General features: G+C 61.8%; 325 protein-coding genes, 5 tRNA genes, 1 other RNA gene and 1 CRISPR repeat array. Of the genes, 215 read left to right on the forward strand and 116 right to left on the reverse strand.

Going from position 1 to position 368,036, the window contains the following annotated elements:
* Nucleotides 1-176 precede the first annotated feature (176 nt).
* Nucleotides 177-1,070: a CRISPR direct-repeat array (repeat unit 36 nt; unit sequence GCCGTGGTTTCCCTACCGATTTGTCTATGGTAGCCT).
* A 56-nt stretch (nt 1,071-1,126) separates the two neighbouring features.
* The 5 genes from cas2 to CPA56_RS04925 all read right to left on the reverse strand — a co-directional run bounded on the left by cas2 (nt 1,127) and on the right by CPA56_RS04925 (nt 7,653).
* Entirely contained in the window at nt 1,127-1,456 is a 330-nt protein-coding gene (gene cas2 / locus CPA56_RS04905) for a CRISPR-associated endonuclease Cas2 (RefSeq protein ID WP_182040931.1), read from the reverse strand.
* The gene (cas1, locus tag CPA56_RS04910; RefSeq protein WP_182040932.1) at nt 1,453-2,355 is read right to left on the reverse strand and encodes a type II CRISPR-associated endonuclease Cas1; all 903 of its coding nucleotides are present in this window, start codon (nt 2,353-2,355) and stop codon (nt 1,453-1,455) included. The genes cas2 and cas1 overlap by 4 nt, the downstream gene beginning before the upstream one ends.
* Nucleotides 2,313-5,474 carry a type II CRISPR RNA-guided endonuclease Cas9 gene (gene cas9, locus CPA56_RS04915; RefSeq protein WP_182040933.1) on the reverse strand — a complete coding sequence of 1,054 codons (3,162 nt, stop codon included), beginning with the start codon at nt 5,472-5,474 and terminating at the stop codon, nt 2,313-2,315. Before cas9 ends, cas1 begins: the two co-directional genes overlap by 43 nt.
* 192 nt (nt 5,475-5,666) lie before the next feature.
* Entirely contained in the window at nt 5,667-6,614 is a 948-nt protein-coding gene (locus CPA56_RS04920) for an N-acetylmuramoyl-L-alanine amidase-like domain-containing protein (protein ID WP_182040934.1), read from the reverse strand.
* A gap of 19 nt (nt 6,615-6,633) precedes the next feature.
* The gene (locus tag CPA56_RS04925) at nt 6,634-7,653 is read right to left on the reverse strand and encodes an MBL fold metallo-hydrolase (RefSeq protein WP_182040935.1); all 1,020 of its coding nucleotides are present in this window, start codon (nt 7,651-7,653) and stop codon (nt 6,634-6,636) included.
* 152 nt (nt 7,654-7,805) lie between these two features.
* Between CPA56_RS04925 and CPA56_RS04930 the strand changes: the two genes are divergently transcribed.
* The gene (locus CPA56_RS04930) at nt 7,806-8,300 is read left to right on the forward strand and encodes a DUF3465 domain-containing protein (protein WP_182040936.1); all 495 of its coding nucleotides are present in this window, start codon (nt 7,806-7,808) and stop codon (nt 8,298-8,300) included.
* 30 nt (nt 8,301-8,330) lie between these two features.
* On the opposite strand, the gene clpA is transcribed toward CPA56_RS04930, so the two are convergent.
* Nucleotides 8,331-10,661 carry an ATP-dependent Clp protease ATP-binding subunit ClpA gene (gene clpA / locus CPA56_RS04935; protein WP_182040937.1) on the reverse strand — a complete coding sequence of 777 codons (2,331 nt, stop codon included), beginning with the start codon at nt 10,659-10,661 and terminating at the stop codon, nt 8,331-8,333.
* A gap of 84 nt (nt 10,662-10,745) precedes the next feature.
* Entirely contained in the window at nt 10,746-11,126 is a 381-nt protein-coding gene (gene clpS, locus CPA56_RS04940) for an ATP-dependent Clp protease adapter ClpS (protein WP_229707428.1), read from the reverse strand.
* Between the two features lie 319 nt (nt 11,127-11,445).
* Between clpS and CPA56_RS04945 the strand changes: the two genes are divergently transcribed.
* The 8 genes from CPA56_RS04945 (at nt 11,446) to CPA56_RS04980 (ending at nt 19,348) form a co-directional block, all read left to right on the forward strand.
* Complete coding sequence (locus tag CPA56_RS04945; protein ID WP_182040938.1) at nt 11,446-12,432, forward strand: D-alanyl-D-alanine carboxypeptidase family protein; 987 nt, start codon at nt 11,446-11,448, stop codon at nt 12,430-12,432.
* 176 nt (nt 12,433-12,608) lie between these two features.
* Complete coding sequence (map, locus tag CPA56_RS04950; protein WP_182040939.1) at nt 12,609-13,409, forward strand: type I methionyl aminopeptidase; 801 nt, start codon at nt 12,609-12,611, stop codon at nt 13,407-13,409.
* Between the two features lie 74 nt (nt 13,410-13,483).
* Nucleotides 13,484-15,262, forward strand: coding sequence for a gamma-glutamyltransferase (ggt, locus tag CPA56_RS04955; protein ID WP_229707460.1), 1,779 nt, complete (start codon nt 13,484-13,486; stop codon nt 15,260-15,262).
* A gap of 70 nt (nt 15,263-15,332) precedes the next feature.
* An RNA gene (gene ffs, locus CPA56_RS04960) (signal recognition particle sRNA small type) lies at nt 15,333-15,429 on the forward strand.
* 75 nt (nt 15,430-15,504) lie between these two features.
* Nucleotides 15,505-17,592 (forward strand): DNA polymerase III subunit gamma/tau, encoded by a 2,088-nt coding sequence (locus CPA56_RS04965; protein ID WP_182040941.1) that lies wholly within the window; start codon nt 15,505-15,507, stop codon nt 17,590-17,592.
* 53 nt (nt 17,593-17,645) lie between these two features.
* Complete coding sequence (locus tag CPA56_RS04970) at nt 17,646-17,969, forward strand: YbaB/EbfC family nucleoid-associated protein (RefSeq protein WP_182040942.1); 324 nt, start codon at nt 17,646-17,648, stop codon at nt 17,967-17,969.
* Nucleotides 17,970-18,026: 57 nt separating this feature from the next.
* On the forward strand, nt 18,027-18,593 hold the full coding sequence (gene recR, locus CPA56_RS04975) for a recombination mediator RecR (protein WP_195805116.1): 567 nt from the start codon (nt 18,027-18,029) through the stop codon (nt 18,591-18,593).
* Nucleotides 18,594-18,595: 2 nt separating this feature from the next.
* On the forward strand, nt 18,596-19,348 hold the full coding sequence (locus tag CPA56_RS04980) for an SDR family oxidoreductase (protein WP_182040944.1): 753 nt from the start codon (nt 18,596-18,598) through the stop codon (nt 19,346-19,348).
* Here the strand turns inward: CPA56_RS04980 and CPA56_RS04985 are convergent.
* Nucleotides 19,284-19,898: a hypothetical protein gene (locus CPA56_RS04985; RefSeq protein ID WP_182040945.1), complete on the reverse strand. Its 615-nt coding sequence runs from the start codon at nt 19,896-19,898 to the stop codon at nt 19,284-19,286. The two genes, CPA56_RS04980 and CPA56_RS04985, sit on opposite strands and share 65 nt — an antisense overlap.
* Before the next feature lie 76 nt (nt 19,899-19,974).
* On the reverse strand, nt 19,975-20,292 hold the full coding sequence (locus tag CPA56_RS04990) for an FYDLN acid domain-containing protein (RefSeq protein WP_182040946.1): 318 nt from the start codon (nt 20,290-20,292) through the stop codon (nt 19,975-19,977).
* A 227-nt stretch (nt 20,293-20,519) separates the two neighbouring features.
* Here CPA56_RS04990 and aroA point away from each other — a divergent pair, with 227 nt between their 5' ends.
* The 6 genes from aroA to CPA56_RS05020 all read left to right on the forward strand — a co-directional run bounded on the left by aroA (nt 20,520) and on the right by CPA56_RS05020 (nt 32,163).
* Entirely contained in the window at nt 20,520-21,848 is a 1,329-nt protein-coding gene (gene aroA, locus CPA56_RS04995) for a 3-phosphoshikimate 1-carboxyvinyltransferase (protein WP_182040947.1), read from the forward strand.
* Nucleotides 21,845-22,498: a (d)CMP kinase gene (gene cmk, locus CPA56_RS05000; RefSeq protein ID WP_182040948.1), complete on the forward strand. Its 654-nt coding sequence runs from the start codon at nt 21,845-21,847 to the stop codon at nt 22,496-22,498. The genes aroA and cmk overlap by 4 nt, the downstream gene beginning before the upstream one ends.
* Before the next feature lie 258 nt (nt 22,499-22,756).
* On the forward strand, nt 22,757-24,466 hold the full coding sequence (gene rpsA / locus CPA56_RS05005; RefSeq protein ID WP_182040949.1) for a 30S ribosomal protein S1: 1,710 nt from the start codon (nt 22,757-22,759) through the stop codon (nt 24,464-24,466).
* Between the two features lie 231 nt (nt 24,467-24,697).
* Nucleotides 24,698-28,087 (forward strand): glycosyltransferase, encoded by a 3,390-nt coding sequence (locus tag CPA56_RS05010; RefSeq protein ID WP_182040950.1) that lies wholly within the window; start codon nt 24,698-24,700, stop codon nt 28,085-28,087.
* Entirely contained in the window at nt 28,084-31,104 is a 3,021-nt protein-coding gene (locus CPA56_RS05015) for a glycosyltransferase (RefSeq protein WP_182040951.1), read from the forward strand. The genes CPA56_RS05010 and CPA56_RS05015 overlap by 4 nt, the downstream gene beginning before the upstream one ends.
* A 33-nt stretch (nt 31,105-31,137) precedes the next feature.
* Nucleotides 31,138-32,163 carry a CgeB family protein gene (locus CPA56_RS05020; protein ID WP_182040952.1) on the forward strand — a complete coding sequence of 342 codons (1,026 nt, stop codon included), beginning with the start codon at nt 31,138-31,140 and terminating at the stop codon, nt 32,161-32,163.
* A 98-nt stretch (nt 32,164-32,261) separates the two neighbouring features.
* Here CPA56_RS05020 and CPA56_RS05025 read toward each other — a convergent pair whose 3' ends face one another.
* Nucleotides 32,262-34,985 (reverse strand): M16 family metallopeptidase, encoded by a 2,724-nt coding sequence (locus CPA56_RS05025; protein WP_182040953.1) that lies wholly within the window; start codon nt 34,983-34,985, stop codon nt 32,262-32,264.
* Between the two features lie 146 nt (nt 34,986-35,131).
* On the opposite strand from CPA56_RS05025, the gene CPA56_RS05030 reads away from it, so the two are divergent.
* Together CPA56_RS05030 and CPA56_RS05035 are read left to right on the forward strand one after the other, a co-directional pair.
* The gene (locus tag CPA56_RS05030) at nt 35,132-35,662 is read left to right on the forward strand and encodes a hypothetical protein (protein WP_182040954.1); all 531 of its coding nucleotides are present in this window, start codon (nt 35,132-35,134) and stop codon (nt 35,660-35,662) included.
* Nucleotides 35,652-36,206, forward strand: coding sequence for an MliC family protein (locus CPA56_RS05035; RefSeq protein ID WP_182040955.1), 555 nt, complete (start codon nt 35,652-35,654; stop codon nt 36,204-36,206). Before CPA56_RS05030 ends, CPA56_RS05035 begins: the two co-directional genes overlap by 11 nt.
* A gap of 157 nt (nt 36,207-36,363) precedes the next feature.
* Here CPA56_RS05035 and metE read toward each other — a convergent pair whose 3' ends face one another.
* A complete protein-coding gene (gene metE / locus CPA56_RS05040; protein WP_182040956.1) occupies nt 36,364-38,694 on the reverse strand; it encodes a 5-methyltetrahydropteroyltriglutamate--homocysteine S-methyltransferase in 2,331 nt (776 codons plus the stop codon).
* Nucleotides 38,695-38,972: 278 nt separating this feature from the next.
* Between metE and CPA56_RS05045 the strand changes: the two genes are divergently transcribed.
* Together CPA56_RS05045 and metF are read left to right on the forward strand one after the other, a co-directional pair.
* Nucleotides 38,973-39,941 (forward strand): ArsR/SmtB family transcription factor, encoded by a 969-nt coding sequence (locus CPA56_RS05045; protein ID WP_182040957.1) that lies wholly within the window; start codon nt 38,973-38,975, stop codon nt 39,939-39,941.
* A gap of 26 nt (nt 39,942-39,967) precedes the next feature.
* Nucleotides 39,968-40,846 carry a methylenetetrahydrofolate reductase [NAD(P)H] gene (metF, locus tag CPA56_RS05050; protein WP_182040958.1) on the forward strand — a complete coding sequence of 293 codons (879 nt, stop codon included), beginning with the start codon at nt 39,968-39,970 and terminating at the stop codon, nt 40,844-40,846.
* A gap of 108 nt (nt 40,847-40,954) precedes the next feature.
* Here metF and infC read toward each other — a convergent pair whose 3' ends face one another.
* From infC to CPA56_RS05070, 4 genes are all read right to left on the reverse strand, one after another.
* Nucleotides 40,955-41,515: a translation initiation factor IF-3 gene (gene infC, locus CPA56_RS05055; RefSeq protein WP_182040959.1), complete on the reverse strand. Its 561-nt coding sequence runs from the start codon at nt 41,513-41,515 to the stop codon at nt 40,955-40,957.
* Between the two features lie 114 nt (nt 41,516-41,629).
* The gene (gene thrS / locus CPA56_RS05060) at nt 41,630-43,576 is read right to left on the reverse strand and encodes a threonine--tRNA ligase (protein ID WP_182040960.1); all 1,947 of its coding nucleotides are present in this window, start codon (nt 43,574-43,576) and stop codon (nt 41,630-41,632) included.
* Nucleotides 43,577-43,733: 157 nt separating this feature from the next.
* A complete protein-coding gene (locus CPA56_RS05065; protein ID WP_182040961.1) occupies nt 43,734-44,669 on the reverse strand; it encodes a glycosyltransferase family 9 protein in 936 nt (311 codons plus the stop codon).
* A 26-nt stretch (nt 44,670-44,695) separates the two neighbouring features.
* Nucleotides 44,696-45,334 carry a nucleotide exchange factor GrpE gene (locus CPA56_RS05070; protein WP_182040962.1) on the reverse strand — a complete coding sequence of 213 codons (639 nt, stop codon included), beginning with the start codon at nt 45,332-45,334 and terminating at the stop codon, nt 44,696-44,698.
* 356 nt (nt 45,335-45,690) lie between these two features.
* Here CPA56_RS05070 and CPA56_RS05075 point away from each other — a divergent pair, with 356 nt between their 5' ends.
* The 6 genes from CPA56_RS05075 to CPA56_RS05100 all read left to right on the forward strand — a co-directional run bounded on the left by CPA56_RS05075 (nt 45,691) and on the right by CPA56_RS05100 (nt 53,029).
* Nucleotides 45,691-46,467, forward strand: a complete 777-nt coding sequence (locus CPA56_RS05075; protein WP_182040963.1) for a response regulator transcription factor — start codon at nt 45,691-45,693, stop codon at nt 46,465-46,467.
* An 83-nt stretch (nt 46,468-46,550) separates the two neighbouring features.
* Nucleotides 46,551-48,272: an ATP-binding protein gene (locus tag CPA56_RS05080; protein WP_182040964.1), complete on the forward strand. Its 1,722-nt coding sequence runs from the start codon at nt 46,551-46,553 to the stop codon at nt 48,270-48,272.
* 93 nt (nt 48,273-48,365) lie between these two features.
* Nucleotides 48,366-49,304 carry an RNase adapter RapZ gene (gene rapZ / locus CPA56_RS05085; protein ID WP_182040965.1) on the forward strand — a complete coding sequence of 313 codons (939 nt, stop codon included), beginning with the start codon at nt 48,366-48,368 and terminating at the stop codon, nt 49,302-49,304.
* Nucleotides 49,301-49,849, forward strand: a complete 549-nt coding sequence (locus CPA56_RS05090; RefSeq protein WP_182040966.1) for a Fur family transcriptional regulator — start codon at nt 49,301-49,303, stop codon at nt 49,847-49,849. The genes rapZ and CPA56_RS05090 overlap by 4 nt, the downstream gene beginning before the upstream one ends.
* A 193-nt stretch (nt 49,850-50,042) precedes the next feature.
* Nucleotides 50,043-51,443 (forward strand): sugar porter family MFS transporter, encoded by a 1,401-nt coding sequence (locus CPA56_RS05095; RefSeq protein ID WP_182040967.1) that lies wholly within the window; start codon nt 50,043-50,045, stop codon nt 51,441-51,443.
* 191 nt (nt 51,444-51,634) lie between these two features.
* On the forward strand, nt 51,635-53,029 hold the full coding sequence (locus CPA56_RS05100; RefSeq protein ID WP_182041200.1) for a sugar porter family MFS transporter: 1,395 nt from the start codon (nt 51,635-51,637) through the stop codon (nt 53,027-53,029).
* A 141-nt stretch (nt 53,030-53,170) separates the two neighbouring features.
* Here CPA56_RS05100 and CPA56_RS05105 read toward each other — a convergent pair whose 3' ends face one another.
* Both CPA56_RS05105 and CPA56_RS05110 read right to left on the reverse strand, forming a co-directional pair.
* Nucleotides 53,171-54,697 (reverse strand): glycosyltransferase family 2 protein, encoded by a 1,527-nt coding sequence (locus CPA56_RS05105; RefSeq protein WP_182040968.1) that lies wholly within the window; start codon nt 54,695-54,697, stop codon nt 53,171-53,173.
* A 31-nt stretch (nt 54,698-54,728) separates the two neighbouring features.
* The gene (locus CPA56_RS05110; RefSeq protein ID WP_182040969.1) at nt 54,729-55,787 is read right to left on the reverse strand and encodes a quinone-dependent dihydroorotate dehydrogenase; all 1,059 of its coding nucleotides are present in this window, start codon (nt 55,785-55,787) and stop codon (nt 54,729-54,731) included.
* A 139-nt stretch (nt 55,788-55,926) separates the two neighbouring features.
* Between CPA56_RS05110 and CPA56_RS05115 the strand changes: the two genes are divergently transcribed.
* The 7 genes from CPA56_RS05115 (at nt 55,927) to hflX (ending at nt 63,575) form a co-directional block, all read left to right on the forward strand.
* On the forward strand, nt 55,927-56,208 hold the full coding sequence (locus CPA56_RS05115) for a hypothetical protein (RefSeq protein WP_182040970.1): 282 nt from the start codon (nt 55,927-55,929) through the stop codon (nt 56,206-56,208).
* An 89-nt stretch (nt 56,209-56,297) separates the two neighbouring features.
* Nucleotides 56,298-57,347 carry a tRNA dihydrouridine synthase DusB gene (gene dusB, locus CPA56_RS05120; protein ID WP_182040971.1) on the forward strand — a complete coding sequence of 350 codons (1,050 nt, stop codon included), beginning with the start codon at nt 56,298-56,300 and terminating at the stop codon, nt 57,345-57,347.
* Nucleotides 57,347-58,087 (forward strand): helix-turn-helix domain-containing protein, encoded by a 741-nt coding sequence (locus CPA56_RS05125; protein ID WP_182040972.1) that lies wholly within the window; start codon nt 57,347-57,349, stop codon nt 58,085-58,087. Before dusB ends, CPA56_RS05125 begins: the two co-directional genes overlap by 1 nt.
* A 17-nt stretch (nt 58,088-58,104) precedes the next feature.
* Complete coding sequence (locus CPA56_RS05130) at nt 58,105-60,462, forward strand: sensor histidine kinase NtrY-like (RefSeq protein WP_229707463.1); 2,358 nt, start codon at nt 58,105-58,107, stop codon at nt 60,460-60,462.
* Nucleotides 60,463-60,471: 9 nt separating this feature from the next.
* Entirely contained in the window at nt 60,472-61,899 is a 1,428-nt protein-coding gene (gene ntrX, locus CPA56_RS05135) for a nitrogen assimilation response regulator NtrX (protein ID WP_182040973.1), read from the forward strand.
* Nucleotides 61,900-61,910: 11 nt separating this feature from the next.
* Nucleotides 61,911-62,138: an RNA chaperone Hfq gene (gene hfq / locus CPA56_RS05140; protein WP_182040974.1), complete on the forward strand. Its 228-nt coding sequence runs from the start codon at nt 61,911-61,913 to the stop codon at nt 62,136-62,138.
* A gap of 114 nt (nt 62,139-62,252) precedes the next feature.
* Entirely contained in the window at nt 62,253-63,575 is a 1,323-nt protein-coding gene (gene hflX / locus CPA56_RS05145) for a GTPase HflX (protein WP_182040975.1), read from the forward strand.
* 68 nt (nt 63,576-63,643) lie between these two features.
* Here the strand turns inward: hflX and CPA56_RS05150 are convergent, their stop codons facing one another.
* On the reverse strand, nt 63,644-65,098 hold the full coding sequence (locus tag CPA56_RS05150) for a SulP family inorganic anion transporter (protein WP_182040976.1): 1,455 nt from the start codon (nt 65,096-65,098) through the stop codon (nt 63,644-63,646).
* A 276-nt stretch (nt 65,099-65,374) separates the two neighbouring features.
* On the opposite strand from CPA56_RS05150, the gene CPA56_RS05155 reads away from it, so the two are divergent.
* Nucleotides 65,375-65,450, forward strand: a tRNA-His gene (locus CPA56_RS05155).
* Nucleotides 65,451-65,598: 148 nt separating this feature from the next.
* On the opposite strand, the gene CPA56_RS05160 is transcribed toward CPA56_RS05155, so the two are convergent.
* On the reverse strand, nt 65,599-67,251 hold the full coding sequence (locus CPA56_RS05160) for a hypothetical protein (RefSeq protein ID WP_182040977.1): 1,653 nt from the start codon (nt 67,249-67,251) through the stop codon (nt 65,599-65,601).
* Nucleotides 67,252-67,599: 348 nt separating this feature from the next.
* On the opposite strand from CPA56_RS05160, the gene rplM reads away from it, so the two are divergent.
* The 3 genes from rplM to CPA56_RS05175 all read left to right on the forward strand — a co-directional run bounded on the left by rplM (nt 67,600) and on the right by CPA56_RS05175 (nt 69,887).
* Entirely contained in the window at nt 67,600-68,070 is a 471-nt protein-coding gene (gene rplM, locus CPA56_RS05165) for a 50S ribosomal protein L13 (protein WP_043558027.1), read from the forward strand.
* A gap of 12 nt (nt 68,071-68,082) precedes the next feature.
* Nucleotides 68,083-68,586 carry a 30S ribosomal protein S9 gene (gene rpsI / locus CPA56_RS05170; protein ID WP_043558030.1) on the forward strand — a complete coding sequence of 168 codons (504 nt, stop codon included), beginning with the start codon at nt 68,083-68,085 and terminating at the stop codon, nt 68,584-68,586.
* Nucleotides 68,587-68,801: 215 nt separating this feature from the next.
* The gene (locus CPA56_RS05175; protein ID WP_182040978.1) at nt 68,802-69,887 is read left to right on the forward strand and encodes a branched-chain amino acid aminotransferase; all 1,086 of its coding nucleotides are present in this window, start codon (nt 68,802-68,804) and stop codon (nt 69,885-69,887) included.
* Between the two features lie 21 nt (nt 69,888-69,908).
* Here the strand turns inward: CPA56_RS05175 and CPA56_RS05180 are convergent, their stop codons facing one another.
* The 5 genes from CPA56_RS05180 to CPA56_RS05200 all read right to left on the reverse strand — a co-directional run bounded on the left by CPA56_RS05180 (nt 69,909) and on the right by CPA56_RS05200 (nt 72,986).
* The gene (locus CPA56_RS05180; RefSeq protein ID WP_182040979.1) at nt 69,909-70,667 is read right to left on the reverse strand and encodes a tetratricopeptide repeat protein; all 759 of its coding nucleotides are present in this window, start codon (nt 70,665-70,667) and stop codon (nt 69,909-69,911) included.
* A 130-nt stretch (nt 70,668-70,797) separates the two neighbouring features.
* Nucleotides 70,798-70,884, reverse strand: a tRNA-Leu gene (locus CPA56_RS05185).
* A gap of 16 nt (nt 70,885-70,900) precedes the next feature.
* On the reverse strand, nt 70,901-71,572 hold the full coding sequence (locus CPA56_RS05190) for a M48 family metallopeptidase (protein WP_182040980.1): 672 nt from the start codon (nt 71,570-71,572) through the stop codon (nt 70,901-70,903).
* Between the two features lie 6 nt (nt 71,573-71,578).
* Entirely contained in the window at nt 71,579-72,073 is a 495-nt protein-coding gene (locus CPA56_RS05195; RefSeq protein ID WP_182040981.1) for a YcgN family cysteine cluster protein, read from the reverse strand.
* A gap of 19 nt (nt 72,074-72,092) precedes the next feature.
* A complete protein-coding gene (locus CPA56_RS05200; RefSeq protein WP_229707434.1) occupies nt 72,093-72,986 on the reverse strand; it encodes an extracellular solute-binding protein in 894 nt (297 codons plus the stop codon).
* A gap of 489 nt (nt 72,987-73,475) precedes the next feature.
* On the opposite strand from CPA56_RS05200, the gene CPA56_RS05205 reads away from it, so the two are divergent.
* The 4 genes from CPA56_RS05205 to CPA56_RS05220 all read left to right on the forward strand — a co-directional run bounded on the left by CPA56_RS05205 (nt 73,476) and on the right by CPA56_RS05220 (nt 76,887).
* Nucleotides 73,476-73,919, forward strand: a complete 444-nt coding sequence (locus CPA56_RS05205; protein ID WP_182040983.1) for a hypothetical protein — start codon at nt 73,476-73,478, stop codon at nt 73,917-73,919.
* Nucleotides 73,920-74,255: 336 nt separating this feature from the next.
* Complete coding sequence (locus CPA56_RS05210) at nt 74,256-74,450, forward strand: DUF1656 domain-containing protein (protein ID WP_043558458.1); 195 nt, start codon at nt 74,256-74,258, stop codon at nt 74,448-74,450.
* Between the two features lie 15 nt (nt 74,451-74,465).
* A complete protein-coding gene (locus CPA56_RS05215) occupies nt 74,466-75,377 on the forward strand; it encodes an HlyD family efflux transporter periplasmic adaptor subunit (protein ID WP_182040984.1) in 912 nt (303 codons plus the stop codon).
* Nucleotide 75,378: 1 nt separating this feature from the next.
* Nucleotides 75,379-76,887, forward strand: coding sequence for an efflux transporter outer membrane subunit (locus CPA56_RS05220; RefSeq protein ID WP_182040985.1), 1,509 nt, complete (start codon nt 75,379-75,381; stop codon nt 76,885-76,887).
* On the opposite strand, the gene CPA56_RS05225 is transcribed toward CPA56_RS05220, so the two are convergent.
* Nucleotides 76,884-77,852, reverse strand: coding sequence for a glycosyl transferase (locus tag CPA56_RS05225; protein ID WP_182040986.1), 969 nt, complete (start codon nt 77,850-77,852; stop codon nt 76,884-76,886). The genes CPA56_RS05220 and CPA56_RS05225 overlap by 4 nt on opposite strands.
* A 122-nt stretch (nt 77,853-77,974) precedes the next feature.
* On the opposite strand from CPA56_RS05225, the gene CPA56_RS05230 reads away from it, so the two are divergent.
* From CPA56_RS05230 to CPA56_RS05255, 6 genes are all read left to right on the forward strand, one after another.
* The gene (locus tag CPA56_RS05230) at nt 77,975-78,133 is read left to right on the forward strand and encodes a hypothetical protein (RefSeq protein ID WP_182040987.1); all 159 of its coding nucleotides are present in this window, start codon (nt 77,975-77,977) and stop codon (nt 78,131-78,133) included.
* Nucleotides 78,133-79,041 carry a DnaJ C-terminal domain-containing protein gene (locus tag CPA56_RS05235; protein WP_182040988.1) on the forward strand — a complete coding sequence of 303 codons (909 nt, stop codon included), beginning with the start codon at nt 78,133-78,135 and terminating at the stop codon, nt 79,039-79,041. Before CPA56_RS05230 ends, CPA56_RS05235 begins: the two co-directional genes overlap by 1 nt.
* A 150-nt stretch (nt 79,042-79,191) precedes the next feature.
* Nucleotides 79,192-79,344 (forward strand): hypothetical protein, encoded by a 153-nt coding sequence (locus CPA56_RS05240; protein WP_182040989.1) that lies wholly within the window; start codon nt 79,192-79,194, stop codon nt 79,342-79,344.
* A gap of 54 nt (nt 79,345-79,398) precedes the next feature.
* On the forward strand, nt 79,399-80,970 hold the full coding sequence (locus CPA56_RS05245; RefSeq protein ID WP_182040990.1) for a peptide MFS transporter: 1,572 nt from the start codon (nt 79,399-79,401) through the stop codon (nt 80,968-80,970).
* 195 nt (nt 80,971-81,165) lie between these two features.
* A complete protein-coding gene (locus CPA56_RS05250; RefSeq protein ID WP_182040991.1) occupies nt 81,166-82,752 on the forward strand; it encodes a carbohydrate porin in 1,587 nt (528 codons plus the stop codon).
* 148 nt (nt 82,753-82,900) lie between these two features.
* Entirely contained in the window at nt 82,901-84,262 is a 1,362-nt protein-coding gene (locus CPA56_RS05255) for an outer membrane beta-barrel protein (RefSeq protein ID WP_326831301.1), read from the forward strand.
* Between the two features lie 9 nt (nt 84,263-84,271).
* On the opposite strand, the gene queF is transcribed toward CPA56_RS05255, so the two are convergent.
* Nucleotides 84,272-84,760 carry a preQ(1) synthase gene (queF, locus tag CPA56_RS05260; RefSeq protein WP_182040992.1) on the reverse strand — a complete coding sequence of 163 codons (489 nt, stop codon included), beginning with the start codon at nt 84,758-84,760 and terminating at the stop codon, nt 84,272-84,274.
* Nucleotides 84,761-84,912: 152 nt separating this feature from the next.
* Between queF and typA the strand changes: the two genes are divergently transcribed.
* The gene (gene typA / locus CPA56_RS05265) at nt 84,913-86,733 is read left to right on the forward strand and encodes a translational GTPase TypA (protein ID WP_182040993.1); all 1,821 of its coding nucleotides are present in this window, start codon (nt 84,913-84,915) and stop codon (nt 86,731-86,733) included.
* A gap of 136 nt (nt 86,734-86,869) precedes the next feature.
* A complete protein-coding gene (locus CPA56_RS05270; protein ID WP_043558466.1) occupies nt 86,870-87,163 on the forward strand; it encodes a putative quinol monooxygenase in 294 nt (97 codons plus the stop codon).
* Between the two features lie 81 nt (nt 87,164-87,244).
* Here the strand turns inward: CPA56_RS05270 and CPA56_RS05275 are convergent, their stop codons facing one another.
* Nucleotides 87,245-88,273: an NAD(P)/FAD-dependent oxidoreductase gene (locus CPA56_RS05275; protein ID WP_182040994.1), complete on the reverse strand. Its 1,029-nt coding sequence runs from the start codon at nt 88,271-88,273 to the stop codon at nt 87,245-87,247.
* A gap of 157 nt (nt 88,274-88,430) precedes the next feature.
* Here CPA56_RS05275 and tsaE point away from each other — a divergent pair, with 157 nt between their 5' ends.
* From tsaE to CPA56_RS05305, 6 genes are all read left to right on the forward strand, one after another.
* Entirely contained in the window at nt 88,431-88,901 is a 471-nt protein-coding gene (gene tsaE / locus CPA56_RS05280; RefSeq protein ID WP_182040995.1) for a tRNA (adenosine(37)-N6)-threonylcarbamoyltransferase complex ATPase subunit type 1 TsaE, read from the forward strand.
* Nucleotides 88,901-91,975 (forward strand): double-strand break repair protein AddB, encoded by a 3,075-nt coding sequence (gene addB / locus CPA56_RS05285; protein WP_182040996.1) that lies wholly within the window; start codon nt 88,901-88,903, stop codon nt 91,973-91,975. Before tsaE ends, addB begins: the two co-directional genes overlap by 1 nt.
* On the forward strand, nt 91,972-95,646 hold the full coding sequence (gene addA, locus CPA56_RS05290) for a double-strand break repair helicase AddA (protein ID WP_182040997.1): 3,675 nt from the start codon (nt 91,972-91,974) through the stop codon (nt 95,644-95,646). Before addB ends, addA begins: the two co-directional genes overlap by 4 nt.
* Nucleotides 95,647-95,902: 256 nt before the next feature.
* Entirely contained in the window at nt 95,903-96,232 is a 330-nt protein-coding gene (gene trxA / locus CPA56_RS05295) for a thioredoxin TrxA (RefSeq protein WP_182040998.1), read from the forward strand.
* Between the two features lie 134 nt (nt 96,233-96,366).
* Nucleotides 96,367-97,557: a ribonuclease D gene (rnd, locus tag CPA56_RS05300; protein WP_182040999.1), complete on the forward strand. Its 1,191-nt coding sequence runs from the start codon at nt 96,367-96,369 to the stop codon at nt 97,555-97,557.
* Between the two features lie 153 nt (nt 97,558-97,710).
* Entirely contained in the window at nt 97,711-98,418 is a 708-nt protein-coding gene (locus tag CPA56_RS05305; RefSeq protein WP_182041000.1) for a GcrA family cell cycle regulator, read from the forward strand.
* 87 nt (nt 98,419-98,505) lie between these two features.
* On the opposite strand, the gene CPA56_RS05310 is transcribed toward CPA56_RS05305, so the two are convergent.
* Nucleotides 98,506-99,006, reverse strand: a complete 501-nt coding sequence (locus CPA56_RS05310; RefSeq protein WP_182041001.1) for a bactofilin family protein — start codon at nt 99,004-99,006, stop codon at nt 98,506-98,508.
* Between the two features lie 297 nt (nt 99,007-99,303).
* Between CPA56_RS05310 and CPA56_RS05315 the strand changes: the two genes are divergently transcribed.
* The gene (locus CPA56_RS05315) at nt 99,304-100,284 is read left to right on the forward strand and encodes an adenosine kinase (RefSeq protein WP_182041002.1); all 981 of its coding nucleotides are present in this window, start codon (nt 99,304-99,306) and stop codon (nt 100,282-100,284) included.
* Nucleotides 100,285-100,374: 90 nt separating this feature from the next.
* Here the strand turns inward: CPA56_RS05315 and hpnK are convergent, their stop codons facing one another.
* The 4 genes from hpnK to CPA56_RS05335 form a co-directional block, all read right to left on the reverse strand.
* Nucleotides 100,375-101,211, reverse strand: coding sequence for a hopanoid biosynthesis-associated protein HpnK (gene hpnK, locus CPA56_RS05320; protein WP_182041003.1), 837 nt, complete (start codon nt 101,209-101,211; stop codon nt 100,375-100,377).
* Nucleotides 101,212-101,377: 166 nt separating this feature from the next.
* Entirely contained in the window at nt 101,378-102,802 is a 1,425-nt protein-coding gene (gene hpnJ, locus CPA56_RS05325) for a hopanoid biosynthesis associated radical SAM protein HpnJ (RefSeq protein WP_182041004.1), read from the reverse strand.
* 83 nt (nt 102,803-102,885) lie between these two features.
* Complete coding sequence (gene hpnI, locus CPA56_RS05330; protein ID WP_182041005.1) at nt 102,886-104,070, reverse strand: bacteriohopanetetrol glucosamine biosynthesis glycosyltransferase HpnI; 1,185 nt, start codon at nt 104,068-104,070, stop codon at nt 102,886-102,888.
* Between the two features lie 159 nt (nt 104,071-104,229).
* A complete protein-coding gene (locus tag CPA56_RS05335; protein ID WP_229707436.1) occupies nt 104,230-104,889 on the reverse strand; it encodes an ABC transporter substrate-binding protein in 660 nt (219 codons plus the stop codon).
* 355 nt (nt 104,890-105,244) lie between these two features.
* Here CPA56_RS05335 and hpnH point away from each other — a divergent pair, with 355 nt between their 5' ends.
* The 6 genes from hpnH (at nt 105,245) to CPA56_RS05365 (ending at nt 110,262) form a co-directional block, all read left to right on the forward strand.
* Nucleotides 105,245-106,453: an adenosyl-hopene transferase HpnH gene (hpnH, locus tag CPA56_RS05340; protein ID WP_182041007.1), complete on the forward strand. Its 1,209-nt coding sequence runs from the start codon at nt 105,245-105,247 to the stop codon at nt 106,451-106,453.
* Nucleotides 106,454-106,531: 78 nt separating this feature from the next.
* The gene (locus CPA56_RS05345; RefSeq protein ID WP_182041008.1) at nt 106,532-107,824 is read left to right on the forward strand and encodes a hemolysin family protein; all 1,293 of its coding nucleotides are present in this window, start codon (nt 106,532-106,534) and stop codon (nt 107,822-107,824) included.
* 283 nt (nt 107,825-108,107) lie between these two features.
* Complete coding sequence (gene dksA, locus CPA56_RS05350) at nt 108,108-108,521, forward strand: RNA polymerase-binding protein DksA (protein WP_182041009.1); 414 nt, start codon at nt 108,108-108,110, stop codon at nt 108,519-108,521.
* A gap of 56 nt (nt 108,522-108,577) precedes the next feature.
* Nucleotides 108,578-108,652: transfer RNA gene (locus tag CPA56_RS05355), tRNA-Thr, on the forward strand.
* Nucleotides 108,653-108,801: 149 nt separating this feature from the next.
* On the forward strand, nt 108,802-109,164 hold the full coding sequence (locus CPA56_RS05360; RefSeq protein ID WP_182041010.1) for an arsenate reductase: 363 nt from the start codon (nt 108,802-108,804) through the stop codon (nt 109,162-109,164).
* Nucleotides 109,165-109,200: 36 nt separating this feature from the next.
* On the forward strand, nt 109,201-110,262 hold the full coding sequence (locus CPA56_RS05365; RefSeq protein ID WP_182041011.1) for a hypothetical protein: 1,062 nt from the start codon (nt 109,201-109,203) through the stop codon (nt 110,260-110,262).
* Between the two features lie 44 nt (nt 110,263-110,306).
* Here the strand turns inward: CPA56_RS05365 and CPA56_RS05370 are convergent, their stop codons facing one another.
* On the reverse strand, nt 110,307-111,860 hold the full coding sequence (locus tag CPA56_RS05370) for a glycosyltransferase family 2 protein (RefSeq protein WP_182041012.1): 1,554 nt from the start codon (nt 111,858-111,860) through the stop codon (nt 110,307-110,309).
* Nucleotides 111,850-112,266 (reverse strand): hypothetical protein, encoded by a 417-nt coding sequence (locus tag CPA56_RS05375; protein ID WP_326831302.1) that lies wholly within the window; start codon nt 112,264-112,266, stop codon nt 111,850-111,852. The genes CPA56_RS05370 and CPA56_RS05375 overlap by 11 nt, the downstream gene beginning before the upstream one ends.
* A 200-nt stretch (nt 112,267-112,466) precedes the next feature.
* Here CPA56_RS05375 and gap point away from each other — a divergent pair, with 200 nt between their 5' ends.
* Together gap and CPA56_RS05385 are read left to right on the forward strand one after the other, a co-directional pair.
* Nucleotides 112,467-113,489 carry a type I glyceraldehyde-3-phosphate dehydrogenase gene (gene gap, locus CPA56_RS05380; RefSeq protein ID WP_182041013.1) on the forward strand — a complete coding sequence of 341 codons (1,023 nt, stop codon included), beginning with the start codon at nt 112,467-112,469 and terminating at the stop codon, nt 113,487-113,489.
* 2 nt (nt 113,490-113,491) lie between these two features.
* Nucleotides 113,492-114,685 carry a phosphoglycerate kinase gene (locus CPA56_RS05385; protein WP_182041014.1) on the forward strand — a complete coding sequence of 398 codons (1,194 nt, stop codon included), beginning with the start codon at nt 113,492-113,494 and terminating at the stop codon, nt 114,683-114,685.
* A 154-nt stretch (nt 114,686-114,839) separates the two neighbouring features.
* Here the strand turns inward: CPA56_RS05385 and rpoH are convergent, their stop codons facing one another.
* The gene (gene rpoH, locus CPA56_RS05390; RefSeq protein ID WP_182041015.1) at nt 114,840-115,760 is read right to left on the reverse strand and encodes an RNA polymerase sigma factor RpoH; all 921 of its coding nucleotides are present in this window, start codon (nt 115,758-115,760) and stop codon (nt 114,840-114,842) included.
* 221 nt (nt 115,761-115,981) lie between these two features.
* Nucleotides 115,982-116,992: an RluA family pseudouridine synthase gene (locus CPA56_RS05395; protein ID WP_182041016.1), complete on the reverse strand. Its 1,011-nt coding sequence runs from the start codon at nt 116,990-116,992 to the stop codon at nt 115,982-115,984.
* Between CPA56_RS05395 and CPA56_RS05400 the strand changes: the two genes are divergently transcribed.
* Entirely contained in the window at nt 116,976-117,401 is a 426-nt protein-coding gene (locus CPA56_RS05400; protein WP_229707437.1) for a hypothetical protein, read from the forward strand. The two genes, CPA56_RS05395 and CPA56_RS05400, sit on opposite strands and share 17 nt — an antisense overlap.
* Before the next feature lie 23 nt (nt 117,402-117,424).
* Here the strand turns inward: CPA56_RS05400 and CPA56_RS05405 are convergent, their stop codons facing one another.
* Nucleotides 117,425-117,751 (reverse strand): ArsR/SmtB family transcription factor, encoded by a 327-nt coding sequence (locus tag CPA56_RS05405; RefSeq protein WP_081562807.1) that lies wholly within the window; start codon nt 117,749-117,751, stop codon nt 117,425-117,427.
* Between the two features lie 160 nt (nt 117,752-117,911).
* Here CPA56_RS05405 and CPA56_RS05410 point away from each other — a divergent pair, with 160 nt between their 5' ends.
* Nucleotides 117,912-118,997, forward strand: a complete 1,086-nt coding sequence (locus CPA56_RS05410; protein ID WP_182041017.1) for an alkene reductase — start codon at nt 117,912-117,914, stop codon at nt 118,995-118,997.
* A gap of 73 nt (nt 118,998-119,070) precedes the next feature.
* Here the strand turns inward: CPA56_RS05410 and rlmB are convergent, their stop codons facing one another.
* Nucleotides 119,071-119,874 (reverse strand): 23S rRNA (guanosine(2251)-2'-O)-methyltransferase RlmB, encoded by an 804-nt coding sequence (gene rlmB / locus CPA56_RS05415; protein WP_182041018.1) that lies wholly within the window; start codon nt 119,872-119,874, stop codon nt 119,071-119,073.
* A 75-nt stretch (nt 119,875-119,949) separates the two neighbouring features.
* On the opposite strand from rlmB, the gene CPA56_RS05420 reads away from it, so the two are divergent.
* Nucleotides 119,950-120,035: transfer RNA gene (locus CPA56_RS05420), tRNA-Tyr, on the forward strand.
* A 65-nt stretch (nt 120,036-120,100) separates the two neighbouring features.
* Here the strand turns inward: CPA56_RS05420 and CPA56_RS05425 are convergent.
* The 3 genes from CPA56_RS05425 to CPA56_RS05435 form a co-directional block, all read right to left on the reverse strand.
* A complete protein-coding gene (locus tag CPA56_RS05425) occupies nt 120,101-121,075 on the reverse strand; it encodes a hypothetical protein (RefSeq protein ID WP_182041019.1) in 975 nt (324 codons plus the stop codon).
* Between the two features lie 128 nt (nt 121,076-121,203).
* Nucleotides 121,204-121,815 (reverse strand): hypothetical protein, encoded by a 612-nt coding sequence (locus CPA56_RS05430; RefSeq protein WP_182041020.1) that lies wholly within the window; start codon nt 121,813-121,815, stop codon nt 121,204-121,206.
* Nucleotides 121,812-122,006 carry a P-loop NTPase fold protein gene (locus CPA56_RS05435; protein WP_182041021.1) on the reverse strand — a complete coding sequence of 65 codons (195 nt, stop codon included), beginning with the start codon at nt 122,004-122,006 and terminating at the stop codon, nt 121,812-121,814. Before CPA56_RS05435 ends, CPA56_RS05430 begins: the two co-directional genes overlap by 4 nt.
* Before the next feature lie 161 nt (nt 122,007-122,167).
* Here CPA56_RS05435 and CPA56_RS05440 point away from each other — a divergent pair, with 161 nt between their 5' ends.
* The gene (locus tag CPA56_RS05440; protein WP_407645652.1) at nt 122,168-124,726 is read left to right on the forward strand and encodes an excinuclease ABC subunit UvrA; all 2,559 of its coding nucleotides are present in this window, start codon (nt 122,168-122,170) and stop codon (nt 124,724-124,726) included.
* A 43-nt stretch (nt 124,727-124,769) separates the two neighbouring features.
* On the opposite strand, the gene CPA56_RS05445 is transcribed toward CPA56_RS05440, so the two are convergent.
* From CPA56_RS05445 to CPA56_RS05455, 3 genes are all read right to left on the reverse strand, one after another.
* Nucleotides 124,770-125,837 (reverse strand): NAD(P)-dependent alcohol dehydrogenase, encoded by a 1,068-nt coding sequence (locus CPA56_RS05445; RefSeq protein ID WP_182041022.1) that lies wholly within the window; start codon nt 125,835-125,837, stop codon nt 124,770-124,772.
* A gap of 90 nt (nt 125,838-125,927) precedes the next feature.
* Entirely contained in the window at nt 125,928-126,884 is a 957-nt protein-coding gene (locus CPA56_RS05450) for an AraC family transcriptional regulator (RefSeq protein ID WP_182041023.1), read from the reverse strand.
* A gap of 45 nt (nt 126,885-126,929) precedes the next feature.
* Nucleotides 126,930-127,514, reverse strand: coding sequence for an NAD(P)H-dependent oxidoreductase (locus CPA56_RS05455; RefSeq protein WP_182041024.1), 585 nt, complete (start codon nt 127,512-127,514; stop codon nt 126,930-126,932).
* A gap of 260 nt (nt 127,515-127,774) precedes the next feature.
* On the opposite strand from CPA56_RS05455, the gene CPA56_RS05460 reads away from it, so the two are divergent.
* The 5 genes from CPA56_RS05460 to CPA56_RS05480 all read left to right on the forward strand — a co-directional run bounded on the left by CPA56_RS05460 (nt 127,775) and on the right by CPA56_RS05480 (nt 132,057).
* A complete protein-coding gene (locus CPA56_RS05460) occupies nt 127,775-128,629 on the forward strand; it encodes a response regulator transcription factor (protein WP_182041025.1) in 855 nt (284 codons plus the stop codon).
* Between the two features lie 17 nt (nt 128,630-128,646).
* Nucleotides 128,647-129,174, forward strand: a complete 528-nt coding sequence (locus CPA56_RS05465; protein WP_182041026.1) for a flagellar basal body-associated FliL family protein — start codon at nt 128,647-128,649, stop codon at nt 129,172-129,174.
* 16 nt (nt 129,175-129,190) lie between these two features.
* Nucleotides 129,191-130,414, forward strand: coding sequence for a flagellar motor switch protein FliM (gene fliM, locus CPA56_RS05470; protein WP_182041027.1), 1,224 nt, complete (start codon nt 129,191-129,193; stop codon nt 130,412-130,414).
* The gene (locus tag CPA56_RS05475) at nt 130,398-130,970 is read left to right on the forward strand and encodes a hypothetical protein (RefSeq protein ID WP_182041028.1); all 573 of its coding nucleotides are present in this window, start codon (nt 130,398-130,400) and stop codon (nt 130,968-130,970) included. The genes fliM and CPA56_RS05475 overlap by 17 nt, the downstream gene beginning before the upstream one ends.
* A gap of 124 nt (nt 130,971-131,094) precedes the next feature.
* Nucleotides 131,095-132,057 (forward strand): flagellin, encoded by a 963-nt coding sequence (locus tag CPA56_RS05480; protein ID WP_182041029.1) that lies wholly within the window; start codon nt 131,095-131,097, stop codon nt 132,055-132,057.
* Between the two features lie 93 nt (nt 132,058-132,150).
* On the opposite strand, the gene CPA56_RS05485 is transcribed toward CPA56_RS05480, so the two are convergent.
* The 8 genes from CPA56_RS05485 to flgF form a co-directional block, all read right to left on the reverse strand.
* Complete coding sequence (locus tag CPA56_RS05485; RefSeq protein ID WP_182041030.1) at nt 132,151-133,113, reverse strand: glycosyltransferase family 8 protein; 963 nt, start codon at nt 133,111-133,113, stop codon at nt 132,151-132,153.
* Between the two features lie 54 nt (nt 133,114-133,167).
* Nucleotides 133,168-134,076: a glycosyltransferase gene (locus CPA56_RS05490; protein ID WP_182041031.1), complete on the reverse strand. Its 909-nt coding sequence runs from the start codon at nt 134,074-134,076 to the stop codon at nt 133,168-133,170.
* Between the two features lie 172 nt (nt 134,077-134,248).
* Nucleotides 134,249-134,704 (reverse strand): GlcG/HbpS family heme-binding protein, encoded by a 456-nt coding sequence (locus tag CPA56_RS05495; protein WP_229707438.1) that lies wholly within the window; start codon nt 134,702-134,704, stop codon nt 134,249-134,251.
* Between the two features lie 7 nt (nt 134,705-134,711).
* Nucleotides 134,712-135,716 (reverse strand): alpha-ketoacid dehydrogenase subunit beta, encoded by a 1,005-nt coding sequence (locus tag CPA56_RS05500; protein WP_182041032.1) that lies wholly within the window; start codon nt 135,714-135,716, stop codon nt 134,712-134,714.
* A 26-nt stretch (nt 135,717-135,742) separates the two neighbouring features.
* Nucleotides 135,743-136,657, reverse strand: coding sequence for a thiamine pyrophosphate-dependent dehydrogenase E1 component subunit alpha (locus CPA56_RS05505; protein WP_326831303.1), 915 nt, complete (start codon nt 136,655-136,657; stop codon nt 135,743-135,745).
* Between the two features lie 288 nt (nt 136,658-136,945).
* The gene (locus tag CPA56_RS05510; RefSeq protein ID WP_182041034.1) at nt 136,946-138,031 is read right to left on the reverse strand and encodes a flagellin; all 1,086 of its coding nucleotides are present in this window, start codon (nt 138,029-138,031) and stop codon (nt 136,946-136,948) included.
* Nucleotides 138,032-138,125: 94 nt separating this feature from the next.
* The gene (gene flgK / locus CPA56_RS05515; protein WP_182041035.1) at nt 138,126-139,673 is read right to left on the reverse strand and encodes a flagellar hook-associated protein FlgK; all 1,548 of its coding nucleotides are present in this window, start codon (nt 139,671-139,673) and stop codon (nt 138,126-138,128) included.
* A gap of 149 nt (nt 139,674-139,822) precedes the next feature.
* Nucleotides 139,823-140,578: a flagellar basal-body rod protein FlgF gene (flgF, locus tag CPA56_RS05520; protein ID WP_182041036.1), complete on the reverse strand. Its 756-nt coding sequence runs from the start codon at nt 140,576-140,578 to the stop codon at nt 139,823-139,825.
* Nucleotides 140,579-140,872: 294 nt separating this feature from the next.
* Between flgF and flgG the strand changes: the two genes are divergently transcribed.
* The 12 genes from flgG to fliP all read left to right on the forward strand — a co-directional run bounded on the left by flgG (nt 140,873) and on the right by fliP (nt 150,428).
* Complete coding sequence (gene flgG, locus CPA56_RS05525) at nt 140,873-141,661, forward strand: flagellar basal-body rod protein FlgG (RefSeq protein ID WP_182041037.1); 789 nt, start codon at nt 140,873-140,875, stop codon at nt 141,659-141,661.
* Nucleotides 141,662-141,675: 14 nt separating this feature from the next.
* A complete protein-coding gene (gene flgA, locus CPA56_RS05530; protein WP_182041038.1) occupies nt 141,676-142,731 on the forward strand; it encodes a flagellar basal body P-ring formation chaperone FlgA in 1,056 nt (351 codons plus the stop codon).
* On the forward strand, nt 142,728-143,474 hold the full coding sequence (flgH, locus tag CPA56_RS05535; RefSeq protein ID WP_182041039.1) for a flagellar basal body L-ring protein FlgH: 747 nt from the start codon (nt 142,728-142,730) through the stop codon (nt 143,472-143,474). The genes flgA and flgH overlap by 4 nt, the downstream gene beginning before the upstream one ends.
* Before the next feature lie 142 nt (nt 143,475-143,616).
* Complete coding sequence (locus tag CPA56_RS05540) at nt 143,617-144,108, forward strand: bactofilin family protein (RefSeq protein WP_182041040.1); 492 nt, start codon at nt 143,617-143,619, stop codon at nt 144,106-144,108.
* Nucleotides 144,108-144,719 (forward strand): MotE family protein, encoded by a 612-nt coding sequence (locus tag CPA56_RS05545; RefSeq protein WP_182041041.1) that lies wholly within the window; start codon nt 144,108-144,110, stop codon nt 144,717-144,719. Before CPA56_RS05540 ends, CPA56_RS05545 begins: the two co-directional genes overlap by 1 nt.
* A gap of 10 nt (nt 144,720-144,729) precedes the next feature.
* Complete coding sequence (locus tag CPA56_RS05550; RefSeq protein ID WP_229707439.1) at nt 144,730-145,113, forward strand: hypothetical protein; 384 nt, start codon at nt 144,730-144,732, stop codon at nt 145,111-145,113.
* A 210-nt stretch (nt 145,114-145,323) separates the two neighbouring features.
* Nucleotides 145,324-146,928, forward strand: a complete 1,605-nt coding sequence (gene fliF / locus CPA56_RS05555) for a flagellar basal-body MS-ring/collar protein FliF (protein WP_268235088.1) — start codon at nt 145,324-145,326, stop codon at nt 146,926-146,928.
* 12 nt (nt 146,929-146,940) lie between these two features.
* On the forward strand, nt 146,941-148,026 hold the full coding sequence (locus CPA56_RS05560) for a flagellar motor switch protein FliG (RefSeq protein ID WP_182041042.1): 1,086 nt from the start codon (nt 146,941-146,943) through the stop codon (nt 148,024-148,026).
* A 17-nt stretch (nt 148,027-148,043) separates the two neighbouring features.
* Entirely contained in the window at nt 148,044-148,787 is a 744-nt protein-coding gene (locus CPA56_RS05565; RefSeq protein WP_182041043.1) for a FliH/SctL family protein, read from the forward strand.
* 2 nt (nt 148,788-148,789) lie between these two features.
* Complete coding sequence (fliN, locus tag CPA56_RS05570; protein ID WP_229707441.1) at nt 148,790-149,176, forward strand: flagellar motor switch protein FliN; 387 nt, start codon at nt 148,790-148,792, stop codon at nt 149,174-149,176.
* A 14-nt stretch (nt 149,177-149,190) separates the two neighbouring features.
* Nucleotides 149,191-149,565: a hypothetical protein gene (locus CPA56_RS05575; RefSeq protein ID WP_182041044.1), complete on the forward strand. Its 375-nt coding sequence runs from the start codon at nt 149,191-149,193 to the stop codon at nt 149,563-149,565.
* A gap of 83 nt (nt 149,566-149,648) precedes the next feature.
* A complete protein-coding gene (fliP, locus tag CPA56_RS05580) occupies nt 149,649-150,428 on the forward strand; it encodes a flagellar type III secretion system pore protein FliP (protein ID WP_182041209.1) in 780 nt (259 codons plus the stop codon).
* An 18-nt stretch (nt 150,429-150,446) separates the two neighbouring features.
* Here the strand turns inward: fliP and CPA56_RS05585 are convergent, their stop codons facing one another.
* Entirely contained in the window at nt 150,447-151,310 is an 864-nt protein-coding gene (locus tag CPA56_RS05585; RefSeq protein WP_182041045.1) for a hypothetical protein, read from the reverse strand.
* A 44-nt stretch (nt 151,311-151,354) separates the two neighbouring features.
* Complete coding sequence (gene flhA, locus CPA56_RS05590) at nt 151,355-153,475, reverse strand: flagellar biosynthesis protein FlhA (protein WP_182041210.1); 2,121 nt, start codon at nt 153,473-153,475, stop codon at nt 151,355-151,357.
* Nucleotides 153,476-153,757: 282 nt separating this feature from the next.
* Between flhA and CPA56_RS05595 the strand changes: the two genes are divergently transcribed.
* Entirely contained in the window at nt 153,758-155,380 is a 1,623-nt protein-coding gene (locus tag CPA56_RS05595) for a tetratricopeptide repeat protein (RefSeq protein WP_182041046.1), read from the forward strand.
* A gap of 3 nt (nt 155,381-155,383) precedes the next feature.
* Nucleotides 155,384-156,301, forward strand: a complete 918-nt coding sequence (locus CPA56_RS05600; protein ID WP_182041047.1) for a glycosyltransferase family 2 protein — start codon at nt 155,384-155,386, stop codon at nt 156,299-156,301.
* Between the two features lie 21 nt (nt 156,302-156,322).
* Here the strand turns inward: CPA56_RS05600 and CPA56_RS05605 are convergent, their stop codons facing one another.
* A complete protein-coding gene (locus CPA56_RS05605) occupies nt 156,323-157,342 on the reverse strand; it encodes a lysozyme family protein (RefSeq protein WP_182041048.1) in 1,020 nt (339 codons plus the stop codon).
* Between the two features lie 191 nt (nt 157,343-157,533).
* On the opposite strand from CPA56_RS05605, the gene CPA56_RS05610 reads away from it, so the two are divergent.
* From CPA56_RS05610 to CPA56_RS05620, 3 genes are read left to right on the forward strand one after another with little or no spacing between them, the layout of a single operon-like run.
* A complete protein-coding gene (locus CPA56_RS05610) occupies nt 157,534-158,634 on the forward strand; it encodes a flagellar basal body P-ring protein FlgI (RefSeq protein ID WP_182041049.1) in 1,101 nt (366 codons plus the stop codon).
* Nucleotides 158,635-158,692: 58 nt separating this feature from the next.
* Complete coding sequence (locus CPA56_RS05615; RefSeq protein WP_182041050.1) at nt 158,693-159,064, forward strand: rod-binding protein; 372 nt, start codon at nt 158,693-158,695, stop codon at nt 159,062-159,064.
* Entirely contained in the window at nt 159,061-159,540 is a 480-nt protein-coding gene (locus tag CPA56_RS05620) for a hypothetical protein (RefSeq protein ID WP_182041051.1), read from the forward strand. The genes CPA56_RS05615 and CPA56_RS05620 overlap by 4 nt, the downstream gene beginning before the upstream one ends.
* 37 nt (nt 159,541-159,577) lie before the next feature.
* On the opposite strand, the gene CPA56_RS05625 is transcribed toward CPA56_RS05620, so the two are convergent.
* Both CPA56_RS05625 and CPA56_RS05630 read right to left on the reverse strand, forming a co-directional pair.
* Nucleotides 159,578-160,069, reverse strand: a complete 492-nt coding sequence (locus tag CPA56_RS05625) for a hypothetical protein (RefSeq protein WP_182041052.1) — start codon at nt 160,067-160,069, stop codon at nt 159,578-159,580.
* Nucleotides 160,070-160,074: 5 nt separating this feature from the next.
* Nucleotides 160,075-160,800: a glycosyltransferase family 25 protein gene (locus tag CPA56_RS05630; protein WP_182041053.1), complete on the reverse strand. Its 726-nt coding sequence runs from the start codon at nt 160,798-160,800 to the stop codon at nt 160,075-160,077.
* A gap of 178 nt (nt 160,801-160,978) precedes the next feature.
* Between CPA56_RS05630 and CPA56_RS05635 the strand changes: the two genes are divergently transcribed.
* From CPA56_RS05635 to CPA56_RS05675, 9 genes are all read left to right on the forward strand, one after another.
* Nucleotides 160,979-161,830, forward strand: a complete 852-nt coding sequence (locus tag CPA56_RS05635) for a DUF1217 domain-containing protein (protein ID WP_229707442.1) — start codon at nt 160,979-160,981, stop codon at nt 161,828-161,830.
* 62 nt (nt 161,831-161,892) lie between these two features.
* Entirely contained in the window at nt 161,893-163,317 is a 1,425-nt protein-coding gene (fliI, locus tag CPA56_RS05640; protein ID WP_407645656.1) for a flagellar protein export ATPase FliI, read from the forward strand.
* Nucleotides 163,318-163,336: 19 nt separating this feature from the next.
* Nucleotides 163,337-163,795 (forward strand): hypothetical protein, encoded by a 459-nt coding sequence (locus tag CPA56_RS09520; RefSeq protein ID WP_182041054.1) that lies wholly within the window; start codon nt 163,337-163,339, stop codon nt 163,793-163,795.
* A 196-nt stretch (nt 163,796-163,991) separates the two neighbouring features.
* A complete protein-coding gene (locus CPA56_RS05650; RefSeq protein ID WP_182041055.1) occupies nt 163,992-164,756 on the forward strand; it encodes a hypothetical protein in 765 nt (254 codons plus the stop codon).
* 60 nt (nt 164,757-164,816) lie between these two features.
* Complete coding sequence (locus tag CPA56_RS09480) at nt 164,817-166,010, forward strand: flagellar motor protein MotB (protein WP_229707443.1); 1,194 nt, start codon at nt 164,817-164,819, stop codon at nt 166,008-166,010.
* A 66-nt stretch (nt 166,011-166,076) separates the two neighbouring features.
* The gene (gene motA / locus CPA56_RS05660; RefSeq protein ID WP_182041056.1) at nt 166,077-166,937 is read left to right on the forward strand and encodes a flagellar motor stator protein MotA; all 861 of its coding nucleotides are present in this window, start codon (nt 166,077-166,079) and stop codon (nt 166,935-166,937) included.
* Nucleotides 166,938-166,974: 37 nt separating this feature from the next.
* Nucleotides 166,975-168,966: a hypothetical protein gene (locus tag CPA56_RS05665; protein WP_182041057.1), complete on the forward strand. Its 1,992-nt coding sequence runs from the start codon at nt 166,975-166,977 to the stop codon at nt 168,964-168,966.
* A gap of 27 nt (nt 168,967-168,993) precedes the next feature.
* Nucleotides 168,994-169,719 carry a flagellar hook assembly protein FlgD gene (locus CPA56_RS05670; RefSeq protein WP_182041058.1) on the forward strand — a complete coding sequence of 242 codons (726 nt, stop codon included), beginning with the start codon at nt 168,994-168,996 and terminating at the stop codon, nt 169,717-169,719.
* 86 nt (nt 169,720-169,805) lie between these two features.
* Nucleotides 169,806-170,177, forward strand: coding sequence for a flagellar biosynthesis regulator FlaF (locus tag CPA56_RS05675; RefSeq protein ID WP_229707444.1), 372 nt, complete (start codon nt 169,806-169,808; stop codon nt 170,175-170,177).
* Between the two features lie 16 nt (nt 170,178-170,193).
* Here the strand turns inward: CPA56_RS05675 and glf are convergent, their stop codons facing one another.
* A complete protein-coding gene (gene glf, locus CPA56_RS05680; protein ID WP_182041059.1) occupies nt 170,194-171,348 on the reverse strand; it encodes a UDP-galactopyranose mutase in 1,155 nt (384 codons plus the stop codon).
* Between the two features lie 12 nt (nt 171,349-171,360).
* On the reverse strand, nt 171,361-171,828 hold the full coding sequence (locus tag CPA56_RS05685; protein WP_182041060.1) for a hypothetical protein: 468 nt from the start codon (nt 171,826-171,828) through the stop codon (nt 171,361-171,363).
* Nucleotides 171,829-172,120: 292 nt separating this feature from the next.
* Here CPA56_RS05685 and CPA56_RS05690 point away from each other — a divergent pair, with 292 nt between their 5' ends.
* Together CPA56_RS05690 and CPA56_RS05695 are read left to right on the forward strand one after the other, a co-directional pair.
* The gene (locus tag CPA56_RS05690; protein WP_182041061.1) at nt 172,121-172,381 is read left to right on the forward strand and encodes a hypothetical protein; all 261 of its coding nucleotides are present in this window, start codon (nt 172,121-172,123) and stop codon (nt 172,379-172,381) included.
* Nucleotides 172,382-172,713: 332 nt separating this feature from the next.
* Complete coding sequence (locus CPA56_RS05695; protein ID WP_182041062.1) at nt 172,714-173,424, forward strand: MucR family transcriptional regulator; 711 nt, start codon at nt 172,714-172,716, stop codon at nt 173,422-173,424.
* Between the two features lie 130 nt (nt 173,425-173,554).
* On the opposite strand, the gene CPA56_RS05700 is transcribed toward CPA56_RS05695, so the two are convergent.
* From CPA56_RS05700 to CPA56_RS05720, 5 genes are all read right to left on the reverse strand, one after another.
* Entirely contained in the window at nt 173,555-175,312 is a 1,758-nt protein-coding gene (locus CPA56_RS05700) for a flagellar hook-basal body complex protein (protein ID WP_182041063.1), read from the reverse strand.
* Between the two features lie 106 nt (nt 175,313-175,418).
* On the reverse strand, nt 175,419-176,531 hold the full coding sequence (locus tag CPA56_RS05705; RefSeq protein ID WP_182041064.1) for an EscU/YscU/HrcU family type III secretion system export apparatus switch protein: 1,113 nt from the start codon (nt 176,529-176,531) through the stop codon (nt 175,419-175,421).
* Nucleotides 176,524-177,357 (reverse strand): flagellar biosynthetic protein FliR, encoded by an 834-nt coding sequence (locus tag CPA56_RS05710; protein ID WP_229707445.1) that lies wholly within the window; start codon nt 177,355-177,357, stop codon nt 176,524-176,526. The genes CPA56_RS05705 and CPA56_RS05710 overlap by 8 nt, the downstream gene beginning before the upstream one ends.
* Complete coding sequence (locus CPA56_RS05715; RefSeq protein ID WP_182041065.1) at nt 177,358-177,633, reverse strand: EscS/YscS/HrcS family type III secretion system export apparatus protein; 276 nt, start codon at nt 177,631-177,633, stop codon at nt 177,358-177,360. It lies immediately after the preceding gene.
* Nucleotides 177,634-177,663: 30 nt separating this feature from the next.
* Nucleotides 177,664-178,020, reverse strand: a complete 357-nt coding sequence (locus CPA56_RS05720; RefSeq protein WP_182041066.1) for a flagellar hook-basal body complex protein FliE — start codon at nt 178,018-178,020, stop codon at nt 177,664-177,666.
* 238 nt (nt 178,021-178,258) lie between these two features.
* Here CPA56_RS05720 and CPA56_RS05725 point away from each other — a divergent pair, with 238 nt between their 5' ends.
* The 17 genes from CPA56_RS05725 to CPA56_RS05805 all read left to right on the forward strand — a co-directional run bounded on the left by CPA56_RS05725 (nt 178,259) and on the right by CPA56_RS05805 (nt 194,650).
* On the forward strand, nt 178,259-178,501 hold the full coding sequence (locus tag CPA56_RS05725) for a hypothetical protein (protein WP_182041067.1): 243 nt from the start codon (nt 178,259-178,261) through the stop codon (nt 178,499-178,501).
* An 89-nt stretch (nt 178,502-178,590) separates the two neighbouring features.
* Nucleotides 178,591-181,368, forward strand: a complete 2,778-nt coding sequence (locus CPA56_RS05730; protein WP_182041068.1) for a hypothetical protein — start codon at nt 178,591-178,593, stop codon at nt 181,366-181,368.
* A gap of 25 nt (nt 181,369-181,393) precedes the next feature.
* Nucleotides 181,394-181,783 carry a flagellar basal body rod protein FlgB gene (locus tag CPA56_RS05735; protein WP_229707447.1) on the forward strand — a complete coding sequence of 130 codons (390 nt, stop codon included), beginning with the start codon at nt 181,394-181,396 and terminating at the stop codon, nt 181,781-181,783.
* A gap of 43 nt (nt 181,784-181,826) precedes the next feature.
* Nucleotides 181,827-182,237 carry a flagellar basal body rod protein FlgC gene (flgC, locus tag CPA56_RS05740; protein WP_182041070.1) on the forward strand — a complete coding sequence of 137 codons (411 nt, stop codon included), beginning with the start codon at nt 181,827-181,829 and terminating at the stop codon, nt 182,235-182,237.
* 32 nt (nt 182,238-182,269) lie between these two features.
* Nucleotides 182,270-183,064 (forward strand): MotE family protein, encoded by a 795-nt coding sequence (locus tag CPA56_RS05745; RefSeq protein ID WP_182041071.1) that lies wholly within the window; start codon nt 182,270-182,272, stop codon nt 183,062-183,064.
* Nucleotides 183,065-183,457: 393 nt separating this feature from the next.
* Nucleotides 183,458-184,999, forward strand: a complete 1,542-nt coding sequence (locus CPA56_RS05750; RefSeq protein ID WP_182041072.1) for a methyl-accepting chemotaxis protein — start codon at nt 183,458-183,460, stop codon at nt 184,997-184,999.
* Nucleotides 184,999-185,301, forward strand: coding sequence for a hypothetical protein (locus tag CPA56_RS05755; RefSeq protein WP_182041073.1), 303 nt, complete (start codon nt 184,999-185,001; stop codon nt 185,299-185,301). Before CPA56_RS05750 ends, CPA56_RS05755 begins: the two co-directional genes overlap by 1 nt.
* Nucleotides 185,294-185,677 carry a response regulator gene (locus tag CPA56_RS05760; protein WP_182041074.1) on the forward strand — a complete coding sequence of 128 codons (384 nt, stop codon included), beginning with the start codon at nt 185,294-185,296 and terminating at the stop codon, nt 185,675-185,677. The genes CPA56_RS05755 and CPA56_RS05760 overlap by 8 nt, the downstream gene beginning before the upstream one ends.
* Nucleotides 185,678-185,689: 12 nt before the next feature.
* Nucleotides 185,690-187,936, forward strand: coding sequence for a chemotaxis protein CheA (locus CPA56_RS05765; protein WP_182041075.1), 2,247 nt, complete (start codon nt 185,690-185,692; stop codon nt 187,934-187,936).
* Between the two features lie 32 nt (nt 187,937-187,968).
* Complete coding sequence (locus CPA56_RS05770) at nt 187,969-188,487, forward strand: chemotaxis protein CheW (protein ID WP_182041076.1); 519 nt, start codon at nt 187,969-187,971, stop codon at nt 188,485-188,487.
* A 10-nt stretch (nt 188,488-188,497) separates the two neighbouring features.
* Complete coding sequence (locus CPA56_RS05775; RefSeq protein WP_182041077.1) at nt 188,498-189,340, forward strand: CheR family methyltransferase; 843 nt, start codon at nt 188,498-188,500, stop codon at nt 189,338-189,340.
* Nucleotides 189,341-189,344: 4 nt separating this feature from the next.
* Nucleotides 189,345-190,388, forward strand: a complete 1,044-nt coding sequence (locus CPA56_RS05780) for a protein-glutamate methylesterase/protein-glutamine glutaminase (protein WP_182041078.1) — start codon at nt 189,345-189,347, stop codon at nt 190,386-190,388.
* Between the two features lie 80 nt (nt 190,389-190,468).
* Nucleotides 190,469-190,858: a response regulator gene (locus CPA56_RS05785; RefSeq protein WP_182041079.1), complete on the forward strand. Its 390-nt coding sequence runs from the start codon at nt 190,469-190,471 to the stop codon at nt 190,856-190,858.
* Entirely contained in the window at nt 190,855-191,316 is a 462-nt protein-coding gene (locus CPA56_RS05790; RefSeq protein ID WP_182041080.1) for a chemotaxis protein CheD, read from the forward strand. The genes CPA56_RS05785 and CPA56_RS05790 overlap by 4 nt, the downstream gene beginning before the upstream one ends.
* A gap of 58 nt (nt 191,317-191,374) precedes the next feature.
* Nucleotides 191,375-191,770, forward strand: a complete 396-nt coding sequence (locus CPA56_RS05795) for a hypothetical protein (protein ID WP_182041081.1) — start codon at nt 191,375-191,377, stop codon at nt 191,768-191,770.
* Between the two features lie 94 nt (nt 191,771-191,864).
* Entirely contained in the window at nt 191,865-192,698 is an 834-nt protein-coding gene (locus CPA56_RS05800) for a hypothetical protein (protein ID WP_182041082.1), read from the forward strand.
* Between the two features lie 185 nt (nt 192,699-192,883).
* Nucleotides 192,884-194,650 carry a carbohydrate porin gene (locus tag CPA56_RS05805; protein WP_326831304.1) on the forward strand — a complete coding sequence of 589 codons (1,767 nt, stop codon included), beginning with the start codon at nt 192,884-192,886 and terminating at the stop codon, nt 194,648-194,650.
* 100 nt (nt 194,651-194,750) lie between these two features.
* Here the strand turns inward: CPA56_RS05805 and CPA56_RS05810 are convergent, their stop codons facing one another.
* Nucleotides 194,751-195,233 (reverse strand): phosphate-starvation-inducible PsiE family protein, encoded by a 483-nt coding sequence (locus CPA56_RS05810; RefSeq protein WP_182041083.1) that lies wholly within the window; start codon nt 195,231-195,233, stop codon nt 194,751-194,753.
* 108 nt (nt 195,234-195,341) lie between these two features.
* Nucleotides 195,342-195,416: transfer RNA gene (locus tag CPA56_RS05815), tRNA-Thr, on the reverse strand.
* A gap of 140 nt (nt 195,417-195,556) precedes the next feature.
* Between CPA56_RS05815 and CPA56_RS05820 the strand changes: the two genes are divergently transcribed.
* The gene (locus CPA56_RS05820) at nt 195,557-195,841 is read left to right on the forward strand and encodes a hypothetical protein (protein ID WP_182041084.1); all 285 of its coding nucleotides are present in this window, start codon (nt 195,557-195,559) and stop codon (nt 195,839-195,841) included.
* On the opposite strand, the gene CPA56_RS05825 is transcribed toward CPA56_RS05820, so the two are convergent.
* A complete protein-coding gene (locus tag CPA56_RS05825; protein WP_182041085.1) occupies nt 195,787-196,905 on the reverse strand; it encodes an Mrp/NBP35 family ATP-binding protein in 1,119 nt (372 codons plus the stop codon). The two genes, CPA56_RS05820 and CPA56_RS05825, sit on opposite strands and share 55 nt — an antisense overlap.
* A gap of 114 nt (nt 196,906-197,019) precedes the next feature.
* Between CPA56_RS05825 and CPA56_RS05830 the strand changes: the two genes are divergently transcribed.
* Nucleotides 197,020-198,636, forward strand: coding sequence for a Do family serine endopeptidase (locus CPA56_RS05830; RefSeq protein ID WP_182041086.1), 1,617 nt, complete (start codon nt 197,020-197,022; stop codon nt 198,634-198,636).
* A gap of 15 nt (nt 198,637-198,651) precedes the next feature.
* Here the strand turns inward: CPA56_RS05830 and CPA56_RS05835 are convergent, their stop codons facing one another.
* The 6 genes from CPA56_RS05835 to CPA56_RS05860 form a co-directional block, all read right to left on the reverse strand.
* Nucleotides 198,652-199,485 carry a molecular chaperone DjiA gene (locus CPA56_RS05835; RefSeq protein WP_182041087.1) on the reverse strand — a complete coding sequence of 278 codons (834 nt, stop codon included), beginning with the start codon at nt 199,483-199,485 and terminating at the stop codon, nt 198,652-198,654.
* A gap of 67 nt (nt 199,486-199,552) precedes the next feature.
* The gene (locus CPA56_RS05840) at nt 199,553-199,831 is read right to left on the reverse strand and encodes a ribbon-helix-helix domain-containing protein (protein WP_182041088.1); all 279 of its coding nucleotides are present in this window, start codon (nt 199,829-199,831) and stop codon (nt 199,553-199,555) included.
* A gap of 17 nt (nt 199,832-199,848) precedes the next feature.
* Complete coding sequence (gene tgt / locus CPA56_RS05845; protein WP_182041216.1) at nt 199,849-200,997, reverse strand: tRNA guanosine(34) transglycosylase Tgt; 1,149 nt, start codon at nt 200,995-200,997, stop codon at nt 199,849-199,851.
* 41 nt (nt 200,998-201,038) lie between these two features.
* The gene (queA, locus tag CPA56_RS05850; RefSeq protein WP_182041089.1) at nt 201,039-202,103 is read right to left on the reverse strand and encodes a tRNA preQ1(34) S-adenosylmethionine ribosyltransferase-isomerase QueA; all 1,065 of its coding nucleotides are present in this window, start codon (nt 202,101-202,103) and stop codon (nt 201,039-201,041) included.
* Nucleotides 202,104-202,191: 88 nt separating this feature from the next.
* A complete protein-coding gene (locus CPA56_RS05855) occupies nt 202,192-202,797 on the reverse strand; it encodes an MlaC/ttg2D family ABC transporter substrate-binding protein (protein ID WP_229707449.1) in 606 nt (201 codons plus the stop codon).
* 47 nt (nt 202,798-202,844) lie between these two features.
* Complete coding sequence (locus CPA56_RS05860) at nt 202,845-203,642, reverse strand: MlaA family lipoprotein (protein ID WP_182041090.1); 798 nt, start codon at nt 203,640-203,642, stop codon at nt 202,845-202,847.
* Nucleotides 203,643-203,994: 352 nt separating this feature from the next.
* Here CPA56_RS05860 and CPA56_RS05865 point away from each other — a divergent pair, with 352 nt between their 5' ends.
* Nucleotides 203,995-205,167: an aldose epimerase family protein gene (locus CPA56_RS05865; RefSeq protein ID WP_182041091.1), complete on the forward strand. Its 1,173-nt coding sequence runs from the start codon at nt 203,995-203,997 to the stop codon at nt 205,165-205,167.
* Between the two features lie 235 nt (nt 205,168-205,402).
* On the opposite strand, the gene cysE is transcribed toward CPA56_RS05865, so the two are convergent.
* Nucleotides 205,403-206,137, reverse strand: coding sequence for a serine O-acetyltransferase (gene cysE, locus CPA56_RS05870; RefSeq protein ID WP_229707471.1), 735 nt, complete (start codon nt 206,135-206,137; stop codon nt 205,403-205,405).
* Nucleotides 206,138-206,225: 88 nt separating this feature from the next.
* On the reverse strand, nt 206,226-207,446 hold the full coding sequence (locus CPA56_RS05875) for an FAD-dependent monooxygenase (protein WP_182041093.1): 1,221 nt from the start codon (nt 207,444-207,446) through the stop codon (nt 206,226-206,228).
* A gap of 190 nt (nt 207,447-207,636) precedes the next feature.
* Here CPA56_RS05875 and CPA56_RS05880 point away from each other — a divergent pair, with 190 nt between their 5' ends.
* From CPA56_RS05880 to CPA56_RS05890, 3 genes are all read left to right on the forward strand, one after another.
* Entirely contained in the window at nt 207,637-207,975 is a 339-nt protein-coding gene (locus CPA56_RS05880) for a P-II family nitrogen regulator (protein WP_182041094.1), read from the forward strand.
* Nucleotides 207,975-209,246, forward strand: coding sequence for an ammonium transporter (locus CPA56_RS05885; protein WP_182041095.1), 1,272 nt, complete (start codon nt 207,975-207,977; stop codon nt 209,244-209,246). The genes CPA56_RS05880 and CPA56_RS05885 overlap by 1 nt, the downstream gene beginning before the upstream one ends.
* A gap of 154 nt (nt 209,247-209,400) precedes the next feature.
* Nucleotides 209,401-209,916, forward strand: a complete 516-nt coding sequence (locus tag CPA56_RS05890) for a hypothetical protein (protein ID WP_182041096.1) — start codon at nt 209,401-209,403, stop codon at nt 209,914-209,916.
* 71 nt (nt 209,917-209,987) lie between these two features.
* On the opposite strand, the gene CPA56_RS05895 is transcribed toward CPA56_RS05890, so the two are convergent.
* Nucleotides 209,988-210,881 carry a 4-(cytidine 5'-diphospho)-2-C-methyl-D-erythritol kinase gene (locus CPA56_RS05895; protein ID WP_182041097.1) on the reverse strand — a complete coding sequence of 298 codons (894 nt, stop codon included), beginning with the start codon at nt 210,879-210,881 and terminating at the stop codon, nt 209,988-209,990.
* 137 nt (nt 210,882-211,018) lie between these two features.
* On the opposite strand from CPA56_RS05895, the gene CPA56_RS05900 reads away from it, so the two are divergent.
* The 11 genes from CPA56_RS05900 (at nt 211,019) to CPA56_RS05950 (ending at nt 224,870) form a co-directional block, all read left to right on the forward strand.
* Nucleotides 211,019-211,822 (forward strand): uracil-DNA glycosylase, encoded by an 804-nt coding sequence (locus CPA56_RS05900; protein WP_182041098.1) that lies wholly within the window; start codon nt 211,019-211,021, stop codon nt 211,820-211,822.
* A 430-nt stretch (nt 211,823-212,252) separates the two neighbouring features.
* On the forward strand, nt 212,253-214,019 hold the full coding sequence (locus CPA56_RS05905; protein ID WP_182041099.1) for a transglycosylase SLT domain-containing protein: 1,767 nt from the start codon (nt 212,253-212,255) through the stop codon (nt 214,017-214,019).
* Between the two features lie 327 nt (nt 214,020-214,346).
* Nucleotides 214,347-216,215, forward strand: a complete 1,869-nt coding sequence (gene edd, locus CPA56_RS05910) for a phosphogluconate dehydratase (RefSeq protein ID WP_182041100.1) — start codon at nt 214,347-214,349, stop codon at nt 216,213-216,215.
* The gene (gene eda / locus CPA56_RS05915; RefSeq protein WP_043558277.1) at nt 216,212-216,832 is read left to right on the forward strand and encodes a bifunctional 4-hydroxy-2-oxoglutarate aldolase/2-dehydro-3-deoxy-phosphogluconate aldolase; all 621 of its coding nucleotides are present in this window, start codon (nt 216,212-216,214) and stop codon (nt 216,830-216,832) included. The genes edd and eda overlap by 4 nt, the downstream gene beginning before the upstream one ends.
* A 256-nt stretch (nt 216,833-217,088) precedes the next feature.
* On the forward strand, nt 217,089-218,687 hold the full coding sequence (locus CPA56_RS05920; RefSeq protein ID WP_182041101.1) for an MFS transporter: 1,599 nt from the start codon (nt 217,089-217,091) through the stop codon (nt 218,685-218,687).
* A 52-nt stretch (nt 218,688-218,739) separates the two neighbouring features.
* The gene (locus tag CPA56_RS05925) at nt 218,740-219,906 is read left to right on the forward strand and encodes an HlyD family secretion protein (RefSeq protein ID WP_182041102.1); all 1,167 of its coding nucleotides are present in this window, start codon (nt 218,740-218,742) and stop codon (nt 219,904-219,906) included.
* A gap of 2 nt (nt 219,907-219,908) precedes the next feature.
* The gene (locus CPA56_RS05930) at nt 219,909-221,450 is read left to right on the forward strand and encodes an efflux transporter outer membrane subunit (RefSeq protein ID WP_229707451.1); all 1,542 of its coding nucleotides are present in this window, start codon (nt 219,909-219,911) and stop codon (nt 221,448-221,450) included.
* An 88-nt stretch (nt 221,451-221,538) separates the two neighbouring features.
* Nucleotides 221,539-223,128 carry a bifunctional phosphoribosylaminoimidazolecarboxamide formyltransferase/IMP cyclohydrolase gene (gene purH / locus CPA56_RS05935; protein ID WP_182041104.1) on the forward strand — a complete coding sequence of 530 codons (1,590 nt, stop codon included), beginning with the start codon at nt 221,539-221,541 and terminating at the stop codon, nt 223,126-223,128.
* 6 nt (nt 223,129-223,134) lie between these two features.
* Nucleotides 223,135-223,524: a hypothetical protein gene (locus tag CPA56_RS05940; RefSeq protein WP_182041105.1), complete on the forward strand. Its 390-nt coding sequence runs from the start codon at nt 223,135-223,137 to the stop codon at nt 223,522-223,524.
* 8 nt (nt 223,525-223,532) lie between these two features.
* Nucleotides 223,533-224,291: an NAD kinase gene (locus tag CPA56_RS05945; RefSeq protein WP_182041106.1), complete on the forward strand. Its 759-nt coding sequence runs from the start codon at nt 223,533-223,535 to the stop codon at nt 224,289-224,291.
* Nucleotides 224,292-224,393: 102 nt separating this feature from the next.
* Nucleotides 224,394-224,870, forward strand: a complete 477-nt coding sequence (locus CPA56_RS05950) for a TM2 domain-containing protein (protein ID WP_182041107.1) — start codon at nt 224,394-224,396, stop codon at nt 224,868-224,870.
* Nucleotides 224,871-224,948: 78 nt separating this feature from the next.
* Here CPA56_RS05950 and CPA56_RS05955 read toward each other — a convergent pair whose 3' ends face one another.
* From CPA56_RS05955 to CPA56_RS05975, 5 genes are all read right to left on the reverse strand, one after another.
* Entirely contained in the window at nt 224,949-225,896 is a 948-nt protein-coding gene (locus CPA56_RS05955) for a 2-hydroxyacid dehydrogenase (protein WP_182041108.1), read from the reverse strand.
* A gap of 33 nt (nt 225,897-225,929) precedes the next feature.
* Entirely contained in the window at nt 225,930-226,424 is a 495-nt protein-coding gene (locus CPA56_RS05960) for a low molecular weight protein-tyrosine-phosphatase (RefSeq protein WP_182041109.1), read from the reverse strand.
* On the reverse strand, nt 226,421-227,401 hold the full coding sequence (locus CPA56_RS05965) for an AEC family transporter (RefSeq protein WP_182041110.1): 981 nt from the start codon (nt 227,399-227,401) through the stop codon (nt 226,421-226,423). The genes CPA56_RS05960 and CPA56_RS05965 overlap by 4 nt, the downstream gene beginning before the upstream one ends.
* A 103-nt stretch (nt 227,402-227,504) precedes the next feature.
* Nucleotides 227,505-231,260: a Hint domain-containing protein gene (locus CPA56_RS05970; protein ID WP_182041111.1), complete on the reverse strand. Its 3,756-nt coding sequence runs from the start codon at nt 231,258-231,260 to the stop codon at nt 227,505-227,507.
* Between the two features lie 80 nt (nt 231,261-231,340).
* On the reverse strand, nt 231,341-231,883 hold the full coding sequence (locus tag CPA56_RS05975) for a hypothetical protein (protein WP_182041112.1): 543 nt from the start codon (nt 231,881-231,883) through the stop codon (nt 231,341-231,343).
* 670 nt (nt 231,884-232,553) lie between these two features.
* On the opposite strand from CPA56_RS05975, the gene CPA56_RS05980 reads away from it, so the two are divergent.
* From CPA56_RS05980 to CPA56_RS06015, 8 genes are all read left to right on the forward strand, one after another.
* Entirely contained in the window at nt 232,554-233,012 is a 459-nt protein-coding gene (locus CPA56_RS05980) for a DUF3576 domain-containing protein (protein ID WP_407645657.1), read from the forward strand.
* 9 nt (nt 233,013-233,021) lie between these two features.
* Nucleotides 233,022-235,634, forward strand: a complete 2,613-nt coding sequence (leuS, locus tag CPA56_RS05985; protein WP_182041114.1) for a leucine--tRNA ligase — start codon at nt 233,022-233,024, stop codon at nt 235,632-235,634.
* A gap of 14 nt (nt 235,635-235,648) precedes the next feature.
* Nucleotides 235,649-236,395, forward strand: coding sequence for a hypothetical protein (locus CPA56_RS05990; protein ID WP_229707452.1), 747 nt, complete (start codon nt 235,649-235,651; stop codon nt 236,393-236,395).
* The gene (holA, locus tag CPA56_RS05995) at nt 236,392-237,402 is read left to right on the forward strand and encodes a DNA polymerase III subunit delta (RefSeq protein WP_182041115.1); all 1,011 of its coding nucleotides are present in this window, start codon (nt 236,392-236,394) and stop codon (nt 237,400-237,402) included. Before CPA56_RS05990 ends, holA begins: the two co-directional genes overlap by 4 nt.
* A 221-nt stretch (nt 237,403-237,623) precedes the next feature.
* The gene (locus CPA56_RS06000; RefSeq protein WP_182041116.1) at nt 237,624-239,984 is read left to right on the forward strand and encodes a TonB-dependent receptor; all 2,361 of its coding nucleotides are present in this window, start codon (nt 237,624-237,626) and stop codon (nt 239,982-239,984) included.
* A gap of 308 nt (nt 239,985-240,292) precedes the next feature.
* Nucleotides 240,293-242,668: a TonB-dependent receptor gene (locus tag CPA56_RS06005; RefSeq protein WP_182041117.1), complete on the forward strand. Its 2,376-nt coding sequence runs from the start codon at nt 240,293-240,295 to the stop codon at nt 242,666-242,668.
* Nucleotides 242,669-243,016: 348 nt separating this feature from the next.
* Nucleotides 243,017-245,410, forward strand: coding sequence for a TonB-dependent receptor (locus CPA56_RS06010; RefSeq protein WP_182041118.1), 2,394 nt, complete (start codon nt 243,017-243,019; stop codon nt 245,408-245,410).
* A 143-nt stretch (nt 245,411-245,553) separates the two neighbouring features.
* Nucleotides 245,554-246,237, forward strand: a complete 684-nt coding sequence (locus CPA56_RS06015; RefSeq protein WP_182041119.1) for a Fe2+-dependent dioxygenase — start codon at nt 245,554-245,556, stop codon at nt 246,235-246,237.
* Between the two features lie 16 nt (nt 246,238-246,253).
* Here the strand turns inward: CPA56_RS06015 and CPA56_RS06020 are convergent, their stop codons facing one another.
* The 4 genes from CPA56_RS06020 to minC all read right to left on the reverse strand — a co-directional run bounded on the left by CPA56_RS06020 (nt 246,254) and on the right by minC (nt 251,174).
* On the reverse strand, nt 246,254-248,692 hold the full coding sequence (locus CPA56_RS06020) for a TonB-dependent receptor plug domain-containing protein (RefSeq protein ID WP_182041219.1): 2,439 nt from the start codon (nt 248,690-248,692) through the stop codon (nt 246,254-246,256).
* 474 nt (nt 248,693-249,166) lie between these two features.
* Nucleotides 249,167-249,475 carry a cell division topological specificity factor MinE gene (minE, locus tag CPA56_RS06025; protein WP_182041120.1) on the reverse strand — a complete coding sequence of 103 codons (309 nt, stop codon included), beginning with the start codon at nt 249,473-249,475 and terminating at the stop codon, nt 249,167-249,169.
* Nucleotides 249,472-250,287, reverse strand: a complete 816-nt coding sequence (minD, locus tag CPA56_RS06030) for a septum site-determining protein MinD (protein WP_182041121.1) — start codon at nt 250,285-250,287, stop codon at nt 249,472-249,474. The genes minE and minD overlap by 4 nt, the downstream gene beginning before the upstream one ends.
* 179 nt (nt 250,288-250,466) lie before the next feature.
* Nucleotides 250,467-251,174, reverse strand: a complete 708-nt coding sequence (minC, locus tag CPA56_RS06035) for a septum site-determining protein MinC (protein ID WP_182041122.1) — start codon at nt 251,172-251,174, stop codon at nt 250,467-250,469.
* Between the two features lie 160 nt (nt 251,175-251,334).
* Between minC and CPA56_RS06040 the strand changes: the two genes are divergently transcribed.
* The 44 genes from CPA56_RS06040 to rplQ all read left to right on the forward strand — a co-directional run bounded on the left by CPA56_RS06040 (nt 251,335) and on the right by rplQ (nt 290,916).
* Complete coding sequence (locus tag CPA56_RS06040; RefSeq protein ID WP_182041123.1) at nt 251,335-252,003, forward strand: glutathione S-transferase family protein; 669 nt, start codon at nt 251,335-251,337, stop codon at nt 252,001-252,003.
* Between the two features lie 33 nt (nt 252,004-252,036).
* Nucleotides 252,037-253,224, forward strand: coding sequence for a BaiN/RdsA family NAD(P)/FAD-dependent oxidoreductase (locus CPA56_RS06045; protein WP_182041220.1), 1,188 nt, complete (start codon nt 252,037-252,039; stop codon nt 253,222-253,224).
* A 42-nt stretch (nt 253,225-253,266) separates the two neighbouring features.
* A complete protein-coding gene (locus CPA56_RS06050; protein ID WP_182041124.1) occupies nt 253,267-254,025 on the forward strand; it encodes a response regulator transcription factor in 759 nt (252 codons plus the stop codon).
* Nucleotides 254,012-255,445, forward strand: coding sequence for a sensor histidine kinase (locus CPA56_RS06055; RefSeq protein WP_182041125.1), 1,434 nt, complete (start codon nt 254,012-254,014; stop codon nt 255,443-255,445). Before CPA56_RS06050 ends, CPA56_RS06055 begins: the two co-directional genes overlap by 14 nt.
* Nucleotides 255,446-255,536: 91 nt before the next feature.
* Nucleotides 255,537-256,352, forward strand: a complete 816-nt coding sequence (locus CPA56_RS06060; RefSeq protein ID WP_182041126.1) for a S1 family peptidase — start codon at nt 255,537-255,539, stop codon at nt 256,350-256,352.
* A 346-nt stretch (nt 256,353-256,698) separates the two neighbouring features.
* Nucleotides 256,699-259,878, forward strand: a complete 3,180-nt coding sequence (locus CPA56_RS06065; RefSeq protein WP_182041127.1) for an efflux RND transporter permease subunit — start codon at nt 256,699-256,701, stop codon at nt 259,876-259,878.
* Nucleotides 259,875-261,233, forward strand: a complete 1,359-nt coding sequence (locus tag CPA56_RS06070; protein ID WP_182041128.1) for an efflux RND transporter periplasmic adaptor subunit — start codon at nt 259,875-259,877, stop codon at nt 261,231-261,233. Before CPA56_RS06065 ends, CPA56_RS06070 begins: the two co-directional genes overlap by 4 nt.
* The gene (locus tag CPA56_RS06075; protein ID WP_182041129.1) at nt 261,233-262,840 is read left to right on the forward strand and encodes an efflux transporter outer membrane subunit; all 1,608 of its coding nucleotides are present in this window, start codon (nt 261,233-261,235) and stop codon (nt 262,838-262,840) included. The genes CPA56_RS06070 and CPA56_RS06075 overlap by 1 nt, the downstream gene beginning before the upstream one ends.
* A 120-nt stretch (nt 262,841-262,960) precedes the next feature.
* The gene (rplK, locus tag CPA56_RS06080) at nt 262,961-263,395 is read left to right on the forward strand and encodes a 50S ribosomal protein L11 (RefSeq protein ID WP_182041130.1); all 435 of its coding nucleotides are present in this window, start codon (nt 262,961-262,963) and stop codon (nt 263,393-263,395) included.
* A gap of 4 nt (nt 263,396-263,399) precedes the next feature.
* Entirely contained in the window at nt 263,400-264,092 is a 693-nt protein-coding gene (gene rplA / locus CPA56_RS06085) for a 50S ribosomal protein L1 (protein ID WP_182041131.1), read from the forward strand.
* 269 nt (nt 264,093-264,361) lie between these two features.
* Nucleotides 264,362-264,886: a 50S ribosomal protein L10 gene (gene rplJ / locus CPA56_RS06090; RefSeq protein WP_182041132.1), complete on the forward strand. Its 525-nt coding sequence runs from the start codon at nt 264,362-264,364 to the stop codon at nt 264,884-264,886.
* Between the two features lie 62 nt (nt 264,887-264,948).
* Complete coding sequence (rplL, locus tag CPA56_RS06095; RefSeq protein WP_182041133.1) at nt 264,949-265,323, forward strand: 50S ribosomal protein L7/L12; 375 nt, start codon at nt 264,949-264,951, stop codon at nt 265,321-265,323.
* Nucleotides 265,324-265,551: 228 nt separating this feature from the next.
* Nucleotides 265,552-269,718: a DNA-directed RNA polymerase subunit beta gene (gene rpoB, locus CPA56_RS06100; RefSeq protein WP_182041134.1), complete on the forward strand. Its 4,167-nt coding sequence runs from the start codon at nt 265,552-265,554 to the stop codon at nt 269,716-269,718.
* A gap of 82 nt (nt 269,719-269,800) precedes the next feature.
* Nucleotides 269,801-274,117 (forward strand): DNA-directed RNA polymerase subunit beta', encoded by a 4,317-nt coding sequence (gene rpoC, locus CPA56_RS06105; protein WP_182041135.1) that lies wholly within the window; start codon nt 269,801-269,803, stop codon nt 274,115-274,117.
* 324 nt (nt 274,118-274,441) lie between these two features.
* Nucleotides 274,442-274,813: a 30S ribosomal protein S12 gene (gene rpsL, locus CPA56_RS06110; RefSeq protein ID WP_023979007.1), complete on the forward strand. Its 372-nt coding sequence runs from the start codon at nt 274,442-274,444 to the stop codon at nt 274,811-274,813.
* A 12-nt stretch (nt 274,814-274,825) separates the two neighbouring features.
* Nucleotides 274,826-275,302 carry a 30S ribosomal protein S7 gene (gene rpsG / locus CPA56_RS06115; RefSeq protein WP_043557827.1) on the forward strand — a complete coding sequence of 159 codons (477 nt, stop codon included), beginning with the start codon at nt 274,826-274,828 and terminating at the stop codon, nt 275,300-275,302.
* 107 nt (nt 275,303-275,409) lie between these two features.
* A complete protein-coding gene (tuf, locus tag CPA56_RS06120; RefSeq protein ID WP_182041136.1) occupies nt 275,410-276,600 on the forward strand; it encodes an elongation factor Tu in 1,191 nt (396 codons plus the stop codon).
* A gap of 114 nt (nt 276,601-276,714) precedes the next feature.
* Nucleotides 276,715-277,023, forward strand: coding sequence for a 30S ribosomal protein S10 (rpsJ, locus tag CPA56_RS06125; protein ID WP_018980179.1), 309 nt, complete (start codon nt 276,715-276,717; stop codon nt 277,021-277,023).
* A 10-nt stretch (nt 277,024-277,033) separates the two neighbouring features.
* A complete protein-coding gene (gene rplC / locus CPA56_RS06130; RefSeq protein WP_182041137.1) occupies nt 277,034-277,717 on the forward strand; it encodes a 50S ribosomal protein L3 in 684 nt (227 codons plus the stop codon).
* Nucleotides 277,718-277,722: 5 nt separating this feature from the next.
* On the forward strand, nt 277,723-278,337 hold the full coding sequence (rplD, locus tag CPA56_RS06135; RefSeq protein WP_182041138.1) for a 50S ribosomal protein L4: 615 nt from the start codon (nt 277,723-277,725) through the stop codon (nt 278,335-278,337).
* A 41-nt stretch (nt 278,338-278,378) separates the two neighbouring features.
* Complete coding sequence (locus tag CPA56_RS06140; protein WP_182041221.1) at nt 278,379-278,675, forward strand: 50S ribosomal protein L23; 297 nt, start codon at nt 278,379-278,381, stop codon at nt 278,673-278,675.
* A gap of 18 nt (nt 278,676-278,693) precedes the next feature.
* Nucleotides 278,694-279,524, forward strand: coding sequence for a 50S ribosomal protein L2 (rplB, locus tag CPA56_RS06145; RefSeq protein ID WP_081562856.1), 831 nt, complete (start codon nt 278,694-278,696; stop codon nt 279,522-279,524).
* A gap of 16 nt (nt 279,525-279,540) precedes the next feature.
* Nucleotides 279,541-279,819 carry a 30S ribosomal protein S19 gene (gene rpsS / locus CPA56_RS06150; protein WP_043557836.1) on the forward strand — a complete coding sequence of 93 codons (279 nt, stop codon included), beginning with the start codon at nt 279,541-279,543 and terminating at the stop codon, nt 279,817-279,819.
* A 2-nt stretch (nt 279,820-279,821) separates the two neighbouring features.
* Nucleotides 279,822-280,247, forward strand: coding sequence for a 50S ribosomal protein L22 (rplV, locus tag CPA56_RS06155; protein ID WP_043557837.1), 426 nt, complete (start codon nt 279,822-279,824; stop codon nt 280,245-280,247).
* A gap of 3 nt (nt 280,248-280,250) precedes the next feature.
* On the forward strand, nt 280,251-280,928 hold the full coding sequence (gene rpsC, locus CPA56_RS06160) for a 30S ribosomal protein S3 (RefSeq protein ID WP_182041139.1): 678 nt from the start codon (nt 280,251-280,253) through the stop codon (nt 280,926-280,928).
* Nucleotides 280,929-280,986: 58 nt separating this feature from the next.
* Nucleotides 280,987-281,403, forward strand: a complete 417-nt coding sequence (gene rplP / locus CPA56_RS06165) for a 50S ribosomal protein L16 (protein ID WP_043557840.1) — start codon at nt 280,987-280,989, stop codon at nt 281,401-281,403.
* Nucleotides 281,404-281,405: 2 nt separating this feature from the next.
* Nucleotides 281,406-281,642: a 50S ribosomal protein L29 gene (gene rpmC, locus CPA56_RS06170; protein WP_182041140.1), complete on the forward strand. Its 237-nt coding sequence runs from the start codon at nt 281,406-281,408 to the stop codon at nt 281,640-281,642.
* Nucleotides 281,643-281,655: 13 nt separating this feature from the next.
* Nucleotides 281,656-281,931, forward strand: a complete 276-nt coding sequence (gene rpsQ / locus CPA56_RS06175; protein ID WP_182041141.1) for a 30S ribosomal protein S17 — start codon at nt 281,656-281,658, stop codon at nt 281,929-281,931.
* A 12-nt stretch (nt 281,932-281,943) separates the two neighbouring features.
* Nucleotides 281,944-282,312: a 50S ribosomal protein L14 gene (gene rplN / locus CPA56_RS06180; RefSeq protein ID WP_043557844.1), complete on the forward strand. Its 369-nt coding sequence runs from the start codon at nt 281,944-281,946 to the stop codon at nt 282,310-282,312.
* On the forward strand, nt 282,312-282,632 hold the full coding sequence (gene rplX, locus CPA56_RS06185) for a 50S ribosomal protein L24 (protein WP_182041142.1): 321 nt from the start codon (nt 282,312-282,314) through the stop codon (nt 282,630-282,632). Before rplN ends, rplX begins: the two co-directional genes overlap by 1 nt.
* 10 nt (nt 282,633-282,642) lie before the next feature.
* Nucleotides 282,643-283,209 (forward strand): 50S ribosomal protein L5, encoded by a 567-nt coding sequence (gene rplE / locus CPA56_RS06190; protein ID WP_077396238.1) that lies wholly within the window; start codon nt 282,643-282,645, stop codon nt 283,207-283,209.
* A gap of 131 nt (nt 283,210-283,340) precedes the next feature.
* The gene (rpsN, locus tag CPA56_RS06195) at nt 283,341-283,646 is read left to right on the forward strand and encodes a 30S ribosomal protein S14 (protein ID WP_043557849.1); all 306 of its coding nucleotides are present in this window, start codon (nt 283,341-283,343) and stop codon (nt 283,644-283,646) included.
* 13 nt (nt 283,647-283,659) lie between these two features.
* On the forward strand, nt 283,660-284,058 hold the full coding sequence (rpsH, locus tag CPA56_RS06200; protein ID WP_043557850.1) for a 30S ribosomal protein S8: 399 nt from the start codon (nt 283,660-283,662) through the stop codon (nt 284,056-284,058).
* Nucleotides 284,059-284,067: 9 nt separating this feature from the next.
* Nucleotides 284,068-284,604, forward strand: coding sequence for a 50S ribosomal protein L6 (gene rplF / locus CPA56_RS06205; protein ID WP_182041143.1), 537 nt, complete (start codon nt 284,068-284,070; stop codon nt 284,602-284,604).
* The gene (gene rplR / locus CPA56_RS06210) at nt 284,604-284,966 is read left to right on the forward strand and encodes a 50S ribosomal protein L18 (protein ID WP_182041144.1); all 363 of its coding nucleotides are present in this window, start codon (nt 284,604-284,606) and stop codon (nt 284,964-284,966) included. Before rplF ends, rplR begins: the two co-directional genes overlap by 1 nt.
* A 12-nt stretch (nt 284,967-284,978) precedes the next feature.
* Nucleotides 284,979-285,548 (forward strand): 30S ribosomal protein S5, encoded by a 570-nt coding sequence (gene rpsE / locus CPA56_RS06215; RefSeq protein ID WP_099026819.1) that lies wholly within the window; start codon nt 284,979-284,981, stop codon nt 285,546-285,548.
* On the forward strand, nt 285,541-285,732 hold the full coding sequence (rpmD, locus tag CPA56_RS06220) for a 50S ribosomal protein L30 (protein ID WP_077396243.1): 192 nt from the start codon (nt 285,541-285,543) through the stop codon (nt 285,730-285,732). Before rpsE ends, rpmD begins: the two co-directional genes overlap by 8 nt.
* A gap of 1 nt (nt 285,733) precedes the next feature.
* A complete protein-coding gene (gene rplO / locus CPA56_RS06225) occupies nt 285,734-286,222 on the forward strand; it encodes a 50S ribosomal protein L15 (protein WP_182041145.1) in 489 nt (162 codons plus the stop codon).
* Nucleotides 286,223-286,316: 94 nt separating this feature from the next.
* The gene (gene secY, locus CPA56_RS06230; RefSeq protein WP_182041146.1) at nt 286,317-287,693 is read left to right on the forward strand and encodes a preprotein translocase subunit SecY; all 1,377 of its coding nucleotides are present in this window, start codon (nt 286,317-286,319) and stop codon (nt 287,691-287,693) included.
* On the forward strand, nt 287,690-288,268 hold the full coding sequence (locus CPA56_RS06235; protein WP_182041147.1) for an adenylate kinase: 579 nt from the start codon (nt 287,690-287,692) through the stop codon (nt 288,266-288,268). Before secY ends, CPA56_RS06235 begins: the two co-directional genes overlap by 4 nt.
* Before the next feature lie 204 nt (nt 288,269-288,472).
* A complete protein-coding gene (rpsM, locus tag CPA56_RS06240; protein ID WP_043558318.1) occupies nt 288,473-288,850 on the forward strand; it encodes a 30S ribosomal protein S13 in 378 nt (125 codons plus the stop codon).
* 50 nt (nt 288,851-288,900) lie between these two features.
* Nucleotides 288,901-289,293 (forward strand): 30S ribosomal protein S11, encoded by a 393-nt coding sequence (gene rpsK / locus CPA56_RS06245; RefSeq protein WP_043557862.1) that lies wholly within the window; start codon nt 288,901-288,903, stop codon nt 289,291-289,293.
* A 143-nt stretch (nt 289,294-289,436) separates the two neighbouring features.
* Nucleotides 289,437-290,456 (forward strand): DNA-directed RNA polymerase subunit alpha, encoded by a 1,020-nt coding sequence (locus tag CPA56_RS06250; protein WP_182041222.1) that lies wholly within the window; start codon nt 289,437-289,439, stop codon nt 290,454-290,456.
* A gap of 43 nt (nt 290,457-290,499) precedes the next feature.
* Nucleotides 290,500-290,916: a 50S ribosomal protein L17 gene (gene rplQ / locus CPA56_RS06255; protein ID WP_182041148.1), complete on the forward strand. Its 417-nt coding sequence runs from the start codon at nt 290,500-290,502 to the stop codon at nt 290,914-290,916.
* A 345-nt stretch (nt 290,917-291,261) separates the two neighbouring features.
* Here the strand turns inward: rplQ and CPA56_RS06260 are convergent, their stop codons facing one another.
* The 4 genes from CPA56_RS06260 to CPA56_RS06275 form a co-directional block, all read right to left on the reverse strand.
* Nucleotides 291,262-292,782 carry an efflux transporter outer membrane subunit gene (locus tag CPA56_RS06260; protein ID WP_182041149.1) on the reverse strand — a complete coding sequence of 507 codons (1,521 nt, stop codon included), beginning with the start codon at nt 292,780-292,782 and terminating at the stop codon, nt 291,262-291,264.
* 212 nt (nt 292,783-292,994) lie between these two features.
* Nucleotides 292,995-296,261 (reverse strand): efflux RND transporter permease subunit, encoded by a 3,267-nt coding sequence (locus CPA56_RS06265; protein ID WP_182041150.1) that lies wholly within the window; start codon nt 296,259-296,261, stop codon nt 292,995-292,997.
* Nucleotides 296,258-299,449 (reverse strand): efflux RND transporter permease subunit, encoded by a 3,192-nt coding sequence (locus CPA56_RS06270; RefSeq protein ID WP_182041151.1) that lies wholly within the window; start codon nt 299,447-299,449, stop codon nt 296,258-296,260. Before CPA56_RS06270 ends, CPA56_RS06265 begins: the two co-directional genes overlap by 4 nt.
* A 60-nt stretch (nt 299,450-299,509) precedes the next feature.
* On the reverse strand, nt 299,510-300,712 hold the full coding sequence (locus tag CPA56_RS06275; RefSeq protein WP_182041152.1) for an efflux RND transporter periplasmic adaptor subunit: 1,203 nt from the start codon (nt 300,710-300,712) through the stop codon (nt 299,510-299,512).
* Nucleotides 300,713-300,991: 279 nt separating this feature from the next.
* Between CPA56_RS06275 and CPA56_RS06280 the strand changes: the two genes are divergently transcribed.
* The 5 genes from CPA56_RS06280 (at nt 300,992) to CPA56_RS06300 (ending at nt 304,142) form a co-directional block, all read left to right on the forward strand.
* Nucleotides 300,992-301,279, forward strand: a complete 288-nt coding sequence (locus CPA56_RS06280) for a CsbD family protein (protein ID WP_182041153.1) — start codon at nt 300,992-300,994, stop codon at nt 301,277-301,279.
* Between the two features lie 29 nt (nt 301,280-301,308).
* Nucleotides 301,309-302,034: a DUF4339 domain-containing protein gene (locus CPA56_RS06285; protein WP_182041154.1), complete on the forward strand. Its 726-nt coding sequence runs from the start codon at nt 301,309-301,311 to the stop codon at nt 302,032-302,034.
* A gap of 162 nt (nt 302,035-302,196) precedes the next feature.
* Complete coding sequence (locus CPA56_RS06290; RefSeq protein WP_182041155.1) at nt 302,197-302,832, forward strand: ribonuclease HII; 636 nt, start codon at nt 302,197-302,199, stop codon at nt 302,830-302,832.
* Nucleotides 302,829-303,914, forward strand: a complete 1,086-nt coding sequence (locus tag CPA56_RS06295; RefSeq protein WP_182041156.1) for a site-specific DNA-methyltransferase — start codon at nt 302,829-302,831, stop codon at nt 303,912-303,914. Before CPA56_RS06290 ends, CPA56_RS06295 begins: the two co-directional genes overlap by 4 nt.
* 30 nt (nt 303,915-303,944) lie before the next feature.
* Nucleotides 303,945-304,142: a hypothetical protein gene (locus CPA56_RS06300; protein ID WP_182041157.1), complete on the forward strand. Its 198-nt coding sequence runs from the start codon at nt 303,945-303,947 to the stop codon at nt 304,140-304,142.
* An 89-nt stretch (nt 304,143-304,231) separates the two neighbouring features.
* Here the strand turns inward: CPA56_RS06300 and CPA56_RS06305 are convergent, their stop codons facing one another.
* Genes CPA56_RS06305 through CPA56_RS06325 form a run of 5 tightly spaced genes read right to left on the reverse strand, consistent with a single transcriptional unit; the run spans nt 304,232 to nt 311,893 of the window.
* Nucleotides 304,232-304,993 (reverse strand): ankyrin repeat domain-containing protein, encoded by a 762-nt coding sequence (locus CPA56_RS06305; protein WP_326831305.1) that lies wholly within the window; start codon nt 304,991-304,993, stop codon nt 304,232-304,234.
* 57 nt (nt 304,994-305,050) lie between these two features.
* Nucleotides 305,051-307,156, reverse strand: a complete 2,106-nt coding sequence (locus tag CPA56_RS06310; RefSeq protein ID WP_182041158.1) for a glutamine amidotransferase — start codon at nt 307,154-307,156, stop codon at nt 305,051-305,053.
* Nucleotides 307,153-309,903 (reverse strand): DUF4159 domain-containing protein, encoded by a 2,751-nt coding sequence (locus tag CPA56_RS06315; RefSeq protein WP_182041159.1) that lies wholly within the window; start codon nt 309,901-309,903, stop codon nt 307,153-307,155. The genes CPA56_RS06310 and CPA56_RS06315 overlap by 4 nt, the downstream gene beginning before the upstream one ends.
* A complete protein-coding gene (locus tag CPA56_RS06320) occupies nt 309,900-310,820 on the reverse strand; it encodes a DUF58 domain-containing protein (RefSeq protein ID WP_182041160.1) in 921 nt (306 codons plus the stop codon). Before CPA56_RS06320 ends, CPA56_RS06315 begins: the two co-directional genes overlap by 4 nt.
* 35 nt (nt 310,821-310,855) lie before the next feature.
* The gene (locus tag CPA56_RS06325; RefSeq protein ID WP_182041161.1) at nt 310,856-311,893 is read right to left on the reverse strand and encodes an AAA family ATPase; all 1,038 of its coding nucleotides are present in this window, start codon (nt 311,891-311,893) and stop codon (nt 310,856-310,858) included.
* Nucleotides 311,894-312,155: 262 nt separating this feature from the next.
* Between CPA56_RS06325 and CPA56_RS06330 the strand changes: the two genes are divergently transcribed.
* Genes CPA56_RS06330 through CPA56_RS06340 form a run of 3 tightly spaced genes read left to right on the forward strand, consistent with a single transcriptional unit; the run spans nt 312,156 to nt 315,742 of the window.
* Nucleotides 312,156-312,704 carry a DUF1285 domain-containing protein gene (locus CPA56_RS06330; RefSeq protein ID WP_229707480.1) on the forward strand — a complete coding sequence of 183 codons (549 nt, stop codon included), beginning with the start codon at nt 312,156-312,158 and terminating at the stop codon, nt 312,702-312,704.
* Nucleotides 312,701-313,942, forward strand: coding sequence for a CCA tRNA nucleotidyltransferase (locus tag CPA56_RS06335; RefSeq protein ID WP_326831306.1), 1,242 nt, complete (start codon nt 312,701-312,703; stop codon nt 313,940-313,942). Before CPA56_RS06330 ends, CPA56_RS06335 begins: the two co-directional genes overlap by 4 nt.
* A gap of 21 nt (nt 313,943-313,963) precedes the next feature.
* Nucleotides 313,964-315,742 (forward strand): ABC transporter ATP-binding protein, encoded by a 1,779-nt coding sequence (locus tag CPA56_RS06340; protein ID WP_229707454.1) that lies wholly within the window; start codon nt 313,964-313,966, stop codon nt 315,740-315,742.
* Here the strand turns inward: CPA56_RS06340 and CPA56_RS06345 are convergent.
* The 3 genes from CPA56_RS06345 to CPA56_RS06355 form a co-directional block, all read right to left on the reverse strand.
* Nucleotides 315,718-316,215, reverse strand: a complete 498-nt coding sequence (locus CPA56_RS06345; protein WP_182041163.1) for an RNA pyrophosphohydrolase — start codon at nt 316,213-316,215, stop codon at nt 315,718-315,720. The two genes, CPA56_RS06340 and CPA56_RS06345, sit on opposite strands and share 25 nt — an antisense overlap.
* A 4-nt stretch (nt 316,216-316,219) precedes the next feature.
* Entirely contained in the window at nt 316,220-317,737 is a 1,518-nt protein-coding gene (locus tag CPA56_RS06350; protein WP_182041164.1) for a S41 family peptidase, read from the reverse strand.
* Nucleotides 317,738-317,914: 177 nt separating this feature from the next.
* Complete coding sequence (locus CPA56_RS06355) at nt 317,915-319,213, reverse strand: murein hydrolase activator EnvC family protein (protein ID WP_182041165.1); 1,299 nt, start codon at nt 319,211-319,213, stop codon at nt 317,915-317,917.
* A 168-nt stretch (nt 319,214-319,381) separates the two neighbouring features.
* Here CPA56_RS06355 and msrB point away from each other — a divergent pair, with 168 nt between their 5' ends.
* Nucleotides 319,382-319,795 (forward strand): peptide-methionine (R)-S-oxide reductase MsrB, encoded by a 414-nt coding sequence (gene msrB / locus CPA56_RS06360; protein WP_182041166.1) that lies wholly within the window; start codon nt 319,382-319,384, stop codon nt 319,793-319,795.
* A 73-nt stretch (nt 319,796-319,868) separates the two neighbouring features.
* Here the strand turns inward: msrB and CPA56_RS06365 are convergent, their stop codons facing one another.
* The 4 genes from CPA56_RS06365 to carA form a co-directional block, all read right to left on the reverse strand.
* Nucleotides 319,869-321,089: a threonine ammonia-lyase gene (locus CPA56_RS06365; RefSeq protein ID WP_182041167.1), complete on the reverse strand. Its 1,221-nt coding sequence runs from the start codon at nt 321,087-321,089 to the stop codon at nt 319,869-319,871.
* Complete coding sequence (gene greA, locus CPA56_RS06370) at nt 321,089-321,562, reverse strand: transcription elongation factor GreA (RefSeq protein WP_154981251.1); 474 nt, start codon at nt 321,560-321,562, stop codon at nt 321,089-321,091. The genes CPA56_RS06365 and greA overlap by 1 nt, the downstream gene beginning before the upstream one ends.
* 137 nt (nt 321,563-321,699) lie before the next feature.
* Entirely contained in the window at nt 321,700-324,954 is a 3,255-nt protein-coding gene (carB, locus tag CPA56_RS06375; RefSeq protein ID WP_182041168.1) for a carbamoyl-phosphate synthase large subunit, read from the reverse strand.
* A gap of 3 nt (nt 324,955-324,957) precedes the next feature.
* Entirely contained in the window at nt 324,958-326,337 is a 1,380-nt protein-coding gene (carA, locus tag CPA56_RS06380; protein ID WP_182041169.1) for a glutamine-hydrolyzing carbamoyl-phosphate synthase small subunit, read from the reverse strand.
* A gap of 258 nt (nt 326,338-326,595) precedes the next feature.
* Between carA and CPA56_RS06385 the strand changes: the two genes are divergently transcribed.
* Nucleotides 326,596-327,048: a GatB/YqeY domain-containing protein gene (locus CPA56_RS06385; RefSeq protein WP_182041170.1), complete on the forward strand. Its 453-nt coding sequence runs from the start codon at nt 326,596-326,598 to the stop codon at nt 327,046-327,048.
* Between the two features lie 65 nt (nt 327,049-327,113).
* Here CPA56_RS06385 and CPA56_RS06390 read toward each other — a convergent pair whose 3' ends face one another.
* Together CPA56_RS06390 and CPA56_RS06395 are read right to left on the reverse strand one after the other, a co-directional pair.
* Entirely contained in the window at nt 327,114-328,067 is a 954-nt protein-coding gene (locus tag CPA56_RS06390) for a DMT family transporter (protein ID WP_182041171.1), read from the reverse strand.
* 82 nt (nt 328,068-328,149) lie between these two features.
* Nucleotides 328,150-329,091: a DMT family transporter gene (locus tag CPA56_RS06395; RefSeq protein ID WP_182041172.1), complete on the reverse strand. Its 942-nt coding sequence runs from the start codon at nt 329,089-329,091 to the stop codon at nt 328,150-328,152.
* A 127-nt stretch (nt 329,092-329,218) separates the two neighbouring features.
* Here CPA56_RS06395 and dnaG point away from each other — a divergent pair, with 127 nt between their 5' ends.
* From dnaG to CPA56_RS06425, 6 genes are all read left to right on the forward strand, one after another.
* The gene (dnaG, locus tag CPA56_RS06400; RefSeq protein ID WP_182041173.1) at nt 329,219-331,084 is read left to right on the forward strand and encodes a DNA primase; all 1,866 of its coding nucleotides are present in this window, start codon (nt 329,219-329,221) and stop codon (nt 331,082-331,084) included.
* Between the two features lie 151 nt (nt 331,085-331,235).
* Nucleotides 331,236-333,179: an RNA polymerase sigma factor RpoD gene (gene rpoD / locus CPA56_RS06405; protein ID WP_182041174.1), complete on the forward strand. Its 1,944-nt coding sequence runs from the start codon at nt 331,236-331,238 to the stop codon at nt 333,177-333,179.
* Between the two features lie 191 nt (nt 333,180-333,370).
* A complete protein-coding gene (gene rpsF, locus CPA56_RS06410) occupies nt 333,371-333,823 on the forward strand; it encodes a 30S ribosomal protein S6 (protein WP_182041175.1) in 453 nt (150 codons plus the stop codon).
* Between the two features lie 6 nt (nt 333,824-333,829).
* Nucleotides 333,830-334,114: a 30S ribosomal protein S18 gene (gene rpsR, locus CPA56_RS06415; RefSeq protein ID WP_077396275.1), complete on the forward strand. Its 285-nt coding sequence runs from the start codon at nt 333,830-333,832 to the stop codon at nt 334,112-334,114.
* Nucleotides 334,115-334,124: 10 nt separating this feature from the next.
* Complete coding sequence (rplI, locus tag CPA56_RS06420; RefSeq protein ID WP_182041176.1) at nt 334,125-334,745, forward strand: 50S ribosomal protein L9; 621 nt, start codon at nt 334,125-334,127, stop codon at nt 334,743-334,745.
* A gap of 230 nt (nt 334,746-334,975) precedes the next feature.
* Nucleotides 334,976-336,217, forward strand: coding sequence for an SAM-dependent methyltransferase (locus CPA56_RS06425; protein WP_182041177.1), 1,242 nt, complete (start codon nt 334,976-334,978; stop codon nt 336,215-336,217).
* Between the two features lie 41 nt (nt 336,218-336,258).
* Here CPA56_RS06425 and rsmA read toward each other — a convergent pair whose 3' ends face one another.
* From rsmA to CPA56_RS06460, 7 genes are read right to left on the reverse strand one after another with little or no spacing between them, the layout of a single operon-like run.
* Nucleotides 336,259-337,104 (reverse strand): 16S rRNA (adenine(1518)-N(6)/adenine(1519)-N(6))-dimethyltransferase RsmA, encoded by an 846-nt coding sequence (rsmA, locus tag CPA56_RS06430; RefSeq protein WP_182041178.1) that lies wholly within the window; start codon nt 337,102-337,104, stop codon nt 336,259-336,261.
* Nucleotides 337,101-338,513 (reverse strand): peptidylprolyl isomerase, encoded by a 1,413-nt coding sequence (locus CPA56_RS06435; protein ID WP_229707456.1) that lies wholly within the window; start codon nt 338,511-338,513, stop codon nt 337,101-337,103. Before CPA56_RS06435 ends, rsmA begins: the two co-directional genes overlap by 4 nt.
* 7 nt (nt 338,514-338,520) lie before the next feature.
* Nucleotides 338,521-340,965, reverse strand: a complete 2,445-nt coding sequence (locus CPA56_RS06440; protein WP_229707458.1) for an LPS-assembly protein LptD — start codon at nt 340,963-340,965, stop codon at nt 338,521-338,523.
* A complete protein-coding gene (gene lptG, locus CPA56_RS06445; protein ID WP_182041179.1) occupies nt 340,965-342,089 on the reverse strand; it encodes an LPS export ABC transporter permease LptG in 1,125 nt (374 codons plus the stop codon). Before lptG ends, CPA56_RS06440 begins: the two co-directional genes overlap by 1 nt.
* Nucleotides 342,090-342,104: 15 nt before the next feature.
* A complete protein-coding gene (locus tag CPA56_RS06450) occupies nt 342,105-343,286 on the reverse strand; it encodes an LptF/LptG family permease (RefSeq protein ID WP_182041180.1) in 1,182 nt (393 codons plus the stop codon).
* Between the two features lies 1 nt (nt 343,287).
* Complete coding sequence (locus CPA56_RS06455) at nt 343,288-344,337, reverse strand: L-threonylcarbamoyladenylate synthase (protein WP_182041181.1); 1,050 nt, start codon at nt 344,335-344,337, stop codon at nt 343,288-343,290.
* Between the two features lie 54 nt (nt 344,338-344,391).
* Complete coding sequence (locus CPA56_RS06460; RefSeq protein WP_182041182.1) at nt 344,392-345,183, reverse strand: 3'(2'),5'-bisphosphate nucleotidase CysQ family protein; 792 nt, start codon at nt 345,181-345,183, stop codon at nt 344,392-344,394.
* Between the two features lie 236 nt (nt 345,184-345,419).
* Here CPA56_RS06460 and CPA56_RS06465 point away from each other — a divergent pair, with 236 nt between their 5' ends.
* The 8 genes from CPA56_RS06465 (at nt 345,420) to CPA56_RS06500 (ending at nt 355,857) form a co-directional block, all read left to right on the forward strand.
* Nucleotides 345,420-346,931, forward strand: a complete 1,512-nt coding sequence (locus tag CPA56_RS06465) for a leucyl aminopeptidase (protein ID WP_182041183.1) — start codon at nt 345,420-345,422, stop codon at nt 346,929-346,931.
* An 88-nt stretch (nt 346,932-347,019) separates the two neighbouring features.
* On the forward strand, nt 347,020-347,517 hold the full coding sequence (locus tag CPA56_RS06470) for a DNA polymerase III subunit chi (RefSeq protein ID WP_182041184.1): 498 nt from the start codon (nt 347,020-347,022) through the stop codon (nt 347,515-347,517).
* Nucleotides 347,518-347,525: 8 nt separating this feature from the next.
* A complete protein-coding gene (locus CPA56_RS06475; RefSeq protein ID WP_182041185.1) occupies nt 347,526-348,851 on the forward strand; it encodes a hypothetical protein in 1,326 nt (441 codons plus the stop codon).
* The gene (locus CPA56_RS06480) at nt 348,848-349,720 is read left to right on the forward strand and encodes a hypothetical protein (protein ID WP_182041186.1); all 873 of its coding nucleotides are present in this window, start codon (nt 348,848-348,850) and stop codon (nt 349,718-349,720) included. The genes CPA56_RS06475 and CPA56_RS06480 overlap by 4 nt, the downstream gene beginning before the upstream one ends.
* Nucleotides 349,717-350,250 carry a hypothetical protein gene (locus CPA56_RS06485; protein ID WP_182041187.1) on the forward strand — a complete coding sequence of 178 codons (534 nt, stop codon included), beginning with the start codon at nt 349,717-349,719 and terminating at the stop codon, nt 350,248-350,250. The genes CPA56_RS06480 and CPA56_RS06485 overlap by 4 nt, the downstream gene beginning before the upstream one ends.
* A 5-nt stretch (nt 350,251-350,255) precedes the next feature.
* Nucleotides 350,256-351,449 carry a hypothetical protein gene (locus tag CPA56_RS06490; protein ID WP_182041188.1) on the forward strand — a complete coding sequence of 398 codons (1,194 nt, stop codon included), beginning with the start codon at nt 350,256-350,258 and terminating at the stop codon, nt 351,447-351,449.
* Between the two features lie 5 nt (nt 351,450-351,454).
* The gene (locus tag CPA56_RS06495) at nt 351,455-352,888 is read left to right on the forward strand and encodes an NADH-quinone oxidoreductase subunit D-related protein (protein WP_182041189.1); all 1,434 of its coding nucleotides are present in this window, start codon (nt 351,455-351,457) and stop codon (nt 352,886-352,888) included.
* Nucleotides 352,889-352,983: 95 nt separating this feature from the next.
* On the forward strand, nt 352,984-355,857 hold the full coding sequence (locus tag CPA56_RS06500; RefSeq protein ID WP_326831307.1) for a TonB-dependent receptor domain-containing protein: 2,874 nt from the start codon (nt 352,984-352,986) through the stop codon (nt 355,855-355,857).
* Here the strand turns inward: CPA56_RS06500 and CPA56_RS06505 are convergent.
* Nucleotides 355,781-356,761, reverse strand: coding sequence for a diacylglycerol/lipid kinase family protein (locus CPA56_RS06505; RefSeq protein WP_182041190.1), 981 nt, complete (start codon nt 356,759-356,761; stop codon nt 355,781-355,783). The two genes, CPA56_RS06500 and CPA56_RS06505, sit on opposite strands and share 77 nt — an antisense overlap.
* A 116-nt stretch (nt 356,762-356,877) precedes the next feature.
* Between CPA56_RS06505 and CPA56_RS06510 the strand changes: the two genes are divergently transcribed.
* Nucleotides 356,878-357,396: an NADH-quinone oxidoreductase subunit B family protein gene (locus tag CPA56_RS06510; RefSeq protein WP_182041191.1), complete on the forward strand. Its 519-nt coding sequence runs from the start codon at nt 356,878-356,880 to the stop codon at nt 357,394-357,396.
* Here CPA56_RS06510 and CPA56_RS06515 read toward each other — a convergent pair.
* A complete protein-coding gene (locus tag CPA56_RS06515) occupies nt 357,312-358,178 on the reverse strand; it encodes a CDP-alcohol phosphatidyltransferase family protein (protein WP_182041192.1) in 867 nt (288 codons plus the stop codon). The genes CPA56_RS06510 and CPA56_RS06515 overlap by 85 nt on opposite strands.
* 10 nt (nt 358,179-358,188) lie before the next feature.
* Entirely contained in the window at nt 358,189-358,866 is a 678-nt protein-coding gene (locus tag CPA56_RS06520) for a phosphatidylserine decarboxylase (RefSeq protein WP_182041193.1), read from the reverse strand.
* 177 nt (nt 358,867-359,043) lie between these two features.
* Here CPA56_RS06520 and gloB point away from each other — a divergent pair, with 177 nt between their 5' ends.
* Nucleotides 359,044-359,751: a hydroxyacylglutathione hydrolase gene (gene gloB / locus CPA56_RS06525; protein ID WP_195805114.1), complete on the forward strand. Its 708-nt coding sequence runs from the start codon at nt 359,044-359,046 to the stop codon at nt 359,749-359,751.
* A gap of 4 nt (nt 359,752-359,755) precedes the next feature.
* Here gloB and nadC read toward each other — a convergent pair whose 3' ends face one another.
* The 3 genes from nadC to nadA are packed head-to-tail and all read right to left on the reverse strand — an operon-like array spanning nt 359,756 to nt 363,124.
* Nucleotides 359,756-360,625, reverse strand: a complete 870-nt coding sequence (nadC, locus tag CPA56_RS06530) for a carboxylating nicotinate-nucleotide diphosphorylase (RefSeq protein ID WP_182041194.1) — start codon at nt 360,623-360,625, stop codon at nt 359,756-359,758.
* A gap of 34 nt (nt 360,626-360,659) precedes the next feature.
* Entirely contained in the window at nt 360,660-362,126 is a 1,467-nt protein-coding gene (locus CPA56_RS06535; protein ID WP_182041195.1) for an L-aspartate oxidase, read from the reverse strand.
* A gap of 11 nt (nt 362,127-362,137) precedes the next feature.
* Complete coding sequence (gene nadA / locus CPA56_RS06540; RefSeq protein WP_182041229.1) at nt 362,138-363,124, reverse strand: quinolinate synthase NadA; 987 nt, start codon at nt 363,122-363,124, stop codon at nt 362,138-362,140.
* A 363-nt stretch (nt 363,125-363,487) separates the two neighbouring features.
* On the opposite strand from nadA, the gene CPA56_RS06545 reads away from it, so the two are divergent.
* The 3 genes from CPA56_RS06545 to CPA56_RS06555 form a co-directional block, all read left to right on the forward strand.
* On the forward strand, nt 363,488-364,057 hold the full coding sequence (locus CPA56_RS06545; protein WP_182041196.1) for an invasion associated locus B family protein: 570 nt from the start codon (nt 363,488-363,490) through the stop codon (nt 364,055-364,057).
* A gap of 61 nt (nt 364,058-364,118) precedes the next feature.
* Entirely contained in the window at nt 364,119-365,906 is a 1,788-nt protein-coding gene (locus tag CPA56_RS06550; protein WP_182041197.1) for a ShlB/FhaC/HecB family hemolysin secretion/activation protein, read from the forward strand.
* Between the two features lie 5 nt (nt 365,907-365,911).
* Nucleotides 365,912-368,036 (forward strand): filamentous hemagglutinin N-terminal domain-containing protein (locus CPA56_RS06555; protein WP_182041198.1); only part of this gene is annotated, 2,125 nt, incomplete at its 3' end.

Genomic DNA, 368,036 nt, shown 5'->3' on the forward strand with positions numbered 1-368,036 from the left:
AGGCTCATAACCTGAAGGTCGTAGGTTCAAATCCTACCCCCGCATCCATCCATATACTCCCCCTCAAATATAAATCAGGTCGTCAGGCTCGAGCCAGAAATAAGGCTGCGTGGCATCACTCCACATACTCTCCAACCTATGCTATCCTCCCCGCGTAGACCGATGGTGTTGAGAATGCCGTGGTTTCCCTACCGATTTGTCTATGGTAGACTCGGTCACGAACTGCCCGGATGTCAACGTTGGCCGTGGTTTCCCTACCGATTTGTCTATGGTAGCCTCCCATCAATCGCAACCACTTGGATGAAGTTGCCGTGGTTTCCCTACCGATTTGTCTATGGTAGCCTAAAAGAAGCTCAGGGTCCAACGATAAAACAGCCGTGGTTTCCCTACCGATTTGTCTATGGTAGCCTACCAATGGCTTGCTTGGGGCAACAATCTGGGCCGTGGTTTCCCTACCGATTTGTCTATGGTAGCCTGACGGCTGCGGCTGTCCGTCCACCAGCTGGGCCGTGGTTTCCCTACCGATTTGTCTATGGTAGCCTACATTCTCCCACCGGATATGAACGGAACGTGCCGTGGTTTCCCTACCGATTTGTCTATGGTAGCCTCTGGCACGGCAGTTCAAGGACAACTCCCCGGCCGTGGTTTCCCTACCGATTTGTCTATGGTAGCCTCCCCTAGTGTGGAAGCACTGTGTCCATACCGCCGTGGTTTCCCTACCGATTTGTCTATGGTAGCCTGGTCTTTGTTTTTCTGGACAATGGAGAGATGCCGTGGTTTCCCTACCGATTTGTCTATGGTAGCCTACCGTAGAAATGCATTCAGTTCACCCCCGAGCCGTGGTTTCCCTACCGATTTGTCTATGGTAGCCTAACGCATGGGGGCAGCCCGTCTGGACTGGGGCCGTGGTTTCCCTACCGATTTGTCTATGGTAGCCTTCAACAAGTTTTCAATGTACGCAGTGCATTGCCGTGGTTTCCCTACCGATTTGTCTATGGTAGCCTCTATTGACGCATGGGAAGGTTACTGCCCAGGCCGTGGTTTCCCTACCGATTTGTCTATGGTAGCCTAGCTTGAGCGTAACGGACTGATACTGCATGATTTTTCGCTGTTTTGCGGCCGAAAATCATAGCAGTATCATCTGTTTTGCGCCTGCTTGTTCGGCTTTTTTTGCAAGACCAAGCATTATTTCCATCCGTCCGTATTGTTTGTCCGTGACCTGAAGTGCCCGGACACTGCCTTCTCTGGGCAGGACTGAGCGCACACGACGCACATGTTTGTCCAGACTGTCCTGACCACGTCCGACACGGACATAGACAGAATATTGTAGCATGATGAAACCATCGTCCCGTAAAAAATTGCGGAAACGGGTGGCCTGTCGACGTTGGCTTTTTGTCCGGACAGGGAGATCGAAAAAAATCATCAGCCACAAGAATCGGGCCTCCTCCGCTTTCATGGGGTTGTTCCTCCCGTCGGGAGGACGGGCAACTGGAGCAGGGCCGCACTGCTATGCTCAAGAGCCTGTACCAGACTGGTGGCAATCTTTTCTGTGGCTGTCAGAATGCTTACAGTCTCCTGACCTATCAGAGCAGACTGTGACAGAACACCAGTCATGAAATGGCGATCTTCGAGGGTAATGTCGCCTTCGTCAGGCTCCAGCTGATGACGTGCCACCATCTGGTCCACATAGGGGCGGAAAGGTTCGATAAGGTCATCCGCAAGATTGAAAGCATTCATGCGGGACGCATGATGGAGCCCCAGTGACGGTATCAGGCCTACCGCCACGCAGGCACGGGCGATGGCGGCACGGAGGACGGCATAGCCGTAATTCAGTAATCCATTGCGTCTGTCAGCCCTGTCAGCCCGGGTAAAATCTGGAAAAAGATGGGACCAGTAGAAACGTGCTGCCTGTGCTTCAATATTGTCCCGGTCGCCCGATGTGACCCGTCCCGTCATGTTTTGCAGCTGTCGGGCTTTTGGACATTCACGTGCTGCCAGAACGGCCGCCTGATTGTTTATCTTGCTGATGACGATCTGCTGCCAGAGACGTTTCTGAAGTGGCTGCGAGGCGGAAATCTGGGATTGTATGATGTCCGCCTGAGCATAATGCTGGTGAAAGGGAAGAAGAAGCCCTGCCGGGTGATGTTTGTCATCCGGCACGGTCAGGATGAGGCCGTTGGTGGCAAAAGCGGAGAGCAGGGCTCCAGAGAAGGTGGCCTGTGGCGTATCCAGTATGCAGCAGGCCACATCCTCCAGTGGCAGGGCGATGGTATCGTCGCCCTGCGTGATGACGATCTGTCGGTCCTTCAGGCTCAGTCGGGCCGGACGGGAGATGTGCACACAACGCCATGCCATGTTCGTGTCTCCTTCCTGACAGGTGACAGCTCTCCAAAACGGTTGATGGCCAGTTTCTGGACGTTATCCAGTGTCTTTATGCCGATACCTCTCTGGGGTGGCTTTTTGTTGGCAGGATCGGCCAGGGCAATGGCAGCCGTGGAACGGTCACAGCCGGCAAAGTATCCCTCGATGATGGTATCCTTTTTTGTAAGACGCACATAGCTGCGGGGATAGAGACTGAACTGGAACTGGGCTTCAGGCCCCATGACAGGCCAGTGTTCTTCTGCCTTGCCGGAGGCCATGGCCCTGTCGGGTGGAGTCGGCCAGCGGGAACGGTTCATCACCTGATGACGATAGATGGGCACCAGATACCATCTCACTTTGCCTTTTTTCCCAGTGACCCTGAAGACGTCGACCCGTGTCATCTCGCCTCTGTCCGCCATGCCGCCCCGAACGGGAACAGCCGGTTTTTTCCTTGTGGCAAGACGGACCTTGTGGATCAGATGGCCTTCATCTGCTGTGGCGCATGGCGTTCTTGGCGGGGTGTCCGCTGGTTTGCCTGCCTCTATCCAGGTACGGAGAGAGGTGATGAGACCGGCATTCCGGTCTGGGTCCTTGATGTTGGACAGGTCAGACAGGGTCAGTTTTTCAACGGGTTTGCGTTCATAGATGACAGGTCCGGTGTCTTCATCCCGCACCTGCCGTATGGTGGCGGCGTGGCCTTCCCCACGGGCACGTTGCCGTTCGGGACGGGCCACCAGAATGGACCCGTATTTTTCCTCCAGCTGTTCCCGGAAACCGGCCCAGGGTGGGGCAATGTCCCGCATGGGGCGGGGAAGGCCCTGCTGTTCATTTTCCTGGAAGGATTTCGTGAGTTTCTGGATTTCTGCTTCACTGATGGCGGCAACGATGGCGGCATCCAATGCATGATGGCGGTCGTCACGGAGACGCTTTCCATCGACTTTCTTGAGGGATTCAACCCCCCAGGCATGGCGCAGGGCGGCTGTCAGGGCACCGGGACGGGTGAAGACCCGCCGTTTCCCTCCTTTTTCGGCCCGTTGGCCACGGGGGTAAAGCAGGCGTGCCGCCTCGGCCATGAGGCGTGCCGCATGGCGGGTGTCGTTGAGATTGCGGGTGCGGAAACGCTCTTCTGTTTCCTTGCTGCTTTTCAGAAGGAAATTGCGTTTTTTTAGCCCCTTCAGTTGCCTGTTGGTTTCCACGGTAGCCACAAACCTGTCCCAGGCCTCCTGCCCCCGTGTGCCATGAATCCATTCATGAGGTGTCAGCCCCTTCTTGGCCTGGTTTTCTTTCGCAAAGCAGAGGCCCTTGTTGTTGTAGCTGTCATCGCCAAAACGTGACCAGGGGAGGATATGATCGACCTGGAGGCGGTTGTCCCGTGCCATGAGCAGGTCCGGTGGAATGGATTTCCCTGAGTAGCAGCAGTGCCCTTCCTGCTCCTTCCAGAGGCGGTATCGGAGCAGAAGGTCTGAAGGAACATCATCGATTTTCAGAAGGTCACGGATTTCCTGACGTTCCCTCTCACGCTGTCTGGTCGTGGCTTCGAGATTCTTCTCAATTTCCCGTCTTTTTTCGAGGCTGTTGCCGACATCACGGGCCAGCTCGATGCAGATCGCTCCGGGCAGGCCCCAGCGGTTGCGCATGGCCCAGAGCTGTTTCATGCCCTCGCTCAGGGCCTTTCTGGCAACCGGATTGGCAATGCTGTCACGAACGTCGTCCATGAGGGTCTGGAACCTGGCTCTGGTATCCACAGTCTCCCGGCTGCTGAGTTTTGAAGCGGCATGATCGTACCCGACCCTTTCGCAGGCCTTGTCATATGTCAGCCCCTGCTGGAGAAAAGGGATGAGAGCCCGTGCGGCCTTGTCCGAGAGAGAGGAGGCACCCCTGAATTTTGCAAAGGGGTTCCTGTCACTCAGCAGGGCCTGACTGAGCAGGGCATGGGCTTCAGCGGGCAGGCCGATCTGGCCCAGTTTCTCAATGATGGTGTCGGCCAGCTCATGAAAACTTATGATCCATGCGGCCCGGTCGAGCAGTTCAGGCTGTGGCAGAAGCTGCCGCCACAGCGTTTCCCCCAGAATCTTGCGGAATGTGGCCGTACCGGCCAGAGCTTCGCCTGTCCTGCTGGTGATGTCCTGTTTTTCCTGGTCTGGCGAGATGGTGACGAAACGCTGGTCATCACGCAGGCCGATGAGTTTCCGTACGGCGTCTCCCGTCAGCCTGCGTGTTGTCCCGGCAGTCTCGCAGGCAAGGCGCAGCTCTTCTGAAGTCAGGGGCCGCTCTGTCGGACCGTCCGTGACACGCAGGTTCACGAGCCGGCAAAGAAGGCGGAACCGTTCGAATGAGGGGGAAAAACGGGATGACCGTTTTTCATCAGGTTCAAAAGGGCAGGCAGCCACGAGCGTGCCGCTGTCCTGCATGGGACGCTGCCGGAAGGCTATGCGGGTGAAGGCCTCTTCAAGGTCGGCACTGGCGACGGAATTGCCCAGGGCATGTTGCCTGCTGAAGAGGAGCTTTGTTTCATGTTCCAGATCATCCCGGCTCATCGTACGGTCAAAGAGGCCAGCCCGGTTGCGTCGCCGCTGAACATAGGCAGGATCACGGGCAAACATCTCACCGACCGTCCGGTATCGGGCTGACCGCTCCCTGGTTGTTGCCAGGGCTGCCAGCATCTTGCTGTCGTCAGATGGAGCATTGCCGTCGACACGTTTGGCTGCTGACCTGAAGCCCCGTCGTTTGGCGATATGGGCCAGTGCCACGGCAAATTCCTGAGGCGTCAGCGGGTGGTCTAGCCCTTTTGCTCTCATCTCCCAGGGGTCAATGGCAGGCTGGCGCAGGGCGTCCGGATGTGACGTGCCGATCAGCCCATGTTCGGCGAAAAGGCGGCGGATCTCGGCCATCCTGTTGCGACGGCGGCGAAGAATGCGGCGCAGGAGACGGTTGGTGCGCCTGATCTGGTTGGTGGGTGTCCTCTCCTTGTCCGTTTCGGGAACATCGAAACACCAGCTGCCAAGAGCCTTGACGGCACCGTCTGTTCCTGATCGTTCCAGCACGGCCCATCCGCATGATCCAATACCGAGATCAATGCCAAAAAGGAGTGCTTCTGAAATTTGATGGCTCATGAAATGTTTCCTCCCGTTCAGATTGACAGAATTCAGCATGTTCCGTAGGAAGGGAACAGACAAATCGGTTGGGAAACCACGGTAACATGGTTTTCCATGTGAAGGATTACCTCTTCCTGCGTTTTCGTGGGGAGAGGGATTCCCTTTCCTGAAGGTTTCAGGGTCTGTCTTCCGTTGAAAATTGAGGTCTGGTCAGGGAGTGGCCCGGTAGATAATGAGGCCCCGTCTCTGCCTGACATAGTCATCCAGTGGACTGTCCACGACGTAACGATGTTCCGGCAGGGAGGAGGCGTTGCGGAAGTACAGACCGTGATTCTGCCATATGGCCAGCCCTATGTGGAATACATCCAGTCCCGGAAGAGGGCTGTAAATGCCGATCACGTCACCATTCCTGATGCGCCCGTGAATCCCGCCTGCTTTCAGGTCATTCAGGAATGGCTGTGTTGGCAGGTAGGTGATGAGACGCTTCCTCAGGGGAAGGTCGGGCAGGTAACGGTCGGTTCCCGTGGGAGGCGTCCGGGCTTCGTGGGCCGTGGCCTGCGGGCGTTCGGGTGAGGCAGGCCCGTTCTGGTCACTGGAAGGCAGCTTCAGGTTCAGCGTCTTCTCCACATGTCTGGCATAGGGAAAATCCGGACTCAGATCATGGCAGAGAACGGGTGTTCCGTGCAGCCAGTCGCTCAGGAAATGGCGTCTTTCCCTAAAGGTGACGTGGTGATGGCTGTAGCGTGTGGCGATCAGGGCGTGGATGAACTGTTCCACGTCCTGGCTCAGGCTGGCGGCCAGAACGATCTCCACGAAGGTCATGCAGTTGACGCCCCGCCATGAGAGGACGAGTTCTTCCGGCACCGTGGCGGAGCCGATGAGGGGCTGGGCCAGATAGGGCGTGCCCTTCATGGCCTGTGAGATCAGGACGATGCGTTCCTGCCGGGACCTGTGGGGAGCGATCGAGACAAGATGACTGATCTGCTGGCGGGTCGAGGCTGACAGGGTGGCGAGAGCTGGTGCATCGGATGGAAGAGCGGCAGCAGTCCGTCGTCCGTTCCGTACGGGATGATGCCCGGTGCTGCCCGCCAGAGAAGGATCACAGAAAATCAGGCCTCCCGCACCAAGGCTGGTGAGGAAGGCCCGTCTCTTCAGCATGGGTACACAACGGCCTCTGTCAGACAAGGTAGCGTGCGCTCTGCTCTGCCATCATGAAGTGGATGCCGATGTCATTGCCATCCTGAAGTTCCCGGTAGATATGCTGGACCGGATGGCCGCCTTCATGGAAGGTTTCCTTCACATGGCTGACCAGCACTCTCAGGCCACGGATGTGGTGACGACCGCCACAGACATGGCCGAGATCACGCAGGCTCGCCAGAAGGTCCTTGGGGCGGAGCTGGCCGCACAGGGCCTCCTCCGGTTGTCCGTCAGGATAGGTGACCCCCATGATGATGGCGTGCAGCTTCTTCTCCCGGACCAGAGGGGCGACGGCCTTCCAGAGTTCATGGAGATTCTGTGGGCCGTCCGGCCTGTCAGCCTGGGTGTCTCCCAGATAGAGGATGGCCTGGCCATGATGCTGGATCAGGAAGGCGGTGGATGTCGTGCTGGCATGGGTGAGCGGCCAGGCGGTCACGTCCAGCCTGCTGTTCCCGATGGTCTGGCTCTGGCCCGGCTTCATGTCCCGGTAGGTGTACCTGCCTGTCCGGGGCTCCGGTCCTTTGTCGCCCATGACGCCCCAGACACGGCCATTGAAAAGATGCTCGGCCAGAATAGCGTTGGTCTGCGGCAGGGCATGGATGGGTTTCGGCGTGTCCTCCGGGGAGGACAGGACCAGCCCTGCCACATGGTCGAGATGGGCATGGCTGATCAGATAGGCCCTGACAGTCTGCTTGAGGACATGTCCGGCCCGGCCCAGAGCGGAATCCGGCATGATGGGGATGTCGTCCAGGATACCCCGGGCCTCGGCCCGCTTCAGTCCATGCCCCAGCGTACCAGCATCACAGATGACAGCCTCGTTCGTGCCCAGGGGGCGCACCAGATAGGAGGACAGGTTGCCGTCGGCCACGCCACTCCGTACCCCAAGGGCCACGATCTCGAAGACGGGATGGCTGTCGGCAAAGGTGACGGGCGTCCCGGCCGATCCTGCCCGTGTCTTTCTCAGCCGGTCACGGAGCGTTTTCAGGTGATCTAGGGGCATGGTCTTGTCCTCCCTGACAGCAAGACGGGTGATGGGAGCATCCGGCTGCGAATGTGGTTGAGCCGTTACGGGTTCATCCAGTAATGATGAAGCCTGTCGAGGATACTCCCGCCTCGCCCACGGGGAAAGGGGGAAGAGGAGAAGGAGATGCCATGCGGTTCATTCATGCGGCCCTGAGACGGGCCGGGATTCTTGCGGTGCTTGTGAGCGGTGTTGCCTGCGTGCAGGCCCGTGCGGAGGCGACCATGCCGGCACAGTGCGACAATGCCCGGTTCGTGCAGGATCAGGCGGCCTATGCCCGGCAGTTTGCGCACACGAACGTGCCTTATGGCCAGCATCTCGACCTGCCGGAGCATGTCTGCGGCACCGTCGTGCGGACATACCGGGCACGCCGCAGCCGGAGCGGGATGCACGGCTATTTCCTGATGGCCGTCGAAGGGGGGAAGCCCATCAGGGTCGTCTCCAACCTTGATGAGATGAAGGCCCCGTCCTGGCCGTGGGTGAAGGCCGGGGACCAGGTTGAGGTGCAGGGGCGGTATTATTTCGACGGTCCCGGCCGGGAAGGGCTGGACTGGACCCACCACGGCACGAGCCGCAGGTGGCCGTGGGCGGGCTATGTCAGCGTGAACGGCCAGCATTACGAGTGAAGATCGGCAGCCCGCTCCTGCCGGGCCGTGTCAGGCCGGAGCGAGCGTTCTTACGGGGCGGCGGCCCTTCCTGTCCGTGGGGGCCTGTGCCGTGGAGGAGATGGCGAAGGTCAGCTGGCCGTCCCGTGCCCCGATCCTGACCGTTCCGCCTTCCGTCAGCCTGCCGAAAAGAATTTCTTCCGCCAGCGGTTTCTTGATGTGGTTCTGTATCAGGCGGCCCAGCGGGCGGGCACCATGGGTGCGGTCATAGCCATGCTCGGCCAGCCAGGCCCTGGCGGCTGCCGTGAGATGCAGGGAGACATTCTTGGCGGCCAGCATGGCGGTCAGCTGCTGGATGAACTTGTCCACCACGTGAGTGACGACGGCAGGCGTGAGCGGGGCGAAGGGGATGATGGCATCCAGCCTGTTGCGGAATTCCGGCGAGAAGAGCCTTTTTATGGCTTCCTCATCGTCCCCTGACCGTGCCGTGCGGGCAAAGCCGATGACCTCCTTGGAGAGGTCGGCAGCACCGGCATTGCTGGTCATGATGAGGATGACGTTGCGGAAATCCACTGTCTTGCCGGTGTTGTCCGTCAGCTTGCCGTGATCCATCACCTGAAGCAGGATGTTGAAGAGATCGAGATGGGCCTTCTCGATCTCGTCCAGCAGCAGGACGGCATGGGGGGTCTGGTCTATGGCACTGGTCAGCAGGCCGCCCTGCTCGAAGCCGACATAGCCGGGCGGCGTGCCGATCAGCCGGGATATGGAATGGGCTTCCATATATTCGGACATGTCGAAGCGTATGAGCTTTATGTCCAGCGACCGGGCAAGCTGGCGGGCGGCTTCCGTCTTGCCGACGCCCGTCGGGCCGGAGAAGAGATAGCTGCCGATGGTTTTCTCGGCATCACGAAGTCCGGCCCGGGAGAGCATGACGGCGGAGGACAGGGCATCCAGAGCCGCATCCTGCCCGAAGACGGCCCTGCGGAGGTCCGAGGGCAGGTGACGGATGGCCGCACGGTCATCGGTGGATAGGTGGCGGGGCGGGATGTGGGCGATGCGGGACACCGTGGCCTCGATGTCCTTCACGCCCACCGTACGTCGGCGGCGGCTGCTGGGGAGCAGGCGGCAGGCCGCTCCGGCCTCGTCAATCACGTCGATGGCCTTGTCCGGCAGCTTGCGGTCGTGGATGTAGCGGGCGGAGAGTTCCACGGCACTGCGGATGGCCGGGTCGGTGAAGCGGATGTCGTGATGTTCCTCGTACCGTTCCTTCAGGCCCCGCAGGATGCGGATGGTGTCAGCCTGTGATGGCTCCTCGACGTCGATCTTCTGGAACCGCCGTGTCAGGGCGTGGTCCTTCTCGAAATGCTTCCGGTATTCCTGATAGGTGGTGGAGCCGATGCAGTGCAGCTTGCCCGTGGCCAGGGCAGGCTTGAGCAGGTTGGACGCATCCATGGAGCCGTTGGTGGTGGCCCCCGCCCCGATGAGCATGTGGATTTCGTCAATGAAGAGCAGGCTGCCGGGATTCTGCTCCAGCTCATTCATGATGGACTTGAGCCGTTCTTCGAAGTCTCCACGGTAACGGGTACCGGCCAGAAGGGCCCCGAGGTCCAGACTGTAGAGGCGGGCACCGGCGAGGATGTCGGGGACCTGTCCCTGCACGATTCTCTGGGCAAGCCCCTCGGCGATGGCCGTCTTGCCGACACCGGGGTCTCCGACCAGCAGGGGATTGTTCTTGGTGCGGCGGCAGAGGATCTGGATGACCCGTTCCACTTCCTTTTCCCGGCCGATGAGCGGGTCGATCCGGTTGAGATGGGCACGCTCGCTGAGGTTCGTGCAGTAGGTCTGGAGGGCGTCCCTGCTGTCGGCCTCGGCAGTGTCCGGGCTGTCCGCATGTTCCTTGCGGCTGTTCTTCGTTTTCCTGCCGCCGCGGTGCTCACGCTGCGGTCCGGCCGCCACGTCATCATGCTGCATGGCATGGATGGCATTGAGCCGCGTCAGGCCCCGCTGCTGGAGGAAGAAGACGGCATGGCTCTCCTTCTCGGCGAACATGGAGACCAGAACATGGGCACCGGTCATGATGGACTGGCCCGCACTCTGGATGTGAACGGCCGCCCGCTGTATGACCCGCTGGAAGGCTGCCGTCGGCTGGGGGGCGTCCTCCAGTTCGGGGCGGATGATGGCCTTCTGCTCGTGGGAAAGGAAGTGGTCGACATCCTGCCGCAGCTGTTCCAGATCAGTCTGGCATGCCGTGAAAATGGTCATGGCGTCACGGTCGTCACACAGGGCGAACAGGAGGTGCTCCAGTGTGATGAATTCGTGATGATTCTGACCGGCAAGGATAAGCGCACGCTGGAGCGTCTGTTCAAGTGTGGAGGACAACATAGGGCGCTCCTTGTGACATGAAGGAATGTCAGAATGATGAAATGGCGGTAGAGAAATCTGTCAGACCATTAGGTGGCGACGGGTTCAGGCTTTCTCAAGGGTACATTGCAGGGGATGCTGGTTCTTCTGGGCGAGGTCCATCACCTGTCCCACCTTGGTTTCGGCAATTTCATAGGTGAAGATTCCACAGACCCCGCTGCCTCTGTTGTGCACCTCCAGCATGATGGCCCGTGCCTGCTCGGGAGACTTGTCAAAAAACTGCTCCAGCACGAAGACGACGAAGTCCATCGGGGTGTAGTCGTCATTCAGGAGGATGACCCTGTACATGGAGGGATAGACAAGGTCCGTTTTCTGGGTGGTGAGGATGTCTTCCTGTGCGGCAAGGGTGGGATGGTCAACGGTCGTCCCCGCCACGGTGGAAGCCGTGGGGTGCCCATGTGTCATTGCATATGACCTGCGCTGCATGGGAACTCTCCTGATTTATGGTAAATATATCCTCTATTCTATCAGGAAAATGCAGGAATCATATGGTGTTGGGAGGGGGCGGAGCGGCCCGCCGGAGGAGGGGGCGGGGGTGGCCGTGGCGTTCTTCTGCTGTTTGTGACGTTTTTTTAAGGCGGTGTCCGTAACGGATTTGTGATGAAGTGGATTTCTTTATTTAACCGTTCTCAGGTACATGTCGGGTCATGGATGAAAAATCTGGACATGGCAAGGAGTGGAACATTAAAGTCATCCCGGTTTTAGTCCTGTGAGTCTTTCGTCAATTTAAGGATAATGCCTTCTGATGCGTCCGTCTTTCAGTCGTGCCCTGTTTTCCTGTGTGGTCGTTCTGTCCACGTTTGCTGGTACGGCACGGGCGCAGTTCGCAGGTCACATTTCCTCACTGGTCATCAATGCCCGTACCGGGGCCGTACTTTCCGAGTCTGATGCGGACCTCCAGCGTTATCCGGCCTCGCTGACGAAGATGATGACGCTGTACATGACCTTCCAGGCCCTGGGGCGTGGCAGCATCACTCTCCAGGATGAGATGCCCGTGTCCATCCATGCCTCCACGCAGGCTCCCTCCAAGCTGGGGCTGCGCCCCGGCACGCACCTTTCCGTGGAGCAGGCGATTCTGGCCCTGGTCACGAAATCCGCCAATGATGCGGCCTGCGTACTCGGCGAGTATCTGGGGGGCGGAGATGAGACCCGTTTCGCCGCCCTGATGACCTATCAGGCCCGGCGGCTCGGCATGGGACATACGACCTTCCGCAATGCGTCCGGCCTGCCGGACCCGGACCAGGTCACCACCGCCCGGGATCTGTCCGTCCTGGCCCGTGCGCTGCTGCGGGATTTCCCGGAATATTACCATTATTTCGGTGTGCGGGGTTTCCCCTTCCGTCGGGGCGTGATTCCCAATCATGACCCGCTACTGGGCGTGTATCAGGGGGCCGACGGTTTCAAGACGGGCTATACCGACCTTGCCGGGCACAATCTTGTCAGTTCGGCAGAGCAGGGGCAGGTCCGGCTGATCGGCGTCGTGCTGGGCGCACCCAGCAACGAGAGCCGCAACCAGACCATGATCGCCCTGCTGGATGACGGCTTCTCCGCTTCCGGTCAGGCTCCGCTGCCCCTGATGAAACGGCCTGTCACCTACGCCGTGGCCAGACGTGGCGCAGGGCATCACTACCACATGCGCCGGGGTGTCGTGCTGGTGACGTACCGCTCGCATGGTGTGCCTCGTGGGCTGCATCATTCATGGGCGTCCCGTCGGGGGCATCACCGCTCCTGAGGCGGCTTTTCCGTTACAGGGGGGCAGGCCGTTCCGCCGGTCCATGATGTTCTGACAGTGCGGCCATTTCCCGCAGGCTCTTGCGCTGCGGCGAGGCAGGGCGCATCCTGCGGGCAGTTCCGGCATATGGTCGAGCCGACAGCAACATCAGGATAACACAAGGGTTACGTTACTTCATGTCTTCTCAGGACGGGCGCAGCATCCAGCATTACACGACGGACGATTTCAGGCATCTCAAGGCAGCCGGGCAGCTGGCCGCCGCCACGCTGGACATGATCACCGAACATGTACGTCCCGGCATCACGACAGGTGAGCTGGACAGGATCATTCATGACTACACGCTGGAGCATGGGGCGACGCCCGCTCCGCTCAACTATCACGGTTTCCCGAAATCCTGCTGCATTTCCCTCAATCATGTCGTCTGTCACGGGATTCCCGGTGACAGACGCCTTCAGGAGGGGGACATCCTCAACATTGACGTCACTTCCATTCTGAATGGCTGGTACGGTGACACGTCCCGCATGTATGTCGTGGGCAAGCCGCCCCGCAAGGCCGAGAAGCTCATCGACCTGACCTATCAGGCTCTCATGCTGGGGATCGAGCAGGTGCGGCCCGGGGCCACGCTGGGCGATATCGGTCATGCCATCCAGAGCTTTGCGGAGAAGAACCGCCTTGGCGTAGTGCGGGACTTCTGCGGGCATGGCATCGGCCGTAGCTTCCATGAGGCACCGAGCGTCCTGCATTATGGTCGGCCCGGCCAGGGTACGATACTGAAGGCGGGCATGGTCTTCACCATCGAGCCGATGCTCAACCTTGGCCGCCCGGACGTGAAGGTTTTGGCCGATGACTGGACGGCCGTGACACGGGACCGTTCCCTGTCCGCCCAGTTCGAGCATCAGCTGGGCGTGACGGAGGATGGATATGAAATCTTCACCCTGTCGCCCCGTGGTTACACGAAACCGCCTTACGCCCTCTGAAAACCGGTCCGTGGACAAGGAAGCCCGTCATGATGGCATTGCGTAAACTGGCCGCCCGGCTGGCTCTGGGGAGCATGGTGCTGGGAAGCGTGGCCCTGTCTCAGGCCGAGACGCTGAGTGCGGCGCACGATCCGCTGGCCTATGGGCCGGACACCACCCGCCCCGGCACGCTGGTGAAGGGGGAGACGGGCATGGTCGTCTCCGCCCAGCATCTGGCCTCCGAGGCGGGGGCGCAGATTCTGCGTGAGGGTGGCAATGCCGCCGACGCCGCCGTGGCCGTCGGCTATGCGCTGGCCGTGGTCTATCCGGCGGCAGGCAATCTGGGCGGTGGCGGCTTCATGACCCTGCGCCCCCCGCATGGTCCTGCGGTATTCATCGACTTCCGGGAACATGCGCCCCTGCGTTCCCAGCCTGCCATGTATCTGGATGAGGAAGGCCGGGTGAAGCCGGGTCTTTCCACGGTGGGCTGGAAGGCCGTGGCCGTGCCGGGGACGGTCGCCGGGCTGGAGGCCGTGCGGAAACGCTGGGGACGGCTGAGCCGGGCGAAGGACATGGCCCCGGCCATCGCCCTGGCTCGGGACGGTTTCGTTCTGGAGGAAGGCGACGTGGAGCTTCTGCACACGTCGACCGACTATTTCCGGCAGGATGAGTATGCCCGTGGCATTTTCCTGCGGCCTGACGGAACGGAGCTGGCCGTGGGGGACAGGCTGGTCCAGCCCGGCTTGGCCCGGTCGCTGGAGCTGGTCGCCCGGAAGGGGGAGGATGCCTTCTATCGTGGCCCCATAGCCTCGGAAATTCTCCGGGCCTCCCGTCTGGGTGGCGGGTTCCTGACAGAGGCGGATTTTCGTGCCTATAAGCCACGCTTCATGAAGCCGATCACCTGCCAGTATCGGGGTTACCAGATCGAGACGGCACCTCCGCCAAGCGGTGGTGGCGTGGCCCTGTGTGAGGTGCTGAACATCCTGTCCGGGTATGACATGGGCCGCCTTGGCCTGCACAGTGCGCCTGCCGTCCAGCTGGAGCTGGAGGCCATGCGTCATGCCTATTCCGACAGGCGGGACCTTGGTGATCCGGCCTTTGTCGTCAATCCGGTTTCCTATTTCCTGAACCCCACTTATGCCGGGCAGATACGGGCCGCCCTGCCCAGGGACAGGGCCGTGCCATCCGATGCGCTACAGGTCGGGCGTCCGGCCCCCGGCAGGGTCACGTCGACACCCGGCCCGGCCGTGGAGAAGCACGAGACGACCCATTTTTCCACGATCGATTCCCATGGCATGGCGGTGTCCACCACCTATACGCTCAATGGCTGGTTTGGAGCAGGCGTCATGGGTGGGCGCACCGGCATCTGGATGAATGATGAGATGGACGATTTCTCCATCAAGCCGGGAGAGCCGAACATGTTCGGCATTGTCGGTTCGGTGGCCAATGCCATTGCACCGGGCAAGACGCCCCTGTCATCCATGTCCCCGACGATCGTGAGCCGGAACGGGCATGTCGTGATGGTCACGGGCAGCCCTGGTGGCTCCCGCATTCCCACCATCGTGCTGTCCAGCCTGCTGGGCGTGGTGGATTATGGACTGGACCTGGCACAGGCGGTCGATCTGCCCCGTCTGCATGAGCAGTGGAAGCCCGACGATGTGGAGATGGAGACGGGTGCTTTGAGTCCGGACGTGCAGAGGACGCTGGAGCAGGAAGGATACCATTTCATCCCCCATCGTCCGTGGGGTATCACGGAGGCGATTCTGGTCGGGGGACCTAGGCTGGATGGTCAGGACCCGGCCCGGAAGGGGATCGGCCCGTTCTATGGCGTGGCGGACCCCCGGCATCCCGGTGGTGCGGCCGTCGCTCCCTGAAAGGGCATGGGGTGTGGTGGAAAGTAAGGGCTTGCCTGCCCCCCCTGTTCCTGTGCTAGAAGCCCGCTTGGGAGATCGGCCCCGGGCGGCTGACCTGCGAACCCGGTCAGGCCCGGAAGGGAGCAGCCGTAGTGGGCTCGTGTCGGGTCGGGTGTCCGGTCTCCTCCGATTGCCGTGCAGGCCCGTGTGCCTCCGGGGCGTCCTTTCCAGACGATGAAAGCTGTGGGAGGCACGTTGCAGCCGTGAGTGAAGAAGACATTCCCCTCCCGCCCGAAGGTGGAGCCGGTTTTTTCTCCGATGCTGCCCCAGCGGATGCCGTTCCTTCGGAACAGAAGGCACCCTACCGTGTTCTGGCCCGCAAATACCGTCCCCAGACATTTGATGACCTGATCGGTCAGGAGAGCCTCGTCCGCATTCTGCGCCGGGCCTTTGCCGTGGGCCGTGTGGCCCATGCCTTCATGCTGACAGGGGTGCGGGGCGTGGGCAAGACCACCACGGCCCGGATCATCGCCCGTGCCCTGAACTGCACCGGCGTGGATGGCACGGGTGGCCCGACGGCTGATCCCTGCGGTGTCTGCCCCAACTGCAAGGCCATTCTGGCAGACCGCCACCCGGATGTCCTGGAGATGGATGCCGCCTCCCGCACGGGTGTGGATGATGTGCGGGAGATCATCGAGGCATCCCGGTTCCGCCCCATGCAGGCCCGCATGAAGGTCTTCGTGATTGACGAAGTGCACATGCTGTCCCGCAATGCCTTCAATGCGCTGCTGAAGACGTTGGAGGAACCCCCGGCACAGGTCACCTTCATCTTTGCCACGACCGAACTGCGGAAGGTGCCTGTCACGGTGCTGTCCCGCTGCCAGCGTTTCGACCTCCAGCGTGTGCCGCAGGCCACGCTGGCCGAGCATTTTGCCCGCATCGCCCGCAAGGAGGGCACGGAGCTGGAAGAGGGTGCCCTGGCCCTGATTGCCAGAGCCGCTGACGGATCCGTGCGTGATGGTCTGTCCCTGCTGGATCAGGCCATCGCACAGGGAGCGTCCGATACGGCCAGCGTGGCGGACATGCTGGGGCTGGCGGACCGTGGCATGGTGTTCGACCTGCTGGAGGCCGCCCTGCACGGGCAGGTGGCGTCCGTGCTGGAGATTGCCGGGCGGGCTTATGCCCGTGGGGCTGATCTGGGCGTCCTGCTGACGGACCTGATGGATGTGCTGCACCTTCTCTCCCGTATCAAGGCACTGCCGGAACTGCGTGACGGCCCAGAACTGCCGGAGATGGAAAAGGTCCGTGGCGGGGCGATCGTGGATCATGTGGGGGTCACGGTTCTGGGGCGGGCCTGGCAGCTGCTCCTGAAGGGGCTGGCCGAGGTGGAAGCCGCTCCGGACCGGCGGCAGGCGGCCGAGATGGTGCTGATCCGTCTCTGTCATGCCAGTCTCCTGCCCACACCGGACAGGCTGATCCGGCAGATGCAGGAGGCATCGTCTTCCGGTGCCATCCAGACCGAGGGACAGTCCGGTCCGCAGGGAAAGGCCGCTTCATCCGCCGCACATGGCGGAGGGGCGGCTCCGGCAGGGGGTGTGTCCTCATCCGTGTCCCGGTCCTCCCTTCCCCGGGGGCAGGAGGCGGGCGGGCCTTCGGCCTTCGTGCAGGGGGCCGGGACGATGGCCGGAGGGAGTGATGTGGTCCGTCAGGGCAGTACCGTCCTGAAGCCGCAGCTGGACGGGCCTGCCCCGGAGCCGGTTCCTGCGAGGCAGCCCCTGCGTCTGGCCACGGAGAATGGCACGGCCGTGTCAGCCCGTGATGAAGGGCAGAGGGCGGATGATTACGGTGCAGGCGAGACCATTCCGCCCATGCCCCGCAGCTGGCGGGAGCTGGTCGCTCTGGTGGGGCAGCAGAAGGAAGCCCGTCTTCACGGAACGCTGCGGCATCTGGGGCATGTCGTGGAGTTCGAGCCGCCCCGTCTCGTGCTCCGTCTGGCTGAAAATGACCGGGAGCAGAAGCGGCAGGCCTTCCGTGCCCTGACGGCCCTGCTGGACAGGCTCTATCCCGGCCGCTGGCAGGTGATCGCCTCCGAGGAACAGGGTGAGCCGACACTGGACGAGCAGGGGGCGGAGATCATCGCCCTGCATCAGGACAGGGCCAGGCAGCATCCGCTTGTCCAGGCCATCATGCAGCGGTTCCCGCACGCCCAGATCGGCGAGGTGCGGGATCACACTCTGGATGATTACGGCCTGCCGCCGGAGACGGTGGTTCCTCTGGGAGAGGACGTGCCGCCTGATTTTGAATTTGCCCCGCCGGATGCCGACTATCCTGACGAGGACGACTTTTACTGAGCCGCAGGGACGGTCATGGTCCCGGCCCGGTTTCGCAACCAAGGAGTGACGTGATGAAGAATCTTGCTGGCATGATGAAGCAGGCCACACAGATGCAGGCCCGCATGAAGGAGGTTCAGGCCAGGCTGGAGAGTGCGGAAGTTGATGGCGAGGCCGGCAACGGGCTGGTGCGGCTGACCCTGACGGGCAAGGGTGTGCTCAGGTCCATCACGATTGATCCCAAGCTGGCCGACCCGGAAGACATGGAAACCATGCAGGACCTGATCGTGGCCGCATTCGCCGACGCCCGCAGCAAAACGGAGGCCATGAGCCGGGAAGAGATGAAGAAGGTCACTGGCGGTCTTCAGCTGCCGCCGGGCATGGACCTGCCTTTCTGAAAGCCGGAGCGAGGATGAGGGTCTGACGTGCGCATAAGCCCCGAAATCGAAACCCTGATGTCCCGTCTGGCCCGCCTGCCCGGTCTTGGCCCCCGTTCGGCCCGTCGGGCGGCCCTGGCTCTCCTCCAGGCTCCAGAAACACGTCTCCAGCCCCTGATCGCCGCCATGCAGGCGGCGGCACGGTCTGTCCATACCTGCCCGCAATGCGGGAATCTGGACAGCTGCACGCCCTGCTCGCTCTGTGCGGACCCGCAGCGTGATCCGTCGGTCATCTGTGTGGTGGAAACCGTGGGTGACCTCTGGGCACTGGAGCGGGCCGGAATGCACAGGGGGCGGTATCAGGTGCTGGGTGGCGTGCTGTCGGCCCTGTCCGGTCAGGGGCCGGAAGACCTCAATCTGACGGGTCTCATGGAGCGTGTGCGGTCAGGCGAGGTGGAGGAGGTCATCCTTGCCCTCGGGGCCACGGTGGATGGTGCGACCACGGCCCACTGGCTTCAGGAAAAACTGGCCCCTCATCAGGTGGCGGTGAGCCGTCTGGGGCATGGTGTCCCGATGGGGGGTGCGCTTGATGTGCTGGATGAGGGGACGCTGGCGGCCGCCATGTCGTCCCGGAAGGTTCTGTGAGCATGTTCGGCCTGTCTCCCCATATGCCCCGTGTTGCGCTGGTGACGGGGGGCGCACGCCGCCTTGGCCGGGCGATGGTGGAGATGCTGGCCCGGGAAGGCTTCGCCGTGGCCATCCATTGTCGCCGCAGCCGTGAGGAAGCCGATGCCCTGCTGAAGCGGATTGGTGGTCATGGCTGTGTCGTGCAGGCCGATCTGGCGGAGGAGGCCGCCCTGCTGCCCCTGCTGGCGGAGGTGGAGGCAGGACTTGGGCCGGTCGGTGTTCTCGTCAACAATGCATCCGTTTTTGAACGGGATGAACTGGGCGGCGTGACCCGCGAAAGCTGGGATGCGCACATGGAGCCGAACCTGCGTGCCCCGTTCGTCCTGTCCCAGGCCGTGGCCGCCTCCCTGCCGGATGGGGCTGAGGGACTGATCCTCAACATGCTGGACCAGCGTGTCTGGAATCTGACGCCCCATTTCGTCAGCTATACCGTGGCCCGTTCTGCCCTGTGGAGTCTGACCCGCAGCATGGCCCTGGGGCTGGCCCCCCGCATCCGGGTGAATGCCATCGGGCCGGGGCCTGTCCTGCCTGCCGCAGGTCAGTCTCTGGAACATTTCGAGACGATGTGCCGCCGTACGCCGCTTCAGCGGGGAGCGGACCCGGATGAGATTGCCGCCATCGCCCGCATGTTCCTGATGCTGCCATCCGTCACGGGGCAGATGCTGGCCCCTGACGGCGGGCAGCATCTGAACTGGTCGCCTGCGGCGTCCTGACCTCAAGGGCCGCCTCTTCATAGCGTTCGATGAGGGTGGCAAAGCCGCTGCCATCCGTCCGGCGATGGAGGATGGCCCGGTTTTCCAGCACGGTTCCTGGGGGCAGCCCCGTGAGGCGGCTTTCAAGACGCTGGCGGGAGAAGGTGGCCTCACCGACGGCCCTGCCGAAGGGCACATGGCTTCCTGCCAGTTTCCGGCGGGCGTCTGGGGTCAGGCGGTCAGGCAGATACAGGTTCCACGCTTCGGACCATACCGCCCGCCCGCAGAGAAGCTGGACGTGCCGGACGACCAGCCGGGCCGCAGGGGAAGCCTGCATGGCCTGTCTTGCTTCCCGCTGGAGGGCCGGGGCTGCCTTTCCGTCCAACAGGTGGGCCGTGATGGGAAGGGGACAGTGCTGTTGCAGGGTGGCCGTGGCACTGTCACGCTGCGACAGGTCCTGCGCCAGGGCCGCCGGTGTGGCGGGACGGGGCGTCACGGTGCGGGGAAGACTGCCATCATGGGCCGGTGCCGTCCGGGGCAGGCAGAGACAGACCATACAGAAAAGCCGCATCCATGCAGGAATGCGGCTCTGACGCAGAGGGACGGACCACCGGAGGCGGCCGTTCCCATGAGAAGGGCGGCAGCCCTCATGAATCGTCGCGGTCATCCTTGTCGGTCGAGACTTCGATGTCCTTGCTGATATCATCGTCATCATCCAAGTCATCATCATCGGAAATGACATCATCGTCATCGCCGGTGTCGATGTCCACATCATCCTCATGGTCTTCCTGGGCGAGATTCTTGTCCTTCTCGTCCGCCAGTTCCTCTTCCTTCTTCAGGCGGGAGAGGTTGGTCGGCTGGGTTGTCCCGCATTTCGGGCAGACGGCAGGCACGCGGTTCAGATCATAGAAGCGTGCATTACAATCGACGCATGTCCGTTTCAGACCAAGTTCTGGTTTTGCCATAATGTTGAATGCCCGTATTGCCACAAAAGATGAAGTGTCTGGGCCATGCCACCGAAACGCCCCGCTGTCAAATATTTCTCCCTCTGGCGGAAGAGGGGGCAAACTCCCGCTCCCTGTCCTGTTCCCGCAGGCAGAATTGCCGCATGAAGGGGACAGACTTTTCCGGATGAATGGAGTAATCTGGTCTCACATGAAATGATCCACCCCTGATGATGTGAAGCAGGCCTATGACAGCACAGCGTCCCTTGACCGTTTCTTCCGCCCCGGCCGGGCTGGCGGGACGGGTCCGTGTTCCCGGAGACAAATCCATCAGCCATCGTGCGCTGATGTTTGCCGCCCTTGCCGAGGGACGGACCCACATTACCGGCCTGCTGGAAGGTGAGGACGTACTGCGGACCGCCGAGGCCATGCGTGCCCTCGGGGCCAGTGTCGTGCGGGAGGAGACCTGCTGGGTCGTGGATGGCTGTGGTGTTGCGGGGCTGAAAGAGCCTGCGGACGTGCTGGACATGGGCAATTCCGGTACGGCTGCCCGGCTGCTTAGCGGCGTTCTGGCGACGCACCCCTTCATGAGCATCATGACCGGCGACGCCTCACTGCGCAGCCGCCCGATGGGGCGTGTCAGTGTTCCGCTGGCCGAGATGGGGGCACGATTCGTGACCCGTGCGGGCCAGAAGCTGCCCATGGCCGTGGAAGGAACGGGCAGCGGGAAACCGCTGCATTACCGTCTGCCGGTGGCCTCGGCGCAGGTGAAGTCCGCCATCCTTCTTGCCGGTCTGAACTGTGAGGGTGAGACGGTTGTGGAAGAGCCTGCCCCGACCCGTGATCATACCGAGAACATGCTGCGTCATTTCGGCACGGAGGTGAAGGTCGAGGAGCTGCCCGGAGCCGGGCGGCGCATCACGCTGAAAGGTCCGGCCCGTCTCGTGGCGCAGGACGTGCTGGTGCCGGGGGACCCGTCATCGGCGGCGTTCCCGGTCGTGGCGGCCCTGCTGGTGCCGGGGTCGGAGATCGTCGTCGAGGCCGTGGGTCAGAATCCTCTGCGGACCGGTCTGTTCAGGACCCTGAAGGAAATGGGAGCCTCTCTGGAAGTCCGTGATGAACGGACTGAAGGTGGCGAGGTCATCGGGGACCTGCATGTGCGTGCAGGCCGGCTGAAGGCGGTCGATGTTCCGGCCGTGCGGGTGCCGTCCATGATTGACGAATATCCGGTTCTGGCTGTGGCCTGTGCGTTTGCGGAGGGCACATCCCGTCTGCGGGGTCTTGCTGAGCTGCGGGTGAAGGAGAGTGACCGTCTGGCCTCCACCGTGGCCCTGCTGGAGGCCAACGGGGCGAAGGTGCATGTCGAAGGGGATGACCTGATCATCGAGGGGCAGAAAACCCTGCCCGGTGGCGGCAGGGTCCAGACCCACATGGATCACCGGCTGGCCATGAGTGCCGCCGTGCTGGGGCTGGCGGCAGAGAAGCCCGTCCATATTGATGACACAGCCTTCATCGAGACCAGTTTCCCCGGCTTCGTGTCCCTGATGAACGGCCTCGGTGCGGGGCTGGAGGCATGAGCAGGCGGGGCATGAAATATCCGGTCATCGCCATTGATGGTCCCGCCGCAGCGGGCAAGGGCACGCTGGCCCGCCAGCTGGCGGACACGCTGGAGCTGCCCTATCTGGACACGGGGCTGCTGTATCGGGCCGTGGCCCGCCGGGTGCTGGACCAGGGTGGCGACCCGGCCCATGACGGGCCGGAACAGGCCCGCCAGCTTGTCCCGGAGGACATGCGCCGGACCGACCTGCGGGAGCCGGAGGTGGATCGTGCCGCCTCCGCCGTGGCCCGTCATCCGGAGGTCCGGGAGGCCCTGCTGGAGCGGCAGCGTCATTTCGGGCGTGCCCGGGGTGCCGTTGTGGATGGAAGGGACATCGGCACGGTCGTGTTTCCTGATGCCTCAGCCAAGTTTTTCATCACGGCGTCACCGGAGGTCCGGGCGCAGCGGCGGTACATGCAGCGTCATGGCCATCCATGCACCGACTCGGCCGTTCTGGCGGAGGAGGTGGCGGCCATCAACGCCCGGGACCAGCAGGATGCGGCCCGTGAGACGGCCCCCCTCCGGCCTGCCGAGGATGCCGTGCGGATCGTCACGGATGATCTTGATGCTGCGGGCGTGCTGGACCGTGTCTGCCACATTCTGCAGGAGAAGGGCATCATCCGGCGCTGATTCATATCTTCGGTGTTGACAGCCCCCCCTTTATGCGTGTTGGTGAGGGTGTATGTGATGCCGTACAGCCCACGGCATCGTGGCCCTTCGTGCCGTCCGGCATGGGGCAAGTGATTGATGACGACTTCCGCTCCGGGCTGTGGAGCCGGGAGGAGACGTCGTTTTTTCCGGTCCGTCCTGATTTCTGCGTGGCCGGGGGATGCGGCGCATGGCTGGGTGCCGGGCACAGGCTGCGGCACTCTGGAATGCTGGAAATACATGGCTTCTGCCACTCAGAATACACCGGAACACGGTAAAGAAGATTTTGCTGCTCTGCTGGAAGAGACACTGGGCAGCGACAGTGCGTTTGACGGTACCGTCGTACGCGGTCGTGTCATCCGTCTGACAGACGATCACGCCATTGTCGATGTCGGCCTGAAGAGCGAAGGGCGTGTGGCCCTGCGTGAGTTCGGCCCTGTGGGCACGACCCCGGATGTGAAGCCGGGTGACGTGTTCGAGCTGTTCATCGAGCGTTACGAGGACCGTGACGGTTCCATCGTGCTCTCCCGTGAGAAGGCCCGCCGTGAAGAGGCATGGACCGCTCTGGAGAGTGCCTTCGCTCACAACCAGCGTGTCAACGGCACGATCTATGGCCGTGTGAAGGGTGGCTTCACGGTCGATCTGGGTGGTGCCATGGCCTTCCTGCCGGGCAGCCAGGTGGACATCCGCCCCGTACGTGACGTCGGGCCGCTGATGGGCCAGCCGCAGCCGTTCCAGATCCTGAAGATGGACCGTGCCCGTGGCAACATCGTCGTGTCACGTCGTGCCGTTCTGGAAGAGACCCGTGCCGAGCAGCGTTCCGAGCTGATCCAGGGCCTGAAGGAAGGCATGATCCTCGATGGTGTCGTCAAGAACATCACCGATTACGGTGCGTTCGTTGATCTCGGCGGCGTTGATGGCCTGCTGCATGTCACCGACATCGCCTGGAAGCGCATCAACCATCCGTCTGAAGCCCTTCAGATCGGCCAGCCTGTCCGTGTGCAGGTGATCCGTTTCAACTCCGACACGCAGCGCATCTCCCTGGGCATGAAGCAGCTCGAGGCTGATCCGTGGGAGAACGTGGCCGTCAAGTATCCGGTCAATGCCCGCTTCACGGGCCGCGTGACCAACATCACGGACTACGGTGCATTCGTCGAGCTGGAGCCGGGCGTTGAAGGTCTGGTTCACGTCTCCGAAATGTCCTGGACGAAGAAGAACGTCCATCCGGGCAAGATCGTGGCCACCTCCCAGGAGGTCGAGGTCATGGTGCTGGATGTGGACAGCGCAAAGCGTCGCATCTCCCTGGGCCTGAAGCAGGTTCAGCGCAACCCGTGGGAGCAGTTCGCTGAGGAGCACAAGGTTGGCTCCGTCATCGAAGGCGAGATCCGTAACATCACCGAGTTCGGTCTGTTCATCGGCCTGTCCGCCGACATCGACGGCATGGTCCACATGTCCGACCTGTCCTGGGATGAGTCCGGCGAAGAGGTCATGAAGCGTTACGAGAAGGGCCAGGTCGTCCAGGCCAAGGTTCTCGACGTGGATGCCGAGAAGGAACGCATCTCCCTGGGCATCAAGCAGCTTCAGGAAGACCCGGCTGCCGATGTTCTGGACCGCATCAACAAGGGTGATGTCGTCACCTGCGTCGTGACCGCCGTCCAGAGCAACGGGATCGAGGTCAAGGTCGATGACGTCCTGACGGGCTTCATCCGCCGTGGCGAGCTGGCCCGTGACAAGAGCGAGCAGCGTCCGGAACGCTTCGCCGTTGGCGAGAAGGTCGATGCCAAGGTGGTCGGTCTGGACCGTTCTTCCCGCAAGCTGTCCCTGACCATCCGTGGTCGTGAGGTCGAGGAAGACAAGCAGGCCATCAGCGAGTACGGCTCTTCTGACTCCGGTGCGTCCCTCGGTGACATCCTTGGTGCGGCCATCCGTCGTCGCAGCACGGAAGACTGAGAGAGCATCTCCTAGATAAGGGAAAATACAGGATTATTTTCTCTGGATCGGGATAATAAAAGGGTGGTCCAACGACCACCCTTTTATTGTTTCACGCTGGTAATGGTGATAAATCCCTGTCAGGAGCGTGCTCCATAAGAGGGTGTTTTTGTTGTAATTAAGCCGTTATTGCGGTCTGCCAGGTGCGGGCGGGCTGTAAGATAGGGTCTGCTTCATGGTGTGGGGTTATTAATGGCAATTATCTATAATACAAATTATACCCATAACCCGAATGCTTATCTGACACTTGCGATACAGCGTGCGGCAGAAGAGCTCTTTGGGAAAGAGAACATTTTCGTCGCTGACAACATGAGCCTGGCAGGTGCGGCGGCCTCCGGCCAGCATGACACCCTGCTCTGCATCGACGGGCAGCGTCTCAACCAGGCTCTGATCCGCCGCGTGCGGTCCGCCTTCAAGACCGTGATCCTGTGGACGTTTGAAGACCCGTTCATGCAGGACGTCAACGCCCAGCTCGTGCCGCTTTTCGATTACATTTTCACGAATGACCCCGCCTCCGTGGAGGTCTATCAGGGCAAGGGGCATTATCTGCCACTGGCCGCCAGTCCGAGCCTGCACGAACGCCCGGTCAGGAACAGGGCGGACTGTGACTATGACCTGTTCTTTGCCGGCACGATGTGGCCGAACCGGGTGCGCACCCTGCGGCGTGTTCTGGCCAGTTTCCCGGACGTGCGGCTGAAACTCGTCTGCCCGAGCAACGAATATCTGCCGCCCCTGCCTGATGACATTGCCGCCCTGGCTCTCCAGCGGCCTGTCAGCCATGAGGCGTTCATCGACTTTGCCAATGTCAGTGCCGTGACGCTGACCATGTTCCGTGACTATGCCAGCCACGGTGATGTCAGCCAAGCGACGGCCCCCGGCCCACGCTACTTCGAGCTGGGTCTGGCCGGTACGGCGCAGGTAGTCGAGGTTGCCTCCGGCATGGATGTTGAGCACTTCAGGAGTGTGGATGGCATTCATCTGGCGCATGATGATGATGAGGTTGTCGAGCAGATTGCGAAGCTGCTGGATGACAGCAAGCTGAGGCAGCGTTCCGCCACGGCGGCCCAGAAGTCGGTGCTCAGCCAGCATCTCTACACGCACCGTCTCAAGGCCATCCAGACGGTGACGGAGGCGGATTTCGGCCGCTGTGCACCATCCAAGGTCGTGCCGACCCCACGGCGCAACCGGCTGCGGGTGCTCTTCTGTACGCATTCCACCATCCATGAGCAGGTCTGGGGTGGGGTCGAGGTCTACCAGCGGGAGCTGTGTTCCTTCCTTGGCCGGGACGTCGAGTTCTTTTTCTGGCTGCGCCGGGGCACGTACTGTCGTCTTCTCTCGGCCAACGGACATGAACTGGAGCGTTTCGACATCGTCGAGCGTGGCTGGGACGACATCGTCTGCGATGCACAGGAGGAGACGGCCTTCTCCAGCGTCCTGAGCCAGTATAATGTGGATGTCGTCCACTTCCAGCATCTCGGGCATCATGCCCTGTCACTGCCGCTCATCGCCAAGGCCAGCGGGGCGGGTGTCCTGTTCTCGGCCCATGATTTCTGGCTGGTCTCTTCACGCTACAATCTCCTGAATCAGGACATGCGCTATTCCGAGGGAGAGTTCGGCTCCGTTCTGGCGATGGACATCATGCTGAAGCTAGCCGAGGGGATCGAGTATGGCGGGGAGCAGACACGCCGTGCCTTCGTGGACCGGATGCTGCATCATGTGGATGCGATCATGTTCGGGACGAAACATTCCCGTGATTTCTTCCACCATGTCTACCCTGTGCTGGACCGGAAAATCAGCCTGATAAACGGCATTCCCAGCCCTGACGTGACGCTGCCGGTCGTCCCCAACGAGTACCGGCCTCTGGATGGCCGCCCCATGGGTGTGGCGGTGGTCGGCAACTTTGCCCGTACCAAGGGGGCTGACAGCATCATCTCCCTGATCGAGGCGGCCCATCCGGAGCATTTCCACTTCCACATCCTCGGCTACATCCATCCGGACTACCAGACCGTCATGGAAAGCATGATGAGCCGACCCAACGTGACGGTTCACGGGCGGTATGACGTCGGCAACACGGATGTCATGAAAAAGGCTGACGTGGCCCTGTTCCTGTCCATATGGCCCGAGACGTACTGCATTTCCCTGTCCGAGGCCTGGCAGTACGGGCTTGTGCCGATCGTGACGAATGTCGGTGCCCTGGATGATCGGGTGAAGGATGGTGTCAACGGCTTCAAGGTGCCCATCAGCCGCCCGGACAGGGTGCTGGAGCGTCTGGAGCTTCTGCGGTCGTCCGAAGACATCCGCAAGGCGATGATGAAAGCCATCACGCCCGACCTGTGGACGCATGAGGGTGAGTATACCGAGGGCCTGCTGAAGCTCTATCATGACCTGGCCCCACGGCGGCTGCTTGGTGTCTCCGACCTCATGCTGGATGCTGGCCAGATCAACCTTCTGCCCATTTCCTCATGGAAGAACCAGGCTCCGCCCCGGCACATCTTTGACCCGCCGCTGGTGCGGGACCTTGCCATCAGCCTGCCGCCGCATATCAATGACTGGTTCGCCATTCAGGGGGCAAACTGCTATCTGGATGACATCTGCCACCACGTGCTGGTCGAGGGTGCGGAGAAGACCTTCCAGCCGGCGGACGAGTTCCATCTCCGTGGCTGGCTGTTCCTGCCGGGCGTGACCACGTCAGGGCAGATTCATGTCGTGCTCATCAACGGGGACAGGAACAGCCCGCTCATCTTCCTGAAGAGCGAGCGTGAGATCCGTACCGACATTTCGGACCTGTTCGGCAACGACGTTCCCCGCCGGTCCGGCTTCTCCGCCAAGGCGGCCCTGCGGGGCAAGTGGTGTGAGGGGTGGTACCGCATCGGTGTCATCAATTCCATCAATGGCCGGGGTGCGTTCCAGATGCTGTCCTACGGTCTTGAGGTCGAAGGCGGCAAGATCAAGAGTATCCGGGCATGCAGGCCGGACAATGACATCATCCTGAGCGACTTCCACAGGGTCGTGAATGACGACACCGTGCTGCGGGGTGTTCCGCTCGCCCGTTTCCCGCGGGGACGTCTGTTTGCGCAGGAGCAGGGGGTCCAGTTCCACTTCATCGACCGGCTTGAACTCATCACGGCCGGTGAGGAAGCGGAGGCGGTGGACGTGACCGCCCTGACTGACGATCTGGGTGGCGTGGAGCTGCGGGGCTGGAGCTTCATGGCCGGGCATGGCCGTGCCGGGATGGTCTATACGGCCATGGTGAGCGATGACAGGGACGAGGTCGTCCTGTTCGCCATGTCGCGTTTCGCCCGTGATGACGTACGGCGTGCCCACCATGATGCACCGCTCTGCTCCGGGTTCGAGGGGACGCTGCGCCCCTGGAAGGGCCGCACCGCACCGATGACCGGTGTCTGGCGTCTGGCCATCGTGAACGTCATCGGGGAGAATTTTGCCCTGGCCGTGACGGACATCTGCCTGCATGTGGAAGGTGTACGCTGCCAGGCCATCTATCATGAGGAGGCGACGGAAGAGCAGCAGGCCCGCATCAGGCGGCTGGTGCTGGACCTGTCTGACCGACAGTCCAGCCAATGAGCTCGGTCGTGTCAGGCCCGGAGGCCACGCCGGCAGGGGGGCTGTCCCCCCGCTGGCTAGAATTTCATGACGAATGGTATCTTCTGCGTCATGCCGACGTGAAGGAGCTGATGCATCAGTACGGATACAGTGATGCACGGCTCTTTTACGAGGAGATCGGCTGCCACAGGGGCCATTCTCCCAACCGGTATTTTGACGAGGTCTGGTATCGCCAGACCTATCCGGAAGTCCGTCGTGCCCTGCTGGAAAAACGCTGGAAATCCGGCTTCGAACATTACTGCATGGAGGGGTTCCGCAGCCTCTCCCCGCACTGGCTGTTTGATGAGGTTGCCTACCGTCGCCGCCATCTGGAACTGACGGATCAGCATCTGGCCGAACGTGGCTTCTGCAACGGATATGACCATTACCTGTCCTATGGTGAGGCCCACGGTTTCCGGGCCGGGCCGTTTGTTGATGTCGGTCTGCTCCAGAAGATGGCCCGGCATCATGCGGAGTGGTTCGGGCCGGAGGGGCTGCTCGCCTCGTGGCTGGTCCTGCCTGCGCATGTCGCTGATTCCATGCCGATGTCGTGGTATTTCGATGCGGCGTGGTATCTGGAGACCTATCCGCAGGTGAAGGAGGCCATTGCCGCCGGGGAGTATGGCAACGCCCTGCATCATTACCTGACCAATCCGACACCGGATGAGTTCAGCCCCTCTCCCTGGTTTGACGAGGCCTATTACCGCCGGACCTCCCCGGACATCCTTCCGTCCCTCGGTGCTGGCGGGCTGCGGAACGGCTATGAACATTTTGTCCTGTTCGGTGCCCATGAGGGACGGTCTCCGGCAGAGGGGATCGACCTGGCCCTTTACAGACGCCATCCGCTCGTCTGGTCGGATTGCGAGGGAGGTGTCCATGACAGTCCTTTCGCCCGTCTGGTGGCGGAGAAGCATGGTCAGGCCGTTCCGGTCGGGCAGGAAGAGCCGCCGCTGGATGAGGACCAGACCCGTCAGCTGTTCCGGGATGAGGCGGCCCTGTATCTGCCCGCCCTTGCCCGTCAGAAGCTGGATTTCCGGGTGCGGGGGATGGCGGAGGTCAGCGTCATCATGGTCGTGCATGACCAGATCGATCTGACCCTTCAGGCTCTGGCGTCCCTTCGGGCCGGGTATGACGGGGCGATCGAACTCATCATCGTCGATTCAGGGTCCCGTGATGAAACGTCCGGGCTGGAAGAGCTTGTGGAGGGAGCCATCATTCTGCGCCACAGGGTCAATGTCGGGTACCTGCTGGGTTGCAATGAGGCACTGGAGCATGTCACGGCTCCGGCCGTCCTGTATCTCAACAACGATGTCCGGCTCTATCCCGATGCCCTGCATCATGCCCTGAAGCGTCTGTACCGCCTGGAGACCACGGGAGCCGTGGCGGCCCGGCTGGTGCGGACCAACCTGTATCTTCAGGAGGCCGGGTCCATCATCTGGAGGGACGGGGCGACCTACGGCTACCGGCGGCAGGACGATCCCAACATTCCGGAGGCGAGTTTCAGCCGTGAGGTCGATTACGGCTCGGCGGCGTTCCTGCTGGTGAGAACGGGGCTGCTCCGGCGGCTTGGCGGGTATGACACCCGGTACTGGCCTGCCTATTTCGAGGATACGGACCTGTGCGTCCGGCTCCAGAAGATCGGAGCACGCATCGTCTATGAGCCTCTGGCGATGGTCGAACATCTGGAGTTCGGCAGCTCCGGGCAGAGTGGTTCCCATCAGCTGATCCAGCGGCACTGGAAGGTGTTCGCCCAGCAGCATCAGGAATTCCTGCGGCAGCAGCAGCCCCAGCATATCCGCAATGCCCTGCTGGGGCGTGAGCGGCGCAGGCCGGAGCGTCAGCGTGTCCTGCTGATCGAGGACCGCATCCCCCTGCGGGGGCTGGGGTCGGGCTACGTGCGGTCGAATGACATCGTCCGGGCACTGGTGGCACTGGACTATCACGTGACGGTCTTTCCTGTCATGCGGGAGGAGGTGCGGCCGTTCCTGCTCTATCGTGACTTCCCGGAGGAGGTGGAGCTGGTCTTCAATCAGGACATGTCCACCCTGCTGGCCTTTCTGGAAGAGCGGGCGGGCTATTATGACCTGCTCTGGGTGGGGCGGACCCACAACATGGCCCGTCTCCTGCCCCTGCTGAACGAGGCAAGCCGCTTCCTGCCGCATTGTGGCTCCGTGCTGGATACGGAAGTGGTGGCGGCTCCGAGAACGCTTCTCCAGCAGAAGGTGACGGGCCTGACGCCGGACGGACAGCCCGCACGGGTCATGACGGCCGATGAGGAGGAAAAGGAGCTGGACCGGCTGCTGGCCGAGGAGCTGCGCTGCGCCCATTACTGCCAGCAGATCGTGGCCGTGACGGAGCATGATGCGGAGCTGGTCCGCCGTGCCGGTTATCCGAACGTGATGGTGCTGGGGCATGGCATGAAGCCTGCTCCGACATCCCGGCTATATGGGGAGAGGAAGGACATTCTTTTCCTGGGGGCCTTCCATTGTGAGCGATCCCCAAATTATGACAGTATGATGTGGTTCGTGGAGGAGGTCATGCCCCTCCTGAAGGCTCTGCCCGAGGATGTCTGCCTGCATGTGGCCGGTCATGTCCATCCTTCGGTGGACATGACTCCACTGGGCCGTCATCCCCGTGTCGAGATTCTGGGGGCGGTGGACGATCTGGATGCCCTGTTCGACCGGTACAGGGTGTTCGTGGCACCGACCCGTTTTGCCGGTGGACTGCCTTTCAAGGTGCACGAAGCGGCGGCACGGGGCCTGCCCATGGTCGTGACCGACCTGCTCCAGCAGGAAGTGGGCTGGAAGGCCGGGGAGAGCCTGCTCTGTGCAGCGGCGGATGACCCGGCAGGCTTTGCCGCTGCGGTGGAGCGTCTCTATGGTGATGGAGCACTCTGGCAGCGTGTCCGCCAGTCCGCCCTGGAGGCGGTAAGGCGTGATACTGATCTGGAGCAGTTCAGAAACAGATTGAAACAGATTGTGGATGCCTCCCTGAACTGACGCAGGGTGAGGAGTTGTGGGGGTGAATGACAGATGAGTGCAGGTAAGAAGCAGGCCGCCGTGACGGACAGTCAGAAAAACGCTAAGGCCAGGAAGACGCACAGGGTTCTCCTCTGTAGCGGTGGCCGTTATGAGAGCCACGCCAATGCCCAGGTGCGGGCCACCATCATGGATGGTCTGGAAGACTGCTTCGGCAAGGGGAACGTGATTGCCGTGCATGTGACGACGGCTGCCGCAGCCATCGACACCCTGAAGCCGACCCTGGTCTTTGCCATGGGGTCTTACCTGCCGGAGAGTACCTATTACGGCGAGATTTCCCGTGCCGCCAAGAAGGTCGGGGCCGTGACGACGTTCTGGGCGACCGAGGACCCCTACGAGCAGGATGCTCATTATCAGATCAGCAATGATTTCGACGTGATCTTTTCCTGCGATCACTGGGGGCATCACTTCTACCAGCGTGACCGGGTGTTCCATCTGCCGCTGGGGGCCTGCCCGAAGCTGCACTACGTGCCGATCGACCGGCAGGTGGAGAAGACCATCGACGTGCTTTTCTGCGGTGTGGCTTTCAGCTCCCGCAAGGAGGTCATCGGCAACCTGATGCCGGTTCTCCAGCAGCTCAACATCCGCATCATCGGGCCGGGCTGGGGCGAGATGGGGGTCGGTTTCTCTGATGCCCGGATCGAGAAGCAGCAGCTAATCGATCTTTACAGCCGCTCCCGTCTTGTCCTGAATCTGGGGCGTTCCCTCCATTTTGAGAACAAACGCTTCATGATTTCACCGTCCACACCGGGGCCACGCACGTTCGAGGCTGCCGCTGCCGGGGCGTTCCAGGTGTTCCATGAGGAAACGTATGAGCTGCGCCGGTATTATGATGCGGACGAAATTCCGGTTTTCTCGAACCGGGATGATTTCGAGCGGATCGTGAGGCTGTACCTCAATGATGACAGGAAGCGTTTCGAGATGGCCAAGAAGGCGCAGGAACGCACCATGAAGGAACATCTGTATGGCAATCGTATCCTTCAGGCGGTGGAATATCTGATGGAAGAGAAGCTGCTCTGATTCACGGCGTTCCGTGAGCTGGAATTTGCCGGAAGGCATGAAAAAAGGGCACCCGGTTTGGGTGCCCTTTTCTGTTCTGATGCAGGGTGGAGAGGCCCTCATCTGGTCGGGGCAGGTCCCATGATGATGCGGGACATGTCCGCCGGGCGGATCCACCGGGCGAAGGCCTGCTGCACGTCCACGGCCTTCATCTCGTAAACCGCCTTGGCCGCCTGGTCCGGGCTGTCCAGCGGCAGGTCCAGATCAATGAGGGAGAGCCAGAGACCGGCAAGGGAGTCGAAGCTGGCCCGGTTCATCGGGAAGCTGCGGAGCAGGCTGGCCTTGGCGAGGTCCAGAGTCTCGTCAGAAACCGGTTTTGTCCTCAGCCTGTTCAGGTCCTTCATGGCGAGGGCCTGGGCTGCGGAGACCTTGGCCGGGTCCGCCCCAAAGGTGATGGAAAAGCTGCTGCGCGTACGGCCATAGGTCAGGCCGCTGCCTACACCATAGACATAGCCGGTCCTGACACGGAGGTCCTGCATCAGGAGGGAGGAGAAGCCATCCCCCAGGATGGTGTTGCCCACGGCTAGGGCATGGCGGTCCTGATTGGTGACGGTCAGCCCCAGTGTCTCGGTCAGGGTCACCTTGTCCTGCGAGCGGCCCGGGTCGGCCACGACGGCCCTGCTGGCACGGCTCGGGGGCACGGGTGGCAGATCGACCTGCGGGGCCGTGCCTTTGGCCTGCCAGCCGCCAAAGGCAGCCGTGATTTTGCTGACGGCCTCTTCAGGCGTGATGTCGCCGATGATGACGATGGTCGTCAGGTCAGGCCGGTAGGCCAGCCTGTAATAGGCGTTCACGTCACTGAGCCGGAGTGCCCGGATGGTCTCAGGCGTGGCCTCCCGCAGGGTGGGGTCCTTGGCCGGGACCAGAGCCTTCTTGATGGCCCGTCCGAAATGGTAGGCGGGGGATTTCAGCGTCCCCTGCTGGCTGCTGGCCTCCTGCTCCCGTGTGATGGTGAAGGCCTGTTCGGGGAAGGCAGGGTGCAGTTCATGCTCGGCCAGCAGGGACAGGCCCTGGCTGAAAGAGTCCGTCAGGGTACTGAGGCTGAAGCTGCTGCCCGCTTCCTCCTCGGCAGAAATGTCATCAAGGGCACGGGCCAGAGCCAGACGGTCATGCTGCGTGCTGCCATACAGGAAGAGCCGGTCCGTCAGGGCGGCCACGCCTTCCTTGCCCGGGGGCTGCTCCAGGGCGGGATTCTGGCGGATGGTGCCGTACAGCTCGATCGTGTGGCTCACATGTTCGGGCTGGACGATCAGCCGCAGGCCGTTTGGCAGCGTCGTGGCGTAAGGCTGGGGAGAGGCCGGTGGCAGGGTCAGGCGGGCGAGGGCTTTCTCGGCCCAGTCCGGCAGGGTGACATGCTCCTTGGGCGGGTTGGCAAAGGATTCAGCTCCGCCGAAGCCCTTGTCCGCCAGCGGCTTGCCGGAGTTGCTGGGCGTCAGCGTGGCACTGATGGCGTGGTTGGGGTCCAGCCATTCCTGGGCCAGGGCGTCAATGTCCGCCTTGGTGACCTTCTGGAAGGCCCGGATCATGTCACGAGGATTGTGCAGATGCTGGATGGCCACGGCCTGTGACCAGCTTTCGGCCTGCCCGCTGATGCTGTTGGCGTTGAATTCCAGTGCGGCGATCTCACGCCGCCGGGCTGCCTCGATGAGGTCCGAGGGCAGGCCGGAGGAGCGGTAATTTTCCAGAATGGAGGCCATCTTCACCCGGACGGGGTCGGGGTCGCCGCCCTGCGGGAACACGGCATAGGCCGTGGCGATGCCTCCCTGTGCTTCCGGATCGTACATGAAGCCCGTCTCAAGGGCCTTGCCCTGCGGCACCAGGGCGAACAGGTCGCCACGCTGGCTGGCCAGCACGTCCGCCAGAAGGGTTGCTGCGGCAAAGCGGGGATCACGCTGCCCGGGCATCTGCCAGGCCAGGGTGACCAGTCCGGCGGGCAGGTCCGTCGGCAGGGAGAGGGCCTGATGGGTGACGGGTTTCGGCGTGACCTGCGGGCGGTCCGGCAGGGTGCGGGCCGGGAGGGTACCAAAGGCGGCTTCCACCTTCTTCAGGGTCTCGGTCGGGTCCACATCCCCGGTGATGACCAGCACGGCGTTGTTCGGAGCATACCAGCTCTCGTAGAACTTTCGCAGCTGGTCAATGGTCGTGCTGTCGAAGGATGGGCGGCTGCCCAGCGCATCGGCCTCGTAGGGCGTGCCCTTGTAGAGCAGGCCCCGCACCTGCGAGAGATAGCGGTAGATCGGGCTGGAGAGGTCACGGGAGACTTCCTGCTCGATGGCACCCCGTTCATGCGCCCATTCATCTCCGCTCAGGGTCAGGCCCTCCATGCGGCCTGCCTCGATGCGCAGGAGGATGTCCAGATCACTGGCAGGGGCGGTGAAGTAATACTGGGTGACATCCGCCGTCGTGTCGGCATTGTCGTTGTTGCCGAGCCGTGCGCTGAGTGCGGCAAGCTGGTCCCTGCTGAGGGACTTCGAGCCATTGAACATCATGTGTTCCAGCGCATGGGCCGTGCCGGGGAACCCTTTCGGGGCATCGACGGACCCGACCTCGTAATTCATCATGGTCTGCACGACCGGGGCCAGATGGTTCTGGACGATGATGACACGCAGGCCGTTTTTCAGGGTGGCCCGTGTGACGCCTTCCTCATCACTGGCGGTGGTGGTGGCCTGCCCGGGGGCAGGCTGGGCTGCCGTATCGGCCAGGGCGGGCAGGGCCGTGAGGCCCGTGGTGAGAAGGGTGGCCGCAAGAAGGGCCGGACGGAGCAGTGAAGCGGGCAGAGCCATGAGGGCTACGCATCCTTTCAGCAGGGGAAGGTTGTCGTCTGTTTTCGGTGTGTCGGTTACATATCGTCAAGAGGGCGTGTTCTGTTATAGTCCAGACCAGCGCAGATCATGCTGGACGGGCATGATACCAGAGAAAAGGAGACAGGATGAAGGAGGGGTTTCTTCAGGCACTGGATGATTTCATTCTGGACAGGCTGTTCCAGCCCGTGGCGGACCGTCTGCCCGAGAGCGTGTCGGCCTGGAGCGTCGGCATCAATTTCGAGCTGGGGTCCGTCATTCTTCAGGTTGCCTGCCTGTTTGCGCCACTGGTGATTTATGGGGCCTCCATCAGCGAGAGTGTGGAATCCGTCCTGGTGCTGCTGTGCAGCATCGTGCTGTTCATAGGGTTCCAGCGGTTCCGGCCGCTGGTGAGGCCCGGCACGCTGAATCCCCTCCGGCCGCTCATGTTTAGCCTGCGGCTGATCTGTCTGGCCTTTCTCGTTTATGAGACCATTTCCGTTCTCGTGTCGTCGGCCTCGCCGTCCATGTGGCTGTGGAACCGTCTGGGGCTGCTGTCGCAGCTGGCGTTCGTGACGGGCCTGTATTTCATGGCCTGCCAGCCCCGGCCGCCGGGCGGGGAGCGCAGGGCGGAGAAACGTCTGGCCGAACTTAGGGGAGTTGCGACTGATGGTATCTGACAGGGTGAGGATGATGTCCCTGTGCGGGCTGCTTCTGGGGTTGTCCGGTCCGGGAAACATGGCTCTGGCGGATGGTGTGGCTGGCCCGTCCGGGAACGGTCAGGCCCAGCCCGCCCCGCAGGAGAAGCGGGTGGCACACGGGGCCTCTCATGACAGGGCGGGCGCAGCACGCCGGGGAGGCAATCATCTGCTCATTCCCCTGCCGACCGATGAGGTCGTGGGGCGGCAGGATGTCGAGTACACATGCAGCCTTGATGAGAAGAAGGCGGGGGATGATGTCCGGTCCTTGCGGACCTCCCTGCCTGGTGGCCGTTTTACCGTGACCTATCTGAGTGCGGACATCATGGCTCTGGCCGTCCTGCCCGTGGATGGTCGGGTGATGGTCTTCGCCAATGTCGTAGCGGGGGACGGGGCGAAATATGTGGGGGACCGTTACAGCTGGTGGGCCAGAGGTGATGAGGTCACGTTCGCCCGGGAGGACAAGGAGGGCGTGTCCTTTACCTGTCATGTCGTGCCCGCTGCCGGGAAACCCGCTGAACACTGATCTGCCCGTGATCTGACATCTGGTGCCAGCAGAAAAGGGCTCCCCGGTGAGGGAGCCCTTTTCATGTGGGGGAGACTGTTTTAAATCGCCCCCGGAACCCGGCTTCATTGGATGGATCGTGCTAGGTAACGAAGCCGGGTCCCATCTCTTTCAGCCTTCAGCCACGCAGGATCTCGGCAGCCTTGACCATGTTGGTGATGGCCGGGCGGACTTCCTTCCAGTTGCGGGTCTTCAGGCCGCAATCCGGGTTCACCCAGAGCTGGCGGCGGGCGACTTTCTTCTCTGCCGCACGCAGCAGCTCGACCATTTCCTCGACGGACGGGACACGGGGGGAGTGAATGTCATACACGCCCGGGCCGATCTCGGCAGGGTACTTGTGGTCGGTGAAGGCTTCCAGCAGTTCCATCTTGGAGCGTGCCGTCTCGATGGAGATCACGTCAGCATCCATGTCGGCGATGGCCTGGATGATGTCGTTGAACTCGGAGTAGCACATGTGGGTGTGGATCTGTGTCTTGTCCTGCACGCCGCTGGCCGTGACACGGAAGCTTTCCACGGCCCAGTCCAGATAATGCTGCCAGTCCTTGCGGCGCAGGGGGAGACCCTCACGCAGGGCGGCTTCGTCAATCTGGATGACGGGGCAGCCAGCCTTTTCCAGGTCCTGCACTTCGTCACGGATGGCGAAGGCGATCTGGCGGCATGTCTCGGAGCGTGGCTGATCGTCACGGACGAAGGACCAGTTCAGGATCGTGACCGGGCCTGTCAGCATTCCCTTGACCGGCTTCCTGGAGCAGGACTGTGCATACTGCCACCAGTCGAGCGTCATGGCTGCCGGGCGGGAGACATCACCAAAGATGATGGGCGGGCGGACATAGCGGGAACCGTAGGACTGCACCCAGGCATGTTTGGTGAAGACGAAGCCTGAAAGCTTCTCACCAAAATACTGCACCATGTCGTTGCGCTCGAACTCGCCATGCACGAGGACGTCCAGCCCGACCTCTTCCTGCCACTTGATGGCGGATGCCGTCTCCTTCTGGAGGAAGGCCACGTAATCCTGCGTGGAGAGTTCCTTCTTGGCGTGGCGGGCACGGGCCTGACGCACTTCCTTCGTCTGCGGGAAGGAGCCGATGGTGGTGGTGGGGAAAAGCGGCAGCTTCAGGGCCTCTTCCTGCGCCTTCTGGCGGACAGGGAAGGCGGACTGACGCTGTGTCAGCTTGGCATCCTTCTGGGCGGCACGCTTCTTCACATCCTGATTATGGATGCGTGTGGAGGTACGGCGGCTCTCGGCAGCAGCATCGGAGGCGTCCAGAATGGCCTTCACGCTCTCATGACCTTCATTGAGGGCCTTGGCGATGGTGGCGAGTTCGGCAATCTTCTGCACGGCAAAGGCCAGCCAGTTCTTCACCTCGGCATCCAGCTGTGTTTCACGCTCCAGATCAATCGGCGTGTGCAGCAGGGAGCAGGACGGAGCCACGATGATGTCACGCTTGGCGGCAACCGGAGCGATGTGCTTCAGAATTCTGGAAAGGTCGGCCTTCCAGATGTTCCGGCCATCAATCACGCCGAGGGAGAGCAGCAGGTCCGGACGTGCCTTGGCAACGACGTCCTCCAGCTGGTGCGGGGCACGGACCAGATCGACATGCAGGCCATGAACCGGCAGGGACAGGGCCGTCTTCAGATTGTCACCTAGCCCGCCGAAATAGGTCGTCAGCAGCAGCCTGATGTCAGGAACGGCACTGGTGAGGCTCTGATAGGCCAGGGCAAAAGCCTTGCGGGCGGCATCATCAAGGTCCAGCACCAGGGTAGGCTCATCAATCTGGACCCATTCGGCTCCGGCCTGACGCAGCTCACGCAGCACCTCGGTATAGACGGAGAGCAGCCCCGGCAGCAGGTCCAGCTTGTTGAAGGCTGCACCGTGGGCCTTGCCCAGCAGCAGGAAGCTCACCGGTCCCAGCAGGACAGGGCGTGTCTCGATGCCCTGGGCCTTGGCTTCCCTGTATTCGTCAATGATCTTGGTGGAGGAGAGGCTGAAGCTCTGCCCCTCTTTGAATTCCGGCACGAGGTAGTGATAGTTCGTGTCGAACCACTTCGTCATTTCCGCAGCGGGAACATCGGTGGCGGCATGGTGATGACAGGAACAGTCGTGGGCATGGTCCCCGGCCTCTTCCCCACCGGCGACCTGACGGCCACGGGCGATGGCGAAGTAGGTGGTGAGGTCCACCTTGCCACCCTTGTGGCCATAGATGTCCGGCACGGCTCCGACCAGGGCACTGGTATCCAGCACATGGTCATAGAGGGAGAAATCGTTGGAGGGGATGATGTCCGCTCCCTGCTCCTTCTGGCGGGTCCAGTTCTCCTTGCGGAGGCTGGCGGCGGTCTGGAGCAGCTCGGCCTCGCTGCTGTTGCCGGCCCAGAAACTTTCCAGAGCCTTTTTCAGTTCACGGCGGCCACCGATACGGGGAAAGCCCAGTGTTGCGACGCGTACGGTCATGACAATGCCTCCTGGCGTTGGGTGGGCACCGTTCCATTTGCCTTCCACCACCCTGCGGGATGTGCCGCCGGGGGAGAAAGGCAAACGGGCGGGCGGTATCTGCCCCACCGATGAGATCGGGACTGCCTTCAGGAGGCAGCCGGGAAAAGCGTCCGGCCCGTCCCCCGCACGGGGCGGGAAGACAGGCCGGGCTGTGCTTCGGGAACCAGAAGTGACAGGGCTTTTTAAATGTGTCAACAGATATTGCATATATAATGAAGTCATTATATATAGTTCGCATGGATCGTGCTCTTATAATCTTTCAGGCTCTCGCAGAGCCGACGCGTCTGAGAATTTTGCGCCTGCTGCGCGAAATGGAGTTGTCAGTTGGCGAACTGGCCCAGGTTCTGGGCCAGAGCCAGCCGCGGGTTTCCCGGCATGTGAAGGTGCTGGCGGAGGCCGAACTGGTGGAACGCCGCAAGGAAGGAAGCTGGGTTTTTCTTGCCCTCGGGGACGAGAATGACCTGGAGCCCATCTTTGCAGCGTTGGACCATTGGCGGCGTTATCACGAGGAGGATGATGACGAGATGGGCCGGGCGGACCGGCAACGCCTCCAGGCCGTGCGGAATGTCCGCATGGGTGAGGCCGAGGACTGGTTTGAGGTTCATGCAGCGGAGTGGGATGCGATTCGCTCCCTGCATGTCTCGGAAGAATCGGTCGAGTCGGCCATCATGAAGCTGGTGGGTGACGGGCCGCTCGGGCGTGTTGTGGATATCGGGACCGGCACCGGGCGTATGCTCGAGCTTCTGGCCCCGCAGTGTGAAAGTGCCATCGGGTTTGATCGCAGCCCCTCCATGCTGAGGCTGGCCCGGGTCAAGCTGGAAGAGAACCGGACGGTGGATGGCGAGGAGATCAAGCTGCGGCAGGGGAATTTCTACGCCCTGCCACTGGCCGCAGGCTCGGCTGATCTGACCATCCTGCATCAGGCGTTGCGCTATGCGCAGCACCCGGCCGCCGTCATTGCCGAGTCGGCCCGGATTCTCAGCCCTGGCGGGCGTCTGCTGGTGGTGGATTTTGCCCTGCATGACCGTGAGGAACTCCGCACGCGGGATGCCCACATGTATCTCGGCTTCAGTGATGAACGCATGCAGCAATGGTTCGAGGCGGCAGGGCTGGAGGTGGATCCCCCTGTCTCCCTCGACGGAGAATTGACGGTGAAGCTCTGGATGGGCCGCTTGCCGTCGGATCAGCAATCAAGGGTTACGTAGAACCGTATGTAAAAGGAACCGGCATCATGCCTGAGGTCTCATTTGAATTTTTCCCGGCGAAGACGGATGAAAAGGCCGCAGCCCTGCTGCGTGTCGCCCAGAGGCTTACCGCCTACGAGCCTCGTTTCATGTCTGTCACCTATGGGGCTGGTGGGTCCTCCCGGGACCGCACCATCGAGACCTTGCGGCAGATGTCGAAGAAGGTCTCCACGCCACTGGCCGGGCATCTCACCTGCGTGAATGCCTCCCGTGGTGAGGTGGACGACGTGGCCCGGGCCTACTGGGATGCCGGGGTGAAGCACATCGTGGCCCTGCGGGGGGACCCGCCGGTGGCCAAGGGAGCGGCGGCTGCGGCCTATGCGCCGCATCCGGACGGCTATCACTATGCGGCGGACCTCGTGGCGGGACTGAAGAAAATCGCTCCTTTCGAGATTTCCGTGGCGGCCTATCCCGAAACCCACCCGGAGGCGGTTTCATCCAATTCCGACATCGAGCATCTGAAAGAGAAGTTCGATGCGGGGGCAGACAGGGCCATCACGCAGTTTTTCTTCGATCCCGAAAATTTCTTGCGGTTCCGGGACCGTGCGGTGAAGGCTGGCATCACCCGGCCCATCGTGCCGGGGATTCTGCCGATCGGCCGGGCGTCGCAGGCGTGGCGTTTCGCCCGGATGTGCGGTGCTTCCGTCCCGGAGGAACTGAAGGCCCTGTTTGAGGGGGTGGATGATCTGGCTCCGATCCGTTCCCGCCTGAGTGCCGTGGTGACGGACCGCATCTGCCAGCGTCTGAGTGCGGAAGGGGTGGATCATTTCCATTTCTATACGCTCAACCAGAGTGCGCCGACCTCGACACTCTGCACCCTTCTGGGGCGGCAGCGGTCCCATGCGCTGGTCGAGAACGTGGCCTGACCGGCAGGCGGCGGAAGCCGGACTGAAAAACCCCCGACCCTGAGGACAGGGCCGGGGGTTTTTCATGAGATGATCCCTGCGGCGGCCCTGACTGGGCCGCCATGAGGCTTACTTGGCGTCCCGCTGCTTGCTGGGGGCCAGGATCATGATCATCTGACGGTTTTCCAGACGGGGCATCTGCTCGGCCTTGGCGATGTCCTCCACGGATTCACGGATGCGGTGCATCATCTTGGCCCCGAGGTCCTGATGGGCAACCTCACGGCCCTTGAAGCGCAGGGAAACCTTGACCTTGTCGCCGTCTTCCAGAAAGGAGCGCACGGCCTTGGCCTTGGTCTGGAAGTCATGCTCACCCGTACCTGGGCGGACCTTCACTTCCTTGATCTCGATGACCTTCTGCTTCTTGCGGGCTTCGTTACGTTTCTTCTGCTGTTCGTACTTGAACTTGCCGTAATCGAGGATCTTCGCAACCGGAGGCTCCGCCGTCGGGCTGATTTCCAGAAGGTCCAGCCCTTCGGAGAAGGCACGGGAAAGGGCCTCACGTGTCGGCATGATGCCGATCATCTCGCCTTCGGCATCAATAACACGTACCTGCGGCACCCGGATCTCTTCATTGACACGTGGCCCATCGCGGTTCGGGGCGGCGTGAAACGGCGGTCTAGCTATGGTCATCTCCTGTTGATGCTGCGGCCCGATCACAATGGACAAGCGACGGGACTCAAACTACCTGTTCAGATTCATAGCCCCCGCACCTTCATGGTGCAAGGGGGGCAGGGAGAGTGGAGATCAGGCCGTTTTCTGGGAGGCGGCCCGCAGGAGATCCGGCGGCGTGGCTTCCCTGGCGAGGGCCGGGATGATCTCGTCGGTGGCCATGACGTTCTGGGCCTGTTCGCCAAGGCGGCGGACGCTGACGGTGCCTTCCTCGGCTTCCCGGCGGCCGACCACGAGCATGACCGGTACCCGGGCCAGACTGTGCTCACGCACCTTGGCATTGATCTTCTCGTTGCGGATGTCCGCCTCGGCGTGAAGACCGGCCTTGCGCAGACGCTCGGTGACTTCCAGTGCATAGTCGGCGGCATCGGTGACGATGCTGGCCACCACGACCTGCGTCGGAGCCAGCCAGAGCGGGAACTTGCCCGCATACTGTTCGATCAGGATGCCCAGGAACCGCTCGAAGCTGCCAAGGATGGCCCGGTGCAGCATGACGGGGCGGTGGCGGGCACTGTCCTCGCCAATGTAGGAGGCGTCCAGCCGTTCCGGCAGGACGTAGTCCACCTGGAGCGTGCCGCACTGCCAGTCACGCCCGATGGCATCGGTCAGGACGAATTCCAGCTTCGGACCATAGAAGGCCCCTTCACCGGGATTCAGCTCATACTCCATGCCGACCATCTCGCAGGCCCGCTTGAGGGCACCTTCGGCCCGGTCCCACACTTCGTCAGACCCGGCACGGGTTTCGGGACGGTCGGAGAATTTCACACGGAAGCTCTCGAAGCCGAAGTCCCTGTAGACCTCGCCCAGCATGGTGACGAAACGGGCCGTCTCTTCGGCGATCTGGTCATCCGTGCAGAAGATGTGGGCGTCATCCTGCGTGAAGCCCCGCACCCGCATGATGCCATGCAGGGAGCCGGACGGCTCGTACCGGTGGCAGGCACCGAATTCCGCCATGCGCAGGGGCAGCTCACGGTAGGAGCGCAGGCCGTGACGGAAAATCTGCACATGGCAGGGGCAGTTCATCGGCTTGAGGGCGAGGGTCTTGTCCTCATCCTCCACCGTGGCGATGAACATGTGTTCACGATACTTGTCCCAGTGGCCGGAGGCTTCCCAGAGGGTCCGGTCCACCAGCTGCGGGGTGCGGACTTCCTGATAGTCGTTCCGGTTCTGGGCACGGCGCATGTAGTCCTGCACCGCCGTGTAGAGACGCCAGCCCTTCTGGTGCCAGAAAATCTGCCCGACCGCCTCTTCCTGAATGTGGAAGAGGTCCATGTCCCGGCCGATGCGGCGGTGATCCCGCTTTTCGGCTTCCTCAAGCCGCAGGAGATAGGCCTTCAGTTCCTTCTTGTCCCGCCATGCCGTGCCGTAGATGCGGGTCAGCATGGGGTTGCGGTGGTCGCCACGCCAGTAGGCCCCGGCCACCCGCATCAGCTTGAAGGCGTTGCCGACATCCGACGTGCTGCGGAGATGCGGCCCCCGGCAGAGGTCCAGCCATTCGCCCTGACGGTAGATGGAGATTTCCTCACTTTCCGGCAGGTCCCGGATCAGCTCGGCCTTGAACTTTTCACCACGTTTCTCGAAGAAGGCGATGGCCTCGTTCCGGTCCCACACCTCACGGGTAAAGGCATCGCCTCGTGTGATGATCTCGGTCATCTTGGCTTCGATGGCCTCAAAGTCGGCCGGCGTGAAGGGTTTGTCCCGGAAGAAGTCGTAATAGAAACCGTCCCTGATGCTCGGGCCGATGGTGACCTGCGTGCCCGGCCAGAGTTCCTGCACGGCCTCGGCCATGACATGGGCGGCATCGTGGCGGATCATCTCCAGCACGTCATCATCCTTGCGGGTGATGAAGCGGACGGTGCTGTCCTTGCTGATCGTGAAACCAAGGTCCACGGCCTTGCCATCAACTTCCATGGCCATGGCGGCACGGGCGAGGCCCGGCCCGATGGCCTCGGCGATCGTTGTCCCGGTCACTGCCCCATCGAAGGTGCGAATGCTTCCATCGGGCAGGGTAATGGCGGGCATGGAGGAACTCCTTGGTCGTTGGTCAGAATGAGAATGCCGTGTTCCTGATGGAACAGGAATGACGGCAGAAATGGTGCGGCAAAAATGGCCTTTTATGACTTCATTCTGCAAGCCCTAATATGCAGGCCGTGGGCTGGCTGGGTGTTTACGGCCGTTTTCAGGCCATTCCCGAGGGAAACTTCCAGTCCCGGACAAACCGTATGACCCGGCCCGGAGGCAGGGCGGAGAGGTCCGTGCTGTCCAGCACCCGGCTCCGTCCGGGGGTGATGCTGAGGGGAGCGCAGCGTCTCGGGTCACTGTCGGCGGAAAAGAGGGTCAGGGTCGGGCAGTCCATCGTGGCGGCCATGTGCATCGGGCCGGTATCGTTGCCGATACAGAGCATGGCCCGGTGGAGCAGCCCGGCCAGGGCGGGAAGGTCTGTCCGGTCTGTCAGGTCCAGGGCCTGTGGAACACGGGAGTGGATGATGTCCGCCAGCGGACGGTCAGCCGCACTGCCGATGATGACGGGCTGACAGCCCCATGTGGCGAGGGCCTGTGCCAGCGTGGCGAAATGGAGCGCAGGCCAGCGTTTTGCCGGACGGTGTGGGGCGGCCCCGGGGACGAGCACGGCATAGGGTGCGGGAAGATGTGGCCCCCGGTCCGTGAGGAAGTCCGGGACGGTGCGGGGCAGTGAGGGGATTCCTGCTGCCCGGAGCTGGTCGGCCTGCCGCATGAGCGTGTGCATCTGGCGGGCCTGTGGATTGAGATGGGGCAGGCTGGCCCGCCTGTTCTGGCCGGACCAGACGGTGCCGGGACGGGCAAGATGGAAATAGCGGGCCGTCCGGCCGGAATTCTGGAGGTCGAACACCATGTCCATCTGCCGCAGGAGGCGACGGATTCGCAGCCAGTGGGGCAGGTCCGTCACGGGGGGGCGGTCATCCGTGACGATGGCATCAAACCACGGGCAGCATGAGGCCAGATCACGATAGGGGCTGGCTGTCAGGAGGGTGACATGGCTGCGGGGAAAGGCGTGGCGGATGGAGGCGAAGGCTCCAGACGCCTGGAACAGGTCTCCCAGAGCACCATGACGGATGATCAGTATCTTCTGCGGCATAGGGCTCCGGGTGACCGCTCCGGGGGTCAGTCCTTCTTTTCGGGCGGCCTGCCTGTGGAGGAGGCGTTGGAGACGATGACCATGGCTGGTTTCAGCAGGCGGTCCTTCAGCATCCATGTGGGTGTCCATGCCTGCACGACATGGTTGGGCGGCAGATGGTCGACCTCCTGTTCCTGCATGGCTTGGTGCAGGTTGGCATCGAACGGCTCATGCGTCGGGTCCAGCTTCGTGATGCCGTGACGTTCCAGAATGGACAGGAAGGAGCGTTCCGTTCCCTCGAATCCTTCACGCAGGCGGGTGATCAGCCCGTCCTCGCCTTCCTCATGCGGCGGCAGGGCGGAAAGACCGCGGCGGAGATTCTCGGCGGCCTCGACCACGTCACGGGCGAATTTCTGGACGGCGTAATGGCGGGTGTCCTCGATCTCGCGCTTGTGGCGGGCACGGAGATTCTGGCTGTCCGCTTCGGACCGCTTCCAGCGGTCTTCCATCTCGGCCAGCTGCTCCTCAAGGGCGGCGATGCGCTCCTCGGCACTGCCAGCCGCAGCCTGGCCGTCCTCGCCGTGAAGGTCGGACTGTTCCGTATGTGCCGCCGCCTCGTGCGGCTGGGCTTCATGCTGGGGGGCGTCGGTCTGCGGCGTTTCGGTATGAGACGTTTTTTCTGTCATGTCGTGACCCTGTTTTTCGTCCTGGCGGGCCGGTTTCTGCGGCTCTGTACCACCGGCCGGATGGTCGGTATGGCAGGGCAGCCGGCCCCTTTTCTGACCCTAGGAGATAGTGTTCCATGCCATAAAAACAAGGGGGACGGAGGTTTTGAGAAAAGGTTAAGTAAAAATTGAACAGGAGTGTAAAACTCGATATTTTACACAATGGGCTGGCGTAATTATAAAAATTCAATATATAATGTTGTCAGAATAGTGGCGTGTGTTAGCAGTCGTCTTCCTGTTAATATTTGTCGTGAATTGTCTTAACTTTATGTTGAGATTTTTTATTGCTTGTCATTCCGAAAGAGACAGGAGTTTGCATGAAGAAGACCCTTTTCCCTCCCGTGACTTCGTCTCACACGGAAGAGAAACATGGTTCAAAAGCGCAGCAGGTCCCCGTTATTGCACTAGTGGACGACGACCGTAATATTCTGACATCCGTTCAGATGACGCTGGAAGCCGAGGGATTTACGGTTCATGCCTATACGGACGGGGAGAGTGCCCTCCAGGGCATCCTGTCCCGTTCGACGTCTCTGGCCGTGCTGGATGTGAAGATGCCCCGCATGGACGGGATGGAGCTGCTGCGTCGGCTGCGCATGCGCTCCAGCAGCCTGCCGGTCATTTTCCTGACCTCCAAGGATGAGGAGATGGATCAGCTCATGGGGCTGCGCCTCGGGGCGGATGACTACATCACCAAGCCATTCTCCGTCCGTCTGCTGGTTGAGCGGATTCGTGCCCTTCTGCGGCGGCATGAAGTCAGTCAGGCGGAAATCACGGGGGAGGCCGGGGCAAGCAGCAGCATTCTTGTCCGTGGCGCACTGGCCCTGGATGAGGCACGCCACCAGTGCCTCTGGAACGGGCAGGAGGTCGCCCTGACAGTCACGGAATTTCTCCTTGTCAAGGCACTGGTCGTGCGTCCGGGGCTGGTGAAGTCCCGTGACCAGCTGATCGATGCGGCCTACGGGGACAGCATCTATGTGGATGACCGTACGATCGACAGTCATATCAAGAGGGTCCGCAAGAAGTTCCGTCGGGTGGATGAGTGTTTCAATCACATAGAGACCCTGTATGGCGTCGGGTACCGGTACCGGGAATGAGGTGATCTCATGACCTGTTCTGGAGAAATGATGCCTGTCGGCTCTGGTGTGGTTCCGTGCTGATAGACGGACAGGATGAACTGATGGGGCCCCTGCGGGGTGTCTGGGGTCGCCTGCGGTCCGTCCGGCTGCAGCGGTGGGTCTCGCCGCTGACGAGCCGGCTGCTGATGGTCAATTTCCTGCCGCTGCTGTTCATGGGGGGGCTGCTTCTCTCCATCAATGCGGTGCGTAACACGCTGTTGAGTGACAGCGTGGATGCCCTGCGAGAGCAGGCCCGCATCTATGCGTCCGTGCTCCAGCAGGCTCAGAAGGCCAATCCCGAGGACGGAAAGATCGGGCTGGATGCGAAGGCCGCCCATCTTTTTCTGGATGACATGATCCGCTTCAGCAGCAATGCGCAGGTACGGCTTTATGCTCCCAACGGGTCCGTGCTGACGGAAAGCAGCAGAGGGCCTTTCACGCTGTCCGGTGCCCGCTGGCAGCCGAACGTCAATGTGGTCGACCGTATCTATGCTTGGGTCCTGTCCCTGATCCCTCTCAGCACCAGGGAGGGGGATGTTCCTCTGGACAATTCGACGACATCCCAGAATTTCGGGCAGGATACGGATGAGGACGTCCATCTCAGTGCCCAGGGAGAGCTGCCGCCCTACATCAGGCAGACGGGCCAGCATGAGCTGGTCATGACCGTCGTGGAGCCTGTCGTGGTGAATGGCGAGACGGTCGGCGTTCTCCAGCTCACCCGGTACAATACGGGCATCGACCGGGCCATCATAAAGGTGCGGTGGGTCATCGTCATCATGATGCTGATGAGCATGGGAGCGGCCGTGCTGCTCTCGTGGTATTTTGCGATGACGCTGGCCCGTCCCCTGCGTCGGCTGGTGGTGAGGTCGCGGGAAATGCGGGAGCCGGGGCAGGGGCGTGTCGATGGTCTCCCCTATGCCCTGCTCAGCCGCCGGGACGAGATCGGCGAGCTGGCCCGTGCCCTGCGGGAAAGTGCGCTGGCCCTGTGGGCCAGAATGGATGACGTGGAACGGTTCGCAGCCGAGGTCAGCCATGAGCTGAAGAATCCCCTGTCTTCCATCCGGTCTGCTCTGGATACGCTGCCCCGGATTACTGACGTGCAGGCACGGGACAGGCTTCTGTCCATTCTGGGAGGGGATGTCCGGCGGCTGGAACGGCTGATCTCGGACATTTCCCTGGCCAGCCGGGTCGAGGGAGAGCTTCAGCGTGGCGAACGGGCGGCGGTTGACGTCGTGGCCCTCCTGAGCCTGTTCGTGGAAGTGAACCAGGCCACACGCCGGGAGCAGTCCGTCCGGCTGGTCCTGTCCGTGCCGGAGGGCGGCGAAGCCCTCTGCGTGCTGGTGGCGGGGGACGGGCTGGTGCAGGTGCTGCACAACCTGATCGGCAATGCCGTGTCCTTCTCTCCACCGGAGGGCACGATACGGCTCGTGGTCCGCACCGTCATGGGGCCTCCGAAGCTCGAGGAAGATGGGAGCATCACGCCGGGTGGCCCGGCCATCGAGATTGCCGTGGAGGATGAGGGGCCGGGCATCCCGGAGGCCAAGCTGGACAGCATTTTTGACCGGTTCTACTCGGAGCGTCCCGTCGGTGAGAGCTTCGGTCAGCATTCCGGGCTGGGGCTATCCATCAGCCGGCAGATCATTCTGGCTTTTGATGGCAGCCTCCATGCCGAGAACCGGGAGGAGATCGATCCGCAGACGGGCCAGTCCCGCATCTGCGGTGCCCGCTTCGTCATCCGGCTGCCCCGCTGTTCCCCTGCTCCCGGCCCCGCCACCATGAGGTAGGAGCCGGATGGTGCGGTTTCTTGCCCACTGGAGACTGTGTTATGTCTGTGGCCACCATGGTAGTTTTGCCATCGTGACGCAGGGAAGCAGAACATGGGCATGAAGACGCAGGAACGGTCTTCACGGAATATCGTGCTGGTGACGGGGCTGTCCGGTGCAGGAAAGGCGTCCATTCTCCGCATGCTGGAAGACCTCGACTACGAGGTGGTGGACAATCCGCCGCTTGACCTGTTCGATGCCCTGGTGACCCGCTCCGGCTCCCGTCTGGCCATCGGGGTGGACGTGCGGAGCCGGGGGTTTGAGTCACACCGCATCGTCGACCTGCTGACACTGGCCCGGCGGGAGCCGGGCTGTCTGGTGCAGCTCGTGTTTGCCACGGCGGATTATGATGTCCTGCTGCGCCGCTTCACGGCCACGAGGCGACGGCATCCGCTGGCGGGGGAAGGCGGCGTGCGACCGGCCCTGGAGCAGGAGGCCGGACTGCTCGAGCCGCTGCGTGCCCTGGCGGACCTTGTCGTCGATACCAGCGATCTTCCCCTGCCGGACCTGCGGCAGATGATCGAGGCCCGCTTCAGTGCCGGGGTGGGCACCATGCTGTCCGTGGCCCTGATGTCCTTTGCTTATCCGGCTGGTCTGCCACGGGAGGCCGACATCGTGCTGGATGCCCGTTTCCTCCGGAATCCCCATTATGACGAGGCTCTGCGCCCCCATACGGGGCTGGATGCCGACGTGGCGGAGCATGTGAAGGCAGATCCGTTCTACAGGCCGTTCTATGAACATGTTCTGGGTCTGGTGCAGACGGTACTGCCCCGTTTCGCCCAGGAGGGCAAGAAATACGTCACCATTGCCGTGGGATGCAGCGGTGGTCGTCACCGGTCCGTCACCGTCGTGGAGGCTCTGGCGCAGGACCTTGCGGCCGACCCGATGATCGGGGAGCTGCGGGCACCCGTCATGGTGCTGCACCGGGAGCTGGCCCGCAACGGGCTGACATCCTGCCGCTGGGCCGTCCCGCCCGTGGGCGGGTCATCATGACGGCAGGACGTGGTGTGGCCCGTGACCCGGAAGGGGATGGGCCTGATTTCAGCACGGAGGTTCTGGCACGTCTGGAGGATGTGGCCCACTGGTGCCAGCATCATGGGCAGAGGCTGACCGCCGTCCGGCGGCTGGTGCTCGGGCTCATCCTGTCGGAGAACAGGCCGCTCGGGGCCTATGACATTCTCTCCCTGCTGCGTGTCCATCAGCCACGGGCCGTCCCGCCAACCGTGTATCGTGCGCTCGACTTCCTGCTGGAGCAGGGGCTGATCCATCGCATTGAGCGGCTCAGTGCCTTCGTGGGGTGCCGCCATCGTCTGGACTGTGAGGACTGCTGCACGTCCCACAAGGCATGGGGGGTGCATCGGGCGCAGTTCCTGATCTGTCGTGACTGTGGCCAGGTGCAGGAGCTGGAGCAGGATGTCGTGGCGGCCGTGCTGCTCCAGTCCGCCCGGGGGCAGGGGTTCCGGGCGGAGGCGGCCACGGTGGAGATTGAGGGACTCTGTGCCCGCTGTCACGGGAAGGATGGGACGGCAGAACATTGAGGCCCGACCGGCCTTTCCGCCCCGATGAAGAGGCCGGATGCCGCCCTGAAAGGTGCGGCGGATCGGGAGTATTTTCAGGCTCGCATAACTGTGATCTGCCAGTAAGAGGTAGCCTATAGGGTAAACTGTTTTTTATGATAGGGATGATTCCATTCAGTGGAGGGCATTCCTCCGGCAAAGAGGTCCAAATGTTATGAACAGGACAACCGAGTCTCCCCGTCCCGTTATTGATCCTGCCGCAAGACGGCGCGTGCTGCTCATCTGTATTCTGGCCTCTCTGGCCGGGCTGATGTGCGGTATGGATATTGGTGTCATTTCCGGCGTGCTGCGTCCATTTGGGCTTCAGTTCCATGCCTCCACCGTCGCCCTGGAGTGGATCGTGGGCGGGATGCTGGTCGGTGCCACCATCGGTGCCCTGACGGGTGGTCAGCTGACCCAGCGTCTGGGGCGCAAATACACCCTGACGGTCGCCGCCGCCTTCTTCTCCATCGGGGCGGCTGGATGTGCCGCCTCCCAGTCCGTCGCCATGATGATCATCTGCCGCGTTCTGGTGGGCGTGGGCATGGGGCTGTCCGATTTCTCCACCCCGCTCTATCTGTCCGAGGTTGCCCGCACGGAGCAGCGTGGGGCGATGGTGTCCCTCTACCAGCTTCTCAAGACGATCGGCATCTTCCTTGCCTTCTTCTCCAACAGCTGGTTTGCCGTGTCCGGGGCATGGCGGTCCATGCTGGTGGTCGAGGCCGTTCCGGCCGTCGTCTTTCTGGTGATCTTCCTCTGCCTGCCGCAGAGCCCACGCTGGCTGATGATCCAGGGACGTGAGGAAGAGGCCCTGGAGACGATGACCAAGCTGCGTGATGCCCCGGCCCAGGCCCGGCAGGAGCTTGCTGCGATCGGTGAGCAGCTCCAGACGAAGGAAGAAGGCTGGAAGCTGCTGCGGACCAACAGCAATTACCGCCGCTCCCTCGGCCTGGGAATGCTGCTTCAGATCATGCAGCAGTTCGCCGGAATCAACATCATCATGTATTACGCCCCCCGCATCCTGGAGGCCGCCCACTTCAGCCTTGAGGCTCAGATGTGGTGCACGGCCCTGATCGGTCTGGTCAACGTGCTGATGACCTTCGTTGCCGTGGGCTATTCCGACCGCTGGGGCCGCAAGCCGATCCTGTATGCCGGTTATGTGAGCATGGCTGCCAGCATGGCCATCCTTGCCTTCCTGCTCTGGTACGGCACGGTGAGCCTGCCGCTTCAGCTTCTGGCTCTGGCCATGATCATCATTTTCGTGGGCGGGTTCGCCATGTCCGCCGGGCCGCTCATGTGGGTCATCTGCTCGGAGATCCAGCCTGCTGCGGGTCGTAGCCTGGGGATTTCCATTTCCACCGGAACGAACATGATGAGTAACCTGCTGATCGGGACGACCTTCCTCAGCGTGATGGAGCTGATTGGTGGCCCCAATACTTTCTGGCTGTTTGCCGCCTTCAATGCCCTTGGTGTCGCATTACTCTATCTTTTCGTTCCAGAAACAAAAGACGTCTCTCTGGAAACTATTGAGAAACGTCTCATGAGTGGTGTAAAACTGCGTGACCTTGGTCGTTAAGTAAAAGGTCGGCCCTTTTCATCTGCTGTCGGGCGGGGGGATGCACCAGGCGTCTTCCCGCCCGGGCTGTCATGTCCGACTGATGGGGCCGTGTCACGATGCCGGCCGTTTCGGGTCGGCCTGTCAGTTTCAGAGAGGTTGTGCTCCTTAACATGGTAGATGAAGTCGATCCCCGCACCGTGCCTGCCGGCATGGGCGATGATGGTGACGGTACGTCATTTTTCGATCCAACAAAGTTCAAGATTCTGGTCATCGGCATTGTGGCCGCGCTGGGTGGACTGATGTCCGGCATTGATATTGGCGTGGTTTCCGGTGCCCTGGATCTCTTCTCACGGGAGTTTCATCCCTCCACAATTGCCCTGTCCTGGGTCGTCAGTGCGATGATGGCCGGGGCGGCCCTCGGGTCCATCAGTGCCAGCAAGCTGGCACAGAAGGTGGGTCGCAAGCGGGCACTGATCTGCGGTGCGGGCGTGTTCGTGGTGGGGGCATTGGGCTGCTCCCTGAGCTGGTCCATCCCCTCCATGATCTCGTTCCGTGTGGTGATGGGGTATGCTGTCGGCCTTTCCGCCTTCACGGCCCCGCTCTATCTGTCCGAGATCGCAAGTGAGGAATCCCGTGGAGCCATGATCTCCACATATCAGCTCATGCTGACGATCGGGATTTTCGCTGCCTTTCTGGCGGACACCTATTTCTCATATCGTGGGAGCTGGCGGGGCATGTTCGGTTTTGCCGCAGCCCCGGCGGTGATGTTCTTCATCGGTGTGCTGTTCCTGCCCTACAGCCCGCACTGGCTGGTCATGAAGGGACGCCACAGGGAAGCCCGCAGGATTCTGCTGGACCTGAGGAACGACCCGCTGGAAGCCGCCAAGGAAATTCAGGCGATCCGCCAGCAGCTGGAAACGAAGCAGGAGGGCTGGTCCCTGCTGCGCCGCAATAGCAATTTCCGCCGGTCGGTGCTTCTGGGGGTTGTGCTTCAGGCCATGCAGCAGCTGGCTGGCATCAACATCGTCATGTTCTACGCCCCCAAGATTCTTCAGGCGGCTCATTTTGATTCACATGCCCAGATGTGGTGCACTGCCATCATCGGGCTGGTGAACATGCTGGCAACGTTCGTGGCGATCGGGCTGGTGGACAGGTGGGGACGCAAGCCCATCCTTTATGTCGGTTTTTCCGTCATGGCCCTGACGATGGGAGCCTTGGCTGGTCTGCTGCATGAGGGCATGGCGGAGCAGGCCTCCCAGATGATCGCCGTCTTCGTGCTGATGGTCTTTTGCGCGGGCCATGCCATGTCGGCCGGGCCGCTGATGTGGGTGCTGTGTGCAGAGATTCAGCCCATCCAGGGGCGCAATTTCGGCATGTCCGTTTCCACCCTCACGAACTGGCTGGCCAACATGGGGGTCAGCGTCAGTTTCCTGCCCCTGATGGAGATGTTCGGGGCGTCCGGCACGTTCTGGCTTCTGGCTGTGCTGAACTTCATCTTCATTGGCCTGACATTCCTTTACGTCCCGGAGACGAAGGGCATGTCTCTGGCCACGATCGAGGAACGTCTGATGAGTGGTGTGAAGCTGCGCAAACTGGGCCGGTGATGGCCGGTTTCGCTGTTCCGGCAGGAGTTTGGCCTGTCGGGAGCAGCGTGGTGCCGGAAACGGCCTGATGTGAAAAAGGCTCACCCTCCATGATGGGGGGTGAGCCTTTTTTGGTGGACTGTGTATCTGGAGCGGCCGGTCTTACAGGATGAACGGTGACAGGGCACCCAGACAGCCACGCAGCTCCCTGAGCTGTAGCTCATCGAGATGCACGGCCAGCAGCGGAAGGAGCCATGCCGTGGTCTTGCGGTCGATCTCGGCCAGGGCGGCGATGGTTTCCAGAGAGAAGGACGGGGACTGGAGGGCCATTTCTGCCAGATGGAAGGCAGGCAGGCTCAGCCATGAGGTCCCGGAGGGCATCGTGTCCTGCGGGATGGCCAGGAAACATTCCCAGAGATCAGCCTTCATCCGGTTGGGCATGAGGGGTTCCCTGGGGGCGGAACAGAGGAACTGCCCCCGGTGGAAGACATTGCCCCGCTGCCTCAGGGCAACGGACGTCTGTTCGACGACAGGCAGGATGTCATAGCGGGGCAGGCCGGTCAGCCGGCCATCCTGAAGGATGAAGAAGTCCTTGATCCGCTGTGCTCCGTCCAGACCGAAGAGGAAGGCGGCTCTCGGGTGCTGCTGGCTCTGGAGCATGAAGAGCTGGAAATCGTCATGTTCCCTGGTGGGTTCTCCCGTGTCGTAAAGTAGGTCGTCCTTCACGGTGATGCGGCGCATTTCCCTGGGGTACAGGGCAAACATCTTGAACCAAGTGGGTTTCTGTTTCGGGCAGGGAGGTGTGAAATCGCCCGTGGAGGGATGCAGCTGGCGTATCTGCTCAAGAGCCATGACACAGCCCGACATGACGACGGGTTTCATCCAGCGTAGGGTGTCGGTCGTCCTTTCCTGAGGGGACGTGTCCTCGATTTCGTTCCACTGGTCAAGCTGGTGTTCGGAGAGTGACAGCCCGAGGTCCCTGTGGTTGCGGGCATGCTCCACGAACTGTTCCAGGCTCTTGTTCCGGAAGTGCATCAGGCTGGCAACGGACCAGTCCGGCCGGCCCTTCGTGATGCCAGGCGTGTCGGACCAGTCGAGCGGCTGGCCGGACGGGGTGACATAATTGCCCAGTTTCAGCGGGAAGTAATGCGTGTTGCCCCATTCGCCTTCCTGCCAGCAGGACGGGCGGATGAAACTTTTCACATGACGGTTGATGTCATCATCGAACGGGCTGTGACGGCTGAAACTGTGGAAAGGTGGGAGGCTGGGGGTCGTGATGTGGCCATTGTGACCGTATGTCTGCCAGCTGAAAGCCACGGCTCCGACATCCGTCCCCATTGAATCGAGGAGCATGCCCAGCGTGTCGTGCGTGCGCAGCCGGACATATTCGTCCGTGTCCAGAAAACCGACCCAGTCATAATGGTCGCCAATGGCGGCGAGGGCATCCAGATACACCTGCCGCCTGCGGTTCGTGCGTCCCTGTTCCGTCAGGTCAAGGCTGTGTTCCGTGATGTGAAACAGGCGTATGTCCCAGTGCAGGCAGGCTGCCTTTATGAGGTCTCGTGTCCCGTCCTGTGAGTCGTCATCAAAGAGGATGAAACTGTCAACGCCAAGCAGGGCATGCCATGCCAGCCAGTACAGGATGTCGTGGGCTTCGTTCTTGATGATGCCGACCAGAGCGATTTTCATGGGGAGATACGGTGTCCTGCGTGACGGTGTTTCAGCGGCGGAGGGTGGCAAGGCTGCGGATGCCTGCCCGGCTCATTTCCTGCAGAAGCTCCTGTTTCAGCCGTGTCAGAAGGCCGGGTCCCTCATAGATGAAGGCCGTGTAGACCTGCACGAGGTCCGCTCCCATCCTGAGCCGGTCGAGAACATCCCGCCCGGTCTCGATGCCCCCGGAGGAAATGAGGCAGAGGCGGCGGGCGTTGAGCTGGCTCACGAGTCCGAGCACGTCCCGTGCCCGTTCGGCCAGCGGTGCCCCAGAGAGGCCGCCCGTCTCTGCTTTGTGGGGGCTGCGGAGGCTCGTGGGGCGGGCCAGTGTCGTGTTCGTCAGGATGAGGCCGTCGGCTCCACCGTCAATGGCGGTCTGGAGGATGGGTGCATAGGCCCTGTCGCCAAGGTCGGGTGCCAGCTTGACCAGCAGCGGGGGCCGGTCGGGATGGGCGGTCTGGATGGCCTCCAGCAGGCGGCCCAGCATGTCCGCCGCCTGAAGGTCCCGGAGGCCGGGCGTGTTCGGTGAGGACAGGTTGATGGTGATGTAGCTGGCGTAGGACTTGGTCCGGCCCACCAGGGCGGGGTAATCGACAAGAGGGTCGGCATCCGTCTTGTTGATGCCCAGATTGATGCCCAGCGGTGCGCTGGCAGGCTGGACGTGGCCCTTCCTGTCGGGGTGGAACAGCGGGGCCAGATTCTGGCAGAACCTGTCAATGCCACAGCTGTTGAAGCCCATGCGGTTGATGATGGCCCGGTCTTCGGTCAGCCGGAAGAGTCGGGGGCGAGGATTGCCGGACTGGGGACGGGGCGTGACCGTGCCGGTTTCCACGAAGCCGAATCCCAGGCTGGCCAGCCCCCGTACGGCACGGGCGTTCTTGTCAAAACCGGCCGCCAGACCGATCGGATTGGGAAAGGACATCCCCAGCACGTCGGTCCGCAGGGCCGAGTGATCGGGCCGTCCCCGCCCTGCGAGGCCATGGGCGATGCTGTGGATGGCAAGCTCATGTGCAGTTTCGGGATCAAGACGGCGCAGAAGCCATGTGGCTGTTTTTCCGATATCGAGCATTCACTCTTCCCTTACTGGCGGTTAAAAAACCTTTCAGAACGCATGGCCCCTCTTGTCAAGGAAATTTGCGGTACTGTCGGCAGTGGTGCGCCGTGGCGATGAAGGATTATGAGATGTCGAGACGTCAGGAGCAAGGATCATGAGCTGGGATGAACTGTATCTGGAGACCTGCTGTCGGTCGGCCCTGCACCGGCTGGTGCTGAGTGGCGGGACGGGCCGCCCGGTCGGGCCTCCGCCGGAAGGGCGGATGCCAGACTTCCGTGCCCCCCTGAAGGACCGATCCTGTCTGGTCCGGCTGGCCGAGATGGGGTTGGCCAGACAGAGGAAGGACGGCCGCTTCGAGATCACCCCGGATGGTGAGCGGCGGCATGAGCGGGAGATTCTGTCCATGCGGCGGGCACGCCGCCGCAGACAGGGGTGAGGCTGGCGGATGTTTGCTCTTTGGATGGCCGGTCGGTAAAATCCCCGCCCGATCCGCTCCACCGAAGACCTGACAGGTACCCGACATCCATGCCACATCCGATTTCTCTGCCGCCCATCACTCTGGGCCCGGGCTGCGTGATTGATGACCCCGTCATCCTCGCCCCCATGTCCGGCGTCACGGACTTGCCTTTCCGCAGGCTGACCAGGGAGCTGGGAGCGGGGCTTGTCATTTCGGAGATGATCGCCTCCTGGGCGATGGTGCGGGAGAATGAGCGGACCCTGAGCATGGCCCGCAGTGCCGGGGCCGGTGGCGTCAATGCCGTCCAGCTGGCGGGGTGCGACCCGCAGGCCATGGGAGAGGCGGCGAAGATCGCCGTGGCGGGCGGTGCGGATGTCGTGGACATCAATTTCGGCTGTCCGGTGAAGAAGGTGGCGATCGGCCAGATGGCCGGATCGTCCCTCATGCGGGACGAGACTCTTGCCGCCCGCCTGCTGGAGGCGACGGTAAAAGCGGTGGACGTGCCCGTGACGCTGAAGATGAGGATGGGCTGGGACCATGAGAATCTCAATGCTCCTGCCCTGGCCCGCATTGCCGAGGATGTCGGCATCCGCATGATCACGGTGCATGGGCGGACCCGCCAGATGTTCTACAATGGCCGGGCGGACTGGAAGTTCGTCCGCAGGGTCAAGGAGGCGGTGAGGCTTCCGGTGATCGTCAATGGTGACATCGTGAGCATGGCCTCGGCCCGTCAGGCCCTGGCGGATTCGGGGGCGGACGGCATCATGGTGGGGAGGGGGTGCTACGGGCGGCCCTGGTTCCTCGCCCAGCTGACCCAGTCCCTGCGGAGTGGCGTGGACGTGCCGGACCCTGATCTCGCAACGGAGAAAGAGATCGTCCTGAAGCATTATCACATGATGATGGACCATTTCGGGGAGCGGCCGGGGCTGCGCCTCGCCCGCAAGCATGTCTCCTGGTATTCCGCCGGTCTTCCGGGGTCGGCGGCCTTCCGGGCGGAGGTGAACCGGCTGGATTCCGCTCCTGCCGTCATCACCCTGCTGGAGCGGTTCTATGATGACGCCATCGCGGCCGGTATCGTGCGTGACCGTGAAGCTGCCCTTGCCCGGCATGTGGCGTGATGGGCGAGCAGACGGCCCGTGAGGTCCGGGCCATGCGGCCCCTCTTTCTTTATGGTGCCAGCTCGCAGGAGCGGCTGGATGTGGCCCAGAGGATTCACGCCCACAGCCCGTGCTCCGGGGGAGCGTTCGTCGTTGCGGGGCTGACGGCCGTTCCCCGTGCCCTGCGGGAAGAGCGGCTCTTTGGTACGGCAGGCAATGGCTGGCTGGAGCAGGCCCGGGGCGGCACGCTCCTGCTGGATGAGCTGGACTGTCTGTGCCCGGAGCTTCAGAGGCGTTTTGCCGCATTTCTGGCGCACAGGTCCCAGGCGAGGCGGGAGGAAACGGTGCGTGTCGTCGTGGCCAGCCGCCATGATCAGGCCACCCTGCTGCGGCATGGTGAGCTGGAAGACGGGCTGAAACACTGGCTGGCGTCTCTCCCGGCGGCACAATGCCTCGGGCCGGAGCGGCTGCGGGCCGTCCGTGCCCTGTCCGGTGACCGGAGCGGAGGACTTGCGGCCATGTTCGAGCCTGTCATGCGGAGCTATGTGCGGGCCGGACTGGAGGCGGGGAGCTGCAACCTGCATGGCAGCGTGGTGGGAGCCGTGGAGCGGCCTCTCATTGCGATGGCCCTGCAGCATACGGGTGGCAACCAGCTGCGGGCCGCTTCCCTGCTGGGGCTGAACCGCAACACGCTGCGCAAGCGCATAAAGGAATTGCACATTGCGGTTCCCCGGTCCGGTTCCCGGTCAGGGGATCGCTGAAAGGGGGCGGTATCGTGATGATCAGACGACTTGCCGCCAGGGTGCGTGCGTTTCTCGGGAGACTGACCAGCCCGGATGGCGTGGTGATCCTGACGGTCATTGCGCTTGTCCTGACATTCGTGACCTTCATCGTGCTGGCGGGCGGGGTGTCCCTTGCCCGGGTGCCACGGGCGCAGGCCCTGCTGTTCCTGCTGGATTTCATCACGATCATGCTCATCGGGGCGGCGGCCGTGAGGCAGATCGGCCGTATGCTGGCCGAGCGGCGCATGGGGCAGGCAGGGGCACGGCTGCACAGCCAGCTCGTCATGCTCTTTGGCGTGGTGGCGGTGGCCCCCACCCTGATGGTGGGTGCCCTGTCAGCCCTGTTCTTCCATTATGGTGTGGAAATCTGGTTCTCGAACCGGGTCAACACGGCCCTGAGCGAGGCCCGCTCCGTGGCGGCGGGCTATCTGCGGGAGCATAACGAGAATACGAGGACGGAAGCCTTCGCTCTGGCCAACACGCTCCTGACGGTCCAGAATGACGAGATGTTCGCCCACGGGACGGACCTCTTCCATGACCAGTCCCGTCTTCAGGCCCTTCTGGAAGATGAGGTGACCGAGCGTGGGCTGAATGATGCGATCATCTTCAATCCGATCACCTACAAGATCATCGCCACCGGCGGTCTCCTGGCCATCCGGGCGGGAGACCCGGAGAAGGAGCTGCCGCCCCGGTCCGTCGCCGCCATGGCCCGGACGGGTGAGGTCGTGCTGCTGGACCAGCCGGAGGCGCAGGTGGTGCGGGGTGTGGTCTCGCTGGGCGGAAATTCCGGCCTCATGCTGGTCATCACCCGGCCGGTGGACCCCGAAATCCTTCATCACATGACCCGGACGAACACGCTGGTGCAGGATTACCAGCGGATGCTCAACAACCGTGGCAAGACACAGCTGACGCTTGTCGTGCTTCTTGCCCTGATGGGCCTGCTGGTGCTGGCGGTGGGGATGCTCAGCGGTCTGTCCCAGGCAAATCGCATCACCCGGCCGCTCAGCCTGCTGATCCGGGCGGCCCGCCGCATTTCCAGAGGTGACCTGACGGCCCGTGTCCCGGTGGAAAGCCGTGGGAACCGTGAGGATGAGCTGGTGGCCCTGTCCCGTGCCTTCAACCTGATGGCCAGCCAGCTGGCCAGCCAGCGGTCCGAGCTGATGATGGCCTATGACCAGATCGATGAACGCCGCCGCTTCACGGAGACCGTCCTGGCCGGCGTGTCCGCCGGGGTGATCGGGCTGGATCACGACCAGAATGTCGAGCTGCCCAACCGGGCCGCCTCCTTCATTCTCCAGCGTGATCTGGAGCAGGCCAAGGGGTGTCCCCTTGCCGATCACGTGCCGGAATTTGCGGCACTTCTGCGGGCCGTGAGGGAGCATCCCGAGAAGGAGCATGGGGCGGAGATACAGATCGACACGGAGGGAGCCCGTGCGCCGGGCGGTCCGGGCAGTGGTGGCGGGGCCGGAGCGGGCCGGACCCTGCTCGTCTGTGCTGTGGCGGACCAGAACGCCCATGAGGACAGGGGCGGCTATGTCGTCACCTTCGATGACATCACCCTCCTTCAGGTGGCGCAGCGCAAGGCGGCCTGGGCCGACGTGGCCCGCCGCATTGCCCATGAGATCAAGAATCCCCTGACCCCCATCCAGCTGGCGGCAGAACGGCTGAGGCGGCGTTTCCGCAAGGAGATCGCCAGAGATCCGGAGATTTACGACCAGCTCATCAGCACGATCGTGCGGCAGGTCGGGGACATCGGCCGCATGGTGGACGAGTTCTCGTCATTCGCCCGGATGCCAAGGCCGGAAATGGCCGAGCATGACCTCGTACGCCTGTGTCGGGATGCCCTGTTCCTCCAGCAGAACGCCCATCCGGAGATTGCCTACCGGCTGGATGTTCCGGCTGGCGGGCCGGTCATGGTACGGTGCGATCATCGCCTGATTGGTCAGTCCCTGATCAATCTGCTACAGAATGCGGCGGATGCCATTCTCATGACAGGACGTCATGTCACGGAGGGTCGGCCCGTGGTGGGCTGGATCGTCCTCAGCTTGACGCTCGAGGATGGAGCGGCAATCATTGGCGTGGCGGACAATGGTGTGGGTCTGCCTGCCGGAGAGCATCAGCGTCTGACCGAGCCTTACGTGACCCACAAGGAAAAGGGGACGGGGCTGGGGCTGGCCATCGTGCACCGGGCAATGGAGGCCCATCAGGGACGGCTGCATCTGCGTTCCCTGACAGAGGAGGAACGGCAGGCGTTTGCCGCTACTTGGGACAAGGGGACAGCTGGCACATTGGTTTCATTGAGTTTCCCGCTGCCGGACGGGCGTCCGGCGGCAGAGGGCGTGAGCGGATCATGAAGGTATCCCATGGAGCATGAAATTCTGATCGTTGATGACGAGCCGGATATCCGCTTCCTGCTGGCCGGGATTCTGGAGGATGACGGCTACGTCACCCGGAGTGCCGCAGAGTCCGACGAGGCCATTCGTGCCTTCCGGGAGAGCCGTCCCTCGCTCGTCATACTGGACATCTGGCTCCAGAACTCCCGTCTGGACGGCATGGCCCTGCTGCGCCTGTTCCGGGAGGAGCAGCCGGACGTGCCAGTCATCATGATCTCCGGTCATGGGACGATCGAGACGGCGGTGTCCAGCCTGCATCAGGGGGCCTATGATTTTCTGGAGAAGCCGTTCCAGTCCGACCGTCTTCTGGTCATTGTCCGCCGTGCGCTGGAGGCGGCACGGCTGCGCAAGGAGAATGCCGAGCTGCGCCTGAGGGCGGGAGAGCAGAGCACCCTCATGGGCAGCAGTGCGCTCGTCAATGCGCTGCGGGGGCAGATCAGCCGGGTGGCTCCCACCAATTCCCGGGTGCTGATCACCGGTCCTGCCGGGGCGGGCAAGGAAGTGGTCGCACGGCTGATTCATGCGGAATCCAAGAGGGCGGAAGGCCCTTTCGTGGTGCTGAACTGTGCCGCTCTGGCTCCCGACCATCTCGAGGAGGAGCTTTTCGGGGTCGAGGGCACGGATGACCAGCCGGGCCGTCCCGGGCTGCTGGAGCGTGCCCACAAGGGCACCCTGCTTCTGGATGAAGTGGCCGACATGCCGCTGGAAACACAGGGCAAGATCGTGCGGGCCTTGCAGGTCAACACGTTCGAACGTCTGGGGGGCAGGCACAGCGTCAAGGTGGATGTCCGTGTCCTGGCCACCACCAGTCGTGACCTCCAGGCCGAGATCGCCAGACGTCGCTTCCGGGAAGACCTGTATTACCGGCTGGCGGTCGTGCCCCTTCAGGTGCCGGCCCTTTCGGAGCGTCCCGAGGACATCCCGGTCATGGCCCAGCATTTTCTGGAGAGCTGCGCCCGGTCCTCCGGCCTGCCGGTCCGGACGCTTGCCGTCGATGCGCTGGCCTGTCTCCAGACCTATGAATGGCCGGGGAATGTCCGGGAGCTGCGGAACCTGATGGAACGGATGCTCATTCTGGCCCCCAGCGGGGATGGGGACGGGCAGAATGTCATCCGGGCGGACATGCTGCCGGAAGTCGTGCGGGAGGGGGCACCCTCCATGACATGCCTGACCCCAGATGCCGACGTGATGAGCCTGCCCCTGCGGGAGGCTCGGGACCAGTTCGAGACGCAGTATCTTCAGGTCCAGCTGATGCGCTTCGGTGGCAACATCAGCCGGACGGCGAATTTCGTCTGCATGGAGCGGAGTGCCCTGCACCGTAAGCTCAAGCAGCTTGGCGTGACGCAGGAAGACCGTTCCACGGCCCTTTCGGGGCGTGACGGGCAGGATGGAAAGTGATGAGGGAAGCCATGTCGGAACAGACGGAACGTGACGTGCAGGAGCAGTTCCTGGCCCATGTGCAGCAGCGGGAAGAGCCGGTGACGGTCTTTCTGGTCAACGGGGTCAAGCTCCAGGGGGTCATCACACGGTTTGATGCCCATAGCGTGCTGCTCCGCCGGGACGGGCATGTGCAGCTCGTCTACAAACATGCCGTCAGCACCATCATGCCCGTGGCGGCCCTGTCGGACCTGTCCTGACACGTCTTTCCCGCCCTGCCGTGTGGGGGTGCTTGTGCCCCGCTGGTCTCCGCCCCATATGAGGCGGGCCTGAAGAAGGCCGATACAGGATTTTGAAGACAGGATGTTCCGGATTTGAGACGTCAGCCCAAGGAAACCGCCCGCAAGCCCACACTCGCCGCCGTCATTCTCCCTGCGGAGAAGCAGGCCTTCGCTGAAGGCCGGGCTGCGGAAGCCCGGCTTGAGGAGGCGGTGGGTCTGGCGGCCTCCATCGGGCTGGAGATCGTCCATACGGCCATCTATCCGCTGCGGACGAAGCGTCCGGCGACCCTCCTCGGTGCGGGACAGCTGGAGGAGCTGACGGAGATCGTCAGGGCGGAGTCCGTGGGCGTGGTGGTGGTTGATGCCCGTCTTTCGCCTGCCCAGCAGCGCAATCTGGAAAAAGAGATGGGCTGCAAGGTGGTGGACCGGACCGGCCTGATTCTGGACATTTTCGGAGCCAGAGCCGCCACACGGGAAGGTGTGCTGCAGGTGGAGCTGGCGCATCTGGAATATCAGCGGTCCCGTCTCGTCCGGCTCTGGACGCATCTTGAGCGGCAGCGTGGTGGGTTCGGCTTCCTTGGCGGCCCGGGTGAAACGCAGATCGAGGCGGACAGGCGGATGTTGGATGAACGTCTGGTCAAGCTGCGGAAGGAGCTGGAACAGGTCCGCCGGACCCGTGGCCTGCACCGTCATGCCCGCCGCAAGGTTCCGTTCCCGGTCGTGGCTCTGGTGGGTTACACCAATGCGGGAAAATCCACCCTGTTCAACCGGATCACCGGGGCGGGTGTCCATGCGCAGGACCAGCTCTTCGCCACGCTGGACCCGACCATGCGGAACCTGACCCTGCCTTCAGGCCGCCGGGTCATCCTGTCCGACACGGTGGGATTCATCAGCGACCTGCCGACCGAGCTGATCGCCGCCTTCCGGGCGACGCTGGAAGAGGTGGCGGAGGCGGACATCATCCTGCATGTGCGTGATGTCGCCCATCCGGACAGTGCCTCCCAGCGGGAGGACGTGCTGTCCGTTCTGGGTGACATGACGGCCGACGGGATGCTGGATGAGGCGTGGCCGGAACGGACGATCGAGGTACTGAACAAGGCTGATCTTCTGGGCGGTACGGAAGCCGTGCCCCGCCGTGAGGGCAGCGTGGCCGTTTCCGCCCTGACGGGGGAAGGGCTGCCGGACCTCATGGAGGTTCTGGATGCTTTCATGACACGGTCCATGAAGCAGTTTTCGGTGCAGGTTCCTGTCGCGGATGGGGCCGCACTGGCATGGCTGCATGAGCATGGGGAGGTGATGGAACGGCTGGATGATGAGGAGAGGCTGGATCTTCGGGTCCGTCTGTTCCCGGCGGACCAGCAGCGTTTTGTCCGACAGTTTCCGGCCCTGGCCCTCATGCCGGAACAGGACGGCTGATCATGAAAAACCCCGGCGAGGTCATCCTGCCGGGGTTTTCCGTATCCGGGCTACCGGTCGGGCCTTCTTCAGATGGTGAAGGCCTTTTCATCGGACTGCTCGGTGAGGATGCCATGCTGGGCATGGTCCAGCCCGCAGACGGTCACCTCCTTGCCGTGCTTGCGGAATTTCTCGACAATCTTCTCCAGGGCCTGCACGGCCGTGATGTCCCAGAAGCGGGCGTGGGAGAGGTCCAGCGTCACCCGGTGGGCATGGGTGGTGTAGGTCATGGCCTCGGCCATCAGGTCTGCTGAGGCAAAGAATATCTGACCCTGTATATGGTAGGTCAGTATGTCATGCTCTTCCGTGGAGCGGACCTGCACCAGCCGGGCTGTATGCCATGCAAAGAACAGGCCGGAGAGCAGGACGCCCACGAGCACGCCAGCCGCCAGATTGTGGGTCAGCACGACCACGCCGACGGTGACGAGCATCACGAGGCTGGTCAGCTTGGGGTGGTGGAAGAGGTCTTTCAGGCTGCCCCAGGCGAAGGTGCTGACGGACACCATGATCATGATGGCCACGAGGGCGGCAACCGGCACCCGGGCCACCCACGGGTGCAGCACGACCATCAGCAGCAGGAGGAAGGCCCCGGCCGTGAAGGTGGAGAGCCGCCCACGCCCGCCATAGCGCAGGTTGCCGACGGTCTGGCCGATCATGCCGCATCCGGCAATCCCGCCGAACAGGCCGACGAAAATGTTGGAGATTCCCAGCCCGGTACATTCTTTCTGCGGTGTGCCGTGCGTGTCCGTCAGCTCATCCACCACACTGGCAGTCATCAGGGATTCCAGCAGCCCGACAGCCGCCACGGCCAGTGCGTAGGGGAAGGTGATGGCGAGCGTTTCAGCATTCAGGGGAAGCTGCGGCAGGGTGAACTGCGGCAGGCCTGTCGGCAGGGCCCCGAGGTCCGCAATGGTGCGGACCGGCATCGGATGGATGATGGTGATGGCCGTCAGCACGATGATGCAGATGAGCGGTGAGGGAATGGCTCTGGAGAGCCGGGGCAGAAGATAGATGATGACCAGCCCGATGATGATGAGCAGATGGGTCTGCCAGCTCACGCCCAGCATCTGCGGGACCTGGGCGGAAAAGATGAGAATGGCCAGGGCGTTGACGAAGCCGGTGCGGACCTCGCTGGAGACGAAACGCATCAGGGAGTGGAGGCGTAGCAGCCCGAAGATGACCTGAAGGCCCCCGGCCATCAGGGTGGCCAGCAGCATGTACTGGAGGCCGTGGGCATGGACGAGCGGTGCCAGCACCAAGGCGACGGACCCGGCGGCCCCGGAGATCATGCCCGGCCTGCCTCCGAAGACGGCGATGGAGACGGAGATGACGAAGGAGGCGAACAGCGAGACGGCCGGTGACACGCCAGCAATGTAGGAAAAGGCGATGACTTCAGGAATGAGGGCGAACGTGCCCACCATGCCTGCCAATATCTCCCTGACGGGTTTCTGGGTCCACTGCTGGATGTAGGAATCACTGGCCATGAATGCGGCTGGTCCTTCTCTCTGTTGAGGCTGTTGGGGCAGACAACATGGTTCTGCCGTGGTCACCGTACTGGCGGCCCGGTGCGGCCGGTCGTGCGACGACTATAGGCCGCTGCCGGAAGGCTGTGAAGCATTGTGGCCATGCCGTGTCGGAAACCCGTCATGGTGGCGGGTTCTCCCGGCCAGGAGGGGGCATGTTCCAAAAAAATGTGACAAAAATGCTTTTGAGGGCTGGACGGCAGAAGCAGGATTTAATAAATGTCAGGTCGCTGTGTGGCGGATGTAGCTCAGTTGGTAGAGCGCCGGTTTGTGGTACCGGTGGTCGCGGGTTCGAATCCCGTCATTCGCCCCAGCAGTCTCCCCTTGAAAAACATGGTGGTCGTGTCAGGCAGGCCCTGAGCCCTGAGCCCTGAGCCCTGAGCCCTGAGCCCTGAGCCCTGAGCCCTGAGCCCTGAGCCCTGAGCCCTGAGCCCTGAGCCCTGAGCCCTGAGCCCTGAGCTTTACTGTTCCTGCGTGACGACACTCAGCACATGCAGCCGGTCGAACCGTGTCTCGTCATTGGTGTCGCTGGCAATGTGGGCCAGTTCCTCAAGGGAGAGGGGGCCGGTCTTGAAGGCGAGAGCACGCCGTTCGGGATTGAAGAGGAAGTCGAGTACGGGTGTCAGAATCGGCCGCTGGAGGGCCAGCGCATTGAAGCGGGGCGTGATGACATAGCCCTGCTCGGCCATCAGGGAGCCTTTGGGGGCGGCCATCATCGGCTTGTCAGAGGCGTCATCGGTGGACTTCGGGCCATCGGCGGCCGGGGCGATCTGATGGATCAGGACGCCGTAATAGGAGAAGATGTCCAGTCCCTGCACGGTCAGTTCCGTTCCCAGGCACTGTCCGGCCTGAAGGAAGCGGGAGGCACTGTCATCCGCAAAATGCAGGGGATTGATGTCTGGCAGGGTGAAGTCGGATATCAGCTGGGCCGGGCTGTCCTTGCCGAAGACGGTACGCAGCCGGAGGTTCTCCTGCCATTCCCCCATTTTTTTCTGCGACGTGGTGGTGATGTGATAGTCCGTCGGCATGCTGACGGGTGAGGGAATCAGCGAGGGGGGAGGAGAGATGCGGGTGGTCAGCCCGTGCAGGTCACCCTCCGTATGCAGGTCGTCATTCTCTCCGGCCCGACGTTCACCCGACAGGTGGTTGAGGATGAGGGTGCGGCGCAGGTGGTTCTGGTTGAAGAGAAGGGACAGGCCGTTGATCTCCAGTTTGCCGGGCTTCTGCCACAGGGTGGCGGCGGGGTCCTGCCAGAAGGCTTCCGCCGGGTTGCCTGAATGCTGGAAGGGGCGTTTCAGCCACTGGATGTAGCCTTCCCGGGCCTCGAGATGCTGGAGGGCCAGATGCATCTCCATGGGGGCGTCAGGCTGTAGCGTGGCATTGCCGGTATTGGGCAGGAGAATCTGCCGCAGCACGGGGGGAATGGCTCCTCCACTGCCACCGGGCAGCTGGATGGAGAGGGAAAGGCCGTTCATGAGGGTATGGACCCGCATCCCCTGGCCGTATCCTTCCACGACCAGCATGTCGGCCGAAAGCGTCTGGATGGTGAAGGGGCGGGCCGTATTCCGTCCTGCCGTGGAGGAGGGAGCATCCTCCGTGCGGGTGACCTGAAGCTGGTTGAGCTGCATGTGCTCGAACCGCAGGGCCGTCACATCCTCGGGTTCAAAGGACATGATGGCCGCCAGGGAGCGCATGCTGTCCGCCTCGCCGTGTCCTTCATGGAGCGTTTCCGCCGAGGAGGGGATGAGAAGGTGATGGAACGAGGCCTCGGTGGCGGTGATGTGGTGGGTGCGGTCGGCATAGCTGGGTGAATCGAGCAGCAGGCTTGCCAGACTCAGCGTTCCGCTGGACAGCATCTTGGGGTAGCCGAACCGGACCCGGCGGGCATGGAAGTCCGTCTCCTGATAATGGAAGGACACGTCATACAGCGTCACGCCACCCAGCAGGAAGGCGGGACGGACCTTGCTGTAATGGAAGTCCGCTCCGGCGGGCAGGGCCGTCCTGAATCGTTCCAGCGCATGGGAGAGACGGTTTCCGGCCTCACGGTAGATGCCCAGCCCCCCCATGATGAGAACGAGAAAGGCCAGACAGAGGGGAAGCCGTAACCGTTGCATGCTGACACACCTCACTTGGGCACTCTGGATATGAACCGGCACAATACCCTCTGGCGAAGTTATGGGCAAATGGGGGCTGGGCCTCCTGCTGGAAAATGGCGGAGAGGGGAAGATTATTTTGCGGTATCATGATACCATATAGGGAAAAATGGCTGTTTTCCGCCCCTCATGGGTGGGGGTGTGCGAAGGGGAGGGCTTGACCTTTTCCGTGTCTCCCGCAATAAGGCCACATCCTGAACCTGTTTCCGGCTTCAGGATGTCCTGTCCGTCATGGGCCGGGCATCGTCGGGGACAGTCCTTTTCCTGATGCTGCGATGTCGTGGCATCTCAAACTGGAAATGATACGTCATGAAGACCACACTTTCGCTGAAACCCGCGGAGGTGACGAGAAACTGGATCCTGATCGATGCCGAAGGGCTGGTCCTGGGCCGTCTCGCCACCATCATTGCCAACCGTCTGCGCGGCAAGCACAAGCCGCAGTACACGCCGCACGTTGACTGCGGTGATGCGGTTGTCGTCATCAACGCCGAGAAGATCGCCCTGACAGGCAACAAGGTCGGTCAGAAGCTCTTCCATTACCACACCGGCCATCCGGGTGGGATCAAGGAGCGCACCATCACGCAGCGTCTCGAGGGCAAGAACCCCGGTCAGGTCGTGGAGAAGGCTGTCGAGCGCATGATCACCCGTGGTCCGCTCCAGCGCGCCCAGATGAAGCACCTGTATGTCTATGCTGGCACGGAGCACCCGCATGAGGGTCAGAAGCCCGTCAAGCTGGACGTTGCTTCCCTGAACCGCAAGAATACCCTGAAACGTCAGTAAGGCCTGCCAACAATGTCAGAAACTCAAGAGCGTCCCGCCGCCGAGCTTACCGGCACTCTGCAGGACCTGGCCAATGCGGCTCCTGCTGTTGCCAATGCAGCTCCCGTCTATGAAGCCAAGCGTGATGCGCAGGGCCGTTCCTATGCAACGGGCCGTCGTAAGGACGCCGTCGCCCGTGTGTGGATCAAGCCTGGCAAGGGTGAGATCACCGTCAACGGCCGCCCGGTCACGAACTATTTCGCACGCCCCGTGCTGCGCATGCTGATCACCCAGCCCTTCCTGCTGACGGATCGCTACAACCAGTTTGACGTGTACTGCACGGTTACTGGCGGTGGTCTTTCCGGTCAGGCCGGTGCGGTCCGTCACGGCATCTCCCGTGCCCTGACCCACTACGAGCCGGAACTGCGTGGCGTGCTGAAGATGGCTGGCTTCCTGACCCGTGACAGCCGTGTCGTCGAGCGTAAGAAGTACGGTAAGGCCAAGGCCCGCCGTTCCTTCCAGTTCTCCAAACGCTGATCTTTCAGCCATACGGAAAACTGGCCTGCGCTAGAAAAGCCCTCGCCCTGCCGGGTGGGGGTTTTTTTTATGGTGCATGTCTGGTATTCATGAAATAAAGTTTCAAAAATATGGTATTGAAAGACATAGTATTCCATATATTAGTCTCTTGACGGAACACTACATAAATTCCGAAATGTGACATCTTTGAACCGACCGGGAAGGCAGGAAGCATCATGGCAGAGTTCAGCATCGAACGGACAGAGACCCCCACATCAGCCGAGCAGAGACAGGCCCTGATGGTGGACCCGAAATTCGGGCGTGTCTTTACGGATCACATGGCCGTCATTCGTTACACGGATGAAAAGGGCTGGCATGATGCCAGAATCGTTCCCCGTCAGCCTTTGCAGATCGACCCGGCATCGACTGTCCTTCATTACGGGCAGGAGATTTTCGAGGGGCTGAAAGCCTATCGTGGCAAGGGCGGGGCTGTCACGCTGTTCCGGCCGGAGGCCAATGCCGCCCGGTTTGCGGCGTCAGCCCGTCGTCTTTCCATGGCAGAGCTGCCGGAGGACCTTTTCCTCGGGTCCATCAAGGCCCTGCTGAAGGTGGATCATGACTGGGTGCCCACCAATCCGGAGCAGAGCCTCTATCTGCGGCCGTTCATGATCTCCAATGAAGTGTTTCTTGGCGTGAAACGGGCCAATGAATATCTGTTCGTCGTGCTGGCAAGCCCTGTGGGGGGGTATTTCAGCGGCAATGGCAGCATCCCGGTCTGGGTGTCGGAGCAGTACACACGGGCGGCTCCCGGTGGTACGGGGGAAGCCAAATGCGGGGGCAATTATGCGTCCAGTCTGCTGCCCCAGCAGGAGGCGACGGATCATGGCTGTAGCCAGGTGCTGTTCCTCGATGCACGGGAGCGTCGTTTCATTGATGAGATGGGCGGCATGAACGTCATGTTCGTCCGCAAGGATGGCAGCGTGGTGACGCCGCCACTTGGTGGCACGATCCTTCGGGGCATCACGCGGGACAGCATCATCAGGCTGGGCCGTGAGATGGGCCTGAAGATGGTTGAGGAACCTCTGGCCATTGATGACGTGTTCAGGGACGCTGAATCCGGTGAGATCACGGAAGCCTTTGCCTGTGGCACGGCGGCCCTCATTTCACCGATCGGGGAGTTCCGCAGGGAGGCAGGGACCGTGGCCTTTGGCGACGGCAAAACGGCCGGGCCGGTCACCATGAAGCTGCGTAATGCCCTGTGTGCCCTCCAGCGTGGTGAGGAAGCGGATTCGTTCGGCTGGGTTCATACCGTCTCCCTCTGAGAAGGCAGCCGTAGGAGGCCGTCACCGGGTTCCGGGCATGACGGCTTCCAGACGGGCATGGAGAGTTTCCATGAGTTCCGGGTCCTGCGGGGCACCGGGCTGGTGAAGCTCCCGATACATGGCCTGAAGGATGTCCGGCGTGGCGTCCTTCACGGCCATGCGCCAGTAATGGAGGGCCTCGTCCGGCCTGCCCAGGCCCACCAAGGCCGTGGCGTAGTTGTGCTGTCCCCGGTAATCGCCTCCATCGGCGGATTTCTGGTACCATTCCAGGGCGGCAATGGGGTTTGCGGGGGTTTCCCACCCTTCCTCAATGAACCGTGCCAGAAGGTTCATGGATTTTGCGTGCCCACGCAGGGCAGCACGGCGGAAGAGCACGAAGGCTGCCCGTCGGCTGTTCTCCACGCCCATGCCTCTCATGTGGCAGATGCCGAGATTGTAGATGCCCCACAGGTCATCCAGTTCCGCCGCTTTCCTGTAATGGCGGACGGCTTCCTCAAGGTCCAGGGGGCAGCCCCAGCCGAACTGGGCGCAGCGGCCCAGCATGTTGTGGGCAGGCCCGTAATTGGCCGCCGCCGCAATGGCGAACCATTCCCGTGCCCGGTCCACATCCCGGGGAACATACTGGCTGTCCAACAGGGCTTTCCCCCAGAGCACCTGCTCCAGCACATGGCCGTTCTGGGCCTGACGGTATATTTCCGCAAGATTGTCCGGCAGGTCAGGTTTCCGTGGCCGACAGGCTGAAGAGTCGGTGAAGAACTGGTTGATCCGGTTGAAAACCATGATGTTCCTTACTCTGCGGTACGGCAAAATTCTGTGGTCAGGCCGGTGGCCTGTATAAAAAATAGGGCCGAGCCATGCAGGAATGCAATGGCAGAGGAACAGCGGAGCTGAAAGGGGGAGGATGTCTCTCTGGTGCGCGCTGCGGGACTTGAACCCGCACGTTCTGACCGAACTCGAGATTTTAAGTCTCGTGCGTCTACCATTCCGCCAAGCGCGCAGAGGAAGTGAGGAGTTTATACCATAGCCAGAAGGCAGGCACCATTCTGCGAAAGCCATTTTTCAGCTTTTTTGCGGCCCGGCTGTCCGCCCGGGGCATGTCGGTCCACCAGTCTCCAGAAGTCCGGCCCGTGATTGAAATGGCTGAGATGGGCCAGTTCATGCACCATCACATAGGTGTATATGTCCGGCGGAGCCATGATGAGCCGCCAGCTGAGCATGATGCGGCCCTGCCGGGTGCAGCTTCCCCAGCGGCTTCTGACGTCACGCAGGCTGAATTTTGTGGGACGGGCTTCCATCCTCAGGCTCTGCTGCCGGAAGAGGGGAGGAAAAAGGGCTTCCGCACGCCGCTTCAGGAACGAGAGCAGATGGCGGGCATGTTCTTCTGGCGGGTGACCCACATGCAGCCCGGCTTCCGTCAGGCGTGTGCGGCCATCCAGCATGACGGTGGGCAGGATGGGAATGGAGGTACCTTCAAGCCATATCTGCCCCCGTTCCACGGCGGAAGCGGGAAGGGCCTCAAGGGCCTGTGCGATCCATTGGGACTGGCTCTGGAAGAAATGCATCCCCTGCTGGCGGGTCACGCCGGGGGGTAGGGTGACGACGATGGCACGCCTGTGCGCGTCCAGGCGGAGGATGACCCGTCGTGCCCGGGAGGAGACACGCCAGATGACGGGCGGGGCCAGCATCTGGCCTCAGGTGCCGGTCTTGCGGGACAGGGTGGTGCAGGGGGCCGCCCCGTCTGGCCATTCTCCGGGCCAGTCGGCCACGTGGTCTTCCAGCATTCCGGCCCGTCGCTCGCTGACGCAGCGGCCACTGGCGGAGGCTCCTGCCTTCACGACCGTTGTGCCCGTACCGCTGCGGAGGGGGTGCCAGTCCGGCAGGTCCATGCCATCCCGCAGGAGGCGGTAGGCGCAGCTGGGGGGAAGCCAGTCTATTTCGTCCAGCAGGGCCGGTGTCAGGGACACGCAGTCAGGAACACGCCGGTGACGCTTCTCATAGTCGGTGCAGCGGCAGGTCTTCGTGTCGAGAAGGCGGCATGACACGTCCGTCCAGACGATTTCATCCGTGTCCTCGTCCCGCAGCTTGTTCAGGCAGCAGCGGCCGCAGCCATCGCAGAGTGATTCCCACTGGCCCGGTGTCATGTCCTGAAGGGAGGTCGTCTGCCAGAAGGGAGGGGACTCTGTCATGGCTGTAATGGTTCTGCTCTCAGGGTTCTGGTGGCTGGGGCTGGGCGAGCCAGGCATCGAAGCGTTCGCCCAGCAGGATGACATGTGTTGCCCAGAAACTGTCGCTGATTTCAAGTGATTCGGTCGGCATGGGGGTGGGGATGTCGGCCAGGCGTGGCGGGTTGGCGAGGAGGATGGCTCTCGTCTCATCCGATTTTCGTGCGGGGAGCGTGGCCGGAATGCCCCAGACGGCCGGACTGTAAAGGATGTTCTCCATCTGGGCCTGATAGGGCCGGGCCAGCGTGTTTCTTGTCTGGGGGGAGAGTATGATGCCACTGGGCGTTATGCCCATCAGTACCGTCTGTTCCTGAAGGATGTGGTAGGCTTCCGAAGGGGACTTCCACCATATGATGTAGGGGCGGAGCTGGCTGAGCTTGCGGAAGGCCCGGTCGATTCCTGCCTGGGTGGAGAGCTGGGAATAGATTTTTCCGGGAGGTACGCCATCAGCCAGCAGGGCGAGTTCCAGTGTCAGGCGTGGCCCGCGGAAGAAGGCCCTCTGGCCGGGATAGCGGGCGACGTCCCACAACGTGGCCCAGTGCGGCGGAACCGTCAGACGGGAGGAATCCCAGAAGAGGACGTTCCGGAAGAAGCCCGCAGGCTGGCCACAGCGGCCAAGGGCATGGATGGGCTGAAGCCACGCCCGGGCACAGGCGATGGCGGATTCCGTGCTGTCCAGCATGATGGCCTGTATGGGCTGTGGGTGGGCGAGGGTCAGCTGTTCAATGTTTTCCAGGCCGCTGCCATTCCGGTTCAGGAAATTGAAGGAGGGACTGCCGTTCGGGGTCATGGTGATGAAATTGTGACCCGGTATGGCCCAGTAATAGGTCGGGTCGGCCCGCAGGGGGGTGGCCGAGGCGGCCAGCAGTACGGCCATGATCATGAGAAGGCGAAACGGCCGCCATGTCTTCCGGAAAATGCCGTGGGGATGGATGACCGCCGCAGAGCAGGACAGACGGCTCCCGTCGCGAGGAGATGGGAGCGGACGTTCGTGGCTCTGGGAGCGGAGTGTTCTCATTGTGCTGCGGTACCGTGCGGAGGCAAAGGGTGAGTGGTTGTGGGGGGCGGTGACCAGGCCGGTTCATGGCTGGAATGGCGGGAGGGTATATAATATTCCTTGAAACTTCGTTACATGTGGCGGGAGAAAGTGTAACCAGACATTTTTGTGCCTTCTTTATGAGGTAGATTGAAGGGCACATTCATTTCGGTGAAGAAAAGTTCCTTGTCTGTGCCGGGCTGGACGCTTTGGTTTTTTTCCGTGTGGTGGTATATGGGGTGCCAGCCTGCGGGGGAATGCAGCCCTGTTTTTCCTCCGGACAAGAGCTTTGCATGTCTTCAAGAATCTGGGAGGGGCAGTAGTCGTATCATGAATGGTCTACTGGAAATTGGTCAGGCAGTCCTTGCTGCTCAGGGGAAAATCTTCAAGGAATGTGCGAAGCGTCATGGGCTTCGTGTCGCTTTCCTCATCGTAGCCGTCGTGTTCCTCGGTTTTGCGGCCATCAGCCTGCACGGGGTCTTCTGGGCCTTTTTCGAGCAGGTCTGCCATTTTGGGCCTCTGGCGTCCGCTGCCTGCGTGCTGGGTGTTGACGTGCTGCTGGTCGTCATCTTTCTGCTGCTGGCCCTCCGTGCCGGTCATTCCGGTTTCGCGGAAGAGCGTGCCCGCATGGAGCGTGACAGGAAGCTGCATGAGCTGAAGCAGAGCTTCGCCTTCTCGTCTCTGTTCAGTATCGCCAGCGGGCCGGTGGGCCGCTATGCCGGTGGGCAGGCCTGGCGCATCGTGAAGGGGGCTTTCGCACGCCGGAAAAAGTGATTTTGCCGGGTCAGCAAGTCTGTGAGAGAAAAGGAGCGGCCTTCAGGGGCCGCTTCTGCTATGGGCCATCGTGATTCCGGTCGTTCCGGTCCGTAACTGACGCCACGGGACGGCAAGGGCTGTTCCCGCCCCTGTGGGTGGGCAGGAAGGTAAGGGCCTGACAGTGTTTCGTGCTGGTCGTCCGGATAAAGTCCGGTATGATGTTTTCGGCAGAGGAAGATTCGGGCCTGTCTGGTCAAAAGCCGGACCTTTTGCAGGTGCGATAGGGAGCAACGTGAGCGAAGCGTCAGACATGTCATCCGTATTGTCCCGGTCTCTGGGGAGGTGCGGCGTATGATGCTCTCAGAAGTCAGCCTCTGTGGTGTTTTTGTCTCTCCAATAGCCGTCTATGCCGTCTGCGCCGTGCTGGTGACGCTGGCCCTGCGCTATGTGCTGTGGCGTCTTGGAGCGTTGGGCTGGTTCTGGCATGTCGCCCTGTTCGAGATTGCGCTGTATGTCTGCGTTCTCTGTCTGCTGGTTATTTTCGTCTGAGGAGGGGGCAGGGATATGAACTGGTTACGGCGTCTTGTGCGTCCATTGCTGACACTGATCGTCATCGCCCTGGCGGTCGGTCTGGGGTACGTCGTCTGGGACCTGTATGTTCTTGATCCCTGGACACGTGATGGCCGTGTCCGTGTCTATGTCGTCACGGCGACGCCTGAGGTCTCGGGGACCGTCGTGTCCGTGCCGGTCGTGGACAACCAGTTCGTGCACAAGGGCGACCCTCTTTTCACGATCGACCCGCTGCGCTTCCGGCTGAGGATTGACGAGGCGAGGGCACGGCTGGCAGGCGTGACGGAAGATTACAAGCTGAGCGTCCTCAATGCGAAGAGACGGCGTGGGCTTGGCGGCGTGGTCTCCCGTGAGGAACAGGACGTTTTTGATTCTGAGATGGAAGTGCGCCGTGCCCGGCTGGAAGAGGCGCAGTCCGCCCTGGATACGGCCCTGCTGAATCTTCAGCGTTCCACGGTCTATGCGGCGGTGGATGGCTATGTGACCAACCTCAACCTCCGTGTCGGGGATTATGTGACGGCCGGTCAGCCCCGCATGGCCGTGATTGATGCCAACAGCTACTGGGTTTATGGCTATTTTGAAGAAACCAAGATGCATGGCGTGCATGTTGGCGATCAGGCCCGCATCAAGCTGATGGGGTACCGTCATGTCCTGCGGGGGCATGTCGTCAGCATCGGTCGAGGCATCAATGATACGAACGGCATGTCGGACAAGCTCGGCCTGCCGGACGTGAACCCGATCTTCACATGGGTGCGGCTGGCGCAGCGCATCCCCGTCCGCATCGAGATTGACGAGATGCCGCCGGAGGTCATCCTGTCCGCCGGCATGACGGCCACCGTGGCCGTGGGCAAGGAACGGGCTGGTGGTCGTGGCCTGCTGACGACATGGTTGCAGGATCACCTGTGAGATGAAGATGCGGTTTGTTCCCCTTGTCGTCAGCAGCTGTCTTTTCCTGACGTCCTGCATGGTCGGGCCGGAATACAGGCCGGACAGGATGAAGGTGCCGGGCCATTTTGCCAGCGAGCCTCACCCTGCCACGAAGGAGGAGATCGCCGAGACGGAAGCCAACCTCCGGGACTGGTGGGCACAGTTTCATGATCCCGTTCTGGACAGGCTGGTGGAGCAGACCATCAGGGGAAATTACGACCTTCAGGTGGCCACCCAGCACGTCCTGGCCGAGCAGTCCGTCCGTCGGCAGGCGCAGGCCAACTGGTATCCCCAGCTTGATGCCAATGCGGGTGGCGGGGACAACCGTTATTCCATCAATGTTGACAACTGGCCCCTGCGTCCGGGCAATCCGAACAACCATCCCCACGCCTCCGTGCTGACCTATGGTGCCCGGGCAAGCTGGGAGATCGACATTTTCGGTCACATTTCCCGGCAGGTGCAGGAACGCAAGAGACTGGTGGAAGTCAGCATCGAGGAGCGGCGGGGGCTGCTGCTTGCCCTGCTGAGTCAGCTCGTGACGGATTATGTCGAGCTGAGGACTATCCAGACCCGCATGAGCGTGACGGAGGATTCCATCCGCACGGCCCGGGACAGCACCCGTCTCGTGGAGCGGCTGTTTGACAATGGTGTCGGCAACACGCTGGCCATTGCCCAGTCCCGGACGGAAGAACATGCCGAACTGGCCCGTCTTCCCCCCCTGCGGGCACGGCAGGAGCAGCTCATTCATGCCATCAACGTGCTGATGGGTGAGATGCCCGGCAAGGAGCAGCCTGATCTGGAGGAGCGGCGGCCCATTCCGACCCTGCCCCCGTTCCCGGCCATGTTGCCTTCCACCGTGCTGACCAACCGGCCCGACATCCGTTCGGCCGAGCGGCGTTATGCGGCGAGCGTCTCCCGCATCGGGATCACGATTTCCAACCTGTATCCCAATTTCAGCATTCCGCTGACCTTCAATCCCAATGCCTCCGCCGCCTATCAGGCGTTCCAGATCGGAGGGATGAGCTGGAACGTCATGATGATGGCCTCCCTGCCTGTCCTGCATGGGGGCAAATACAGTGCCCAGATCGCCCAAGCCCGAAGCGAGGCCGAGGCCAGCCGCCTGCAATATCGTCAGACCGTCCTGAACGCCTTCCGGGAAGTGGAGGACAGTCTCGATGACTGGCATCAGGACAACGAGCTGGTGCGGGAAGAGCGGGAGGCCGCCACGCAGGCCGGTCTGGCCCTGTCCCGTGCTCGCAAGCTCTATGCTGCCGGGCTGACGGGCTATCTGGACGTTCTCAACTCCCAGCAGACCTACCTGTCCCGTCGTGTGGCCGCCGTGTCGGCTACCGGCAAGCGCATGGATGATGCCATCTCGCTCTACATTGCCTTCGGTGCCGGCTGGCAGGGACGGGAGCTTTCCAGCACCACCCTGAAGGTGGAACAGCATGAGAGCAGGGACATGATCCTGCGGGCCTTCAGCCGTTAGGTCATATCTGGCTGGCGGGTGTCCCGGTAAGTCTGCATCGTGCTGAACCGCAGGTTGAGGGCGTGTGTTCCTCCCGTCCGATCGGGTACGTCCATTGTCACGGCCGGGTCCAGCCGCATGGCGTCATGTCCGGCGAGATGGACGATGCCGACAGGACGGTGCGGAAAGGTGATCTCGCAGAGCAGACCTGTCCGTGGATCAATCTGCCACGGTCCCAGATAGTTGCATCCGGCAGGCATCAGGGCGGTGGCATAGCCATCGTGATGGCTCGTCAGGGCCATGGCGAGCTGGCCGGAGCTGAATATCTTGCCGTGCCGCAGGGCCTCTCCCTGCCAGTGCCGGAGCCGGGGCCAGTGTGGAGCCGTGCGGGACAGGGCGAAGACACCGGCATTGAGGGTGGGGCGCACGCCGATATGGCGGCATATCGCCCGGGGCAGCCGGGCCAGACGGGAATTCTTGTACAGGATGGTGCGGAGCTGCACGAGGCCGAAGGGCAGCCAGCGCAGCCGGAACAGAGGCTTGTGCAGGAAGAGTTCCGGCGTGATGGCCAGAGCGTGCGGCGTCTGCTCGGCAGCCTGGAAGAGAAGCTCCACGGCCTGGCCGTCCTGCACCCAGGCATCCGCATCGATCCAGGCCAGCGTGTCATGTTCCGGGAAGAGCTGGTCCAGCCACATCTTGGAGAGTTCGATGGCCAGACTGGGCCGTCTGCGCATGGCCCATCGTGAGACATGGGGGAAGGCCCCCGGGGTGCGGACAGTGATGCCGTTCTGTTCCAGCCATGTGACCTGCTTCCGTTTCAGTCCGCCATCAATGCAGGCGACCGGCAGTTCGGCCAGTTCCGGGAAGCGGCGGATGGAAGCGATAAGCTCCTGAAGCAGGGGGAAATAACGGCTGTCGCTGCCTGTAATGATGAGACGTCGGGATGAAGTGCTGTTGGGAGTCTGTCTGTCAGTAGTATGCGGCATGAAGAACTGTCTTCTGATGAGGTCATGGGAAGGACGTGGGAAATGGTGGCCCGGACCTTCATTCTCTATTGACCTTATCTTACAGGCACACCACCTTTTCAGGAAAGAAAGGTTTTTTTCCCATGACAGACGCACCAGCAGGATCAGCGGCCGATTTTCTCAAGCCACGGGTCGAGGCCCTGATGAAAGAGGCGGAAGCGGCCGGCTATTCCAGAAGCAGGGTTCTGGCCGTGCTGATCAACCTGCTGGAGACGACGGAGCTGGAGGATACAGGACAGTAATGGCGACTGACCCATACAAGGTTCTTGGTGTAAGCAGGACGGCCTCGGACAAGGAAATCCGCAGTGCTTACCGTCGGCTGGTCAAGCAGTACCACCCTGACCGTAACCCCGGTGACACCAAGGCGGAGGAACGCTTCAAGGAAATCGGCAAGGCCTACGAGGTCATAGGGGATGAGGAGAAGCGGGCGCAGTTCGACCGTGGCGAGATCGACGCTGACGGGCAGCCACGTGGTCCCTTTGGTGGTGGATTCGGTGGTGGCGGAGCTGGCGGTTCCGGTGCCGGGTTCGGCGGTTTTTCTGGCGGCTTCAATCCGGAAGACCTGGGCGACATCTTCGGGGCTTTCGGTGGAGGCGGGGGATTCCGGTCCGCCCGCCCACGCCGTGGTGAGGACCTGCATGGCGAGCTGCGCATCAGCATGGAGGAATGTGCGCTGGGCACCCGCCGTGAGGTGAGCCTCGGTCATGGGCGTGAGGTTTCCGTGGCCATTCCGGCTGGCATCGAGGATGGCAAGACGCTGCGGCTGAAGGGCAAGGGTCAGGCCGGTCCGCCCGGCATGGATGGCCGCCCCGGCCCTGCCGGTGACGTGCTGCTGAAGATTCATGTGGCGGATGACCCCTATTACAGGCGTGACGGGCGTGACCTTCGTGTCACGCAGGACATTGACCTCCAGACGGCTGTATTGGGGGGCAAGGTGCATGTCCGTACCCCGGCCGGAACGGTGGCCCTGAAGGTCAAGCCACATTCCGACAGTGGCACGGTCCTGCGTCTGGGAGGGCGTGGCATTGCCGCCGACAAGCGGCACGAGGCGGGAAACCTGCTGGTGACCCTGCGTGTCGTGCTGGGCACCATCTCGCCGGAGATGGAAGCTCTCATACGCCGGGAGGCTGAGGAAGAAACTTCCGGTTAAAGGTTAAAATATTATATAGGTCCTGCCTGCGGCAGGATGTGCTAGCATGAATCTGAGGGAAGGCAGGTATTCGGTCCGGCAGGGGCTGTGAAGACCTGCCTTCGTCATGTCGGAGGCCACGCTGGGCCGGGGCAGGTAAGGAAGGGGCAGATGGCCATGGTCTGGGGAGTGTCTTTCTGGCAGCGTATCCGGCAGTCCAGCATTCTGGGAGGGCTTGTGGCCGTCCTGTTTGTCGTGGCCCTGTGCGTGCTGGGTGTGCTTGGCGTGACGTATGTTGACGGGTTCCATCTCGCAGGCGGCTGATTTTTGCGCTAGGGAGGGTGGATCAGTTCTTTCCCGTAACGGATGCGTGTTTTCATGACCGATCAGCAGCACTCTGCGGCAACCTTCCTTTCCGCACGGCGGCGGGCCTTCGCTGTCGTCATGGCCATCGAGCTGTGGGAGCGTTTCGGCTATTACGGCATGCAGGCCGTGCTCACGGTGTTCATGGTGGTCCAGCTCCACATGCGGGACCATGACGTCAACATCATGCAGGGGGGACTGGGGTTTCTCATCTACAGCCTGCCGGTGCTGGGCGGGCTTCTGGGGGACCAGTGTCTCGGCACTCGTCTCACCATGCTCATGGGAGCGTTCGGCCTGACGGCGGGTTATGGTCTCCTGGCCATGTCCCTTGGGCATCAGGCCGTCTTCCTGCCTGCCCTGACCCTGATCGCCCTGTCCAACGGGCTGTTCAAGCCCAATGCGGGGACGCTGGTCCGGCGCATCTATGCAGGGGATGGCACGGCACTGGATGCTGCCTTCACGCTCTATTACATGGCCATCAATGTCGGTTCGACCGTCTCCATGCTTCTGATGCCCTGGCTCCAGCAGCGTTACGGGGCTGCGGTGGCGTTTCTGGCCTGTGCCGGGGGGCTGCTGGCCGGGCTGGGCTATTATGCGGTGCGGGGCGGGCGGATGCGCCGTTTTCTGGCCGGGCATGCGGCCGAGGCGGTGCGGCAGCATGGGGGGGCTTCCATGTCTGTCCCGTGGATGGACCGTCTGGCCGGTCCTGTGCGGAAGGGTGGGCTGGGTGCCGGGATTCTTCTGGCCTTCATGGTGGTCTGGGCCTTCTGCACCTGGGTGCTGTACAGTCCGGCTCTGGTCCGGCTCTGCATCATTCTGGCCGGGGCCGGACTGGTCCTGCTGTGGGTCTGGCTCTATCTGCGGGCGCAGGACAGTGAACGGCCCGGCCTGCTGCTGACCTATATCCTCTGTGCCCAGACGATGGCCTATCAGATATTCTACCAGCAGATGCAGACCTCCCTGACGCTCTTTGCCATGCGGGACGTGTCTGGCGTGTATCAGCTGGGGCCGTGGCGGCTCTTCACCATGTCGGCCGGGCAGTTCCAGGCTCTCAATCCGATTGCTGTCATGCTGTTCAGTCCCCTGCTGGCCTGGCTGTACCGGCGCAGTGCCCGCAGGGGGCAGGATGCCGCACCCGCCATCAAGATACTGTTCGGTTATGCTCTGGTCGCTCTGGCTTTCTGCATCTGGTGGCTGGCCGCTGGCCACAGTACGGGGCTGGTGTCGCCATGGGTCATGGTGGCGGGGTATGGCACCATGTCGCTCGGGGAGCTGCTGACCATCGGTCTCGGTCTGGCGATCGTGGCCCGCTACGCTCCGGCCCGTGTCAGTGCGGTGTTGATGGGGGCCCTGTTCCTGCTCTGGGGCATCGGCATGTATCTCGGCAGTCTTGTGGCGGACCTGGCCAGTGTTCCGGCGGATGGCGGGGGGAGTCTGGCCGGTTATGTGGCCCTGTTCAGGGGGCTGTGTCTGGGCTGTGCCGGCCTGTGTGTGCTGCTGGTTCTGCTGCTGCCGGTCACGGGTCGTCTCGGGCGTCTGCACCGTGAACGGATGGTGAAGAAGCCGGTCACGGTCACAGGAATTTGAGGGGCGGGGAAAGGCTCCGTTCAGGACAGACAGATTTCACCACTGGAAGTTAGCGATAAAATTTATATAAAGGGGCGGTACTGTCCATCGCCGCAGGGTGTTCTGTAGCCTGTCCGCGGCATGTCGTGCTGAAGGTCGCCCCGATGCGTCTGGCCTTTGGCCCTCTCTCAGATCAACGGCTATGAAGGCTAACATATGCGTGGAAAGTGGCAAAAGGCTGGTGCAGCGGCGATAGGTATTGCCTTGATGCTGGGGAGCCGTGCCGCTTCTGCACAAGGTGCGTCTTCCGGCCCGTCGGTGGCTGTGCAGGAGACGACCTCCGGAGCGGAGATCACGCCCGAACAGCGTCAGGAACTGCTGAAGGCGGGACATTACGGCGTGCCCGCTAGGGATGAGCAGCGGGCTTTCGGTTCCGTGCCGCTTCCGATTCCGGGTGACGTCTTTTCCCGTGGAGCCTCCGAACAGAAGACGCCGGAGAGGCAGAAGGGGCTTTTCCCCAACAGCTGGCACGATTTCGTCAATCAGGACGGATTCTTTGGTGATCCCTGGGGCGCACGGACCTGGCTGGCCGATCACGGCGTGACGGTTGGCGGCCGTTACTTTCAGGACACGGCAGGGAATCCGTTCGGAGGAAAATCCCGTGCGGTCCGTTATGCGGATGAAGAGGCCCTGTCTCTGGATTTCGACCTGAAGAAGCTGACGGGTGTCGCCTTCAATGCCGGTACGCTTCACTTCCTGACGCTGGCCCGGCAGGGGGCAGGGCTGGGGAATACGCTGCCCGCCATCGACAGCCCGATGGAAATTTATGGTGCGGGTGAGACCATGCGTCTTGGCCGCCTCAGCTGGGAAATGCACTGGAACAATTACGTGCATACCGAGGTCGGCGAGATCAACACGGAGAATGACTTCGAGCAGTCCTCCACCTACTGGGGGGCCAACCTGTACTGCCAGTTCCAGAACAACGGCATCTGCGGGATGCCGCAGTCCATCGCCATGAACTCGGGTTACGGCTTCTATCCGACGGCCCATCCCGGTGCCTGGATCAAGCTGTATCCGGCGGGGAATGACCATTATCTGGTGCAGTTCGGGGCTTACAGCGTGGACCCGACGATCACCGGCGTGCGGAATGGCTGGAAGATGAACCTGCACGGGGCGACAGGCACCTACCTGCCGTTCCAGCTGGGCTGGCATCAGGGCGGGACGGATGATTATAGCGGTCCGCTACAGACGAACGTGAAGATTGGCGGGTATTGGGACACGTCCGAGGTCAAGAATGTCTATGGCCAGATGGGAACATATTACATTCCCGCCTCTGCGGCGCAGGATGCACCTGTCTCCAAGGTGAGGGGCCGGTTCGGCGGGTGGTTCCAGTTTGACCGCATGTTGCAGCGGGATGGAGCGGACCCGCACCGGGGAACGGCGTTTTTTGCCTCCTTCACATGGGGTGACCCCCGTACGGCCATTGCGCCCTATTTCGTGACGGCAGGCATTACCCGGAAGGGAACATTCGCCAGCCGACCCAACGATACGATCAGCTTTGGCATGAAGGCCCTCTGGGCCAATCCGAAGGTCACGCACTGGATCGAGCATCTCCAGCATACGGGCCGGGGGGCCGGGCTGTATGCTCCGCATTCGGAAGAAGCCATCGAACTCAACTATGGATACTGGCCCACACGCTGGCTGCTTCTGCGGCCCGGTCTGCAATATCTGTGGAATCCCGGTGCCGTGAAGCGGTACAAGGACGCCATGCTGATCGATCTGGAATCAGCCATTTCCTTCTGAAATTTTCTGGAAAGACCGGAAAGGGCCACATCACCATGTGGCCCTTTCCGTATCTGGCGTATGCCTCTTCATTTTCGGTAGGCTTTTACCTCTTTGAGGTTGTTCCTTGTTTCAGAAGATGGATATACTTACGGCACCGGAACAATAGGTGGGGTGGCTCATGCGGCACTGGCGGTATCTTCTGATGATGGGGTTATGCGGTGGAGTCGTGTCATGGCCGGAAGGCACATGGGCCGCTCCCAGCGAGCAGGGTGGTTCCGTTCAGGCCACGCTGGCCGGCACGTCCTCTTCTTCCGCTCCGGCAGCTCCATCACCCGCCCCGGTGGCGGCTCCCAGTGCCGTCCAGCCCGCCGCACCGGCCGGGAAGAGCTGGTTCTCCGACATTGATGTCGGTCTCCAGATTGAAGGCGGGGCCATGGCCAATACGGGCCATCCTGAAAATGGCATGAACTTCGGCCAGCTTCTCCAGTCCCACAGTGATACGGGAATGCTCAATCAGGTCGCCCTGACCATCACCAAACCCGTGGACCCGATCGGTGACGGTTACGGGCTGGGGGCGAACATCCAGATGCTCTATGGCTCCGATGCCAGGGCCTACATTATCACAGGGATTTCGGACCGCTGGCTGGACCATCACCGCTATCAGCTTACCCCCATTCAGGCCAACATCGCCCTGCACATGCCGTGGCTGACGAAAGACGGGCTGGACATGCAGCTGGGCATCCTGTCCTCCCCCATGGGGGTGGAGGTGCTGAATCCGGCGGGACGTGCCTTCTACACCATGTCCTATACGGCGCAGTATTCCAATCCGTTCGAGCATATCGGCTTCTACGGGCAGTGGCACCTGAATTCACATTATGCCGTCCTGTTCGGGATGGATGCGGGGAACCAGAAGTCATTTGGCCGGGGCAACAACAATGGCGAACCGGCCGGTTATGTGGGCTTCAATGCCAGCCAGCTGGCAGGGGGTGCCCTGTCCCTGACCTACCTGCTGCGGGTCGGGCCGGAAGACCCCCGCCGTGCGCTGGGCAGCCATCGGGCGCATGAGGCGCAGCGTTTCTGGAACGACCTCAACGCCACATGGCAGATCAACCCCAAATGGAGCCTGACGGCCGAGGCCACGCAGGTCCATGATGAGGGGCTGGATGCCAATACATGGAGCGGCGTCATCTGGGGAGCCTATGCAGCAACATCCACCCTGACCCTCAATGCCCGGGCGGAAGTCTATCGGGACAGCACGGGCCAGTTTGTCGTGCAGTACCCGGAAGACACGGGCTATGGCCGGTCATTGCTCGGCCTGCCCGCCCGGACCTACAGTGCCCCGGCAACGACGTATGGTGATCTGTCCTTCAATGCCGTGTGGCGGCCGAATATCGGCCATCACGTCAAGCTGCTTCAGATCCGTCCGGAAATCCGGTTTGACCGGTCGCTGAACAGCACCCGGCCTTTTGCGGATTTCCGGCATCAGAACCGCATCCTGATCGGTGGGGACGTGACGCTCGGTTTCTGAGGAAGAATTTCAGCCGCGCCCCCGGTAGCCGGGTACATCCTGTGCGGGAATCCAGACATCGTCCGGGGCGGGGCCTGTCTGCCAGAACACGTCGATCGGCATTCCGCCACGGGGGTACCAGTAGGCCCCGATGCGCAGCCATTCCGGGTCCAGCAGTTCGACAAGGCGTGTGGCGATGGTTACCGAGCAGTCTTCATGGAAGGCTCCGTGATTGCGGAAACTGGTGAGGTAGAGCTTGAGGGACTTGCTCTCCACGATCCAGTCCCGTGGGATGTAGTCGATGACGATATGGGCAAAGTCCGGCTGTCCCGTCACCGGGCAAAGGGAGGTGAATTCCGGAGCGGTGAAACGGACGACATAACGCCGCCCTTTATGGGGAGCCGGGACACGCTCCAGCTCGGCGGTTTCAGGCGACTCCGGCTGTACGGTCTGGCGGCCAAGCTGGCTGAGTCTTTCCGTGCCGGGGGCGGTGGGGCCTTGTGGGGTATGGGCGGTCATGACGCTGTTCCTTTACCGCTGGAATGAAAAGTTGGAGGCATGAAATCCGATGCTGTCCGGCTTGATACACGGTTCGGATTTGCAAAAAAATCAGTTTCGGTGCAGTAAGGGCACCATTCTGTCCCAATCTGTCACTTCCTGAAAGATCGTCCATGGACATCCGTAACATTGCCATTATTGCCCATGTCGATCATGGGAAAACGACACTGGTTGACCAGCTGCTCCAGCAGTCCGGCACCTTCCGTGAGAATCAGGCCATCACCGAGCGTGCGATGGACAGCAATGATCTCGAGCGTGAGCGTGGGATCACCATTCTGGCCAAATGTACTTCCGTCGTGTGGAAGAACACCCGCATCAACATCATCGACACCCCGGGCCATGCCGACTTCGGTGGTGAGGTGGAGCGCATCCTGAGCATGGTCGACGGGGCCGTGATCCTGGTGGATGCCGCCGAGGGTGCCCTGCCGCAGACCAAGTTCGTGCTGGGCAAGGCCCTGGCCCGTGGCCTGCGCCCGATGGTTGTCGTCAACAAGGTGGACCGTGGTGACGCCCGCCCGGACGAGGTGCATGACGAGGTGTTCGACCTCTTTGCCGCTCTCGGTGCCAATGACGAGCAGCTGGACTTCCCGATGCTGTATGCGTCCGGCCGCCAGGGCTGGGCGGATACGGAGCTGGAAGGCCCCCGTGAGAACCTGCACCCGCTGTTCGACCTCGTCCTGAAGCATGTGCCCAGCCCGGGTCTGGACAAGGACAAGCCGTTCGCCATGGTCTCCACCATTCTGGAGAGCGACAACTTCCTTGGCCGTATCCTGACAGGCCGCATTGAGCAGGGCCGTGCGAAGGTGAACATGCCCATCCGTGCCCTGCGGGCCGATGGCAGCGTGGTCGAGACAGGCCGTATCACCAAGCTTCTGTCCTTCCGTGGTCTGGACCGTGTGCCCGTTGAGGAAGCCGAAGCGGGTGACATCGTGGCCATTGCCGGTCTCTCCGAGGCCACCATTCCTGACACGCTGGCCGAGCCGTCCATCGAGGAGCCGCTGCCTTCCACACCGATCGACCCGCCGACCCTCTCCATGACCTTCCGTATCAATGATGGTCCGCTGGGTGGTCGTGAGGGCAAGAAGGTGACGTCCCGCCAGATCCGTGACCGTCTCTTCAAGGAGACGGAAGGCAACGTGGCCATCAAGGTGACGGACAGCCCGGAAAGCGAGGCTTTCGAGGTTGCCGGTCGTGGTGAGCTTCAGCTGGGCGTGCTGATCGAGAACATGCGCCGTGAGGGTTTCGAGCTGACCATCGGCCGTCCCCGTGTGCTGTTCCGTGAGAATCCGGAAACGGGCGAGCAGGAAGAGCCGTTCGAGGAAGTCGTCATCGATGTGGACGAGCCTTATTCCGGCGTGGTCGTGGAGAAGATGTCCCTGCGCAAGGGCGTGATGCAGGACATGCGTCAGTCCGGCGGTGACAAGGTCCGCCTGACCTTCATGATCCCCTCCCGTGGTCTGATCGGCTATCACGGCGAGTTCCTGACCGACACCCGTGGGTCCGGTCTGATGAACCGTCTCTTCCACTCCTACCAGCCACATGCTGGTGCGATTGAAGGCCGCCGCAATGGCTCCCTGATCTCTGCCGAGGATGGTGCGACGACTCCGTATGCGCTTTTCTCCCTTCAGGATCGTGGGACGCTCTTCGTGGATGCGGGTGAGAAGATCTACACCGGCATGATCCTTGGTGAGCATTCTCGTGAGAATGATCTGGAAGTGAACGCCGTGCGTGAGAAGAAGCTCACGAACATGCGTGCCTCCGGGAAGGATGATGCCGTCGTGCTGGTTCCGCCTCGCAAGATGAGCCTCGAGCAGGCCATTGCCTACATCGAGGATGATGAGCTGGTGGAGGTCACGCCGTCTGCCATCCGTCTGCGCAAGCGTTATCTGGACCCGCACGAGCGTAAGCGTGCCGCCCGTGGTGCCAAGGGCTGAGGCTCGGGCTTCCGTTTTTGGGTCATGAAAAAGGCCGGGGCGTCTGCTCCGGCCTTTTTCCATGTCAGGCTGTATCAGATGTCTGCCTCCCTGTGGCATGATGGTGGGGCTTCACAAGGGAAGAAGGGAAAATGTCATGACCAAGAGTCTCTATGCCACCATGAAAGCTCTGCCCGGTCATCGGGAAAAGGTGGCCAGCCTGCTGACGGCTCTGGCCGAGAACGTGCGGGCCGAGCCGGGCTGCGTGCGGTTCGTGGTGTACACGCTGGAAGATGAGCCGGACCTGTTCCATGTCGAGGAAAGCTACCGGGATGAGGCGGCCTTCAAGGCCCATATGGGGACCGAGCATGGCCGTGTGTTCAACAAGGCCATCGAAACCCTCGTTGAAGGTGGTGCCTCCAGGGTCGTGTTCCTGAAGGGCGTTGCCTGAACGGGGATCACCCGACAGACGAAAAAAAGCAGGTGTCCCGTCATGGGCACCTGCTTTTTTCATGGGGATGACGGAGCCGTATCAGGGCGTGCCCGGCTGGCCCCGGCTTGTGGAATGTTCAAAACGCAGGGCTTTGTCAGGATGGGCGACATGATGGGCCGCATGGGCGGCCACCGCTCCCTCCGAGAAGCCCTGCAGGATCAGCTTCATCTTGCCGGGATACTGGGCCACGTCGCCAATGGCGAAGATGCCTTCCAGGCTGGTCTGCATGGTGGCGGGATTCACGGGGATGGTGCTGCGCTGTGTCTCCAGCCCCCAGGCGGCCACCGGGCCAAGATCGGTTGAGAGACCGTAGAAAGGCAGCAGCACATCCGCTTCTAGAGAGCGGACCGTGTCATCCATGGCGATGAGGTCCACATGGGTCAGCTGGCCGCTTTCGCCCTTCAGGCCATGCAGCTGGTAGGGAACGACCTTCTCGATGGCTCCGGCGGTGATCTTTGCCTCGATCTGCGCCAGTGTCTCCGGTGCCCCACGGAAGCGGTCCCGCCGGTGGACAAGATAGACTTTTTCGGCAATGTCGGAGAGGGAGAGGGCCCAGTCCAGCGCAGAATCTCCACCTCCGGCCACGACGATGCGCCTGCCGGTGAAGTCGGCCCGTTTTTTCACGTAATACTGCACGGCCCCGCTGCGCTCATAGGCGTCCAGCCCGTCCAGCGGAGGGCGGTTCGGCCCGAAGGCACCAGCCCCGGCAGCGATGATGATGGCCTTGGCATGGATGGTGTCGCCACGCTCATTCTTCAGGGTGAAGGCCCCGGCCTCACCTTCCAGATGGCTGACCCGGCTGCCGAGAAGACGGGGCACGTTGAAGGGAGCGATCTGCTCCTCAAGGGCGGCAATCAGGTCGCCTCCGGTGATGGAGGGATGGGCTGGAATGTCGTAGATCGGTTTTTCCGGGTACAGGGCCGCACATTGCCCGCCCACACTGTCCAGAACATCCGTCAGGATGCAGTCCAAGCGTAACATCCGGCATTCGAAGGCGGCAAAAAGTGCCGTGGGGCCTGCGCCAATGATGGCGACATCTGTCGTGTGGGAAGAAGCTGCATGTGTCATGCTGATATTCATAAGCATTTTTTTCCTTGTGGAGTAGAGATTTGTTCTTATGACGCCCTTCCAGTCCACAGGTGCAGGGCTGTCGGTCTTGTATCCTGTGGCAGCCTGGACCATGCTGGCGAAGGTCCAAGGGTCATGATGCGGGGTGGCTTCTCTGATGAAAATGTATCTTTCGTCTCCTCAGCAGACGGTGTCTCTGGCGTGTCATCTTGCGGGTCTGCTGCGTTCCGGGGACTGCCTGGCCCTCCAGGGGGAGATGGGGGCGGGCAAAAGCACGTTTGCCCGTGCGCTTCTCCGCAGTCTGGCTGGTGATGAAGGGTTGGAGGTGCCCAGCCCGACCTTTGCCCTTGTCCAGCCTTACGAGACGAAGATCGGACCCGTGTTTCATTATGATCTCTGGCGGCTCTCCGGGCCGGATGAACTGTATGAACTGTCATGGGATGATGCCTGCGAGAGCATCATGCTGGTGGAGTGGCCGGACCGTGCCGAGGATCTTCTGCCGGAAGAGGCCCTGCATCTGACCTTTGCGCAGGGGACTGGCGAGCAGGACCGTATCGTGACCCTGCATGGCTGGCCGGAGGAGCGGCTGGCCTCCCTGTCCGCCTTCTCTGAGGGGAGGAAAGGCTGATGGGGCAGGCACGTACGCTCAGAATCTCCACCATTCCGGCGTCCTGTCCGTTTCTGGACACGGTGGTGCAGAACTGGCTGGACCGTGTGGGCGTGGAGGCCGACGCAGGCGGGCGTGGCGGTGGTGACAGCGGCATGATTCTGGTGCCGGGCCGCCGTGTGGCCCGTTCCCTCATGGAAGCCTTCCTGAGGGTCCTGGATGGCCGCCCGGCCCTGCTGCCCGCCATCGTGGCCCTGGGAGATGTGGAACAGCAGAGCCTGTTCCCCATGAGGGTGGATGAGGCCGTGCCACCCGCCGTGGGACCGGTTTTCCGGCTGGCCATTCTGGCTCGGCTGATTCTGGCGGCTCCATTCTTCACGACCGTTTCGGGGCGGGACGGCGGCACGATCGACCGGGTCTGGCCGCTGGCGCAGGCACTGGCGGAGCTGATGGATGATGCCGAGCGGAACGGCGTGGACCTGCACGAGGCCCTGCCGAAAGCCGTGGCCGATGACTTTGCCGGGCACTGGCAGAAGACGCTGGAGTTCCTCAGGATCGTCACGGAGGCATGGCCTGCGATCCTGCGGGAAGAGGAGCGCAGCAACATCATGGCCCGGCAGGTGGCGTTGATCGAGGCGCAGGCCCGCCTCTGGGCGGACATGCCGCCGGATTATCCGCTCTGGGCCGTGGGCTTCGTGGATGGCTCCGCCGGTGTGGCCACGGCACTGGAGGCCGTGGCGGCCCTGCCGCAGGGCATGGTGGTCTTTCAGGGGTTGGACCGTGACATGGAGGATGAGCTGTGGGACCAGCTGCCCCCGACCCATCCTCAGGCCCTGTTTCATGAATTCCTGTCCCGGGCTGGGGTCGATCGGATGGATGTCGCCCTGTGGGGCGAGCCGCTGCGCCCGGAGCGGGAGACGCTTTTCCGGCATGTCATGCTGCCGGAGGCGGGCATTTCCCGCTGGGGCCAGCCGGTGGGGGATGTCCGGCCTTCAGGCATCAGCCTGCTTCCGGCAGCGGATTCGCAGCAGGAGGCGCAGGCCATTGCGTTGATCCTGCGGGACGTGGCCAGCCAGCCGGGACGGTCGGGTGCCCTTGTGACGCCGGACCGTGGGCTTGCCGACCGTGTCCGGGCGGAGCTGCTGCGTTTTGGCATTCACGCCGATGACAGTGCGGGCGAGCCGCTGGTCCGTACCCCCACGGCCGTGTTCCTGCGGCTGATCGCTCAGGCCGTGACGGGCCGGTTCAGCCCGGTTGCGCTGCTGTCCGTTCTCAAGCACCCGTTGTCGGCCCTGGGCATGAGTCCCGGCCGTGCCCGGGCCAGTGCCCGTCTGCTGGAGAGGCGTCTGCTGCGTGGCCCGGCTCCACAGCCGGGGCTGGACGGGCTGCGTCGTGCCCTCGGGGCTTTGCAGGAGGCGCAGTGGACGGACAACGGGGCACAGGCCGATGCTCCGGACAGCCCGGAAAGTCTCGAACCGTTTCTCGATCGTGTGGAGGGAGCCTTCCGGCCCCTCCTTGATCTGGGAGCGGAAGCCCGTGTGCCGGAACTTCTGGCAGCCCTGTTGGAAACGGCCGAGGCACTGGCGGCGGTGGCGGATGAGGGTAACGGCACCGACCAGTCCCGACCCGGCTCCCGGCTCTGGATGGGAGAGGATGGTGGTGCCCTGTCCCGGCATTTCGTGGAACTCATGAGTCACACGGGTGATCTGCCTCCCCAGCCCCTGAACGTGCTGGACGGGCTGCTGACGGCCAGCATGGCTGGCAGGACGCTGACGGGGCTGCGGGGTTATCAGGGGGGTGTGGAACTTGCCCATCCCCGGATTTCCATTTATGGCGTGCTGGAGGCCCGTCTTTTGGCCTTTGATACCGTCATTCTGGGCGGGCTGAATGAAGGCATATGGCCTCCCGCAGCGGAGTCCGGCCCGTGGATGAGCCGCCCGATGCGCCAGCGTGTCGGCCTGCCGTCACCGGAACGGCGGATTGGCGCACAGGCGCATGATTTCGTGGCGGCGGCCCTGTCGTCGGAGCATGTCATCCTGTCCAGTGCCCAGCGGCGGGAGGGGGCACCATCCGTTCCGGCCCGGTGGCTGATGCGTCTTTCAGCCTTTCTGGAAGGGCGGCAGATCATGCTGCCCGTGCATCCCGCTCTGGGATGGCAGGTCAGGCTGGACATGCCGGACGGGGAAGCGAAACCCGTTTCTCCGCCGGAACCCCGGCCTCCTCTGGCCCTGCGGCCCCGGAGGCTGAGCATCACCCAGCTTGATACGCTCAAGCTGGACCCTTACGCTATCTATGCCCGGCATGTGCTGGGGTTGAAAGCCCTGTCACCGCTGGAAGAAGGGGCCGAACATGCTGATTACGGCAGGATCGTCCATACGGCTCTGGAGCGCATGATCAGGGAGCATCCCGGTACATGGCCGCTTCATGCTTCCCGGATATTGCACCGTCATTTTGATGACGCTCTGGATGAGGCTCTGGTGAATCCGGCTCTGTCCAGCTGGTGGCGACCCCGGCTGCACCGCATTGCCGACTGGGTGCTGGAGCAGGAAAGCTGGCGTCATGTGGGGCGGCTGCCCTGCCACTCCCATACCGAGATTTCCCTGAATTACACGTTGCGGGACCTTCCGGGTGGTGATTTCCACATCACTGGCCGTGCGGACCGGATTGACCTGTGGGAGGAGCCGGGCCGGGATCCGAGAGGCCGCATCCTTGATTACAAGACGGGAACGCCCCCCAGCAGCCGGGACGTAGTGGAGGGCTGGGCCTCCCAGCTGGTGCTGGAGGCCGCCCTTCTGGCCGAGGGTGCCTTTGAGGGGCTGCCCGCTGCCGAAACGGAAACGCTGACCTACTGGAAGCTGAGTGGTGGCGAGACGCCCGGGGACGAGATGGTCATCCCGTCCAGCAGGGCGAAGGTGACGCTGGGCGAGCTTGTCGGACCGGCCCTTGAACAGCTGCGGACTCTCCTTATGGATTATGACAATTCGTCCCGACCCTATCGGTCCCAGCCCTGGGCGGGCAGGGAGGCCCGCTACAGTGACTATACCCAGCTCGCCCGTGTTGCGGAATGGCGTCTGGCAGGAGATGACAAGGAATGACCCAGCTCTCGGTACAGGGAAAGGCTGATCATCAGAAGGCCCTTGATGAGGCCAACCAGGCGCAGAAGCGGGCCTCGAATCCTCTGGCCTCCGTCTTCGTCTCGGCCTCGGCGGGGTCGGGAAAGACGAAGCTGCTGATCGACCGGCTCCTCCGCCTCATGCTGCCATTGGAGCAGGTCGGGGATGATGGTCGGCCCGTCCTGCTGGAAGGGTCTGACCCGTCCCGCATCCTGTGTCTGACCTATACGAAGGCCGCTGCCGCCGAGATGGCCCATCGCCTGCAGAGCCATCTCGGTCGCTGGGTGTCCCTGCCGGATGAAAAGCTGGGTGAGGCCCTGACCGCACTGGACGTGCCTGACACGCCCGCCACGCGGGAACGTGCCCGTGGCCTGTTCCTGAAGGTGCTGGATGCGCCGGGCGGGTTGCAGATCGAGACCATTCACGCCTTCTGCCAGTCGCTTCTGCGGCGTTTCCCGCTGGAGGCGGCTCTGGACCCGCATTTTGTCCTGATGGAGGAGGCGGACAGCCAGATGGCCCTTCGTCGTGCCCTTGAGGACAGTCTGGCGCAGGATCAGGACCCTGTGCAGGTGCTGGCGACCCTGACGGGCTTTGACAGGCTGATGGGACTGCTGGGGCAGTTCAATGCCCGGTCGGGCCTTCTCCAGCCCCTGCTGGAACGGTGGACAATGTGGCCGGGTCAGGTGGAGCAGGCCTACCGGAGGCTGCTGGGAGCGGGAACCCGGTCCTCGGCAGAGCTGAAGCGGGAGGCCTGCCAGCTGGAGAATGAGGAGCTGTGGCGGGAGGAAGTCGGGGCCGCCATGCCGCTTCTGGCGGAAAGCAAGCAGGGTCAGTTCGGGCACTTCCTGACATGGCTGGCCCAGGACCCGGCCGATCGGGATGACGTGTTCCTGACCTCTCTCCTGTTCACGCAGAAAGGTGAGGTCCGGAACATGAGCCGTCATCTGGGGGCCAGGGCCAGGAAGGCCGCTCCCGGGCTGGAGCAGCGTCTGCTGGACGAGGCCGGACGCCAGCAGGAAATGCAGGAGCGCATCCGTACCCAGCGTCTTCTGGAGATCAACACGGCCTTTCTGGCTCTGGCCCTGCCGGTGATGGGGCGGTTTGCCGACGAGAAACGGAATCGTGGGGCCGTCGATTATGACGACCTGATCGCCCGGACGAGGGAGGTCCTGCGGGAACCGGGGGCGGCCTGGGTCCTGTACAAGCTGGATGGCGGCATTGACCATCTCCTGCTGGATGAGGTGCAGGACAATTCCGGCCTCCAGTGGGAGATAGCCGGTGCCCTCACGGCGGATTTCTTCTCCGGTGCAGGAGTGCGGGAGGCGACGCCCCGGCCCCGGACCGTCTTTGCCGTGGGGGATTTCAAACAGTCCATCTACAGCTTTCAGGGGGCGGAGCCGGAGCAGTTCCACATGTGGCGTCAGGAGTTTGCCCGTCGTGTGGACAGTGCAGGGCTGCTCTGGGAGGAGCCGAAACTCAACGTGTCGTTCCGGTCCCTGGCCCCGGTTCTGACATTTGTGGATGCCGTGTTCGCTGATGATGAGAAGGCCGGGGGCAATGAGGCCCTGGACGGTCTGAGGGAACAGGGAGACCGCCGCCCGCTCAGTCATCAGTCCGCCCGTTCCGGTGGTGGAGGGCGTGTCGAGCTGTGGCCTCTGGTGCCTTCCGACCGTGATGGAGCTGCAGGGGAACCGGATGACGCTTCTGCCGGACAGGTGGCCGATCCGTGGCGGGCACCGGAGAAGAACGAGGACCAGCGCAGTGCCCAGCAGCGTCTGGCAGACGGGCTGGCCCGACATATCCGGGAGCAGGTGGGCAGGCCGCTTCAGCCCGGCACGGCCCCGCTGAAGGCCGGGGATGTGATGATTCTGGTGCCCAAGCGTTCAGCCTTCCTGCGGGCCCTGATCCGTGCCCTGAAGGCCCGGGATGTCCCGGTGGCCAGCTTCATCAGCAGCGGTCTGGTGGAGCAGCCTGCCGTGCAGGACCTGATGACGCTGTGTGATGCCCTTCTTCTGCCGCAGGATGACCTCAGCCTCGCCAGCGTGCTGACATCGCCTCTTGGAGGGCTGAGCGATGAGTCGCTCATGGCACTGGCCACGGCTGACGGGCGGCGACGGGAGCTTGGCCGGGAAGGAACGCCCCTCTGGAGCCTTCTCGCACGGCGGCACGGTGAACGGCCCGAATGGCGGGACGCCTGGGAGCGGCTCAGGGCCCTTTACAGGCGTGTGGATTATGACACGCCTTATGACATCCTCATGCAGGCCCTTGGCGTGCAGGGGGGGCGTGCCCGTCTTCTGGCCCGTCTTGGTGCGGAGGCGGCCGAGCCGGTGGATGAACTCCTGACGGCGGCCCTGACCTATGAGACCCAGCATCCACCATCCCTTCAGGGCTTCCTGCACTGGCTGCGGGCCAGCACGGTAGAGAGCCAGCGTGAGGTGGAGGCCGGGGTCGATGCGGTCAGCATCATGACGGTGCACCGTTCCAAGGGGTTGCAGGCCCGTCTGGTCATCCTGCCCGACACGACCAGTCTGGCGGGCCGGTCTGACGGTCTTCTCTGGACGGAGCTGGAGGATGACAGGTCGGCACCTGATGGAGACGCACTGCATGGACCGCTCTGGATACCGCAGGTCAGGATGGGAACGGAGCAGACGGCAGAGCTGCTGGCCCGGGCCAGAGGCCGTCAGCGGGAAGAGAGGAACAGGCTCCTCTATGTGGCCCTGACACGGGCCAGCGATGCGCTGCTCATCTGTGGCTGGGAACCCAGAACCGGCAGCTGGGATTCAAGCTGGTATGGCTACTGCCAGGCTGGCATGGAACGTCTGGAAGGCGTGCAGGCCCTTCCTTTTGAAGGAGACTGGGAGGGGGAGAGGCTGGTGCTGGAGATGCCCGTCACGGCCGTTCCGGATTCCGTCCGGCGGGCCGGTCCCGCACATGTCACGATGGACCTGCCGGGCTGGATGGGACAGGCTCCGGACTGGCAGGTACAGCCTGCGCCCCGTGAGGATGCTCTGGCCCGTCCTCTGGCTCCGAGCCGACCGGAAGCCGCCGTCTATGGTCCTCTCCCTGCCGCCCGGTCTCCACTGGACATCGTGAGGGAGGGGCTGGTCGTTCCGCAGCCTGCCAGCCGTCGGCAGGATGCCATGGAACGTGGAACGCTGGTGCACAGGCTTCTCCAGTTCCTGCCGGACCTGCCTGCTGCGGAACGCCGGGGGAAGGCGGAGGCCTGGCTGCGGCACACCATGCCGGGTCTTGCGGAGGAAGAGGTCACCAGTCTGGCCGGGCATGTCGTCTCGGTCGTGGAGATGGAGGCCCTTGCCCCGCTTTTCGGGCCGGGAAGCCGGGCCGAGCAGGGCATATCCGGCACGCTGGGCCAGCCGGGAGACGGCACGGGCCGGGTCGTGCTGGGGCAGGTGGACCGTTTCCGTTTCGACGGGCAGACGGTCTGGCTCTGTGACTACAAGACGGGCCGGTCTCCATCCCGGCCGGACCGTGTCCCGCCAGCCTATCTGAAACAGATGGCCAGCTACAGGCGGGTCATGCAGGGCCTGCATCCCGGTCACCCCGTGCGCTGCTTTCTTGTCTGGGTGGATGGTCCCGCCGTGACGGAACTGCCTGCCGACCTGCTGGAGGAACAGGTCATCCTGCCCGGGTGACGGGTGTGATAACGCTCTGTTACCATCTGTTTGTTATAGAGAAAACATGTCACTCAGGACGATAATACCTGTTTCTCATCCGGGCGGGTCGTCTGCAAAAGTTAACAGGACTTGCTGAGTACACAATGGCGGAAGGTGTGGGAGAGTCCCTCCTGATGGGGGTCTGCACTGCTGGCTGGCTGGTGGCTACTGTTCGTGATGTATGGCAGAGACATCAGGGTGAAAGATCATAATTCGTGAGGGGAAGGACCATATCATGAGCGAACATACGGTAGCGGTAACGGACCAGAGCTTCGAGGCGGACGTCCTGAAGGCTGAGGATTTCGTTCTGGTGGATTTCTGGGCGGAGTGGTGCGGCCCCTGCCGCATGATCGCTCCGGCACTGGAGGAGATCGGCCGGGATTACAAGGGACGTGTCACGGTGGCGAAGGTGGACATCGATTCCAATCCGGAAACGCCGACGACGTTTGGCGTGCGCAGCATCCCGACGATGATCCTTTTCAAGAATGGCAAGCCGGTCGCCCAGCAGATGGGTGCCCTGCCGAAGAGCCAGCTCAAGGCATGGCTGGACGCTCACATCGCCTGAGACCGGGTCGGAACCTGCACAGCCGGATGAGCATCCGGATGGCATGGCCCGATGGTGGGAAAACATCCCGCTGTCGGGCCATTTCTGTATGGTGTGCGTGAGGGAGATGGTCAGCCTCCGGCAGACGGTGTAAGATGGCTGCCATGTCAAAAAAATCCGATTTTCCTGCGCCCGTTCTGATCACCACGTCCGCCGGGGTGGCCTCCCTCTGTGAGAAGCTGCGTCGCGAGCCTTTCGTGACGGTCGATACGGAGTTCGTGCGGGAAAAGACGTACTGGCCCCGTCTCTGCCTTGTCCAGCTTGGCGGCATGGAGGATGTGGCCCTGATTGATGCCTGTGCGCCGGGGATCGATCTTTCACCGCTTGCGGCCCTGCTGGCGGAGCCGGACTGCGTGAAGGTCTTCCATGCGGCCCGGCAGGACCTCGAGATTTTCCTTCATCTGTTCGACACGCTGCCGGTCAACGTGTTTGACACGCAGGTGGCGGCCATGGTGGCCGGTTTCGGGGAGCAGGTGGGATATGACAGCCTTGTCTCGGCCATGACGGGACAGGCCATAGACAAGTCGCACCGTTTCAGTGACTGGGCGGCCCGTCCGCTCTCGAAGGCGCAGATTGCCTATGCGAGTGCGGACGTGACCCATCTGCGGGTCATCTATGGGAAACTGACCCGGCAGCTGGAAGAGCAGGGGCGGCTCTCCTGGGTGAAGGATGAGCTGGCGGCCCTGGGTGAGGTCAGCCTGTTCCGGCCTGACCCCAGGGGGCTGTGGGTGAAGCTCAAGCCACGGACGAACAACCGCAAGGTTCTGGCCGTGCTGCGGGAGGTGGCAGCCTGGCGGGAGGAGGCCGCCCAGCAGGAGGACATGCCCCGCCAGCGCATCATCCGGGATGAGAGCCTCATGGAGGTTGCCGTGGCCCGCCCGCATGATGCCGGGTCTCTGGCCCGCATTCGTGGTGTCACGGGGGATTTTTCCAGAAGTGAGCTGGGCCGTGGCCTTCTGGCCGCCGTGCAGCGTGGGGAGCAGTGCCCGGAGAATGAACGGCCGGAACCTCCCGCCAGACGCCGGATGGAACGCCCCAAGGCTCCTTCCGGTGTGCTGGCCCTGCTCAAGGTCCTTCTCACGGCACGGAGTGAGGAGGGGCGTGTGGCGGCCCGGCTGGTGGCGTCATCCGACGAGCTGGAACGACTGGCGCAGGGAGAAACGGACCTGCCTGTTCTCAGGGGCTGGCGGGCCGAGCTTTTTGGGCAGGAGGCCCAGGCCCTGCTCCGGGGTGAGAAAGTCCTGTTTGTCAGCGGGGGACAGTTGCAGGTAGTGGACAGGAGCTGAGGTTTTCTGGCCTGATGTCCGTACCAGCCTGATGGGCTGCACGTCGGATGGAGAAAGAGGACCTGTTTTGGGTCGGTCCGGTTTCTGCTAGAGATGATGCAGGATCGCCATGATGACGTGCCGTGGAAATGAGTGGAGAAAACGTGGATGGCTATGGAATGGACAGATGAGCTGATCGCACGGCTTAAGGAACTGTGGGAGCAGGGTCTTTCGACGGCGGAGATTGGCCGTCAGCTTTCTATTACGAAAAATGCGGTTGTCGGTAAGGCTCATCGTCTGGGGCTGCCGCCCCGTCCGTCACCCATCCGCAACAAGGCGGCTGCGGAGGGTGCGGCTTCCGGCAAGCCTGCCCGTTCCCGTACGTCCCGTACCCGGAAGGCCGAGGAAGCACCCGCCGAGGATGGTGTGAAGGCCGAGCCGCCTGCCGCTGCCGGGCAGAAGACAGCGGCCCCGCCGACTGAGAAGAAAGCTGCCGGAACGGCCCGGGCCAAGGCGGCGGCCGAGAAGGTGGAGAAGCCGGCCAGAGCGAAAGCGGCCGGGACTGCGGCAAAAACGGGAGGAGCCGTAAAGGACGCACCATCCAGGAAGGCTGCCGATGACGTGGACGTGGATGACGAGGCCGATCTGGTGTCCGCCCGTCGTCCGGCCGCTCCTGCGTCACAGCGCAAGGTGGCTCCGCCCCGGCGTGTGCGCGACACGCTGGATCGTCCGTCCCGGCAGGGACCGACCTGCCAGTGGCCGATCGGTGATCCCGGTACGCCGGATTTCCATTTCTGTGGAGCGTCTCCGCTTTCTGGCAAACCGTACTGTGCGGAACATGCGGCCATTGCCTATGTGAAGATTCGTGACCGTCGGCACTGACCCGGTCGTGTCAGGTCATCATGGGGCATGAAAAAAGCTGCCATTCCGCAAGGAGTGGCAGCTTTTCTGCTTTCATGGGGACTGGTTTCAGGCCTTGCCGTCACCCGTTGCCGTGTCGGCGGCTTCATGGGCATGCACGTGGGCATGTTCCTTCGTACCGGGCAGAGGAGACGTGATCATCCCCATCTTGCCGGTGACCTGTCCGCCTTCTTCCACCTGGAGGCGGCGGCATTCGGCATCACCAATCAGGCGTCCGCTGGCCCTGATGACGAGCGTGTTGCGGACGGTCAGCTCCCCTTCCATCGTACCGGCGATCTCGGCGGTTCCCGTTTCGGCCACGCCACGGAACACGCCTTCGGAGGCGATCAGAAGCTCCTTGGCGGTCAGGTGTTCCACCTCGACCGTTCCCTCAATGATCAGGCGTTCGATGTTCTCGATCGCACCACGGATGGTGATGCCACTATGGACGACGAGCGTACGGGCGTTGTCGGTGTAGCCGCCATTGTCCTGACCGCTGAAGCGGCTGGAGGAAGCGCGCTGACGGGGGGCAGAACCGGGCATGGGGGAGGGAGGGGTAGGTAAAGACATGATTTCCTTTTGGTCAGGCGGTTAGGGTGACGCTGAACGGAGACTCTGATTCTGTCCATCAGGACATGTGGCTGTCCTGCTTCAGCAGAAGGTCTGGGCCTAAAATAGAGCCAAGACGTGACATTGGCTAGAAGGGCTGTTCCAGTAAGGGTGCTTTTCCATGGACTGTCAATGCTGCGGGGGCTGGCATGAAGGATGTAAGGGGCGGGCCGGACGCTGTAAAGATGGATTGATCTGCCTGCCGTGCACGTTATGGTGGAGACAGATTGCCTGAAAATGAATGGAAGTTAGTGTCTCATGTCTTCTACCGCTCCAGAATATGATCTCCTTTTTGTCGGGAATGCCATCGTGGATGTTCTGGCCACTGTCAGTGCCGAGCTGCTGGCCGAGCTTGGGGCCGCTCCGGGCAGCATGACCCTGATCGATGCGCCAAAGATGGCGCAGATCGAACGGCGTATCCGTGTCGAGCAGGTCGCCGGGGGCGGCTCGGCGGCCAACAGTGCGGTCGTGGCGGCCCGTATGGGGGCGAGGACGGCCTATCTGGGCAAGGTGGCGGCTGACAGGGCTGGTGAGGACTTCACGGCGGACATGAAGAAGCAGGGGATTGCCTATCCTTCCGCTCCGCTGGCAGGGGATGTCCCCACGGCACGCTGTATCGTGCTCATCACGCCGGACGGGCAGAGGACCATGTTCACCTATCTTGGGGCCTGTGTGGAATTTGCTCCTGAGGACGTGGTGGAGAACGTGGCGGCGGGAGCCGCCATCACCTATCTGGAAGGCTATCTGTTTGACCGCCCGCAGGCTCAGGAGGCCTTCTACCGGGCTGCAAGGCTGGCGCATGAGGCCGGGCGGCAGGTGTCACTGACACTGTCCGACAGTTTCTGCATCCAGCGTCATCAGAAGGCCTTCCGTTCCTTTGTTGCGGAATCGGTGGACATTCTCTTTGCCAATGAAGGTGAGATTCTGGCCCTGTATGAGACGGAAAACCTTGATGAGGCCCTGAAGGCCCTGTCCGCTGATGTTGCCCTTGGGGTCGTGACCCGTGGGGAGAAGGGAGCGGTTGTCCAGGCCGGTGAAACCCGTCATGAAGTGCCGACCGAGCCTGTGAAGGTGGTGGACACGACGGGAGCCGGTGACGCCTTTGCGGCAGGTTTCCTTGCCGGATATGGCCGGAAGAGGTCTCTGGTGGACTGCGCCACCCTGGGGAACAGGGCGGCCGGTCATGTCATCGCCCGTCTTGGGGGGCGTCCGGATGAAGGTTTCTCCCTGAAGGCCTGATGATGGTCTCATGATGAGAGAAAGGCCAGCTTCATCCTGAGTGGAGCTGGCCTTTTTTCATGACATGAATCTGTCATGTACGGGGGTGTTTCAGAGGGCATCCCATGTCGTGGTCTGTATGTTGTTGGCGGCCAGCAGGTCTTTTGTCGTGGGACTCAGTAGCGTGGCCAGTTCCTGTTCCGGCTGGTAGCCGGGCATGAGGGCGGCCATCTGGCTGTTCTGTCCCTTGGCAGGATGAAAATAGATTTCGCTGACACCGGGGGGCAGCTGCGGGATGAGCCGGTGGATGCGGTCCGGTGTCATCTGGCCGGACCAGCGCAGGCCGAAGCAGGAGTCGTTGGTTTTCAGGCCCGCCCTGCGGATCTGATGGCGCAGGACACGGGTCCATCGTTCTAGGGCCTGATCGCCGAGGGCCGGTGTTTCTCCCAGAGGGGCGGCGGGTTCCATGGGGGTGCGGACCGCCTTCAGTCCGTAGGCCCTGCCGGTCTGGATCATCATGTGCCCGATGGTCGGGTGCAGGTGCATGTGCTTGTGGGCATTGGCATGGTCCAGCGGAAAACCCATGCGGGAAAACTGCTGGAACTGGGCATGGATTTCTTTTTTCAGGGCCGAGCGTGTGACGGGGGAAAAGAAATACTGGAAGCCCAGCTTGAGCTGGTTGCTGCCAAACCAGCCCTGACGGTCCGTGATGACAGGCAGATGAAGCAGGGAATCCCCCTCGATGACGACCAGATGCAGGCCCAGCCGCAGGTCGGGCATACGCTTCGCCCGTCTCAGGGCATCCTCGAAGGCCGGTGCGGCCACCATGAGGCTGGCGGTGCTGAGAAGGCCTTTCCGGTGGGCTTCTTCAATGGCTTCATTGACTTCCACGCTCATGCCGAAATCATCAGCGGAGAAAATGACACGGCGGGGGGAGGAAACTGTCATGGTCTGGCTCGCAGGGGGAAGGTGAGGAAACGGAACGGCCGTCACGTGCGGCGGCTGTCCCGCATGATGCCTCAATCCGGCCTTCATGTGAATTCAGGGCAGGTCATGAAAAAAGGCGGTCCCGCATGAGGCCGCCTTTTCCCTGTTCAGTCGTTTCAGGTCCGTGTCAGGATGAATGACGCTGACGGAGGAACTGGAAGAACTCCACGCCTTCACGCAGGCGACGTTTGAGCATCTGCGGGTCCGTGGCCATTTCCTTGACGATGGCGAAAATCTTGGACGGGCGGAAGTAGAATTCCTTGTAGAAGGTCTCCACGCTCTTGAAGATCTCCGTATGGGAGAGATGCGGATAATGCAGCGGGGCGATCTGCACGCCGTTCTCGTCGATCAGCTCGGCCTCGTCCTCGTTCAGCCAGCCATTTTCGGAGGCCTGCTTGTGCAGGAAGGTGCCCGGATAGGGAGCGGCCAGGGAGACCTGCATGGTGTGCGGGTTGATCTCCTTGGCGTACTCGATGGTCTCACGGATGGTTTCTTTCGTCTCACCCGGCAGACCGACGATGAAGGTGCCGTGAATCTTGATGCCCAGCTTGTGGCAGTTCTTGGTGAATTCACGGGCCGTCTCGATGCGCATGCCCTTCTTGATGTTGTGCAGGATCTGCTGGTTGCCGCTCTCATACCCGACGAGAAGCAGACGCAGGCCATTGTCACGAAGGATCTTCAGCGTGTCGTAAGGGACGTTGGCCTTGGCGTTGCAGGACCATGTCACGCCCAGCTTGCCAAGCTCCCGTGCGATGGCCTCCGCACGGGGCAGGTCGTCGGTGAAGGTGTCATCGTCAAAGAAGAACTCTTTCACCTGCGGGAAGTATTTCATGGCGAGCTTGATCTCGGCCGCCACATGCTCCGGGCTGCGTGTGCGGTAGCGGTGGCCACCTACCGTCTGAGGCCACAGGCAGAAGGTGCAGCGGGACTTGCAGCCACGGCCCGTGTAGATGGAGATGTAAGGGTGCTTCAGATAGCCGATGAAGTAATCTTCGATCTTCAGGTCACGCTTGTACACTTCCGTCACGAAGGGCAGGCTGTCCATGTCCTCGATCATGGCGCGGTCCTTGTTGGTGATGATCTCACCGTTCTCGTTGCGCCATGTGATGCCGTCCACCTCGGCCAGAGGCTTGCCTTCGGCAATCTCCTTGATGGTGAAGTCGAACTCGTTGCGGGCCACGAAGTCGATCGGGCTGCCCTGGGCAAGGCTTTCATCCGGCTGGACGGCCACCTTGGCTCCGACCATCCCGATCTTCAGCTTCGGGTTGGTTTCCTTCAGCATCTTGGCCACACGGACATCAGACGGGAAGGACGGGGTGGAAGTGTGCATGATCACCAGATCACGATTCTTCACGTCCTCAAGGATAGGTCCCATGCCCATCTTGGCCGGAGGGGCATCAATCAGGCGTGATCCGGGCACCATCGCTGCAGGCTGGGCCAGCCACGTGGGATACCAGAAGGAGCGGATCTCCCGCTTGGCCTGGTAGCGTGAGCCAGCACCACCATCAAAACCATCGAAAGATGGGGGCTGCAGAAACAGTGTTCTCAACATGAACGGACACTCCTGATAATATCGGGCCAGTCAACGCCGGTATCGTTGACGGGGAAAGAAGGGCGCAAGGCTAGTTGGGTTTCTTATAGGGACTTCGAAAGTTTTTTGCCACGGGAGATATGTAGTGACTGCCCCCGCCAGGTGACACGGGTGCCACAGGCACTGCCCAGCATGACGGACATGGACATCCAGTCCCGGAAGATGAGGAACGGGAAAAGACCGGGCATGGGGCAGTTTGTCAGCCGCCCGGCATGACGGGTCATGGCACTGCGGCATAGCAGCCCTGTGGCCAGCATGGCCCAGGAAAAAAGGCGGGATGGTGCAAAAAGGACACAGAGACTGCCCCAGAACAGGGGCAGCTGAAGGGCGGACAGGCCATAGCCGACAGGCTCCACACTGCGGACGGTCCGGCCCCAGCGCAGCTCGTGGCTGAACAGGTCCTTCAGGCCGGTTTCCGCCACGGTGGTCTGGCAGATGGTGGGAGCCAGGGCGATCTTTCCGCCATTCTGCCGGATGAGCTGCCCCAGCATGGCATCATCCGCCACATGCCGGACGAGGACGTCCAGCCCGCCGATCTCTTCCAGATGCTGCCGTCTAAGGGCCATGGTGGCTCCCAGACAGTCCTCCCGCCCCATCAGGCGGGACATCATGACACCTGGGAGGAAGTTGGTGTTGATGCTGCAGGCCCCCAGCCGGCGGATGAGGCTGCCGCTTGCGGGAAGACCGGCATACAGGGTCGTGACGAGCTGCACGTCGTCCTGCCGCAGGGCACTGACGATGCTGCTGACGTAATCCGTGCTGACATGGATGTCGGAGTCAGAAATGATCAGGATGTCATGTCGGCAGGCCGGATACATGTTGATGAGATTGCCAACCTTGCGGTTCGGGCCGTGCTGGGTCGGGTTGATGATGACGGCGACATCCCGGTCGGGGTGGCGTTGCCGGACGGTCCGGATGACGGACAGGGCCGGGTCGCCCTCATCCTGCACGCCAAAGACGATCTGGCAGGGGCCGGGATAATCCTGCTGGAAAAAGCTGTCCAGGGCTTCCTCAAGCAGCGGTTCGTCCCCGTGGAGGGGCTTCATGATGGTCACGCCCGGCAGGGTGCCGTGGCGGGGGGGCGTGTCGGATGAAGGGCCGGGATCACCGGGAACCTGGACATGGCGGCAGAAGCGGTCCAGCAGGAAGGTACCGATGGCTCCCTGCACATGTCCGGCCAGTGAGAATGCGCCGCTCACGGCAGACGCAAGCGCAAGCAGTGAAGGCATCAGCTTGAGTACTCGTCGGGAGGGTGTGGACGGGGGAGGCAGGCTGTCCCTTTCCGCCCTGCGGGGCGTGTCCGGCTTCCCGGCTGTCCTGTCGACCTCACGATGGGGGCGGCAGGAGCGATGGCGGGAAAGGCGGAAAGGGAAACAGCCATGCGGACGTCATTCGTGCAGGAAGTCGTCCGCTTTTTTCGTCAGCGTGCGGGCGAGACCGCTGGCACCGCTCTGGCTGAAGATGGACTTGAAGTCGGACCGCTGGGCGGCCACCTGGCTGATGTGTCCGTCCAGCAGGATGTCGGCGATGCGCCATCCGTCCGGCGCCTGGACCATCACGTAATCGATGGCCGTGGCGGACTCGGCGGGATCATTCTTGTTGCCGAGGGTCGTGTGGACGATGGTGCGGCCATCCTCCACCGTGCTCCGTGATATGGTGAAGACGGCATCCGTGCCCGGCTTGAAGGTGGACGCATAGCGGGCCACGGTGAAACGCCTGAAGGCGGCGATGAGCGTGCTGCGCTCGTCAGCCGAGAGCTGGTCGTAATGCAGCCCGATGGAACGTTTCAGGATGGCATCCATGTCGAAGGCCCGGTTGACCATCGGGGCGATCATCGCACTGCGCTGGCCGATGCCGGCCTCGGAATGTTCTGACTGCTCCAGTGCCTTGTACAGCCCCGCAATCGGAGCCTGCGGTGTGGAGGCAGCCACGGATGACGGAGCCACCGCAGCACGGCCTGCTGCCTGTGCGGGGTGGTGGCCGGTGATGGCAAGGGCCCCTGCCAGCAGGGCCATCATACCAATGGAAGACATAAGACAACGTTTCATATGCATGCTCTTTCCTCCTATGTGCCTGTTTATGCAAGAGGCCACGAGGCTTTTTGCGAGAGAGACCCCGGCAGGACGCCGACCGACTGTGATGAATATGTTACAGTCGGCGGGGTACCATAGCGCATTATCGTTGAATGAACGAGTCTGGAGAGGGTATAGCAGATCCAGTGGCGTTGGGGTTTCTGCATCGGCGGTTGGCAGGGTCCCGCTGAGCTTGCATTTACGTGCTGCTTCTGCGAAGGAACCGGGCAGGTTTCGTGGCAGGTCCCGGTCTGGTGGGGGAGTCCACAGGCCGGGCACGGGTGTTCTGATACCGTGTGCAGCCCCGATGGAGAATTATCAGAGGATTATAATGGCCGTACCATTGATGCAGGCTGTCCGAGTTGGACGGTACGTTCTCAAGCAGCACCTTACCGGGCGTAAGCGTTACCCGCTGGTACTGATGCTTGAGCCGCTGTTCCGCTGCAATCTGGCTTGCGCGGGTTGTGGCAAGATCGATTACCCAGCGAAGATTCTCAACCAGCGCATGAGCTACCAGGAATGCATGGATGCCGATACCGAGGCCGGGGCACCCGTGATCGCCGTGGCTGGTGGTGAGCCGCTGCTCCACAAGGAGATGCCGCAGATCATCGAGGGGCTGGTGGCCCGCAAGAAGTATGTGTATCTCTGCACCAACGCCCTGCTGCTGGAGAAGAAGATCGACGACTACAAGCCGTCTCCTTTCTTCTCATGGGACGTGCATCTGGATGGTGACCAGCAGATGCATGATTCGTCCGTCTGTCAGGAGGGCGTGTACGAGCGGGCGGTCAAGGCCATCAAGCTTGCCAAGTCCAAGGGCTTCCGTGTCTCCATCAACTGCACCCTCTTCGATGGTGTGAAGCCCGAACGTGTGGCCGCTTTCTTTGATGAGGTCATGAAGCTGGGCGTTGATGGCGTGATGACGGCTCCGGGTTACGCCTATGAGCGTGCGCCGGATCAGGAACACTTCCTGAACCGCCAGAAGACCAAGACGCTGTTCCGTGACATCTTCCGCCTTGGCAAGGGCCATAAATGGCGGTTCACGCAGTCCCCGCTGTTCCTGAACTTCCTGGCAGGGAACGAGACCTATCACTGCACGCCGTGGGGCAAGCCGCTGCGGACCGTGTTTGGCTGGCAGCGTCCCTGCTACCTGCTGGGCGAAGGCTATGCCAAGACCTTCAAGGAGCTGATGGACGACACGGCCTGGGAGCAGTACGGTACGGGTGCCTATGAGAAGTGCGCCGACTGCATGGTTCATTCCGGCTATGAGTCGACGGCCGTGATGGATGCGGTCCGTCGTCCCCTGCATTTCATCAAGGTCGCCCTCCAGGGGCCGGAGACGGAGAAGCCGATGGCTCCGGAGATCTCCCTGACCAACCAGCGTCCGGCCTCCTATGGCTATGACGACGAGGTCGCCCGCCAGCTTCAGCGCATCGAGGGTGAAGAGGCCAAGCGTGGCGGCAGCAAGCCGGCCCGTGGGCCGCGCGTGCGCATCAATGGCCGTGCCGAGGCTGAAGGTCCGGCCGTGTCCGCTGCCAAGTAAAGGGGCGGCTCTTACCGTCTGCCCTGAGAGTTCTGCCCCTTCTTGTGGAGCGGAACATATCAGGGCAGGATGGGTTTCATGATGATTTCCGTTCTGACGATCGTTCTGCTCATTTTCCTCAATGGCGTCTTTGCCACGGGGGAACTGGCCCTCATTTCCGCCAAGCGTGCCCGGCTGGCCAATCTGGCACAGAAGAAGGTGGCCGGGGCCGAGCGCGCGCTGAGACTGGCCGAGAACCCCCAGAATTTTCTGCCCACCGTACAGATCGGCATGACGCTTGTCTCCATTCTGGAAGGTGCGTTTGGTGGCAGCCGGATAGAGGAGGCCGTCCGGCATTTCATAGAGCGTTGGGCCGTCCTCCAGCCCTTTGCGGGTGAGCTTTCCATCATCATCGTCGTGGCGTCGATCACGTTCGCCATGCTGGTCTTTGGTGAGCTGGTTCCCAAGCAGATTGCCCTCCGTCGGCCGGAAACCATTGCCATCCGTCTCTCCTCGGCCCTTCTGGTGCTGGCTTGGTGCACGAGGCCGGTCGTCTGGCTGCTCAGCCGGACATCAGACCTCGTGCTGCGCCTGATAGGCATTGGTTCCCTGCCACGGGCGACCGTGACCGAGGAGGAGCTGAAGGCGGTCCTTCAGGAAGGCATGCAGGCAGGCATTCTGGAGACGGAGGAACGGGCGATCATCGAGCGTCTGCTGCGTCTGGCAGACCGGCCCGTCCGGGCCATCATGACCCCTCGTAATGAACTGTTCTGGATTGACCGTAACGCCGACGAGGAAACGCTCGCCAGAAAGCTGCGGCAGTCATCCTACGGGCGCATCGTCGTCTGTGACGGGGACGTGGATCATCCTGTCGGTGTCATGCTGGCCAAGGACGTGATGGACAGGCTGCTTCTGGGGCTGCCGCTTTCTGTCGATGCCGTCCTGCGTACTCCGCCTGCCATTCCGGACAGCCTGACGGCACAGGGCATGATCGAGCGGCTCAAGGGCATTTCTCTGGGCATCGTGTTCGTTTTTGACGAGTATGGCTCGTTCGAAGGGATCGTGACGCCGTCAGACGTGTTCGAGGCCCTCATCGGGGATGAGGCCCTGGATGTCTCCACCCAGAGGGGCAAGGAGGCTGACGGGAAGGAAGAATACATCCTGGATGGCACCATGCCCGTTGATGAGGTCTGTGCCCGTCTGGACATCACCGCTCCGCCGGAGGATGGCCGCTACCATACGCTGGGTGGTGCCCTGATGGCTCTCCTGCGTCGTGTGCCTGCCAAGGGGGACAAGGTCGTCTATTCAGGGTGGCTTTTTGAGGTGCTGGAGATGGAACGCCGCCGTGTCCTGCGGGTGCGTGTCAGCCGCTGGGCTCTGGCGAAGAACTGACGAGGCGGTCCCCGCAAGGGAAGAGCCAGATTAAATCTCAATAAACAGACAGTAGACTTTATGTAAACGGATAGTGGAATTTCTGGGCAAATAATAGTCCATATGATGACTTCATAAGAAAATTCCTAATATCAGTTCCCGTAGGGAGAATATCCGTCAAAAAAACGTGATTTACGTCTTGGCCTTTTCTGGTGGGGTCGATATAAACCGTGACGCCACCTTCTCTGGACCGTGTCGTGGTGGAACGGTGAGGTGGGGGAGGCAGTGTGAGAAGGAGTTGCGCATGATAACGCTTTCACCTGACTATCGTCCTTCCAAAGATGAAGAATTCATGAACGAGATGCAGCTCGCCTATTTCCGTCAGAAGCTGCTCCTCTGGAGGATGGACCTTCTCAAGGAGGCGGGGGAAACCCTGGCCAGTCTCTCCGAGGGTGGAATTCATGAGGCCGATCTGGCGGACCGGGCCACGGTGGAGACGGACCGGGCCTTTGAGCTCAGGACCCGTGACCGTGCCCGCAAGCTGATCATCAAGATCGACATGGCCCTTGCCCGGATCGAGGACGGATCATACGGCTACTGTGAGGAAACGGGTGAACCCATCGGCCTCCAGCGGCTGGAAGCCCGCCCCATTGCGACCCTGTCCCTCGAGGCCCAGGAACGGCATGAACGGCACGAAAAGATTTATCGGGACGACTGATTAGGGGTTGCATGGCGGGAATGAACAGGCTAGTTAACCCGCCATAGGACAGCAACGCTGCTGTAGCTCAGTGGTAGAGCACTCCCTTGGTAAGGGAGAGGTCGCGAGTTCAATCCTCGCCAGCAGCACCATCCTTTTTCCAGCCTCCGGTCGTTTTTCTGTTGAGGCTGTGATCTGTTCCAGATACCTCCATGAGAGAATGATGCGGTCTTCGGTCGGGGGACTGTCCGGTTTTATCTGGTACTTCATGTTTTCATCATAGTGACGAGGCGTGTCCATCATGGCTGATGCGGTCATCCTTTATGGAATCAAGACCTGTTCCACGGTAAAGAAGGCTCTCAGATGGCTTGAGGAGCAGGGGGTGGAAGTCCGTTATCATGATGTCCGCAAGGATGGCCTGACGGCTGCCCTTCTGGAAAAATGGAGTGGTGTCGTGGGCTGGGAGAAACTTCTCAACCGTTCCAGCCTGACGTTCCGTCGTCTGGAGGATTCCGAGAAGCAGGACCTGACGGAAGCGAAGGCTCTGGCTCTGATGCTGGATCATCCCACGCTGGTGCGCCGCCCTGTCCTTGAGACAGGAGAGACGGTGACGGTCGGGTTCAGGCCGGAAGTCTATGAGGAGCTTTTCAGCCGGAACGGCTGATGGGGCGTCTGCTGGTTCAGGGGGGAACGGGATTCCATGGAGGTGTTTTCACGGCGTTCCTCTATGTCTCCGGCAGGACAGTCAGGAAAAGCCCTGCCCGTGATGGCCCCGGAACAGGTGCAGACACTGTTCCGGCGGCGTCTTTCCGACATTTGTGCCCGTTTTGAGGACTGGCAGGTTCCGGTCACCGTCAGCGGGACCATAGGGGACGTGCCAGCAGACCGCTGGCGGCGGCGTGAGGGTACCCCTCTGTTGGACAGGAAAACCGGGACGGCCATTCTTCTGGATGTGTCTCCTTCCCTGCTGGAGGGAGACGGTTTTCACGCCGGGGAGCCTGTGCGTGTCCTTGGCCTGCTGAAAGCCCACATGCATCAGGGACAGGTGGTCCCCCGTTTTGAGGTCCTGTCCATTACACGGGATGAAGAGGAGACCCTCACACGGCAGCGTGATGCCCTGGTGCAGACCCTGCGTGACGTGCCGCCCCAGCGGCGGTCTTTTCCTGCCGGGGAGGGTGTCCACATGCTCCTGCTCGGTGTGGGGGTGGGCGTGGAACGGCTCCGCAGCCTGCAACAGGCCCTTGGTGGGGTCTGGTCGGAGCGGAATGTCACGGTCCGTGCCCTTCAGGGGGCAGTGGACGGAACGGCCATTCAGCTCCTGCATGGGGCTGAACAGGAGATCGTGTTTCTTGTCGTGGCAGAAGAGCGGCTGACCGAGCTTGAGGCCCCGGCCTTCATGAAGGGGCTGCTTCAGTGTCCGGCCTATCGGGTTCTGGCCTGTGACCTGACGATGGAGGGGCAGGCGGTTCCGGATGTGGAGGCTGAGACTTCCACGGTCCTGCCTCATCTGGTCGAGCGTTTCTTCTCTACGGCCGCAGAAGCGGCCTCTTTCCTGAGGCAGGAGAGCATCGTGGTGCGGCAGCATCAGGATGAGGAGCGGGCACATCAGGAAGAACTGGCAGCCCTGCGGGCCAGTCTGACAGCTCTGGCAGAACGTCCTGCCGGGTCGCCCCGGGGAGGCATGTTCCTACCCCTTCTGGCTGGGCTGGTGCTGGGGGGTTGTATGGCCCTTGTGGGGCTATGGATGTTTCACGGCCTCTAGGGGAGAGGTTCAGGGGGCATCGGCCCCCTTTTTTCCGGTTTTCATTATCGGGGCAGGAAGGCTGCTCTTGGTGGAGGGGGCAGGAAGCTTTCCAGAATGGGAGCCAGATTCCGCATGTGCTGCGCTGAATCCGGCGAAAGCAGGAGGAGTGCCCGGTGGAGGTCGTACGGCCTGAGGTTCGGATGACCGGCCAGCCAGACCAGCAGCCCACGGACGCTGAGGCCTTCCGGTTCGTCGGCCTGAGGCAGCGGGGCGAACAGGTGGGCAGGCGGCACGCTGGCAGGGATCATTTCCAGCGGCGTGCTGCTGTGTCCTGTCTCATGGGGCAGATGGATGACCCGTCTGTCCGCATTGAAACTGATGTGCAGGCTGGTCATGCCGAAGACGCATGGGGCATCACCGAGTATGAAGGGCTTGCCTTCCTGCGTGTACAGGGTCAGGACATGGGGCGTGCCTGCCTGCCAGAAACCGATGAAAGGTTCCCGGTGGTCCGGCTGGTCCCCTTCAAGCAGCCTTCCTTCCGAAGACCGGAGAAGGACCGTCTGCCCGACCCTGTAGCTGGCGGAGAACTGTTCATCCAGCAGCAGGCGGCCCTGTGAGGGGGGGCGGACCCGGTCATACTGGAAGGTTCCGTGCTGGACATGGTTCCCTATGGGCAGGTCGGCCTCCTGCTTCTCCCAGTGCAGCCGGATTTCTTCGACCTGCTGGGCCACAAGTCCCCGCAGACGGGCAAGCCCGGCCTGGAGGGCCTGTTCCTGTATCTGGTTGGCCAGCCTGCGCATGTCCCAGAGCCTGTCCAGCGACATGACCTTCATCTGCTCGTTGCGGTCATAATGGGCACGCAGGGGAGCGGGCAGCTCGTCCTCGCCGTGGGCTTGGGCGCAGACATAGTGCTGGATGGATCCGCCGATCCACAGCTCCGTGGGAGATATGTCCGCAGAGGGCTGGTAGGGGGAGCCATCCAGACGCCTGATCCTGTCTGCCGGGAGGTTCAGTCCGAGCGGATCCGTCAGCCCTGATGCTTCCGGGAGATGCTCGAGGCGGGCCAGCAGGCGGACAAATTTGTGGTCCGTGAAGGATGGCGGGGCATGCCACGTATGGTGGGCCAGTATATGCCCGGGTGGAGGCGAGAGGTGCCCGGCCGCCCCGTATATCCGCCAGTGGATCGCCACGGCGGCGGTGTCTTCCGGGGTGCCTTGGAACATGTCCGAGAGGTTGTATTCTGGCACGAGATATTCGTCGGCGTCCAGAATGAGGAGCCAGTCATCGGCGGGTTCAGGCTCGGGAGACATGTCCTCGTCGTCGGCTCCGTCCAGTGCCTGCGTGACCTGACGGACATGGTCCACGGCGTGACGGGTCAGCTCCAGCCGCCGGGCTTCCGGTTCGAGACCATCCTGAAGTTCCACCGGGTGCCATGACACGGGCCAGTTCCTGCCAAGGCCCTGCACGATCTGCCTGGCCCTGTCGCAGGTTCCGCTGTCGATGACGGCTATGTGGTCCACACCCAGGGCGAGATGCCATGTCAGCCACCCCATGAGGTGACGGTCGGCCTGTCTGATGAGAACGGCGCAGGTGAGACGTGGGCGTCTAGCGGACATAGATACGGACCATGTTGTTCTGTACGGTGGGGTCGGAGCCGACACGCATGTCAAGCTGGATGGGGCGGGCACCGGCGGCCAGGATATGGCTGGCGACCGGGCTGACCAGCTCCTTCGTCAGATGCTGGAGGGCCTGCGTCTCAGCTTCGGCTGTCTTCTGCATGGGAGCCATGCCCTGCACGATGAACAGGATGTTGCGTTTGCGGCTAAGGGCCAGTTTCGTGGCCTTTTCCACCTGCGGGCCGTACTCCGCCTCCGGCGTGCCACCAGCTATCTGGAGGAAGGCGGGCCTGCCGGGGGGCGTGGCCGGAAGGGCAGGGGCGGCCACCTTCGGCGGTCTGCCGGCCTGAGGGTCGAAGGTGCGCTGATCAATGGGATTGCAGCCACAGAGGGACGCTGTCAGCACTGCAAGGGCCGCAGAACGGACTCGTGAAACGGAACGGTGGACAGAAAGAGCCATCATAAAACAATTAGTTACAGGAAGCGGGGCATGACGCAAGAGGGAAGCAGGCCTGCTTTAAAAACTTCATTTTCCCCCTGTTGCTCTCCAGCAGTGGTGCTATGGATAAAGAGTCCTTTAGCTACCAATTACGGAGGAAGCGACCAATGGCCGTTAAAATTGCAATCAACGGGTTCGGACGTATCGGGCGTCTGGTTCTTCGTGGCATCATCGAAAGCGGACGCACTGACGTCGAGCCGGTTCTGATCAATGATCTCGGTTCCGTGGAGGCCAACGCTCACCTTCTGAAGTACGACACCGTTCATGGTCGCCTGCCGGCTGAGGTCGAGGTCGTCAATGGTGACCTGCTCATCAAGACCCACCAGGGCCGTACCATCGGTCCGATCAAGGTGACGGCACAGCGCAACCCGGAAGAGATTCCGCTCCAGGGCGTCGACGTGGCCATGGAATGCACGGGTCTCTTCACGGCCCGTGACAAGGCTTCCGCCCTGCTGAAGGCTGGTGCCAAGCACGTGCTGATCTCCGCTCCGGGCAAGGATGCGGACGCAACGATCGTGTACGGCGTGAACAACGATGCCCTGAAGCCGGGCATGCAGATCGTCTCCAACGCTTCCTGCACGACCAACTGTCTCTCCCCGGTCGCTTCCGTGCTGGATGAGAAGTTCGGCATCGAGCGTGGCTACATGGTGACCGTCCACTCCTACACGGGTGACCAGCGCACCATCGACACGCTGCACAAGGACCCCCGCCGTGCCCGTGCCGCTGCCGTCAACATCATCCCGACCTCCACGGGTGCCGCCCGTGCCGTCGGTCTGGTCCTGCCGCACCTGAAGGGCAAGCTGGACGGTACGGCCATCCGTGTGCCGACGCCGAACGTCTCCCTCGTCTCCCTGGACTTCGTGCCGAAGCGCAAGCCGTCCTCCGTCGAGGAAGTCAACGAAGCCATCCGTGAGGCTTCCGAAGGCCGCCTGAAGGGCATCCTCGGCTACAACACGGAGCCGCTGGTGAGCCACGACTTCAACCACGTTCCGTTCTCCTCCACCTTCGATGCCACGCAGACGGCACTGGTTGATGGTGGCGAGCTGGTCCGTATCTGCGCCTGGTACGACAATGAGTGGGGCTTCTCCAACCGTATGTCTGACACGGCGTCTCTGTTCGGGAAACTCTGATCATGGCTTTTCGCACGCTTGATAAGGCGGAGGTACGTGGCAAACGCGTACTTCTCCGCGCTGACCTGAATGTCCCCATGCATGAGGGTGCCATTACCGATACGACCCGTATCGAGCGTGTGCTGCCGACCATCCGTGAACTGACTGAGAAGGGGGCCAAGGTCATCCTTCTCAGCCACTTCGACCGCCCCAAGGGCAAGGTCGTTCCTGAGATGTCGCTGGCACCGGTTGGCAAACGTCTGGGCGAGCTGCTCGGCAGCCCGGTCGCCTTCGCTGCGGACTGCGTAGGCCCCAAGGCCAAGGAAGCCGTGGATGCGCTGAAGGATGGCGGTGTCCTCCTGCTGGAGAACACACGTTTCCACGCCGGGGAAGAGAAGAACGATCCGGAATTCTCCAAGGCACTGGCTGCCAACGGGGACATTTATGTGGATGACGCCTTCTCTGCCGCTCACCGTGCCCATGCTTCCACCGAGGGCGTGGCCCGTCTGCTGCCGGCCTATGCTGGCCGCCTGATGGAAGCCGAGCTGAAGGCTCTTTCTGCTGCGCTGGAAAGCCCGAAGCGTCCTGTCGGTGCCGTGATCGGCGGGTCCAAGATTTCCACGAAGCTGGACCTGATCGGCAACGTGCTGGACAAGGTGGACGTGCTGTTCATTGGTGGGGCCATGGCCAACACCTTCCTCGCTGCTGAAGGCGTGAAGGTTGGCAAGTCTCTCCAGGAATCCGACATGCATGAGACGGCCCGCAAGATTGCCGCCCGTGCCAAGGAAAAAGGCTGCAAGCTGGTCCTGCCGGTGGATGCCGTCGTGGCCCGTGAGTTCAAGGCTGGTGCCGCCTCTGAGGTCGTGCCAGTGGACAAGGTGCCGGAAGACACCATGATCCTCGATGCTGGCCCGAAGACGGCCGAGCTGATCTCCAAACATCTTGCTGACCTGAAGACTCTTGTCTGGAACGGTCCGCTGGGTGCCTTCGAGATCGAGCCTTTCGACAAGGCAACCGTGGAAGTGGCCCGTGCCGCTGCCAGGCTGACCGAAGAAGGCAAGCTGCTGACAGTGGCTGGCGGTGGTGACACCGTTTCTGCCCTGCGTCACGCTGGCGTGGTCGACCGCATGAGCTATGTCTCCACGGCTGGCGGTGCCTTCCTCGAATGGCTGGAGGGCAAGACCCTTCCGGGTGTTGAGGTGCTGCGCGCCAGGTAAGATCAGCTTCGCTGGTTTTCAGGAAAAAGGCGGTGTCCTCCGGGATGCCGCCTTTTCTGTATCGGCCAGGTTTCTGTTTCACATGAAAAAACGCAGCCAAGGCACGGCCCTGCTGCGTTCCGTTCAGTCCGGTCCCGAAGAAAAGGTGGAAGGATCAGCCCTTTGCCCTGTCTTCCGTTTCCTCGGAGAAACCCTGCTCCCTGCGCCGCTCCTTGACGGCGGAGGCCATGGCCTTCTGCAGTTTCTCCATGGCCCGGGCCTCAATCTGCCGGATACGTTCACGGGAAACGCCATAATGATGGGAGAGTTCCTCCAGAGTGGATGGGTCTTCCTTCAGGCGGCGTTCTGTCAGGATATGACGCTCACGGTCATTGAGGGTCTGCATGGCCTCGGCGAGCAGGGCCTTGCGGCCGCTCATGTCCTCGCTCTCGGCCAGGGTGTCTTCCTGATTCTCGTTCTGGTCCACGAGCCAGTCCTGCCACTCCTGCTCGCCATCCACACGGAGGGGGGCATTCAGGCTGTGGTCCGGGGCCGTGAGGCGGCGGTTCATGGAGATGACATCCTGCTCCGGCACGCCCAGCGTTTTGGCGATGTGGTCGATCTGTTCCGGCTGGAGATCGCCCTCATCATAGGCCTGCATCTGCCCTTTCAGGCGGCGGAGGTTGAAGAAGAGCTTCTTCTGGGCGGCGGTCGTGCCCATTTTCACCAGAGACCAGCTGTGCAGGATGTATTCCTGAATGGCCGCCCGGATCCACCACATGGCATAGGTGGCCAGCCGGAAGCCCCGTTCCGGGTCAAAACGGCGGACGGCCTGCATCATGCCGATGTTGCCTTCACTGATCAGCTCGCTGACGGGCAGGCCGTAGCCCCGGTAGCTCATGGCGATCTTGGCGACAAGGCGGAGATGGGAGGTGACCAGCTCGTGGGCGGCACTGCTGTCGTGCTTGTCACGCCAGCGGCGGGCGAGGGCCAGTTCCTGCTCGGACGTGAGGAGGGGGAACCGGCGGATTTCCTGGAGATACCGGGAAAGGTTTGTCTCCGGGCCGATGGCGGGAAGAGTTGAGGGAGACTTCATGCGACTTCGACTCCTTGCACCCAGCTGGTGAAGAGACGGGTAAACCAGACCAGTCCATCCACCACAGGAAACAGCAGGACCAGCATGTGTGTTTTACATCCGGGCCGCCGCTGGCTCCATCGCAAATGAAGCAATGGAGACATGTTCCAGTTCATTACAGGACGCTGCTTGTCCTATAATTCTCTAATTGATTCCTTCTGGAAGTCAAACTTAATAATAGGTTAGGTGGCGTCCTTCCCTGAGAGGGCGTTCATAAGCACCTGAAAATCTTCCGGAATTGGGGCCTCGAAGCGCAGGGTTTCTTTCGTTCTGGGGTGGATGAATCCCAGCGTGGCGGCGTGCAGGGCCTGCCGGGGGAAGTCGAGGGCCTGATGGCGCACGTTCACGGGCAGCTTGCGGGCTGCTGTCGGGACACGGCGCAGATAGACCGGGTCGCCCAGTAGGGGGTGGCCATTATGGGACAGGTGGACACGGATCTGATGCGTCCGCCCCGTGGCCAGCCGACACTCCACGAGCGATACACCTGCATGGAAGGTTTCTTTCGTCGTGAAGCGTGTCAGGGCGTGCTTGCCGCCATTAGGGACGACGGCCATGCGCTTGCGGTCCCGCTTATCCCGTCCGATCGCCCCTTCAAACTCGCCTGAAGGCGGCAGGAGACCCCATGCCAGGGCGAGATAGGCCCGTTCCATCGTGCGGGCCGCAAAGGCTTCGGACAGGGCTTCGTGGGCGAGGGGTGTTTTTGCGACGACCATCACGCCGGATGTGTCCTTGTCCAGCCGATGGACGATGCCGGGGCGTTTTTCCCCGCCAATCCCTTCAAAGTCCGGCCCACAATGGCCAAGAAGGGCATTGACGAGGGTACCTGTCTCATTGCCGGGGGCGGGGTGGACGACCAGCCCGGCCGGTTTGTCCAGCACGATGAGGTCCCTGTCCTCAAACAGAATGTCCAGCGGGATGCTTTCGGCCTGCGGGCGGGCCGGTTCTGGCGGGGGCAGGCGCAGCTTCAGCGTCATTCCCTCCCGCAGGGCGAAGGCGGGGTCTCGCCGGGGCGTGCCGTTGCAGGTAAGATGGCCCGTCTCAATCAGGGCTTTGACACGGGAGCGGGAGAGGGTACCGATGGCGTCGGCCAGCATACGGTCGGCCCGCTGCCCTGTCTGCTCGGGCGTGATGGTGAATGAGAAGAGAGCGGGCGCATCCGCAGGGAGAGAATCGGAGATGAGTGAGTCGGACATGGCCCCCAATCTAGTCGAGCCGGGACAAAACAGCGAGTCGAACCCGCCACGTACGCCCAAGGCTCTGGTGGCGGCTGTCATCATCATGGGGGTGATGATCGTTCTGGGGACGGTCCTGCTGGTGGGAATCATCATTCACCGGATGATGAACCACTCTTCGGCCTCACCCGCTCCGGCAGCTCCCGGGCTTTCACGGGCAGCGGCAGGGCCTGCTTCTCTGGCAGGGCCAGCCCTGCTGAAACTGCCCAGACAGGCGGATGAGCAGGTCATGGCCGTCACGGCCCGCCCTGATGGCCTTCTGGCCATCATGCTCAAGACAGGGCAGGGCGATGCCCGCATCCTGCTCTGGCAGCCGGAGCAGGCCCGTCTTGTGGCGGAGCTGGACCTGACGGGGCCTGCCGTTCATTGATGGGGGCGGCCTTTGCAGGAGGGTCAGTCTTTTTCTGGAAACTCTGTCGGACATTCCCGCAGGATGGAGGCCATCAGGCCGGGAAAGCGGTCCTCCAACACGTCAAGACGGAGCGTGTTGCGGTGCTGGACCCCTTCCACACGGGTGTGCAGGATGCCGGCCTCCCGCAGGACCTGAAAATGGTGCGACATGCTGGATTTTGGCCTGCCACGCAGAAGGGTCGTGCAGTTGGCTTCCTTCAGGCCGTGCAGGTGGCAGATGATGCCCAGACGGACAGGGTCCGCCACGGCCCGCAGAAGGGGCAGGAGGGTGATGTCTTCCGGGGCGGGGTGATGATACAGCGCAGCCATGAGACCGTGTATCGGGAGTCGGGGGGCCGTTTGTCAAGGTTTCATTGTTCTATGTTGATAGAACAAAAAGGAAGTGTTAGCGTTTGAGAAGAACGGGCGGTGACACCGTTTGTCCCTGTCTCCGTCATCTGTCTGGTCATGTTTTTCAGGAGAAAACACCATGCCAACACTTTTCGATCCCATTTCCTTCGGGTCCATCAAGGCGGCCAACCGTGTCGTCATGGCACCGCTCACACGGGCAAGGGCAGGCAAGGATGCCGTCCCGACCCCCATCATGGCGGAATATTATGGCCAGCGGGCCAGTGCCGGTCTGATCATCTCCGAGGCGGTGGGCATTTCCCGTCAGGGGCTTGGCTGGGCCTATGCCACGGGCATCTGGAATGAGGAGCAGGTGAAGGGCTGGAAGACTGTCACCGATGCCGTGCATGAGAAGGGTGGCAGGATTGTCTGCCAGCTCTGGCACATGGGGCGGATGGTCCATTCCTCCACGACCGGGGAGCAGCCGGTGGCACCGTCTCCTTCCACGGCACCCGGGCACATCCACACCTACGAGGGCAAGGCTCCTTATGAGGAAGCCCGTGCGCTGCGTCTGGACGAGATTCCGGGCATCATCGAGGATTACGCCAGGGCTGCCCGCAATGCGATGAAGGCCGGGTTCGATGGCGTGCAGATTCATTCTGCCAATGGCTATCTGCTGGATGAGTTCCTGCGGGATGGCACCAATCACCGGACGGACGCCTATGGCGGGTCTGTCGAGAACCGTCTGCGTCTGCTGCGTGAGGTGACGGAAGCCGTCATCAAGGAAGTCGGGGCCGAGCATGTCGGCGTTCGCCTCTCCCCGAACGGGGAAGTGCAGGGCACGATTGACAGCAACCCGGAGGCCGTCTTCATCCCGGCGGCAAAGATGCTGAATGATCTGGGAGTGGCGTGGCTGGAACTCCGTGAGTCCAACCCATCCAGCACCTTCACGTTCGGCGGGGCCACGGAGCAGCCGAAACTGTCACCGGAAATCCGCAAGGTCTTTACCCGTCCACTGGTGCTGAATCAGGAATATACACGGGATGAGGCCCTGAAGGCCGTGGCGGATGGCAGGGCTGACGCCATCAGCTTTGGTCGTGCCTATATTGCCAACCCGGACCTCGTGCGCCGCCTGAAGGACGATCTGCCGCTTCAGGATGATGACATGGCGACATGGTACGGCCCGATTGGAGCCAAGGGCTATACGGACTATCCGTTCGCCAAGTGATAGGGTGATGACTCTCTTTGAAGGCGGGGTGGTGACCGGGTTGTCCGGTCCCACCCCGTTTTTGTGTCTGGGATCAGTCCAGCGGGCGGGTCAGCTCGTACAGGGCAACGGCGGAGGCGTTGGAGACGTTCAGGCTCTCCATCGGGCCGGACATGTGGATGGAGGCGATCTCATCGCAGGTTTCCCGTGTCAGGCGGCGCAGGCCGGCCCCTTCGGCCCCCAGAACCAGAGCCACACGGCGGTCGCCGAGCTGGTTGCGGTCCAGCCTCGTGCCGCCTGCATCCAGCCCCACGACCCAGAACCCGGCTTTCTGAAGGCCCTGTAAGGCACGGGAAATGTTGGTCTCCCGGATGATGGGCACGACATCCAGCCCGCCGGAGGCCGCCTTGGCCATGGTGCCGGTCTCATCAGGTGTATGGCGGTCCTGCACCAAGAGGGCAGCGGCCCCGAAGGCGGCGGCCGAGCGCAGGATGGCCCCGATGTTGCGGGGGTCCGTGACCTGGTCCAGCACCAGAATGGGGCCGGGGCGGTCGATGACATCCACGAGGGCGGGATTTTCCAGTGGTTCGACATTCAGGCAGACGCCCTGATGCACGGCGTCTTTCCCGCAGAGGGCATCCAGCTCCTCCCGGCTGACGATGCGGGGCTGATGGGCCGTCTCGGGCAGGGAGTCGGCGGCTTCCTTTGTCGCCAGAAGGCCGTAGATGACCCGTGCAGGGTTGAGCAGGGCGGCCTCCACGGCGTGCTGGCCGTAGATCCAGTAGCCCTTGCCCGTGGCGGGGGCACCGTGCCGGGTCGTGCTGCGGCGGGAGCGGTTGCGGGAGAGATTCTGCGCCTCGGGCAGGGCCACACGGCGGGAGGATGATTTTCTAGCCATAAGTCTTTGTATAATCTTTCTGGCCCGCATTGACATAGCAGTAAATGCGTATTATCACACGCTCATCCTGAGTTCGGAGGGGTGCCCGAGTGGCTAAAGGGGGCGGACTGTAAATCCGCTGGCGTACGCCTACGTTGGTTCGAATCCAACCCCCTCCACCAGGTGGTTTTTCCTAAAAAACTTGGTTGACTGGCCTCATACTATCATGGATGAGGATGCTTGCTTTTTAGGTTGTTTTTATCTGGTCATAGAGGATTAGCGCATCACGTTTCAGTGTTTCTCGGTGTAGCGGGTGTGTATGTTTGTCGTTTATCAGTTCTATTAGTTTCTGATGTAGTTGTTTAAACCATTCTTTTTCGGGATGTAGAGGGTTAGACGTATTCTGGGACTGTTGGAAGCGGTGGTTTAGTCTCGAGAATGCTATGTCTCTACTATAACCAATAAGATCATTAAGGCTTTCCAAAAAATATGATGGGTCAGTTTCATTAAGAAAGGGATTTTCTGTAAGGTAGTTATAGTTATCATATTTTACTATATCAAGAAGTTCTAATATTTTTCCTTTTTCAATTTTGTATTTTACATAATTTTTTATATTAGTTTTGATGAACTGATTCTTTTCTTTTGAGAAGGAAAGTAGTATATCCTTAAAAGATTCACTGCCTCTTTCGATATACATTAAACTGTGACTATATTTGCTAAGAAAAATTTTGTCAGCATAGTCTTTTATATCTTTTTCCTGATTAAAGAGGTGTTTTTTGAAGTATCTCTTTATATTTGTTTTTAGTGTACTGATTGGCTCTTCATTGAATGGTGAAACGTTAAGGCGCGCCAGCATAAGGTAAATATCACACATTTTAATTAATTCGTAGTCATCTTGTGCATTTAATTCATGAAATTCTTCTAAAAATTCCTTTAATAATTTGTCGTACTCATTTTTATCGTATTGCTGATAAGAATGTATTTTCTTATAGGCTGGAATGTAAATTTCATTTGATATGATATTTGAGAGATATGAGCGTTCATCAGGATTTAATATGCCATTTTTTATGAGTTGATACATAATGCGAACTGTATTTTGCTGCTCTTTCATCATAGGAAAATAAGTTTTTAGTCTTATTTTTGAGTGTTTTTCTTTGATATTTTTATAATATTCGTTAGAAAATCTATCTTTTGCAAATTTTTCATTAAAATCGAACAACATTATATGATGAAGATCATCAAATGTATTTTTATTTATGGAATTTTCTATAATAACACCGTAAAGAATAGATAGAATATTTAGTATATTTCTAGCGCATACTATATTATCAATTTCTTTATATGTGTATTCTAAGAGGTCTTCTCCAAATGTTTTAAAAAATCAATAAATCTTAAATTGTTGCAGGAAGATTTGATAATTAAATCGTAAATGTATTCCTTATTTTCTTCAATGAATGAAATAAGTATACTTTTTTTATTTTCTGTAATGAATTTTTTGAATGTTCTTTCTATGTCAGGCGTCAGGTGTAAAAAAAGATAGATAGTTTTCTCTTTTACACGGTCATATCGGTCTCTCTCTACCTCACTATCAGCAGCAATGTCTTTCTCATTGGCAACAAGAATGACACGGTCTTCGTGGGATTCCACCAAAGGCTGTACGAGGGCCAATATGTCGGATACGGGCATTTTTGCACGTTCCACGTCATCGAAGACGAGAATGCGGTTTCTGAATATCCTGTCTTTGTTTCCTGTATTGTCCGGAATCCCCAGAACAGCTGACAGGTCAGCCTTTCCGTTTTCCAGATGATGAAGGTCAATCTTCAGTGTGCTTTTCAGAAGTCCTTTGAAAACGACTTTTCCAAGCTCTCCTATCTTGCCTCCCAGTATGGGATGCATGGCCGCATAGATGGCTTTGGTAATTTCTTCGGCGTCCTGAATCCCGTAAAGGGATACATAGATCATGCCCAGTTCACTGTCTGATATGCGGTTTTTTTCTTTTTTTCAAAAAAGCGTTTTATGAACCACGTTTTGCCGCAGCCCCATGCGCCATCCAGCATAAGTGCGAAGGGAGGTCTGCTGGCTCCGTAACAGTATTTATCAAGCACCTTGGCTATGTTGGCATTCGGACCAGCCCATTCGTAATCGTCAGTCATTCGGTGAGGTATTCCTTAACAGTGTAAACTTTACCTTTTTGTGCCGAAGGTAGGAGAAAAAAGATGTCCAGACACGAAGCCGGGCGTTATTTTGCAGGCATGAGGCCGGTGTGAGATATGCTAATCTTGCCACTCTGCTAACGAACGGTCGGGAGGCTGTCATGGCCGGAACATCATCATCAGATCATCATGTCAGTTCCCTGCAAAGTCATGGATTGGAGCCGCACGGCATGATCCGTGTGGAAGGCGCACAGGAGCATAACCTGAAGGATGTTTCACTGGAGGTGCCACGGGGCTGTCTGGTGGTGTTCACCGGCGTGTCCGGGTCGGGCAAGTCGTCTCTGGCGTTCGGGACGCTCTATGCCGAGGCGCAGCGGCGGTATCTGGAGACGGTCGCTCCCTATGCACGGCGGCTGTTCCATCAGCTGCCTCCACCGAAAATCCGTAGCATCGAAGGGCTGCCGCCCGTCATCGCCCTTCAGCAGCAGGCAGGCACGAGCAGCCGGTCATCCGTGGGCAGCGTGACGACCCTCTCCAATCTGCTGCGTATGCTCTATTCCCGGGCAGGGACGTATCCGGTTGGTGCGCCCATGCTGGAGAGTGACGATTTCTCCGCCAATACGCCGCAGGGGGCCTGTCCACGCTGTCAGGGCACGGGATGGCTCTATGATGTCGTGGAAGAAAAGATGGTGCCCGACCCGACGCTGACCCTGCGGGAAAAGGCCGTGGCCGCATGGCCCGGTGCGTGGCAGGGGCAGAACCTGCGGGACATCCTCATGATGCGTGGGGTCGATCTGGACACGCCGTGGCAGGACCTGCCCAGGGAAACACGGGACTGGATTCTGTACACGGATGAAACCCCGACAGAACCGATCTACCGGGGCCTGAACTACGCCGAGAGTCAGGCGGCCATGAAGCGGGGAGAGCCGGCGACCTATCAGGGCACCTTCGCCAGCGCACGCCGCCATGTGATGCAGAGTTTCCACGGCTCCAAGAGTGCGAAGATGCGTGCCCGTGCGGCGACCTTCATGCAGGCGACACGCTGCCCGGTCTGTCACGGTGCCCGTCTGAAGCCTGAAGCCTTGGCCGTGACGTTTGCGGGGCAGGATATTGCGGCCCTGTCCCACCTGCCGCTGGAACGGCTTCATGCCGTGCTGAAAGACCAGCTGGCAGGGGAGCGGCGGGATGATGCGCAGGGGCGTGTGATTGAGGAAATCGGCACGGCCCTGCTCCGGCGGCTGGAGATACTGCTGGAGCTGGGGCTGGGCTATCTTCAGACGGACCGGACCGTGGACAGTCTTTCCCCCGGCGAATATCAGCGTCTGCGGCTGGGGACGCAGGTCCATTCCGCCCTGTTTGGCGTGGCCTACGTGCTGGATGAACCCGCCGCCGGACTGCATCCGGCGGATATCGAGGCCCTGCTGAACGTGCTGGCCCGTTTGCCTCGGGCCGGAAACTCCCTGCTGGTCGTGGAGCATGATCCTGTCGTCATGCGGCGGGCGGACTGGCTGGTGGATATCGGCCCCGGTGCGGGCAGCCATGGCGGGCAGGTTCTTTACAGTGGCCCGCCGGATGGCCTGCGGCAGGTGGAGGCCTCCCGCACAAGGCCTTATCTCTTTGCCCCGCCGCCTCTGGAGCGTGGTCCCGGCCGACAGGTGGAGCGGTGGCTCCAGCTTGAGGGAATCACATGGCGGAACATGAAGGACCTGTCCCTGAAGCTGCCATTGGGTGCTCTGGTGAGCGTGACGGGTGTTTCCGGTTCCGGCAAGTCCAGTCTGGTCAGTCAGGCTCTGGTGAGCCTTCTGGGGCGTGCGCTGGGCCAGAAGGTCGAAGAAGCGGATGAACCGCAGGATGGTGACGACACCACACCTCTGGCGGACGAGGCCGTGGAGGCCCAGCCGGAAGGGCGTGTCGTTGCGGGGCTGGAGCATGTCCGGCGTCTGGCCATCATCACGCAGAAGCCCATCGGGCGGACGTCACGCTCCAATCTGGCGACCTATACGGGCATTTTTGACCAGATACGCAGGCTCTTCGCCGCAACGGAAGCCGCCCGCAGGGCGAAGCTGGATGAAAGCTGCTTCAGCTTCAATGTGGCCAAGGGGCGGTGCCCGCATTGCGAGGGGTTGGGGACGGTCTCGGTCGGTCTGCTCTTCATGCCCGGTGTGGAGGCTCCCTGTCCGGTCTGTCATGGAGCACGCTACAGGGATGAGGTGCTGGCCATCACGCTGCGGGAGAAGAACATCGCCGACGTGCTGGCCATGACCGTGGAGGAGGCCTGTACCTTCTTTGCTGGAGAAGGGGCACTGGCCCGTGGGCTGGAAACGCTGGAGCAGTCTGGCCTTGGCTATCTCCGTCTTGGCCAGCCTGCACCGGAACTGTCCGGTGGTGAGGCGCAGCGGCTCAAACTGGCAACGGAACTGCAGAAGCGGCGGCCCGCCCCCATGCTGTATGTTCTGGATGAACCCACGACCGGCCTGCATCCTTCTGATACGGACAGGCTGCTGGGCCAGCTCCAGACACTGGTGGAGCAGGGGCACAGTGTGGTCGTGACCGAACATAACATGCGTGTGGCGGCGGCGAGTGACTGGGTGATCGACATTGGCCCCGGTAGTGGGGAGAAGGGCGGGAAGATCATTGCCTCCGGCCCGCCGGAGGAGGTGGCTAGGACCCCTGAAAGCCGGACAGGGCCGTATCTGCGGGAGGTGCTGGCCGGGGAGTGACGGGGTGGCCCCGCCGGGGTCTGGTCCTGGTGGGGCTGGTCGGTCAGTCGGTCTTCAGTGTGGTCATGTCGATCACGAAGCGGTAGTGCGTGTCGCCCTGTTCCAGCTGGCGGAAAGCCTCGTTGATGTCCTGAATGGCGATGGTTTTCGTGTCGGGCAGGATGTTTTTGCGGGCACAGAAGTCCAGAAGCTCCTGCGTTTCACGGATGCCCCCGGCGAGCGAGCTGGTGATATTGCGGCGGCCATAGACCAGCGGCAGGGTTGAGAGTGCCGGTATGGGGCCGACCTGCCCGACAAGGGAGATCGTGCCGTCCACATCCAGCAGGGAAAGGTAGGGGTTGATGTCATGCTCCACCGGGATGGTGTCGATGATGAGGTCAAAACGGCTGGCTGCCTCCTGCATAGCTTTTTCATCGCCAGAGGCGAGAAAGCTGTCTGCCCCTAGGGCGAGGGCTTCCTGTTCTTTCTTCCCGCTGCGTGAAAGGACGGTGACTTCCGCTCCCAGGGCGGATGCCAGCTTCACGGCCATCTGGCCCAGCCCGCCAAGGCCGATGACGGCAACCCGTGATCCGGGACCGGCACGCCATGTCCGCAGGGGGGACCATGTGGTGATGCCGGCACAGAGTAGCGGTGCCGCCCTGGAGGTATCCAGCCCGGCCGGTACTTTCAGGACGAATTCCTGCCGGGCGACGAGGTGCCTAGAATAGCCGCCCATGTTGGGAGTTCCGTCCACGGCATCAAGGCCACCATAGACCCCATTCATGCCGATGGGGTGTTTCCCGCCCTCACGGCAATATTGTTCCTCACCTTTGCGGCACTGGTCGCATGTCATGCAGCTGTCCACCATGCAGCCGACGGCAACGATGTCCCCGGCCCGGTGGCGGGTCACCTCCGGGCCGACCTCCAGCACGCAGCCGATGCTCTCGTGGCCGGGAATGGCCGGATAGGGCGTATGGCCCCAGTCATTGCGCACCCAGTGCAGATCGGAGTGACAGACCCCGCAATAGAGGACCTCCATCACCACGTCATTGGGGCGGGGATTGCGGCGGTCAAAATGGAGGGGGGCGAGAGGGGCCTCGGCAGAGGTGCAGGCAAAGCCAATGGTGCGCATGGGATCATCCTTCCCTGAAGAGCGGCGATTGAACGGGCCGGCTGCGAGCCTATGGAACGTTAATCTTCCAGGAGGGATGGCAGGTCTGCTTCAGAACCACACATCTTCATGCTGGGCCGTATAGGCATCCACGCCCATGCGGCGGATGTGCTGGAGGTCGGCCTGGGGCGGGCGGCCGAAGGTTTTCCTGTACTCACGGCTGAACTGGGAGGGACTGTCATACCCTACCTGAAAGCCTGCGCTGGCAGCGCCCATCTCTTCATGTACCATGAGGCGGCGTGCTTCCTGCAGGCGCAGCTTCGTGCGGTACTGGAGGGGCGTCATGCCTGTCAGCTCTCCGAAACGTTTGTAGAAGCTGGACTGGCCCATCCCGGCGATCTTCACTAGCGTGCCGATCTCGAACCGTTCCTGAAAATGGTGGCGCAGATGGATGATGGCCCTGTTGATGCGGGAGAGGTCACTCTGGAGGTGGGCCGTTTCCTGAAGAACATGGCCCTGCTGGCCATGAAGAAAGAGATAGAGGAGTTCCTTCTTGTAGAGCTGCGCCAGAAATTTCTGGTCGCCGTTCCGGGCGAGCAGCCCGACCAGCCGCAGCAGGGCATCCAGCAGGTCGTCGGTGATCTGGCTCACTCCCATGGCGGATATGGGAGAGCTGTTTTCCTTCCGGAGGGCCAGTTTCCGGGCCTGACGGCTGAGGGCGGACTGGCTCTCCCGGAGGAGCTGCTCCATCTCCGTGGAGGAGAAGCTGATGCACAGGGCCAGATAAGGTCTTTCCGCCGAGGCCCGGGTGATCTGGCCGGAGACGGGCAGGTCCAGCGTGGAGATCAGATACTCGCCCTCGTCATAGGGCAGGGGCTGCTCATGAAGGTGAAGGATTTTCTGCCCCTGCACGACGATGTAGATGCGGGGTTCGTAAACGACCAGAACGGGGTCGGTCACGGTCTCGGTACGATAGAGGGTCAGGAAGTCGAAGGCCGTATGGGTGACCTTGTCAGGGCAGTGGTGGATCACGGCGTCCTGAAGGGCGGAAAGCTGGCTATGTGACATGATGCTCTCTTTACTGCTTCAGGGTCGTTCCGGCCCGAGGGCAGGTCACCGGAGGATGACCTGTTCGATATGGTGCCGGTAGGCCGTTTTGATGCCTTCCACGTCCGGATTCTTCATCACGTCTGTTGCGAGAAAGGTCGGCAGGCGGTCCATGCCGAGGAAGGCATGGGCCCGGTAGAACGGGAAAAGCACGGCATCAATGCCACCGCCGCCGAAAAACTGGGCATCGTCTTCGAAGGCCTCGAGAGGGGCGTTCCATGTGGTCGAGACCATGAAGCGTTTGCCTTGGAGGAGGCCGCCGGAGCCATAATGTTTTGAAGGATCGTGACGGCTGCGGCCGTCGCTGCTGTAAAACAGGCCATGAGCCTGCGTGAAGACCTCATCCATGTATTTCTTCAGGGGCCACGGCGTGCCCATCCACCATCCCGGAAACTGGTAGATGATGATGTCCGCTTTCAGGATGGCCTTGATCTCGCCTTCCGTATCATAGCCTTCATCAATGATGGTCTGGCCGACTCCAAAACCGGCTTCTTCAAGAAGGGAGGCCGCCAGAGTCTGGAGGGTGTGATTCAGCTTCCCCGAGGAGTGTGCGAAGGGTTTTGCACCATTGATGAGGTGAATGTGGGTCATGAAACGGGCTTCCGTGAGAGGTTTACAGAGATGTCCAGTTCATTAATCAGAGGGGGAGACGTCAAGGGAAAAATGGCGGTTTTTTCTGGCAGAAAGGCCATAAAATGGCCTTATGGAGGTAAGATTTTCGCCTGAAACAGTCCTTATTTAAAAGAATATTTTGATTGCATTTAAAATATGGAAGGCTATTTTAATGTCGTGTTAGCGTTAAGTCTTGATAACAGGGGGGATATGAAACGGTGACAAAAAGGAAAACTGCCATGCGGTTGATTTGTGTCGGTGACAGCCCGAAGAATATGGACGGGCGTCCCTGTTCCACCCTGTCCGAAGCTGTCTCGGAAGGCGGCATCTTTCTGCGCATCTCCGGGCGGGAAGGTGTGCTCAGTGCCCTGCGTAACGACCAGTCGGATGTGGCGGTCATCCAGCAGACCAGCCCGGACCCCCTGCTGATCCGGACGATCCGCAACAACCGCTTCAGCCTGCCGATTCTGGTCATCGCCCGGAACCTGACATCACAGAATGTTGCCGAGGCCCTCGCTGCCGGTGCAGATGACTGCGTGCCCATCACGGTGGGACCGGTGGAGCTGCTGGCCCGGCTGAAGGCCATTGTCCGGCGTGTCATGGATCATGGCGTGACCAGCCAGATCATCACGGTCGGGCGGCTGACGGTGAAGGAGGACACCCGTGAGGTGCTGGTGGATGAGGAGCTTCTGCCGCTGACACAGGGTGAGTATGACATCATGTCCCTCATGGTGCGCCGTCGTGGCAGCCTGCTGAACAAGGCCGCCATCCTCTCCACCCTGTATGCGGGACGGGAGAAGCCCATCAGCAAGACCATCGACGTCATGGTCTGCCGCATCCGGCAGAAGCTGCGTGTCCGTGGCATCCAGAAACCGTTCATCACGAGCTGGGGTATGGGATACCGCCTGAATGAGGAGGCCTTCCTGCCGCTGGGCGCACGGGCGGAGGATGAATGCGCCCCCGTCCAGCCGGCGATGCGTGAGGCCAGCATGCCGGTCTCGGCCGGTTTTGGCGTGACGGCAGCCATGGCGGAAAAGGCCGAAGGGCGTGATGCCGTAGAAAAGGCTGCCAGACAGCCCGAACCCCAGGCCTGAGAACGGAGCGGAACCGTATGAGTGATGAGGCGACCACTCCGGACGCTGGGGGAGACGGAACGGCAGCCCAGGGCGAGGGCAGGAAAGGTTTCTCCAGGAAGAAACTGCTCCTGCTCGTGGTCCTTCCCCTGCTTCTGATCGGCGGGGGCGTGGGGGCCTGGCAGGCCCATCTCCTGCCGTTCGGTGGCGGTGGAAAACCGGCGGCCAAGGCAGCGGTGGCAGAGAACAGGGAGGCGGCCTCGCACCGTCTCCTTCTCTCCGTTCCGTCGGCCACGGCCAATCTGGACAACGGGGCCGGACGGACGGTGTACGTCAAGATGACGGCCAGCGTCGAGGTGGAAGGGGCGGACACCCTGGCCACCCTGCAGGGGCGGATTCCGGAAGTGCAGGACATCTTCCAGACATACCTGCATGAGAGCCGCCCGCAGGACCTGCATGGCAGCGGTTTCTACCGGCTGCGCGAGGCCCTGCTGAGACGCCTGCGGGTGGCTTTTGCCCCGCTGAACGTCACCAACATTTACATCACGGAACTTCTAACCCAGTAAGGTGGACTTGGACCCAATGGCGGATGAAGATGAGCAGGCACAGGCCGGTCGGTCTGGCCTGACAGAAGGGCCGGACGCACAGGAGACGCCCGGCCCGGATACAGCCGCACAGGACGCCCCGGCAGAGGAGGAGACACCCTCTGCCGGGGCCGACGTGCATGAGGGCAGTGATGGTGAAGAGGACGGCCATGCGCTGGACCAGTCCGCCATCGATGCCATGCTGGGCAATGCGTTTTCCGGCTCCGCAATGCGGGAGGAAAGCGGGATGGAACGCATCATCAAGGCCGGTTTCGTGGCCTATGAGCGTATGCCCATGCTGGAGAACGTGTTCGACCGGCTGGTGCGTTTCCTGTCCTCGACATTGCGTGGCTTCACGAATGACAATGTCGACATCACCATGGAGAACATGCGGTCCCTGCGCTTCGGGGACTATATGGGGGAGGTGCCGTCTTCCTCTCTGTTTTCCGTCTTCCGGGCGGAGCCGTGGCAGAATTACGGGCTGGTGGTCGTGGATTCGTCCCTGTCCTATTCCATAGTGGACATACTGATGGGAGGGGAGCGGGGAGCCGGCCCCAAGATCATCGAGAATCGCCCCCACACGGCCCTGGAAAGGGCCCTCATAGAGAAACTGATCGTCATCACGCTGGCGGACCTGTCCGAGGCGTTTGCCCCTGTAGGCAAGGTGGACCTCTCGTTCGAGCGGCTGGAAATCAGCTCCAGCCTTGCGGTGATCGCACGGCCTTCCAATGCGGCCATTGCGGCCCGTTTTCACATCGACATGGGGGACCGCAGCGGGGACATGGACATCGTCATCCCCTATGCCACGTTGGAACCCGTGCGGGAGAAGCTGTCCCAGCAGTTCATGGGTGAGAATTTCGGCAACGATTCCATCTGGGAGAATCACCTCATTTCCGAGATCATGGAAACGAGCGTCACCGTCTCGACCGTGTTCGAGACGGCATCATTTCCGCTGTCACAGATTCTGGCCCTGAAGAAAGGGAGCGTTCTCCATCTTCCCAGCAAGGGGGAGACACCACATCACGTGAGGATGGAATGTGACGGGACACCGATTTTTGAAGGCACTCTGGGGCGGCTGAACCGGATGCAGGCCGTCCGGATCGATCAGAGGCTCATTCCGCTGGAGGATGATCTGACGCCGGAACTTCTGGCCTCTCTCGGTTCCGCCTCGGTGGATCATCATGCAGCGGAGCAGGGGGGACATCATGCTTCTGAAAAATAGTCAGCTCATCATCGAGATCATCCTGATGGTCGTCCTGATCGCCGGGATCATCAGCTCCCGCCTGATCGTCAGGAGGCTGAACGTCATCCGGGAATCCTACAAGGCCCTCAATGAGATGGTGGCCACGCTGGATGCCTCGACGGAACAGATGAACCACATGTTCGAGCGTGTCCGTCATGAGGTCACCCAGGGGGACAGGCGGCTGTCCGTCCTTCTGGAGCGTGCCCGCAATGCCGAGGAAGACCTGACGGACCAGCAGAAGATGACCAGAGAGACGGCCGATTCCCTTGCCGGTCTCCTGGAGCGGTCGGAGCGGCAGGAAGCCGGGCTGGGCAGCACGATGGAGTCGGCCAGGGAGCTGATGCGGCAGCTGGAAGAGGAGATCGTGAGGCAGAAGGAGGCTTTCGAGCAGGCAAAAGCCAGAGTGGAGGAGAGTGCCGTACAGGAGACCGGGGCCGGACCGCATTTCTCGGATGAGATCGCCATGCCGGTACCGGGGCGTCTGCTCAGCCCCCGGCCTTACCTGCGGCAGCGTGCCGGAGGTGGACAGGAATAGGCCATGTCATCATGGTCTATTTTAAGGTCATCCTTGTAAGAAACATGTAAAGTTTCTGTGGTTCTATGCATCTGTCAACGAAACGTCGTTGGTTTTCAATAAAGATGCGCAAGGAGAAAAGACCATGAGTCTTTCCATCAATACCAACCAGTCCTCCATGGTTGCCCTGGAAACGCTGAACACGACACAGAGTGATCTGGCCAGCACGGAAAACGCCGTTTCTACTGGCAAGAAGGTTGCCAATGCTTCCGACAACCCGGCTGCCTTTGGTATTTCTTCCCAGATCGGTGGTGACATTGCTGGCCAGAGTGCCGTCAATGACGGCCTGAGCTACGCTTCCCAGATCGTCAGCTCCACCAACTCTGCTGCCAACAGCATCATCAAGGTCCTTCAGGATGTTCAGAACGCCGTGACCAGCGTCGGCAACAACCTGGGCAACACGACATCCCTCGGCCAGCTCGACAAGGAGCTGACAGGGTACATGAAGACCATCGACACCATCGCCCGCAACGCCACGGTGAAGGGAATCAACCTGCTGGCCGGCGGCACGACAGGCGGAACGGCTGACGGTCTTGGCATCAGTGCCAACCAGCTGACCTTCGTCAGCGGTCTTCAGGGTGACACACAGACACTGACCGGTTACGGCAGCCTCGTCTCCGCCACGACCGGTGCCAAGGGTGCTACCCTGACCGATGTTCTGGGCCTGACAGCCAACGGCACGGCCGGTTCTGACCCGACCGCCAACGTCTTCCTGACGGCCAGTGCCACGGGTGCTTCCCTGGCGTCCAATTCCACCGATCCGAAGGCAGCTGTTTCTGGCATGATCCAGACGGTCCAGAAGGCCATCGTGGCCATGACGAACGTCACGTCTGACCTGGGTTCCAACCAGAAGACCATCGACTCCATGAGTGCCTATGGTCAGAAGTCTTCCGACTCCCTGACGGCAGCATCTGGTGCCCTGACGGATGCCGACATGTCCGCCGAGTCTGCCAAGCTGACCTCCCTGCAGACCAAGCAGTCCCTTGGCATCAAGTCTCTCTCCATTGCCAACGGTCAGTCCCAGAACATCCTGTCCCTGTTCCAGTAATGGGGGATGGTCCGGCCCTCCGGGGTCGGGCTTTTCAGGTAAGGTCATGGAAAACGCCATCGTGGAAACACGGTGGCGTTTTTTCGTGAGGTCTCAGTGAGAGGACGGCTCCCGGGAGGTCACGAGCTTTTCCATGTCGTCCCATGCCGGACCGCAGATGAGGCGGGGCATGAGCTGGGCGGCTTCCTTCATGACGGCAAATATGGCCTTCCTGTACTCCTCCAGATAGTCCGTGAGACGGCTGCCGGGAGACCCCTTGTTGATATCGAGCAGGCCCTGATGATTTTCATGCCAGGGCTTGGAAATGAACAGGAAGTGCTGGACCTTCGGGTCCCTGCGGCCTGCGACGATGTCATGCTGGATGTCCGGGTGGAAATTCATGACCTTGTCGGGGATGAAGGTCATCGGGAAATTCCATCTGAAAGAGAAGAAATACGTTGAATCGTGGAAGACATGGTTGAGGATGCTTTCGCCATGTCCCGGCCAGTCACGCAGGATGAACCGGATGCAGTTGACGCTGTCCTCGTAGTCGATCTCCTTCATGTTGAACAGCATCAGCCCGGCATTGAAGTAGTTCCTGGTATCCTGGATACCCACCTTGATGGTCTCATCTTGCAGTGGAGACCTCACGTCGGGGGGCAGCAGGGTGTTGCGGAAGGCGCAGCGGACGGCCCCTATCTTCTTGTTGGCAGGCATCTGTGGGATGAGGGAGAGAATGTCCCCTGACACGAGCATGTCGGCATCAAGAGAAAAGACGAACTCATAATTCTTCATATATTGCGGGATGAGCAGCGAATAATACATCTCGATCTGCTTCACGTCGTCATCAAGAACACCTGAAAAGGCGTGCTTCATGTTGAGAAAGGAGACTTCCCCGCCAGAGCGGGAGACCATGGCCGTCATGAGGTCCATGGCCTGCTGTTCAAGTTCCTTGTGAAAAATGACGAACTTGATGCGGTCCCTGTAGGAAACCGAGTCCAGAACGGACCGCATGGTGGTGATGGCCGGAATGACGTAGCTGTTGTTTATGGATATGACGATCGGAACGATGGACATGGCGTACTCTTGGAGGCGTGGTCGTGCAGGGGACAGGAAGGGGAAGGGTGGTCGTCATTTCATGGAGAGCAGCGTGTTCCACATGGAGCCGAACATGGCGTGGGGTGCCTGATGTCTGACATCCTGCATGACGGCGGCAGCCGTTTTCCTGTACTCCTGAACGGGCCCATCCATCCGCTCAAGGGCTGTTCCAGCCTCTTCGGGGTTCATGGGACTGGAGAACTGGCAGAGCTTCATGGCGTTCCTGCCTCTGGCCAGCTCCTGGGCCACGGGGTCGTGAAAGGCGTCATCCGGTTCCTGCAGCAGGTCCATCTGGACATTCCATTTCTGCGGGAAGAGATGGCATGATCGGTGGAAGAGGTGGTTCAGGATGGCTTCATCCTGGGCACGCCAGCCTTCGTCAAGCAGCTGGATGCAGGCCTGTCCTTCCACGGGAGAGATGGCCTCCCTGTTGAAGAGAAGCAGGTTGCGGCTGAAATAGTCGCGGGGGTTGTCCAGCCCGAGGACATGTGTGGCTTCATGGTCAAGCCCGTAGAACTGGCCGTACTGTCTGTGACCATGCATCATGCAGCGGACGGCACCGATTTTTCTGTCTTCGGGAAAACCGTCCAGCAGGGTCAGGACATCCCCTCGGACGAAGGAATGGGTGCCAAGACTGAGCACGAAATCTTTTGACGTGAAATATTGCGGGATGAGCAGAGGATAGAGCAGGCTGCTGCGGATGATGTCTCCATAGGCGAACCCGGCCAGGAGGTCGTGCAGGTTCACGAAGGAATGGGCATGGCCGTGCCGTGTCAGAATGTCCTTGACGAGGTTGGTCGCATGTCTGTTCACCCCGTCCGAAAATATCGTGAAGCTGATGTCCTCCTTATATGCCGTGTGCTCCATGACGGACCGGATCGTGATCAGGGTCGGGAGCAGGTTCTCTTCATTCAGGCCCAAGGCAATGGTCATCTGCGGCATGATATGTTCCGTCTCGGGGGAAATGTTCCCTTCCTATAGCAAACGGGCCGTTTTCTATTAAGTAACTTATTACCTTTTCCTTGCGGGGGAGCGGCAGGTCATCAGGAACGGGCCATTCCTCCGCAGGAAGAATGGCCCGTGCTGTCGTTCTGCGGGACTGGAGGTGGCCTCTTCAGGCGATCTCAAATCCCAGACTGTTCAGGGCCTGTTCGGCAAGTACCCTGTCCTGTTCATGGGTGCCGCCGGAGACGCCGATGCCACCGGCCAGTCTGCCGTTCACGAAGAGCGGGCAGCCGCCTCCGACGGTCAGAAGGCGTGGTCTGCTGGCAAGGGGAGCCATGCCCGGGTCCTGCACGATCTGGTTCCAGACATGGGTCGGCTGGCCGAAGGAGGAGGCCGTCCATGCCTTGTCGATGGCGATGTCGACGGTCAGGAAGGCTGCGCCGTCACTCCGGCCGAAAGCCTGGAGATGCCCGCCCGCATCCGTGATGGCGACGGAGACGGGAAGCTGCTGCCGGGCACTTTCTTTCAGGACCGCCTGCACGAGGCCCATGGCGGCCTCATGGCTGACAGTTACGGTATCGTCATGTTTCTGGATGGTCATGGTGTCATTTTCATCAGCTGGCATGTCTGCGTCATGACATGGTTCTGGTCACGGCGGCCATGATCTGCTCCGCACCGGGGATGTAGGCCTTTTCCAGCACGGGTGAGAAGGGTACGGGCGTGTGCGGGGCACTGACCATCTGCGGGGCGGACTTCAGGCTGGTGAAGCACTGCCCGGTGACCCGCGCCACGATGTCGGTGGCCATGTTGCAGCGGGGATGTGCTTCATCAGCCGCCACAAGCCGGCCTGTTTTCTGTACGGACTTCAGGACCGTGGCGATGTCCAGCGGGGAGAGGGTCCGCAGGTCGATGACCTCGGTCTCGATTCCCGTTTCTGCCAGCCGGGTGGCGGCCTCCAGTGCTCGGGGGACCATCGGCCCGTAGGTGACGATGGAGACGTCACGCCCTTCCCTGGCGAGATGGGCCTGCCCGAAGGGGATGGCGTAAGGAGCCTCGGCAACGGGGCCGGTCGTCTCGTAGAGATATTTCGGTTCACAGAAGATTACGGGGCCCCGGTCCCGGATGGCCTCGATCATCAGCCCCTTGGCATCATGCGGCGTGCTGGGGCAGACGACCTTCAGGCCCGGAATGTGGGTGAACATGGCCGTCAGCATCTGGGAGTGCTGCGCCGCACCATTGATGCCCGCCCCGACCATCGTGCGGACGACAAGCGGGATTTCGGCCGTGCCGCCGAACATGTAGCGCATTTTGGCGGCCTGGCTCAGCAGCTGGTCGAAACAGACGCCCATGAAGTCGATGAACGGGACTTCCGCCACGACGGGGAAGCCGGAGAGGGCGGCTCCGACGGCAGCCCCGACATAGGCCATCTCGGTGGGGGGCGCATCAATCACCCGGTCACCATGACGGGTATAGAGCCCCCTGGTGACACCAAGCACGCCACCCCATGTATCCGTTTCTCCCCCAGCATCGACACCACCGGCGGTGTCCTGCCCGAAGATGAGCAGTTTCGGGTCTCTGGCCATTTCCTGATCCAGAGCTTCGGTGATGGCTGATTTCAGCGAGATATGTCTGGTCATGACAGATTTTCCTTCAGATGATGGGTTCAGTAGGAGACGTACACGCCGTCATGGAGTTCATTCAGGGCAGGGTGCGGGGCCTTGAGTGCTTCCTGCACGGAAGCATCGACCAGCTGCTCCACGTCCCGGTCCACTGCTTCCAGTTCCGCCGGGCTGAGGCCTGATGTCCGGGCGAAGCGGCGCAGGCAGTCCCGTTCTTCCCAGGCGTTCTTCACGTCTCCGGCAGGGCGGTAACGCTGGGTGTCTCCCTCAAAATGGCCGTAGAAACGGACGGTCCGGCATTCCAGAAGGACAGGTCCGCCTCCGGCCCGCATTCTGGCGATCAGCTCCCCGGCCGCACGGTAGACGGCGAAGAAATCCAGCCCGTCCACCGTGACGGCAGGCATGCCGAAGCCTCTGGCCCGGTCCTCATAGCTGCTGACGGAGGTTGTCCTGTGCTGTGGTGTGGACTGGGCATAACCGTTGTTCTCCACGACGAACATCAGGGGCAGCTTCCAGACGCTGGCCAGATTCATGCTCTCCAGCACGGCTCCCTCATTCACGCCGCCATCACCACCGAAGACGACGGCAACATGGCCCTTGCCCTCCAATTTGTCGGCGAGGGCGGCACCACAGGCCAGTGGAGCCCCGGCCCCAAGGATGCCATTGGCCCCCAGCATGCCCTTGCTCAGGTCGGCAATGTGCATGGAGCCGCCCTTGCCCTTGCAGATGCCGCCCTGCCGGCCGTGAATTTCCTTCATCATGGCCATGACATCGACACCCTTGGCGATGCAGTGGCCGTGACCACGATGGGTGCTGGCGATCTGGTCCTGATCGGTCAGATGGCTGCAGATGCCGACGGCCACCGCTTCCTGTCCCGCATAGAGATGGGTGAAGCCCGGGACGATGCCAGCCTTGAAGTCCTCATGCAGACGGTTCTCGAACGCACGGATCGTTTTCATGCGCCTGTAGGCGGACAGAAGGGTGTCATGGGATATGTCTGTTTTTCCAGTATGATTCATGACTGTCTCCATAGTGACCTTGATGACGGTTCAACGCCTCGTGGGGTCTGGCGTTACGGCCTTTTCTAGGGTTTCCTCATGGAGGGGCGGTAGAAATATCCTGTGCAAAGCTTGCCTTATTTTCCATAAATTGATGATCCGGCCATCTGCCTAGGCATGAAAAAAACGGGCCGCCTTCCTGGTGGAAGACGGCCCGCTGTCAGGCTGATGAGGCTCTGGTGGGTGGGGTCAGAGATAGTCCGCCAGGGACATGTTCTTCATGTCGGCAATGAGCGAGAAGGAGGCCTTCAGCTGGAGGCTGAGATCCGAGGAGCGTGTGGCCACCTCCGCAAGGTTGACGTCCAGATTGTTGGAAAGCTGCTCCTTTATGGAGAGCTGGACACTGGAATAGATGCCCTGCCGACGGGTCAGGGTGTTCTGCGTGACCCCGATGGTGGTGTTCATGTCGATGAGCTGGTTTGTCGTATCGGTCAGGGAGTTGTGCAACGTGCGGACAAGGTTGCTGAAACCCGGCGTCGTCGTGGACATGCCCTTCATGGAGGTCATGATCATCATGTCCCGCATCAGGTCCCGTATCGGCGAGCCGGTGGAGGTGCTGGAGGACTGGCCGCCCTCCGTGGCGACGACACCGACATTCAGCGTCTCACGGTCGGGACCGATGATGTCCGAGGCACGCTGGTACACGGCCTGGTCCGCCGGCAGGGAAAGGGTGGAGGAGAAGACGCTCATGCTGGTGCTGTTGTCCGCACTGGCGGATGTGGCCTTCGAGAAGATCGTGTCGCTGTTGCTGTCATTCAGCCCGGAGACGAGGCCGGAAATGGTCTGGGCCAGCTGGCTGTCCCCCAGGGTGGAGGGGGTGGCGACAGGAGGCGTGAAGGTGGCGTGGCCGCCGAAGATGTACCCGTTGCCATCCGCCGTGTTGAGGATCGTGCCCAGATTGTTCAGGCCAAGCCGGGCACTGTCAGCCGCCGCACTGGAGGTGGAGCTGAGACTGCCTTCGGAGGACATCATCCCCAGCAGCTGGGTGTTGAGTGACTGGGCCAGATCGGTGATCTGCTTGAGGGCCGTGGAGCTGAGGGAAAGGCGGTTCTGTATGGAGGAGATGTTGCTCTGGTAGGCTCCCAGTTCCGCCAGTTTCGGGCTGAGGGACAGGGTCGTCTGCTGACTGCTGCCCAGCTCCGAGATGCTGGAGGAGACGGTCCCCTGGGAGGTCTGCCAGGCCACCGAACTCTGTTCGGCCTGTATCTGTCTGATGCCTTCGTTGAGGATCAGGCTCGTTCCGGCGGTGCCGTACTGGCCAACGGTCATGCTCATGGGGCTGCGCTCCTGTCATGGTCTGTGGTGGTGGAAGGGTGAGGGGCAGAGACGGCCCGGCCGGTCGGGGACGGGCCGTCATGGATCAGGATTTTTAGTGCACGGCATCCAGCAGCGTGCTGAACATGGACTGCACCATGGAGACGACCTTGGCATTTGCCGAGTACGAGTTCTTCAGCGTCACGATGGCCGCCATCTGGCTGTTCACGTCCACGCCGGACACGCTGGACACCTTCGTGGAGAGGGATGTCTGGATGGACGTGGCCGTGGAGAGGCTGCTGCTCGCCTGGCTGATGACACCGGCCTGGCTGGTTGTCAGGGACGTGGCCAGATCGATGAGGCCGAGCGTTCCTTCATAACCCGTGCTCTGCGTGCCATCCGGCCCGAGGGATGAGGTGGGCGCGGCCAGCCCGCCGGATGTGTAGTCCTGGCTGCTGCTCATGGCCTGTTTCAGCACCGCATTGAGCGTGAAGTTGACATGGCTGTTGTCGGGCCCCGAGGCGGTCAGCAGGGAGGGAGACTGCTGGTAGCTGTCCGACACGGCCAGCTGCGAGGAGAGACCCACCATGCCGTCTGGTGTCGTCCTGTTGGGGGCGGATGACAGGGGCTGGGAGGTCCCGTTGTTGAAGAGGGGGACACCCGCCGCATTGAAGCGGTTGATGAGTGTGTAGCTGAAGGAATCAAGCTGGGCCTGCATCTGCGGGTAGGTCCTGTCCCGCAGGGTCAGGTTGGCTCCCAGCGTGCCGTCCGTCAGATGGGAGGTGATGTCCTTTCCCGCCAGCATGATGCCCGGGACACCTTTGTCGCTGCCATCCGTGGCGTGGTACATGCTGGGGGTGAGGGAGGCTGCCTTGGTGGAAAGAGGCCATGTGGAGCTGGGGGCCTGGAACTGGCCGTCGGGGAGGTTGAGCTGGTCCGGCCGTGTGGGCAGGCGTGTGCCGTCCTGCGTGCTGACGGTCATGTCTCCGTTGGGTTTCTCGGTGAAGGTGACACCAAGTTTGCTGGAAAGACTCTGCATGGCTTCAAGCCGCTTGTTGGCGAGGTCTGCCGTGTCGGCGTGGGAGGTGCGGGCGAGCATGATCTGCTGGGAGAGCTGCCCGATGGTCGTCAGGTCGGTGTTGATGCCGGAGACCGTGCTGGTGATGGCATCCTGCGCTCCCTGCCGCTGGGCCTGATAGACCGAGGACAATGTGTGGATGTTGCTGACCAGCGTCTGGGCGGCAGAAATCACTCCCTGCTGGGAGGCACTGTTCTGTGGCGTGTTTGCAAGGCTGATGAAGGCCGTGCTGACATTCTGGAGATTGTTGGTCAGTGTGCCGATGGTGTTGGCACCGTCGGAGCCTGTCGTCGTGCCCTGCACGGACGAGACGGCAGCCAGCGAGTTGCTGGTCGCCGTGAGGCCGGCGACACGGGCGTTCTGCTGGTAAAGGGCGTCCTGCAACGGTCTGGATATGTTCAGCTGGTTGGGGGCTGATGTCGTCCCCACGCCCAGCCCGGACACCACGGTGGAGGACGTGTTGGCGGTTTCCGAGACATATCCTGGCGTTGAGGCGTTCGTGACGTTGTTGGAAGCCGTCGAAAGTTCGTTCTCAATGGCCTTGAGGCCGGATGTGGCGATATTGAGGGACAGGCCAAGGTCCATAATCTCTACTCCCGGAATGAGGGACTGGCCTGAAGGCCAGAAATGTCAGGATGAGGTCACCTCATCCGGGAGCAGTCTACGGCGTGAAAATTAACCGCAGTTGAACTGAATGCCCATATTTGGCCATTATTCTTGATCCATGTCAAAAACTAGGTCGTGACTTCCGTCGCGATCTTGTCGATGGCATTCAGGCGGCGGGTGAATTCGGTCTGCAGCAGCTGGAAGTTGAGGTCATATTCCCGCTGTGTCCTGATCATGGCCGTCGTCTCCTCCACGGCATTGACGTTGCTGGATTCCAGCATCCCCTGCCGGATCTCCTGTGCCGGAACGGCCCTGAGGTCAGTCTCGTTGGCCGGGCGGAAGAGGTGGTTCCCTTCCGCATGGAGCGTGTTGGGGTTGTCGACTGTCGAGAGGCCCAGACGGGTGATGTCCCCTTTTTCCGTCGAGATGATGCCGTCCGATCCGATGCCGAGAGGCAGTATCTGGTCATCCGGGTTCAGGGTGATGGGCTGACGCTGGTCATCCAGCAGGGGATTCCCGGAAGAATCGACGATGCCACCGTCCCCGCTGCGGTGGAACTGGCCATTGCGGGTCAGCCGGATGCCCTGCTGCGTGCGGACCATGAAATAGCCCGGACCATTGATGGCAAGGTCCAGCGGGTTGCCTGTCTGGCGCAGTTCACCCTGCAGCGTGTCCACATAGGTGGACCGGTCCTGGTTGTATTTCAGGACGTTCTCGCCATTGATCAGGTTGTCCCCATGCTGGCGGGAGAGATAGTCGGAGAAGAGGACACGCTGCTCCTTGAAGCCGTCCGTGCTGCTGTTGGCCAGATTGTTGGCCGTAACCTCAAGCCCTCGTGTCAGTGCATCAATGCGCGAGAGGGCAAGATAACCGGTCACATCCATGAAGGCTGTTTCCTAAAGGCTATGTCATGTTGAAAGATCATCACATGATGTCATTTATCCATGATTATTGAAAGGATTTTTGCTGAAACTGAGCGTTCATGACATGAAATTCGCTAACAGTCCTTTTATTTTGTAAGGCTATTTGTGGAAATATGTCATAATTGACCTTGATAATGGTTTTTGTGTCGGTCTATGGAAAGGCACAATCAATGCGTTTTTGTGCCTGCCATCATCAGGGTGGCCCTGCGTTCCGGAAGGCGCAGGTGATGGCAGAGTCTTGAGGATGTCCATGTTATGCTGAGATCACTTGATGTTGCGTCCACGGGTATGCAGGCTCAGTCCACCAATGTGGAAACCATATCCCACAACATCGCCAACATGACGACGACCGGTTACAAGCGGCGTCGTGCCGAGTTTCAGGACCTGATCTATCAGGACCTCCGCCGGGTCGGGACGATGAGTTCCGACACGGGCTATCGTGTGCCTGCCGGGGCGCAGGTGGGGCTTGGTGTCCGCACGGCAGCCATCTACCGCATCAACGAGCAGGGGACCCTGTCCCAGACGGGCAATGCGCTGGACCTGGCCGTGGAGGGCCGGGGATATTTCCGTATCCTGCTGCCCAATGGTGAATATGCCTATACCCGGGACGGGACATTCTCCCTGTCCCAGGATGGCACGATCGTCACGGCGGACGGCTACCCGTTGACACCGAACATTGCCATCCCGAACAATGCCGAGAACATCACGATCGACCAGACGGGACAGGTACAGTACACCCTCTCCGGGCAGGCGAACTCCCAGGTCGCCGGGCAGATCCAGCTCACGACCTTCCAGAACGAGAACGGTCTGGCCGCAATGGGGCAGAACCTGTTCACCGAGACGACGTCATCCGGCGATCCGGTCATCGGGAATCCGGAAACGACGGGGTTTGGTACCATCCGTCAGGGATTCGTGGAGGAATCGGCCGTCAATGCGGTGACGGAGATTACTGACCTCATCACGGCACAGCGTGCTTACGAGATGAACAGCAAGAGCATCACCGCATCCGACGAGATGCTCCAGACTCTGACGAACCTGCGCTGAGGCTGGGGGACGGCATGGTATCTCTCGGCAGATGTCAGCGGGGCGGGCGGAACCGTCTTCTGGCCTGGTCCCGGCTGGGGATGGTGCTGGCGGGCGGCCTGCTGGCCGGGCATGTCATGGCGGCAACCCTGCGGCCCTCCGGCGTGGTGCATGGGCCTTCCGTCTACCTGTCCGACGTGTTCGACGGGCTGGAACGGGGGCAGGATCGCCTGCTGGGGCCGGCCCCGGCCCCGGGCAAGACCATCACCATCGGTGGAAGCCAGCTCATCGCACTGGCCGACCAGTATGGCGTGGACTGGGATGACCAGTCTTCATCCACCAGCCTGTCCCTGACCCGTGCGGGGCACGTGCTGGGGCGGGATGATTATGCGGCCCTTGTCCGCAGGGCGATCATGCAGGATGGCGGCGGTGGCAGTGTCGTGGTGGACATCACGGGGTTTACGCCCGTCGTGGCCGGAGAGAGCGAGGCTGATCCTGTCAGCCTCCAGAACCTGAATTGGGATCACAAGACCGGCCTGTTCACGGCGACCGTGCAGCCTGCCCACCCGGCGGGAGAAACCGGAGCGGACAGTTTCACGCTGCGGGGAAGCATCAGGCCGGTGCAGCCGGTGATGGTGTATGACCATGCCCTGCCGTCCGGTCACATCATACAGCCGGATGACATGCATATCGACCCGGCCTTTTCAGGCACCGTGCCGCCTCTGGCCCGCTCCCTGCCAGAGTCGGAGCGCATGATCGGTATGGCCCTTGTCCGTACGGTCGGGGCGGGGGAACCTGTGCAGGGGACGGACCTGCGGCGGGCGATCCTCGTTCACCGGGGAGACCCGGTCCTGCTCAGCTACAGCAGCACGGGCATCAGGCTCACCGCCACGGGCCGTGCGTTGGAAGATGGTGGCAGCGGCCAGTTTGTCCATGCCCTCAATCTGGGAAGCCGGATGGTCCTGATCGGCAAGGTGACGGGATCAGGCGAGGTGCGGGTGGATGCGTCCTCCACGGCCATTCCGACTGATTCAGAGGAGGTGAAGCGTCTGGGCGTGAGCAGCCTGCTGCTGGACGGGAGTCGCCCATGATCCAGTCATGCCGCAAAGGTCTTTCGATGATGGCCCTCGTGACATTCCTGACCGGGCTGACCGGCTGCATGGGAGCAGGCATGATGAGCGAGCTGGGGCATCTTCCCCGCATGACACGGACGGCCGACCCCACACAGGCACCGGATTATCGGCCCGTGACCATGCCCAGCCCGCCTCTTCAGGCCCCTCCGACCGAGGCGGGAAGCCTCTGGCGGCCCGGGAGCCGGGCCTTCTTCAAGGACCAGCGGGCGGCACAGGCCGGTGATCTCCTGACGGTGAAGATACAGGTGGCCGATACGGCCAACGTGACCAACAACACGACGGCGTCCGGCAGCGGGGCTGAGGTGTTTGGCATCCCCAGCCTGTTCGGCTTCAAGGGCAATGCCTTGTCGCATCTGACCAGTGCCGATGCGCTCCAGACGAACAGTTCCAGTTCCAACAATGGGGCCGGGACGATCCGGCGCATTGACACGGTCACGCTGACCCTGGCGGGCGTGATCACGCAGGTGCTGCCCAATGGCAATTTCGTGGTCGTGGCCCGGCAGGAAGTGCGGGTGAATGGTGAGCTGCGGCAGATCATGGTCAGTGGTGTCGTGCGGCCGCAGGACATCTCGGAAGACAACGTGGTGACGCATGACCGCATCGCCGAGGCTCGGATCTCCTATGGCGGGCGTGGTCAGCTCTCGCAGTACCAGCAGCCCCGTTATGGCCAGAAGGTGCTCGACAGTGTTCTTCCATTCTGATCCCTTTATGGAATGACATGAAGGTTTAAGAAGGTTAACAGTGCGTTCAACGGGATAGTTCCTGATATTATGTCTTAAATTGGCCTTGTTTCATCATCCGAATCATGGCCATGATCGTGGCGCACAGATGAAGGAATAGCGAATGTCTGATTCAAAACAGCAGGACGGTTTCATCCCCAATGGCCTCGTCGTGGAAAATCTCTGCGGTACCCTGGACGGGACCCTGCGTATTGCCGGTGAGGTGGAGCATGTCGAACTCCAGGGGGGACAGCTCTGCATCACCGACACGGGCGTGATGAAGGATGGCCGGGTCGAGGCTGAATCCGTCATCATTGACGGTCACGTGTCCAGTGTGACCTTCACCACGCCCCGGCTTTCTGCCGGTGCCGGTGCCCGCATCTCGGACTGCGTGATCGAGATGGGCAACCCGACAGGGTGTGCCATCCATGAAGATGCGTCCTTTGAGGGTGACGTGCGCATTTCCGTGTCCCGCAGGAGTGGTGCCGGTGCCGCCGGGGAGACGCCCCGGGCCAGCATCCCGGCTGGTGATGACGAGCCTGATCCGCACTGGCCGACCCAGACGCCGGACATCAGCGAGGCGAACCAGGATGCCGACATTCCGCTGGGGGGCTGATGTTCGGGTCATGCTTTCGTTGGCGTACGGGACGGTGGCCGATCATCATGGTCATGGCCCTGCTCGGTGCGCTCCCGGTCATGGTTCATGCCGCTTCCGCAACGGAAGTTGGTGTGAGTCCCGCCGAGGAGCAGGTGCAGGAGCAGCAGCGCATTCTTGGCTCGGCCCGTAAGGCACTGGAGATGCGCTTTCATCTGCTGGACCAGTCCCGGGCCATGCTGTCCGACCATGTGGACAACCACAAGCTGGTTCCGCAGGATGCCGCCGCCCGGCTGGTGGGCATCTACGAGGCCATGCGCCCCCGTGAGGCGGCTGCGGTGTTCGACGTGATGGACCCGCATGTGCTGATCGCCATTGCGACCTCCATGAACATCCGCAAGCTCTCCGGCATCATGGCGCACATGACGCCGGACCGGGTGAACATGGTGTCCCAGTATCTCGTGGGAGTACGGCATTTTCATCATGCCGTTCTCTCCGTTCCGGTCCTGCTGAACGGGACGGGCGTGATTCTGTCGTCCGGGCAGGAGGGGACGTCCGATTCCGGCACGCTGCAACAGGTGCATTATGAGACCATGTCCCAGCATGGGCCTCTTCTGCCATCCCGGCAGTGAGAGACCGGTCATGAGAGAGAAACGAACGATGAGGCGGTATCATTCCGGCAGGGGGATGTGGAGGCACATGCTGGTCATGCTGCCCCTGTGTGCGGGGCTGTCAGCCTGTGCCCCCGATTACATGGTCAGCAGGCTGACCGGGAGGGAGTGTCAGGCAGGGTATCTGGAGGAAGGCGAGGACTGGTGCAACCCGCCGGAACGTACGCCACCGCCCCAGCCTTACTGCACGCAGAGCTGGAACGGCGTGGACTGCTGGGCACGACCGGAGCTGACGCCCAACATGGCGCATGAAGTCTATGAAGGGCCACGGGGCCTGACCACCCAGCAGAATGCCAACCGTCTCATGATGCCGGAAGGCAGGGTTCCGCCCTCCGGTTCCTATTATGCACGGTGAAGTCTTAACATAAGGAGAGTGTTCATGATTATCCTTATGAATGACTTTACATGCCATCTTACTCAAGGTTAGTTGAGGCAGTCCGTCGTCCTCTTTCCAGCAGGGCAGATCATGGTGAACATCCGGAAGTGGCACGGGCCGTCTCCGGGGTGAAAGCAGCAGGTAGATACCCTTCATATGCAGTTCGATAAGCTCCGTTTGCCGAAGATTATGGAAGGGCTGAAGAGTCTGGGCCGCATGAGGCTCATTGCCCTGGGGCTTGTCGGTGCGCTCCTGTTTCTTTCATTGGGTGTGATCGCCTTTCACAACCGGTCGGCCCCCATGTCCCTGCTCTATGGCGACCTGGAACTCAATGAAGCGGCCGAGATGGTCGATGACCTGACAAAGGCGCACATTCCCACGACGACCGGGCCGGACGGGCGCAGCCTGTATGTTCCGGCCAATGACGTGGCGCAGGCACGCCTCCTTCTGGCCAAGGCCGGCCTGCCCGGTGGGGGAGCCGTGGGGTATGAGCTGTTCGACAGGAGCGGCACGCTCACCAGCACCCAGTTCGAGCAGGGGATTGATGAGACCCGTGCGCTGGAAGGGGAGCTGGAGCGGTCCATCCGTCTGATTCATGGCGTGCGCAACGTGCGGGTGCATCTTGTCCTGCCCCACCGTGACCTGTTCTCCACGGAGACGAACCCGTCCCAGGCCAGCGTGATACTGGATGTCGGCCGGTCCGGTGCCGTGTCCGAGGACGCCATTGCGGCCATCCAGAATCTGGTGTCGGCGGCCGTGCCGGGGCTGCGGACGCATGGCATTTCCATCGTGGATACACGGGGCGACGTTCTGGCCCGTCCGGGTGATCCTGACAGCCTTGCCGGAGAAGAATCGTCGCTGGAAAAGCAGCGTCACTCCGAGGAGCAGCGTCTGGCCCAGGCCGTGGAAGACATCCTGACACCCACGCTTGGCATGGGGCATGTACGTGCCCGGGCCGCCGTGACGATGAACACGGACATCATCCATGAAACGGATGAATCCTACGACCCCAACCAGCAGGTCCTGCGGTCCCAGAGCACGAGTTCCGACAAGAGTGCCAATACCGAGGCCAACCAGAACACCAGCGTGGGCAACAACCTGCCGAACGCCAATGCCGGGAACAACCGCACCGGCTCCAGCGAGGAGCGGACGGACGAGACGAACAATTACGAGATCGGCAAGCGGACCCGTGTCATCAACCAGACACGCCCCCGGGTGTCCCGCATCAGCCTGGCCGTCATGGTGGATGGCACCGTCACGGCGGACAAGAATGGCAAGCCTTCGTGGAAACCTCTGGATGAGGCGGAGGTCAGACGTCTGACCCAGCTCGTCCAGACGGCCATCGGCTATGACAGGAGTCGGGGGGATGAGGTCAACGTGGTGTCCATGCCTTTCCGTGTGGATGGCGGTGCCGACCTGCCGCATGAGGACACGCCGTTCTTCACCCGTGACATGATCATCTATCTGGCCGAGTGGATCGTGCCCATACTTCTCGTTCTGGGGGCGGCCGCCATGCTGCTGGGACCGATCCTGCGGCGTGCCCGCAAGGGAGCGGAGGATGAGACCGCCGCCGGGGCCGAAGGGGCTGGCTTGGGTGGTGCCGGGGCAGCCGGTGAGGCTGCCGCCGGTGAGGGTGGCCGGAGTGACCGGATCAGCGTGGACGGTGTTGAAGGCGAGATGCGCCGCGAGGCTCTGGCCCGTGTCATGCAGCGTGTCGAGGAAAATCCTGACGATGCGGTCGCCGTTGTCCGCAACTGGCTGGCAGAGCCTGAGCCTCCCAAGACAGAAAGCTGAGGAGACGCAATCATGGCAGAACAGGGTATTTCTGGCGGGGCGGGAAATGAGGCCCTGCCGCCTGACGCAACCCCGCCCAGCCTGACGGCAGGAATGGGAGGCAGCCGGAAGGCGGCCATCCTGATGCTGGCGATCGGGCAGGAAAAGTCCGCCCGCATCTTCCGGTCCCTCCAGGAGGATGAGGTCCGGGACATCTCGAAGGCCATGGCCTCGCTGGGGCTGGTCAAGGCGTCCCTGGTGGAGGCGGTCTGCAATGAGTTCTCGCAGAAATTCGCCAGCTCGGACGGTTTCGTCGGCAGTTACGAGACGACGGAAGATTACCTGAAGCGTGCCCTTCCCGCCGAGATGGTCGAGAAGATCATGGAGGACATCAGGGGACCTTCAGGCCGAAGCGTCTGGGCCAAGATGGGCAACATGCCGGAGACCGCTCTGGCCAACTATCTGCGCAACGAGCAGCCACAGACGGTCGCCGTCATTCTCAGCTACATTTCACCGGCGCATGTGGCCCGTGTCCTGTCGCTGTTCCCGGAGGAATTTGCCACGGATGTCATCATGCGCATCCTGCACATGAGTCCGGTCAGCAAGGACGTGCTGGAGAGCCTGGAGATGACCCTCCGCAAGGAACTCATCACTGCCTTTGGCCGCTCCACCAAGCGGGACAGCTATGCCTTCGTGGCGGAGGTGTACAACAACTTTGACCGCAAGACGGAAGCCAGCCTGACGGAACAGCTCGGCCGCCGCAGTGAGGAGGACATGGAGAAGGTGAACAAGCTGAAGTTCACCTTCGACGACATCAAGCGTCTGACGCCGGATGACATGATGCGTGTCATGGCGGCCATCAACCGTGACGGTGAGGCCAAGAGCCGTCTTCCGCTGGCCCTCAAGGGAGCCAACGAGAGCATCCGCCAGCTCTTTTTCGGGTGTGTGTCCAAGCGTGCGGCGGGTCTCATGGAGGACGAGATCAGGGGGCTGGGTGCCGTGCGTCTGCGTGATGCCGAGGCGGCCCAGATGGAGCTGATCACGCTCATCAAGAACATGGCCAATGATGGTGAGATCGACATTTCGCCATCTTCGTCTGATGACGAGATCATCGAATGAGACCGGGGGGGGATGACGTGCAGCATCCTGCGGACCCGGCCATGTCGTCCTCTCTGGCCGGGAGCAGAGCCTTCAGCGAGAGCCTCGAGGATTTCTCCCGTCATGATCCGGTCGTGGCCGAGACGGAAGAGATGGAGGACGGGGAGGACATGCCCGAACCGGACCCCGTCATCTCGCTCCACCCTGACGAGCTGGAACGGCTGAAGAGCGAGGCTTACCAGCAGGGGCACGAGGCGGGAGGTCAGGAGGCGGAGCGGCGGCTCTCCGGCCAGATGGCCGACTCTGTCAGGCAGGTCCTCGCCTTCATGAAGGAAGAGGAGACCCGCCGTCACGGGCTGGTGACAGGGATGGCCGACATGTTCGTCCAGAGCCTCTGCCAGACGGTGGAGGAGCTGGTGTCCGGTGACCTGTCCCGCACGAAACTGGCCGCCGATCTGGTTGAGGAAGCTGCCGCACTGGTCCGGCGTTGCGAGGGACCGGTCCGTGTCAGCTGCGCCGCAGATGATGCGGATGGCCTGAAGGAGGCTCTGGATGGCCTGAAGGACGTGTCCCTGCATGTGGACGAGGACCGGCAGGCCGGAACCCTCGTGGCCTCGGTGGGTGAGACATGCCTCACGCTGGACCGGCACGGCTGGGCGGAGACGGTCCGCCAGCGGGTCGCCGAGGCCATGCAGGCCCTGACATGCCCGCCAGCCCCGGCGGGCCAGCCCGAGGCCGGGCATTCCCCGGATGAACAGACAGCACAGCACGAAGGAGACTGAAGATGGCCGAAGAGACCAATGCCCCGGAAGAGGCCAAGGACATGCCGGAGGTGAGCACGCCGAAAGTGGACCTGGCCGATTTCACTTCGGAAGGAACGGGCGGGACTGAACCTCAGGGAGATGGCAGGAAGGAGAAGGAACGGGAGCGGGAAGCCATTCTGGACGTTCCGGTCAAGATCACGGCTGTGGTAGGGGACGTGAAAATGCCCGTGCGTGACCTTGTCCGCCTTGGCCGTGGTGCCGTCGTGCCCCTGAACCGCAAGCTGGGTGCCTCCATCGACATCTATGCCAATGAGCGGCTCATCGCCCGTGGCGAAATCACCATCATTGAGGATGACAACATCGCCGTGACGATGACGGAGATCATGTCCTCTTCCGCCAGCACATGATGCCGGACGGTGCCGTGAGACATGGTTCTGATTCCATGATGCAGGCCATCATGGGGGTGCAGATGAATCCCGTGCTGGCCCTCCTGCTCATCGTGGGGCTGATCTTCATTACCCCGTGGTGCCTGCGGCGGTTCAGGCACCGTATGCCTGCGCTGCTGAAGGACGGGACCATGCAGGAGCGTGCGCTGAAGGTGCAGGAGGCCATACCGCTGGGGAGCAGGAGAACCCTGTTTTCGGTGGCCGTCAGGGGTGTGAACGGGCGGCAGGCGACGGCCCTCATCCTGACGGGTGGACCGTCCGATCTGTGTGTCGGCTGGCTGGAGGCCGACGGTCCATCTGTGCAGGAGCAGCCCGTGCAGAGAAAAGAGCAGGGACAGGTGAAGACATGATGGCGGACCGTGTGAGGAATGACGGCCTGGCTGGCGGAAGGATGGCGGGCGTCACCGCCTGCTGGCGGCAGCTGCGGCGTGCCATGATTCTGGGTGGGGCGGGGCTGTGTGGCCTGGCCGTGGCTGTTCTGGTGCTGTGCTGTCTGGCCCATCCGGCCACAGCACAGTCCATCACGCTGGACATGGGCAAAGGGGGCGGGATCGGTGAGGCCGGGACGACAGGCCGTCTTGTCCAGCTTACGGCGATCGTGGCTTTCCTGTCCCTGGCCCCCAGCCTGCTGGTGATGATGACGGCCTTCACCCGCATCATCATCACCCTGTCCCTGCTGCGGAGTGCCATAGGGGCACAGGGGACACCACCCAACATGGTGCTGATCGCCCTTGGCCTCATCCTCACCCTGTTCGTCATGCAGCCGACGCTGGAACGCTCATGGCAGCAGGGCATCGAGCCGCTGATGGACGGACGGGTGGAAGAGGTGGCCGGTCTTCAGGCTGCGGCGGAACCGTTCCGGGATTTCATGATCCACAATGCCCGCCCGAATGACGTGGCCATCTTCTATCATCTGGCAGGGCTGAAGCCCCAGCCCGCTCCGGCTGGCGGAGTTGCCTCGGCGATACCGTGGCGGGTCATCGTCCCGGCCTTCATGGTTGGCGAGATGAGCCGTGGGTTCGAGATGGGCTTCCTGCTCTACCTGCCGTTTCTGGTGATCGACCTTGTCACCTCCAGCGTCCTGATGAGTCTGGGCATGATGATGCTGCCACCCCCGACCATCTCCCTTCCGTTCAAGCTGATATTCTTCGTGCTGGTGGACGGGTTCCAGATGGTGTCCGGCGGACTGGTACGGAGTTTCGGAGGGGGCTAGTCAGCCCCCTTTTCTTCGTCATCCCGGCAGGACCAGAAGCCTGCGGGCCAGAATGGTCGGGGTCAGCTGGGTGAATCCTTCATTGATGCTGCCGGAATAGCTGCCATAGGTCAGCGCAAGGCCGCAGGCTGCGGCGGTGATGACGCTGCCAATGCGGCCGGACTGCTCCATGCGGCTGGCGATCATGGATTTTGCCCCGCACTGATGGAAGGCCGCTGCAATGTCCGTGCTTTCCTCCGGGTCCATCCCGGCAGGGATGACGAGGGACAGGCTGGCCTGCGTGCGTTCCACGACTTCCTTCATCTCGGTCATGGCCGTGGGGGAGTAGACGCAGAGACCCGGCAGGTCCACCAGAATGATGCGGTCATGGCCGTCAATCAGGTGCGGGTTCATGCCGCCATAGGCTTTCATCAGGTCGATGTCACAGCCACGCAGGATGGAAGCGAGCTTGATGTAGCTGCCGGGCGTGCTGTCACAGGCCAGGACCAGGGGCCGCCTGATGCGTCCGCCGGACTGGCGGGCCTGCCGTGCATAGCGGGCGGCCAGCTTGGCCAGTGTGAGGGATTTGCCGGAGCCTGAGGCTCCTCCCAGGGCCATGGGCACGCCGGGCCGGATGGGGAACGGGGCGAAGTCGATCATGCGCTCCAGTCCGGCTGCCAGACTGCTGCCGGACATGGCGTTGATCAGGTCCTGCGGGATGGAATGCCATGCCAGGATGTCTGGGATGCTCAGGGCGTTGGCGGGCAGGGCCACCTCACCGGTGCTGGCCTGGGGAGGCGTGGCGGGCTGGGTCGGAGGCAGCGTGCTGATGGTCGGCCTGTTCGGGGTCTCTGCCGTGTAGGAAAGCGGATAGTGCGTCTTGTAGGTGAAAAAGCTGCTCATGGGTCAGGTCCGGTTGGAGAAGGTTGCGGGCTGTCAGGGAAAGGTCAGTTCACCGTGGCGACGGTGCGGATGCGGGTCCGGGGATAGATTTCCGCCTGGGCCATGACGGCGACCGAGGGGCGGATGCGGTCCACGATCATCCGCACGGAATCCCTCGTGGCGGAGGTCGTGACGATGACAGGCATTTCTCCCAGGGAGGCCGTCTGGTCGAAGGCACGGCGCAGTGCGGTGACGAAGCGGTCCAGCATGGCGGGAGGCATGGCCAGCGTGCGGTCATCCCCCTGTCCGACCGTATTGTTGAGGATGTTGCTCTCCCAGTCTGCCGAGAGGGTGATCATGGAGATGCAGCCGGAAGGCCCGACATAGCTGTTGCATATCTGCCGGGCGAGGCGGATGCGGACATGGGCCGTCAGGGCCCTGATGCCCTTGGCGGCGAGGGCGTGCCCTTCCTGTATGCTTTCCAGAATGGTGGGCAGGTCACGGATGGAGATGCGTTCCTGTAACAGGGACTGGAGGACACGCTGGACCGTGCTGAGGGACACCTGGGAGGGGATGAGGTCGTTGACGAGTTTCTGCTCCTCCGCCGGGAGGTCGTCCAGAAGGGACTGGGTGGCGGCATAGGTCAGCAGGTCGCCCAGATTCTGGCTGACGGATTCCGTCAGGTGGGTGATGATGACGGTGACCGGGTCCACCACCGTGTAGCCTTCATCCGTGGCCTGTTTCTTCAGGTTCGGATCAATCCAGACGGCAGGCAGGTTGAAGGAGGGTTCGGTCGTCTTCTCACCCGGCAGGGTGTCCTGGCCGGTCCTGTTGGAGGGGCAGATGGCCAGCAGGTGGTTGGGACGGACCTCCCCGGAGGCGATGTCGATTTCCTTCAGCTTGATGACGTAGCGGTCCGTCGGCAGCTGGATGTTGTCCTGAATCCGCACGGAAGGCGTGATGAAGCCCATGTCTGCCGCCATCTTGCGGCGTAGTGCCTTGATCTGCTTGGTGATCTGGGCGTTGTCCCCGCTGGCCAGCGGCAGCAGGCCGTAGCCGATCTCCAGCCGCAGGAGGTCGATCTTCAGCAGGTCGGAGATGGGCTGCGTGGTGGGAGCGGCAGGCTGGGTGAGGGCCTCGCCGCCTTCATCCTGACGGGGAGTCCTGTAGCGGACCCACGCCCCGATCCCGGCCACGGCGGCAATCATGAGGAAGGGCAGGGCAGGCAGGCCGGGCATGACGGCGAACAGGGCCGACAGGGTGGCCGCAATGGCCAGCGGCTTGGCGTTGCCGCCGAGCTGGCGGAAGAGTGTCACGTCCGCCGAGCCGTCCGTGCCGCCCTTCGTGACGACGATACCGGCCGCCAGCGAGACCAGCAGGGCGGGAATCTGGGAGACGAGACCATCACCGATGGTCAGTGTCGTGAAGGTCTGTGCCGCCTCGCTGATGGGCATGTCGTGGCGCAGCACGCCGATGGTCAGCCCCCCCAGAATGTTGATGGCGGTGATGAGGATGCCGGCGATGGCATCGTTGCGGACAAATTTTGCCGCACCGTCCATGGCCCCGTAGAAGGAGCTTTCTTCTTCCAGTTCTTTGCGCTTGGCCCGGGCTGCCCGCTCGTTGATGGCACCGGAGGCCAGATCGGCGTCGATGGCCATCTGTTTGCCGGGCATGGCATCGAGGAAGAAGCGGGCCGAGACCTCCGCAATGCGGCCCGACCCCTTGGTGATGACCATGAAGTTCACCACCAGCAGGATGCAGAAGACGATCCCGCCAATCACGACATCATTGCCCATGAGGAAGCCGCCGAAGGAGGCCACGACATGCCCGGCCGCATAGGCTCCCTCATTGCCATGGCTGAGGATGAGGCGGGTCGTCGCCACCTCGAGGGAGAGGCGGAACATCGTCGTCAGCAGGAGCAGCGTCGGGAAGGAGGTGAAGTCCAGCGGCCGTTCCAGGAACAGGGCCACCATGAGGATGAGGACGGACGAGGTGATGGAGAGTGACAGCCCGACATCCAGGATCAGCGTGGGCAGGGGCACGATGAGGATGGAGATGAGCAGGATCACGCCCAGGGCCAGCAGGATGTCCGTTCCCGGCAGGCGGGCCGTGAGAGGAGAGGCGACTCCGTTGGGCCTGAACAGGCTGGCGGGGTTGCGCAGCAGGCTGCCCACCCATCCGGTCATCCCGCCAGCCTGCCCTGTGCCGGAGGGCTTTGGGACGGGAGAGCTGGACGGCTGGGGCGGGGAGGGGGAAGCGGACATGATCATCCTACTGGTGATGTGCAGCCTTCGGCCTGTGGAGCGGCGTTGCATGGCTGCTCAAGGTTTTTTTAAGGCCTGTTATCTATGGATTTTCAATCTAGCCATTAAACTCTTGCTCATCAAGATTTGAAAGGACATGATGATTGCCGAATTTATGGCCTTTCTGGTCATGTGGCACGGAAAACCATGGAGGAAGGGGGTGTTATGGCAGGGACGGAACAGGATGGTGAGGCCGTCATGGAGACAGGACAGACCGACCGGAATGTCCTGACACCGCAGGCGCTGTCGGCCTGCTGCCAGCAGCTTTTCGCCTCGGGTGAGGGTGAGCAGGCGGTCAGGCTGGCGGTGCAGGCGGCGGAGGCCAGCAGGGACGTATCGATTCTTCTGGCGGCAGGGCTGTTTCTGGCCCGGTGCAGCTCACGGCATGACGTGACGGTGGCTGTGTTCCGCAAGGCCCTGCTGCTGCGGCCCAGCACGCATCCGGCGATGGCCTCCGTACGGGGAGAGATCAAGGTCTTCCTGGCCGGTGCGCTCATGGCGGCCGGGCAGAACGAGGAGGCCATGGCCCTTTTCATGGAGGTGGCACAGACCTGCCCGGAACACCGGGTGCTGGTGGGGGAGCATCTCTCCATGGCCCTTCTGGAGGCCGGACTGGCCGACCAGGCCGAGCAGGTGCTGGCCGCCTGGCTGAAGGACGGCTCTTCGTCCGTGTCTCTCTACAACAACATGGGATGCGCACTGGAGCGGCTGAACCGCTCCCGAGAGGCCCTGCCCTATTACCGGAAGGGCATGGAACTGTCGTCCCGGCATGAGGCCGTCTCGTTCGGCTATGCCATCGCCCTGCTGAAGGCCGGGGACTATGAGGAGGGCTTCGCCCGTTATGTGCGGCGCATTCCCCGGATGCCCAGTCTGGACTGCTGGTTCTATCAGGACCTGCCCCGCCTGACGAAGGACGTCCCGCTGGAGGGGCGGCATATCCTGTTCTATCAGGAGCAGGGACTGGGCGACACCATCCAGTTCATCCGTTTTCTGCCGGAGATCGTCCGCCGTGCGGGGCGGGTCACGCTGGCCGTCCTGCCTTCACTGGCCCGGCTGCTGCGGGAGAGTTATCCCATGGTGCAGGTCTGCCTGATGTCCGACCTTCTGGAGCAGCCGGAGCAGGTGGCGGACTATGATTTCTCCTGCCCGATACCGGACCTTCCCTACCTCTGTGACCTGAAGCGGCCGGAGGATGTCCCGCCATTCAGCCCCTATCTGGAAGTGCCCGTCCGGCGGCGGGAGAATTTCGCCCAGCTCGTGGAGGCGGCCGTGTTCCGGAACGGGAGTGGAGGTGACCGGTCCCATTCAGGGCGTCGCCTGCGTGTGGGGCTGGTCTGGGCAGGAGATTCCCGGTCCAGCGTACAGGATGTGGCCGCAGACAGGCGGCGTTCCAGCAGTTTTGCGGAGATGATGGAGGCCATCGGGCCGGTGGAGGCAGACCTGTTCAGTCTCCAGTATGGTGTCCGGCGTGCGGAGCTGGGGGGGGCCGGTGCCCCGGTGGTGCATGACCTCATGGAGTCCGTGCAGGACATGGCCGACACGGCCGCCCTGATGGAAAGTCTGGATGTCGTGATCTCCGTGGATACGGCACCGCTGCATCTGGCGGGTGCCCTCGGGCGTGAGGTCTGGCTCGTCAGCCGGTGGGATGCCTGCTGGCGGTGGGGGGATCAGGGGGAGCGGACGCCCTGGTATCCGACCATGCGCATCTTCCGGGCACAGGAGCTGTCCCTCGGTCCTGTCCTGCGGGAGGTGGGACATTGCCTGAGACAGCGTGTGGCGGAGGGCTGAATCATGTCATCTCACAAGGTTGCCATCCTGCTGAGGACCAGAAACCGGCCGCTGTTCCTGCGTCGTGCCCTGGACAGTCTGGCGGGGCAGAGTTTTCAGGATTTTCGCATCCATGTCATCAATGACGGAGGGGATCAGGCCCTTCTGGAGGCCTGCGTGGCGGAGCAGGGAAAGCTGTGGGGGGAACGTCTGTCCTGCGTGAACCTTCCCCGGTCTGTCGGGCGTAGCAAGGCACTGGCTCTTGCCCTGGCCGTGTCTGACGAACCCTACATTCTCATCCATGACGATGATGACACGCTGGAACCTTCTTTCCTGGCTGAGACGGTCGCCTTTCTGGAGCGGGACGGGACGGGTTTCTATGCTGGTGTCACGACCAGCAATTATGACGTGTATGAGCGTGTCGAGGATGGACAGATCATCACGGACAGGAAAACGGACCAGTTTGGCCGCAAGAGCGGCTCGCTGGTGGATTACGGCCTGTATCTCTCCCACATGTATGTCATCATGCCGATCACTTTCCTGTTCCGCCGGGCAGCCCTGACGGTGGCGGGTGGAGTGGAAACGCGGCTGGATTATGTCGAGGACCACGATCTTTTCCTGCGTGTCATGATGGCGGGTGAGGTCGGGATTCTGGAAGAGTTCCTCTGTTCATACCATCACCGTCTTGCGACCGGTGATGCCAATGATGCCAGCCAGCATGAGGTGACCCATGATTACGAGCTGGCTTACAAGAACGGCATCATCCGGAAGGCCATGCAGGGGGGAGACCGCCTGAGACAGATGCAGGCCGGTTTCATCCAGGGGAATCATCTGGGGCGTTCCCAGCTTGGGCAGCTGTCCCGGCAGGTGGCCCAGCTTCAGGAGGGCTTCGCCAGCCTGTCACAGGTGATGGTGGAGCTGCTTGGTCATATCAGACGCTGATGGTCACCCTTGCCGGAACGGTCAGTAGGCTGGGGCATATGGCATGGTGGTGACGGTATGGACAGGTATGGCCCGGTAGGCGGCCAGACTCCGGCCATTCTGTGAGCTTTTCATACGCTGGTGTGGTGGTGGAGGCATGGATGGCCGGAAGAACCCCCGGAACGGTCGGAACTGACGGTGACTACTGGCCGGATCGGCCTGTGCCGGTGAGGCGACTGGTATGGCCTGGCCGGCAGGCAGAGCCTGTTCCGGTCCGTGACGGCGCATGGCGGCAAGAAAACTGGTTGGTCCCGCCTCCGCATGGTTGATGCCCGTGCCGGACGTGTCGGAGGAGGCCGACTGGATGACGAAAGGCCGGTAAGGCATGGCAGCACGGGTCGGCCCAGGAGAAAGGGCCGTGATCCTGTGTGGAGGAGCGGGAGGGGACAGGGGACGGGGAATCTGGGAATCCTGCGGTATGGCCCACTGCTGGAGCACCTGCTGGAGATAGGCGGAGCCGTTGCTGGTGATCTGGGAGTGATAGGCGGCAGCGGCATGGGGCCAGCTCCCGGTCTGTTCCTTCATTTTCTGGAGGAACTGTCCTGCATAACGGGCGTTGCTGTAGGGGTCGAAGGCCATGTCCAGTGAAGGGAAGGCTTCGGGATGATGGAAGAGGTTGACCTGGAGGCAGCCGACATCAATGGACTGGATGCCCTGCTGCTGGAAGCCCCTGACGGCGTCCACGGCCTCCTGCCGGGTGTCGTAATAATGTCCCGTGCCTGCCGCATTGACGCTCCACGGCCACGGGATGAGTGTGCCGTGGCCGTCCGGTCGTCCTGTTTCCACCCGGCTTATGGCGGCCAGAAAACCGTCGGGCAGCCGCAGGGCACGTTCCACCTGGGCTATGGCGTCACGGCACAGGCGGGACTGTGCCGGGTCCGGTGGCAGGAAAGGCTGTGCCGTGGCGGGCAGGATGATGGCGGCCAGCAGGGGGGCTGGAAGGGAACGCAGAAGGCGTGAGAGAGGTTTCATGATCCGGTCGTGATGGCGGGTGGAAGACATGCTTCATGACAGGTCTTTTCTATGGACATTTTTTAGGTTATCTCAAGGATAGTTGTGAAATAATTTTCCTTGTATATTCCATATATAAGGTTAGATTGGAGCGCAGGAGACTATGCTTGATGTTTTTGAGAAGCTGCTGCGCATGGCTGTTCCGAGGTCTGACTGGGACCCGGGCTGGCTGTCGTTATATAATGCTGGCGACCCTCGGGTGTGTGCTGTCTGGCACGTTTTCGGGTGGTTCAGCCCATGCCTCTGTGGTCCGTATCAAGGATATTGTGGATTATGAGGGCATCCGGGACAACCAGCTGGTCGGTTATGGGCTGGTTGTCGGCCTGAACGGGACGGGCGACCGTCTGACCAACACGCTCTTCACCCGTGAGACGCTGGTCGGAATGCTGAACCGCCTTGGCGTCAACATCCGGGACAAGGCCATCCAGCTCCAGACGCATAACACGGCCGCCGTCATGGTGACGGCAACGCTGCCTCCTTTCTCTCATGGTGGCAGCCGGATCGATGTGACGGTTTCCGCCGTGGGTGATGCACAGAGCCTGACAGGCGGCACCCTGATCGTTACGCCCCTCCAGGCGGCGGACGGTGAGGTCTATGCCGTGGCACAGGGGTCGCTCGTGACCAACGCCTTCACGGCCAGGGGGGCGGGAGCGACCGCCACGCGCAACGTGCCGACCAGCGGGCATATCGCCAATGGGGCGGTGGTCGAGCGGGAGGTGCCGGTCCTGCTGGGGGCGGGCGGAATCATTCATCTATCCCTCAAGAATTCGAACTATACGACCGCCGTGCGTATTGCTGACGTCATCAACCGTCACATGGGCCGGGGGACGGCCAGGGTGGACGATCCACGGACGGTGGCCGTCAATCTTGCCGGCCGTAACGTGTCGGAGGCCCTGTACGAGATTGGTGACATGACCGTCACGCCGGATACGATGGCCAAGGTGATCGTCGATGAGGCTGCCGGAACGATCGTCATAGGGGACAATGTCCGCATCACGACGGTGGCCATCGCACAGGGGAACCTGACGGTGCAGGTGACGAACAGCCCCGAGGTCGTCCAGCCGAATGGTTTCGGGGGCGGGCAGACGGCGGTCGTGCCGAGGACGCAGATCAATGTCACGACCGACCGGGAGCACAAGATCGGCATTCTGTCCGATGGGCCGTCCCTGTCCAATCTCGTGACGGGGCTGAATGCGCTGGGTGTCGGCCCACGGGACATGATCAGCATTCTTCAGGCCATCAAGGCGGATGGTGCCCTTCAGGCCGAGCTTGAGGTCCGCTGACCTCACGGTGGCGGGACCGGCCGGATCATCTGACCTGTAAAGGAGGACACGACGGGTCATGAGCGTTTCATCAGCATCTCTTGCAGCGTCCGCACTGGCGACGGTCCATGCCGCCGCCCGGAAGGCCGCTCCGTCCCGGACGGTGTCACCTCAGGATGACGCCCGCATCCGTCGGACGGCCCGGGATTTCGAGGCCATGGCTCTGGGCGAGATGCTCCAGCCCATGTTCGACACGGTCGACAATTCCGACGCTCCCTTCGGGGGTGGCAATGCGGAGAAGCAGTTCCGCTCCATGCAGGTGCTGGAACTGGGCAAGGAGGTCGCCCGTGGTGGTGGAGTGGGCATTGCCCATCAGGTGTATGGACGCATGAAGGAGATGCAGGAAAAGGCATCCCGTTCCGGAAATGAAACAGGTGGGAAAAAGCCATGAAGGTGCCGCATCTGGGCAGGGTTGCCCGTCGTCTCGTGGGACGTTTTTCCTCACAGGAGGATGTGGAGCGGGACGACCTGTTCTTGCCTCACCTGATGGGAGCCTTTGCCAGAGCAGCGGACATCATGGCCAAAGAGAATCATCATCTTCAGGAGAATGACATTGCCGGTGCTGCGGCCCTCCTGCCGGAAAAGACGGCCACGATAGAGGAGCTGACGGCCCTTGCCGGTCAGGCCCGCAGGAAGGGGGTTCATGCGGAGAATCTGCCAGCCAGCTTCCAGCAGGTGCAGCGACGTTTCTCCGAAGTGGCTGCACAGAATGCCGAACTGCTTCAGGCCGCCCTCGTCACGCAGGAGGCCGTCATGAAGCTGCTCATAGAGAGTGCGGTGGAAGCGAACCGTCACGGCTATGGCTGGACGGGCGAGGCCGGGTCCGACACCTCCCGGGGATCGCTGTCCCTGAACGACCAGGCCTGAGCAGCGGACGGCCCGGCCCGCCGCTCTGTTTCCACGGTCACCAGTAATCGCCGATCATGTGGCGGGGCTGGTTGTTGTCCGGGTCTGCGGCGGGGCTCCAGATGGTCCAGTCCCAGGGGGTGGTGTCCCGGTACATTTCGGCCGTCATGTCCGGCAGGGAAGGGTCCTTTGGCGGGTGATGGGCATGTTTGTCCAGTAGCAGGGCCTTCATGTGGGCCTGCAACGTTCTGTAGGCGGTTTCATCGCCCATATAGACGCAGCCGCAGGCAAGCGGGTCTGCGTAGAGATAGATGCGCTGCCCGTCCGGCGTCATGCGGTAGGTCAGGCTGCCCGGAGGCAGGCTGTTCATCAGGCCGTAGCGGGCCGTCGTGTTGGCGGGATGGGCGACAAACCCGGCATGGCTGAGAAGCTCACCCTTTTCCAGATAGGGGGCGGCGGGTCTTGTGCAGCCTGTCAGGGCCAGGGTGAGCATGGCCGTGCAGGCAAGCCCCATGATGGGGGAAGGGCCGGAGAAGAGATGGAGTTTCATGGTGTTCAGTCCCGGTTGAGGCTGCGGGAGGTCATGTTGTCGGTCAGGACAAGGGGAGGGACGCAGCAGTAGGCCTTCATGTCCGCATAATGACGGTTCATGATGTGGTCGATGCTGCTGCTCATCAGGACCCTGTTGCCCAGTGAGGGGTAATTGACGGGCAGGGTGGACATGGGTAGGCAGCGTTTCATGAGGGAGACGGCCCCACGGGGAGAGAGGGCATAGCCGCATATGCCGAAGGTCTGCTTCAGGCGGAAGGGAAGCGTGTCAACCTGCTGTGTCCTGAAGCCTTCTATGCCCCGCCGCACGTCCTCCTGACTGAAATGGGCAAAGCAGTCCGTCTGGCCGGGCAGGACCTCATAATGCAGGGGAGCGTCCGAGTTCTGCCCCCACAGGATGATGTCCCAGTCCTCCGGGAGGCTGTCTATGATCTGGTGGCTTTTTCGTTCAAAATTCTGACAGAGGAATGCATCATCCTCGAAGATGTTGGCAGCCTCTCCGCTCCGGGCGATGGTGCCCCACAGGCCGACATGGGTCAGCCCCGAGCCGACGGCCCCTGCGGTGAACTGGCAGCCGTCGGCCAGCAGCCCGGCCTGTATGGCGTCCTGCCGGTTCATGGCCTTGCCGTCTATGCCGGGAGCATGGATGATGTCAGGAACATGCTGGTTGACCCGGTGAAACCGCTCCAGCCTTTCCGGTGTCCGGGCAAGGCTGATGACATAATGTTTCATGGAAGTCCCTTCTGTCATGATAGGCTTGTACAAGGTCTTATATGGAATATATGGTCTGTTTGCAGGTCATATTGTGCTTAATCATGGTTAAATAATGAAATATTTATCCTTTCATTAAGCATTGCTGTTTTAATGTGACCGGAAAGGCTGGCAGGATGCCACGCCAGTGGAAAGCTCTATGGAGGGGAGGTGGCTTATGGGCCTTGGCGGCATTTCACCTGTGGCGCAGTTTCTGATCGCCCAGAAGAATGAGGTTCAGACGGCTGCTGACAGCGTGAAGGGTGACAGCACGGCCAAACGCATGGTGGCGGACTTCCAGCAGAAGGCTCCGTCCATCACGACGGCGGACCAGCTGATGAACGACTATTCGGCCAACCAGGTGGTGCTTCAGGCCTACAATCTGGGGGCACTGGCCTCGCAGCAGGCCGTGGAAAGGGCCCTGCTGACACAGGACCCGACTTCGTCCTCCTCGTTGGCCCAGACATCCCAGAATGCAAGCTGGCTGGCTTTCGCCGATGCGTTCGCTAGCATGGGGGCGGGAAACGGCACGGCATCCTCGACACCGTTCACTTCAGACATGATCACGTCCACGCTGGGGTCTTACGAGCAGCGTCACTATGAAACCAGCGATGCACAGCAGAAGAACGGCGTCGGGGATGCGCTCTATTTCACCCGCAAGATGCAGTCTGGCAAGGTGAAGACGGTCGATGACCTGATGGCCGATTCCACGCTCCTGCGTGTGGCGGAGGTTGTCAGCGGTTATGACCCGGACCAGTTCGGCGTGCTGGATTTTGACCAGCAGAAACGCATCATCAGCAGCAAGGTGGACCTGACCCAGCTGACGAAGCCGGAGAGCATCCAGCGTTATGCCGAACAGTATCTGACCCAGATACAGATGCATCCCAGCTACAACAGTGATGACAAGCCCGCCAGCATGATTGATCTTTTCGGAGGGGATGATGGCGGGGATGGCATCCTGTCCCTTTTCGGGGGCAGTGACAGCGGGTCCTCGTCCTCCGGGCTGTTCTGATGACGGCTTCCCTGACCCTGCCGGACATCGAGGCGCAGTGCCGGGCGGTGCGGGAGCGGCACATGTCGCTGTCCGTCCAGCTGGCCCGGCAGGAGGAGGTCATGGCGACGCTGCCGGGTCTCATCCGGCCCGCTGCGGCCGCCGTTCCGGTTGGTGAACTGTCCGGTCGGGTCGTGGATGTGGCGGGCCTGTGTGTCACGGTGGCCGGGCTGGCCTCCTTCACGGCGGTGGGCGACCAGGTGCGGATCAGGACCCTGGATGGACGGGACATACTGGCGGAAATCATTGCCTTCCGTCAGGGTCATGCCCTGGCGATGACCTATGAATCCATAGAGGGAATCGGGGCTGGCTGTCCCGTTTTCCATGATCTTCATGCAGGGCAGAAACAGGGCGTGTCTGGTGGACTGGCCGTCAATGGGTCATGGATCGGGCGTGTGGTCGATCCGATGGGCCAGCCGCTGGATGGCCGGGGGCCTCTCCTGCCATCTGCCGGGAGGCAGCAGCGTCATGCCGCCCCTCCGGCCGCTGCGGAGCGTGCCCGCCTTGGGCCGAGGATTGATCTGGGACTGAAGGCCCTGAATCTTTTCACGACATGCCGTCAGGGCCAGCGTCTGGGGCTTTTTGCCGGGTCCGGCGTGGGGAAATCCACCCTCATGGGAATGCTGGCCAGAGAGACGGCCTGTGATGTCACGGTCATTTCCCTTGTGGGCGAGCGGGGCCGTGAGGTCCGGGAGTTCATGGAGGATGATCTGGGGCCGGAGGGGCTGGCAAAATCCGTGCTCGTCGTGGCCACGTCCGACAGTTCGGCCCTGATGCGGCGGGAGGCTGCCTATAGTGCGATGGCCGTGGCCGAGCATTTCCGGGACCAGGGAAAGTCCGTCCTCCTGCTGATGGACAGCGTGACCCGTTTCTGTCAGGCCCTCCGGGAGATCGGCCTGTCTGCCGGAGAGGTTCCGGCCACACGAGGCTATCCTCCCAGCGTGTTCGCCACCCTGCCCCGTCTTCTGGAACGGGCCGGGCCGGGCCGTCTGGATGACGGGGGGAAGGCAGGCCAGATGACGGCCTTTTTCTCCGTTCTGGTGGAAGGCGATGACCAGAATGAACCGGTGACAGATACGGTGCGGGGCATTCTGGATGGCCATGTGGTGCTGGAGCGGGCCATTGCGGAATCGGGCCGCTATCCGGCCATCAACATCCTGCGTTCCCTGTCCCGGTCCGTGCCGGGCTGCAACAGTGAGGACGAGAATGCCCTGACGGTCAGGGCACGTCGTCTTCTGGCCCAGTGGGAGGAGGTGAAGGACCTCGTGCGTCTGGGAGCCTACAAGATGGGCAACGACCCAGAGGCGGATATGGCCGTGCGGCTCGGCCCGCAGATTGAGGAGTTCCTCACCCAGAAAAAGACGGAGCGGGTGTCCCTGGAAGAATCCTTTGAGGGGCTGGCCCGGCTCATGGCCGCGGATGAGGGGACAGGAGGAGAGCTGACGTGACATCCGGGAGGGGGCGGTCATGAAACCGGCCCGGCTGAAGGCTCTCACCTCGCTCGTCACGCTTCAGAAGCGCAACAGCCTGACGGCCAGGATGGAGCTGGCCGAGTGTCTGGCCGAGGAAAAACGCATTGCAAACCGCATCAGCCGCCTGAAGGTCCAGATGGCGGAAAACCGGACCCTCGTCAGTGCCACGAGGGAAGAGGCGGCACAGGACCTGACCCTGTGGAACGGGTACCGGCACTGGCTGCCCATAGCGCAGGAAGAGCTGGAAAGGCTGGAGCAGGCTCTGGAAGAGGCGGGGGAGAAGAGTGCGGCCGTGCGGGGCCGGGTGATGGGGCTTGTGCGCCAGCAGGAGGCGACGGCCGGTCTTCTGCGTCAGGACAGGCTGGCACAGGCCAGGAGGGAACGGCGGCAGGAACAGGTCGTGCTGGACGAGCAGGCGCAGCAGCGGAAGATGACCGGGATGCCAGACATGTAAATGGAAGGTTGCTCATCCGTGAAGCAGCACCTGCAACATGATTTTCTCAAGATTAAATTGGTCCATTTTTGACCATCATTTAATTCTATGACTTATAAAAACCTTGAGATACAAGAATTTCATGCGGTATCTTCAAGGCAAGACAAGTCTTTTTCATGTCCTTGTTATGGCATGTTTTGCAGAAGGGATCGCAATAATGCAGACGGGTAACATACCTTCAGGGAAGATCATGCTGGCGACACCCTGTTTCGGCGGGATGGTGACCACCGGCTATATGCTGTCCGTCATCGGCTATGCCTCCAGTGGCCAGAGCGTTCCCATGACGGTCATGCATGTTGGTGATGATGCTCTGGTGACACGGGCACGGAACACGCTGCTGTCAAACTTCTATTTCCGTTCGGACTGCTCGCACATCCTCTTCGTCGATGCGGACATCAGCTTCCCTGCCAATGCGCCGACACGCCTCTTCGAAGCCAGAAAGGACGTGATCGCCGGTCTGTACCCTCTGCGGGACCGGTTCTGGGACGAGCAGACCAAGCGCAACATCCTTGCCGGGGAACGCCAGCAGACAGCCTCGCTGCGGTATGTGGGCGAGACTGCCGCCATGCACGAGACCTACGAGCATGGCCCGCTGCTGCAGACGGCCTATGCAGGTACGGGCTTCATGATGATCAGCCGGGAGGCCGTCGGCCGCATGATCAAGGCCTATCCGGAGCTGGAATATAAACGGATCGACGCTCCGGCTGGTGAGGATGGCCGCCGCTTCGCCCTGTTCGAGGGCAGCGTGGATGCCGAAACCGGGACCTATCTCAGCGAGGATTACACTTTCTGCAAACGCTGGCGGGAAATCGGGGGGGAGGTCTGGCTGGATACGTCCATCGAGCTGACCCATACTGGCACGGCGTCCTTCGCCGGAATGCCCTCCGTCCGTGTCGGCATCGCCCATAACAGGGGTCGCTGATGATGGCCTGTCCTGTCAGCCGGATGATGGAGGGTGAGGTCATGACATGGTGGTGCCATCATGGCTGAGAAGAAAAATTCCCGCCCCATCATCATCAAACGGGAAGAGGTGGTGGAGGGAGGACATCATGGTGGTGCCTGGAAGGTGGCCTATGCCGACTTCATGACGGCCATGATGGCGTTCTTCCTGCTCATGTGGCTGCTCAACATCACGACGGATGAGCAGAAGCGTGGGATCGCCCTGTTCTTCAACCCGATGGCAGACAGGACAGGCAAGGCCACCTCCAATCAGGCCCTGCTGGAAACGTCCCCGCTTTCGGCACCGTCTTCTTTACGGACGGTCCATAATTCAGACCATGAACCACCCCCCAAGCCTGATTCAACGGAGAACCGTCCGGAGGAACAGGCGCATGAGGTGCAGAGGGGCGGACAGGCCAGTGATGGCATCCTGACAAGCAGTGGTGTCAGCATCCTGCCTCCCGGCATGGAGGATCATCCTGACGAGGACGAGGCCAGCGTCGGCCGTCCGGCGATCATTCCGCTTGGTGGCCCCAGAAGCGGTGCTGCGGAGAGCATCGGTCAGGTCGGGCAGGGCAATGATGCGGCAGATGGCAGCGCAGGCATGTCATCCGGTGCCGGTGCGGCTTCCGGCAGTCGTGATGCGGCGGAGGCCGGGACGAAGGCTGGCGGGATGTTCCATCAGGCTGCGCAGGAGGATGCCCACCTCCGCCAGACGATGGAGGGGCTGAAAGCCAGCCTCGCCCATGAGGCCGGGCTGAATGACCTGAAGGACAATCTGGGTTTCCACATGGGGTCGAACGAGATCCGCATCGAGGTGCAGGATACCGCCCACAGGCCGATGTTCGACAACGGGGAGACCACGCCCAACAAGGAGGGTATGGCCCTGCTGGGGCAGGTGGGGGCCTGGCTGGGCAGCCTGCCGGAGGACATCTCCATCATCGGGGAAACGGATGGCGTGCCGTATCACCTCCAGCAGCTCAATCCTCATGGCCTGTCCAACTGGACGCTTTCGGAGATGAGGGCGGACAGGGTGCGGGAACTTCTGGTCCGTGCCGGTTATCCCGACAGGCGCATCAGAAGCGTGGAGGGGCGTGCGGACCGCAGCCTGGCAGACCCTGCCCATCCTGAGGCTCCGGAAAACCGGCGGATCGTCCTGCTCATCCATCGCCTGCATCCGCTGCCTGCGTCTTTCCAGAAGGAGACACCGTCTCCTGCACCGGGACCGGCACGATGAGAGGACAGGATGGCATGATGGAACCGGGCACAGGGATGCGAGCCGTTTTGAGAGAGGAACAATAGGATGCTGTATGTTGGTGGGCTGATTTTTGCGCTGCTGTGCGTGTTTGGTTCCTTTGCGGCCTCGGGCGGGGCGTTGGGGCCCTTGTTGGCTTCCATGCCGTTCGAGCTGCTGACCATCCTGGGGGCGGCCATAGGCGTGTTCGTCATGAGCAACAGCATGGCGGCCATGAAGTCGGTGTTCGGTTACCTGATGCTGGTCCTCAAGGGGCCACGCCACAACAGGCAGAGCTACATGGACCTTCTGGCCCTGCTGTACCGTCTGCTGCGTCAGGCCAATGCGAAGGGCATCGCCTCTCTGGAGAATGATTTCGAGGAACCGCAGGAGAGCAGCATCTTTGCGAGTTCCCCACGGATCAGGCAGGATGAGAAGACCCGTGACATGATCTGCGACTATCTGCGCCTTATCAGCATGAATCTGGACGAGAGCCATCAGCTGGACGAGATCATGGGGCGGGAGCTGAAGAAGAACCTGCATGAGGATCTCCACATCGCCGAATCACTGTCCGGCATTTCCGACGCCCTGCCTGCCCTGGGGATCGTGGCGGCGGTGCTGGGTGTGGTGAAGACCATGGCGGCCATCAGCAAGCCGCCTGCCGTGCTGGGGGAAATGATCGCCGGTGCCCTCGTGGGAACCTTCCTCGGTGTGCTGCTGGCCTATGGTGTCGTCAGTCCGCTGGCTTCCCGCATGCAGGGCATCGTGAAGATGGACAGCCGTTATCACGAGACGATTCGCACCGTGCTGGTGGCCTATCTTCAGGGGCAGCCGCCGCAGGTCTGCATCGAGATCGGGCGGAAGGACATTCCCGAAGAGTTCATGCCAGCCTTTGAGGAAGTCGACAGCATGCTGACAGAACTGACCTGACCGCCATGAAGCTGACTGAAATGAGTGTGAGACCGTCATGGTAACGCCCAGCCCTTCACTTCCCGTCCTTCCCCAGCCATCAGCCGGTGCGGGCCGTTCCCCGGTGTCCACGCCCGTGGGCAGGGGAAGCGTGCGTGCGCCAGCGGGGCGTCAGAGTTTTGCTGGTGTTCTGGCCGATCAGGAGCCTGCGGATCATGGCACGGCCGGTACGGCCGACCTGTCATCCTCCTCGGATGACGGGCAGCAGCAGTCCAGCCCGAAGGACGCCGGGCAGACATCTGCCGATGCGGCAGGGACGGCAGGGAAGCAGACGTCTTCCCGGACGCCTCCGGCCGGTGATGACACGGCACGTCAGCCTGTCTCCGTGCCTGTCCCTGATTCCCGGACATCGCAGCAGGAACCGGCACGGACGGCTCCACAGTCTGCGCCCCGTGATGACGGGCAGGATGCGGCCACGCAGAAGACGACCGATCAGGATGCCTCCGCTTCTCTGGAAACGCAGATGCTGTCTCTGGCCGCCTTCATGACGACGGCACAGCCGACGCAGCCTGCCGCTTCCGGCCAGTCCCTTGAGGACATGGTGGAACAGACGGCAGGAAGCCTTGTGGCGGCCGTCTCGTCAGGATCGGGGCAGACCGGTTCCATGATGGCGGAGGTGCAGAAAACCGTTGCCGCCATTCTGGAGAGTGTTCCTGATGCAGGGAAGCTGGTTGGAGAGCTGAAACAGCTCACCTCCGGCAGCATGGCTGGCACGTTGTCATCTGCGGCTGGTCAGGTGCTTCAGGCCCTGTCTTCCGGCGCAACGGCGGGAAGTGTTCCGGTGGTTTCGGACATGATGCAGGCCGCCGTCACCAGAGCAGCGCAGGCTGTCCCGTTTCATGGGCAGGGTGAGGCGACCACCCGGGAAATGGCCATTTCGTCCCTTGATGCCGGTCTGACCCGCAGGCTGGAAGCGGCTGCCGATCTGGTGCGGCGGGACGTGCAGGCCTCCTCCGCCACACGGGCGGCTCCGCAGGGGTTGAAGGATCAGGAGGTCGCCGCCGTGAAGGTGATGGGCTTCCAGCCTGAGAGTGCCGGGTCATCCGGGGTCTCTGCCCTGAAGGGTGGGGCCGGGCCGGACGGCCATCAGGATACGGGACGGACCGGGCATGAGGGGCAGACGGATTCCCTGTTCGGCCTCATGGTCAGGACGTCCTCCGGGCAGGCGGGCATGTCTTTTTCCGGTTCCGGCCATCAGGAGGAACAGGGTGACGGGCAGGCCAGGATGACCCGTGATGGAGTGGTTTCCGCCACGGTGGCCGATGACGGGGAGTCCGGGGCGCATGAGGCCCAGGAGGTTCCGGTCTCCTTTGCCGGGCAGCTTGCGTCCCTTTCTGAGGGAAGCAATGCGGTACAGCAGCCCGTGGCAACACAGGTTCCTGCCACGTCCCTCATGCCGCATGAGGCGAAGCAGACCGCCACGGTGGCCGGGTCGTCGCCTCTTCTCCAGACCGGAGGGGTGGCCTCCGGGATCCTGTCGGGCCGCAGTGTCGAGCAGGCGGGTACGCTGACCATGACGGTCAGGACGTCTGACGACACGTCGGTCCATGTCCAGCTTGACCGGTCAGCCGAGGGGCTGTCAGTCCTGTCCCTTCAGGGGCAGGATGATGGCACGACCGAGGCCCTCCAAAAGACGCATCATGTTCTGGCCCGCCAGCTGGATGAGGCGGGCCTGCATCCCGGTGCAATGAAGATTGATGTCCTGCCGATGGATTCAGGGCAGATGGCCGGGGGGCAGGATCGGAACATGCCGCAGCAGCATCAGGGACAGGGGGCCTACCAGCCGTCGGGCCAGTCCTCCTTCCAGCAGGCGGGCGGTTTTTCTGCCGGTGGTGACGGCGGTGCGGGGCGGCAGGGCCATCAGGCTCGGCAGGGCGAGACCATCTCCGCTCCGTCACGGCCGGAACCGACCTTCGGGCAGGAGGAGGACAGCCCTGCCTCCACAGCCAGTCCGTCCGGCCGGGTGGGCCATCTGAACATTTCCGTCTGATTCATACATCTGAAAGAGGAGAACCTCGTGATCAGTTCACTTTCCACCAACAACCTTCTGGCCCTTCAGCAGGCGACGGACAGTGCGGCCCGCAGCGGGGCGTCCTCCCTGGCCAGTGCGGGGCAGACAGGCTCATCGTCCAGCAGCACGGCAGGGGCCTTTTCCTCTATGGCCCAGAACGAAAACAACTTCCTGACCCTGCTGACGACACAGCTCCAGCATCAGGACCCCAGCAGCCCGATGAACACGCAGGACATGGCTGCACAGCTGGCGCAGTTCTCTTCCGTGGAACAGCAGGTCCAGACGAACAAGAATCTCGACACCCTCATCTCGCTGAATGAAACGTCCCAGCTGACACAGGACAAGGGGCTGGTCGGGCGTCAGGTCACCGTCTCCGGGTCCACGCTGCCCTTGCAGTCCGGCTCCGCAAGCCTGTCCTTCCAGGCCGGGGCCGGTCAGGTGGTGGGCATTTCCGTGGCCAATGCGGCCGGTCAGGTCGTCCGTCATGACGTGGTGCAGGCTGGCAGCGGCCAGACCTCCTGGACCTGGGACGGCAAGGATGACAGCGAGACGCAGCTCAGTGACGGGGCTTACAGCGTGGCCGTGAAGGCCGTGGACAGCCGTGGCAACACGACGGATGTTCCGTTCACCGTCAAGGGAACGGTGACAGGCATGAAGAAGGGCAGCGGCGGCATGGATGTCCTGATGGGCAGTGCGGAGGTTCCGATGTCCAGCGTTCAGGCGACCAGCTGACATCACGTCTGATGATGCATGAGTGAAGGCGGGCGGCCCCTGCATGGGGCACGTCCGTGGGAAGGCAAGGGAGGTCGTGAGGGAGCATGTATCAGAACAACGCCATGAATGCCTATCGTCTGGCTGCCAGTGCGTCACTCTCCGATCGGGAGGCTGATGCGGAATGCTTCCGCCGCCTGATCGCCACGCTGGAGAGCGTGGAACATGGTGGGGATGTCATCCGGCGCAACCAGGCCATTGCGAAGCACCAGCGTCTCTGGTCGTTGATACAGCGGGCCAATGCGGTGGAGGCAGGCATGGTCGAGACGGAGGACCGGCTTCTTTTTGCCCGGATGGCGGATCAGGCACAGAGATATGGCATCCGGGCCATGCTGGATTCCACGCTCAGCCTGTCTCCTCTCATAGAGACGGCCCGCAACGTGCTGGAGGGGCTGGAGGCCGGGGGAACGGCCTCCTGATCCTTCCGGCCCTTTTTTACCGTGGGGATGTGAAAAAGACCGGGAAAGGTTTCTTCAGGGCAAGATGGTCGTCCATGATCTGGCAGGCCCTGAGGGCCTCGCTGATGGTGACGTCCATGTCCAGATAGCGGTAGGTGCCCAGCCGTCCCAGAAACGAGACCTTTTCTGTCGTCATCGCCGTGCGGATGTAACGGTCGAGCATGGCCGTTTCCGTTGCCAGCCGGATGGGATAGTAGGGAGCATCATCTGGCCCGGCCAGCCGGCTGTATTCCCGGAAGCAGACCGTCCGGTTGAAGCGTGACGCTTCCCACGGGGCGAAGTGCTTGTGTTCCGTGATGCGGGTGTAGGGAATGGCTTCGTCGCAGTAATTGATGACGGCCGTTCCCTGATGATCGCCTTCTGCGTCAATGCGTTCAAAATCCAGCGTACGGTAACCGAGGCGGCCGTGACAGAAGCGGAAGTACCGGTCCAGTGGTCCGGTATAGAGGACATGGTCCGTCTGGCCCCATGTCTGGAAGTCTTCGAAGGACGTGCCCAGATGGACGCTGATGCGGGGATGGTCGAGGATGCTGTCCGTCAGGGCCGTATAGCCGTCCACCGGGATGCCCTGATAAGGGTGGCTGAAGTAGTTGTCGTCATAATTGAAACGGACGGGAAGCCTCCTGAGGATCGAGGCCGGGAGGGCCGAGGGGGGCAGTCCCCACTGTTTGGTCGTGTAGCCCCTGAAGAACGCCTCATAGAGGGCCGGACCGATCATGTGGAGGGCCTGTTCCTCGAAATTGCGGGGTTCCGTGATGGTCTGTACCGCCTGCTGCCGGATGAAGGCACGGGCCTCTGCGGGGGACATGGTCCTGCCGAAAAACTGGTTGATGGTCAGCAGGGTGATGGGCAGCGTGTAGAGTCTGCCCTGGCTGACGGCCTTCACACGGTTGATGTATGGGGCGAACCGTCCGAAGCGTTGCACGTACTGCCACACATGCTTCTGGGCCGTATGGAAGATGTGCGGCCCGTACTGGTGGAGCATGATGCCCGTCCGTGGGTCCCGGACCGTATGGCAGTTGCCGCCGCTGTGGGGGCGTTCGTCCAGCACCGTGATGTCATGGCCACGGTCGGCCAGATGACGGGCCGTGACGGCCCCGCTGAATCCGGCCCCGACAATGCAGAAATGCATGATGGTCCGCTCTCAGGGACTGGTGCAGGTCTGGTCGATGCAGCTGCGGCTGGGTGCGGCAGGCGGATAGGCCATGCCGGGAGAGGTTGGCAGCTGCGTGGGAATGTAACCGCCCCACGGAATGAAAGGTGGTTCGTCCCATCCATTCTGCCGGGAAGGGCGTGGTGGCAGATATGATCCCCAGAGCGGCCCTGCCCAGGGGGCGGGCTGGTCATTGTGGCGGTAGCCGTCACGCTGCCATGTCTCCGCAAGGGCGGGCGGTGGTGGAGGCGGAGGGGGCAGCCGGGTGAATTCGCCTGCGGCAGGTGGGGGCGGTGGCGGTGGCTTGAGCAGATATTCACTGCCACCATAGAAACCCTGCGCCAGGGCTGTCTGTCCTGCTCCGGTGAGCAGTTCCAGAAGCATGAAGGTGATGAGGGGGAGGGGGCTGGATATGGTCATGTTGCGGTTCCCTGACTGCATGGCCTTCGTGCTGGCCATTATCCTGTCATGGTGGGTCATGATATAGATCAAGTATTACATTCGGGAAAATGAAGGGTAATTTTTTGGTTTGGACTTGATCATCTTTTTCACGGGGTGTCATGGAAAGTCATTTCCTTAATATATCTTTAATAAAAGTAATGTATATGGCCTTGTTATCTCTTCGGACCGTATAATTCTTTGACTTGCTTTCTTGCTCTCCATAACGTGATCGCTCTATATACCCTGTTCATGGTGGCGTGATATGAGTGTGAAGGTCTGTCATGGCGAAATTTTGGAAAAGGATTGCCTGATGCCTCGTATAGCTGGTTCTCCCTGCCCTACGGACACGGAAAGGGATGTAGAGGATTTCCTTGCCGACATGCGTGAGCTTGTAGCGGGAAGCCTGACCGGCCCGACCTTCAGAAAGGGGGATGCCCCGGGGCGGCATGGCCCTGCCGTGCTGTGTTCTGCCGGATATGAGCAGGACAGGCTCATCTACCAGCGGGCCGCCGGGATGGGGCTTGGCGTGGCTGGCATGGTGGCGTCCAGCGCAGACAGACTGGTGGAATGACCTTGCCTTTACCTTCATTATGACAGCCATGAATTGCATCATGGACCAGACATAAGATATGCTTTTTCAGCATGTTGCAGGTGGGCCTGCCGGATTCCTGTCCGGCGGGTCTGATGTTTTTTGAAGGCCATTATCAGAAAATATGGACATAGCCATTTTTTTGGCTTTTTCCACCAGTATGGTCTTACCTGTCTGATTGATGTGTTCTGTCTGTTTGAAATGAGGGCGTATTGACCTTATTGATGGACATGGCCTTATAAAAGGTCTTGTAGGCAAGATCGCAACAATCATTTAATGTGGCGCAAAGAACAGGTCGGAGAAGGGAGTGGGATATGACATCACAACCAGCCAGTACATTCATTGAAAAAGGGATTGGGCGTCTTCTGTCACGTTTTCAGCAGGATTTCCTGCCTTCTCAGACATTGAGCGACATCGTGGGCCAGGCGGAGCGTCTGCGGGGCATGACGGAAACCCTGCTGGAGCTCTCACATCATTATCCTGAGCGGGCAGGTGCCGTGCTGAATGTTCTTTCCGGTCTGGCTGATGTTGGTGTTATCCATGACATGGCCAGTGCAGCTGAAGAAATAAAGGCTCTTGCCAACAAGATGAAGGCAAACCTTGTTTCCGAGAAGAAGGAAACAGGTGAGGCTTTTGCCGGATTCTCCGCTCTGGTGGGGCAGCATGGCTCCGGTGCCGTCAGCACGCTGGGGAGCAACTTCATACAGGGCATGTCTCCGGAAGTTAAGGAAAAGCCTGGCCAGTGGATTGCCAACCGTGATGAGCCTTACTGCTCTCCGGAAGAATCCATCTTCAATGACGAGATCATCTGCCTGCATTGTGGTGGTGCTTTCAGCATGCTGAAACGACATATTGAACGTCAGCACCGTCAGAGTCCGGATGGTTACCGGGTCTACTGGGGGCTGGCACCGGATTACCCCATGGCCTGTGAAAGCTATTCGACTATGAAGAAGCTGGAGGCTTCCAGGACCGGTCTTGGTCATTATGACCGCAAGAAAAAGGGCCGTTCCCGCATCAAGGCCTGATATCCGATCTGACCGAAAAAGCTGCATCTGCCATCGGGCGGCTGTCCGGCCCTGCGCGGGGCATCGCTCATGAAAAAAGGACGCAGGAGACATCTCCTGCGTCCTTTTTTCATGTCTGCAGATGGAAGCCTTACTGTTTCATGGCGATGGTCTGCTGGAGCAGGTTGTCCGCCGTCGTGACGGTTTTCGTGTTGGCACTGTAGGCTTCCTGCGCCACGATGAGGGCGGACAGGTCACCCGTCAGGTTCGTGGTGGAGGATTCAACATAGCCGACGGCGAGGGAGCCTGTTCCGTTCTCACCGACAAGGCCAGTCTTGGGCGTGCCGGAACGGGCCGTGGCCAGATAGGCCTGCCCGTCAACAGCCTGAAGCCCGTTGACATTGTTGAAGTTCGTCAGGGCCACCTTGCCGATCAGCTGGCTGTAGCCGTTGTCGAACTGGGCCATGACGGACCCGTCACTCTCGATCTCCGCCCCCTTGTAGGTGCCGGACGTGATGCTGTCATTGGTCAGGGCCGTCGTGTCGGCTCCGGTGGAGGTGCCGGTCGTCAGGGAGGCGTTGGAGAGATCAAGGCTGTAATTTGATCCGTTGACGGTCAGGTTCGTGGAAACGGGGCTGCCCTTGCTCACGGCCTGTCCGTCAAAGCTTTTCATGCTGCCGTCCTTGTTGAAGACGACGGAATGGACCTTGTCCGCCTGCACGGGGGATGAGGAGGAGCTGTCATACGGATCGACGGCCTGTACGGACCATGTGGGCGGAGAGGCGGCCGTCTGGGTCCATTTCACGGCAACGGGCGTGCTGGTGGCTGCACCATTCCTGTCCGTGCCGCTGACGGTCAGGGGGGAACTCATGTAGCTCTGCATGCTGTCCGTGGTCGTGCCGATCGTGGTCGGACTCATGGAGAGGCTGTTGCCGGACATGGTGAGTGGATTGGCCTGATTGGCCGCCGTCGTGTTGTTGGAGGAGACCATGGTCGTTCCGCTGGTGCCGCCGATCGTGCCCAGGGAGAGGGTCATGGTCTGTTCCTCATTGTTGGCATAGTGGGCGGTGATGGGAATTTCCGCTGCCGAGCCGGAGGTGGAGGAGCCGACCTCCTTGCCTGTCTGGAGGTCGGTGATGGATGACAGGGCACCGGAATGGTCAAAGGCGACCTGATAGCTGTTGGGAGCGATGGTGCCGTTGCCGTCGGCGTCATAGGCGGACACGTTCCAGATCAGCGGGTTGGTGTCACTCTGCTGCCACTGCACGGCAACCTTGTGCGGGTTGGAGCTGGAATCGTAGGTCGTGGTGGGGGCCGTGGTGTAGCTCTGTGGCGTATAGCTGGTGGAGTCCGTGGGCAGCTTTCCGACGGCGGCATTCAGGGTCATCGTCGTGGTGGCCGTCGGCTTGAAACCGATGTTGCTGACATTGATGGGGGTCAGCTTGTTGGTCAGCGTGCCTGTCTGGTCGGCCATGTAGCCGTCAAGGTAATAGCCGGATGTGTTGACGAGATAGCCCTTCTTGTCCTGCTGGAAGTCACCGTTGCGGGTGTAGAACTTCTGGTCGCCGAAATTCGTCACGCCCGCATTGGCCGTCCCTGCGCCTGTCGGCTTGGAGGTCACGAACATGCCACTGCCGGAGATGTCCATGGCCAGGCCGTTGGTGCTGCTGGTGGCCGTGCCGGAATTGTCGACATGCTGGACGGTGATGGCCTGCACCGTGTTGGATTCTGCCTGGGAGGCCGAATTGCCCGTGATGTTCCCTGCGACAAAGTCGGCAAAAGAGGTCGTGTCGGCCTTGTAGCCGACCGTCTGGCTGTTGGCGATGTTGTTGCTGAGGTTGGTGAAAGCGTCTGACTGGGCGTTGATGCCGCTGACAGCCGTCGTAAGTGCATTGAATACACCGGACATGATTTTATCCTTGTCTTTAACCGTTATTTAAGGCTATCCCTCAATCAAGCCTATGAAACGCCATTTTCAAAATCAAACATAACCTGCTTTTTTCCTGAACAGGGGATTACAGGTCCGACAGGCGGCTTTCCGGTGGGGGAACGGCACGGGATCCCGGCGTCCTGAGGCGGACGACATAGGCGATGATGGTGGCCACGGGCTTCCAGAATTCTTCGGGGATCTCCGTATCAAGCGGCAGGCCGTGCAGGGCACGGGCCAGGGGCGGGTTGGAAATGACGGGGATCTTCTCTTCCCGGGCAACCTCACGGATGCGGAAGGCCAGCTCGTCCATGCCCTTGGCCACGATCTTCGGTGCGGACCCGCTGGCCTGGTCATATCGGATGGCCACGGCATAATGGGTCGGGTTGACCACGATGACGGTGGCTTCCTTCACGGCCTTTTTCATGTGGCGGCGGGAGCGGCTCAGGCGCAGCTGTTTGAGGCGGGCCTTCATCTGCGGGTCGCCCTCGCTCTGTTTCATTTCATCCTTGATGTCCTGAAGGCTCATTTTCAGCTTGGAGAAACGGTGATAGCGGGACCAGACCTCATCCAGCCCGGTGATGACGCACTGGATGGCCAGTATCATGAAGCCTGCATAGATGAACCATGACTTCATGGCGATGATAAGCTGATAAGGGGTCCAGCGTTCCGACTGGGGAGCCAGGGCGACGGTCTGGAGGGCAACCCTGTAGAGGATCAGCCCGAAGACGGTGAATTTTGCCACCGTCTTGAGCAGCTCGATCAGGTTGTTGATGCTGATGATCCGCTTGAGTCCCTTCAGGGGGGACAGCCGTCCGACATCCGGCTTCAGGGCCTCTGGTCGGAAGAGGAATCCTGTCTGGAGAAGGCCGCCGATGAGGATGGCACAGGCTCCCGCCCCCATGAGAGGCCCGATGAGGTGCAGCCCGGTCATGATGGCATGGAGGCTGAACCGGTACAGGGCTGCCGGGTTGTCCGGTACGAGGCCGAAATTGATGAAGATGCCGCTCATGTCATGGGTGAACCGGCGGGCGGAGGCAGGGATGCTCAGGGCGAAGACCAGCAGGAAGGTGCCTAGGGCGACCAGGATCAGCAGCTCCTTGGACTGGGCGATGTTGCCTTCCTCACGGGCCTTCTGGAGGCGTTTCTCCGTCGGGGCCTGTGACTTCTCGCCGCCCCCGCTGCCATTTTCCTCAGCCATGAAGGTTCAGGCCGGGAAGGGTCGAAAGATGGAGCTGCATTTTCTCGGCCCATGTGCCCGTCAGAATCTGGATCAGAAGGGCCATGAGCAGGATGCCACCCAGAATCTGGGCCGGGATGGCCAGTGAATAGACCTGTATGGAGGGCATGAGACGGTTCAGCACGCCCAGCATGGCAGGCCAGAGTGTCCCCAGCAGCAGATAGGGGGCCGCCAGCTGCATGGCGATGAGAAAACTGGTGCTGACGGCCTGGACCATGTCCGTGGTCATGTCGCCCACCAGCATGGCGGTGATGTTCCCTGCCGGGAAGAGGGTGTAGGAGCCGGACAGGGCCATGAGGGGCAGGGCATAGAGGCCCGTGGAGAAGAGGATGATGGGGGCCAGGGCACTGGCCATGTGGCTGACGGCCGTGCTGGAGGCCCCCAGCTGGCTGTCCGTCTGTATGACGCTGGCCATGCCGGTGAAAACGGCGATGATCTGCCCCGCTATGGCCAGGGACATGGCGAGGAGGCGGGTCAGCATTCCCAGAAAGAATCCGCAGAGCAGTTCTCCGGCGACCAGTTTCAGGCACATGGCGGGCATCCGCAGGGCCTCGCCGGACACGGCGACCAGCCGCTGCTGGAGGACCGGCAGCAGGGTGAGGGTGAGCATCAGGCAGAGTCCGGCCCGTACCCGTGCCGGAGCACCGCTCTCGCCCAGCCCCGAAGCCACCATGACGACGGCACTGACCCGGCACAGGATGATGACGAACATGCCTGTCAGCACGGCGAGGGACCCGTGAGGGGCCGCCAGGTCCGGTGAACCGAAGAAATCGGAGAGGGAGAGCATTCAGACACCCCCGGCCTTGATGAGCTGGTCAAAGATCATCTCGGCATAGGCATGGATGGTGGCGTGCATGAAGGACGCCGTGAGGATCAGCGTGGCGGTCGCCGCTATGAACTTCGGGACGAAGGACAGCGTGGCCTCGCTGACCTGTGTCATGGCCTGGAAGAGGGAGACACACAGCCCCGCCAGCAGGGAGGCCAGCAGGGAGGGTGCCCCCAGCTTGACGGCGACAAGGAGCGTCTGGCGCAGGACCTCCTGCACATCGACGGCGTGTCCCATGAGAGGTCCTCCTGTTTCCTGCCCTGCCGGTCAGACGGACATCCGCATGACATCCTGATAGGCACTCACGAAACGGTCCCGCAGGGTCGTGACTGTCTGGAGGGTCAGCTTGGCCTCTTCGACGGAGGCGACGACGTCGGACATGTTGCCCTTGCCGGAGAGTGCCTGTGCCGTCTGGGTTTCTGCCACCTTGCCGGTATTGATGGCTCCCCTGATGGCGTTGCCGAGGACGGCACTGAAGCTGGAGACGGCATCGGACGTTTCCGCCTCGCCTGTCAGGTCCCCGCCGGTGGGGAGGCTGGTCTGGCTGAGCTGCTGTGCCCGCCCGTAGGCCTGCCCGGCATCGAAACTCTGGGCGGAGGAACTGGCAATGCTGGAGATGGACATGGCCTGATCTGGCCTCCTTTTCACGCAAGAGAATGGCAGTCTGTATGGCCGGTACGCCGTACAGCTTTACTTGTAATGACCATTTTTAAAATATTCCATGTTTTTTCTTTTAATGGAAGGTTTATGTAAGGTTGTTTTCATATATGGACATGCAAATAGCTTTGTTTTTCTTTCTCCGTTCGGTATCAGGAACTGCCATCAGGAGTGAACTGATGGCCCACATCAAGGAGAGAAGATCATGTCAGCACCGTCAGTAGCGTCCGAGCTGGCTTCCGCCATGCGTCTCAGGACATCCCAGCAGGCTACCGAGATGCGCAAGGCCGCCATGTCGGAGAAGGCCGCCCGTGTGCAGCTTTCTTCCAGCCGCAGCAGCGGGGGGGAAGCCACCATGCAGTTTGATGCAACAGGGCAGGTCGTGCCCAGTGCCAAGGGTGTGCGCAGGAACTCTGCCACGAGCAGTTTCGTCAACCTGCTGGCCTGAGGCCAGCCATGTTGGGCAGGCCGGAGTGTGGCCTGTCCGGGTAAAGGGATGAAGGAACGGATTTGAGGACCATGAGGGATCGCAGCATCATGCCATGCACTGTCCATAAGGCTGTCTCCGGGTCTCCGGCAGGAGGGGGAACCTGGCGCAGGGTCGGCCTTGGTGTTGCCGGTCTCGTCATGCTGGGGCTGACAGCCGGAGGGATGCAGGGCTGGCTGTGTGGTACGGCCCTGGCCGCCCAGGCCCCCGCCACGGCCTCACCGTTCATGGATGCCATCCCTTCTGCCTCCGCCCAGACCCGGCCGGAGGAAGGGGGCGGCAGGCGGTCCCCCGTGCATCTTCACCGTGCCCCTCCCCACCACGCACATGCGGTGGCCCAGCATGTTCCGGCAGAGTTGCAGGTGCAGGATCATGTGAAGCCGGGTGATCCGCTGCTTCAGGGTGTTCCTTCCGGCTGGGGGGCGCATGTGCTGGGGGTCGGCACGGCACAGGGGGGCACGGTCGCTCCCCAGAAGCAGGAACCGGCCTCGGCTGAAAAGAAGGACCAGTCCCTTCGCCAGTTTCTGGAGGAGGCGGGCAGGGAACAGGCCGCCCGGTCGGGTGTCGGAAAGGCGGATCATGCCGCTTCCACCCGGGGGGTGGGCAACGAGCCTGCCGTCACGGCTTCATCACGCAACAGGATACTGATTCCCGTGCCGGACCAGATGGGCATTGCGGCCTATCAGAGTGGTGACCGGTTCATCATCCTTGTGGATGCAGGCCAGCCGATGGATGTCTCGGCCCTGCATGGTGATGGCATCTTCGCCCGCCTGAATGTCACGACCCTGCCGGACCTGACGATGATCAGCCTGCCGGTGCCGGACACGAGGCAGCTTTATCTGTCACAGCAGAGTGACGGATGGGTGCTGGGGGACCAGCCACCACCTGCCATGGATTATACGGACCGGCCGGAGATCACTCCTGCGCTGCGGGGAAACGGTCTGCTGTTCCCCATGCGGCGGCCGGGACGGGTCTTCTCCATCAAGGACCCGGTATCCGGCACGTCACTGGTGGTGGGCACCACGGCTCTGGATGATGGCGGGATGCTCTCCCTGCGCAGGGGAAAGGATTATGATGTCTGGCCGTCTCTGGAAGGGGTGGTGATCGCCCAGCATGAACCGCCACAGGTCGTCATGCGGGCCGTTCCGCAGGGAGACCTGCTCCAGAGAGCTGATGACCGCCCGCTTGCCGACATGGACAGGGCTGTCTACGCCAGCGACGTGGACCTGAACTGGCTCGGGCTGAAACAGCTGACGGCCCCGCAGGCGCAGGAGCGTTACCGTCAGGCTCTCGTGGCGGCGGCCGATTCATCGCCGAAGGACCGTTTCCAGCGGCGTCTGGAGGCGGCACAGGCTGCGCTGGGCGTGGGGGCCTTCCCGGATGCACGGGCCATCATGGATGTGGCCCTGGAGGATGACCCGGAGGAGGCGTTCCGTCCGGACGTGCGGTTTTTTCTGGCGGCGACCGACCTTCTGTCGGGCCGCATGAAGGGGGCAGGCCAGCTGATGCAGGAATGGCCGGAGCAGGCCATGCGGGCCACGAAGCTCTGGCAGGGGCTTTATGAGGCTGTGGCAGGTGGCCGGGATGCGGAGGCCACCCGCCTTCTGGCCCGGGACATGCCCCGCCTTCTGAACTATCCCGCTGCCCTGCGGGCGGCGTTGCTGCCCGTGGCGGCGGAGGCCATCGCCCGCCGGGGTACCCCGGCGGAGCGGCAGGCCCTGAACCGGCTGCCGGATGGCAGTGACACCCGTTTCATACAGGCCGTCCGTGCCCTGCGTGATGGTGACGGGAAGGAGGCCACCCGTCTGCTGGAGGCCCTTTCCATAGATCATGACCCCATCATCGCCGAGAAGGCGATGGAGGAAGGCGTGGCCATGAGCCTGAGGGATGGCCACCTCTCACCGGAGAAGGCGGCACGGCAGTATGCGTCCCTTCTGCCGGATGCCCGCCTTTCCGGGCGGGACGGAATTGTGAACATGCTGAGGGCCGGTGCCGACGTGAAGGCCCATCAGTGGGAACCGGCCCTTCAGGCACTGGACCAGGCCCGTCAGGCTCCGGCACCGCATGATGATGCCCGGGCGCAGGCCCTGCTGTCCGCAGCCCTGTCCGGTGTCGTGCAGGGCCTTCCGGGGGGTGATGGTAACGGCACGCCTTCGTCGCCGCAGGATGAGGCCGCCCTGCTGCATGGAGCGGCTCTGCTGCGGGCACATCTGCCGGACCTGCCCGCAAGTGACCGGAAAGGCGACCTGCTGCTGGCCTATGGGCGTGTCCTGGGGCTTCTGGGGCTGGACAGGCGGGCCGGGGAGGCCATGAGCACGGCCATCCCCATGATGACGGACCCGCAGCGCAGGGCTGCTGCCGGGGATGCGCTGGCGGAGAACGAGATCAGGCAGGGACTGTTTGACAGGGCCTCCGCCACGCTGTCGGGGACGGGGGGTGCCCATCTGTCTTCGCAGGAAACCGCCCGGAGGAACCGCATCATGGCCGGCATGGCGACGGCCTCCGGCAAACCGGAAGTGGCCCTTTATCTTCTGGGGGCGGATCAGGACCCGCAGGCGGCCGACATGCGGGCGCATATCCATGAGAACCGGGAGGAATGGTCCCCCGCCGTTACGGACCTGCGCAGCATGGTGGAGCAGCGTCTGCCACCCCAAGGGGTACTGACCGTTCCGCAGCAGCTTCTGGCCCTCCGTCTGGCCTCCGATGCGTCCCGGGCTGGAGATGCGGGAACGCTGGACTGGATACGCAACCGCATAGGAGACCGTCCTTTCGAGGGAGATGCCGGGCGGATGTTCCGCCTGCTCGTGACGGCCCAGCAGGGACAGTGAAGGAAGGGAACAGGACTGGATGAGCATGAATCAGACAGGTGGAACGGACCTGCTCAATCTGGCGGAACGGCGGATGAGCTGGCTCCAGAACCGTGAATCCGTTCTTGCGGGCAATGTCGCCAACGCCAACACGCCGCATTACAGCCCGAAGGACGTGTCGCCCTTCCAGGGGGTCCTGAACGCCGCTCATGGCGTGGCCCTCAGGCGCACGAACCCGGGGCACATGCTGGGGCCGACAGGCGAGACACATGCCCACAGGCAGGGGGGCCGGGCCTCGCTGGATGGCAACCGGGTGGTGCTGGAGGATGAGCTGGGCAAGATCGCCCAGACGAGCGACCAGCAGCGTTTCGCCACGACCGTCTATGGCCGGTACATGGGGCTTTACGGCATGGCCCTTGGGGGAGGCGGGCAGTAAGCCCCGCCCGTGAAGGAACAGCGGCAGAGGAGAGGATAGAGGGATGGATTTTTCTGATACGATCGGTGTTTCGGCGGCAGGCATGCGGGCGCAGACGGCCCGCCTCCGGATCGCCGCCGAGAATCTGGCCAATGCGGAGACGACCGGTTCGTCCCCCGGGGCGGACCCGTACCGCCGCAAGACGGTGACCTTCCGGGAGACGTTGGACCGTGCCAGCGGTGTGTCCAGCGTGGAGGTCCGTTCCGTCGGGGAGGACCAGTCCGATTTCCAGATGCGCTATGACCCCGCCCACCCGGCGGCCAACGAGCAGGGCTATGTGAAGATGCCCAATGTCAGCTCCATCGTGGAGATCATGGACAGTCACGACGCACAGCATTCTTACGAGGCCAATCTCAACACCATGCAGGTTACCCGTTCCATGCTGTCACGGGCCATCAATCTGATGAAGGATTGAGGGAGAACGCCATGAGAGGGAATGTCAGACCCATGAGAAAAGCCGGATTCTCCCTGAGCAGGATCACCAATCTCGCCTCCTGCCTGATGACGGTGCTGCTGGCGTTGAACCTTCATTCTCTTGCGGCGCAGCTCAGCAGTCCCTCCGCACGGGATGAGACATCTCCTGAGACGCCGCAGAAGCCCGCTCCACATGGTACGGGAGCCAGTGCCGTGCCGACGGCACCAGCCGTCGCAAAGGCTCCCGAGAGTGTGAGGCCCACGAAGCAGCATCTCTTCATGAACCGGCTCCAGGGCTGGACGCCCGCCAACGGTCTGGCGGAGGATGATCCATCCACCGGGCAGGCGGACGAGGAGCTGCCGGATTCCCGCGTGAAGCTGGCCGAACAGGGCCTGAGCGGGGAGCTGGCCACCCATCGGCAGGCCATGCAGGGACAGGCGGAGGCCCTCCAGCACCAGCAGAAGGCTCTTGAGCAGGAACAGAAAGAGCTGGATGAGAAGCTCCAGGCACTGGGCCGCAATGCGTCGGAACTGTCCGCCCAGCAGGAGCAGCGTCGGCAGGACGTGGAGCAGAGCATCGCCCGGCTGGCCCATATCTATGAGCAGATGCCGCCCCGTGATGCTGCGGCGATGTTCAACATTCTGGACATGCGGGTTCTGGTCCCTGTGGCCCAGCACATGATTCCCCGCCGGATTTCCGATGTCATCGGCAACATGCAGCCGGACCGTGCCAACATCCTGTCCCAGTATCTGGCGGGCATCCGCAAGCTCAGCCCGGACACGATCAACCGTCTGAACAGCCCGGTTGATACCAATATCGCTCCGTGAACGGAGCGTTCCGTGCAGGGCCTGTCCGGCTCTGTCCTGCCGTTTTTTGGGGAGGCAGGAACCGTGACGGGATGATCCGTCCGTTCTCCCGACATTGGAGGATTGTCATCAGGTGATTGATGGCATGGGGAGATGTTTCTTCATGATGAAAAAGAAATGAATGATGAAACTGGACTTAAATAACGCCTAAATTTAAGGGATATTATTCGATCTCCCTGAAAAATGTCTTTTCTTCCGTTAAAAACTTCCTCATGTTTCAGGATTAAACATGGCGAATGTCATGTGATTGATATGGCTTTTTACAGATTATGTCTTGATTCTCTGTCATCATGAAGGTCAGTCAGACCATGCTGACGGAAGGAATGAATTTTCTGGAGGGATGGGACGTTTTTCATGTTCAACTGGTTGTATAAGACGGCATCGTTCCGTGTTCAGGTGCGTGTGGCGATGCTGGCCATCGAGTTCTATCTGGCCGTGCAGCTTCTCGTGGAGGGAATAGGGTACCTGCGGAGCGGCACGTTCGGCCATGTGTCCAGCATCAATATGGCGACTCTCCTGTTCGGGATGTTCCTCGTCTGGGCCGTATGGCTCTTCCTGACCAAGGCCCTGACGGACCCGATCGAGAAGCTGACGGCAATGGGCCAGGCCCTGAGCCGTGGCGAGACGCCGGACCTGAGCCTGTATGAGAACAGGACCAACTGCGTCGGCCGGGTCGGCCGGATGCTGGCTTCCTTCGCCCTGAGCCTTCAGGAACAGAAAGCGGCGGAAAAAGCCCATAGCGAGGCCACCAGCAAGGCCATGGAAGCGACGGAAGTGCTCAAGGAGCGTGAGGCCCGCACCCATGCCGTCGTGGAAGAGCTCAACCGTGTCATGCAGATGCTGGCGCAGGGCAATCTGGCCATCCGCATCACAAGTGCGCTGTTTGATGGCGAGTTCGGCCCCGTGCGGGAGGCCTTCAATGCGTCTCTGGCCGGGCTGGGTGGTGCCCTCTCCGTCGTGGCGGAAAGCTCCAACATGATCGCCAACGGGGCCAGCGAGATTTCCACGGCTTCGGATGATCTGGCCAAGCGGACGGAACGTCAGGCAGCCAGCCTCGGGCAGGTGACGGCCTCCGTCAAGTCGATCGCATCCGGCTTCAAGGTCACGGCCAGCAACTGCTCCCATGCCAGCAGTGAGACGAAGGCCACGCTGGAGAAGGTCAAGACGGCCTCCAACGGGATGGAACAGACCAGCGTGGCGATGAACTCCATCAAGACGTCGTCCGATGACATCGTGCAGATCACGCGGTCCGTCAGCGACATTGCCTTCAAGACCAATGTTCTTGCGCTTAATGCCAGCGTCGAGGCTGCCCGTGCGGGCGAGGCCGGGCGGGGCTTCGCCGTGGTCGCCAAGGAGGTCCAGTCCCTGGCCGAGCAGTCCGCCAAGGCGGCCGACATGATCCGTGACGTGCTGGAAACGGCAACGGCCCACGTGCAGGAGGGCGTGCGTCTCGTGGCCAAGACCAGCGGCCTTCTCAAGGATGTGGAAGAAGGTACCGAGGCCCTGGCAGACCGTGTGGAGGTCGTGTCCAAGGCGACGGAGGAACAGGCCCGCAGCCTGGCTGAGGTCTCCGATGCCGTGGGCAGTATGGATGGCATGACCCAGCAGAATGCGGCCATGGTGGAGGAATCCACGGCAGCCAGCCACAACCTGACCACCCAGACCGTCAAGCTGCGGCAGACACTGGCCACATTCACCATCAGTTCCGACCAAGGGCACAGCCTGGGGCTGGAGCAGCCCAGACCGGCACTGGTCCATCATGAGGAACCGGCCCGGAACCATGTGGAGCCGAAAGGCCGGACACCCCTGCTGAGCAGCCAGCGTGGTGAAATCCAGCAGGACGGCAAGATCCTGCCTACACATTCCGATGATGAAGCGGGCTGGGACCAGTTCTGATGGTGGAAGGCGCACGGGAGGGTGAGACCCTCATTCCTCTGCCGCAGCGGCTGGATACCGGTGCGGCGGCAGAGCTGAAGGCTCTTCTGCTGGAAGAGATGGGCGTGGCGGCAGACCCGGCGTCACTTCGGCTGGATGCCTCCGGGGTCGACTATGTCGGGGGGCTGTGCCTCCAGCTCCTGCTGGCCAGCGGGCTGAAGGTCGGGCCGTGTTCCGACCGGGCGGAGGAGGCCTTCACGCTGTTCGGTGTCCGGCAGCAGCTTCTGGCCGCAATGGATGAGAAGGAGAACCGCCATGACTGATGGAGACAAGGTGAGGGTCCTGACGGTGGACGACTCCCGCACCATGCAGGGCGTCCTGCGCAAGGCCCTTGGTGAGGCCGGGTATGACGTCATTCAGGGAGGTGACGGTGTCGAGGGGCTGGAAGTGTTGCAGCAGGCCGACCCCGTGCCGCAGGCCATCATCACGGACATCAACATGCCCCGGATGGACGGCTTCCAGTTCATCGAGGCCGTGCGGAAGCTGGAGGCGTTCTCCAGCATTCCCATCATCTGTCTGACAACCGAGACGGACGAGGAAAAGAAGAGCCGTGCCCGGGCCCTCGGGGCCACCGGATGGATCGCCAAACCCTTCAATGCCGAGAAGCTCGTATGGGCCATCCGGCGGGTCACAGCATAAGGGAGCGTGGATATGGGCGATGTCATGGATGACATTCTCAAGATATTCTTCGAGGAATGTGATGAGCTTCTTCCGGAGCTGGAAAGTGGCCTGGGGGAACTCTCGGAAGAGGAGTCCAGCAAGGAAACCATCAATGCCATTTTCCGGGCGGTACATTCCATCAAGGGGGGAGCGGCTTCCTTCGGTCTGGACCGCCTTGTCCGCTTCGCCCATGTTTATGAAAGTGCGCTGGACTGCCTGCGGTCAGGAACGGTGGAGCCGGACCCGGCCATCATCAAGACCTTCTATCTGGCGATGGACGTGCTCAGCGATCTGGTGGCCGAGGCCAGGAATACGGGTGATCCGGTCGAGGACAGCCGCATCGAGGAAAATGTCCACAAGCTGGAAGCGATCATAGGGCAGGGGGGCGAGGGCCAGCCTGCGTCCGGGGTCGGGGAAACGCCCGTGCCCGAAGATTTCACCCCTGTGACGGTGGACCTTGGTGGTTTCGATTTCGACGAGCCTGTCGAGGAGGCTCCGGCCAGGACGCTGACCGTCAGGTTCCGTCCGCACAGCGAGCTTTACAGCCGTGGCGATGATGCCCGGAATCTCCTGATGGGTCTCAGGGAGCTTCTGCCGGAGGATGCCCTTGGCTCCCTTCAGGTGACCTGTGACATGCAGGACCTTCCGCCGCTTGCGGAGCTGTCGGCTGATGAGGCCTGCCTCGGCTGGACGGTCCAGCTGCCGGAAGGGGCAGGGGGCACGACCGAGGATGACATTCATGCCGTGTTCGACTGGGTTGGTGATGTCTGTGGCCTCGAGATCATCCGTGAGGAGGCGGCCGGAGCGGCGTCTTCCGATGAGGCGGAGGCGGCAGGCGACGGGGCCGAAGAGCTGCCCTTCATCGCCGAACCGGAAGCCGCAGTGGCCCTGGCCGAGGAAGGGGCGGTTCCTGCCCCGGAGGCGGAGATGGCGGCCTCCTCCCGCCCGGCGGCACCGGCCAGGTCCGGGCGCAAGCGGGGGGAGCAGAATGCGTCCATCCGTGTGGATATTGAACGGATCGGCATGCTGATGGACATGGTCGGTGAAATGGTCATTGGCCAGGCTTCCCTTGAATCGGCCCTCACGAGGGAAAATGCCCTTCATGACCAGGAGCTGCTCAAGCGTCTGGCGGTCATCAAGACCCTGACACGGGACATTCAGGAGGCCGTCATGGCCATCCGTGCCCAGCCGGTCCGGCACGTCTTCCAGCGTATGCAGCGTGTGGTGCGGGAGGCCAGTGCCCTGGCAGGCAAGGATGTCGCCCTTGTTCTGGAAGGGGAGGAAACGGAAGTTGACCGTACCCTGATCGAGAACCTGACGGACCCGCTGACACACATGCTGCGCAATGCCGTCGATCACGGCATCGAAAATCCGGAGGCCCGTCAGGTCGCTGGCAAACCTGCGCAGGGGACCATACGGCTTTCCGCCCGTCACCGGTCCGGTCGCATCCTGATCGAGATTCTGGATGATGGTGGCGGAATCAATACCCAGCGTGTCCTTCAGACCGCCATCAAGCGTGGGATCGTTCCGCCGGGGGCGTCTCTGGGCGAGAATGAGATCAACGAGCTGATCTTTGCCCCCGGCTTCTCCACGGCGGAGAAGGTGTCCGACCTGTCAGGTCGTGGCGTGGGCATGGATGTGGTGAAGCAGGCCATCCAGAATCTTGGTGGCCGTGTGACCATCAAGAGCATGCCTGGCAAGGGAACGCTCTTCACGCTCAGTCTGCCCCTGACGCTCGCCGTGCTGGATGGAATGCTCATCGAGTGCCGCGGGTCCATCATGGTGGTGCCGGTATCGTCCGTGGTGGAACTGGTCACGGTACGGACGGACGAGGATGTCTATACCATTCCCGATGGCAGCCATGTCGTGTCCGTGAGGGGACGGTGTATTCCGCTGATCTATCTGGGGGATGAGCTGACCCTTCCGGCCGAGCCTGCCGGGCAGGCAGGCTCCCACCACATGGGCCGGGCCGGTGAGGCGGGCCAGCTGATCGTGCTGGTCGTGGAGAATGAGGCGGGGGCACGGGCGGCCCTGGTCGTGGATGGTGTCCGGGATCAGGCGCAGGTCGTCATCAAGAGCATCGAGAAGAACTACCGGCAGATTCAGGGTGTCTCGGCCGCCACCATCCTCGGGGATGGCAGCGTGTCGCTCATCCTTGATGTCTCCACACTCATAGTTTCTGCAACGAAACGTGTTGACACCCGTGCGCTCGAGGCGATTGCCGAGAGGGCGGCGTAACAGGCAGGTCAGGAGGGAAAGTCATGGAATTCATGTCATCAGACGATACGAAACAGAGGAACGGACAGGCTGACGGGCAGGTTTCCGCCTCCACGGGCGGGCGGGAGCAGATGATCATCTTTACCGTGGGGGAGCAGCGTTACTGCATTCCCATCCTCAGCATCAAGGAAATCCGGGAGTTCGAGGACCCCACCTACCTGCCGCACTGCCCGCCTTATGTGGAGGGGGCCATCAACATCCGTGGCAACATCGTGACGGTCGTCAATCTGGCCAATTATCTCGATACCGCACCGCAGCCGGACAATGAGCGGCGTGTCGTTGTCATCATCGAGGATGGCGGGCAGCGGGCTACATGCGGGCTGCTGGTGGACAGCGTGATCGGCATCACGGAGATCGCACTGGACGAGATACAGCCCATTTCTGTCGATGGTGGAGCGGCGGAGCTGAGCGGCCTCGTGAGCATTGGTGAATGTGTCATCCGTATCCTGCGGCTGGACGCCGTTCTGGGACGTCTGCTGGGGGATGATGCCATCACTGCGGCGGCGGGGTGAGGGCGGGCCAATGACGAACCTGGACCCTCAGGGCGGTTTTTCCTACTCGGAGGCGGATTTCCGCCGGGTGCAGGAAATCGCCCGGCAGGAAGCCGGAATCAACCTGCCCATCTCCAAACGCAGCCTCGTTTTTTCCCGTGTGTCCCGGCGCATCCGTGCGACCGGGCGTGCCTCTTTTCGTGACTATCTGGATTTTGTCACCACCAGGGAGGGGGAGAGCGAGCTGCGGGAGCTCATCTGCGTCCTGACCACCAACGTGACGCAGTTCTTCCGGGAGAAAAGCCACTTCGAGCATCTGGAGGCTCATGTCCTGCCCCAGCTGGGGCAGAAGCTGCGGTCCGGTGGCCGGGGCCGGTTCTGGTCCGCCGCCTGCTCGACCGGGCAGGAGCCGTGGAGCATGGCCATGTCCATCATGGCGGAGCTGCCGGACGCCCTGCGGCTGGACCTGAAAATTCTGGCCACGGACATCAACCATGCGGTGGTGGAGACCGGGCGCATCGGCCAGTATCCCGCCGAGGAGATACGGAGCGTGCCGGAACGCTGGCGGGAGGCCTACATGGAGGCCGTGGCGATGGAGCAGTTCAGCATGGCCCGGGAGATACGGCGTCTCGTGACGTTCCGGTCCCTCAACCTCAACAGGGCATGGCCATTCCGTGGGCAGTTCGACGTCATCTTCTGCCGGAACGTGGTGATCTATTTTGATGACGAGACCCGCAACGCCCTCTGGAAGAGGCTGGCCGAACGGCTGGTGCCGGGCGGGTTCCTGTATGTCGGACATTCCGAGAGGGTGGACTGCATCAAGGAATGTTCCCTCGAGGCCGTGGCTCCCACAATCTACATGAAGAAGGGCTGATGCCATGAAAGAACGGGTCAAGGTTCTTGTGGTGGATGATTCAAGAACCGCCAGGGAGCTGATAAGACGCTCCTTCCTCAGCTATCCGGAGATTGACGTCATCGGGATGGCTTCCAATCCGATCGAGGCGAGAGATCTCATCATCGCCGACCAGCCGGATGTCATCACGCTGGACATCGAGATGCCGGGGATGAACGGTCTCCAGTTTCTGGAAAAGATCATGCGCCTGCGGCCAATCCCCGTGGTCATGGTCTCCAGCATGACGACACGGGGGGCCAACACGGCCATCACGGCCCTCCAGATGGGAGCCTTTGAATGTTTCCCCAAGCAGGGTGGTTCTGGTGAGGCGTTTGCCGGACTGGGGCAGATCGTGCTGGAGGCTGCCCGCTATCAGCCCAACCCCCGTCATGCCGTTCCCGGCCCTCGGCCCGTGCGGACGGCCCCCGTCATGGGCCGGGCCGGTGTCTCGTGGCGGACATCGTTCGACGTGGTGGGGATAGGGTCCTCCACGGGGGGCGTGGAGGCGGTCGAGGAGGTGATCAAGGACTTCCCGGCCAGCAGCCCGCCAATCGTCATCTGCCAGCACATGCCGTCCCTTTACACGTCCAGCTTTGCGGCACGTCTGGACAGCCTCATCCCGCAGCTTTCCGTGGCCGAGGCCAAGGACGGGGAAATGCTGGCACCCGGCATGGTCCGCATCGCTCCCGGAGGGGAACGGCATCTCGTGCTGGATGGTCATGCCCCGCGGCTGTTCACGAGGCTGAAGGCCGGGGACCTCGTGGGGGGGCACCGTCCCTCGGTGGACAGGCTGTTCCATTCCATCGCCCAGACGGCGGGTGCCACATCGCTGGGCATCATCCTGACAGGCATGGGGAAGGACGGTGCCGAGGGGCTGCTGGCCATGCGGCAGGCCGGGGCCAGGACCATCGGCCAGGACCGGGCATCCTCCGTCGTGTACGGCATGCCCCGGGTCGCCGCAGAGCTGGGGGCCGTGGAGAAGGTGGCGTCCCTGATGGAAATACCCGGCCTGGCGATGGGCCTGCACTAGAAGGCGTGAGTGTCTGTCAGGGCACTGTTGATGTCAGGCGATCCTGACGAGTGATTATCAGAAGGCAGAAAGGTTCATACATGCCGTCCGCATCTCAGATTCGAGCTTTAATTGTAGATGACCAGGCCTCCATCAGGCAGGTTCTGGCCAGTCATATGGCGGACCTTGGCTTCAAGGGGGTCGTGCAGCGCAAGGACGGGAAGGAGGCTCTGGAGTATCTGGAGGCCAACCCCATCCACCTCGTGATTTCCGATTTCAACATGCCGGGTCTGGACGGGCTGGCCCTGCTGGAGGCCGTGCGCTCCAATCCCAAAACGGCCAAGCTGGCCTTCATCATCCTGACGGGTGAGGCCAATGCCGGGCTGGTGCAGAAGGCCGTGGCGGCGGGAGTCAACAATTTTCTGGCCAAGCCCTATACGGTCGCCAAGCTGAAGGAAACACTGGAGAAAGTTTTCGGGCCCATCAGGTGACGGAACTGCTGGAGATCACGACTGTCATTCAGGGGGAAATTGCCATTTCTGATGACCCTGGCGTGGTGTTCGGCACGTTGCTGGGGTCGTGCATTTCGGTCTGCATGTATGACCTTCAGGCCGGCGTGGGGGGAATGAACCATTTCCTGATTCCGGGTGAGGACTGCATGGGGGACAGGGATGCGGCGGCCTACCTGTATGGCATCAATGCCATGAGAGGGCTGACGGAGGGGCTGGTGAAGGCAGGGGGCGTGCGGGAACGCCTCCAGTGCAAGGCGTTCGGGGGGGCGGCGGTCCTCTCCATTGCCAGCGACATCGGGCAGGAGAATGTCGGCTTCCTGCTGGACTATTTTCAACGGGAGGAGATCCGCTGCGTGTCGTACAGTTTCGGGGGCAGCCGGGTGCGGCGCATCCGTTTCTGGCCGACGACGGGGAAGGTCATGCAGAACCTGTGCTGAGACCGGCCCGCCTGTCGTGCCTAGTCGAAGCGGGAGACACCGCTATGGAGAAAGAGAGATGATATCCAAGGAAACAGGGGGACAGGCCACGGCGGAAGGGGAAGGCACCACCATACAGGCCGCCGTCCTGATGCAGAGGCTGGTGGCCATCCTGGATGACGTGTGTGGCCGCCTCTCTGACGTGCAGGGTGCCGTGTCGGACTATGTCGGAACGGGGCAGCTGGACCATGCCGGGATGGAGCGGCTCCAGAGCCTTGATGCCCTGACCCAGGAGGTCGAGGCCGTGCGGGCCGTTCTGGCACGGGTGGAGGAGGCCTCCATGCGGGAGGACAGCCCCCATTATGGCATGGGGGCCATTCTTGCCGGAGTGAAACTTTCCCAGATCAGGGACATGCTGTGTCATGGCCGGGTTCTGGAAAGGGGAGATGAGCATGGCGATTTTACATTGTTCTGACCACGACCTATGCTTTATGTCCCAAACAAGGCAATTTCACCCGAAAAAAGCCGCAGTCTGAGGCCCGGTCGCTCTGGCGTATCCGGGGCCGCTGATGGCAGGTAAGGAACAGAGAGCGGATGTGATTGGTGTCATCGCTGAAACTGCCCATGGAGCCGTCTTCCAGCAGCAGGGCCATGTTGGAGAGCAGGCAGCCCGCTTTCTGGCAGGATACCACGAGGCTGCTGGACTTGTCGGCATGGGAGTGCAGATGCTGCCCGTGGTTCTTGCGGGCCGGTGGCCTTTCCCCGGGACGGGAGAGCTGGGGGAAGAGAAGCGGTGTCTCGTTGGGCTGAATGATGGCAGTGGCAACAATAGCGTCTATGATTCCGTTCTGAGATGCCATCCGGCGATATCCCGCAATGTGGATGAGACGGTCATCTCTTTCATTTCCGTGGACATGTTCCAGAAGTTTCCGATGGCCGAGGCCCTGAATGTCGGGCGGCTGGCGGCCTGTTTCGACCTTGCGGCCTGGTTCGTGGATGCCCTGCCGGGCAAGGCCAGCAGGGGGCGGTACGAGCTGACTAAGTGGGAGGTGAAGGCCCTCTTTCTGGGCGTGTGGGTCAACATTCTGGTGACATGGCTTTACGGGATGGACGTCCTGTCCCACCAGACGCTGCACAGGATGCGGCTGGCCATCTGTGGCATCGTCATGGAGAAGCTGGCCCTGCTGAAGCTGGGGCGCAGACTGCATGGAAGTACCACTCCGCTGCCCGTGGCGCATGTCGTCGATGTCTATATGGGCCTGTATCCCGGGATCATGGGACGGGTCTCCCGGATGCTGGCCTGCTGCCCGGAGGACTACATCCTCCAGCCTTCCGATTATCCGGAGACGCTGTGCCGGGATGTGTTGGATAAGTCACTAAATTTTTTCCAGAGCGGCCAGTAGGCTCAAACCTCTTTTTTTTGTCAAGGTTTCCCGATAGAAGCGGTGGAAGCTACTTTAATTGTGTCGTTTTTGCGATCTTTCGGGCCGGTTTATTGGGGAGAAGTAAGAATATGGCAGCGTTTCCCAGGCTGAATATTCTACAGTGTCTGGACAGGAAGGTAAAAGGGGGCGGAAGGGCCGGCGTAGTGTCGGCACTGGCTGTCCTGTGCCTCGGGACGTCGTCTCTCCAGGCTGCTGACGGGGCTGCGGCGGGCGGTCAGCCGCCGCTTTATTCGGCTCATGGCATTCTTCCCCATCCCGTGCAGGCTCCGGGCATCGTGGAGCGTACCCAGAAGACTGACGGGCGGCAGGCCCTGTTCACCCGGAATGGCCAGCAGGTGAGGCCATCCTCGGTGGTGGTGCAGCCCGGCAAGGAAGAGGCCGAGAAGGCTGCCAGAACCTATATCAGGCATATCGGTCTGCACCCCTATTCCAACTATCCGCCGGAAGAATTCGGCGTCTATGGTGAGAATGGCCGCGAGCTGCTGGAACGCGTGAACATCCCCCTGCATGAGGGAGACCCGGATACGGGTGACGGCCCGCCCCTGCCCCGGCCGGAGGCCCTGTTCAACAAGATGCACTGGAACGAGTGGCTGCGGAACCGTGGCGTGGCCTTCATGCTGGACAATACCAACGAGTTTGCCGGGGTCATCACGTCTCCCACGAAAGGGCTGGGCCTGAAGCAGGGGGCCTCCAATGCTGGCCAGTACAGCCTTGAGAATGACATAGACTGGTACAAGCTGGCCGGTATCCGTGGGTTCCAGACCCATATCATCGGTGTCGGCCGTTATGGCATCCCGGCCAGCAGGATGTTTGGTGACAACGTGAACCCCAGTCAGGAAATCTATGGTGGTGGTGGCAACGTGGTCTTCCATCTCATTCATTTCTACGGGGAAGAAACACTCTGGGGTGGGCGGCTGAATATTGCGGCAGGCCGCATGTCCACCAACAGTGACTTCGCCAACAGCCCGCTCTACTGTAACTTCATGAACAACGCCTTCTGCGGAAATCCCAAGGCGGTGACGGATACATACACGCGGTCCTCCTATCCGGGGACGAGCTGGGGTGCCCGTGTCCGTGGCCGCCCCACGAACAGCACCTACATCCAGGTCGGCATCTATTTTCCCGAACGTGGCATTTATGGCGTGCAGGAGAACCGTACGGGCTTCAAGTTCAACGGTGCCACCATCAGTGGCGTGCTGACCCCGATCGAGATTGGCTGGGAGCCTGAATTCGGCAAGCAGCAGCTGCCCGGTCATTACAAGTTCGGTTTTGCGCCGGATACGTCAGACCATTATCTGGGCGTGTACAATCCTCCGAACCGCCGCAATGGCTGGCGGACGCTCATGACCATTCCCAACTGTCCGACCTGCCAGGGTGTTGGTGATGAGGTGCCCGGCACGGGCATCCGTCGCAATTTCAACTGGGGCCTGTGGTTCCTGGCGGATCAGATGCTCATAAAGCACAAGACGGCGGATACGCCGGAAGGTGGCCTTGTGGCATTCTTTGATGCCTACTGGAACAAGGCGGACACCGCCATGCGTGGCAAGATGTATGCGTTCGGGCTTGTGGATACGGGGTTCTGGCCCGCCCGCCCGCTGGATACGGTCGGTGTGTCCTTCTCCTATACGGGGTCCAGCCGTTATACTCGTGATGCGCAGCGTTTCCAGATCGAGCACGGCATGGCACCGGCGCAGAGCAGTGCCTATTACGCAAGTGGTGGGGCACCGCTCCTGTGGGGGTCTTATGGCGAGCAGCGTTGGGGCAGCACGCTTGAGGCGACTTACCGCATCCATGTCATGCGGGGTGTGATCTTTGCGCCGGACTTCCAGTATTTTTTCAATCCAGGGATGCAGCGTGTCCTGAAGGATGCCGCCCTGCTGGGCTTCAAGTCCCACGTCCAGTTTTTCTGACCTGATGAGATGTGCCTGCCGCCCCTCATGTGGGTGGCAGGGCTTCTGGACCCCTTTCCGGCCCGTGGCCGGAGAGGGGTTTTTCTTGTGCGGGACGGCCTTACCGGTTGGGAGAGGGCGTCTGCGCCGTGGGTTCGATGCGGGCCATGGCCTTGCCACGGACGAGCCAGTAGGCCGCCGAGAGGGACAGGACGGCTGCCGAGAGAGCCAGAAGCTCGCTGACATTCACGCCGTTCAGGTCCAGCACGATGAACTTGCGCACGGCGGCCATCATGCCGATGAGCAGGACGGACCGCATCCGGATCATGCCCTGTGATTCCGACCCGGGCAGAACAAGGATGGAATGGCGGAATTCCAGAGCAATCAGGACGGTGAAGAACAGTCCGAAGATTTCCTGCAATATGGCAGGTTCCGTAGGCTGGAGACCGGCATGGATGACGAGCTTGGCCACTGCCACCACGACATGCAGCAGCCCCAGGCAGGCCACCAGCGTGATGCAGATGGACAGGACCAGCATGGCCGCTCCTTCGAACATGTCGAACAGGCGGGACAGCGTGACGAAGCCGGGCAGGGTGCTTTTCATGAACAGGGAGAGCCTTCGTGTTGTGGGGTGGTTATGAAGCTGTATTGCTTCTACCGACACACACGACCGGCGTGAAGTTCTGAAAGGGAGCAGATTGTACGGAAAATCTGGTGCCGGATGAGAGATTCGAACTCCCGGCCTTCGGTTTACAAAACCGCTGCACTACCACTGTGCTAATCCGGCGACGGGGCCGTACATCTCATTTTTCCTGTCAGGAATCAAGTGTAAAATGGGCGGGGCGGGAAATATCCCGGCCGGTTTTACAGGCCTGATCCTGTGGTGGTTCCGCCTTCGGAAGAGAGGTGGGGCTGTGGGGTGGCCTGATGATGCAGCAGATGATCCGGCGGGGGCAGGACAGGCCCATTCTGTACGAAACCGTAACCATCTGGGGACAGGCCGGGGTGGCTGGTGCCGTGGTGCGTGTCGGTGCAGCCCGTCAGGCCGAGCAGGGCGAGGGACAGGCCGGTGAGAACGGGGAGGCGGAAAGGCAGGAGCATGGGAATCCGTTTCTGCGACTGGCGGAGGTGAGGGCTGGATGGCGACAGGTCCGTTTTCAGGCGTCCCGTGCCGCCAGTTCTGTCATCAGGGTGCGTGCGATGGTCATGTAGGCCTGCGAGGCCGGATGGTCCGGCTCCCTCAGGACAAGAGGGGTACCTTCATCAGCACTGCACCGGATGTCCCGCAGGAGCGGGATTTCCCCAAGGAAAGGAATGTTGAGGGCTTCAGCTTCCTTCCGGGCACCACCGTGGCCGAAAAGGTCGGTCCGTTCCTGACAGTGGGGACAGCAGAAATAGGACATGTTCTCGATCAGCCCCAGCACGGGCGTTCCGGTCTTTTCAAACAGCGTGACCCCCCGGCGGGCATCAAGCAGGGCAATGTCCTGCGGGGTGGAGACGATGACGGCTCCACCGGCCTTCAGCCTGTCCGAGAGTTTGCGGGTCAGGGTCAGCTGGGCATCACCCGTACCCGGTGGTAGGTCCACGACCAGCACGTCCAGCGTTCCCCATGAAACATCGCTCATCAGCTGGGTCAGTGCGCCCATGACCATGGGACCACGCCAGATCATGGCCTGTTCCCTGTCGACCAGATAGCCGATGGACATGGTCTCCAGGCCCCAGCGTTCCAGCGGGCGCAGCCTGCCATCTTCCACGGTGGGTTTCTGCTGGTCTCCCAGCATGTGGGGCAGGGATGGGCCGTGGATGTCGGCATCCAGCAGGCCGGTCCTGAGGCCGAGGCGGGCCAGACAGCAGGCCAGGTTCACCGCCGTGGTGGATTTTCCGACCCCGCCTTTGCCTGAGGCGACGGCAATGACGGCTTTTACATCCGGAAGGCAGGCCTCCGGTGGGGCGGAGCGGCCTGCGGGTTTCCGGCCCAGTGCCAGCGGACGGTGTCCTCTGGCCGCATCGGCCTGACGGGGCTGGCTGGAGGTAGGGCGATGGGCTGTCAGGGAGAGGGTGAGGCCGGTGACGGCAGGGTGCTGCGTCATCTTTTCCTCAAGCATCTTCTGGACATCCTGAAGGAAGGCGGCTCCCCGTGCCGTGGTCCGCAGGATGAGATGGGCATGACCCTCTTCCAGCGTCAGGGCCTCTATGCTGGTCTGTTCCGTCGGGCCGTTGGCGGCGAGGAAACGGGAGATGAGGTCCCTCAGGGAGGAGATGTCGGTAGCTGTCATGGGGCAAGAACTCTCATGCAACGCCCCTCATGAGGCAAAAAAACATAAAGGCCGCAGGCTGGAAGGATGACGTCCGGCCCGCCGTGGAGTAGATTTTACAGCATGAGCCGATTCATGTCTTCTTCTCTTCTGTCTTCCTCCCGTTTCCGGGTGGCCCGCCTGCTGTCCTGTGTGGCTGCTGCCTGCTTTCTGGGGGGCGGGGTACAGGCGCAGGATGCCGCGTCCGGAACCTCTTCTCCTGCCGCAGTGCCGTCACCGGCAGGAGCGGGGCCCATGACGGCCCGTGCAGCTCATGAGGCGGCCATGATGCCCGGCTTTGCGGCACTGGTGGAGAAGCTGCTGCCGGCCGTGGTGAACATTTCCGTCTCCAGCGTGATCCACCCTGATGCCTCCCAGCCGGAAGGGCCGGATGGCAGTGCTCCCTCGGGGCCGCAGTCGTCACCGTTCCCGCCGGGGTCTCCGCTCGAGAAATTCTTTCACGATTACCTCCACCGCCGTCATGGTGATGGCCGCCCGGCCCGTCAGGTACAGGCTCTCGGCTCCGGCTTCATCATTGACCCGTCCGGCGTGGTGGTGACGAACAATCATGTCATCGACAACGCCCAGCAGGTGAGCGTGACGCTCTCTGATGGCACGGAATATCCGGCACGGATCGTCGGGCGGGACAGCAAGGAGGACCTTGCCGTCCTTCAGGTGCAGGCGGACCGGCCCCTGCCGTCCGTCCCGCTGGGTCACAGTGATGATGCCCGCATCGGGGACTGGGTGCTGGCCATCGGCAACCCGTTCGGTCTGAGTGGTACGGTGACGGCGGGCATCATCTCGTCCCGCAAGCGCAATGTGGAGCATGGTCTGTATGACGATTTCATCCAGACCGACGCCGCCATCAATCACGGCAATTCAGGTGGTCCGCTTTTCAATCTCAAGGGTGAGGTCATCGGCATCAACACGCTGATCTATGGCGGGTCCGGTGGTGATTCCATCGGGATCGGCTTTGCCATTCCGTCTGATGATGCCCGGGGAATCATCAGGCAGCTGCGACAGACGGGTTATGTGCGGCGTGGCTGGCTGGGCGTGAATTATCAGGACGTCACCCGGAGTATGGCGGATGACCTCGGGTTCCACAAGGCCGATGGCAGCGGGGAACGGGGAGCGGGGGCTATCGTGGCGGACGTTCACAAGGGTGGTCCGGCCCAGAAGGCGGGCATTCAGGTCGGAGATATCCTGACGGGGCTGAATGGCCAGTCTGCGACGGGCCAGACGCTGCCCCGGCTCGTGGCAGGTCATCAGCCGGGCGAGACCGTGCAGTTCACGCTGTGGCGGCGTGGCAGCTATCAGAAGCTGGACCTGACGCTCGGGAAGAATCCTGAGGAGAAGGACCCGCTTCCCTCAGACACGCACCTGCCGGACCAGCCGGTGAAGACGCTGCGTGATCTGGGCCTGAAGCTGGGCGTGATCGACCAGACGGCCCGCACGCAGTATGAGCTGACGGACGGTCAGCGGGGTGTGCTGGTGATGCGTGTCTATGAGGGCAGTCCGGCCGCCAGCCGTGGCCTGGCGGAAGGTAACCTGATCCTTCAGGTGGCGCAGCAGGAGGTCAACACGCCAGAGGCCCTTCAGATGGCCCTTGACCGTGCCCGTGAGATGAAAAAGACGGACATCCTGCTCTTGGTCCAGGACAAGGACGGCCTGCGCTGGGTGGGCGTGCCGCTGGGGGGGCAGCAGACCCCATAAGGGAGAAGGCCGCCTTCAGAGGCCACGGTCCCGCTTGATCTGGTCCCAGGCCGCATTGATGCGGGCTATGCGCTCCTGTGCAGCCTGCCGCTGGGCGTCCGTCATGGGTTTCTGGGCCAGCCTGTCCGGATGATGTTCACGGATCAGCACCCGCCAGCGGGTGCGGATCTCGCCATCACTGGCGGTCGCACTGATTCCAAGAACACGGTAGCATTCGGCCGTTGACGTCGTGGAGGCTGCCCGGGGCTGTCCGCTTTCCGCCCGTTCCCAGGCCCGTTCAGACAGGCGGAAGGCCTTGTGTGTCCGGCGGAGAAAGTCCGTCTCCAGCGGGTGAAGCGGGGCACCGGCAGGCAGGTCGGCCCGGGCAACGAGAAAGAGGACACCAAGAAGGGTCTCGAGAGGTTCCGGCTTGTCGGTGAAGGTCCGGCCAAGCTCCCGTGCATACATTTCAAAGTCGTCCGTCCGTTCCCGGGCACGGTCAAAAAGGAGGCCGATTTCCTTCTGGTTGTCATCGGGAAAGCGGAAGGCCCTCTTGAAGGCGTCAATCTCAGCCCGGTTCACCGGTCCGTCAATCTTGGCCAGTTTGGCGCACAGCGTGACGACGCCAAGACCATAGAGCTGGTCCGTCTTCCCAAGCAGGGCGGACAGCTTTGCGGCGGTGAAGAAGGCGGCGTTGTGCGGGTCCGGCCGCCCCTGTGCGGGAAAGCGGTCTCCCCATGTGCCGGAAAGCGGGGTGAGCAGTTTGTCCGTATCAGACATGTGGCCAAGAATGATGCCGAGGAGTCCCCCGATCGGGCCTCCGGCTGCAAACCCGGCCACACCACCAAACATTTTCCCCCAGAAAGCCATTGCTGCCCTCCCTGTTCACGCAGGCGGCAAGTTTACCACGGAGACGGGAGAGGCGGGAATAGGGATATCATGTACCGTCGTGGTCCGGACTGTCCGGAATGGGGGAGAGGACAGGCTGTTGCAGGGCAAAACGGAGAGCCGTAAGTCGCAGCAGGGAGGCCAGTGCCTGCTCCGGAGGGCGGTACCTGTCCAGCCGGGCGATGAAGGTGGCAAGGGCCAGCTTTTCACGCCGGGCCATGAGTTCCAGAACCTGCCAGAATTCGCCCTCCAGAGCGATGGAGGTCCTGTGCCCGTAGAGGCTGAGGCTGCGTTTCTGCAACCGTGGCAGGGATGCTGGCCCGTACATGTGGCGTCGTCCGGGACCTAGCCCTGATGGTAGCGGGGCATGGGCCATTCATCCTCGCTCCAGTCGCCTTTCGCCCAGTTCTGGCGGAGCTGGGCGGCAGTCTGTTCCAGTGTTCCTGCCACGATGGCGGCCCTGATCTGCCGCATGAGCCGCTGGTAATAGGCGAGATTGTGGAGGGTCAGGAGCATCGGTCCCAGCATCTCGTTGGCCCGGAAGAGGTGGTGCAGATAGGCCCGGCTGTAACGGCCTGCCATCGGGCTGTCATCCTCGGGGGAGATGGGGCGTGTGTCCTCGGCGAAGCGGGCATTACGGAGATTCAGCGTGCCTCGCTCGGTATAGGCCCGGGCAGTACGGCCCGCACGGGATGGCATGACGCAGTCGAACATGTCGCAGCCCCGCATGACGGCACCAAGCAGGTCATCCGGCGTGCCGACGCCCATCAGATAGCGGGGCTGGTCTTCGGGCAGCATGGGAGTCGTGTAATCCAGCGTGGAGAACATCAGCTCCTGTCCCTCGCCCACGGCAAGCCCCCCGATGGCGTAGCCCTCGAAGCCGATCTTCCGCAGGGCAAGAGCGGAGCGTTCCCGCAGGTCCTGTTCCGTGCCGCCCTGCACGATGCCGAACTGTCCATAGCCGGGGCGGGCGATGAAGGCTTCACGGGAGCGGGCGGCCCATCGCATGGACCGCTCCATGGAGGCTTCCAGCACGTCCTTCGTGGCGGGCAGGGCCGGACATTCATCAAAGGCCATGGTGATGGTGGCATCCAGCCTGTACTGGATGTCCGTCGAGCTTTCGGGCGTCAGACGGTGGGAGCTGCCATCAATGTGGGAACGGAAGGTGACGCCATCCTCATCCATCTTCCGCAGCGGCCCCAGAGACATGACCTGGAATCCGCCAGAATCCGTCAGGATGGGGCCGGGCCAGTCCATCATGCGATGCAGCCCGCCGAGACGCTGGACCCGCTCGGCCGTGGGGCGCAGCATGAGGTGATAGGTGTTGCCCAGCACGATGCCCGCCCCGGTGGCCCGCACATTGTCCATCGTGATTCCCTTGACGGTTCCGACGGTCCCGACAGGCATGAAGGTCGGTGTCGGCACGCTGCCATGACGGGTATGCAGCCAGCCGGCCCGGGCCTGCCCGCACTGGGCGTCCTTCTGCCAGTGCATGTGAGCGGACGGGGTGAGGTTCGGGCGGATGGACTCGGTCGTCATGGGGCACGTTCCAGAAGGCAGGCATCACCGTAGGAATAGAAGCGCAGCCCTTCGGCAATGGCGTGATGATAGGCATGGCGCATGGTCTCCGTACCGGCAAAGGCACAGACCAGCATGAAAAGGGTGGAGCGGGGCAGGTGTAAGTTGGTCAGCAGGGCGTCCACCGCCCGGAAGCGGTAGCCCGGCCGGATGAAGATGGAGGTTTCGCCTGTCCATGGATGAACGATGCCCTGTTCATCCGCCGCACTTTCCAGCAGGCGCAGGCTGGTGGTACCCACGGCAACGACACGGCCGCCGTTGGCACGGGTTTCATTGATGAGACGGGCCGTTTCCTCATCAATATGGCCCCATTCAGCGTGCATTTTATGTTCGGCAATGGTGTTGCGGACGGGCAGGAACGTCCCGGCCCCGACATGCAGGGTGAGGGTCTGTTTCTGTATGCCTCTGGCCGCAAGGGTTTCCAGCAATTCTTCTGTGAAGTGCAGTCCCGCCGTTGGTGCAGCCACGGCCCCACGGAAGCGGGAGAAGATGGTGCGGTAGTCGCTGTTGTCGGCCTCGGTTGGCCCATTGGGGCGGGCAATGTAAGGCGGCAGTGCCAGGACGGCCCGACGTTCCAGAAAATCGTCGAACTCATCGCCTTCGACCGAGAATCGGAGGGTCACGGCCCCATCGCCCTCATTGGTCAGGACGTCCGCCGTGACGGGATCATCCTCGAAGTGGAGACGGTCGCCGGGGCGGAGCTTGCGGGCATTGCGGGCAAGGGCATGCCACTGTCCTTCCGGCAGGATGCGGTCCAGCGTGATGCCGATTTTTGCCTCACCACGCCGGGCTTCCATTTTTGCCCGGATTACCTCCGTGTCATTGGCGACGAGCAGGTCGCCTTCCTTCAGCAGTTCGGGAAGATTGCGGATGCGGTGCAGGGAGAAGGAGGTGTCCTCATTTCCTGCAATGGCGGGCGGAATGACATGCAGCAGCCGGGCCATGTCACGGGGGCGGGCAGGTTCCGTGGCGATATGGTCACGGGGGAGTGTGAAGTCGAAGAGGGAGAGGTCGTCAGTCATTCCGGGGACACGGTTGGAGAAACAGGCCGGGCAGTGAAAAGGGGGCTGATGCCCCCTCCACGCTGCTGATCCGTCGTGAATGGAGAGATCAGGGGCGGCCCAGCTGACGCTTGAGGGCGTCGATCAGTGTCTGCACCTGTCCACCATGACGGGTGAGGTAGGTCGTGTAGTCGCTGCGCTGCGTCAGGCGCATGCTGGCACCCTCACCATACAGGTCCACCACCTTGGGTGGCTCGCCATCGATGACGGCCGTCATCAGGATGGAAGGCTGGTGCGGGCGGGAAATCTGAAGGGTCACCTTCTGCCCCGCCGGGGAGGGCACGCTGTCCACCAGACGGACGGAAATATTCTGGTATTCCCCGACACGGGCAGTGACGGCATTCAGCAGCACGTCCTGGAACAGCTCGAGATAGAGCTTCTGCTGTTCCGGCGTGGCGGTGCGCCAGTAGCGGCCGAGGCAGTAGCGGGCGATTCCCGGCACGTCCACATTGGCCCGCAGGAGGGGCAGGAGGGCCTCACGCTTCCTGTCCAGCGAGGTGTCGCTGTTCAGGACGGCTACCAGTTTCCCGCCAAACTCGTTGACGAACGCCTTGGCCTCGTCGCTGGAGGGCGTGGCGAAGGCCAGCGTGGGAACGAGAGCGAACAGGCTGGCAGCTCCCAGAATGGTGCGGCGTGTAAGCTGACGGAGCATCATGTTTAGGGATCCTTCCAATAAAGGCTGTCCTCACGGGGACGGAATGGTCAGTACCAGTCGGGTGTGGTGGCGCGGTGATCAGCCCGGAGGGCGTCGATCTGGCTCTGACGCTGCTGCTGCCATGCACTGCGCATGAAAGCGTAGGGGTCGAGGCTCTGGTGTTCCAGCTGGTCCAGCTGGTCCGTGCTGTCGGCAAAGGTGTTGAAGGTTCCGAGAATGTTGTAGCCCCAGTTGAAGCTGATGAGGCCATAGCCGCTGGGAACGTAGTTGATGGGTGTCAGCCCCTGGCTGATGGCATAGCCCGTCGCATCACGGAAGTTGGTGGGGCCGAGTCCCGGCAGGAAGATGTAGGGACCGGACTTGACCCCCCAGAGGGCCAGCACCATGCCCGGGTCCGTCTCGTGCTGCTTGTAGCCGAGATGCTGGGCGACATCATAGAAGCCGGCGGTCGTCATGTTCAGCAGGAAGCGCATGAAGGCGTCACCAGCCCGACGGGGCCGCCCCGCACCGACATCGGAGAAGAACACGGCAGGCTCACGCCATGTCTCGTTCAGCGTGGCGACGGAGGTGCGGATGGGTTGCGGGATGTAGTTCTTCCAGAAGCGGCCGACCGGCCTCAGTGCCTTGTGATAGACCCACATGTTGAGGCTGAACATCTTGCGGTTGAACGGCTCGTAAGGGTCGTTGACGGCCTTGTAGTCTGCCAGGTCATCCGGGTCTGTCGGCGGCTTGGCGTGGAGGGAGCCACATCCGCCGAGGGACAGCAGGGTCAGGCAGCCGATCAGTGTGAAAAGGGCAGGGGATCTGCCCCGGTGATGCTGCGTTGTGCTGCCTGTGCACGCCATGTTGCTGCCGCTCCTGCTTCTTCAAGGCCCGGCTATGGCGGCAACACCACAGCCATTGCTGCTGGAGTGGCGTGCCTGAACGGGAACGGGCCGGGACTGTAACATACATTTGATTCTGTCTGTGCCAGTCACGAAGACCAGCACATGCCAAGCATATGTCACTTGCCGCATGATGCCTACCCCTTTCGACTGCCCGTCTTGTTAAGAAAAAGAAGTATTGCATTTTTGCATCGTTGGGTTTTCTCATAGAAACCAGCCCTGGCGTGGACGGCTTCTTTTCTAGCCCCCTCTCAGGAGAAACGGCCCATTGTCCTGATGGGTCCTGTAATTTCATAAATTGTTGAGAGATTTTATGTCCCGTTTTCAGAAAGGTCGTAACTGGCTTCTGTCCGCCAGTGCACTGGTTGCCAGTCTTGCCATTTCCGGTATCGCTTCCGCAGCTCCGACGGTTCAGGTGAAGGACTGGGGTAAGCTCTCCACGGGTCAGAAGGTCAAGGCCATCACCCTGACCAACGATCACGGCCTGAAGGTTACCGTGCTGAGCTACGGTGCGATCATCCACGAGGTGGACGTGCCGGACCGGCTGGGCCGTCTGGGCAACGTGGCACTGGGTTTCCCTGACATCGCCGCTTACGAGAATCATAACTCCGATCCGCACTTCGGTGCCGTTCTGGGCCGCGTGGCCAACCGCATCGCCGGTGGCGTCTTCACGCTGGATGGCCAGACCTACCACACGAGCGTCAATGAGGGGCCGAACACCCTGCATGGTGGTACCGAAGGATTCGACCGCAAGCTCTGGACCATCCAGCGCAAGGGCGTGGATTCGCAGGGTGCCTACGTGGTGCTGAAGCTGGTCAGCGAGGACGGCGATCAGGGCTTCCCGGGCGATCTGACGACACTGGCGACCTACCGTCTGAATGCCAACGACACGCTGAGCCTGAAGTTCAAGGCGAAGGTGAAGAAGAATCCGACCGTCGTGAACCTGTCCACGCACAACTACTGGAACCTCAACGGCGAGGGGTCCGGGACTATCGCTCCGGAAGTGGTGCAGATCTATGCTGACCGCTACCTGCGGACCAACGACCAGTCCATCCCGACGGGTGAGCTGGCTTCCGTTGATGGCACGCCGTTCGACTTCCGTCAGCCCCGTGCCGTGGGTGATGGCCTGCTGAGCCGTGATCCGCAGATGGTTCCCCAGGGTGGCTATGACAAGTGCATGGTGCTGATCGGTCCTTCCCAGCCGGGCAATACGGAGCGTGTCGTCGCCCGTGTGACGGATCCCCGCTCCGGCCGCGTGATGGAAGTGGCCACCAATATGCCGGGGATGCAGTTCTATTCGGCCAACCACCTGTATGGCAACTATCAGGGCACGTCCGGCCGTCCTTACAACAAGTGGGATGCTCTGGCTTTCGAGCCGGAATTCTATCCCAACAGCCCGAATACACCGAGCTTCCCGAGCATCGAGCTGAAGCCGGGTCAGACCTATGACTATGGGATGAGCTTCCACTTCACCCATCAGCAGTAAGGTCTGGGACTTCTGCAACCTTGAAGCAGAAAGAAGGGGCCACCCCGGTGCATCCGCACCGGGGTGGCCTTTTTCGTGCGGTCCTGTGGAAAGGAGCCGTCCCGGATGGTCTGTCAACAGCCCGGAGTGGCGGTTTTTCAGGAGTCGTCAGAGTCTGTCCACAGTTTTCCCGGCCCGGCACACAGGATGATGCCCCGACCTGTCCCCCGAACTGGGGATAAGTGGGGTTTCCGTCTCATATCTGGTAGTTCGTGAAATCCTGGTCCATGTCGCCGAAGCGGACGATGCGGGCAGGGTTGCCGACGGCGGTGGCCCGGGGCGGGACGTTGCCGAGAACGACCGAGGCCGCCCCGACACGGGCATGGGCACCGATTTCCAGATGCCCCAGTATCTTGGCTCCGGCTCCGATCAGGCAGCCCTGACGGATGATGGGGTGACGCTGCCCGCTGTTCTTGCCGGTGCCCCCAAGGGTGACGTTCTGGAAGATGGACACGTCATCCTCAATGATGGTGGTTTCCCCGATGACGATGCCCGTGCCGTGGTCGATCGTGATGCGCTGGCCGATCCGGGCGGCGGGGTGGATGTCGATGCCGAATTTCTCGTTCACCCGGCTCTGGAAGTGATAGGCCAGTGGCCGACGCCCCGCTTTCCAGAGATGATGGGAGATGCGGTAGGCCTGAAGGGCATGGAAGCCCTTGAAGAACAGGAAAGGCGTGGCGAGGTCAGGGCAGGCGGGGTCCCGCTGGAGGGTCGCCACGATGTCCGAGGCGGCCGCCCGTGTGATGGCGGGGTCTTCCTTCAGTATGGAGGTGACCAGCTCCATCAGGGTCTGCTCCGACATGGCCCGGTCCGTCAGCTTGGTGCTGATCAGCGAGGCAAGGGCAGAGGCGAAGTCCGGATGGTTGCAGATGTTGACGGCAAAGAGATCCCGGATCAGCGCATCAGCACAGCCGCAGGCCTGTGCCTTCATGACGGTCCAGAATTTTTCCAGAAATCCGGGTTCTGAGGAGGAGTGAGGGAAGCTGTCGAGAAAATCGGCCATAAATGATCACAGTTTCCTATAGTCCCATGGCTTTCTGGACGAAGCCGTGCCGCAGGGCGGGCAGGCGTTTCATGGCCATGAGTCCGGCATGGCGGGCATGACGGATGAGAGGCATGTCGGTGCTGAAAAGGCGTTCCATCAGGTCACAGCCTGCCAGCATGGCGAGATTGCCCGGGCGGCTGAGCCGCTGATAGTGCTGGAGGAGGGCAGGCGAGCCGAGGTCCTGACCCCGGGCATGGGCGTCTCCCAGAAGGGTGTCGAGCGTACGGACATCCCGGAAGCCGAGATTCATGCCCTGTCCGGCGACGGGATGAAGCCCGTGTGCCGCATCGCCTGCCAGAAGGAGGCGTGTGGCGTGGTAGCGGTGGGCGTACTGGGAGGCCAGAGGGTACGTCCAGTGTCTGCCCGTCAGTTCGATGGCCCCGAGGTCCTCGCCGCAGAGGCGGTCTTTCACCAGTCTGGTGAAACTGGCGGGGGACAGGCCTGTGAAATGGGTGATGCGCCCGGGTCGGTCCGTCCAGACGCTGGCGGAACGGTTGGGGTGTGTCTCCGTGCCGGGGAGAGGCAGCCGGGCGAAAGGCCCCTGGGGAAGGAAGTTTTCCAGCGCACTGCCGTGATGGGGTTTTTCGTGGGCCAGCACGCTCACGAGGGCGGTCTTGTTGTAAGGGATGCGGGTCAGCCCGATTCCGGCCTGCTGGCGGAGAAGCGACTGACGCCCGTCCGCAGCGATGACGAGGGAGGCTGTCACCGTCTCGCCCGTGTCCAAGGTGATCCGTGCCTTGTCCTGCAGGAAGGTGAAACGGCCCGTGGCGGGAGCACGGACATCCAGCCCGGGCTGGCCGGTGAGGGTGCGGGCAATGGCGGCCAGAAGGTTGTGGGCCTCCACCATCCAGCCGAAAGGGCGTCCTTCCGGGGCGTCATCGCCGGTGAAGCTGAGGCCGTCGGCAATGGTGCTGCGGGAGGCGGCGGGAATGCGGCCCTGGCTGTCCGTCACATGGATGGTGCTGATGGGCTGGGGCGGGAGCGGAAGGGCCTGCCAGATTCCGGCTTCTTCCAGCAGGGGGCGGATGCCCTCGGCAAGGGCGTAGGCCCGGCCGTCGGGATTGCTGGCCGGTGTCGTGGAGAGGGGGGAGCGTTCGACAAGAAGGATGCGCAGCCCCCTGCGGGCGAGAAGGCAGGCCAGCGTGGCCCCGATGGGGCCACCACCGTTTATGCAGAGGTCATAATCCGTGCCCATGACAGGTGCTCCTTCCCGGCCGGATGGATGGCAGGACGCTCCCGCTGTGGCGGCCTACGGGGCCGGGGGAGCAGGTCTACCGTGTCTAGCCTTATCTTTGCCGAAAAGAAAGTCTTGCAGAAATCGTTATGAAGGTGGCACGATTTTCCCCTGGATCAGCGAAAGACCAACGGGAGAAGGGCCGGAGGGGATGAAACTTGTAACGGCGATCATAAAGCCATTCAAACTGGATGACGTGCGTGAAGCCCTTGCCGAGCTTGGGGTTCATGGCCTGACGGTGACGGAGGTCCGTGGTTTCGGGCGGCAGAAGGGCCAGACGGAAATTTACCGTGGGGCGGAATATACGGTCAGCTTCATTGCCAAGATCAAGATGGAGACGGTCGTGCCGGATGAGCGTGTCCCCGACATCATCGAGGCCATCACCGGGGCGGCCCGGACGGGCCGCATTGGTGACGGCAAGATCATGGTCACGGATGTGGAACAGATGGTCCGCATCCGGACGGGCGAGACTGGGGAGGGGGCTCTCTGATGCGTGCGATTGATACGGGTGACACCGCATGGATGCTGGTCAGCACGGCTCTGGTGCTGATGATGACCGTTCCCGGTCTGGCCCTCTTCTATGCGGGGATGGTGCGGCGGAAGAACGTGCTGTCCACCATGATCCAGTCTTTCGGCATCTGCTGCATCGTCAGCATTGTCTGGATGGTGCTGGGCTACAGTCTGGCCTTCTCGACCGGTACGGCATGGATCGGGGATCTTTCCCGTTTCTTCCTGCGGGGGATTGCGGACCATCTCCATCAGGGAGTGGACGGGGCCTTCACCCTGGGGGCAGGGACGCCGGTCGAGACGCCCATGACCATCCCCGAGAGTGTCTATCTGATGTATCAGATGGCCTTCGCCATCATCACGCCGGCCCTTCTGACGGGGGCTTTTGCAGGACGCATCCGCTTTGCGGGCCTGTGCGTGTTCACCGTCCTGTGGACCCTGCTGGTCTATTCCCCCATTGCCCACTGGGTCTGGAGTCCGCTGGGCTGGGTTGCCGGTCTCGGGGCCGTCGACTTTGCGGGCGGAACGGTCATTCACATCAATTCCGGCGTGGCCGGGCTGGTCTGCGCCATCATGATCGGCCGCCGGTACGGGCTGAAGCGTGATGACATGTCCCCGCACAATCTGGCCTTTGCCATCATCGGGGCGTCCCTGCTCTGGGTGGGCTGGTTCGGTTTCAATGCCGGGTCGGCATTGGGGGCGAACGGGCGGGCCGGGATGGCCATGCTGACGACGCAGGTGGCGGCAGCCGGTGGTGGCATGGGCTGGATGCTGGTGGAATGGTGGCGGCATGGCAAGCCGACGGCTCTGGGAATCATTTCAGGTGTCGTGGCCGGTCTCGTGGCCGTGACCCCGGCTGCCGGTTTTGTCCTGCCTGGTGGTGCCCTCGTCATCGGGCTGATTGCCGGTGGCATCTGTTTCTACAGTGCCGCCGTCCTGAAGAACAGGCTGGGCTATGATGACAGTCTGGACGCTTTCGGCGTGCATGGCGTGGGGGGTATTGTCGGTGCCCTGCTGACGGGTGTCTTCGCCTATGGCCCCCTGTCCGCCACGGCGGCAAGTCCTGCCGGTGTCAGCGGGAGCTGGGCGCAGCTTCTCCGTCAGGCGGAAGCGGTTGGCGTCACGGTCGTCTGGTCCGTGGTGGTGACGGCCGTGATCTTCTGGGTCGTGGACAGGCTGGTGGGCATGAGGGTGTCCATCGAGGAAGAGCAGATGGGACTGGACCTCACCCAGCATGGCGAGCGGCTGAACTGACGGTCCGGGGCCGTTCCATTCTTCCGGCAGTGTGGAGCGGCCTCATGAAAGATCAGGGTGATCCGGTGGCCGGATGGGGGAGAAAAGATGCGGGTCTTTTTCTGCCATCTTCATTATAGATAGTGTGTAACCGTGCGAGATGAGGATTGAATCTATGAAACTGACACGTCTGTGCCTGTCCGTGGTGGCGTGCTCCATGCTGGGCAGTACGGCTGCGATGGCGGCTGCACCGGCTCCGGCGGCGGGCAAGCTGTCCTTCCTGGCCTGTCACCGGGCTTTCAGTGATGCCAAGAAGGCTGGCACGCTGAACGGACAGAAGTATGCCGACTTCAAGCAGGGTCACTGTAATGGCACGTCCGCATCGGCAGCTTCCCAGCCTGCTGCTCCGGCAGCTGCTGAGGCCAGCAGGCCATCCCCTGTGTCTGCTCCGGCGGCCCCTTCTGCTCCTGCCGCCGCAGTCGCTCCTGTTGCCAGCGGCAATGTCGTGTTCCCGGCCCGGGTTTCGCCAGAGTTTGCGTCTCTCACTCCAGGCAAGGCCCGGATGCAGACCTGCCTGGCCCAGTATAATGCCAACAAGAGCACGGGCCGCAATGGTAGCCTGAAATGGATACAGAAGGGCGGCGGATATTATTCCGAATGCAACGCCCGCCTGAAAGGGGCCGCCCAGTAAGCTGTTCCGGCAGGAGAGGAGACCCACCCCATGGGGTGGGTCTCCTTTTTTCTGGTCAGGGCATCAGGGCATCAGGGCAGGACGGGTCCGGCCCAGTGCCACCAGCCGTGGGCGCAGTCCTGCCCTGCCAGATGCCGGGCGGCTGCCATGGCTTTGTCGGCACTGTCGAACAGTGCGAAGCATGTCGCCCCTGACCCGCTCATGCGGCTGAACCGGACATCCGGGAGAGCCGCAAGCCTCTCCAGCACCGTGGCGATGACAGGTTCCTGGGCGATGGCGTGGGGCTGGAGGTCATTCTCCGTGGTGTCGAGGAAGGCGATGAGAGAGGCCAGCGTCGGCCAGCCTGTTTCCGGAAAGGACAGTGCCGGGCGGGGCGTGATGCCACCCGTGGCTGCCAGTCTTCTGAAAATGCTGGGCGTGGAGACGCTGACACCCGGATTGACCAGCAGGATGCCCATTTCCGGCAGGGCCGGGGCAGGTGTCAGGATGTCGCCGATGCCTTCCATGCGTGTGGCTTTCTGTACCAGACAGACCGGGACGTCCGCCCCGAGGGTGGGGGCTGCTCTGGGGGCCATGTCGTCCGGAAGCTGCCAGTGGCGGGCGAGCAGGCGCAGGGCGCAGGCGGCATCGGCAGAGCCGCCTCCAATGCCGGAGGCCACGGGCAGGTGTTTCTCCAGCCGCAGGGCAGCGGCAGGGAGTGTCCGGCCTGTCGTGCCTATCTCGTGGCGCAGGGCTTTCGCAGCCCTCAGCACGAGGTTGTTGTCGTCTGCTTCCAGCCCCTCCGAGAAAGGGCCATGCAGGGTGAGGCTGTCCTCATCTCCTGATGCGGCGGACAGGGTGACCCGGTCCCCGGCTCCGGCAAAGACGGCCAGGCTGTCCAGCAGATGGTAGCCATCCTCACGACGGCCCGTGACATGGAGGAACAGATTGATCTTGGCGTGAGCCATATCCTGAAGCGGGGCCATGACGGGGCAACTCCGGGTGAGGGGTGTTCATTCGTGGTGAGGCTATGTAACAAATTGGACGACCAAAGGCCATGCGGAGGGGTGAACCGGCCCTTCCGGCTTTCTGACCCGCAGAATGAGAAGAGTGCGCATCCATCATGACGTCAACCCCGGCATATCCTGTTCAGGACGTTCTTGCAGCCCTCAGCCTGCATCAGGAATGGGGCGTGGATGGCCTCATGGAAGACATGCCATGGAATGTCTGGGAGGAGAGCCCCGTTGCTTCCATGAGGGAGCGGACAAGGCAGCCGTTGGCTCAGGAGAGGCCGAAGATGGCGTCCCGCCCGGTCGTGAAAGGGCATGATGAGGTGCTGGCGGAGATCGCCGGAGCACGGGATGTGGAAGCCCTCACCAGAGCCAGCCAGAATCTGCCGGGTATCAGCCTGATGCGGACGGCCAAGCATCATCTGGCACCGGTCATCGTGGAGGAGGCTCCCTTCCTGCTGGTGGGCGAGGTGCCCAATGAGGACGAGGACCGTCATGGCATCCTGTTCGCCGGGGCGGCAGGTCAGCTTCTGGAAAAGATTCTGGCATCGGTCGGGCTGAAGGGAGGGCAGCTCTCCATGGCCCCTGCCATTCCGTGGCGGCCGCCTGGCGGGCAGCGTGTGTCGCAGCGTGATCTGGAGGTCTGTCTGCCCGTCCTGCACAGGGCTGTCGCTCTGGCCCGCCCCAGGCGGATCGTGACGATGGGGGCGACACCAGCCTGGATGCTGCTTCGGAAGAGTTCCCGTCTCGGCCAGCTGCGGGGCCGCTGGCATGAAGCGGAGATTCCCGGGATCGAGGGGACGGTGCCTCTGCTGCCCCTCTGGCATCCGTCACAGCTCGGAGAGAATGCAGGCCGCCGGAAGACCCTCTGGTCGGACATGCTTCTGCTGGATGAAACCCTGTCCTCCGGGAAGTGAACCGGGGAGTCGTCTTCACCGAGTCGCAGCCCGAAAACGGGGACACACAGAGGGGTACGGGGCCAGTATGGGGGTAAAATTGGCGAATTGTTAATGATACCGGAGGCAGGGCGTAAAAAAAATGCTAACAGCGTGTAAAATCAGAAGAATATTCTGGATTCCCGTCTGGGTAGGCGTTAGTATCAAAGATGCACTGGAATTCTCTGCTTGAACGTCAAGGGTTGCCAGCGGCGCAAAAGCGGGCTAGTCCACCGGCATTATGCGATGGATATTTCCATGTGGGTCTCCCGCAATGTGGTCTGGCGTTGTGCTCAGTGCCGCCATGCTGACGGGACACACTGTTTTTTCGGCGCAGGGGCAGGCTATCTCTCTTCCGTCCCATGTGCCGGATCATCCAGACGGTGAGGGCCACGATGCACCACCTTCTTCCATGGCGGGCGTTTCTCTGCCACATCCGCTTCCGGCCGCCGTGGCCAGCCACTATTTGGCTCTCTTTGCGGCTGTCCGGGAGGGGAACGCTGCCCGCCTGAAACAGCTGACTCATGGTCCGGGGACAGACGGAACTGCCGGGCAGCTGCTTCTCCCGGACTATCTGGCCGAGCGTTATCTCAGCACGGCTTTCCATACGTCGGAGGCCGAGCTGACGGCCTGGCTCCAGCGTTATCCCGCCCTTCCTGATGCTCCTCTCCTGAAACGTCGGCTGGACGGGCTGCACAAGGGGCCTGCCTCGGCAGGAGATCCCCTTCCGTTCGGCTACGGGAACGTGGCCGACCTCCAGCAGGTGGACAGGGCCGCTTCCTTTTCCCAGACACTGGCCCGCAACGGTCTTCTGGAACGTGACCTGCTGGACAAGGCCTCTTCGGGTGAGGCCGGGGTCCACAAGGCCCTCAGCCAGCTGTACCGCACGCCGGGGATGACACCGACCTATGCGGCGCAGCTGCATGGCGAGATAGCCATGCAGGCCCTCAGCCAGGGGGATACACGGACGGCCCTGCGTGTCGGGTCTGCCGGGCTGGAAAAGGGACAGTACAAGGTCGGCCTGCCTGCCTTCGTGGCCGGTCTGGCAGCCTGGCGTGAAGGCCAGCTTGACGCGGCCTACAGCTTGTTCGAGACGGCGGCCAATGCCGACCAGACGGACGGGGACGTGCAGGCGGCGGCCTCCTTCTGGGCCGGACGTGTTGCGGAGCGGCACGGCAACAGGACCCTGTACCGGACATGGTTGCACCGGGCCTCGATACAGGGTGAGAGTTTCTATGGCCTGCTGGCCGGGCGTCTCCTGCGGTCCGAACATTCCCAGGCGTCGATGCTGTCGGGTGCGCTCTCGAGCATTGGCCGGGCCGGAGCCAGGCAGAGCGTCCTGAGCGAGGTGGATGTCAATCTCGTGTCCTCCATGCAGGAAGGGGCGCATCTTTTTGCCCTGATCCAGATTGGCGAGCAGGGCCGTGCCGAGATGCTGGCCCGCCAGATGTGGCAGGATGCGCTGGTGGATCCCGTCCGTGCCCATTCCCTCCAGCTGGTCGTGAGACGGGCCGGGATGCGTCTGCTGGCGGACCAGATGCAGCAGGCCCTGGAGCGGCTCGATCACAAGGAGTTCAAGGAGGTTCTTGGCCCCCTGCCGGACCTGCGGCCCTATCATGGGTTCCGTCTTTCCTCGGCACTGGTCTATGCGGTGGCCCGGATGGAGTCCAATTTCGATCCCACGGCCTCATCCTCGGCCGGAGCCTACGGGATGATGCAGGTCCGTCCGATGACGGCCAGTTTCGTGAGTGAGCAGTATCATCTGCCACAGGGCGTGACGGCCTCCGGTGACGAATTCAATCAGGCGATGGAGCGTCGCCTGCGGGAGCCGGGCTATAATCTTGAGGTCGGGCAGCTCTACATGCTCTATCTGGCCCGTAGCATCGCCCAGAGCGAGCAGAAGGACGAGGCCTCCCTGCTGAAGGTTCTGGCCTCCTACAATGCGGGGCCACAGGCCATCCTTCGGTGGGAGAGCGGGCAGAAGGGCCTTCAGGACCCGCTGATGTTCATTGAATGCCTGCCCAGCCAGGAGACCCGGCAGTATGTCCGGAATGTCCTGGCCAATGACTGGGTGTATGGCCGTCGTCTCCATGTCGCAACGCCTTCTCTCGTCTCCCTGGCCGATGGCCAGTGGCCGAGCTTCCGGGAGGAGGAGCAGGGGCGTGACTCGCCCAGCTGATGCCTTGCCCGGCATGTCGAGAGGTTCGTTTCACAAAGCCCAGACTGGAGTTTCATGCATGGCAGCATGAGGGTCCGTCTGGGCTTTTTCCTGAAAAACCCTTGCGGAAGGCCTCTTTTTCATCAGTGGCCTGTGTGGGGTGGTGGGGTGATGATTGAGATGTGCATGGGTGGCCCGCTTGCCCGGTAAGGCGTCTTTCCTTACAAAAGGCGATGCGTGCTTTCCTTGCGAGAATGGAAAGCGAGCGGATGATAATATGATACCGTGTCTCTCAGGGGGAATTATCCGTCTGTCTGTGGGGTGTCCAGCCGAACAGCGAGTGCTTCAATGTCTCTGAATTCCGTTGTTGAGAGTGTAACGTCCAGAATTATTGAGCGGTCCAAGACGTCCCGCCGTCGTTACCTCACTCTTATGGAGCGTAACCGTGAAAAGGGTGCAGACAGGTCCCGGCTGACCTGCGGCAATCTGGCCCACGCCGTTGCGGCCTCCAGTGCTGCCGACAAGCAGGAGCTGGTGTTCGAGCAGCGTCCCAATCTGGGAATTGTCACGACCTATAACGACATGCTCTCTGCGCATGAGCCTTATGGCCGTTACCCGGAGCAGATGAAGATTTTTGCTCGTGAGGTTGGTGCCACGGCACAGGTGGCCGGTGGAGCCCCGGCCATGTGTGACGGTGTCACGCAGGGGCAGGAGGGGATGGATCTGTCCCTTTTCTCCCGTGACGTGATCGCCCAGTCCACGGCCGTCGGTCTCAGCCATGCCATGTATGATGGTGTCGCCCTGCTGGGCATCTGTGACAAGATCGTGCCGGGCCTGCTGATGGGTGCGCTGCGTTTCGGTCACCTGCCGGGCATGCTGATCCCCTCCGGCCCGATGACGTCCGGCCTGCCGAACAAGGAGAAGGTCCGTGTCCGTCAGCTTTACGTGCAGGGCAAGATCGGCAAGGACGAGCTGATGAAGGCCGAAATGGCCTCCTATCACAGCGAGGGGACCTGCACCTTCTACGGTACGGCCAACACCAACCAGATGATGGCTGAATTCCTCGGGCTGATGATGCCGGATTCCTCCTTCATTCCGGTTGACACCTCCCTGCGTCAGGCCATGACCCGGGCCAGCGTGCACCGTCTGGTCGAGATCAGCACGAAGGGCAAGGACCCCCGCCCGATGGCCGAGGTCGTCAACGAGAAGGCTATCGTCAATGCCATTGTCGGCCTGATGGCGACGGGTGGTTCCACCAACCACACCATCCACATTCCGGCCGTGGCCCGTGCCGCAGGCATCATCGTGAACTGGGAGGATTTCTCCGATCTTTCCGCCGTCGTGCCGACACTCTGCAAGGTCTATCCGAGCGGTCCGTCCGACGTGAACAAGTTCAACGAGGTTGGCGGTCTGCCGACGGTCATTGCCGAACTGTCCGGTGCGGGTCTGCTGCACCGTGATGCTCCGACCATCTCCGAGAACGGTCTGGACGACTATGCCAGACGTGCCCTGATGGGCAACGACAAGAACGTCGTCTATACCCCGGCCAAGCCGTCCAGTGATCTCGAGATCCTGCGTGGGGCGAAGGAGCCGTTCCACCCGGTCGGTGGCATCCAGCTGCTCCAGGGCAATCTGGGTCGTGGCGTGTACAAGTCCAGTGCCGTGGCGGACAACCTGCTGACCATCGAGGCTCCGGCCCGTGTCTTCCAGTCCCAGACCGCCGTGAAGGAAGCCCAGAAGGCTGGCGAGCTGCACCGTGACGTCGTTGTGGTCGTCATCGGCCAGGGTCCCCGCGGCAACGGGATGCCCGAGCTGCATAACCTGATCCCGTCCCTCGGCGTCGAGCTGGACCAGGGCTTCAAGGTGGCCCTGGTGACGGATGGCCGCCTCTCCGGTGCCAGCGGCAAGGTCCCGGCCGTGGTACATGTCGGTCCTGAGGCTCAGGTGGGTGGACCGCTCGCCAAGGTGCGTGATGGCGACATCATCCGTGTCTGTGCCCGCACCGGCAAGCTGGAAGCTCTGGTGGACGAGAAGGAATGGGCCGCCCGCACGCCGACCAAGCCGCACCGTGCGACAGCCGGTACGGGGCGTGAACTGTTCGCCCTCATGCGTGAGGTGGCTCCGTCCGCCGAGGAGGGTGCTTCACCGATGCTGTTCATGATGGATCGTGAACTCGAAGAAATCGGTGATGATGTTGAGAAAGGAACCGAGGTATGAGCTACATCGAGAGACTGGATGCGGTGATGGACCGCAGCCCGATTATGCCTGTTCTGGTTGTTGAGGATGTGGCCAAGGCCCGCCCGATCGCCGAGGCTCTGGTCGCTGGTGGCATCTCCACTCTGGAAGTGACACTGCGTACGCCGGCTGCTCTGGATGTCATCTCCGAGATGTCCAAGGTTGAGGGTGCGCTCGTCGGTGCCGGTACGGTGCTGAACACGGAGCAGATGGACAAGGCCATCAAGGCCGGTGCGAAGTTCATTGTCAGCCCGGGCATCACGCCGGCTCTGGCCAAGGGTGCTCTGGAGCGTGATATTCCGTTCCTGCCTGGCACGGCCAATGCCAGCGACATCATGATGGGTCTGGACCTGGGGCTGCGCCGCTTCAAGTTCTTCCCGGCCATGACCAACGGTGGCATCCCGGCCCTCAAGGGCCTGTCCGCCGTGTTCGGCAATCTTGGCGTGCGTTTCTGCCCGACAGGCGGCATCACTGAGGCCACCTACAAGGACTGGCTGGCCCTGCCGACCGTTGGCTGTGTCGGTGGTTCCTGGCTGACAGCTGGCGATGCCTCTCCTGAGGAAGTCGCCAAGCGGACCAAGGCTCTGGGCCTGCGCTGAGACCAGCGTTTCATGAGGTGGAGGGTGTAAGGCCTTCCAGTTTCAGGGTGGCGGAACAGGCGGCATGGCCGTGTGTTCCGCCATTTTTTTGTTGTGATGCGGGTCGGGATGGCCCGGATGTCCGGCTGTTGTATTCAGGTAACAGACTGGTCGGATAATCATGAAAAAGTGATCTTTCAGTTAAAATGTATCCCGTTCCCTGATACAACTCTGACCAGTCAGTCAGGAGGGATTGTTGCAGGCTGTTCGTGCTCATATGATGTCAATCATCGGCCTGTCCGGTGTGCTGCTGACGGCCATCATGACGACACTGAACGAACAGGTCTCGGCGCAGGGTCTCAATGACATCATGGGCGGGATGGGGCTGAGCCATGATCCGTCCCGCTGGTTTGTCAGTCTCTATACGTCAGCACAGGTCATCGGGGCCGGACTTTCGCCGTGGATGGCCATTACTTTCAGCCTGCGGCGGTGGGCCTTTTTCGTGCTGGGACTGGCGGTGTGCAGCATCGTGCCCACGGCGTTCTGCCAGACGCCGCTCCTGCTTTACATCCTGCGGAGTGTGCAGGGGCTGGCCGGTGGTTTCGCCATCCCGCTGCTCATGTTTTCCATTCTCAAGATACTGCCCTTCAACCTTCGGGCCTATGGTCTGGTGGCCTACACGCTGGTTTCCACCTGTTTCCCCTATCTTGGGACAATGCTTGCCGGATTATGGACGGACCTGCTCAGCTGGCAGTGGATCTTCCTTCAGGCCATTCCGCTGGGAGCATTGGCAGGGCTGCTCATCTGGTACGGGATGCCCGTCATGGAGCCACAGCATCATCGGCTCCAGATTTTCAACGGGTATGGTCTTCTGTTCTTTGCCGTGGCGGCCTGGTGCCTGACGACCGTCCTCTCCCTTGGGGACTGGCTGGACTGGTTCAATTCACCGCTGGTCTGTGTGCTGGGCGCCATCGGGCTGGCAGCTGTGCCACTGCTGATCTGGAATGAATGGAAGCATCCTCTGCCGTTTTTCCGTTTTCAGCTGCTCAGCCGGAACAATTACATTTACGGGGTCGGGGGGATCAGCCTGTTCGTGGTGGTGTCCCTTTCGGCCTCCGCCGTGCCCTTGCAGTTCCTGACGAAGGTTGTGGGGTACCGGCCCGAGCAGAGCTATCTCGTGACGCTGGAAGTTGCCGCCGTGGAGATCGCCATAGCCCCGCTGGTGGGGTACCTGCTCAACCGGCGGGACGTCGACTGCCGGATTGTCGGCTTCTTCGGCATGGTCTGCATGTTCATCGCCTGCTGTGGGGATTCACTGGTCACCTCTGTGTGGCAGAGGCCGGAATTCTATCTCTGGCAGTTTCTTCAGGGGATTGGCGGGGTGATGGTGCTGTCCTCCCTTCTGCTGATGTCCACCAACGCCGTGGTGGCGGAAGAATCGCCCTTTGCCGTGGCTCTGGTGAACATGCCACGGGCCTTCATGATGGTCGGTGGGACATGGCTGATGGAGCTTGTGGGCCGCTGGCGGGGCGGGCTTCATTCGGACAGACTGGCGGATCATCTGGGGCAGTATCGTTATGCGTTGGTGCAGGGCAGCAGCCCGCTCATCCAGAGTCCGACACCGCTCCTGCCGGACGGACGGCCCCGCTATCGGGGAAGCATGGGGTACCTCAAGGAACAGTTTCATCATCAGACAGCCGTTCTGACCCTGTCGGACCTGTTCTGCGTTCTGGCCGCCCTGCTGGTGGTGCTGATGGTCTTCATCCTGCTTGTCCCCGTGCGGACCTATCCGCCGTGGGTCGTTTTCGCTCCCCGTGGAGCAGGGAAATCCCCTGACCATCCGGCAGCTCATCACAAGGAGACAATCAGGGCATGAGAGGAGAGCAGAGACGCAGGATGATGGGCATGACAGGGCGGGAGAGATGGGTATGACGCAGAAAACAGATGAACGGACCGGAGATGCCCGCCCGCAGGCCAGTGTCACCAGAACGGTTCCGGATGATCGGGCCGCCCTGGCACGGGAAAGACGGCGACGCTGGCCGTTCCTGCTGGCAGGAGGGATCATCCTTGCCTTCATCATCAGCGTGCTGTTCACGGTCTTCGTGCCCGCAGCGCATGTCTGGACGAATGATGCCTACGTGACGGCCCATTACAGCGTCATTGCTCCCCGTGTGCCGGGGCAGGTCGTGTCCGTCCCGGTGGATGACAATCAGACCGTTCATGTCGGGGACATTCTGGTGCAGCTGGATCCACGGGACTATCAGACGGCCCTGGACCAGGCCCGGGCGGTGGAAGCCCATGACCGTGCGCTCGTGATGGATGCCGCTGCCAGCGTGGCCCGCCAGCCCGCCATCATTGCCGAGGCAAAGGCACGGGTGGCCCAGCTTTCCGCCCAGCTCCTGTTCGCACGACAGAATGCCAGCCGTTATGCCCATCTGGCCCTCAATGGTGCAGGTAGTCGGGAAGAGGGCGAGCGGACCCGGGCCAGTCTGGATGATCTGACGGCGTCCCTTCAGGCAGCGGAGGCCCAGAGGGATGCCGCCGAGGCGCAGCTCCGTGTGCTGGAGGCCCGGCAGGATTCCAGCCGCCGCCAGGTGGACGTGGACCGGGCACGGGTGCATCAGGCCGAGCTGAACCTGTCCTATACGGCCATCCGTGCGCCCTTTGATGGTATGGTCGGGGAGCGCACGGTGCAGAGCGGCAATTATGTGCCTGATGGCGCAGCCCTGATGGTGGTCGTGCCGATGGACCAGCTCTGGATCGAGGCGAACTATCGGGAGCTGGCCCTCCAGCACATGCGCCCCGGTCAGAAGGCTCACATCCATGTGGATGCGTACGACATCGACCTTGATGGTGTCGTGGACAGCGTGCCTCCGGCCTCCGGTGCGGCCTTTGCGCCTCTGGCCCCGGAGAATGCGACCGGCAACTTCACCAAGATCGTCCAGCGTCTGCCCGTCAAGATCACGCTGGTGCCGGGGCAGCCTCTGGCCCGCCTGCTGCGGATGGGTTTCTCTGTCGAGACGACCGTAGATACGGGGCTGAGTTCCGTGGTCAGGGCGCAGACCCGGACGGACTGGGCGGTGACGGACAAATGAGCATGAAGGGTCTGTCTGTCTGTGGTCGGGGGAAAGTGGCCATATGGGCCATGCTGGGGCTGGTCTCTCTGGGTGGATGTGTGCGGATGGGGCCGGACTATCACACCCCGAAGGAGAACGATCAGCCTGCGGCTTGGCAGAAGGCGGCGGATGTGCGGGAGAGGCGGAGCCGTGGTTTCACCAGTCCGGCCACGGTGGATGTCAGCTGGTGGCAGCAATGGCATGACCCGGTCCTGAACCGGCTTGTGGAGCGGCTCTCCCGGGAGAATCTGGACATCCGGCAGGCCGCCACCCGTGTGCTTCAGGCCCGGGGGCAGCTGAAGGTCGTGGCGGCGGAAGGTGTCCCCAGCCTGAGCTGGGCCGGATCCTATACATGGACACAGCAGAGCCGGAAGGGCTTCCTGACGCTCGCCCAGCCAGCTCCGGGGTCCAACCTGCAATATGAGCAGTATGCCAATATCGGTTCGGCCTCGTGGGACATGGATGTGTTTGGCCGCATCCGCCGTCTTGTGGAGGCCGGAAAGGCCCGTGTGGACGAGCAGCAGGCCTATGCCCGTGGCATTGCGCTGGCCCGTCTGGCCGATTTCGTGGAAGCCTATCTGCGCCTGCGGGCGGTTCAGGCCCAGATAGTCCTGACAGAGCGGCATCAGGCCCTCGTGCGGCACGATCTGGCCCTCGTGCTGGCCCGCCAGAAGGAGGGTGCGGCCAATGATCTGGAAGTGGCGCAGGCCCGTGGGCAGGTGGAGCAGACGGACAGTGCCCTGCCGCCCCTGCGGGACATGCAGGCGGCCCTGATCAACACGATGGGGGTCATGCTGGACCTTCCGCCCCGTGCGCTGGAGGAGGACCTTCTGCCGGTCCAGCCCCAGCTGGATGTGCCCGTTTCTGTCGGGGTGGACGTGCCCTCCAGTCTGGCGCAGCGCAGGCCGGACATCATGGTGGCGGATGCCCGCCTCCATGCGGCCACGGCGGAGGTCGGAGCAGCGAAGGCGGCCTTCTATCCGGACATCAATCTGGCAGGCAATCTGGGGACGCAGAGCCTTTCGGCCGGGGACTTCTTCATGCCTGCGGCCAAGTATTTCACGCTTGGCCCGACCGTGAACGTGCCGATCTTTGAGGGGGGACGCCTGCGGGGTACGCTGGCCCTGAAGAAGGCCGAGCAGCAGGAAGCTGCTCTGGCGTATCGGCAGACGGTCCTGAATGCGTGGCGGGATGTGGATGATGCCATCACGAGGCTGGCTCAGCTTCAGCTCCGTCATCAGCATGTGGCGGAACTTGTGGCGCAGAACCGGAAGGCCTACCGGGCTGCCCGCCTGCAGTATGAGGATGGAGCCGTGCCGTTTCTGGAAGTGGATCGGGCGGAGTCCATGCTGCTCTCCAGTCAGGTGACGCTGGCTGATATGCGGATGGAGACGACACTGGCTGCCGTCAGTCTCTATCGGGCACTGGGTGGGGGATGGCAGTCCGTGCTGGCCGCCACCGGGCAGCGCATGACGGCGGAGGCCGGCAGGGCCGATGGTGGCCGGAGCAGGGCGGGCCGATGAGGTGGAAGAAGCGGCCATGTGGCTCTTTTGCGGGTCACGGACATGAATCTGTCTTGCACAGCCGCAAGGTGGGGGATATGCCACAAGCATGACTGATACACGCTTTTCTCCCCGTCGTGCCCTTCTGTCCGTTTCCGACAAGACAGGGCTGGTTGATCTGGCCCGTGCCCTTGTGGCCCGGAATGTTGAAATCCTCTCCACGGGTGGATCGGCCCGCACGCTGCGTGAGGCTGGCCTGCCCGTGAAGGAAGTGTCCGAGCATACGGGCTTCCCCGAGATTCTGGATGGCCGGGTCAAGACGCTGGTACCGTGGATTCATGGTGGCATCCTCGGGCGGCGGGACAGGGAAGAGCACAGGGCGCAGATGCAGGAGCATGGCATTGCGCCGATCGATCTGGTCTGCGTCAATCTGTATCCTTTTGCAGCCACGGTGGCCTCCGGTGCGGATGCAGAGCAGTGCGTGGAGAATATCGACATTGGCGGTCCGGCCATGGTGCGGGCTGCCGCCAAGAATTTTGCCTCCGTGGCCATCCTGACAAGCCCGGCCCAGTATGCGGGCTTTCTGGCGGCTCTGGAGCAGGGCGGCACGACGCTGGCAGAACGCCGGGATTGGGCCGCTGCGGCCTACACTCATACGGCAGCCTATGATGGCATGATCTCCGCCTGGTTCACCCGTCAGGGTGATGAAGAAGGCAAGGTCGCCCTGCCGCCGGTCCTGACACTCTCCGGCCAGCGTGACGAGCTGCTGCGCTATGGCGAGAATCCTCATCAGGCAGCGGCCTTCTATCGGGATGGCAGTGCCCGGCCCGGTCTGGCCACGGCAAGGCAGATTCAGGGCAAGGCTCTGAGCTATAACAACCTGAATGACACGGATGCTGCTTTCGAGGCCGTGGCCGAGTTTGACGAGCCGACGGTGGTGATCGTCAAACATGCTAATCCGTGTGGTGTGGCTTCTGCCGCCACGCTGGTCGAGGCATGGAAGGCTGCACTGCGCTGTGATCCGGTTTCAGCCTTTGGTGGAATCGTGGCCATGAACCGCACGCTGGATGAAGCCACGGCGGAGCAGATCAGTGCGATCTTCACCGAGGTGATCGTGGCCCCTGATGCAGACGAGGGGGCGAAGGCCATTCTGGCGAAGAAGAAGAACCTGCGTCTGCTGCTGACCGGTGGCGTGCCGGATGCCCAGGCTCCGGGCCTGTCCTTCCGGTCCGTTTCCGGCGGGTTCCTTGCCCAGAGCCGGGATAACGGGCATGTCACGGAGGACATGCTGAAGGTCGTGACCAGACGCAGGCCGACAGAGCAGGAAATGGCCGATCTTCTCTTCTCCTTCCGTGTTGCCAAACATGTGAAATCCAACGCCGTGATCTATGTGAAGAATCAGGCTACGGTGGGCATCGGTGCCGGGCAGATGTCCCGTGTGGACAGTGCCCGGATCGCCGCCCGCAAGAGTGAGGATGCCGCCCATGCAGCCGGGGAGTCCGAGGCTCTGACAGAAGGGTCCGTTGCCGCTTCCGATGCGTTCTTCCCCTTTGCGGACGGGCTGGAGAGCGTGGTCGCCGCAGGGGCCACGGCTGTCATCCAGCCCGGTGGGTCCATCCGGGATCAGGAAGTGATTGACGCAGCCGATGCTGCCGGGATTGCCATGGTCTTCACGGGGATGCGCCACTTCAGACATTGAGGTTCCATGATGATCACCCGATTTTCTGCTCTTTTCGTCCTGATGGGGAGCCTGCTGGGCGGGTTTCCTGCGGTGGCCCGGGCGGCCGACTGCCAGTATGACGTGAAGCCCGTTCCGGTCTTCACGGGTACGGTCAGCCGCATCACGGGGGATGGAGTCCTGTTCGCTGACGGGCGGGATGTCGTCATGCCGGAATCCCTGCTGCCGTTCGTGCGTCTGGCCAACGAGGTGAAGGTGCACGGGCTGGTCAGCCTCGACGGGCGGAAAATCTGGGTGCTGGCCCTGTATGACAGGGACAGGCTGGTCTGTCCTTCCGCACTGGATGTCCGCAAGGGGGCCTATCCCGGGTCGCCAGCCTATGATGTGATCGAGCATCAGGGCGGCGGGTCTCCCTGAGACGCTTTATGAACATAGCCTTCGTGGCCGCCTCGACCGAGGCCGCACAGGAAGCCCTGAAACGGTTCGTCAGACGCTATGGCAATGTCCCGCTGGATCAGGCCGAGGTGCTGGTGTGTCTGGGTGGTGATGGCTTCATGCTGGAGACACTGCTGCACATTCCCGGCCGCAACATTCCCGTTTTCGGCATGAATTACGGCACGGTCGGTTTCCTCATGAACAGCCCGGAGGAGGATCATCTTCCCCAGAGGCTGGCCTATGCCCAGCATACTGAGATCGCTCCCCTGCACATGTGGGCGAAGACGACCTCCGGTGAGGTGCATGAGGGCATCGGCTTCAATGACGTTTTCCTGTATCGGGAGACCCGGCAGACGGTTCATATCGGCATCGAGGTTGATGGCCGGACCCGCATGTCACGTCTGACCTGTGACGGCATCATTCTGGCGACGCCGGCGGGGTCCACGGCCTATAACCGGTCGGCTCACGGGCCGATCATTCCTCTTGGGGCGGACCTTCTTTCCCTTACGCCCATCTCGCCTTTCCAGCCCCGGTACTGGCGGGGGGCGTTGCTGCCGGCCGACGTGACGGTGCGTTTCACCCTGTCGGATACGGCAAAGCGGCCTGCCTCTGCCGTGGCCGGGCCGGAGGAAATCCGGGATGTGGAAGAGGTGGTCGTGAGGCTGGATCATGACAGGAAGGTGACCCTTCTGTTTGACCCTGACCACAGCCTGTCCGAGCGGATCATAGCGGAACAGTTTGCGGAATGATCAGGGATTTTTAGGTTGTCCGGGCCTATCCTGCGGGGAGGTGGTTCTGTCTGCCCTGATCTCCCTGGAGCATGACGGGGCCTGCATATGTGGAGACGAGAGATGCGTGGAACAATTCTGACTTATGACGTGAAGGCCGGTGAGGGTCTGATTAGCGGAGATGATGGCAGGCGTTACTCATTCAAGGGAGCCAGTTTCGGCTCTGACAGCAATTTTCTGCGGAATGGGACGCTTGTCGACTTTGAAGCCCGGGATGATGAAGCCCTCTCCATTTTCATGGTACCGGGTGGGGCCGGGAGCGGTCTGGGGGCCGTCTTCAACGAGATTGGCGGGAAGTCCAAGGTCATTGCGGGACTTCTGGCCCTCTTCTTTGGTGGGCTGGGCATCCACAAGTTTTATCTGGGTTATAACCGGGCCGGAATCATCATGCTGCTGGTGACGGGTTTCGGTCTGCTGCTGCTGGGGATTCCAAGCCTCATCATCGGGGCTGTCGCTTTCATCGAGGGAATCCTCTATCTGACGAAATCTGATCAGGCTTTCTATCATACATATGTGGAGAACCGCCGGGAGTGGTTCTGACGGTTCCAGCCTGCATGTGACAGGGGCAGCCAGAAGATGTTGCGAGTCGGTATCTTCTGGCTGTCCTGTACTGGGCTGTCAGCAGACCGGAGTGAGCAGGGGTTTGCCACTGAAGAAGGCAAGCAGGTTGTCGATGATGTTCTGCCCCATGGCCAGCCGTGTCTCCACGGTGGCGGAAGCCTGATGAGGCTGTAGCACGACATTTTCCAGCGAGAGGAAGGCCGGATTGATCTTTGGCTCGTTTTGGAACACGTCCAGTCCGGCCCCGGCGATGGTCCTGTTCTTCAGGGCTGCCAGCAGGGCGTCTTCGTCAATGACGCTGCCACGGGCCGTATTGATGAGAACGCCATCCTTTCCGAGAGCTTCCAGAATGTCGGCATTGATGATGTGTTTCGTTTCCGGGGTAGCTGGCAGCGTGATGACGAGGACATCCGCCCAGCTGGCCAGTTTCCCGAGATCAGGCTCGAAGGTCAGGGGGCTGCCGGTGCGGGGGTGCGGGTTGAAATAGGCCACCTCCATGTTGCTGGCTTCTGCCCGCCGTGCCACGGCCTGTCCGATGCGCCCGAATCCGGCGATCCCCAGTCTGCGGCCATTGAGGGAATGGGCCAGGGGCGGGAGCTTTCCATCAGCCCACTGGCCATCCAGAAGAAACTGTTCGTTGCTTTTCAGGTTACGTTTCAGGGCCAGCAGGAGAAGCATGGTCATGTCGGCCACATCATTGGTGGAAATGTCCGTCGTGACGGTGACGTGGATGTTGCGCCGCTTGGCTTCGGCAACGTCGATCCTGTCCAGCCCGACACCATTGACGGCGATGATCTTCAGGTCCGGCAGGGCCGCCATGACCTCAGGAGCCACACCGTAGGAGCCGCCCGTGGCAATGGCCTGGATGCCCGAGGCGATCTTTGCCAGCTCATCCATGCTGGTGAAGGGATGGATGGTGAAATGCTCCGACAGGGTTTTCAGGGTTGGTTCGGGGAGCGGCTCCAGCAGAAGGAGAGGCCGTTTTGTCTGAGATGTTTCGGTCATGAGTGATGTCTCCCGTTGAAAGGCAGGGGAAGCCTATTCCGTAATGGTTGAACCGTCCAGATAACGGGCTGCCAGGGCCTTGCAGCCCCTCTCGACATCCCGCCATGTGGTTTCAAAACCATCTTCTGGACCATAATAGGGGTCGATCACATCCCGCCCCTTCTGTCCTGCAACATGGTCCAGAAGGAGGGTGACGTGGGCCTTGCTGCCAGCGGGCTGGAGTGTCTTCAGGGCCGCCAGATGGGAGCGATCCAGGGCGATGATATGGTCGAAGCGTTCAAAATCATCCTGCCGGACCTGACGTGCCCTCAGCACGTCGGCATTCAGACCGTGCCGACGGGCCGTGGCACGGGCACGGGGGTCCGGACGGTCCCCCTCATGCCAGTTGCCGGTCCCTGCGGAATCAATCTCGACCATAAGGCCCCGTGTTTCTGCCTCCCGGCGCATTGCCAGCTCGGCCAGTGGCGATCGGCAGATGTTGCCCGTACAGACGAAGAGGAAAGAGGGAGTGTGCGGTGTGTCTGTCATGGATGTGTCAGCCATATGAAGAATGCCAGGGTAAATATGGAACTGATCGTGCCGAAAAAAAGGACCGAGGCGATTTCACGCTCCATCATGTGATAGCGCATGGCGAGGATGACATTCATGGCGGCACTGGGCATGGCCATGGCGAGGATGCCTTCCTGCAGGGTGAGGGAGGGAAGCCGCCAGATGAAGGCCAGAGTACAGACGCCAAGGGGTATGAGGATGTTGCGCCCGAGGACCATCAGCCCGACAGGGAGGCTGAACCTGACCTGCCTGGCGCAGAGCACCACGCCAGAGGCGAAAAGGGCCGTTCCACCGGTGGCGTGCCCCAGCAGCTGAAGTGAGCTTCTGAGCGACACTGGGAGCTGGAGACCGGCAAGAACCATCAGGAAAGCCAGCATGGGTGCCCAGACGACAGGTTCCTTGCAGGAATGGAGCAGATGCCCGCCCAGTTCCCGCAGGGTTGTCTGCCATGTCGGAGCCATCTGGCTGTCCTGACGTTGCTGACGCTGCTGGTCGTGATTCATCAGGATCAGGGTCAGAGGAATCTGGCACAGATTCATGACGAGTGAAGCGACCGAAATTGGCACGGCACTGGTAGGGCCGAAGAGCTGGCTAAGCACCGGGATGCCGATGAAGGGCACGGAAGGACCGGTTACGGTCATGGCGATCAGGGCGGCCTCTCCCTGTTTACGTTTCAGGACCAAGCGCAGGGTGATGAACAGGAGGACATGGACGCCAAGCATGGCGATAAGAATCAGCGCAGCCAGCGGACCTGCCGTGAGCACACGCTCCCGTGGCGTGCTGAGGATGGAAGAGAGAAGGGCCAGCGGCAGGGCGTAAAGCATGACAAGCCGGATGAGAACCCCGGCCTGATGGGAATCAAAGTCCCGTCGCCATGCCGCCAGATATCCCAGCCCAAGCGTGACCAGTATGGGCAGGATGGCTTCTATGATTGTCAGGAAAAGGGCTGTCGTCATGGGCTGCCATCAGTCCTGCATGGGAGGGTGGTGGAACAGCCTATGACGTTTCAGCATCCAGGGGAACAGGCCTGTCGCTCCCCTGGATGTATGTGGCGTATGCTTACTTCCTGTAAGGACCGCCAGCCTGTACCTCGATGCTCAGCATGTGCTGACCTGTGCTGGAGGACGGGGCATCATGCAGGAGCAGCTCTGCCTCGCCTTTGGTCCAGCGGTGAGGACCGGCCTCGATGACGTCCCAGCCTTCCAGAAGTTTTTCCGTCAGGTGGCGGGTGATGATGTGCTCCTGTCCACCAGCCCAGACGGAAACCTGTCCGACCAGCATGCCGAGTTCACGACGGTCATCCAGATGCGGACCGACGGCCTCGGAGGGACGGAAGGTCCGGGAGCCGAGAACGACCCTGCGGGCATGGGCCGGCAGGGCGAAGAGGTAACGGCCTGCCTCATGACGCTGCGGACGCAGGGTCCGGCCATCATCCAGCCGGATGTAGGGGGCTGGGTCTGTCGTCATGTCATCGGCTAGCGTCTCGGAGGATGTTTCGGCCTTTGTCAGGCCCAGCTCCTTCGCACGGTCGGCAAAGCTGGTGTGCAGCGGCTTCACGAAGTCCTGGGAGACATCAAGCGGTGCCGCAGCATGTTCGTTCCAGTTGAGCTGCTGACGTTCCACCAGACGCATGGCCCCGTCGGTCGAGGAATCAGGCTGGTAGATGTCCTGCTCATCCGTATCCAGCCAGCTTTCCGTCAGCACGTCATTGGCCCAGATGATGGAGTGAGGCTCCGTCTTCACATGGTAGTAGTCATATTCCACCTGACTGTGGTCATACCGGATGGAAGTCCCGTTCACGAGCATACGGACAGGAACAAACTTCCCTTCAAAGTAGAAGCAGTGTTCCGGCGTGACGGACAGGTCCTTGTTGGGCAGGCCCTTGCCGAAGGCATCCTTGGCAATGATGACGGACCAGCCAGCCATGTCCTCAGGCTTCGAGCTGTCAACACGGGCACGACGCTGGATGACGCCGGTGATTTCCCGTGTCTCCTCCCTGCCGTCCACATGGATGCAGACCTGCTCACCCTTGCGCAGACGCTCCACGGCCTTCTCACCCTTGGGCGTGCGGATCATGCTGCCAGCAAGGAAGCACTTCTGATAGATCAGGAAGCTGTTGCCCTGTCCGTCATCGCTGAGGACAAAGCCGGTCGGATCGTAAGAGCCGGCGAGGCTCATGGACCACGTCTGGCCCTTTTCCGTGACGGTCAGGGTGTTGCCGCTGATGGTGACAGACTTGTTCTGGTCATCATAGGACATGCCGTTGAGCTTGATGCGGGCATTGTAGCCCATGGACGTGTTGACCAGCGTGGCACCGGATTCAACGGTCAGGAGGCCGCCAAGATTCTCCCTGTTCACGCTGCCCGTTGCCCCGGCGATGGTCGCATTGGATACGACACCGCCGGACTGGATGACGGAGGCAGGGGTTGTGGCACGTGTCGTGCCGCTGTCATAGGTGATGACGCTCTGGATGGCCGTTCCGCCAGAGGAAACGATCAGCTCACTGTTGTTGGAGACCGTTGCGCCGCTGACCCAGCCGCCATTGCCGATTTCGATATTCTGGACGGTTGCACCGGGCATCAGCACGCCGGACGCGCCGCTCAGGATGGTCAGTTTGCTGATGAACACGCCGGAAGCAACGGTGGCCTTGGCGGAAGACAGGAACATGCTGTCGAGTTTGGCTCCGGCACTGATGACGCCCGTTGCCCCGGAGACGGCGGACAGGACCTGCACGCCAGCCCCGCCTGCCGGGATCTGAAGGGTTGCCCCGCTGAGCATGACGTTCGGCACCGTGGCACCACTGGAGATGGTGATGGAGGCCCCGGAGGCAGCCGTCAGGGAGCTGACGAGACTCTTGGACCCGATGACGCTCGTGCCGCCGCTCTGGGCATTGAGGGCACTGACAAAGCCGCCGCTGGAGATGACCTGGGTGCCGCCCAGGGCATTGAGCGTGAGGATGGACGCCCCACTGCCGATGGTATCGACACCGCCGGTAGCGTTGAGGGTTCCGATCGTGCGGTTGATGATGGAAGCCGTGGCACTGCTGCCGATATCCAGCTCGGTAAGCAGGTTGCCGGAATCGATGGAGACGGAGGCAGGGATGGCCGACGTGCGGCCCCCGCTGACCACCGTGCCCCCGCTGGCCACCACCGTGGCACCACTGACGAACTGGCCACCGGAAAGGACGGACGCCGCACCGGCACTGACGGTCAGTATGTTGGCGAGAGTACCGCCGTTGGAAATGATGGCCGTACCAGCATTCTGGATGCTGATGCTGTTCACGACACCACCGCTGCCGATGGTGACCGTACCGCCCACACCGCTGGAACCGGCCATCATGGTGCTGATGGAGGCCCCTGCTGCCACGACGTTGGCGGTCGTGCCGGCAGCAAACATGCCGCTCGTGACCGAGGCACCGGACATGGCGATGGCCGTACCGGCACTGGCCAGCACATAGTCGACCGTGCCGCCGTTATTGATGGTGAAGCGCGAGTTGGGGGAGTTGATGGTGGCACCACCGGTGACGATACCACCGGAGACGCCCCCGGCTCCACCGTTCATGACGAGATGGTTGACCGTACCCCCGTTGTTGATCTGGATGCTGCCACCGCTGCTGGCGACAAACTCGGACCCTATGGCCCCGGAGGAAAGCTCGGCATAGCCTTGGCTGGAGGCGGTCAGGCCGGAGACCAGACTGCTTGAGGTGATGAAGGCTGAGCCACCGCTGGTGATGGTGGCATTGCTCACGGTACCGCCAGAAGTGACGAACTCTGTTCCGCCCTTGACGGTCGGGGAGATGCTGGTGCCCCCGCTGATGATGTCAATACCACCGGAGCTGATGATGGAGCGGAGTGCCGAGCCGTCTGATCCGACAAGTTCCGTACCGCCATTGAGGATCACGCTGTCGGCAGTCGTGCCCTGACCGTATGAACCGAACTCGGCCTTGTATCCGGCATGAAGCCAGCTGACATAGGTACCGCCGATGACATGGAGCAGACCGCCGCTGGCGACCGTGGGAGACTGTGAAGACCCCCCGGAGTTGTACAGTGTCCCGCCCAGGATGGTGGCGTTGGAGGAAAGACCGTTGCTGACAACGATCTGGACCGAGGAGCCACCCACGAAGAGCTGGTTGATCGACGTGCCGTTGGAGAAGACGGCCTGGCTGCCGAAGATGGTACCGCCCGTACCGACACCACCGTTTCCGACACCATAGAGGCTGCCGGGGTTGAACGTTCCCCCCGACATGAGGCCCCCGACCCCGTTGACCTGGAAGCCCTTGATGATGAAGTCGTTTCCGCCGCCGCCCACGAGGGCATAGCCGGCTGAACCGACGACGGGGTTGAGCACGGTACCGAAGCCGTTCAGGTTCGGGTTGTCGGCACTGACGGCCCCGGCGAAGATGGCCCCGGAGGACCCGACGACGCCGCCGGAAATGACACCGCTGCCCACGGCCTCGATGGAGGCGTTGTAAAGGGCCGTGGCCCCATACATGCGGCCCCCGTTACCAATGATGGCCAGGGAGCCGCCGTCCACGGCGATGGCGTTGGAGATGACATGGTTGTATGCGTAGGCCAGCGAGTAGGCCGTGCTGGTCCCGGTGGCTCCGCTGTTGGCCCCGGTGGAGATGATGTACGTGAAGGGCGAGGCACCACTGACGTAGAAGTTCTTGATGTCGATCGAGGTACCCTGACTGTCCGTACTACCCGAAAGGATCTGCGTCCATCTTGCGGGGGCCTGACTGACACCAAGGGAAGTCAACTTGTCGTATTTGCTGTCGTAGCTGTAGCTTGTATTGCCGAATGTAATGGTGGGCATGTCAGAAAGGTCCCTCAGCTAGGGTGGGATAGGTAAGGTGAAGGAAGAATAAATGAACCCTTTATGGAAAGCTAGCAGAATCAGGGTGTCTTTTCATGCCGGGACTGGAGGTGACGGATGCAGCTGCCGTCGCTGCCTTCGTAAAAGCTGAAGAGCAGCACAAGGCCATCCCCCCTGGGGGAGGAAAAGGCAATCCAGCTTTCTTCACCCTCAGCAAGGATCAGGCTGCGGTGTTCCTGCGGTTCCAGCATGATCGGATGAGGGCCTTCCAGGTCCTCCTGCTGGAAGCTGGTCCGTGATTCCTCAAGGAACACGTCGGGTACATGGTGACGCCCCAGATGGTGGGGGTAGCTTGGTATCGTGGAGGTGTCACAATCCAGTGATCCTCCCAGGAAGGCCATGATGGCATGCTGGCCCGCCGGAAAATCCAGCACGTACTGTCCTTCATGAGGGATGATGCAGAGTTCGGCCTGGTAGCCGTTGCGCCGGTACAGGGTGATGGCCGTCAGTCCGTCCCTGTGGCAGGTCGGGCAGTGGAGGGGAATGTGCGTCAGGCCGGGACCGGCGGGGGAAAGGAACCATTTCTGGAAAGCCCGCAGGGAGGTGATGTCTCGCTGTGTCATGCCGGTTTTCCTCAGGTGACGGGGAATGCGGCCCCGTCGTCATATGTATTCTGCCGTATCCGGGAACCGCCTGCATGGGCAGGCTGGTGTCCGCGGGGGGATTCGAACCCTCGACCCCAGGATTCATACCACTTCGGCTTTCGCCGCCCGGCCTCGTGATGAGGCCCGTTCGTGGTCTGGACTGTCTCTTCACCACGGGGCCGAAGCCCCGCCACGGTGTCGCCCGTACAGTCTCTACACCTTCCGGCCCGCTGGGAGGGGCTGGCTTGGCTCGGGATTGGCATGGCCCGGAGGGCGTTAGCGTTCCCCGACTTTGAGCGAATTCACCGGGCGGTTTGCCATCCCGGTGCCCAATTATTTAGGAATCCTGTGCTCTATCCTGCTGAGCTACGCGGACACGCAAGGATTGCCTAGCGTTTTTTTTACGGTTTCGCAAGCCTGCTCTCCCACCATGCCCCTTGGCCTGTGTGGACGGGCAGGATATGTAGGGAGCAGTTCTGATCTGTTCTGACAGTTGATGCTTCCACCCCTGCCATGCTGGAAGCCTTGTTCAAGACCGGCCCTGGCACGGCCTTCTGCAGGTTTGCCCATGTTCTTTTCGTCATCGTATCCGGTACCCCGTCTGTCCGCTTTCCTGGGGGGGCTGCGTCGCCCCGTGGTCCTGTCCCTGATGGCAGTGGTGGCTGTCGGGGGACTATCTGGCTGTGGTGGCGGAAAGCGCAATCCTTCCTCGCTGACCCTGCCCCGCAATCACCTGCTGGGTGTGGACCGTGGCGCACAGGGGGGGGATGACCAGCTCCGTGGTGGGGTGAACGCCTATCTCTGGCGTGGGGCGATCGACACGCTGTCCTTCATGCCCATGGCCTCGGCCGATGCGCAGGGAGGTGTCATCCTGACGGACTGGTACCAGCCTTCCGGCTCGCAGGATGAACGTTTCAAGATCGCCGCCTATATCCTGGACCGCCGCCTGCGGTCTGATGCCATCCGGCTCAGCGTCTTCCGCCAGACCCGCACCAATGGTGGGGAGTGGCAGGATACGCCGGCCGCCTCCAACACGGCGGCGGACATCACCTCCCGCATCCTGGAGCGTGCCCGCCAGCTGCGGGCCGAGAATGGCGGCGGAAAATAAGATAATCTGATGAGTGACATGACAGCCAGCAACGCTTCCGATTCCAGTTTCGACTTCCACGCCCGTGAACCTCACTGGCAGGCCCGGTGGGCGGAGGCTGACAGCTTCCATGTGCCGGACGTGCCTCCCGCCGACAGGCCGAAATATTACGTGCTGGAAATGTTCCCCTATCCGTCGGGGCAGCTGCATGTCGGGCATGTGCGCAATTACACGCTGGGCGATGTGGTGGCCCGATACAGGCGTGCCCGTGGCTATGCCGTGCTGCACCCGATGGGCTGGGATGCCTTCGGCCTGCCGGCAGAGAATGCCGCACGGGAGCGGGGCGTGCATCCGGGCAAATGGACCCTCCAGAACATCGCCACCATGCGGGGGACGCTCCAGCGGCTCGGTTTCTCGCTGGACTGGAAGCGCGAGATTGCGACCTGCCTGCCGGACTATTACGGCCAGCAGCAGAAGCTGTTTCTCGACATGCTGGCTGCCGGTCTGGTGGAACGGCGTGACTCGTCCGTCAACTGGGACCCGGTGGATCAGACCGTCCTGGCCAACGAGCAGGTGGTCGATGGTCGTGGCTGGCGGTCCGGTGCGCTTGTGGAGAAGAAGACGCTCTCCCAGTGGTTCCTCAAGATCACCGACTTTGCCGATCCTCTGCTGGAAGGGCTGAAGGAGCTGGACAAGTGGCCGGAGCGTGTCCGCACCATGCAGGAACGCTGGATTGGCCGTTCCGAGGGGGCACGGGTCCGTTTCAGCCTGCACAACCCGCCACAGGGTTATGACGTGGATGGGGATTCCATCGAGGTCTTCACCACACGGCTTGACACGCTGTTTGGTCTGAGCTTCATCGGCATTGCGGCGGATCATCCGCTGGCCCGCAGGATTGCGGCGGACAATCCGGAGGCGCAGGCTTTCATTGAGGAGTGCCAGCGTGTCGGCACGTCCGAAGAAGCGTTGAGCACGATGGAGAAACGTGGTTTCGATACCGGGCTGCGTGTGGTGAATCCGCTGAATCCGGAACAGACGGCCCCGGTCTGGATCGCCAATTTCGTGCTGACGGAATACGGCACGGGTGCGGTGTTCGGCTGCCCCTGTGGCGACCAGCGTGATCTGGACTTCGCCCGTAAATATGGGCTGGATGTCCCTTCCGTCCTTCTGCCTGCGGGTGAGGATGAGGCTAGCTTTGCCGTGGGGAAGAAGGCCGTCACGGGGGAGGCCACGCTTTACAATTCCGGTTTCCTGAGCGGGAAGAGCACGAAGGAGGCCATCCGGGCTGCCATCGAGCGGGTGGAAGAGTTGGGCGTTGGCCGTGGCGTGACCAACTGGCGTCTGCGGGACTGGGGCATTTCCCGTCAGCGTTACTGGGGCTGCCCGATTCCCATCATATACTGCGAATCCTGCGGTGCCGTTCCCGTGCCGGAAGACCAGCTGCCGGTGATCCTGCCGGAGGATGTCACGTTCGACAAACCGGGCAATCCGCTGGACCATCATCCGACATGGAAGCACGTTTCCTGCCCGAAATGCGGTGCGGCGGCACGGCGTGAGACGGATACCTGCGACACGTTCGTGGACAGCTCATGGTATTTCGCCCGGTTCACGGCACCAAAGGCAGGGACACCGACTGATCGGAAGGCGGCTGATGGCTGGCTGGCCGTGGACCAGTATATCGGTGGCATCGAGCACGCCATCCTCCATCTTCTTTATGCCCGGTTCTTCACCCGGGCGATGAAGAAGACGGGCCATCTGGATGTCAGCGAGCCATTTGCCGGGCTGTTCACGCAGGGCATGGTCACGCATGAGAGCTACCGGGATGGTACCCAGTGGCTTTACCCGGATGAGGTCGAGCAGCGTGGGGATCAGGTGGTCCGCAAGGATAACGGCAATCCCGTGACGGTCGGGCGTTCGGAGAAGATGTCCAAGTCCAAGCGCAACACGGTGTCTCCGGTGGAGATCATCGAGCGTTACGGTGCCGACACGGCCCGCTGGTTTGTCCTGTCCGACAGTCCGCCGGAGCGTGACATGGAGTGGACGGCGGCTGGCGTGGCGGCGGCCGGGCGGTTCATGCAGCGTCTGTACCGGCAGGTTCAGGCCGTTGCGGCTAGGGATGGAGCGGACGCCGCCCACGGGACCGCCGGAGAGGAACTGCGGCAGGTGACGCACCGCACCATTGCCGCCGTGACAGAGGCTCTGGAAGGGTTCACGCCGAATGTGGCGGTGGCCCGTCTGCATGAGCTGTCCTCTGCGCTGGGTGAGGCTGAGGGCCGGGACGGTGAGGGCCTGCCTGCCGCCCGCCGTGAGGCCGCCCATGTTCTGGCCATGCTGGTCTCTCCCATGATGCCGCATCTGGCCGAGGAGCTGATGCTGCTGCTGGAGCCAGAAGGTCCGATGGTGGTGGAGCGGAGCTGGCCGGAAGCGGATGAGAGCCTGCTGGCGGTGAAGAAGGTGACCATTGCCGTGCAGGTGCTGGGCAAGCTGCGTGGCACGATCATCTGCGCTCCTGATGAGGCGAAGGAGACCGTGCTGGCACAGGCCAGGGCCGAGCCGAACGTGGCGAAAGCACTGGAAGGCAAACGGGTCGTCAAGGAGATCCACGTGCCGAACCGGATCGTCAATTTTGTGGTGGCAGGCTGAGCGGGAGAGGCTGGATGAGCAAGGTCTCCCGGATGGAGAAGATGGCCCGCTTGGGTTTTGGTGTCCTGCTGGCCGGGGCGGGGCTGGCCAGCCTGGGGGCGTGTGGATTCCAGCCTCTTTATGGCAGGCAGGCCGACCAGAAGAATGCTGACGTCAGCCGGCAGCTGAAGGATGTGTTCGTCGCCAACATCCCGACCCGTTTCGGTCAGGAGCTCCGTCTGGGTCTCCAGAAGGAAATGGCCGGAGACGGGCCAGAACGGCCGGAAGGCTATGTCCTGCGCGTGAGTGCCACGGCCTCTCTGGAGTCGATCGACATTCATCAGGACAACACGTCGGGCCGTACCCGTGGGGTCGGTTGGGCGGACTGGCGGCTCTATCGTGTCGGGGATACCAATACCGTACTGGCGAAGGGTTATGCCCGGACGCTGGATGGGTACAACATGTATATCGAACAGTATTTCGCCCAGACGCTGAACAATGAGACATTGTACAAGCGCATCGGGGAGAATCTGGCACACGAGATCACCACGCAGGTGGCCATCTGGTTCCGTGCCCACCAGTCCCTGGGGGAGGAGAAATCCGTCCGTCCGGGTCGGAACCCGTATCTGGACCAGCTGCCCGGCACGCAGCGGACGAACCTGCGTTCCCTGGGTGTTGACGGTTTCCCTGCCAATGCCGTGGGGCGCAGCAGCAACAATGCGTCCACATGGACGGGTGAAGACAGTCGGAATCTGGAGGAAGAAGAGGATAACGGTCTGTGAAAATCACGGCGCAGGCTGTCGGGCGGACCCTGAAGGACGCTGGCAGCTGGCGTGTCATCCTCCTGCATGGGGATGACGGTGGACTCATCCGGGAACGGGCCAGGGATGCGGTCCGGACGGTCGTGGATGATCTGGATGACCCGTTCCGGCTGGCCCGGCTGGAAGCTGAGGAGCAGGACCGGCTGGAGGAAGAGGCCTTGGCCCTGTCTCTCACGGGGGGGCGGCGGGCCGTCTGGCTGCGGGGGGTGCAGGATGGAGCCCTCGACCAGCTGAAGACGGTCCTGAAACAGGAAAGCGATACTCTGATCGTTCTCGAGGGGCTGGGCCTGGGAAGCCGCTCCAGACTGCGACAGTTTGCAGAAAAACATGAGCATGTGGCGTCCATCGGCTGTTACCCGGAGGAAGGGCGGAATCTGGCCCGGACGGTGGCGGACATTCTGGCGGAGGATGACCTTCGGCTGGATCGTGACGGGATGGCATGGCTGCTGGGCCATCTGGGGCACGACCGGACACTTGTCCGCAGTGAGGTGGAGAAGCTGCGTCTTTATGGTGAGCCGGGCAGTATCCTGACCGTTGATGACGTTCAGGCCTGCGTGGGGGATTCGGGGCAGGCATCACTTGATGATGCGGTATATGCGGCTCTGGCGGGGAACCGTCTGGCCGCTGACCGGGCCTTTGAGCGGGCCGTGGGGGATGGTGCCAGTCCTGTCGCCTTTGCCCGTGTGACGCTCTCCGTACTGGAGCGGTTCCAGCAGGCTGCCCTTCTGGTCCGGCAGGGGCGGTCCCGGCAGGAGGCGATGGCGGCCCTGAAGCCGCCCGTTTTTTTCCGCCGCAAGGATGAGTTTCTGGCCGGGCTGAAACGCTGGCCGTTCTCTTCCCTTTCCCAGGCGGCGCAGGCCACGCAGGCTCTGGAACTGGCCTGCAAGCAGAGTGGAGCACCCGACGTGCTGCTCTGCCGCCGCCATCTGGTCCGGCTCTGTCACCCCCGGGCTTTTGAGCAGGACTGAGGCCACGGACCTGTTTCATAGGCAGGTACATTCCCTGTCATATATATGACTGGTTTTTCCTTTTATTAATGGATATTAACTTGGGCGGCGGTGGGAGTTTCCTGCCATTCATGGCTGGAAAAGAGGGGCGTGCGGGCGTTCTTTAAATTAAACTTTAGTATATAATGATAATTATTATCACCTAGATAGCCACCAGAAAATATCCTTTTTTGGTGGTGTTCATGAGTCGTTTCATCCGCAGTGGTCTCAGGCCGTTATCAGCCGCTCTGACAGTAGGGGGCGTTGTAGGGAGTGCCCATGCAGAGCCGGGAGCGGCGGCCGGTGTCACCCAGGATGTGGCCACGCCTGCCGAAGGGACGGATGGTGCAAAAGGTGTCCAGGCCGCCGGAGTTGAGCAGATCCATGTTGTCGGTCATCCGTTCAACACGATGCATGCCAGCAACGACATGGGCCGGATGCCGCAGGACGTCATGCACACGGCCCAGACGATTGATGTCGTGCCCCGGGAGCTCATCAGGCAGCAGAATGCGAAATCGCTTGAGGAAGCCCTGAAGAACGTTCCCGGCATCACGTCCTCCGTGGGGGAAGGGGCCGGAGGCATGAGTGGCGACCAGTTCCTCATCCGTGGCTTCCCGGCGCAGAATGACATCTATGAGGATGGCCTGCGGGATTTCGGTGTCTATACCCGTGACAGTTTCTTCCAGGATTCCGTCAATGTCATCAAGGGGCCGTCCTCCGAGGTGTTCGGTAATGGAACGACAGGCGGGGCCATCAACATCATCACCAAGACCCCGACACTGAGGGATCATTACGGAGCTGATTTCAGTGGTGGATCGGGGAATTTCTACCGTGGCACGGTGGATGTGAACAAACGCATCGGGGATACCTCGGCCTTCCGTCTGGAGGGCATGGGGAATTCTAATGATGTGGTGGGGCGTGATTACGCCTATTCCCACCGCTGGGGTATTGCGCCGTCCATCGCTTTTGGCATCGGCACGAAAACGACGGTCGTGTTGCAGGTGATGCACCAGACCTCCCGCAACGTGCCGGATTATGGTGTGCCGGTCGTCAACGGCCATCCTATCACGGAGCAGTCGTCTCTCGGCGTGCGCCGGGGCAACTGGTACGGCAAGACGCAGGACCATGACAACAGCGATGACACGATGGAGACATTGCGGCTGAAGCATGTCTTCAACCGTCATTTCACGTTCCACAATGACCTGCGCTTCGGTGAATACAGCCGGGACTTTGCGGCCTCCACGCCGCAATGTGCCAATGCGTCCTGCTCCGAGATGCAGATATATAATCCGGGGTACAAGAAGGTCGATCCGGCTGCCGGTGTGGGCCTCAATGGCGGACCGATGCCGTACAGGCAGTCCAGCTGGTCCTTTCAGGACGTGGCCTCCCTGCAGGCGGACTTCAATACGGGATTCCTGCGCCATCAGGTCGTGACGGGATTCGACATGGAGTATGTGCAGGATTCCCGTCGTCAGTATGCGTATGATGCCGTGGGTGCCCATCGGGCCATTCCGTGGCAGAACACCTACCATCCACAGCGTGACGATTATGGTTATGCGACCTGCCGGGCGGATTCTGGAAACTGCTGGAAGAACACCAATTACAGTCTGGGGCGGCCGGATTCCCGTGGCTATGGATTCGATACGGGGCTTTTCCTGTATGACCAGATCTGGTTCACCAAGTGGCTGTCCGCCAAGGGCGGGCTGCGCTGGGACCGCTGGCAGACCATGTACAGGACATGGGGAGCGGACGGGCAGGAGAGTGCGGCGGCCCGTGGTCCGCTGGGCAAGGCTCCGTCTGCGGCACTGGACTATCATGACACGAAAGGCGTCATCAATCCGACGGCCAGTCTGCTGATCACGCCCAACAGCTGGCAGACCTTCTACTTCACCTATGCAAGCTCCACGACGCCGATGGGCATGTATGTGACCAACGGTGCCCTGCCGATCCGCCCCGTGAACGGGCAGGTGGCTACCCAGCCTGAACGCTCCCAGCTCTATGAGGTGGGGTCCAAGATGAGCCTGCTGCATGACCGTCTCGGGGCCACGATCTCGCTCTTCCGGCTGGACAAGAACAACGCCCTGACGACGGACCCGGTCGCCGGGCAGGTGCTGGCCACGGGCGTGAAGGAACGCAACCAGGGACTGGAACTGTCCCTGGGAGGCATGATCCTGCCGGGCTGGAACGTGACGGCGACATATGCCCTTTATGACCCGCGGGTGATGTCCGGCCCCAATCATGGCCGGAATATCCAGTATGTGCCGCACAATCAGGCGACGCTGTGGTCCGCCTATGAAGCCTTTCCCGGCAAGCTCTGGAACTTCACGATCGGTGGGGGGCTGACATGGCGGCAGGACGTGTATCTGGACCTTGCCAACACGGCGAAGGTGCCTGCCAACGTGGAGTTCGATTCCTACATCTCGCACCGCATCAACCGGCACTGGGTCGTGTCGCTGAATGCCTACAACCTGTCCAACCGTCTCAACTACAACTCACTCTTCACGAACCGGGTGACACCGGCTCCGGGGAGGGCCTTCCTCGGGCGGTTGAGCATGGATTACTGATCCGTCTTTCAGACACGGACCATCTGCCGGACTCTGCGCCCTTCCTGTTCGGGAGGGCGCAGTTTTTTTATGGAGAATCATAAAGTTTAACTTCTTATAATTGTAAGTTTAACTAAAAGTTAAATAGAGATTTGCCTGTCTCATAGGAAGTAAAATGAAGATTAAGATAAATGTGTTGTTTCCGACACATTTATCAAATTCCTGCAAAAGAAGAACAGTTCCTTGAAGTTAAAATTAAGAATCAATCGCATTTATGGAGCCGCTGTCCCACCGGGACGTGCATGACCCTTTCAGACAGAGGTTGTTCCATGAGTCGATTCATCCATCAGTGTCTCAGGCCGGTTTCGGCAGTGCTTACCTTGGGAAGCGTGACAGGGGGAGCCTGGGCGGCGTCCTCGCAGGAGGAGACCATGCCCGCAGGACTGGGAATGACCACACCGGCCAGTCCCGTTGGCGACGTGCAGGCGCAGGGCGTGCAGGCGACGCAGGTGGAGCGCATCCATGTCATCGGCCATCCGTTCAACACGATGCATGCCGGGAATGACATGGGCCGCCTTCCGCAGGATGTCATGCACACGCCGCAGACCATTGATGTCGTTCCCCGTGAGCTGATCAGGCAGCAGAACGTGAAGTCTCTGGATGAGGCCCTGCGGAATGTTCCCGGCATCACGGCTTCCGTTGGGGAAGGGGCTGGCGGCCTGAATGGCGACCAGTTCCTCATCCGTGGGTTCCCGGCGCAGAATGACATCTATGAAGATGGTCTGCGGGACTTCGGTGTTTATTCCCGTGACAGCTTCAACTATGATTCCGTCAATGTCATCAAGGGGCCGTCCTCACAGGTTTTCGGTAATGGAACGACCGGCGGTGCCATCAATGTCGTGACGAAGACGCCGATGGCCAATGACCATTACAACGTGGATTTCAGCGGCGGGTCCGGGGACTATTTCCGTGGCACGGTGGATGTGAACAAGACCCTCAATGACAGGACGGCCTTCCGTCTGGAAGGACTGGGAGCGTCCAACAATGTGGTCGGGCGTGACCATGTCTGGGATCATCGCTGGGGCATTGCGCCGTCCATCGCCTTCGGGATGGGAACGAAGACGACCGTCGTGCTTCAGGTGATGCACCAGACGGACAACAGCGTGCCTGACTTCGGTATGCCGGTCGTCAGGACGAAATGGTCGGCCTATGGGCGGCCACTGTCCGAATATGGCGTGCCACGGCACAATTTCTTCGGCAAGCAGCAGGACCACAACCATACTGACGACACGATGGAGACGCTGCGGCTGAAGCATGTCTTCAACCGGCATTTCACGTTCCATAATGACCTGCGTTTCGGGGAGTACAGCCGTAATTTTGAAGCCTCGAAGGTCGTGTGCCGGGCTGGCTGTGTTGATGCGATCAATGGTGGCAATTTTGGCAGGGGGCTGGTCAACCGCACGACGCCGGGCAACAGCGTGCCGCTGCCCTACAGGCAGAACAGCTGGTCCTTCCAGGACGTCGCTTCCTTACAGGCAGACTTCAGGACAGGGTTCCTGCGACATCAGGTCGTGACGGGGTTCGACATGGAATACGTCCATGATTCCCGTCATCAGGATGTCTATGCGGGAGCCATTCCGGCGGCCAACCTCCTGTATCCCAACCCGCATGAGGTGACGGATGCACAGGCCCGTCGTATGCGGGGAGAAGAGAACCCGAAGAACATGCCGTACATTGCGGGGCTGGGCAGGAAACCGGACAATCATGGTTACGGGTTCGACACGGGCATTTTCCTGTACGACCAGATATGGCTGACGAGCTGGGCGTCCATCAAGGGCGGATTCCGCTGGGACCGCTGGCAGAGCGGTTACACCATAACCGGTGGACCTGACACGACCCTGAATGAGAAAAACCGTCCCGTATCGAACGGGGACCGGCATTTCCCGCAGACGAAGAACACCTTCAATCCGACGGCCAGCCTCGTGCTGACACCGACAGGTTGGCAGACGATCTATTTCACCTATGCCAGCTCCACCACGCCGACGGGCATGTATGTGACCAGCGGGGCCGTGCCGGTCCGGCCGGGCAAGAATGAGGGTACGGTGGACAACCGGCCGCAGCATGCCCGCCTGTATGAGGTTGGCAGCAAGTTCAGTCTGCTGCATGACCGTCTCGGGGCCACCATTTCGCTCTTCCGTCTGGACAAGGACAATGCCCTGACGACGGACCCGGTCTCCAACTCCACCATCAACACGGGTGCCCAGCAGCGCAACCAAGGCATGGAGCTTTCCCTTGGTGGCATGATCCTGCCGGGATGGAACATTACCGGAACATATGCCCTCTACGATCCGAAGACCTCAGCTGATGGCGGCGGGAAGATGCATGGTCAGATTCAGTATGTGCCGCACAATCAGGCGACGTTGTGGTCCGCCTATGAGGCCTTTCCGGACAGGACGTGGAACTTCACGATCGGTGGCGGGCTGACCTGGCGGCAGGGCGTGTATCTGGACAACAAGAACACTTCCAGGGTGCCTGCCAACGTGGATTTTGACACGGTCATCTCCCATCATTTCGGGCCGCACTGGCAGGTCTCCCTCAACGGGTACAATCTGGCCAACAGGCTGAATTACAGCACGCTGTTCAGCGGCTATTCCACGCCTGCCCCGGGGCGGACGTTCCTTGGCCGTCTGACCATGGATTACTGAGTGGGTCGTTCAGGCCGGGCGTCCTGTTCGGCCTGAACCGTTACGGTGCCGGGACAGGTTACGGAATGTAGAGCTTTCCTGTCCCTGAACATGGAAATGCCTATGAAATGAGATGAAAGACAGGTTCTGTCGATGAAACATCCTCCGGTACGGGAGGGAAGGTGCCTGAAACTGGCAGAAAACGGACATTTTTATCGCTCCTGCATCATATGTGGCTATTAAGACACAATTGCAATCATAAACAGTTCGTCATGTTTTTTATGGTTTGAAACTGAGAATAATTATCATTTATGAGGTTCCATCACCTCTTGGTGAGGTCATGTCAGTTTGCCGTGGAGCATCTTTCGTATGAGTCGTTTTATCCATCAATGTCTCAGGCCGGTTTCGGCCATCCTGACGCTGGGCGGTGTAGCCGGTGGAGCCCATGCTGCCGGTACGACAGCCCTGAATCAGAATGATTCAGCCATGTCGGAAGGGAAACGGACGACGGCGGGTGCCAGCACGACGGCCACCATGGGAGGCCAGCCCGTCGGCGACGTGCAGGCGCAGGGCGTGCAGGCAACGCAGGTGGAGCGCATCCATGTCATTGGCCATCCGTTCAACACGATGCATGCCAGCAACGACATGGGGCGTATGCCGCAGGATGTCATGCACACGCCGCAGACCATTGATGTCGTGCCCCGTGAGCTGATCAAGCAGCAGAATGCGAAGTCTCTGGATGAAGCCCTGCGCAACGTCCCTGGCATCACGGCTTCCGTGGGGGAAGGGGCCGGTGGTCTCAACGGCGACCAGTTCCTCATCCGAGGGTTCCCGGCGCAGAATGACATCTATGAGGATGGCCTGCGGGACTTTGGTGTCTATTCCCGTGACAGCTTCAACTATGATTCTGTCAATGTCATCAAGGGGCCGTCCTCACAGGTTTTCGGTAACGGGACGACTGGCGGTGCCATCAATGTCGTGACGAAGACACCGACGGTCAACGACCATTACAACGTGGATTTCAGTGGCGGGTCAGCGGATTATTTCCGTGGCACGGTGGATGTGAACAAGCGGATCAACGACACCACGGCCTTCCGTCTGGAAGGACTGGGAGCGTCCAACAATGTGGTCGGGCGTGATCATGTCTGGGATCATCGCTGGGGCATTGCGCCATCCGTGGCCTTCGGATTGGGGACGAAGACGACCGTCGTGCTTCAGGTGATGCATGAGACGGACAACAGTATTCCGGATTACGGGATGCCGGTCGTCAAGGCCCGTGGTTCCGCCTATGGGCGGCCGATCTCGGAATATGGCGTACCCCGGCAGAACTGGTACGGCAAGCAGCAGGACCATAACCATACCGATGACACGATGGAGACGCTGCGCCTGAAGCACATCTTCAACGATCATCTGACATTCCACAATGATCTGCGCTTCGGTGAATACAGCCGTGACTTTGAGGCCTCCAAGGTGCAGTGCGGCACGAAGTGCGTCAATGCGCTGAACAGTGGCAATTACGGTGCCGGTGTGATCACCCGCAACACCAACGGGAGCGTGCCGCTGCCCTACAAGCAGAACAGCTGGTCTTTCCAGGACGTCGCCTCCTTGCAGGCCGACTTCAAAACAGGGTTCCTGCGGCATCAGGTCGTGACAGGGTTCGACATGGAATATGTCCATGATTCCCGTCATCAGGACACCTATGAGGGTGCTTCCCTCACCAAGGCGGTGCCGACTGCCAACATGCTGTATCCAGACCCGCACAATGTGCCGGATGCCATGGTGCGCCGTGTTTCCGCCCAAGCGAACTCCATGCCCAACATTGCCGGTATCGGCAAGAAGCCGAACAGCCGCGGTTACGGGTTCGACACGGGTATTTTCCTGTACGACCAGATATGGCTGACGAACTGGGCGTCCATCAAGGGCGGGTTCCGCTGGGACCGCTGGCAGAGCAACTACTGGACATCCGGCCTGTCCGAACTGCCGAACAATCCGGACAGGAGCTTCCCGCAGACGACCAACACCTTCAACCCGACGGCCAGCCTCGTGCTGACACCGACGAAGTGGCAGACGGTCTATTTCACCTATGCCAGCTCCACCACACCGACGGGCATGTATGTGACCAGCGGGGCCATACCGGTCCGTCCGGGATCAAAGGGAACCGTGGATACACGTCCGCAGCGTGCCCGCCTGTATGAGGTCGGCAGCAAGTTCAGCCTGCTGCATGATCGCCTGGGGGCCACCATCTCGCTCTTCCGTCTGGACAAGAGCAATGCCCTGACGACGGACCCGGTCTCCAATTCCACCATCAACACGGGTGCCCAGCAGCGCAACCAGGGCATGGAACTCTCCCTCGGTGGCATGATCCTGCCGGGCTGGAACATCACGGCCACCTATGCCCTGTATGACCCGAAGACATCCTCCAATGGTGGCGGCCGGATGCATAACCAGATCCAGTACGTGCCGCACAATCAGGCGACCCTCTGGTCCGCCTATGAGGCCTTCCCTGGTACGCCGTGGAACTTCACCATCGGTGGTGGTCTGACATGGCGTCAGAAGGTGTATCTGGATAATAACAACACCTCCAAGGTGCCCGCCAACGTGGATTTCGACTCCGTCATCTCCCATCATTTCGGACGGCACTGGCAGGTTTCCCTCAACGGGTACAATCTGGCCAACAGGCTGAACTACAACAGCCTTTTCAGCGGCTATGCCACGCCTGCACCGGGACGGACGTTCCTTGGCCGTCTGACCATGGATTACTGAGTGTCGGGACCGGCCATGCCCCGCATGTCCGGTCTTGAAACCGGTGGATGATGGTGTGAAGGTTTCACATGGAGCAGGCAGGTCTGTCTGCTCCTTTTCCTGTAGATGGTGGGGCTGCTGGCCTGCCTGAAAGGCATGATCTCATGATGTTGCATATTCCGGGTGTCCTCTCGGCAGAAGAGCTGGCCGACCTGCGGTCCCGTCTGGCGGAAGGCGAGTGGGTGGATGGCCGTGGAACGGCCGGGGCCCAGTCAGGCAGCGTGAAGAACAACCTCCAGATCGCTCCGGACAGCCCGCTGGGGAAGGAGCTTTCCACGTTCGTCCTGCGCAAGCTGGGCACGAATCCGCTCTACAACAGTGCCGTGCTGCCCCTACGTCTCGTGCCGCCGCTCTTCAACCGTTATGATGTGGGAATGAATTTCGGGGCGCATGTCGACAACGCCCTGCGGCCCATTCCCGGTACGGGGCACCGCATCCGTACGGACGTGTCCAGCACGCTCTTCATTTCCGATCTGGACGAATATGACGGGGGCGAGCTGGTCCTTCATGGGCCGTCGGAAGAAAAGCGGGTGCGCCTACCTGCGGGGGACATGATTGTCTATCCCACCACGGCCCTGCATACGGTCACCCCCGTGACACGGGGCAGCCGCTGGGGGTCTTTTTTCTGGGCGCAGTCCGTCATCCGCTCGCAGGAGCACCGGTCCATCCTGTTCGACCTTGACCAGAGCATCATGGCCCTGACCCAGAGCCACGGCCCCAAGGATGCGGAGGTCCTGCGGCTGACCAATGTGTATCATAACCTGCTGCGGACATGGGCCGAGATGTGACCGTCTGGCCCACTTTTCAGAAGTGGGCTGACACGTCCAGATAATAGTAGCCGCCATTGATGCCGAGCTGGGATGTGCTCAGGTAGTATTTGGCGGCTCCCAGATAACGGTTGCCCTGAGGCACCTTGCTGGGGAAGGCGGCGAAGATGTTGTTCCCGCCCAGTGTTGTACTCCAGATTTTGTTGATGTTGTACGTCACCGAAAGATTGGTCGTCCATTTCGGTCTGTTATGGAACTGGAGGTAGTTGGTGGTCGAGGCTGTCGAGGTATTGTTGTTCCGGTAATAGGTCAGGGCGGAGGTCGTCTGCCCGTACCGGATTTCATGCAGGGAGACGGCCCAGCGATGCGCCGGAGATACCCATGTGCCACCAAAGATGATCTTGCTGCGGGGATAGGCTGTCGTGATGTAGGCCCGGCTGGGGGCGTTGAGGACCGGCGTGCCGTCGCTGCGGGTCGCCTGATGGCGCAGTCTGGTGCGGTTCAGGTTGATGGCGGCATCCCAGTTGATGCGCCCGGCGTGGCGTAGTTTCGTGGTGTAGGTGATGGTCATGTCCATGCCCTGCGTGCGGGTGTTCGCCACATTGGCAAACCACTGGGTGGACAGGTTGTTGTTCGTGATGTTGGCGGGAAGGTCGGTGATGCCGTTGGCTGCCAGAATGTTGGCGGCTTCCACACCATAGAGATTGTTCCCGGGCAGGATGCGGCCCCGCAGGTCGATCTGGTAGAAATCGGTCGTGACATGCAGCCCTTTGAAGGGTTCGGCAATGATGCCGCCTTCCACATTCGTGCTCTGTTCCGGTTTCAGACGCTGGGCCCCGCTGGCCAGGGCTCCGGGAGAGGTGGCGGCCACCAGCCCACGGGCCACGGTCGGGGAGAGGGTCAGGGCGGAATAATGTTCCTGCGCCAGTGTGGGAGCGTGGAAGCCGTTGCTGAATGTCCCCCGGAAGGCAAGTCTCCTTGACACGTCATAACGGGTGGAAATCTTGCCGGTCTGGGTGTTGCCGACATCGGTGTAATGTTCGTACCGTCCGGCCATGTCCAGCTGCCAGTGCTTTGTCAGATGGGTGGAAATGTCGACATAACCGGAGACCACGTCACGGTTGGAGTTGCCTGCACTGCGGGGGCTTGTTCCGGCGAGGGCCAGGCTGGTGCCGCCGCCATAGGTACTGGCACTGGAGCCTTCGGCAATGGAATAGGCTTCATAACGGTATCCGGCCCCTCCGGCGAGATTGATGCTGTGGGGCCAGAAGGACAGATGGAATTTCCGGTTCAGGTTCAGCTCGTTGTTCCATTGCGTGTCATTGAAGCCCTGCACCCTGTTGTAGGTGGTCTGTAGGGCGGAGGCGGGAAGGGCCTTGTTGGCGTCATTCTTCAGGCCGATATTGTCGAAATCCCGCCCGTACGTGCTGGACAGGTCCCAGTGCCAGCCTGCCAGACGGCCTTTCAGCCCTGCCGTGATTTCAAAATCATTTTCTTCCAGCGTCTGGAGGGGGGAATAGCCGTTCGGGTAGATGGCGGCGTAACCGGGCGTGCTGGCAAGGGATGAGGGCAGACGGTAATTCTGGAAGGCCTCCGCATGGCGGTGGGCATAGGTGGCCGTGCTGTAGAGCTGGAGCGTGTTGGTGATGTCATAGCCTGCATTGATGGCTACGGACTCCCGGGTCTGTTCTGGCTGGCTCAGGATCTTGTTGATGGTCGTTCCGGTCCGGCTGTCCGGTCCGGAGCGGAAGCTGTGGTCCTGATGCACGAGGTCGCCACTGACATGGATGAAGCCACGGTCCCCCCCGAAGGAGGCCCCGCCATCAATGAAGATGCCCTGCTGGTAGCCGTCTCCCTTGCTGGTGATGCCGCTGTTGGACCGGATCGTCAGTCCGTGATCCTGCTTCTTGAGGATGATGTTCACCACCCCGGCAATGGCATCTGATCCGTACTGGGCCGAGGCACCATCTCGCAGCACTTCAATGTGGTCGATGGCGGAGAGGGGGATCATGTCGATGTCGGTCGGGGTCGTGCCCTGCTGCGGCCCGGAATCGGCGTAGATGTTGGCTGTGGTGTGCCGCCTGTGCCCATTGACGAGGATCAGCGTCTCGTTGGAGCTCAGACCCCGCAGGCTGATGGAATCCGTCAGGGCACCCGCATCAAAGCCGCCTGTGGGGACGGTGAGGGATGGCAGCAGGAGCTGCATGGCATCCCGCAGGGTTGGCTGGCCGGTGCTGGTGAGCTGCCGGCTGGAGACGACATCAATGGGTGCAATGGAATCACGGGCTTTTTTCCCGATTTCCCGTGTCCCCGTGACGATGAGTGTTTCTGTTCCGCCGGACACCTGCTGGACGTGCTTCTGGTGAAGGGGGGCCGCTGCCGGTGCTCCTGTTGCCTTTCTGGCAGGAGCGGCTTTCTTCTGTTTCTGGTTGATCTGCTGGTCCGTGGTGGTGGCACCGGCCTGAAGCGGAAGCATGGTCAGACAGCCCATGCCCAGTCCGAACAGGGAAGGAAGGGTGGTGAGATAACGGGGGAAAAGAGGGGAACGCATACAGGATCAGCTTTCCGGTTTCCAGCAGAAGAGAGAAGGCCTGTCTGGCTGAAGATATGGCGACGAGAACTAAATAGGCAGTTCCGATCGTGAAAAGTGAAAAGAACTACTGGCCTGTCTGCTATAGGACAATGGCTCCAAAGGCCATGCTCTGGAGCCACTTTGTGGGCAGGGAAATACTGAAAATAAGGGGAGTGTGCTCTGTGGAACACAGAAATAACTATTAGAAATAGTTATTTATATACACGAAGAAACGCCAACTTTCTGCCAGAAGAGAAACTAACAACCTGTTAAAGTAAACCTCAAAATCAGAAAGACCACACCGCCGGAACGGACAAAACTGATGGAAAAATGGTGGCTACGACCTCCTGCCCAGAGACTCAACCTGCCATGAGGAGATTACGGCTCCTCATTTGGCGTCGTGGTGGAGACCTGTGCCCGCAGGCCACTCTGAGGGACCTGGATGTCGATCTCCAGCTTGGAATATCGCTGCCCCCGGTCCATCTTGATCTGCACGTTGTCCTCATCAATGGAGACGTGTCTGGCGAGCACTTCAAGTATTTCCACATGAAGCGTGCGGAGGAGGGTCGTGTCCCCATCCTCCTGAGCCTGCCGTTCCTGAGCGAGAAGAATCTGTAGACGGTCCCGTGCTACAGTACTGCTCATTTCCGAAGCTTTTTTGGCAAAGAAACCGTCCAGAAAACTCATGAGCCCCTCTTTTTGAAGATACGGTCCAGAAGGCCACGTTTTTCGGTTGGAATGCTGACAGGAATGTTCCTGCCTTCCAGACGGTCAACGGCTTCGAAATAGGCACGGGCTGGCGCACTCTCCGGGGAGGCGAAAGTGACGGGGGCACCCACGTTGGAGGCCTTGAGAACATCTTCGCTCTCGGGGATCACTCCCAGCAGGGGCAGGGAAAGAATGCCCACCACGTCCTCGACGCTCAGCATCTCTCCACGGGAGGCACGGAGAGGGTCGTATCGTGTCAGGAGCAGGTGCTTCTCGACCATCTCGCCTTTCTGTGCACGGGCCGTCTGGCTGTCCAGCATGCCGATGATGCGGTCAGAGTCACGGACGGAGCTGACCTCGGGATTGGTGACGATCACGGCATGGTCGGCGTGGTGCATGGCCAGACGTGCACCACGCTCGATCCCGGCAGGGCTGTCGCAGAGGATCCAGTCGAAGCGTTCCCGCAGCTCAGCCATCACCCGGGCCACGCCATCATCCGTCAGCGCATCCTTGTCCCGTGTCTGGGAGGCGGGGAGGATGGACAGCGTGTCACAGCGTTTGTCACGGATGAGGGCCTGATTGAGTGTCGCCTCGTTCTGGATGACGTTGATCAGGTCGAAAACGACCCGGCGTTCGACACCCATGATGAGGTCAAGGTTGCGCAGCCCGACGTCAAAATCGACCACAACCACATTCTGCCCGCTTTGCGCCAGAGCGGCACCAAGGGCGGCTGTCGTTGTTGTCTTGCCAACGCCCCCTTTACCGGATGTAACAACGACGATCTTTGCCATGAAATCTTCAGCTTCCCTAAAACCGGCTGACGAGCCTTCAAGTTATGCATCACGATGAATGATTAAGGTTTCTGAAAGAAAACCCCACTCTTTGAGTCAGACTCTACAGTAGCATTCAAGCATTGATAAGGTACCATGCATAAAAAAATGACGTTTTTCTTTTATAAAAAGTAAAAACGTCATGTCTTGATGGTCCCTGTCTGCAAGGGGATGACTTTCAGCCGCTCATTTTCCAGATAGACCTGTGATGCCCGTCCGGAGGGGGCATTGGGCATTTCTTCCGCAATCATGTAGAACCCGTCGATGGCAAGTAATTCTGCTTCCATTTTCGTGGTAAAGATGCGCGCCTGCGGGTATCCACTGACACCGGCTATGGCTCTTCCCCGTAACGGGCCGTAAATATGGATGGATCCTCCGGCGATTATTTCCGCTCCTGACGAGACGGCTCCCAGTACGATGATGTCGCCATCGGGATACTTGATGGACTGTCCGGAGCGCACGGCCCGGTCGATGATCAGGGGCGTCTTCAGGGTGACCGCCGGGGGGACGCTTTTCGGGCTGTCATCGTCAGGGAGCTTCACGGGGCCGCTTGGGCGGCCACCCTGGAGCTCGATGGGCCATTCCCATGATTCGAGAGCCTTCCAGTGTGGGTTTCCCCCCTCGATGCCGATCAGGTGAATATGCCGTCTGCGCAGTTCCTGCTGGAAACCGGCCAGTCCTTCCGTCCGTTCATCAAGGAGGCTGAGGTCCAGAATGACGGGCTGATGGTTGAAGAAACCGGCAGCACGTCTCATATGTTCGTCCAGTCCGGCCAGCCAGTCTTTCAGGGGGGCCTCAGGTGAGAGAATGAGGGCCAGGAAAGAGCGACCCCGGGCACGGATGGTCATGGGGCCGGGTCTGGAAGCTTGCACTGCGGAAGCATCTGAGGGATGAAGTTTCTTAGATGCTGGTTGGCTGGTGGACATGAATTCAGGATCACCGTGGCTGTATCTGGACTGATTGGAATGCTGCTTGTTCCCTAGTGCAAAAGTGCCGTAGGAAAGACATATGCGTATACTGCATCACTTACCCTTGTCTCCGCAATCGCGTTTTGTGCGGCTCATGCTGGCTGAGAAGAAGCTGCCTTTCGAGCTGGTGGTGGAAAAGACATGGCAGCCGAGCGAGCGTTTCCACGAGCTGAATCCGGCCGGGGAGGTTCCCGTCCTCGTGGAAGACAACGGCATGGTCGTGCCGGGCGGGCGGGTGATCGCCGAGTATCTGGAGGATGCCTATCCGGAGATGTCCCTCATGGGGCGGAACCTGGCCGAGCGTGTGGAGGTGCGCCGTCTTGTGGACTGGTTCGAGCGGCTGTTCCAGCAGGAGGTCATGGTCAACCTTCTGGGAGAAAAGGTCGAGAAGCGTCTTTTCGGGCAGGGGCATCCTGATGGAAAGATTCTCCAGGCCGGATACAAGAATCTCCGCTTCCATCTGGATTACATCGGCTATCTGGCCGAGACGAGGACATGGCTTGGCGGGCCTGTTCTTACGGCAGCCGATTTTGCGGCGGCGGCCCATTTCTCCGCACTGGATTTTCTGGGTGACATCGACTGGCGGCGTGCGCCCTGCGTGCGGGACTGGTATGCCCGCATCAAGTCCCGGCCCTGTTTCCGCAGTCTCCTGAGCGACCGTGTCAGTGGCGTGAAACCCCCGGCCCACTATGCCGACCTTGATTTCTGAGCGGGAGATGGAGAAGGCGGGAAGGCTGTCATGATGACGTGGGATGTGGCCGTCGTGGGGGCCGGTGCGGCCGGGATGATGGCGGCGGCCACGGCAGGGCAGAGGGGAGCACGGACCATCCTGCTGGACCATGCGGACCAGCCGGGGCGGAAAATCCTCATCTCCGGTGGCGGACGGTGCAATTTCACCAACCTGAAGGCGGACTGGACGTATTACCGTTCCGAAAATCCCCGTTTCTGCCGCTCTGCCCTGGCCCGGTACCGTCCGCAGGATTTTCTGTCCCTCGTCGAGAAATACCGCATCCGCTGGCATGAGAAGGAGCTGGGGCAGCTGTTCTGTGACGGATCAGCCCGGCAGATCGTCTCCATGCTGGAAGATGAATGCCGGGCTGGCGGTGTTGAGTTCCGTCTGGGCTGCTCCCTGCGGAACGTAAGCCATGACGGCCATGTCTTCATGCTGGAGACAGGGCAGGGGTCCGTACGGGCACGGTCCGTCATCCTGGCGACGGGAGGACTGGCCCTGCCCAAGCTGGGAGCCACCGACATCGCCCTGAAGCTGGCCCGCCAGTTCGGTCTGCGGATCGTGTCTCCTGCTCCGGCCCTCGTGCCCTTCCGTCTTGAAGAGGCCCGGCCGGACCTTGCCGGTGTGTCCCTTCAGGTCACGGCCTCTCTGGTCGGGCGGAAGAAACCGGTCTTCACGGGTGGGATGGTCTTCACCCATCGGGGTGTGTCCGGCCCGGCCATCCTGCAGATATCGTCATGGTGGGAAGGGCATGAGGCCCTGCGCCTGAATCTGGCTCCGGGGCGTGACGCCCATGAGGACATGCGGCTGATCTGCCAGCAGCGGCCCAGGGCCCATGCGCCTGCCCTGCTGGAAGCCCTGCCCGCCCGGCTGGTGAAGGTGCTGGTCGCCGGGACGCTGGATGACCGTCCGCTGGCCGAACAGCCGGCGAAGGCGGTGCGTGCCCTGGCGGCGCAGGTGAATGACTGGGTCCTGCACCCTGCGGGTACGGAGGGTTACGCCAAGGCGGAGGTCATGCGGGGTGGCGTGGATACGAGGGACCTGTCCTCCCAGACGATGGAGGCTCGCACGGTGCCGGGTCTGTATGTCATCGGGGAGGCCGTGGACGTGACCGGCTGGCTGGGGGGGTACAATTTCCAGTGGGCCTGGGCCAGCGGCGTGGCGGCCGGACAGGCTGCGGCGGGGAGGGCTGGTGCGTGATGGCGGGCATGGTATCATGATGGCCAGAGGAAAGGCGATGTGATGGCGGCAGAAAAGAAGATCAAGAAAACGGAACGGCAGCCCTGGCCCGGAGACGCCCTGCCGGAAGGTGACGCAGAGGCTCCGGTGAAGCTCCTCCTTGTCGAGGATGACGACAGTCTTGCGGAAGAGATCGTGGGTGACCTGTGCGGGCGTGGTTACGAGGTTTCACGTGCAGCAACGGGGACCGAGGGACTGGAGATGGCCCGCCGGGACGACTATGCCCTGCTGGTAATGGACCGGATGCTGCCCGGCATGGACGGGCTGAGCGTGCTGGAGACCCTGCGGGAGCAGGGCATGACCATGCCGGTTCTGGTTCTTTCCGCCCTCTCGGCCGTGGATGACCGCATCAGTGGCCTGAAGGCGGGCGGTGATGACTACCTGACGAAACCTTTCGTGATGGAGGAGCTGGCCGCAAGGCTGGAGGCCCTGCTGCGCCGCCCCATCTATGGCCGTACCTCCATGCTGAAGCTGGGACCTCTGGAAATGGACCTTCTGGAGCGGCGGGTGAGGCGGGACGGCCGGGAGATAGACCTCCTGCCACGGGAGTTCCGCCTTCTGGAATATATGGTGCGCCGCCCCAACACGGTGCTGACCCGCACCATGCTGCTGGAGGATGTCTGGAATTACCGGTTCGTGCCCCGGACCAATCTGGTGGACGTGCATATCGGCAAGCTGCGCCGCAAGGTGGACCGGGACGGCGAGGAACCGCTGATCTACAGCATCCGTGGTGCCGGGTTCTGCCTGCGTGTCCCGGATTGACCTGTTCCGCACGGCGGCGTTCCGGCTGACACTGGGGCTTGTCTGCGTCGTCGTGCTGGGGATGCTGCTGGAGCTGGTCCTGCTTTACGGGCAGATCAGTGCCTATGAGCAGCTCCGTACCAATGACCTGCTGCGCCGTTCCGCCTCGGTCCTGATGCAGGAGGCTCCGGGCGATCTGGAAGTCAGGCTGAAGGAACGCAGCACCAGTGAGCTGCGCATCTTCCTGAATGCCGCCGCCCTGTTCGACAGGGACCATCACCCCATAGCGGGGGACATGACCTCATGGCCTGTGGGGCTGGTGGCCAGCCAGTCCACGCAGAACCTTTCTTTCGTCCTTCCGGATCATTCCGTGACGGTCATGCGCTTTCTGGTGGTGGAAGTGCCGGGGATGCAGCCGGGCAGGACACGCCTTCTCGTGCTGGGCCGGTCCCGTCACATGGTGGATGAGCTGAGGCATGTAGCCCGGCAGTGCGCCCTGTTTTCCATGGTTCCGGTCGTGCTGTTCGCCCTCACGGCGGGGATGATCCTCAGCCGTCGGGCACTGGGACGCATCAGCAAGATGCACCATTCCATAGAACAGATCGTCAAGGGGCAGATGAGGGAGCGTCTGCCCGTGGGGCGTGGCCATGACGACCTCGACCGGCTGGCCGGATCGGTCAACAGGATGCTGGACCGGCTGGAGCAGCTGATGGGGGAGATGCGGGACGTGGGCAATGATATTGCCCATGATCTCCGCACGCCTCTGGCCCGTGTCCAGGCCCGGCTGGACCGGGTGGGTGGTCTCGTGCAGACACTGGCCGCACCACCGGAGGAACGGGAGCGGTTCGAGCGGGCCATGACCCTGTGCCGCCGGGACCTGGAGCAGTGCTTCTCCGTCATCACGGCCCTGCTGCGTATTGGCGAGATCGAGAACGGCCAGCGGCGGGCCGGGTTCAGCCGCATGGACATCATGCCGCTGATTGCCGACATGGCGGACCTCTACGAGCCGAATGCGGAAACGCAGGGGCTGACCCTCTCCATGGCACCTCATGAAGGGCCGGTGGAGCTGTGGGGTGATGCGGACCTGCTGAACGAGGTGTTGGCCAACCTTCTGGACAATGCCCTGAAATTCACGGAGGAGGGTGGCTTCGTGACATTGCGGGCAGGCTGCAACGAGCTGGATGAACCGTGGTTCGAGGTGCGGGACACGGGGGTCGGTATCGCCGTGGAGGAGCGGAAGGCCGTGATGAGCCGCTTCTACCGGGCGGACAAGAGCCGCCATGTGCCTGGCAGCGGGCTGGGTCTGAGCCTCGTGGCGGCCATTGTCCGGCTGCATGAGGCCCGTCTCGTGATCGAGGAAAACTGTGAAGGAGAAGTGAAGAGCGGAACGGTGTTCCGGCTGATCTTCCCACCTGTGAAGGAAAATCACAGTGGTGCCTGAGGCCGGGAGAATTTTCTTGATACTTCGATGGATATTAACCTATTCTAGACACAAGGTTTTTGTTTTTATTTAGATGGATGGAAATTGAGAGATGAAAATATCAGATAAAATCATACATGTTACTATACATATAAAGACGTTGGATGAAGCTGGGTTAGAATCTACAGGGACGGGTTTCTTTTTTAGATTTTCTTATGATGATCATGAAAAATCCGTTCCTGTTATAGTGACTAATAAGCATGTAATTGATGGAGCAAAGAAGGGAGTTTTACGCTTTAGAATAGCAGACGAAAATGGAAATCCGAGAATAGGGGATTTCGTGGATATTCATGTTAATGACTTTGAACAGCGGTGCATACGTCATCCTGACAGCGAGGTGGATTTGGCAATTTTGCCTGTCGGACCATTTTTTCATCATATAGAAGCACAGGGGAAAAGGCCTTTTTTCCCGGGGTTGGAAAAAAATCTTATTCCAAGTGAGCAAGAGGAGAAATCTCTATCAGCAATAGAAAATATAATTATGATTGGGTATCCTACTGCTATCTGGGATCAAAAAAATAATATTCCCATAGTGAGGAGAGGTATAACTGCTACGAGTTTTGGAGTGGATTTTGAAGGTAGGAGAGAATTTTTAATAGATTGTGCATGTTTTCCTGGTTCAAGTGGATCTCCAATATTTATATTGGATGAAGGAGTACACATGTATGAAAAGGACAAAATTGGATACGGGACTCGGTTCCATTTTCTGGGGATCTTGTGGGGGGGACCTCAGTTTTCATCACATGGGGACTTAGTGGCGGTGCCTGTTCCTACGAGTAATCGTATAGTTTCTATATCTAATATACCGATGAATCTTGGTTTTTGTATTAAGTCACAGTTGTTGTTAGATTTTGAAAATTTATTTTAGGATTTCAAAGGTTATTTTTTTGTTTGATGATTTAGCGGCAAGATTCTTGCGGAACTCCTTCCTCTAGAAGAGGCAAGGGGGTAGTGATTGTTGTTAAATGCTGGCAATGGAAGCGTGCTTCTTAAAAATCTTTTCAGATGAAAAGCGTTTTTTCTTTGGGCCGTGTCGGTATAATCCCCACCCGGACATGGGGCAGGCGACCGGAAAGGCTGCGCCCGACCAGTTGGAGAGACAGATTGCTCAGTGGCATTGCGACAGAGACGAGAACCCATCACGCAGGATCGGGGGCTGGGGGGGGACCCGTCCTGTCGGGGAGCCGCCCGTCCGGTGATGGTGGACTGCCGTCATGAACGCCATTGTCCTGACAGCCCTGCGGCGACCCTACACGTTCGTCGTCATGTCCATCATGATCCTCATTTTCGGGGTGAAGGCCATCCTGGGGACACCGACGGACGTCTTCCCCAACATCAAGATTCCGACGGTGGCGGTCGTCTGGTCCTATACGGGGCTGATGCCGGAGGAAGTCTCGGGGCGTATCGTCTATTATTATGAGCGGACCCTGACGGCAACCGTCAACAACATCGAGCACATAGAGAGCAGCTCCTATTACGGGCGAGGCATCGTCAAGGTCTTCTTCCAGCCCGGGACGGATGCCAGCGTCGCCCAGACGCAGATCACCTCCGTGTCCCAGACCGTCATCAAGCAGCTGCCCACCGGGGCCACGCCGCCGCTCATTCTGGCTCTGGATGCGTCATCCGTCCCCGTCCTGACCCTTCAGGTCAACAATCCCAACATGTCCGCCTCGGAGGTCTACAACATGGCCTCCAACCTCATCCGGCCGGAGCTGGTCTCCGTGGCGGGGACGGCCATTCCCAATCCCTATGGTGGCGTGGCGGCGGACATCATGGTGGACATCGACCCGGTGAAGCTGCTGGCGCACAGGCTCTCCGCCGTGGACGTGGCCAGTGCGCTGAACAGGCAGAACATCGTTCTCCCGGCCGGTGACCAGAAGGTGGGGGCCATGGACTTCATGGTGCGGACCAACTCCGCCCCCATGGACATTGCCGCCTTCAACCGGATGCCCATAAAGCAGGTGGGCAATTCCGTCATCTATCTGCGGGACGTGGCATGGGTTCACAAGGGTGGCCCGCCACAGACCAATGCCGTGCTGGTGCGTGGCAAGCAGGCGGTGATGATCGTCATTCTGAAGAGTGGCAATGCCTCGACATTGGAGGTCGTGAGCGGGATCAAGAAACTGCTGCCGGACATCCAGAAGACGCTGCCGCCCGGTACGAGCATGGACGTACTCACGGATGCGTCCAGCTTCGTGAAGGAGTCCGTCGTCGATGTCGTGCGGGAGATGATCACCGCCGCCATCCTGACTAGCCTGACGGTCCTTCTCTTCTTGGGGTCATGGCGGTCAACCGTGATCGTGGCGGTCTCCATTCCGCTGGCCATGCTCTCGGCCCTGATCGGCCTCAGCCTGGCCGGGCAGTCCATCAACGTGATGACGCTGGGCGGGCTGGCTCTGGCCGTCGGCATTCTCGTGGATGACGCCACGGTGATGATCGAGAACATCGACGCCCATCTCCACATGGGCAAGGAGCTGGAAGAGGCCATCATTGATGCGGCCAATCAGATCGTCATTCCGACATTCGTCTCGACCACCTGCATCTGCATCGTCTGGTTCCCGCTCTTCGAGCTGACGGGCGTGGCAGGCTGGCTGTTCATGCCGATGGCCGAGGCCATCATCTTTGCGATGATCGCCTCATTCGTCCTGTCCCGGACGCTCGTGCCGACGATGGCCAACTGGCTTCTGGCGGCGCAGGTGGAGCAGCAGCGTCATCCTGACCATGCCAGCCGGAAGAGGGGCTTCTTCGGCAGGTTCCAGGAGACGTTCGAGACATATTTCGAGCGGTTCCGTCAGAGCTATCATGAGGTCCTGCTGAGCGTTCTGGCGGCACGGAGAATGTTCATCATCCTGTTCCTGTCCGGTGCGCTGTCGTCCCTGCTTCTGCTTTTCTTCGTCGGGCAGGATTTCTTCTCGGAGATCAAGTCCGGCACGATGCAGATGCATTTTCGGGCACCGGTCGGCACCCGTATCGAGGAAAGTGCGAAACTCAGCGGGCTGATCGAGAAGAAGATCAGGGAGACCCTGCCCGGTCAGGTGAAGCTCATCGTCAACAACTGTGGCCTGCCGATGAGCCAGATGAACCAGGCCATGGTGCCATCGCCCACCACGGGGGCGCAGGACTGTGACGTCACCATCCAGCTGGAGGATGATGAAAGCCCGATCTCCGATTACCGGCAGAAGCTGCGCCGGTCTCTCAGCACAGCCTTCCCGGGGATAGGCTTCACCTTCCAGCCGGGCGACCTGACGGCCAAGATCCTCAATTTCGGCCTGCCATCGCCGATCGACGTCCAGATCGTCGGGCGTGACCTCCAGCACAACTACGCCTTTGCCGTCCGTCTGGCACAGCGTCTGCGGAGAATTCCGGGGGCCGTGGATGTCAGCGTCCAGCAGCCGATGACACAGCCGACCCTCCTCATCAACGCCCATCGCAGCTTTGCCATGGGGACCGGCATCACGGAGAAGGACATTGCCTACAACGTCCTGACGACCCTGTCCGGCAGCTCGCAGGTCGGGCAGACCTATTATCTCAACCCGCAGGGCACGTCCCAGCTCATCGACGTGCAGGCCCCGGCAACGTACCTCCAGACCCTCAACGATCTTGAAAAAATGCCCATCGACAAGGGAGACGGGAACCCGCAGAACGGCACCATGCAGATTCTGGGTGGTGTCAGCCATATCGAGCAGACGGGGACACCGGCGGAGGTCTCCCACTACAACATCATGCCCGTGTTCGACATCTACGTGGCGGCGGAAGGGATCGATCTTGGTGCCCTGTCCCGGGCCGTCGGGCAGGAGGTGGAGCGGGTCCGGCCCGACCTGCCGCACGGGTCCAGCATGGTGGTGCGTGGGCAGGTCGTGACGATGAACAACGCCTATGTCCAGCTGATCGGCGGGCTGCTGCTTTCCATCGTGCTGGTCTATCTGATCATCGTCGTGAACTTCCAGTCGTGGCTTGATCCTTTCGTCATCGTCATGGCCCTGCCTGCCGCTCTGGGCGGGATTTCGTGGAGCCTGTTCCTCACCCATACGACCCTGTCCGTTCCGGCCCTGACGGGAGCCATCATGTGCATGGGTACCGCCACGGCCAATGCCGTGCTGGTCGTGGCCTTTGCCCGAGAGCGGCTGGCGGAGCATGGGAACGCCGTTCTGGCCGCTTCGGAGGCCGGGTTCGAGCGTATCCGTCCCGTGCTGATGACCGCCCTTGCCATGATGATCGGCATGATCCCGATGTCCGTCAGCAATTCCTCCAATGCGCCACTGGGCAAGGCGGTCATCGGGGGGCTGCTGATGGCCACGGTGGCGACGCTCCTGTTCGTTCCCTGCGTTTTTGCCCTGATCCATGGCGGTGCGCCGAAGGGTGACCGGACCACTCCAGAAGGAGAACCTTCATGAATCCTCCCACCCGTCAGACCACGCAGCCCGCCCGTGGCAGGGGACGCCTGCTGCTGTTCATCTTTCTGGCCGTCCTGGCCGGGCTGGTCGTGCTGGGTCTCGTGCAGCGTGCCCTGCACCGGGGGGAGCTGGAACGGGAAACGAAGGACAGTGCCATCGCCCGTGTCGTGCTGATCAGGGCACAGCCGGGACCGACAACCCGGAACGTGGACTTGCCAGCCAATCTGGCGGCCTGGTATGAGGCTCCGATCTACGCCCAGGTCTCCGGCTATGTGAAGATGTGGTACAAGGATTACGGTGCCCATGTGAAGCGGGGCGACCTTCTGGCGGAGGTCAGCACGCCGAGCATCGATGCCCAGTATGCGGCGGCCAAGGCCCATTACGAGGTCGTCAATGCTCGTTACCAGCTCGCCCTCATCACCACGAAACGCTGGACCGCCCTGCGGGGGACGCAGGCCGTGTCCCGGCAGGAAGTGGACGTGCAGGCGGCCAATGCCGCCGCCCAGAAGGCGGAGCTGGATGCGGCCGCCCATGATGTCGAGCGGGTGGAGGCTCTGGAGAACTTCAAGCGGATCGTCGCTCCCTTTGACGGGATCGTGACCTCCCGTCTCGTCAATGTCGGGGACTATGTGAATGCTGCCGGGGGCAATCTCAATTCTCGGGGGGCCATCGCCGAGCTGTTCTCCGTGGCGGACGTGCACAAGATACGCGTGTTCGTGTCCGTGCCGCAGGATTTTGCCAGCGTCATCTCGCCCCGCATCAGTGCGGACCTCAGCGTGCCGCAATATCCGGGCCGTGTGTTCAAGGCCCGGTTCCTGGCGACGGCCAATGCCTTCAATGCCTCCACAAGGACGGTGACGACCGAGCTGGTGCTGGACAATCCGGACGGGCTGCTCTGGCCCAACTCCTACGCCACCGCCCATATTCAGGCTCCGGGTGATCCGGACGTGCTGATCGTGCCGACCAGTGCGCTCATCTTCCGGGCGCAGGGGATGCAGGTGGCCAAGGTCGTCAATGGTCACATCCGGCTGGAGACCGTGCAGGTCGGCACCAATTTCGGCATGACGACGCAGGTCCTGTCCGGTATGTCCCTGGATGACGAGATCGTGGCCAACCCGACGGCGGACATGCTGGACGGAGACGAGGTCCGGGTCGTGACGCCTACCCGTGGCTATAATGATGTCAGGCCGAAGGAGGCCGAGAAGCCTGTGCCTAATGTCACGTCAAATGATTTGAGGCGTGTCGGTGCGATGCCGCCACCGGATGAGGCCGGACCGGACGATCAGGCAAAGCCGGGTGAGGGCGGTCAGGCACCGTCTGCCGCACCGGCCAGACAGTCGCAGGGGCAGCACTGATGGTGGGAGGAACATGGCGGAGGCTGCCGCTGCTGGCGGGCGGACTGTCCTTTTTTCTGGCGTCGTGCGATCTGGCACCGAACTATCACACGCCGCATTTCATCTACCCGGATGGCTGGGAAGGCAAGGGCATCATGGGCAATGCCAGACCAGCCGATGCGGTCGTGCGTGGGCAGTGGTGGAAACTTTTCCACGATCCCCAGCTTGATGAGCTGGAGGACCGGCTGAACGTCTATAACCCTGATCTTCAGGCGGCGGCGGAGGTCTTCACGCAGGAGCGAGACATCGCCCGTGAGACGGAAAGCCGACTGTACCCGCAGATCGCCGGCGGGGCGCAGATGAGCCGGAACAAGCAGTCGGAAGGACGGCTTTTCCTGCGGCGCACCAATACCACGCCCATCTATGAATCCAACGTCGCCTATAGCGGTGCCGCGACATGGGAGCCGGATTTCTGGGATGCCATCCGCAACCAGACGCACATGCAGAAGAATCTGGCGCAGGCCGGGGCAGCCGACTATGCGCTGACGAGGCTGAGCCTTCAGGCCGAGCTGGCTTCAAACTACATGGCCCTGCGGGGCATTGATGCCCAGCTGGCCGTCTATGACGACTCCATCCGGTATTTCCGCACGGCCGTGGAGATCACGAGGCTGCGGCAGGGTGGGGCCATCGGTGCGGGGCTGGACGTCTCCCGTGCGGAGAATGAGCTGTACTCAGCACAGGCGGCGAGGAGCTATCTGGAGGCGACCCGGCAGGTGCAGGAACACGCCATCGCCGTCATGGTGAACGTGGTGCCTGCCAGTTTCCACATCCAGCCGGTCAAGGATTTCCGGCTGCATTTTGATACGATCCGGGTGAAGGAGGGCCTCCCGTCCACCCTGCTGGAGAGACGTCCCGACGTGGCCATGAGCGAGCGGCAGATGGCTGCCGCCGCACGGGCCATCGGTGTGTCCCGGGCCGCCTTCTATCCCCACATCACCATCAGTGCGACAGGTGGGTTTGAGGATGCCGGGTTTGATCTGGCCAGCATCTCCAGGGCCTTCTGGCGGGTTGCCGTGCAGGCCGTGGAGCCGCTCTTCACGGGGGGGATGCGGCGTGCGGCCCTGCAACGGGCCTGGTCACAGTACCGGGAACGTGTGGACGCCTACCGGGCGACGGTTCTGGCAGCCTTTCAGGATGTTGAGGATGGGCTGAGCCAGACAGCCCTGTACCATCAGGAACGGCTCCAGCAGCATCAGGCCGTGGATGCGGCTCTGAGAACGCAGAACATGACGATGGCCCTTTATACGGGCGGGCTGACGAACTATCTGGATGCGCTGGTGGCCCAGCAGGATGCGCTGAAGGCCCGTCTTCTGGAGGTGCAGGCGCAGACACGGCAGCTTCAGTCCACGGTCAGGCTCATCCGTGCCCTTGGCGGCGGCTGGTCGGACAAGCTCCTGCCGGACCTGAAGAGCATCGACCCGATCGGACCGTTGCAGTATGAGGGGCTGCACCATGCCCGTCCCGCCGGTGAGGTGCCGGTGGGAACTCCGCAGAAGGGGTCCGAGATCGAGCCGCCCGTTTCGGAAAGTGATCTGACGGGGGCGGCCGCCGTACCGGCCCATCCCTGATTCCTGCTTGACGGTATGGGGGGAATGGTCTAGGCACCCTTCCAGTCGAACGTGGGAGGCGGGGATGATCCCTGCCGTCTCAACCACGGTTCGGGAACTGTAAATTAGGGAGTCCCGGATATGGCCAAAAAAGTAGTTGGCTACATCAAACTGCAGATTCCGGCTGGCAAGGCCAACCCGTCTCCGCCGGTCGGTCCGGCGCTGGGTCAGCGCGGTCTGAACATCATGCAGTTCTGTAAGGAATTCAACGCAAAGACGCAGGGTCTTGAGCCGGGCATGCCGATCCCGGTCGTGATCACCGCCTATGCGGACCGTACCTTCACCTTCATCACGAAGACGCCGCCGAATACCTACTTCCTGCTTAAGGCAGCGAAGATCACCAAGGGTTCCCAGACGGTTGGTCGTGCGTCTGCCGTCGGGTCCGTGACGACATCCCAGCTGCGTGAGATTGCTGAGAAGAAGTTCCAGGACATGAACGCAAACGACATCGATGGTGCCGTGCGCATGCTGGCAGGCTCTGCCCGTTCCATCGGTCTTGATGTGGTGGAGGGCTGAGAACATGGCCAAGAACAAACGTATTGCCGCCCTGCGTGCCAAGGTTGACGGTGACAAGCTGTACTCCCTGAACGACGCCGTCGCTCTGGTGAAGAGCAACGCCACGGCCAAGTTCGACGAGACGGTCGAGTTTTCCATCGGTCTGGGTGTTGATCCCCGTCATGCTGACCAGATGGTCCGTGGCCTGATCTCCCTGCCGCACGGTACGGGCAAGACGCTGCGTGTCGGCGTGTTCGCCCGTGGCCCGAAGGCCGAGGAAGCTGCCGCCGCCGGTGCCGAGGTTGTCGGTGCGGAAGACCTGGCCGAGAAGGTGCAGGCTGGCGAGATCGAGTTCGACCGCTGCATTGCCACCCCGGACATGATGGCTCTGGTCGGACGTCTGGGCAAGATCCTTGGTCCGCGTGGCCTGATGCCGAACCCCCGTCTCGGTACCGTGACGATGGACGTCAAGGGAGCCATCGAGGCTGCCAAGTCCGGTCAGGTTGAATACCGTGCTGAGCGTGCCGGTATCGTTCACGCTGGCGTCGGTAAGGCTTCTTTCTCCGAGTCCCAGCTGGCCGAGAACGTGAAGGCTCTGGTGGATGCCCTCCAGAAGGCCCGTCCGTCCGGTGCAAAGGGTACTTATCTGAAAAAAGCTTCCCTTTCCTCCACGATGGGGGTAGGTGTGCGTGTTGATCTCTCCAGCTTCGAAGGCTGACTGACGGGAGATTGAGGAATCGCCATTCTCCGGAATGGTGCTGGAGCAGGTCTCCTGCTCCTTTTCCTGTCCTAGAACGCATGTGGAACGCCGTTCCTTAAAGCCTCCAGGGCGCAGGCGTGAGACGGGTGGAACGTATCATGTCCCTCCGGATGCGATGCGGTCTTCCTAACATGGACAGGCGAGCGGGTCCTGTTGTGCCTTCAGGTGGGGCAGGACCTATGGGTAACCTGGTCCGAGATGATCGGACTAACCGAGGAGACAAGGTTTTGGACCGTACGGAAAAACGGGCCTTTGTCGAGTCCCTCAGCAAAGTGTTCGGCAGCACGTCCATGGTTGTCGTCACCCAGAATCTGGGTCTGACGGTCGCCGATGCGACAGAGCTGCGTCGTAACATCCGCGCTGTGGGTGCGACATACAAGGTTGCGAAGAACCGGCTGGTCAGCCGTGCTCTGGATGGGACCCAGTTCGACGGCATTGCGCCGCTGCTCAAAGGCCCGACGGCCATTTCTTGGTCGGATGAGCCGGTTGGCGTGGCAAAGGTGCTGGTCGAGTTCGCCAAGAAGAATGACAAGCTGGTGGTACTTGGTGGTGCCCTTGGCAATCAGACCCTTACGGCTGATAGCGTCAAGGCACTGGCCTCCCTGCCATCTCTGGACGAGCTGCGTGCAAAGCTGGTGGGTATGATCAGTACCCCGGCAACCCGCATCGCAGGCGTCACCCAGGCTCCGGCTGGGCAGCTTGCTCGCGTTCTTGGTGCCTATGCCAGAACAGGCGACACGGAAGCCGCTTGATTAACGGGGTGGCCCGCATGAGCGACGCCGCCTGACATTTACGCATCTTAGAGGATATTATCATGGCCGATCTGGCAAAACTGGTTGACGAACTGTCCGCTCTTTCCGTTCTGGAAGCTGCCGAGCTGTCCAAGCTTCTCGAAGAGAAGTGGGGCGTTTCCGCTGCTGCTCCGGTTGCTGCTGTTGCTGCCGCTCCGGCTGCCGCTGGCGAAGCTGCCGCTGAGAAGACAGAGTTCGACGTCGTGCTGGCCAAGGCTGGCGACAAGAAGATCAACGTCATCAAGGAAATCCGCGGCATCACGGGCCTGGGCCTGAAGGAAGCCAAGGATCTCGTCGAGGGCGCACCGAAGACCATCAAGGAAGGTGCCACGAAGGACGAGGCCGAGAAGATCAAGAAGGCTCTGGAAGAGAACGGCGCTACAGTCGAAATCAAGTAAGAGTTTCATCCATGCGGTACCCCTCGGGGAGGCCGTTGGAGCGAGTGGGCGGGTGCTTCATGGTGCCCGCCCCATTTGCCGTTGACAGGGAAATTGCCTATAAGGGGCATTCCGTCATGCGTCATAGACAGGATTAAGCCAGCCGTTCAAGTCGTCTGATCTTCCATGGGGTTAGTGGGATGGTTGCATAGCGGACGACTTGAAGGTCTGGTTCAGAGGCAGGATAAGATGGCGATCACAAAATCGTTCACAGGGCGTAAGAGGATCCGCAAGAGCTTCGGGCGCATTCCCGAGATTGCGCCGATGCCTAATTTGATTGACGTGCAGCGGGCTTCCTATGAAGCTTTCCTGCAGATGAATGTTCGCCCCGACAGCCGGGAACCGGCTGGCCTTCAGGAGGTGTTCCGTTCAGTTTTTCCGATTCATGATTTCGCCGGCCGTGGTCGGCTGGACTTCCAGTATTATGAGTTCGAAGAACCGAAGTATGACGTGGAAGAATGCATCCAGCGTGGCCTGACCTATGCAGCCCCGCTGAAGGTCATCCTGCGTCTGACGACATGGGATATTGATGAGGACACGGGGACCCGCTCCATTCACGACCTGAAGGAGCAGCCGGTCTACATGGGCGACATGCCGCTCATGACCGACAATGGGACCTTCATCATCAATGGGACGGAGCGTGTCATCGTCTCCCAGATGCACCGCAGCCCCGGCGTGTTCTTCGACCATGACAAGGGCAAGACCCATTCCTCCGGGAAGTATCTTTTCGCTGCCCGCATCATCCCTTATCGTGGCTCCTGGCTCGATTTCGAGTTCGATGCCAAGGACATCATCCATGTCCGCATTGACCGCAAGCGCAAGCTGCCGGTCACCACGCTGCTCTATGCGCTGGAAGGTGAGAACTACCTCAAGGCCCGTGAAGCCAAGCTGGCCGAGGGTGGCGATGTCGACACGCTCGAGGTCACCGGCATGGATGAGGATGAGATCCTCTCCACTTTCTACGAGGTCGTGCCGTTCACCCGCACGGGGAGCGAGTGGGCCCGTCCGTTCGAGCCGGATGCCTTCCGTGGTCTGAAGCTGCTCAGCCCGCTGGTTGATGCTGACACCGGTGAGGTCATTGCCGATGCGGAGACCAAGCTGACGGCCCGTGTCGTCCGCAAGATCGCCGAGAAGACCCGTGTCGTGCAGGTTGGCCGTCTGGACATCCTCGGCCGTTTCGTTGCCCACGATCTCGTCAATGAGAAGACCGGTGAGATCTATGCCGAGGCTGGTGAGGAACTGACGGAAGAGAAGCTGGCCGAGCTGGAAGAGCTGGGCCTGAAGGAGCTTCCGCTTCTGGCCGTTGATGGCACGCATGGCCCGTGGATCCGCAACACCCTGATGGCGGACAAGAACACCACACGGGAAGAGGCACTGATCGACATCTACCGCATCATGCGTCCTGGCGAGCCGCCGACCCGTGAGACGGCAGAAGCCATGCTGCGTGGCCTGTTCTTCTCGCAGGACCGTTATGACCTGTCCGCCGTTGGTCGTGTGAAGATGAACATGCGGCTGGACGTGGACGTACCCGACACGCTGCGGACGCTGCGCAAGGAAGACATCCTGCGGACGGTCAAGATCCTCTGCGACCTGAAGGATGGTCGTGGCCAGGTCGATGACATCGACAACCTTGGCAACCGTCGTGTCCGTTCCGTCGGCGAGCTGATGGAGAACCAGTACCGGATCGGCCTGCTCCGCATGGAGCGTGCCATCCGTGAGCGCATGGGGTCCGTCGACATCGACACGGTCATGCCGCATGACCTGATCAACGCCAAGCCTGCCGCTGCTGCCGTGCGTGAGTTCTTCGGTTCTTCCCAGCTCAGCCAGTTCATGGATCAGACCAACCCGCTCTCCGAGGTGACACATAAACGTCGCCTGTCGGCCCTTGGTCCGGGCGGTCTGACCCGTGAGCGTGCAGGCTTTGAGGTCCGTGACGTTCATCCGACCCATTATGGCCGCATCTGCCCGATCGAGACGCCGGAAGGACCGAACATCGGTCTGATCAACTCCTTGGCCACCTACGCCAAGGTGAACAAGTACGGCTTCATCGAGACACCGTATCGTCTGGTGAAGGATGGTGTCTTCCAGGATGGCTGGAAGTATCTCTCCGCCATGGAGGAAGAACGCCTTCTGGTGGCGCAGGCTGATGCCAAGCAGAGCGACAACCGCCTGACGGATGAGCTGGTGGCCGTCCGCCAGACTGGTGACTTCCGCCTCGTGCCGCCGGAGCAGGTGACTGCCTGTGACGTGTCGCCGAAGCAGCTGGTCTCCGTGGCTGCCGCACTCATCCCGTTCCTGGAAAACGACGATGCCAACCGTGCGCTGATGGGTTCCAACATGCAGCGTCAGGCCGTGCCGCTGGTGAAGGCTGATGCCCCGCTGGTCGGTACCGGCATGGAAGGCCCCGTGGCGCATGACTCCGGTGCAACCATCATCGCCAAGCGTGGTGGTGTGGTGGACCAGCTGGATGGTGCCCGTATCGTGATCCGTGCGACGGACGAGCAAGGGGCTACCCAGGGCGTGGACATCTACCGTCTGCGCAAATACATGCGTTCCAACCAGTCCACCTGCCTCAACCAGCGTCCGCTGGTGAAGGTTGGTGATCTGGTCGCTGCCGGTGACATCATTGCTGATGGCCCGTCCACCGAGCTGGGCGAGCTGGCTCTGGGCCGTAACGTGCTCGTGGCCTTCGTGCCGTGGAACGGGTACAACTTCGAGGACTCCATCCTGATCTCCGAGCGTATCGCCCGGGATGACATCTTCACTTCAATCCATATTGAAGAGTTCGAGGTCATGGCCCGTGATACCAAGCTGGGTCAGGAAGAAATCACCCGTGACATCCCGAATGTCGGTGAGGAAGCGCTGCGGAACCTCGATGAGGCTGGCATTGTCTATGTCGGTGCTGAGGTCAATCCGGGTGATATCCTGATCGGCAAGGTGACGCCGAAGGGCGAAAGCCCGATGACGCCGGAAGAGAAGCTTCTGCGTGCCATCTTCGGTGAAAAGGCCTCTGATGTACGTGATACCTCCCTCAAGCTGCCTCCGGGCACGAGCGGAACGGTGGTTGATGTCCGTGTCTTCTCCCGCCGTGGTGTGGACAAGGACGAGCGTGCCATGGCCATCGAGCGGGCCGAGATCGAGCGTCTGGCCAAGGACCGTGATGACGAGCGTGCCATCCAGGAGCGCAGCTTCTACAACCGTCTCAAGGAGCGTCTGGTCGGGCAGGAAGCTGCCGCAGGCTTCAAGGGCGTGCGGGCTGGTACACCGATCACGGCCGAGCTGCTGGGTGAGCATCCCCGTGTGACGTGGCGTAACATTCCTGTTGCCGACGTGGCCGTCATGGCCGAGCTGGAAACGCTGTGCCGTGAGTTTGATGGTGCCATCAAGCGCATCAACAACCGCTTCGACAACAAGGTCGAGAAGCTCCAGCGTGGTGACGAGCTGCCGCCGGGTGTGATGAAGATGGTCAAGGTCTTCATCGCCGTGAAGCGCAAGCTTCAGCCGGGTGACAAGATGGCTGGCCGTCACGGCAACAAGGGTGTGGTTTCCCGTGTTGTTCCTGTCGAGGACATGCCGTTCCTCGAGAATGGTCAGCCGGTTGACCTGCTGCTGAATCCTCTGGGCGTGCCGTCCCGCATGAATGTGGGACAGATTCTGGAGACGCATCTGGGCTGGGCCTGTGCCAATATCGGCCAGAGCATCGGTGCGATGGTTGATGAATATCAGCGCACGGGTGAGCGTCGGCAGGAGCTGCTGGACCGTCTGAAAGATGTCTATGGTGAGAAGATCTTCAACGAAGACATCGCCACGATGGACAACGATCAGCTGATCGAGCTGGCCAACAACCTGCGCAAGGGCGTGCCGATCGCAACTCCGGTGTTCGATGGTGCCTCCATCCCGGACATCGAGGAGATGCTGAAGAAAGCCGGTGTCAGCGAGAGTGGTCAGTCCCAGCTGATCGACGGGCGTACGGGTGAGAAGTTCGAGCGTCAGTCCACGGTGGGCTACATCTACATGCTGAAGCTGCATCACCTTGTTGATGACAAGATTCATGCTCGCTCGATCGGTCCTTACTCGCTGGTCACCCAGCAGCCGCTTGGTGGTAAGGCCCAGTTCGGTGGTCAGCGTTTCGGTGAGATGGAGGTCTGGGCACTGGAGGCTTACGGTGCCGCCTACACGCTTCAGGAAATGCTGACGGTGAAGTCGGACGATGTGTCCGGCCGTACGAAGGTGTATGAGGCGATCGTTCGTGAGCAGGACGACTTTGAGGCTGGCATTCCAGAGAGCTTCAACGTTCTGGTGAAGGAACTGAAGTCGCTTGGTCTGAATGTCGAACTTGAGCAGGGAGGGCTGTGAGGGCAGTGCTTTCCGCTTCTTCTTCATTGTTCATGTTTAACGTGCCGGCGGGACGCCGCCCGGCACAGTGGGGTTTCGGCAAATGAACGAACTCATGAAGATTCTGGGTCAGTCTGGTCAGTCAGGCACGTTTGACCAGATCCGCATCCAGCTCGCCTCCAGCGAGCAGATCCGCTCGTGGTCCTATGGCGAGATCAAAAAACCGGAGACGATCAACTACCGTACCTTCAAGCCGGAGCGTGACGGGCTGTTCTGTGCCCGGATTTTTGGTCCGACCAAGGATTACGAGTGCCTCTGCGGCAAGTACAAGCGGATGAAGTTCCGTGGGATCGTCTGTGAGAAGTGCGGTGTTGAGGTGACGCTGGCCAAGGTCCGCCGTGAGCGGATGGGCCATATCGACCTTGCCTCACCCGTCGCTCACATCTGGTTCCTTAAGTCCCTGCCGAGCCGCATCGCCACGATGCTCGACCTGCCGCTCAAGGATGTTGAGCCGGTCCTGTACTTCGAGAAGTTCCTGGTGCTCGACAAGGGCGTCTGTGAATCCGATCAGGTCGAATCCTACAAGCACGGCAAGCGTCGTGACCAGTATCTGCTGGATGAAATCCGCTGCGAAGAGCTGATGGATGAATTCGCTGATGATGGTCTGGATGTCGGTATTGGTGCCGAGGCCATCAAGCGTGCGCTGTCCAGCTATGACTGGGGCCTGCCGAACGCTCAGGAGGCCGAGCTGAGTCGTGCCGCTCGGGAGCGTGGCGAGCCTGATCCGTTCGACTACGACGCCGAGGTGATGGAAGGCGATTCGGAAAAGACGGTCATGCGCAAGAAGCTGCGTAAGGCGACATCCGAGGCGGCCCGCAAGAAGCTGGTCAAACGCCTCAAGATGGTCGAATCCTTCGTTGAGAGTGGTGCCCGTCCGGAATGGATGATCATGGACATCGTGCCCGTGATTCCGCCGGAGCTGCGTCCGCTCGTGCCGCTGGATGGTGGGCGTTTCGCCACCTCCGACCTGAATGACCTGTATCGCCGTGTCATCAACCGTAACAACCGTCTGAAGCGGCTGATCGAGCTGCGTGCGCCGGACATCATTGTCCGCAATGAAAAGCGCATGCTGCAGGAAGCCGTTGATGCGCTGTTCGACAATGGCCGCCGTGGCCGTGCCATCACCGGGGCCAACAAGCGTCCGCTGAAGTCCCTGTCCGACATGCTGAAGGGGAAACAGGGCCGCTTCCGTCAGAACCTGCTCGGCAAGCGTGTTGACTATTCCGGCCGATCCGTGATCGTGGTGGGGCCGGAGCTGAAGCTGCATCAGTGTGGTCTTCCCAAGAAGATGGCGCTGGAGCTGTTCAAGCCCTTTATTTATTCCAAGCTGGAGAAGTACGGGCACGCCACGACCATCAAGGCCGCAAAGCGGATGGTCGAGAAAGAGCGTCCGGAAGTCTGGGATATCCTCGAAGAGGTCATCCGTGAACATCCGGTGATGCTGAACCGTGCGCCGACCCTGCACCGTCTCGGCATCCAGGCATTCGAGCCGAGCCTTGTGGAAGGCAAGGCCATCCAGCTGCACCCGCTGGTCTGCACCGCCTTCAATGCGGACTTTGACGGTGACCAGATGGCCGTGCATGTGCCGCTTTCGCTGGAGGCCCAGCTGGAAGCCCGTGTGCTGATGATGTCCACCAACAACATTCTCAGCCCGGCCAATGGCAAGCCGATCATCGTGCCTTCCCAGGACATCGTGCTTGGCCTGTACTATCTGAGCCTCGAGGTGCCCGAGTACCGTCTGACTCCGGATGAGGCCGAGATCAAGGATGGCAAGGTCATCAAGGCGGCTCCGCCTGCCTATGCGGCCGTGGCCGAGATCGAGGCTGCCCTGCTTTCCGGTGCGCTGAAGCTGCATGACAAGATCCGCCTGCGTCTGGAGACACAGGATGAGGAAGGCAGGTCGGTGCGCCAGATGATCCTGACGACACCGGGCCGTGCCCTGATCGCCCAGATCCTGCCGAAGCATCCGGCCATTCCGTTCAGCCTGATCAATCGTCAGCTGACGAAGAAGCTGGTGTCCGACGTGATCGATACCGTGTATCGTCACTGCGGGCAGAAGGAGGCTGTCATCTTCTGTGACCGTCTCATGGCTCTTGGTTTCCGTCACGCCGCCAAGGCTGGCATCTCCTTCGGCAAGGACGACATGATCGTCCCGGCCGAGAAGACCACTCTGGTCAACAAGACCACCGAGGAGGTGAAGGAGTTCGAGCAGCAGTATCAGGAAGGTCTGATCACCGCTGGTGAGCGTTACAACAAGGTGGTGGATGCCTGGTCCCGCTGTACGGATGAGGTGCAGGCGGCCATGCTCAAGGAGATCTCCAAGCAGGTCCCGGGCAAGCCGACAAACTCCGTCTGGATGATGAGCCATTCCGGGGCCCGTGGGTCACCGGCCCAGATGAAGCAGCTTGCCGGTATGCGTGGTCTGATGGTGAAGCCGTCCGGTGAGATCATCGAGCAGCCGATCGTGGCCAACTTTAAGGAAGGTCTGTCGGTTCTTGATTACTTCACGTCCAGTCACGGTGCCCGCAAGGGTCTTGCTGACACTGCCCTGAAGACGGCCAATTCTGGTTATCTGACACGGCGTCTGGTTGACGTGGCGCAGGACTGCATCATCACCGAAAGTGACTGTGGCAGCGAGCGTGGTCTTGTCGTCCGTGCGGTGACGGACAGTGGTGAGGTCGTGGCCTCCCTGGCAGAGCGTGCCCTAGGGCGGACACTGTCTCAGGACGTGTTCCACCCGATGACGGGTGAGAAGCTGCTGGAGCGCAACCATCTGCTGGAAGAAGCCGACGTGGAAATGCTCGAAGGGGCCGGGATCGAGGCGGTCGAGATCCGCTCCGTCCTGACCTGTGACAGCAAGGCAGGCATCTGCGCCCACTGCTATGGCCGTGATCTGGCCCGTGGTACGCCGGTCAACATCGGTGAGGCCGTTGGCGTGATCGCTGCCCAGTCCATCGGTGAGCCGGGCACGCAGCTGACGATGCGTACCTTCCACATCGGTGGTGCGGCGACCCGTGGTGCCGAGCAGTCCATGGTCGAGGCCTTCCGTGACGGCAAGGTGACCATCCGCAACCGTAACGTCGTCCAGAATTCCCAGAACGTTCCTGTGGTCATGTCCCGGAACTGTGAGATTCTGCTGATCGACGAGACCGGGGCGGAGAAGGCCCGCTACCGTGTGCCCTATGGTGCCCGTCTGATGGTCTCCGAAGGTCAGGAGGTCAAGCGTGGTGACAAGATGGCGGAGTGGGATCCGTACACCCTGCCGATCATCACCGAGCAGTCCGGTACGGTCGAGTATCAGGACCTGATCGACAGCATCACGCTTGTCGAACGGGTTGACGAGGTGACCGGCCTGACGTCCCGTGTCGTCGTGGACTACAAGCAGGCCACCAAGGGTGTCGACCTGCGCCCCCGCCTCCAGCTGAAGGATGCGGATGGCAATGTGGTCCGTCTCGCCAATGGCAACGAGGCCCGCTACTTCCTGTCTCCTGACAGTATTCTGTCCGTGGAGAACGGAGCGGTGGTCCATGCTGGTGACGTGCTGGCCCGTATTCCGCGTGAGGGCTCCAAGACCCGTGACATTACCGGCGGTCTGCCACGTGTGGCCGAGCTGTTCGAGGCCCGCCGTCCGAAGGACCATGCGATCATTGCCGAAGGTGATGGCCGCATCGAGTTTGGCAAGGATTACAAGTCGAAGCGTTGTGTCATCGTGCATAATGACGAGACGGGCGAACGGACGGATTACCTCATCCCCAAGGGCAAGCACATTTCCGTGCAGGAAGGTGACTTCGTTCAGAAGGGTGACCCGCTGGTGGATGGTCCCCGCGTGCCGCATGACATCCTCAAGGTCATGGGCATGGAGGCACTGTCCGACTATCTGGTCAATGAGATCCAGGACGTCTACCGCCTGCAGGGCGTGAAGATCAACGACAAGCATATTGAAGTGATCGTCCGCCAGATGCTGCAGAAGGTTGAGGTGCTGGAGCCGGGTGATTCCACCTATCTCATCGGTGAGACCGTGGACCGGCTGGAGTTCGAGCGGGACAACAGGGCACTTCTGGAGCAGGGGCGTGAGCCGGCCAAGGCCATGCCGATCCTTCAGGGTATCACCAAGGCCTCCCTGCAGACGCAGTCCTTCATCTCTGCGGCCTCCTTCCAAGAGACCACGCGCGTGCTTACGGATGCCGCCACGTCGGGCAGAATCGACACGCTTGGTGGCCTGAAGGAGAACGTTATCGTGGGCCGTCTCATCCCGGCAGGGACGGGGGGTGCCATGCGGCGTCTGCGCAATATTGCGGCAGGCCAGTCTCCGGTCAGGCTCGCCAAGGGCACGGCCGAGGTGGAGGACGCCGCAGAATAAGGAAATTCTGGTGGTCAGGCCTCCCTGCACGGGCAGGGAGGCTTGACTCTGGAGCCAAGCCCACTTAGGGTCCGCGGCTTAGACAGTTCCCCCTCGTTAAGGTGAAGGAATCGTCCCAGAATAAAAAATAGCATCTGGTACTACTTTTGTTTCTCAGAAAAAAAGGTTAAGTCCAGAGGCAAGTAGCTTTGGAGGAGGGAAGATTCTTTCCTTTCTTCTGTGCAATCGTGCGAAGACAGGCGGTTCAGCCGCATGTCGGTTAGAACGGAATGTCGTGGCGGGGCCGGGCCCCGTCAGCATATGGACAAGGATTGGGAAGGGCGCATGCCGACCATCAACCAGTTGATCGCAAAGGGCCGGGAGCCGGCCGCAAAGCGGAACAAGGTTCCTGCCCTGCAGGGATGTCCGCAGAAGCGTGGTGTTTGCACACGTGTCTATACTGTAACGCCGAAGAAGCCGAACTCCGCCCTGCGTAAGGTCGCCAAGGTGCGCCTGACCAACGGGTATGAGGTCGTGAGCTATATTCCGGGTGAGGGACACAACCTCCAGGAGCATAGTGTTGTTCTGATCCGTGGTGGTCGCGTGAAGGATCTTCCCGGTGTGCGTTACCACATTCTTCGTGGTGTGCTGGATACGCAGGGTATCGCAAAACGCCGTCAGCGCCGTTCGCTGTATGGCGCAAAGCGGCCGAAATAAGGGGTATTTGGAATGAGTCGCCGTCATCGCGCTGTAAAGCGTGAGATCCTTCCCGATCCAAAATTCGGAGATGCCGTCATCACGCGTTTCATGAACGCACTGATGTATGATGGCAAGAAATCCACTGCCGAGCGCATCGTTTACGGAGCACTGGAAGTGCTGCGCAAGCGTGGCGGGTCCTCTGCCGACCCGGTGGCCATGTTCCACTCGGCACTGGATAACGTGAAGCCGGCTGTTGAGGTCCGTTCCCGCCGTGTTGGTGGTGCGACCTATCAGGTTCCGGTAGAGGTTCGTGCAGAACGCCGTCAGGCACTGGCTATCCGCTGGCTGATCGAGGCGTCCCGCAAGCGTGGTGAGAACACCATGCAGGACCGTCTTTCCAATGAGTTGATGGACGCGGTGAACAACCGTGGCGCAGCCGTCAAGAAACGGGAAGACACGCACCGTATGGCTGAAGCCAACAAGGCATTCAGCCATTATCGCTGGTAATCTTACCAGTAATAGGGCTTCTGGCCACTGTCCGGGTTTCCGGGTGGCCAGCATGAAGTTTCAGTCATACCTCTGGCCCCTGTGGGTCAGGGTTTTGGAGAGAGACGATGGCAAAGGCTAAATTTGAGCGTACAAAGCCGCATGTTAACATCGGCACGATTGGTCACGTTGACCATGGCAAGACCACGCTGACGGCTGCAATCACAAAGACACTGGCCGAGACCGGTGGTGCAACCTTCAGTGCCTACGACCAGATCGACAAGGCTCCTGAAGAGCGCGCTCGTGGTATCACGATTTCCACGGCACACGTTGAGTACGAGACGGAAAACCGTCACTACGCCCACGTGGACTGCCCCGGCCACGCCGACTACGTGAAGAACATGATCACCGGTGCCGCCCAGATGGATGGTGCCATCCTGGTCGTGTCCGCCGCTGACGGTCCGATGCCGCAGACCCGTGAGCACATCCTTCTGGCCCGTCAGGTCGGTGTGCCGGCTCTGGTGGTCTTCCTGAACAAGGTTGACCAGGTTGACGATCCGGAGCTGCTGGAGCTGGTGGAGATGGAAGTCCGTGAGCTTCTGTCCTCCTACGACTTCCCTGGCGACGATATCCCCATCGTCAAGGGTTCCGCCCTGGCAGTTCTGGAAGATGGCAACCCGGCACAGGGCAAGGAAGCCATCCTTGAGCTGATGAAGGCTGTTGACAGCTACATCCCGCAGCCGGAGCGTCCGGTTGACCGTCCGTTCCTGATGCCGATCGAGGACGTGTTCTCCATCTCCGGTCGTGGTACAGTTGTGACCGGCCGTGTCGAGCGTGGTGAAGTCAACGTTGGTGACGAAGTCGAGATCGTTGGTCTGCGTGCCACCGTCAAGACGACGGTCACGGGCGTCGAGATGTTCCGTAAGCTGCTGGATCGTGGTGAGGCCGGTGACAACATCGGTGCCCTGCTGCGTGGTACGAAGCGTGAAGATGTTGAGCGTGGTCAGGTTCTGGCAAAGCCGGGCACCATCACCCCGCACAGCAAGTTCAAGGCTGAGGCCTACATCCTGACGAAGGAAGAGGGTGGCCGTCACACGCCGTTCTTCACCAACTATCGTCCGCAGTTCTACTTCCGTACGACGGACGTGACCGGTGTCGTGACCCTGCCGGAAGGCACCGAGATGGTGATGCCGGGTGATAACGCTACCATGGATGTCGAGCTGATTGCTCCGATCGCCATGGACGAAGGTCTCCGCTTCGCTATTCGCGAGGGTGGCCGTACAGTGGGTGCCGGCGTGGTGGCTTCCATCACCGCCTAAGTCCCTGCTGACTTCGGAATGTGGTGCCCCGGTCGGATTTTTTTCGGCCGGGGTTCCATTTCTAGGAGAAATGCAGTAGGACGGCATCCGGTTTATTAAGGATGAAGTGAAATCATGGACGACCAGAACATCCGCATTCGCCTCAAAGCGTATGATCATCGCGTGCTGGACAACAGCACGAAAGAGATCGTCAATACGGCGAAGCGTACGGGTGCGCGGGTTCGGGGCCCCATCCCCCTGCCGACGCATATTGCCCGGTTTACTGTGAATCGTTCACCGCATGTGGATAAGAAGAGCCGCGAGCAGTTCGAGATGAGAACGCACCGCCGGCTGCTCGACATTGTCGAGCCGACCCCGCAGACCGTGGACGCCCTCATGAAGCTCGACCTCGCCGCTGGCGTTGATGTCGAGATTAAACTCTAAGGTCCAGACGATGCGTACCGGATTGATTGCAAAAAAGCTGGGGATGACCCGGCTCTTTAAAGAAGACGGCACACATGTGCCGGTGACGGTGCTGCACCTTGACGATGTCGAGGTTGTGGATGCCCGTACACAGGAGCGTGACGGCTATACGGCTGTCCAGCTGGGTATGGGGGCTGCAAAGGCCAAGCACGTCACGAAAGCGAACCGTGGGCATTTTGCCCGTGTGAAGGTTGAGCCCAAGAAGAAGCTGGCCGAGTTCCGTGTGGCAGAGGATGCCGTGCTGGAGCCGGGGACAAAACTTTCCGCCGCCCATTTCGTGGTGGGGCAGAAGGTGGACGTCACGGGCCGCAGCAAGGGTAAAGGTTTTGCTGGTGTCATGAAGCGCCACAACTTTGCCGGTCTTGAAGCGACACACGGCGTGTCCATCAGTCACCGTTCTCACGGCTCCACAGGTCAGCGTCAGGATCCTGGCAAGGTCTTCAAGGGCAAGAAGATGGCTGGTCACCTTGGTGACAAGCGCGTGACAACACAAAACCTCGAAATTGCCGCTGTGGATGAAGAGCGTAACCTGATCATGGTGCGCGGTGCCATCCCAGGTGCCAAGAACAGTGTCGTTCTGGTTCGCGATGCAATCAAGAAGGCCCGTAATGCGGACGCGCCATATCCGGCAGCGACCGTTGAGGCCGCCGGGTGAGGGATATGGAATACGATATCAAAACCCTCGAAAACGGAAGTGACGGCAAAGTCGCACTGCCGGAAGAGATTTTCGGGATTGTTCCCCGTAAAGACATCATGGCCCGCGTCGTCAGCTGGCAGCTTGCCAAGCGTCGCGCCGGTACACACGCAACAAAGGGCAGGGGTGTCGTTTCTGGCACGACCAAGAAGCCGTACCGTCAGAAGGGAACAGGGTCTGCCCGTCAGGGGTCCCTGCGTGCACCGCAGTTCCGCACTGGTGGCGTCGTGCATGGCCCGGTCGTGCGTGACCACGGTTTCGACCTTCCCAAGAAGGTGCGCCGTCTCGGCCTGCGTTCCGCAGTGTCCCAGAAGGCTGCCGAAGGCAAGCTGATCATTCTGAAGGACCTGTCCGGTGTCGAGAAGACCCGTGACGCTGCGGTCCGTTTGAAGGCTCTTGGCTGCTCTTCTGCTCTGATCGTGGACAAGGTGGCTGACCAGCCGTTTGCCCGTGCGATCGCCAACCTGCCGAAGATCGATCTCCTGCCCACGATCGGGGCAAACGTATATGATATTCTCAAGCATGATGTGCTGGTGATTACCCACGCTGCTCTTGAGGGTCTCAAGGAGCGTCTGGCATGACAACGAAAACAGTTCTGAATGCACGCAAGGCGGCTGCTGGCCTGTCTCAGGAAGCTCTGTTTGATGTGCTGCGTGCGCCGCTGATCACTGAAAAGGCAACCCTGCTCTCCGAGAAGAATCAGGTTGTGTTCAAGGTGGCTCTGGAAGCGACGAAGCCGCAGATCAAGGTCGCTGTCGAAAAGCTTTTCAACGTGAAGGTGGCTGGCGTCAGCACCCTGATCCAGAAGGGCAAGACGAAGCGCGTCAAAGGTCGTCCAGGTCGCCGTTCTGACATCAAGAAGGCGTATGTCCAGCTTGCTGAAGGTCAGTCCATTGACCTGACAGCGAAGCTTGGTTGACGCGCGGGGTAAGATACCATGGCATTGAAGCACTTTAATCCCACGACACCAAGCACTCGTGGTACCGTGCTGATTGACCGGAGCGAGCTCTGGAAGGGCAAGCCCGTCAAGCAGCTTACGGAAGGCAAGAACAAGACTGGTGGCCGTAACAACTACGGGCGTACGACCGTGCGCTTCCGTGGTGGCGGGCACAAGCAGTCCTACCGTTATGTTGATTTCAAGCGTCGCAAGTTTGATGTTGTTGGCACGGTCGAGCGTCTGGAATATGACCCGAACCGTACGGCCTTCATCGCACTGGTCCGCTACGAGGATGGCGAACTGGCCTACATCCTGGCTCCGCAGCGCGTGAAGGCTGGCGACCGTGTGGTTGCGGCCCATCATGCCGACGTCCGTCCGGGTAACGCCATGCCGCTGGCCTCCATGCCGGTCGGTACGATCATCCACAACATCGAGCTGAAGCCCGGTGCCGGTGGCAAGCTGGCCCGTTCTGCTGGCAACTATGCCCAGCTCGTTGGCAAGGATGCCGGCTACGCACAGATCAAGCTGCAGTCCGGTGAGCTGCGCATCGTGCGTGCTGAGTGCATGGCGACTGTTGGTGCGGTTTCCAACCCGGACAACATGAACCAGCATTTCGGTAAGGCAGGTCGCCGTCGCTGGATGGGTCGCCGTCCGCACAACCGTGGTGTGGTTATGAACCCTGTCGACCATCCGCATGGTGGTGGTGAGGGCCGTACCTCTGGTGGACGTCATCCCGTCACGCCGTGGGGTGTGCCGACCAAGGGCTACAAGACCCGTACCAACAAGAAGACGGACAGCCTGATTATCCGTCGTCGTAAAACCGGCAAGTAAGAGAGGGGCATAGAAGATGGCACGTTCCGTCTGGAAAGGCCCGTTCGTCGACGGGTATCTGTTTGGCAAGGCTGAGAAGGCCCGTGCATCGGGTCGGAACGAGGTGATCAAGATCTGGTCCCGTCGTTCCACCATCCTGCCGCAGTTCGTCGGGCTGACGTTCGGCGTCTATAATGGTCAGAAGTTCCTGCCTGTGCAGGTTACGGAGCATATGGTCGGTCACAAGTTCGGTGAGTTCTCACCCACCCGTACTTATACCGGTCATGGTTCCGATAAGAAGTCGAAGCGAGGCTGAGCATGAGTAAGCCTAAGCATATCCGTACCTTGGCTGATACAGAGGCACAGGCTGTTGCCCGCAACATCCGTGTCAGCCCGCGCAAGCTGAACCTGGTTGCCGCTACGATCCGCAACCAGCCGGCTGGCAAGGCAATCGCTGCGCTGACGTTCTCCCGTCGCCGCATTGCCCAGCAGGTCAAGAAGGCTCTTGAGAGTGCCGTGGCCAATGCAGAGAACAATCATCAGCTTGATGTTGACAAGCTGGTGGTGAAGACTGCTGAGGTTGGCAAGTCGATCGTGATGAAACGCTTCCATGCACGTGGCCGTGGCCGTTCTGCTCGTGTCGAGAAGTTTTTCAGCCACCTGAAGATTGTTGTTGCCGAGCGTGCCGAGGCTGAGGAAGCCCCGAAGGCTGGTAAGAACTCCAAAGAGCAGAAGGCAGCCTGATCTATGGGACATAAGGTTAATCCGATCGGGCTTCGGCTCGGTGTCAATCGTACATGGGATAGCCGCTGGTACGCAGGTGGGGACTATGCCCGCCTGCTCCACGAGGACCTGAAACTTCGTGCTTTCCTGCGCAAGAAGCTTTCCGGTGCTGGTGTTTCCCGTGTGGTCATTGAGCGTCCGGCCAAGAAGCCCCGCGTGACGATCTATGCGGCACGCCCCGGTGTGATCATCGGCAAGAAGGGACAGGACATTGATGCCCTGCGCAAGACCCTCAGTGCCATGGCCAAGACCGATGTTGCCCTGAACATCGTCGAGATCCGTAAGCCGGAAATCGATGCGACTCTGGTTGCGGACAACATTGCCCAGCAGCTGGAACGTCGTGTTGCCTTCCGTCGGGCCATGAAGCGTTCCATCCAGTCTGCCATGCGTCTGGGTGCCCAGGGCATCCGCGTGACCTGCAGCGGACGTCTTGGTGGTGCCGAGATCGCTCGTGACGAGCAGTATCGTGAGGGTCGCGTACCGCTGCATACACTGCGTGCCGACATTGATTATGGGACTTCCACAGCGCACACCACTTACGGTTCCTGCGGCGTGAAGGTCTGGATCTTCAAGGGTGAGATCCTGGCTCACGACCCGATGGCTCAGGACCGTCGTGCTGCGGAGCAGGCTCCTCAGCGTTAAGAGGCGGGGGAGTTCCCCCGTCTTTTATCCGAGGTGCTTGATGTGAGGATAGAAAATCATGCTTTCTCCAAAGCGGACAAAGTTTCGTAAGGCCCACAAGGGCCGTATTCATGGGATGGCCAAGGGCGGTACGCAGCTGAACTTCGGTGCGTATGGCCTGAAGGCTCTGGAGCCGGAGCGTATCACGGCTCGTCAGATCGAGGCCTCCCGTCGTGCCATCACACGCGCCATGAAGCGTGCTGGTCGCGTCTGGATTCGGATTTTTCCGGATACTCCGGTCTCGACAAAGCCCGCAGAAGTGCGTATGGGTTCCGGTAAAGGTAACCCCGAATACTGGGCAGCCCGTGTGAAACCGGGCCGTATCCTCTTCGAGATCGAAGGGGTGCCGCCGGAGGTTGCCCGCTTGGCTCTTAGCCTGGCTGCTGCGAAGCTGCCGATCAAGACCAAGTTCATTCAGCGTATCGGGGAGGCTTGAGAATGGCTGAGACGACCTATAAGGTTGCTGAGCTGCGCACGAAGAGCGAGGACGAGCTGAAGGCTCTCCTGCTGGATCTGAAGCGTGAGCAGATCAACCAGCGTTTCTCTGCGGCCACAGGCCAGTCCGAGAACACCAGCCGTGTCAGGATCGTGCGTCGTGCTGTCGCCCGTATCAAGACACTGCTGACCCAGTCGAAGAACCGTGCGGGCGCAAAAACGTCCGCCGCCAAGTCCTGAGAGGAGACGGACGATGCCCAGGCGCGTCCTGACAGGGCGAGTGACGAGCGACAAGATGGACAAGACGGTGACCGTTCTTGTTGATCGTCGCGTGATGCACCCGCTCTACAAAAAGTTTATCCGCCGTTCCAAGAAGTATGCAGCGCATGATGATGCCAATGCATGCAAGGTTGGTGATGTGGTCCGCATCGTGGAATGCGCTCCCATCTCCAAGCGTAAGACATGGACGGTCGTTTCCCGTAATGGGGTTGATGTTGCCGAGGCAGCCTCGACTTCTGTCGGCGCATAAGGGGGTAGACACATGATTCATCCCGAGACCAACCTTGACGTAGCTGACAACTCCGGCGCGCGTCGGGTGCAGTGCATCAAAGTGCTGGGTGGCTCCAAGAGGAAGACCGCCTCGGTCGGCGACATCATTGTCGTATCCGTCAAGGAAGCGATCCCCCGTGGTAAGGTGAAGAAGGGCGACGTCCATCAGGCCGTCATCGTCCGCACCTCCTACCCAGTGCGTCGTGCTGATGGCTCCGCCATCCGCTTTGACCGGAACGCTGCTGTCCTGCTGAACAAGCAGCAGGAGCCGATTGGTACGCGTATCTTTGGCCCGGTTGTTCGTGAGCTGCGTGCCCGCAAGTTCATGAAGATCATCTCCCTGGCTCCGGAGGTGCTGTAATGGCTGCACGTATCAAGAAAGGTGATCAGGTTCTGGTCCTGACAGGTCGTTCCCGCGGTGTCCGTGGGGAGGTCCTTTCCGTCCTGCCGAAGGTGGAGAAGGCTGTCGTGCGTGGCGTGGCTGTTGCCAAGCGTCACACCAAGCCGAACCGCATGGGTGAAGGTGGCGGCATCATCGAGCGTGAGATGCCGGTTCATCTGTCCAATCTGAAGCTGATCGACCCGAAGAGTGGCAAGCCGACCCGTGTCGGTTTCCGTGTTCTGGAAGATGGTCGCAAGGTCCGTGTCGCCAAGGTGACCGGCGAAGTGATCGAAGGCTGAGGAGCGAACGATGAGCGATAACAAGAATGCCGTTCTGCCCCGTCTGCAGCAGGAATATCAGGACAAGCTCCGCGCCAAGCTGCGTGAGCAGTTCGGATACAAGAGCGACATGCAGATTCCCAAGCTCGAGAAGATCGTCTTGAACATGGGTGTCGGTGAAGCCGCTGCTGACCAGAAAAAGCTGGACGCTGCTGTCGAGGAAATGGCCCTGATCTCCGGTCAGAAGCCTGTCAAGACAGTGGCACGCAAGGCTGTTGCGGGTTTCCGTATTCGTGAAGGACTGCCGATCGGTTGTAAGGTGACGCTGCGCAAGGCTCGCATGTACGAGTTCCTTGATCGTCTGGTGACGATTGCCATGCCGCGCATCCGTGACTTCCGCGGTCTTCCGGCGAACAAGGGCTTTGATGGCCGTGGCAATTTTGCCATGGGCCTGAAAGAGCAGATCGTGTTCCCGGAAATTGATTATGACAGGGTTGATGCCATCCGTGGTATGGACATCATCTTTGTTACGACGGCAAAGACCGATGAAGAAGCCAAGGCTCTTCTGAAGGCATTTGATCTGCCGTTCGTGTCCTGAGCGACAATTTTTCGTATCAATCACGGAAAAATGGACTTTCCCCCTTCACATGAGGGGGGAATCTCCGTTACAAGTTCGGTGATTGGAAAACCGTCGGGATAGGCCTGACAGGTTCCGGGAGAAGATTCGAGATGGCGAAAGTCTCTGCGGTGAACCGTAATAATCGTCGTGCTGCCATGGCGCAGCGTGACCTTGAAAAGCGGACCGCTCTCAAAAATACTATCAAAAACCGCTCCCTCTCCATGGAGGAGCGTTTTGAAGCGACACTGAAACTGGCCAAGCTGCCACGCAATGGGTCCCAGACCCGCGTGCGTCTGCGTTGCAAACTGACCGGTCGTCCCCGTGGGAACTACCGCAAGTTTGAGCTGTGCCGTATTGCTCTGCGTGACCTTGCTTCCACGGGGCAGATCCCCGGCATGGTCAAGTCCAGCTGGTAAAAGGGTAGTCTGAATGTCTATGTCTGATCCTTTGGGTGATATGCTCACCCGGGTCCGTAACGCTCAGCGTGCCCGCCATGCTGCCTGCGTTGCTCCGGCGTCCAAGCTGCGTGCCAGTGTTCTCGAGGCACTGAAGCGTGAAGGATATATCCGCGGTTACACGACCGAGGAAGTCCGCAAGGGCATTTCCCAGTTCCGCATCGAGCTGAAGTACACGGATGGTCAGCCCGTGATCCGCGAGATCCATCGCGTGTCCCGTCCTGGTCGCCGTGTGTACTCCAAAATCAAAGAGCTGCCCCGCGTCTATGCTGGTCTGGGTGTTTCCATCCTCTCCACGCCGCGTGGCGTTCTTTCCGACGTCGAGGCTCGGGCTGCCAATGTTGGTGGCGAGATCCTCTGCCGCGTCTTCTAAGGAGGGAATATGTCTCGCGTAGGTAAGTATCCTATTGACCTCCCCGCAGGCGTGGAAGCAGCTGTCAAGGACGGTATGTTCTGCGTCAAGGGCAAGCGTGGTGAGCTGAGCGTCCCCGTGTCCTCACATGTTGATGTGAAGATCGAGGATGGCAAGGTCACCGTGTCTCCGCTCGGTGGGCGCACCAACAAGAGCTGGACGATGTGGGGAACATCCCGTGCGGTGTTTGCCAACATGATCAAGGGTGTTTCCGAGGGCTTCCAGAAGGGGCTTGAAATTCAGGGTACGGGTTTCCGTGCTGCTGTTCAGGGATCCAATCTGGTCATGAACCTTGGTTTTTCTCACGATGTGGTCTATCCGATCCCGTCCGATGTGAAAATCACGACGCCCCGCCCGACGGCCATTCTGGTTGAAGGTAACGACAAGCAGCGCGTTGGTCAGGTAGCTCTGGATATCCGCAGCTTCCGCAAGCCCGAGCCTTACAAGGGCAAGGGTGTCCGGTATGAGACCGAAGTTCTGCGTCAGAAAGAAGGTAAGAAGAAGTAATGGCATCGCTGCAAGGATTGCAGGAACGCCGCCGCAAGCGGCTGCGTTTCCAGCTTCGTCGCAAGAGCGGCGGCCGGCCGCGTTTGTCGGTCTTCCGTTCCAGCAAGAATATCCACGTCCAGGTCATCGACGATGCCCGTGGGGTTACGCTGGCCAGCGCCTCTACGCTTGAAAAGAGTGTCCGTGAAGCCGGTAAAACGGGTGCGGACATCGCAGCAGCTACCGTCATCGGTAAGTTGGTTGCCGAGCGCGCTGTCAAGGCTGGGGTCAAGGAAGTCGTGTTCGACCGTGGCTCCTATCTCTATCATGGCCGGGTGAAAGCCCTGGCAGAGGCTGCCCGTGAGGGCGGGCTGTCTTTCTAAGGAGGATCACACATGGCACGTGAGCCAAGAGAAGGCGGCCGTGGTGGTCGTGAGCGCGAGCAGGGTGATGAGCTGGTTGACAAGCTGGTAACCATCAACCGTGTCGCCAAGGTTGTTAAGGGTGGTCGGCGTTTCGCCTTCGCTGCTCTGGTCGTCGTTGGTGACCAGAAGGGCCGCGTGGGGTACGGTGCCGGCAAGGCCCGTGAGGTGCCGGAAGCCATCCGCAAGGCAACCGAGCGTGCCCGCCGCAACATGATCCGTGTGCCGATGAAAGAGGGCCGTACCCTGCATCATGATGCAGTGGGCCGCTTCGGTGCCGGTGAGGTTGTCGTGCGTGCAGCTGAGGCTGGTACGGGGATCATCGCCGGTGGTCCGATCCGTGCCGTCTTCGAGAGCCTGGGCGTGAGCGACGTGGTCGCCAAGAGCCTCGGCACCCGGAACCCGCACAACATGATCAAGGCTGCCTTTGATGCTCTCGAGCGTGCAAGCAGCCCGCGTCAGGTTGCGGCACGCCGTGGCAAGAAGACATTCGAGCTGTTCGGACGTCGTGAGCAGTCAGAAACGGAGGCTGCCAATGTCTGAGACAAAAGGTAAGACAATCCGGGTGACGCAGATCGCTTCTGTGATCGGGTCCAAACCGGGTCAGGCGGAGACGGTGAAGGGGCTGGGCCTGCGTGGCATCGGTTCCAGCCGTGAGCTGGAGGATACCTCTTCTGTCCGTGGCATGATCCGCAAGGTGTCCCACCTGGTGAAGGTGGAGGGTTGATATGAACCTGAATGAATTGCGTGATAACGCCGGTGCTCGCTATCGCAAGAAGCGTCTCGGGCGTGGTATCGGTTCCGGCAAGGGCAAGACCTCCGGGAAGGGCCACAAGGGTCAGAAGGCACGTTCCGGCGTGGCCATCAATGGCTTCGAGGGTGGTCAGCTCCCGATCTATCGCCGTATGCCGAAGCGTGGCTTCGTCAACATCTTCCGCAAGGAATATGCGGCGGTGAACATCGGTGCGGTGGGCAAGGCTCTGGAAGCTGGCAAGCTTTCCGCTTCTGCTCCCGTGACTGAGGAAGTGCTGCGCAATGCTGGCCTGATCGGCAGCCGCAAGGTTGCTGGTGTCCGGCTTCTGGCAAAGGGCGAGCTGTCTCAGGGCGTGAACTTTGAGGTTGCCGGTGCTTCCGCCGCAGCTGTTGCTGCTGTCGAGAAAGCCGGTGGCTCTGTGAAGGTTCTTGCTGTGAAGAAGGATGCTCAGGCTGAAGCCTGAGCCTGTCCTGCCCAGCCTGCTGGGACGACGGTGAACTAGTGAACAGCGTCCCGTACGATGTGCGGTGACGCTGTTTTCATGAAAGGACGGGGAGATGGCTTCTGCCGCAGAACAGCTGGCCGGTAACCTGAATATGGGTGCCTTTGCAAAGGCGACGGAGCTGAAAAAACGGATCTGGTTCACACTGGGTGCGTTGATTGTTTATCGACTGGGGACGTTCATCCCGGTTCCGGGCATTGATGCTTCCGTGCTGGGGCAGCTTGTTGGGGAGCATCAGGGCGGCATCCTGGGCATGCTGGACATGTTCACGGGTGGTGCGCTGGCGCGCATGACGATTTTTGCCCTCAACATCATGCCCTACATCAGTGCGTCCATCATCATCCAGCTTCTTTCGACGGCCCTGCCTTCAATGGAGGCCCTGAAGAAAGAAGGGGAGAGCGGGCGCAAGAAACTGAACCAGTATACCCGTTATCTGACGGTTCTGATTGCCATCGTGCAGGCCTATGGCTTTGCCATGGGGTTGAGCAGCCTGCATACGCAGGCCGGGCTGAGTGCGGTCATTTCACCGGGGCCGACATTCCTCGTCTCCTATGTCGTCATGCTGGTGACGGGCACGCTGTTCCTGATGTGGCTGGGAGAACAGATCACTTCCCGGGGTATCGGTAACGGTATCTCGCTGATCATTTTCTCGGGCATCGTCGCCAATCTGCCCCATGCTCTGGGGAGCCTGCTGGAACTGGGACGGACCGGGGCCCTGTCCCCGATCTTCGTCGTGGTCTTCCTGCTTCTGGCCCTGGCGGTCATCGCTTTCATCGTGTTCATGGAGCAGGCACAGCGGCGTGTCGTCATCCAGTACCCCAAGCGTCAGGTGGGCAACCGCATCTATGGCGGTGACTCCACACACATGCCGCTGAAGGTCAACACGGCCGGGGTCATCCCGCCGATCTTTGCGTCATCCGTGCTGCTGGTGCCGGCGACCCTTTCCGGTTTCATGCACAATAATGGTGGTGTGCTGGGGCGTGTCGGGCAGTGGCTCTCACAGGGGCAGCCGCTCTACATGGCGTTCTATGCCTTCATGATCATCTTCTTCTCCTATTTTTATGCGGCGGTGACCTTCAACCCGGAGGAAACGGCAGAAAATCTGAGGAAGCAGGGAGGCTTCGTGCCGGGCATTCGTCCGGGTGCCAATACGGCCCGTTATTTTGATCAGATTCTTTCACGGCTGACGGCCATCGGTGCCGCCTACATGGTACTGGTCTGTCTGCTGCCCCAGTTCCTGATCAACAAATATAACGTGCCGTTCTATTTCGGCGGGACCAGCCTGATCATCATTGTCTCCGTGACGATTGATACCGTGACGCAGGTACAGTCCCATCTGGTGGCCCATCAGTATCAGGGGCTTATCCGCAAGCAGCGGGGCCGCAAGGGAACACGCAGCCGGACCGGCAGGGAAAGAAGGAACTTACGGTGAATATCATTCTTCTTGGCCCGCCTGGTGCGGGCAAAGGAACCCAGGCCAAGAGGTTGGAGGCCAGCCGGGGCATGAAGCAGATCTCCACGGGGGACATGCTGCGTGCCGAGGTGAAGGCGCAGTCGCCGATCGGTCTCCAGGTCAAGGAACTGATGGAGAAGGGACATTTCGTTCCTGATCCGATCATCGTCCAGATGATCGAGAACCGGATCGTCCAGCCTGACTGCAAGGGTGGGGTCATTCTTGATGGCTTCCCCCGTACGGAAAGCCAGGCCGAGATTCTGGATTCCATGCTGAAGGAACAGAACCTGAAGATTGACGCCGTCATTCTTCTGGACGTGGAGGAAGAGGCTCTGGTGCAGCGTCTTTCTGAACGTCAGCATGAGGACGGCTCCCGGCGGGCGGATGACCAGCCGGAGGTGGTCCGGTCACGTCTGGATGTGTATCGTAGGCAGACGGCTCCCATTCTTCCCTATTACGAGCAGAATGGTCGTCTGAAGCGTGTTGATGGCATGCAGGATGTCGAGACGGTCGGAAAGGCGATTGATGCCATTCTCGATCAGGCGGCATCCTGAGGGAATGAGCTGATCACGAAAAAGTGATCGTTAATGTTTGACTTGTCTGGCAGGGCAGTATATTCGCCCACCATGAGATGAACGTATGGTCTTGGTCACAGGGCTGGAATCGTTCTGGGGACCGACGCCGGTGAGCGGCCATGGTCCGGTCAGACAAAGATTTTTGTAAACACGGACGTGAGCCGTGTGGATGGGAGAATTGGCGTGGCACGTATTGCCGGCGTAAACATTCCGACCAACAAACGGGTGGTCATCGGTCTGCGCTATGTTTATGGCATTGGTCCGTCGAGCGCACAGGCTATCTGTGAGAAGCTCGGCATCGACAATGCCAAGCGCGTGAATGAACTGTCTGATGATGAGGTGACGAAGATCCGTGACCTGATCGACAGCGATTATCGTGTGGAGGGTGATCTCCGTCGTGAGACGGCGATGAACATCAAGCGTCTGATGGACCTTGGCTGCTATCGTGGCCTGCGTCATCGTCGTGGTCTGCCGGTTCGTGGTCAGCGTACGCATACCAATGCCCGTACCCGCAAGGGTAAGGCTGTTGCCATTGCAGGTAAGAAGAAAGCGACGCGCTGATAGCCGTCGCTTCTTTCACGCTATCGCAGATTTAGTAGGACAAGCATATTATGGCCAAGGCTGCCGCACCGCGTATCCGTAAGAAGGAGCGTAAGAACATCATCTCCGGTGTTGCTCACGTTCTTTCCACCTTCAACAACACGATGATCACGATTGCTGATGCCCAGGGCAATGCCATCGCCTGGTCTTCCTCTGGCGCACAGGGTTTCAAGGGCTCCCGCAAGTCCACACCTTACGCTGCCCAGGTAGCTGCCGAGGATGCAGGCCGCAAGGCCCGTGAGCACGGCATGGAGACTCTGGAGATCGAGGTTTCCGGTCCCGGTTCAGGGCGTGAGAGCGCACTGCGTGCCCTCCAGGCTGTCGGTTTCACGATCACATCCATCCGCGACATGACGCCGGTGCCGCACAATGGCTGCCGTCCGCGCAAGCGTCGCCGCGTCTGATCTGGACGCATGAATCTGGTAGGTCTGGCTGTCACGAATGGATGGTGCAGCCAGATTGACCTTGGTGAGTTCGTACCGCACGACATGTGCGGGCCTGGCACCGCCATCCTCTGGCGGGCTTCGTTGTTTGAAAGGCCATGATCTTGGTTCTCCAGAAAAATTGGCAGTCTCTCATCAAACCGGAGAAGCTTGAAGTCGAGCCTGGCCCGGTTCCTTCCCGCATGGCAACCATCGTTGCAGAACCGCTCGAGCGTGGTTTTGGCCTGACGATGGGCAATGCCCTGCGCCGTATCCTTCTTTCCTCTCTTCAGGGTGCTGCCGTCACGGCCATCCAGATTGATGGGGTTCTTCACGAGTTCTCTTCCGTTGCGGGAGTGCGTGAGGATGTGACTGACATCGTGCTGAACGTGAAGCAGCTTGCTCTGCGCATGCACGGTGAAGGGCCGAAGCGTATGGTTCTTACGGCCACAGGGCCGGGAGAGGTGACGGCCGGGCAGATCCAGACGGGCCATGACATCGAGATCATGAATCCGGACCTGGTGATCTGCACGCTTGATGATGATGTCAAGCTTGGCATGGAATTCACGGTGAACATGGGCAAGGGCTATGTTCCTGCCTCTGCCAACCGTCCGGATGATGCCCCGATCGGCCTGATCCCCATTGATGCGATCTATTCGCCGGTGCAGCGTGTTTCCTACAAGGTGGAGCCGACCCGTGTCGGGCAGGTCACCGACTATGACAAGCTGCTCCTGAGTGTCGAGACGAACGGGGTCGTGACCCCGGAAGATGCTCTGGCTCTCGCCGCCCGCATCATGCAGGATCAGCTCCAGCTCTTCATCAACTTTGATGAGCCTCGCCCTGTCCAGAACGAAGAGCCGCAGGATGATCTGCCGTTCAGCCGTCATCTGCTGCGCAAGGTGGATGAGCTTGAGCTGTCCGTCCGTAGCGCAAACTGCCTGAAGAACGACAATATCGTGTATATTGGCGATCTCGTGCAGAAGAGCGAGCAGGAAATGTTGCGGACTCCGAATTTTGGTCGTAAGTCGCTGAATGAGATCAAGGAAGTGCTCACGGGCATGGGGCTGTCGCTGGGGATGAACGTCCCGGCCTGGCCGCCGGAGAGCATCGAGGATCTGGCCCGGCGTCTTGACGAGACATTCTAAGAACCCCGGCTGGGAAGTTCGGGTAAAGGATTAGGGAAACAAAATGCGTCATAATCTGAGCGGACGTAAACTTGGCGTCACCTCCACCCATCGCGCTGCGATGTTCCGCAACATGGCTGTTGCTCTCATCAAGCATGAGCAGATCTCCACGACTCTGCCGAAGGCCAAGGAACTGCGCCCGGTCGTCGAGAAGCTGATCACGCTGGCAAAGCGTGGCACGCTTCATGCACGCCGTCAGGCTTTCGCACAGCTGCGTGATGATGCCATCGTTGCCAAGCTGTTCTCCGAGCTGGGCCAGCGTTACGCCAGTCGCTCCGGTGGTTACAGCCGTGTGCTGAAGGCCGGTGTGCGCTACGGTGACAATGCCGACATGGCCGTGATCGAGCTGGTGGACCGCAATGTCGAAGCCAAGGGCAAGGACAGCGGTGCCGTGAAGGCAGAAGAACAGGAAGCTGCTTGAGCTTTTTCTCCAATAGGAGAATAAAGGAAAGGTCGGTGCCATCAGGCATCGGCCTTTTTTCACGGGGTGAGAGTACCCGACAGAAAAGCAGGTAACGCCATGAGTTCTAATCTGAAAAACGCATGCCGTCCCTTCTGTGGATTGGTGACAGATGCAATCGAAGATCTGGTGATGGATCATCCCTGGGGATGGACCGGATTTGCTTTTTTTGTAGGGCTGCTTCTGGGACGAAAGAAATCCCCGTGTCAGGAGAAGCGTTCCTCCTGAGGGAAGGAAACATTCTCCTTTTCATTCTGAAAGCACTTTCCTCCGTAATGGAGAAAAGTGCTTTTCTGTTTTCAGGCCTCAGTTCTTGTCTTTCTGGATGAAACTGGGCACGAACGGATTGTCCGTCTGTAGAGAATCCTTGGAAGGAAGCTGGCTCGTATCCCAGCCGCCGCCAATGTCGGTGATCAGGCGGATGACACTTATGAGCCGCTGCTGCTGTATCTGGATGCGGGTTTCTTCATATTGCAGGGCCATCTGCTGTGCCGAGATGACGGTGGTGTAGATCTGCGTACCGGCCAGATATTCGTTCATGGAGACTTCCACGGCACGTTCCGCACTTTCCACGGCCTGATTCTGGTATGTCATCTGATCACCCAGATAATGCAGGTTGGAGAGCTGGTCTTCCGTATCCTGAAGGGCCTTCAGGACCACCTGCCGGTAATTGGCGACAGAATTGTCATAATCCGCCTCAGCTTCCCGTACGGCTGCCGACCGGGCACCACCATTGAAGAGGGTCTCACTGGCTGCGGCACCGAGGGACCATGTACGGGTGGCCAGCTGGATCAGGTGCTCAAGAGGGTTGCCGCTGTAACCATAGCTGGCTGAGAGCGTGATCTGTGGATAGAACGCTCCGATTTCGTACCCGATCTCCGCATTGTAGCCCTCCATTTCCCGTTCGGCCTGGGCAATGTCGGGGCGACGCTGGAGCAGGTCGGAGGGCAGGAAACGGGGAATGGGCGGCAGCGTGAAGGGCAGCGGGGCGTGCTGGATGGTCAGGTCGGCCGGGGGACGGCCGATCAGGACGGCAATGGCATGTTCATACTGGGCACGGGAGACATATGCATTGGAGAGGCTGGCCTGTGTGGATTCCAGCTGATACTTGGCCTGGAGCACGCTGGTGGGATCGGCGACGCCGGCTGCCAGCTGGTTGCTGAGGATTTCCAGGTTGTGCTTGTAGAGGCCCACATTGCGCTGGAACAGGTCGATCAGACTGTCCTGATAACGCAGGTTCATGTAGTCGGTGGCCAGTTCCAGCTGGTAGGAGAGCAGCATGTTGGCCATCAGGGCGGCACTGGACTGTGCCGAGCTGACCTGCTGCTCGATCTGCCGCCGGATCATGCCCCAGACGTCGATGGTCCAGCTTGCGCTCGGGCCCATCGTCCAGGTGTTGGTGGTGGTCGTGAAGGTGTGTGGCTCGGCATTCAGGCCGCTGATGGTCCTGCCGCCGCTGGAGTTGCGGTTGAAGCCGAACTTGCCGTTGATGGTGGGGAAGAGGCTGGCCCGGACGGAGTCGATCATGGCCCGTGCCTTGCGGTACTGCGCCTCGTACTGTTTCACGCTCTGGTTGGAGCCTGCGACCTGTTCTTCCAGCTGGTTCAGTGTCGGGTCGTTGAAGACCCGCCACCAGTCGCCCTTGGGCATGTTGCTCATGGCCGGGTTGGCCTTTTCCCAGCCTTCCGGTGGGGGAGCTTCCTTGAAACGGGGTGAGATGATGGCCTTGGGTCTGTGATAGTTCGGTCCGACCATACAGCCCCCTAATGTGGCAAGCAGACCTGTAGTCAGAACGGCGGTGCAGACGGCACGGAAGGGGAACGACATGAACATCCGGATGTTGTGATGGGTGAAACGTGTACTGTGTTGTGAAGGCGTTATACCAGATGGAGAAGTGTTTCTTATCATTATTACTTTTTTAGAAAAGACCATCCTCTGGCAGCATCTATGGCTTCTGACCATGAGGTGAAGAGAAGCTGGCTGCTGGTAACGGAAATCTGGATGAAAAGGAAGAGGCCAGCCCCGCAGGGGCTGTCAGGTTACGCCTTTTTGAAGAGATGCCGTTTCAGCCTCTGGCTCATCCTGTCGAGCGAGAGATAGACGACCGGGGTCGTATAGAGGGTCAGAAGCTGGCTGAGGCAGAGGCCACCGAGAATGGACAGGCCAAGCGGCTGCCGCATCTCGCTGCCGTAATCGCCACCGATGAGCAGAGGAACCGCCCCAAGGGCCGCCGCAAAGGTCGTCATGAGGATGGGACGGAAGCGGAGATGGCTGGCCGTCAGGATGGCCTCTCTGGCGTCTTTTCCCTGATGGCGGGCATGGGTGGCAAAATCGATCAGCATGATGGCATTCTTTTTCACGATGCCGATCAGCAGGATGACGCCGATCAGGGTGAGCAGGGAGAAGGGCTGCCCGAACATGGCCACGGCCAGCAGTGCCCCCACGCCAGCGGAAGGCAGTGTGGAAAGGATGGTCAGAGGGTGGATCAGGCTTTCATACAGGGCACCCAGAACGACATAGACGGCGACCAGGGCGGCGAGAATGAGCAGCGGCTCCCGGCTGACGGATTTCTGGAGGCTGGCCGCATTGCCGGTGAAACCTCCCTGTATGTCTCCGGGCAGGTGGAGCCGGACCAGAGCCGCCTCCACGGCCTGTATGGCCGGGCCGAGAGCGGTCCCCGGTGCAAGGTTGAAGGAGATGGTCGTGGAGACAAACTGCCCCTGATGGTTGACCGACAGCGGCGCATTGACATGGCGCAGCGGGCCGAGCAGGGGCAGCGGCACCATGGTTGCGCTGCTGGTGGTGACGGCGGATCCATTGGAGGCGGATTTCCCACCGGCCAGAGCATTGGCGACGGAGTTCATGTAGGAAAGCTGGCTCTGTGACAGGGAGGTGGAGGTGCTCCCGGCCCGCACCCGGATGTTGTTGGAGGCATAGGCCCCGTTGGCCGTTCCCCCCGTGACGCTGACACGCATCTGCTCCAGAAAGCCGGGATCGGCCCAGAATGTGGGAGCGGCCTCCATGATGACACGATACTGGTTGAGAGGCTCATAGATGACGGAGGCGGCCCGCTGGCCGAAGGCGTCATACAGGGCATTGCTGACAAGCTGTGGCGTGATGTCGTAGCGGGCTTCCAGATCACGGTTGATGGCCAGCGTGATGCCCTGCCCGCCCTGTTCCATGTCGGAGGTCACGTCCGCCAGCATGGGCAGGCGGGAGAGGGCTTCCACGACCCGGGGTGTCCACTGGTAGAGTTCCTCGGCGGAATTGCCCTGGAGACTGTACTGGTAGGCTCCGTCGGTTGAGCGTGCCCCGCCGCCAATCATGCTGGGCAGGCGCAGCCGGATGGAAAAACCGGCCCTGCGGCGGAAGATGTGGTTCAGCCGGTTGATGGTGACGGAGATGTCGTCCTTCCGCTCGCTTTTCGGCTTCAGGGTGACAAAGAGATTCACGGAGTTGGCGGAGCGTTTCCCGGGGCCGCCGATGGCGCTGACGACATTCGGGTCTCTGGCCAGCCGTTTTTCCACCCTGATGGTCAGGGCCTGAAGGGCATGGAAGGAAATGTCCTGATCCGCCACCAGCCGCCCCATGATCATGCTCTCATCCTGCTGGGGGAACAGCTCCTTGGGCAGGACGGAAAAAAGCCAGCCCGCCAGGATCAGGGTGAGTGGCAGGGAGAGCAGCACGAGGACCGGATGGTTCATGACGGCATGGAGGGACCGCATGTACCCTGCCGTCATCTGCCGGAAGCCACGCTCCATCCTTTCGCCACACCAGCGCATGCTGCGCCGGACGGGGCCTGCTCCCGTCCGGGGTGGCAGGCGTTCCTCCATGGTGAAGAGCAGGGCACTGAGCATGGGGGTCAAGCTCAGGGACAGCATCATGGACACGCAGAGGGCCAGGATGATCGTCATGGCGAATTCATGGAAGAACAGCCCGGAAACGCCTTCCATGAGCAGGATGGGCACGAAGACGACGATCAGGGAGAGCGTTATGGAAATGACGGTGAAAACGACCTCTCCCGTGCCGTCCACGGCGGCCTGACGGGCCGGTTTTCCCATCTCCCGATGGCGGGTGATGTTTTCCAGCACGACGATGGCATCATCCACCACGAAGCCGGTCACGATGGTCAGGGCCATGAGCGACATGATGTCGAGCTGGTACCCCAGAAGCTGCATCAGGGCGAAGGTGGTGATGATGGAGGCTGGAACGACGATGGCCGGGATGAGGACGGAGACGGCATCCTGAAGGAAAAGAAGCACCACGAGGACGACCAGCAGGACCGCAAGGACGAGGGTGCGCTGCGTGTCTGCCAGGGAGGCCCGGATGGTGATGGAGCGGTCCAGCTGGAGGTCCAGCCGCGTGTTGCCGGGCAGGGCCGTGCGCAGGACGGGCAGCCGGGCCTTCAGCCCGTCGGTCGTCCTGATGATGTTGGCACCGCTCTGGGGATAGACGGTGCAGATGATGTCCGGCTCCCCGTTGACATAGCCGGCCTGCCGGAGGTCCTCCGCACTGTCCACCACGTCGGCCACGTCGGAGAGACGGACGGGCTGGCCGTTGCGGTAGGCGATGATGAGCGGTCGGTAGGCGCTGGCCTCGGTGGCCTGGTCGTTGGTGGCCAGGATGAGGCGTGTGCCCTGGACCTCGATGAACCCTTTGGGCGTGTGGGCGTTGGCCGAGGTCAGGGCGGCCCGGATGTCCTCGAAGCCGATGCCGTAGCGGAAGAGACGCAGCGGGTTGATCTCCACCCGTACCGCAGGCAGGGCACTGCCGTGGATGTCCACATTGCCGACACCTTCCACCTGGCTGAGACCGGGCATGATGACATTGTTGGCAAAGTCGTAGAGCTGCTGCGGCGTGCGTGTCGAAGAGGTGAGCGTCAGGACCATGATGGGCGGCCCGTTCGCATTGGCCTTCATGTAGCTGGGGTCGCTGCGCAGGGTGGTGGGCAGGTCCTGCCGTGCGGCCCGCAGGGCGGACTGGACATCCCGGGCCGCACTGTCGATGTCCCGGGACAGCTCAAACTGGAGAAGGATCCGTGTCTGGTTCACGGTGGACTGGGAGGTGATCTCCCTGATCCCGGCAATGGCCCCCAGATGACGCTCCAGTGGCTCGGCAATCGTGCTGGCAATCTCGGAGGGCGAGCCTCCCGGCTGGTTGGCGATGACCATGACGACCGGGAAGTCGACGTCGGGCAGGTCCGAGACGGGCAGGTTCAGATAGCTGATGCAGCCGGCCAGGCACATGGCCAGCGTCATGAGGACCGTGCCGACAGGCCGGGTGACGAAGAGGCGTATCAGCGTCACTGTGTATCAGCGGGAAGGCCATCCCCGCTGAAGCGTCTGCTGACGAGCCGTTTCACCGCCAGGCTGCACCGGTTCATGAAAAGATAGATGACCGGGGTGGTGAACAGGGTGAGAAGCTGGGACAGCATCAGCCCGAACACGATGGCGATGCCCAGGGGGCGGCGCAGTTCCGCTCCCGTGCCTTCACTGAGCAGCAGCGGGAGTGCCCCGAAGAGGGCGGCAAGGGTCGTCATGAGGATCGGGCGGAACCGGAGCAGGGCCGCCTGACGGATGGCCTCGAGCGGTGGCAGGTTATCCTGCCGCTCCGCCTGGAGGGCGAAGTCGATCATCATGATGGCATTCTTTTTCACGATGCCGATCAGCAGCACGATGCCGATGATGCCCATGATGTCCAGCGGCATCCCGAAACCGTACAGCCCCAGCAGGGCACCGATGGCGGCGGACGGCAGGGTGGAAAGGATGGTCACCGGATGGATGAAGCTCTCATACAGCACACCCAGAACGATGTAGACGGCCACAAGAGCGGCGATGACCAGTCCCAGCTCGTTCTTCAGGGAGTTCTGGAAGGCCGCCGCCGTGCCCTGGAAGGCTGTCTGGAAGGTTCCGGGCAGGCCGATCTTCTGGCTGACATGTTCGATCGCCGTCGTGGCTTCTCCCAGAGCATGGTGCGGTGCCACGTTGAAGGAGATGGTCGTGGCCGGGAACTGGCCGTAATGGGTGATGAGAAGCGGCGACACGATGCGGGTCAGGTTCGTGACCTGAAGGAGCGGGACCAGTCCCGACGTGGGCTGGCGGCTGGGGCCGCTGGTGCTGCCGCCGGCCTCGGAGGAGATGCCGGGGAGATAGAGCTGGGAGAGGCTGCTCTCATGCTTCTGGAAGCGGGGGTCGGTTTCCAGAATCACGCGGTACTGGTTGGACTGCGTGTAGATGGTGGAGACCTGCCGCTGGCCGAAACTGTCATAGAGCAGGTTGTCGACCGTCTGCGGGGTGATGGAGTAGCGGGCACCGTTGGTGCGGTCCAGGGTGAGCATGGCTGTCAGCCCGTCTGACTGAAGGTCGGAGGTGACGCCGCTCAGGGAGGGTTCATGCTTCACCGCATCAAGGAAACGGGGAACCCAGAGGGCGAAGTCGTCATAGTCCGGCGTTTCCAGCATGAACTGGTACTGCATGGCCGAGACTGAGGATTCCAGGGAGAGGTCCTGCACGGGCTGGGTGTAGAGATGGACGCCGGGCAGGGTGGTGGCCGCCTTTTCCATCCGTTTCTGGATGTCGGCCAGTGAGCTGGTCCGTTTCTCCTTCGGTTTCAGGTTGATGAGGAAGCGGCCGGAATTGAGCGTCATGTTCTGCCCGTCAATGCCGATGAAGGAGGACAGGCTGGTGATGTCGGGGTCCTGGATGAGGAGGGCACCCAGCTCGGCCTGCCTTTTCTTCATGCCTTCGAAGGAGATGTTGGCGGGCATGACGGAAATGCCCTGGATCACTCCCGTATCCTGTGGCGGGAAGAAGCCTTTCGGAATGGACCACGCCAGCAGCCCCGTGAGGATGATGCTGGCCAGCGTGGTGAGCAGGGTCAGTGGCTGATGCCGGAGCACCACGGTCAGGGCACGGTCATAGCGGCTGATGCACCAGTCCATCAGCTGGTTGGTCTTCCGGGCGAAACCGGCCAGACGGCCCGGCTTCTTGCGGGGCTGTCCGTCCCTGTCCGTCCTGCGTTCGGTCAGCATCCGGGCGCACATCATGGGCACGAGGGTGATGGAGACGAGGGCCGAGATGGAGATGGTGATGGCCAGCGTCATGGCGAACTCATGGAAGAGACGCCCCACCACGTCACTCATGAAGAGCAGGGGGATCAGCACGGCAATCAGCGACACGGTCAGGGAGATGATGGTGAAGCCGATTTCCTTTGCCCCTTTCAGGGCTGCGCTGTAGCGGTTCTCCCCGGCCTCCACGAAGCGGGAGATGTTCTCGATGACCACGATGGCGTCATCCACCACGAAGCCGGAGGCGATGGTGAGCGACATGAGGGAGAGGTTGTCCAGCGAGAAACCCAGCATGTACATCGCCGACAGCGTGCCGATCAGCGACAGGGGGACGGACAGGCCGGGAATGATGGTGGCCGGCACGTTGCAGAGGAAGACGAAAATGACTCCCACTACGAGCAGCATGGCGAGAACCAGCTCGAAGCCCACGTCCCGGACGGAGGCCCGGATGGTGGTCGTGCGGTCCGTCAGGGGAATGATGTCGATTCCGGGAGGCAGGTCCTGCTTCAGCCGGGGCAGGATGGCCCGCACGTTGTCCGCCACGGCGATGACATTGGCCCCGGGCTGCCGCTGGATGTTGAGGATGAGGGCCGGTGTCCTGTTGGCCCAGGCGGCGAGCTGGCTGTTCTCGGCCCCCTCCACGACACGGCCGACATCCCGGAGACGGATCGGCCCGCCATTCTGGTAGGCGATGACCTGGTTCATCAGCTGGCCGACGGACTGTATCTGCCCGTCAATCCGCAGGGAGGTGGCGTGCTGGGGGCCGTCGAAGGTACCGGTCGGAGAGTTGACGTTCACTGTGCCGATGATGGTCCGGACCGTGTCCAGGGCGATGCCGTAGGAGGTCAGCTTCGGGACGTTGATCTGCACCCGGTAGGCCTTGCGGTTGCCCCCGGAAAGCGTGACCAGCCCGACCCCCGAGATCTGGCTGATTTTCTGCTCGAGCCTCGTGTTGACGTAATCTTCCACCTCGGGCAGTGGCATGATGCGGGAGGTGATGCCCAGTGTCATGACGGGCGTGTCCGCCGGGTTGACCTTGGCGTAGATGGGCGGTGCGGGCAGGTCGTTGGGCAGGAGGGAGCCGACATTGTTGATGGCCGCCTGCACTTCCTGCTCGGCAATGTCCATCTTCATGTTCAGCTTGAAGCGCAGTGTGATGACGGAGGCCCCCCCGGAGGACTGGGAGGTCATCTGGTCCAGCCCGGCCATCTGTCCCAGCTGTGTCTCCAGCGGGGCCGTGATGGAGGTGCTCATCACGTCCGGGCTGGCACCCGGATAGAAGGTGGAGACCGTGATGGTGGGGTATTCCACCTCCGGCAGGGCGGACAGGGGGAGGAAGAGATAGCCAAGCACGCCAGCCAGCATGATGGCCAGCATGAGCAGGCTGGTGGCAACGGGGCGTTCGATGAAGAGACGTGAGGGATTCACAGGCTCATAATTCCGGTCAGCAGGCGGGCAGGGGGCGAGGCTCGGGCATGGTCACCGGCGTCAGGGCGTGTGGGCCGAAGCATCGCCCTGCCCCAGCGTGGAGCCGGGACCGGCGGCGATGACGACCTTGCTGCCGGGGCGCAGATGGTTGATGCCGTCCGTCACGACCCTGTCCCCGTCCTGAAGGCCGGAGGTGATGACGGTGTAGTGGTCATCATTGTGGCCAAGACCGACGGGGCGGATGGCGACGGTCATGTCCCCCTGCACGACATAGACGAAGGCTCCGTCAGGCCCCGTCTGTATGGCACTGCCGGGGACGACGAGGGCGTTCTTCAGGGTCTGGACCAGCAGGCGGGCATTGACGAACTCGTTGGGGAAGAGGCGTTCATTCTCGTTGGGGAAGATGCCACGCAGGCGCACCGTGCCCGTGGCGGTGTCGATCTGGCTGTCCAGTGCGTTGACGGTCCCCGTAGCCAGCTTGTGGTTGTTGTCGCTGCTCCAGGCCTCCACCGTCAGGTGGGGGTGGGCGTTCAGCTGGGCCTGCACTTCCGGCAGGTTGTTCTGCGGCAGGGTGAAGATGACGGAGATGGGCTGCATCTGTGTCAGGGTCGTCAGGCCGCCGGACTGTCCGACGGTGACATAGTTGCCGACGTCCAGCGCACGGATGCCGACCCTGCCATCGACCGGAGCGATGATGTGGCAGTACATGAGGTTCAGTTCCGCATTGAGAACATTGGCCTCATCAAAGGCGACCTGCCCTTCCAGCTGCTTGACGGTGAACTCCTGGTCCCGTGCCACCATGGCGGAGGTGGAGTTCTGCTTGATCAGCTTCTGGTAACGGGCATTGTCCACGCGGGCCTTGGCCAGCTGGGCACGGTCCGCATCCAGCGTTCCCTGATACTGGTGGAGGGTGGCGACATAGGGGCGGGGGTCGATCAGTTCCAGCTCGTCCCCACGGTGGACGTGCTGCCCCTCCTGATAATAGACGGCCAGAATGTGCCCGCTGACACGGGGGGTTATGGTCACGTTTGTGACGGGCACGACCGTGCCGAGCAGTTGGAGGATGACGGGCATGTCAGCCCGGTGGGCGGCCTCCACGGCCACGGCCTGCGGTGCCTCGCCGTGACTGTGGGTGACGTGGCTGTCATCACCGCATGAACGCAGGAGGAAGAAGGCCAGAACCAGCAGAAGGCAGCCTCCGATGAACCACCATTTTTTCCCCTTTCTGGCAGGACCGGATTCCATAGACGGGGCAACACTCATGGCAGTAGGACACTCCTGTGGCGGGAATGGTAAAGATTCATCACAATATCGACATAATGCCGGGAAGTCTGGCGCATATTAATGATAATGGAGCAGAAATGCACCTTAACATTCTGTATTCATAAAAATACCGTCTCTTCCCTTCGGGAGGGGCGACTCCCCCTTGAAGAATGTCCATATGGGCTGCATATCTGCTGCGTGGTGCCTCTTCATGCGGGGCATGAGGGGTATCATGGATGAACCGATGCACAGCGCATGTGACGCTGAGGAGAGATGGACATGGTTGATACAACCTCTATGAAGGCTGAAGGCTTCGTGCAGGAGGCCAAGGGCCGGGTGAAGGATGCGGTCGGAGCGATCTCTGGTGATGCGGCCATGCAGGCAGGCGGCAAGATCGACCAGCTTGGCGGCCGTGCGAAGCATGAGTTTGCCGATCTCTATGATGCTCATGAGAGCCGCCTCGAGGCCGTGACGGCCTTCATCCAGGAGCGTCCGCTCGTGTCCCTCGGGATCGTGGCCCTGGTGGGACTGGTGATCGGCCGTCTCTTCTTCAGGAAGCGTGGTTAAGAAACAGGACAGGAGGCCAGAGAGGGTCCATGCAGTGGTATTACGAGCGTGATGGTCAGCAGGTCGGGCCGGTATCGCAGACCGAGATGGTCCGGCTGATCGTCCATCGTCGTATCCGTCCGCAGACCCTCGTCTGGCATCCGGGCTTCGGGGATGAGTGGCGGCCCGCCAGCAAGGCGGGGCTTGTGGCTCCATCCTCCAGCGTGAGGATCATGCTCACGAGGGGCGGTACGTCCAGCACCCCGGCTGTGGCCACAGGGGAGCAGGGCAACGTGTCCTCCATGTGGGCGTGGCTCATGCTGGTTCCGGGGCTGGTGGACCTGTTCCTGCTCGTGGCGGGGCAGCAGACGCGCTGGGCTGTCACGCCCGGTCGCCCGGTGACGGGCATTTGCATCTATGCCATCCTTTTCCTGACCCTGATGAAGGACCGTCAGACGCTTTCCCGTGCGGGGGTCAGACCGCCGTCCTTCTGGTGGTGGCTGTTCCTGCCTGGCTATTTCTGGTGCCGCCGCAAGGTGCTGCGCCGGGGGAGTGCCCTGTTTGCCGCCTGCCTGTTTCTGGGCTTCGTGGAGGCAGCTACCCTTCTTTCCAGCCCGCCTCCGGGCTTTGAACCGTTTCTGCTCAGCCAGAAGCAGAAACCCGCCGCCGCACCGCATGAGATGCCTGACGGCCCGAAGAAAGAGGCTCCACGGCAGCAGGATCATGCCGGGGCAGGTGATCCGTCTTCTTCCTCCGAGGAACAGATACAACTCTGACGGGTAGTGGGGAAAACGGGACGTTCCGTTCAGGTGCGGACGGAAAAATTTCCTTCTTGACTCATTTTATTTTTCAAAAGGTCTTTTCTTTCGAGTCGGAGTGATTCAGAATCGGCACGGATGAATGACGTGCCGTATGAAGCGAACGGAAGAAGGACCCTCATGCCGGATTACAGCCTCGAAGGACAGTATGACGGGCATGTGGCCGGTGTGGATGAGGTCGGCCGTGGCCCTCTGGCAGGGCCGGTCGTGGCGGCTGCGGTGGTGTTCCGTGTTCCGCCGTCTCCTTACCTGTCCGGGCTGCTGGATGATTCCAAGAAGCTGACGGTCCGGCGGCGTGAGAAGGCTCATGCGGCCCTGCTGGCTGACAGGACGGTCTGTGCCGCCCTAGGGGCGGCCTCGGTCCCTGAGATTGACCGTCTGAACATAGGCCAGGCCTGCCATCTGGCGATGCGTCGGGCCATGTATCGCCTTGCTGAGGAGCTGGGAGAATGGCCGGTGGCTGCCCTGATTGACGGCAACCGTGCGCCGGAGCTGCCCTGCCTGGTGGAGACGGTCGTCAGGGGGGATGGCAGGAGCCTTTCCATTGCTGCGGCCTCCATCCTTGCCAAGGTCGTGCGGGACAGGCTGATGGCCCGTCTTGCCGTCCGGCATGGCGACTATGGCTGGGAACGGAATGCCGGATACGGCACGGCACATCATCTGACAGGACTGAAAGAAGAGGGGATAACCCTTCATCACAGGCGCAGTTTTGCTCCCGTGAAGCAGATGATCGCAGCAAAGGTTCACGCAGCATGAAAGCGGATATGCCCCTTGACAGAATCCTACGTGGGGAATGTGTGGAGGTGATGAAAACCCTCCCGGATGCAAGCGTGAACTGCGTGTTTGCCGATCCGCCCTATAACCTCCAGTTGCGAGGGGAGCTGCGTCGTCCCGATGAGACCGTGGTGGATGGCGTGGATGATGACTGGGACAAGTTCGCCGGTTATGAGGCCTATGATCATTTCACGCGGGCCTGGCTGGGAGAGGCACGCCGTCTGCTGCACAAGGACGGCACCATCTGGGTGATCGGCTCATACCACAACATCTTCCGTCTCGGGACGATCATGCAGGACCTGGGGTTCTGGATCCTCAATGACATCATCTGGCGGAAATCGAACCCGATGCCGAATTTCCGGGGCCGCCGTTTCACGAACGCTCATGAGACCCTGATCTGGGCGGCCCGTGGCCCGGAAAGCCGGTACCGTTTCAACTATCAGGCGATGAAGGCCCTGAATGAGGACCTTCAGATGCGTTCAGACTGGTATCTGCCGCTCTGCACGGGCAATGAACGCCTGAAGAACGAACATGGTCTGAAGCTGCATCCGACCCAGAAGCCGGAAAGCCTCCTGCATCGCACCCTTCTGGCCTCGACCGTGGCGGATGACGTGGTGCTGGACCCTTTCTGTGGCACGGGGACGACACCAGCCGTGGCCAAGAAGCTGGGGCGTCGTTATCTCGCCATCGAGCGTCATCCGGATTACATCAGGGCGGCGGAGGCCCGTCTGGAGCGCGTGGAGGTCCTCCCGGCCGAACAGCTGGAGATCACCCCTGCGAAGAGGGAGCTGCCTCGCATTCCGTTCGGGTCTTTCGTGGAGAATGGCAGCCTTCCGGCTGGCACGATCGTCTATGACCGTCAACGCCGTCTGAAGGCCCGTGTCTCCCCGGACGGGACGCTCGTTTCCGGCCAGCATCGGGGATCCATCCACAAACTGGGTGCCCTGCTGACCAATGCGGCCTCCTGCAATGGATGGACATTCTGGCATTTCGAGCGTGACGGCAAGTTCCTGCCCATCGACACGCTGCGTCAGGAAACGCACGAGCTGCGCCGCACGGCCTGAGAATGGGACTGCCCGAGAGGAAAGAGACGCATGTTTGAGAGATATACCGAGCTGTTCATCGTGGCCATCGCTGCGGTCTTTGCCATCCTGTTCCATGTGATCATCATGCGTCCGCAGAAGAAGTCCGCCTTCGTCTGTTTCTGCTGGGACCTGCTGATTTTTCTCATCTGTTTTGCAGGCATTTCGATCATCTATTACAGTGCACTGCCGCTCATGGCCGCAGGCTGAGTTTCCCCGATCACGGATACCCATGAAAAAGCCCTTCTTCGGCAGAGCCGGAGAAGGGCTTTGGTGTAAGGGCTGCGGGGAAGAGGTCGTCAGTGCCGGGCCTGCCGGGCCGTCCGGGAAGAGGACGTGCTCCTGTGGCGGGTGTGTGCCACGGGGTGGGCCGTGTGTACAGGGTGGCTGCCTGTCCCCTGGGAGGCGGGACCGTTGAAACCGAGGAACCCGACGGATGGGACCGGATGGCCACGGTCTTCCACGATGGGTGGAGCCTTGGCCGTGAGGGCCGCCCGACCGTCAATGGCGATGTGCCCGGTCGGTGTTTCTTCATGCTCGACATTGGTGACGAGCCGACCGTCCGGGTTGTATGTCCTCAGGGACAGGAGCTGGAACATGATGTCATTCCGGCCAAGGTCGATGGCGAGGTCCAGCGGTGTCTGTTCCAGCACGTTACGGGCGTTGATGTCCGCCCCCCGGCTGAGGGCCTCCTTGGCACCGATGAGCGATCCACGGTTGATGGCATCAAACAGGGCCGCCGTCGGGTTGATGTCCATGCGGGCATGGCTGCTGTCCCCATTGTCGCTGTCGGCACCGGGCAGGGCGGATGGTGGTGCGGCACGGCGGGCATCCTTGCGGGCCTCGGCCTGTTTCTGGGCGTCCATGGCGTCCTGCTCGGCCTCGGCTTCATCGGCAGACTGCGCATGGGCACGGTGGGGTGGAACCACCATGGAGACAGCCGCGAGACCGATGGCAAAAGCGAGACGGGGCAGGAATGAACTCAATGGGCGCATGATCGGGAACAGTGCCTTCTCTTCTACCAGCTGTGGGGATGGAGCCGGGTATATCATCTCAAGCATTGGCGGAGCCTGTCAAATTCGCAGGGATGCAGGCCACAACACGGGATCATGCCCGTTCTACCGTCCTTCACGCCACCAGCCAAGGGCCATCAGTGCAAGAATGAGGACGAGGGCGAGCCACCCCGGCAGAAAGGCCGTGCTGGTACTCCCTGTGGAGAGGGGAGCCTGATGGAGTGGCAGTCCGGCCCAGTCCGACCCGTGCAGGGCATGGCCTTCCACGACCTGTCTGATGGCTGGCGTGCCACCGGCCCCGAGCCAGAACACGCCTCCACCTGACCGCCCCGTCAGTGAAGACAGCTTCGTGGCAGTGCTGCGGAGGTCCTGATCTTCCAGAGGGTTGGCATCGGGCAGGGCTACGGTGGTGTTCAGGCCTCCCTGCTGGATGGTCCATATCTGTCCCGTCTGGTCGGAAAGGACGGGCAGGGACATGGACCCGGACCAGAGGCCCTGATGGTCAGGTTCCGGAGAGAGGGTGAGGGACGAGTGGTGACCGTCCGGACCGATGATGTCAGCCTGCACGTCATGCAACGGCGTCAGGCTGGTGCGGGTGACGGAGAGCCGCCCCTGCTCGATGTGGGCGTCCAGCTGGTCCTCTTCCAGCTCGGGTTCCTTCATCAGCCAGTGTGACAGGCGGCGGAGCAGCTCGGCCTGTGGTCCGCCTCCCTTCTCGCCACGGGACCACAGCCATATCTGGTCGGAGAGCAGCATGGCGACACGGCCCTGGCCCCGCTGGTCCAGTATGAGCAGGGGTGACCCGGAAGGCGTGGAGAGCAGGGTCCGCCCCTGTGTCTGGTCGGTACGGAGTGCCCTGTACCACGGCCCCCATTCCCGGCCCCACGGACCATTTTCCGGCAGGGCCTGCGTGACGGGATGGGAAAGTCCCAGAGCCGTGCGTCGGGGGGAGAAAGGCTGTGTGATGATGGCGTCATCCGCCGGAATGTGGGCCGGGAGGATGGACCCTACGGGCGTGTCCTGAAGGGTTCCCGGCTGTGTCATTTCCGGCCCGCCGACGACGAGCAGTCCACCACCCTTGCGCACGTAATGGGCGATGTTCTCCAGATAGCTTTCCGGCAGGATGTTCTGGTTGCGGAAGCCGTCTAGGATGATGAGGTCGAAGCTGTTGATCTTCTGGGCGAAGAGTTCATGCGTGGGGAAAGGGATCAGGGCGAGATCGGAGAGGGGCGTGTCATCTTCCGTGTCGGGAGAGCGCAGGATGGTGAAGTGGACCAGATCGACGGATGGATCCGCTTTCAGCAGTGTCCGCCAGACACGGGCACCCTGGTTGGGCACGCCGGAGACGAGCAGGACCCGCAGCCTGTCCCGGACACCCTGAAGCCGTATGATCGTGCTGTTGTTCCGTAGGGAGGCTTCCCCCTTGAGGGGGGAGGCCGTGAGTTCTTTCAGGGTGATTCCGGCATGGGTGACGGGAACGTCCAGCTCCACGGGCTGGCCGCTCTTCGTGTGGGCCAGTACGTCCGTCTGCCCATCCGGGCGGTGCTCCAGAATGTCCACGGGCTGTCCGTCAGGCGTGCCCAGATCGTCCACCTGGACACGGATGTGGGCCGTCTGCCCGATGATGACATAGGGCGGAGCACTGAGAACCCGCAGCCGCCGGTCCGTTTCTTCCCCCCGTGCGGAGAGCAGGAGGTGCAGGGGGATGATGCGTCCCGTGGCATCCTTGAGGGAAGGCGGCAGCTGATCGGGAATGTCATGGTCCATTCCGTCCGTCAGCAGGAAGATTCCGGCCGGACTGTTCAGTGACAGGGCCGCATGGTCTATGGCCTCGAAGAGGCGTGTGCCCTGTCCGCCACCACCGGGAACTTCAATCTGGTGGAGGGTCAGCCCGTGCAGTTTCCGGCCCTGTTCCAGCAGCTGGCTGCGGGCCTGTTCCACGAGTTTCCGTCTTTCTCCGATGCTCATGGAGGGAGACACGTCCACCACGAGGAGGGCGTCCTGTGGCTGGGTCTGCATGTGGGGGTGCGTCAGGCGGGGGTTGGCCAGCCAGAGCAGCCCGAGAAGGATCGCTCCCGTCCGCCATGCGACACCCCGTCCGCCCCGGATGGTTCCGTAAAGGCCGGGCAGAAGAGAGATGACGGCGAGTGCTGCCAGCAGCCAGAGAGGCAGGAATGGTGCCCAGATGATGGAGGACAGTATGCCTGTCATGGAGCCTCGCTTTCATCGGTTCCGTCCGGGCTGTCATCGTCCCCGTTCCTGAGGCGTTTCAGCATTTCCGGGTAGTGACGCTGGTCGTTCTTGTAGTTTCCTGTCAGGGCATAGATGATGGTGTTGAAGCCGAAGCGGTAGGCCAGAGTACGCTGGCTTTCCCCGTCCGGAATGACGGCAAAGGGATGTTCTCCGTTCTGGTCCACGGCCCAGGCGTGTGCCCAGTCGGCATTGCCGATGATGACGGGGCTGACATCTTCGCTGTCTTCATTTCCCTGTCGGGCGACATAGACGGGCTGACCGGCGATGCGGCCGGGGAAATCATGCAGCAGGTAGAAGGTGTGGGACAGGGTGTGCTGGTCGTTCAGGGTGGTGAGGGGCGGTATGGGCAGCCCTTCCGTGGCGGCCCGGAGGGCTGTGCGGGTGGCGTGGCCATCCGTGCCATCCATGTCGCTCCCGGCTCCCATCTCGTCAATCAGGATCATGCCATTATGCTGGATGTAGTTCTTCAGGGCGGCCCTACCGGCAGCATCCAGACGGGTTCCGGGTGTGATAGGCCAGTAGAGGAGAGGATAGAAGGCCAGATCATCCTGCCCCGGCACGACCCCCACGGGACTGTCCAGATGGGTGGTGCTGCGCTGGTTCAGGAAGCGTGTCAGGCCTTCCAGCCCCTGCTGGACGGCATCATCCGTCGCACTGTCACCGGTCTGGACATGGGCGAGACGGATGGCCAGGGCCGCCGGGGGGACAGACTGTGAGGCGGGAGCTGTCTGGTCGGTCGTGGCGGCCTGGAGGGGCTGGATGCCAAGCAGTCCAATCCCCAGACAGAGGGCTGCGGATCGGGAGAAACGGAACAGGCCGGAACGGGCAAGGGACAAGAGAAGGTCCAGAAGCAGCAGCCCCAGAGCCGGCAGCATGAGGATCGGCCAGAGCGGCCGTTCCGGCACGGCCTGTCCGGCTGGCCTGATCTGGCCTAGGGCGGGTTCATCCGCCAGCGGTGGCTGGTGGTCGGCCAGATTGAGCGGATGATGCTGTGCGGCCCCGCCATAGAAGCCGACGGGGTGCAGGGCCTCGACGGACTGTCCGTCCATCCTGAGTACCGGCCGGACGGTCGGTGGTGGTGGGACGAGTGTCTTGTCGGAATTCAGGATCCGCCACGGGGCCAGACTGTCTGACGGGGCATGGTCTGAAATATCCCGTTTCTGCATGACGGGTGTGCGGGTGACGAGGCGTTCCATCATCTGGGGGAACAGGCCGGAGAGGGGCAGGCTGGACCAGTCCGCCGTTGGCGTGACGTGGAAAAGAATGATCAGCCCCTGCCCTTCCTGCCGGGCGGTCACGAGGGGGGTGCCGTCCGTCAGTGTGGCCCAGACGTGGCGGGACAGATCGTCCGTGGGCTGGGCCAGAAGCTGACGGGAAATGGTGGCGTCATCCGGAACGGTCAGTCCGGCGAAAGGGGTGTCCGCTGGGAAGGGGGCTAGCTTCTGGGGGCTGCCCCACGACATCGGGCCGCCGAGCTGTCTCATGCCGGAGAGGAGCGGCACGGGCAGAAGGGCGGCCTCGTCCCCCTGCATGTCCTGCTGGCTCTGTCTGGCCAGTTCCGGTCCGGCAAAGCGGATCAGGATTCCGCCCTTGCGGACCCAGCCGAGCATGTCTTTCAGGGCGGTCCCGGAGAGGGAGCCATCCGTGGCGATGATGATGTCTGGGTGGCGAGGCAGGAGGCTGTCCAGAGATCCTTCCTGATAGGGGGTGATGGCCTGCATGGCCCGGGCCAGATAGAAACTACTGCCTGTTAGCGGCGTGTCGTCGCCGCTGGTGCGCAACAGGCCCACCCGGTGCTGCTCCGCCCTGCCGGGCAGGAGGACCATGCCCGCCGGGCCGGGAACGGAGGGAAGACTGAAGGCATCGGCCTGGTCCGGGTCAGGCAGGGTATGCCGGGTTCCGGTGGAAAGCGATGCGGCGGACCGTCCGGCAAGATGGCCGTCTTTTTCCAGCGTCATGCCCAGCAGGCGGAGTGTCCGTTTCGGGCAGTCGGGGAGCGTTTCAGCCAGTGCCGTCAGCTGGCGGTTCTGCTGGACGGAAAGACGGATGAGGTCGCAGCGGGGCCAGCGTATGTCATCGGTGTGGTGTGCCGGATGAAGGGCCGCACGCAGGGCGTCATCCCCCGGCTGGGCCAGACCGTCAGACAGGCTGATCACGGTGGCTTCATGCAGGTCTTGGGCGAGGCCCTGCATCTGCCGTGCGAGGGCCTGCCGGTCTCCCGGCCATGTATGGGGCGACAGACCGGAAAGGAACTGTTGCAGGGCGGCCCGGTCGGCAGGCTGGAAGGGACGGGGCATGTGGCCGTCCGCATCCGGCGTGCTGAGCAGCAGGGTGACCTGTCCGCCGGAGCGGAGTGTGGCTTCTCCCAGGGCGAGGGCGGTCTGCCTGCGTTCTTCCCAGTGAGGGATGGCCGCCCAGCCGTCATCCAGAATGAGGACCAGTTTCTGCGGGGGCTGCCGGTCCTGCCGGGGAATGAGGAGGGGGCGGGAGAAGGCCAGGATGAGCAGGGTCAGGGCGGTCAGGCGCAGGAGAAGGAGCCAGAGCGGCGTGCGGGCCGCATCCTGCCTGACGGGCGAGAGGGACCGGAGAAGGACGAGGGATGGGAAACGCTGTTTCCGGGGCTGTGGCGGGATTGCCCGGACCAGCCACCACAGGGCGGGCAGGAGAAGAAGGAACAGTAGCAGGTAGGGAGACAGGAACGTCATGAATGCCCCCGCAGGAAGTGGTGGCAGGCGGCCAGTACGGGCAGGGCGGGCTGGTCCGTGACATGGAAGCGGAAGAAAGGCGTCTGTCCCCGTCCAGCCCTTTTGAACTGGCGGAAATGGTCCGTCAGTCGAGTCTGGTAGGCGTCATGGAGGCTTTCCGTGGCGGGAAGGGTCAGGTCAGGTTCCGCCTCGCAGCTCGTGAACTGGACGGACCCGCTGAACGGCAGGTGGTGTTCCTGCGGGTCCAGCACGGCCAGCAGGGCGGTGCGGCCGGGATGGGTGGCCAGACAGGCAAGGAAGTGCTGCACCATGCTCTCATCCCAGAGGAAGTCACTGACCACCAGAAGGGCGGCGCGAGGTGGCATGCCAGCAAGGCCGGGCAGCACGGCGTCCTGTCCAGTTCCGTCCCGGGTGGGAAGCTGCATGAGGGCATGGGCCAGACGGGACAGGGCCTGATGGCCCGAGAAACGGGGCCGGGAGCCGGGGATGCCCACATCCTCTCCACCCAGCAGGGCTGCCTGCCCGAGGGCGAGGGCGTCCCCCAAGGCGGCCTCATGTTTCGTGGGCAGGGAGGCGGCGGACCGCCATCGCATGGAGGCGGAGGGATCGACCCAGATGAAGAGTGGCCGGGGGGTGTGCTGTTCCTGTTCACGGACCCATAGCAGGTCCGGTTCCGGTGACCGGGCGGACTGTTTCCAGTCGATCAGGGACGCCGGTTCCGTCGGCTGGTGGGGGCGGAACTGCCAGAATTCATGGCCATCTCCCGCCCTGCGGTTGCCGTGCGGTCCGCTGCGCAGCTGCCGTGCCAGCCCGTGGGCTGACAGGACCAGCTCCGGCAGGGACACATGATGAGGGGGCGTGTCGTGCTCTTTGCGGGAGCCGAACAGCCGCCGGAAGAAGGAAGGTGAGCTGGCCATGTCCGTGTTTCTGAAACCGCCGTGATGAAGCCGGTCTAGCCGAGACGTTTCAGCTGCCCGGCGATGAGCTGTCTGGCATTCACGCCCTGCGTCTGTGCGGCGAAACTGATGCCCAGACGGTGCGCCAGCACGGGCTCGGCCAGAACACGCACATCCTCAAGGGAGGGGGACAGACGGCCATGCAGCATGGCCCGTGCCCGGCTGGCCATCATCAGGGCCTGCGCCGCACGGGGGCCGGGGCCGTAATCCAGTGACTGGCGGACCTCGTCACTGGCGGTGTCATCCTGTGGCCGCAGGCCCCGGACAATGTTCAGGATGGCATCAAGGACCGTCTCGCCGACGGGCAGCGTGCGGACGAGCTTCTGCGTCGTGAGGAGGTCTGCCGTGGAGAACAGACGGTCCGCCTTCCGTTTCGTGGCTCCGGTCGTCTGGAGCAGCATCCGTCTCTCCGCAGCCCGTGCGGGGAAATCCAGCGGAATGCGCATCATGAAGCGGTCAAGCTGGGCTTCCGGCAGGGGGTAGGTGCCTTCCTGCTCGATGGGGTTCTGCGTGGCCAGAACATGGAACGGCTTCGGCAGTGCCCATGTCTTGCCGCCCTGCGTGACGTGTCCTTCCGCCATGGCCTGGAGGAGGGCGGACTGGGTGCGGGGGCTGGCACGGTTGATCTCGTCCGCCAGGACAAGCTGGCCGAAGAGCGGGCCGTGGAGGAAACGGAAATGCCGTCTGCCCTGCTCGTCCTGTTCAAGGATTTCTGCCCCGGTGATGTCGGACGGCATGAGGTCCGGCGTGAACTGGATGCGGCTGTCCTCGAGACCCAGAACATGGGCACAGGTGTTCACCAGCAGCGTCTTGCCGAGGCCGGGAGCCCCCAGCAGCAGGGCATGGCCGCCACCCAGAAGGGTCGTGAGAACGTTCTCGATGACCGTCTCCTGGCCGAGGACGATCTGGCCGATCTCCTGCGTGAGGGCTTTCAGCCGGGGGGCCAGTCCATCAAAGGTGAGGACGGTTTCATCATGGTGAAGGCCCTCACCCTGGGGGGGAGCTGAGCCGGATGCGGAAGAGTTCTGGGTCATTACAGGTTCTGAAACAGAGGATTAGGGGCTTTTAACAGGCCAGGATCATCCCCAACTCTGGGGCAGGCAGGTAAGCTACCATGTAAAACCCTCCTTGAAAAAGGGAGTGTTGCAGGAAAGTGGTGTGCCGGCCGCCTGCCGGTATCTGGTTCAGGTCTGATGGATCGGTGTCTGTTTGGGATGAGGCAGCAGGGAGGAGACCATGAGCGTCAAGTCTTATGAGAGGGCGGTGCCGCTTCTTGAGGGGCCGGATGAGGCCGTGATGTCCGAGGACGAGATGGTCCTGCACCTGCCTTTCCATATCCGGCGGGACGGGACATGGCTGTATCGGGGGACGCCCATCCGGCGCAAGGCCATGCTCTGCCTGTTCGCCTCCTGCCTCGACCGGGACCGCCAGGGACGTTACTGGCTGCGGACGCCGACCGAGGCTGGCGTCATACAGGTGGATGACGTTCCCTTTCTGGCTGTGGAGCTGGATTTCAGGGGTTGTTCGGAAAAGACGCAGACACTGTGCCTGCGGACCAATCTGGATGAGGTCTTCTGTGTGGATGCGGAGCATCCCCTTCTGTGTGACTGGGACCGCCCGGCTGATGGAGCGACCGTGCCCTACATCCACATGAGGACCGGAGCAGGCGGGAAGCCCATTCTGGCCCGCATCAGCCGGGCGGTCCTTTTCGAGCTGGCGGCTCTGGCCGTTCCGGGCTGCGTGGGAGGTGAACCCTGCCTGGGAGTCTGGAGCCACGGGATGTTCTTCCCGCTTTCCCGTCTGCCGGATGAGACCGTGGACGACCTTGAGGAGCTGTGCGTGTGACCATCAGGACGCCATCTCCGGCCGCTCTTCTGGAAGCCCTGTCCGATGTGCCCGGTCACGCCGGGCTGGCCCGTATCTGGCAGGCTCTGCCGCAGGCCCGGCTGGTGGGAGGCTGCGTGCGGGACCTGCTCTGTGGCCGTGACGTGCATGATCTGGACCTGGCCAGCCCGGTTCCACCGGCAGAGGCCCAGCGGCGGCTGGAAGAGGTCGGTGCCAGGGTGATACCGACCGGTCTTGAGCATGGAACCATCACGGCGGTGATTGACCATCATCCTTATGAAATCACCACCCTGCGGCGTGATGTTAGTACTGATGGCCGCCATGCCACCGTTGCCTGGACGGACGACTGGGAGGAGGATGCCCAGCGGCGGGACTTCACGATCAACGCCATGTCGCTGGATCAGGATGGGCAGCTGCATGATTATTTCGGCGGACTGGATGATCTCCGGGCCGGGAAGGTACGGTTTGTCGGGCAGGCGGCACGGCGCATCGAGGAGGATGCCCTGCGGTGCCTGCGGTTTTTCCGCTTTTTTGCCCGTTATGACCGTGGCGAACCGGATGGTGAGACCTGTCAGGCCATCATCCGCCTGCGGGAGAGGATGACCCGTCTTTCAGTCGAGCGTGTGGCGATGGAGCTGCTGAAAATCCTGTCAGGCCCGCAGCTTCTGCGAACGCTGGAGCTGATGGAGGAAACGGGCACCCTTGCCGTGCTGCTGCCACATCATGCACCCCTGTCTGGTCTGGAGCGTCTTCTGGCCTGTGGTGATCCTGCCGAGCCGCTGCATCGTCTTGCCGTCCTGTATCCACCCGGCGGAGGGGACGGGCAGGGCATGGCGGACGTCGGGGCCCATCTGAAACTCTCCAATGAGAGCCGGAACATGCTGGCCGCTTTTGCCAGACCCGGGCCGGAACTGGCGGTCACGCTGGATGATGACGACATCCGGCGGGTTCTTTTCCAGCAGGACAGGTCCATCCTGCTGCTGCGAAGCTGGCTGGTGCAGGCGCAGGAGCTGGGACGGCCCGATGAGGGCTGGGATGAACTGCGGCACAGGCTGGAAACCGTGGAGCAGCCCGTTTTTCCTCTGGCGGGGCGGGACCTGATCGCTCTGGGTGTGAAACCGGGGCCGGAAATGGGGCGGTGGCTGAAACAGACGCAGCACTGGTGGCTCACACAGGGTTGCCGTCCCGATGCCGGGGCATGTCGGGACTGGGTGAGCCACCAGCTTTCCCCTTCCTGAGGGGGCTGCTAGAAGGTCTGCATGACACAGCAGACAGGCAGGCACCCTGCGGACAGGGCAGCGTATGAGGCAACCTTCCCCCTGATGCGGAGGCTCTGGCGGGAGGACATTGCCCGGCACCGGCTCATGCTGCTGGCCGTGTTCGTGCTGACGGTCGTCATGGCCCTGCTGACGGCGGCCTATCCGCTTGTCATCAAGCGGGCGATCGACATGTTCACGGCACATGATCCCCGCATCCTGTATCAGATTCCCCTGCTGGTGGTGGCCGTGACGGGGGCCAAGGCTCTGGCCCAGTATGGGCAGAATGTCTGCGTGCAGGCACTGGTCCTTCAGGTCGTGCGGCGTCTTCAGGAACGCATGTTCACCCATGCCCTGAAGGCGGATGTGGCCCGGATTGAAAGGGAGGCTCCCGCCCGCTGGGCGGCCCGCTTCACCACGGATGCCCTCGCCATGAGGGAAGCTCTGACACGTTCGGTCAATGCGCTGGGGGATGTCATCACCATCATCGGGCTTGTCGCCTCCATGATCTGGACGGACTGGGAACTGAGCCTGATTGCGGTCGTGCTGTACCCTCTGGCCATCATTCCCGTGCAGAAGCTCGGGCGGCGGGTGCGCCGGGCCTCCGGCGGGATGCAGGAGCAGGTCGGGGAAGCCTCGGCCCTGCTGACGGAAAGCTTCTCCTTGTCCCGGCAGATACGCATCTACCGGATGGAGGGGCATGAGCATCACCGCATCGGTTCGGCTCTCGACAGGCTGCATGACATGTTCTTCCGCATTGCCAGCAACCGTGCCCGTCTGGACCCGATGCTGGAGGTCATCGGCGGTGTGGCGATCGCTTTCGTGCTGGGGTTTGCGGGCTGGCGTGCCGCCACGGGCGGGGCCACGCTGGGGGACTTCACGGCCTTCATTGCCGCCCTGTTTGCGGCCTCACGTCCTCTGCGTGCCCTGGGGTCGCTCAATACCTCCATGCAGGAAGGACTGGCCGGGCTGGGACGTATCTTTGCCGTGATTGATGAACCGGCCAGCGTGCAGGAACAGCCGGAGGCCCGGCCCCTGCCGGAAGGGCCGGGGCACCTTGTGTTCAGGGATGTATCATACCGGTTTGACGATGGCTGTCATGCCCTGAAGAACATCACGCTGGATGTGAGGCCGGGACAGAGCGTGGCTCTGGTCGGGCCGAGCGGGGCAGGGAAATCCACCATGCTGGCCCTGATCCCCCGTCTTTTTGACGTGACGGAAGGGACGATCACGCTGGAGGGGGTGGACATACGGTCCCTCACGCTGGCCAGCCTGCGGGATCATCTGGCCTATGTCAGTCAGGAAACGGCCCTGTTCGACATGAGCGTGCGGGAGAACATCCATCTTGGCCGTCCTTCCGCAACACGGGAGGAGGTGGAGGTACTCTGCCGGATGGCGGCACTGGATTTCGTGCATGATCTGTCGGAAGGGCTGGAAACCATCATCGGCCCCGGTGGGCAGAGGCTCTCGGGTGGGCAGAGGCAGCGCATCATGCTGGCCCGTGCCCTGCTGCGTAACCCCCGCCTGCTGCTGCTGGATGAGGCCACCAGTGCGCTGGACTCAGAAAACGAGGCCCGTGTGCAGGAGGCTCTGGCCCAGCTTCGGCAGGGACGGACGACGCTCATCGTGGCGCATCGGCTTTCCACCGTGCAGAGTGCCGATCACATCGTGGTGCTGGATCAGGGTCAGATTGTCGAGACGGGCACCCATGCCCAGCTCATGGCCAAGGCCGGACTTTATGCCCGGCTGGTGAAGGCTCAGGCTTTGGACGCCGCCCGATAGATGGCAAGGATGTCGGGCAGGAGCCGTTCGTAGACTTCCTTCTTGAAGCCCAGATTGTACCTGCCGCTCAGGACATCCTCTGGCGGCACCCAACGCCATGTGGTGAACTCGATTTCCTCAAACGTGTCCAGTCTGATGTCGCTGTCCTGACCGGTGAAACGGAAGAGGAACCACTGCTGTTTCTGCCCCCGATATTTCCCGTGCAGGGCCTTGCCGATGAGGTGGTCTGGCAGGTCGTAAAGAAACCAGCCCTCACGCCTGCCGATCATGGTGGCGTTGTTCGTGCCGATTTCCTCTTTCATTTCCCGCCAGACGGCCTGTTCCGGCTCTTCGCCTTCATCAATGCCGCCCTGCGGAAACTGCCAGATGGCTCCCGGCAGGTCCGCACGGCGGGCCATGAAGATTTCGCCTTTCTCATTGAAGAGGACGATGCCGACATTGGGGCGGTAGGCCAGTGTTTCACGCAGGGACATGGGCTTATTTCTTCGTCTTTGCTGCACCGTCTCCCTTGGCCTCGTCAGGGGCCGTGTCGTGGGACTGTGGCGGCAGCTGTGGATGGGCGAGGAGGGTGGCCTCATGGGCCGCATCAGCCCCGCCAGCCTGGGCATTGATGAAATGCAGGGCCTGCTGGAGCTGGAAGTCCGTTTCCGGTTTCGCAGGGTCGAAAGCAGGCCATTTGGCCGGGGGCAGACGTTCCACGGTCTTGGCGAAAGCGGGCAGGTCCGTCCGTGGGGCCTCCTTGGGAAGCTTTCCATCCGTGTTGGTGATGGTGTGGGCGAGGTCAGCCTCGTGATAGGTGAAGAGGGTATCATCATCCCGGCTGGCCAGAACGGGCACGTCCGGCGTGATGCCCAGCCCTTGGATGGACCGGCCCGACGGCGTGTAATAGCGGGCTGTCGTCAGCCGGATGGCCCCCTGGTCGGCAATGGGAATGATCGTCTGGACGGACCCCTTGCCGAAGGTCCGGTCTCCCATGATGACGGCCCGGCGATGGTCTTTCAGCGCACCGGCCACGATCTCGCTGGCAGAGGCCGAGCCGGCGTTGGTCAGGACGATGATGGGCAGGCCGTGGGTAATGTCCTTGCCGACACCATCCCAATGCTGGTTGCCCTCCGGATGGCGGCCACGGATGGAGACGATCTCGCCATCCTTGATGAAGTCACGGGCCACGGCGATGGCCTGGTCCAGCTTCCCGCCGGGGTCGGAGCGGAGGTCCAGCACGAGGCCGTTCAGAGTCTTGCCGGGCGTCTTGGCGACGGACTGGACAAGCCTGCCGTAGGCCTTGCGCATCTCCTTTTCCAGCGAATCATCAAATTCGCTGAGGCGGATGTAGCCCGTCTGCCCATAGAGGGCGGAACGGACGATCTGCACATGGATGATCTCCCGTGTCAGGGTCAGGTTCTGCTGCTTGCCGGTCTTGGGGCGCAGGATGGTCAGGGTGATCTGCGTGCCCGGCTTGCCCCGCATCTTGCGGACGGCCTGATCCAGCGTGAGGTCGGCGATGCTCTTGTTGTCCACCATGGTGATGACATCGCCGGACTGGATGCCCGCCCGGGCGGCCGGCGTGTCATCAATGGGGGAGACGACCCGCACATGACCGGACTCACCCTGCACCTGTAATCCCAGACCGCCAAACTGGCCCGCCATCTCGTCCTGCATGTCCTTCAGCTGCTGGGCATCCATGAAGGAGGAGTGTGGGTCCAGATTGCTGATCATGCCGTCAATGGCATTGCGGATGAGTTTCTTGTTGGGCAGGGGGGAGACATATTCCGAGTGGGCGATGTCCATTACCGTCCCCAGCAGCGTCAGCATGCGGACGGTCTCGGCATTGTTGCTGTCGCCGCTGCTGGCCGGGCTGCTGTTACTGTCCTTGTGTGCGGTTTCCTGTGCCCAGGCGGGGGGAATGAGTGCCGGGCGGCTGGCAAGAAAGGTACCAGAAGCAACACCCATGGCTGAACAGGCAAGACCCAGCATAAGGCCAGTGCGGAAGTTCATGGTCGGTTTATTCCTTAACTTTAAAAAACGGGCAGTCTGCCAGTAGTCATCTGTTAATGGTCGGCATTACAGGGCATCTGACCCTGAAAACATGGTGACGTCAGCTTACAGTGTTTTTGACAGGGGTGAAACTCCCAAGGTCCCCGTGATGTCTTCTCGAAGTTCTTTTGAGTCTTTTCAGAAGAAGCGTGCAGGGTCCACAAGTTCCGTTCCCTGACGCAGCTGGACGAAGAGGAGCGGGTCCCGGGTCGGCATCTGGCCGATCACGCCCCCCTGCCGGACGGACTGGCCGCTCTGGAGCTGGATCGTCCCCAGACCGGCCAGCACGAGCCTCTGTTTCTGCCCGCAGTCCAGAATCACCATCGGGCCGAAGGAGCGGAAGGCCCCGCTGAAGAGCAGGCGGCCCGTACAGGGGGCGGTCACGGTGGCGGAAGGTGCGGTCTGGTAGGTCAGCCCCGTGGCAGGTCCGGCCTCGGTGGGCTGTGCCCAGCGTGTGACGATGCGCCCCTGCACGGGGGCACGTGCGCCTCCCCGTCTGAGTCCTTTGCCGGGATTGAAGCTGCGGTCCTCCTGCTCCACTTCCTGTTCCCTGTGGTGCTGGTGCAGCCTGTGGAACCGGGCCTTCTGTTCCTTCAGGCGGCGGCGTGTCTCAGCCTCCTGCCGGGCCAGCACGGTGATGATGGCCGTTAGGGCTTCCGTGCTCTGGCGGGCTTGTGTCAGGAGGGCTTGCTGTTTCAGGAGGGCCTGCTGGGCCTGTTCCGACTTCATGGCGGCCTGTTCGGCCCGGCTCTCAGCCTCGCTCTGGCGGGTCTGGAGGCGTGTTTCCTGTGCGGCGATGCTCTGGCTCTGGCTGGTCAGGCGGGTCTGTTCCCTGTGCAGGCGAGTCTGCTGCTGGAGGGTCTGCTGCATGGCCTGCTGATTCTGCCCGTGCCGCAGGGCGAGCAGGGCGACGGGAACGTCGGGACTGATGGCCGGATTTTCCGGTGGCATCAGCAGGGCGAGTTCGGGGGCCGCATCAAGCTGCTGGAGAGCCGGGAGACGGGCGGCTTCATCCAGAAGAACGGTTTTTTCCTTTTCCTGAAGCAGGGCGTTGCCGCTGCTGAGCTGTTCCAGCTGCGTGGAAACTTTCGTGAGGCGGTTTTCGATCAGGTCATGCTGCCGGGCCAGCAGGGCCTGCCTCTGGCGCAGGCGGGAGAGCTGGCGGGCACTGAGATGGGCCTGGGCCTCCGCCCGGCGGGTTTCCTCTTCTTTCTGCTGGAGCAGGCGGGCTTTCTGGGTAAGGAGCTGTTGAAGGTTGAGGCGGGCGGCCCGTGCCTTGCGGATTCCGGCCTCGGTGGTGGGGATGGGCGTGTCGGATCCCCAGAGGGTGTCGGGGCCGTTCCGGGCGGGTGCGGCATGGCCGGCCTGTCCGCAGGCGAGGAATGCCGTCACCAGCTGGAGCAGGAACCGGAGGGTGGTGGATCGCTTCAGGACCATGAGCCTGCCTGAAAACCCCTTTCTGGATGGTGTGTGCACAGGGCTTGAAAAACACGTCTGATGGCATGAGATCAGTCAGACGGCAGGGTAGCCCGCCTTTTGTGGCGGAGAACGGGGTGTCTGTCCAGACGGGGCGGAGGCCCCTGTACCCAGGGAAAGGAAAGAGGAATGGTCATGGATGAGGCAGAACGGACAGGACGTCAGGGCTGTGGCTGTGGGCCGCTCAGCGAGGCGCAGAAGCATGTCCTGCATGGTCACGGGACCGAGCCGCCGGGTTCCAGCCCGCTGAATGGTGAGAAACGGCCTGGTCATTATGACTGTGCCGCCTGCGGGAAGAGGCTGTTCAGCTCGACGGCGAAATATGAGAGCGGGTCAGGCTGGCCGTCTTTCTTCCGGGCCGTACCCGGGGCGGTGGGCGAGCGTGAGGATCGCAGTCTTGGCATGGTGCGGGTGGAGATACATTGTGCTGGCTGTCACGGTCATCTGGGACATGTCTTCCCTGATGGCCCTCCGCCCACGGGGCTGCGTTACTGCACCAATGGTCTGGCCCTTCATTTCGTCCCGGACGAAGAGGGAGCCTGAACGCAAAAAAGGGAGTGGCCCCGTCTCACACGGGCGGAGCCGCTCCCTTCTGTTTCGGAGGATGTTCCAGGGGTCAGTCCCGTTCGACGTGGTAATGGCGGGAGAGTTCCCGCTCGATTTCCAGGGCATGTTCCGTGTCACGGGCTTCGATCATCACCACCAGCTCTGCCGTCTGCACGGAAGGAGCGGCGAAGAGGCGGTGATGGGAGACCTCGATGATGTTGCCACCATAGCTGCCAATCTTCTCGGAGATGGCGGCCAGCAGGCCGGGGCGGTCGGGAATCTGGAAGATCAGCCGCAGGATGCGCCCTTCCCGCAGAAGGGAGCGGAGGATGACATGGGCAAGGATGCGGGCATTGATGTTGCCGCCGGAGATGGGGAAGCCCACCTTCCTGCCCTTGAAGAAATCGTGGTTTGCCAGAATGGCGGCCAGTGGTGTGGCTCCGGCCCCTTCGCCCACCTGACGGGCCTTTTCGGCCAGCGTCGTGATGGCACTTTCGACCTGGAGTTCATTGACGACGAACACGCCATCAAGGTTCTCGCCGATGACATCCAGGCAGTGATGGCCCGGCTGGACGACGGCGATGCCCTCGGCAATGGTTGACCCGCCGGGAACGGAGCGGAGCGGTTCCGGGTAGGCACCCAGCGGGGAATAGCCTTCCACCTGCACGCCATAGAGCTTCGTCTTCGGGCTGAGTTCTTTCAGCACCGTGACGAAACCGGCCATGAGGCCACCGCCACCGACCGGCACCACGATGGCATCCAGATCGGGCGCATCCTCAATCATTTCCAGAGCGCAGGTACCCTGTCCGGCGATGACAGCAGGATCATTGAAGGGGTGGATGAGGGTCTGGCCTTCTTCCTGACGGATTTTTTCGGCTGTTTTCACGGCCTCGTCGAAATTCTCGCCAGCCAGAACGACTCTGGCTCCCCAGCTCTGGGTGGCGGCCACCTTGGTGGCGGGGGTGAAACGGGGCATGACGATGGTGGCTTCCATGCCCAGAAGGCTGGCCTGTCGCCCTACGCCCTGGGCATGGTTGCCTGCCGAGACGGTGATGACACCCCGCCTGCGTTCTTCAGGCGTGAGCAGGGCCATGCGGTTGGCTGCCCCACGCTCCTTGAAGGAGCCGATGGCCTGAAGATTCTCCAGCTTGATGATGATTTCTGCTTCCGTCAGCCGGGAGAGGGCCACATTGCTGATCGTGGGTGTGCGGGCAATGGTGGCGGCAATGCGCTTCTGGGCGTCTTTGACGTCGTTGAAGGTCAGGCTGGTCTTGGAAGCAGAGTCCGGCATTATCTGTAGATCACTTTCAGAACTTCATAGGTACGGTCCCCACCCGGTGCCGGGACGGAAACGCTGTCCCCAGCTTCCTTCCCGATGAGGGCTTTGGCAAGGGGGGAGGAGATGGAAATGCGGTGCTGCTTGATGTCAGCTTCGTGAGCGCCGACGATCTGGTAGGTGCTTTCCTTGTCGGTTTCCTCATCCACCAGCTCGACCGTGGCACCGAACTGGATGCGGCTGCCGGAGAGGGTCGTGGGGTCGATCACCTCGGCCGTGGAGATCAGGCTCTCCAGCTCCAGCACCCGCCCCTCGATGAAGGACTGACGCTCCCGGGCGGCGTGGTATTCCGCATTCTCGGAGAGGTCTCCGTGGGAGCGGGCTTCTGCAATGGCCCGGATGACGGCGGGGCGTTCCTCTGACTTGAGCTGGCGCAGCTCATCCTCAAGGCGTTTCAGTCCTTGGGCGGTCATGGGGCTTTTCTGCATGGAGGGCATCCTCACACTGATAATGAGATGAATGGCATACCGCCCCGCCCTCTTCCGCATGGAGCGGAAAAGGGCGGGGCGGCATACGCTGTGGCAGACAGGATAAACAGCACATTGTGCGTGCTGCAAGTCCTCTCTTAGAAGGTGCCGTGGAAATAGGATTGCAGCGGAGCCACATCCGGTTTCTTCTGTTTCAGGACAGAAATGGCATAGGTGACGGCCCTGGCACCGGCGATGGTCGTGTAATGCGGCACGTTCATCGTCAGGGCGGAGCGGCGGATGTCAAAGCTGTCCCGGGCGGACTGGCCACCCTGGGCGGTGTTGATGACCATCTGTACTTCGTTGGACCGGATGGCATCCACGCAGTGCGGGCGGCCTTCCAGTACCTTGTTGACACGGGTGACGGGAATGCCGGCTTCCTTCAGCCGGTCTGCCGTGCCACGGGTGGCAAGGATGGTGAAGCCCATCTCCACCAGCTTGCGGGCCAGTGGCTGCACATGGGCCTTGTCACTTTCCCGGACGGAGAGGAAGACGGTGCCTGCCTGAGGCAGCCTCACGCCAGCGGCCAGCTGGGATTTGGCAAAGGCCATCTCGAAGTTGGCATCCAGCCCCATCACCTCACCGGTGGAGCGCATTTCCGGACCGAGGATCGTGTCAACGCCGGAGAAGCGGTTGAAGGGGAAGACCGCTTCCTTGACGGCCACATGCGGTGCGACGGACCGGCCCTCCAGCGGGAACTCGGACAGTCTGGCACCGGCCATGATGCGGGCACCGATCTTGGCGACCGGCACACCCGTGGCCTTGGCCACGAAAGGCACCGTGCGGGAGGCACGGGGATTGACCTCAAGAACGAACACCTCGTCATTCTTGATGGCGAACTGCACGTTCATCAGGCCACGGATGCCCAGCTCACGGGCCATGGCTTCGGTCTGGGCCTTCAGCTCCGTCACCAGGGCCGGGGAGAGCGTGTAGGGCGGCAGGGAACAGGCAGAGTCGCCGGAATGGATGCCAGCTTCCTCGATATGCTCCATCACCCCGGCGACATAGACATCATGACCGTCAGCAATGCAGTCCACGTCAGCCTCGATGGCCTCGTTCAGGTAGTGGTCCAGCAGGACCGGCCCGGTGGAGACATCCTCACCGGCGGCACGCAGGACGGTGTTGAGGTAATGGGAGAGACCGGCCCTGTCATAGACGATCTCCATTGCACGGCCACCCAGCACGTAGGAGGGACGGGCCACGACCGGATAACCGACCTCCTCGGCGATCTTCAGGGCCTCGTCGGGGGTGCGGGCGATGCCGTTGCGGGGCTGACGCAGGCCCAGCTTGCGCAGCATGGCCTGGAAGCGTTCCCGGTCCTCGGCACGGTCGATGGCATCGGCCGGGGTGCCCAGCAGGGTGATGCCCGCTTCCTCCAGCGCACGGGAGAGCTTGAGCGGGGTCTGGCCACCATACTGCACGATGCAGCCCAGAACGGTACCGTTCGTCATCTCCTTCTTCACGAGGCTGATGACGTCCTCGGCCGTCAGCGGCTCGAAATAGAGGCGGTCGGACGTGTCATAGTCCGTGGAGACGGTTTCCGGGTTACAGTTGACCATGATCGTCTCGAAACCGGCCTCACGCAGGGCGTAGGCGGCATGGACGCAGCAGTAGTCGAACTCGATGCCCTGACCGATCCGGTTGGGGCCGCCGCCGAGGATGACGATTTTCTTCCTGTCCGTCGGGCGGCTCTCACAGTCCGGGATGCCGAAGCCCCCTTCATAGGTGGAATACAGGTAAGGCGTGTCGGAGGAGAACTCGGCCGCACAGGTGTCGATCCGGCGATAGACGGGCAGCACGTCCAGTTTCGTGCGCAGGGCGACGACGTCCTTCACGCTTTTGCCGCTCAGGCGGGCAAGCTGCTGGTCGGAGAAGCCCTGGGCCTTGATCTGGCGCAGGCTGATGGCGTCATCTGGCAGGCCGTTCGCCTCGATCTCACGTTCCGTTGCAATGATGCCTTCCAGCTGGCGGAGGAACCACGTCTCGAAATGGCAGGCTTCCTGAATGTCCTCCAGTGAGAGACCGGCCCGGAAGGCCTGGGCGGCCATGAGGATGCGCTCCGGCCGTGGCTCGGAGAGGGCTGCACGGTAGGCATCCGGGGAGCCATCGCCGGGAGCTTCCACGGGGTCCAGACCTGTCAGGCCCGTCTCCATGGAGCGCAGGCCCTTCTGGAGGGATTCGGCGAAGCTGCGGCCCACGGCCATCGCCTCACCGACGGACTTCATGGAGGTGGAGAGCAGGGCCGGCGTGCTGGGGAACTTCTCGAAGGTGAAGCGGGGAATCTTCGTGACGACATAGTCGATCGTCGGCTCGAAGCTGGCCGGAATGGTGCCAGTGATGTCGTTCGTCAGCTCATCCAGCGTGTAGCCCACGGCCAGTTTGGCGGCGATCTTGGCGATCGGGAAGCCGGTGGCCTTGGAGGCCAAGGCGGAGGAGCGGGACACGCGGGGGTTCATCTCGATGACGACCATGCGGCCATCCTTCGGATTCACGCCGAACTGCACGTTGGAGCCACCCGTCTCCACGCCGATGGCCCGCAGGCAGGCGATGGAGACATCACGCATCCGCTGGTATTCCTTGTCCGTCAGCGTCATGGCCGGGGCCACGGTGATGGAATCCCCGGTATGGACGCCCATCGGGTCGATGTTCTCGATGGAGCAGACGATGATGCAGTTGTCCGCCACGTCACGGACCACCTCCATCTCGTACTCTTTCCAGCCGATGACGGATTCTTCGATCAGCACCTCGGTGGTGGGGGAGGCATCCAGCCCGCTGGCCACGATCTGTGAGAATTCCTCCCGGTTATAGGCGATGCCGCCGCCAGAGCCGCCCATGGTGAAGGACGGACGGATGATGGCGGGCAGGCCGATATGCTCTAGGGCCGTGCGGGCCTCGTCCAGCGTGTGGGCGATGGCACTGCGGGGGCTTTCCACGCCGATGGCATCCATGGCCTCACGGAACTTCAGGCGGTCCTCGGCACGGTCGATCACGTCAGCCCGTGCGCCGATCAGCTCCACGCCGTGCTTTGTGAGGAAGCCGGACTTGTCCAGTGCCATGGCGGCATTCAGGGCCGTCTGGCCACCCATGGTCGGCAGGACGGCGTCGGGCTTCTCCTTGAGGATGATGCGCTCGACAAATTCCGGCGTGATGGGCTCGATGTAGGTGGCATCGGCCAGACCGGGATCGGTCATGATGGTGGCCGGGTTGGAGTTCAGGAGGATGACACGGTAGCCTTCCTCCTTCAGGGCCTTGCAGGCCTGTGCGCCGGAATAGTCGAACTCGCAGGCCTGCCCGATGACGATGGGGCCAGCACCGATGATGAGGATGGAGCGGATGTCTGTGCGTTTGGGCATGGGTCAGGCTCCTGCCTTGCTGGTTGTGCGGGCTGCGGCGCGGCGGTCCATGACGGCGACAAACCGCTCGAAGAGGTAGAAACTGTCGGTCGGGCCGGGGCTGGCTTCCGGATGGTACTGGACGGAGAAGGCTTCCTTCACGGTGGAGGCCAGTCCTTCGTTCGAGCCGTCAAACAGGCTGACATGCGTTACCCTGACGGTATCGGGCAGGGACTTCTCATCCACGGCGAAGCCGTGATTCTGGCTGGTGATTTCCACCCGGCCCGTCGTGAGGTCCTTCACCGGCTGGTTGGCCCCACGGTGGCCACGGTCCAGCTTGTAGGTCGTGCCTCCCAGTGCCCGGGCCAGAAGCTGATGGCCGAGGCAGATGCCGAAGACCGGAATGTCCGCCTCCATGACGGTCTGGATGGCCGGGACGGCATAGACGGCCGTGGCGGCAGGGTCGGCGGGGCCGTTGGAGAGGAAGACGCCTTCCGGTTTCAGGGCGAGGATTTCCTCACCCGTGGCGGTGCCGGGGAGGACATGCACCTCACAGCCAGCGGCCACGAGGCTGCGGAGGATGTTGTCCTTGGCCCCGTAATCCAGGGCCACGACACGGCGTTTCACGGCCCGCTCGGGGCGGGTGTTGTGCCATGTGGTCTTCGTCCAGCTGCGGGCGGGCTGGGCAACCTCCTTCACGAGGTCCATCCCCTCCAGACCGGGCCATTCCGCAGCCTTCTGGCGCAGGGCGGCGAGGTCGAAACGGCCATCCTTCGGGTGGAAGAGCAGGGCGTTCTGTGGTCCCTTGTCCCGCAGCAGGCGGGTGATGCCCCGCGTGTCCACACCGCTGATGCCGGCCCGCCCGTGGGCTTTCAGCCAGTCCTGCAATGGCTGGATGGACCGCCAGCTGGCCGGGGCGGTGACATCCTCTTTCACCACGAGGCCTAGGGCCGCCATGGTGGGGGCCTCGTCATCATCCCCGTTGGTACCGACATTGCCGATATGGGGAAAGGTGAAGGTGATGATCTGCCCGGCGAAGGAAGGGTCCGTCAACGTTTCCTGATAGCCCGTCATGCCGGTGGAGAAGCAGAGCTCGCCTACGGCACCGTCATTGAAGGCACCAAAGCCACGGCCCCAGAAATGGGAGCCATCAGCCAGTACGAGGACGGCTGTTGCACCTTTGGGGGGCATGTCATCGGTGGGATGGGTCATGGCGGATGTCTCCTCTGACGTCTCGTTCAGGTCGGCCAGGGTGATCCCCGGCACATGAAGCAGGGCAGGCCAATGTCTGGTGGGTATCATACCAGCCTGTCGCCACTTGCGCACGGCCTCGGTGCTGACACCGGTAAGCTGGGCGATCCTGGCCGCACCGCCCGTCTTCTTGATGAGTGAATCGACGTTCATGTGTCTGCTTCCCTGCCCTGTGCCCTGTCTGTCCTGCGCCCGGTCGGGCACCTGTTTTCATAGACCAGCATGGCGGGGATGGGAAGTTTTTTCCCACAGGGTGAGGGTGGGGTGAAATTCTTCGCTCTGTGGGAAGTTTTTTCCCATATCTGCATCCGTCTCATGAAGACCGCCCTTATCGACAGGAGGGGGCTGGGCTGTTACCTCTTGGACTCCCGTATTCAGAGATTATAAACTCATAAGTGAAAGAGGACCATCATGTCGCTCCGTACCCGTATCATGGACGATCTCAAGGCAGCCATGAAGGCCGGCCAGTCCGACCGTGTAGCGCAGATCCGTGCCATTTCCGCCAAGATCAAGGATCTTGATGTCGCCGCCCGGGCCAAGAGCGGGGAGGTGAGCGAGGATGACATCCTGCTGGCCCTGCGTTCCATGATCAAGACACGCACGGAGTCCGCCGCCATGTACCATCAGGGCAACCGCCCCGAGCTGGCCGCCAAGGAAGAGGCGGAAATCGAGACCATCCGCACCTATCTTCCGGCGGAACTCTCCGAGGATGCCCTGAAGGAGGCCATCGCCGAGGCCGTGAAGGAAACGGGTGCCGAGGGCATGAAGGACATGGGCAAGGTGATGGGCGTGCTGAAGGGCCGCTTCGGTGCGGCCCTGGATGCCGGACGGGCAAGCGGTCTCGTCAAGGCCTATCTGGGCTGAGGATTTTCAGCCTTTGTGCTGGATTGTGAAAACCCCGCCTGTCCCGTCAGGCGGGGTTTTTCGTGTCAGTGGTAGGAGTGGGAGGCTTCGTTGTTCCTGTGTGCCCGGACACAGGCGAGAACCCCGCTGACGGAGAGCAGGAAGGCGGCCGCCTCCCATATGGTGGGGAGACGCTGCTCCCAGAGGAAGCCGTAGATCAGCGAGAACAGTGTCTCGAACAGGATCATCTGCCCGACCATCGTCAGCGGCAGGAGGTGCGTCATGCGGTTCCAGAACGCATTGGCGATGGTGGAGGAGAACAGCCCCACGCCGCAGGAGATGAGGATGAAGCGTGTCCAGCCGGTCGTGGGCAGGTGAGTCGGCCAGAGGAAGGCGGCAGGCAGAAGGATGACGAGCGACAGGGCCCCGGCCACGATGCCGGTCAGCAGGTTCCATTCTCCGCTGGTGATGTGGTCGAGCTTTTTCAGCCAGTCGGAGTTGATGACGTTGAAGAGCGTCCAGCCCAGTAGGGAACCAATGGCCATCAGCAGTCCGACGGCCTGGAGGAGCGGGCCGGTATGGTGCAGGGCGGACCCGACGAAGAAGTTCTGCCATGAGATGCAGAGGATGCCCGCCGTGCTGAGCAGGATGGACGGGACGAGCTGGCGGAGCGTGACGACCGCATCATGACGGAAGATGCCAGCCAGCGTCACCGTCACGGGGATGAATCCGATGATGAGGGACGGCATGGCCACGCCGCTAAGCTGGATGGCCACGCCCATCATGCTGTAATACCCAACGCTGCCCAGTATGGCGAGCAGCACGAGCGCACGGAACGCCCCGAAGGTGATGTGGGGCAGCAGCGTCTTCAGCCGTGGCAGGAGGATGAGCAGGGAGACGATCCCGAACGTCAGGTAACGCAGCGTGGCAAGCTGGAAAGGCGTGAAGGGAGCGACAAGCTCCGGGGCAAGGAAGGTGATTCCCCAGAAGGCTCCCGCCATGGCACCGTAGGCGGTGCCAATGAGAATGGACCGTGTCATGCAGGCTCGTTTTCTGTCATTGATGATGTGATCGGGGCCTGTTTTGTCGGTACGGTCCTCTTCGTCAAGGGGGGAGGCGTGTTCAGCCGTGTTTTGCCGGGCCGTGGGCACGGACGCAGGAGATCACGCCGCTGATGGCCAGGATGATGGCGCAGCCTTCCAGAAGGGTGGGGAAACGCTGCTCCCAGAGGAAACCGTAGAACAGGGAAAAGAGCGTCTCGAACAGGATCATCTGCCCGACCATTGTCAGGGGCAGGAGGCGTGTCATGCTGTTCCAGAAGGCGTTGGCCACGACCGAGGCCATCAGGCCGATCCCACAGGCGATCATGAGGAAATGTGCCCAGCCCGCAGCGGGCAGGTGCTGTGGCAGCAGGAAGGCCAGAGGAAGCATCAGCAGGGCGAGGGCACCGGTGACGAGGCCGGTCAGCAGGTTCCAGTCATTGTTGGACACATGGTCAAGCCGCTTCAGCCAGTTGGCGTTCTTGACGACAAACCCCGTCCAGCTCAACAGGGCACAGGCGGCCATGACCAGACCGGCGACCTGAAGAAGCAGGCTGCTGTGATGCTGCGGGTGAGCGGCGTTATGGAAGTTCTGCCAGGCGATGCAGATGATCCCTCCTGCACTGAGCAGCATGGAGGGAACGAGCTGGCGGACATGCAGGACAGAATCATGCCGCAGTGCCCCCACGAGCGTCACCGTGACGGGGATGAAGCCGACGATCAGGGAGGGCATGGCGACCCCGCAGAGCTGCACGGCCGTGCTGAGCAGGCTGTAATAGACGATGTTGCCCATCAGGCTGAGGCCCAGCAGGCCCCACCATTCGGCTGCTCCCAGATGGGGGAGGAGCCTCTTCAGCTTCGGGGCGAGCAGCAGCAGGGCGATGACGCCGTAGGTGACAAACCGCACGGAGGCAAGCTGCAGCGGCGCAAAGGGGCCGATCAGCTCCGGGGCGAGGAGGGACAGCCCCCACAGTGCGCCCGCTGCTGCACCACATGCGATGCCGGTAAAGGTGGAACGTGTCATGAAGGCCCGCTCTCTGCTTCTGGAATGGATGGAGTGACCTGTCGTGTGTTGAAGCTCGGGCCGCTTTCGTCAAGGGTGAATCGGGAGCATCTTCCTTTTTGGGGGGGAGAGTGTCACAGTGGGGCGCATGGCCATAGACACCGTGTTTCTTGATGAACTGCGCCAGCGGACATCCCTCACATCCCTCTTCGGCAGGCGCAGCAAGCTGGTCCGTTCCGGGCGGAACTGGAAAGCCTGCTGCCCCTTTCACGGGGAAAAGACGCCCTCGCTCTACATCTATGACGATCATTACCACTGCTTTGGCTGTGGGGCGCATGGCGATGCGATCAGTTACGTCATGCAGAGTGAGGGGGCCGGGTTCCGTGAGGCTGTCGAACGGCTGGCATCGGAAGCCGGGATGGAGGTTCCGGCGGATGACCCGCAGCAGGTCGAGAAGGCCCGTGTCCGGCAGACGCTTCATGACGTCATGGAGGCCGTGCAGGCGGTCTATCGCAGCAGGCTCTACCAGCCGGAAGGCCGTGCGGGGCTGGATTATCTCCAGAAACGGGGACTGAGCAGGGACACGCTGGAGCGTTTCGGGCTGGGCTGGTCCGGTGAGGGACGCTCCCTGCTGAAAGCTCTGGAAGGAAAGAACATCACGGCGGAGACGCTGGTCCAGGTCGGGCTGATGCGGACGGACGAGGCGGGCCGTCCCAGGGGCGAGCTGTTTTTCAACCGTGTCATGTTTCCCATCCGGGACAGGAAGGGGCGCATCATATCCTTCGGCGGGCGCACCCTGGGGGATGGACAGCCCAAATATCTCAATGGCCCGGAGACGGACATATTCTCCAAACGGCGGACGCTCTTCAACATCGATCAGGCCCGGCAGGCCGTCCATAAGGGGGCGCAGGCCGTCGTGGTGGAAGGCTACATGGATGTCATCGCCATGGCGCAGGCGGGGTTTGGCGGAGCGGTGGCTCCGCTGGGGACGGCCCTGGGGGGCGAGCAGCTGGAACTGCTCTGGCGGATGACGGACACGCCCGTCATCTGTTTCGACGGAGACGGGGCCGGCCAGCGTGCGGCCCTGCGGTCCTGCGAGGTGGCCCTGCCCCTGCTGAAGGTCGGGCGCAGCCTGCGGTTCTGCCGTCTTGAGGGAGGAGACGATCCGGACTCCCTCATCCAGCGGGAAGGGGCGCAGGGCATGGAGAGCCGTCTGGCCAGTGCCCGCCCGATGGAGGAGGAACTGTTCGGCCTGCTGACGGCGCAGGAGCGGGACCCGACGCCGGAACGCCGTGCGGCCCTGCGGAAGAGGCTCTATGAACTGAGCCAGATGATTCCGGACAAGCTGCTGGCCAGCGAATATGCCAGCACGCTGAACGGCATGTTCTTTGCCCGCTACCGTCGGCAGAAGACGGGAAGGGGGGATGTCCGGGGAGCCGTGGGAGCCGTGGGAGCCGGGATGGCCCCGGTCATTCCGGTTTCGGGACGGCGGATGGTGGCGGAAGGCCGTGGAGAAAGGCTGAACATCCTGACGGCCATCCTGCTGCAGTATCCCGAGATACTGCCCGGCATCGACCGGGACTATAACGGCCTGTCCCTGCCGGAGCCGCTCTCATCCATCCGCACGGCCATACTGAGCTGGGCGGACGAATGTGAGGGTGCGCTGACGGCGGAAGGCTGCAGGGCCTGGATGGATGGGCACGGCCTGTCCGAGGCGGTCCGGCAGGTATGCGGCAGCCCGATGCCACGTCAGATGCAGGTGGAGGAGGGAGAGGACCGCCTCCAGGCGGCCATGAAGCTCTGGTGGCATTTCTATGCGCTGGAAAATCTCCGGGACCTTCAGGCGAACGTGGAGGAGGAGGTCCGCAGGACGGTGGACATCCTTCTCCGCTCCTCATCCGAATCGGATGAAACGACGAAGCGGGCCCTGCTGGCGGCCATGCAGGCCCGGCAGGCCGTCCTGTTTGCCCTGCGGCGGGGTGAAAGCCCGGAGCTTGAGGAAAAAGGGAGCTGACCCCTCGGGCGGCGGGCCTGTGACCTGATTCGGGTGTCTAAAGCACGGAATCGCAAGTTTCTGGTGTGGCGGTCCTTGACTTGGAGGGCGGGATTAACCAATTCCAAGCTGCCCCACTACTGGCTTTCGAGTAAAGTTGACGGAGAGACGCATGGCCACAAAATCAGCCTCTGGATCAGACCGTAATGCACCAGAGCAGGACAGCTCTCCGCTTGACGTGCAGTCCTCGGCCGTCAAGAAGCTGATTGCCAAGGGGCGGTCTGCCGGTCACATCACGTTTGATGAGCTGAATGCCATCCTCCCGCAGGACAAGATGTCCTCCGAGCAGATCGAGGATGTCATGGCGGCCCTCTCCGAGATGGGCATTCAGGTCGTCGAGAGTGCGGACAAGGAGGAGGAAGAGGCTGGCGGTGACAGTCGTGCCAGCAGTGAGGACGCCTCCGAGGATGACAACAACGGCGGGAACATCGACGCCGTTGCTGCCAGCCGTACGGATGATCCCGTCCGCATGTATCTCCGTGAGATGGGAGCGGTGGAGCTGCTCTCCCGTGAGGGTGAGATCGCCATTGCCAAGCGCATCGAGGCCGGGCGGGGCGAGATGATCGGGGGGCTGTGCCGCAGCCCGCTGACCTTCCAGTCCATTCTGGGGTGGTATGAGCAGCTCAAGAACGAGACGCTGCTGCTGCGTGAGGTGATCGATCTGGAGGCCAGCCAGAGCGACCCGGAATCACCTGAAGAGATGGAAAACCTAACATCCGAGGACGAAAACGAACCGGATGACGAGACCGAGGACAGCGAGGGCGAGGGCAATGGTGGCGAGGGCAGCGGCCTGTCCCTCTCTGCGCTGGAGGAGAAGCTCCGCCCCGACATCATGCTGCTTTTCGAGGCTTTCGAGCCGCTCTATCAGAAGCTCATCAAGATGCAGAGCCATCGTCTGAAGATCCTGATGGAAGGGCGTGAGGCATCCGATACGGACGAGAAGAAATACAACAAACTGCGGACGGAGCTGGTTGCCCTCGTCGAGCGGATGCACCTGCACAACAACCGCATCGAGGAGCTGGTGCAGTCCCTGAAGGCGCATGTGCAGAAGCTCAATGCGGTTGAGGGGCGGATGCTCCGTCTGGCCGAGAAGTGCAAGATTCCCCGTGAGGATTTCATGGACCGGTACCGCCATCATGAGCTGGCACCGGACTGGATCGAGGGCATCTGCCAGCTTCCCGGCAAGGGGTGGAAGACCCTGACAAGCAGGCACCTGCCCGCCCTTGAGAAGATGCGGGACGAGGTGGCGACCCTTGCCAAGGAGACCGGCCTGCCGGTGGACGAGTTCCGCCTTGTCTATCAGACCATCTCCCGTGGGGAGCGTGATTCCACCCGGGCGAAGAAGGAGATGATCGAGGCCAACCTGCGGCTGGTGATCTCCATTGCCAAGAAATATACGAACCGTGGCCTCCAGTTCCTCGACCTGATCCAGGAAGGCAACATTGGTCTGATGAAGGCGGTGGACAAGTTCGAATATCGCCGTGGGTACAAGTTCTCCACCTATGCGACATGGTGGATACGTCAGGCCATCACCCGCTCCATCGCCGATCAGGCCAAGACGATCCGTATTCCCGTGCACATGATCGAGACGATCAACAAGCTGGTGCGGACGTCCCGGCAGATGCTGCATGAGATCGGTCGTGAGCCGGCACCGGAGGAACTGGCCGAGAAGCTGGGTATGCCGCTGGAGAAGGTCCGCAAGGTCCTCAAGATCGCCAAGGAGCCGATCTCCCTTGAGACGCCGATCGGTGACGAGGAAGACAGTCATCTCGGGGACTTCATCGAGGACAAGACCGCCGTCATCCCGCTGGATGCCGCCATCCAGACGAATCTGCGTGAGGCGACGACCCGTGTTCTGGCATCCCTGACGCCCCGTGAGGAGCGTGTGCTGCGCATGCGCTTCGGCATCGGCATGAACACCGACCACACGCTGGAGGAGGTCGGCCAGCAGTTCAACGTGACCCGTGAGCGTATCCGTCAGATCGAGGCCAAGGCCCTGCGCAAGCTCAAGCATCCGAGCCGCAGCCGCAAGCTGCGCTCCTTCCTTGATGACTGATCCGGTCTGCCGGTAAGGGCCTCGACCCCTGCCGGTTTTCCTTGCTTTCGGGCCATTTTCGTGCTTGAAGGACGCTTTCCCTGCCGTGCGCTATGGCGGCGCAACGGCTATACCCGGCATTCCCCTCATGGGGCATGTGTTCAGGCCAGCACTGGGCTGGTCCGGGTTGACCTCATCCGAAGGGAGTTTTCATGCCACTTTATGAGACCGTGCTGATTGCACGTAATGATGTCTCTCAGGCTCAGGTTGAAGCCCTGGTCGAGAGCATCTCCGGAATTCTTGGCGAGCATGGTGGCACCATCCGCAAGCGTGAGTTCTGGGGCCTGCGTACCCTCGCATACCGCATCAAGAAGAACCGCAAGGGTCACTATGTCCTGCTGGGGATCGAAGCCCCGGTCGAGGCCATGAACGAGATGAGCCGCCAGATGGGCCTGCATGATGACGTGCTGCGCCTGCTGACGCTCCGTGTTGACGAGATTGACGAGACACCGTCTCCGATCCTGTCCCGCAAGGACGATCGTGGTGACCGTGGGTCCCGTGGTGGTGCTTCCCGTAGCGGCGGGCGTTATGAGAGTGGCCGTGGTGGCCGTCGCCATAACGATTCCTCAGAGACGCGCGATCACAACGCGGCTGCAGCGGAGTAAGAAACCATGTCAGACACAAACACGACACCGGCCGTCAGCCCTGCTTCCCGCCGTCTGGCCGTCGGGGCACGCCGTCCCTTCTATCGCCGTCGGAAGTCCTGCCCGTTCTCCGGTGCGAACGCTCCGAAGATCGACTACAAGGATGTGCGCCTTCTGAGCCGCTTCCTGTCCGAGCGTGGCAAGATCGTTCCCAGCCGCATCACGGCAGTGTCGGCCAAAAAGCAGCGTGAACTGGCGCAGGCGATCAAGCGCGCCCGCTTCCTCGCCCTGCTCCCTTACGTTGTAAACTGAGGAGCACGACATGTCCCAGACATCACTGATTCTGCTTCAGCGCGTGGAAAACCTTGGCCAGATGGGCGACATCGTCCGTGTCAAGCCGGGGTATGCCCGCAATTTCCTGCTGCCCAAGGGCAAGGCCCTGCGTGCCACGGCGGCAAACCGTGCCCGCTTTGACAATGAGCGTGCCCAGCTGGAAGCCCTGAACATCCGCAAGCGTGAAGAGGCCGAGCGTCTCTCCGAGCGTATGCATGGCCTGAGCGTGACGCTGATCCGTCAGGCTGGTGACAGCGGCAGCCTCTATGGCTCCGTGACGCCTCGTGACATCGCTGCTGCCGCCACGGCTGCCGGTCTGACGGTTGCCCGTCAGCAGGTCGTGCTGGACGAGCCGATCAAGGTCCTTGGCCTGACGGAAGCCCGCGTCATCCTGCACCCGGAAGTTTCCATTCAGATTACGGTCAACGTGGCCCGTTCTGAGGAAGAAGCCGAGCGTCAGGCCCGTGGCGAAGTGGTCGGCCAGGAAGAGGAAGAGGACAACATCCTCGGTGAGCTTCATGCCGAGCAGGCTGCTGAAGAAGCGGCTGCCGAGGCTGCCGCTCTGGCAGCTGAGGGCGAAGTGGCCGAAGGTGCCGGTCACGAGGGCTGATCCTGGATCACCCCGTCCGGACGCAGTTCCGATGGAAGAACCCGGCAGGCATGTCCTGCCGGGTTTTTTCATGTCCTGGGGGCAGGATACTGGAGCAGCAGGCTCCGTTTTTTCTTAACTTTTAGAGGGCTTGTTATATTCGTGGACTATGCCAAAGTCTGAAAGGTCAGCTGAAACAGGAGGTTGCTGGTAGCAGGCCTGTTTCATTCCGAATCAGGATGGAATAACGCATGAAATCGGTTCTCGATGCCCTGTTAAGGCGGTTCATTTACTTTGGCAGTCTGACCGTCACTTACAGCGATGGCACGACACGGCAGTATCAGGGAGAGAAGCCGGGGCGTGAGGCTGCCCTGCGGATTCTGACACCGGCGGCCGAGAGGGCACTGGCCCTCAAACCTGCCCTCGCCTTCGGTGAGGAGTACATGAATGGCACGGTCGTGCCCGAAGACTGCTCTCTGGAGGATGTGCTGTGGGTTGTCATCCCCAATGTGGAGCGTGGCGGCCTGCTAAGTGAGGACATCAGCGGCAGGCTGCGCTATGTCAGCCGTGTGCTGCGCCCCCTGAACTCTCTCAGGCGGTCCCGCAGTAACGTGGCCCATCATTACGACCTCAATGGCAGCCTGTATGAGCTGTTTCTGGACAGGGACCGGCAATATTCCTGCGCCTATTTCGAACATGATGACATGTCGCTTGATGAGGCCCAGGTCGCCAAGAAGCGTCACATCGCCGCCAAGCTGAATCTGGACCGTCCGGGGCTGGAGGTGCTCGACATCGGGTGCGGCTGGGGCGGCATGGCCCTGACGCTGGCCCGTGATCACGGTGCGAAGGTGACGGGGATCACCCTGTCCGTCGAGCAGCTTCAGGTGGCCCGCCGGCGGGCCAGAGACGAGGGGCTGGATCATCTCGTCTCGTTTGAGCTGCTCGACTATCGGACACTGGAGAGGCAGTTTGACCGCATCGTTTCCGTCGGCATGTTTGAACATGTCGGGGTGCGGCAGTATGAGACATACTTCAATCACCTGAAGCGGCTTCTGAAACCGGATGGGGTTGCGGTCATCCACTCCATTGGTCGTATGGACGGGCCGGGAATGACCAATCCGTGGATTTCCAAATACATCTTCCCCGGCGGGTATTCACCGGCCCTGAGCGAGACGCTGTCTGCTCTGGAGCAGACAGGGCTGTGGCTGACAGACTGTGAGATATGGCGTCTGCACTATGCCAAGACGCTGGCCCACTGGCGCAGGCGTTTTGATACCAACAGGGAAAAGATACGTGCCCTGTATGATGACCGTTTCGTGCGGATGTTCGAGCTTTATCTGCTGGCCAGTGAGCTGGCCTTTCGTATTCAGGGACACATGAATTTTCAGCTTCAGATCACCCGTGGTATTGAAGCCGTCCCGCTGACCCGGGATTACATGTTCGAGGCTGAAAATGCCCAGCGTGCGAAGGATGAGGCAAAGCAGGCGTCGTGAAGATGACAAGCCCCTCATGATTTCTCATGAGGGGCTTTTTTTCAGGATGACTGTTGCCGGAGGTGGCAGCGGGCGAGGTTATCAAACTCGGCGATCGAGAGGGTTTCTGCCCGTCTGGTCGGGTCGATGCCGGTTTCTTCCAGCAGTACGGTTCCCTTGATGGGCTTCAGCGCAGCCCGCAGCATCTTGCGCCGTTGCCCGAAGGCGGCTGCCGTGACCTGTTCCATGGCCCTGAACAGGGCCGGTGACGGCTGCTCGGGATGGGGAATGATGAGGGCCACGGCCGAATGGACCTTGGGCGGTGGTGAGAAGGCCCCCGGTGGCAGGGTCAGGGCGATGGAGCAGTCGGCACACCATTGCGACAGGACGGCCAGCCGTCCGTAGGCGGATGTCCCGGGGGCGGCGCAGACCCGCTCAGCCACTTCTTTCTGGAACATCAGGGCCATGCGGGACCATTCCCCGGCCTGTCTCAGCCAGTCCACGAGCAGGGGCGTGGCTACATTGTAAGGCAGGTTGGCGATGATCTGCCGGGGGGCAGGTGTCAGCCGGGCAGCGTCAAGTTTCAGTGCATCCTGTCGGACAATATGGAGCTGATCTGGGTAATGGGCCTGAAGCTCTTCCAGCAGGGGCCAGGCCCGTCTGTCAATTTCGACGGCATGGACCGTTCTTGCACCGGACTGTAGCAGCGCACGGGTCAGTCCCCCCGGGCCGGGGCCAATTTCAACCACATGGCAGTCGGCGAGATTGCCCCCCAGAGCGGCAATTCTCATGCAGAGGGTCGGGTCCAGCAGGAAGTGCTGCCCCAGAGTCTTCAGGGCATCCAGCCCGTGTGCCCGGATGCTGTCCTTCAGGGAGGGCAGCGGAGGCAGGGTCGTGTCCGTGCTCATCCGTGAGACGAGGACAGCACGGTCTTGGCGGCGGGACGTATCTTGATGATGGCGTGACGGCGCAGGGACCGCTGGAGCTGCTGGGAAGCCTGCTCGACACGCTCGTTCATCAGCTGGTCGGCGATCTGGCCGGGACTCTGCTGTGCCAGATTGCGCTGCTCACGGGAGCAGACCATGAGCAGGGCGATCCCGTCCGGGGCGACCAGAGGGCGGGAGACGTGGCCTGTGGGGATCTTGTCCACGACCTGCTTCATCTGCGGGGCAAGGCGTTCGGCGATCTGGAGGCCCGGGTTGCTCGGGCGGCTGTTGCCCAGAGAGTTGTTCAGGGCTTCCATCTCGTTGCAGCTTCGGATGGTCTGGGACGCATGGAGGGCCTTCTGGAGGGAGAGCTTCTGCTGGTCTGTCGGCTGGGCCGGATTCAGGGGGGCGTTGAAGGGGAAGAAGGCCTGTCTCATGCTGAGCAGCGTGCCCATCTGCTTGCCGATGGTCCGGCGGGCATGGACGGTGATGATCTCATAGCCCCCGGGCACCTTGATCGGATTGGAGATGGCGTTTTCCGGCATCTTCTTGACGATGGGAAGGACTTCCGGTTCGATGTTGTCTTCCTGCATCCAGCCACGGGAGCCACCCTGAAGGGCGGACTGGTCCTGTGAGAACTGGGCCGCCACGATGGGGAAGGGGGCTCCGTTGCGGAGCTGGGTGATGATGGTCTTCACGAAGGCCAGCTCGGCCTCGTCATGGCGGGGATCGACCACGGGAATGAAGATTTCGCTGATGAAATACTGTGGGCGTCCCGCTTCGGCCTGGAGGGCCTGTTCACGCTGGGTGATCTGGAGAGGCGTCACACGGCTGCGGACACCAAGGTCCTCACGGAGGACCTGCATCCAGCCGATCTGGACACGCAGCTGGTCGATCAGGGTCGTCAGGGAAATGCCGTCAGCCTTCAGGCGGTTCCGTAGGGCGTTTTCCGGCATCCCGTTGCGGGCCTCGATGTTGTGGATGGCCTCGGCAATCTGTTCCGGTTCCACGTTAATGTGACGGCCGAGAATTTCCTGCATCTTCAGCCGTTCATCAATCAGCTGGTTGATGAGCTGGCTGCGCATGCGGGCCATGATCTCGGGGCTGAGGGGCAGCCCCGTGGAAACGACGAAGAGCCGTGCCCTGTCCTCCACGTCACGCTGGGTCAGTATCTGCCCGTTCACGATCGCAATAATCTGGTCCTCGGTCAGGGCGGAGGGTGAGTCCGTCCCGGCAGAGGCTGGCGGCGTGGCACTGTCGGTTGTCTGCCCCTTTGGAGCCGGAGCCTGCTGCCCATGGTGTCTGGCTACGGCAGTCCCACCAGCCATCAGGGCAGCGCAGGCTGTCAGAGGCAGTAAGGCAGAGCGAGAGAGACGTGAGTAGAAGGACATGGTCAGGTCAGTTTCCGAACGTACCGAGAGAGTTGAGTGAAAGGCTGAAGCCGACATTCGGTTTAGGACGCCGTCCACCGATGCGGGTATTCTGACGGGAAATATAGATGTTCAATGTAAGACAGTCATTAGAGTAACCGATTGCCCCTCCGTTCGCCACAAATTCCTTACGGGAGAGACTGCGCCTCGTATAATAGGAGAAGTGAAAGTGTTTCCAGCGGCCGGTGACGCCACCGCTGATCTCGCTCGTCTTGCTGAGATAGGGGTTTCTGAGGACGTTGGGGTTCGCCAGTTCGGTGATGCGGGGCGTGTAGTAATAGTAGTAGGAGGTTATGGGTTCATAGACATAGCCGGCCATCATGCGGAAGAAGGGCAGACCGGCGGAGACGAGGCCTTCCCCGTAATCAAAGCTCCTGTTGTAGGGGTTGAAACGTCCCCGGGCCGTCAGGTCGAAATAGCGTGACGGCGTCATCGTGATGCGGCCCACAGGGTCGGAAAATGTATGGTTGACGCCGGAATAGGCCATGTAGGCCGGGCCGCCCTTGTTGGGATGCTCGATGAAGCTCTCGCCGATCAGCATGTCGATGGAATGGCCGTTCCAGCTCCAGTTCTGATGGATACCCACATTGGCCCTCAGGCCACCATCCAGACGGTCCGTCCCCATGTAGCGGTTGAGGGCGAAGAGGGTCGTGTCGTTGAATTCGTAGGCGAAGCTGTCCTCGTTGGGCAGCTGCCGGTGCATGGCATTGCCGGTGTTGGGGGCGGCGATCAGCTGCACGATCGGTTCAAGGGTCTGGGAGCCGTGTCCCTTGGCAAAGGTGCGGAGGAAGGGCCAGCTCATCTTGACGGCCACCGTGGGCTGCACCTGTCCTCTCAGATGGGAGCCTGATTCCTCATAGAGAGGCTGCTCGTGCAGGCGGGTGGAGTGATAGAGCATGGAGTCGAACCGGGCGGTCAGGACCCACTGCTGGCCCCAGCTGTTGGTCCAGGGGCGGTCCCACTGCATGGCCAGCTCACCACGCTGGTCATTGGCACCATGTTTGCGGAGAATGACGAAGTCGGTCGTGTGGACACTCAGCCGCCCGCCGAGCCGGTCCGGCTCTCCCTGGAACTCGTAGGTGAAGCGGGGCAGGGAATAGGGAAGGTCCCTGTTGTTGATGATGCCCTGGTTCAGCCCCTGATAGACCTGCGTATCCAGCCGCAGGTAGGAACCGACACCAAAGCCCTCCAGATAGGCGTTGGAGTTGAGTGTGTCGTTGCCGTAGCCGGGCAGGCTGTAGTCACGCATGTAGTTGGCGGACGTGGCCCGGTTGGCATTGAAGCCCACCCGCCAGTGCGGGGAGAGGTTGAACTCGCCACGGCTGGCTATGTAGGCTTGGGCACCATGCTCCTTGCCACCATTACCAAGCTCGCCAAAGGCGTTGTAGAATGGCTGGTTGCGCAGCGTGTCGTCCGCCACACCGCCCTCGAACCGGATGTAGCCGTTATTGAGACGGTTGCGGTAGATCGTGGAAAGCTGCGGGCCGGACTTGGTGGAGACCAGCGGCGTGAAGGTGGCGTCCTGATGGCCGTCGATCACCCAGTAATAGGGGACGCTGAAAACCGTGCCGAGATAATGGTCATGCGGTTCCAGGTTGAAGTTCAGCAGCCCGCTGTGGCGTTTCGAGCTGGGGTCCGTGACCGGCAGGTAGGGGAAATAGAAGACGGGGACGCCAAGGACACGCAGCCAGGCCCGGTCAAACTCCAGGTTCTGGTTGTCCTTGTCCTGCGTCATGCCATGCGCCCGGAGTTCCCAGAAGGGGGCATGGTCAGGATGGGCCGCACAGACAGGGCAGGCCGTGTAGATGGGATTGGCGAAGTCGGTCACACGCTCGTTGCTGCGCCGCATCCCGCTGCTGGAGACCTTGGCCTCATTCTGCATGCGGACATAAAGGGCGGAGCTGACGGCATCCTTCATGCCGTGCGACAGCTCGACCTGGTCCGCATAGGCGACGGTGCCGTTGGGCTGTGTCAGGGCCACGTGGTGGATGGCCCGGATGACCCCGGCCGCCCTGTCATAGGTGACCGTGTCGGCCCTCAGGGCCTGCTCTCCCTGCCAGAGCCGCACGTTGCCTTCAAGGACGAGGAGACCGGTCTTGTCGTAGCTTTCATGGTCGGCCAGATAGGTCACCGGTTCAGAGCTGGACGTGCCGCCTCCATCCGTCGTGGGGGCGGATTTCGTGCTGGGTGGCAGGGTGCGGACACGCTGCGGGGCCGACACCCGGGCCGGGGAGTCCATCCGGGCGGGGCTGCTGTCCGTGTCGGTCTGGCTGGAAGGCTGCGTGGGGGCGGGAGTGTGAGCCGAGGCAGGAATGACCTGAAGCAAGGCCCCCAGAGCACTCCCTGCAAGGGCCTGGCTAAGCAGTGACCGGGGCTTTCCAATGCGGAATGGAAAGTCATCAGACAGTGGCATCAGCCATCCTCCAAATGCAGCAGCAATGCTGCGGCAAGACACAAACCGGCACCCGCCGGTCCCCAGGCAGCAGGGAACGGGGGCAGAGCTCCAGACTTTCCCAGCTGCTCGGCTATCTTGGAGACCGCAAAGAGGGCGAAGCCAGCGGTGACACCAACGGCCAACATGCGCATGATGCCGCCACGCCCGGCAGGGCGCATGGAAAAACCGGCAGAAACGAGCGTCATGGTGACGGCAAGCATAGGAAGGGCCAATAGCCCCTGAAAGTGGAGACGATAAGGTATCGTGGAAAAACCGGAATGACGCAACAGTTTAATCACCCCCGGCAGGGCCCAGAAGGACAGCGTGTCAGCTGGCAGGGTACGCATCCTTAAGGTTTCCGTAGTAAATTCGGAGGGCAGGCACAGCTCGTCCTGCCGGTATGGATGGCGGCCGCCGGAAAGGATGAGAACGTCACGGAGTCTCCAGACTCTGCCGGACAGCACGCCGGTGCGGGCCTCCATCCGACGGAGGAGGGCCATGCTGCCATCCAGCTGGAAGATGGTAATGTCCTGTCCCTTCAGGGTGGTTCCCTGCTGCCGGAGTGACCCGAGATGAAGGATGGTGTCTCCACCATGGCCGGAGGGGGTCTGTCCCACATCCCTGATCCAGAGATCGGAGAAGCTGGTGTCATCCGGGGTGTGCCTGCCCTGAAGCCATGTCCTGTCCATCTGCACGGCCTGCCTGTAGCAGAAGGAGGAAAGCGGGGAGAGGCCGGTGCTGACGGTCATGCCCATCAGGGCGGCACAGAGGCAGGGGCTGACGAGCACCTGCCAGGCGGAGATGCCCGCCGCACGGGTCACCACCAGTTCCGAGGATCGGGCAAGACGGGAGAAGCAGATCACGCCTCCCAGCAGCACGGCAAAGGGTAGGATGTAGATTACATAATAGGGGACATGCAGGGCCGTGATCTCCAGCACATGGGCAAGACCCGTCTCGGGATGGGCGGCGGCACGGCGCAGCAGGTCTATGAAGTCGAAGAGGGAGATCAGTCCGGTCAGGGCCAGCAGGGTCAGGAAGGTCGTCAGGGTGAACCTGCGTCCTGCATAGCGGGCGAGGGTGAGGGAGAAACCGGAATGGACCATCTGGGGCAGGCTCCCTTACTGGGCCGGGGGAAGGCGGGACGGCAGGGGAACGGAGGCCAGCCTGTACTGGCGGGTTGCATCCCGCAGGAAGAGGGTGGCCCCCACGATGATGGGTAGCAGGACGTTCAGCCACAGAAGGGGAACGAGGGCGGGGTTCCGTTCCGCCAGATTCTTGAGCATCAGGGACAGGATCATCAGTCCGACGACACCCAGCACGGCGGCCGTGGGCCGGATTATGTTGCCGTGTCGGCTGAAGCGGCCCCGCAGGACGCAGAGCAGCCCGATCATTCCGTAGGAAAGACAGGCCAGCGGACCGGTGAGGCGTGTCCAGCCCTCGATGAGCAGCTTGTTTCGGGCATGGGGAGAGAGGTCGCCCTGTGGGTGGAAGAGCTGCGGCATGGTCAGCTCGGCGACGTCGGGGCTGAGGTTCTGGTCGTGGGGTGAGCCGAAATCAAGCGTCTCAAGCTGGAAGAGAAGCGTGCTCAGCTCGCCGGTGCGGCGGTTGAGGGTCTGGCGGGAGCCATTGTGCAGGATCAGGCGCAGCATGTCGCCACGAGGTTCCGTCAGGCCGTCCTCGGCCAGGATGGTGACGGGGCTGTCCGGGACCCGGCTGTCTTCGATCATGATGCCGCCAAAACTGTCATCACTGTGGCGTTCCCGGACATAGACGGTCATGGTCTTTGAGACGGGTGTGAAGACGCCTTCTTCCAGAAGGAAGGCCGCCGCCCGGTTGCGGATTTCCAGCTCATAACGGTGGAAGTGGTGGTAGGCGAGGGGGGCTGCCCACAGGCTCAGCCCGTACCCGGCAAGTGTGGCGAGACCGGCACAGATCAGCCCGGGGCGGGCCAGACGCAGGGGAGACAGCCCGATGGCCTGAAGGATGGTCAGTTCCCGGTCCCCGGCCAGCCGCTGGTAGAGCCACAGGATGACGAGGAAGCACGTGACCGGCAGGATGACACTGACGAAGGAGGGCAGCATCAGCAGGGTCAGGTGAAGGAAGGCTAGCAGGGACAGGCCATGCTGGACGATCAGGCCGATGAAATGAAGGGACTGTGTCAGCCAGATCAGGGCCGTCGCGCCGCCCGTCAGGACACCCAGCCCGACAAGAAGGTGATGGAGGATGTAGCGGTCCCGAAGCGGGAGAAGGTCATGGGGGCTGGCGGGGTGTCCGGCGGTCTCCGGTCGCTGTCGGGCCATGTCAGGCTGAGGGGGGAGCCGGTTCGGCCGGTCGGGGAGCCGCAGCCCGCTCCAGCCGGTCCCTGAGGGCACGGCCCAGCCCGTTCTCCGGCAGGGGGGCCACGGCAATGCCGGTCAGGCCGTGGCGTGCGGCGGTGTGGTCCAGCTGGCGGAGGGCGGCAAAGAGACGGCGGGCGGCTTCCTCCAGATTTCCGTCGGGGCTGAGGTCAAGGCTGAGGGCCGGACTGGCACCTTCCGCCTGCCGTGCTCCGAAGGTCAGGAAGGCCTCGTGCGGCTTGAGGTCTGTCGCTTCCAGCCGCACGGGCAGGGAGGGTGCATAATGGGAGGTCAGCTGCCCCGGAGCGTTGGGACGGGAGATGGAGCCGCCCGTGCCGTCGTGCCCAGCCACGGTCACGGGGCCGCATGTCTCCTGAAGTTCTTCCAGCGTCACGCCACCGGGACGGCGGAGAACGGGCTGGGAGCCGGTGAGGTCCAGAACCGTGCTTTCCAGCCCGACGGGGCAGGGGCCGGTATCCAGCACGGCATCAATCCGGCCATCAAGCTCGTCCAGCACATGGCGGGCCGTGGAGGGGCTGACCCTGCCGGAGCGGTTGGCGGAAGGGGCCGCAACGGGCTGGTCGGTCAGGCGGAGCAGCTCCTCCACCGCACGGCCTTTGGGGACACGCACGGCCAGTGTGTCCAGCCCGGCGGTGACGGCCTCGCAGAGGCGGCTTCCGGTCCGGCGGGGCAGGATGAGCGTCAGCGGACCGGGCCAGAAACGCCGGGCCAGCTCCCATGCCATGTCGTGCAGGGGAATGGCCATGTCAGCCTCGGCGAAGGCGGCCTCGGCCGAGGCAAAGTGACTGATGAGAGGGTTGAAGGAAGGTCGTCCCTTGGCCCTGAAGATGTGTTCCACCGTCTTCAGGGAGGTGGCCAGTCCTCCAAGCCCGTAGACCGTCTCCGTCCCGAAGGCGACCAGCCCGCCCTGCCGGAGGAGGCGCGCGGCCCTCCTGATTCCGTCATGGTCCTGATCAAGCCGTTCTGTACGATGAGGAGGAGCGGAATGGGGCATGACGTGATGGTACCGGGTCAGGAAAGGATGGAGTGGCGGAATGGAGGGCAGGGGTCAACCGTGGGGATAGCCCGTGCAGAAGAAGGGCGGATTGAGCCAGCCCTTCTTGCCATAGCGGAGGGCATGGCCGTGCTCGTCCAGGAGATGGCCGCCTGCGGCTTCCAGAATGGCCTGCGGGGCGGCGGTGTCCCATTCCATGGTCGGGCCGAAGCGGGGGTAGAAATCGGCCCGGCCCTCGGCGATGAGGATGATCTTGGCGGCAGACCCCATGCGGGTGACGGACCGGACATGCCGACCGGCCAGCCATTTCTGGAGCAGCTCCTCGGAGGTGTGGTGAGAGGAGGTCATGACCCGCAGGCCGTCCCGATCCGGCGAGGCCGTCCTGATGGGGTGCCGCTGCCCGTCGATCAGCTGGAAGGCTCCCTGCCCGGTTCCCCCGCCATAGACGCCCTGCTGGGCGGGCAGGGCCACGGCCCCCAGGACGGGCCGGTTCTGGCGGATGAGGCCGATGTTGATGGTGAAGTCGTCTCCGCCCGCCGCAAAGCCTCGGGTACCGTCCAGCGGGTCGATCAGCCAGTAGCTGTCTCCGGCAGGAACATGGATGCCGTCGGCATGTTCTTCCTCCGCAATGGCGGGAATGTCCGGGCAGGATTCCCGCAGGCGGGCGAGGATGTGTGTCTCCGAGGCCTTGTCCGCTTCCGTGACCGGGGAAGAATCGGCCTTGATCCTGGTCTCGAAACCACGGCTGCGGATGTTCCGCACGATCTCTGCGGCTTCGGTGACGATGTCCAGTGCCAGTGTCAGCAGGTCGTGGTCGTGCGGGGGCGTGTCGGGAGAGGCAGTCATGCCGCCAAGGCTACCGCATTACGGACCGTTCGTCACTTCTCCTTTTCTCTGTTATGCTGGCCGGACTGAAAAGGGGCACCCTCAGGCCGTCATCGACCTGTCACTGGTCATGTGAGGCTGGCCTGATGGCCTTCATTGGGCCATAAGGCGGGACAATCCCCTCATGATGAGGGCGGGCGATTCACGCTGCCATCAGGTGGCGTGGGTTTCCGCTCCCGAGATGAAACAGGTTTGCTATGATTGATATTTCCTTCGGTACGGACGGCTCCCTGAAGGCCGGCACTTCCGCCATACTGTTCTGTCATGGGGAGGCGTTTGCGCAGGGGGCGGTGTTCCGCCAGCATGACGAGGCTCTGGGGGGTGCCCTGTCCCGTGCCGTTGCCCTGCGGGAGTTCACGGGCCGTTCCGGGCAGGCCGTCAGCCTGACGGCTCCGGCGGATCATGTGGCGCAGTTCCACCTTCTGGGCTGTGCGCCCGCCGATGATGAGCCGCAGGGTGCCGGTGCGGCGGCCCGTCAGGCTGGCGGTGAGGCCGTGAAGCTGCTGAAGGCCGGTGGTGCGAAGATTTCCGAGGCCCTGCTCCTTCTGGAAGCAGATCAGGCCCCGCTGGCGGCAGAGATTGCCCTAGGTGCCCGTCTGGGGAGCTATCATTTCGACCGCTACAAGACCGTCACCGCCAGGCCTTCCACCCTGAAGACCCTTCATGTCGTGCTGCCGGAGACCGGACAGGTGGAGGAGGCCCGGACAGTCTGGCAGGAGCTGGAAGGGCTGGGTGCCAGCGTCTTCCTGACACGAGACCTTGTCAATGAGCCTGCCAATGTCCTGTTCCCGGAGGAGTTCACCCGGCGGATACGGGAGCTTGAATCCCTGGGGCTGGAGGTCGAGGTGCTGGACCGTGCCCGGATGGACGAGCTGGGCTTTGGTGCCCTGCTGGGCGTGGCGCAGGGCAGCGAGAAGCCGCCTTTCACCGTCATCATGCGTCACCGGGGTGATGCCGGGTCCGATCGTGCGCCGCTGGCCTTCATCGGCAAGGGCGTGACATTTGATTCTGGGGGCATCTCCATCAAGCCTGCTGCGGGCATGGACGAGATGAAGATGGACATGGGCGGGGCCGCTGCCGTCGTCGGTGTGATGAGTGCACTGGCCCGCCGTCGGGCACCGGTCAATGCCGTGGGTGTTGTCGGCCTTGTGGAGAACATGGTCTCCGGGACCGCCCAGCGTCCGGGGGACATCGTGAAGAGCCATAGCGGCCAGACCATCGAGGTCCTGAACACGGATGCCGAAGGGCGTCTCGTTCTGGCGGACCTCCTGTCCTATACCCGGGAGACGTTCGAACCTGCCCTGATGGTCAATCTGGCCACGCTGACGGGGGCCATCGTCGTGGCCCTGGGGAGCGACTATGCCGGGCTGTTCAGCAATGACGACCGGCTCGCCGCCGCCCTGACACGGGCAGGTGAGGAGAGCGGGGAAGCCCTGTGGCGTATGCCGATGGGAGCCGCCTACAACCGCCGCATTGATTCTGACATTGCTGACATGAAAAACATCGGTGGCAGGCCGGGCAGCTCCATTCTGGCGGCGGAGTTCCTCAGACGTTTCGTGGGGGATACGCCTTGGGCACATCTGGACATCGCCGGAACCGCCTGGGCCGAGAAGGCGACGGCTCTCACGCCCAAGGGGGCCAGCGGTTTTGGCGTGCGTCTGCTGGACGGATTCGTCCGCCTGTATCAGGACGGGGCGGTCCATCACTGAGGCATGAGGATGGACCGGTCAGACCGGGTGCCATCCGTGCCGCCGCAGGGCGGGTGGCGGAGGGCACCTTTCAGGGAAGAGGCGTGTCATGCAGGAGCAGGCTGACGGAGAGGTCAGGACGGTGGCCCATCAGCCACGGGAGGTTCAGGTGGGGTTCTATCACCTCACACGGACCTCTCTTGAGGACGCCCTGCCCGCCCTGCTGGAGCGGACGCTGGATGCTGGCGAGCGGGCTGTCATCCGCTGTCGGGATGCGGAGCAGGTGAAGACCCTGGATGATGCCCTGTGGGCGACTCCCGCCGGTGTCTGGCTCCCTCATGGCAGCCGGAGCACGGGGCAGGCCGCCCGCCAGCCTGTCTGGCTGACGGATGATGACGAGTGCCCCAACGGAGGAGCCTTCCTCTTCCGCATCAACGGAGCCTGGGACGGAGACCTGACGGGTTTCAGGAGAATTTTCGACCTTTTTGACGGTCATGACGAGGCTGCGGTCCAGCAGGCCCGTCTGCGCTGGAAAGGGATGAAACAGGCCGGATACAGCATGGCATACTGGAAGCAGGAAGCCAGAGGCTGGAAAAGGGCAGGGTAAGGACAGACATGCCATTCCATGATCCTTTCATGGCCTGCCTGCTGGTCCTGCTGGCCGTGCTGCTCTGTGGTGAGCGGTCTGTCCGTGTCTTTGTCCGTGGCCTCTGGCAGTCCGTGCCGCTGGGCCTCTGGCGGCGGGGCGGATGCCACATGGCGGGCATGATGCTTGCCATGCTGGCTTTGGTGGCCGGTGACCATGCTGGGGCGGCAGCCTGTCTCGTGGCCGTGTCGTTCATCCTGCTGGGTGGGGGGCTGGCCTTCCGGCCTGTCTGGGGTGTTCCTGCCCTTGTCGGGTACGGCCTTTTCCCGGCGGATGCCGGTGGCCTCGGCGTGATGGCCACCTGTTTCTGGGCGGCAGGCCGGGCGGCAGACGACCATGAGGTGGCCCGTCTGGTGGCCCTCATCCTGATGCTGGGTCTGGGACACGGGATGGCGGTCCTGCATCCTCTCGGCTGGATGCTGGGTGCCACCGGGCTGGTCGGTCTGTGCCTTCTGGCCGGGATGTGGTCCGACCGGATGTTCCTGTACCGGTACTGCCGCCTTCTGCGGCCTGTCCTGCTGCTTGGCGTCATGGAAGTGTCCCGTCAGCAGGGGATGGAGCTGGGCGTGGCCGGTGCGCTTTTTGCCCTGCTGCTTGACCTTGCCTGCCAGTGTCTGGCCGTCATCTGGCCCCGGGCCGCCCTTTTGATGCTGCCTGCACCGCCCCTGCCGGGTTTTGTCGTGGGGTGGGTGGGGCTTCATGCGTCACTGGGACTGAGCAGCAGCACGGAGGGCTGGACGGTCATGGGCTGTCTGCTTGGCGTGGGGATCATGGGTCTTTCACTGGGTGATGGCGTTCTGGTGCTTGGCCAGATGGCGGAAGTCCTGCGGGAGGGGCGTAGGAGAGACCGGGTCTGGGGCCTGTGTCTGGCCGTGAGTCTGCCTTCTGCCTGTGGCATGGTATCTGGCTGGCTGGCCGGGCAGGGAGCGGGCTGGGTGGGCTGGCTCTGCCGTCTGCCGGGTGGGGATGGCAGCATGATGGCCCTGCCATTGCTCTGGGGCGTGATGCTCCCGGCCTGGTTCTGGCTTTCCCGGCGCAGGAAGGAAGAACTGGAAGGTGGTTCCCTTTCGGGAGAAGAGCGGGAGGAACTGGCGGCCCTGCGGGCTTACATGCAGTCGGCACCTGCCTGTCCGCACAGCCTGAAACGGCTGATGATGCGGGGCAGGAGGCAGGTCCTGAGTGTCCGTCTTTCGGTCACGGAACTTCTGTCGCTGCTTCCGGCGCAGGAGCTGGGGGCCGTGTTCTGGCTCGTGTTTCTGGGAAGCGTGCTGGTCGTGATGGGGCTGGCTCAATGATGGGGTCCGTGCTGCTGTCCGTGTTTCGTGTGGTGCTGGAGCTTGGCCTCCAGTGTGGCGTGCTTTTTCTTCTCCTCCCCGTGATGTTCTGGCTAGCGGAGGACGTTCCGGCCCTGCTGTCCGGGCGGGCCGTGGCTCCGCTGCGGGAGCGGTATGCAAGGTTCGCCACCTTCTGGCGGCTGCTCCTGCGCCATGGGCTGCCGGTGGAGGACGGGCTGATGCTGGCCCTCGGTTTTCTGGCCATGCTGTGTCTTGCCGGGCTGTCTCTCGTCATGCCGGAGGTGGGAAGCCTGATGGGGGCCTGGCTGGCGGACCCGCTGCTGATGGGCGGAATCCTGCTGGTGGGAGCCGTCTGGGCGGTGCCGGGACGTCTCTGGTCGGCACATGGCCGCTGCTGCGCCACCCTGTGCCTGACCGAATGTTTCCTCGTGCTGGCTGCCCCGGGCGTGACGGGTTTGCAGGGCGTGCAGCGTCTGCTCCTTGCGGCTCCCGGTTCCAGCCTTGCGGGAACGTCTCTCTGCTGTGCCGTGGCCCTGGCCCTGACGGCCTCCCTGCCGGGAGCAGATTCCCTGGCGGATGAGATGGTGGGCCGGGGACAGCGTGCCAGCCGTGTGGCCAGGGACCAGAGGCAGGTGATCGTGGCCATCTATCGGGTTGCCTGGGCACTGCTGCTGGGGGACCTGCTCCTGCCCGTGCTGTTCGGGCTGGAGGGACCGGCCGGTGTGGTCGGTCTCATGGTGAGGTTTGGCGGGGGAAGCCTGCTGGTCGCTCTGGGCCGGATGACAGGCATGAGCCGGAACGGACGGTTCGTGGCCCTCCTGCTGGGCCTGGCCGGACTGATGGCCCTTGCAGGGAGGTTTGCCGTATGATGACCGGGTTTGCCTGTGCGCTCGTGCTGCTTCTGCTGACACTGGGGCGTGACGGCCGCTGGCTGCCGCTTTACGGCCTGTTCTGTGCGGCCATTGCCGCCACGTCAGGGACGGGTGTTCTGGCTGTCCTGTGTGCGTTGCTGCTGCCGGTGTCCAGCCTTCTACTCTGGGGGCTGGTCCGACATTTTGCGGTCGGGCAGGGTGTGCCTTCCGCCGGGGGGCGGGGGATGATGCCCGTGGTGATGACCCTGCTGCTCCAGTTTGTCCTGGCGTTTTTTGGAGCCGGGCTGGGGCTGGTGCCGACCTTCGGGATCGGGCTGGTTCTGGCGGGTCTCTGTTCGGCCGCCTGCGGGGTACCTCTGGCGCAGTTCTGCGGGCTGGTCATGGCCGTGGACGGGCTGATGGTCATGGCGGCCATCCTCCCGTCATGGGGGCTGTTCGTCACGGCGGTGGCCTTGTGGGCCGTGATGGTGTCTCTGGCACTGGTGCTGCTGCCCCGGCTGGCCTGGCTGCATGTGGGTGATGAATGATGGCGTTGGCGGCAGTTTCGTTCACTTCCGGTCTGTTCGCATCGCCCGTGCTGTTCGGGCTGTTCTGCTGGCCCTTTCTGGTGGTGTGGGTGCTCTGGGCCTCACGGCGGCCCGCCCAGGCGGGGCGCATGGCCCGGCTGGGGCTGGGGCTGAGCGTGCTGGCCCTGCTGGGCTGTTCTTCCGGCATGACGTGGGGGCAGGCTGTCTGCCTGCTCATGGAAGCCTGCGTGCCTGTCCTGCTCTTCACCCTCTGGAAGGATCATGCCCCCGTTCGGGACGGAACGTCCTTCAGGGAGGGGATGGAAGCCTATCTGCCTTTTCTGGTCACGGGCTGCGTGTTCATGGGGCTGCTGCTGCGGCCTCCCCTGGCGGCCCTGTTTTTTGATGGAGCTGGAACCGTCCTGCTGGCCTGGTGGGACGGGCGGGCCACCAGGCGGGCCATGCCTGCCTGGGACATGGTGCGCCTGCGGCTGAGCGGCCTGATGCTTGCCGGGCTGGGGATGGCCGTGATGCAGGGCGGGGATGTTTTTTCCAGCAGCGAGAGTGCGACGCAGGTCGGGCAGGTTCTGGCCTTGACCGGGCTGTGCATGATGGCGGGACTGGGCAGCGTCATGTCCAGCCGTGCGGAGCTGGCCCTGCTGGATGTCGGCCTGCGTTTCGTGCCGCTGTTCCTCATGCCGCTGCTGGCGGTCACGCCTTTCACGCAGCTTCTGATGGTTGTTGCCGGTCTGCTGGCCCTGGCCAGCCTGCTGCTGGGGCGGACGGGCACCCTGCCGCTGTTGCCCTGGCTGACGGGGCTGGGGCTGCTGGCCGCAGGGACAGGGCAGATGCTGTGCCTGCTGCTGCTCTATGTGGCCGCCCTGCTGGCGGCTGCCCTGCGTCTGGGGTGCAAGGGTCTGCTGCCGACGGGACAGACGGCCCTGCCTGCCGGGCTTGTCCTGCTGCCCATGCAGATGGTCCTGCCGGTCATCATGGTCATGCTGGTCGTGCTGGCCCCGCTGCTGGGGCGGGGTGCGCTGGCGGCCCTGCTGGTCTGCATGATGCTGGGCTTCTGGCGTCTGGGACTTGGGACCCTGCCGCAGAGTCTTCTGCTGGTCTGGCAGCGGGGCGGATGGATGATGCGGGGACTCCTGTTCCTGCTGGGGCTGCTTGGATTGCTGGCTGTTGCACTGCTGGCCTCGCCTGTACTGAAAGGATGACGCCCATGATGAACGGAGCCGTGCCGTTTGAAGGCGAGCGTGTCGGGCTGTTCCACTACCGTGTGACGGCGGAAGGCTGGCAGCGTCTCCTGCGGCAGAATGCCCGGATGATGACCTTTCTGGCCTTCTGGGCGGATGAGGAATGGGCCACGGCCCTGTTCCTGCTGGAGGGAGAACAGCCCCTCCTGCTGAGCACGGCGGTGGAGCAGGGGCATTATCAGGCGGTGTCGCCCCATTTCCCGGCGGCACAGTGGGGCGAGCGCATTGCCCGGGACCTCTGGGGTGTGGAGGCCTGGTCCGCACTTGATGACAGCCCTGCGGTGGATGATGGCAGCTGGTCCCTCACGGCTCCTCTGTCGTCCCGTCCCCTGCCCGTTGGGGAGGGGGGCGGACAGCCCCTTCCGGGATGCCGGATTGAACCGTCACGGACATCCGTACCGGGGCTGCTGGGTGTCGATTATGTGCTGGCCGATGGCGTGATGCAGCAGGTGGAGGTGCAGATTGCCGCAGGCCATCGGGGGGTGCTGTCCCGTCTGATCGGGCTGACGCCGGAGGAGGCGATGCCGCTCGTGGGCAGGATTTCCGCTGGGGGGTTCGTGTCCCATCCGCTGGCCTTCCTCCGGGCACTGGAGCAGGCGGAGAGCCGCCGTGTCGATCCGAAGGAGCGGGACAGACGGCTGATCCTTCTGGAAGTGGAAAGGATGGGGCTGCATCTGTTCGATCTGGCACGGACGGCCCATCACGCCGGAGCCGGTCTTGTGGCCAGCCTGTGCGATCATGCCCGCGAGCATCTTGCCAGCCTTTGTGCCGGGCATGGCCTGTCACGACGCCTGACAGGTAGCATCCGTCTGGGAGGAAGTGGCGTGGAGGCCATGATTCCTTTTGCCCGGGCGGTGATCCAGGAGATGTCTCCACGGCTGGAGCAGATCAGGCCGCTTGCCCGCCTGTTTGACGGACGCCTGAAGGGGCTGGCGACCGTTCCGACGGAAATGGCGTGGGACCATGCGCTGGGTGGGGTGACCGGCCGGGCCAGCGGGCGGTATCTGGATATGCGGTACATGGATGAGGGTGTCCGTCCGCAGGCGATGGGGGGGGCGGGACGTCATGAAGGTGATGCCTGGGCACGCAACCGGCAGCGTCTGGCCGAGATCGAGGAATCCCTGAGACTTCTGGACTGCATGACAGCCGATCATGGGCAGGAAAGTGAATGGCAGCCTCTTCCTCGCACGGATGAGGGGCTGGGCGTGGCGGAAGGCGCACGGGGGGATGTCTGGTACCATGTCGTGCTGAAGGAAGGGCGGCTGGCCAGCGTGCAGATAAGGGACCCGGTCCTGCCTCTTCTGGCAGTGCTGGGAACCGTGCTGGAAGGGCACGAGCCGGAGCAGCTCGATCTTGCGCTGGCCTCCCTAGGCCTGTCTCCTGCCGGAGCTGCCTTGTGAGGCGGCCTGCCTGAAAAGCTCTGGTATCCGTCAGGGTGTTATATTATAACATATAGAATATGATTTAAGATTCATCATGCGCTGTGTGAGGGGCTGTGCGGTTTATCAGACAGGGCGTTGCCCTCATGCTGGGTGGAGGGCTGGTCTGCCCGGTCCTGACGGTGCTGCCCGCGCAGGCCCAACCGCCAGTGGCGGAGCCTGAGACGGCCGGGACGGTGAAAACTCCCTCAGCATCAGAACACTCCCGAAACAGGGGCGACGGACCGGCACATCAGGCGGCCCAGGTCCGTTTCCAGCCTGTCGAACAGTTGACGGTCACAGGGTCTTACCTTCAGGGCGGGCGGAAGACGTCCCCCAATCCCGTGCAGACCATCACGGGGAAGGAGATACAGCGCAGTGCCGTGACGTCTCTGGGGGACTATCTGCAAAGGATGCCTTCCATCGGCTCATCCGGTTCGCCGAACAGCCTGACCAACGGGGGCAAGGGGGCATCCTGCACGGACCTTCGGAATCTGGGGCAAGGGCGGGTGCTTGTGCTGATTGACGGGCACAGGGCGACCCTCAATGCCGGGTCCGAATGTGTAGACCTCAACACCATCCCGTTGCAGCAGATCGAGAAGGTGGAAATTCTCAAGGATGGCGGGTCCGGCCTGTATGGGGCGGATGCCGTGGCGGGGGTCATCAACATCCATCTGCGGCACGACCTCACGGGCAGCAACATCACCATGCGGGGGAGCATTGCGCAGGCCGGGGATGCCCGGGGTGGCGAGGTCTCCGCCTATCACGGCATGAATTTTGATGAGGGGCGGGGCAACGTCACGCTGGCGGGCAGCTACAGCACGACCGGCCCCATCTATAACCGGGACCGCAGCTGGTCAGCCCTGCCACAGAATGACAATCCGGCCACGGGCAGCCCCAGTTACGGGTCGTCCATCATTCCTTCCGGCGTGCTCATCAATCCGCAGACGGGGCAGAAGATGGTGCCGGATGGGCAGGGCGGCTTCCGCCGCTTCACCAGGGACGATCTGTACAATTTTGCCCGCTATTCCACGATCATGAACCGCCATGATGACGGCACGGCCTCCCTTGATGCCCATGAGCGGTTTTCCCGGTTCGTGACGCTCTATGGTACCATGCGGTACAGCCACACGCTTGTGGAACGGACCCAGTCGCCAGCACCGGTGCAGGGGAGTGTCCCGCCATCCACATTGCCGTCTTCGTGGCTGTTGCCGGCGGCCAGTCCGTACAATCCGTGGGGGCGGGATGCGTCCATCATCAAGCGGATGGAAGATGTCGGGCCACGGCGCAATCACATCAACACTGATACATGGACCTTCTTGCCCGGCCTGAAAGGACAGCTGGGAGCCGGGTGGGATTATGACCTCTCCTATACCTACGGGCGCAGCCATCTGTCCTCTCACACGCAGGACATGATCAATTACCGCAACCTGCTGGAAACGGCAGGGACGAGACAGCTGGATGTGACGGATTCCCGCAGTCCCGTGGTCTATGATCCGGGTATCTGTCAGGCGGCGCAGGGCTGCGTGTTGCAGAATCCTTTTGCGCCTTACAGCCAGCAGGCGAAGGATCATGTCCAGTTCACCCAGAAGGACCGGGCCACCTATCAGCTGCGGGACACGATGCTGCGCCTGCGGAACCCGCATCTCTTTGCCCTGCCGTGGATGTATGGCGGGCCGGTCGGGGTGGCGGCAGGCATGGAACATCGGGGGGAGCAGCTGAGCTATCACCCTGATGCCCTCGTGGCGCAGGGGGCGTCCACAGGGGCGGCGGGGGCCTATACGGGCGGTGGGTTCACCGTTTCGGAGGGTTATGGAGAAATCCAGCTTCCCCTGCTGCGGCGTGCGCCACTGGCCCGGGACCTGACGGTTGACCTTCAGGGCCGTGTCTCTTCATACAGTCATTACGGAACACCGCTGAACTGGAAGACCGGCCTGCACTGGGCACCGGTTCAGGACGTGGCCTTCCGGGGGACGCTGGGCACCTCGTTCCGGCAGCCGGGGCTGTATGATGTCTATGGCGGCCAGACATTGAGCTATGCTTCTGCATCCGATCCCTGCGCCCATGTGGGAAGCTATGGCAGCCGTGCGGGAGCGGTGCAGGCACGGTGCCAGAAGGAAGGAATCAACCCGGCCAGCTTCACCTCTTCACTGGTCGGGCAGCTGCCGACCCTCTCCGGTGGCAATCCTCGGCTGGGGCCGGAATATGGACGTACGGCAACGGTCGGCATGGACATCACGCCCCGCTCTCTCAGGGCGTTGCGGCTCTCTGTCGATTACTGGCATTACAGCCTGCGGGACATGATATCGACCCTCAGCACGCAGACGCTTCTGGATGGATGTTACACGGGCAGCGAGCCGGATTTCTGTAGTGCCATCCTGCCCCGTTCCAGCAGCGGGCAGATCACGGCCATCAAGGCCCTGCCGCAGAATGTCGGTGCCCTGAAGACGGATGGTCTGGATTTCAGCCTGCATTACAGCCTGCCCCTGGGTGACAGGGACCAGCTGAGCCTTCATGAAAACACCCAGTATCTTCTGAATTACAGGCAGAAGCTGACCCGTAACGGGAGCTGGCAGGACTATACAGGTCGTCTGCTCTATCTGAATGGCAGTGGCCGACCACGGGAGCAGCATTACATCAGCACGACATGGCGGCATGACCATGTCAGCCTCATCTGGATGACACGCCTCATCAGCGGGATGAGGATGAATGACGGGCACCGTGATCTTGACCCGGCCACATCCGGGCGAACCCACGTGGGAGGAACGATCCTGCATGACGTGACGGTGTCAGGGACGTGGCACCGGTTCCAGCTGATGGGAGGCATCAGCAACCTGTTCAACCGCAGGCCGCCTTTCGTGCCGGATGGGGCCTTCAATACCGCCTTTTCCCAATATTCAGGCTATATTGCCGGAAGAAGTTTCTTTCTCCAGATGGGGGCTGATTTCTAGCCGGGCAGATGACCGTCAGGGGAGCCGGTGCGCTGGTGATGTGTAGCGGCGTTGTTCCCCTGAAGTCCCCATCACTCTGGACGGGAACGGGCTGGCTGCCGGGACAGGTGATGGTCTGCCCCCGGATGAAGGAAAAGGCCGGGGTGGTGCAGCCTTTCCGGCAGAGGAAGGCCCATGCCTGCTTCAGCAGGCAGAGCGGGTGCAGCCGGTGCAGCATGAAGACGGAGAAGGCGGCCTCCTCATGGTGGTTGTAATGGAACAGCCGGAACGGACCGCCGTAAAGCCGTCCCTTGGAGATGATGGTGAGGCGGGACCGGTAGCATCGGCTATCCACTGTGGTCTCGAACGCAGGGAAGCGATAGGCGGACAGCAGACGCAGGGCGGTGAGGAGATAGGCGGCTCGGCCGATCCGTTTCTTGAGGGCCGTGGAGAGCTGCTGTACCACCCAGCCATCGGGACCGACCCCGACCATCTGGAGGAACAGGGTTGGGCTGGCCTGTCCTTCTGTGGTGAGCCAGCCCGGCCAGAGCGTGCGGGTCTGCCCGCCGGCGATGAGGGCGGCATTGCTGGCGTCATGGAAGGGGACGCCCAGCTCCAGTGCCAGCACATTGGCAGAGCCGACAGGCCAGAGGGCAAGAGGACAGGAACCGCCCGTCATGGCCTGGGCAATTTCGGCAATCGTGCCATCACCGCCTCCGGCAATGATGAGGTCCGCTGCTGGCAGGTGGGTCTTCACGATCTCCGCAGCGTGGCCCCGGTAACGGGTTTCCATGACACGCACGTCCAGCCCGGCCCCTTGCAGATGCTTCACGAAGGTGGCCTGCCGCCGGGGAGAGTGACGTCCCGCTGTCGGGTTGATGATGAGCAGGGCCTTGTGGCGGGCTGGGGGCTGACATGAACGCATGGTGGTGTCGTGTGACTTCACTCTGGGCTGTGGCGGGGCAGGGTTATATAGTGCCTGTCATCCAACCTCTGTCACGGTTTTTCTCAGTTTCTGTTTCTGTAAGGGTCATTCCGTTCATGCTGCCTGCCCCCCTGACCATGATGCTCGCTTTTCTGGACGTGCAGAAATGGCGTCCCCAGCCCGTACGGCGGCGGGGGCGGCGTATCCGTCTTTTTGCTCTGGAAACGGGAAGCTGCGAAGGGTGCGCCATGGAGCTGATCGCTCTGGGCAGCAGCGTCTATCCTCTGGAGGGCAGTGGTTTCCAGAGGGTCCAGCATCCGGAGGATGCGGACTGGCTTCTTGTCACGGGGGCCGTGACACGGTCCTGTGCGGGGACGCTGGCGAGTGCCTGGGAGGCCATGCCCGCCGGGCGCAGCCTCGTGGCGGTGGGAGACTGCGCCCATGATGGCGGACCATGGAAAAGCAGCTATGCCACGCTGGGTGGCCTTCAGGCACTCACACGGGTTTACGGGGCCATTCCCGGCTGCCCGCCTTCACCCGAGGCCATCCTTCAGGCACTCGTGGAGCTGGCGGAAGGTGGTTCTTCCTCGACGGGTTCCCAGGCCTCTTCCGCTTCACGGCGCAGCCGCCAGTAGGACCGGCGGGAGAGCGGGATCATGACGAGATAGAGCAGACCCGCCGCCGCTAGGGCACCCCACGGCTCGGCGATGAGGATGGCGGCATAGGCCCCCGTGCCGACCAGCATGGGCAGGATGTATCGTGATGGCACCTTGAAGTTCTTGAAGGACCAGATCGGCAGGGTGGAGACCAGCAGCAGGGCGGTGACGATCAGGCAGCCCGCCGCCAGCCACGGGGAGTGGGCGAAATGCTCCACACCCGTCAGATGGTTGCGCTTGGCTTCCAGTCCGAGAAAGACGGGGAAGAGGGCCAGCCCGGCACCGGCCGGAGCCGGAACGCCCGAGAAAAAGTTGGCGGCATATTCCGGAGCCGTGTCGTCATCCAGTGCGGAATTGAAGCGGGCCAGCCGCAACGCCATGCAGACGGTGAAGAAGATGAAGGGAATGAAGGCCAGACGCTGCGTGGCAGGCAGTGCCCAGAGCATGAGGATGAAAGGCGGCACGACGCCGAAGCAGACGAAGTCCGACAGGCTGTCAAACTCGGCTCCGAAGCGGGACGTGCCCTTCAGCAGGCGGGCGATGCGTCCGTCCAGCCCGTCCATGCAGGCGGCCAGCAGCAGGGCCGCCGCCGCATGGGTGAAGTGGCCTGTCATGGAGAACTTGATGGCACTCAGCCCGGCACAGAGGCCAAGCATCGTCAGGATGTTGGGGACAAGCCGGTTGAAGGAAAGCCCATGGACCCGGCGGCGTTTGCGCCGGTATCTATGCATGATGATCGTGCCGGGAGAAGGCTTCTGCATATGATGATCCTCAGAGCTTCGCTATGACCGTCTCGCCTCCGATCATCGTCTGCCCTTCCAGAACATCGGGGGTGACGCCCGGCGGCAGATAGATATCCGTGCGGGACCCGAAGCGGATGAGACCGAACAGTTCGCCAGCCCGTACCTGGTCGCCTTCTGCCACGTCGCAGAGGATGCGGCGTGCCACAAGCCCGGCAATCTGCACCACGGCCACCTGACGGCCATCGCCGAGGGTCACGCGCAGCTCGTTGCGTTCATTGTGTTCGGAGGCCTTGTCCAGGCTGGCATTGAGGAACCTGCCCGCATGATAGGCAATCTTCGTGACTGTCCCGCTGACGGGCATACGGTTCACGTGCACGTCCAGAACGGAGAGGAAGGTCGAGACACGCCAGACCGGTTCGCTGCCCATCTCCAGGGCGGCTGGAGGCGGGACCATGGAAACACCCGTCACACGTCCATCCGCACTGGCGAGGACGAGGCCTTCACCCTGTGGAGACGTCCGCCGTGGGTTGCGGAAGAAATACAGGCAGAAGCCGGTGAAGGCGAAACCCGCCGTACCAAGTGCCCGTGTCAGCCGCCATGGCGTGGCCCGCCCCAGCACACCGGCCAGCAGGCCAATGCCAAGGAACGGTGTGGCCGCACGGTGCGGCGGAGCAAGGACAAGTTTGAAAGATTTGATCAGTGACATGGGATTACTCATACGTCACCTGCCGGATGGGTCAAGTATTTCGTTGCAGGAGCCGGTGTGGAGCTGCAATGAGGGGCATCAGGGTTGCGATGGCGGAGGACAGGTTTCATCCTGAGGAGACCATGCCTGTCATTCTGCAGTTTCCTGCGGGATTTCCTCTGGTAAGGAGAATGTTTCATGAATGTGGAAATAAGGCCGGTTCCTGTCTTTCAGGACAATTACATCTGGTTCGTCCGTAAGGAGGGGCAGCCCTGGGTGGTGATCGATCCGGGCGAGGCCGGGCCGGCGGAGGCGGTGCTGGGGAAGGAGGCCCCGGCTGCCATCCTGCTGACCCATCATCATGGCGATCATGTCGGTGGGGTGGCGGAGCTGGCACGGCGTCATGAGGTGCCGGTTTATGGTCCGGCGGACGTGGCGGGAGTCGATCATCCTCTGAAGGATGGCGATGAGGTGAAGGTGGCAGGGCTGACATTCCGTGTCATGGCCACACCGGGTCACACGCTGGATCACCTCTGCTATGCACTGGAAGGCGGGACCCCGGCTCTCTTCAGTGGGGATACGCTGTTCAGTGGCGGGAGTGGCCGCCTGTTCGAGGGGACTGCGGAACAGCTTTTTGCCAGCTTCCGCCAGTTTGATGATCTGCCGGACGGGACGCTTCTCTGCCCCGGCCATGAATACACGCAGGGCAACCTGAAATTCATTGCCTCACTGGGCGGAAGCACCCCTGCGCTGGAGGCCCGCAGGGCAGAAGTGGCGCAGCTCCGGGCGAAAGGGCGGCCCTCGGTGCCCGTTACGCTGGGTGTGGAGCGGCAGACCAACCCGTTCCTCATGGCCCCGACGCCGGAAGAGCTGGCCCGCCTGCGGAAGCAGAAAGACCAGTTCTGAGTTGTCAGGCCGTGCGGATGTCCAGCCCGATATCCAGTGCTTTCACGCTGTGGGTCAGCCAGCCGAGGGAGAGGATGTCCACGCCACTTTCGGTAATGCTGCGGGCCGTGTCGGGCGTGATGCCGCCGGAGGCCTCGGCAATGGCCCGGCCCTCGATCATGTTCACGGCCTCACGCAGCATGGCGGGGGTCATGTTGTCCAGCAGGTAGGCATCCGGCCCGTCGGGGCACTCCAGAGCCTCGGCAAGCTGGGCGAGGGAGTCCACTTCCAGCTCGATCTTCATGAGGTGTCCGGCCCGCTGGCGGGCGGCGGCCAGTGCGGCGGGGATGTTGCTGCCGAAGAGGGCCAGATGATTGTCCTTGAGCATGATGGCATCATCCAGCCTGTGGCGGTGATTGCTGCCACCACCAGCCCGGACGGCATATTTCTGCAGGGCACGCAGGCCGGGGAGCGTCTTGCGGGTGCAGCAGATACTGACCCCCGTACCTTCCACGGCGTCCACGATCTGGCCCGTGGTGGTGGCGATCCCGCTGAGATGGGACAGCAGGTTGAGGGCCACACGTTCCCCGCCCAGCACGGCACTGGCTGGGCCTTCCACCTCGGCCAGAACGTCGCCACGGGTGATGCGGTCGCCCTCCTGCCTGAAGGGGGTGAAACGGGTTCGGCCATCCAGAAGCGTGAAGGCCAGACGGGCACCGGGCAGTCCGGCCAGCCGTCCATCCTGCCGGGCGACGAAGGAGGCCCGCAGCGTGGGCTGGCCTTGCATGAGGGCCTGCGTGGTGACGTCGCCACCTGTGCCGAAATCTTCCCGCAGGGCGTTGCTGATGACCGGTTCCCAGAGCAGGTCGGGCAGGAAAAGCGTCTCAAGGGCCATGATGATGGGTCTCCTGGTGCTGGATGGAAGGAGGTTACAGGGGCAGGTCGGTCAGCTGCATGTCGATGTGACGGGGCGGCTGAAGACCGGGCGTGTCTTCCCGCCAGTGTGCCCCTCTCTGTTCCGGGCGGTTCAGGGCGGCCCAGCCGATGAAGGAGGCCGTCAGGGCGCAGAGATTCTGGCGGGCCAGTGGTAGGGTACGTTCCAGAAAATTTTCCAGTCCTGTGCGGGTGCGGAGAATGCCGAGATGTTGTTGCATTTCGGCCCGGAAAGGCCAGTCCGTCGTGAAGGTGGGGCGTGCCGGTACCGTGGCGGGAGGGGGAGCTGTTCCGTCGTTCCGGCTGGTGTTGACGTCCCGCCCCGCCCATTGCCCGCAGACCAGAGCCTCCAGCAGGGAGTTGCTGGCCAGCCTGTTGGCACCATGAAGGCCGGTACAGGCGACCTCTCCGCAGGCCCACAGTCCCTTCAGAGTCGTGCGGCCTGTCTGGTCCACTTTCAGGCCGCCCATGTGGTAGTGCATGGCGGGCTGGACGGGCAGAATCTGGGTGTCCGGATCAAGACCGGCTTTTCGGCAGGCCTGCGTGATGCCGGGGAAACGTGCGCTGAAGGGGGCACCCGGCAGGGATCGTCCATCCAGAAAGACGGTGCGTCCCTCCCGCAGCTGGGCAGCGATGGCCCGGCTGACGACATCACGGGGGGCGAGTTCTTCCGTGAAGCGGTGGCCGTCATCCAGACGCAGCACGGCTCCGGCTCCCCGTACGGCCTCACTGATGAGGGAGAGGCGGCCTGTCTGGCCCGGTGCAACGAGGGCCGTGGGATGAAACTGTGTGAATTCCATGTCCCGCAGGGTGGCTCCTGCCCATGCGGTCAGAGCCAGTGTCGTACCCCGGTTGGAGAGCGGGCTGGTCGTGTGCTGATACAGCCCGCCGCAGCCGCCGCTGGCTAGGATGCAGTGCCGTGTGGGGATGAACCCGGCGGATGTCCATACACCCTGCATTGTCCCATCAGGGGCGTGGAACCCTTCCAGCGTGGCCTGTAGCCAGTGGATGGTGTCCTTTTTCCGGGCCTGCTGGAGAACATGCTGAAGGATGACCTGCCCGCTCCGGTCGCCACCGGCAAAGACAATCCGTTCATGACTGTGGGCGGCTTCCAGATGGAGGGAAAGCTGGCCTTTTCCATCACGGGCTAGGGGCACGCCAAGCCGCAGGAGCGTTTCTACGGCACCCGGTCCTGCCTCGGTGATGCGCTGCACGATGGCCGGATCACACAGACCGGCACCGGCCTTGAGCGTATCCTCGGCGTGGCTGGCCGGACTGTCACCGGGACCGACCGCCGCCGCCATGCCGCCCTGGGCCAGGGTGCTGGATGTTCCTTCCCCCGTGAAGGAGGGAGCAAGCAGCACGCAGGGGCCGTCCATCTCCAGAGCCGCCATGAGTCCGGCCAGCCCGGCCCCGATGATGACTGGCCAGCCTGCGTGGCGGGAAAGGACATGTCCCTGCATGGGACGGTCCTTCACTTGATGGCCAGCATCCGCTCGACGGAGCGGCGGGCCGGTTCCTGAAGGTCAGCCGGGATGGTGACTTCGGTGCTCATGGTTTCCAGAGCCTGACGGATGTTCTTCAGGGTGATGCGCTTCATGTGCGGGCAGAGGTTGCAGGGACGGATGAAGTCGGTCTGCGGGTGCATGGCGGCGAGGTTGTCGCTCATGGAACATTCGGTGATGAGCATGACCTTTTCAGGTTTATGCTGGGCGATGTAGTCCATCATGCTGGCCGTGGACCCGGCATGGTCGGCTTCCGCTACGACATCGGGTGAGCATTCCGGATGTGCAATGATATGGAGCGGGCCATGCATCCGCCGGTACTGGCGGATCTCCTGCGGGGTGAATCGTTCATGGACTTCGCAGCGGGCTGACCATGTGTGCATCTTGATGCCGGTTTCCCGTTCGATGTTCCGGGCAAGGAATTCATCGGGGATCATGATGACTTCCGGCACGCCAAGGCTTTCCACGACACGGCGTGCATTGCCGGACGTGCAGCAGACGTCCGTCTCGGCCTTTACGGCAGCGGAACTGTTCACATAGGTGACGACCGGCACGCCGGGATGGCGTTCCCGCAGGGTGCGGACATTTTCCGCCGTGATGCCTTCGGCCAGGGAGCAGCCTGCCAGTTCGTCCGGTATGAGGACGGTCTTGGTGGGATTCAGAAGCTTGACCGTTTCGGCCATGAAATGGACGCCCGCCATGATGATGACATCCTGTTCCAGATTCTGGGCCTCACGGGCCAGAGCCAGACTGTCCCCCCTGATGTCGGACACGCAGTGGAAGATTTCTGGCGTCTGATAATTATGGGCGAGGATGACGGCATTATGCTTGCGCTTCAGCTCAAGAATGGCCTCGATGTCATCTGCAAAAAGCCGGTCCCAGTCCTGCCGGGCCATGAGGGAGGCCACGGGGCTGTACAGCGCAGCGCGGGACGGAGAGGTGGCGATGCCCTGCATCATGGAGAGGTCCTTACCAAGGTTATACTCACTATGAGCATAATATAGGGCCTGCTGGAGATCATGCCAAGGGGTTTCTGCTCCGGGTGTGTCAGGAGGAAAGACCGACCGTACCGTTTTTTCAGGAGCGTGTTCTGGATGAGGGTGACCGGGCAGAGGCTGCTGTTTTCCAGTCGTCCCAATGAGGCCTGGTGTCATGCCGAGACACGTCGATGTGCAGGGAGTGTCGCAAAAGTTAAAAAAATATTTCTGAATCGTTTTTCAATAGTATATGAAGGCGGCGGTATTTTGGATTCCATGTAAGAGCAGAATAGTCAGGGGACGGATGTGGTCGGGCCGATAGTGAAACAGTCATTGAAGATTATGGTGCTTTCAGCGTTGACTGTGGCAGGGCTTCCCGTCGCCCGTGCGGCTGATACGGCACAGCTGTCACCTGTCGTCATGTCCGGGACGGCAGGTGAGTGGGGGTATCGTTGTGTGTTCCCGCCGAACAGTCCAGCCAAGGGGCCACAGTTCTGTCTGATGCAGCAGAGCCTCATGATGCGGGGAGATGGAGGCAAGGCGGAACCCCTGGGGGCCGTCATACTGGCCCGGGCAACAGAGGATGTCGACAGGGAGCCTATTGCAGGGCGTCCGTGGCGGGTAACGGCCATGGTTCCCCTTGCCCTGTCCCTGAAGACGGATGCCCGTATCGCCGTGGAGGGGCAGAGTCCCGTCCGTCTGCAGTGGCAGTCCTGCATCTCGACAGGCTGCATGGCCTCGGCGGACCTGTCTGCGGCGCAGGCGGAGCAGTTTGCCAGAGGGCAGACGGGCCACATCATGGTGGACAAGGTCTCGGAAGGGACGCTGACGATCAATTTCGCTCTGGATGGAGCTTCTGCGGCGATGCAGCAGATTGATGGCTGGATACAGCATTCTCCTTTTCATCGCTGAAAAACGGATATTGGAGCAGGCTGGTCGTGGGCGGGTCTCGTGATTTCTGTGGTGTGAGCTGATGCCCGAGGTGTCCAGGGCGTGGCGTAGGGTTGTGGCAGGGTGTCTGTGGGCGGTGCTGGCCGTGGGAGCCGTGCAGGTGGGCAGCGTGAGGGCCGCTCCGGCTCTGGCGGAAGCTCCTCCGATCATTCCAGGGCTGGGAGCAGGCCCGGGTTCTTCGCAGGACCAGTTCCAGCGTTTCCGTCAGCACCAGCAGCAGCTGGACTCCCTTCCACCGCCTGCCGCCAATGTGAAGGTGGCCCCCGAGGAGACCCCACAGGGTGCGTCACGGGCCTGCATGTTCATTCACAGGGTGAGCATTACCGGAGCTAGGCACCTTTCCGCTGGAAGTCTGAGGCGTGTCGCATCCGATTTTGAGGGACGCTGCCTTGGCGTGAGCGACCTCAATGGCCTCATCAACAGGATCAACGAGGCATATGTCCGCAGGGGCTACATCACGTCCCGTGCCTATCTGCCAGAGCAGAAGCTGAGCAGCGGTGAGCTTTCCGTTGTCGTGGTGGAAGGCAGGCTCGAGGGTGTGGACATGCAGGGGCGCAGCCGCAGGCTGGTGCCGGGCGTGGCCTTTCCCGGCCTGAAGGGGCACATCCTCAACCTGAGGGACCTGGAGCAGGGTGTGGAGCAGATGAACCGTCTGCCGCATTTTGGTGCCCAGATGAAAATCACGCCCGGTGCAGATGCCGGGGCCTCACGTGTGGTGGTGAACGCTCCGGCCAGAGGCATCCTGCATGGCCAGTTCTGGGCGGACAACAATGGGCAGAAAGTGACGGGGCGTACGGTAGGTCATGCCCTGCTTATGGCTGAAAACCCGCTGGGACTGCTCGACATGTGGTCCGTGGAATATGACCATTCCCTGCGTGGGCCGGATCATGGAGCCAGAGGCACGTCTTTCCTGTCAGCCAATGGGTCGGTTCCCTTCGGATACTGGACGGTGTTCGGTTCATGGTGGCAGTCACAGGATGCCTATCCGTTGCAGGCAGGGACCGAACTCTATCATCTGAATGGATCCCGGACCGACTGGCAGGTCGGATTTTCCCGTACGCTCTGGCGCAACAGCGTGGGGGTGACAACGGGACAGGTTTCGTTCGAGCGGAAAACGTTCGGGTCTCAGGTCAATCATACCAGCATATTCAGTCAGAGCGGACGGCAGGCTTATGTGAATGCGAACATAAGTGAATCGCTCAAGATACTGGCCAGCAGCTGGTACATCACGGGTGGAGTGAAAATCGGCCTCGATGGGGCGGGAACATGGAACTACTATCCTGACCCTGCCCGGGATGAGCCACACACGGCCTACGTAAAACCCACGCTGGATATCGACGGCTACGTTCCTTTTGCACCCCGCTGGTTATGGCACACCACCATGCATGCGGAAATCAGCTCCCATGATCAGAATCCGACCAATGAGCTCCAGGTAGGCGGCCCCTACACTGTTCGGGGTTTTCTGGAGCAGGAGTTCATCGGCAACAACGGTGGCTACATGCGTAATGACGTCGCCTGGTCACCGCCGACGGATGCCATGAAATGTGGAGCCTATACGGGCGTGTGCAGGGGCCTTCTGAAAGGTGTGCAGATCTATGGCGCACTGGATTTTGGCGTGGTCCGGGCCGGTTTTCAGTCCAGAGCCACGCCAGCCGTCCTGAAGGGGGGAGAGATGGCCGGTGTGGGGCTGGGCGTTCGCAAGACGGGCGGCCTGCTTTTCTGGGATGTGGTCCTGACACACGCCATTGCCCGGGGAGCCTTGCCAGCAGAGGGACTGATCACGTTTTTCAATGCAGGGGTACGGATGTGAGTGGCATGGAACGGCCGGTGATTCAGTGCGACAGCCAGTCCACTTTTTCTTTCGTGCAGAAGATGGTCAACCTGTTCTGTGCCGTGGTCCTGCTGATGGCTTCCACCATCACACCGGCTGTGGCACAGCAGGCTCCGCCCCAGATCGTGGTGGATAATTCTGCGCATGGTCTGCACCCTGAGTTGGACAGAACCCAGAATGGCATAGATCAGATCAACATCGTGTCGCCAAACGGGGCAGGGGTCTCTCACAACATGTTCCGGAACTACAACGTTTCGGAGCGAGGACTGATCCTGAACAATGCGACACGCAATGCCCAGACAAAGATTGGTGGTGTCATATTGGGCAACACCAACCTGCACGGGCGGGCCGCCGGGACGATCCTGAACGAGGTGACGGGTCCATTGCCCAGTCACATTCTTGGTTATACGGAAGTTGCAGGAAAACAGGCCGCCGTCATCGTTGCCAATCCCAATGGTCTGACCTGTAATGGGTGTGGTTTCATCAATACATCACGTGTCACCTTGGCAACCGGCCATCCGGAATTCAATGCACGAGGTGGTGTGCAGGCCTTCTCCATACATGGTGGGACTGTCCAGTTTGGAGAGAAGGGGGCGGATTTTGCGTCCGTACCGGTACTGGACATTCTGTCCCGAAATGTCAGGATCGCTGGTCCGGTCAGTGCGCAGAAGGCCAATCTCGTACTGGGTAAAAACCGTGTCGTATATGGAACAAATGAGGTCACACCCCTCGCAGATGATGGAAGCCGGAAACCCGAGCTGGCTCTGGATACGGCTGCCATGGGCGGGCTGTATGCCAACAGCATCTATCTGATTGTGAATGAGGCCGGGGCGGGTGTCCGGGTGGATGGCACGATGGCTTCCAATGCCGGGGACATGCATCTGGACAGTCAGGGCAATCTGGTCCTGAACGGCCGCCTGTTGGCACAGGGGCAGGTGACCGTAAATACTGCCGGCCCCGTACAGGTTACCAGTCAGGGCGCACTGGAGGCAGGACAGGCCTTGAGTGTGGCATCTGGCAAGGGCATTGCCAATGCCGGGACCATGTATGCGTATGGCGGTCAGATACAGCTTGCAGCTGATGGTACCATCACCAACACTGGTCATGCCGTGGCCAATGCTGGCCCCCTGACCGTACAGGCACGGAGTGATGTTCGGAACTCCGGTGAGCTGGGGAGCCGACAGGGGGCGGTGTCGCTTGAGGGGACGGGGCTTAGGAATGATGGCGGGAAGCTGATCGCCGCTGACGGTCCGCTGTCCCTGACGCTGCATGGCGGTGACATCTCCAACGGCAACGGGCTGATCCAGTCCAGCGAGGGTCTGACGCTGACGGCGGGCACGCTCTCCAACCAGGGCGGGACGCTGCTGAGCGGCAGAGGTGACGTGGATCTGACGGCCGGGTCGTTCCGGAACGAGGGCGGTCTTGTGCAGGCGCAGGGGACCCTGACGGCCCGTCTGGGACGCTATGGCTCGGATGAGGGATCCAGCCTGGTGGCGGGGGGTGCGCTGCATCTGAGCTCACCGGGTGTGGTGCATAATGAGGGCGTCCTGGCCTCCTTCGGGGACATGACGCTGACGGCCTCCCGTCTGGAAGGGGGATCGAAATCCCGGCTCCAGGGTCAGAGGGTCGAGGCGCATCTGGGTGACGGGGGCCTGCAGAATGGCGGGTCGCTGGTCGGGCTGACGGGGCTGAGCCTGACGGGCGGGGGCGTGCTGGCCAACAGTGGCGAGCTGGGGGCCCGTCAGGGGGCGGTGTCGCTTGAGGGGACGGGGCTGAGGAATGATGGCGGGAAGCTGATCGCCGCTGACGGTCCGCTGTCCCTGACGCTGCATGGTGGTGACATCTCCAACAGCAACGGTCTGATCCAGTCCAGCGAGGGTCTGACGCTGACGGCAGGCACGCTCTCCAACCAGGGCGGGACGCTTCTGAGCGGCAAAGGTGACGTGGATCTGACGGCCGGGTCGTTCCGGAACGAGGGCGGCCTTGTGCAGGCGCAGGGGACCCTGACGGCCCGTCTGGGACGCTATGGCTCGGATGAGGGATCCAGCCTGGTGGCGGGAGGTGCGCTGCATCTGAGCTCACCGGGTGTGGTGCATAATGAGGGTGTCC

The organism is Bombella mellum (assembly GCF_014048465.1).
GTDB lineage: Bacteria > Pseudomonadota > Alphaproteobacteria > Acetobacterales > Acetobacteraceae > Bombella > Bombella mellum.

Bases quoted from the DNA above. Each gene is read 5' to 3' on its own strand.
- CPA56_RS05010 (WP_182040950.1), top strand. From the start codon at position 24,698: ATGGCAATTATCTATAATACAAATTATACCCATAACCCGAATGCTTAT.
- CPA56_RS05960 (WP_182041109.1), bottom strand. From the start codon at position 226,424: ATGACAGACACACCGCACACTCCCTCTTTCCTCTTCGTCTGTACGGGC.
- rplR (WP_182041144.1), top strand. From the start codon at position 284,604: ATGGCATCGCTGCAAGGATTGCAGGAACGCCGCCGCAAGCGGCTGCGT.
- CPA56_RS05855 (WP_229707449.1), bottom strand. From the start codon at position 202,797: ATGATGCTCCGTCAGCTTACACGCCGCACCATTCTGGGAGCTGCCAGC.
- CPA56_RS06010 (WP_182041118.1), top strand. From the start codon at position 243,017: ATGAGTCGTTTTATCCATCAATGTCTCAGGCCGGTTTCGGCCATCCTG.
- CPA56_RS05015 (WP_182040951.1), top strand. From the start codon at position 28,084: ATGAGCTCGGTCGTGTCAGGCCCGGAGGCCACGCCGGCAGGGGGGCTG.
- CPA56_RS05725 (WP_182041067.1), top strand. From the start codon at position 178,259: ATGTCAGCACCGTCAGTAGCGTCCGAGCTGGCTTCCGCCATGCGTCTC.
- CPA56_RS05715 (WP_182041065.1), bottom strand. From the start codon at position 177,633: ATGGGACACGCCGTCGATGTGCAGGAGGTCCTGCGCCAGACGCTCCTT.
- CPA56_RS05335 (WP_229707436.1), bottom strand. From the start codon at position 104,889: ATGAAACGTTGTCTTATGTCTTCCATTGGTATGATGGCCCTGCTGGCA.
- CPA56_RS05150 (WP_182040976.1), bottom strand. From the start codon at position 65,098: ATGGCCAGTGATTCCTACATCCAGCAGTGGACCCAGAAACCCGTCAGG.
- CPA56_RS06515 (WP_182041192.1), bottom strand. From the start codon at position 358,178: ATGCAGAAGCCTTCTCCCGGCACGATCATCATGCATAGATACCGGCGC.
- CPA56_RS05125 (WP_182040972.1), top strand. From the start codon at position 57,347: ATGGGCGAGCAGACGGCCCGTGAGGTCCGGGCCATGCGGCCCCTCTTT.
- CPA56_RS05345 (WP_182041008.1), top strand. From the start codon at position 106,532: ATGATGATTTCCGTTCTGACGATCGTTCTGCTCATTTTCCTCAATGGC.
- fliN (WP_229707441.1), top strand. From the start codon at position 148,790: ATGGCCGAAGAGACCAATGCCCCGGAAGAGGCCAAGGACATGCCGGAG.
- CPA56_RS06470 (WP_182041184.1), top strand. From the start codon at position 347,020: ATGCAGGAGCAGGCTGACGGAGAGGTCAGGACGGTGGCCCATCAGCCA.
- ggt (WP_229707460.1), top strand. From the start codon at position 13,484: ATGGTGCTGGGAAGCGTGGCCCTGTCTCAGGCCGAGACGCTGAGTGCG.
- CPA56_RS05115 (WP_182040970.1), top strand. From the start codon at position 55,927: ATGAGCTGGGATGAACTGTATCTGGAGACCTGCTGTCGGTCGGCCCTG.
- CPA56_RS06305 (WP_326831305.1), bottom strand. From the start codon at position 304,993: ATGCTTGAGATGATATACCCGGCTCCATCCCCACAGCTGGTAGAAGAG.
- CPA56_RS05625 (WP_182041052.1), bottom strand. From the start codon at position 160,069: ATGAAACTCCATCTCTTCTCCGGCCCTTCCCCCATCATGGGGCTTGCC.
- motA (WP_182041056.1), top strand. From the start codon at position 166,077: ATGCTGTATGTTGGTGGGCTGATTTTTGCGCTGCTGTGCGTGTTTGGT.
- cmk (WP_182040948.1), top strand. From the start codon at position 21,845: ATGAGCAGGCGGGGCATGAAATATCCGGTCATCGCCATTGATGGTCCC.
- CPA56_RS06290 (WP_182041155.1), top strand. From the start codon at position 302,197: ATGCCGGATTACAGCCTCGAAGGACAGTATGACGGGCATGTGGCCGGT.
- CPA56_RS06505 (WP_182041190.1), bottom strand. From the start codon at position 356,761: ATGCGTTCATGTCAGCCCCCAGCCCGCCACAAGGCCCTGCTCATCATC.
- CPA56_RS05455 (WP_182041024.1), bottom strand. From the start codon at position 127,514: ATGACCCACATTCACCTCATCAATGGTGCAAAACCCTTCGCACACTCC.
- CPA56_RS06475 (WP_182041185.1), top strand. From the start codon at position 347,526: ATGCCATTCCATGATCCTTTCATGGCCTGCCTGCTGGTCCTGCTGGCC.
- gap (WP_182041013.1), top strand. From the start codon at position 112,467: ATGGCCGTTAAAATTGCAATCAACGGGTTCGGACGTATCGGGCGTCTG.
- rpsJ (WP_018980179.1), top strand. From the start codon at position 276,715: ATGGACGACCAGAACATCCGCATTCGCCTCAAAGCGTATGATCATCGC.
- rplB (WP_081562856.1), top strand. From the start codon at position 278,694: ATGGCATTGAAGCACTTTAATCCCACGACACCAAGCACTCGTGGTACC.
- cas9 (WP_182040933.1), bottom strand. From the start codon at position 5,474: ATGAGCCATCAAATTTCAGAAGCACTCCTTTTTGGCATTGATCTCGGT.
- CPA56_RS05775 (WP_182041077.1), top strand. From the start codon at position 188,498: ATGACGAACCTGGACCCTCAGGGCGGTTTTTCCTACTCGGAGGCGGAT.
- CPA56_RS05975 (WP_182041112.1), bottom strand. From the start codon at position 231,883: ATGACACAGCGAGACATCACCTCCCTGCGGGCTTTCCAGAAATGGTTC.
- flgF (WP_182041036.1), bottom strand. From the start codon at position 140,578: ATGGATGTGACCGGTTATCTTGCCCTCTCGCGCATTGATGCACTGACA.
- CPA56_RS06365 (WP_182041167.1), bottom strand. From the start codon at position 321,089: ATGCCGGACTCTGCTTCCAAGACCAGCCTGACCTTCAACGACGTCAAA.
- CPA56_RS06005 (WP_182041117.1), top strand. From the start codon at position 240,293: ATGAGTCGATTCATCCATCAGTGTCTCAGGCCGGTTTCGGCAGTGCTT.
- glf (WP_182041059.1), bottom strand. From the start codon at position 171,348: ATGCATTTCTGCATTGTCGGGGCCGGATTCAGCGGGGCCGTCACGGCC.
- CPA56_RS05930 (WP_229707451.1), top strand. From the start codon at position 219,909: ATGAAGGGTCTGTCTGTCTGTGGTCGGGGGAAAGTGGCCATATGGGCC.
- CPA56_RS05780 (WP_182041078.1), top strand. From the start codon at position 189,345: ATGAAAGAACGGGTCAAGGTTCTTGTGGTGGATGATTCAAGAACCGCC.
- CPA56_RS06355 (WP_182041165.1), bottom strand. From the start codon at position 319,213: ATGGTCCTGAAGCGATCCACCACCCTCCGGTTCCTGCTCCAGCTGGTG.
- CPA56_RS06350 (WP_182041164.1), bottom strand. From the start codon at position 317,737: ATGAACTTCCGCACTGGCCTTATGCTGGGTCTTGCCTGTTCAGCCATG.
- CPA56_RS05940 (WP_182041105.1), top strand. From the start codon at position 223,135: ATGATGATCACCCGATTTTCTGCTCTTTTCGTCCTGATGGGGAGCCTG.
- CPA56_RS05865 (WP_182041091.1), top strand. From the start codon at position 203,995: ATGTCCCGTTTTCAGAAAGGTCGTAACTGGCTTCTGTCCGCCAGTGCA.
- CPA56_RS05690 (WP_182041061.1), top strand. From the start codon at position 172,121: ATGCCTCGTATAGCTGGTTCTCCCTGCCCTACGGACACGGAAAGGGAT.
- CPA56_RS05920 (WP_182041101.1), top strand. From the start codon at position 217,089: ATGATGTCAATCATCGGCCTGTCCGGTGTGCTGCTGACGGCCATCATG.
- CPA56_RS06000 (WP_182041116.1), top strand. From the start codon at position 237,624: ATGAGTCGTTTCATCCGCAGTGGTCTCAGGCCGTTATCAGCCGCTCTG.
- CPA56_RS05955 (WP_182041108.1), bottom strand. From the start codon at position 225,896: ATGACCGAAACATCTCAGACAAAACGGCCTCTCCTTCTGCTGGAGCCG.
- CPA56_RS05730 (WP_182041068.1), top strand. From the start codon at position 178,591: ATGCCATGCACTGTCCATAAGGCTGTCTCCGGGTCTCCGGCAGGAGGG.
- flgG (WP_182041037.1), top strand. From the start codon at position 140,873: ATGCTGAGATCACTTGATGTTGCGTCCACGGGTATGCAGGCTCAGTCC.
- CPA56_RS05270 (WP_043558466.1), top strand. From the start codon at position 86,870: ATGACCAAGAGTCTCTATGCCACCATGAAAGCTCTGCCCGGTCATCGG.
- rpoD (WP_182041174.1), top strand. From the start codon at position 331,236: ATGGCCACAAAATCAGCCTCTGGATCAGACCGTAATGCACCAGAGCAG.
- nadC (WP_182041194.1), bottom strand. From the start codon at position 360,625: ATGGCCCTTGAGACGCTTTTCCTGCCCGACCTGCTCTGGGAACCGGTC.
- CPA56_RS05505 (WP_326831303.1), bottom strand. From the start codon at position 136,657: ATGAAAACGATCCGTGCGTTCGAGAACCGTCTGCATGAGGACTTCAAG.
- rplX (WP_182041142.1), top strand. From the start codon at position 282,312: ATGGCTGCACGTATCAAGAAAGGTGATCAGGTTCTGGTCCTGACAGGT.
- edd (WP_182041100.1), top strand. From the start codon at position 214,347: ATGTCTCTGAATTCCGTTGTTGAGAGTGTAACGTCCAGAATTATTGAG.
- CPA56_RS05630 (WP_182041053.1), bottom strand. From the start codon at position 160,800: ATGAAACATTATGTCATCAGCCTTGCCCGGACACCGGAAAGGCTGGAG.
- hfq (WP_182040974.1), top strand. From the start codon at position 61,911: ATGTCGGAACAGACGGAACGTGACGTGCAGGAGCAGTTCCTGGCCCAT.
- CPA56_RS05840 (WP_182041088.1), bottom strand. From the start codon at position 199,831: ATGTACGGGCCAGCATCCCTGCCACGGTTGCAGAAACGCAGCCTCAGC.
- rplA (WP_182041131.1), top strand. From the start codon at position 263,400: ATGGCCAAGAACAAACGTATTGCCGCCCTGCGTGCCAAGGTTGACGGT.
- CPA56_RS05560 (WP_182041042.1), top strand. From the start codon at position 146,941: ATGGCAGAACAGGGTATTTCTGGCGGGGCGGGAAATGAGGCCCTGCCG.
- CPA56_RS05550 (WP_229707439.1), top strand. From the start codon at position 144,730: ATGAGAGAGAAACGAACGATGAGGCGGTATCATTCCGGCAGGGGGATG.
- CPA56_RS05080 (WP_182040964.1), top strand. From the start codon at position 46,551: ATGGGGCCCCTGCGGGGTGTCTGGGGTCGCCTGCGGTCCGTCCGGCTG.
- rpsG (WP_043557827.1), top strand. From the start codon at position 274,826: ATGAGTCGCCGTCATCGCGCTGTAAAGCGTGAGATCCTTCCCGATCCA.
- fliM (WP_182041027.1), top strand. From the start codon at position 129,191: ATGGCGGATGAAGATGAGCAGGCACAGGCCGGTCGGTCTGGCCTGACA.
- cysE (WP_229707471.1), bottom strand. From the start codon at position 206,137: ATGAAGGCACAGGCCTGCGGCTGTGCTGATGCGCTGATCCGGGATCTC.
- CPA56_RS05250 (WP_182040991.1), top strand. From the start codon at position 81,166: ATGCGTGGAAAGTGGCAAAAGGCTGGTGCAGCGGCGATAGGTATTGCC.
- CPA56_RS05410 (WP_182041017.1), top strand. From the start codon at position 117,912: ATGCCAACACTTTTCGATCCCATTTCCTTCGGGTCCATCAAGGCGGCC.
- CPA56_RS05035 (WP_182040955.1), top strand. From the start codon at position 35,652: ATGGTATCTGACAGGGTGAGGATGATGTCCCTGTGCGGGCTGCTTCTG.
- CPA56_RS09520 (WP_182041054.1), top strand. From the start codon at position 163,337: ATGAAACCGGCCCGGCTGAAGGCTCTCACCTCGCTCGTCACGCTTCAG.
- flgA (WP_182041038.1), top strand. From the start codon at position 141,676: ATGGTATCTCTCGGCAGATGTCAGCGGGGCGGGCGGAACCGTCTTCTG.
- CPA56_RS05785 (WP_182041079.1), top strand. From the start codon at position 190,469: ATGCCGTCCGCATCTCAGATTCGAGCTTTAATTGTAGATGACCAGGCC.
- CPA56_RS05430 (WP_182041020.1), bottom strand. From the start codon at position 121,815: ATGATCTATGTATCCCTTTACGGGATTCAGGACGCCGAAGAAATTACC.
- CPA56_RS04925 (WP_182040935.1), bottom strand. From the start codon at position 7,653: ATGCCCCTAGATCACCTGAAAACGCTCCGTGACCGGCTGAGAAAGACA.
- queA (WP_182041089.1), bottom strand. From the start codon at position 202,103: ATGACTGACGACCTCTCCCTCTTCGACTTCACACTCCCCCGTGACCAT.
- CPA56_RS06480 (WP_182041186.1), top strand. From the start codon at position 348,848: ATGATGGGGTCCGTGCTGCTGTCCGTGTTTCGTGTGGTGCTGGAGCTT.
- CPA56_RS06440 (WP_229707458.1), bottom strand. From the start codon at position 340,965: ATGCCACTGTCTGATGACTTTCCATTCCGCATTGGAAAGCCCCGGTCA.
- rpoB (WP_182041134.1), top strand. From the start codon at position 265,552: ATGGCGATCACAAAATCGTTCACAGGGCGTAAGAGGATCCGCAAGAGC.
- CPA56_RS06315 (WP_182041159.1), bottom strand. From the start codon at position 309,903: ATGACGTTCCTGTCTCCCTACCTGCTACTGTTCCTTCTTCTCCTGCCC.
- lptG (WP_182041179.1), bottom strand. From the start codon at position 342,089: ATGGTCCATTCCGGTTTCTCCCTCACCCTCGCCCGCTATGCAGGACGC.
- CPA56_RS06425 (WP_182041177.1), top strand. From the start codon at position 334,976: ATGAAATCGGTTCTCGATGCCCTGTTAAGGCGGTTCATTTACTTTGGC.
- CPA56_RS05925 (WP_182041102.1), top strand. From the start codon at position 218,740: ATGACGCAGAAAACAGATGAACGGACCGGAGATGCCCGCCCGCAGGCC.
- CPA56_RS05675 (WP_229707444.1), top strand. From the start codon at position 169,806: ATGTATCAGAACAACGCCATGAATGCCTATCGTCTGGCTGCCAGTGCG.
- CPA56_RS06020 (WP_182041219.1), bottom strand. From the start codon at position 248,692: ATGCTTCCGCTTCAGGCCGGTGCCACCACCACGGACCAGCAGATCAAC.
- CPA56_RS05735 (WP_229707447.1), top strand. From the start codon at position 181,394: ATGAATCAGACAGGTGGAACGGACCTGCTCAATCTGGCGGAACGGCGG.
- CPA56_RS05070 (WP_182040962.1), bottom strand. From the start codon at position 45,334: ATGACAGAAAAAACGTCTCATACCGAAACGCCGCAGACCGACGCCCCC.
- CPA56_RS05500 (WP_182041032.1), bottom strand. From the start codon at position 135,716: ATGACCAGACATATCTCGCTGAAATCAGCCATCACCGAAGCTCTGGAT.
- CPA56_RS06340 (WP_229707454.1), top strand. From the start codon at position 313,964: ATGACACAGCAGACAGGCAGGCACCCTGCGGACAGGGCAGCGTATGAG.
- nadA (WP_182041229.1), bottom strand. From the start codon at position 363,124: ATGCAGGGCATCGCCACCTCTCCGTCCCGCGCTGCGCTGTACAGCCCC.
- CPA56_RS05495 (WP_229707438.1), bottom strand. From the start codon at position 134,704: ATGCCAGCTGATGAAAATGACACCATGACCATCCAGAAACATGACGAT.
- typA (WP_182040993.1), top strand. From the start codon at position 84,913: ATGGACATCCGTAACATTGCCATTATTGCCCATGTCGATCATGGGAAA.
- CPA56_RS05795 (WP_182041081.1), top strand. From the start codon at position 191,375: ATGATATCCAAGGAAACAGGGGGACAGGCCACGGCGGAAGGGGAAGGC.
- CPA56_RS05030 (WP_182040954.1), top strand. From the start codon at position 35,132: ATGAAGGAGGGGTTTCTTCAGGCACTGGATGATTTCATTCTGGACAGG.
- clpS (WP_229707428.1), bottom strand. From the start codon at position 11,126: ATGCAGCGCAGGTCATATGCAATGACACATGGGCACCCCACGGCTTCC.
- CPA56_RS05180 (WP_182040979.1), bottom strand. From the start codon at position 70,667: ATGGTTTTCAACCGGATCAACCAGTTCTTCACCGACTCTTCAGCCTGT.
- CPA56_RS05305 (WP_182041000.1), top strand. From the start codon at position 97,711: ATGGAATGGACAGATGAGCTGATCGCACGGCTTAAGGAACTGTGGGAG.
- rplC (WP_182041137.1), top strand. From the start codon at position 277,034: ATGCGTACCGGATTGATTGCAAAAAAGCTGGGGATGACCCGGCTCTTT.
- CPA56_RS05160 (WP_182040977.1), bottom strand. From the start codon at position 67,251: ATGCAACGGTTACGGCTTCCCCTCTGTCTGGCCTTTCTCGTTCTCATC.
- tgt (WP_182041216.1), bottom strand. From the start codon at position 200,997: ATGCACTGGCAGAAGGACGCCCAGTGCGGGCAGGCCCGGGCCGGCTGG.
- CPA56_RS05755 (WP_182041073.1), top strand. From the start codon at position 184,999: ATGGTGGAAGGCGCACGGGAGGGTGAGACCCTCATTCCTCTGCCGCAG.
- rpsF (WP_182041175.1), top strand. From the start codon at position 333,371: ATGCCACTTTATGAGACCGTGCTGATTGCACGTAATGATGTCTCTCAG.
- CPA56_RS05650 (WP_182041055.1), top strand. From the start codon at position 163,992: ATGCAGACGGGTAACATACCTTCAGGGAAGATCATGCTGGCGACACCC.
- rplK (WP_182041130.1), top strand. From the start codon at position 262,961: ATGGCCAAAAAAGTAGTTGGCTACATCAAACTGCAGATTCCGGCTGGC.
- dusB (WP_182040971.1), top strand. From the start codon at position 56,298: ATGCCACATCCGATTTCTCTGCCGCCCATCACTCTGGGCCCGGGCTGC.
- CPA56_RS05615 (WP_182041050.1), top strand. From the start codon at position 158,693: ATGAGCGTTTCATCAGCATCTCTTGCAGCGTCCGCACTGGCGACGGTC.
- CPA56_RS05365 (WP_182041011.1), top strand. From the start codon at position 109,201: ATGGAGGTGTTTTCACGGCGTTCCTCTATGTCTCCGGCAGGACAGTCA.
- rpsK (WP_043557862.1), top strand. From the start codon at position 288,901: ATGGCCAAGGCTGCCGCACCGCGTATCCGTAAGAAGGAGCGTAAGAAC.
- CPA56_RS05490 (WP_182041031.1), bottom strand. From the start codon at position 134,076: ATGCCGCAGATGACCATTGCCTTGGGCCTGAATGAAGAGAACCTGCTC.
- CPA56_RS06045 (WP_182041220.1), top strand. From the start codon at position 252,037: ATGACGTGGGATGTGGCCGTCGTGGGGGCCGGTGCGGCCGGGATGATG.
- CPA56_RS05895 (WP_182041097.1), bottom strand. From the start codon at position 210,881: ATGGCCCCGCTTCAGGATATGGCTCACGCCAAGATCAATCTGTTCCTC.
- CPA56_RS05230 (WP_182040987.1), top strand. From the start codon at position 77,975: ATGACAGACGCACCAGCAGGATCAGCGGCCGATTTTCTCAAGCCACGG.
- flhA (WP_182041210.1), bottom strand. From the start codon at position 153,475: ATGACCGGATGGGTGGGCAGCCTGCTGCGCAACCCCGCCAGCCTGTTC.
- CPA56_RS05720 (WP_182041066.1), bottom strand. From the start codon at position 178,020: ATGTCCATCTCCAGCATTGCCAGTTCCTCCGCCCAGAGTTTCGATGCC.
- CPA56_RS06395 (WP_182041172.1), bottom strand. From the start codon at position 329,091: ATGACACGTTCCACCTTTACCGGCATCGCATGTGGTGCAGCAGCGGGC.
- CPA56_RS04980 (WP_182040944.1), top strand. From the start codon at position 18,596: ATGTTCGGCCTGTCTCCCCATATGCCCCGTGTTGCGCTGGTGACGGGG.
- CPA56_RS06435 (WP_229707456.1), bottom strand. From the start codon at position 338,513: ATGTCCTTCTACTCACGTCTCTCTCGCTCTGCCTTACTGCCTCTGACA.
- CPA56_RS05130 (WP_229707463.1), top strand. From the start codon at position 58,105: ATGATCAGACGACTTGCCGCCAGGGTGCGTGCGTTTCTCGGGAGACTG.
- fliF (WP_268235088.1), top strand. From the start codon at position 145,324: ATGGAAGGGCTGAAGAGTCTGGGCCGCATGAGGCTCATTGCCCTGGGG.
- CPA56_RS05685 (WP_182041060.1), bottom strand. From the start codon at position 171,828: ATGGCCAGCACGAAGGCCATGCAGTCAGGGAACCGCAACATGACCATA.
- CPA56_RS05110 (WP_182040969.1), bottom strand. From the start codon at position 55,787: ATGCTCGATATCGGAAAAACAGCCACATGGCTTCTGCGCCGTCTTGAT.
- CPA56_RS09480 (WP_229707443.1), top strand. From the start codon at position 164,817: ATGGCTGAGAAGAAAAATTCCCGCCCCATCATCATCAAACGGGAAGAG.
- CPA56_RS06060 (WP_182041126.1), top strand. From the start codon at position 255,537: ATGAAAATATCAGATAAAATCATACATGTTACTATACATATAAAGACG.
- CPA56_RS05825 (WP_182041085.1), bottom strand. From the start codon at position 196,905: ATGACAGCTACCGACATCTCCTCCCTGAGGGACCTCATCTCCCGTTTC.
- carA (WP_182041169.1), bottom strand. From the start codon at position 326,337: ATGAACGTCGATTCACTCATCAAGAAGACGGGCGGTGCGGCCAGGATC.
- minE (WP_182041120.1), bottom strand. From the start codon at position 249,475: ATGAGTTTTCTGGACGGTTTCTTTGCCAAAAAAGCTTCGGAAATGAGC.
- CPA56_RS05175 (WP_182040978.1), top strand. From the start codon at position 68,802: ATGGCAGAGTTCAGCATCGAACGGACAGAGACCCCCACATCAGCCGAG.
- CPA56_RS05220 (WP_182040985.1), top strand. From the start codon at position 75,379: ATGAAGATGCGGTTTGTTCCCCTTGTCGTCAGCAGCTGTCTTTTCCTG.
- CPA56_RS05310 (WP_182041001.1), bottom strand. From the start codon at position 99,006: ATGTCTTTACCTACCCCTCCCTCCCCCATGCCCGGTTCTGCCCCCCGT.
- CPA56_RS05950 (WP_182041107.1), top strand. From the start codon at position 224,394: ATGCGTGGAACAATTCTGACTTATGACGTGAAGGCCGGTGAGGGTCTG.
- CPA56_RS05195 (WP_182040981.1), bottom strand. From the start codon at position 72,073: ATGACAGAGTCCCCTCCCTTCTGGCAGACGACCTCCCTTCAGGACATG.
- CPA56_RS06510 (WP_182041191.1), top strand. From the start codon at position 356,878: ATGCTGCCTGCCCCCCTGACCATGATGCTCGCTTTTCTGGACGTGCAG.
- eda (WP_043558277.1), top strand. From the start codon at position 216,212: ATGAGCTACATCGAGAGACTGGATGCGGTGATGGACCGCAGCCCGATT.
- fliI (WP_407645656.1), top strand. From the start codon at position 161,893: ATGTCGCTGTCCGTCCAGCTGGCCCGGCAGGAGGAGGTCATGGCGACG.
- CPA56_RS06075 (WP_182041129.1), top strand. From the start codon at position 261,233: ATGGTGGGAGGAACATGGCGGAGGCTGCCGCTGCTGGCGGGCGGACTG.
- rpsE (WP_099026819.1), top strand. From the start codon at position 284,979: ATGGCACGTGAGCCAAGAGAAGGCGGCCGTGGTGGTCGTGAGCGCGAG.
- CPA56_RS05480 (WP_182041029.1), top strand. From the start codon at position 131,095: ATGAGTCTTTCCATCAATACCAACCAGTCCTCCATGGTTGCCCTGGAA.
- trxA (WP_182040998.1), top strand. From the start codon at position 95,903: ATGAGCGAACATACGGTAGCGGTAACGGACCAGAGCTTCGAGGCGGAC.
- CPA56_RS05890 (WP_182041096.1), top strand. From the start codon at position 209,401: ATGAAACTGACACGTCTGTGCCTGTCCGTGGTGGCGTGCTCCATGCTG.
- cas1 (WP_182040932.1), bottom strand. From the start codon at position 2,355: ATGGCATGGCGTTGTGTGCACATCTCCCGTCCGGCCCGACTGAGCCTG.
- tuf (WP_182041136.1), top strand. From the start codon at position 275,410: ATGGCAAAGGCTAAATTTGAGCGTACAAAGCCGCATGTTAACATCGGC.
- CPA56_RS05705 (WP_182041064.1), bottom strand. From the start codon at position 176,531: ATGGCTGAGGAAAATGGCAGCGGGGGCGGCGAGAAGTCACAGGCCCCG.
- CPA56_RS05240 (WP_182040989.1), top strand. From the start codon at position 79,192: ATGGCCATGGTCTGGGGAGTGTCTTTCTGGCAGCGTATCCGGCAGTCC.
- CPA56_RS05765 (WP_182041075.1), top strand. From the start codon at position 185,690: ATGGGCGATGTCATGGATGACATTCTCAAGATATTCTTCGAGGAATGT.
- metE (WP_182040956.1), bottom strand. From the start codon at position 38,694: ATGACCGTACGCGTCGCAACACTGGGCTTTCCCCGTATCGGTGGCCGC.
- CPA56_RS06260 (WP_182041149.1), bottom strand. From the start codon at position 292,782: ATGTCGTTCCCCTTCCGTGCCGTCTGCACCGCCGTTCTGACTACAGGT.
- rplP (WP_043557840.1), top strand. From the start codon at position 280,987: ATGCTTTCTCCAAAGCGGACAAAGTTTCGTAAGGCCCACAAGGGCCGT.
- rpoC (WP_182041135.1), top strand. From the start codon at position 269,801: ATGAACGAACTCATGAAGATTCTGGGTCAGTCTGGTCAGTCAGGCACG.
- CPA56_RS06345 (WP_182041163.1), bottom strand. From the start codon at position 316,215: ATGTCCCTGCGTGAAACACTGGCCTACCGCCCCAATGTCGGCATCGTC.
- addB (WP_182040996.1), top strand. From the start codon at position 88,901: ATGGGGCAGGCACGTACGCTCAGAATCTCCACCATTCCGGCGTCCTGT.
- rplE (WP_077396238.1), top strand. From the start codon at position 282,643: ATGAGCGATAACAAGAATGCCGTTCTGCCCCGTCTGCAGCAGGAATAT.
- rplI (WP_182041176.1), top strand. From the start codon at position 334,125: ATGTCCCAGACATCACTGATTCTGCTTCAGCGCGTGGAAAACCTTGGC.
- CPA56_RS05830 (WP_182041086.1), top strand. From the start codon at position 197,020: ATGTCTTCTTCTCTTCTGTCTTCCTCCCGTTTCCGGGTGGCCCGCCTG.
- CPA56_RS05245 (WP_182040990.1), top strand. From the start codon at position 79,399: ATGACCGATCAGCAGCACTCTGCGGCAACCTTCCTTTCCGCACGGCGG.
- CPA56_RS06050 (WP_182041124.1), top strand. From the start codon at position 253,267: ATGGCGGCAGAAAAGAAGATCAAGAAAACGGAACGGCAGCCCTGGCCC.
- CPA56_RS05545 (WP_182041041.1), top strand. From the start codon at position 144,108: ATGTTCGGGTCATGCTTTCGTTGGCGTACGGGACGGTGGCCGATCATC.
- greA (WP_154981251.1), bottom strand. From the start codon at position 321,562: ATGCAGAAAAGCCCCATGACCGCCCAAGGACTGAAACGCCTTGAGGAT.
- CPA56_RS05710 (WP_229707445.1), bottom strand. From the start codon at position 177,357: ATGCTCTCCCTCTCCGATTTCTTCGGTTCACCGGACCTGGCGGCCCCT.
- addA (WP_182040997.1), top strand. From the start codon at position 91,972: ATGACCCAGCTCTCGGTACAGGGAAAGGCTGATCATCAGAAGGCCCTT.
- CPA56_RS05750 (WP_182041072.1), top strand. From the start codon at position 183,458: ATGTTCAACTGGTTGTATAAGACGGCATCGTTCCGTGTTCAGGTGCGT.
- CPA56_RS06070 (WP_182041128.1), top strand. From the start codon at position 259,875: ATGAATCCTCCCACCCGTCAGACCACGCAGCCCGCCCGTGGCAGGGGA.
- queF (WP_182040992.1), bottom strand. From the start codon at position 84,760: ATGACCGCCCATACCCCACAAGGCCCCACCGCCCCCGGCACGGAAAGA.
- rplF (WP_182041143.1), top strand. From the start codon at position 284,068: ATGTCTCGCGTAGGTAAGTATCCTATTGACCTCCCCGCAGGCGTGGAA.
- rpmD (WP_077396243.1), top strand. From the start codon at position 285,541: ATGTCTGAGACAAAAGGTAAGACAATCCGGGTGACGCAGATCGCTTCT.
- CPA56_RS06015 (WP_182041119.1), top strand. From the start codon at position 245,554: ATGATGTTGCATATTCCGGGTGTCCTCTCGGCAGAAGAGCTGGCCGAC.
- infC (WP_182040959.1), bottom strand. From the start codon at position 41,515: ATGACCATAGCTAGACCGCCGTTTCACGCCGCCCCGAACCGCGATGGG.
- CPA56_RS05400 (WP_229707437.1), top strand. From the start codon at position 116,976: ATGAGTGAGTCGGACATGGCCCCCAATCTAGTCGAGCCGGGACAAAAC.
- CPA56_RS05695 (WP_182041062.1), top strand. From the start codon at position 172,714: ATGACATCACAACCAGCCAGTACATTCATTGAAAAAGGGATTGGGCGT.
- CPA56_RS05965 (WP_182041110.1), bottom strand. From the start codon at position 227,401: ATGACGACAGCCCTTTTCCTGACAATCATAGAAGCCATCCTGCCCATA.
- CPA56_RS05475 (WP_182041028.1), top strand. From the start codon at position 130,398: ATGCTTCTGAAAAATAGTCAGCTCATCATCGAGATCATCCTGATGGTC.
- minC (WP_182041122.1), bottom strand. From the start codon at position 251,174: ATGACCATCCGTGCCCGGGGTCGCTCTTTCCTGGCCCTCATTCTCTCA.
- CPA56_RS05990 (WP_229707452.1), top strand. From the start codon at position 235,649: ATGAGCAAGGTCTCCCGGATGGAGAAGATGGCCCGCTTGGGTTTTGGT.
- carB (WP_182041168.1), bottom strand. From the start codon at position 324,954: ATGCCCAAACGCACAGACATCCGCTCCATCCTCATCATCGGTGCTGGC.
- hpnI (WP_182041005.1), bottom strand. From the start codon at position 104,070: ATGCCTTCACTGCTTGCGCTTGCGTCTGCCGTGAGCGGCGCATTCTCA.
- CPA56_RS06065 (WP_182041127.1), top strand. From the start codon at position 256,699: ATGAACGCCATTGTCCTGACAGCCCTGCGGCGACCCTACACGTTCGTC.
- CPA56_RS05770 (WP_182041076.1), top strand. From the start codon at position 187,969: ATGTCATCAGACGATACGAAACAGAGGAACGGACAGGCTGACGGGCAG.
- CPA56_RS05635 (WP_229707442.1), top strand. From the start codon at position 160,979: ATGGAGGGGAGGTGGCTTATGGGCCTTGGCGGCATTTCACCTGTGGCG.
- CPA56_RS04920 (WP_182040934.1), bottom strand. From the start codon at position 6,614: ATGCTGAAGAGACGGGCCTTCCTCACCAGCCTTGGTGCGGGAGGCCTG.
- rnd (WP_182040999.1), top strand. From the start codon at position 96,367: ATGGCTGCCATGTCAAAAAAATCCGATTTTCCTGCGCCCGTTCTGATC.
- CPA56_RS04985 (WP_182040945.1), bottom strand. From the start codon at position 19,898: ATGCGGCTTTTCTGTATGGTCTGTCTCTGCCTGCCCCGGACGGCACCG.
- CPA56_RS05835 (WP_182041087.1), bottom strand. From the start codon at position 199,485: ATGGCTTTCTGGGGGAAAATGTTTGGTGGTGTGGCCGGGTTTGCAGCC.
- CPA56_RS05600 (WP_182041047.1), top strand. From the start codon at position 155,384: ATGTCATCTCACAAGGTTGCCATCCTGCTGAGGACCAGAAACCGGCCG.
- CPA56_RS06295 (WP_182041156.1), top strand. From the start codon at position 302,829: ATGAAAGCGGATATGCCCCTTGACAGAATCCTACGTGGGGAATGTGTG.
- rpsC (WP_182041139.1), top strand. From the start codon at position 280,251: ATGGGACATAAGGTTAATCCGATCGGGCTTCGGCTCGGTGTCAATCGT.
- CPA56_RS05225 (WP_182040986.1), bottom strand. From the start codon at position 77,852: ATGCCGCATACTACTGACAGACAGACTCCCAACAGCACTTCATCCCGA.
- metF (WP_182040958.1), top strand. From the start codon at position 39,968: ATGCCTGAGGTCTCATTTGAATTTTTCCCGGCGAAGACGGATGAAAAG.
- CPA56_RS06310 (WP_182041158.1), bottom strand. From the start codon at position 307,156: ATGACAGGCATACTGTCCTCCATCATCTGGGCACCATTCCTGCCTCTC.
- rapZ (WP_182040965.1), top strand. From the start codon at position 48,366: ATGGGCATGAAGACGCAGGAACGGTCTTCACGGAATATCGTGCTGGTG.
- CPA56_RS05275 (WP_182040994.1), bottom strand. From the start codon at position 88,273: ATGACACATGCAGCTTCTTCCCACACGACAGATGTCGCCATCATTGGC.
- CPA56_RS05970 (WP_182041111.1), bottom strand. From the start codon at position 231,260: ATGCCCACCATTACATTCGGCAATACAAGCTACAGCTACGACAGCAAA.
- CPA56_RS05190 (WP_182040980.1), bottom strand. From the start codon at position 71,572: ATGCTGGCCCCGCCCGTCATCTGGCGTGTCTCCTCCCGGGCACGACGG.
- CPA56_RS05945 (WP_182041106.1), top strand. From the start codon at position 223,533: ATGAACATAGCCTTCGTGGCCGCCTCGACCGAGGCCGCACAGGAAGCC.
- CPA56_RS05425 (WP_182041019.1), bottom strand. From the start codon at position 121,075: ATGTTGTTCGATTTTAATGAAAAATTTGCAAAAGATAGATTTTCTAAC.
- flgC (WP_182041070.1), top strand. From the start codon at position 181,827: ATGGATTTTTCTGATACGATCGGTGTTTCGGCGGCAGGCATGCGGGCG.
- CPA56_RS05665 (WP_182041057.1), top strand. From the start codon at position 166,975: ATGGTAACGCCCAGCCCTTCACTTCCCGTCCTTCCCCAGCCATCAGCC.
- CPA56_RS05020 (WP_182040952.1), top strand. From the start codon at position 31,138: ATGAGTGCAGGTAAGAAGCAGGCCGCCGTGACGGACAGTCAGAAAAAC.
- thrS (WP_182040960.1), bottom strand. From the start codon at position 43,576: ATGCCCGCCATTACCCTGCCCGATGGAAGCATTCGCACCTTCGATGGG.
- CPA56_RS05090 (WP_182040966.1), top strand. From the start codon at position 49,301: ATGACGGCAGGACGTGGTGTGGCCCGTGACCCGGAAGGGGATGGGCCT.
- CPA56_RS06550 (WP_182041197.1), top strand. From the start codon at position 364,119: ATGCCCGAGGTGTCCAGGGCGTGGCGTAGGGTTGTGGCAGGGTGTCTG.
- rpsA (WP_182040949.1), top strand. From the start codon at position 22,757: ATGGCTTCTGCCACTCAGAATACACCGGAACACGGTAAAGAAGATTTT.
- CPA56_RS06535 (WP_182041195.1), bottom strand. From the start codon at position 362,126: ATGCAGGGACATGTCCTTTCCCGCCACGCAGGCTGGCCAGTCATCATC.
- CPA56_RS05880 (WP_182041094.1), top strand. From the start codon at position 207,637: ATGAAACTTGTAACGGCGATCATAAAGCCATTCAAACTGGATGACGTG.
- rplO (WP_182041145.1), top strand. From the start codon at position 285,734: ATGAACCTGAATGAATTGCGTGATAACGCCGGTGCTCGCTATCGCAAG.
- CPA56_RS05700 (WP_182041063.1), bottom strand. From the start codon at position 175,312: ATGTCCGGTGTATTCAATGCACTTACGACGGCTGTCAGCGGCATCAAC.
- CPA56_RS05820 (WP_182041084.1), top strand. From the start codon at position 195,557: ATGATGCAGCAGATGATCCGGCGGGGGCAGGACAGGCCCATTCTGTAC.
- CPA56_RS05405 (WP_081562807.1), bottom strand. From the start codon at position 117,751: ATGGCTGCGCTGTATCATCACCCCGCCCCGGAAGACATCACCCTCCTG.
- rpsL (WP_023979007.1), top strand. From the start codon at position 274,442: ATGCCGACCATCAACCAGTTGATCGCAAAGGGCCGGGAGCCGGCCGCA.
- CPA56_RS06460 (WP_182041182.1), bottom strand. From the start codon at position 345,183: ATGACTGCCTCTCCCGACACGCCCCCGCACGACCACGACCTGCTGACA.
- rpsI (WP_043558030.1), top strand. From the start codon at position 68,083: ATGTCAGAAACTCAAGAGCGTCCCGCCGCCGAGCTTACCGGCACTCTG.
- msrB (WP_182041166.1), top strand. From the start codon at position 319,382: ATGGTCATGGATGAGGCAGAACGGACAGGACGTCAGGGCTGTGGCTGT.
- CPA56_RS06300 (WP_182041157.1), top strand. From the start codon at position 303,945: ATGTTTGAGAGATATACCGAGCTGTTCATCGTGGCCATCGCTGCGGTC.
- dnaG (WP_182041173.1), top strand. From the start codon at position 329,219: ATGGCCATAGACACCGTGTTTCTTGATGAACTGCGCCAGCGGACATCC.
- CPA56_RS05905 (WP_182041099.1), top strand. From the start codon at position 212,253: ATGGCGGGCGTTTCTCTGCCACATCCGCTTCCGGCCGCCGTGGCCAGC.
- CPA56_RS05980 (WP_407645657.1), top strand. From the start codon at position 232,554: ATGGCAGTGGTGGCTGTCGGGGGACTATCTGGCTGTGGTGGCGGAAAG.
- CPA56_RS06285 (WP_182041154.1), top strand. From the start codon at position 301,309: ATGCAGTGGTATTACGAGCGTGATGGTCAGCAGGTCGGGCCGGTATCG.
- tsaE (WP_182040995.1), top strand. From the start codon at position 88,431: ATGAAAATGTATCTTTCGTCTCCTCAGCAGACGGTGTCTCTGGCGTGT.
- rplV (WP_043557837.1), top strand. From the start codon at position 279,822: ATGAGTAAGCCTAAGCATATCCGTACCTTGGCTGATACAGAGGCACAG.
- map (WP_182040939.1), top strand. From the start codon at position 12,609: ATGTCTTCTCAGGACGGGCGCAGCATCCAGCATTACACGACGGACGAT.
- CPA56_RS06545 (WP_182041196.1), top strand. From the start codon at position 363,488: ATGGTGCTTTCAGCGTTGACTGTGGCAGGGCTTCCCGTCGCCCGTGCG.
- CPA56_RS05025 (WP_182040953.1), bottom strand. From the start codon at position 34,985: ATGGCTCTGCCCGCTTCACTGCTCCGTCCGGCCCTTCTTGCGGCCACC.
- CPA56_RS06465 (WP_182041183.1), top strand. From the start codon at position 345,420: ATGATTGATATTTCCTTCGGTACGGACGGCTCCCTGAAGGCCGGCACT.
- CPA56_RS05205 (WP_182040983.1), top strand. From the start codon at position 73,476: ATGAATGGTCTACTGGAAATTGGTCAGGCAGTCCTTGCTGCTCAGGGG.
- CPA56_RS05540 (WP_182041040.1), top strand. From the start codon at position 143,617: ATGTCTGATTCAAAACAGCAGGACGGTTTCATCCCCAATGGCCTCGTC.
- rpsS (WP_043557836.1), top strand. From the start codon at position 279,541: ATGGCACGTTCCGTCTGGAAAGGCCCGTTCGTCGACGGGTATCTGTTT.
- CPA56_RS05370 (WP_182041012.1), bottom strand. From the start codon at position 111,860: ATGTCCGCTAGACGCCCACGTCTCACCTGCGCCGTTCTCATCAGACAG.
- CPA56_RS05810 (WP_182041083.1), bottom strand. From the start codon at position 195,233: ATGAAAAGCACCCTGCCCGGCTTCGTCACGCTGTCCCGCCTGTTCGAC.
- CPA56_RS05200 (WP_229707434.1), bottom strand. From the start codon at position 72,986: ATGGCCGTACTGCTGGCCGCCTCGGCCACCCCCCTGCGGGCCGACCCG.
- CPA56_RS06040 (WP_182041123.1), top strand. From the start codon at position 251,335: ATGCGTATACTGCATCACTTACCCTTGTCTCCGCAATCGCGTTTTGTG.
- flgH (WP_182041039.1), top strand. From the start codon at position 142,728: ATGATCCAGTCATGCCGCAAAGGTCTTTCGATGATGGCCCTCGTGACA.
- CPA56_RS05900 (WP_182041098.1), top strand. From the start codon at position 211,019: ATGACGTCAACCCCGGCATATCCTGTTCAGGACGTTCTTGCAGCCCTC.
- CPA56_RS05610 (WP_182041049.1), top strand. From the start codon at position 157,534: ATGCTGGCGACCCTCGGGTGTGTGCTGTCTGGCACGTTTTCGGGTGGT.
- CPA56_RS05445 (WP_182041022.1), bottom strand. From the start codon at position 125,837: ATGCGCACCATTGGCTTTGCCTGCACCTCTGCCGAGGCCCCTCTCGCC.
- CPA56_RS05585 (WP_182041045.1), bottom strand. From the start codon at position 151,310: ATGAGCAGCTTTTTCACCTACAAGACGCACTATCCGCTTTCCTACACG.
- rpsH (WP_043557850.1), top strand. From the start codon at position 283,660: ATGTCTATGTCTGATCCTTTGGGTGATATGCTCACCCGGGTCCGTAAC.
- leuS (WP_182041114.1), top strand. From the start codon at position 233,022: ATGAGTGACATGACAGCCAGCAACGCTTCCGATTCCAGTTTCGACTTC.
- CPA56_RS05435 (WP_182041021.1), bottom strand. From the start codon at position 122,006: ATGACTGACGATTACGAATGGGCTGGTCCGAATGCCAACATAGCCAAG.
- fliP (WP_182041209.1), top strand. From the start codon at position 149,649: ATGATTCTGGGTGGGGCGGGGCTGTGTGGCCTGGCCGTGGCTGTTCTG.
- CPA56_RS05595 (WP_182041046.1), top strand. From the start codon at position 153,758: ATGGCAGGGACGGAACAGGATGGTGAGGCCGTCATGGAGACAGGACAG.
- rplD (WP_182041138.1), top strand. From the start codon at position 277,723: ATGGAATACGATATCAAAACCCTCGAAAACGGAAGTGACGGCAAAGTC.
- CPA56_RS06330 (WP_229707480.1), top strand. From the start codon at position 312,156: ATGTCCGAGGACGAGATGGTCCTGCACCTGCCTTTCCATATCCGGCGG.
- CPA56_RS06520 (WP_182041193.1), bottom strand. From the start codon at position 358,866: ATGTCACTGATCAAATCTTTCAAACTTGTCCTTGCTCCGCCGCACCGT.
- CPA56_RS04990 (WP_182040946.1), bottom strand. From the start codon at position 20,292: ATGGCAAAACCAGAACTTGGTCTGAAACGGACATGCGTCGATTGTAAT.
- CPA56_RS04945 (WP_182040938.1), top strand. From the start codon at position 11,446: ATGCGTCCGTCTTTCAGTCGTGCCCTGTTTTCCTGTGTGGTCGTTCTG.
- hpnH (WP_182041007.1), top strand. From the start codon at position 105,245: ATGGCCGTACCATTGATGCAGGCTGTCCGAGTTGGACGGTACGTTCTC.
- CPA56_RS05460 (WP_182041025.1), top strand. From the start codon at position 127,775: ATGCGGTTGATTTGTGTCGGTGACAGCCCGAAGAATATGGACGGGCGT.
- CPA56_RS06495 (WP_182041189.1), top strand. From the start codon at position 351,455: ATGATGAACGGAGCCGTGCCGTTTGAAGGCGAGCGTGTCGGGCTGTTC.
- CPA56_RS06390 (WP_182041171.1), bottom strand. From the start codon at position 328,067: ATGACACGGTCCATTCTCATTGGCACCGCCTACGGTGCCATGGCGGGA.
- CPA56_RS05485 (WP_182041030.1), bottom strand. From the start codon at position 133,113: ATGTCCATCGTTCCGATCGTCATATCCATAAACAACAGCTACGTCATT.
- CPA56_RS05440 (WP_407645652.1), top strand. From the start codon at position 122,168: ATGGCCGGAACATCATCATCAGATCATCATGTCAGTTCCCTGCAAAGT.
- CPA56_RS05315 (WP_182041002.1), top strand. From the start codon at position 99,304: ATGTCTTCTACCGCTCCAGAATATGATCTCCTTTTTGTCGGGAATGCC.
- cas2 (WP_182040931.1), bottom strand. From the start codon at position 1,456: ATGAAAGCGGAGGAGGCCCGATTCTTGTGGCTGATGATTTTTTTCGAT.
- CPA56_RS05385 (WP_182041014.1), top strand. From the start codon at position 113,492: ATGGCTTTTCGCACGCTTGATAAGGCGGAGGTACGTGGCAAACGCGTA.
- CPA56_RS05620 (WP_182041051.1), top strand. From the start codon at position 159,061: ATGAAGGTGCCGCATCTGGGCAGGGTTGCCCGTCGTCTCGTGGGACGT.
- CPA56_RS05395 (WP_182041016.1), bottom strand. From the start codon at position 116,992: ATGTCCGACTCACTCATCTCCGATTCTCTCCCTGCGGATGCGCCCGCT.
- CPA56_RS05100 (WP_182041200.1), top strand. From the start codon at position 51,635: ATGGGCGATGATGGTGACGGTACGTCATTTTTCGATCCAACAAAGTTC.
- clpA (WP_182040937.1), bottom strand. From the start codon at position 10,661: ATGTTGTCCTCCACACTTGAACAGACGCTCCAGCGTGCGCTTATCCTT.
- aroA (WP_182040947.1), top strand. From the start codon at position 20,520: ATGACAGCACAGCGTCCCTTGACCGTTTCTTCCGCCCCGGCCGGGCTG.
- CPA56_RS05745 (WP_182041071.1), top strand. From the start codon at position 182,270: ATGAGAAAAGCCGGATTCTCCCTGAGCAGGATCACCAATCTCGCCTCC.
- gloB (WP_195805114.1), top strand. From the start codon at position 359,044: ATGAATGTGGAAATAAGGCCGGTTCCTGTCTTTCAGGACAATTACATC.
- CPA56_RS06320 (WP_182041160.1), bottom strand. From the start codon at position 310,820: ATGGCCAGCTCACCTTCCTTCTTCCGGCGGCTGTTCGGCTCCCGCAAA.
- dksA (WP_182041009.1), top strand. From the start codon at position 108,108: ATGATAACGCTTTCACCTGACTATCGTCCTTCCAAAGATGAAGAATTC.
- CPA56_RS05800 (WP_182041082.1), top strand. From the start codon at position 191,865: ATGGCAGGTAAGGAACAGAGAGCGGATGTGATTGGTGTCATCGCTGAA.
- rpmC (WP_182041140.1), top strand. From the start codon at position 281,406: ATGGCTGAGACGACCTATAAGGTTGCTGAGCTGCGCACGAAGAGCGAG.
- CPA56_RS06385 (WP_182041170.1), top strand. From the start codon at position 326,596: ATGTCGCTCCGTACCCGTATCATGGACGATCTCAAGGCAGCCATGAAG.
- rpsR (WP_077396275.1), top strand. From the start codon at position 333,830: ATGTCAGACACAAACACGACACCGGCCGTCAGCCCTGCTTCCCGCCGT.
- rplL (WP_182041133.1), top strand. From the start codon at position 264,949: ATGGCCGATCTGGCAAAACTGGTTGACGAACTGTCCGCTCTTTCCGTT.
- CPA56_RS05045 (WP_182040957.1), top strand. From the start codon at position 38,973: ATGGATCGTGCTCTTATAATCTTTCAGGCTCTCGCAGAGCCGACGCGT.
- CPA56_RS05095 (WP_182040967.1), top strand. From the start codon at position 50,043: ATGAACAGGACAACCGAGTCTCCCCGTCCCGTTATTGATCCTGCCGCA.
- hpnJ (WP_182041004.1), bottom strand. From the start codon at position 102,802: ATGTTGAGAACACTGTTTCTGCAGCCCCCATCTTTCGATGGTTTTGAT.
- rplQ (WP_182041148.1), top strand. From the start codon at position 290,500: ATGCGTCATAATCTGAGCGGACGTAAACTTGGCGTCACCTCCACCCAT.
- CPA56_RS05510 (WP_182041034.1), bottom strand. From the start codon at position 138,031: ATGAGCATGACCGTTGGCCAGTACGGCACCGCCGGAACGAGCCTGATC.
- CPA56_RS05860 (WP_182041090.1), bottom strand. From the start codon at position 203,642: ATGGCGTGCACAGGCAGCACAACGCAGCATCACCGGGGCAGATCCCCT.
- CPA56_RS05105 (WP_182040968.1), bottom strand. From the start codon at position 54,697: ATGAAAATCGCTCTGGTCGGCATCATCAAGAACGAAGCCCACGACATC.
- ntrX (WP_182040973.1), top strand. From the start codon at position 60,472: ATGGAGCATGAAATTCTGATCGTTGATGACGAGCCGGATATCCGCTTC.
- hpnK (WP_182041003.1), bottom strand. From the start codon at position 101,211: ATGACAGTTTCCTCCCCCCGCCGTGTCATTTTCTCCGCTGATGATTTC.
- CPA56_RS05760 (WP_182041074.1), top strand. From the start codon at position 185,294: ATGACTGATGGAGACAAGGTGAGGGTCCTGACGGTGGACGACTCCCGC.
- CPA56_RS05215 (WP_182040984.1), top strand. From the start codon at position 74,466: ATGAACTGGTTACGGCGTCTTGTGCGTCCATTGCTGACACTGATCGTC.
- CPA56_RS05075 (WP_182040963.1), top strand. From the start codon at position 45,691: ATGAAGAAGACCCTTTTCCCTCCCGTGACTTCGTCTCACACGGAAGAG.
- minD (WP_182041121.1), bottom strand. From the start codon at position 250,287: ATGGCAAAGATCGTCGTTGTTACATCCGGTAAAGGGGGCGTTGGCAAG.
- secY (WP_182041146.1), top strand. From the start codon at position 286,317: ATGGCTTCTGCCGCAGAACAGCTGGCCGGTAACCTGAATATGGGTGCC.
- recR (WP_195805116.1), top strand. From the start codon at position 18,027: ATGTCCCGTCTGGCCCGCCTGCCCGGTCTTGGCCCCCGTTCGGCCCGT.
- CPA56_RS04970 (WP_182040942.1), top strand. From the start codon at position 17,646: ATGAAGAATCTTGCTGGCATGATGAAGCAGGCCACACAGATGCAGGCC.
- CPA56_RS05360 (WP_182041010.1), top strand. From the start codon at position 108,802: ATGGCTGATGCGGTCATCCTTTATGGAATCAAGACCTGTTCCACGGTA.
- CPA56_RS05885 (WP_182041095.1), top strand. From the start codon at position 207,975: ATGCGTGCGATTGATACGGGTGACACCGCATGGATGCTGGTCAGCACG.
- CPA56_RS06275 (WP_182041152.1), bottom strand. From the start codon at position 300,712: ATGAGTGTTGCCCCGTCTATGGAATCCGGTCCTGCCAGAAAGGGGAAA.
- CPA56_RS05605 (WP_182041048.1), bottom strand. From the start codon at position 157,342: ATGTCTTCCACCCGCCATCACGACCGGATCATGAAACCTCTCTCACGC.
- flgK (WP_182041035.1), bottom strand. From the start codon at position 139,673: ATGGACCTTGGCCTGTCCCTCAATATCGCCACATCCGGCCTCAAGGCC.
- rplN (WP_043557844.1), top strand. From the start codon at position 281,944: ATGATTCATCCCGAGACCAACCTTGACGTAGCTGACAACTCCGGCGCG.
- CPA56_RS06450 (WP_182041180.1), bottom strand. From the start codon at position 343,286: ATGGCCCGACAGCGACCGGAGACCGCCGGACACCCCGCCAGCCCCCAT.
- CPA56_RS05465 (WP_182041026.1), top strand. From the start codon at position 128,647: ATGAGTGATGAGGCGACCACTCCGGACGCTGGGGGAGACGGAACGGCA.
- rsmA (WP_182041178.1), bottom strand. From the start codon at position 337,104: ATGAGCACGGACACGACCCTGCCTCCGCTGCCCTCCCTGAAGGACAGC.
- rpoH (WP_182041015.1), bottom strand. From the start codon at position 115,760: ATGAAGTCTCCCTCAACTCTTCCCGCCATCGGCCCGGAGACAAACCTT.
- CPA56_RS05235 (WP_182040988.1), top strand. From the start codon at position 78,133: ATGGCGACTGACCCATACAAGGTTCTTGGTGTAAGCAGGACGGCCTCG.
- CPA56_RS06280 (WP_182041153.1), top strand. From the start codon at position 300,992: ATGGTTGATACAACCTCTATGAAGGCTGAAGGCTTCGTGCAGGAGGCC.
- CPA56_RS04930 (WP_182040936.1), top strand. From the start codon at position 7,806: ATGCGGTTCATTCATGCGGCCCTGAGACGGGCCGGGATTCTTGCGGTG.
- rplM (WP_043558027.1), top strand. From the start codon at position 67,600: ATGAAGACCACACTTTCGCTGAAACCCGCGGAGGTGACGAGAAACTGG.
- CPA56_RS05875 (WP_182041093.1), bottom strand. From the start codon at position 207,446: ATGGGCACGGATTATGACCTCTGCATAAACGGTGGTGGCCCCATCGGG.
- rlmB (WP_182041018.1), bottom strand. From the start codon at position 119,874: ATGGCTAGAAAATCATCCTCCCGCCGTGTGGCCCTGCCCGAGGCGCAG.
- CPA56_RS05210 (WP_043558458.1), top strand. From the start codon at position 74,256: ATGCTCTCAGAAGTCAGCCTCTGTGGTGTTTTTGTCTCTCCAATAGCC.
- CPA56_RS05065 (WP_182040961.1), bottom strand. From the start codon at position 44,669: ATGCCGCAGAAGATACTGATCATCCGTCATGGTGCTCTGGGAGACCTG.
- CPA56_RS06485 (WP_182041187.1), top strand. From the start codon at position 349,717: ATGATGACCGGGTTTGCCTGTGCGCTCGTGCTGCTTCTGCTGACACTG.
- CPA56_RS06455 (WP_182041181.1), bottom strand. From the start codon at position 344,337: ATGCCCCATTCCGCTCCTCCTCATCGTACAGAACGGCTTGATCAGGAC.
- CPA56_RS05450 (WP_182041023.1), bottom strand. From the start codon at position 126,884: ATGTCACATAGCCAGCTTTCCGCCCTTCAGGACGCCGTGATCCACCAC.
- rpsN (WP_043557849.1), top strand. From the start codon at position 283,341: ATGGCGAAAGTCTCTGCGGTGAACCGTAATAATCGTCGTGCTGCCATG.
- CPA56_RS06325 (WP_182041161.1), bottom strand. From the start codon at position 311,893: ATGACCCAGAACTCTTCCGCATCCGGCTCAGCTCCCCCCCAGGGTGAG.
- rpsQ (WP_182041141.1), top strand. From the start codon at position 281,656: ATGCCCAGGCGCGTCCTGACAGGGCGAGTGACGAGCGACAAGATGGAC.
- purH (WP_182041104.1), top strand. From the start codon at position 221,539: ATGACTGATACACGCTTTTCTCCCCGTCGTGCCCTTCTGTCCGTTTCC.